Source organism: Thiobacillus sp. (genome assembly GCF_018780105.1).
Classification (GTDB): Bacteria; Pseudomonadota; Gammaproteobacteria; order Burkholderiales; family Thiobacillaceae; genus Thiobacillus.
Map to the genome: position 1 here is coordinate 114,987 of NZ_JADMKC010000002.1, position 405,440 is coordinate 520,426.

The 405,440-nt window shown below is 63.1% G+C and carries 395 protein-coding genes, 5 tRNA genes, 1 other RNA gene and 2 riboswitches; of the genes, 231 read left to right on the top strand and 170 right to left on the bottom strand.

The genetic code is table 11. The features are described 5' to 3' along the window. Window positions 1–58: 58 nt before the first annotated feature. On the top strand, window positions 59–511 hold the full coding sequence (locus IV098_RS01010) for a copper chaperone PCu(A)C (RefSeq protein WP_296885556.1): 453 nt from the start codon (window positions 59–61) through the stop codon (window positions 509–511). 5 nt (window positions 512–516) lie between these two features. Here the strand turns inward: IV098_RS01010 and IV098_RS01015 are convergent, their stop codons facing one another. The 5 genes from IV098_RS01015 to IV098_RS01035 form a co-directional block, all read right to left on the bottom strand. Then, window positions 517–1,287, bottom strand: coding sequence for a putative DNA-binding domain-containing protein (locus IV098_RS01015; RefSeq protein WP_296885558.1), 771 nt, complete (start codon window positions 1,285–1,287; stop codon window positions 517–519). Then, the gene (locus IV098_RS01020; RefSeq protein ID WP_296885560.1) at window positions 1,253–2,104 is read right to left on the bottom strand and encodes a DUF692 domain-containing protein; all 852 of its coding nucleotides are present in this window, start codon (window positions 2,102–2,104) and stop codon (window positions 1,253–1,255) included. The genes IV098_RS01015 and IV098_RS01020 overlap by 35 nt, the downstream gene beginning before the upstream one ends. A 12-nt stretch (window positions 2,105–2,116) precedes the next feature. Beyond that, a complete protein-coding gene (locus IV098_RS01025) occupies window positions 2,117–2,431 on the bottom strand; it encodes a hypothetical protein (RefSeq protein ID WP_296885562.1) in 315 nt (104 codons plus the stop codon). 78 nt (window positions 2,432–2,509) lie between these two features. Further along, the gene (locus tag IV098_RS01030; RefSeq protein ID WP_296885564.1) at window positions 2,510–2,767 is read right to left on the bottom strand and encodes a zf-HC2 domain-containing protein; all 258 of its coding nucleotides are present in this window, start codon (window positions 2,765–2,767) and stop codon (window positions 2,510–2,512) included. After that, entirely contained in the window at window positions 2,764–3,330 is a 567-nt protein-coding gene (locus IV098_RS01035; RefSeq protein ID WP_296885566.1) for a sigma-70 family RNA polymerase sigma factor, read from the bottom strand. The genes IV098_RS01030 and IV098_RS01035 overlap by 4 nt, the downstream gene beginning before the upstream one ends. 135 nt (window positions 3,331–3,465) lie before the next feature. Between IV098_RS01035 and IV098_RS01040 the strand changes: the two genes are divergently transcribed. From IV098_RS01040 to IV098_RS01055, 4 genes are all read left to right on the top strand, one after another. Next, complete coding sequence (locus IV098_RS01040; protein ID WP_296885567.1) at window positions 3,466–3,888, top strand: Hsp20/alpha crystallin family protein; 423 nt, start codon at window positions 3,466–3,468, stop codon at window positions 3,886–3,888. An 81-nt stretch (window positions 3,889–3,969) separates the two neighbouring features. Beyond that, window positions 3,970–4,854 (top strand): acetylglutamate kinase, encoded by an 885-nt coding sequence (argB, locus tag IV098_RS01045; RefSeq protein WP_296885569.1) that lies wholly within the window; start codon window positions 3,970–3,972, stop codon window positions 4,852–4,854. Between the two features lie 55 nt (window positions 4,855–4,909). Beyond that, on the top strand, window positions 4,910–5,365 hold the full coding sequence (locus tag IV098_RS01050) for an EVE domain-containing protein (RefSeq protein ID WP_296885571.1): 456 nt from the start codon (window positions 4,910–4,912) through the stop codon (window positions 5,363–5,365). Further along, on the top strand, window positions 5,365–6,171 hold the full coding sequence (locus IV098_RS01055) for a sulfite exporter TauE/SafE family protein (protein WP_296885573.1): 807 nt from the start codon (window positions 5,365–5,367) through the stop codon (window positions 6,169–6,171). The genes IV098_RS01050 and IV098_RS01055 overlap by 1 nt, the downstream gene beginning before the upstream one ends. 23 nt (window positions 6,172–6,194) lie before the next feature. Here the strand turns inward: IV098_RS01055 and IV098_RS01060 are convergent, their stop codons facing one another. Further along, window positions 6,195–7,310, bottom strand: coding sequence for an HD domain-containing phosphohydrolase (locus IV098_RS01060; protein ID WP_296885575.1), 1,116 nt, complete (start codon window positions 7,308–7,310; stop codon window positions 6,195–6,197). Window positions 7,311–7,407: 97 nt separating this feature from the next. Between IV098_RS01060 and IV098_RS01065 the strand changes: the two genes are divergently transcribed. Then, window positions 7,408–8,163, top strand: coding sequence for an alpha/beta hydrolase (locus tag IV098_RS01065; protein ID WP_296885577.1), 756 nt, complete (start codon window positions 7,408–7,410; stop codon window positions 8,161–8,163). Between the two features lie 5 nt (window positions 8,164–8,168). Here IV098_RS01065 and IV098_RS01070 read toward each other — a convergent pair whose 3' ends face one another. After that, entirely contained in the window at window positions 8,169–9,065 is an 897-nt protein-coding gene (locus IV098_RS01070; RefSeq protein ID WP_296885579.1) for a phosphoribosylaminoimidazolesuccinocarboxamide synthase, read from the bottom strand. A gap of 109 nt (window positions 9,066–9,174) precedes the next feature. Between IV098_RS01070 and purM the strand changes: the two genes are divergently transcribed. The 4 genes from purM to IV098_RS01090 are packed head-to-tail and all read left to right on the top strand — an operon-like array spanning window position 9,175 to window position 12,574. Then, complete coding sequence (gene purM / locus IV098_RS01075) at window positions 9,175–10,233, top strand: phosphoribosylformylglycinamidine cyclo-ligase (RefSeq protein ID WP_296885581.1); 1,059 nt, start codon at window positions 9,175–9,177, stop codon at window positions 10,231–10,233. Beyond that, window positions 10,230–10,859: a phosphoribosylglycinamide formyltransferase gene (gene purN, locus IV098_RS01080; RefSeq protein ID WP_296885583.1), complete on the top strand. Its 630-nt coding sequence runs from the start codon at window positions 10,230–10,232 to the stop codon at window positions 10,857–10,859. The genes purM and purN overlap by 4 nt, the downstream gene beginning before the upstream one ends. A 2-nt stretch (window positions 10,860–10,861) precedes the next feature. Then, window positions 10,862–11,557, top strand: coding sequence for a DUF3108 domain-containing protein (locus tag IV098_RS01085; protein ID WP_296885585.1), 696 nt, complete (start codon window positions 10,862–10,864; stop codon window positions 11,555–11,557). Between the two features lie 6 nt (window positions 11,558–11,563). Next, window positions 11,564–12,574, top strand: a complete 1,011-nt coding sequence (locus tag IV098_RS01090) for a DUF3108 domain-containing protein (protein WP_296885587.1) — start codon at window positions 11,564–11,566, stop codon at window positions 12,572–12,574. Window positions 12,575–12,589: 15 nt separating this feature from the next. Here the strand turns inward: IV098_RS01090 and IV098_RS01095 are convergent, their stop codons facing one another. The 10 genes from IV098_RS01095 to IV098_RS01140 all read right to left on the bottom strand — a co-directional run bounded on the left by IV098_RS01095 (window position 12,590) and on the right by IV098_RS01140 (window position 20,029). Continuing rightward, window positions 12,590–13,021, bottom strand: a complete 432-nt coding sequence (locus tag IV098_RS01095) for a DUF192 domain-containing protein (protein WP_296885589.1) — start codon at window positions 13,019–13,021, stop codon at window positions 12,590–12,592. Continuing rightward, a complete protein-coding gene (locus IV098_RS01100; protein ID WP_296885591.1) occupies window positions 13,011–14,156 on the bottom strand; it encodes a 5-(carboxyamino)imidazole ribonucleotide synthase in 1,146 nt (381 codons plus the stop codon). Before IV098_RS01100 ends, IV098_RS01095 begins: the two co-directional genes overlap by 11 nt. After that, a complete protein-coding gene (gene purE / locus IV098_RS01105) occupies window positions 14,146–14,640 on the bottom strand; it encodes a 5-(carboxyamino)imidazole ribonucleotide mutase (protein ID WP_296885592.1) in 495 nt (164 codons plus the stop codon). Before purE ends, IV098_RS01100 begins: the two co-directional genes overlap by 11 nt. Window positions 14,641–14,819: 179 nt before the next feature. Next, the gene (locus IV098_RS01110) at window positions 14,820–15,152 is read right to left on the bottom strand and encodes a TusE/DsrC/DsvC family sulfur relay protein (protein ID WP_296885594.1); all 333 of its coding nucleotides are present in this window, start codon (window positions 15,150–15,152) and stop codon (window positions 14,820–14,822) included. Window positions 15,153–15,322: 170 nt separating this feature from the next. After that, entirely contained in the window at window positions 15,323–15,802 is a 480-nt protein-coding gene (bfr, locus tag IV098_RS01115; RefSeq protein WP_296885597.1) for a bacterioferritin, read from the bottom strand. Between the two features lie 172 nt (window positions 15,803–15,974). After that, entirely contained in the window at window positions 15,975–16,187 is a 213-nt protein-coding gene (locus IV098_RS01120; protein ID WP_296885599.1) for a bacterioferritin-associated ferredoxin, read from the bottom strand. Window positions 16,188–16,291: 104 nt separating this feature from the next. Next, entirely contained in the window at window positions 16,292–16,675 is a 384-nt protein-coding gene (locus IV098_RS01125; RefSeq protein ID WP_296885601.1) for a rhodanese-like domain-containing protein, read from the bottom strand. A gap of 11 nt (window positions 16,676–16,686) precedes the next feature. After that, entirely contained in the window at window positions 16,687–18,024 is a 1,338-nt protein-coding gene (gene chrA, locus IV098_RS01130) for a chromate efflux transporter (RefSeq protein WP_296885603.1), read from the bottom strand. A 178-nt stretch (window positions 18,025–18,202) separates the two neighbouring features. Then, window positions 18,203–19,558, bottom strand: coding sequence for a sigma-54 dependent transcriptional regulator (locus IV098_RS01135; RefSeq protein WP_296886315.1), 1,356 nt, complete (start codon window positions 19,556–19,558; stop codon window positions 18,203–18,205). Window positions 19,559–19,696: 138 nt separating this feature from the next. After that, window positions 19,697–20,029, bottom strand: a complete 333-nt coding sequence (locus IV098_RS01140; RefSeq protein WP_296885605.1) for a hypothetical protein — start codon at window positions 20,027–20,029, stop codon at window positions 19,697–19,699. A 143-nt stretch (window positions 20,030–20,172) separates the two neighbouring features. Here IV098_RS01140 and IV098_RS01145 point away from each other — a divergent pair, with 143 nt between their 5' ends. From IV098_RS01145 to IV098_RS01165, 5 genes are all read left to right on the top strand, one after another. After that, on the top strand, window positions 20,173–22,341 hold the full coding sequence (locus IV098_RS01145; protein ID WP_296885607.1) for a hypothetical protein: 2,169 nt from the start codon (window positions 20,173–20,175) through the stop codon (window positions 22,339–22,341). Between the two features lie 77 nt (window positions 22,342–22,418). Next, entirely contained in the window at window positions 22,419–24,650 is a 2,232-nt protein-coding gene (locus tag IV098_RS01150; protein ID WP_296885609.1) for a hypothetical protein, read from the top strand. Between the two features lie 54 nt (window positions 24,651–24,704). Beyond that, a complete protein-coding gene (locus IV098_RS01155) occupies window positions 24,705–25,058 on the top strand; it encodes a hypothetical protein (RefSeq protein ID WP_296885611.1) in 354 nt (117 codons plus the stop codon). 18 nt (window positions 25,059–25,076) lie between these two features. Then, complete coding sequence (locus IV098_RS01160) at window positions 25,077–25,751, top strand: C39 family peptidase (protein WP_296885613.1); 675 nt, start codon at window positions 25,077–25,079, stop codon at window positions 25,749–25,751. Window positions 25,752–25,762: 11 nt separating this feature from the next. Next, entirely contained in the window at window positions 25,763–26,542 is a 780-nt protein-coding gene (locus tag IV098_RS01165; protein WP_296885615.1) for a hypothetical protein, read from the top strand. A 78-nt stretch (window positions 26,543–26,620) separates the two neighbouring features. On the opposite strand, the gene IV098_RS01170 is transcribed toward IV098_RS01165, so the two are convergent. Both IV098_RS01170 and IV098_RS01175 read right to left on the bottom strand, forming a co-directional pair. Then, window positions 26,621–27,895, bottom strand: coding sequence for a hypothetical protein (locus IV098_RS01170; protein ID WP_296885617.1), 1,275 nt, complete (start codon window positions 27,893–27,895; stop codon window positions 26,621–26,623). Between the two features lie 104 nt (window positions 27,896–27,999). Further along, complete coding sequence (locus IV098_RS01175) at window positions 28,000–28,890, bottom strand: LysR family transcriptional regulator (RefSeq protein WP_296885619.1); 891 nt, start codon at window positions 28,888–28,890, stop codon at window positions 28,000–28,002. A 138-nt stretch (window positions 28,891–29,028) separates the two neighbouring features. Here IV098_RS01175 and IV098_RS01180 point away from each other — a divergent pair, with 138 nt between their 5' ends. The 3 genes from IV098_RS01180 (at window position 29,029) to IV098_RS01190 (ending at window position 33,759) form a co-directional block, all read left to right on the top strand. Then, entirely contained in the window at window positions 29,029–30,408 is a 1,380-nt protein-coding gene (locus IV098_RS01180; RefSeq protein WP_296885620.1) for a ribulose-bisphosphate carboxylase, read from the top strand. A 183-nt stretch (window positions 30,409–30,591) separates the two neighbouring features. Next, window positions 30,592–31,395 (top strand): CbbQ/NirQ/NorQ/GpvN family protein, encoded by an 804-nt coding sequence (locus IV098_RS01185; protein ID WP_296885621.1) that lies wholly within the window; start codon window positions 30,592–30,594, stop codon window positions 31,393–31,395. Window positions 31,396–31,497: 102 nt separating this feature from the next. Further along, window positions 31,498–33,759 carry a VWA domain-containing protein gene (locus IV098_RS01190; protein WP_296885622.1) on the top strand — a complete coding sequence of 754 codons (2,262 nt, stop codon included), beginning with the start codon at window positions 31,498–31,500 and terminating at the stop codon, window positions 33,757–33,759. Here IV098_RS01190 and IV098_RS01195 read toward each other — a convergent pair. Together IV098_RS01195 and IV098_RS01200 are read right to left on the bottom strand one after the other, a co-directional pair. After that, window positions 33,740–34,459 carry a hypothetical protein gene (locus tag IV098_RS01195; RefSeq protein ID WP_296885623.1) on the bottom strand — a complete coding sequence of 240 codons (720 nt, stop codon included), beginning with the start codon at window positions 34,457–34,459 and terminating at the stop codon, window positions 33,740–33,742. The two genes, IV098_RS01190 and IV098_RS01195, sit on opposite strands and share 20 nt — an antisense overlap. Next, a complete protein-coding gene (locus IV098_RS01200; RefSeq protein WP_296885624.1) occupies window positions 34,446–36,449 on the bottom strand; it encodes a VIT domain-containing protein in 2,004 nt (667 codons plus the stop codon). Before IV098_RS01200 ends, IV098_RS01195 begins: the two co-directional genes overlap by 14 nt. A 249-nt stretch (window positions 36,450–36,698) precedes the next feature. On the opposite strand from IV098_RS01200, the gene IV098_RS01205 reads away from it, so the two are divergent. Next, complete coding sequence (locus IV098_RS01205; RefSeq protein ID WP_296885625.1) at window positions 36,699–37,253, top strand: PEP-CTERM sorting domain-containing protein; 555 nt, start codon at window positions 36,699–36,701, stop codon at window positions 37,251–37,253. A 49-nt stretch (window positions 37,254–37,302) separates the two neighbouring features. Next, window positions 37,303–37,986 (top strand): hypothetical protein, encoded by a 684-nt coding sequence (locus IV098_RS01210; protein WP_296885626.1) that lies wholly within the window; start codon window positions 37,303–37,305, stop codon window positions 37,984–37,986. 158 nt (window positions 37,987–38,144) lie between these two features. Here the strand turns inward: IV098_RS01210 and IV098_RS16330 are convergent, their stop codons facing one another. The 9 genes from IV098_RS16330 to IV098_RS01250 form a co-directional block, all read right to left on the bottom strand. Then, on the bottom strand, window positions 38,145–38,396 hold the full coding sequence (locus IV098_RS16330; protein WP_367114167.1) for a M23 family metallopeptidase: 252 nt from the start codon (window positions 38,394–38,396) through the stop codon (window positions 38,145–38,147). Next, entirely contained in the window at window positions 38,291–38,659 is a 369-nt protein-coding gene (locus tag IV098_RS01215) for a M23 family metallopeptidase (RefSeq protein WP_296885627.1), read from the bottom strand. Before IV098_RS01215 ends, IV098_RS16330 begins: the two co-directional genes overlap by 106 nt. Then, window positions 38,656–39,963, bottom strand: coding sequence for a glycoside hydrolase family 3 N-terminal domain-containing protein (locus IV098_RS01220; RefSeq protein WP_296885628.1), 1,308 nt, complete (start codon window positions 39,961–39,963; stop codon window positions 38,656–38,658). The genes IV098_RS01215 and IV098_RS01220 overlap by 4 nt, the downstream gene beginning before the upstream one ends. Next, window positions 39,960–41,264 carry a cell envelope integrity protein CreD gene (gene creD / locus IV098_RS01225; protein ID WP_296885630.1) on the bottom strand — a complete coding sequence of 435 codons (1,305 nt, stop codon included), beginning with the start codon at window positions 41,262–41,264 and terminating at the stop codon, window positions 39,960–39,962. Before creD ends, IV098_RS01220 begins: the two co-directional genes overlap by 4 nt. Window positions 41,265–41,337: 73 nt before the next feature. Further along, entirely contained in the window at window positions 41,338–42,780 is a 1,443-nt protein-coding gene (gene creC, locus IV098_RS01230; RefSeq protein WP_296885632.1) for a two-component system sensor histidine kinase CreC, read from the bottom strand. After that, window positions 42,777–43,466, bottom strand: a complete 690-nt coding sequence (gene creB / locus IV098_RS01235) for a two-component system response regulator CreB (RefSeq protein ID WP_296885634.1) — start codon at window positions 43,464–43,466, stop codon at window positions 42,777–42,779. The genes creC and creB overlap by 4 nt, the downstream gene beginning before the upstream one ends. A gap of 84 nt (window positions 43,467–43,550) precedes the next feature. Next, window positions 43,551–43,877, bottom strand: coding sequence for a hypothetical protein (locus IV098_RS01240; RefSeq protein ID WP_296885636.1), 327 nt, complete (start codon window positions 43,875–43,877; stop codon window positions 43,551–43,553). A gap of 12 nt (window positions 43,878–43,889) precedes the next feature. After that, window positions 43,890–45,137, bottom strand: coding sequence for a diguanylate cyclase (locus IV098_RS01245; protein WP_296885638.1), 1,248 nt, complete (start codon window positions 45,135–45,137; stop codon window positions 43,890–43,892). A gap of 209 nt (window positions 45,138–45,346) precedes the next feature. Further along, window positions 45,347–46,561: an HD-GYP domain-containing protein gene (locus IV098_RS01250; protein ID WP_296885640.1), complete on the bottom strand. Its 1,215-nt coding sequence runs from the start codon at window positions 46,559–46,561 to the stop codon at window positions 45,347–45,349. A 239-nt stretch (window positions 46,562–46,800) separates the two neighbouring features. Here IV098_RS01250 and IV098_RS01255 point away from each other — a divergent pair, with 239 nt between their 5' ends. After that, complete coding sequence (locus IV098_RS01255) at window positions 46,801–47,046, top strand: hypothetical protein (RefSeq protein WP_296885642.1); 246 nt, start codon at window positions 46,801–46,803, stop codon at window positions 47,044–47,046. 293 nt (window positions 47,047–47,339) lie between these two features. On the opposite strand, the gene IV098_RS01260 is transcribed toward IV098_RS01255, so the two are convergent. Continuing rightward, window positions 47,340–47,639 carry an HU family DNA-binding protein gene (locus tag IV098_RS01260; protein WP_296885644.1) on the bottom strand — a complete coding sequence of 100 codons (300 nt, stop codon included), beginning with the start codon at window positions 47,637–47,639 and terminating at the stop codon, window positions 47,340–47,342. 251 nt (window positions 47,640–47,890) lie between these two features. Further along, window positions 47,891–48,559, bottom strand: a complete 669-nt coding sequence (locus IV098_RS01265) for a glutathione S-transferase family protein (RefSeq protein WP_296885646.1) — start codon at window positions 48,557–48,559, stop codon at window positions 47,891–47,893. Between the two features lie 160 nt (window positions 48,560–48,719). Here IV098_RS01265 and IV098_RS01270 point away from each other — a divergent pair, with 160 nt between their 5' ends. Beyond that, window positions 48,720–49,046 carry a hypothetical protein gene (locus tag IV098_RS01270; protein WP_296885648.1) on the top strand — a complete coding sequence of 109 codons (327 nt, stop codon included), beginning with the start codon at window positions 48,720–48,722 and terminating at the stop codon, window positions 49,044–49,046. Between the two features lie 25 nt (window positions 49,047–49,071). On the opposite strand, the gene IV098_RS01275 is transcribed toward IV098_RS01270, so the two are convergent. Further along, window positions 49,072–50,172, bottom strand: a complete 1,101-nt coding sequence (locus tag IV098_RS01275; RefSeq protein ID WP_296885650.1) for a thioredoxin fold domain-containing protein — start codon at window positions 50,170–50,172, stop codon at window positions 49,072–49,074. A gap of 134 nt (window positions 50,173–50,306) precedes the next feature. Further along, on the bottom strand, window positions 50,307–51,194 hold the full coding sequence (locus IV098_RS01280; RefSeq protein WP_296885653.1) for a secretin N-terminal domain-containing protein: 888 nt from the start codon (window positions 51,192–51,194) through the stop codon (window positions 50,307–50,309). A gap of 313 nt (window positions 51,195–51,507) precedes the next feature. On the opposite strand from IV098_RS01280, the gene IV098_RS01285 reads away from it, so the two are divergent. Together IV098_RS01285 and IV098_RS01290 are read left to right on the top strand one after the other, a co-directional pair. After that, window positions 51,508–53,364 carry an AAA family ATPase gene (locus tag IV098_RS01285; RefSeq protein ID WP_296885654.1) on the top strand — a complete coding sequence of 619 codons (1,857 nt, stop codon included), beginning with the start codon at window positions 51,508–51,510 and terminating at the stop codon, window positions 53,362–53,364. A 108-nt stretch (window positions 53,365–53,472) separates the two neighbouring features. Beyond that, the gene (locus IV098_RS01290; RefSeq protein ID WP_296885656.1) at window positions 53,473–54,420 is read left to right on the top strand and encodes a hypothetical protein; all 948 of its coding nucleotides are present in this window, start codon (window positions 53,473–53,475) and stop codon (window positions 54,418–54,420) included. Between the two features lie 80 nt (window positions 54,421–54,500). Here the strand turns inward: IV098_RS01290 and IV098_RS01295 are convergent, their stop codons facing one another. Then, window positions 54,501–55,622 carry a Fic family protein gene (locus tag IV098_RS01295; RefSeq protein ID WP_296885658.1) on the bottom strand — a complete coding sequence of 374 codons (1,122 nt, stop codon included), beginning with the start codon at window positions 55,620–55,622 and terminating at the stop codon, window positions 54,501–54,503. A 52-nt stretch (window positions 55,623–55,674) separates the two neighbouring features. Further along, window positions 55,675–55,833 carry a hypothetical protein gene (locus IV098_RS01300; protein WP_296885660.1) on the bottom strand — a complete coding sequence of 53 codons (159 nt, stop codon included), beginning with the start codon at window positions 55,831–55,833 and terminating at the stop codon, window positions 55,675–55,677. Between the two features lie 1,220 nt (window positions 55,834–57,053). On the opposite strand from IV098_RS01300, the gene IV098_RS01305 reads away from it, so the two are divergent. Together IV098_RS01305 and IV098_RS01310 are read left to right on the top strand one after the other, a co-directional pair. Beyond that, window positions 57,054–57,359, top strand: coding sequence for a c-type cytochrome (locus IV098_RS01305; RefSeq protein ID WP_296885662.1), 306 nt, complete (start codon window positions 57,054–57,056; stop codon window positions 57,357–57,359). 15 nt (window positions 57,360–57,374) lie between these two features. Next, window positions 57,375–58,682 carry an FAD/NAD(P)-binding oxidoreductase gene (locus tag IV098_RS01310; RefSeq protein WP_296885663.1) on the top strand — a complete coding sequence of 436 codons (1,308 nt, stop codon included), beginning with the start codon at window positions 57,375–57,377 and terminating at the stop codon, window positions 58,680–58,682. Window positions 58,683–58,995: 313 nt separating this feature from the next. On the opposite strand, the gene IV098_RS01315 is transcribed toward IV098_RS01310, so the two are convergent. Next, on the bottom strand, window positions 58,996–60,885 hold the full coding sequence (locus IV098_RS01315; protein ID WP_296885665.1) for an EAL domain-containing protein: 1,890 nt from the start codon (window positions 60,883–60,885) through the stop codon (window positions 58,996–58,998). 112 nt (window positions 60,886–60,997) lie between these two features. Next, the gene (locus IV098_RS01320; RefSeq protein ID WP_296885667.1) at window positions 60,998–61,927 is read right to left on the bottom strand and encodes a LysR family transcriptional regulator; all 930 of its coding nucleotides are present in this window, start codon (window positions 61,925–61,927) and stop codon (window positions 60,998–61,000) included. 156 nt (window positions 61,928–62,083) lie between these two features. On the opposite strand from IV098_RS01320, the gene IV098_RS01325 reads away from it, so the two are divergent. The 5 genes from IV098_RS01325 to IV098_RS01345 all read left to right on the top strand — a co-directional run bounded on the left by IV098_RS01325 (window position 62,084) and on the right by IV098_RS01345 (window position 67,825). After that, window positions 62,084–63,505, top strand: coding sequence for a form I ribulose bisphosphate carboxylase large subunit (locus tag IV098_RS01325; RefSeq protein ID WP_296885669.1), 1,422 nt, complete (start codon window positions 62,084–62,086; stop codon window positions 63,503–63,505). Window positions 63,506–63,619: 114 nt separating this feature from the next. Continuing rightward, window positions 63,620–63,976, top strand: a complete 357-nt coding sequence (locus IV098_RS01330) for a ribulose bisphosphate carboxylase small subunit (RefSeq protein ID WP_296885670.1) — start codon at window positions 63,620–63,622, stop codon at window positions 63,974–63,976. A gap of 167 nt (window positions 63,977–64,143) precedes the next feature. Beyond that, window positions 64,144–64,947 (top strand): CbbQ/NirQ/NorQ/GpvN family protein, encoded by an 804-nt coding sequence (locus IV098_RS01335; protein ID WP_296885672.1) that lies wholly within the window; start codon window positions 64,144–64,146, stop codon window positions 64,945–64,947. A 133-nt stretch (window positions 64,948–65,080) separates the two neighbouring features. Next, entirely contained in the window at window positions 65,081–67,468 is a 2,388-nt protein-coding gene (locus tag IV098_RS01340) for a nitric oxide reductase activation protein NorD (protein ID WP_296885673.1), read from the top strand. 54 nt (window positions 67,469–67,522) lie between these two features. Beyond that, window positions 67,523–67,825, top strand: a complete 303-nt coding sequence (locus IV098_RS01345) for a hypothetical protein (protein ID WP_296885675.1) — start codon at window positions 67,523–67,525, stop codon at window positions 67,823–67,825. Between the two features lie 143 nt (window positions 67,826–67,968). Here IV098_RS01345 and IV098_RS01350 read toward each other — a convergent pair whose 3' ends face one another. Next, on the bottom strand, window positions 67,969–68,607 hold the full coding sequence (locus IV098_RS01350; RefSeq protein WP_296885677.1) for an MBL fold metallo-hydrolase: 639 nt from the start codon (window positions 68,605–68,607) through the stop codon (window positions 67,969–67,971). 41 nt (window positions 68,608–68,648) lie between these two features. Between IV098_RS01350 and IV098_RS01355 the strand changes: the two genes are divergently transcribed. The 4 genes from IV098_RS01355 (at window position 68,649) to IV098_RS01370 (ending at window position 71,264) form a co-directional block, all read left to right on the top strand. Beyond that, window positions 68,649–69,281, top strand: a complete 633-nt coding sequence (locus IV098_RS01355) for a HEAT repeat domain-containing protein (RefSeq protein WP_296885679.1) — start codon at window positions 68,649–68,651, stop codon at window positions 69,279–69,281. Between the two features lie 19 nt (window positions 69,282–69,300). After that, window positions 69,301–69,744: a GFA family protein gene (locus IV098_RS01360; RefSeq protein ID WP_296885681.1), complete on the top strand. Its 444-nt coding sequence runs from the start codon at window positions 69,301–69,303 to the stop codon at window positions 69,742–69,744. Next, window positions 69,741–70,520, top strand: a complete 780-nt coding sequence (locus IV098_RS01365) for a PhzF family phenazine biosynthesis protein (protein WP_296885684.1) — start codon at window positions 69,741–69,743, stop codon at window positions 70,518–70,520. The genes IV098_RS01360 and IV098_RS01365 overlap by 4 nt, the downstream gene beginning before the upstream one ends. Window positions 70,521–70,799: 279 nt before the next feature. Beyond that, complete coding sequence (locus IV098_RS01370) at window positions 70,800–71,264, top strand: c-type cytochrome (RefSeq protein ID WP_296885686.1); 465 nt, start codon at window positions 70,800–70,802, stop codon at window positions 71,262–71,264. A gap of 286 nt (window positions 71,265–71,550) precedes the next feature. Here the strand turns inward: IV098_RS01370 and IV098_RS01375 are convergent, their stop codons facing one another. Further along, the gene (locus IV098_RS01375) at window positions 71,551–72,282 is read right to left on the bottom strand and encodes a PEP-CTERM sorting domain-containing protein (RefSeq protein ID WP_296885688.1); all 732 of its coding nucleotides are present in this window, start codon (window positions 72,280–72,282) and stop codon (window positions 71,551–71,553) included. 587 nt (window positions 72,283–72,869) lie between these two features. Here IV098_RS01375 and IV098_RS01380 point away from each other — a divergent pair. Beyond that, entirely contained in the window at window positions 72,870–73,793 is a 924-nt protein-coding gene (locus IV098_RS01380) for a DMT family transporter (RefSeq protein ID WP_296885690.1), read from the top strand. A 3-nt stretch (window positions 73,794–73,796) separates the two neighbouring features. After that, a complete protein-coding gene (locus tag IV098_RS01385; protein ID WP_296885693.1) occupies window positions 73,797–75,212 on the top strand; it encodes a C13 family peptidase in 1,416 nt (471 codons plus the stop codon). A gap of 206 nt (window positions 75,213–75,418) precedes the next feature. On the opposite strand, the gene IV098_RS01390 is transcribed toward IV098_RS01385, so the two are convergent. The 7 genes from IV098_RS01390 to IV098_RS01420 all read right to left on the bottom strand — a co-directional run bounded on the left by IV098_RS01390 (window position 75,419) and on the right by IV098_RS01420 (window position 81,602). Then, window positions 75,419–76,216, bottom strand: coding sequence for a PhnD/SsuA/transferrin family substrate-binding protein (locus IV098_RS01390; protein WP_296885695.1), 798 nt, complete (start codon window positions 76,214–76,216; stop codon window positions 75,419–75,421). Between the two features lie 172 nt (window positions 76,217–76,388). Continuing rightward, window positions 76,389–76,703: a hypothetical protein gene (locus tag IV098_RS01395; RefSeq protein ID WP_296885697.1), complete on the bottom strand. Its 315-nt coding sequence runs from the start codon at window positions 76,701–76,703 to the stop codon at window positions 76,389–76,391. Continuing rightward, window positions 76,700–77,074: a DUF2237 domain-containing protein gene (locus IV098_RS01400; RefSeq protein ID WP_296886316.1), complete on the bottom strand. Its 375-nt coding sequence runs from the start codon at window positions 77,072–77,074 to the stop codon at window positions 76,700–76,702. The genes IV098_RS01395 and IV098_RS01400 overlap by 4 nt, the downstream gene beginning before the upstream one ends. Window positions 77,075–77,147: 73 nt before the next feature. Continuing rightward, window positions 77,148–78,383 (bottom strand): lytic murein transglycosylase, encoded by a 1,236-nt coding sequence (locus IV098_RS01405; protein WP_296885700.1) that lies wholly within the window; start codon window positions 78,381–78,383, stop codon window positions 77,148–77,150. Further along, window positions 78,376–80,142, bottom strand: coding sequence for an N-acetylglutaminylglutamine amidotransferase (locus IV098_RS01410; protein WP_296885701.1), 1,767 nt, complete (start codon window positions 80,140–80,142; stop codon window positions 78,376–78,378). The genes IV098_RS01405 and IV098_RS01410 overlap by 8 nt, the downstream gene beginning before the upstream one ends. A 36-nt stretch (window positions 80,143–80,178) precedes the next feature. Further along, entirely contained in the window at window positions 80,179–80,571 is a 393-nt protein-coding gene (locus IV098_RS01415; RefSeq protein WP_296885703.1) for an HIT family protein, read from the bottom strand. A 47-nt stretch (window positions 80,572–80,618) separates the two neighbouring features. Next, window positions 80,619–81,602 (bottom strand): serine/threonine protein kinase, encoded by a 984-nt coding sequence (locus IV098_RS01420; protein WP_296885706.1) that lies wholly within the window; start codon window positions 81,600–81,602, stop codon window positions 80,619–80,621. A gap of 111 nt (window positions 81,603–81,713) precedes the next feature. Here IV098_RS01420 and IV098_RS01425 point away from each other — a divergent pair, with 111 nt between their 5' ends. Further along, window positions 81,714–83,447 (top strand): adenosylcobalamin-dependent ribonucleoside-diphosphate reductase, encoded by a 1,734-nt coding sequence (locus IV098_RS01425; protein ID WP_296885708.1) that lies wholly within the window; start codon window positions 81,714–81,716, stop codon window positions 83,445–83,447. A gap of 2 nt (window positions 83,448–83,449) precedes the next feature. Then, entirely contained in the window at window positions 83,450–84,394 is a 945-nt protein-coding gene (gene rssA / locus IV098_RS01430) for a patatin-like phospholipase RssA (protein WP_296885710.1), read from the top strand. A 23-nt stretch (window positions 84,395–84,417) separates the two neighbouring features. Here the strand turns inward: rssA and IV098_RS01435 are convergent, their stop codons facing one another. Together IV098_RS01435 and IV098_RS01440 are read right to left on the bottom strand one after the other, a co-directional pair. Next, window positions 84,418–84,720, bottom strand: a complete 303-nt coding sequence (locus IV098_RS01435) for a GIY-YIG nuclease family protein (protein ID WP_296885712.1) — start codon at window positions 84,718–84,720, stop codon at window positions 84,418–84,420. After that, entirely contained in the window at window positions 84,710–86,062 is a 1,353-nt protein-coding gene (locus IV098_RS01440) for an EAL and HDOD domain-containing protein (RefSeq protein WP_296885714.1), read from the bottom strand. Before IV098_RS01440 ends, IV098_RS01435 begins: the two co-directional genes overlap by 11 nt. Before the next feature lie 147 nt (window positions 86,063–86,209). On the opposite strand from IV098_RS01440, the gene IV098_RS01445 reads away from it, so the two are divergent. Beyond that, entirely contained in the window at window positions 86,210–87,181 is a 972-nt protein-coding gene (locus tag IV098_RS01445; protein WP_296885716.1) for a hypothetical protein, read from the top strand. A gap of 21 nt (window positions 87,182–87,202) precedes the next feature. Here IV098_RS01445 and IV098_RS01450 read toward each other — a convergent pair whose 3' ends face one another. The 3 genes from IV098_RS01450 to IV098_RS01460 form a co-directional block, all read right to left on the bottom strand. Then, window positions 87,203–87,742: a glycine cleavage system protein R gene (locus IV098_RS01450; protein ID WP_296885719.1), complete on the bottom strand. Its 540-nt coding sequence runs from the start codon at window positions 87,740–87,742 to the stop codon at window positions 87,203–87,205. Next, window positions 87,742–88,767: an AI-2E family transporter gene (locus IV098_RS01455; RefSeq protein ID WP_296885721.1), complete on the bottom strand. Its 1,026-nt coding sequence runs from the start codon at window positions 88,765–88,767 to the stop codon at window positions 87,742–87,744. The genes IV098_RS01450 and IV098_RS01455 overlap by 1 nt, the downstream gene beginning before the upstream one ends. A gap of 63 nt (window positions 88,768–88,830) precedes the next feature. Further along, complete coding sequence (locus IV098_RS01460) at window positions 88,831–89,595, bottom strand: IclR family transcriptional regulator (RefSeq protein WP_296885723.1); 765 nt, start codon at window positions 89,593–89,595, stop codon at window positions 88,831–88,833. A 106-nt stretch (window positions 89,596–89,701) separates the two neighbouring features. Between IV098_RS01460 and IV098_RS01465 the strand changes: the two genes are divergently transcribed. From IV098_RS01465 to glcF, 6 genes are read left to right on the top strand one after another with little or no spacing between them, the layout of a single operon-like run. Beyond that, window positions 89,702–91,927 (top strand): phosphoketolase, encoded by a 2,226-nt coding sequence (locus IV098_RS01465; protein ID WP_296885724.1) that lies wholly within the window; start codon window positions 89,702–89,704, stop codon window positions 91,925–91,927. Between the two features lie 55 nt (window positions 91,928–91,982). After that, entirely contained in the window at window positions 91,983–93,317 is a 1,335-nt protein-coding gene (locus tag IV098_RS01470; RefSeq protein ID WP_296885726.1) for a four-carbon acid sugar kinase family protein, read from the top strand. A gap of 18 nt (window positions 93,318–93,335) precedes the next feature. Further along, window positions 93,336–94,790 (top strand): FAD-linked oxidase C-terminal domain-containing protein, encoded by a 1,455-nt coding sequence (locus IV098_RS01475; RefSeq protein WP_296885728.1) that lies wholly within the window; start codon window positions 93,336–93,338, stop codon window positions 94,788–94,790. Beyond that, the gene (gene glcE / locus IV098_RS01480) at window positions 94,790–95,854 is read left to right on the top strand and encodes a glycolate oxidase subunit GlcE (RefSeq protein ID WP_296885729.1); all 1,065 of its coding nucleotides are present in this window, start codon (window positions 94,790–94,792) and stop codon (window positions 95,852–95,854) included. The genes IV098_RS01475 and glcE overlap by 1 nt, the downstream gene beginning before the upstream one ends. Further along, window positions 95,854–96,234 (top strand): VOC family protein, encoded by a 381-nt coding sequence (locus tag IV098_RS01485; protein ID WP_296885731.1) that lies wholly within the window; start codon window positions 95,854–95,856, stop codon window positions 96,232–96,234. Before glcE ends, IV098_RS01485 begins: the two co-directional genes overlap by 1 nt. 13 nt (window positions 96,235–96,247) lie before the next feature. Continuing rightward, window positions 96,248–97,489 carry a glycolate oxidase subunit GlcF gene (glcF, locus tag IV098_RS01490; RefSeq protein ID WP_296885733.1) on the top strand — a complete coding sequence of 414 codons (1,242 nt, stop codon included), beginning with the start codon at window positions 96,248–96,250 and terminating at the stop codon, window positions 97,487–97,489. Here the strand turns inward: glcF and mobA are convergent. The 5 genes from mobA to rpmE form a co-directional block, all read right to left on the bottom strand. Next, window positions 97,486–98,064: a molybdenum cofactor guanylyltransferase MobA gene (gene mobA, locus IV098_RS01495; RefSeq protein WP_296885735.1), complete on the bottom strand. Its 579-nt coding sequence runs from the start codon at window positions 98,062–98,064 to the stop codon at window positions 97,486–97,488. The genes glcF and mobA overlap by 4 nt on opposite strands. After that, window positions 98,051–99,616 carry a hypothetical protein gene (locus IV098_RS01500; protein WP_296885737.1) on the bottom strand — a complete coding sequence of 522 codons (1,566 nt, stop codon included), beginning with the start codon at window positions 99,614–99,616 and terminating at the stop codon, window positions 98,051–98,053. The genes mobA and IV098_RS01500 overlap by 14 nt, the downstream gene beginning before the upstream one ends. Then, on the bottom strand, window positions 99,606–101,060 hold the full coding sequence (locus IV098_RS01505; RefSeq protein ID WP_296885739.1) for a M48 family metalloprotease: 1,455 nt from the start codon (window positions 101,058–101,060) through the stop codon (window positions 99,606–99,608). The genes IV098_RS01500 and IV098_RS01505 overlap by 11 nt, the downstream gene beginning before the upstream one ends. A gap of 74 nt (window positions 101,061–101,134) precedes the next feature. Continuing rightward, window positions 101,135–104,140, bottom strand: coding sequence for an EAL domain-containing protein (locus IV098_RS01510; protein ID WP_296885741.1), 3,006 nt, complete (start codon window positions 104,138–104,140; stop codon window positions 101,135–101,137). A gap of 452 nt (window positions 104,141–104,592) precedes the next feature. Next, window positions 104,593–104,799, bottom strand: a complete 207-nt coding sequence (gene rpmE, locus IV098_RS01515) for a 50S ribosomal protein L31 (RefSeq protein ID WP_296885743.1) — start codon at window positions 104,797–104,799, stop codon at window positions 104,593–104,595. Window positions 104,800–104,971: 172 nt separating this feature from the next. Between rpmE and zwf the strand changes: the two genes are divergently transcribed. Continuing rightward, entirely contained in the window at window positions 104,972–106,369 is a 1,398-nt protein-coding gene (gene zwf, locus IV098_RS01520) for a glucose-6-phosphate dehydrogenase (RefSeq protein ID WP_296885745.1), read from the top strand. Between the two features lie 18 nt (window positions 106,370–106,387). Here zwf and IV098_RS01525 read toward each other — a convergent pair whose 3' ends face one another. Genes IV098_RS01525 through IV098_RS01535 form a run of 3 tightly spaced genes read right to left on the bottom strand, consistent with a single transcriptional unit; the run spans window position 106,388 to window position 109,151 of the window. Continuing rightward, window positions 106,388–107,419, bottom strand: a complete 1,032-nt coding sequence (locus IV098_RS01525) for a VIT1/CCC1 transporter family protein (protein ID WP_296885747.1) — start codon at window positions 107,417–107,419, stop codon at window positions 106,388–106,390. Then, entirely contained in the window at window positions 107,416–108,906 is a 1,491-nt protein-coding gene (locus IV098_RS01530; RefSeq protein WP_296885749.1) for a YifB family Mg chelatase-like AAA ATPase, read from the bottom strand. Before IV098_RS01530 ends, IV098_RS01525 begins: the two co-directional genes overlap by 4 nt. After that, on the bottom strand, window positions 108,906–109,151 hold the full coding sequence (locus IV098_RS01535; RefSeq protein WP_296885751.1) for an accessory factor UbiK family protein: 246 nt from the start codon (window positions 109,149–109,151) through the stop codon (window positions 108,906–108,908). Before IV098_RS01535 ends, IV098_RS01530 begins: the two co-directional genes overlap by 1 nt. A gap of 227 nt (window positions 109,152–109,378) precedes the next feature. Between IV098_RS01535 and IV098_RS01540 the strand changes: the two genes are divergently transcribed. The 21 genes from IV098_RS01540 to atzF all read left to right on the top strand — a co-directional run bounded on the left by IV098_RS01540 (window position 109,379) and on the right by atzF (window position 132,690). Continuing rightward, window positions 109,379–110,146 (top strand): TorF family putative porin, encoded by a 768-nt coding sequence (locus tag IV098_RS01540; RefSeq protein ID WP_296885752.1) that lies wholly within the window; start codon window positions 109,379–109,381, stop codon window positions 110,144–110,146. 69 nt (window positions 110,147–110,215) lie between these two features. Then, on the top strand, window positions 110,216–110,554 hold the full coding sequence (gene glnK / locus IV098_RS01545; protein WP_296885754.1) for a P-II family nitrogen regulator: 339 nt from the start codon (window positions 110,216–110,218) through the stop codon (window positions 110,552–110,554). A gap of 11 nt (window positions 110,555–110,565) precedes the next feature. Continuing rightward, the gene (locus IV098_RS01550) at window positions 110,566–112,101 is read left to right on the top strand and encodes an ammonium transporter (protein WP_296885756.1); all 1,536 of its coding nucleotides are present in this window, start codon (window positions 110,566–110,568) and stop codon (window positions 112,099–112,101) included. A gap of 357 nt (window positions 112,102–112,458) precedes the next feature. After that, window positions 112,459–112,561, top strand: a riboswitch (guanidine-I (ykkC/yxkD leader). 57 nt (window positions 112,562–112,618) lie between these two features. After that, complete coding sequence (locus IV098_RS01555; protein ID WP_296885758.1) at window positions 112,619–113,605, top strand: ABC transporter substrate-binding protein; 987 nt, start codon at window positions 112,619–112,621, stop codon at window positions 113,603–113,605. Window positions 113,606–113,618: 13 nt separating this feature from the next. After that, the gene (locus IV098_RS01560) at window positions 113,619–114,425 is read left to right on the top strand and encodes an ABC transporter permease (RefSeq protein ID WP_296885760.1); all 807 of its coding nucleotides are present in this window, start codon (window positions 113,619–113,621) and stop codon (window positions 114,423–114,425) included. Between the two features lie 2 nt (window positions 114,426–114,427). Then, entirely contained in the window at window positions 114,428–115,261 is an 834-nt protein-coding gene (locus tag IV098_RS01565) for an ABC transporter ATP-binding protein (protein ID WP_296885762.1), read from the top strand. Then, complete coding sequence (locus tag IV098_RS01570) at window positions 115,258–116,028, top strand: creatininase family protein (RefSeq protein WP_296885764.1); 771 nt, start codon at window positions 115,258–115,260, stop codon at window positions 116,026–116,028. The genes IV098_RS01565 and IV098_RS01570 overlap by 4 nt, the downstream gene beginning before the upstream one ends. 11 nt (window positions 116,029–116,039) lie before the next feature. After that, entirely contained in the window at window positions 116,040–117,416 is a 1,377-nt protein-coding gene (gene glnT, locus IV098_RS01575) for a type III glutamate--ammonia ligase (RefSeq protein ID WP_367114163.1), read from the top strand. Window positions 117,417–117,428: 12 nt separating this feature from the next. After that, window positions 117,429–118,166 (top strand): urea amidolyase associated protein UAAP1, encoded by a 738-nt coding sequence (locus tag IV098_RS01580; protein WP_296885765.1) that lies wholly within the window; start codon window positions 117,429–117,431, stop codon window positions 118,164–118,166. A 9-nt stretch (window positions 118,167–118,175) separates the two neighbouring features. Continuing rightward, window positions 118,176–118,829, top strand: a complete 654-nt coding sequence (locus tag IV098_RS01585; RefSeq protein WP_296885767.1) for an urea amidolyase associated protein UAAP2 — start codon at window positions 118,176–118,178, stop codon at window positions 118,827–118,829. A gap of 169 nt (window positions 118,830–118,998) precedes the next feature. Beyond that, window positions 118,999–122,607, top strand: coding sequence for an urea carboxylase (uca, locus tag IV098_RS01590; protein ID WP_296885769.1), 3,609 nt, complete (start codon window positions 118,999–119,001; stop codon window positions 122,605–122,607). Between the two features lie 75 nt (window positions 122,608–122,682). Continuing rightward, window positions 122,683–123,390: a GntR family transcriptional regulator gene (locus tag IV098_RS01595; RefSeq protein WP_296885771.1), complete on the top strand. Its 708-nt coding sequence runs from the start codon at window positions 122,683–122,685 to the stop codon at window positions 123,388–123,390. Window positions 123,391–123,655: 265 nt separating this feature from the next. After that, a complete protein-coding gene (locus tag IV098_RS01600) occupies window positions 123,656–124,447 on the top strand; it encodes a DUF5020 family protein (protein ID WP_296885773.1) in 792 nt (263 codons plus the stop codon). Between the two features lie 23 nt (window positions 124,448–124,470). Then, window positions 124,471–125,628: a BMP family ABC transporter substrate-binding protein gene (locus IV098_RS01605; protein WP_296885776.1), complete on the top strand. Its 1,158-nt coding sequence runs from the start codon at window positions 124,471–124,473 to the stop codon at window positions 125,626–125,628. 2 nt (window positions 125,629–125,630) lie between these two features. Then, entirely contained in the window at window positions 125,631–126,665 is a 1,035-nt protein-coding gene (locus IV098_RS01610) for an ABC transporter permease (protein WP_296885778.1), read from the top strand. Further along, window positions 126,662–127,582, top strand: a complete 921-nt coding sequence (locus IV098_RS01615) for an ABC transporter permease (RefSeq protein WP_296885780.1) — start codon at window positions 126,662–126,664, stop codon at window positions 127,580–127,582. The genes IV098_RS01610 and IV098_RS01615 overlap by 4 nt, the downstream gene beginning before the upstream one ends. A gap of 22 nt (window positions 127,583–127,604) precedes the next feature. Beyond that, the gene (locus IV098_RS01620) at window positions 127,605–128,285 is read left to right on the top strand and encodes a cysteine hydrolase family protein (protein WP_296885782.1); all 681 of its coding nucleotides are present in this window, start codon (window positions 127,605–127,607) and stop codon (window positions 128,283–128,285) included. After that, the gene (locus IV098_RS01625) at window positions 128,282–129,817 is read left to right on the top strand and encodes an ABC transporter ATP-binding protein (protein ID WP_296885784.1); all 1,536 of its coding nucleotides are present in this window, start codon (window positions 128,282–128,284) and stop codon (window positions 129,815–129,817) included. Before IV098_RS01620 ends, IV098_RS01625 begins: the two co-directional genes overlap by 4 nt. After that, on the top strand, window positions 129,807–130,478 hold the full coding sequence (locus tag IV098_RS01630; RefSeq protein ID WP_296885786.1) for a cysteine hydrolase family protein: 672 nt from the start codon (window positions 129,807–129,809) through the stop codon (window positions 130,476–130,478). Before IV098_RS01625 ends, IV098_RS01630 begins: the two co-directional genes overlap by 11 nt. After that, on the top strand, window positions 130,471–130,827 hold the full coding sequence (locus IV098_RS01635; protein ID WP_296885788.1) for a cupin domain-containing protein: 357 nt from the start codon (window positions 130,471–130,473) through the stop codon (window positions 130,825–130,827). The genes IV098_RS01630 and IV098_RS01635 overlap by 8 nt, the downstream gene beginning before the upstream one ends. A 69-nt stretch (window positions 130,828–130,896) precedes the next feature. Beyond that, window positions 130,897–132,690, top strand: a complete 1,794-nt coding sequence (gene atzF / locus IV098_RS01640) for an allophanate hydrolase (RefSeq protein WP_296885790.1) — start codon at window positions 130,897–130,899, stop codon at window positions 132,688–132,690. 91 nt (window positions 132,691–132,781) lie between these two features. On the opposite strand, the gene IV098_RS01645 is transcribed toward atzF, so the two are convergent. Then, entirely contained in the window at window positions 132,782–133,465 is a 684-nt protein-coding gene (locus IV098_RS01645) for a hypothetical protein (RefSeq protein WP_296885792.1), read from the bottom strand. A gap of 422 nt (window positions 133,466–133,887) precedes the next feature. Here IV098_RS01645 and IV098_RS01650 point away from each other — a divergent pair, with 422 nt between their 5' ends. Then, window positions 133,888–135,975: a GGDEF and EAL domain-containing protein gene (locus IV098_RS01650; protein ID WP_296885794.1), complete on the top strand. Its 2,088-nt coding sequence runs from the start codon at window positions 133,888–133,890 to the stop codon at window positions 135,973–135,975. Between the two features lie 70 nt (window positions 135,976–136,045). On the opposite strand, the gene IV098_RS01655 is transcribed toward IV098_RS01650, so the two are convergent. Then, window positions 136,046–136,720: a YceH family protein gene (locus IV098_RS01655; RefSeq protein WP_296885796.1), complete on the bottom strand. Its 675-nt coding sequence runs from the start codon at window positions 136,718–136,720 to the stop codon at window positions 136,046–136,048. A 244-nt stretch (window positions 136,721–136,964) separates the two neighbouring features. Between IV098_RS01655 and IV098_RS01660 the strand changes: the two genes are divergently transcribed. Beyond that, the gene (locus tag IV098_RS01660) at window positions 136,965–139,535 is read left to right on the top strand and encodes a chemotaxis protein CheW (RefSeq protein WP_296885798.1); all 2,571 of its coding nucleotides are present in this window, start codon (window positions 136,965–136,967) and stop codon (window positions 139,533–139,535) included. 102 nt (window positions 139,536–139,637) lie between these two features. Here IV098_RS01660 and IV098_RS01665 read toward each other — a convergent pair whose 3' ends face one another. Continuing rightward, window positions 139,638–140,498 (bottom strand): hypothetical protein, encoded by an 861-nt coding sequence (locus tag IV098_RS01665; protein ID WP_296885800.1) that lies wholly within the window; start codon window positions 140,496–140,498, stop codon window positions 139,638–139,640. After that, entirely contained in the window at window positions 140,474–142,654 is a 2,181-nt protein-coding gene (locus IV098_RS01670) for a bifunctional diguanylate cyclase/phosphodiesterase (RefSeq protein ID WP_296885802.1), read from the bottom strand. Before IV098_RS01670 ends, IV098_RS01665 begins: the two co-directional genes overlap by 25 nt. A 388-nt stretch (window positions 142,655–143,042) precedes the next feature. Between IV098_RS01670 and IV098_RS01675 the strand changes: the two genes are divergently transcribed. The 8 genes from IV098_RS01675 to IV098_RS01710 all read left to right on the top strand — a co-directional run bounded on the left by IV098_RS01675 (window position 143,043) and on the right by IV098_RS01710 (window position 149,405). Continuing rightward, window positions 143,043–143,942, top strand: coding sequence for an ATPase (locus IV098_RS01675; protein ID WP_296885803.1), 900 nt, complete (start codon window positions 143,043–143,045; stop codon window positions 143,940–143,942). Beyond that, window positions 143,923–144,975 carry a homoserine O-succinyltransferase gene (locus IV098_RS01680; RefSeq protein WP_296885805.1) on the top strand — a complete coding sequence of 351 codons (1,053 nt, stop codon included), beginning with the start codon at window positions 143,923–143,925 and terminating at the stop codon, window positions 144,973–144,975. The genes IV098_RS01675 and IV098_RS01680 overlap by 20 nt, the downstream gene beginning before the upstream one ends. Further along, window positions 144,972–146,066 (top strand): ABC transporter permease, encoded by a 1,095-nt coding sequence (locus tag IV098_RS01685; protein WP_296885807.1) that lies wholly within the window; start codon window positions 144,972–144,974, stop codon window positions 146,064–146,066. Before IV098_RS01680 ends, IV098_RS01685 begins: the two co-directional genes overlap by 4 nt. Then, complete coding sequence (locus IV098_RS01690; RefSeq protein ID WP_296885809.1) at window positions 146,063–146,833, top strand: ABC transporter ATP-binding protein; 771 nt, start codon at window positions 146,063–146,065, stop codon at window positions 146,831–146,833. The genes IV098_RS01685 and IV098_RS01690 overlap by 4 nt, the downstream gene beginning before the upstream one ends. Next, the gene (locus tag IV098_RS01695) at window positions 146,823–147,767 is read left to right on the top strand and encodes an MlaD family protein (protein WP_296885811.1); all 945 of its coding nucleotides are present in this window, start codon (window positions 146,823–146,825) and stop codon (window positions 147,765–147,767) included. Before IV098_RS01690 ends, IV098_RS01695 begins: the two co-directional genes overlap by 11 nt. Then, window positions 147,764–148,375, top strand: a complete 612-nt coding sequence (locus IV098_RS01700) for an ABC-type transport auxiliary lipoprotein family protein (RefSeq protein WP_296885813.1) — start codon at window positions 147,764–147,766, stop codon at window positions 148,373–148,375. Before IV098_RS01695 ends, IV098_RS01700 begins: the two co-directional genes overlap by 4 nt. A gap of 60 nt (window positions 148,376–148,435) precedes the next feature. Then, on the top strand, window positions 148,436–148,864 hold the full coding sequence (locus IV098_RS01705; RefSeq protein ID WP_296885815.1) for a DUF4426 domain-containing protein: 429 nt from the start codon (window positions 148,436–148,438) through the stop codon (window positions 148,862–148,864). Between the two features lie 76 nt (window positions 148,865–148,940). After that, a complete protein-coding gene (locus IV098_RS01710) occupies window positions 148,941–149,405 on the top strand; it encodes an RDD family protein (protein WP_296885817.1) in 465 nt (154 codons plus the stop codon). Window positions 149,406–149,489: 84 nt separating this feature from the next. Here the strand turns inward: IV098_RS01710 and IV098_RS01715 are convergent, their stop codons facing one another. The 4 genes from IV098_RS01715 to IV098_RS01730 are packed head-to-tail and all read right to left on the bottom strand — an operon-like array spanning window position 149,490 to window position 152,156. Next, window positions 149,490–150,170 carry a sulfite exporter TauE/SafE family protein gene (locus IV098_RS01715; RefSeq protein WP_296885819.1) on the bottom strand — a complete coding sequence of 227 codons (681 nt, stop codon included), beginning with the start codon at window positions 150,168–150,170 and terminating at the stop codon, window positions 149,490–149,492. Next, window positions 150,167–151,522 (bottom strand): MFS transporter, encoded by a 1,356-nt coding sequence (locus IV098_RS01720; protein ID WP_296885821.1) that lies wholly within the window; start codon window positions 151,520–151,522, stop codon window positions 150,167–150,169. The genes IV098_RS01715 and IV098_RS01720 overlap by 4 nt, the downstream gene beginning before the upstream one ends. Window positions 151,523–151,538: 16 nt before the next feature. Beyond that, window positions 151,539–151,931, bottom strand: a complete 393-nt coding sequence (locus IV098_RS01725; protein ID WP_296885823.1) for a type II toxin-antitoxin system death-on-curing family toxin — start codon at window positions 151,929–151,931, stop codon at window positions 151,539–151,541. Then, a complete protein-coding gene (locus IV098_RS01730) occupies window positions 151,932–152,156 on the bottom strand; it encodes an AbrB/MazE/SpoVT family DNA-binding domain-containing protein (RefSeq protein WP_296885825.1) in 225 nt (74 codons plus the stop codon). A 275-nt stretch (window positions 152,157–152,431) separates the two neighbouring features. Here IV098_RS01730 and IV098_RS01735 point away from each other — a divergent pair, with 275 nt between their 5' ends. Then, window positions 152,432–152,656 (top strand): hypothetical protein, encoded by a 225-nt coding sequence (locus tag IV098_RS01735; RefSeq protein WP_296885827.1) that lies wholly within the window; start codon window positions 152,432–152,434, stop codon window positions 152,654–152,656. Here IV098_RS01735 and IV098_RS01740 read toward each other — a convergent pair. After that, window positions 152,649–155,414: a DNA methyltransferase gene (locus IV098_RS01740; RefSeq protein ID WP_296885829.1), complete on the bottom strand. Its 2,766-nt coding sequence runs from the start codon at window positions 155,412–155,414 to the stop codon at window positions 152,649–152,651. The two genes, IV098_RS01735 and IV098_RS01740, sit on opposite strands and share 8 nt — an antisense overlap. A 2-nt stretch (window positions 155,415–155,416) precedes the next feature. Next, window positions 155,417–156,196, bottom strand: a complete 780-nt coding sequence (locus IV098_RS01745) for an exodeoxyribonuclease III (RefSeq protein WP_296885831.1) — start codon at window positions 156,194–156,196, stop codon at window positions 155,417–155,419. A 27-nt stretch (window positions 156,197–156,223) separates the two neighbouring features. Here IV098_RS01745 and pyrE point away from each other — a divergent pair, with 27 nt between their 5' ends. Both pyrE and IV098_RS01755 read left to right on the top strand, forming a co-directional pair. Next, on the top strand, window positions 156,224–156,862 hold the full coding sequence (gene pyrE / locus IV098_RS01750; RefSeq protein ID WP_296885832.1) for an orotate phosphoribosyltransferase: 639 nt from the start codon (window positions 156,224–156,226) through the stop codon (window positions 156,860–156,862). Further along, window positions 156,852–157,445, top strand: coding sequence for a DUF4124 domain-containing protein (locus tag IV098_RS01755; protein ID WP_296885834.1), 594 nt, complete (start codon window positions 156,852–156,854; stop codon window positions 157,443–157,445). Before pyrE ends, IV098_RS01755 begins: the two co-directional genes overlap by 11 nt. Window positions 157,446–157,641: 196 nt before the next feature. Here the strand turns inward: IV098_RS01755 and IV098_RS01760 are convergent, their stop codons facing one another. From IV098_RS01760 to gatC, 7 genes are all read right to left on the bottom strand, one after another. Then, window positions 157,642–158,199 (bottom strand): hypothetical protein, encoded by a 558-nt coding sequence (locus IV098_RS01760; RefSeq protein WP_296885836.1) that lies wholly within the window; start codon window positions 158,197–158,199, stop codon window positions 157,642–157,644. A gap of 82 nt (window positions 158,200–158,281) precedes the next feature. Then, entirely contained in the window at window positions 158,282–158,857 is a 576-nt protein-coding gene (locus IV098_RS01765; RefSeq protein ID WP_296885838.1) for a PEP-CTERM sorting domain-containing protein, read from the bottom strand. Between the two features lie 50 nt (window positions 158,858–158,907). Further along, a complete protein-coding gene (locus IV098_RS01770) occupies window positions 158,908–159,165 on the bottom strand; it encodes a hypothetical protein (RefSeq protein ID WP_296885840.1) in 258 nt (85 codons plus the stop codon). A 102-nt stretch (window positions 159,166–159,267) separates the two neighbouring features. Then, window positions 159,268–162,423, bottom strand: a complete 3,156-nt coding sequence (locus IV098_RS01775; protein WP_296885842.1) for a BTAD domain-containing putative transcriptional regulator — start codon at window positions 162,421–162,423, stop codon at window positions 159,268–159,270. A gap of 76 nt (window positions 162,424–162,499) precedes the next feature. Next, window positions 162,500–163,930, bottom strand: coding sequence for an Asp-tRNA(Asn)/Glu-tRNA(Gln) amidotransferase subunit GatB (gene gatB / locus IV098_RS01780; RefSeq protein WP_296885844.1), 1,431 nt, complete (start codon window positions 163,928–163,930; stop codon window positions 162,500–162,502). Next, complete coding sequence (gatA, locus tag IV098_RS01785; RefSeq protein ID WP_296885846.1) at window positions 163,927–165,384, bottom strand: Asp-tRNA(Asn)/Glu-tRNA(Gln) amidotransferase subunit GatA; 1,458 nt, start codon at window positions 165,382–165,384, stop codon at window positions 163,927–163,929. Before gatA ends, gatB begins: the two co-directional genes overlap by 4 nt. Window positions 165,385–165,387: 3 nt before the next feature. Beyond that, a complete protein-coding gene (gene gatC, locus IV098_RS01790) occupies window positions 165,388–165,675 on the bottom strand; it encodes an Asp-tRNA(Asn)/Glu-tRNA(Gln) amidotransferase subunit GatC (protein ID WP_296885848.1) in 288 nt (95 codons plus the stop codon). Between the two features lie 101 nt (window positions 165,676–165,776). Here gatC and IV098_RS01795 point away from each other — a divergent pair, with 101 nt between their 5' ends. The 12 genes from IV098_RS01795 (at window position 165,777) to IV098_RS01850 (ending at window position 176,639) form a co-directional block, all read left to right on the top strand. Continuing rightward, entirely contained in the window at window positions 165,777–166,817 is a 1,041-nt protein-coding gene (locus tag IV098_RS01795) for a rod shape-determining protein (protein WP_296886318.1), read from the top strand. Between the two features lie 37 nt (window positions 166,818–166,854). After that, entirely contained in the window at window positions 166,855–167,733 is an 879-nt protein-coding gene (mreC, locus tag IV098_RS01800) for a rod shape-determining protein MreC (protein ID WP_296885850.1), read from the top strand. Continuing rightward, window positions 167,730–168,227 (top strand): rod shape-determining protein MreD, encoded by a 498-nt coding sequence (gene mreD, locus IV098_RS01805; protein ID WP_296885852.1) that lies wholly within the window; start codon window positions 167,730–167,732, stop codon window positions 168,225–168,227. Before mreC ends, mreD begins: the two co-directional genes overlap by 4 nt. Further along, window positions 168,224–170,116: a penicillin-binding protein 2 gene (mrdA, locus tag IV098_RS01810; RefSeq protein WP_296885854.1), complete on the top strand. Its 1,893-nt coding sequence runs from the start codon at window positions 168,224–168,226 to the stop codon at window positions 170,114–170,116. Before mreD ends, mrdA begins: the two co-directional genes overlap by 4 nt. Continuing rightward, the gene (rodA, locus tag IV098_RS01815) at window positions 170,103–171,203 is read left to right on the top strand and encodes a rod shape-determining protein RodA (RefSeq protein ID WP_296885856.1); all 1,101 of its coding nucleotides are present in this window, start codon (window positions 170,103–170,105) and stop codon (window positions 171,201–171,203) included. Before mrdA ends, rodA begins: the two co-directional genes overlap by 14 nt. 17 nt (window positions 171,204–171,220) lie before the next feature. Beyond that, the gene (locus IV098_RS01820) at window positions 171,221–172,051 is read left to right on the top strand and encodes a septal ring lytic transglycosylase RlpA family protein (protein WP_296885857.1); all 831 of its coding nucleotides are present in this window, start codon (window positions 171,221–171,223) and stop codon (window positions 172,049–172,051) included. Window positions 172,052–172,058: 7 nt separating this feature from the next. After that, entirely contained in the window at window positions 172,059–173,180 is a 1,122-nt protein-coding gene (locus IV098_RS01825) for a D-alanyl-D-alanine carboxypeptidase family protein (RefSeq protein ID WP_296885859.1), read from the top strand. A gap of 239 nt (window positions 173,181–173,419) precedes the next feature. After that, a complete protein-coding gene (locus tag IV098_RS01830; RefSeq protein WP_296886319.1) occupies window positions 173,420–174,268 on the top strand; it encodes a D-amino acid aminotransferase in 849 nt (282 codons plus the stop codon). Further along, window positions 174,265–174,528 (top strand): DUF493 domain-containing protein, encoded by a 264-nt coding sequence (locus IV098_RS01835; RefSeq protein ID WP_296885861.1) that lies wholly within the window; start codon window positions 174,265–174,267, stop codon window positions 174,526–174,528. Before IV098_RS01830 ends, IV098_RS01835 begins: the two co-directional genes overlap by 4 nt. Beyond that, the gene (gene lipB / locus IV098_RS01840) at window positions 174,507–175,166 is read left to right on the top strand and encodes a lipoyl(octanoyl) transferase LipB (protein ID WP_296885863.1); all 660 of its coding nucleotides are present in this window, start codon (window positions 174,507–174,509) and stop codon (window positions 175,164–175,166) included. Before IV098_RS01835 ends, lipB begins: the two co-directional genes overlap by 22 nt. A 49-nt stretch (window positions 175,167–175,215) precedes the next feature. Continuing rightward, window positions 175,216–176,331, top strand: a complete 1,116-nt coding sequence (locus tag IV098_RS01845; protein WP_296885865.1) for an anthranilate phosphoribosyltransferase — start codon at window positions 175,216–175,218, stop codon at window positions 176,329–176,331. After that, the gene (locus IV098_RS01850) at window positions 176,331–176,639 is read left to right on the top strand and encodes a non-heme iron oxygenase ferredoxin subunit (protein WP_296885867.1); all 309 of its coding nucleotides are present in this window, start codon (window positions 176,331–176,333) and stop codon (window positions 176,637–176,639) included. The genes IV098_RS01845 and IV098_RS01850 overlap by 1 nt, the downstream gene beginning before the upstream one ends. Here IV098_RS01850 and IV098_RS01855 read toward each other — a convergent pair whose 3' ends face one another. Both IV098_RS01855 and IV098_RS01860 read right to left on the bottom strand, forming a co-directional pair. After that, window positions 176,640–177,176, bottom strand: a complete 537-nt coding sequence (locus IV098_RS01855) for a TlpA disulfide reductase family protein (protein WP_296885869.1) — start codon at window positions 177,174–177,176, stop codon at window positions 176,640–176,642. It abuts the gene before it with no gap. Next, a complete protein-coding gene (locus tag IV098_RS01860; protein WP_296885871.1) occupies window positions 177,166–177,636 on the bottom strand; it encodes a hypothetical protein in 471 nt (156 codons plus the stop codon). Before IV098_RS01860 ends, IV098_RS01855 begins: the two co-directional genes overlap by 11 nt. A 215-nt stretch (window positions 177,637–177,851) precedes the next feature. Between IV098_RS01860 and lipA the strand changes: the two genes are divergently transcribed. Continuing rightward, a complete protein-coding gene (lipA, locus tag IV098_RS01865; protein ID WP_296885872.1) occupies window positions 177,852–178,778 on the top strand; it encodes a lipoyl synthase in 927 nt (308 codons plus the stop codon). A gap of 3 nt (window positions 178,779–178,781) precedes the next feature. Here lipA and IV098_RS01870 read toward each other — a convergent pair whose 3' ends face one another. Genes IV098_RS01870 through IV098_RS01890 form a run of 5 tightly spaced genes read right to left on the bottom strand, consistent with a single transcriptional unit; the run spans window position 178,782 to window position 181,751 of the window. Beyond that, on the bottom strand, window positions 178,782–179,567 hold the full coding sequence (locus IV098_RS01870; protein ID WP_296885874.1) for an ABC transporter permease: 786 nt from the start codon (window positions 179,565–179,567) through the stop codon (window positions 178,782–178,784). After that, window positions 179,560–180,465, bottom strand: a complete 906-nt coding sequence (locus tag IV098_RS01875; protein WP_296885876.1) for an ATP-binding cassette domain-containing protein — start codon at window positions 180,463–180,465, stop codon at window positions 179,560–179,562. Before IV098_RS01875 ends, IV098_RS01870 begins: the two co-directional genes overlap by 8 nt. Continuing rightward, window positions 180,459–181,061 carry an alpha/beta hydrolase gene (locus tag IV098_RS01880; protein WP_296885879.1) on the bottom strand — a complete coding sequence of 201 codons (603 nt, stop codon included), beginning with the start codon at window positions 181,059–181,061 and terminating at the stop codon, window positions 180,459–180,461. Before IV098_RS01880 ends, IV098_RS01875 begins: the two co-directional genes overlap by 7 nt. An 8-nt stretch (window positions 181,062–181,069) precedes the next feature. Next, window positions 181,070–181,387 (bottom strand): (2Fe-2S) ferredoxin domain-containing protein, encoded by a 318-nt coding sequence (locus IV098_RS01885; protein ID WP_296885881.1) that lies wholly within the window; start codon window positions 181,385–181,387, stop codon window positions 181,070–181,072. Continuing rightward, window positions 181,380–181,751, bottom strand: coding sequence for a nucleotide pyrophosphohydrolase (locus IV098_RS01890; protein ID WP_296885883.1), 372 nt, complete (start codon window positions 181,749–181,751; stop codon window positions 181,380–181,382). Before IV098_RS01890 ends, IV098_RS01885 begins: the two co-directional genes overlap by 8 nt. A 233-nt stretch (window positions 181,752–181,984) precedes the next feature. On the opposite strand from IV098_RS01890, the gene IV098_RS01895 reads away from it, so the two are divergent. From IV098_RS01895 to IV098_RS01980, 18 genes are all read left to right on the top strand, one after another. Then, a complete protein-coding gene (locus tag IV098_RS01895; protein WP_296886320.1) occupies window positions 181,985–182,638 on the top strand; it encodes an XrtA/PEP-CTERM system exopolysaccharide export protein in 654 nt (217 codons plus the stop codon). 67 nt (window positions 182,639–182,705) lie between these two features. Then, window positions 182,706–184,229: an XrtA system polysaccharide chain length determinant gene (locus IV098_RS01900; protein ID WP_296885886.1), complete on the top strand. Its 1,524-nt coding sequence runs from the start codon at window positions 182,706–182,708 to the stop codon at window positions 184,227–184,229. Window positions 184,230–184,238: 9 nt separating this feature from the next. Further along, window positions 184,239–185,183, top strand: coding sequence for an XrtA-associated tyrosine autokinase (locus IV098_RS01905; RefSeq protein WP_296885888.1), 945 nt, complete (start codon window positions 184,239–184,241; stop codon window positions 185,181–185,183). Further along, complete coding sequence (locus tag IV098_RS01910; RefSeq protein WP_296885890.1) at window positions 185,155–186,753, top strand: TIGR03016 family PEP-CTERM system-associated outer membrane protein; 1,599 nt, start codon at window positions 185,155–185,157, stop codon at window positions 186,751–186,753. Before IV098_RS01905 ends, IV098_RS01910 begins: the two co-directional genes overlap by 29 nt. An 80-nt stretch (window positions 186,754–186,833) precedes the next feature. After that, a complete protein-coding gene (locus tag IV098_RS01915; RefSeq protein ID WP_296885892.1) occupies window positions 186,834–187,868 on the top strand; it encodes an XrtA/PEP-CTERM system-associated ATPase in 1,035 nt (344 codons plus the stop codon). Window positions 187,869–187,884: 16 nt separating this feature from the next. After that, on the top strand, window positions 187,885–188,988 hold the full coding sequence (wecB, locus tag IV098_RS01920) for a non-hydrolyzing UDP-N-acetylglucosamine 2-epimerase (protein ID WP_296885893.1): 1,104 nt from the start codon (window positions 187,885–187,887) through the stop codon (window positions 188,986–188,988). Continuing rightward, entirely contained in the window at window positions 188,989–189,831 is an 843-nt protein-coding gene (locus IV098_RS01925; RefSeq protein WP_296885895.1) for an XrtA system polysaccharide deacetylase, read from the top strand. 2 nt (window positions 189,832–189,833) lie between these two features. Beyond that, window positions 189,834–190,913 carry a FemAB family XrtA/PEP-CTERM system-associated protein gene (locus IV098_RS01930; protein ID WP_296885897.1) on the top strand — a complete coding sequence of 360 codons (1,080 nt, stop codon included), beginning with the start codon at window positions 189,834–189,836 and terminating at the stop codon, window positions 190,911–190,913. Window positions 190,914–190,916: 3 nt separating this feature from the next. Further along, window positions 190,917–192,149 carry a TIGR03087 family PEP-CTERM/XrtA system glycosyltransferase gene (locus IV098_RS01935; RefSeq protein ID WP_296885898.1) on the top strand — a complete coding sequence of 411 codons (1,233 nt, stop codon included), beginning with the start codon at window positions 190,917–190,919 and terminating at the stop codon, window positions 192,147–192,149. Beyond that, complete coding sequence (gene xrtA / locus IV098_RS01940) at window positions 192,133–193,674, top strand: exosortase A (protein ID WP_296885901.1); 1,542 nt, start codon at window positions 192,133–192,135, stop codon at window positions 193,672–193,674. The genes IV098_RS01935 and xrtA overlap by 17 nt, the downstream gene beginning before the upstream one ends. Beyond that, entirely contained in the window at window positions 193,664–194,800 is a 1,137-nt protein-coding gene (locus tag IV098_RS01945; RefSeq protein WP_296885902.1) for a TIGR03088 family PEP-CTERM/XrtA system glycosyltransferase, read from the top strand. The genes xrtA and IV098_RS01945 overlap by 11 nt, the downstream gene beginning before the upstream one ends. Before the next feature lie 52 nt (window positions 194,801–194,852). Further along, window positions 194,853–196,772 (top strand): XrtA/PEP-CTERM system amidotransferase, encoded by a 1,920-nt coding sequence (locus IV098_RS01950; protein ID WP_296885904.1) that lies wholly within the window; start codon window positions 194,853–194,855, stop codon window positions 196,770–196,772. Continuing rightward, window positions 196,769–197,986 (top strand): TIGR04063 family PEP-CTERM/XrtA system glycosyltransferase, encoded by a 1,218-nt coding sequence (locus IV098_RS01955; RefSeq protein WP_296885906.1) that lies wholly within the window; start codon window positions 196,769–196,771, stop codon window positions 197,984–197,986. The genes IV098_RS01950 and IV098_RS01955 overlap by 4 nt, the downstream gene beginning before the upstream one ends. Next, window positions 197,979–199,235, top strand: coding sequence for a glycosyltransferase (locus IV098_RS01960; RefSeq protein WP_296885908.1), 1,257 nt, complete (start codon window positions 197,979–197,981; stop codon window positions 199,233–199,235). The genes IV098_RS01955 and IV098_RS01960 overlap by 8 nt, the downstream gene beginning before the upstream one ends. 56 nt (window positions 199,236–199,291) lie before the next feature. Continuing rightward, window positions 199,292–200,629 carry a phenylacetate--CoA ligase family protein gene (locus tag IV098_RS01965; protein ID WP_296885910.1) on the top strand — a complete coding sequence of 446 codons (1,338 nt, stop codon included), beginning with the start codon at window positions 199,292–199,294 and terminating at the stop codon, window positions 200,627–200,629. Then, complete coding sequence (locus IV098_RS01970; protein WP_296885912.1) at window positions 200,626–201,918, top strand: putative O-glycosylation ligase, exosortase A system-associated; 1,293 nt, start codon at window positions 200,626–200,628, stop codon at window positions 201,916–201,918. The genes IV098_RS01965 and IV098_RS01970 overlap by 4 nt, the downstream gene beginning before the upstream one ends. Before the next feature lie 228 nt (window positions 201,919–202,146). Next, entirely contained in the window at window positions 202,147–203,136 is a 990-nt protein-coding gene (locus IV098_RS01975; protein ID WP_296885914.1) for a hypothetical protein, read from the top strand. A gap of 3 nt (window positions 203,137–203,139) precedes the next feature. After that, window positions 203,140–204,573 carry an MBOAT family O-acyltransferase gene (locus IV098_RS01980; RefSeq protein ID WP_296885916.1) on the top strand — a complete coding sequence of 478 codons (1,434 nt, stop codon included), beginning with the start codon at window positions 203,140–203,142 and terminating at the stop codon, window positions 204,571–204,573. Between the two features lie 15 nt (window positions 204,574–204,588). Here the strand turns inward: IV098_RS01980 and IV098_RS01985 are convergent, their stop codons facing one another. Beyond that, a complete protein-coding gene (locus tag IV098_RS01985) occupies window positions 204,589–206,415 on the bottom strand; it encodes an asparagine synthase-related protein (protein WP_296885918.1) in 1,827 nt (608 codons plus the stop codon). Window positions 206,416–206,550: 135 nt separating this feature from the next. Here IV098_RS01985 and IV098_RS01990 point away from each other — a divergent pair, with 135 nt between their 5' ends. The 8 genes from IV098_RS01990 to IV098_RS02025 are packed head-to-tail and all read left to right on the top strand — an operon-like array spanning window position 206,551 to window position 214,123. Beyond that, a complete protein-coding gene (locus tag IV098_RS01990; RefSeq protein ID WP_296885921.1) occupies window positions 206,551–207,474 on the top strand; it encodes a sulfotransferase in 924 nt (307 codons plus the stop codon). Next, complete coding sequence (locus tag IV098_RS01995; RefSeq protein ID WP_296885923.1) at window positions 207,474–208,667, top strand: hypothetical protein; 1,194 nt, start codon at window positions 207,474–207,476, stop codon at window positions 208,665–208,667. Before IV098_RS01990 ends, IV098_RS01995 begins: the two co-directional genes overlap by 1 nt. Beyond that, window positions 208,664–209,593, top strand: a complete 930-nt coding sequence (locus tag IV098_RS02000) for a glycosyltransferase family 2 protein (protein WP_296885924.1) — start codon at window positions 208,664–208,666, stop codon at window positions 209,591–209,593. Before IV098_RS01995 ends, IV098_RS02000 begins: the two co-directional genes overlap by 4 nt. 4 nt (window positions 209,594–209,597) lie before the next feature. Then, window positions 209,598–210,749, top strand: coding sequence for a glycosyltransferase family 4 protein (locus IV098_RS02005; RefSeq protein ID WP_296885926.1), 1,152 nt, complete (start codon window positions 209,598–209,600; stop codon window positions 210,747–210,749). Between the two features lie 16 nt (window positions 210,750–210,765). Next, on the top strand, window positions 210,766–211,647 hold the full coding sequence (locus IV098_RS02010) for a glycosyltransferase family A protein (protein ID WP_296885928.1): 882 nt from the start codon (window positions 210,766–210,768) through the stop codon (window positions 211,645–211,647). A 21-nt stretch (window positions 211,648–211,668) separates the two neighbouring features. After that, the gene (locus IV098_RS02015; protein WP_296885930.1) at window positions 211,669–212,478 is read left to right on the top strand and encodes a tetratricopeptide repeat protein; all 810 of its coding nucleotides are present in this window, start codon (window positions 211,669–211,671) and stop codon (window positions 212,476–212,478) included. A gap of 5 nt (window positions 212,479–212,483) precedes the next feature. Further along, the gene (locus IV098_RS02020) at window positions 212,484–213,386 is read left to right on the top strand and encodes a hypothetical protein (RefSeq protein ID WP_296885932.1); all 903 of its coding nucleotides are present in this window, start codon (window positions 212,484–212,486) and stop codon (window positions 213,384–213,386) included. A gap of 47 nt (window positions 213,387–213,433) precedes the next feature. Continuing rightward, window positions 213,434–214,123, top strand: a complete 690-nt coding sequence (locus tag IV098_RS02025) for an FkbM family methyltransferase (RefSeq protein WP_296885934.1) — start codon at window positions 213,434–213,436, stop codon at window positions 214,121–214,123. A gap of 166 nt (window positions 214,124–214,289) precedes the next feature. On the opposite strand, the gene IV098_RS02030 is transcribed toward IV098_RS02025, so the two are convergent. From IV098_RS02030 to IV098_RS02105, 16 genes are all read right to left on the bottom strand, one after another. Further along, on the bottom strand, window positions 214,290–217,406 hold the full coding sequence (locus IV098_RS02030) for a sulfatase-like hydrolase/transferase (RefSeq protein ID WP_296885937.1): 3,117 nt from the start codon (window positions 217,404–217,406) through the stop codon (window positions 214,290–214,292). Beyond that, the gene (locus tag IV098_RS02035) at window positions 217,403–218,371 is read right to left on the bottom strand and encodes a sulfotransferase (protein WP_367114164.1); all 969 of its coding nucleotides are present in this window, start codon (window positions 218,369–218,371) and stop codon (window positions 217,403–217,405) included. Before IV098_RS02035 ends, IV098_RS02030 begins: the two co-directional genes overlap by 4 nt. A gap of 29 nt (window positions 218,372–218,400) precedes the next feature. Further along, entirely contained in the window at window positions 218,401–219,444 is a 1,044-nt protein-coding gene (locus IV098_RS02040) for a glycosyltransferase family 2 protein (RefSeq protein WP_296885941.1), read from the bottom strand. After that, window positions 219,438–219,830 (bottom strand): GtrA family protein, encoded by a 393-nt coding sequence (locus tag IV098_RS02045; RefSeq protein WP_296885942.1) that lies wholly within the window; start codon window positions 219,828–219,830, stop codon window positions 219,438–219,440. The genes IV098_RS02040 and IV098_RS02045 overlap by 7 nt, the downstream gene beginning before the upstream one ends. Next, window positions 219,827–221,509 (bottom strand): hypothetical protein, encoded by a 1,683-nt coding sequence (locus IV098_RS02050; RefSeq protein ID WP_296885944.1) that lies wholly within the window; start codon window positions 221,507–221,509, stop codon window positions 219,827–219,829. Before IV098_RS02050 ends, IV098_RS02045 begins: the two co-directional genes overlap by 4 nt. Continuing rightward, window positions 221,502–222,428 (bottom strand): glycosyltransferase family 2 protein, encoded by a 927-nt coding sequence (locus tag IV098_RS02055; RefSeq protein WP_296885946.1) that lies wholly within the window; start codon window positions 222,426–222,428, stop codon window positions 221,502–221,504. The genes IV098_RS02050 and IV098_RS02055 overlap by 8 nt, the downstream gene beginning before the upstream one ends. 13 nt (window positions 222,429–222,441) lie before the next feature. Beyond that, complete coding sequence (locus IV098_RS02060; protein ID WP_296885948.1) at window positions 222,442–223,410, bottom strand: glycosyltransferase; 969 nt, start codon at window positions 223,408–223,410, stop codon at window positions 222,442–222,444. A 13-nt stretch (window positions 223,411–223,423) separates the two neighbouring features. After that, window positions 223,424–224,347 carry a glycosyltransferase gene (locus tag IV098_RS02065; RefSeq protein ID WP_296885950.1) on the bottom strand — a complete coding sequence of 308 codons (924 nt, stop codon included), beginning with the start codon at window positions 224,345–224,347 and terminating at the stop codon, window positions 223,424–223,426. A gap of 9 nt (window positions 224,348–224,356) precedes the next feature. After that, a complete protein-coding gene (locus tag IV098_RS02070; RefSeq protein WP_296885952.1) occupies window positions 224,357–225,151 on the bottom strand; it encodes a polysaccharide deacetylase family protein in 795 nt (264 codons plus the stop codon). A 3-nt stretch (window positions 225,152–225,154) separates the two neighbouring features. Further along, window positions 225,155–226,231, bottom strand: coding sequence for a glycoside hydrolase family 99-like domain-containing protein (locus IV098_RS02075; RefSeq protein WP_296885954.1), 1,077 nt, complete (start codon window positions 226,229–226,231; stop codon window positions 225,155–225,157). Next, window positions 226,228–227,706, bottom strand: coding sequence for a lipopolysaccharide biosynthesis protein (locus tag IV098_RS02080; RefSeq protein ID WP_296885956.1), 1,479 nt, complete (start codon window positions 227,704–227,706; stop codon window positions 226,228–226,230). The genes IV098_RS02075 and IV098_RS02080 overlap by 4 nt, the downstream gene beginning before the upstream one ends. Before the next feature lie 67 nt (window positions 227,707–227,773). Next, window positions 227,774–228,679 carry a hypothetical protein gene (locus IV098_RS02085; protein ID WP_296885958.1) on the bottom strand — a complete coding sequence of 302 codons (906 nt, stop codon included), beginning with the start codon at window positions 228,677–228,679 and terminating at the stop codon, window positions 227,774–227,776. A 54-nt stretch (window positions 228,680–228,733) separates the two neighbouring features. After that, window positions 228,734–229,558, bottom strand: coding sequence for a class I SAM-dependent methyltransferase (locus IV098_RS02090; protein ID WP_296885960.1), 825 nt, complete (start codon window positions 229,556–229,558; stop codon window positions 228,734–228,736). Then, entirely contained in the window at window positions 229,558–230,760 is a 1,203-nt protein-coding gene (locus tag IV098_RS02095; protein WP_296885962.1) for a hypothetical protein, read from the bottom strand. Before IV098_RS02095 ends, IV098_RS02090 begins: the two co-directional genes overlap by 1 nt. Before the next feature lie 35 nt (window positions 230,761–230,795). Then, the gene (locus tag IV098_RS02100) at window positions 230,796–232,109 is read right to left on the bottom strand and encodes a polysaccharide pyruvyl transferase family protein (protein ID WP_296885964.1); all 1,314 of its coding nucleotides are present in this window, start codon (window positions 232,107–232,109) and stop codon (window positions 230,796–230,798) included. A 7-nt stretch (window positions 232,110–232,116) separates the two neighbouring features. Continuing rightward, a complete protein-coding gene (locus IV098_RS02105; RefSeq protein WP_296885966.1) occupies window positions 232,117–232,995 on the bottom strand; it encodes a glycosyltransferase family 4 protein in 879 nt (292 codons plus the stop codon). On the opposite strand from IV098_RS02105, the gene IV098_RS02110 reads away from it, so the two are divergent. The 8 genes from IV098_RS02110 (at window position 232,996) to IV098_RS02145 (ending at window position 239,069) form a co-directional block, all read left to right on the top strand. Then, complete coding sequence (locus IV098_RS02110; RefSeq protein WP_296885968.1) at window positions 232,996–233,157, top strand: hypothetical protein; 162 nt, start codon at window positions 232,996–232,998, stop codon at window positions 233,155–233,157. It begins immediately after the preceding gene. Between the two features lie 76 nt (window positions 233,158–233,233). Further along, a complete protein-coding gene (locus IV098_RS02115; protein ID WP_296885970.1) occupies window positions 233,234–233,437 on the top strand; it encodes a hypothetical protein in 204 nt (67 codons plus the stop codon). Window positions 233,438–233,467: 30 nt separating this feature from the next. Beyond that, the gene (gene aroB, locus IV098_RS02120) at window positions 233,468–234,562 is read left to right on the top strand and encodes a 3-dehydroquinate synthase (protein ID WP_296885972.1); all 1,095 of its coding nucleotides are present in this window, start codon (window positions 233,468–233,470) and stop codon (window positions 234,560–234,562) included. Between the two features lie 82 nt (window positions 234,563–234,644). Beyond that, window positions 234,645–235,772 carry a deoxyguanosinetriphosphate triphosphohydrolase gene (locus tag IV098_RS02125; RefSeq protein ID WP_296885974.1) on the top strand — a complete coding sequence of 376 codons (1,128 nt, stop codon included), beginning with the start codon at window positions 234,645–234,647 and terminating at the stop codon, window positions 235,770–235,772. Window positions 235,773–235,868: 96 nt separating this feature from the next. Then, window positions 235,869–236,801 carry a carbohydrate kinase family protein gene (locus IV098_RS02130; RefSeq protein ID WP_296885976.1) on the top strand — a complete coding sequence of 311 codons (933 nt, stop codon included), beginning with the start codon at window positions 235,869–235,871 and terminating at the stop codon, window positions 236,799–236,801. Window positions 236,802–236,856: 55 nt separating this feature from the next. After that, window positions 236,857–237,321 (top strand): glycine zipper 2TM domain-containing protein, encoded by a 465-nt coding sequence (locus tag IV098_RS02135; protein WP_296885978.1) that lies wholly within the window; start codon window positions 236,857–236,859, stop codon window positions 237,319–237,321. 94 nt (window positions 237,322–237,415) lie between these two features. Further along, a complete protein-coding gene (locus IV098_RS02140; protein WP_296885980.1) occupies window positions 237,416–238,231 on the top strand; it encodes a GNAT family N-acetyltransferase in 816 nt (271 codons plus the stop codon). Further along, a complete protein-coding gene (locus tag IV098_RS02145) occupies window positions 238,209–239,069 on the top strand; it encodes a 1-acyl-sn-glycerol-3-phosphate acyltransferase (protein ID WP_296885981.1) in 861 nt (286 codons plus the stop codon). Before IV098_RS02140 ends, IV098_RS02145 begins: the two co-directional genes overlap by 23 nt. On the opposite strand, the gene IV098_RS02150 is transcribed toward IV098_RS02145, so the two are convergent. Next, window positions 238,999–239,826, bottom strand: coding sequence for a symmetrical bis(5'-nucleosyl)-tetraphosphatase (locus tag IV098_RS02150; protein ID WP_296885984.1), 828 nt, complete (start codon window positions 239,824–239,826; stop codon window positions 238,999–239,001). The genes IV098_RS02145 and IV098_RS02150 overlap by 71 nt on opposite strands. 100 nt (window positions 239,827–239,926) lie before the next feature. Between IV098_RS02150 and IV098_RS02155 the strand changes: the two genes are divergently transcribed. After that, window positions 239,927–240,319, top strand: a complete 393-nt coding sequence (locus tag IV098_RS02155; RefSeq protein ID WP_296885985.1) for a glutaredoxin — start codon at window positions 239,927–239,929, stop codon at window positions 240,317–240,319. Next, window positions 240,316–242,298, top strand: a complete 1,983-nt coding sequence (locus IV098_RS02160; protein ID WP_296885987.1) for a UvrD-helicase domain-containing protein — start codon at window positions 240,316–240,318, stop codon at window positions 242,296–242,298. Before IV098_RS02155 ends, IV098_RS02160 begins: the two co-directional genes overlap by 4 nt. 87 nt (window positions 242,299–242,385) lie before the next feature. Here IV098_RS02160 and IV098_RS02165 read toward each other — a convergent pair whose 3' ends face one another. The 4 genes from IV098_RS02165 to IV098_RS02180 form a co-directional block, all read right to left on the bottom strand. Further along, window positions 242,386–244,161, bottom strand: coding sequence for an AAA family ATPase (locus IV098_RS02165; RefSeq protein ID WP_296885989.1), 1,776 nt, complete (start codon window positions 244,159–244,161; stop codon window positions 242,386–242,388). Between the two features lie 181 nt (window positions 244,162–244,342). Beyond that, complete coding sequence (locus tag IV098_RS02170; RefSeq protein WP_296885991.1) at window positions 244,343–245,536, bottom strand: HlyD family efflux transporter periplasmic adaptor subunit; 1,194 nt, start codon at window positions 245,534–245,536, stop codon at window positions 244,343–244,345. A 15-nt stretch (window positions 245,537–245,551) separates the two neighbouring features. Further along, window positions 245,552–247,921, bottom strand: coding sequence for an ABC transporter permease (locus IV098_RS02175; RefSeq protein ID WP_296885993.1), 2,370 nt, complete (start codon window positions 247,919–247,921; stop codon window positions 245,552–245,554). Window positions 247,922–247,937: 16 nt separating this feature from the next. Next, on the bottom strand, window positions 247,938–248,660 hold the full coding sequence (locus tag IV098_RS02180; RefSeq protein ID WP_367114168.1) for an ABC transporter ATP-binding protein: 723 nt from the start codon (window positions 248,658–248,660) through the stop codon (window positions 247,938–247,940). Window positions 248,661–248,911: 251 nt separating this feature from the next. On the opposite strand from IV098_RS02180, the gene IV098_RS02185 reads away from it, so the two are divergent. Genes IV098_RS02185 through IV098_RS02205 form a run of 5 tightly spaced genes read left to right on the top strand, consistent with a single transcriptional unit; the run spans window position 248,912 to window position 253,500 of the window. Beyond that, entirely contained in the window at window positions 248,912–249,460 is a 549-nt protein-coding gene (locus tag IV098_RS02185; protein ID WP_296885998.1) for an iron transporter, read from the top strand. Window position 249,461: 1 nt separating this feature from the next. Beyond that, entirely contained in the window at window positions 249,462–250,952 is a 1,491-nt protein-coding gene (locus IV098_RS02190) for a carbohydrate porin (RefSeq protein ID WP_296886000.1), read from the top strand. An 11-nt stretch (window positions 250,953–250,963) separates the two neighbouring features. Beyond that, entirely contained in the window at window positions 250,964–251,299 is a 336-nt protein-coding gene (locus IV098_RS02195; protein ID WP_296886001.1) for a cupredoxin domain-containing protein, read from the top strand. A gap of 9 nt (window positions 251,300–251,308) precedes the next feature. Further along, entirely contained in the window at window positions 251,309–252,121 is an 813-nt protein-coding gene (locus IV098_RS02200) for an FTR1 family protein (RefSeq protein WP_296886003.1), read from the top strand. After that, the gene (locus IV098_RS02205; protein WP_296886005.1) at window positions 252,118–253,500 is read left to right on the top strand and encodes a 4Fe-4S binding protein; all 1,383 of its coding nucleotides are present in this window, start codon (window positions 252,118–252,120) and stop codon (window positions 253,498–253,500) included. The genes IV098_RS02200 and IV098_RS02205 overlap by 4 nt, the downstream gene beginning before the upstream one ends. 100 nt (window positions 253,501–253,600) lie before the next feature. Here IV098_RS02205 and fba read toward each other — a convergent pair whose 3' ends face one another. The 8 genes from fba to IV098_RS02245 form a co-directional block, all read right to left on the bottom strand. After that, on the bottom strand, window positions 253,601–254,668 hold the full coding sequence (gene fba, locus IV098_RS02210) for a class II fructose-bisphosphate aldolase (RefSeq protein ID WP_296886007.1): 1,068 nt from the start codon (window positions 254,666–254,668) through the stop codon (window positions 253,601–253,603). Window positions 254,669–254,701: 33 nt separating this feature from the next. Next, window positions 254,702–256,135 carry a pyruvate kinase gene (pyk, locus tag IV098_RS02215; protein WP_296886009.1) on the bottom strand — a complete coding sequence of 478 codons (1,434 nt, stop codon included), beginning with the start codon at window positions 256,133–256,135 and terminating at the stop codon, window positions 254,702–254,704. 84 nt (window positions 256,136–256,219) lie between these two features. Beyond that, window positions 256,220–257,404: a phosphoglycerate kinase gene (locus tag IV098_RS02220; RefSeq protein ID WP_296886011.1), complete on the bottom strand. Its 1,185-nt coding sequence runs from the start codon at window positions 257,402–257,404 to the stop codon at window positions 256,220–256,222. Window positions 257,405–257,531: 127 nt separating this feature from the next. After that, the gene (gene gap / locus IV098_RS02225) at window positions 257,532–258,530 is read right to left on the bottom strand and encodes a type I glyceraldehyde-3-phosphate dehydrogenase (RefSeq protein WP_296886013.1); all 999 of its coding nucleotides are present in this window, start codon (window positions 258,528–258,530) and stop codon (window positions 257,532–257,534) included. A gap of 128 nt (window positions 258,531–258,658) precedes the next feature. Beyond that, window positions 258,659–260,644, bottom strand: a complete 1,986-nt coding sequence (gene tkt / locus IV098_RS02230) for a transketolase (protein ID WP_296886015.1) — start codon at window positions 260,642–260,644, stop codon at window positions 258,659–258,661. 279 nt (window positions 260,645–260,923) lie between these two features. Next, window positions 260,924–261,643: an ABC transporter ATP-binding protein gene (locus IV098_RS02235; protein WP_296886017.1), complete on the bottom strand. Its 720-nt coding sequence runs from the start codon at window positions 261,641–261,643 to the stop codon at window positions 260,924–260,926. Further along, window positions 261,640–262,407, bottom strand: a complete 768-nt coding sequence (locus IV098_RS02240) for an ABC transporter ATP-binding protein (protein WP_296886019.1) — start codon at window positions 262,405–262,407, stop codon at window positions 261,640–261,642. The genes IV098_RS02235 and IV098_RS02240 overlap by 4 nt, the downstream gene beginning before the upstream one ends. Then, window positions 262,404–263,375, bottom strand: coding sequence for an ABC transporter ATP-binding protein (locus IV098_RS02245; protein ID WP_296886021.1), 972 nt, complete (start codon window positions 263,373–263,375; stop codon window positions 262,404–262,406). The genes IV098_RS02240 and IV098_RS02245 overlap by 4 nt, the downstream gene beginning before the upstream one ends. Between IV098_RS02245 and IV098_RS02250 the strand changes: the two genes are divergently transcribed. Next, window positions 263,374–263,508 carry a hypothetical protein gene (locus IV098_RS02250; RefSeq protein WP_296886023.1) on the top strand — a complete coding sequence of 45 codons (135 nt, stop codon included), beginning with the start codon at window positions 263,374–263,376 and terminating at the stop codon, window positions 263,506–263,508. The two genes, IV098_RS02245 and IV098_RS02250, sit on opposite strands and share 2 nt — an antisense overlap. Before the next feature lie 220 nt (window positions 263,509–263,728). On the opposite strand, the gene IV098_RS02255 is transcribed toward IV098_RS02250, so the two are convergent. Continuing rightward, window positions 263,729–264,658, bottom strand: coding sequence for a branched-chain amino acid ABC transporter permease (locus IV098_RS02255; protein WP_296886025.1), 930 nt, complete (start codon window positions 264,656–264,658; stop codon window positions 263,729–263,731). Between the two features lie 242 nt (window positions 264,659–264,900). Here IV098_RS02255 and argS point away from each other — a divergent pair, with 242 nt between their 5' ends. From argS to IV098_RS02280, 5 genes are read left to right on the top strand one after another with little or no spacing between them, the layout of a single operon-like run. After that, window positions 264,901–266,574, top strand: a complete 1,674-nt coding sequence (argS, locus tag IV098_RS02260; RefSeq protein WP_296886027.1) for an arginine--tRNA ligase — start codon at window positions 264,901–264,903, stop codon at window positions 266,572–266,574. Window positions 266,575–266,576: 2 nt separating this feature from the next. Beyond that, window positions 266,577–267,161: an SPOR domain-containing protein gene (locus IV098_RS02265; protein ID WP_296886030.1), complete on the top strand. Its 585-nt coding sequence runs from the start codon at window positions 266,577–266,579 to the stop codon at window positions 267,159–267,161. Beyond that, window positions 267,161–267,817 (top strand): thiol:disulfide interchange protein DsbA/DsbL, encoded by a 657-nt coding sequence (locus IV098_RS02270; RefSeq protein ID WP_296886032.1) that lies wholly within the window; start codon window positions 267,161–267,163, stop codon window positions 267,815–267,817. The genes IV098_RS02265 and IV098_RS02270 overlap by 1 nt, the downstream gene beginning before the upstream one ends. 9 nt (window positions 267,818–267,826) lie before the next feature. After that, on the top strand, window positions 267,827–268,591 hold the full coding sequence (locus IV098_RS02275) for an SDR family oxidoreductase (RefSeq protein ID WP_296886034.1): 765 nt from the start codon (window positions 267,827–267,829) through the stop codon (window positions 268,589–268,591). A gap of 30 nt (window positions 268,592–268,621) precedes the next feature. After that, a complete protein-coding gene (locus IV098_RS02280) occupies window positions 268,622–269,254 on the top strand; it encodes a response regulator transcription factor (protein ID WP_296886036.1) in 633 nt (210 codons plus the stop codon). A gap of 103 nt (window positions 269,255–269,357) precedes the next feature. Here the strand turns inward: IV098_RS02280 and IV098_RS02285 are convergent, their stop codons facing one another. The 4 genes from IV098_RS02285 to IV098_RS02300 all read right to left on the bottom strand — a co-directional run bounded on the left by IV098_RS02285 (window position 269,358) and on the right by IV098_RS02300 (window position 273,940). Then, window positions 269,358–269,993, bottom strand: coding sequence for a PEP-CTERM sorting domain-containing protein (locus IV098_RS02285; protein ID WP_296886038.1), 636 nt, complete (start codon window positions 269,991–269,993; stop codon window positions 269,358–269,360). 194 nt (window positions 269,994–270,187) lie between these two features. Beyond that, a complete protein-coding gene (gene glmS / locus IV098_RS02290) occupies window positions 270,188–272,017 on the bottom strand; it encodes a glutamine--fructose-6-phosphate transaminase (isomerizing) (protein WP_296886040.1) in 1,830 nt (609 codons plus the stop codon). A 2-nt stretch (window positions 272,018–272,019) separates the two neighbouring features. After that, window positions 272,020–273,396: a bifunctional UDP-N-acetylglucosamine diphosphorylase/glucosamine-1-phosphate N-acetyltransferase GlmU gene (gene glmU / locus IV098_RS02295; protein ID WP_296886042.1), complete on the bottom strand. Its 1,377-nt coding sequence runs from the start codon at window positions 273,394–273,396 to the stop codon at window positions 272,020–272,022. A gap of 136 nt (window positions 273,397–273,532) precedes the next feature. Continuing rightward, window positions 273,533–273,940 carry an FxsA family protein gene (locus IV098_RS02300; RefSeq protein ID WP_296886044.1) on the bottom strand — a complete coding sequence of 136 codons (408 nt, stop codon included), beginning with the start codon at window positions 273,938–273,940 and terminating at the stop codon, window positions 273,533–273,535. A 3-nt stretch (window positions 273,941–273,943) separates the two neighbouring features. On the opposite strand from IV098_RS02300, the gene cutA reads away from it, so the two are divergent. Both cutA and dsbD read left to right on the top strand, forming a co-directional pair. Continuing rightward, window positions 273,944–274,267, top strand: a complete 324-nt coding sequence (cutA, locus tag IV098_RS02305; protein ID WP_296886046.1) for a divalent-cation tolerance protein CutA — start codon at window positions 273,944–273,946, stop codon at window positions 274,265–274,267. Next, window positions 274,260–276,608 (top strand): protein-disulfide reductase DsbD, encoded by a 2,349-nt coding sequence (gene dsbD / locus IV098_RS02310; RefSeq protein ID WP_296886049.1) that lies wholly within the window; start codon window positions 274,260–274,262, stop codon window positions 276,606–276,608. The genes cutA and dsbD overlap by 8 nt, the downstream gene beginning before the upstream one ends. On the opposite strand, the gene IV098_RS02315 is transcribed toward dsbD, so the two are convergent. Beyond that, entirely contained in the window at window positions 276,609–277,685 is a 1,077-nt protein-coding gene (locus IV098_RS02315; RefSeq protein ID WP_296886051.1) for a transglutaminase family protein, read from the bottom strand. A 142-nt stretch (window positions 277,686–277,827) separates the two neighbouring features. Next, window positions 277,828–278,892: a hypothetical protein gene (locus IV098_RS02320; RefSeq protein WP_296886053.1), complete on the bottom strand. Its 1,065-nt coding sequence runs from the start codon at window positions 278,890–278,892 to the stop codon at window positions 277,828–277,830. 139 nt (window positions 278,893–279,031) lie between these two features. On the opposite strand from IV098_RS02320, the gene IV098_RS02325 reads away from it, so the two are divergent. Together IV098_RS02325 and IV098_RS02330 are read left to right on the top strand one after the other, a co-directional pair. Continuing rightward, window positions 279,032–280,099, top strand: coding sequence for a c-type cytochrome (locus IV098_RS02325; RefSeq protein ID WP_296886055.1), 1,068 nt, complete (start codon window positions 279,032–279,034; stop codon window positions 280,097–280,099). Then, a complete protein-coding gene (locus IV098_RS02330; protein ID WP_296886058.1) occupies window positions 280,096–280,545 on the top strand; it encodes a DUF302 domain-containing protein in 450 nt (149 codons plus the stop codon). The genes IV098_RS02325 and IV098_RS02330 overlap by 4 nt, the downstream gene beginning before the upstream one ends. Before the next feature lie 16 nt (window positions 280,546–280,561). On the opposite strand, the gene hemL is transcribed toward IV098_RS02330, so the two are convergent. The 3 genes from hemL to IV098_RS02345 are packed head-to-tail and all read right to left on the bottom strand — an operon-like array spanning window position 280,562 to window position 283,336. Continuing rightward, a complete protein-coding gene (gene hemL, locus IV098_RS02335; RefSeq protein WP_296886060.1) occupies window positions 280,562–281,839 on the bottom strand; it encodes a glutamate-1-semialdehyde 2,1-aminomutase in 1,278 nt (425 codons plus the stop codon). A gap of 10 nt (window positions 281,840–281,849) precedes the next feature. Then, the gene (thiE, locus tag IV098_RS02340; RefSeq protein WP_296886062.1) at window positions 281,850–282,497 is read right to left on the bottom strand and encodes a thiamine phosphate synthase; all 648 of its coding nucleotides are present in this window, start codon (window positions 282,495–282,497) and stop codon (window positions 281,850–281,852) included. Continuing rightward, window positions 282,494–283,336, bottom strand: a complete 843-nt coding sequence (locus IV098_RS02345; protein ID WP_296886064.1) for a hydroxymethylpyrimidine/phosphomethylpyrimidine kinase — start codon at window positions 283,334–283,336, stop codon at window positions 282,494–282,496. The genes thiE and IV098_RS02345 overlap by 4 nt, the downstream gene beginning before the upstream one ends. 54 nt (window positions 283,337–283,390) lie before the next feature. Here IV098_RS02345 and IV098_RS02350 point away from each other — a divergent pair, with 54 nt between their 5' ends. The 7 genes from IV098_RS02350 (at window position 283,391) to IV098_RS02380 (ending at window position 294,417) form a co-directional block, all read left to right on the top strand. Beyond that, window positions 283,391–283,573: a rubredoxin gene (locus tag IV098_RS02350; protein ID WP_296886066.1), complete on the top strand. Its 183-nt coding sequence runs from the start codon at window positions 283,391–283,393 to the stop codon at window positions 283,571–283,573. Between the two features lie 156 nt (window positions 283,574–283,729). Next, complete coding sequence (locus tag IV098_RS02355) at window positions 283,730–284,632, top strand: hypothetical protein (protein ID WP_296886068.1); 903 nt, start codon at window positions 283,730–283,732, stop codon at window positions 284,630–284,632. A 211-nt stretch (window positions 284,633–284,843) separates the two neighbouring features. Continuing rightward, window positions 284,844–285,203: a twitching motility response regulator PilG gene (gene pilG / locus IV098_RS02360; RefSeq protein WP_296886321.1), complete on the top strand. Its 360-nt coding sequence runs from the start codon at window positions 284,844–284,846 to the stop codon at window positions 285,201–285,203. Window positions 285,204–285,225: 22 nt separating this feature from the next. Then, complete coding sequence (locus IV098_RS02365; RefSeq protein WP_296886070.1) at window positions 285,226–285,591, top strand: response regulator; 366 nt, start codon at window positions 285,226–285,228, stop codon at window positions 285,589–285,591. A gap of 10 nt (window positions 285,592–285,601) precedes the next feature. Next, a complete protein-coding gene (locus tag IV098_RS02370) occupies window positions 285,602–286,111 on the top strand; it encodes a chemotaxis protein CheW (protein WP_296886072.1) in 510 nt (169 codons plus the stop codon). A 71-nt stretch (window positions 286,112–286,182) separates the two neighbouring features. After that, on the top strand, window positions 286,183–288,297 hold the full coding sequence (locus tag IV098_RS02375; protein ID WP_296886074.1) for a methyl-accepting chemotaxis protein: 2,115 nt from the start codon (window positions 286,183–286,185) through the stop codon (window positions 288,295–288,297). Window positions 288,298–288,387: 90 nt separating this feature from the next. Beyond that, window positions 288,388–294,417, top strand: coding sequence for an Hpt domain-containing protein (locus tag IV098_RS02380; protein ID WP_296886075.1), 6,030 nt, complete (start codon window positions 288,388–288,390; stop codon window positions 294,415–294,417). Window positions 294,418–294,505: 88 nt separating this feature from the next. Here IV098_RS02380 and IV098_RS02385 read toward each other — a convergent pair whose 3' ends face one another. The 3 genes from IV098_RS02385 to IV098_RS02395 all read right to left on the bottom strand — a co-directional run bounded on the left by IV098_RS02385 (window position 294,506) and on the right by IV098_RS02395 (window position 297,833). After that, window positions 294,506–296,023 carry a methyltransferase domain-containing protein gene (locus IV098_RS02385; protein WP_296886077.1) on the bottom strand — a complete coding sequence of 506 codons (1,518 nt, stop codon included), beginning with the start codon at window positions 296,021–296,023 and terminating at the stop codon, window positions 294,506–294,508. Between the two features lie 124 nt (window positions 296,024–296,147). Beyond that, window positions 296,148–297,593: a DEAD/DEAH box helicase gene (locus IV098_RS02390; protein ID WP_296886079.1), complete on the bottom strand. Its 1,446-nt coding sequence runs from the start codon at window positions 297,591–297,593 to the stop codon at window positions 296,148–296,150. 165 nt (window positions 297,594–297,758) lie between these two features. Further along, window positions 297,759–297,833 (bottom strand) — tRNA-Val (locus tag IV098_RS02395). A gap of 94 nt (window positions 297,834–297,927) precedes the next feature. Between IV098_RS02395 and gltX the strand changes: the two genes are divergently transcribed. Together gltX and IV098_RS02405 are read left to right on the top strand one after the other, a co-directional pair. Beyond that, window positions 297,928–299,331 carry a glutamate--tRNA ligase gene (gene gltX / locus IV098_RS02400; RefSeq protein WP_296886081.1) on the top strand — a complete coding sequence of 468 codons (1,404 nt, stop codon included), beginning with the start codon at window positions 297,928–297,930 and terminating at the stop codon, window positions 299,329–299,331. A 33-nt stretch (window positions 299,332–299,364) separates the two neighbouring features. Continuing rightward, window positions 299,365–299,440: transfer RNA gene (locus IV098_RS02405), tRNA-Thr, on the top strand. Window positions 299,441–299,492: 52 nt separating this feature from the next. Here the strand turns inward: IV098_RS02405 and IV098_RS02410 are convergent. From IV098_RS02410 to IV098_RS02460, 11 genes are all read right to left on the bottom strand, one after another. Next, a complete protein-coding gene (locus tag IV098_RS02410; protein ID WP_296886083.1) occupies window positions 299,493–300,545 on the bottom strand; it encodes an Sfum_1244 family protein in 1,053 nt (350 codons plus the stop codon). Window positions 300,546–300,634: 89 nt separating this feature from the next. Next, entirely contained in the window at window positions 300,635–302,467 is a 1,833-nt protein-coding gene (locus IV098_RS02415; protein WP_296886085.1) for a hypothetical protein, read from the bottom strand. A 130-nt stretch (window positions 302,468–302,597) separates the two neighbouring features. Continuing rightward, the gene (locus tag IV098_RS02420) at window positions 302,598–303,986 is read right to left on the bottom strand and encodes an ATP-binding protein (protein ID WP_296886087.1); all 1,389 of its coding nucleotides are present in this window, start codon (window positions 303,984–303,986) and stop codon (window positions 302,598–302,600) included. Further along, window positions 303,983–304,654 carry a response regulator gene (locus IV098_RS02425; RefSeq protein WP_296886089.1) on the bottom strand — a complete coding sequence of 224 codons (672 nt, stop codon included), beginning with the start codon at window positions 304,652–304,654 and terminating at the stop codon, window positions 303,983–303,985. Before IV098_RS02425 ends, IV098_RS02420 begins: the two co-directional genes overlap by 4 nt. A gap of 22 nt (window positions 304,655–304,676) precedes the next feature. Further along, a complete protein-coding gene (locus IV098_RS02430) occupies window positions 304,677–305,210 on the bottom strand; it encodes a diheme cytochrome c (RefSeq protein WP_296886091.1) in 534 nt (177 codons plus the stop codon). Between the two features lie 12 nt (window positions 305,211–305,222). Further along, window positions 305,223–305,636 carry a DUF1924 domain-containing protein gene (locus IV098_RS02435; RefSeq protein WP_296886093.1) on the bottom strand — a complete coding sequence of 138 codons (414 nt, stop codon included), beginning with the start codon at window positions 305,634–305,636 and terminating at the stop codon, window positions 305,223–305,225. Continuing rightward, the gene (locus IV098_RS02440) at window positions 305,629–306,252 is read right to left on the bottom strand and encodes a cytochrome b/b6 domain-containing protein (RefSeq protein ID WP_296886095.1); all 624 of its coding nucleotides are present in this window, start codon (window positions 306,250–306,252) and stop codon (window positions 305,629–305,631) included. Before IV098_RS02440 ends, IV098_RS02435 begins: the two co-directional genes overlap by 8 nt. A 105-nt stretch (window positions 306,253–306,357) precedes the next feature. After that, window positions 306,358–306,951 carry a 5-formyltetrahydrofolate cyclo-ligase gene (locus IV098_RS02445; RefSeq protein ID WP_296886097.1) on the bottom strand — a complete coding sequence of 198 codons (594 nt, stop codon included), beginning with the start codon at window positions 306,949–306,951 and terminating at the stop codon, window positions 306,358–306,360. A gap of 12 nt (window positions 306,952–306,963) precedes the next feature. Next, window positions 306,964–307,148: non-coding RNA, 6S RNA (gene ssrS / locus IV098_RS02450), on the bottom strand. Window positions 307,149–307,156: 8 nt separating this feature from the next. Next, entirely contained in the window at window positions 307,157–307,459 is a 303-nt protein-coding gene (locus IV098_RS02455) for a cell division protein ZapA (RefSeq protein WP_296886099.1), read from the bottom strand. Continuing rightward, window positions 307,459–307,686, bottom strand: a complete 228-nt coding sequence (locus IV098_RS02460; RefSeq protein WP_296886101.1) for a hypothetical protein — start codon at window positions 307,684–307,686, stop codon at window positions 307,459–307,461. The genes IV098_RS02455 and IV098_RS02460 overlap by 1 nt, the downstream gene beginning before the upstream one ends. A 16-nt stretch (window positions 307,687–307,702) precedes the next feature. Next, window positions 307,703–307,909, top strand: a riboswitch (cobalamin riboswitch). A 58-nt stretch (window positions 307,910–307,967) separates the two neighbouring features. Between IV098_RS02460 and IV098_RS02465 the strand changes: the two genes are divergently transcribed. The 12 genes from IV098_RS02465 to IV098_RS02520 all read left to right on the top strand — a co-directional run bounded on the left by IV098_RS02465 (window position 307,968) and on the right by IV098_RS02520 (window position 319,472). Beyond that, the gene (locus IV098_RS02465; protein WP_296886105.1) at window positions 307,968–309,983 is read left to right on the top strand and encodes a TonB-dependent receptor; all 2,016 of its coding nucleotides are present in this window, start codon (window positions 307,968–307,970) and stop codon (window positions 309,981–309,983) included. Window positions 309,984–310,031: 48 nt separating this feature from the next. Beyond that, complete coding sequence (gene cobO, locus IV098_RS02470; RefSeq protein ID WP_296886107.1) at window positions 310,032–310,667, top strand: cob(I)yrinic acid a,c-diamide adenosyltransferase; 636 nt, start codon at window positions 310,032–310,034, stop codon at window positions 310,665–310,667. Window positions 310,668–310,847: 180 nt separating this feature from the next. After that, the gene (locus tag IV098_RS02475; protein ID WP_296886109.1) at window positions 310,848–311,783 is read left to right on the top strand and encodes a PEPxxWA-CTERM sorting domain-containing protein; all 936 of its coding nucleotides are present in this window, start codon (window positions 310,848–310,850) and stop codon (window positions 311,781–311,783) included. A gap of 101 nt (window positions 311,784–311,884) precedes the next feature. Further along, entirely contained in the window at window positions 311,885–313,072 is a 1,188-nt protein-coding gene (locus IV098_RS02480; protein WP_296886110.1) for a glycosyltransferase, read from the top strand. 52 nt (window positions 313,073–313,124) lie between these two features. Beyond that, window positions 313,125–313,943 carry a mechanosensitive ion channel family protein gene (locus IV098_RS02485; protein ID WP_296886112.1) on the top strand — a complete coding sequence of 273 codons (819 nt, stop codon included), beginning with the start codon at window positions 313,125–313,127 and terminating at the stop codon, window positions 313,941–313,943. Between the two features lie 142 nt (window positions 313,944–314,085). Further along, window positions 314,086–314,991 (top strand): tRNA glutamyl-Q(34) synthetase GluQRS, encoded by a 906-nt coding sequence (gluQRS, locus tag IV098_RS02490; RefSeq protein WP_296886322.1) that lies wholly within the window; start codon window positions 314,086–314,088, stop codon window positions 314,989–314,991. Between the two features lie 42 nt (window positions 314,992–315,033). Then, on the top strand, window positions 315,034–315,588 hold the full coding sequence (locus IV098_RS02495; protein ID WP_296886114.1) for a hypothetical protein: 555 nt from the start codon (window positions 315,034–315,036) through the stop codon (window positions 315,586–315,588). A gap of 93 nt (window positions 315,589–315,681) precedes the next feature. After that, a tRNA-Met gene (locus IV098_RS02500) sits at window positions 315,682–315,758 on the top strand. 63 nt (window positions 315,759–315,821) lie between these two features. Next, window positions 315,822–317,165: a tRNA (N6-isopentenyl adenosine(37)-C2)-methylthiotransferase MiaB gene (gene miaB, locus IV098_RS02505; RefSeq protein ID WP_296886323.1), complete on the top strand. Its 1,344-nt coding sequence runs from the start codon at window positions 315,822–315,824 to the stop codon at window positions 317,163–317,165. After that, window positions 317,162–318,142 carry a PhoH family protein gene (locus IV098_RS02510; RefSeq protein ID WP_296886116.1) on the top strand — a complete coding sequence of 327 codons (981 nt, stop codon included), beginning with the start codon at window positions 317,162–317,164 and terminating at the stop codon, window positions 318,140–318,142. Before miaB ends, IV098_RS02510 begins: the two co-directional genes overlap by 4 nt. Next, the gene (gene ybeY / locus IV098_RS02515; RefSeq protein ID WP_296886118.1) at window positions 318,129–318,608 is read left to right on the top strand and encodes an rRNA maturation RNase YbeY; all 480 of its coding nucleotides are present in this window, start codon (window positions 318,129–318,131) and stop codon (window positions 318,606–318,608) included. Before IV098_RS02510 ends, ybeY begins: the two co-directional genes overlap by 14 nt. A 9-nt stretch (window positions 318,609–318,617) precedes the next feature. Continuing rightward, entirely contained in the window at window positions 318,618–319,472 is an 855-nt protein-coding gene (locus IV098_RS02520) for an HlyC/CorC family transporter (protein WP_296886121.1), read from the top strand. A 368-nt stretch (window positions 319,473–319,840) separates the two neighbouring features. Here the strand turns inward: IV098_RS02520 and IV098_RS02525 are convergent, their stop codons facing one another. From IV098_RS02525 to IV098_RS02540, 4 genes are all read right to left on the bottom strand, one after another. Further along, entirely contained in the window at window positions 319,841–320,398 is a 558-nt protein-coding gene (locus IV098_RS02525; protein ID WP_296886123.1) for a hypothetical protein, read from the bottom strand. Between the two features lie 169 nt (window positions 320,399–320,567). Further along, entirely contained in the window at window positions 320,568–321,122 is a 555-nt protein-coding gene (locus IV098_RS02530; RefSeq protein ID WP_296886125.1) for a hypothetical protein, read from the bottom strand. An 80-nt stretch (window positions 321,123–321,202) separates the two neighbouring features. After that, window positions 321,203–321,520 carry a hypothetical protein gene (locus IV098_RS02535; protein ID WP_296886127.1) on the bottom strand — a complete coding sequence of 106 codons (318 nt, stop codon included), beginning with the start codon at window positions 321,518–321,520 and terminating at the stop codon, window positions 321,203–321,205. A 377-nt stretch (window positions 321,521–321,897) separates the two neighbouring features. Next, window positions 321,898–323,061 carry an SAM-dependent methyltransferase gene (locus tag IV098_RS02540; RefSeq protein ID WP_296886129.1) on the bottom strand — a complete coding sequence of 388 codons (1,164 nt, stop codon included), beginning with the start codon at window positions 323,059–323,061 and terminating at the stop codon, window positions 321,898–321,900. Between the two features lie 87 nt (window positions 323,062–323,148). Here IV098_RS02540 and IV098_RS02545 point away from each other — a divergent pair, with 87 nt between their 5' ends. The 8 genes from IV098_RS02545 to IV098_RS02580 all read left to right on the top strand — a co-directional run bounded on the left by IV098_RS02545 (window position 323,149) and on the right by IV098_RS02580 (window position 330,390). Next, window positions 323,149–323,889, top strand: a complete 741-nt coding sequence (locus IV098_RS02545; protein WP_296886131.1) for a pteridine reductase — start codon at window positions 323,149–323,151, stop codon at window positions 323,887–323,889. Window positions 323,890–323,904: 15 nt separating this feature from the next. Then, a complete protein-coding gene (sbcB, locus tag IV098_RS02550; protein WP_296886133.1) occupies window positions 323,905–325,335 on the top strand; it encodes an exodeoxyribonuclease I in 1,431 nt (476 codons plus the stop codon). 36 nt (window positions 325,336–325,371) lie between these two features. After that, window positions 325,372–326,568: a beta-ketoacyl-[acyl-carrier-protein] synthase family protein gene (locus IV098_RS02555; protein WP_296886134.1), complete on the top strand. Its 1,197-nt coding sequence runs from the start codon at window positions 325,372–325,374 to the stop codon at window positions 326,566–326,568. Beyond that, window positions 326,565–327,377 carry a beta-ketoacyl synthase chain length factor gene (locus tag IV098_RS02560; RefSeq protein ID WP_296886136.1) on the top strand — a complete coding sequence of 271 codons (813 nt, stop codon included), beginning with the start codon at window positions 326,565–326,567 and terminating at the stop codon, window positions 327,375–327,377. The genes IV098_RS02555 and IV098_RS02560 overlap by 4 nt, the downstream gene beginning before the upstream one ends. Window positions 327,378–327,389: 12 nt before the next feature. Continuing rightward, complete coding sequence (locus tag IV098_RS02565) at window positions 327,390–327,755, top strand: endonuclease domain-containing protein (protein WP_296886138.1); 366 nt, start codon at window positions 327,390–327,392, stop codon at window positions 327,753–327,755. 156 nt (window positions 327,756–327,911) lie between these two features. Next, window positions 327,912–328,361 carry a 3-hydroxylacyl-ACP dehydratase gene (locus IV098_RS02570; protein WP_296886140.1) on the top strand — a complete coding sequence of 150 codons (450 nt, stop codon included), beginning with the start codon at window positions 327,912–327,914 and terminating at the stop codon, window positions 328,359–328,361. Continuing rightward, complete coding sequence (gene fabG, locus IV098_RS02575; protein WP_296886142.1) at window positions 328,358–329,077, top strand: 3-oxoacyl-ACP reductase FabG; 720 nt, start codon at window positions 328,358–328,360, stop codon at window positions 329,075–329,077. Before IV098_RS02570 ends, fabG begins: the two co-directional genes overlap by 4 nt. After that, the gene (locus IV098_RS02580) at window positions 329,074–330,390 is read left to right on the top strand and encodes a cation:proton antiporter (RefSeq protein WP_296886144.1); all 1,317 of its coding nucleotides are present in this window, start codon (window positions 329,074–329,076) and stop codon (window positions 330,388–330,390) included. Before fabG ends, IV098_RS02580 begins: the two co-directional genes overlap by 4 nt. Before the next feature lie 854 nt (window positions 330,391–331,244). On the opposite strand, the gene IV098_RS02585 is transcribed toward IV098_RS02580, so the two are convergent. From IV098_RS02585 to IV098_RS02615, 7 genes are read right to left on the bottom strand one after another with little or no spacing between them, the layout of a single operon-like run. Further along, window positions 331,245–332,093 carry an endonuclease/exonuclease/phosphatase family protein gene (locus tag IV098_RS02585; protein WP_296886146.1) on the bottom strand — a complete coding sequence of 283 codons (849 nt, stop codon included), beginning with the start codon at window positions 332,091–332,093 and terminating at the stop codon, window positions 331,245–331,247. Window positions 332,094–332,145: 52 nt separating this feature from the next. Continuing rightward, window positions 332,146–332,958, bottom strand: a complete 813-nt coding sequence (locus tag IV098_RS02590; protein WP_296886148.1) for a class I SAM-dependent methyltransferase — start codon at window positions 332,956–332,958, stop codon at window positions 332,146–332,148. Further along, complete coding sequence (locus tag IV098_RS02595) at window positions 332,915–333,505, bottom strand: acyloxyacyl hydrolase (RefSeq protein WP_296886151.1); 591 nt, start codon at window positions 333,503–333,505, stop codon at window positions 332,915–332,917. The genes IV098_RS02590 and IV098_RS02595 overlap by 44 nt, the downstream gene beginning before the upstream one ends. Before the next feature lie 4 nt (window positions 333,506–333,509). Then, window positions 333,510–334,277: a glycosyltransferase family 2 protein gene (locus tag IV098_RS02600; protein WP_296886153.1), complete on the bottom strand. Its 768-nt coding sequence runs from the start codon at window positions 334,275–334,277 to the stop codon at window positions 333,510–333,512. Further along, window positions 334,277–335,098 carry a 1-acyl-sn-glycerol-3-phosphate acyltransferase gene (locus IV098_RS02605; RefSeq protein WP_296886155.1) on the bottom strand — a complete coding sequence of 274 codons (822 nt, stop codon included), beginning with the start codon at window positions 335,096–335,098 and terminating at the stop codon, window positions 334,277–334,279. The genes IV098_RS02600 and IV098_RS02605 overlap by 1 nt, the downstream gene beginning before the upstream one ends. After that, on the bottom strand, window positions 335,095–336,126 hold the full coding sequence (locus tag IV098_RS02610) for a hypothetical protein (RefSeq protein WP_296886157.1): 1,032 nt from the start codon (window positions 336,124–336,126) through the stop codon (window positions 335,095–335,097). The genes IV098_RS02605 and IV098_RS02610 overlap by 4 nt, the downstream gene beginning before the upstream one ends. After that, a complete protein-coding gene (locus IV098_RS02615) occupies window positions 336,123–337,457 on the bottom strand; it encodes an NAD(P)/FAD-dependent oxidoreductase (protein ID WP_296886159.1) in 1,335 nt (444 codons plus the stop codon). The genes IV098_RS02610 and IV098_RS02615 overlap by 4 nt, the downstream gene beginning before the upstream one ends. A 209-nt stretch (window positions 337,458–337,666) precedes the next feature. Here IV098_RS02615 and tsaD point away from each other — a divergent pair, with 209 nt between their 5' ends. Then, on the top strand, window positions 337,667–338,671 hold the full coding sequence (gene tsaD / locus IV098_RS02620) for a tRNA (adenosine(37)-N6)-threonylcarbamoyltransferase complex transferase subunit TsaD (RefSeq protein WP_296886324.1): 1,005 nt from the start codon (window positions 337,667–337,669) through the stop codon (window positions 338,669–338,671). Between the two features lie 194 nt (window positions 338,672–338,865). On the opposite strand, the gene IV098_RS02625 is transcribed toward tsaD, so the two are convergent. From IV098_RS02625 to plsY, 4 genes are all read right to left on the bottom strand, one after another. Continuing rightward, window positions 338,866–339,615 (bottom strand): hypothetical protein, encoded by a 750-nt coding sequence (locus IV098_RS02625; RefSeq protein WP_296886161.1) that lies wholly within the window; start codon window positions 339,613–339,615, stop codon window positions 338,866–338,868. A 132-nt stretch (window positions 339,616–339,747) separates the two neighbouring features. Then, entirely contained in the window at window positions 339,748–340,131 is a 384-nt protein-coding gene (locus IV098_RS02630; RefSeq protein ID WP_296886163.1) for a hypothetical protein, read from the bottom strand. 26 nt (window positions 340,132–340,157) lie between these two features. Continuing rightward, the gene (locus tag IV098_RS02635; protein ID WP_296886165.1) at window positions 340,158–340,958 is read right to left on the bottom strand and encodes a hypothetical protein; all 801 of its coding nucleotides are present in this window, start codon (window positions 340,956–340,958) and stop codon (window positions 340,158–340,160) included. 18 nt (window positions 340,959–340,976) lie between these two features. Beyond that, a complete protein-coding gene (gene plsY / locus IV098_RS02640) occupies window positions 340,977–341,579 on the bottom strand; it encodes a glycerol-3-phosphate 1-O-acyltransferase PlsY (RefSeq protein ID WP_296886167.1) in 603 nt (200 codons plus the stop codon). A 54-nt stretch (window positions 341,580–341,633) separates the two neighbouring features. Between plsY and IV098_RS02645 the strand changes: the two genes are divergently transcribed. The 5 genes from IV098_RS02645 to IV098_RS02665 are packed head-to-tail and all read left to right on the top strand — an operon-like array spanning window position 341,634 to window position 346,199. After that, the gene (locus tag IV098_RS02645; protein WP_296886169.1) at window positions 341,634–341,996 is read left to right on the top strand and encodes a dihydroneopterin aldolase; all 363 of its coding nucleotides are present in this window, start codon (window positions 341,634–341,636) and stop codon (window positions 341,994–341,996) included. Next, the gene (locus IV098_RS02650) at window positions 341,993–342,745 is read left to right on the top strand and encodes a sulfite exporter TauE/SafE family protein (RefSeq protein WP_296886171.1); all 753 of its coding nucleotides are present in this window, start codon (window positions 341,993–341,995) and stop codon (window positions 342,743–342,745) included. The genes IV098_RS02645 and IV098_RS02650 overlap by 4 nt, the downstream gene beginning before the upstream one ends. Next, window positions 342,742–343,713, top strand: a complete 972-nt coding sequence (locus tag IV098_RS02655) for a succinylglutamate desuccinylase/aspartoacylase family protein (protein ID WP_296886173.1) — start codon at window positions 342,742–342,744, stop codon at window positions 343,711–343,713. The genes IV098_RS02650 and IV098_RS02655 overlap by 4 nt, the downstream gene beginning before the upstream one ends. 45 nt (window positions 343,714–343,758) lie before the next feature. After that, window positions 343,759–345,192, top strand: coding sequence for a glutamate--cysteine ligase (locus IV098_RS02660; protein WP_296886175.1), 1,434 nt, complete (start codon window positions 343,759–343,761; stop codon window positions 345,190–345,192). After that, window positions 345,192–346,199 (top strand): M14 family metallopeptidase, encoded by a 1,008-nt coding sequence (locus IV098_RS02665; RefSeq protein WP_296886177.1) that lies wholly within the window; start codon window positions 345,192–345,194, stop codon window positions 346,197–346,199. Before IV098_RS02660 ends, IV098_RS02665 begins: the two co-directional genes overlap by 1 nt. Here IV098_RS02665 and xerD read toward each other — a convergent pair whose 3' ends face one another. From xerD to rpsU, 7 genes are all read right to left on the bottom strand, one after another. After that, window positions 346,200–347,108, bottom strand: coding sequence for a site-specific tyrosine recombinase XerD (gene xerD / locus IV098_RS02670; RefSeq protein WP_296886179.1), 909 nt, complete (start codon window positions 347,106–347,108; stop codon window positions 346,200–346,202). Continuing rightward, window positions 347,083–347,568, bottom strand: coding sequence for a methylated-DNA--[protein]-cysteine S-methyltransferase (locus IV098_RS02675; RefSeq protein ID WP_296886181.1), 486 nt, complete (start codon window positions 347,566–347,568; stop codon window positions 347,083–347,085). Before IV098_RS02675 ends, xerD begins: the two co-directional genes overlap by 26 nt. 145 nt (window positions 347,569–347,713) lie before the next feature. Beyond that, a tRNA-Ile gene (locus IV098_RS02680) sits at window positions 347,714–347,790 on the bottom strand. Between the two features lie 44 nt (window positions 347,791–347,834). Next, complete coding sequence (gene rpoD, locus IV098_RS02685; protein WP_296886325.1) at window positions 347,835–349,691, bottom strand: RNA polymerase sigma factor RpoD; 1,857 nt, start codon at window positions 349,689–349,691, stop codon at window positions 347,835–347,837. Between the two features lie 191 nt (window positions 349,692–349,882). After that, a complete protein-coding gene (gene dnaG, locus IV098_RS02690) occupies window positions 349,883–351,586 on the bottom strand; it encodes a DNA primase (RefSeq protein WP_296886183.1) in 1,704 nt (567 codons plus the stop codon). Between the two features lie 56 nt (window positions 351,587–351,642). Next, the gene (locus tag IV098_RS02695; RefSeq protein WP_296886185.1) at window positions 351,643–352,104 is read right to left on the bottom strand and encodes a GatB/YqeY domain-containing protein; all 462 of its coding nucleotides are present in this window, start codon (window positions 352,102–352,104) and stop codon (window positions 351,643–351,645) included. Between the two features lie 42 nt (window positions 352,105–352,146). Beyond that, window positions 352,147–352,359 carry a 30S ribosomal protein S21 gene (gene rpsU, locus IV098_RS02700; protein ID WP_296886187.1) on the bottom strand — a complete coding sequence of 71 codons (213 nt, stop codon included), beginning with the start codon at window positions 352,357–352,359 and terminating at the stop codon, window positions 352,147–352,149. A gap of 163 nt (window positions 352,360–352,522) precedes the next feature. Here rpsU and IV098_RS02705 point away from each other — a divergent pair, with 163 nt between their 5' ends. From IV098_RS02705 to IV098_RS02750, 10 genes are all read left to right on the top strand, one after another. Next, window positions 352,523–353,128: a hypothetical protein gene (locus IV098_RS02705; protein ID WP_296886189.1), complete on the top strand. Its 606-nt coding sequence runs from the start codon at window positions 352,523–352,525 to the stop codon at window positions 353,126–353,128. A gap of 95 nt (window positions 353,129–353,223) precedes the next feature. Then, window positions 353,224–353,508 (top strand): phosphopantetheine-binding protein, encoded by a 285-nt coding sequence (locus IV098_RS02710; RefSeq protein WP_296886191.1) that lies wholly within the window; start codon window positions 353,224–353,226, stop codon window positions 353,506–353,508. 10 nt (window positions 353,509–353,518) lie between these two features. Beyond that, window positions 353,519–354,199 (top strand): hypothetical protein, encoded by a 681-nt coding sequence (locus IV098_RS02715; protein WP_296886192.1) that lies wholly within the window; start codon window positions 353,519–353,521, stop codon window positions 354,197–354,199. A gap of 15 nt (window positions 354,200–354,214) precedes the next feature. Further along, complete coding sequence (locus IV098_RS02720) at window positions 354,215–355,576, top strand: AMP-binding protein (protein ID WP_296886194.1); 1,362 nt, start codon at window positions 354,215–354,217, stop codon at window positions 355,574–355,576. After that, window positions 355,573–355,893, top strand: coding sequence for a hypothetical protein (locus IV098_RS02725; RefSeq protein WP_296886196.1), 321 nt, complete (start codon window positions 355,573–355,575; stop codon window positions 355,891–355,893). The genes IV098_RS02720 and IV098_RS02725 overlap by 4 nt, the downstream gene beginning before the upstream one ends. Next, window positions 355,890–356,828, top strand: a complete 939-nt coding sequence (locus IV098_RS02730; RefSeq protein ID WP_296886198.1) for an acyl-CoA synthetase — start codon at window positions 355,890–355,892, stop codon at window positions 356,826–356,828. Before IV098_RS02725 ends, IV098_RS02730 begins: the two co-directional genes overlap by 4 nt. Continuing rightward, window positions 356,825–357,403, top strand: coding sequence for a LolA-related protein (locus IV098_RS02735; RefSeq protein WP_296886200.1), 579 nt, complete (start codon window positions 356,825–356,827; stop codon window positions 357,401–357,403). The genes IV098_RS02730 and IV098_RS02735 overlap by 4 nt, the downstream gene beginning before the upstream one ends. Continuing rightward, a complete protein-coding gene (locus tag IV098_RS02740; RefSeq protein ID WP_296886202.1) occupies window positions 357,400–359,829 on the top strand; it encodes an MMPL family transporter in 2,430 nt (809 codons plus the stop codon). The genes IV098_RS02735 and IV098_RS02740 overlap by 4 nt, the downstream gene beginning before the upstream one ends. After that, window positions 359,826–360,704: a polysaccharide deacetylase family protein gene (locus IV098_RS02745; protein WP_296886204.1), complete on the top strand. Its 879-nt coding sequence runs from the start codon at window positions 359,826–359,828 to the stop codon at window positions 360,702–360,704. The genes IV098_RS02740 and IV098_RS02745 overlap by 4 nt, the downstream gene beginning before the upstream one ends. Further along, window positions 360,701–361,420 (top strand): methyltransferase domain-containing protein, encoded by a 720-nt coding sequence (locus IV098_RS02750; protein ID WP_296886206.1) that lies wholly within the window; start codon window positions 360,701–360,703, stop codon window positions 361,418–361,420. The genes IV098_RS02745 and IV098_RS02750 overlap by 4 nt, the downstream gene beginning before the upstream one ends. Window positions 361,421–361,570: 150 nt before the next feature. On the opposite strand, the gene IV098_RS02755 is transcribed toward IV098_RS02750, so the two are convergent. After that, window positions 361,571–361,741, bottom strand: coding sequence for a hypothetical protein (locus IV098_RS02755; protein ID WP_296886207.1), 171 nt, complete (start codon window positions 361,739–361,741; stop codon window positions 361,571–361,573). A gap of 217 nt (window positions 361,742–361,958) precedes the next feature. Continuing rightward, window positions 361,959–362,651, bottom strand: coding sequence for a ComF family protein (locus tag IV098_RS02760; protein ID WP_296886210.1), 693 nt, complete (start codon window positions 362,649–362,651; stop codon window positions 361,959–361,961). Window positions 362,652–362,705: 54 nt separating this feature from the next. Between IV098_RS02760 and IV098_RS02765 the strand changes: the two genes are divergently transcribed. From IV098_RS02765 to bioD, 6 genes are all read left to right on the top strand, one after another. Beyond that, window positions 362,706–363,158, top strand: coding sequence for a hypothetical protein (locus tag IV098_RS02765; protein WP_296886212.1), 453 nt, complete (start codon window positions 362,706–362,708; stop codon window positions 363,156–363,158). A 106-nt stretch (window positions 363,159–363,264) separates the two neighbouring features. After that, window positions 363,265–364,218: a biotin synthase BioB gene (bioB, locus tag IV098_RS02770; protein WP_296886214.1), complete on the top strand. Its 954-nt coding sequence runs from the start codon at window positions 363,265–363,267 to the stop codon at window positions 364,216–364,218. Window positions 364,219–364,231: 13 nt separating this feature from the next. Beyond that, window positions 364,232–365,392, top strand: a complete 1,161-nt coding sequence (gene bioF, locus IV098_RS02775) for an 8-amino-7-oxononanoate synthase (protein WP_296886216.1) — start codon at window positions 364,232–364,234, stop codon at window positions 365,390–365,392. Continuing rightward, the gene (bioH, locus tag IV098_RS02780; RefSeq protein ID WP_296886218.1) at window positions 365,379–366,128 is read left to right on the top strand and encodes a pimeloyl-ACP methyl ester esterase BioH; all 750 of its coding nucleotides are present in this window, start codon (window positions 365,379–365,381) and stop codon (window positions 366,126–366,128) included. Before bioF ends, bioH begins: the two co-directional genes overlap by 14 nt. Next, the gene (gene bioC / locus IV098_RS02785) at window positions 366,121–367,086 is read left to right on the top strand and encodes a malonyl-ACP O-methyltransferase BioC (protein ID WP_296886220.1); all 966 of its coding nucleotides are present in this window, start codon (window positions 366,121–366,123) and stop codon (window positions 367,084–367,086) included. Before bioH ends, bioC begins: the two co-directional genes overlap by 8 nt. Next, window positions 367,083–367,757 (top strand): dethiobiotin synthase, encoded by a 675-nt coding sequence (gene bioD, locus IV098_RS02790; RefSeq protein WP_296886222.1) that lies wholly within the window; start codon window positions 367,083–367,085, stop codon window positions 367,755–367,757. The genes bioC and bioD overlap by 4 nt, the downstream gene beginning before the upstream one ends. Before the next feature lie 41 nt (window positions 367,758–367,798). Here the strand turns inward: bioD and IV098_RS02795 are convergent, their stop codons facing one another. Then, entirely contained in the window at window positions 367,799–368,011 is a 213-nt protein-coding gene (locus IV098_RS02795; RefSeq protein ID WP_296886224.1) for a hypothetical protein, read from the bottom strand. Between the two features lie 16 nt (window positions 368,012–368,027). Here IV098_RS02795 and coxB point away from each other — a divergent pair, with 16 nt between their 5' ends. The 5 genes from coxB (at window position 368,028) to IV098_RS02820 (ending at window position 372,519) form a co-directional block, all read left to right on the top strand. Next, window positions 368,028–369,149, top strand: coding sequence for a cytochrome c oxidase subunit II (coxB, locus tag IV098_RS02800; RefSeq protein ID WP_296886326.1), 1,122 nt, complete (start codon window positions 368,028–368,030; stop codon window positions 369,147–369,149). A 21-nt stretch (window positions 369,150–369,170) separates the two neighbouring features. Beyond that, window positions 369,171–370,757, top strand: coding sequence for a cytochrome c oxidase subunit I (gene ctaD, locus IV098_RS02805; RefSeq protein ID WP_296886226.1), 1,587 nt, complete (start codon window positions 369,171–369,173; stop codon window positions 370,755–370,757). A 119-nt stretch (window positions 370,758–370,876) separates the two neighbouring features. Next, window positions 370,877–371,431, top strand: a complete 555-nt coding sequence (locus IV098_RS02810) for a cytochrome c oxidase assembly protein (RefSeq protein ID WP_296886228.1) — start codon at window positions 370,877–370,879, stop codon at window positions 371,429–371,431. Beyond that, window positions 371,424–371,621, top strand: a complete 198-nt coding sequence (locus IV098_RS02815; RefSeq protein WP_296886230.1) for a DUF2970 domain-containing protein — start codon at window positions 371,424–371,426, stop codon at window positions 371,619–371,621. The genes IV098_RS02810 and IV098_RS02815 overlap by 8 nt, the downstream gene beginning before the upstream one ends. Before the next feature lie 31 nt (window positions 371,622–371,652). Continuing rightward, complete coding sequence (locus IV098_RS02820) at window positions 371,653–372,519, top strand: cytochrome c oxidase subunit 3 (protein ID WP_296886232.1); 867 nt, start codon at window positions 371,653–371,655, stop codon at window positions 372,517–372,519. Window positions 372,520–372,573: 54 nt separating this feature from the next. Here IV098_RS02820 and IV098_RS02825 read toward each other — a convergent pair whose 3' ends face one another. Then, window positions 372,574–372,774, bottom strand: a complete 201-nt coding sequence (locus tag IV098_RS02825; RefSeq protein WP_296886234.1) for a twin transmembrane helix small protein — start codon at window positions 372,772–372,774, stop codon at window positions 372,574–372,576. 48 nt (window positions 372,775–372,822) lie between these two features. Here IV098_RS02825 and IV098_RS02830 point away from each other — a divergent pair, with 48 nt between their 5' ends. The 13 genes from IV098_RS02830 (at window position 372,823) to ccoS (ending at window position 383,233) form a co-directional block, all read left to right on the top strand. After that, a complete protein-coding gene (locus IV098_RS02830) occupies window positions 372,823–373,572 on the top strand; it encodes an SURF1 family protein (RefSeq protein ID WP_296886236.1) in 750 nt (249 codons plus the stop codon). Between the two features lie 7 nt (window positions 373,573–373,579). Further along, the gene (locus tag IV098_RS02835) at window positions 373,580–374,143 is read left to right on the top strand and encodes a hypothetical protein (protein WP_296886238.1); all 564 of its coding nucleotides are present in this window, start codon (window positions 373,580–373,582) and stop codon (window positions 374,141–374,143) included. Window positions 374,144–374,155: 12 nt separating this feature from the next. Next, window positions 374,156–375,139 carry a heme A synthase gene (locus IV098_RS02840; RefSeq protein WP_296886240.1) on the top strand — a complete coding sequence of 328 codons (984 nt, stop codon included), beginning with the start codon at window positions 374,156–374,158 and terminating at the stop codon, window positions 375,137–375,139. Between the two features lie 2 nt (window positions 375,140–375,141). Beyond that, window positions 375,142–376,038, top strand: coding sequence for a heme o synthase (gene cyoE / locus IV098_RS02845; RefSeq protein ID WP_296886242.1), 897 nt, complete (start codon window positions 375,142–375,144; stop codon window positions 376,036–376,038). An 83-nt stretch (window positions 376,039–376,121) separates the two neighbouring features. After that, window positions 376,122–376,586 (top strand): Rrf2 family transcriptional regulator, encoded by a 465-nt coding sequence (locus IV098_RS02850; RefSeq protein WP_296886245.1) that lies wholly within the window; start codon window positions 376,122–376,124, stop codon window positions 376,584–376,586. Next, a complete protein-coding gene (locus tag IV098_RS02855) occupies window positions 376,583–377,176 on the top strand; it encodes an SCO family protein (protein ID WP_296886248.1) in 594 nt (197 codons plus the stop codon). The genes IV098_RS02850 and IV098_RS02855 overlap by 4 nt, the downstream gene beginning before the upstream one ends. A 118-nt stretch (window positions 377,177–377,294) precedes the next feature. After that, window positions 377,295–378,749 carry a cytochrome-c oxidase, cbb3-type subunit I gene (ccoN, locus tag IV098_RS02860; protein ID WP_296886250.1) on the top strand — a complete coding sequence of 485 codons (1,455 nt, stop codon included), beginning with the start codon at window positions 377,295–377,297 and terminating at the stop codon, window positions 378,747–378,749. Between the two features lie 15 nt (window positions 378,750–378,764). After that, on the top strand, window positions 378,765–379,511 hold the full coding sequence (ccoO, locus tag IV098_RS02865; protein WP_296886252.1) for a cytochrome-c oxidase, cbb3-type subunit II: 747 nt from the start codon (window positions 378,765–378,767) through the stop codon (window positions 379,509–379,511). Between the two features lie 36 nt (window positions 379,512–379,547). Beyond that, window positions 379,548–379,745, top strand: coding sequence for a cbb3-type cytochrome c oxidase subunit 3 (locus tag IV098_RS02870; RefSeq protein WP_296886254.1), 198 nt, complete (start codon window positions 379,548–379,550; stop codon window positions 379,743–379,745). Continuing rightward, complete coding sequence (ccoP, locus tag IV098_RS02875; protein ID WP_296886257.1) at window positions 379,742–380,662, top strand: cytochrome-c oxidase, cbb3-type subunit III; 921 nt, start codon at window positions 379,742–379,744, stop codon at window positions 380,660–380,662. Before IV098_RS02870 ends, ccoP begins: the two co-directional genes overlap by 4 nt. A gap of 77 nt (window positions 380,663–380,739) precedes the next feature. Next, window positions 380,740–382,263, top strand: a complete 1,524-nt coding sequence (locus tag IV098_RS02880) for a 4Fe-4S dicluster domain-containing protein (protein ID WP_296886260.1) — start codon at window positions 380,740–380,742, stop codon at window positions 382,261–382,263. Next, window positions 382,260–383,036 carry a FixH family protein gene (locus tag IV098_RS02885; RefSeq protein ID WP_296886264.1) on the top strand — a complete coding sequence of 259 codons (777 nt, stop codon included), beginning with the start codon at window positions 382,260–382,262 and terminating at the stop codon, window positions 383,034–383,036. The genes IV098_RS02880 and IV098_RS02885 overlap by 4 nt, the downstream gene beginning before the upstream one ends. Beyond that, window positions 383,033–383,233, top strand: coding sequence for a cbb3-type cytochrome oxidase assembly protein CcoS (gene ccoS / locus IV098_RS02890; protein WP_296886266.1), 201 nt, complete (start codon window positions 383,033–383,035; stop codon window positions 383,231–383,233). The genes IV098_RS02885 and ccoS overlap by 4 nt, the downstream gene beginning before the upstream one ends. A gap of 208 nt (window positions 383,234–383,441) precedes the next feature. Here ccoS and rpoH read toward each other — a convergent pair whose 3' ends face one another. The 4 genes from rpoH to ftsY all read right to left on the bottom strand — a co-directional run bounded on the left by rpoH (window position 383,442) and on the right by ftsY (window position 387,029). After that, window positions 383,442–384,287, bottom strand: coding sequence for an RNA polymerase sigma factor RpoH (rpoH, locus tag IV098_RS02895; protein WP_296886269.1), 846 nt, complete (start codon window positions 384,285–384,287; stop codon window positions 383,442–383,444). 89 nt (window positions 384,288–384,376) lie between these two features. Continuing rightward, complete coding sequence (gene ftsX / locus IV098_RS02900; protein WP_296886272.1) at window positions 384,377–385,285, bottom strand: permease-like cell division protein FtsX; 909 nt, start codon at window positions 385,283–385,285, stop codon at window positions 384,377–384,379. Continuing rightward, window positions 385,282–385,944, bottom strand: a complete 663-nt coding sequence (gene ftsE / locus IV098_RS02905) for a cell division ATP-binding protein FtsE (protein ID WP_296886275.1) — start codon at window positions 385,942–385,944, stop codon at window positions 385,282–385,284. Before ftsE ends, ftsX begins: the two co-directional genes overlap by 4 nt. Next, on the bottom strand, window positions 385,941–387,029 hold the full coding sequence (gene ftsY, locus IV098_RS02910; RefSeq protein WP_296886277.1) for a signal recognition particle-docking protein FtsY: 1,089 nt from the start codon (window positions 387,027–387,029) through the stop codon (window positions 385,941–385,943). Before ftsY ends, ftsE begins: the two co-directional genes overlap by 4 nt. Before the next feature lie 96 nt (window positions 387,030–387,125). Here ftsY and IV098_RS02915 point away from each other — a divergent pair, with 96 nt between their 5' ends. Genes IV098_RS02915 through IV098_RS02935 form a run of 5 tightly spaced genes read left to right on the top strand, consistent with a single transcriptional unit; the run spans window position 387,126 to window position 391,102 of the window. Continuing rightward, window positions 387,126–388,484 (top strand): pitrilysin family protein, encoded by a 1,359-nt coding sequence (locus tag IV098_RS02915; protein WP_296886280.1) that lies wholly within the window; start codon window positions 387,126–387,128, stop codon window positions 388,482–388,484. Further along, window positions 388,474–389,781 (top strand): pitrilysin family protein, encoded by a 1,308-nt coding sequence (locus IV098_RS02920; protein WP_296886282.1) that lies wholly within the window; start codon window positions 388,474–388,476, stop codon window positions 389,779–389,781. Before IV098_RS02915 ends, IV098_RS02920 begins: the two co-directional genes overlap by 11 nt. Further along, entirely contained in the window at window positions 389,771–390,346 is a 576-nt protein-coding gene (rsmD, locus tag IV098_RS02925) for a 16S rRNA (guanine(966)-N(2))-methyltransferase RsmD (protein WP_296886284.1), read from the top strand. The genes IV098_RS02920 and rsmD overlap by 11 nt, the downstream gene beginning before the upstream one ends. 3 nt (window positions 390,347–390,349) lie before the next feature. Then, window positions 390,350–390,832 carry a pantetheine-phosphate adenylyltransferase gene (coaD, locus tag IV098_RS02930; RefSeq protein WP_296886286.1) on the top strand — a complete coding sequence of 161 codons (483 nt, stop codon included), beginning with the start codon at window positions 390,350–390,352 and terminating at the stop codon, window positions 390,830–390,832. 18 nt (window positions 390,833–390,850) lie between these two features. Then, window positions 390,851–391,102, top strand: a complete 252-nt coding sequence (locus IV098_RS02935) for a YfhL family 4Fe-4S dicluster ferredoxin (RefSeq protein WP_296886288.1) — start codon at window positions 390,851–390,853, stop codon at window positions 391,100–391,102. Between the two features lie 3 nt (window positions 391,103–391,105). On the opposite strand, the gene IV098_RS02940 is transcribed toward IV098_RS02935, so the two are convergent. Continuing rightward, the gene (locus IV098_RS02940; protein WP_296886290.1) at window positions 391,106–393,070 is read right to left on the bottom strand and encodes a dynamin family protein; all 1,965 of its coding nucleotides are present in this window, start codon (window positions 393,068–393,070) and stop codon (window positions 391,106–391,108) included. Between the two features lie 79 nt (window positions 393,071–393,149). Then, window positions 393,150–393,962 carry a bifunctional DNA-formamidopyrimidine glycosylase/DNA-(apurinic or apyrimidinic site) lyase gene (mutM, locus tag IV098_RS02945; RefSeq protein ID WP_296886292.1) on the bottom strand — a complete coding sequence of 271 codons (813 nt, stop codon included), beginning with the start codon at window positions 393,960–393,962 and terminating at the stop codon, window positions 393,150–393,152. A 154-nt stretch (window positions 393,963–394,116) separates the two neighbouring features. Here mutM and IV098_RS02950 point away from each other — a divergent pair, with 154 nt between their 5' ends. The 12 genes from IV098_RS02950 (at window position 394,117) to ychF (ending at window position 405,326) form a co-directional block, all read left to right on the top strand. Then, on the top strand, window positions 394,117–395,499 hold the full coding sequence (locus tag IV098_RS02950) for a TolC family protein (RefSeq protein WP_296886295.1): 1,383 nt from the start codon (window positions 394,117–394,119) through the stop codon (window positions 395,497–395,499). Beyond that, entirely contained in the window at window positions 395,496–396,617 is a 1,122-nt protein-coding gene (locus IV098_RS02955) for an efflux RND transporter periplasmic adaptor subunit (RefSeq protein ID WP_296886297.1), read from the top strand. The genes IV098_RS02950 and IV098_RS02955 overlap by 4 nt, the downstream gene beginning before the upstream one ends. Next, the gene (locus IV098_RS02960; protein ID WP_296886299.1) at window positions 396,618–397,322 is read left to right on the top strand and encodes an ABC transporter ATP-binding protein; all 705 of its coding nucleotides are present in this window, start codon (window positions 396,618–396,620) and stop codon (window positions 397,320–397,322) included. After that, on the top strand, window positions 397,319–398,542 hold the full coding sequence (locus IV098_RS02965) for an ABC transporter permease (RefSeq protein ID WP_296886301.1): 1,224 nt from the start codon (window positions 397,319–397,321) through the stop codon (window positions 398,540–398,542). The genes IV098_RS02960 and IV098_RS02965 overlap by 4 nt, the downstream gene beginning before the upstream one ends. 48 nt (window positions 398,543–398,590) lie before the next feature. Beyond that, window positions 398,591–400,372, top strand: a complete 1,782-nt coding sequence (locus IV098_RS02970) for a tetratricopeptide repeat protein (protein WP_296886303.1) — start codon at window positions 398,591–398,593, stop codon at window positions 400,370–400,372. Beyond that, window positions 400,372–400,932, top strand: coding sequence for a lipoprotein insertase outer membrane protein LolB (gene lolB, locus IV098_RS02975; protein ID WP_296886305.1), 561 nt, complete (start codon window positions 400,372–400,374; stop codon window positions 400,930–400,932). Before IV098_RS02970 ends, lolB begins: the two co-directional genes overlap by 1 nt. Then, window positions 400,929–401,762 (top strand): 4-(cytidine 5'-diphospho)-2-C-methyl-D-erythritol kinase, encoded by an 834-nt coding sequence (ispE, locus tag IV098_RS02980; protein WP_296886307.1) that lies wholly within the window; start codon window positions 400,929–400,931, stop codon window positions 401,760–401,762. Before lolB ends, ispE begins: the two co-directional genes overlap by 4 nt. A gap of 24 nt (window positions 401,763–401,786) precedes the next feature. After that, window positions 401,787–401,861: transfer RNA gene (locus IV098_RS02985), tRNA-Gln, on the top strand. A gap of 104 nt (window positions 401,862–401,965) precedes the next feature. Beyond that, window positions 401,966–402,916 carry a ribose-phosphate pyrophosphokinase gene (locus IV098_RS02990; protein WP_296886309.1) on the top strand — a complete coding sequence of 317 codons (951 nt, stop codon included), beginning with the start codon at window positions 401,966–401,968 and terminating at the stop codon, window positions 402,914–402,916. Window positions 402,917–402,987: 71 nt separating this feature from the next. Continuing rightward, entirely contained in the window at window positions 402,988–403,605 is a 618-nt protein-coding gene (locus IV098_RS02995) for a 50S ribosomal protein L25/general stress protein Ctc (RefSeq protein ID WP_296886310.1), read from the top strand. A gap of 36 nt (window positions 403,606–403,641) precedes the next feature. Next, window positions 403,642–404,238: an aminoacyl-tRNA hydrolase gene (gene pth, locus IV098_RS03000; protein ID WP_296886311.1), complete on the top strand. Its 597-nt coding sequence runs from the start codon at window positions 403,642–403,644 to the stop codon at window positions 404,236–404,238. Beyond that, a complete protein-coding gene (gene ychF, locus IV098_RS03005) occupies window positions 404,235–405,326 on the top strand; it encodes a redox-regulated ATPase YchF (RefSeq protein ID WP_296886312.1) in 1,092 nt (363 codons plus the stop codon). Before pth ends, ychF begins: the two co-directional genes overlap by 4 nt. Window positions 405,327–405,440 lie beyond the last annotated feature (114 nt).

The following is a 405,440-nucleotide window of genomic DNA, read 5'->3' on the forward strand; positions in this document are numbered from 1 at the left end:
GGCGCGCGGATTGCCTATCGTTGTTCACCCCGCTGTTTTGATTTCGATGGAGAAGAGCATGAAACTGAATACCCTGATCGCCACAGCCATCGCGGTGTGTGCCGCGCCTTCCGCCTGGGCGACCAATGTCAGTGTTACCGACGCGTGGGCGCGCGCCACCATGCCGGGTCAGCCGGTGAGCGGCGCCTACATGAAAATCCAGTCGGATGCCGACGCGCGTCTGATCAGCGCTTCAAGCTCCGCGGTGCCGCAGGTTGAAGTGCACGAAATGAAAATGGATGGCGACGTGATGCGTATGCGCGAGGTTCAGGCAGTCGACTTGCCCAAGGGCAAGACTGTTTCGCTTCAGCCTGGCGGCTTCCACATCATGCTGATGAATTTGAAGAAACCGATCGTCGCTGGCGAAATCATCCCGCTGACGCTGGTGATCGAATCAGGTGGCAAGCGGCAAAACGTGGAAGTGAAAGCCGAGGCACGCGCTGCGACCGGCGGCATGCAGCACGCCCACTAAGCGGATCAATCAAGCGCGCGGCCGAAGATTGCGCCCTGCGCGCGAAGATCGTTCAGCAGCGCGCCGCCCGCTTGCACCACCAGCGCGCGGTCGGGGTGGCGGCTTTCGTCGGCCACCTGTTCCAGCGCTGCGTGGCCGCTCAACGTGCCGGGCTCCAGCAAGCCCAGCAGGCGTGCGGTGAAGGCATTGATCTCGCTGAACTGCACGCGGTCGTCGACGTCGCGAAACACCAGCAGATGCGTCTCGACGGGCTGCGTCTTGCGGCGCGGCGCGATGCGGTGCACCGGCCAGTCGTAGCGCAGGTTGGCCAGCACCGGGTTCAGCAGCGGCACCCCGTCGAGCAGATCGCCCGCCGGATCGCATGCGCGATCCGCGCAGCGCGTCGACACCGACAACACCAGCTCGATCCATTCGTAATGTGCCAGCGCCAGCGTGAACGGCGGATAGCCGGCGGGCGGCGTCCATTCGTTCTGCAGGAACTGGATGAATTCGTCCGGGATCTGGCGGAAGTAGGGCGTGTGGCTGCGATGGGTGCGGAAAAAATCGCGCACCAGCGCCGACCACTTGCGCGTTCCCAGTACCTTGCGCAGCACCGGAAAGCAGGCCAGCAAAAAATTTTCAAGATTGGTGTACACCAGCTCGGTGTAAATCTTCATGCGCCGCGCTTCGACGCCCGCCGGGCGCGGCTGCGCCTTGGGATCGCGAATGTGCGCGGTGAAGGCGTACTGGTAGCGCTGGAATTCAGGAAGCGGCGGCGATTTTTGCATGGGGCGCATGGGCGGCCTGCAGGCGCGCGATCTGTTCGACTTCGCGCACCAGTTCGGCCAGCGGGGGAATGTTGAAGTCGCGCTCCAGCAACGTGGGCGCCACGCCATGGATGCGGTAGGTGGCGTCGAGCAGCGCCCACACTGGCTCGATCACATCGGCGCCGTGGGTGTCGACGATCAGATCGTCTGCTTCATTGTAGTGGCCCGCCATGTGCAGGTAAACGATGCGTTCGGACGGCAGGGCGCGGATGAATTCGACGGCGTCGTAGCGGTGATTCACGCTGTTGACGTAGACGTTGTTGACGTCGAGATGGAGGTCGCAATCGGCCTCGTCAAGCACCGCGCGAATGAAGCTGGATTCATCCATATCGGCCACCGGCGAGGGCGTGTAGTAGGAGGCGTTTTCGATCGCGATGCGGCGCTCCAGGATGTCCTGGGCGCGACGGATACGCGCGGCAACGTATTTCACCGCTTCTTCGGTGAAGGGAATCGGCAGCAGGTCGTACAGGTGCCCGTCGTCCGAGCAGTACGACAGATGTTCGGTGTAAAGCGCGATGCCATGGGCATCCATGAACTGCCGGATTTTACGCAGCAGCATTTCGTCGAGCGGCGTCGGGCCGCCAAGCGACAGCGACAGGCCGTGGCAGACGAAGGGATAGCGTTCGGTGAAGGCGCGCAGGTCGCGGCCATAGACACCACCCATGTCGATCCAGTTTTCCGGAGCGAGCTCGAAAAAGTCGATGGCGGCGGGGACGTGGGTTTTCAGCGCGGGCAGCAGCTCGCGCCGAAAGCCCAGCCCAGCGCCAGAAGGGCGCAGGGGGGTCATGCGTTCAGCGGCTTACTTAGTCTTGTCGGCGCCGCATTTACCGTCTTTCAGTTTGGCCTTGTCGGCGCCGCACTTGCCTTCGCCGCACTTGCCATCCTTCATTTTCTCGGCATTGCCGCACTTGCCTTCCTTGGCCTTCATCTCGGCTTCGGTTTTGCCGCCGCACTTGCCTTCCACCGGCTTGGCAACGTGATTGTCTGCCACTTGATAGCCGGAAGACAGGGCGGACAGCGCAAACGGGTTGCTGGCAGCCGAGGCGACCGGGGCGGCCAGAACGGCGGCAAAAGCGGTACCGGCTGCGGCGGCGATCAGGGTTTTCTTGGACATCGTGCTCTCTCCTAACAGTTGATAAACAATGGAACAACGGGGTGCCGACCGGGGCCGGCGGCTTGCAAAAGGCTCTATTTATGAGTCGAGCCTATTCTGCAATTCGGTTGCGATGCGCTGCCGGGCCTCGGGTGCGAGTCCCGGTGCGTCATCGTTTGCCCTTGTTTCCAGCCGAAACAAGCGGCGCATAGCGTGTAGTTGCCGGGTAAAACGCCTGCAGTTCGTGCAGATCGCGAGGTGCATTTTCATCGCGACCCGGTCGCCAAGCGACAGGCCTTCGTCCATGGCGCGCGAAACAAGTTCCGTTGTTTCCTTGCATGTGGTCATCCACTTCATGCCGCGCCAGCCTTCGCAAAGCCGTTCACTTCCAGACATTGCCGCATGAACAGCCGCGCCCGGTGTAGCAGTACCCAGCAGTTGGTCGGGGTGATATTCAGTTCCTTACAGATTTCTTCGGTTTCCATGCCGGCCACTTCGCGCAGGCTGAAAACCTGTGCCATCACCGGCTTCAGGCGGTCGGCGCATTCGTCCAGGATGCGCCGCAGCTGGCCCAGTTCCGCCTCGGCCTGCGGGTTGCCCCAGGGACGCAGCGGTTCGGCCCAGTGGCCGTCCTGCTTGAATAGGGCATCCACAGCTTCCTCACCGTCGGCGTCGCGCGGGATTTCGACTTCGCGCAGCTGCCGCCGGATGGCGTCGACGATTTTGTGCTTGAGGATGCCGGTGAGCCAGGTGCGCGGACTGGCATCGCCGGCGTAGCGGGCCTGCGCCGACAGCGCGGCCAGCAGGGTTTCCTGTACGGCATCTTCGGCCAGTGCGTCGGAATGCAGCTGGCGGCGCGCCACGCGGAACAGATAATCGCCGTGGTCGGCCAGCCAGCGGTGAGGATCGAGAGCGTTCAAAAGCGGCATGCCTGCAATACGCGGGAACCGGCACTGTAGAGGCAGTCGCGCCGGACCACAATCCGGGGGCTTGAAATCCCGGCAACGTCCCCTAGATCGGTTCTATCCGTAACCCATTATCTGAAGGAGGACGCCATGGCCAACATTAGCCGCTATGAACCGTTTGAAATCAACGATCCGCTGGACAACCTGTTCCGGGGGTTTTTCCGCCCGGTGCAAATGGACAAGGACATGCCGCAGATTCGCATGGATGTGAAGGAGGATGAGACCACCTACGCCGTGCACGCCGACATGCCCGGCGTTGCCAAGGACGACATCCACGTCACCATCGACGGCAACACCGTGTCGATCAGCGCCGAGGTGAAGAAAAATACCGAGCAGAAGGAGGGCGAAAAAGTGCTGCGTCGCGAACGTTATTTCGGTCGCGTCAGCCGCAGCTTCGCGCTGGAAAACGAAGTGGACGAGGCCACGGCCAGCGCCCGCTATCAGGACGGCGTGCTGGAGCTGGTGCTGCCGAAGAAAACGGCTGCCGCGGCCAAGCGCCTCGCCATCCAGTAAACCCGCTTTGCCGGTAAAAAAGGCGGCCGCGCGCCGCCTTTTGTTTGGCGTAAAATCCGCGCAGACTTTACCGGAGCTGCCATGACCACGTCCCATTCCGCTGCAGACAAGGCGCACATCCTGTCGGAGGCCCTGCCCTACATCCAGCGCTTCTACGACAAGACCATCGTCATCAAATACGGCGGCAACGCCATGACCGAGCGCCACCTGATGGAGGCGTTCGCCAAGGACGTGGTGCTGCTGAAGCTGGTGGGCATGAACCCGGTGGTGGTGCACGGTGGCGGCCCGCAGATCGCCGACCTGCTGAAGAAAATCGGCAAGCAGTCCGACTTCATCCAGGGCATGCGCGTCACCGACGAAGAAACGCTCGACGTGGTGGAAATGGTGCTCGGCGGCCTGGTCAACCAGGACATCGTCACGCTGATCAACAAGCACGGCGGCAAGGCGGTGGGGCTCACCGGCAAGGACGGCAACTTCATCCATGCCAAGAAAATGCTGGTGGCCAGCAAGGACAATTCCGAGGAGCTGCTCGACATCGGCCAGGTCGGCGAGATCACCAGCATCGATCCGGAAATCATCCAGGTGCTCGACGCGCGCGATTTCATTCCGGTGATTGCGCCGCTCGGCACCGACAAGGAAGGCAACGCTTACAACATCAATGCCGACGTGGCGGCGGGCAAGATTGCCGGCGTGCTGCAGGCGGAAAAAGTCATTTTCATGACCAACATCCCCGGCGTGCTCGACAAGGAAATGAACCTGCTCACCGGGCTGACGCCGCGCCAGGTCGACGAGCTGATGGCCGACGGTACCATCACCGGCGGCATGATTCCCAAGGTCGGCTACGCGGTCGACGCGGTGAACAGCGGGGTGAAGACCGCGCACATCATCGACGGCCGCGTCGAACACGCGCTGCTGCTGGAAGTGCTGACGCCCGAAGGCGTCGGCACCCTGATCAAGCGCGCCTGATCGTGGCTCGCCCGACTTTTCCGCTCCCTGCTTACCGCTTACCGTTCACCCAAACATGCGCTACTGGCTGATGAAATCCGAGCCCAGCGACGTCAGCATCGACGACCTCGCGAGCTTTCCCAAACAAAGCGTCGCCTGGTACGGCATCCGCAATTACCAGGCGCGCAACTTCATGCGCGACCAGATGCAGGTCGGCGACAAGGTGCTGTTTTATCACTCCTCGTGCGCCGAGCCTGGCATCGCCGGGCTGGCCGAAGTCAGCGTGCTGGCGTATCCCGACGCGTTCCAGTTCGAGCCGGGGCACAAGTATTTCGACCCCAAGTCGACGCCGGAGAATCCACGCTGGGTCAACGTCGACGTGAAACTGGTGAAGAAGACACGGCTGATGCCGCTGTCCGAAATCCGCACCTATCCCGAGCTCGCCAATATGCGCATCCTGCAGCGCGGCAACCGGCTGTCGATTACGCCGGTCGATCCGGCTGAGTACGCGTTCATCGTCAAGCACCTGTAATGCCCGAACTGGCTCCGGCCCTGCTGGCCGCGTATGTCGGTCTCGGGCTTCTGGTCGGCTTCGTCGCCGGTCTGCTGGGCGTGGGCGGCGGCCTCATCATCGTGCCGGTGCTGATTTTCATGCTGCATGCACAGGGGCTGGCGGCTGGCATGGAGCCGCAGCTGGCGCTGGGGACTTCGCTTGCGTCCATCCTGTTCACCTCGTTGTCGAGCGTGCGTGCGCATCATCGCCACGGCGCAGTCGAATGGTCGCTGGTGCGACGCATCGCGCCTGGCATCGTGCTCGGTACGCTGGCCGGTGCGCTGCTGGCGGCGCAGATGTCCGCGCTGCTGCTGAAAGGCGTGTTCGTCGTTTTTCTGTTTTATGCGGCGATCCAGATGTGGCTGGATTTCAGGCCGGCGCCGCAGCGCGGTTTGCCGGGACGCGCCGGGGCGACGCTGGCGGGCGGTGTCATCGGGGCGGTATCGAGCTGGGTCGGCATCGGCGGCGGCACGCTGTCGGTGCCCTTCATGCTATGGCACAACGTCGCGCTGCATCGGGCGATCGCCACCTCGGCGGCGATCGGATTCCCGATTGCGCTGGCGGGCGCTGCGGGCTATGCGGTGGGTGGCTGGGGACTGGCTGGCTTGCCGGTGGGCAGCCTGGGATTCATCTATCTGCCGGCGCTGGCGGGGATCGTGCTGGGCAGCGTGCTGACGGCGCCGCTCGGCGCGCGTACGGCGCACCGCTTGCCGGTGCGGCCGCTGAAACGGATTTTCGCGCTGTTGCTGATCACGCTGGCGCTGCGCATGGCCTGGACGTTCTAGCCGGCGTGCAGGGCAAGGGGCGTTCAGGCCCGGCTGTCCGACAGTTCGCGCATGATCGTCACCACGGCGTCGAGGCACTTTTCGAATGCGTGCACACAGGCTGGATCGAAGTGTTTCCCGCTTTCCGCCTTGACGAAATCGAACGCCTGCTCAAAGGTCCAGGCGGCCTTGTAGGGGCGCACCGAAGTCAGCGCGTCGAACACGTCGGCGACGGCGACGATGCGCGCGGCCAGCGGAATGTCCTTGCCCGCCAGCCCTTGCGGATAGCCGCTGCCGTCGTATCTTTCGTGATGCCCCAACGCGATGATCGCGCCCAGTTTCAGGTAGCGCGAGGGACTGCCGGCGAGGATTTCATGGCCGATCGCCGGGTGGCGCCGCATGATGATCTGCTCGTCGGGCGTATGGCGGCCGGGCTTCAGCAGGATGTGGTCGGGGATGCCGATTTTGCCGATGTCGTGCATCGGCGCGGCCGCCTCGATCTCGTCGCATTCCATGGTGGTGAGCTTGAGCTCCTCGGCGATCAGGCGGGCATATTTCGCCATCCGCACAATGTGGTTGCCGGTGTCCTGATCGCGGTATTCGCCGGCCTTGGCAAGCTTCAGCAGGGTTTCGCGTTCGCGCGTGCGCACTTCGCGGGTGGCCTGCATCACCTGCTCTTCCAGCCATTTCGCGCGTTCGGCCACCAGTTTCTGGCTGCGCCGCAACGCCAGCAGATTGAGGCAGCGGGCGCGGTATTCCTGCGGGTCGATCGGGCGGGTGAGGAAGTCGGTGGCGCCGTTTTCCAGCGCCTGGTAGCGGATCTGGCGATCTTCCACCATGGTGACGATGATCAGCGGCACGTCGGCCAGACGGCGTTCCGCGCGCACCCGGCGGGTCAGTTCGATGCCGTCGATGCCCGCCATGCGGTAATCGGTGATGATGATGTCCGGCGTGACGTGCTGCATGAAGGCGAGCGCGCTGTGCGGGTCGTCGAAGCTGTCGACGGTGATGCCCGGCTCCAGCGTGCGCGCCAGGCCTTCCAGCAGGCTGCGTGCGGTACCACGATCGTCCACGATCAGCACGCGTGCGCCGTTGCCCTGACGGGCATCAGGCATGGCGGCGTTCGGCGATGAAGCGGGTGTGGCGGTCAAGGGATTCACGATGGGGTTCCAACTATTTTTTACTATTGATCGGGCCACGACTTCGTTGAACTATCGGTTGGCCGGAGATCAATCTTTAACCTGCGGAGGAAGAAACATGAAGCAAAACAACTTGTTGATCTGGTTGCTAGGTGTGTGGGCGGCGCTGGCCTGGCCGCTGCTGGCGGTCGCTGCGGAGGCGGATTACGCGCGCGAGAAAAAATGGGCCGATGAAGTGGTGCCCGGCCTGGTGGTGGGCGACCCGGTCTATCTGCAAACGCCGCGCGGCCACCACAAGTTCCTGACCCTGTTCACCCCGGTGGCAGGCACGGACAAGGCGGCGATTGTGGTGCACGGCATGGGCATCCATCCCGACTGGGGCATGGTCGGCACCCTGCGTACCGATCTGGCTGACCGCGGCATCACGACCCTGTCGATCCAGATGCCGATTCTGGCTGCCGACGCCAAGGGCGAAGCCTACCCACCGACCTTTCCCGAAGCGGCCGAGCGCCTCGGCGAGGCGGTCGATTTTCTCAAGGCCAAGGGCTACACGCAGATCGCCATCGTCTCGCACAGCATGGGATCGCGCATGAGCCGGGTCTATCTGGCGGGCCATCCCGACCCGGCGGTCAAGTTGTGGGCGAGCCTGGGGCTGTCGCAGGACGACTATGCCGGGCTGAAACTGCCGATTCTGGATCTGTACGGCGACAACGATCTGCCGCCGGTGCTGGCGAACGCCGCCAAACGCAAGCAGACACTGGCAGGTGCTTCATCGCAGCAGAAGGTGATTGCGCGCGCCGACCACTTCTACAGTGGGCACGAGGCGGAAATGGTCGCGGCGGTGGCGGATTTCCTGAACGCGACGTTGAAGTAAAACGTTCAGCCCAGCAGCCGCATCATCGCTTCGTTGTATTTGGCGGCGGTGCGGGCGACGATTTCGGGCGGCAGTTCAGGCCCCGGCGCCTGCTTGTTCCAGCCGCTGGCTTCCAGCCAGTCGCGCACGAACTGCTTGTCGAAGCTGGGCGGGTTGCTGCCGGGCTGGTACTGGTCGGCCGGCCAGAAACGCGACGAATCGGGGGTCAGCGCCTCGTCGATCCACACCAGTCGGCCGGCTTCGTCGAGGCCGAATTCAAACTTGGTATCGGCGATGATGATGCCGCGTGTGAGTGCATACTCCGCGGCAGCCTGGTACAGGGCAAGGCTGACGTCGCGCACCTGGGTGGCCAGATCGGCGCCGATCAGGGTGGCCATCTGCTCGAATGCGATGTTTTCGTCGTGCGCGCCGACGGCGGCCTTGGTCGACGGCGTGAAAATCGGCTGCGGCAGGCGGTCGGCCTGTTGCAGCCCGGCCGGCAGCGCGATGCCGCACACCGACTGGCTGGCCTGGTATTCCTTCCAGCCCGAACCCACCAGATAGCCGCGCACGATGGCCTCCACCGGCAGTGCCTTGAGTTTTTTGACGACGATGGCGCGGCCCGCCACCTGGTCGCGCTCGCTGGCGGCGACCACCGATTCCGGGGCGATATCGAGCGCTTGACTCGGCACGATGGCTTTCAGCTTGTCGAACCAGAAAGCCGAGACCTTCGTCAGCACTTCGCCCTTGCCGGGAATCGGTGTGGGCATCACCACGTCGAAGGCGGAAAGGCGGTCGGTGGTGACGATCAGCAGCTTGTCGTCGCCCACGGCGTAGATGTCGCGCACCTTGCCGGTGTGGATCAGCGGCAGGGAGGTGATGCACGATTCGTGTAAGGGTTGGCCGGGCAGGGGTGCGGGCATGGCGGTCGGGCAGGGTCGAGGGAGCGGACATTATAGCCGCCGCGGACGCAGACGCCCGTCAGGCGGGGCGTCAGCGCTGGAACGTCGCATCGACGGCATAGGCGGTAAAATGGCGCACTTTTTTCTGTCTGGAGCGGGCGTGTCATCCATTTCCTATAAAGATGCCGGTGTCGATATCGATGCGGGCGATGCCCTGGTCGAGCGCATCAAACCCCTGGCCAAACGCACCATGCGCCCCGAAGTCCTCACCGGTATCGGCGGTTTCGGCGCACTGGTCGAGATATCCAAAAAGTTCAAGGAACCGGTGCTGGTCTCCGGCACCGATGGCGTGGGCACCAAGCTGCGGCTGGCGTTCGAGTTGAACCGCCACAATACGGTGGGTATCGATCTGGTGGCGATGAGCGTCAACGACATTCTGGTGCAGGGCGCCGAGCCGCTGTTTTTCCTCGATTACTTCGCCACCGGCAAGCTGAGTCTCGACACCGCCGAAGCGGTGATCGCAGGCATTGCCACCGGCTGCGAGCAGGCGGGCTGTGCGCTGATTGGCGGCGAAACCGCCGAGATGCCCGGCATGTATCCCGACGGCGAATACGACCTGGCGGGCTTTGCCGTGGGCGTGGTGGAGAAGTCCAAGGTGATCGGCGGCGTCGACATCGTGCCGGGCGACGTGGTGCTGGGGCTGGCGTCTTCCGGTGCGCATTCGAACGGCTACTCGTTGGTGCGCAAACTGATCGACGTGTCCGGCATCGGTCTCAAATCGGATTTCCACGGCCAGCCGTTTGCCGATGTGGTGATGGCGCCGACGCGGATATACGTCAAGCCGCTGCTGGCACTGATCGCCTCGCTCCCTGTCAAAGGCATGGCGCACATCACCGGTGGCGGCATCACCGGCAACCTGCCGCGCTGCCTGCCCGAAGGCGTGGCCGCGCGGGTGGACGCCAACAGCTGGACGCGCGCGCCGCTGTTCACCTGGCTGCAACAGGCCGGCAATGTCACGCCGGAGGAAATGCTGCGCACTTTCAACTGCGGCATCGGCATGTGCGTGGTGGTCGCGGCTTCTGATGCCGCCGCCGCCATGGCGCAGCTGCAGGCCAGCGGCGAAACCGTGTGGCAAATCGGCGAGATCGTCGCCCGTCCGGATGGCGCCGAGCAGGTGATTTACGCGTGACCCGTGTTGTCGTGCTGTTGTCCGGGCGCGGCAGCAACTTCCAGGCGATCGTTGAGGCGCAGTTGCCAATCGACATCGTCGCGGTCATCAGCAACCGGCCGCAGGCTACGGGCCTCGCGTATGCGCGCGAACGCGGGCTGAAGACCGTCGCGCTCGACCACACCGCGCATCCCGACCGTGTGGCCTTCGATGCCCTGCTGGCCGACGCGATCGAAGCGCACCAGCCCGATCTGGTCGTGCTGGCCGGCTACATGCGCATCCTCAGCCCGGCCTTCATTGCGCGTTTCGAAGGCCGCCTGCTCAACATTCATCCCTCCCTGTTGCCGATGTTTCCGGGGCTCAAAACCCACGAACGCGCACTGGAGGAAGGTGTGAAAATCCACGGTTGCACCGTGCATTTCGTCACCGCCCAGCTCGACCATGGTCCCATCGTCATCCAGGCGGCGGTGCCGGTGCATGCCGACGACACGCCAGCCAGCCTGTCGGCACGCGTGCTGGCGCAGGAACACCGTATTTATCCGCAGGCAATCCGCTGGTTTGCCGAAGGCCGCCTGCTGAACCAGCAGGGCCGGGTGAACGTACGGGGCGATTCAACGTCACAGGCTGTGTTATCCAGCGGAGCGTAATCATGCGCAGCGTATTGTTGTTGGCCGCCTGCCTGTTCGCAGCTGCCGTCGAGGCCGCGCCGACGCATATCGAGCTGGTCTACGATCTTTTTCGCAACGGCCAGAGACTCGGCCAGGTCACCGACACCTTCTCCCGCAACGGCAAGCACTACACGCTGGTGAGCGAAACCCGAGCCAGCGGGCCGCTGGCCCTGCTGTGGCCGGGCGTCATCCGGCTGGAAAGCCGCGGCGAGGTGACACGCAAGGGCTTGCTCCCCATGCAGTTCCAGCATGCACGCAGCGATGCGCCGCACAAGCTGGCGACCGCGCGCTTCGACTGGAAGCAGCACCGCATCGATTTCCAGTACAAGGGCCGCTCATGGCAGGTGAACGACCTGAAAAGCGGCGCGCAGGATCAGCTGTCACAGCTGTATCAAATGGTATTCGCCCCCAGCCTGCCGGCCGATTTCGCACTGCAGGTAGTGAGCGGGCGCGACCTCAAGGACTACCGGTACGCGCGCAGTAACGGCGGCATCCTCAAGACGCCGGTCGGCGAACTGGATACCCAGCTGTACCAGCGCGTTGCGCACGCGCCTGACCAGAAAAATGTCACTTTGTGGATTGCGCCTACGCGGCAGAACCTGCCAGTGCAGGTGCGCGTCGTCGATGACGGCGTGACACTTGAGCAGCGCTTGGTGCGCGCCAGCGTTAAAGGCTAGCAGGAAATGAGCCGGCGCATTCGCCCCTGGGGCCTGGCGCTGGTAGGGTCGCTGCTGCTGCATGCGGCCCTGTTTGGTGGCCTGCGGTGGGAGTTGCCGCAGTGGCGCGAGCCGCCCGAAGCGCCGCCGCTCGATGTGCGGCTGGCCACAGCTCCGAAAGTAGCGCCGAAGCCGGTTGAGCCGCCGGCCGCGCGGGTGCCTGCACCCAAACCGCCGCCCGCACGCCCACCCGCGCGGGTACACCTTCAGCCGCCTGCCCGTGTCGCTGCGCCCGAACCCGAACCCATCATCGTGCCGGTGGCCGAGCCGTTGCCGCCCACCGTCGCCGAGCCCGGCGAATCCGCGCCGGAGGTGGCCACGCCGGCCGTGCCTGAACTGCCGCCGCTCAATGTCCTGCCGCCACGTCTCGATTTGCGTTATCGCCTGAGCTACGGCATCGCCAGCGGCCAGCAGACGCTGGTGTGGGTCAACGAGGGCGAGCGCTACACCCTGACCAGCGTGGCGGCCGCCACCGGCGTCGCCGGCATGTTTTATCGCGGGCATTTCGCGCAGACCAGCCGCGGCCGCATCACGACTAAGGGGCTGCAGCCGGAAGAGTTCTGGGATCAGCGCGGCAAGAAACACAGCCGCGCGACCTTTGATGCGGGACAGGGCCAGATCGTGCTGGTGCCGGACAAAGGCGCGCCCCGCCAGTTCAGCTATGAGGGCGAGGTGCAGGATGCGCTCAGCCTGTTTTTCCAGTTTGCGCTGACCGCGCCGCCCTCGGGCGAGCAGCTGGCGTACACCGTGTTCAATGGCAAGAAGCTGCGCAACTATCGCTATGAAGTGCTGGGTGAAGTGCAGCTGGACACCCGGCTGGGTGTGTTGCGTACGCTGCATTTGAAGCGGGCGGATGCGGGAGACGGTCGCTTTGAAATCTGGCTGGCGATCGAGCGTTATTACCTGCCGGTGCGGATGCAGCGCAGCGATGAAGGCGACAGCGTGATGCAGCTCGACATCGAGTCCATCACGCCCTGAATGGGGTCGGCCCGCTCAGGGCAGCCCCGTCACCTGCGCACCCACAGCGACGCCGTGTCGCGCGAATTGCCCCTGCGCGACTTCCAGCGCGTAAGGAACCTGTTCTGCAGCGCAATGCAGCGTGTCGGTTTGCGCTTGCATGTCGGCGATGTTGACGATGCGGCCGCGACGGTCGATGAAGGCAATCGACAGCGGCAGCGGCGTATTGCGCATCCAGAAGCAATGGGCGGCGGCCGTTTCGAACTTGAACAGCATGCCGCCGTCGGCGGCGAGCCGGGTGCGCCCCATCAAGCCGCGTTCGCGTTCGCGCGGCGTGGCGGCGAGTTCAACCTGGAAAACCTGTTTGCCGATGGTGAGCTGCAGCGGTGCACTGTCTGCCGCCGTACTGGCGGTGCTCCAGGCACCCAGCAACAGCAGCGTAATCAGGCAGTTGAATCTACAGCGCATCGCGCATGGCTTCGGCCAGCGCCAGTGCGGCTGCCGGGTCGGCGTCGAGCACGTTGAAATGGCCCATTTTGCGTCCCGGTCGCGCGGCTTCCTTGCCGTACAGGTGCAGCTTGATGTTGGGATGCGCCAGCAGCGTGTCCCAGTGCGGGCCGCCGTTTTGCCAGCGGTCGCCGAGAATGTTGACCATCGCCACCGGCGACAGCAGACGGCTGTCGCCCAGCGGCAGGCCGACCAGCGCGCGCACCTGCTGTTCAAACTGGTCGGTGACGCAGGCGTCCAGTGTGTAGTGGCCGGAGTTGTGCGGGCGCGGCGCGATTTCGTTGACCATCAGCCGGCCGTCGGCGACGAAGAATTCCACCGCCATGATGCCGACATAGCCCAGCTGGCTGGCCACTTCACGCGCCATCGTGCGCGCCTGCCCGGCGAGGCTTTCGGACACGCGGGCGGGCACGATGGAGACATCCAGAATGCCGTTGACGTGACGGTTTTCAGCGACGGGAAAGAGCGCGCATTCCCCGGCGTCGTTACGCGCCAGCACCACCGACACTTCGCATTGCAGATTGACGAAGCCTTCCAGCACGCAGGGCTGGCTGCCGAATTCGCGGAAGGCGGCACGCGCTTCGTCCAGTGTGTTGACCCGCGCCTGGCCTTTGCCGTCGTAGCCGAAACGCGACACTTTCAGCAATGCCGGCGTGCCGGTCGCCGCCAGTGCAGCCTCAAGCCCGGTCTCGTTATCCAGCAGCGCGAACGGCGCGGTGGCAAAGCCCTTGTCTTTCAGCCAGGTTTTTTCGTGGCTGCGGTCCTGCACGATGGCGACGGCCGCCGCATCCGGCGACACCCGACAATGGCGCGCCAGTTCGATCAGACTGGCCGCCGGCACGTTCTCGAATTCGGTGGTGACGGCGACGCAGGCCTCTCCCATTTGCTGCAAGGCGGCGGTGTCGCTGTAGTCGGCACGCAAGTGAACGTCGGCCATCTGCCCCGCCGGACTGGCGGCGTCGGGGTCGAGCACCATTACCTTGTAGCCCATGCCGCGCGCCGCGAGCGTGAACAGGCGGCCCAGCTGGCCGCCGCCGAGGATGCCCAGCGTGGCGCCCGGCAAAATGGGCAGCGTCGCCGTGGACTTATTCGACATTGGGCAACTCCATCGCCAGCACTGTCTGGGCCTGGGTCTGGCGGAAGGCGTTGAGCTGTGCGGCCAGCGTGCTGTCGTAACGTGCAATCTGCGCCGCTGCAAAGAGCGCCGCATTGGCGGCACCCGCTTCGCCGATGGCGAAGGTGGCGACCGGAATGCCCTTCGGCATCTGTACGATGGACAGCAGGGAATCCATGCCTTTGAGGTATTTCGACGGCACCGGCACGCCCAGCACCGGCACAGTGGTCTTGGCCGCCAGCATGCCCGGCAGGTGGGCCGCGCCGCCCGCGCCCGCGATGATCGCCTTGAGGCCGCGCGCCTCGGCTGCGGCTGCGTATTCGAACAGCAGGTCCGGCGTGCGGTGCGCCGATACCACCCGGGTTTCGAAGGCGATGCCGAACTGCTTCAGTATCGCTGCCGCGTGTTGCATCACTCCCCAGTCGCTGGAAGATCCCATTACCACGCCAACTTGAATGAGCGACATCGGCACACCCGGTTCACAGAAAGCGGGCATTTTACCTTGCACGCCCGCTTCGGAAAAACAAAAAGCCCCGCAGGGCGGGGCTTCGGGTACGGCAGCCGGCGTTTATTGCCCGCGATTACCCTGTCGGGCATAAAGGGCAGGTCGGGCTTGTGCGGCGCTGAAAGCGCCGACAACCATGCTCAGACGCAGCCGGTCGGCTTCGGCGTGCCGGCGTAGCGGCCAGCTTGCTTGGCGGGGCCAAACGGGAACAGGTCGAATAGGAATTTCTTCTCGCCCCATTCCGGGCCGAACTCTTCCTTCAGGCCCTTCTGCAGGAAACGCAGGTTGGGCGCCGTGCCGTTTTCGGCGAAGAAGCTGCGCATGTAGTTGATGATCTTCCAGTGGTTTTCTTCCAGCTCCAGCTTGTCTTCCTTGGCCAGCTCGACCGCCAGCTCTTCGGACCAGTCGTCCAGGTTGACCAGGTAGCCTTCGGGGTCGGTTTCCACCATCTTGCCGTTGATTTCGCGTTCCATGTTTCTCGTCCTTGCAATAAAAAATAATTCGGATGCCGCACCATAGAATAACCAACTAAATTAGTCAACTACCCGAATGGCGAGGACCGGCAAATTAAAAACGCCCCGGCTGGGGGGGCGTTGGGTGCAGCGGCGTTGGGGGGCGGCGCAGGGGCTACGGCCTTGCGGATTCAGGATTCGACCGGGCCGGCGGCGGTCTGCATGTAGTTCTGCTCGCCCATGCGCTGGATCAGGTCGAGCTGGGTTTCCAGATAGTCGATGTGTTCTTCGGTATCGGTCTGGATATGGGTGAGGATATCGCGCGAGACGTAATCCTTGACCGTTTCGCAATGTGCGATGGCCTCGGTGTACAGGGCGCGGCCGCCGAGTTCGAGCTTGAGGTCGCAGCCGATGCACTCGGGTACGGTCTCGCCGATCATCAGCTTGTTCAGATCCTGCAGATTGGGCAGGCCTTCCAGAAACAGGATGCGCTCGATCAACTTGTCGGCGTGGTGCATTTCCTCGATGGACTCTTCGTATTCGTGTTTGCCCAGGGCCAGCAGGCCCCAGTTCTTGTACATGCGGGCGTGCAGAAAATACTGGTTGATCGCGGTGAGCTCCACCGCGAGGGCCTTGTTCAGATACTGGATGACTTTCTTGTCGCCTTTCATGGTTCTCTCCTGAGATTGATTGGGGCTACAGGTTTGCCGTTGGCTGGATCGAACGATGGGGCTAGTGGGCAGACGTGACCTTGCGTCAGTCTAAGCGAGAACCCGTGCAGCGCAAGCGTTTACGCGGTTTCTGAGAACCAGTATGGGAATGAGAATGAGAGGAAAACGAAGTTCAGGCAGCAGCCATCAGGCCAGGGCGGCCGGCATTCGCGGGCATGTCGGCCAGGGCTTCGTTCAGCACATGTTTGGCACACTGGGCGCACTTGCCGCATTGCGTCGCCACGCCCAGTTGTTCGCGCAGTTCACGCATTGAGCTCACGCCTTCGGTCCGCACCAGGTGGCGGATTTTGGTGTCGGTCACGTTGTGGCAAAGGCATACGTACATGATTGAACCCCATGGTCTGCGAATCAATGCAGCCATAATCATGTAAATGAGAACAATTGTCAATAGCAGTCAAGAAAAATAGTTCGATCAGCCGAACCAGCGCGTCAGGCCGTGCGTTTCGCCATCAGCTTGCCGCCTGCCGCCTTGTAGGCTTCGAGTCCGCCCTCGATGTAGCGCGCTTTCACGCCCGTCGCCTGCAGCCGATCCACCACCGTGTTGGATATTTCACCACCGCGCACGCAATAGATCACCACGTCCTGCGTCAGCGGCAGCGCGCCGATCCAGGCGTCGATCTTCTCCGGATTTTTCCACAGTGCGCCAGGGATGAGCTCGCTCGATGCGGCGTAATCGGCTTCGCGGCGCACGTCGAACACCAGCGCCGTGTCGGGATCGAAAGCGGTGGGCGCAATCGTGCGCGGCAAATCCGGGCACTTGTCGGTCGGGCTGCCGCAGCCGCAGCGCTTCAGGGGTTGGGTTGTCGATTCCATTTCACACTCCATTAAATAACCAGTGAATACGCAAGACCCAGCAGCGCGCACACGCCGATGACTTTCATCACGTCGGCCTGATATTTCCACAACGCGACGAAGGCGGCGATGGCGACGATGACCGGGAACCACTCGAACGTTCCGGCAAACGGCGTGGCCTCGGTGGCCTGCGGCCAGAACGTGTGCCAGGCGAAGAACGCAGCCAAGTTGATAATCACGCCGACCACAGCGGCGGTGATGCCGGTCAGCGGCGCGGTGAATTTCAGTTCGTTGCGCGTGGCTTCGACAAACGGGCCGCCCGCGATGATGAACCAGAACGAGGGCAGGAAGGTGAAGAAGGTCGCCGCCGCCGCGCCCGCCAAGCCGGCCGCGATGGGGTTGGCAAATACTTCCTTGGCGACGCCGCCCAGATAGCCGACCCAGGTGACGACCATGATGAGCGGCCCGGGCGTGGTTTCGCCCAGCGCCAGTCCGTCCATCATCTGCGCGCCGGTGAGCCAGGTGTATTGCTCCACGCCACCCTGATACACGTAGGGCAGCACGGCATACGCGCCGCCGATGGTGAGAAAGGCCGCCCTGCTGAAGAAGTTGCCCATGTCGGTCAGCGTCTGCTGGCCGCTGACCGCGAACATCGCCCCCAGCCAGATACCGGCAAAGACCAGCGTCGTGACCATGAACTTGCCCCAGGAGAACTTCGCGTGATCCGGCGTGGGCGTATCGTCGTCGATCAGCGCGGGACCGTACTGCTTGCTGGAGGCGCCGTGCTCCCCACCGCCCTTGAATTTGGCCGGCGCCAGTTTGCCGCCAATCGCGCCCAGAATGGCCGCCGCCAGCACGATCCACGGAAAGCCGATCTTGAACCAGAAGATGCCGATGAAGGCCAGTGTGGCAATGCCCCACAGCATTTCGTTTCTCAACGCCTTGCTGCCGATACGCCAGGCGGCGAACAGCACCACGGCTACCACGGCGGGCTTGATGCCGTAAAAAATTCCCTGCACCAGCGGCACATCGCCCCAGGCGAGATACACCCCCGCCAGCGCGGACAGCAGCAAAAACGCCGGCAGAAAAAACAGCACGCCCGCCATGACGGCGCCCCTGGCGCCATGCATCAGCCAGGAAATGTAAATCGCCAGCTGGATTGCTTCCGGCCCCGGCAGCAGCATGCAGTAATTGAGACCGTGCAGGTAGCGGTGTTCGGAAATCCAGCGGCGTTTCTCGACCAGCTCCTGATGCATCATCGCGATCTGCCCGGCCGGACCGCCAAAGCTGATGAAGCCGAGTTTGAACCAGTATCTGAAGGACTCGGCCAGGGTGACGGGCGCGGGGGGATGGGCGTTTGCAGTGTCCACGAAAAATTCTCCAAGTTGATGGGTCAGGCCAGACTTGGACGGGACACCGTCTTGGGGACGCTGCAAAGAAATATTGCGACGACCGGATACCGGGGGCAGGCGCCCCGACCGGCGGATGGTATGTCAGTGCATCACGCGCTGTCCAGCCGACAGGCGCGAGCGGGGTTTCAGCGAAGGTTCAGGCCGCGTGATCCAGCAGGCTTTCGTGGCTCAGCGTGGCGGAACGTTCCAGTACGCGGTACAGGGTAGCGCGCGAAATACCGAGCTGGCGCGCCGCGGCCGACATGTTGTTCTGGTTGCGCCGCAGCGCGCAGCGGATGGCCTGCAGTTCCGCATGCGCCCGGGCCTGGTCCAGGGTGATATTGCCGGCGTCCGCCACCCGTTTTTCCAGCCCCAGATCCTCGGGCGTCAGCAGCGTGTTTTCGCTCATGATCACGGCGCGGCGCACCCGGTTGATCAGTTCGCGCACGTTGCCGGGCCAGTTGTAATTGCTCATCACGCGCAGGGCCTGCTGGTTGAATCCGCGGGCAGTAGCCGTTGCCGGTTCGGTCAGTTTCTTGAAGTAATGGCGGGCCAGCAGTTCCACGTCGCCTTCGCGTTCGCGCAGCGGCGGGGTATGCAGCCGGATGACGTTGAGCCGGTAGTACAGGTCCTCGCGAAACCGGCCTTGCGCCACGGCCAGTTCAAGGTCGACGTTGCTCGCCGCGATCACCCGCACGTCGAGCTGGATTTCCTGATTGGAACCGAGGCGCTCGATGGAACGGTTCTGCAAAACGCGCAGCAGGTTGACCTGCAAATCCAGCGGTAGATCGCCGATTTCGTCGAGGAAAATGGTGCCGCCGCTCGCAGCTTCCAGACGCCCGAGCTTGCGCTGCTGGGCGCCGGTAAACGCGCCTTTTTCATGACCAAACAATTCGGACTGGATCAGGTTGGCGGGCAAAGCGGCGCAGTTCACCGCAATGAAGGGGGCGTGGGCGCGGGTCGAGACCTGATGCAGCGCGTGCGCCACCAGTTCCTTGCCGGTACCGCTTTCACCGTCGATCAGCACCGGCGCGTCCACGCTACGCGTCTTGTCGATCATGGCGTACAGCGTGCGCATCACCGGGCTCGTTCCGATCATGCCGAGCTTGCCCTGCACTTCGGCGGGGAGGTCGGACGGCACGGTCAGTCGGGCCTTGCCATGGGCGTGCCCGAGACTCGCCAACAGGCGGTCCGGATCGACCGGCAGCGTATGAAAATCGTGGAAGCGGTTTTTGAGCAGATGGCACAGCGCAGAGTTCGACAGCATCACCGGCGTCACCAGCGCGATCCATTCCATGCCATGACTGCGAGACGTAAGGGCCTCGATACGGTCGATTTCGGCCGGGCTGGCATCGGACAGGTCGATCAATCCGACATGGATGTCGCGATCGGCGGCCAGTGATTTCGAAATTTCATACTCCACCATTTGCAGAATTTGCCACTCCGACGCACACAGCAATTCCCGCATCTGGGCAAACAGCCCGTCTTTTGCCAGCAATACCACCTGACGCATCGTCACAAGCAATCCTCCCGGGTTGGCGCGCTGTGCCTGAGCCCTCTGCCACACACGCGCAAACCTTGACTCCGTCCGCAACAAAGAGACGAACCCTTCAGACAAGCAGTATTTTTTATTGTGGAGAACAGCTTGTTGTCAAACAGGAAATCCTGATTGATGAAGCGCGCTGAGGCTGCTTGCTGAATTGAGCGGTTCTGTCCTGGCGCGTTGTCGCGCCCCTTCAAACTGAATATTTTGCCGATCTTGACTGCCCGTCGTGCCGTCCTCATGCATGCGGGTACCAAGCGCATTCCGTTTGGGAAAAGAACGTGCCAAACGGTAGGTGCAAATTAGATACACCTGCAAAAAAGTAAAGCGCTTAAATCCAAGCGACTGTTTTGATTGCACAAATTCAATGGGCCCCAAAAACTGCCGGCTGCCGGTGTCCAGAATTTGAAACACCTGCAGCGTGCGTCGCGCAGTGCTCATTGCGCCAGAAAACAAAAAAACCGTTTCGTTTCATGTGCTTGTGTTTTTGGCACGACTGTTGCAAAGGGCTTGCCTGAGCGGGTGTATCCCGTTCTTGCACACTCGGTTATCCAGTCGTCAAGCCAACTTCAAGGAGAGGCATAATGAACAAGACTCTTTTATCCACAGCCATTGCGATGGCGCTCGGGGTATCCGTCCAGGCCTGGGCCAACCCCACCAATAACGCGACGCAATTCGACAACGACGGCGACGCCTCTCAGACGGCGACGGCGGATTCGAACCAGTCCGGGCAATCCGGCGCGGCCGCCAACGAGTATTCGCAAGCCAACCAGAACACGAAGAACCGTTCGGCCACGCAAACCGGCAACACCGGCGCGACCGCCAGCGACGACTCGAGTGCGTATCAATACAACGATTCGTACAACACGACGGGGTCCTACAACGAGGACTCCAACAATACCCAATCCCAGAACAGCCATTCGTTCAACACCGACGTGTCGGCCAAGACCGAGCTCAATGGCAAGGTGTTCGACAACACCGTGCATGACATCGGCAACTACGCCGCGGGTGGCAGTCGCGCCGGTGATGGCGCGAGCGGCGGCAACGGCGGCAATGTCGAGCAAAACAGCTTCAGCATGTCGCTCGGTGCGGGCGGCGGCGATGCCGGTTCCGGCGGCGATGGTTACGCCAAGGCGATCGGTGGCGACACCGATGCCGGTGATGGCGCCAAAGGCGGCTCCGGCGGTGACGGCGGCTTTGCCATGGGCGGCTTCGGCGGCAAAGGCTATGGCGGCTCCGGCGGTGACGGCGGCAATGCCGGAGCCGCGAGCGGCGGCAGCGGTGGTTCCGGCGGCGATGGCGCCAGCGGCTATGGCGGCGACGGCGGCGAAGGCGGCAACTCCGGCCTCGCAGCAGGCGGCCTCGGCATCGGCGGCAGTGGCATTGGCGGCGATGGCGGCAATGGCGGTGACACCGGCAACGCCAGCGGCGGCGACGGCAGTGGCGGCAAAGGCTGGGCCGGTTCGGGCGGCGATGGCGGCAATACCGCCAATGCCACCGGCGGCAATGGCGACGGCGGCAGCGGCTACGGCGGTGACGGCGGCAACGGCGCCGATGGCGGCAAAGGCATCGGTGGCGACAGCGGCAGCTTCACCGCCAGCGGTGACGGCGGCAAGGGCTCGGGCGGCGACAGCGCTTCGATCTCGGCAACCGGCGACGGCGGCAAAGGCTATGCGGGCGATGCCAGCAACGGCAGCAGCGGCGGCAACGCGACTGAAGTCGGCGGCATTTCCGTCAGCAACAGCGGCGGGGTGAGCCAGAACCCCGGCACCACCAATGGCAATGCGGATGCCACCAATACGCCGTCCGAAGGTAGCGACAACGCCTCGGCCGACGCAGGCAACACCGCCAATCCCACCAACTCCAGCGAAACCGGCGTCGCTACATCCGGCGCGGGGACCGGCGGCACCGCAACGGCGGGCGCAGGAACCGGCGCAGCCAACGGTGGCGCGGCCAACGGCGGCGCCAGCGGCAGCACCAATGATATGAGCGCAGGCGGAGTCGCCACCGGCGGCACCAGCGGCGCGTCCACCGGCACCAGCACGGCTGGCGCAGGGAGCGGCGGCGCAGGCGGCTCGGGCGCGGCAGGTGCAACCGGCACCGGCGCAGAAGGCACGGGTGCAGCGGGTACCAATACCGCAGGTAACGGCGCGTCCAGCGGCAATGGTACAGGCGCGACGGGCACCGGCGCGGCAGGCACCAACACGGCGGGCGCAGGCGCTGCAGGCGCGACCGGGTCAGGCGCTGCGGGTACCGGCGCGGCCGGCACCAGCATGGGCGGCGCCGGCGCGGTCGGGGCGACCGGCACCGGCGGCGCAGGCGGCGCAGGGGCAGTCGGCGCGGCCGGCACCAGCACCGGCGGCAGTGGTGCAGCAGGTGCGACCGGCACCGGTGGCACCGGTGAAGGCGGCGTCGCAGGCGCTGGCGGCACGGGTGCCGCTGGCGGTGCTGGCGGCGCAGGCGGTACCGGCGGCGCGGCGACGGCCAACGGCGATGGCGGCGCCGGCGGCAATGGCGGACTGGGCGGCAACGCCACCAGCAGCGCCATGGCATCGGCCACCACCGGCAACGGCGGCGTGGGCGGCAACGGTGGCGACTCGATGGGCGGCAATGCCGGCACCTTCGATGCGTCCAACAACATGACGGGCAGCCTGTCGAACGGCGCAGGGATCATCTCGGTGTCGCAAAACACCGGCGCCAATGCGCTAACCCAGATCGGCGTCACCGTGCAGGCCAACCTGACGGTTCAATAAACCGTGATCCCGGCGCTGCATGGCAGCGCCGGGACGGGAACGCGAACCGCAATGCCAATTCTGTTTAGGAGAATGAAATGAACAAGACCCTGTTATCCACCGCCATCGCGCTGGCGTTTGGCATGTTGGCCCAGGCCTGGGCCAATCCCACCAACAATGCCGGCGGGTTCGGCTATCCCGGACCCGTGAGCACCTCGTCCGAAGAGAACGGATCGTTCGGCTACGCCGCGTTCGACAACGACGGCGCAGCCAGTCAGGAAGCGACCGCGATCAACGACCAGTCCAGCCAGACCGGCGCGGCGGCCAACGAGTATTCCTCGGCGTCGCAAGACTCCGAGAACCGCGATGCCACCCAGGAGACCAATTCCGGCGCGGTCGCCAACGACAATTCCGTGGCGAAGCAGTACAACAACTCGAAGAACACGGATTCATCGCACAACGACGATTCCAACAATAGCTTTTCGCAAAACCACGGCGCATTCAACACCGAGGTGTCGGCCAAGACCGAACTCGAAGGCAAGGTGTTCGACAACCGGGTGTACGACCTCGGCAACTCGGCCAAGGGTGGCAGCAAGGCCGGCGACGGCGCAGCGGGCGGCAACGGCGGCAACAGTTCGCAGGACACCGCCAGCAAAGCCTGGGGCGCCGATGGCGGCTCGGCGGGTGATGGCGGACGCGGTTCGGCCATGGCTATCGGCGGCGATACCACTGCAGGCGAGGGTGCCCGCGGCGGTTCCGGCGGCGACGGCGGTTCGGCCATCGGCGGCATCGGCGGTACCGGGGTCGGCGGCGATGGCGGTTCTGGTGGCGACGGCGGTTCGGCCTACGGTGGCGACGGCGGTTACGGCGGCGACGGCGGCAAAGGCAGCGGCGGCGACGGCGGCGACGGCGGCAAAGGCGGCGCTGCACTCGGCGGCCTTGGCGTGGGTGGCTCCGGGATCGGCGGTGACGGCGGCAATGGCGGCAACACGGCGGACGCCGACGGCGGTTCGGGCTACGGCGGCAGCGGCTATACCGGCTCCGGCGGCGACGGCGGCAACACCGGCAACGCAACCGGCGGTAACGGCGATGGCGGCAAAGGCAGCGGCGGCGACGGCGGCAATGGCGGCGACGGCGGCATGGGGATAGGCGGCGACAGCCTGGCCATCACCAAGACCGGCGACGGTGGCAAATCCTACGGCGGCGACAGCAAGGCGATGTCGTTTACCGGCGACGGTGGCAAAGGTTCAGGCGGCGACAGCGATAACACTTCGAGCGGCGGCAACGCCATTGGAGTCGGCGGGATTTCCGCCGCCAACAGCGGCCTGGTTAGCCAGGAACCGTCCACCACCAATGGCGACGCCAACGCCAGCAACAACCCGATCGACCAGAGCGATGACGCGACCGCAACGGCGGGCAACGTGGCCAGTCCCGGCAACAGCAGCGTGACCGGGGAGGCCAACTCCAACACAGCCAATGGCGGCGATGCCAGCGGCGGTCTGGGTGACGGCACCGCCACAGCGGGTAATGGCACCGGTGCGGCAAGCGGCAACGCCAGCGGCACCAGCGGTGGCGGCAACAGCAACGGCGGCGGCAGTGGCGCGGCCGATGGCAGCAGCCTGGCGGCCGATGGCAGTGGCGCGGCCGGCGGCGCAGGCGCAGCAGGCGCAGCAGGTACCGGTGCAGCCGGAACCGGCGCGGCCGGCAGCAACACCGCAGGTGCAGGCGCATCCAGCGGCGACGGCACCGGCGCAACCGGCACCGGCGCAGCGGGCACCAACACCGCAGGCGCGGGCGCAGTCGGCGCAGCCGGCACCGGCGCGACCGGCACCGGCGCCGCGGGCACCAGCGCAGGTGGCAATGGCGCGGCGGGGGCTGAAGGTAACGGCGGCGCAGGTGGCGCAGGCGCAGTCGGCGCCACCGGCACCAGCACCGGCGGCGCAGGGGCGGTCGGCGCAGCCGGCACCGGCGGCACCGGCGAAGGCGGCCTGGCCGGCAACGGCGCAAGCGGCGGGTCGGGCGGCGCAGGCGGCAACGGCGGCGCAGGCGGCACGGCGGACGCCAGTGGGCCTGGAGGTGACGGCGGCGATGGCGGCATGGGCGGCAACGCCACCAGCGAAGCCATGGCATCGGCTACCACCGGCAACGGCGGCGCAGGCGGCAACGGCGGCAACTCGCATGGCGGAGATGCGGGGGTCTTCAATATCTCCAACAACATGTCCAGCAGCGTGACCAACGGCGCCGGCATCATCAGCCTGTCGCAAAACACCGGGGCCAATGCCCTGACCCAAGTCGGCGTGACGGTTCAGGCCAATCTGAACGTTCAGTAAAACGACACCCCGGAGTCGCGTTGCGATTCCGGGGATTTCCGAAAGGAAGCTGTCATGCACACCACAAACACACTTCTGAAAACGATACCGATTCTGATACTGGCTTTTTCTTTGCAGCCCGCCTGGGCCGACTCCGGCCCTGACATTCCGGGCAGCGACACGCTTTTCGATGCCCTTGTTTCCGACGATCTTCTGGCAGGTCAGCGCGGCAAGGCGCTGATTCCCACCAACACCAACAACCTGGATGGCGCCGTGTACGACAACGCGGCCAGCGATCTGGTGACGGGTTTCAACATGGTCAGCGATGGTTCGCTGGCGAACAACGCCGGGCTCAACACCGTGATCCAGAATTCGGGCAACAACGTGCTGATTCAAAACGCCGTGATCCTGAATATCCAGATGCAATAAGGAGCGAATGAGATGCGCGTGATCGCTCTTTTTCTGACGGTGCTGGTCGCGATGTCCGGCGCGCGGGCCGGCATGGTCGACATTCCGGGCGCGGGTTCCGGCTCCTACAACTTCAAGACCATGAGCATGAAGGAGCGGCAGTTCCGCTACACCGTGCGCCAGCAGTACGACTTCAGTTGCGGTTCCGCGGCGGTCGCCACCCTGCTCACCCATCATTACGGCGAGCCGACCCGGGAAGAAACCGTGTACAGCGCCATGTGGGAAACCGGCGACCAGACCAAGATCCGCAAGGAAGGTTTCTCCATGCTCGACATGAAGCGCTTCCTCGAGTCGCGCGGCTATGCCGCCAACGGTTACAGCGCCAACCTGGAAAAACTGTCCAGCGTGGGCGTGCCGGCCATCGTGCTGATCCGCGACGGGCGCTACAACCACTTCGTCGTCGTCAAGGGCGTACGCGATGGCCGGGTGGCCTTCGGCGATCCGGCCCAGGGCGCGCGGGTGATGCCCTTGCCCGAGTTCGAACGCATGATGATCAATCACATCGTGTTCGTCATTAACGGTCATACCGACAAGGTGATATTCAACAATCCGAAAGACTGGCGCGTGCGGGAAAAGGCTCCGGTCGGCATCGCCGGCACGCTCGGCGATCTCGCCAATTCCACGCTGTTGCGCCGGCCGACGGGCGAATTTTAAGGAGACGGATCATGTCCGCCCTGCGTATCTGGATCGTGCTGCTGAGCCTGCTTTCGGGTGGACTCGCGCACGCATCGTATTCATCTTTCGACAACGCGCCCCGCGCCAGCGATGAAGTGCTCGACCGCATGCGCGGCGGCTTCGTCGTCAGCTGGAACGGCCTGGAATTCCTGCTGCCGTTTTCCATCAGCGGCATCGAGCGTCTGACCCAGATCAACGGCCAGACCTATATCAATGGCGAACTGATGACGGCGGCGCTCAACCCGCGGGCGCTGGCGCCCTTCCAGCAAGCCCTGCCCGTCAGCGTGAACGTGCCGGCGCCGGTTGCCGCCGCGGACGGCGGTGTGCGCGAAGACATGAACGCATCACCGGTTGATCCGCCTGCGCAAACCGCAAGCGCGGCGGATACCGTCGCACAGACAGGCGCCAGCGGCGTCAGCGGCACACCGGGGGACAGCGTGGCAGGCGCTAGCGCCGCCAGCGGCAGTCCCGCGGAAATGGCTGCTGCGCCAGCCGACAGTCCGCCGGCATCAGAACCTGTAACACCGGCGCCCGCGACGCAGGTCAGCACGAACGGCTCGCTGATCGTGATCCAGAACGGCGTCGCCAATGCGGTCGTACTGCCGCCCAATGTCTCGCTCGATTCGCTGGCAACCTTCATCCAGAACTCGGTGAACAATCAGGTGATCCGCAATATCACCACCCTGAGTCTCACCGTCGAGGCGCAAATGCTCGCCATGCAGGCGCGGCTCAATGCCATCCACAACCAGAGCCTGAACGGCTTGCGCTGAAGCAGCTGCCGGCACACGTTGAATTAAAAAGGCCAGGCAGCACCGCCTGGCCTTTTTAATGGAGGGGTCTTGCCGGGGTCAGAACTTCATCGGCAGCCGCAGGGTCATCGTGGTGTCCGGCGTGTCCTCGGTCAGTCCGGCGCCTATCGTCAGGTTCAGATTGGTCGTCTTGTTGAGGCGGTAGGCGAAGGTGGTTTGCAGGGTGCCGAGCTGCACATCGAGACCTTGGTTTGCGATGCCTTCGAAGGTCGATTTCTCGATCCAGGTGTGCTCGTAGCTCACGCTGAACGAGCTGCGTTCGTTGAGCGACAGTCCCATGCCGAAGTTGAGGCCGAACGAGTCGCCCGGGTCGACTTCGCCGATGAACTCGGTCCCGACCATTTCATTGACGTCGCGCTTGATGTTCCAGGTGTAATTGAGGCCGCCGAAGAACACCACCGGATCGGAGGGCAGTACCCCGGACAGACTCGGCTGCAGGCTGTAGAAACCGGAACCGGTCGCAAGCTCGGTCGGCAGGTTGAACAGCGGGTCGTATTCGACTTCGTAAACGTCCTTGCCGGTGCGGCTCTTGAAGCGCAGCCCGGCAATGTAGAACGCGCCATCGTCGCGCGGCGCATTGAGCTGGTAGCGCGCCGCCAGCTCGATGTCGCCGATGCCGTTGCCGTCGGCGCTGAACAGTTCGTTTTGCGAAGTGGACGTGATCGAGCGCGCCAGCGTGTCGTCGGTGCGGTAGATATAGGGCACGCGGGCTTCGACCTCGAAGCGATTGGTCACGCCGTAGCGCCCGCCCAGGTTCAGGATCCAGTTGGTGCGATTGGCCTGGCTCACATTGATTTCGCCGATCAGCACCGCATTCAGCACGCTGAAGCCGATGACGGACAGGCGGTCGGACGAGTTGTAGACGTATTGCAGATAAGGATCGAAAACGAAAGTGCCCTTGGGCGTCATGATGCTGGGCTCGGAGAACAGGTTCACCGCATCCAGCACGTTGTCCACCCGCTCTGCGGAATCCGGCCCGCGCCCGCGGTACTTCGACTCATCGGCTTCGGACACCTGCACCGGGTTGATATCCACCGGCATCCCCAGCTGCAGTTGCATCGCCTCGATGCTGCGCCGGGTTTCCTGCAGCGATTGCTTGTGCTGTTCCAGTTTCCTGAGCTCGGCCTCCAGCAGTTGCTGCTGTTCGGTGAGCTTTTTCGACTGCGCTTCCAGTTGCAGACGCAGCGCATCCAGCTCCGCCTGTTCGGGCGCCGCCGCAGCAGCCTGGCCGAACTGGGCGGCGAGCAGCGCGCCGAGGCCTATCCGGGTTTTCCATGAAGTGCGCTTGCGAGCTGCCGTCACAGGTTTATTCATATATCCCCCTTATTGGAATGGCCGCTTTGCATGCGGCCTCTATATGAATAGACGCTGTGCCGTATTTATCAACCGGTGCTATCAACCGGTGCGGGTGAGGTGGGCTAGCGCGCCGCCTCCAGCACAAACGACTTGAATGCCTGCGCCACGGGCGACAGCCGCTTGTCGGACCGGTGGACGATGTACCAGTGGCGCATGATGGGGAAGCCTTCGACGGCGACCACCGCCAGCCGCTTCAATGCCAGTTCCTGCTCCAGCGTTTGCAGCGACAGGATGCCGAGTCCCAGGCCGGCCTGCACCGCCTGCTTGATCGCCTCGTTGCTGCTCATTTCCATGCTGGTGAGAATCTCCATGCCCTTGTCGGCGAACCAGCGCTCCATCGCGCCGCGGGTGCCGGAGCCGGTCTCGCGCACCAGGAAGGGTGCCGAGGCGAGATCCTGGATCGACACCTTCTTCTTGCGGGCGAGCGGGTGATCGGGCGGCGCGATCACCACCAGCGGGTTGTCCATGAAGCGGGTGGCTTGCAGATCGAGGCCTTCCGGCACCTGCCCCATGATCGCGAGATCGATGCGGTTGGCCGCCAGCAAACCCAGCACCGACTCGCGATTCGATACATCCAGATGAATCGACACCTTGGGGTGCTTGCCGCGAAAGCTGGCCAGGATGGTGGTGGCGACTGCACTCACGGTGGTCGTCACCGCAATGTTGAGCTGGCCGCTGTCCATGCCGCGCAGTTGCGCCAGGTTGGCCTGCAGGTCGTCGAGCCGCGCGGTGATGCTCTGGCTGGCATACAGCACCTCGCGCCCGGCCTCGGTCAGAAAGATCTTCTTGCCGAACTGTTCGGTCAGCGGCAGCCCGAGGATTTTCTCGATGCCGCGCACCTGCATCGACACGGCCGGCTGCGACAGATGCAGTTCTTCCGCCGCGCGGGTGAACGACAGATGGCGGGCGACCGCTTCGAATACACGGAACTGGCGGAGCGTCAGGCGGCGCATAAAACCATAAGCTAAACGATATGATTTTAATCATAACAATTTAATATTAATTATAGAAACCCGTGCGTATAGTCCGCCCCTATCGATTTCAGGAGCCTCCCTCCTGAAGCCCTGTTCAACAACCGAAGGAGCCAAGCAATGGATCAGTCCGCACGTTACGCCGACCTCAGCCTCAAAGAAGAAGACCTCATCAAGGGTGGCAAGCACATCCTCGTCGCCTACAAAATGAAGCCGAAGTCCGGCCACGGCTACCTGGAAGCCGCCGCTCACTTCGCCGCCGAGTCCTCGACCGGCACCAACGTCGAAGTCTCCACCACCGACGACTTCACCAAGGGCGTCGACGCGCTGGTCTATTACATCGACGAAGCGACCGAAGACATGCGGATCGCCTACCCGATCGAGCTGTTCGACCGTAACGTCACCGACGGCCGCTTCATGATCGTTTCCTTCCTGACCCTGGTGATCGGCAACAACCAGGGTATGGGCGACATCGAGCACGCCAAGATTCACGACTTCTACATGCCCGAGCGCGCCATCCAGATGTTCGACGGCCCCGCGCGCGACATCTCCGACATGTGGCGCATCCTCGGTCGTCCGGTCAAGGACGGCGGCTACATCTCCGGCACCATCATCAAGCCGAAGCTGGGTCTGCGTCCCGAGCCGTTCGCAGCTGCGGCCTACCAGTTCTGGCTGGGCGGCGACTTCATCAAGAACGACGAACCCCAGGGCAACCAGGTGTTCTGCCCGCTGAAGAAAGTGCTGCCGCTGGTGTATGACGCCATGAAGCGCGCGCAGGACGAAACCGGCCAGGCCAAGTTGTTCTCCCTGAACATCACCGCTGACGACCACTACGAAATGATGGCGCGTGCCGATTTCGGTCTGGAGACCTTCGGCCCCGACGCCGACAAGCTGGCATTCCTGGTCGACGGTTTCGTTGGCGGCCCCGGCATGATCACCACTGCCCGCCGTCAGTACCCCGGCCAGTACCTGCACTACCACCGTGCCGGTCACGGCATGATCACTTCGCCGTCCGCGCTGCGTGGCTACACCGCGTTCGTGCTGGCGAAGATCTCGCGTCTGCAGGGAGCTTCGGGCATCCACGTGGGCACCATGGGCTACGGCAAGATGGAAGGCGAAACCTCCGACAAGATCATTGCCTACATGATCGAGCGCGACGAGTGCCAGGGCCCGGTCTACTTCCAGAAGTGGTATGGCATGAAGCCCACCACCCCGATCATCTCCGGCGGCATGAACGCACTGCGTCTGCCCGGCTTCTTCGAGAACCTGGGTCACGGCAACGTCATCAATACCTCCGGCGGCGGTTCCTACGGCCACATCGACAGCCCGGCTGCCGGCGCGATCTCGCTGCGCCAGTCGTACGAGTGCTGGAAGTCGGGCGCCGACCCGATCGAATACGCGAAAGAGCACAAAGAGTTCGCCCGCGCGTTCGAGTCCTTCCCTGGCGACGCCGACAAGATCTTCCCCGGCTGGCGCGAAAAGCTGGGCGTGCACAAGTAAGCACGGCCCGCATTGATGCAAGAGAAACGCCTCCGGTTCACTGGGGGCGTTTTTCTTTCAAGATGGATTCCCCCCTTTGAAAAAGGGGGGTTAGGGGGGATTCAACAGATTGCCGAAAAATCCCCCAGTCCCCTTTATGCCCTTTAGGGTGCTTTTTCAAAGGGGGAGGAAATGGAGTCACACATGACCGATAAAGACCAATACAAGATTCAGCAGGAACCGTTCTACCAGCAGCAGAAGAACGAAGTCGCGCTGTACGAAGCCGCCTACCGCAACCGCCTGCCGGTGATGGTGAAAGGCCCGACCGGCTGCGGCAAGTCGCGCTTCGTCGAATACATGGCGTGGAAGCTTGGCAAGCCGCTGATCACCGTGGCGTGCAACGAAGACATGACCGCCAGCGATCTGGTGGGACGCTACCTGCTCGAAGCCAACGGCACCCGCTGGCTCGACGGCCCGCTCACCACCGCCGCGCGCATCGGCGCGATCTGCTACCTCGATGAAATCGTCGAAGCACGGCAGGACACCACCGTGGTGATCCACCCGCTCACCGACCACCGCCGCACCCTGCCGCTGGACAAGAAGGGCGAGCTGATTCATGCGCACCCCGATTTCCAGCTGGTGATTTCCTACAATCCGGGCTATCAGACCTTGATGAAGGATCTCAAGCAGTCGACCAAGCAGCGCTTCACCGGCTTCGATTTCGACTACCCCGATGCGGCGCTGGAAACCGAGATCGTGGCGAAGGAAACCGGCGCCGATGCAGCCATGGCAGCGAAACTGGTGAAGATCGGTGCGGTCGCGCGCGGCCTCAAAGGCCACGGTCTCGACGAAGGCATCTCGACCCGCCTGCTGGTCTATGCAGCGACGCTGATCAAGGACGGCGTCGACCCGCGTGACGCCTGCCGCATGGCGTTGGTGCGGCCGATCACCGATGACGCGGATATCCGCGACACGCTGGATCACGCCATCGACGCGACATTTGCGTGACCAACAACGTAGCGTGTAGGTTGGGCTGAGGCACGAAGCCCAACATGACTGGCAGCGCTGGGCTTCGTGCCTCAGCCCAGCCTACGGGAGATTGTCCGGACCATGAGCGAAACCGAATACCAACATCCCTTGATGCGCGCCTACTGGGCGCAGATCGACACCCGCTTCCCGCAGGTCGAGGCGGTGTTCGAAGACGTCATGGCCGAAGCGCTGGCGGTGATCACGCGCGAGGGCATCGACGCCTACCTCGAAGCCGCGCGCGTCATCGGCAAGCTGGGGCGCGGCGTCGAGCCGATGCTGGCATTTCTGGAAGAGTGGCCGTCCACTGCGCAGGCGGTGGGCGAAGCAGCCCTGCCGGCGGTGATGGCGCTGGTCCAGCGCATGCAAAAATCGCCCAACGGCAAGGCCATCACGCCTTTCCTGCAAACGCTGGCAGCGGTTGCACGCCGCCTGCAGGCGCAGGAACAGCTGCAGCACTATCTGGATATCACGCTGGATTTCATGGAGCGCACCACTGGTTCCATCCACGGTCACCACACCACCTTCCCCAGCCCCGGCCTGCCGGAATTTCTCGCCCAGGCGCCCAACCTGCTGAACCAGCTGACGCTGGCCGGGCTGAAAAACTGGGTGGAATACGGCATCCGCAACTACCGCACCCATCCCGAGCGGCAGAAGGATTACTTCAGTGTGCAGTCGGCCGACAGCCGCGCGGTACTGCAACGCGAACGCCACGGCACCCTGTTCATGGACGTCGAACGCAAGCTCGATCTATACCTGCGCGGCCTGTGGAACGACGCGGAACAACTGGTGCCATATTCCACCGCCTTCGACGAATTGCGCAAGCCGGTTCCTTATTACGACAAGCTTGGCATGCGCGTGCCGGATGTGCAGGACGATGCACACGGGGTCAGCGGCCTCGACCGCTACCGCGCCACGCTGGCGCACATGGTCGGCCACCGGCGCTGGACCCGGCCGCAGGTGGCCGACAACTGGAGCCCGTTTCAGCGCATGGCGGTCGAGTTCTTCGAGGACTGCCGCGTCGAGACCCTGCTGATCCGCGTCTACCCCGGCCTGCGCCGCCTGTTTCTCGCGCTGCATCCGCAGCCGCTGGAAGCTGACTGCGATCCGCAGACCACGTCCTGTCTGCGCCACCGCATGGCGATGCTGTCGCGCGCGCTGCTCGATCCTGCTCACGGCTACGCTGACGCCGACCTCAACACCTTCGTCGCGCGCTTCCACGCCGTGATGGCACAGGGGGAGTCGAGTACAAAGGAGATCGCCGCGCTGGCACTGTCCTACGTCGCCAAAACCCGCCGCCAGAGCGACCAGCTCGCCAAGGTCCATTTCGACAACACGGTGATCGACTACCGCGACGACAACCGCCACATGTGGCAATTCATCGAGGCAGGCGACGAGGAAGAAAGCTTCGACGAAAACCGCAAGGCCGCGCCGGATCAGGAAATCCAGGGCCTGCCGCCGCGCCATTATCCCGAGTGGGACTACAACAGCCAGACCTACCGCCCGGACTGGGCCAGCGTGTACGAAGGTCTGCACGCCAGCGGCAACCCGGCGGACATCGACCGCCTGCTCGCCAAGCACAGCGCGCTCGCCAAGCAGCTGAAGAAAATGCTCGATCTGTTGAAGCCGCAGGACAAGGTGCGCATCCGCTATCAGGAAGAAGGCAGCGAGCTCGACCTCGACGTCGCCATCCGCTCGCTGATCGACTTCAAAGGTGGTGCGAATCCCGACCCGCGCATCAACATGAGCCACCGCACCGACGGCCGCGACATCGCCGTGATGCTGCTGCTGGATTTGTCGGAATCGCTCAACGACAAGGCTGCGGGCAGCGACCAGACCATCCTCGAACTGAGCCAGGAAGCGGTTTCGCTGCTGGCGTGGGCGATCGAGAAACTCGGCGATTCGTTCGCCATCGCCGGCTTCCATTCCAACACCCGCCATGACGTGCGCTACCTGCACATCAAGGGCTATCGCGAACATTTCGACGACGAAGTGAAGGCGCGGCTGGCGGCAATGCAAGCAGGCTATTCCACCCGCATGGGCGCCGCGATGCGTCACGCTGCGCATTACCTCGGCGCGCGGCCGGCCGACAAGAAGCTGATGCTGATCCTCACCGACGGCAAGCCGTCCGACGTCGATACCCACGACGAACGCCTGTTGATCGAAGATGCGCGACAGGCAGTCAAAGAGCTCGATCAGGACGGCATTTTTGCCTACTGCATCAGCCTCGATCCCAAGGCCGACGAATACGTCGGCGATATTTTCGGCCGCCAGTACACCGTCATCGACCACATCGAGCGGCTGCCGGAGCGGCTGCCGCAGCTGTTCATGGCGCTGACGAAGTAGGCCTACCGTCCCGGCCGCGCGTCCGGCCGACCTGCAATCGAAGCAGGCCATAGACCAGCAATCCGGCCAGCGGAACCCCGGCCGACCACAGCGCGTGCGCCATGTCGATGCCGTTGCGCCCGGTCAGCCAGGCATTCAGCAGCGGCGCGAGCAGGGTGACGCCGAGGTAGATCGCCGGCGCGGAGAGCGCGTTTCCCGTTCCTTTCAGTTGCAGCAGCAGGGCGCCGAAATAGACGCCGATGCCGATCAGCCGGTGGCTGTCTGCGTCCGACAATCCCGCGAGGCGCGCCAGATCGTCCTGGCCGTAGCCGATCAGGACGATGCGCGCGGCATTGGCCAGCAGGGCCGTCAGCCACGCGGCGGCGAAGGCGCCCAGTGCGAGCGTCGGACCGAATGGCCGCGTACGCCAGCGCCACAGCCAGCCCAGCCAAGAGGCGATCAGGAAATTGCCGCCGGCGCAGGCCTTGACGATGACCAGGGCGCGGCCGGCATCCAGCCATTCGCCGCCCGCCAGCGGAGCGAAATCGAACAGGCGGGTGGCGTTGAGCAATCCGGCCAGCGGCTGGAGCAGCCATTGCAGTTGTGCCGTCGTGGCCGCCGAATAACCGGCCTTGAGCGCCAGAGCCAGCAGCAGGACCAGACCCCAGTCGCGCCAGCCGAATGCGCGGCCGGGCAGCACCGTCGTTTCAGCGCTTGCCATGGCCGCGCGCCCGGATCAGACGTTCGCCGCCGAACAGGCCGGCCAGTACCAGCATCAGCCAGCCCAGTTCCGGTTCTGGCACCGGCTGCGCCAGTGCCAGTTCCGACACGCCCTGGGGCAACGGCAGGGGCTGCTTCACATCGGTCGCGTCGGCGTCCGGGTTGACTACGGTTTCGTCGACCGCGACGAAGGAGGTGTACTGGGTCAGCAACGCGTAGCGCAGACCGAGATCGACGATGGCGTCGCGGTTGAGTTCGACGTTGCCACCCTGCATGTCGGACAGGCGCATCAGCCGTTGCCGTGCCCACAGCACCGGCAGCAGTTCGGCCTGATTGCGGCTGCCTTCGTCGGCCAGCGGCAGGCTCGCGTGGTAGTCGCCCTGGGCGGCGGTGCCGGTCAGCACAAGCGACGCGTCGGCCTGCGCGTTGCGGTACTTGCCAAACACCACGATGGGACGCTCGGCCAGCATCACCGGGATGTCGGCCGGCTCCATGTCGTACAGATCGACGCCCTTGCCCTGCAGCTGGATGTTGCCGAGTACCGGCGACTCGACGTAGCGGCGGAAACGCGCGCCGACGCCGGCCGCTTCGCCCGGCCCGGTGATGACGAAGGGCTCGCCCTCGCCGGCACGGGCCATGCTCTCGATCAGATAACGGTTCACCGACGAGCCGATGCCGAAGGCGAACAGGTTGGTCGCGTTCAGGTTCCGCTTGATCAGGTCGTAGGCGGCGCGCTCGGCGCTGATGTAGCCGTCGGTGATCACCACGACGCTGCGCGCAGTATCGGGCGTGCGCGGCATGTCGAACGCCTTTTCCAGGGCCGGCACCAGCTCGGTTCCGCCGCCGCCGTCGTAGGTCTTCATCATCTCCATGGCGCGTTGCAGATTGGCCGGCGTAGCCGGTAACGGCACCGACGACAGCACGGTGGAGCCGCCCGAGAAAAACAGGATGTTGAAGCTTTCATCGGGCCGCAGCTTGCCCAGCAGTTCGCGCATCACCTCGCGCGCGGTGTCGAGCGGAAAGCCGTGCATCGAGCCGGACACGTCCACCACGAACAGGTATTCGCGTTTCATCACCTGCGCCGCGTCAACATGCTTGGGCGGCTGGGCCATCATCAGGAAATAGTGCTCGCCGTTCCATTCGTAGGTCATCAGTCCCGAGTTGATCCGGTCGCCCTGCAGGCGGAAGCGCAGGATGAAATCGCGATTGCCGGCATCCCGTTCGGATGCATCGAGGCCGACCTCGACGCGTTTGTCGTCGAGCCACTTCGTGGCGATCTTGTGCTGCACCGAGCGCAGGTCGCTGACCGGAATCGGGCTGGCAAGATGCACCCGGATGCCGGTCTCGATGCGCGCCGGATTGCCGCCGTCGGGCTGGTCCTTGGCGTAGGGGTTGGCCATCCATTCAGCATCCGGCGCCGCCTGCACCGGATCGCCGCCGTAACGCGGGCCGACCACCGTCGGGTACACCAGCTCGTACACGCCCTGGTCCGGCACCAGCAGCTCGCTGTATTGCAGCGTCAGTTCCACCTCGTCGCCCGGCATGATGTTGGCGACATCCATCATGAACACGTTGGGGCGCTTCTGGTCGAGCAGGGCAGCATGCTTGCCCGCCTGCTTCGCGGCCTTGAAGATTTTTTTCGCCTCTTCCTTCTCCTTGATCTTCGCCCGGATGGTGCGCGTGCCGATCTTCATCGTCAGGCCCTGCACCGTCGCGCGGGTCGAGCCGGGGAACACGTAGCGCGCGTTGATCGGCCGCGTGCCGGCGTTGCCATAGCGCTGCGTCACGGTCACCCGCGCGATAGGCCCGTCGATGACGATATCGGCCTGGCTGGATTTCAGCGGCAGCCGGTCGGTAGCCGGATCGCCGTCCGGAATCCACAAACGCGGCGCAAGGCTGCGGTCGCAACCGTCGCAGTCGTCCCCGGCGAAGGCATACGCAGCGGAAAAAAACAGCACACAGGCAAGCAGAAAAAACAGACCCCGTTTCATGGCAACACCTCTTGTTGGTTGAAGGTGCGGCCAGATTAGGAAGCGGGTGTGGGGGCTTTATGTGGTGGGTGTGGGGATTGGGTGTGGAATGCGAGTGCTCCCGCAATTTGCTTGGTTAGGGTGGATTCAACCATCTCTATATTAATTAATAAATGTCCGGCCCATGGGTCTCTTGATTAACTGTTAGGTGCCTGACTGATAACCCTGTGGTCATATTTCATAGTTAGTGTGTGTAAGCATCCATTACTCTTGGAAAATGAAATGAAGCTTTTGTCGTACGGTTTGCTTAGCTGCCTTCTGCATTTAATTTCGTCTAACGTATACGCTGAAATAAATTGGAGTTTTTCCATAGAAACCCCAAACTTTGTTGTCAGCCCTACAGACTCATTTTCAGTTATTGGCAAAATTACTAACTTCTCCAGTTCCTCGTCCGCACTTTCAATCTATGAACCTTGCCCACTGTGCGTGTTTCCTGTCGGTATGTTTATAGGTGCATCCGACTCAAAGCCTTTTGATGTGTTCTTGATCGATCAAAGTCCGACCAGCACGACCCTTCCTGGCCTAAGCCTCAACCCAGGAGAGAGTTTTTCCTTTACTGCATACACCATATCGCCACTCAATGGCGCGGTTCCAACCGGAAGCTACGACTTCATCGTCAATGATCTCTTCATTCAGCCTTATGGATTCAGCAGTGGCGGTCCTGTGCACATAGCGGTTGTTCCAGAACCATCTGCTTCAGTACTCATGTTTGCTGGTCTAGGCATCTTGGGTATTGCTCTTCATCTCCGCAAGGCTTATGCCTAACAAGCGCTTCGAGTGGAGCGCCCCTCAAGCTAGACGTTAGGCTACTACAATGAAACGCACACATCTAACTGTTCTTCTTTTCATTTCGTGGTCGGTAATTGCCCAGAGCATGGTGCATGCCAAGACCATTACTAATACGAATCTCAAGGAAGATTCACGGGAGTATGCATGGTTTTTCTCTAAGAAAATCTCAGCCACTCTTTTTGGTGTTGGAAGATCGTGGGATCAGAAATTGAACAAACCAAAACCATGTGCGGATGAGGCCGTACAACGGATTAACCTTTCAATTCTGGAACCCGTTGATTTTCCCCGATCTGTGGAAGACCCTCAAAGTGGTGCGTGGTACTACCAATTCGATTATCTACGCTGTGGTGAGACAATTCGGAACAATGTGGTCTTTACATCACAACAAGGGCACATTTCCGTAGTGCCCTACCCCCCAGGCAACAGTCTTGCATCCCCGCGGTTGATAACTGACACTTATAAAATCGTTGCAGTGAAAGCCCTGCTTGAGGTGGACGGCTGTAAAACGATACCAGGGCCGGAAATTGTCGCAACCAGAGTGACCAAACAGACTGTGACATCCGGAACTACCTCAGCGCCCATTCAGGACTGGCAAGAACTCTGGACAGTTCGAGCATGTGGGAAGGACATAGATATCAACGTTTGCTTTCACTCTGAGCATCCCAAGGGAACTACCACCTCAATTGGTCCTGCATGTCGGCAACCGTGATGCCTAACCTGCGCTTCGAGGAGGGCGTTGAAGGCTACTTAGGACTGGCCACCGGACATCTACATTGCATGCAGTAATTGACCGCTTGTGGCCGTACCGGCACTGAGTGCCCGGTTCGGTGACCTTCGGCTTGAGATTCGTTGTTGCCATTGGGTCTGCTACGTCGATTGGTCTCCGAGCAGACGATCCGGATTGCGATAGAGCATCCGCTTCCACCCCTGTTCGACCAGCCGGATGTCCCACGGTCGGGGAATCAGCGTGAGTACCGAATAGTGGAGGTGGGCAGGCCGTCCGACGGCGTCGCCTACCGCGCCGACCGATGCGCCGGCTGCGAGCCAGCGGCCTTGCCGGGCGTCGATGCGGTTGAGGTGCGCGTAGTAGTGCAGCCAGCCGCGCGGGGTGATGAGCAGCGCGACGTGCCACCCAGCGAAATGTTTCCTGTGTAGAGCACCAGTCCGGATTGGGCGGCGGCGACCGGCGTGCCGGTGCGGGCGAAGATATCGATGCCTTTGTGCACGCCGGAGGCGCCCCAATTGCCGTGCCAGAAGCTGGCCGGGTTCCAGTCGCGGCGGGCGGCGCCGGCCACGGGCTGGACGAAGGCCCCAGCCGGGGCGAGGGCTTCGATCAGGGCCAGCAGCAGAAGGAACGGCCACAGTCGGCGCGGGACCTTCATGTCCGGCTTTCCGCTGGCGATACGACGCTTCGGCGCCAGGGCGGGTTCTGGAGCCGGCGTCGGCTTTCGCTCAGATCTGGCAATCGGCCGGCAGCGTCGGCGCGGTGCAGGCAATCCATGACAACGTAGTACTTAGTCCAGTCGTACGCGACCAGCAGCAGGTCCTGGCCGGCTTCGAGCGCCTCCAGCGAGGCGCGGCACAGGCCGCGGTCGTAAACGGCGGCCATGGTCATGTCGTCGCCGATCAGAATGCCGTCGTATTGCCAGTGTTTGCGTAGCAGGCCGTTCAGTACGGGTCGCGACAGGCTGGCGGGACGGCTCGGGTCGATGGCGTCCAGGGTGGCATGGCCGACCATCAGCATGGCCGGCGTGCGTTCTAGCACATGACGGAACGGCAGCCAGTCACGCGCGGCCAATTGCTCGGCTGGCGTGCTCAGATGTGCGCTACGCAGATGCGTGTCGTCCCGGGCGTCGCCCAGGCCGGGGAAGTGCTTGAGCGTGGGCGTGACGCCAGCTTCGACAAGGGCTTGGCTGTAGGCGAGCGCGATGCGCGAGACGGTGTCGGGATTGGCGTCGATGGCGCGGTCGGCGATGCGGGTGTACCGGTCGAACGGGCTGGGCGGGCGGTTCGGTTTGAGGTCGACCACCGGGCTGAAATTGACGTTGATGCCCAGCCTGACAAGGTGCTCGGCCTGCATACGGCCATATGTCGCGGCGAGGCGTTTCGCATCGGGCCGGCCGGCCAGTGAGGACAGCGGCGGCTGGTAAGGGGCGATGGGCGACAGCCTGGAGACCGGTCCGCCTTCCTGATCGGTGGCGATCATCAGGGGCGGCAGGCCGGCGTCGCGGCGAATGGCTTGTAGCCCGGCCAGTTCCTCGCGCAGTTGCGTGGCGGTCTTGCCGGCGATGTTGCGGCGGGTGACGAACAACCCGCCGATCAGGCCGTGCCGGACCAACTCGCGTACGTCGTCCGGCGTGGCGTAGCCGATGATCAGATGCTGGCCCAGGGCGGCCAGGCGAGCTGGTTCGCGTTGGGCCGCCTGGAGAACCGCGTTGCGAACGGACCATGAAGCGTAGAGGGTCTGCCCAGCCAGTCCGGCCGCCGCCAGCCAGGCCAGGACGAAGAGAGGTCGGAATCGGGCGCAATAGCGAAACAGGACAATGGCCAGCGCGAGGCTAAGCGCGACCAGCAGGGGCGCCAGCCAGTCGCGCACGGCGGCGAGAGCCGGGTCCGACAGTTTCGCGGCCAGGACCAGGCCGGGCAGGCTCAACAGGCCAGGAAAGCGCAATGGCCTCCGGTTCATGCTTCGCCCTCCGTGTTGGTTCGGCCGGCAATGTTCCAGTCCAGTTTGCGGGTCAGCCACATGGTCAGCGCGAGCAGGCCGAAGATGAGCCAGGCGCCCATAAGCAAGGCGTAGTCTTCCGAGGCGAGCAGCATGTACAGGCCGGCGTAGAGCAGCGCATAGCCGCCGCCCAGCACGGCGGCGCCTGTCCAACTGCCGACCAGGGAGCGGCCGTAGGCGGCGATCATGGCGACGCAGGCGCCGGCGGCGGCGAGGTAGGCGTTGAGAAAGGCGATGTGTTCGGACAGCGCGAGCAGCAGCAGGAAGAACAGCACCACGGCGAAGCCAATCAGCAAATATTGCAGCGGATGCACGGGCTTCTTCTTGACCATTTCGAACAGGAAGAACCCACCCAGGGTGAGCAGCACGAACAGGAATCCGTAGCGCACGGCGCGGTCGGTCTGGGTGTAGGCGTCGACCGGGTCGATGAGCGAGACGCCGAAGGCATTGGCGAAGGGGGTGCCGTCGAGCTCGGTGAGCATCTTGTCGCCGCCGGTGGCGAAGTCGCTGACCCGCCAGCGGGCGCTGAATCCCTTGCTGCCGACTTCGCGTTGCTCGGGTAGAAAGCGGCCGTCGAAGCTGGGATGCGGCCAGGCGGATTTCAGTTCGAGGTCGTTCTTTGCGGCGATGGGCACCCAGTCGAAACGGCCGCTGCCGCCGACGTCGAGCTGTACGGCAAGGCGCATTGGCTGGGCAAGTTCGGCCAGATCGAGTGGAACCTGAAAGCCGTTATTGATGAGCTTGCTGGGCGTGCCGGGGCGAGTGGTTAGATCGCGGCCATCGGCGGTGCTGACGCGCACGGATTTGATGCCGCGCGGGTCGCTGACGCCGAACACCAGCGCGGCGGATTCGATGGTCTGCTCCGGCCCGGGCTGGAAGGCGGGAATGACGGCCTGCAATTGCAGTGCGGCCGAGTAGATGTTGGCGCGGTAGATGCCCCGGTAGCGTTCCGAGACGCCCAGCGTGCCCTGGCCGGTGACGCTGTCCGGGCGGATCAGGCGCGAGCAGTCGTGTTCGACGGTGCGGCGCCGGCTGCCGCGTTCGTCGGTTTCGACGACGGTCTGCGGCTCATGGCATTTCACCCACAGCAGCGGGCCGATGAGTTGCTGCTCGCGGGCGTACTGGTCGGCGATGTTCTGGACGACGCTGTCGCGCGTGGCACGGCGCTCGGCGACTTTCCAGGCCACCTGGCTGACGGCAAAGATGAGAATCAGCGCCAGCAGGGCCAGCGCGAAGAGTTTGGTGTTGAGCAGCTTGCCCATGAGGGTCTCCTTGAATTGCGACGACCGAAGCGTGCCGGCGCCGTGTGGGAGATTCGTGTGGGCTGTGTGTGGATCAGGTGTCTTTTGCGGACGGCAGGTCGAGGCGGGCTTCGGCGCCGCCGTCCGGATGGTTGTCGAGAACGATGTCGCCGCCGTGCAGGCGGGCGGCTTCGCGCACCAGGTTGAGGCCGAGGCCGCTACTGCGTTCGCCGCTGTCGGGGCGCGGCGTGGAGTAGAAACGTTCGAACAGGCGTGGCCGGGCGTAATCGGGAATGCCCGGACCGCGATCGCGGATGCGCAGGCGCGCGCTGCCGTCTGCCGTTTCCAGTTCGACCGTGAGTGTGCCGCCAGCTGGGCTGAAGTCGATGGCGTTGTCGATCAGGTTCGCCACGGCCTGACGCAGCAGGAAGCGATTGCCGGACACCTCGGCCGGCGCCAGTTGGATGTCGAGGCGCAGTTCCCTGGCGGCGAGGCGCGCGGCGCGGGTGTCGAGCACGTCGGCTACCAGCGCGTCGAAGGCGATGCGCTCGACCTCGTCGAGACGGTCGCGGTTTTCCACGCGAGCCAGATTCAGCACGCCTTCGACGATGCGTTGCAGGCGCTCGGATTCGGCGGCGATGTTGGCTTCGAGGCGCGCGCGCCGGCCGGCGTCGGTTTCGTCGGGCAGCAGTTCCACCGCGCCGCGGATGGCGGCGATGGGGCTTTTCAGTTCGTGCGCCAGCAGCTGCGAGACTTTTTCGACATGCGCTTTGCCGTCCAGCTCGGCGCGCAGGTGTTCGAGCGCCTGCGCGAGGCGACGCAGCTCGCCCCGGCCTTCGACCGGTATGCGCGCGCGCCGGCCGTCAGCGACTTCGTCGGCGTGGCCGACCAGACGGCGCAGGTCGCGCGTCATCCAGTAGGAAAAACCGAGCGCCAGCAGCATGGCCAGGCCGAACAGCCACCAGGCCGATTGCCAGGCCTTGGCCACGGTCAGGTCGATGAAGCCCTGGAACGAGCGCGACGGCTTGCCGACCGAGAGCACGCCGACGATGCGGCCCTCGCGCAGGATGGGCGCGGCGACGTACATCACGCTGCTGGTGCCGTCGTATTCGTTTTCGCGCGTGGTGCGGGCGCCGTATTCGCCCTTCAGGGTGCGGCTGACGTCGATCCAGCGCGAATAGTCCTTGCCGACGTCGCGGCCGGTGCTGTCGAAGACGACCCGGCCGGCGGCGTCGGTGACGTAAACGCGCAGGTCGGGCTCGCTCTTCAGCACGCCGTAGATGCGCGCGTCGAAGCGGCGCTTTTCGTAAGCGCGGAACATGGCCTCGATGCCTTCCACGCTGGTTGCCTTCCCCTGCACATGCGCCATTTCCCCGGCTGCCATTTCGGCCATCAGATTGGCGGTCTGCACCAGGGTTTCCTCTACCGACTGGCGCACGCCCGGCACGAGCTGGTCGGTGAACAGCTTCATCGCCAGCAGCACCGCCAGCGCGGTGACGACGACGTAGCCGACGAAGTAGCGTACGAAGAAGTTCAAGCGCCGTCCCGTGCCAGGCTGTAGCCGAGGCCGCGATGGGTGCGGATGAGGTCGCTGTCCGGCGCGGCCGCTGCGACCTTGGCGCGCAGGGCCTTGATGTGCGTGTCGACCGAGCGTTCGAGGCTGGCCTCGGCCAGGCCGGCGGCGTCCATCAGCTCGGCCCGGCTGAACACCTTTTCCGGGCGCGCCGCCATCGCTTTCAACATCAGGTATTCGGTGCGGCTCAGGTCGAGAGGCTGACCCAGGCAGACGATGCGGGCGCGTTCGTCGTCTACCTTAATGAGGGCCGTTGCCGCAGTTGCATTTGCACTGACTGCGCCATTCCGGCTGCGCCGCAGAATGGTCTTCACCCGCGCCGCCAGTTCCCGCGGGCTGAACGGTTTGAGCACGTAATCGTCGGCGCCGATCTCCAGGCCCACCACGCGGTCGATTTCGTCGGAGCGGGCGGTGAGGAAGATCACGGGAATATCGGAAAAACCGCGCAGCGTGCGACACACATCAAAACCGTTTCCATCCGGCAACCCCACATCCAGGATTGCCAGATCGAATTTGCCCGTGGCCAGCAGGGCCAGCCCCTCGGCCGCGAGCGTCGTATGGCGGCAGCCCATGTTTTCCCGCGCAAGGGCGAGCATCACATTGTCGGCGATGGGCTTGTCGTCTTCTACCAGCAGGATGGAAACGGTCATGAGATGGGCATGAAGGTGAGGTACGCCCAGTTTAAGCCGAACCCGGTTGTCGCGACGTTCCAGGCGTTGACCAAATAAACCGGCTCACGCCTGCCAAACCCCGTACCCGGCTTCACGAAAATCAATCGCCAGTTCCACTTCCAGGCTGCGTGCGTGGTCATACGACATCGGTTTATACAGTTCGTACAGCTCGGGCAACAGGCGCAGTCCGAATTGTTTGACGAAGCGGTTGGACTGGATGCCTGCCTTGTGTTTGTCGAAGCGCACGTCGGGATCCAGTCCGGTCATGCCGACGTAAATGCAGGGCTTGCCCGTGATGTAACCGGGGTTGGCTTTCTTGAAGCGGCCTTCGTATAGAACGTCTTTCGACAGTTCGATCACATAGACGTGATAGTGGTCCCGGCGTCCCATGGCCCGCGCTGTTTACACGCCTGAAGTCCCGGCTTCCCGGACGGTGCGCTTGCCTTCGCGTTTCGCCGCGTAGAGTGCCGTGTCGGCCTTCTTCAGCAGATCGTCCAGGGTTTCTTTGCCGTTGTCGGTGCAGCACATGGCCATTCCCACCGAGGCTCCGATGTGTGCGACGCCCCCGCCATCCAGCGGAATAGGCAGGCACAAACTTTCCACCACGCGGCTTGCCACCTCGCGCGCAGCTTCTGCACTGTCGACCTGACCCAGCACGATGATGAACTCGTCGCCGCCGAAACGGGCAATCACATCCGACTCGCGCAGCAACTGCAGCATCCGTTCCGCCGATTTCACGATCACCGCGTCGCCTGCCGCATGCCCAAACTGGTCGTTGACTGCCTTGAAATCGTCCAGATCGATGGCCAGGACGGCCATCTGTTTGCCTGAACGCTTCGCCCCCGCAATCAGCCGCTTTTCGTTCTGCTGCAGGAAGCGCCGGTTGGCCAGACCCGTCAGCGGATCGTGCAGGCTGAGTTGCCTGATCGTTTGCTCGGCATCGATCCCTGCCCTGATCAGGCGAAGGGTTTCCCGGTATAGCCCGAACAGCACCAATCCCGTCCACAGCCCGGTTATCCCCAGCAGCGCAGACGACAGGTTCTGAACGTGAATGCGTGATTTTTCACGCGCTTCCAGCTGGTTCAGTTCTTCGCGTCCGGTCTCGATCAGGATGCGGTGGATCTGGTCGATGGCGGACTTGTCGAATCCGCCCAGCTCGCGCTCCGGCGGGGTGGCGGTCACATTCGCCTGTGCGCCTTGCTGGAGGGCATCGAACCCCGTCTCCAACGCCGACTGCAATGCCGGCAGCGGGGCGAGGCGGGCAGTCTGAACCGTATCGCCGCTGAGCAGCACGATCAGTTGTTCGGCACTGGGGCACGAAGACTGGCGACAGATCAGCTTGGGGTCAAGATTGGCGGGGTTCTGCGTCTCGGCATATTTGCGCACCGCGTTGTCGAGGTTGAGCAGGTAAGTGCGCAGCGAGTCAATGTACGCGATGACCAGCCGCGTGTGGTCCACCGAGCGGACGGCTGCTTCCGAGCGTTGGTGCTGGTAGACAATCAGGGCGATCAGGACCGTGATGATGAGGGCGAAGATCAGCAGGCCTTTGTGAAGTACCCGTCTGAAACCGGCAAAGACGGATCCATTGATGTCAGTTTGCATGTGTGGCGTGCTCAAAGTCGTGTTACGTGCGGCGTCGGCGCGAGCCATCAGGGCATTCTCGCTCTGTGGCAATAGATAAGAGGGCTGAACAGGTTTGCCAGCGGTGTGGCGGCGATGGCGGACGAAAAAACGCCGGCATCGGACTGAATACTAACGGGCATTTACAGCTATGCAACAAGCCTCATGGCATAGGGGGTGCAGACCGACAGGATTAGGTAAAAAGATATCTCGGGTTCAAACGTCGCCTGATCGTCGCATTAGCTTACCCACAGGGCGTCCAGATTCTTGATGCCCCATTTGGCTGCGTCCTCGCGGCTGACGATTTTTTCCAGCGTGCCCGGATGCGAAAGATCGATCAGCTCCGGCACGATGTGGGACAGCGACCGGGTCGAGAAAAACACTTTCACGCGCGGTGCTAGCAGCGATTTCTCCGATTGCTCCAGCACCACGGCCAGACGTCCGGAACTCAGTTTCACCAGCGAGCCGGTCGGGTAGATGCCGATACTCTTGATGAAGGCCTGAAACACGCGTTCGTCGAAGTGGCCGTTGCTCCATTCGGTCATCTTGCGGATGGACTCGGCCGGATCCCAGCCAGCCTTGTAGGGACGGTTGGAGGTGATCGCGTCGTAGACGTCGCACACCGCGCCCATCTTGGCGAACAGGCTGATTGCGTCGCCCTTGAGCTTGTCCGGGTAGCCGCTGCCGTCGACCTTTTCGTGATGATGCAGACAGACATCCAGCACGATGGCGCTGGCGGTCTTGCCTTCCACCAGCAGGCGGTGCCCTTCGACCGGATGGCCCTTGATGACGCGGAACTCGTCGTCGGTCAGCTTGCCCGGCTTGTTGAGCACGTCCATCGGCATCATGGCCTTGCCCAGGTCGTGCAGCAGCCCGGCCATTCCCGCCTCGCGCACTTCCTGTTCTTCCAGCCCAAGCTGCCGCGCCAGCGCCACCATCAGTGCGCAGACTGCGACCGAGTGCATGTAGGTGTAGTCGTCGGCGGTCTTCAGCCGCGCCAGACTGATCAGCGCGTTCGGATTGCGGAGCACTGACGAAGAGATTTCCTCGACCAGTTCGCCCGCTGCTTCGGCATTGATCGCATTGCCCATACGTACTTCGCGGAACATGGAAACCACGGCTTTTTTGGCCGTGTTGCAAATCATGGCGGCGCGCTTGAGTTCGTCGCTCATAGAGGCCGGCTTGGGCGGCTCGACGCGCGGCTCCACCGCAACCGCGGTCAGCACTTCGGCCACCGAAGCGGCAGACTCGGCCTCGGTTTCGCCAGGCAGGTCGCCTCCCTTGGTGGTATCGATCCACACCTCGGTGATGCCGCTGCCGAGGATGCTCTGGATGTCCGCCGCGTCGGTCAGGGTGAACTTGCTGCGCCAGAACGGGTGTTCCATCCACGAGCCGCACAGTTCGTGCAGATGCATGCCCAGTTGCAGGTCTTTGGATTGGATTTTTTTCAGCACGGTGTCGGGTCGGGAGATCGGGTTTAACAAGCGTGGCGGTCATGACTCATCGGACAGGCTGTGGCTTTCTTTCGCCGAACGGCCGGAATTGTCGAAACTTTTTTACATGGTGAGACGCTTTAGCGGATAGTCAAAATCTATCAATAATCAATTATCTTATTAATCATACATATATGTTGCGGTTAAAATTTCTGGTGTGAATATTGCGTTTGCGCCTCGCTGTGTCAGCTCTGTGACACGTGCCGGGTCACAGTCAGACCGCCGGTTCGCCCAGCTCGACCGGCACTGCGATGGGCGGCGCCGCCTATTCGTTTGTGGTCACCCATACCGAAACCGCAAATGCCGGCCCCTGCGCAAACGGCGCCAACTATGCGGGCATCAACCTCAACGGTTGTGTCGCCAAAGTCCTCGTCGAACTCCTCACCCCGATGGCGTTCTCGTTTGGCGGCGTCGACTGCAGCATGAGCGTCGGCTTCTATCCCTAGGCGGCACGGGCTCCTCGGCGTCCGACTATTGGACCAAGGAAAAAGCGACCAACACGGCCAATCTGTACGCCGTGTTCACTGCCGCCGCGCCGAAGCGGCTGGCCGGCCGCTTCAAAAAACAGCCCCGCTGGATAGGCCAGCGGGGCTGTTTTATTTCCGGGGTTTGTTAGGTGCGCATTTGCAGCAGGCAGGGGCGCGCACCGCATCGCGGATCAAGCGCCCATGAAAAAGCCACCCCGGATGAGGTGGCTTGATGATCGGGTGGCCTGCAGGATGCCAGGCTTGCCGGATACTTACTTCTTCTTGGCAGCAGCCTTCTTGCCTGCGACGGCGGCCTTGAAGCCAGCGCCAGCGGTGAAGCGCGGCACGGTCGAAGCAGCGATCTTGATCTCGGCGCCGGTTTGCGGATTGCGACCGGTGCGGGCAGCACGCTTGGACGACTTGAAGGTGCCGAAACCGACGAGGGTCACGGTATCGCCTTTTGCCACGGTTTTAACGACGGCTGCGAGGATGGCGTCCAGTGCTTTGCCAGCGGCAGCTTTGCTGATGTCGGCTTCGGTTGCGGCGACATCGATCAGTTCGGATTTGTTCATGTATACCCCTTGGTTGATTTTGGAAAGAAGGTGCCAAATGCGTTCAAGCGATCCGGGCCATTGGCAGGCGGGCCTGCCTCCCTCTGATACGCCGCGATGATTATCGGCCTATCTGCGCCAATATTGAAGCCCTGAATCGCCCTGTTTTGCAGGAGATTTCAAAGTGTCGGCATAATCCAACGCCCGCGAAGCCGCGCCACACCGCCTGCCGCCCCCCTGGTTCCCCGTCTGGCGGGCGATTCGGCCGGTTTTCATTCCGCTTTGCGCTCGAATTTTTCGATCCGTTCAACCTCCGCCACCGCATCGTTTACCCAGGCCTGCAGCGGCGGTAGCGCCAAAATGGCCTCGGCATAGGCGCGTGCCACGCCTTCCAGCGCCACGCCATAGGTCTCAAAACGCAGCACCACCGGTGCAAACATCGCATCGGCAATGCCGAAACGCCCGAACAGAAAATCGCCGCCATGACCATAACGCGCGCGGCACTCCGTCCAGATCGCCAGAATGCGTTCGATATCCGCCAGGCAATCCGGCGTGCGCCCCTGGCCCGGGTAGCGCGCGCGAATGTTCATCGACATGTGCTCGCGTAGCGCGCCGAAGCCGGCATGCATCTCCGCGCTCACCGAGCGCGCCACCGCCCGCGCCGCCGCATCGGCCGGCCACAATTCATGTTCGGGGAAACGCTCGGCGAGATATTCGCAAATGGCCAGCGAATCCCACACCCGGATATCGCCCTCGTGCAGCGCTGGCACCTTGCCCGATGGCGACCATTTCGCCAGATCGATTTCCGACCCCGGCACGTACAGCGGGATGCGCACCTCATCGAAAGGAATGCCCGCTTGACGCAACAGCAGCCAGGGCCGCATCGACCAGGACGAGTAGTTCTTGTTACCGATGACGAGGGTAAGGGTATGAGCAGGCATGGTGGATGGGTTCCCGGATCAGTCTCTGGAAGGGGGCGGAAGGTGAAATCCGCGCCCGGCTTTTTCCCTCAAGTTGAGGGTTCGGTTCAGGGCATAATCTAGCAGCCTTGCGCCCTGGATTGAATGACGAAATAGCAGAGCCGGCAGGCTGGATAAACCGATGAAAACCATCACTCACTTCAAGGGGGAAAGTATGAAGACGCAAATTGCACGCCTGTCACCGCACCAGAACGCCAAAGTATTCGGGGTGCTCACCGCGCTTGGCTCACTGGTTTTCCTGATCCCGATGGCGATCCTGGTTTCGTTCATTCCGCCGGGCGTCGATGCCGCCGGCAATCCGATCAATCAGCCCTCGCCGGTGTTTTTTCTGTTTCTCCCCATCGCCTACCTGGTGATGGGTTACATCATGACCGCGGTGGGTTGTGCGCTCTACAACTGGTTGTACAAATACCTCGGCGGCATCGAGTACGAATCGCGCGATCAATAAGCGGCTCAAGCCGGGGCAGCAACAATCATTGAGCCGGGCTTTTTGATTCCGGCTTGATGGGTTGGGCGGCGACCGGCTCATCGGCGTAGCGCCAGATGTTCACGTCCCGCCCGGTCTCGCGGATGTGCTCGGTCTTGGCGGCGAGAAAACGCTGAAAGCTGGGTTCCGTGCGATAGGCCTTCGATTCGACGTAGTCGAACATGCCCAGGGTGTGAAACACGCGGAACGACGATTCCCAACGGATGACTTCCTTGCCGGCGGCGTCGAACAATACGATGCCGGGGGCAAAGTTGACGCCGAGCTGGCGGACCCAGTCGCGCACCGGCATGCGTTTTCCTTCCGGCGTGGTGATCACGGCGCGCGACCACATGTCGAGCTGCACACTGTCGAATTTTGCGATCACGGCGCGAGTTTCCGTGTCGGCCAGCACGCGCCGGTGCAGCACCTCGCAGTCCGGGCAGTCCTTCTGCTCGAAGAACACAGCGAGCGGCTTCGGTTGTTTGCCGCGGCGACGCAGATCGGTGGCGTTCTGCAGGAAGAAGTCCTGCTTGATCATCTCGCCCGAAGCCTGCTTCGGCACTTCTCGCGCGGCGACAAAATCGCGGAACGCCAGCTTGTTTTCATGGCGTCCGCCCACCCAGTCGAGCGCCGCTTGCAGGCGCGCCGGCGGCACGTAGCCGTTGAGCCGCAGCAGGGTTTTGCCGGACTCGTCGAAGAACACCAGGCTGGGCGTGAACTGGATCTTCTGCGCCGCGCTGTAATCCTTTTCGGTGAGGGTTTTGCCGTCCAGCCCGACAAGCTCCTTGTCGCCCCAGATGTTGATCACGACGACATCGAATTTTTCCCGCATCGTCGACTCGATCTCGCGCTGCGACAGATTGCGCTCGACCAGCGCCGAGCAATACGGACACCCGTCCTGGGTGAACATCAGGATCACGCGCTTGCCGTGCTTGCGGGCCTCGTCGATGTCTTCCCGCAGATGCAGGAAGCTGTCCTTGAACCAGGCGGGATACTCGGTCGTTTTTGCGCCGTAGTAGGCACCCATTTTTGCAGCCGGCGCGGGTTCTGCGGCGTGCAGGGAAAATCCCGAAAGCAGCGCAAACAGAAAAGGCAGATAGCGGGTCATTGTGGCGGTCTCCATTCGTTTCGCATCAGTATGGCCGATGCGCATTGTTGTGTTGCCTGGTGCGGAAAGTCGGCGAGTGGTTCAGGGCCTTCCGTGATTTTATAAAGCGTGAAATCGATCCCTTCGGCCGCCGCTCACTCGACTCCATCGACCTTGAGCCACACCTGACCGGTTTCGCGTGTATTGCTCTGGCCTGCGCCCAGCAGGCGGCGATGGTCCTGCTGGTCCTGCGTGTCGCCGCTGCCGAGCGCGATCCATTCCCCCAGACGGCCACTGATAGTGGTGTGCAGTTGCTGCCCGACCACGCTTCGCGGCGCGGTCGCGTCGAAGGTTTGCTGAACCGGATGAATCTCCAGCGTGACGCGGTCGCCGATGAGCTGCGGCGCAACATAAAAGCCGCTGCCGGCGCTGTAGAACACGACGCTTTCGCGCACCATCCGGCCATGGGGGCCGACGACGGTCTCGCGCAGCGTGAGCGGCAGTTCGACGCCAGTCTGGATCATTGCGCGGCCACCATCGGCCACGCGCACCTGCTGGCTCACCCGGCTGCTCTGATCGAGGCTGCGGTCGTCGAGCCGCGCGCCGATGTGCGAATTGCCGTCGCCGATGTCGATTTGCGCGCCGCCCCGGCCGCTGGGCGGAACGGCGATGTCGACGTTGTCGGTATCGATCCTGCCGTGCAGCCCGAACGACTGCTGCTCGCGCGAGCGATCCAGGCTTTGCCGCACCGTAATGAGCAGCTGGCGCGGCGCAACGTCGATCGCCGCGAGCGCCTGCCGGATCTGGGCGCGGTTGGCGGGCGACGCGCGCAGGATCAGGTTGCCCTGCATGCCGGTGAGCGCGCCGCCGGGCTCCAGAAACGGTTGCAACCTGGGGATCACTTCTTCCGCCGTGCGATGTTGCAGCGGAATGATTTCGAGCGTGTCCCCGGCGCGGGCGAGACCGGCGAGCGCAAACAGACAGAACAATGCGGCGACGAAACGGATGTGAATGGCGAACTCCTGGCGACGACGTTCACGCAAAGTCTAGGCCGAAACCGCGTCGGGGTGAACGTGAGGGTGGGTGCTCAAGCGAGCTTCACTTTTTCGCTTTGCCTGGCGCAGCGGACAATTGTTCAAGTTGTGTTTGTGTTCACGTTACGTGAACGTTGTGGATTTGTGAACGGCAGGCCAAGGCGCTTGCCGCTGTGGGCATTTGGTTACTGATCCGCGCCAATTTGCGTCATATTCTGAGGCGGATAGGCTCGGAACCGTGGTTTGCCCCCAATTGTTTCCCATTTATTCACTTAATATATTTGTGCTGCCCAATAAACACATAACTGACAGGTAAGGCCGTATGCTAATTACACAATTCACAGTACCAATGGAAGACTTGCAGGATGACGGGCTGAGCCCAATCAACATGCACAAACTAGGTGGCTTTGTGGCCTTAGCTGGGAAAAATGGGGCGGGGAAGTCGAGGGTTCTCTCAAAGCTAGAATTCTATGTTGGAGCACGAAAAAATGGCATCGGCAATGTCGCTGCATGGCAGCAACAAATAATTGGCGCTGAAAGGGCAATTTCAAGCCGGCCATTAAATGATCCAAATCAACAGGCTTGGAAAGCGCAGGTTGAATCCTGTAAGCAACAGATAACCATAGTTACCGAGAGAATCATCGTGCCACAGAGCTTACCGATTAGCTCAGTGCGTTTTGTTCCAAAGAATTTGAACTTAACAGACCCAAGAAACCAGGTTAAGGCAAACCTTCACCACTACTTCAACCAAGCAAGCGTCCCCGGCTTGGATGATTTTGAGAATAAGTGCTTCTCTTACATTCAAGGACTCCAAGATCGAGAATGGGAAAGCACACACCAGCGTTCAACTATCGCAAAAGATGAAGTGAACAAAGTTGTTCAGGAATACGCAAAGCTTACAGAGCTTATAGAAAAACTCTTAAAAACCCAGCTGGGCCGATCGATAGATGGTAACGCAACCATTTTTGGATACCCCCTTGCAGAGGCGAAGCTATCTGACGGGCAAAAAGTACTTTTCCAACTCGTCGTTGCTTTGCATGCTCAGAAAGACACGCTTGAGAACACAGTGTTCATAATGGATGAACCCGAAAATCACCTGCACCCTTCTGCGTTAATCGAATTTCTCGATGCCTTATCCGGTGTTGCAGCAAATTGCCAATTCTGGATCGCAACACACTCAGTTCCTTTATTGTCGTACGTGGCTGGTAAAGAGCCAATGTCGATTTGGTATGTTGAAGACGGCAAAGTGAGTAATGCGGGAAGGCATCCGGAGACTGTGTTACGTGGCTTGCTAGGTGACGAAGAACAAGTAGCCAGATTGCATGACTTCACGGCTCTTCCTGCACAGTATGCAGCAATCAATTACTCGGTAGAGAGTCTTCTAGCCCCATCCGTTGTGACTAGCGGAAAAGATGACCCTCAGGTCGCCCAAATTGGTGAATTAATTTGGCAAGGCACATCCGAGAGAAAAATCTCACTGCTTGACTTTGGCGCTGGTAAGGGAAGGCTTCTATCGGGGTTGGCTGAACTCTTGGAGAGCTCCGGTCAATCGATTCAAGACAGAATCGATTACATGGCTTTTGACGTGATTCCAGATAACCGGGCATTTTGTGAGGCTTCAATCCAAACAGAATACGATACTGAAATTCAAAGATGCTTCTCGAGCAGAGAGGAATTTTTCTCCCACCATGCAGAGGAATGCATCGACGTTACGGTCTTATGTAATGTTCTGCACGAGATTACGCCGAATGAATGGACCTCTATCTTTAACGGTGGCTCACTTATACAGAGGGCGATGAAGGAGACGGGATACCTATTGATTGTGGAGGATCAACGGATTCCTACTGGGGAAAAAGCTCACCAGTTTGGATTTTTGGTATTAGACACGCCACACCTTAGAACGCTCTTCTCCGTTACGAATGACGACTGCATAAACAAACGGTTTATATCAAACGATTACCGGAAAGACGGGAGGTTAAAAGCCCATCTCGTTTCAAAGAGCCTCTTGTCGCGTGTCACTTCGGAGACCAGAAGAAAAGCGATAGAGGAGTTGAAAGCAACCGCGAAAGACCAAATCATCATCCTGCGCGCCAAGGCGCCCAGTTTTGCGGCAGGTCAGATGCACGGCTTCTGGACCCAGCAATTTGCGAATGCATCCCTTTTTCTAGAACAAGCTTAAGAGGATGTCGCGACTGCGACAAATTAAATTCATCCATAAGCAAACGAGGACGCCACTCTTCTTCGTTGCCGCTGGTTAACCAATTTGTTAGAACATCCAGGAATCACCGTGAGCATTCTAAAGAACGCAATCGATTCAATAGCTGTAGGACTCGAGGACTATTCTTCACCCGATCAGCGTCGAGTTATTTCATGCACGAGAAATGTATTTGCGGGAATTCTGCTCTTGTTTAAATACAAGTTAAGCATCCTCAGTTCCCCAGGCTCTGACGAGGCACTGATTAAACAGCGTGTATTGCCAGTTCTGGATGAAGGCGACCGCTTAGAATGGAAAGGCAAAGGCACTAAAACCGTTGATGTCCAAGGCATTAAGGAACGGTTTGAATCTCTCAATATCGATGTCGATTGGAAACGAATCGAAAAAATCAACAATTTCCGGAACGACATTGAGCATTATTTCAGCAATCTAAAGCACGAAGCCATTCGTTCCCTGATATCAGACTCCTTCGTAATCATCAACGACTTTATTCGCAAACACCTCGATGAAGATCCGAAGGCATTATTAGGGGATGGCGCGTGGGCTGTGCTGATTGAAGTAAATGAGGTGTACGAGAGAGAAAAGGATGAGTGCACGACAGCTCTTCAATCGCTGAGTTTTTTTGATGGCGAGATCCTCGCTGCGTTTGACGGCTATTCATGTGATGAATGTGGTTCTGGGTTGATCATGCCATCCGTTCGCGAGGGCGAAGCGACCGATGCTAATTACATATGCAAGTCGTGTGGAAAGATTCTCCCATATGAAGATATGGTGCGCGGAGCCGTGTCGGATCGTTACAGTTATGAGATGTATTTGTCACACACAGACGGAGGAGATTCGCCCTTGGCGGACTGCCCTGAATGCAGTGGCATTTACCTCTACGCGCAAAGCATCTGTGCAACTTGCGGGCATACCGCTGAACATGAATGCCAACGGTGTGGTTCGACAATCAGGCCTGAAGAGCTATCTGACGAATCATTCTGCGGATACTGCTCATATGTGATGTCTAAAGATGACTAATGGCTGATACGGGTAATAATTATCCGGGGACGGACCACCGTTTCGCGTGAATAGGGGCAACGTTTCGCACTTGCCTCGACCTACCACGCCACAACATACCCGCTACTCCGCCCGCCCTTGTCCGTAGGAACCAGGCATCCCTTCTCAACCATCTCTGCCAGTTCCCGATAAGCCGTCGTACGGCTGGTTTTGGTCAGGCTCATGTACTTGCGGGTGTTGATGCCGCCTTCGAATCCATCGGGGCCGGCGTCGAGCAGGCGGTTGAGCGCTTTGCGCTGGCGGGTGTTGAGCGGGGTGTTCTGGTGGCGCAGCCAGAAGCGGGCTTTGGCCAGGGTGTTGGCGACGGTGGTCTCGGCGGCGCTGGCGGCCGCGGCGACTTGCGCCAGAAACCAAGCCAGCCATTCGGTGACATCGAGCCCGCCGCGCTGGGTGCGTTCGAGGATGGCGTAGTAGCTTTCGCGTTCGCGCAGGATTTGGGCAGACAGGCTGAACAGCCGCATCGGCTGGCGTTCGTCCTGCGACAGGGCCATGTCGGTGAGGGCGCGCGCAAGCCGGCCGTTGCCGTCTTCGAACGGGTGCAGGGTCACAAACCAGAGATGCGCCAGGCCTGCGCGGACGAGGCCGTCCATGCCGGCGGGTGCATGGGTAAACCAGTCGATAAAAGTTTGCAGTTGCGCGTCCAGGCCGTCGCGCGGCGGCGCGATGTAGTGCACGTGTTCCCTGCCGACTCCGCCAGAGATGACTTGCATGGGCGCTTCGCCGCGCAGTTCGCCGACGCGGATGGGGTGCAGCCCAGAGCGCCCGGTTGGGAACAGGGCGGCCTGCCAGGCGCACAGCCGTTCGCTGGTCAGCGCCTGATCGTGGCGCTGGGTGGCATCCAGCAGGATGTCGATCAAGCCATCCACGGCGCGCGGCGGCGCGGGCATGCCGGCGGTGGGCAGCCCCAGGTGGCGCGCGACCGAGGAGCGCACGGCATCCACATCAAGCTGTTCGCCCTCGATGGCGCTGGTGGTCAGGCCGTCTTCCACCAGGATGCTGGCCACGGCTTCGAGGTTCAGGCTGCTGTCGAGCAGGCGCGCTGCGCCGAGCACCTTGCCCTGGGCCAGCCGCGCCTGGGCCAGAAGCGGAGACAAACCGGCTTCATTCCAGCGAAACTGCGGCCAGTCGGCTTGCTGCCAGATCCAGGTTTGAGGCGTTTGCATGCTCTAATCGCTCCATATTGTGAAGCGATTATGGGCTGTAATCGCTCCACGCTCAAGCTGCCAGGCCGGCGAGGATGGCCTGCTTGATCGCTTCGTTGCGGCCCAGTTCCAGGCGGGTGGAACCGTGATCTGGCCCAATTGTTCCAGTTTCCTTGCTTGGAAGTTTCGGTTCGGCTTTGTCGCTGGAAGCAGACGACATGGTCTGATTCATACAGAAGCCGATATCCCTCCGGCACCTGTCTCCGTCAAGCGACAAGTCGGCCGGTGCAGAGTCGGTCAAGCTGGATTCCAAACCCACGTAAACCGTATATCTATATGATTAAATTTAAAAAAACTGACTTGGCATGGTCGTAGCTCAGTCTTGCGTACCTGCTTAAGTGCCTCAGTGCCTCTGCATTCGTATTCATTCATGAAACAGAAGGTCGAAGGCCAAGGTCAGATCATTCCTTTGAGAGCCGCGTTCTGAAACTGTCTTGCCTTTAACGGCATGATCTCAACCAGACCGACACGCAACCCATGTCGCTGAAAGCAGACAAAAAAAGCCTTGTTAATACAATGGGCTTATATAAACCGCCCGAAATCTGTCTCCATCAGGCGACAAATTGGCCCACGCAAAGCAGCCCCCCACGGAATCCAATCCCATCTGAATCACTCATCTATATGATTTTTATGCTGAAAAATTCCCTGGCACGTTCTTCGCTCTCTGCAAGCGAGGCTGAACCGCGTCAAATCGATCGGCCGGGTAAATTCTGTCGTTCAAATCGATGTGGCATTCACCCACAGTGACATGTGGTTTGCAAAGTTGTGATGCAAGGATTTTTAGGAACAAAGATGGGCAGGAAACGAATCACCCTATCACCGTATGGATGCGCATCGTGTGTTCAGGCCGTGGTGGATCGCTGCGGTCTGACGGGTTACAAAATGCGGTATGTCGTTAACGCACCGCACCATTGCCAGGATTTCAAGAGAAATGAAAGCAGGGTTGGTAGCGATCCTGGTCATTTGGCAAGCCACGCCATTCGACCAGCCGTACGAACCTGATAACGAAATTTGTTAAGCGTTGAACGGTGAGTCTAAAGACGGTTCAAGGTAAAAACGTCAGGACAAGGTTTGGCTTGAAGGTATCGGCTTCAGTTTACCGGCGGATAACCACTCAGTGGGGCCAAGGGGTGCGGAGTAGGATCGGCTCTGCCAAGTGAGGCGACATCCTTGTCCAACACATGCCAGCCCACCATTCGAGCCATACGAACTCGCAAGGCGATGAACCAGCAAATGAAGTCTCTTTACGTGCCGCCTTTGCAGCGCGATGAAGGTTGAAATAATTATCCACTATGTTGTAAAGGTTTTTACTCGCCTGCCGTTGAGAGCACTGCCTCAATGGCATGCATGGCAGGTTCCCTCAGTCGTCGTTAATTCTCAAGGAATAATCACATGGATATTTCCATTCTTACACGCGCCGTGCTGGCTGGCACCGCGCTTCTGGTTGCCGCTGTGCCGACCAGTGCCGCCGAGCCGGGCCGCCTGCTGGCATCCCAGTGCGCCCAGTGCCACGGCACCAACGGTGCCGGTCCAGGCTTCGAAGAAATCGCTGGCAAGGATCTCTTCAACGACCTGATCGACATGAAGTACCGACCCATCGAAGGCATCATGGACCGTCAGGCCCGCGGCTATACCGATGAACAATTGCGGCTGATCGCCGATTACCTGTCCACCCTGCCCGGCAACGGCGACGATTAATTCCGGGAGGAAAAAATGAAGAACACCCTGAACAGAAGACAGTTCCTCAAACTGGCCAGCGCGATGACAGCCCTGGCCGCAGTTCCCCGTGTAGTCGGCGCGGCAACAACAGCCCCCCGTGTGGTCGTGGTCGGCGGCGGCTTCGGCGGCGCCACCCTGGCCAAGTATGTGCGCATGTGGGGTGGCAACGTGCAGGTCACCCTGGTCGACGCCAACCCCAACCACGTTTCCTGCATTCTCTCCAACCTGGTTGTCACCGGCGCGCTGCCGATGAGCCGGATTACCCTGGCCTTCGATTCACTGAAGGCCAACCACGGCGTGACCGTGATGCAAGGCCGCGCGGTCGCCATCGATGCCGCGGGTAACACGCTGACGGTCAGCACCAGCAGTGGCAACAAGGTGCTGCCTTACGACCATCTGGTGCTATCGCCGGGTATTGATTTCGTGCCGGCGGCAGGCAACTGGAGCCCGAATCTGACTCCACATGCCTGGCAGGCCGGTCCCCAGACCACCCTGCTCAAGAACCAGCTGGCGGCGATGAGCAGCAACGATACCTTTGTCATGACGGTGCCGAAAGCGCCTTATCGCTGCCCGCCCGGACCCTACGAACGGGCCTGCGTGGTAGCCGATTACCTGAAGCGCAAGGGTCGCACCGGTGCCAAGGTCATCGTGCTGGACGCCAACGCCAGCATTACTGCCGAACCGGAAGCCTTCGGCCATGCTTTCAACGTGACGCATGCCGGGGTCATTCAGTATGTTCCCAACGCGACGGTGCTATCGGTGGATTCCAGCACGCGTTCGATCGTGACCAGCGCCAAGACCGTCAACAATGCCAAGGTGTTGAACTACATTCCCAACCAGCGCGCTGGCGCGATCGCCGCGACCCTGCCGCTCAACAGCACGGGCTTCGTTGCGGTTGATCCACTGACCTATGGCATCGCCAGCTACCCCAACATCCATGTCATCGGGGATTCATGCGCCGTTCCATCCTCCGACGGCAAGGCGGTGCCCAAGTCCGGTCACATGGCCAACTCGGAGGCCAAGATCTGTGCCGATGCGATCATCCGCTCTTTCACCGGCGAGGCGCCGGATGAGGATATCGCGACCAGCTCCGCGTGCTTCAGCCCAATCACCAACAAAACGTCTTCCTGGCTGTCCACCAATTTCATCTACGGTGACATCTTCGATGCCAGTGGCAACGTCAAAGGCAAAGGCATGCACCGCGTAGATGTTGGCGAAGCGGCAGCAGACATGGTTGATGGCGACAGCTACCAGGACATGTTCATCTGGGCAGACAGCATGTTCGCCGACAGCTACATCTAACTCCCGTGTTTCTGCCTAACTCAGGCAGACCATGGGGCGGTGGCATGGGAGGTCACCCCTCCCATGGACAGCGACTCAACTGATACGGCCGACCGGGCACCCGGTTTGGCCGTTTTTTCATTACGGGAACAGCATCGAGCTGGTATCGACCCGCGGAACGCTGGGGACAGAGACAATAGGGAACAGACCACTGTTTCAAAGGATTTAAGGGATCGGCATCGCTTTCTGTTTTGCCGGCAGCCCATTCTCGTGTCCAGTCAGGTGGCTCGCGGGTGCAGCTTGATGCGCCGCAGGCCCGGGTCGCGGGAAGTGTTCAGCGGGGCTCCTGCATCCCGGCGCTACGGCGGATGAATTCCGCGCAGGCTTCGGCCGGCATGGGGTGGGCAAAGTGATAACCCTGGGCTTCGTCGCAGCCATACTCGCGCAATAACTTGATGACCGATGGGTCTTCGACGCCTTCAGCGATCGTGCGCAAGTGCAGGCTCCGGGCCATCTGGGCGACGGCACGCACGATGCTCGCACTGCCGGTGTTGCGCGCCATGTCGCGGATGAAGGACTGATCGATCTTCAGCTTGTCCACGGCCAGATCCCGCAGGTATGACAGACTGGAATAGCCGGTTCCGAAATCGTCGATGGACAGCTTGACGCCGAGGACTTTGAGGCGCTGGAAGAGTTGCAGCATGTGCGCCGTGTCCTGCAGCAGGATGGATTCGGTCAGCTCGAGTTCCAGCCAGTGCGGCGCCAGTCCCGAGTCGTGCAACGAACGGCCGATGGTTTCTTCCAGATTGCCGCGGCGGAACTGGACGGCTGAAAGATTCACCGCAATGACCATCGGCGGCAGCCCCTCAGCCTGCCAGGCGGCGGCCTGGCGGCAGGCTTCGCGCAATACCCACTCGCCGATCGGCACGATATTGCCGCATGCCTCGGCGATGGGAATGAAACGCCCGGGCGGTGTCATCCCGAGTTCAGGATGGTGCCAGCGAATCAAGGCCTCGACGCCGACGATGGCGCCGCTTGCGAGGTCGACCTGAGGCTGGTAGTGCAGCACGAATTCGTTCTGCTCGATAGCCCTGCGCATGTCGGTACGCAATTGCAGATGCTCGGCAGAATCGAGGTTCATGCGCTCGTTAAAGAAGCGATGGGTGTTCCGCCCTGCATCTTTGGCATGGTACATCGCGGCATCCGCCTTGCGGATGAGCTCATCCGGGTCGGTTCCGTCGGCTGGGAATGCGGCGATTCCCAGCGAAAGCGAGACTGACAGGGTATGGCCGTCTACCTCGAATGGCGCTTGCATGGCCTGCGTGATTTTATCGGCGACCGCGCCGATCGCATCGGTACCTGCCGTCTCGCCCAGCACGACCAGAAATTCGTCGCCGCCCTGGCGCCCGATGCTATCGGTCTCGCGGAAGCATTGCGCCAGCCGGGCCGCGACCATGCTGAGCAAGGCATCGCCGGTGGCGTGGCCGAGCGTGTCGTTGACCAGCTTGAAGTTGTCGATATCCAGGAACATCAACGCACCGCTGGCACTGTCGCGCTGCGCGCGGGCGATGGCCTGCTCGAGGCGGTCGCGCGTCAAGGCGCGGTTGGGAAGGTTCGTCAATGCATCGTGGCTTGCCAGAAAGGCAATGCGCGCCTCGGATTCCTGCCGGGCGAGGACGATGCCGATGAGATGCGAGCCGATCTCCAGCAGCTTGCGGTGAAACATGCCGGGATGTCGATGCTCGAAACTGGACAGCGCGAACGAGCCGATGACCCGCCCCCCAGAGGTGCGGATGGGCATGGACCAGCAGGCGCAAATATTGAAATCCAGCGCGAGTTGCCGGAGATCACACCAGCGCGCATCCGTCAGCGTATTTTCCACGAACATGGGTTCCTGGCGGTACACCGCGTTGCCACACGAGCCCGCGCCGGGGCCCGGCTTCATGCCGTTGAGCCGGGCAATCGCTTCGGGTGTCACACTCGGGGCCGCCATCACATACAGCAAGCCATCCTGTTCGTTCAGCAGCATGCAGGATGCGACCGAAGCAGGCACCGCGCTTTCTGCCAGTTTGCAGATGTCTTCGATCACCTTGATCGGATTTTTTCCCAGCGCGACGTCTTCCAGCACCGATTGCTGGATATGAATGGTGCGTTCCTGCTCATGTGGGGATAGGGCCGTATATTCGACCGGGTCGACGGGGTTGTTGAAGGCGGGCCTGCTCATGGTCCTGAACCAGTGCGTTGGATGATCGTCCGCGTGTTAACGGCTTTTGTCGCTTATTCCTGAGGGCGGATGCGCAGGTCCGCTGCGCGCATCGCTGCTTTTCGCCAATACGCTACTTCTTGTTGCCCGTCGTCGTCACTGCGGCCGGCGCAGCCTCCCCCCGCCCCAGCAAATAATCCAGAAACGCCCGCGCCACCACCGACAACTGCCGCCCGGCCGGATACACGGCATACCAGTGGCGCAGGATGGGAAAGCCTTCGACGTCGAGCACGGCGAACTGGTCGGGCGCGTTGAGGGTGAGGGCGTGGCGCGAGAGGGCGGAGATGCCGAGGCCAGCGAGGATGGCCTGCTTGATCGCTTCGTTGCTGCCCAGCTCCAGGCGCGGATGGATGTTGAGGCCGTGGCCGCTGAAGATGCGCTCGATGGCGTTGCGGGTGCCGGAGCCTTTTTCGCGCATCAGCCAGGTTTCCCGCGCAATGCGTTCGAGCGGAATTCTCTTTTGGTTCGCCAGCGGGTGATCCGGCGCGGCCACGACGATGATAGGGTTGTCCATGATGGGGGTGGCGACGACGTCGATGTCTTCCGGCGGCTGGCCGAGAAAATACAGGTCGTCGAGGTTGTCGGCGATGCTGGCCAGTACCTGTTCCTTGTTGGTGACGCGCAGGCTGACGTCGATGCCGGGGTAGAGCTTGGAGAATTCGCCGAGCAGGCGCGGGGCGAAATACGAGGCGGTGGTGATCGCCATCAGGCTGAGTTTGCCTTGTTTCAATCCGCGCCGTTCGTCTACCGACATGGTGTAGCGGTCGAGGATGCCGAAGATTTCGCGGGTGGCGACCGCCAGATCCTGGCCGTCCGGGGTGAGATGGATTTTCTTGCCGACCTGTTCGATCAGCGGCGCGCCGACCGCTTCCGACAGTTTTTTCATCTGCATCGAGACGGTGGGCTGGGTGAGATAGAGCTCTTCGGAGGCGCGCGTGAAGCTGCCCAGGCGGGCGATGGCGGCGAAGATTTCGAGCTGGCGGAAGGTGGTGTGGTGGCGCATGGCGGAGGGTCCGGCTTGATCAATTCATAGATAAAAGTCTATCTTAAAAATAGAAAATATCGACTGTTATTGATGATTCGTCTGCGGCAAGATGCGTCCCATCGTGTTGAGCCACTGGGGCATTACACGGAAACCCGACCTTTATCAGGAGGAATCATGGCTGTTAAAACCTATAACGCTGGCGTGAAAGAGTACCGTCAGACCTACTGGACCCCGGATTACACCCCGCTGGACACCGACATTCTCGCTTGCTTCAAGATTACCCCGCAAGCGGGTGTGGATCGTGAAGAAGTTGCTGCTGCCGTGGCCGCCGAGTCGTCGACCGGCACCTGGACCACGGTGTGGACCGACCTGCTGACCGACCTCGACTACTACAAAGGCCGCGCCTACCGTATCGAAGACGTGCCCGGCGACGACACCTGCTTCTATGCATTCGTGGCTTACCCGATCGACCTGTTCGAAGAAGGTTCCGTCGTTAACGTGCTGACCTCGCTGGTCGGTAACGTGTTCGGCTTCAAGGCGCTGCGCGCCCTGCGTCTGGAAGACATCCGCTTCCCGATCGCTTACGTCAAAACCTGTGGCGGCCCGCCCGCTGGTATCCAGGTCGAGCGTGACCGCATGAACAAGTACGGCCGTCCGCTGCTGGGCTGCACGATCAAGCCGAAGCTGGGTCTGTCCGCCAAGAACTACGGTCGCGCTGTGTACGAATGCCTGCGCGGCGGTCTGGACTTCACCAAGGACGACGAGAACGTTAACTCGCAGCCGTTCATGCGTTGGCGTGACCGTTTCGCCTTCGTTCACGAAGCGACCCTGAAAGCCGAACGCGAGACCGGCGAGCGCAAGGGCCACTACCTGAACGTGACCGCGCCGACCCCGGAAGAGATGTACAAGCGTGCCGAGTTCGCCAAGGAAATCGGCGCACCGATCATCATGCACGACTACCTGACCGGCGGTCTGACTGCCAACACGGGTCTGGCCAACTGGTGTCGCGACAACGGCATGCTGCTGCACATCCACCGCGCCATGCACGCCGTGCTCGACCGTAACCCGCACCACGGTATCCACTTCCGCGTGCTGACCAAGGTGCTGCGTCTGTCGGGTGGTGACCACCTGCACTCCGGTACCGTCGTGGGCAAGCTGGAAGGCGACCGCGAAGCGACCCTGGGCTGGATCGACACCATGCGTGACGAGTTCATCAAGGAAGACCGTAGCCGCGGCCTGTTCTTCGATCAGGACTGGGGTTCCATGCCCGGCGTGATCCCGGTTGCGTCCGGCGGCATCCACGTGTGGCACATGCCCGCACTGGTTGCCATCTTCGGCGACGACTCCGTGCTGCAGTTCGGTGGCGGTACGCTGGGCCACCCCTGGGGCAACGCCGCTGGCGCAGCCGCGAATCGGGTTGCTTTGGAAGCCTGTGTGGAAGCCCGCAACCAGGGCCGTGCCATCGAGAAGGAAGGCAAGGACATCCTGACCGCTGCTGCCGCGCACAGCCCCGAACTGAAGATCGCCATGGAAACGTGGAAAGAGATCAAGTTCGAATTCGACACCGTCGACAAGCTGGACGTTGCTCACAAATAAGCAGGATTCAGGATTCAGGGATCAGGATTCAGGGAAAAAGGCGCGGCATAGCTGCACCGCCCCTGAATCCTGAATCCCGACCCCTGACCCCTCATCAATCTGAAAGGAAATGAAATGTCTGAAGTGATGGATTACAAAAGCCGCCTGAGCGATCCCGCCAGCCGCAAGTTCGAAACCTTCTCGTATCTGCCCGCCATGACCGCGGACAACATCAAGAAGCAGGTCGAGTACCTGGTGAAAAAAGGCTGGAACCCGGCGATCGAGCACACCGAGCCCGAGCACCTGATGGATTCGTACTGGTACATGTGGAAGCTGCCGATGTTCGGCGAGACCGACGTCGACCGCATCCTGGGCGAGGCAGAAGCGTGCCACAAAGCCAACCCCAACAACCACGTCCGTCTGGTGGGGTATAACAACTTCAACCAGTCGCAAGGCGCGGCGATGGTGATTTTCCGCGGCAAGACTGTTTAAGTCGCGACGGGTGACCGTATCAGCCCCCGTCGCCCGCTGGGCGCGGGGGCTTTTTTGTTTGGTTTGTTTGTCCGCGAAGGCCGCGTAAGCGCGCGCAGTACACTGCAGTGTATGGTCTTCGTGTGACGTCGCGTTCTTCGCGGATGAATAAATAAAGGAATCCAGATATGAGCAACATCATCGATCAGTACCGCGTTACTCAAGCGCCCTATTACCGCCCCGTCGCAGACGAAGTCGAGTTGTTTGAAGCCGCCTATTCGGTACGGATGCCGATGATGCTGAAGGGCCCGACCGGCTGCGGCAAGACGCGCTTCGTCGAATACATGGCGCACAAGCTCAACAAGCCGCTGATCACCGTGGCGTGTAACGAGGACATGACCGCGTCCGACCTGGTCGGCCGTTTTCTGCTGTCGGCGCAGGGCACCGAATGGCAGGATGGCCCGCTGGCCATCGCCGCGCGCCACGGCGCCATCTGCTACCTCGACGAAATCGTCGAAGCGCGCCAGGACACCACTGTGGTGATCCACCCGCTGACCGACAACCGGCGCGTGCTGCCACTGGAAAAGAAGGGCGAGCTGGTGCATGCCCACCCCGATTTCCAGATTGTGATTTCGTACAACCCCGGCTATCAGTCGCTGATGAAGGATCTGAAGCAGTCGACCAAGCAGCGTTTCGGCGGGCTGGACTTCACTTATCCCGATCATGCTGTCGAAACCGAAATCGTTACCCACGAATCCGGCGTCACGGCCGAGGTCGCCGGCAAGCTGGTGTCGATCGCCGAGCGTTCGCGCAACCTCAAGGGCCACGGTCTTGACGAAGGTCTGTCGACGCGCATGCTGATCTACGCAGGCTCGCTGATCGCCAAGGGCGTGAATCCGCTGGCGGCGTGCCGCGTGGCGCTGGTGCGCCCGATCACCGACGATCCCGACATGCGTGACGCGCTGGATGCGGCGGTGTCGACGTTCTTTTGATGCGAGAGATCAGGGGTCAGGATTCAGGGGCCAGGGAATGTGCGGGCAAGGCCCGCGCCCTTGAATCAAGGCACGGCCGCAGGCCGTTCCTCCCCTGATCCCTGATCCCTGAATCCTGACCCCTGGAATTGCCATGTCGATCAAACTCGAAGACTACGCTGAACTGCTGGAAGACCTGACGCCGCACACCCGGGATGCGCTCGATGCCACCTGGCACGACGCGACCAAGGTGTTTTCGCCGCGCGGGCTGGACAATTACCTCAAGGGCATTTCTGCCATCCGCGGTCTCGGACGCGGCGATTCTCTGGTGGAAACGTGGATCGAGAATGCGCCGCGGGTCGCCAAGGAAGTGGGCGAAGACGTGGTGGCCGATCTCGCCACCGCGTCGCTGATGCTGGCCTCGAAAACCTCGGGCGCGGTGATCGAGCTGCTGCTGGCGACCGCGCCCACCGCGGCCAACCGCCTGGGCGACGCGCAGCTGTTCCTCAACTACCTGCAGTTCATCAACACCCTGATCGCACAGGCGCCGCGCGGCGTACGGCCGATGCTGGACAAGCTCGAAGTGCTGTTCCAGCAATTGACGCTGGGCGGCCTGCGGCGCTGGGCGCTGTGGGGTGCGCACGCGCACCGCACCAACTACGAGGAGCAGATCCGCTACTTCAGCCTGGAATCGAAAGAGTCGATCGCCATGCTGCAGAAGGAGCGCAAGGGCACGCTGCTGGTGGATGTACAGCGCCGCATCAACATGTATCTGCGGGCGCTGTGGGCGCGCGATTTTTTCATGCGCCCCACCTCGGGCGACTTTGAAACGCGCGAAGGCTACCGGCCTTACATCGAGGACTACCTGCTGCATCTGCCCGATGCGATGGACGATTGGACTTCTCCCCTCCCCCCTGGTGGGGGAGGGGTCGGGGGAGAGGGGGCAACGGCCTCCGGCCTCGAACTGTATCGCGCCACCGCCGCGCACTGCGCCGCGCACGTGGTCGAAACCCGGCAGCCGATTTCGGCCGAGTCGCTCAACCCGATGCAGATGGCGGTGATCAGCGTGATCGAGGACGCGCGCGTCGAGGCGCTGTCGATCCGCCGTTTTCCGGGTTTGAAACAACTCTGGAGCAAGCTGCACACCGCCACGCCGGAGATGAACGCCAGCGCGGGCGACTACCTGAGCCGCCTGGCGCGTGCGCTGCTGGACGACAGCTACGCCGACAGCGATCCGTGGATCGCGGAAGGCCGCATGCTGTTTGCCGCCGCGGCTCAGGATAATCAAGACAACAAGCTCGACAACAACCAAACGTCGTGGGAAATCGGCGTGCAGCTGGCGCACAGCCTCAGCCAGAAAAGGCTCGGGTTCAACCCGCGCAGCGATCTGCAGACCGCGATCTACCGCGACGACAACCGCTATTTCTGGGCATTCGAGGAATTCGACTTCGACAAGGCCGCGGGCGCCGGTTACGAATCCGTCAAGCAGGTTCGCAAGAACGTGAACGTGATGGAAATGGCCAACGAGGTCGAGGTCGAGGGCGCGGGCGACGATGCCGAGGAAATCTGGGTGCTGTCGACCGAGCTGTTTCCCTACGAGGACATGGGCGTCAGCTGGAACGAGATGGAAGGCAAGGAGCCGGTGTCGGATCCCTTCCACTATTCCGAATGGGATTACCAGATCCAGCTGGAGCGTCCGGCCTGGGCGACCGTGCTGGAGAAGCGCGCCAAGACCGGCGATCTGCAGGTGATCGACGACATTGCCGCCAAGTACAAGCGCGAAATCCACCGCATGAAATTCCTGCTCGACGCGATGCAGCCGCAGGGCGTGCAGCGCATCCGCAAGCTGGAAGACGGCGACGAGATCGACATCAACGCGGCGATTGCCAGCTTCATCGACATTCGCCTCGGCAACCAGCCCGACCCGCGCATCATGATGCGCAGCGTGCGCAAGACGCGCGACTTCTCGATTCTGGTGCTGCTGGACTTGTCGGAATCGACCAACGAAACCGTGCAGGGGCAGGAATACTCGGTGCGCGAACTGACCCAGCAGGCCTGCGTGCTGCTGGCCGATGCGATCGACAAGGTGGGCGATCCGTTCGCCATCCACGGCTTCTGCTCGGATGGCCGCCACGACGTCGAGTACTACCGCTTCAAGGACTTCGACCAGCACTGGGACGAAACGCCCAAGGCCAAACTGGCGGGCATGACCGGCCAGCTGTCGACCCGCATGGGCGCGGCCGTGCGCCACGCCGGACACTACCTCAAGCTGCAGCGCTCGGCGAAGAAGCTGCTCATCGTCATCACCGACGGCGAGCCCGCCGACATCGACGTGCGCGACCCGCAATACCTGCGCATGGACACCAAGAAGGCGGTGGAAGAAGTCGCGCGCGACGGCGTCATGACCTATTGCATGAGCCTCGATCCGCGTGCCGACAATTATGTGTCGCGCATTTTCGGGCAGAACAATTTCATGGTCGTCGACCACGTGCAGCGCCTGCCGGAGAAGCTCCCGCTGCTGTATGCTGGGCTGACCCGCTAACCCATATCCGCGCTGCCCGTATGCGGCCAGCGCGGACACAACAAGGTCTCAAGCATGAACGCCACCAACACCTACATCGGATTTCACAACGACCACCACGGCATCACCCAGCTCGGCCGCATCGTGCTGGATGGCTGGGTGTTTGGCTTCATTCCCGAAACCGAAGACTGCACCGGCTGGGATCTGGGGCGGATGCAACTGCTGATGGACAAGATCAGCCAGGAATGGGACAAGTACAACGCCCTGCCGAGCCGCCTGCCGCCCGAGCTGCAACAGCGCCATACCGAGATTTACGCGAAGGCGATGTCGGACGCGCGCACCAAGGGCTGGAACCCCGAACTCGGCGATGACGAATAAGCCGGGTTGCTGATTATTGATTCAGCCGGTTGGAGTTCCGTCATTCCGGCGAAAGCCGGAATCCAGCCTAATTGACTGGACCCCGGCTTTCGCCGGGGTGACAGCTAAAGTTTTCGTGCCGGACAACAGCTTGCGCGGCAGTATCAGCCCCGCTCATCCGCCACAAAGGGATTCTCGCGGCGCTCGTGGCCGAAGGTCGACATCGCGCCGTGGCCGGGCACAAAGCGTACGTCGTCGCCCAGCGGAAACAGCTTTTCCCGGATCGCCCGGATCAGGTCCGCGTGCTTGCCGCGCGGAAAGTCGGTGCGGCCGATCGACCCCTTGAACAGCACATCGCCCACAAAGGCGAGCTTGTCGCCGCGTTCGTAAAACACCACATGGCCGGGCGTGTGCCCGGGGCAGTGCAGCACCTCGAAAACCAACGAACCCACTGGGACGCAATCGCCGTCCTCCAGCCACTGATCGGGCGAAAATGCGAGCGCCGGCGGAAAGCCGAACAGCTCGGCCTGCTGCGGCAACATATCCAGCCAGAACTGTTCTTCCCGCTGCGGGCCGACGATGGGAATGCCGAGCGCCTCGCGCAGTTCCACCGCCGCACCGACGTGGTCGAGATGGCCGTGGGTGAGCAGGATTTTTTCCAGCGTGAGACCGCGCGTTTGCACTTCCGCCAGCAGGCGTTCGGCTTCGCCGCCCGGATCGATCAGCGCCGCGCAGCCGGCCGCGTCCCACACCAGCGAGCAGTTTTGTTGGTACGGGGTTACGGGGAGAATGGTAAATTCCATGCACGTCATTATCGCCCCGCCGCTTTCATTCAACCAATGCCATGCCTGCACCCGACGCCCTGCTCCTCGTTTCCACCCACTGCCCGCATTGCCCGGCGATGCTGACGGCGCTGGCCGACTTGCTGAAACAGGGCGTGATCGGCCGTCTTGAAGCCGTCAATCTCGAACAGCGCCCCGAAGTCGGACAGGCGCTCGGCGTACGCACGGTGCCGTGGCTGCGCCTCGGCCGCATCGAACTCGCCGGCGTGCACAGCAAAACCGAACTCGCCGACTGGGCCGCCAAGGCCGACAGCGAAGCGGGCATCGCCGACTGGTTCCACGTCTTGCTGAAAGAAGGGCAGTTGCCCAAAGCGCAGGCGATGATCGAAGCCGGTCCCACCCTGCTGGCAGCGGTGCTGCCCATCGTCGGCAACGTAGACGCCAGCCTCAATGTGCGCCTCGGCGCCGGCGTGCTGCTGGAAGAATTTGCCGGCAGCGACACCCTGCGTGCCCTGCTGCCACGGCTGGGCGAACTGTCGCAGCATGCCGACGCGCGGGTGCGGGCGGATGCCTGCCATTACCTGGGGCTGACCGGTGATGCCGCCGCCAAGCCCTGGCTTGATGCGCGCCTCGACGACGAGGATGCAGACGTGCGGGAAATCGCAGCGGAGAGTTTGCAGGCTATTTCGGGTTAGATGCTCATGGGGGTGTTGCATGCAGGGTAAATGTCTTTGCGGAGAAGTTGAGTTCGTGGTGTCTGGCACGCTGCCGAACCTCTATCAATGCCACTGTTCCTTATGCCGTAAGGCAACGGGCTCCGCGGCAAACGCGGCGCTTATTGCCCCAAGCGGGAATTTTCAGTGGGTCTGCGGGCAGGAACACATAGCCTCGTACGTGGGAAACAACGGTTACCGCTCGGATTTCTGTTCGAAATGCGGAAGCCCCTTACCCAACCCGCTCAAGGGCCGGGCTGAATATTGGATACCCGCTGGCTTGCTTGAAGACAATGCAAACCTGCAAATAGCGGCCCATTTGCATGTCGGGTCAAAAGCTTCTTGGGATGTGATCGCCTCCAGCGGGGTTCAATACCGGGAAGCGCCCGATTTGGATAGCCTGTTAAAGGTGCTTCGGGAAAACGCGGACGCTCAACCATCATGAAGATCAAGCAATACCAGGTGGATGCCTTCGCCACCCGCGCCTTCGAAGGCAACCCGGCTGCCGTGTGCCCGCTCGACAGCTGGCTGGACGACATCCAGCTTCAAGCCATCGCGGAGGAAAACAATTTGTCCGAGACCGCGTTTTTCGTGCCCTCGGAAAAAGGTTTTCATCTACGCTGGTTCACGCCGGTGAAGGAGATTGACCTGTGCGGCCACGCTACTTTGGCGGCGGCGCATATCCTCTTCGATAGCCTGGGCTACGCCAAACCGGCCATCACGTTTGAAACGCGTAGCGGCGATCTGTTCGTGACCCGTAAAGGACAGCTGCTGGAAATGGATTTCCCGGCCTGCCCGCCGACGCCCTGCCTGCTCCCCGAGCTGTTGGCGGAAGGGCTCGGCCAACGTCCGCTGGCGGTGCTGGCTGCCGACGATTACATCGCCGTATTCGATAACGAAGCCACCATTCGTGCGATTACGCCTAACCAGGTATTACTGGGCCAGCTCGATTTGCGCGGCGTCGCCGTCACCGCACCTGGTGTGGAAGTCGATTTCGTCAGCCGTTTTTTTGCCCCCAAATATGGCATTGCCGAAGACCCCGTCACCGGCTCCGCGCACTGCGAGCTGGCGCCCTATTGGGCCAATAAACTTGGCAAGCGCATCCTGAGCGCGAAACAGGTTTCAAGACGCGGTGGCAATATCGTTTGCGAGGTGAACGTGGACCGCGTGCGTCTTTCGGGACAGGCGGTCACGTTCATGGAGGCGGAAATTTCCTTCTAACCCGTTTCATTGGCACCAGCCAGCCAGGGTGGATGAAGCCAGCAGTCTGGTGCGTGGTTGTTGCCGATTTGTCGTCTTTACAACCACGTCCTCCCCCTTGCGGGTGTTATCTGCCGAAGGTGAACCGCACACTTACAGGTGTGCGTACAGTAGCTGCAATAAAGCTCGTTCCCGGCGAGGCTGGAAGCTCATGCTGGATCGGATGAGCGAGTTTCAAGACCCGACGGGAACCGTCAATTGATTCGTGAGCCCATTTTTCATTTTTTGCGAAAGCCAAGCATGAACACCTCAATATTCGCCTGCCTCCCCATCGTCTTAACCGGCCTGCTGGCTCAGGCCACCCACGCCGCCCCCGTCCCGGCCGACACCTTCAAAAGCGGCAAGCAGGTGTACAACGAAGTCTGCTTTGCCTGCCATAAAACAGGTGTGGCGCATGCGCCCAAATTCGGCAACAAGACCGACTGGGCGCCGCTCATCGAGGAAGGCCAGGACATCCTGACGGCGCATGCCTGGGTTGGCGTGCGCGCCATGCCCGCCAAGGGCGGCAAGCCAGACCTCAAGCTGACCGAGTTTGCCCGCGCGGTGGCCTACATGGTCAGCGAGTCGGGCGGCAACTGGAAAGACCCCGACGCCGACATGATGCACAAGATCCGCAAGGAGGCGGAAAAGCGTCTGGAGAAATCGATCAAGGAGATGCAGGCGATGAAGAAGGAACTGCACCGCCTGAACGAGGAAGACGATTGAGTGGTGCCGCGGTGATGGCGTTTGATTCGATGGGGTGTTTTGCCGGTGCGGCGAGTGGCACTTGTTTGACCGTAGCTGCCTGTCATCTACTGATAGCTGACAGGCTGAGTTCGGCCAGAAGCGGCCGTTGTAGGCATTCGCCGTGCATATCCGATGTTACGACCTAAGCCGCCATCGCCCTAAATTTGTCAGGGTGGACGAAGAGGCTCAATTTACTGAGGAATTCCGACTCGCTCAAAAAACACAGGGGGCTTACGCCCCCCATGTACCACTTAAAAGGGCCGAATCACCCACGCCGCCGCGCGCGCCACCCGACCAGCCCCAAGCCCGCCAGCATCAGCGCATAGGTCTCTGCCTCCGGGACGGCGGCGACATCGCCAGGGCTTATCGCTAACGCGTAGAAATAGCTGCTCCCGTTGGCCACACTCTGGCTGCCAAGGCCAAAGTCGAAGTAGTACGCGCCTTCAGTACCGGGCGCGTACTCAGTGGCAGACCAGTAAAAGTAGGCCTGAAGATTGTCGAAAGGGGCGGTGTTATCCAGGCAGGTATTACTGGGACTAACGTAGCAGCCGCTAACAACATCGGAGGGGGTGAAATAACCGGAGTTGCCAAGAGTGTTGTAGAACAGGTGAGCCATCTCGCTACCGGTGCTGCCTGCGTAGGTAGTGCCTGCCTTGCTGATGTTGTAACCTAAATCGGTACTGCCATCCGGGCTGGAGCTGTAGTTAAAGCTGACGCCGTTGACGGGGTTAACGGTTGGTAAACGCCAGTTATCGTAGGTGTTGACCCCATCGGTAAAGCTAAGGTTGGCAGCCCAGGCGGTAGCAGCGCCATGTGTCATCTGACCATTGACGTTGGCATTAGCCAGCCAAGTGATGTCGAGGACGGTGTCGTAATAGGCTTCAAAGCTATTGATGTTGCCATTGAGATCGCGACCTTGCAGGGCTGCTTGAGCTGCGCCTGAAACAAGGCTGGCGGCGATAAGACTGGATGCGATAAGCGTGGTGCGGATGGTCATGGGGCTCCCCCGTTTTGATAGGTGTATTGCCTTACGGATGAACACTCACCCATGGCTGCCAAAGATGAATTCACTTCGGTTTGGTTGTGTGGGCGTGTCTAGCAGGATTCAGGCCACCACAGAATCAATCAGGCAAACTGTTGATTCGATAATGGTTAAATAATTGAGAGAGCGAGAGGGGGAGACGGGAAGTGTAAACTTTTCCGACAACAACTCTGCTCTGTTTAATCAGAAAACAAGGAGCAACTTTAGGCGTCGTTGAAGGCAATTGTGGAATGGCATTGCGTTAGTTGGTCTATATACGCCACCAGAGCCGACATTGGAACTGCAAGCCATGACCGGCCGCTTCGGGTCGAATGCCGTCTGCTACGCTTTGACCGGTCACTGGCCGCTCATGCCAAAAATCGGGCCGTTGCACCCCCCGGACTACCTGAAACTAACCGACGATGATGCTGGGCTGCTCAGCTCAGTCATGCTGGCCTGATTTCATATTCAGCGCCTAAACTTCGCTGCCGCCTTCCGTGGATGAAACCCAGATCGCACCCACCGTTAGCCGTTCAACTTCAACCCTGGTTTGAGCACGCACCATGTCCGTCCCCGCCGCCTATCTCGGCGTCATCCTCATCTGGTCGACCACGCCGCTCGGCATTCAATGGAGCGCGCAGGGCGCGACGTTCAGTTTTGCAGTGATGGCGCGGATGCTGATCGGGCTGGCGATCTGCGGGGTGCTGTTGCGCGCGACGCGCACCGCATTTCCGTACACCGCGGCGGCGCGGCAGTTGTATCTGGTCAGCGGCCTGTCGATTTTCGTGGCGATGCTGCTGACCTACTGGGGCGCATTGCACATTCCGTCGGGGCTGATTTCGGTGATCTTCGGCTTGTCGCCACTGGTGACTGGGGTGTTCGCGGCGCTGTGGTTAAGTGAGCGCACGCTTACGCCGCTGCGCCTGACCGGGCTTGCGCTGGCGCTGGGCGGGCTGTGGTTCATCTTTGGCCAGCCGTGGCCGGGCGACGGCCGCGCCACGCTCGGCACCGCTGCGGTGCTGGCGGGGATGACGGCGCAGGCGCTGGGGCTGGTGTGGATCAAGCGGCTCAACGTGCGGATGTCGTCGCTGGCGATCACCACGGGCTCGCTGGCGGTAGCGACGCCGCTGTTCGTGCTGGCCTGGGTGGTGGCCGACGCGGCGCAGCTGCCGGCCGACATCACGCCGCGCGCGGGGGCGGCGATGGTCTATCTCGGGGTGTTCGGATCGGTGGTGGGCTTCACGCTGTATTACTACGTGATCAAGCACATGGACGCCGGACGGGTGGCGCTGATTACGCTGATCACCCCGGTGTCCGCGTTGCTGCTGGGGCAGGCGCTCAATGCCGAATTCATTCCCGGACGCGGCTGGATCGGCATCGCGCTGATCGGCGCGGGGCTGCTGCTGTACGAATGGCAGGCGCTGGCCGGGTTAAGGTCGGCGGCCGCGCAAGCCGATAAGCCACTACCGACCTCCACGATCGATTAGCTCATGCGCGCGCTGTTTCAAAACCTGCTGGCCGGTTTCCGGCTGGCGATTTTTCTCAAGGTTCACTCGACCGACTTCCGGGTGTCGATCCGCCAGCTGGTGTGGCTGCTGCTGATCGAGTTCGCGCTCGGCGTCGGCATCAGCTACGCCATGCTGGATGGCGCGGGCAGTTTCAATGTCTATGTGGTGGTGCAGGCACTGGCCTCGGTGACGCTGACGCTGGCAGTGGCCGCGTTGCTGGCGGCCTGGCTGCGCGCGCCCGCGCTGCTGCTCGGCTATGCCGTCGCCGCCACGGCAATGGCGCCGATGCTGCTGGCCTATTCCTATGGCGGCTATGCGCTGTGGCAGCGGCTCGATCTAGAACTGGATGATTCGGTGTGGACGATCGTCTGGCTGCTGCTGGTTTCTGGCTTGCTGGCGCGTGCGGTCAAGCTGTGGGCGCCGCTCAAACTCTTCCGGCTCGCTGCGGTGGAATTTCTGCTGCTGGGCGTGCTGATCATTCAACTGTGGCTGCCGCAGCAGGATGCCTGGTATGCCGACGACAGCGGCGAGGACGACAGCGTGCTTGAAATCGGCGGCCACGAGGCGCTGCTGTACCAGCAGCCGCGTCTGCTCGACGGCACGCTGCACACCCTGCAGGCGCAGCGTCCCGATGTGAGCGATCTGTATTTCGTCGGATTTGCCGGCTATGGCTGGCAGGATGTGTTCATGAAGGAAATGAACATGGTGCGCGAGCTGTTTGACAGCCGATTCGACACGCGCGGCCGTTCGCTGGCGTTGATCAACAACACGAAAACCGGGGCCAGCGCGCCGATCGCCACCACCACCGCGCTGCAGGCTACGCTGGCGCACGTGGGCGGGCTGCTCGATCCGGAGGAAGACGTGCTGTTCCTGTTCGTCACCAGCCACGGTTCGGACAAGCCGGCTTATCTGTCGGTCGATAACAACGATCTGAAGCTGACCCAGCTGACCCCCGCCCGTCTCAAGGCGGCGCTGGCGGCGACGCCGATCAAGTGGAAAGTGATCGTGGTGTCGGCGTGTTACTCCGGCAGCTTCATTCCCGCGCTGAAAGACGACAACACGCTGGTGATCACCGCCTCGCGTGCCGACCGCAATTCATTCGGCTGCGATGCGAAGAACAGCATGACCGACTTCGGCCGCGCCTACTTTGCCGAGGCGCTCAAGCAGACGACTTCCTTTACTGCTGCGTTCAAGCTGGCCAGCCAGCGCATCGCCGCACGCGAAAAGGCCGAGGGGCTGACGCCGTCGCAGCCGCAGATGTCGCTGGGGAAAAATTTTGAGGCCAAATGGCGGGGGCGTTTGGATTGTGGCAGTGCAACGAGCCCGACAAGCGAGACAAAATCTGTCGGCCTCAATAAGCGCGAGCACCCGGCGGGGTGCTCGCGCTGGCAAAGCTGAATGGTTGCCGTACTAATGTAGTGGTGCACGCTATCTGGAACTTATATCTTGGCTTGAATGAGGCTGCCGCGCACTTACAAAAAGCCGCAGTTGTAGGTTGGTGCTGAGCGTAGCGAAGCCCAACATGGCTCGGCGCGAACGCGTTGGGCTTACCAGCCCAACCTACGCGGGTAGGGCATACGTCCGCACAAGATCGCACCACTACACTAGTATCCGGCTTCGAGGATCGCCTGTTTGATCATTTTGTAATCCGCCTGCTTGTCCACCGCAAACCCCGTCACTTTGCTGTGGATGGCTTTTTGCAGGGACTGAATGACATTCGGGCTCAGCGCAACGGCAGCCGCGCCCAGCTTGTCCTGTTCGGCCACACTCAGGTCGTCGCTCGCCATCAGGGTGAAATCCGGGGTGGTCGGCAATGGATACCAGACTTCGTATCCGCCTTTGCCAACCAGTTCGTCGGCCAGCTTGGTGCGCAGGCTGCCCGCCTGCGCATAGTCGCGCTGCATGGCCAGCACCACTTCTTCCTGGGTTTTCAGATTCATGAATTTTGCCGTCGTCTGCTTGTTGCGCTTGAGCGTGTATCGCGCCATGACGTCGAGCCAGGATTCCTTTTCGGTCAGCGCCACCGTGGTGACGTCTGCGCCCTTGCGGCGCACCAGCACGCCTGTCGCCTGATCGCGTACCCGTGCCACGGGTGAATATTTATTGTCCAGCGCCGACACCGCAACCGACGGCGGGACAAAATACAAATCCAGGCGTCCGCTTTCCAATGAACGCGTAACGTGGCGGATGCTGCGGAATAAAACCGGCGTGCACTTTACGCCGAGTGCGGTCCCGAGCGACTGCGCAAAGGGTGCGACCCAGGAATGAAAATCGCCGGTAAAAATATCGGCTTTGCCGGTTCCGGGATAAATGCCAATCTGCAATTCGGTATTGGCGGCGTGCGCCGCAAACGGCAGTGCAGGAAGCAGGATCAGGCCGGCCAGAAAGTGTCGTCTTTGCATATCGCGCTCCCAGATTGTGGATTGCCAACGGAAGCTATTACGGTCATTGGCAAAGCGGCTTGATGGCGGGCGACTGGTACGTTTGTTTAAAACGATCGCCTGTGAACCGCACCGGTGTGCACATGAGCGGATACGCGAAAGCGGACTGCAGATGAATCGGGCAACCTGGCTCTTATTTGTGCGAATCCGGCTTGCCTGGCAGGCTGAACAAGGCCTCCAGCGCCGAGCGGTTGGACTGCGCCACGACCGCGCCGCCGCCGCGATAGGCGTCCGGGCGCGGCACGAACCAGCCGCAGAAATTGGCGCGGGTTTTGTCCGGCTCCGGCTCGGCCGCGAGTTCGCGGCATTGCTTGGCGCGCCCGGCGTCGAAGTGGCGGCACATGCGGCAGGTGTGCAAATCGGCGCGGCAGCTCGGGCAGGTTTCGGTGCGCGACAGCGGCAACAGCAAGGCGAGCGTCGCGCCGCATTTCCAGCATTGCAGGCTCATGGCGTCACCCGGGCGTGGTATTGCAGATCGGCCAGCGCGACCGCGCGCAGCGCGCGTTCATGGGTGGCGTCGAGAATCACCGGCGGGGCGATGCCCGCTTCGGCCGCTTCCAGCCAGCGCGCCGCGCACACGCACCAGCGGTCACCGGGTTTGAGGCCGGGGAAACCGTATTCCGGCGCCGGCGTGCTGAGGTCGTTACCCTGCCGGCGCGAGTAGTCGAGAAACGCCCCGGTCATCTGGGCGCATACGGTATGGCTGCCCTGATCATGCGGGCCGGTATGGCACAGGCCATCGCGCGTGAAGCCGGTCAGCGGTTCCACGCTGCATACCTGCAGCACGCCACCCAGAACATTGCGTGCATCGCTCAACATCGTCTCCAGAAAACGGGATGCGAAAAAATACCACGCGCGCGGCAAACCGGGCAGGTCTGGCCGCACGGCATGCTCAGTCGGCGAAGGTAGGGGCGGGCCTGACCAGCGCGCCCGCCGCGGCTGCCGCAGCATGGCTTTGCTCGATATGCGCCAGCATGTCCGGCGACGGGTAGCCATCGGCGGGCAGCTGGTGCCGCACCTGGTAGCGGCGCAATGCGGTTTGCGTGCGTGGGCCGAGCAGGCCATCGGGCTTGCCTGCGTCGATGCCCAGTTCGTTGAGCGCGGTTTGCAGGGTTTTCATTTGCGCGGTGGTGAGCGCGCCCGCTTCGCCGTTCGTCGCCACCAGCGCCGCGCCGCCCGCAATCTGGTGCGCCAGCTGTGCCACGGACAGCGCGTAATTCTGCGAGCGGTTCCAGTCCATCACCACGTCGAAATTGTCGAACAGCATGAAGGCCGGTCCTTGCCAGCCTTGTGGCAGCACGAGCGCAGCGCGCTTCTTGACGGCGGGTAGCGCGCTGCCGTCCATCGGTTGCACGCCGCGTGCCGCCCAGTCGGCCACCGGCAGGCGATGGCCGATGCGCGCCAGCCGCCAGTCGAATCCATCGGGCAGCCGCACTTCGATCGCCACCGGTTCGCCCGCGCGCCAGCCTGCGCGTGTGAGGTAATTCGCCGCCGAATTCATGGCGTCGGGCAGTGATTGCCACAGGTCGATGCGGCCGTCGCCGTCACCGTCCACCGCGTAGGCGCGAAACGTCGAGGGCATGAACTGCATGTGGCCCATCGCGCCGGCCCAGGAGCCTTTCATGTCGATGGCGGCGACGTGGCCGGCGTCGATGATGCGCAGGGCATCGAGCAGCTGGCTGCGGAAGAATGCGCTGCGGCGGCCTTCCCACGCCAGCGTGGCGAGACTGGCGGGAATGTTGAGCGAGCCCATGTTGGCGCCGAAGTTGGTTTCCATGCCCCAGAACGCCACCAGCACTTCCCTGGGCACGCCGTATTGTTGCTCGACCGCCGCCAGCAGTTCGGCGTGTTCGGCCAGCCTGGCTTGGCCGCGCGCCACCTGACTGGGCGTCACGCGCTTGCCCAGGTAGTCGGCAAACGTGCTGAGGAATTCGGGTTGGCCGCCATCCAGCGCGATCACCCGCTCGGCCGGGGCGAGGCCGGTGAGCGCGGCGTCCAGCGTGTCGGCGGAGATTCCTTGCGCCGCTGCCTCCTGGCGGAAGGCGGCCAGCCAGCTGGCGAAATCGTCTTGTGCGAACGCGGGCGGGACGAGCCACAGTGCGAGCAGGAATAACAGACTGCTACGCATTGTTTTGCAGCCAGTACTCCAGCAGCGCCAGATGCCACAGCTTGCTGCCCTGGATACGGGTGTGGTACTGCTCCGGCGCGTCCAGCAGTTTCTCGACGTAGGCGTGCTGATACAGCCCGCGTTCGCGGCACGCCTGCGAATCGAGAATGTCGCGCATGAAGTCGAGAAACTCGCCGCGCACGAACTTCAGCGCGGGCATCGGGAAATAGCCTTTCTTGCGGTCGATCACCGCGTCGGGAATCAGGCCGCGGGCGATCTGCTTGAGTACATGTTTACCTTCGGAGGCGAGCTTCAGTTCAGGTGGCATCGAGGCCGCCAGTTCGACCAGCTGATGGTCGAGAAAGGGCACGCGCGCTTCCAGCCCCCACGCCATCGTCATGTTGTCGACGCGCTTCACCGGATCGTCGGTGATCAGCATCGTGGTGTCCATGCGCAGCACCTGGTCGATGAATGCGTCGGCGAAGGGTTCGGCCAGGTGCGCGGCGATGAGCTCGCCGGTGTAGTCGGGGCCGCAATAATCCGCGGCGGCGAGCTGGCAGAATTCGTCGTGGTCGCGGTCGAAGTAGTGCTTGCGGAAGCGGTCGAGCGGCGAACCCGTGGTTTCCGCCGCCATGCGCGGATACCAGAAATAGCCGCCGAACACTTCGTCCGCACCCTGCCCGCTCTGCACCACTTTCACCGTCTTGCTGACCTGTTCCGACAGCAGGTAGAAGGCCACTGCGTCCTGCGCGAACATCGGCTCGGACATCTGCTCCACCGCTTCGGGCAGGCGGCGCAGCACGTCGGCGTTCGGGATCAGGAATTTGTGATGGCGCGTGCCGTACATCGCCGCTACCGGGTCGGAATATTCGAACTCGTTGCCGCGTTCTTCCGGCTGGTCTTCGAAACCGACCGTGAACGTCATCAGGTCGCTCACGCCCTGCTCGGCCAGCAGCGCCACCAGCAGGCTGGAATCGAGCCCGCCGGAGAGCAGCACGCCGACCTTGACGTCGGCAATCTCGATACGCTTTTTGACCGCCTGGCGCAGGCTTTCGTGGATCGCCTCGGTCCACTCCGCTTCGCTCCTTGCTTGCGGCGGGCGCTCGGCTTTCAGCGACCAGTATTTGCGATGCCGCAGCTTGCCGCCGGCGTACACCGTCAGCGTGGTGCCCGGCGCCAGCTTGCGGATGCCGTTGTAGATCGTGCGCGGCGCGGGCACCACCGCGTGCAGGGTGAACAGGTGGTGCAGCGCCACCGCGTCGATGCCGGTGTCCACCCCGCCCGCTGCCAGCAGCGCCTGCGGCGTCGAGGCAAAGCGCAGTCCCGCGCCGGTTTCGCTGTAATACAGCGGCTTGATGCCGAGCCGGTCGCGCGCCAGAAACAGGGTTTCGCGGTTCCAGATCGCAAACGCGAACATGCCGTGCAGATGTTCGACGCAGGCCTCGCCCCATTGCAGATAAGAGCGCAGGATGACTTCGGTATCGCCGTCGGAATGGATGACGTGGCCCAGCGCAATCAGCTCGGCGCGCAGTTCCGGATAGTTGTAGATGGTGCCGTTGAACACCAGTGCGGCGCCGCTGGCCGCGTCGATCATCGGCTGCGCCGAACGCGGCGACAGGTCGATGATCGCCAGCCGGCGGTGCCCCAGCTGCACCGCGCCGTCGGTGTGCCGGCCTTCCGCATCCGGGCCGCGCCGCGCCAGTCTGGCGAGCATCCGCGTCAGGATTTCGGGGTCGGGCGTGCGCCCGTCAAAACGGAGTTCACCGGCTATGCCGCACATGTTTTCGCCTTTGCAGGTTGGAGGTCAGACGGCCTGTTACGCCCAGTATTTCGCCTTGTCCGGCAGCACCCACCGCACCCCGCCGCGCGGGTCTTCCTTGTCGCCGCGATAGCGCGGGATCAGGTGAATGTGCAGATGCGGCACGGTTTGACCGCCCGCCTGACCGTGGTTGATTCCTATGTTATAGCCGTCCGGCTGGTGATGGTTGTCGACGAATTGCCTGGCCAGCGCCAGCGACTTGAGCAAGGCGGCCTGTTCGGCTTCGGTGGCTTCGAACAGGGTGGCGAAATGCCGGCGCGGGATGATGACCGTGTGTCCCGGCGAGACGGGAAAGCCGTCCTTGTAGACCACGGTGAGTTCATCCTCTGCAATGATCCGCTTGGGGTCGAGGTGGCAGAAGGGGCAGGGCTTTGAAGTAGGAGGCGTCATGCGTAAAAGACTTCGGGTGGATGCGGAAAATCAGTGGCAGGGGGGTGTCACGCCACCAGCGGCGGCTCGTCCATCAAGGCGATCTGCTCGCGCAGTTCGAGTATCCGTTCCTGCCAGTATTGCGGCGTATTGAACCACGGAAACGCAGCCGGAAAAGCCGGGTCGTCCCAGCGCCGCGCGAGCCAGGCCGCATAGTGGATCAGGCGCAAGGTTCGGAGCGCTTCGATCAGATTGAGTTCGCGCGGATCGAATTCGGCGAAGTCTTCGTAGCCGGTGAGGATCTCGTTGAGCTGCGCCTGCTGTTCGTCGCGTTCGCCCGACAGCAGCATCCACAGGTCCTGGATCGCCGGCCCCGTGCGGCTGTCGTCGAAGTCGACGAAGTGCGGCCCGGCTTCGGTCCACAGCACATTGCCGGCGTGGCAGTCGCCGTGCAGGCGCAGCGTGCGTACGGCGCCGGCGCGCGCGTAGCAATGCGCCACCTGTTCGAGCGCGTGATCGACCACGCTGTTCCACGCCAGCGCCAGGTCCGGCGACAGCCAGTTGCCGGCGCGCAGAAAATCACGCGATGCGTAACCAAAGGTTTCGATATTCAGCACCGGGCGATGGACAAAATCGCTCAGCGCGCCGACCGCATGGATGCGGCCGAGGAAACGCCCCATCCACTGCAGGGTGTCGGCGCGGTCGAACTCGGGCATGCGGCCGCCTTGCTTGGGATAGACGGCGAAGCGGAATCCGGCGTGGGTGTGGAGCGTGGCGCCGTTCAGCTGCAAGGGCGCGACCACCGGGATTTCGCGCGCGGCAAGCTCGGCCGTGTAGGCGTGCTCTTCCAGGATGGCGGCGTCGCTCCAGCGTTCGGGCCGATAAAATTTGACCACTACCGGTGCGCTGTCTTCCACGCCGATCTGGTACACGCGATTTTCATAGCTGTTCAGCGCAAGCAGGCGGCCGTCGGCCTTGAGGCCGGTGCTGTCGAGGGCGTCGAGCGTGCAATCGGGCGTCAGCGCGGAATAGGGGTGGGACAAATCCATCATGGGCAGGGGCAAAGCGGCTATACCTTAATAGACACGCGCACCCAAGGGCGCAGGTGCCTGGAACATAAGGGAACAGATAATGCCTCAACTCGCCGCTTCCATCGCCCCCGCATGAAAACACCCGACCCGTTCAGCATGGAAATCTCCCGCCACATCTGGGAGACACGTTACCGCGCCGCCGGCGAGACCGACATCCGCGCCAGCTGGCGTCGGGTGGCGCAGGCGGTCGCGCAGGCCGAAGGCGACGCACGCGCGCATTGGGCCGGGCGTTTTCTTGCGCTGCTGGACGATTTCCGTTTTCTGCCCGGCGGCCGCATTCTTGCCGGCGCGGGAACTGGTCACCGGGTGACGCTGTTCAACTGCTTCGTGATGGGCGCAATCGAAGACGATCTCGAACACATCTTCGAGGCGTTGAAGGAAGGCGCGCTCACCATGCAGCACGGCGGCGGCGTCGGCTACGATTTTTCCACCCTGCGTCCGGCCGGCACGGTGGCCGAGGCGACCGGCAGCATCGCCTCCGGTCCGGTGTCCTTCATGCACATCTGGGACGCCATGTGCGCCACCATGCTGTCGACCGGCGCGCGGCGCGGCGCGATGATGGCGACGCTGCGCTGCGATCATCCCGATATCGAGGCCTTCGTCGACGCCAAGCGCGACCCGGCGGTGCTGCGGCATTTCAACCTGTCGGTGCTGGCGAGCGATGCCCTGATGGCGGCGGTGGCCAACGACGCCGACTGGCCGCTGGTGTTTCCCGGGCTGGGGGTGACGCGCACGCTGAAGGCGCGCGCGCTGTGGCAGCGCATCCTGCACGCGGCCTACGACACGGCCGAACCCGGCGTGCTGTTCGTCGACACCATCAACCGCGACAACACCCTGGCCGGCATCGAAACGCTCAGCGCCACCAATCCCTGCGGCGAGATCCCGCTGCCGCCCTATGGCGCCTGCGATCTCGGCTCGCTCAATCTCACCGCCTGCGTGGTCGCGCCGTTCACTGCCGACGCCCGCCTTGACCTCGATGCGCTGGCGGCTTCGGCAGGCACTGCGGTGCGCTTTCTCGACGACGTTATTGACGTTTCGCGCTATCCGCTGCCGGCACAGGCGGAACAGGCACGCCGCAAGCGGCGCCTCGGCCTCGGCATCACCGGGCTGGCCGACGCGCTGGTCATGCTGGGGCTGGCCTACGACAGCGCGGCTGCGCGGCAGTTGGCGAGCCTTGCGATGCAGACGCTGCGCGATGCCGCCTACCGCGCGTCGATCGATCTCGCGCGTGAGAAAGGGCCCTTCCCCGCCTTGGTGCGCGACGCCTATCTGGCGAGCGGGTTCGCGCGCCGGCTGCCGCAGGACATTCGCGATGGCATCGCCGCGCACGGCCTGCGCAACAGCCATCTCCTGGCGATTGCCCCGGCCGGCACCATCAGCCTGCTGGCCAACAACTGCTCCAGCGGCATCGAGCCGGTGTTTGCCGCGGCGGCTGAGCGCCGCGTGCTGCAGGCCGACGGCGGCTACCGCACCCACAGCGTGCTCGATTTTGCCTGTCAACTCTGGCAGCAGCGCGGCGGCAGCGGCGCGCCGCCGGCCTTCGTCGAGGCGCGGCAGCTCGATCCGCTCGCGCATCTTTCGATGCAGGCCGCGTTGCAGCCCTATGTCGACAACGCCATTTCCAAAACCATCAACGTCGCCGCCACGCTGCCGTTCGAGCGCTTTGCGGAGCTCTACCGGCAGGCGCATGCGCTGGGGCTCAAAGGCTGCACCGTATTCCGGCCCAACCCGGTTACCGGCGCCATCCTGAGCGAAACCGCCGCCGCTGCAGCGCCGTGTTGCGGCATCGAACGCGAGGCCGACTGATCGTGAAACCTGCCAGTACACCCCGCATCGGTCTGGCGCTGGGCAGCGGCTCCGCGCGGGGCTGGGCGCATATCGGCGTCATCCGCGCACTCGCCGACGCCGGCGTCAGACCCGATATCGTCTGCGGCACCTCGATCGGCGCACTGGTGGGCGCGGCCTACGTGGGCGGCGAACTCGACCGGCTGGAGGAGTGGGTGCGCAGCCTGCGCCTGCAGACGGTGGTGAGTTTCCTGGATTTCTCGCTCAACGGCGGGCTGATCAAGGGCGACAAGCTGATTGATTTTTTTCGCAGTCATTTTGTCGACCGCGATATCCGTGAACTGGAGCGTCCTTTCGGCGCCGTTGCCACCGACCTGCAGCGTGGGCGCGAGGTGTGGCTGCGCGAAGGTGCGGTCACCGACGCCGTGCGTGCCTCGATTGCGTTGCCGGGGCTGTTCACCCCGGTGCAACGCGACGGCAGCTGGCTGGTGGATGGGGGCCTGGTCAATCCGGTGCCGGTGTCGCTATGCCGTGCGATGGGGGCCGATATCGTGATCGCCGTCGACCTCAATGCCGACCTGCTGGGCCGGCATCTCAAGCCCCCGCCTGCGAAGGCGGCACGCAAGGGCGCGCCGCCCAGGCCCGACAGCCTGGCCGATACGGTGAGAATGCGCATCCAGAATGGCATCACGCATCTCGGCATCAATTCCGCCGATACGCTCGGGCCTCCCGCCATGCTCGACGTGCTGGCGAGCAGCATCAACATCATGCAGGTGCTGATCACGCGTAGCCGTCTCGCGGGCGAACCGGCGGACGTGCTGGTGACGCCGCGGCTCGCCGAACTGGACTTGATGGCGTTTCATCTGGCCGGCACGGCCATCGATGCCGGTCGCCATGCGACCGAGCTTGCGCTGCCGTCCCTGCGCGACTGCCCCAATGGCGCAAGCGGCGACAGTGCCGGACGGTAGAAGCTGAGACTGAAGGACGTGGACTATTTGCCGGCGGCGCATAGCGCCAGCTTGCGCGCACGATCGAGCCGTTTGAGTGCGGCCTCGCGCTGGCTGGCAGCGGAACGGCTGATGGCGGACTCGCGGTAGACCAGCTGCACCGGGCGGCGGCTGCGGGTGTAGCGCGCGCCCGCCGGGCCGTCGCCGTTGTGTTCGGCGATGCGGCGATCGAGATCGGTGGTGATGCCGGTGTAGAGCGAGCCATCCGCGCAGCGCAGCATGTACACCCACCAGCCTGCGCTGCCCGGCGCGGCTGCGTCCGCTGCCGGGTCGGGCTCAGACGTCAACCGCGATCTCTTGGGTCCACAACAGGGCATCCATGTGGATGGCGTTGATCTCGGCGACGTCGCGCCCGATCTGGGCCGACAGGGTTTCGATGCTGCCGAGGTCGTCCTGTTCGCATGCAATGGCCAGCCCCAGATAGGGGGCATAGGGGCCGTTCTGCGAGACGATGGCTTCGGTGATTTCCACCGGCAGGCTGACCTGCTTGAGGACTTGTTCCATCGGCATGCGCATCACTACGTCGAGCAGGGAGAACAGGCCGGTGACGAAGACTTCGTCGCGCGCCTTGGCGAACAGCGCCTTACTGGCCAGCTGCTCGGCCACGCGGGCGCGCACCAGGGCGTTTTCCAGCACGGCCTGATCGAGGTCCTGCGCCTGGCCGCCGGTGAACAGGATCAGGGTCAGCCAGCGATACAGTTTGTCCTGGCCCATGATCATGAGCGCCTGCTCGATGCCGCCGACCTTGTGCAGCAGGCCGATGCCGGGCGAGTTCACGTAGCGCAGCAGGCGTACCGACAGCGCCGGGTCATGACGGAAGTTCTCGACCAGCTCGGATTGTTCGGCGCCGGTACGCACCCGGTTCATCAGGTCCAGCACCTTTGCACGCGACGGCCCCAGAACGGGGGAATTGAGGTTTTCGTGGCGCGTGATGAACGGCCCCATGAAGCGCGCGAACTGCAGCTTGTGGCACAAGTGGAAGGCTTCCAGCGTCTGCACCTCGGTCGCCACGAACTGCTTGCCCGAAGCCAGCTTGGAAATGGCCGCCATCTGGTTGGTGATGGTGGGAATGTCCTCGCTGCTGACATTCAGCAGCACATAGTCGACAAAGGCCAGCAAGGGGTGGTGCGCGGGCGACAGCAGGGCGTCGGCATCCAGCGCAAAGGTGTGGCCTGCCGCCTTCATTTCCGTCAGGCGGGCCAGCAGGGCTTCGTCGATGGCCGTGTTGCCGCCCACTTTGAGGTGCCATACCGTGCCGGCAGCCGGCCAGTCTGCGATCAGCGGATGATTCAGCGAGGCAACAGAAATCGGGATGAAGGCCTGGCGCTGCGCCAGCAGGCGCGCAACATCCATATTGGTCAGATTGTTGAGCAGGGTTTCGTCGTACAGGCGCTGTACCTCGGGCAGGCTGGCATCGCGCAACTCGTCGGGCGCGCGGCGCAGCATGAAGGCATACGCGGCGACTTTCTGGTCGCGCCCCAGCATGGCCTCGCGCCGCATCACCGAGCCCGGCTTGGCGGCGGGCGCCGCCTGCGGGGCGGGACTGGCCGCAGCCTTTGCCGCCGGAGGCGGGGGGGTGTCGGGGGTGGGCTTATTGCCGGACAACATTCCTACAAGACGACCTAGCACGCGGTGCTCCTTCAAAAAATTCAACACTGGGCAACGGGGTGGATAACGGCCATTTTTTTGCCGGACTGAAGCCTGTTTGCCACTAAAAAATTAGTACATTGATTCCCTTGCTGAAAGGCAAAGGTCGCTGGGGTAAAGTACGCAATCATGCAGATCGAATGTTACGCCCAGCGCCTGCTCAACCCGTTTCGCGGGGTGGTTCACGTCATTCGTTACCAGTCCGCCGAAGCGGTGACAACCGACGGTATCGAGTGGGACATTTACGTGTCCAATGACGCGCTGGTCGAAGACCTCGGACGCGCCGGCCGCCGTGCGCAGGTGTCCGATATCCGTTACGGACACTGGTCTCCGGAAAAAGGCCTCAAGCGCGGGCCCTTGTATCCGTCCGATGACTTCAAGCGGCTGGAAGACATGGGCGCGGTGGTATACGAACATCTGTTGCAGGTGCATCGCGAGGTGCCGTTCAGGTTCCGCGACCAGTTCGAACTCTGGCTGCTCGATCGCGACAGCCAGCCGCTCGCACTGCTGCACAGCGTGCGCGCCGACAGCGAAACCGACACCAAACCGCCACTCGACTGGCGCGCCGGCATGGCCGCGCAGGAGACATTTCGCAGCGCGGCGATCGCTGATCTGGCCGAACCGGCCGGCACTTATCTCACGCGTCACGTGAACAGCCTCTCAGCCGGCGTGGCGCAATGGTTTCGCCGCTCGGACGACGGCGCCGGGCTGGGCCTGCATGCGCTGAATGGCAGCGCGGGCCTGGCCGGGCGGGTGCTGGAGGCGGAGGCGTTTCCGCCGCTGTTCGTCGCCACTGCGGCGATGGACGCGGCGCACACCCGGCTGGTGCATGATTATTTCGCCTGGCAGGCGCCGTGGATGTTGTTGCTGCCGCATCTGGACACCGGTACGCGGGTGGCGCTGGAGACGGCCGCCTGCCAGCAGGCCGAGGCGATCGAAAAGCATTGCCGCCTGTATCCCGCCATCATCGACCATGCTGCCTTGCAGGCCGCGCGCGTCGAGGCTGCACTGTTACGCAGCCAGCCGCGCCCGCAGCAGCAGGACGAAGTAATGGCGATGTTCTATATCGAGCTCGGCAGCACCGAGAGCCAGGCGACCTGAGGCTTTCGGGCTTGCAGGAAATTACATGCGGATGGGCTCGAAGGTCGCGTCCAGATTCTGGTCGTCGCAATAATCCAGAAAATCGCCGCGCAGGGTGGCGATATGCGCATCGGCCGGAATGCCGAGCGTCATGTGGACAGCGAACATCGGCGCGCCGGTGTGCGGCGCGGGGTAGGTTTCGGTTTCCAGCGCTTCGATGTTGATGTGCAGCCGGGCGAAGAAATTGGCGAGGCTGTTGACGATCCCCGGCTGGTCGAGCGCGGCGACTTCGACGGTGTAGGGGATCAGCGGCTTGTCGGCGCGGGTGAGGCGGGTGCGCTGCTGGATGATGGACAGCCCCAGTTCTTCGCCGACGGCCAGCAGCCGGGACTCCAGTTTCGCCAGCGCGTCCCAGCTGCCGGTGATCCGCATCAGCAGGGCAAAACGGCCGCCCAGCACCGCCATGCGCGATTCCTCGATGTTGCAGCCGGATTCGCCGATGCGGCGGGTGAAGCCTTCCACCAGGCCGATTTTGTCCTCGCCGCTGGCGGTGATGACGAGTGACTCGGGTTCGTTCGACATTAAATCAGCTCCTTATCGGATAGTTCTTTTTTGATATACGCGTAGATGATCGGCGCGGCGACGACGCCCTGCAGCCCGAAGGCCGCTTCCATCACCAGCATGGCGATCAGAAGTTCCCAGGCACGCGCTTTGATCTGCTCGCCGATGATACGGGCATTCACGAAATATTCGAGCTTGTGGATGATGATCAGGAAGGCCAGCGAGCCCCCCGCCACCTGCAGCGAGTGCGACAGTGAAATGATGACGATCACGGTGTTGGAAATCAGGTTGCCGATCACCGGCAGCAGGCCGACCAGGAAGGTCACCACGATCATGGTTTTGGTGAACGGCAGCTGCACGCCAAAGGCTGGCAGCACCGCAAACAGGTAAATGGCGGTCAGCAACGCATTCAGCGCCGAGATGCGGATCTGCGCGAACACCACGCGGCGGAACGCATCGCCCAGGCGGTGCACGCGTTCGCACATGGCCAGCGCCAGCGGTGCCAGCGTCATGTGTGGGGTGGCTTCGCGCAGCGCAATGAAGCTGCCGATGATGAGACCGATGATGAAATGCAGCAGCGCGCGCCCGGCATTGCCGCTGTATTGGCGAATCTCCAGTGCGTGGACGCGCAGCCACTCGACCAGTCCGGCGCGGATCGTGGAGTCGTCGCCTTGCGGCAGCCAGGCTGCGGCCCAGGGCGGCAGCAGCGCGCGCGAGTTTTCGATGATTTCCGCCATTCTTCCCAGCAGGCCGGCCACACCGCCTTCGCCGCGCAGATACAGGATCACGCCGGCGGTGAAGCCGCCCAGCACGCCCAGCACGATCAGGGTAATGAGCGACACCACCAGCACCTTGGCCCAGGTGTGGCTGAGGCGGCCGATTACGATGCGCGGCGCCAGCAGATGCACCACTTGTACCATCAGCAGCCCGGCCAGCAGGCTGGGCAGCAGATGGAGTTTCAGGGTGAGCAGCAGTCCTGTCGCCATCAGTAGCCAGGCGGCAATCTGATAGCGGCTGGCGGGAATCGGGAGCGGGGCAGGCGTCATTGCTGCCACATTGCCAAGAAACCAGGCGTGCGGCAAGCGTTTATGGTCGTTGCGGCGGGATATTCAGGCACCCGCCAGATAACCCAGTGCGGTGCCGGTTTGCGCGGCGGCCTTTTTCAGCGCCTCGGCCCAGCCAGGCTTGTGGCGGTCGGCGGGCGCCGAGATCGACAGGCCGGCCACCAGTTTGCCCTCGGCATCGCGGATCGGCGCGCCGATGCAGGCCACCCCCAGCTCGGCTTCTTCGCGGTCATGCGCCAGCTGCGCCTGGCGGATGGTGTTGAGCTCGGCGTTCAGGCTGTCCAGCGTGGTCAGGGTGTTGGCGGTATACGCCGGCAGGCCGGTACGCTCGGCGTAGCCCATCACCCCGCTGGCGCTGTCTTCGGCGAGAAAGATCTTGCCCACTGCGGTGACGTGCAGCGGGGCGTGCGCGCCGACCACCTGCACCACCTGGATCATCGTCTGCCCGCCCGAGACGCGTTCGACGTAGACCGCCTCGTCGCCGCGCCGCACGATCAAATTGACCGTTTCGCCGGTCGCTTCGGCCAGTTGCTGCATCGCCGGCATCGCCACCTGGCGGATGTTCAGGCGTGCACGTAAGCGATTGCCCACTTCCAGCCAGCGCACGCCCAGGTCGTATTCGCCGGCGCCCGTCTTCTCGACCAGGCCGTGCGCCATCAGCGCGCCGAGGATGCGATGCGCGCTGGCGGTATGCAGGTCAGCCTGTCCCGCCAGCTTGGTGAGACTGAGCGGCCCGGGCGCGCGGGAGAGGATGCCGACCAGCGCCATGGCGCGGTCGAGGACCTGGATCGAAGAGGTGGTGTTTTTCATAGAGTGAAAATTTGTCACGCAATGTAAAAAGTGTAGCGCTTTCTGCTTCAATACGTCCATCGTTTCACATCATGTGAAACATTCTCATATTGTGAAAGGACTAGCCATGAGCGCCGTGCCGCAATCGCCCACCGAGGCCTTCCCCGCCTTTTGTGAAGGCATCCAGTATTTTGCCGACAGCTATCCCGAAATCGACCGCCTCGGCGCCGCCCCGCTGCTCGGTCCCGATCAGCCTGCGTTGCCCGGCACCGACAGCGACGCCGCGGTGTATCAGACGCTGCTGGCCGCCGACGCGCTGCGCTACCTGACGCTGCAGATCACCGGCAGCAAGTCGTCTGGCCACCCTGGCGGTTTCGCCTCAAGTGCCGACGCCGTCGCCGCGTTGCATCTGCTGGGTCATCGCAACATGGTGACCGAGGTCGGCCACCACGCGCCGGGCTTTTATTCGGCGATGTTCCTCGACACTTCGCTGGAAGCCATGGGCATCCATACGGTTTCCGAGATGCGCGCCCGCTTCCGTGAGCGTCACGGCCTGCTCGGCCATCTGTCGGGCGCGATTCCGGGCCTGCTGGCGCCGGCCGGTCCGCTCGGCCAGGGGCAGCATTTCGCCATGGCCGGCGCTTACCTGCATCGCGACAAGCTGTTCCCCGTCACCATCGGCGACGGCGGCCTCGGCGAGCCTTACATCATGAGCGCGTTCCAGCACTTCGCCACGGCCTATCCCGACGTCACCAACTACCTGCCGGTGCTGGTGTGGAACGGTTATTCGCAGGAGCACCACAGCATGGTGTCGCTGTGGGACAACGCGCGCATGACGGCCTACTGGCGCGCGCACGGCTTCGACGAAGTCCACATGGTCGATGCCCGCAACTTTGCCGACACGCCCGACGCGCCGGTGTACGCGGACAGCACGACCTTCGGCTTCGCCGCGCGCATGGCGTTCACCAGTGCGATCCTCAAGGCCGCCGATGCCGCAGCACAAAGCGCGCTGTCGGGTCGCCGCGCCTGCCTCATCGTCAAGCAACTCAAAGGCGCGGGCGTGCACGCCACCGGCGCCAAGTCGCACAATCTTTACGCGCACCACACGCTCGATTCGGACGATGTGAAGTCGGGTCTTGAGCGCCGCGCGCTGCCGATCGCCGCGTGGAAAGTGACGCGCGAGAACTTCCGTCATGCCGGCGGCGGCCCCGCCGCACGCGTGGCGGTGACCGAATCGACCCGTGAATTGCCGAGTCTCGACGGTCTGCCGTTGACCGAATTCGCAGTCGGCGAGAACCACATTCCCACCACCGCCTTCGGCCACGTGGTCGGCGAAGTCGGCAAGCGCGATCCGTTGTTCGTCGTCACCAACGCCGACGGCAACGAAGCTTCGGGCATGGCCAACATCAACAAGGCGCTGACGATCCGCCACCCGACTGCCGACGACCTGTATTTCCAGGGGCCGTCCGGCCAGGTTTACGAGCCGCTCAACGAGGATGCCTGTGCCGGTCTGGCGGTGGGTGTTGCACTGTTCGGCGGCCGCAGCCTGTGGTGCAGCTACGAGTCCTTCGCCATCAACGGCCTGCCGATCTGGCAGACGGTGACGCAGGCGATGGCCGAACTGCGCCGCCCGACGCCCGCCACGGTGTGCCTGTTCACTGCCGGCGCGCTCGAGCAGGGCCGCAACGGCTGGACCCACCAGCGTCCGGAAATCGAAAGCTACTTCGCCGCGATGATGCGCAACGGCAACGTCTACCCGCTGTTCCCGGTCGACGCCAACATGATCCAGGCGAGCTACGACTGGGCGCTGAAGCAGAAGAACAAGGGCATCGTCATCACCGCCTCGAAGTCGCCGCTGCCGATTCACGCCACGATGGCGCAGAGCTATCAGGCGATCGACGACGGCGCGATGGTGCTGAAGGAGCACAAAGGTTCGCACACCGTGGTGTTCGCCGTCACCGGCGACATGGTGCTACAGCCAGTGTTCGCCGCCGCCGAAAAGCTTGCCGAGGCCGGCATCGGCTCGCGCGTGGTCGCCGTAGTCAACCCGCGCCGCCTGTACCGCCCGCACGATGTGCTGTGGGACAGTGTGTCGGAACCCGATGGCCGTTTCATGGGCGACGATACCTTCAAGGCCCTATTCCACGGCGACGCCTTGATTGCCGTGTCGGGTGGTCCGTCGGCGCCGCTCGAGCCCGTTTTACTGCGCAGCCAGGCCGCGCAGCGCGACGTGTTCTGCTGGAAGCGCGGCGAAACCACCGCCAGCCCGCAGCAGCTGTTCGATTTCAACGGCATGAACGCGCAGGCGATGCACGAGCGGGCGCTGGCCATGCTGGCGCGCGCAGCAGGCTGAAACGTGTCTGGCGAAGCCCCGACCGGGGCTTCGCCAGACAAGGAAAGGTGAACCCATGAATCCGAAAATCATCGTTCTCGACGACGACCCCACCGGCTCGCAGACGGTGCATTCCTGCCTGCTGTTGACGCGTTGGGACGTCGCCACGCTGAAGACGGCGCTGGCCGACGCCGCGCCGCTGTTCTTCGTGCTGACCAACACGCGCGGCATGGACGCGGAGCGTGCGGCGACAATCACGCGTGAAGTCTGCGTCAACCTCAAGGCGGCGCTGGCCGATTACGCCGGGCCGGTGCTGTTCGTGTCGCGTTCGGACTCGACCCTGCGCGGCCACTACCCGGTTGAGACCGACGTGATGAACACCGTGCTCGGCCCCTTCGACGCGACGCTACTGACGCCGGCGTTCTTCGAGGGCGGCCGCGTCACGCGCGACAGCACGCACTACTTGATCGTCGACGGCCAACCGGTGCCGACGCATGAAACCGAATTCGCACGCGATTCGGTGTTCGGCTATCGCACCGCGTATCTGCCCGAATACGTGGCGGAAAAAACCGGCGGCCGTGTCGCCGCCAGTGAGGTGGCCCGCCTGACGCTCGACGATCTGCGCGGCGGGCGCACGGCGGCCTGGCTGGCAGCGCAGCACGGCAATGCCATCGGCGTGGTCGACGGCGAAACCGCCGACGACTACCGGCTGTTTGCCGACGCCGTGCTGCAGTCCGCCGCAGCCGGCAAGCGCCTGCTGTTCCGCAGCGCGGCTTCGCTGCTGACCGCGCTGGCCCGGCTGCCGCCGCAGCCGGTGGCAGCCGATGCGTTCGCCTCGCTGGTGCGCGATCAACAGCCGGGCGCGGTCATCGTCGGTTCGCACGTCGCCAAGACCACCGCGCAACTGGGCGTGTTGCTGAAGCAGCGCGGCGTGGTCGGCCTGCCGCTCGATGTGGCGCGCTTGCCTGCGGAGCGGGCAGCGCAGGTCGCGTCGCTCACGGCCAGCATCGCGCACGCGCATGCGCGCGGCCTCACCCCGGTGGTGTTCACCAGCCGCACCGAGCTGCAGTTCGCCAGCACCGCGGAGCGTTTGAAATTTGGCGAAGCGGTGTCGGGCACGCTGATGGACGTGGTGCGGCAACTGCCGCCGACGCTCGGCTTTCTGATCAGCAAGGGCGGCATCACTTCCAACGACGTACTGTCCAGCGGGCTCGAACTCACCGCTTCGCGCGTGCTGGGGCAGATCCTGCCCGGTGTTACTGTGGTGCAGACGCCGGCGAACCACCGCCTGCCGCAGATGCCAGTGGTGATTTTCCCCGGCAACGTCGGCGGCGACGATGCGCTGGCCGCGGCCTACCGGCGACTCGCGCCCTCGCACGCGGCGGCCAGCCCGGCTAAACTCGCGGCCTGATTTCCGCTTTCGTCCGCCATGCTCAGTCCCGCCTTCCTGTCCCAGTTGCGCCGCCTGCTGCCGCCGCACAGCGTGCTGCACGAGCGCGAAGACTTGGTTCCCTTCGAGTCCGACGGCCTGTCGGCCTACCGCAATATTCCCGACGTGGTGGTGCTGCCGGAGAATGAAGCGCAGGTGGCGGCGATCCTGCGGCTGTGCCACGCCGAGAAAATCGCCGTGGTGGCGCGCGGCGCCGGCACCGGCCTCGCGGCGGGTGCACTGCCAATCGACGGCGCGGTGCTGCTGGTGCTGGCCAAGCTCAACCAGATCAGGCAGATCGACCCCCTGGCGCGCACCGCCATCGTGCAGCCCGGCGTGCGCAACCTGGCGATTTCCGAAGCGGCGGCGGCGCATGGCCTCTACTACGCGCCCGATCCGTCGTCGCAGATCGCCTGCTCGATCGGCGGCAACGTGGCGGAAAACTCCGGCGGCGTGCACTGCCTGAAATATGGCCTCACCGTGCATAACATCCTCAAGCTGCGCGCCTGGACCATCGCCGGCGAGCTGCTGGAAATCGGCAGCGACAGCCTCGACAGCGCCGGCTACGACCTGCTGGCCTTGATGACCGGCTCGGAAGGCATGCTCGCGGTGATCACCGAAGTCACGGTCAAGCTGCTGCCGCGCCCGCAGCGTGCGCAGGTGGTGCTGGCGGCGTTCGACGACGTCGCCAAAGCGGGCGCGGCGGTCGGCAACATCATCGCCGCCGGCGTCATACCGGCCGGGCTGGAAATGATGGATCGCCTCGCCATCCAGGCCGCCGAGGCCTTCGTCCACGCCGGCTATCCGCTCGACTGCGAGGCCTTGCTGCTGTGTGAAGTGGATGGCGTCAACGAGGAAGTGTCGGACGACATCTTCACCGTGCGCGAGGTGCTGACCGCCTCCGGCGCTACCGAAATCCGCACGGCGGAAAGCGAAGAACAGCGCCTCAAATTCTGGGCCGGGCGCAAGGCTGCGTTCCCGGCCGTGGGGCGACTCGCGCCCGACTACTACTGCATGGACGGCACCATTCCGCGCGCGCAGCTGCCGCATGTCCTGCGTCGCATCAGCGAAATGAGCGCGGAATATGGATTGGCGGTCGCCAACGTGTTTCACGCCGGCGACGGCAACCTGCATCCGCTGATTCTGTTCGATGCCAACACGCCGGGCGAACTGCACAAGGCCGAAACCTTCGGCGGCAAGATTCTGGAACTGTGCGTGGAAGTCGGCGGCACCATCACCGGTGAACACGGCGTCGGCCTGGAGAAGATCAACCAGATGTGCGCGCAGTTTTCCACCCCGGAGCTGGCGCGCTTCCACGCGGTGAAGGCCGCGTTCGACCCCGACACCCTGCTCAATCCCGGCAAGGCCGTGCCCGAACTGCACCGTTGCGCCGAGTGGGGCGCGATGCACATCAGTGGCGGGCAATTGCCGCATCCCGAGTTGCCGAGGTTCTGATGCTGGATCGCCTGATCGAGCGCATCCGCGCCGCCTATGAAAACGGCTCGCCGCTGATCCTCCAGGGCGGCGGCAGCAAGAGCTTTTACGGCAACCCCGACGAAGGCGAAGTGCTCAGCACGCGTGCGTTTACCGGGGTGGTTGATTACCAGCCGAAGGAACTGGTGCTGACCGCGCGCGCCGGCACCCCGCTTACCGAAATCGAAGCGTTGCTCGCCGAACAGAATCAGATGCTGGCGTTTGAGCCGCCGCACTTTAATGGCCCGGCAACGCTGGGCGGCAGCATCGCCGCCGGCCTGTCCGGTCCGCGCCGCCCCTACGCCGGCGCCGCGCGCGATTTCGTGCTCGGCGTGCGCATCATCGACGGCACCGGCCAGCCGCTGCGCTTCGGCGGCCAGGTGATCAAAAACGTCGCCGGCTACGACGTGTCGCGCCTGATGGCAGGCAGCCTCGGTACGCTTGGCCTGATCACCGAAGTCTCGCTCAAGGTGCTGCCCAGGCCGGCAGCCGAAACCACGCTGCAATTCGAGCTCGACGAGGCGGCGGCCCTTCTCAAAATGAACCAGTGGGCGGGGCAGCCGTTGCCGCTGTCGGCCACCAGTTGGCATGCCGGCCTGCTGACCGTGCGGCTGTCGGGTGCGGTGTCCGCCGTGCACGCAGCGCAGGTCAAGCTGGGGGGCGAAACCCTGAAGGACGCCGCCGCCTTCTGGCAGCGCCTGCGCGACCAGTCGACCGCGTTTTTCGACAAACGTCCGGCAGCGTCCGGACAGACCCTGTGGCGGCTGGCGGTCAAGCCCACCACGCCGCCACTCAAGCTGGGCGACGCGCAATGGATCGAGTGGGGCGGCGCAGTACGCTGGCTGGAAAGCGATCTGCCCGCCGCCGCGCTGTTCGAAGCCGCCAAAAGCTGCGGCGGCCACGCCACCCTGTTCCGCGGAACGGCGCCGGCCGGCGGCGTGTTCAGCCCGCTTACGCCCGCGCTGCATACCCTGCATCGCAATCTCAAACAGCGCTTCGACCCCAAGGGCATCCTCAATCGCAGACGGATGTACCCCGACTTCTGATGCAGCTCGACGCAATCGATCATGTGGTGCTGACCGTGCGCGACATTCCCGCCACCGTGGCGTTTTATACGCGCGTACTGGGCATGCGCGAGGAAGTGTTTGGTGAAGGCCGGCGTGCACTGGTCTTCGGCCGCTGCAAACTCAACCTGCATCAGGCCGGGCGCGAATTCGAGCCGAAGGCGGCGCAGCCGACGCCGGGCGCCGTCGATCTCTGTCTGATCGCGCGTACGCCCCTCGCCGACATTGCGGACCAGCTTGCCGCGCAGGGCATCGCCATCGAGCAAGGCCCGATCGAACGTACGGGCGCACAAGGTCCGCTGTTGTCACTTTATGTGCGAGATCCCGACGGCAATCTGATCGAACTATCGAACCCGCTCTGACCTGCGCCAGACCATGCAAACCACACTCGCCGACTCTTTCCGCAACACCCCCGAGGGCGATCTCGCCGAAAGCATCCTACGCAGCTGCGTGCATTGCGGATTTTGCCTCGCCACCTGTCCCACCTATCAGGTGCTCGGCAACGAACTCGATTCGCCGCGCGGCCGCATTTACCTGATCAAACAGGTGTTCGAAGGCGCCACGCCCACCGTCAAGACCCAGCTTCACCTCGACCGCTGCCTCACCTGCCGCAACTGCGAAACCACCTGCCCGTCGGGGGTCGAATACGGCAAGCTGCTCGACCTCGGGCGCGCGCAGGTCGAGCAGGCGGTCGGGCGCGGCGCACGCGAAACCGCCACCCGCGCCGTGCTCAAGACCGGCCTGCTGTCGCCCACGCTGTTCAACAGCGCGCTCAAACTCGGCCAGAACGTGCGCGGCGCGATGCCGGGCTTTGTGCGCAGCAAGATCCCCGCGCCCGACGCAGCCGGCGTGTGGCCCGCGCCGCGCCATGCACGCAAAATGCTGGTGCTCGCCGGCTGCGTGCAGCCCGGGCTCAAACCCAACATCAACGCCGCCGCCGCGCGCGTGCTCGACCGCATCGGCATTTCATTGATCGCGGCCGACAAGGCCGGCTGCTGCGGCGCCGTTGCGCACCATCTCAACGACCACGACGGCGGCCTGAACGCCATGCGCCGCAACATCGACGCCTGGCTGCCGCACCTCGACGCCGGCGTCGAAGCCATCGTGATGACCGCGTCCGGCTGCGGCGTGATGGTGAAGGATTACGGCTGGCAACTGCGCGACGACCCGGCGTATGCGGAAAAAGCTGCCCGCATCTCGGCTGCAACGCGGGACATTTCCGAAGTGCTATTCGCAGAACGCGAAGCGCTCGAACCGCTGACCGCTACCCGCTCACCGCTCGCCAGGAGAATCGCCTACCACCCGCCCTGCACCCTGCAACACGGGCAAAAACTCAGCGGCGGCGTCGAAGCGCTGCTGACCGAGGCCGGATTCGAGCTCACCGCGGTGGCGGAAAAAAATCTCTGCTGCGGCTCGGCCGGCACCTATTCGATTCTGCAACCCGAGATCGCCGGCCAGCTCAAAACCCGCAAGCTTGGCCATCTCGAAGCCGGCGCGCCGGAGATGATCGTTACCGCCAACATCGGCTGCCTCACCCACCTGCAATCGGGTACGTCCACCCCGGTGCGGCATTGGGTGGAATTGCTCGACGAGGCGCTGGGCGCGCCCGCGCCTTAAGTCTTGTGTAAATCCTGCGGCTGGTTGAAATTGGCGAAGCAGGCGGCATCGAACATCACCGTGGTCGAATCCAGTGCGGCCTGCCAGTGCCGCACGGCGCGTTCGCCGCGTGCGAGGAATGCGGCCAGGTTGTCGCGCTGTTCGGTGCGCACGATAAAACAGCTGTGATGGATGCGGGTGGTGTCTGCCGCAACGGCCAGCGGCACCTTGTGTTGCTGCGCTGCGTGGAGCAGTTGCGCGGCGAGGTCGGGAGGAAGGTGCGGGGTGTCGCAGGGCGTGACCAGCAGCCAGTCGGCCCTCACCGCTTCCAGCGCGGCCAGCACGCCGGCGAGCGGGCCGGGAAAATCGGGCAGGGTGTCGGGCAGCACGCGATGGCCGTAGGCGGCGTAGCGTTCGAGGTTGCGGTTGGCGCTGATGACGAGCGGATCGGCTTGCGGGGACAGCGTGTCGAGCGCCCATTCGATCAGTGGGCGGCCCCGGTATTCGATCAGGCCTTTGTCCACGCCGCCCATGCGCCGTCCGAGGCCGCCGGCCAGAATGACGGCGGCGACTCGCGGTTGCTCAGCGTCGGGCATACAGATAAAAGCGCTCGGAGCGGTCGCCGGGGCGGGCGCCGTCCCAATACCGGACCCAGCCGGGCGGCGCTTCGGGCACCGCGCCGCGTTGCCGCGTTTCCATCAGCAGCCAGTTGCAGCTGGCGTCGTCGGGCGAGAAGTGGCGGCCGCTGTGATAAGCCAGCAGCAGGCGTTGCTGGTTGCGCACGCGATAGGTCTGGATGCATTCGCCGGGCGGCACCTGCGCCACCAGCTGCTGACTGACGCTGACGTAGCTGAGACGGCGGTCGAGCGGCGCCTGGAACAGGCTCATCAGCAGCACCCAGACGAAGGTCATGCTGGCCGTCCACACCAGCATCGGGCGCAGCGGCGAGCGTTGCAGGCGCGCCAGAATGCCGATCCACAGCGCGGTGACGACCACGCCCAGCACCAGCGTCCACGGCCGCAGTTCGCCGACGTGCAGCAGACCGAATCGCGTGAGCCGCGCCGCCAGCCGCGCCGGGGTGCCGAGATCGTGCGCGCTCCAGTACACCCACAGCAGCAGCGCGATGAAGCCGAACAGCATGACGCTGAACCACAGCAGCGCGTAGGCTGCGCCGCGCCGCAGGCTGAACAGGCCGCTGGCGCCGAGCAGCGCCAGCGGCAGCAGCAGGATGAGTCCTTGCTCCTCGCCGGGGTGGAAGTCGAAGGCGTACAGCACGAGCAGGCCGAGCAGCGCGCCGGTGGGCAGCACGATGCCCGGGGTGCGCCACTGGCGACGGCCGCGATACAGCGCCCACAGCGCCAGCGGCCAGGCGGGCCAGGCATACCAGCCGAGAATGCCGGGGTAGTAGGTGAACTGCCGCGCGCTGCCGTCGAACCAGCGCTGCAGGTTGAAGGCGCGCACGAAGGGAATCGACTGCGTGGCAAGGTAGGCCAGCCACAGCGCGCTGGCGGCCAGCGCAATCAGCGTGCCCCAGATCAGCGTGCGCCACGCCGCCGGCGTGCGGTAATCCACCAGCAGCAACGGCAGCAGCCAGGCCAGCAGCAGGAACAGGGCCGCTTCGGCGGCGCCGCCTGCGAGCAGCATCAGCACCGCGCCGACGCCCAGCGCCCAGGCGCCGCGCCGGGCGTGCGGCATCCGCGCGATGCCGTACAGCATCAGCGCGGCGGCGGCGAATTGCGCGGTGGCGGCGTTGAGTTCGTGGCCGCGTACCAGCAGGCCAATGCAGCCGAGCAGGGTGAGCGCGGCGGCCCAGCCGGTTTCCGCGCCGTACAGCACGCGTGCGCTGCGTGCGGTGAAGAACAGCGCCAGCGCGACGAACACGCCGGAAGCCAGCCGCGCGCCGTCGGCCAGCGGCAGAAAGGCGGCCGTCAGCCAGGCGGTGGCGCTGGCGACCCAGTAGTAAAGCGGCGGCGTGGCGGCCACCGTCTGCGGCGCAATGCCGTTTTCCAGCAATAGCCACAGGTGCATGAAATGTTCGCCGTCGCCGCCTTTCCAGGGCGAGTGCCCGATCAGGCCGGGCAGCAGCCAGGCGGCGCAGAGCAGCAGCAGGCCGAGCTGCGGAAGGGAGAAAGTCGGTTTACTGAACAATTTTGAGGCGCTGGCCGGGCTTGGGTTCGCCCGCCGGATAGAGGTCGTTGAGCAGGCGCAGCTGGGCTTCGGCCTGCTGCTTCAACGGCGAGGTCTTGGCCAGACTGGCCAGGGTCGTTCCCGCCTTGGTCGTCACCAGCTTCAGCACGTAAGGCTGGGCGCCGCGCCGCTCGGCCGGCGTGATCGCGTGGAAACTGTTGATGGCACCGCGCAGCGTGGCGCGCTCGCGGTCGTAGGCCGGCTTGTTCGCCGCCATGCCGGCGATCAGGTATTGCGTGCCGTTGAACACGACCGAGGCCACCACCACCGGCTTGCCCTGTTGCGTGCCCGCGGCAAACGCCGCCGGATAGCCGCTGAGCTGGCCGCTGTCGAAGCGCGCGCCGGCATCCAGCTTGAGGCCGCTTTGCAGGGTGGACAGCGGCTGGTCGTTTTTCGGGCCCTGCTGCAGTTCGACCAGCGCATCGCCCTTCGGGTTTTTCGCCAGCACGCGATCGGCCTGGTTGCTCACCCGCCAGCCCGGTGGAAACTGGATCGCGAAGCCGAGCTTGTCGTGCAGCAGCTGGTTGTCGCGGATGATGCCCTGGGCCGGGCTGTCGCCGAGCACCAGGCCGTCGATTTTCTGCAGATAGTCGGCGCGGCCGTCGCGCGGGTTGGCCACGCTGTATTGATTCGCCTCGCCCACCACCTGCTTCAGGCGCGCGTCATTGCTCGGATGGGAGTCGAAGGTGCCGTGATAGGTGCTGCGCGGCTCGCGGCCTTCGCGCCGGGCCTGTTCGGCGGCAAACAGCTCCTGATTCTTCAGTACGCCGATGACCGCGATCATCGCCTGCGGATCGTAGCCAGATTTGGCCAGATACTGTGCGCCGAGGCGGTCGGATTCCAGTTCGTGATCGCGGCCGTAGCCCGCCGTCCACGCCTGCGCCACCGACTGCATCATGCCGGTAGCCGCCTGGCTGTCCAGGCCCGGCACCAGAATCGAGCCGAGCACCACACCCAGCCCGGCGGCGGTCGAGGCACTCTGCTGGCGCACGCCGTGACGCGCGGTGACGTGGCCGATTTCGTGCCCCAGCACCCCGGCCAGTTCGGCCTCGGAATTGAGGTAGGCCATCAGCCCGCGCGTGATGTAGATGTAGCCGCCGGGCAAGGCAAAGGCGTTGACGTCGGGGCTGTCGACCACGGTGAAGCGCCATTGCAGATCGGGGCGGTGACTTTGCTTGGCCAGCTTCTGGCCGATGCCATTCACGTAGGCCTGCAGGGCCGGATTGTCGAGCGCCGCGTATTCGCGCAGCACATCCTCGTGCGCTTGCGCGCCCATCTGGATTTCCTGCTGCTCGGATATCAGCACGAAGTCCTTGCCGCCCGAAACCGGATTGCTCGCGCAGTGCGTGAGCGACAGCGCGCCCAGAACGATTACGGCGAGTCGGCGAAAGGGAGGGGAAGTCACGGTTGCGGTTTTCCTGGATGGCAGCCTGCGCATGATACCGCTCCAGGCGCATCGGCTTCCAGCGGGTAGCCCAATCAATCCGGCTTGAGCAGGGCTTCGAACTGTTCAATGGGGGCCGGCCTGCCGAACAGATAGCCTTGGTAGTTGAGGCAGCCGCTTTCCAGCAGCAGCTGCCGCTGTTCTTCTGTTTCGACGCCTTCGGCGATCACCTTCAGGCCCAGGCTTGCGGCCATGGCAATGGTTGCGCGCACGACGGCGATATCGCTGGCGTCGACGCATATGTCGCGGACGAATGACTGATCGATCTTGATCTGATCGAGCGGCAGACGTTTGAGATATTGCAGGGATGAATAGCCGGTGCCGAAATCGTCGAGCGAAAACCGGACGCCAAGCTGATTCAAGGCGTTCATGGTGGCAATGGTGTCTTCAATGTTTTCCTGCAACAGGCTTTCGGTCAGTTCCAGCTTGAACAGGCTGGGATTGATGTCATGCAGCCTCACCGCAGCCTGTACCTGTTGCACGAAATCCGTCTGGCGAAATTGCCGGGCGCTCACGTTGACCGCCAGCGTCAACGCGTGGGCGAGGGGATTCTGCTGCCATGCCTTGAGTTGGGCGCAGGCTGTCTGCAGCACCCACTGACCGATAGGCAGGATCAGGCCGGTGTCCTCGGCCAGCGGAATGAATTGAACCGGGGAAACCAGTCCGCGTTCAGGATGGGTCCAGCGGATCAGCGCCTCTGCACCCAGAGGGTGGCAGGCATCGTCAACCTGGATCTGGTAGTACAGCTGGAATTGCCCGAACTCGAGCGCATTCTGCAATTCGTTTTCCAGTGCGACGCGCGTAGAGATGTTGTCCTGCATCTGCCGGTCGAAGAATCGCAGGGTGTTGCGGCCGGCCTTCTTGGCCTGATACATGGCGATGTCGGCTTGCTTCATCAGCTCCTCAGTCGCTTGCGGGTGAGCGCCAAACAAGGTGACGCCGATGCTGGCGGTGCAACGATAGGTGTGCTGATCGAGTGAATAAGGCTGGCTCAGGGCGGCGAGTATGGCCTCACCGATGGCTTCCGTCTGGGCAGCGGCCTCGATGGGCTGTTCGCTCAGGTCGACCAGCATGACCACGAATTCGTCGCCTCCCAGACGGGCCACGGTATCACCCTCGCGTATGCGGGATTGCAGGCGCTGGGTGGCCTGTTTCAGCAGCAGGTCCCCGAAATCATGCCCCAGCGTATCGTTGAGGTTCTTGAAGTTGTCCAGATCGATGAACAGCAGGGCGCTCTGCCGGTTGTTGTGCGTACTGGAAAGCAAGGCCTGTTTGAGCCGATCCAGCAAGAGTTGCCGGTTGGGCAATTGGGTGAGGTGGTCGTAGAACGCCAGGTGCTCGATGATTTCCTCTGCCGCCTTGCGCTCGGTGATATCGATGTGCGACCAGACATAATGCGTGACGATTCCGTCGTCGTTTTTAACGGCCGAAATACTGAGCCATTTTGGATAGATCGTGCCGTTTTTGCGCCGGTCCCAGGCTTCACCCTGCCATGCCCCGGTGCGGCGGATGGTTTCCCACATGTCGCGGTAGAAGGCCTCGTTGTGGCGACCCGACTCGAGCAGGTGCGGGGTTTGCCCGACGATATCTTCGGTCGTATAGCCGGTGCAGTCGGTAAACGCCTGGTTGACGCGCAGAATCACGCGCTCCGCATTGGTGATCATCAGGCTTTCCTGCGACTCGAACGCGGTCGCGGCGATGCGAAAACTGGCTTCAGCCTGTTTGCGTTCGGTAATGTCGATGGAAATGCCGCACAGGGCGTAAATGCTGCCATCTTCAGCGTGCAGTGGCAGTTTGGTGGACAGATAGACAGCGGTTTGGCCGGTTAGCGCCACCGTGTTGGTTTCCTCTGCCTTCAAGGTCTCGCCGTACTGCAGTACGCGACTGTCGTTTTGGCGGATTTGCGCCGCTGTCCCGGCGTCGAAAAACTTCTCGTCGCCAGCGCCAACAATGTCTTCCATTCCGACCCGCCAGAGCTGGCGTACCGCCTTGTTCGCAAAGACATACTGGCCGTGGGTGTCCTTGAGATAGATATACGCTTCGACATTGTCGAGAATGGTGCGGAGTTTTGCTTCGCTCTTTTCAAGCGCTTCCTTGCCGGCCTGCAGATGGCGGGTCTTTTCGATCACCTGACGGCGGAGATAGACGCTGATCAGGAGCGCAGCCAACAGCAGGGCAGCCAAAGCGCCCAGGCTTTTGAGCAGCCAGGGCGGAACGATGGTTTTTGCCGGGTGCCCCGTCCACTTTTCCAGGATATTGAAATAAGGCGAATCCTGTTGCGCAAGCCAGCGTTGTAAATGACGGTCGACCGCAAGCAGCAGGCCGGCGTTTTTTCCGCGCGCGGTGCCGAAAAAAAGCTGTGCGGGCTGGAACATGATCGGAGATGCGGCCAGCTTGTAGCGCGGCGCATTAAAGTCGCCGAAGAAACGATTGGCAACGACTGCGTCGAATTCCCCGGCAGACACTTTCCCGAATCCCTCCTCCAGCGATTTGACGGGTATCAGTTGGGCGTTCACGCCAAAACCGGCCAGCAACTCGCGCAGATATTCCTCCTGGATGGAGCCTTCCAGAACGGCAACACGCTTCCCTTCGAGCTCAAGCGTGGTTTCGACGGGCGTTTCGTTGCGGCGATAGATCGTCGACCAGCTGTACAGGACTGGGATCTTGTGGAAGTCGAATTCTTCGGCGCGCTGCGTGCTGTAGGCGAGATCGGGTAGTAGATCGATGCGCCCGTCCTGCAGGGCGTTCAGGCAGTCTTGCCAGTCGCATTGCACGGGTTTCAGCGTCCAGTCTTCCTGCCGGGCGATTTCCGTGAGCAATTCGCCCAGAATGCCTGCTACCTGACCATGCTGATCAAGAAATATCTTAGGCGCGTTGGCATACACGCCCACCCGCACTTCACGCGCTTCTGCGTAGGACGGCGTACTCCAGATGGAAGCGAGGAGCACGAGCACGCCCAGCCACCCATACATCAGGGCTGGCACCGCGCCAGGGCTTGACGCCTCGCCAGCCCGGCCGATATCAATACTTGCTTTCGCCATTCGTCAGAGCCTGTTCAAAAGGAGCATTCCCGCCTGTTCAGGCATGGCGTCCGTGCGTTGGGCATTGGATCATCATTGCCGGGCATTTCCCCAGAACAATAATCGATGCCCGGCCATCTCCCGTACCGGCAGCCCGGATTTCGGGCAAACTGCCAGCGCTTTCGCTTCGGGAATCGTGAAAGCGCACGCTCATGGCTATCGGTCTGCGGGAGGTTTTCGTTGCACGAATCAGTTGGGCTACGCCGTGAGTATGGGTGCGCCATTGAAAATGGGCTGCGCCGTGATTTGATGAGCGGCGGCTTGAGGGTCCATGGCTGACGATTGAGCCCGCAACGCAAAAAGCGGCCGAAGCCGCTTTTCATTCCCCCTGGCGCGGCCGAAGCCGCTTTTCTTGGGTGCCAGCGCGGCCGAAGCCGCGTCTTCACTGCGTTCGCCGCGATTGCGCGAACGATTTACTTCATGCCATAACGCTGGCGGAATTTCTCGATGCGACCAGCGGTGTCGACGATCTTCTGCTTGCCGGTATAGAACGGATGGCAGGCGGCGCAGACTTCGACGTGCAGTTGTTCTTTGCCCAGCGTGGAGCGGGTTACAAAAGTGTTGCCACACGAGCAGGTGATAGCGACTTCTTTGTAATTGGGATGAATGCCGGATTTCATGGCAATTCCTTAATAGGTTGAATTCGGAGAACGCGAGAGTATAGCGAAACACCCGGACCGAATCAAGCCACACCGCAAACCCTGAATCCAGGGGGTGTGCCACCCCGCAAGCCGCACAGATCGCGGGTTAAGATTGCCCAGCCCATTTTCTTCCGATCAGGAGCTTTCCGTGATGACCGAGCAACCCTCTTCCGACGCGCTGGTGCTGTTCGGCGCCACCGGCGACTTGTCCCGCCGCAAGATATTCCCGGCGTTGTACGACATGTTGCGGCACGGCCGCACGCTGCCGCCGATTTTTTGCGTGGCGCATTCGCCGGGCTGGGGGATCGAGGAGCTGCGTGCCCATGCGCACGCGGGCATCACGCAGTTCGGCGGCAACGGCATGGACGAATCGGTGTTCCGCAATCTGGTGAGCCTGCTGACCTATATCAATGGCGATTACGAAGACCCGGCTACTTTTGCCGAGCTGCGCCGCGCGCTGGAAGGCCGCCAGCGCCCGCTGCATTATTTTGCGATTCCGCCGTCGATGTTCCCCGTGGTGGTGCGCGGCCTAGCCGAGGCCGGATGTACCCAGGATGCGCGTGTGGTCGTCGAGAAGCCCTTCGGCCGCGACCTGGAAACCGCGCGTGCGCTCAACGCCACGCTGCATGAAGCGCTGCCGGAATCGAATATTTTTCGCATCGACCACTACCTTGGCAAGGAAGCGGTGCAGAACATCATTTATTTCCGCTTCGCCAATTCCTTTCTCGAACCGATCTGGAACCGCAACCATATCCGCCAGGTTCAGATCACCATGGCGGAGGATTTCGGGGTGGCGGGGCGCGGTCGCTTTTATGACTCGGTCGGTGCCATCCGCGACGTGTTGCAAAACCATTTGCTGCAGATACTGGCGCTGCTCGCGATGGAGCCGCCGCTCGGTACCAGCGCCGAGGCCATCCGCGACGAGCAGGCCAAGTTGCTGAAGGCCATCCGTCCGCTCGCCCCCGGCGACATCGTGCGCGGCCAATACGAGGGCTACGCGAAGGAGGAAGGCGTGGCGCACGGCTCGGATACCGAAACCTTTGTCGCCGCGCGCTTTTTCGTCGACAGCTGGCGCTGGGCCGGGGTGCCGTTCATCATCCGCACCGGCAAAGGCATGCCGGTGACCACCACCGAAATCCGCGCCGAATTCCAGTTGCCGCCGCAGCGGGTGTTTTCGCTGTCGGAAGCCGGGCCGTTGGCAACCAATTACCTGCGCATGCGGGTGTCGCCTACCGTGTCCATCGCGCTGGGCGCGCGCACCAAGAACGCCGGGGACCGCATGGTGGGAAGGCCGGTGGAGTTGTACGTGTGCAATAACCACCCGGACGAGATGAGCGCCTACGAGCGTCTGCTCGGCGATGCGCTGGATGGCGAGGCCATGCTGTTCGCGCGGCAGGATGCGGTGGAAGCGGCCTGGCGGATCGTCGAGCCGGTTCTGTCGCATCGCGATCCGGCCTGCGCCTACGAAATGGGGACCTGGGGGCCGCCCGAGGCCGACCTGCTGCTGGCGGGTGGGCGCTGGCATAACCCGCGGCCGCCGCAGAGCTAATTTAAAGCCAGGCGTTGATCAGGCCAGACTTACCCCGAGCCAGGCGCCGATGAACCAGGTTGCCAGCCCCGCTGCACCGCCGATGGCCAGCATGCGCACGCCACTCAGCACGGCATGGCGGCCGGTGAACAGGCTCATGCTGGCGCCGACGGCGAACAGGCCCAGCCCGGTCAGGCTGATGGAGGCGACCAGCGCATGGTCATGGCCAAACAGGAAGGGTAGCAGTGGCAGCGCCGCACCCGCGGTGAAGGCGCTGAACGAGGAGAGGGCGGCCACCCACGGCGATCCAAGATCATCCGGATTCAGGCCGAGCTCTTCGCGCGCCAGCGTGTCGAGCGCGCGTTCGGGGTCTTCCATCAATTTGTCGGCGACGCGCCGTGCCTCGTCCGGGTGGATGCCCTTGGCGGCGTAGATCAGGGCCAGCTCGGCGGCTTCCTCGTCCGGATATTTTTCCAGCTCGTCGCGCTCCAGCCCGATCTGGTATTCGAACATTTCACGCTGCGAGCGTACCGACACATATTCGCCCGCCGCCATCGAAAACGCGCCCGCCAGCAGGCCGGCCACGCCGGTCAGCACAATGATCGACGGTTCGGGCGAGGCACCCGCCACACCAAAAATCAACGCGGCATTCGAGACCAGGCCGTCATTGACGCCGAACACGCCGGCGCGCAGGGCGTTGCCGCTCGCGCCGCTGCGGTGGCGTTTGCCGATGTCGTCGCGATGCGTCGGCGTGGGGTGGGGCGGGGCCTGCGTATACAGCACCATGCCACGTACCTTCATGGCGGCCAGCACGCTGCGCATGACGCGCGGCTTGAACACACGCGTCAGGCCGGCGACGACACGGGTGCGCAGGTCGGGCTGAAAGGGCGCGGGGGCCGGGTCGCCGCGTTGTGCGATGGCGGTGAGCCAGATCTCGGCCTGATCGTCGGCCGCCTGCGCCAGTTCGTCGAACAGTGCAGCGCGCGGCGTGCCGCGTTCGCATTCGGCCACCACCCGATAGAGCCAGGCCGACCTTTTTTCTTCCCGCCAGGACTCGAACGGATCGCTCATGCGGCACCTCTGCGATATTGAATGGCTTCCGCCAGATGCGCCGGCGTGATGGTGGCGCTACCGGCCAAGTCGGCCACGCTGCGCGCCAGTTTGAGTACGCGGTGATAAGCGCGCGCCGACAGGTTCAGGTGCGTGATCGCCTGTTTGAGCAGGCTTGTGCCCGCCGTATCCAGCGGGCAATGCAGGTCGATTTCCTGGGTGCCGAGCGCGGCATTGGGCTTGCCCTGGCGCTGCATTTGCCGAGCGCGTGCCGCTTCGACCCGGGCGCGGATGACGGCGCTGGATTCGCCCACCTGAGCAGCCATCAATTCGCCTTCGGTCAACGCGGGCACGCTGATCTGGATATCGATGCGGTCGAGCAGGGGGCCGGAAATGCGCGCGCGGTAACGCGCGATCTGGTCGGGGGTGTCGCGGCAGGCCTGCGTCGGGTGGCCGAGATAACCGCAGGGGCAGGGATTCATCGCGGCGATGAGCTGGAAGCGCGCCGGAAAATCGGCCTGCCGGGCTGCGCGCGAAATCGTGATGTGACCGGTTTCCAGCGGTTCGCGCAGCACTTCCAGTACCTGTCGCGAGAACTCCGGCAATTCATCGAGAAACAGCACCCCGTGGTGCGCCAGCGAAATCTCGCCCGGGCGCGGGTTGCCGCCACCGCCAACCAGCGCCACTCCAGAGGCCGTGTGATGCGGCGCGCGGAACGGCCGCCGCCGCCACTGATCGAGACGGAAGCCACCGTTGAGCGATTGCACCGCGGCGGCTTCCAGTGCCTCGTTGTCGCCCATCGCCGGCAGGATGCCGGGGAAGCGTGCCGCGAGCATCGACTTGCCGGTGCCGGGCGGCCCCGACAGCAAGGCGGAATGGCCCCCAGCTGCCGCCACTTCGAGCGCGCGCTTGGTCGCGCTCTGGCCCTTGACGTCGGCAAAGTCGGGGTAATCGGGTGCTTCGGGCGCCTGCGCTGGATCCGGTAGGGAGAGTTCGCCTTGCCCTGCAAGCCAGGCGCATACCTCCAGCAGGCTGCCGGCTGCGCGTACGTCGATGCCGCTGGCGAGCGCCGCCTCCAGCGCCGAGTGCTGCGGCAGCACCAGGGTGCGTCCGGATACGCGGGTGGCGAGCGCCATCGCCAGCGCGCCGCGCACCGGGCGCAGTTCGCCGGTCAGCGCCAGTTCGCCGGCGAACTCGGCCTGGGCCAGCCGGGTGGACGGGATCTGTCCGGAGGCCGCCAGAATCGCCAGCGCGATCGGTAGATCGAAGCGCCCGGATTCCTTGGGCAGGTCGGCCGGGGCGAGGTTGACCGTGATGCGCCGCGCAGGGAACTCGAAGCGCGCATTCTGGATCGCGGCACGCACGCGGTCGCGCGCTTCCTTGACCTCGGTTTCCGGCAGACCGACCAGGGTGAACGCGGGCAGGCCATTGGCCAGATGCGCCTCGACCACCACTTCGGGCGCATCCATGCCGGTAAGCGCCCGGCTCTTGACGACGGCGACCGCCACTATGCGGTGCGCTGCTTTTCCAGTTCGGCCAGCCGCGCTTCCAGTGCCTCAAGCTGGGCCCGCGTGCGCGCCAGCACTTCGGTCTGCACGTCAAATTCCTCGCGGCTCACCATATCCAGCTTGCCCAGCATGGCGGTGACACCGGCCTTGAGATTGTGTTCGATGTCCTTGGCCGGCGACTGCTTGAGGATTTCGCCCAGTTTGTCGGTCAGTTCGTTGAGAAAAGCAGGGGTCGCAGGTTTCATGTCGGGCTCCATTTCGGTGAATCGCAGTGTAGCAACAGCCGTGGGATGCCGTATCGCACGAAAAACGTGCACATCCGTTTTTTGGCGCACCCTGGTGGTGCGTGCGAGTGGCCTCGCTGTGTGAGCTGTATTTCAAGCAATTGAAAACATTGGATTAATGGTTTGGCACGCCTTGTGCTATTAACCGCTTGCAATATTGCACTCTTCTTACTTCGGAGAATTTCAGCATGAAAAAAATCGTTTCTGCACTGGCATTGCTTGGCATGGTTGGCGCACCTGGCGTCGTGATGGCTGAAGAAACCAGTCCGCATACCCTGACCGCCAACGTCGGGTTGTACAGCAACTATATTTTCCGCGGCATTTCGCAAACCGGCAGCGACATCGCTCTGCAAGGCGGTTTTGATTACGCGCACAGCAGCGGTTTCTACCTCGGCACCTGGGGCTCCAACGTGGGCTGGATCGAAGACTACCAGGGCTACGACTCCGGCAATGTGGAAGTCGACGTCTACGGCGGTTTCCGCAGCAGCATCGGTGATAGCGGATTTACCTACGATCTGGGTCTGATCCAGTACATGTACCCGGGCAAGAAAGGCGCAGCTGTCGACGCCGACACCACTGAAATGTATGCCGCGATGGGCTGGAAGTGGTTCACCGTCAAATATTCCTACTACCTCAGCAATGAAGTGTTCGGCTTTGCCACTGCCGATGGCTCCGACTATTTGGACATTTCTGCCAGCCTGCCGATCGGCGAAACCGGCCTGACCGCTGGCGCGCACTGGGGCACGTTCAGCTTCGACAACAACAGCGCGCAGGATTACGACGACTGGAAAATCAGCTTGGCATACGACCTCGGCAAGTTGGGTAAGTTGTCGTCCGGCATGACCATCGGCCTGATGTACACCGACACCAATGCCGACGAGACCAAGTGGACCGACGTCAACGGCGAATACCTGGGTGACGGCACCGCCACTGTCTGGATTTCCAAAGCTTTCTAATGGCTTGACCTGGAGGGGCGGAGCAGGTGTCCGCCCCTCATCCCCTCTTTCCTTAATTTGGGAGACAACATGAAATTCGTAACGGCCATTATCAAGCCGTTCAAGCTGGACGAAGTGCGCGAGGCCTTGTCGGCCATCGGCGTTACCGGCTTGACGGTCACCGAAGTAAAAGGGTTTGGGCGCCAGAAGGGCCATACCGAGCTGTATCGCGGCGCGGAATACGTGGTCGACTTTCTGCCCAAGGTCAAGGTTGAAGTCGCGATCAAGGCTGAGCTGCTGGAGCGCGTGATCGAGGCCATCGAAAAGGCAGCCAACACCGGCAAGATCGGCGACGGCAAGATCTTTGTCACCAGCCTGGAGCAGGTCGTGCGCATCCGCACGGGCGAATCCGGCCCCGATGCCTTGTGAGGAGGATGAACATGAAAAAGCTAATTGCTTCGTTGGGCCTGGCTCTGGCCCTGTTGTCTCCCGGCATGACGTTGGCGCAGGATGCTGCGGCGCCGGCACCTGCTGCGGTCGAAGAAGCCGTCGTCGAAACACCTGCGGTTGAAGCGGTTGTGGTGGAAGAAGCGGCTGCTCCGGCTGCCGAGGCCGCGCCTGCTGCTGAAGAAGCGGCTCCGGTTGCCGCGCCGACGCCCAACAAGGGCGACACCACCTGGATGCTGACGGCGACCGTGCTGGTCATCATGATGTCGATTCCCGGTCTCGCGCTGTTCTACGGCGGCCTGGTGCGCAGCAAGAACATGCTGTCGGTGCTGATGCAGGTGTTCGCCATTTTCGCGCTGATTTCGGTGCTGTGGGTGGTGTACGGCTATTCGCTGGCCTTCACTCCAGGCAACGCCTTCTTTGGCGGCTTTGATCGCGTGCTGCTCAACGGCATCTTCGATCCGACCACCAACGGTGTGGCCAATGCTGCGACCTTCAGCAAGGGCGTCTACATTCCCGAGTTCGCGTTCGTCGCCTTCCAGGCTACCTTCGCTGCCATCACGGTTGCGCTGATCGTCGGCGCTTTCGCTGAGCGCATGAAGTTCTCGGCTGTGCTGCTGTTCTCCACCCTGTGGTTCACCTTCGCCTACATTCCGATGGCGCACATGGTGTGGTTCTGGCCGGGCCCGGATGCGATCACCGATCAGGCAGCCTATGACGCAGCAATGGCCTCTTCCGGCTACCTGTTCGCCAAAGGCGCGCTCGACTTCGCAGGCGGCACCGTGGTGCACATCAATGCGGCAATCGCCGGCCTGGTCGGTGCGTTTGTGATCGGCAAGCGCGTGGGCTACGGCAAAGAGCCGATGACCCCGCACAGCCTGACCATGACCATGATCGGCGCTTCGCTGCTGTGGGTGGGCTGGTTTGGTTTCAACGCAGGTTCTGCGCTGGAAGCTGGCGGCACCGCAACCCTGGCGTTCGTCAATACTCTGGCTGCAACCGCTGCTGCAACGCTGACCTGGATGCTGGCCGAGTGGATGATCAAGGGCAAGCCTTCGATGCTGGGTGCAGTGTCCGGCGCGGTGGCAGGTCTGGTCGCCATCACCCCGGCTTGCGGCTGGGTGGGTGTGGGCGGTGCCCTCATCATCGGTGCACTGGCTGGCGTGATCTGCCTGTGGGGCGTCAATGGCCTGAAGAAACTGCTGGGTGCAGACGATGCGCTCGACGTGTTCGGCATCCATGGCATCGGCGGCATCCTCGGCGCACTGCTCACCGGCGTGTTCAACAGCTGGAGTCTGGGCGGCGCAGGCATCCCCGACTACATCAACAACACCTTCGTGACGACCGAGATCGGCACCCAGTTGTGGATCCAGGCGCAGGCGGTCGGTGTGGCCCTGCTCTGGTCCGGTGTGGTCGCCTTCATCTGTTACAAAGTGGTGGATCTGATCGTGGGTCTGCGCGTACCGGAAGAAAGCGAACGCGAAGGTCTGGATGTGACCCAGCATGGCGAACGTGCTTACAGCATGTAAACCTTAGATTTACTCCGTGAGAAGTTGGGGCGCTCTGCAGAGCGCCCCTTTTTTTGTCCGCAATATTCAGGTGCGGAGTCGCGCGAACGTCGTAACCTGACGGACGTTTGCCGCATTCGGGTTGCCCATTCATTTGCCTTCCGCAAGCTGTGGGCATCGGGCTGGGTTATTTCAGGGCAAGGCCGGATTGGACTGCACCATAATAGGGCGTTGTCAGGAGGTGTTGCGCCGGTCTTCTAATCCTGGTGGCGCCAGATCCTTTGTATCAAGGGGGTTACGGTTTTCTACGCTTTCTGGCATGAGGGTTGCTAGACAAGCTATAACGGGAAAAGCGGCGCTGGTCGCCTGCATGAACCGCGAATGCGCAGCTAGGGTTCCGGTCCCGCAAGGGATGCTGGTCCGAGAGCTGCCGGTTCCGCCGCAAGGCGGGGCTCCACGGAGGGATAAAAGCCCGGGAGATAGCGATCGCGCGACGCTTTCTCGGGATTTGTCCTCGACCTTCCTACTGGAGCCACACATGAAAATCGCGCGCCTCACCCGTACCCTCATCGCCGGCCTTGGCTTTGCCCTGCTGGCCCAACCTCTGACGGCACAAGCCGAAGTCAAGATCGGCGTGTCCGACTGGCCGGGCTGGGTCGCCTGGTATGTCGCCGAGCAAAAAGGCTATTTCAAGAAGCACGGCGCCGACGTCAAGCTGGTGTGGTTCGCCAATTACACCGATTCGATCAGTGCATTGTCCGCCGGCCAGGTCGATGGCAACTCGCAGACCTGGAGCGACACCATGGCGCCGCTGGCCAAAGGCATCGCGCTGAAGACCATCTTGGTCAACGATAACTCCGCCGGCAACGATGCGCTGATGGTCGGCCCCAAAATCAAGTCGTTCAAGGATCTCAAGGGCAAGAAAATCGCGCTGGAAGAGTACAGCGTGTCGCACTTCCTGCTCACCATGGCGTTGAACAAGAACGGCATGACGCTGAAGGACGTGAATGTGGTGAACCTTACCGCCGGTGACGCTGCGGCCGCCTTCATGGCCGGTCGTGTCGATGCCGCTGTGGTGTGGAACCCCTGGGTCAACACCATCCAGAGCAGCGGCAAGGGCAAGCCGCTGTTTACCTCCAAGGATGTTCCCGGCCTGGTGCCCGACCTGCTGGTGGTGCAGGAAAAATCGCTGAAGGCCAAGCGCAAGGACTTCGTCGGCATGATCAAGGCCTGGTACGACGTCGAGGCTTTCCTGCGCAGCAACCCCGACGAGGCCGCCAAGATCATGTCCAAGGTGGTCGGCCTGGGCGCCAAGGAGTATGCCGTCTTCCTGCCCGGTACCAAGTTCTTCGATCAGAAAGCCAACCTGCAGGCCTTTGGTCCGGCAACCGACAAAACTTCGCTGATGGGCGTAGCACCGACCATTTCCAAGTTCCTGCTCGACAACAAGTTGATGGAAGGCAAGGTCGATTTCGCCAAGGGCCTGGATGCTTCGCTGGTCAAGGAAGTGGCTGGCGTCAAGTAAGCAACCAGGAGACATGACGATGCCATCCAGACCAGGCATGTGGGCGATCCGCGGGCCGCTGTCCAGGAACCAGTACTGGCTGTTCGCCGCGCTCGGCCTGCTGGCGCCGCTGGCCCTGTGGTGGCTGGTGTCCAGCTCGGCCTTGGTGGACAAGGTGTTCCTGCCCGGCCCGGTCGACGTGTTCAACCGGCTGGTCACCTGGTACATGGACGACGACCTGACATCCGACATCGGGATCAGCGTCTATCGGGTCACGGCGGGCTTTGCCTTGTCGGCCATCATCGCGCTGCCATTGGGCCTGATGATCGGCACCTTCCGTCCGGTGCAGGCGATGCTGGAGCCGCTCACCGACTTCATCCGCTACATGCCGGCGGTGGCCTTCATTCCGCTGGTGATGCTGTGGGTGGGGATCGAGGAGTCGTCGAAGATTTCCATCATCTTCATCGGCACCTTCTTCCAGATGGTGCTGATGATGGCCGAGGATGTGCGTCGCGTTCCGCTGGCGCAGATCGAGGCGGCGCAGACCATGGGTGCGACGCGCGGTGAGTCGGTCCGGCTGGTGATCTTCCAGTCGGCCAAACCGGCGCTGCTCGACACCCTGCGCGTCACCATGGGTTGGGCCTGGACTTACCTGGTGGTGGCCGAGCTGGTCGCCGCCAACTCCGGCCTCGGCTATTCGATTCTCAAGGCGCAGCGCTTCCTGCAAACCGACAAGATCTTCGTCGGCATCCTGCTGATCGGCCTGATTGGCCTGGTCATGGATCAGCTGTTCCGTCTCGCCCATCGCAAGGCCTTTCCCTGGCTCCACCTGAGATCGTGAGCATGCCCAAGATTTCCATCCAGCACGTCGGCAAGGTGTTCGGCGAAGGCAGCCATCGCGTCGAGGCCTTGAAAGACGTCAGCCTCGACATCGCCGACAACGAGTTTGTCACTTTCGTCGGCGCCTCCGGCTGCGGCAAGTCGACCCTGCTGCGCATCATCGGCGGGCTCGAGTACCACACCTCCGGCGAGGTACTGGCCAACGGCCAGCCGGTGGCCGGTCCCGGTGCCGACCGCGCCATGGTGTTCCAGCACTACAGCCTCTATCCCTGGCTCAAGGTGATGGAGAACATCAAGTTCAGCCGCCGCCTCAAGCACGGCCGCGAGGACATCACTTCGGCCGAGGTCGAGGCGGCGTCCGGTCGCGCCGATGCGCTATTGAGCCTGATGGGCCTCAACGCCGCCGCCAATGCCTATCCCAACCAGCTGTCCGGCGGCATGCAGCAGCGCGTCGCCATCGCCCGCGCGCTGATGGGGCGCCCGGAGATCCTGCTGATGGACGAACCGTTCGGCGCGCTCGATGCACAGACGCGCGAGGTCATGCACGACCTCATCCTGCACGTACACAAGCTGGAAAAACCGACGCTCGCCTTCGTCACCCACGATGTCGAGGAGGCGATTTATTTGGCTGACCGCGTGGTGCTGATGGCGCCGCGCCCCGGCCGCATCGACACCATCTACGAGGTGCCGCTGCCGGCCGAGCGCGAGCAGGACATGAAGCACACGCCGGAATTCCTGCGCCTGAAGAAGGAAATCCTCGCCCGCATCCGCGAGACCTCGGGCATGAAGACCGACCAGGGCATGCTCGACCAGCTCAATATGGAAGCCGCATCATGAGCGCGCCGGTCCTGTGGCAGAACCTCACCTGGGAAGATGTCGCCGCGCTACGCGACAACGGTATCCGGATGGCGATCCTGCCGGTGGGTGCGACCGAGCAGCACGGCCCGCACTTGCCGCTCGGGGTCGACACGCTGTCCGCCGAAGCGGTCGCGCACGGCGCCTCCGCGCTGACCGGCATTCCGGTGTTGCCGAGTCTGGCCTATGGCTGCTCGCTCGGGCACTCGCCCAAGTGGCCCGGCACGATTTCGCTGCGGCCGGAGACGCTGTCGAAACTGGTGCTGGAAATCGCCGAGTGGCTCAACACGGCCGGATTCGACCGCCTGCTGCTACTCAACGGCCACGTCACCAACTGGGCGCCGCTGCGCTGCGGGCTGGAGAACATCCGCCACACCTATCCCAATATGCGCGTCGCGCTGCGCTCGATCTGGGACATCTCGGACGAGGCGCACCGTCGCTATCACGAGGACGCCGCCAACTTCCACGCCAACTGCGCCGAAACCTCGCTGATGCTGGCGCTGCATCCGGAACTGGTGCGCATGGACAAGGTGGTCGACGAGCCCGACCGTTCGACCGGCTGCTTCTTTGCGTATCGAGTGAATGACGAGAGCGTGCACGGCACCGTCGGCACACCGAGCCAGGCCGAGGCGACCGCCGGCAAGAATCTGCTCGACCTCTGCGTCAGCGAACTCGCGCAACAACTCACCCAGGCGCTGACCGAGGCTACACCGCTCGAACGCGCCGGCATCACCCCACCCCCGTTTTAAGGAGTTGTCGCATGACCATGCATTCCCCATCCGAAACCCTGGCCGTCGAAACGCAGGCCGTCAAGGCGCAACTTAAAAGCGCCGGTGTGAAATACGCGCTCGCCAGCTTTGCCGACCTGCATGGCATGTCCAAGGGCAAGGTGGTGCCGATCAGCCATTTCGAACAGATGGTCGGCGGTTCCGAGCTTTACACCGGCGCTGCGCTCGACGGCGTGCCGCAGGAGGTCAACGACGAGGAAGTGGCGGCGCATCCCGACCTCGCTTCCGCCGCGATCCTGCCGTGGAACCCGGAGGTGGTGTGGTACGCCAGCGACCTCTATCTGAAAGGCCAGCCCTTCGAGGCCTGCTCGCGCGGCATCCTGAAGAAGCAGCTTGCGGCCGCCGCCGACCTCGGCCTGCGCTTCAACCTCGGCATCGAGACCGAGTTCTTCATCCTCAAGCAGAACGCAGACGGCAGCATCGTCCCGACCAGCGCAGACGACACCCTCGCCAAGCCCTGCTACGACGTGCGCGGCTTCCTCGACAACTACAGCCTGCTCGACGAAATCGTGCAGGCGATGGACGGCCTCGGCTGGGACGTCTACTCCTTCGACCACGAGGACGCCAACGGCCAGTTCGAGACCGACTTCCAGTACGCCGACGGCCTCACCATGGCCGATCGCTTCACCTTCTTCCGCCTGATGCTGGGCGAGATGGCGAAGAAGCGCGGCTACTTCGCCACCTTCATGGCCAAGCCCTTTGCCGACCGCACCGGCAGCGGCGCCCACTTCAACATGTCGATGGCGAGCCTGGAAACCGGCGAGAACCTGTTCGATTCCGACGCCGATGCCAACGGGCTCAAGCTGTCGAAGCTCGGCTACCAGTTCGTCGCCGGCGTGCTCAAGCACGCGCACGCGATCTCCGCGGTGATCGCGCCGACAGTCAACAGCTACAAGCGGCTGGTGCGGCGCGGCAACATGTCGGGCTTTACCTGGGCGCCGATCCACGTCTCCTTCGGCAGCAACAACCGCACCAACATGCTGCGCGTGCCGTTGGCCGGCGGCCGTGTCGAATGCCGTGCGGTCGACATGTCGTGCAACCCGTATCTGGCCGCTGCGCTGATGCTGGCCGCCGGCCTCGAAGGCATCCGCGAAGGCCTCGACCCCGGCAAGCCGCACGGCGAGAACATGTACCAGCACACCGAGGAAGAGCTGAACGCGATGGGCGTGACTCATCTTCCGCGCTCGCTGGAAGAGGCGATCGACGCCTTCGAAGCCGACCCGCTGACGAAGCAGGTGTTTGGCCCGCTGATGGCCGATGCCTTCGTCAAGTACAAGCGCGACGAGTGGGAGGCGTACCACACCCACGTCTCGCAGTGGGAACTCGACCGTTACCTGAAGTTTTTCTGAGCAAGTAATCGTATGGCACAGAACCTCAACCCCATTCCCCCGGAGCTGTTCCTGTGGGAAGAAGCGCTGCCCGGTGGCTGCCACTGGTCGGGGGTGATCAAGCGCGGCAACGCGCTACGGCTCACCGACCTCACCGGCCGCGCCAACGTCGCGGCGCTGTTCTACAACGCCGAGGAAAAGCTCGAGCGCTACAACATGCCCGACACGCTGAAGGCGCAGCACACCGCGCACCTGACTACGGGCCACGCGCTCTATTCCGACATGGGCCACGTGCTGTGCTCGGTGATCAATGACAGCTGCGGCTGGCACGACACCGTGTGCGGCACCAGCAACGCCGAGATGGTGAAGGCGAAGTACGGCGAGGCTACCTACCAGACCCACCGCAACGCCATGCACCGCAACGGCCGCGACGGGCTGCTGGTCGAGCTCGGCAAGTGGGGGCTGGGCAAGCGCGACGTGGTGCCGAACGCCAACTTCTTCAGCAAAGTCGCGGCCGACGAAGCGGGGAAACTGCACTTCGACGAAGCGAACTCGCGTCCTGGCGCCTATGTCGATCTCAGATTCGAGATGAACGTGCTGGTGGTGCTGTCCGCTGCGCCGCATCCGCTCGACCCGCGTCCCGACTATGTACCGGGCGACGTTATGCTGACTGCATGGAAGGCGGGTGCGCCGGGCGCGGACGACGTCTGCCGTAACAGCTGCGCGGAAAACCAGCGCGGCTTCTACCAAACCGAAATCCTGTTCCGCTGAGGTGACATCGTGACTAGTTTTAACCTCGTCGAAAGCCCTTTCGATCCAAAGAATGCAGTTGTCGACGCTGTCGTCGACGCCGGCGACCCGTGGATCCACGAAATCAAGAAGGGCCAGGTCTTCCGCATCCTCGACCTCGAAGGCAACCAGGCGGTCGACACGCTATTTTTTAATGCGCGCGACCCCGAGGAGCGCTACAGCGCCGCCGACACCGTGCGTGCGCAGGGCGCGCTCTACCTCACCGCCGGCACCCAGCTGATGTCCACCGAAGGTCGGGTCATGCTCACCATCACCGCCGACACCTGCGGCCGCCACGACACCCTGGGCGGCGCCTGCTCGTGCGAAAGCAACACCGTCAGATATGCACTGAACAAACGGCCGATGCACTCGTGCCGCGACAGCTTCCTGCACGCGCTGGCGCACTATGACGGCGGGCTGACCAAGCGCGACATCACCAGCAACATCAACTTCTTCATGAACGTGCCGGTGACGCCGCTGGGTGGCCTGACCTTCGCCGACGGCGTGTCGGCGCCCGGCAAGTACGTCGAGATGCGTGCCGAGATGGACGTGCTGTGCCTGATCTCCAATTGCCCGCAGTTGAACAACCCGTGCAATGCCTACAACCCGACGCCGGTGCGGGTGCTGATCTGGGATGCACAGTGATGTCGTCATTCCGGCGAATACCCAGAGGGCACAAGAGCCGGAATCCAGTTGTATGCACTGGACCCCGGCTTTCGCCGGGGTGACGATCCAAAGGAAATAACGAAATAACCCACGGCGGGACGTCCTGCCGCGGAGACTGCACGCGGGACGACCCGCAAGGAAACACGATATGTTCGACAAGGTACTCATTGCCAACCGCGGCGCTATCGCCTGCCGCATCATCCGCACCCTGCGTGCTATGGGGGTGAAGTCGGTCGCCGTCTACTCCGAGGCGGATCGCCATTCGCTGCACGTGCGGCTCGCCGACGAGGCAGTCGAGATCGGTCCGGCGCCGGCGGCGCAGAGTTACCTGCGCGCCGAGAAGATTCTGGAAGCGGCGCAGGCCACCGGCGCCCAGGCGATCCACCCCGGTTACGGCTTTCTCTCCGAGAACCCCGGCTTCGCCGAGGACTGCGCCGCCGCCGGTATCGCCTTCATTGGTCCCAGCCCCGACCAGATGCGCGCCTTTGGCCTCAAGCACACCGCACGCGATCTGGCCGAGCACAACAAGGTGCCGCTGCTGCCGGGTTCCGGTTTGCTCTCCGACGCCGGCCACGCCCAGGCCGAAGCCGCGCGCATCGTCTACCCGGTGATGTTGAAGAGCACCGCCGGCGGCGGCGGCATCGGCATGCGCCTGATCTGGAGCGCGGACGAGCTGGTCGAGGCCTTCCAGTCGGTCGAACGGCTGGCGCGCGCCAACTTCAAGGAGGCCGGCATCTTCCTGGAAAAGTACGTCGAGCACGCGCGCCACATCGAGGTGCAGATTTTCGGCGATGGCCGCGGCCATGTCGTCGCGCTCGGCGAACGCGACTGTTCGGTACAGCGGCGCAATCAGAAGGTGATCGAAGAAACGCCCGCGCCCGGTCTCACCGACGCGCAGCGCAGCAATCTGCTCGCCACCGCCGTGCGTCTCGGCGAAGCGGTCGGCTACCGTTCTGCCGGCACGGTCGAATTCGTCTACGACACCCTGAGCGGCGAGTTCTATTTTCTTGAAGTGAACACGCGCTTGCAGGTCGAGCACGGCGTCACCGAGGAAGTCACCGGCGTCGATCTGGTCGAGTGGATGGTGCGTGAAGCCGCTGGCGAGCTTGATCTCGCCGGCTTCAGAGCCGATCCGCAGGGTGCATCGATGCAGGTGCGCCTCTATGCAGAAGACCCGGGCAAGGACTTCCAGCCCGCCGCCGGCGTGCTGACCGAGGTGGTGTTCGCTGCCGATGCGCGCGTTGAAACCTGGGTCGAACGCGGCTCCGACGTGCCGCCGTTCTATGACCCCATGGTCGCCAAAATCATCGTCAAGGGCGTCGATCGTGCCGACGCTCTGGTGAAGATGCAAAGCGTGCTCGCGCAAACCCGTGTCGCCGGCATCGAGACCAACCTCGGCTACCTCGCCCAGATCGTGCGCGACGCGGTATTCATGGAAGGGCGCCAGACCACGCGCTACCTCAACGCCTTCCACTATCGCCCGGCAACGATCGACGTCATCGAACCGGGCGTGCAGAGCAGCATTCAGGACTGGCCGGGCCGTACCGGCTACTGGGACGTCGGCGTGCCGCCGTCGGGCCCGATGGATGCGCTGGCTTTGCGCCTCGCCAACAAGCTGGCCGGCAATGCCGAAGGCGCGGCCGCGCTCGAACTCACAGTCGCTGGCCCTACGTTGCGTTTCAACTGCGATTCAGTGATCGCACTGGCCGGCGCCGACATGGGCGCCGAGCTCGATGGTGTTGCGATTGCCAACTGGGCCGCACATGCGGTCAAGGCCGGTAGCATGCTCAAGCTTGGCGCGATCAAGGACACCGGCTGCCGTGCTTACCTCGCGGTGCGCGGCAGCTTCGACGTGCCGGATTACCTCGGCAGCAAGTCCACCTTTACGCTCGGCCAGTTTGGCGGCCACGCCGGGCGCACCCTGCGGGTCGCCGACGTGCTGCATCTCCACCCGGCCGTACCCCCCTTTGAAAAAGGGGGAGCAGGTCAACAGTGCTCCGACATTCCGGCTTATACCCACGCCTGGGAAATCGGCGTGCTCTACGGCCCGCACGGCGCGCCGGATTTCTTTACCGACGCCGACATCGACATGTTCTTCGCCACCGACTGGGAGGTGCATTACAACTCCAGCCGCACCGGGGTTCGGCTGATCGGCCCGCGCCCGCAGTGGGCGCGCAAGGACGGCGGCGAAGCTGGCCTGCATCCTTCGAACATCCACGACAACGCCTACGCCATCGGCGCGGTCGACTTCACCGGCGACATGCCGGTGATCCTCGGGCCCGATGGCCCCAGCCTCGGCGGTTTCGTCTGCCCGGCCACCATCGTGCAGGCCGAGCTGTGGAAGATGGGCCAGTTGCGTCCCGGCGACACCGTGCGCTTCAAGCGCTTGAACCAGGCGCAGGCCGAGCGCATGGAAGCGGCGCAGGACGCCGCCATCGCCAGCCTGGCTGTGCCGGCTGCTCAAGCGTTTACGGCGGACACCGGAGCGCTCGCCGATCCGGTCCTGCATCGCACGCCGGAAACCGATAATCCTGTCGCTGTGGTCTACCGCCGCGCCGGCGACAAGTACATGCTCATCGAATACGGCCCGCTGGTGCTCGACCTCAACCTGCGCTTCCGCGTGCACGCGCTGATGACGAAGCTGCTGGCCGATGCCGTGCCGGGCATCCTCGACCTCACCCCCGGCATCCGCTCGCTGCAGGTGCACTACGACTCGCGCGTGCTGCCGCTGGCGAAGCTGATGGACCTGCTGCTGGTGGCGGAAAAGGCGCTGCCCGCGATCGAGGACATGCAGGTGCCGACCCGCATCGTGCATATCCCGCTGTCGTGGGACGACGCCGCCACGCGTTTGGCGATCGAAAAGTACATGCAGTCGGTGCGCAAGGACGCGCCCTGGTGTCCGAGCAACATCGAGTTCATCCGCCGCATCAACGGGCTCGACAGCATTGAAGAGGTGAAGCGCATCGTCTTCGAGGCGAGCTACCTGGTGATGGGCCTGGGCGATGTCTATCTCGGCGCGCCGGTGGCGACGCCGGTCGATCCGCGCCATCGCATGGTCACCACCAAGTACAACCCCGCCCGCACCTGGACCCCGGAAAACGCCGTCGGCATCGGCGGCGCCTACATGTGCGTGTACGGCATGGAAGGCCCCGGCGGCTATCAGTTCGTCGGCCGCACCTTGCAGATGTGGAATCGCTGGCGCCAGACCCGCGACTTCACCGACGGCAAGCCGTGGCTGCTGCGCTTCTTTGATCAGGTGCGCTTCTTTCCGGTGAGCGAAGAAGAGCTATTGAAAATCCGCGAGGATTTCCCGCTCGGTCGTTATCAATTGAAGGTGGAAGAAACCACGTTCAGCCTGCGCGAATACAACCAGTTTCTCGCCGACAACAACGCATCCATCGTCGCCTTCAAGGCGCAGCAGCAGGCGTCGTTCGACGCCGAACGCGAACGCTGGCGCGCGAGCGGCCAGGCCGACTACGCCAGCGACCTGACGGTGGCCGAAGCCGCGCCCGACAGCGAACTCGACCTGCCGGAAAACGGCCGCGCCCTCGCCAGCCACGTCGCAGGCAATGTGTGGAAAGTGGAAGTGGAGGCCGGCGCTGTCGTCAAACAGGGCGACCCGCTGGTCATCGTCGAGTCGATGAAAATGGAATTCGCCGTGCTGGCGCCGTGCGACGGCCGCGTTCACCAGGTGTTCTGCCGCGAAGGCGGGCAGGTGAGCGCCGGGCAGGATTTGCTGGTGATCGTCACGGCGTGATGGCGGCCGGCCGCAATCCCGCTAACATAGACCGTGTTCACTACGTCCATGCAGACTGAGCTGCATGGACGCCGTATGCAGGAGAGCCCAGTGGCGGAAACCCGATTGAGTGCGAAGGATGTCTACACCCGCCTGCGGGAAATGATCCTCAATTTCGAGATCTATCCCGGCAGCCGGGTTACGGAAACGGAACTGGCCGAATATTTCGGTGTGAGCCGAACCCCCATCCGTAGCGCGCTGCAGCGGCTCGAAGCCGAAGGCTATCTGACCGTGCTGCCCAAGCAAGGGTGTTTCATCCGCAACCTCGATATCGACGACCTCAGCAAGTACTACCAGGTGCGGAAGACGCTGGAACAACTCTCCCTGCAACTGGCGAACACTTACATGAGCGATACCGCGCTGAGCGAACTCGCGGCGGCCTGGGACCCCGCGCGGCAGGTCGACCGCAGCGACGATCCCGAGGAAATGGAAGCGCGCGATGAAACCTTTCACCTCGCGCTGGCCGAGGGCGGTGGCAACCTGATCCTGCGCAACTATCTGGCCGATGTGAACCGCCATCTGCGCATCGTCCGGCGGCTCGGCTTCACGCGGTCGGAGCGCATCGACCAGACCTACGACGATCACTACCGGATCTGCCAGAGCCTGCTGCGCCGCGATCTTGCCGAAGCGCAGACGCTGATGCGCGACCACATCCAGCACGTCGAACAGTTCGTCAAAACCATCACCCTGACGCAACTGGCCATCAACAGGAACCACAGCTTTCCGGCGAAAAAAACCACCTAGCCTGCCGCGCTGTCGCGCACTCTTTTCGGGCGCCCCGCCCCCCATACGCACCATAAACCTGCCTGCTTGATGCACCCGCGCCCACACTGATGGTTGCCGGTCGTTTCCCGCGTGGATTTTCTATCTTGTTGTTATCGATGGATTAATTCTGAAATATGGCAGGGTTGATGGCCGCTTGAGCAGGCTGGCATGATGGATGCTTTGTTGTATACAACGATACGCGCAGTGCGTGATCGCAAACCAACTCAAGCAACCAGGAGAAACCATGCAACTCAGGCAATCCCCCCTTACCGCAACTCAACCCCGATCGCGACGCCATGCGCTTGCGCACGTACTGGCCTGTTCACTGCTGGCATCGGCGAGCGTCGCCAGCCAGGCAGCGGAATGGAGCACCACCAACGTCCAGTTGCTGTACGGGGACGGCTACGAGCTGAGCGACAACTCGATGGCCATCATGACGCTGGAACATGCCAACGGCTGGAAGTACGGCGACAACTTCTTCTTCGTCGACATCAACAACCCCGCAGCCGATGGAACCGGCTACTACGGGGAATTCTCACCCCGCCTCAGTCTCGGCAGGATCAGCGGTAAGGACATGTCGTTCGGCATCGTTAAGGATGTGCTGATCGCAGGGACGCTGGAAATGGGCGAAGACCTGAATGCGCAACTGCTTGGCGTCGGTTTTGCGTTGAACCTGCCGTCGTTCGCCTTCGCAGACCTCAATCTGTATTACCGCACCAGCCATCGCGACTGGTTGGCCGATCAGACCGACGGCGGCGCACAGGTCACGATTGACTGGCTGCTGCCATTCGAACTCGGCGGCCAGAAAATTGCTTTCGAAGGTTTTGCCGACTACGCATGGGGTGAAAAAGGCGGCAGCGCGCCCAAGGCCGACAACCTGATCACCGCTCCGCGCTTGCTGATCGACGTCGGCAATTGGGTGGGCGCGCCCGGCACCTTGCAGGTGGGGGTCGAATACCAGATCTGGCGCAATAAGTTCGGCGTCAAGGGTGTGGATGAAGACGTTGCCCAGGCAATGATCAAGTGGACGATGTAACGACAGGGATGAGGAACAGGGAAATGGACAAAAAAATGAGCAAGCAGCACGACACGCCCGTCAATCCGAAACGTCGCACGACGCTCAAGGGACTGGCAGGACTGGGACTCGGCATCTTCGCCGGTGGATTCGGCATCCGCGAAGCCTCTGCCGCCATCAAGAAGGTGACCATGGGTTTCCTCTACGTCGGTCCGCGCGACGACTACGGCTACAACCAGGCGCATTTCGAAGGCAAGTCGGCCATCGCCAAACAGTCGTGGGTCAAGGCGGTCGACCAGGAAAACGTGCCGGAAACCATCGCAGTGCAGAAGGCGATGGAAAGCATGATCAACCTGGATGGCGCGCAGGTGATTTTTCCCACCTCGTTCGGTTACTTCGATCCGCACATCCTGAAAATCGCGCCCAAGTATCCCGACGTCATGTTCCTGCATTGCGGCGGCCTTTACGATGCCAGCAAGCATCCGAAGAACGTCGGCAGCTACTTCGGCTACATCGACGAGGCGGTGTACGTGTCGGGCATCGTCGCCGGCCACGCGAGCAAGACCGGCAAGCTGGGCTACATCGCGGCCATTCCGATTCCCCAGGTGCTGCGCAACATCAACAACTTCACCATGGCGGCCCGCAGCGTGAATCCCAAGATCACGGTGCAGGTGGTATTCACCGGCGGCTGGTCGAATCCGGTGAAGGAAGCCGAATCCGCCAACAGCCTGATCGACCAGGGGGTGGATGTGCTGACCTGTCACGTCGACAGCCCCAAAGTGGTGGTCGAGACCGCCGAGAAGCGCGGCGTCTATTCGTGCGGCTATCACGCCGACCAGTCGAAGCTGGCGCCCAAGGGATTCCTCACCGGGGCGGAATGGAACTGGAGCAAGGTCTATCTCGACTATGCCACCCTGATTTCCAAGGGCACCAAAATCCCCAACCTGGTGCGCGGCGGTTTCAAGGAAGGCCTGGTTAAGAGTTCGCCCTATGGCAAGGTGGTCAGCGCCAAGGCGCGCGCCCATGCCGACAAGGTGCGCGCCCAGTTCATGAAGGGCGATTTCGTGGTTTACAAGGGCCCGATCAAGGACAACACCGGCAAGGTTGTGATCGCCAGGGGCAAGGAATACGGTCAGACCGACATCTGGCTGGAAAGCATGGACTGGCTGGTTGAAGGCGTGGTCGGACGCACCAAGGGCTAGCCATGTTGCCGTTCGCCCCCTTCCTGATCCCGCTGGTGGCGATTGCGCTGTCGCTGGTGCTGTTCGGCGGCTTTGTCGGCCTCGCCGGCGCCGATGTGCAGGCGGTCTACCAGTCCATCTACCGGGGCGCGTTCGGCACCTGGTTTTCCTGGCAGAACACCCTCACCAGCGCGGCGCCGCTGATGCTGACCGCCTTGTGCACGGCCTTGCCGGCGCGCCTTGGTCTGATCGTGATCGGCGGCGAGGGCGCGGTGGTGGTGGGCGGGCTGGCCGCAGCGCTGACCGGCCTGGTGCTGGTCGACGCCAACCCGTGGGTCGCGCTGGCCGGCATGGCGCTGGCGGCGATGCTGACGGGCGGACTGCTGATCGGTCTGGTGGGCTGGCTGCGGCATGGCCGCAACGTCAACGAGACCATCAGTTCGCTGCTGTTCAACTACATCAGCATCGCCATCCTGAGTTTTTTGGTGATCGGCCCGCTGCGCGATCCCGAAACGCTCAACAAGCCGTCCACCCATCACATCGGCGACACCCACATGCTGGGCGCGTTGGGCGACACCTCGATCCACTGGGGCTTCGGCTACGGGCTGATCGTCTGCCTGCTGCTGTGGGTGCTCTACAAACGCACGGTGTTCGGCTTCGCGGTCGACATGGTGGGCGGCAACGTGCGCGCGGCATTGCTGTCCGGTCTTCCGGTCGGGCGCATCGTGTTTCTGGTGTGCATGATGGGCGGCGCCGCCGCCGGACTCGCCGGCATGGTGGAGGTGGCGGCGGTACACGGCCGCGCCAACACTTCGCTCAACGCCGGCTACGGCTACGAAGGCATTCTCATCGCCTTTGCCGCGCGCCATCACCCGCTGGCCATCATTCCCATGGCCATCCTGTTCGGCGGCATTCGCGCGTCGAGCGGACTGATGCAGCGCGACCACGACTTGCCGGATGCGACCAGCCTGGTGCTGCAGGGCATCATTTTCATCCTCATCCTCGCCAGCGAAGCGGTGTTTGCCCGGCTGGCCAAGCGGCAAGGGAGCGCAGCATGAGCGGCGACACGATCGACTGGATTACCGTGCTGATCGCGGTGTTTGGCGGCGCGATCCGGGTAGGCACCCCCTTCCTGTTCGTCAGCCTCGGCGAGTGCCTGACCGAGAAAAGCGGCCGCATCAACCTCGGCCTCGAAGGCAACCTGATCATGGGCGCGATGGCCGGCTACGGCGTCGCCTGGATCAGCGGTTCGCCCTGGCTCGGCGTGCTGGCGGCCGGCGCCACCGGCGTGCTGCTGGGCTTTGTGCATGCGTTGTTGTGCCAGCAGCCGCGGGTCAACGACATCGCCGTCGGCATCGCCCTGATGATCCTCGGCACCGGGCTGGCCTTCTTCCTCGGCAAGCCGCTGATCCAGCCGAGCGCGCCGCACCTGCCGGCGCTGCATCTTGGCGACTGGAGCGATAACCCGGCCTTGCGCGCGGCGCTGGAGATCAACGTGCTGTTCATTGTCGGGGTGATCCTGGCGCCGGCCATGGCCTGGTTCTTCCGCAGCACGCGCTGGGGACTGGCGATCCGCACGGTGGGCGAGAGCGACGATGCGGCGCGCGCGATGGGGCTGCACGTCAACGGCGTGCGCATGCTCGCCACCATGGCCGGCGGTTTTCTGGCCGGCGTTGGCGGGGCGTTTCTGTCCCTGTATTACCCGGGCGGCTGGAGCGAAGGCCTGTCCAGCGGGCAGGGCCTGATGGCGGTGGCGCTGGTGATTTTCGCGCGCTGGGATCCGGTGCGCTGCCTGTATGCCTCGCTGCTGTTCGGCGGCGCCGGCGCGCTCGGGCCGTCGCTGCAATCGGTGGGCGTGACCTGGGGCTACTACCTGTTCAATGCCGCCCCCTACGTGTTGACCCTGGCGTTGATGATCGCCGCCTCGTCGACCAGGGTGCGTTCCGGCATGCCCGGCTCGCTGGCGGCCCGCTAACAAATCCAATGGAGAAACATTCATGAGCATGACCGTTGCAGCCGATCCCTATCCCTGGCCGTTCGATGGCGACCTTCGGATGGACAACACTGCTTTGATCATCATCGACATGCAGACTGACTTTTGCGGCCACGGCGGCTACGTCGACCGCATGGGCTACGACCTGAGCCTGACCCGCGCGCCGATCGAACCGATCGCCCGCGTGCTGGCGATGGCCCGGCAGCAGGGCATGATGGTGATCCACACCCGCGAAGGCCATCGCCCCGATCTCACCGATCTGCCCGCCAACAAGCGCTGGCGCAGCCAGCGCATCGGCGCCGGGATCGGCGATCCGGGACCGTGCGGCAAGGTGCTGGTGCGCGGCGAGCCGGGCTGGGAAATCATCCCGGAACTCGCGCCGCAGCCCGGCGAGCCCATCATCGACAAACCCGGCAAGGGCTCGTTTTATGCCACCGACCTCGAACTGCTGCTGCACAAGGCCGGCATCCGCAACCTGATCCTGACCGGCATCACCACCGACGTCTGCGTGCATACCACCATGCGCAACGCCAACGACATGGGTTTCGAATGCCTACTGCTGGCGGATTGCTGCGGCGCCACCGATCAGGTCAACCATCTGGCGGCGCTGAAGATGGTGAAAATGCAGGGCGGCGTGTTCGGCGCGGTCGCCACGTCCGCGCAATTGCTCGAGACCTTCGCATGAGTACCCCGCACGCCCTGGCGCTGCAAGCCATCAATGTCAGCAAGCGCTTCGGCGCCCTGCAGGCGCTGGACCAGGTTTCGCTGAAGCTGCGGCAGGGCAGCATCCATGCCTTGCTGGGCGAAAACGGCGCCGGCAAGAGCACGCTGGTGAAATGCATCGTCGGCTTTTACACGCCCGACGACGGCGAGGTGTTGCTGGGCGAGCGTCAACAGGCCATCGGCAATCCACGCGATGCGCACGAGCTCGGCATCGGCATGGTCTACCAGCACTTCACCCTGATTCCAAACATGAGTGTGCTGGAAAATCTGGTGCTGGCGCGGCCGCACCTGCCCGCGGTGATCGACTGGAAAAAGGAACGCCAGGCGATTGCCGAACGCATGCAGAGCATGCCCTTCCAGCTGCCGCTCGACGCCTCGGTAAACCATCTGGCCGCAGGCGAAAAGCAGAAACTGGAAATCGTCAAACAGCTGCTGCTCGGCGTGAAGGTGCTGATCCTCGACGAACCCACCTCGGTGCTGACGCCGGACGAGGCCGACGAAGTGCTGGGGCGCATCCGCGAGATGACGCGCGCGGCCGGACTCAGCGTGCTGATCATCACCCACAAGTTCCGCGAGGTGATGACTTACGCCGACGACGTCACAGTGCTGCGCCGCGGCAAATTCGCCGGTTCGGCCGAGGTCGCCGGCGTCGACATCCGGCAGCTGGCGGAAATGATGGTGGGCAGCGAGTTTTCCCAGACTGCGCTGGCCCGCGCGGCGGTGGCGGAGCAGCCGCTGAAGCTCGGCATCGACGCGCTCAGCGTGGCGGACGACAGCGGCATGTCCGCGGTGCACGCGCTGTCGTTGCAGGTGAAGGCGGGCGAGATCGTCGGCATCGCCGGCGTTTCCGGCAACGGCCAGCGCGAGCTGGTGGAGGCGCTGGCCGGCCAGCGGCCGCCGAGCGGCGGCACGATCCGCGTCATGGGCGAGACCTACAGTGGGCGTCGCCGCGAACTGCTGCGCCACGGCTTCCACTGCCTGCCCGAGGAGCCGCTGCGCAACGCCAGCGTGCCGCGCATGAGCGTGGCGGAGAACCTCGCCTTTCGCCACTACGACCAGCGGCCTTTCAGCCTGTACGGCTTGCTGCGCCGCAGTCGCATGGCCGCCGCCGCGGTGCAGGCCATTGCCGATTTCAAGGTGCGCCCGCCGCTGCCCAATGCGCCCATCGGCGACCTTTCGGGCGGCAACGTGCAGCGCGCCATCCTGGCTCGCGAACTGGGCGAACAGCCCAATGTGCTGGTGGTGGCCAACCCCTGCTTCGGCCTCGATTTCACCGCCGTGACCGAAATTCACGCCCGCATCATGGCGGCGCGCAACGCCGGTGCGGCCGTGCTGCTGGTGAGCGAGGACCTCGACGAAATTCTCGAACTGGCCGACCGCATTCATGTCATGTCCGGCGGACGGCTGGTCTACGAGACCACACCCGCCGCGGCCGACCCCATTGTGATGGGCCGCCACATGGCGGGCCACGGAGAAACCGCTCATGCAGATTGACGCCCGCCCCTATGCCTACGCCCTGCCCGAGCGGCCACCGGCATTGGTCATCATCGACATGCAACGGGATTTTGTGGAACCCGGCGGCTTCGGCGACGCCCTCGGCAACGACGTCGGCCGGCTGCAGGCCTGCGTGCCGGTGATCGCCCGCTTGCTGGCGACCGCGCGGCGTCTGGGTATGCCGGTGATCCACACGCGCGAGGCGCACCGGCCGGATTTGTCCGACTGTCCGTCGTCGAAGCGGCTGCGCGGCGACTGCCGGCTCAGGATCGGCGATGCGGGTCCGATGGGGCGGCTGCTGGTGGATGGCGAGCCGGGCAATGCCATCATCGAGGCGCTGGCGCCGGCGCCGGGCGAGGTCGAACTGGTGAAGCCGGGCAAAGGCGCGTTCTACGCCACGCCATTGCAGGAAATCCTGCAGCAGCTTGGCGTGAGCCACCTGCTGTTTACTGGCGTCACCACCGAGGTGTGCGTGCAGACCACGATGCGCGAGGCCAACGACCGCGGCTACAGCTGCCTGCTGGTCGAGGACGGCACCGAGAGTTATTTTCCCGAATTCAAACAGGCCACGCTGGACATGATCACCGCACAGGGCGGCATCGTCGGCTGGACGGCAACCTGCGCGGCCGTGTGCACCGGACTGGAACGGGCGTATGGCTGAGCGCGCGCCCCGACTGGTACTGAAAGATCTGGCATCCATTCCCCTGCGGCTCGGCGAGTTCGCCTGGGAGTCCCTCGGTCCCGGCGTGGAACTCAGCCGTCTCTATCAGGATGCGGCGGGCAATACCAAGCTCGCCCTGCTGCGCTACGCGCCCGGCGCGACCGTGCCCGAGCACCTGCACACCGGCATGGAATACATCCAGATCCTGGCCGGTTCCCAGCAGGACGAACGCGGGGTATACCGCGCCGGCACCCTGCTGGTGAGCATACCCGGCACGCGCCACAGCATCGCCAGTCCCGAAGGCTGCATCGCACTGGCAATGTGGGAAGCGCCCGTGCATTTTGTGTAGAGTGGAGCGTTTTCAATACCCGCGGGTGGCCGGCCTGCCGCAGGCCGGCGCCCACCCAGACCGACCGACATGATCCCCAATCTGAATATCGCCACGCTCCGTCGCCGCTATCAATCCGGCGACCTCACTCCGCTTGCCCTGGTGGACGACCTGCTTGCCCGCATGGCTGGCGAGGACACGCATGCCATCTGGATCAGCCGCCTCGACGCCGAGACCCTGCGCGACTACGCCCGCAAGCTCGAAGGCAAGGACCCGGCGAGCCTGCCGCTGTACGGCATTCCCTTCGCCATCAAGGACAACATCGACCTCGCCGGCCTACCGACCACCGCCGCCTGCCCCGAATTCGCCTACACGCCCGAACGCAGCGCGACGGTCGTGCAGCGCCTCATCGATGCCGGCGCCATTCCAGTTGGGAAAGCCAACCTCGACCAGTTCGCCACCGGATTGAACGGCACCCGCTCGCCCTACGGCGCCTGCCGCAACGCCTTCAACCCCGACTACATTTCCGGAGGCTCCAGTTCCGGCTCGGCAGTTGCGGTCGCGCTCGGCCTCGCGAGCTTTTCGCTTGGCACCGACACCGCCGGCTCCGGCCGTGTGCCGGCCGCGTTCAACCATCTGGTCGGCCACAAGCCGAGCTGCGGTGCGCTTTCCACGCGCGGCGTGGTGCCCGCCTGTCATTCGCTCGACGCCGTGTCGATCTTTGCGCTGACCGCCGAGGACGCCGAGCGCGTGCTGGCGGTGGCCGCCGGCTTCGATGCCGAGGATGAATATTCAAGGCCGCTGGCGCCGCACGGCTTCGACTTCGGCCGCGCCGCGCATTTCAGATTCGGCGTGCCGAAGCAACAGGATCTGGCGTTCTTCGGCAACGCCGAGGCCGAGCGCCTGTTCGATGAAGCCGTGGCACGCATGCAGGCGCTCGGCGGCACGCCGGTCGAAATCGACTTCGCACCGTTTCTGCAGACCGCGCGCCTGCTGTACGGCGGCCCCTGGGTGGCCGAGCGCTACCTCGCCATCCGCGACTTCTTCGACGCGCAGTCCGACAAGGTCTTTCCGCCGGTGCGCGACATCATCGCCGGCGGTCGCGCCATCAGCGCCGCCGACACCTTCGCCCACCTCTACAAACTGCGTGCGTTCAAGCGCACCTGCGATGCGGTGTGGAACGACATCGACGTGCTGCTCACCCCCACCGCCGGCACGATCTATCGCATCGAAGACATGCAGGCCGACCCCATCCGCCTCAATTCCAATCTCGGTTACTACACCAACTTCATGAACCTGCTCGACCTCGCCGCCACCGCCGTGCCGGCCGGGTTCCAGCACGACGGCCTGCCGTTCGGCGTCACCCTGATCGCGCCGCCGCATCAGGACGGCCCGCTGCTGCATCTGGCTTCCAGAATGCAGCAGGCGCTCGGCGGCAAAACGGGCGCCACCGCGCACCCGCTGCCTGCTGCCGAAGCCCTGAACCTGCTGGCGAGCGGCCAGGTGCGCGTCGCCGTCGTCGGCGCCCACCTTTCCGGCCTGCCGCTCAACCCCCAGCTCACCGAACGCCGTGCGCGCAGGATTGCCACGACGCAGACCGCGCCGAAATACCGCCTCTACGCCCTGCCCGACGGCAAGCGCCCCGGCCTGATCAAAGTGGAAAGCGGTGGCGCCGCCATCGCCTGCGAAGTCTGGGAAATGCCCGCCGCCGCCTTCGGCACCTTCGTCGCCGGCATCGCCGCGCCGCTCGGCATCGGCACGCTGGAACTGGCCGATGGCACCACCGTGAACGGCTTTATCTGCGAAGGCCTCGGCGTGGCCGGCGCGCAGGACATTACGGAATTCGGGGGGTGGCGGGCGTGGTTGGCGTCACGGGATGTATGACAGCGAACGACCCAAAGCGGGAGATAACCGGTGCTGCGCGGCTCTATCGCCCAGCGACCGAAGGGAGCGAGGTTGAGCGCCGGGTTGGAAATTATTTGCGAAGCAACCCACGTTCTGAAACCGCCTTCTCGACATTTGGCAGCCACACTCGAACGTCTTTGATAAGTCCTTCGAGAAACCCAGCTTCAATTTCGATGCTGTCGCCGAGAAAGTTGAGGTTTGATACTTTGATTCCCGGGAGAGCTATTAAGGCTTGGCGTAACTCGGGCTGATATTGATAAGACGCAAGCAGACCCGCCGCATGGACGATGCAGTTACGAACCTGACTTAGTGTTTCGAGAAGCACAATCTTCTGCTCGAGGCCGAGTGCCGCTTCCCTGCTCAACACCGATAGCACGTGAGCAGCCTCGTTCTTCTTCTTTGGCTTCGTTGGGAACTCGAAAGCCGATTGTCTCTTTAATGCCAGCACGACCCACTCGACAGTTGTAATCAGCGCGATAAGCCCAGCATACCGAACGCGCTGCGTAAGGCTGACGTCAAATCGATATTCCACACCTTCAAGTATCTGGTCTCGGTACTGTGCTTCCAGTCTGGGGTCATCAAATTCGGTGTCGTTGCATTTTTGCTCCGCACGCCGAAGCTCTCGATGCTTCTGCCATCCAATGTTGCTTTCTGAAAACTCGATGAAGTCATCCACGTCTCCAAGCATCGTCAAGGTATCGATACCAAAGAAAGTTTGGTCGAGAAACGTATTGAGGTCGAGTTTGGCGCTCATGGGCGGCGGCACGTCAAAATACAGGGCATCAGCATACACCGAGGTCGCCTGAACGGCAGCTCTATGGCGCTGTCGCCAAGGGCCGCTTCTGACCGAACCCAGAGAAAATATTTTCCCTAAGCGGACATTTGGGTGAATGCCCGCTTTCAGCCATTTTGCTTATCCGACCCCGATCCCGATCCGGTAGCCGATCAGGCTGACCGCTCCATATGCCCGGCTGAATCCACAGGCCAAAGCTACCGTTCTGCAGAAATCCGTGGTCTGATCCCCATTGTTCCGGGCGCGCGCTATGGTTGATCGTTGCATGTCACCGTACTTGCACTTATGTTTGTATATGTGAGGCTGCAGAACGACCCGATCACGCCGCTTATCATGGAGGGCAGGAGATGCCAGCCAACGACGCTGTAAAAAGTACGTCTGGAGTGGCGCTCCTGCCCCACGAGGTGGGGACGATTGTTGAGCACATGTTCAATGGCATGGCTTACGGCAAGATGCTGTTCGAGAATGGGCAGCCCAGCGATTTCATCTATCTCTATACCAATCCGGCCTTTGAAACGCTGACCGGCCTCTCGGGCGTGGTCGGCCGGCGCGTCAGCGACGTCATCCCGGGTATCCGCGAATCCGACCCTTTGTTGTTCGATATTTTTGGCCGTGTCGCCAGGGGCGGCAAACCGGAGAAATTCGAAATCCATGTCGAAGCACTCGGCGCATGGTTTTCGATCACGGTTTACAACCCCAAACTCGACCACTTCGTTGCCGTATTCGAGGCGATTACCGAGCGCAAGCTGGCGGAGCGGAATTTGCTGCGGGCCAACGAACGGCTGTCGCTGGCGCAACGTACGGCAGGTGCAGGGGTGTGGGACTGGGACATTCCGAATGGGACGCTCACCTGGTCGGATGAGCTCTTTCATCTGTTCGGACTGGATCCCGCCACCGCGATCGCCTCTTTCGATACGTGGCGAAGCGTGGTGCATCCGGAGGATAGGCAAAGAGCCGAAGACGTGATCTTGGCCTGCATCCGCGATCACGTGCCCCTCTTCAACGAATACCGAATCGTTTTGCCGACCGGGGAGGTGCGTTGGGTCGATGCGTTCGGCGACACCGCCTACGATACGGGCGGCAACGCACAGCGCATGACCGGCATCTGCATCGATACGACCGCGCGCAAGCAGGCCGAAGCGCAGATCGAATTTCTGGCCCATCACGACCATCTGACCCGGCTGCCGAACCGTTTCGTGGCGAAGGAACGGCTGAAAATGGCCATGGCCTATGCAGACCGCGCCAATGAATACGTCGCGCTGCTGTTTCTCGACCTCGACAGCTTCAAGGCGATCAACGACTCTCTCGGCCACAACATGGGCGACTTGCTGCTGGTCGAGGTGTCGCGACGCCTGCAAGCCTGTCTGCGGGAAACCGACACCGTCAGCCGGCAGGGCGGTGACGAGTTTTTGATCATCCTCACGCACATCCAGGATATCGACGCCGTGACGGGCAGCGCCGCCAAGATTGTCGACGCGCTGGCGGCTCCGTGCGAGATCGAGGGCCATGCCCTGGAGGTGACGGTATCGGTCGGGATCGCGATCTATCCCAGCGATGCGCAGGATACGGAAACGCTGATGCAGCAGGCCGACACCGCCATGTACCACGCCAAAGGCAGGGGTGGAAACGATTACACCTTCTTCAGCGAGCAGATGAACGTGGCCCGGGTCGCGGCCTTGGCCATCCGGGCTGAGTTGCGGCAGGCACTGGCTGGCGGGGAGTTCGCCTTGCACTACCAGCCGCAAATCGATCTTGTCAGCGGGCGTGTCCTCGGCGCCGAGGCATTGCTGCGCTGGCATTCGCCCAAGCGCGGTCTGGTGCTGCCGGACGAGTTCGTTTTTATCGCCGAAGACTGTGGGCTCATTGTGCCGATTGGCGACTGGGTCCTGCAGGAAGCCTGCCGCCAGGCGGCCCTCTGGCAGCAGGCCGGATTGCCCGAACTGACCATCGCCGTGAACCTGTCGGCAATGCAGTTCCGGCGCGGAAACCTGCAGCAGTCTGTCGTGCAGGCCCTGAGCGCCTCCGGGCTTGCACCCGCCCTGCTTGAACTGGAACTGACCGAGTCCATCCTGATCACGGAAGCCGAGGCTGCCCTGGAAACGGTCCGCAATCTCAGGAGCCTGGGTATCCGCTTTGCAATCGACGATTTCGGAACGGGCTATTCCAGCCTGGCCTATCTGAAGCGCTTTCCCATCGACAAGCTGAAAATTGCGCAAACCTTCGTCCAGGACATGGACACGAATCCGGAAGATGCCGCCATCGTCCATGCCATCATCCAGATGGCGCGTGCACTCGGCCTCAGAACAGTAGCCGAAGGCATTGAAACAGCGGACACGGTCGAGCATCTTCTGCTTCATCATTGCGATGAAGCGCAGGGGCGTTTCTTATCCAGTCCGCTTCCTGCAGATGCGTTCCGGCACTATGTGCTGGCCGCAATGCAACCGTCCGTTCCAAACAAGGTGCTGACCTGATATGGCCGGCCTTGCCTGCTGTGGTCCTGTAGCAAGCCGGCCACAGGGGCGCATCTTCGGGCTCAACGCGTCAACTCGATACCCCGAGTTCTGCGCACAGTTTTCCCACCACGGCTTTCAACGCCTCGACTTCAGCCTCCAGCCGCGCCACGTTGGCCTTGAGCGCGGCGAGTTCGCCGACGCTGACGTCGGCTGTAAATTCGCTTGATGGGCTGGCGAGGGCCGGTGCCTCGATGAGCGGCGCGCCGCTCAGCAGGTGCGCCCAGCGGTTTTCGCGTGCGCCGGGCTGGCGCGGCAGTTCGACCACCAGCGTGCCGTCCGGGCGATCGGCCAGTTCCTGCAGAAAGCCTTCGACCGCCGAGATGTCGGCGAAGCGGTGCAGGCGTTCACAATTGATGCGCAGCTCGCCGGCGGTCTGCGGGCCGCGCAGCATCAGCACGGTGAGCAGGGCAATGGATTGCGTAGGCAGTTGCAGGACTTTGCCCATGTTGTGGGCGTAGCGGGTGACGCGGCCGCCGCTGGATTCCATCACCAGCGCCGGGCCCTTGAGGCTGTCGATGGCGGCCTGCACTTCGGCTTCGCTGGCGTCGATCAGAGGCTGGCGGCTGGTCTTCTGGTTGCAGCCGGCGACCAAGGCATTGAGCGACAGCGGATAGGTGTCGGGCACGGTGTGCTGTTTTTCGCAGAGCACGCCGAGGACGCGGGTTTCGAGCAGGGACAGGACAGGCAGGCGGAGGGTGGTCATGACGGGGCTGCGTGATGTCGATGCGGGGATTATGCTCCTGCCATGGGGGGATGTTGAGCCGCCCGCCGGCCAGGCTTGAAACGGTGATTGAGGTGCCCCCATAAACAGGCTGTATGCAGAATGGCGGTCATTCTGATTCTGCTTGATGCACCGTGGATAAAGGCGCTCCGAGGTTTCACAAGGGCAGACCTGGTCTGCTACTTGCTAGTTTTCAGGCATTTCAACTTGATGCAAAACTGACCCGATGAGCAATGCCTCCACCCAGAAGAACGACATATTCCTGCCTTACATGCGCGATGTTGTCCGCAGCGAACAATCCCTGCGTGAACTGAACCTGATGTGGCGCATGATCGAGTCCTCGGCCAAGATGAATTATTTGGCCGAGACCAAATCAATCCTGCAAACCATGACGGCAACGCGGGCCGGATTCGACCAGCTGGAACACGAACTGGTTTCGAGCCTGGTGCACGAAAAATGTGCGAACGTACTGATGGAAATCGGCACCAAGGCGCACTACGTAATCGATATCGTGGTGCGCAATCTGTATGAGCGCACTGCTGATGTCGGCTTTCTCGCCACCGACCGTGATCTGTGTGAATTCGTCGCCGGTATACAGAACAATGCGGACGCCATTCATGCACGCCTGCTGGCCTATCGCAGCAAGTACACCGTTTACGACGAAATCATGCTGCTGGATCGAGACGGCAACGTATTGGTACAGATCGACGAGCATTCTGAAGTTGAGGGCAGCATTGACCCGCTGATCGGACAAACGCTGGCTTCGGGCAGCTATGTCGAAAGCTTCCGCGCGACTGACCTGCGCCCGGGCAAGGATAAGGCTCTGATCTATTCGCAGCGGATGCTGCATCCGCAAACCGGCAAGGTGGCCGGCATCCTTTGTCTCTGCTTCGATTTCGAGCAGGAAATGCAGGGCATTTTCAAATCACATCGCGATCCGGACGAGCGCTCGAACATGCTGCTGCTCGACAGCGATAACCGTGTCATTGCCAGTGCGGATGAGCTGTGGGTACCCGTTGGTTCGGTCGTTCCGGTGAACCGGAGCGGCAGCCCCCGCCTGATGATGTTCGGTGGCCGCAAATATCTGGTGCAGACTTTTGGCGCTGACGGCTATCAGGGTTACATGGGGCCTCCGGGTTGGCAGGGGCAGGTCATGGTTCCGGTCGAGGTTGCGTTTCTGGAAGGCGGCGACCGCTCCCTGCTGTCGCTCGATCCCGCAATCGTCGATGGTCTGTTGTCGCACGCGCAGACCTTTTCGCCGCCGCTCTACAAGATCATGCAGGCGGCCGAAACCATACAGCGCGTCGTGTGGAACGGACAGGTCATGACCGCCGGCAACATCGATAATCAGGTTCAGCTTAAATCGGTGCTGGAGCAGATCAGTGAAACAGGCAACCGCAGCAACGAACTGTTTTCGCAATCCATCAGCAACCTGTACGAAACGGTACTGAGTTCCAGTTTGCGCGGGGCGGAATTCATGACGCACCTGCTGGTCGACCTGCTCGACCGCAATTTGTACGAGCGCGCCAACGATTGCCGCTGGTGGGCGTTGACGCCGGCATTGCGCAACGCGCTGGCTGCGCCTGTGCGGACCGAGGCCATGCTCAAGAACATCACCGGCATCCTGGCCTACATCAACAGTCTGTATACCGTCTACACCCGGATTTTCGTGTATGACAAAAGCGGGCGGATCATCGCCAGCACCTGTCTGGCACAGAAGGGTGAGGACCGGGCCATTGTCGGCGCCACGGTCGAGCATGACACGCTGGCATCGGTGTTGTCGCTGGCGACCGAGCAGGATTACCACGTCAGTCCATTTGCTGCGACACCGCTGTACGACGGATTGCCGACCTATGTCTACCACGCCGCGATTCGCCATCCGGACAAGCCGAAAATGATCGTCGGCGGGATCGGCATCGTGTTCGACGCCGCGCCGGAATTTTCAGCCATGCTGAACGGCGGCTTGAATGGGAAATCTGGCACCACGGCATTCTTCATCGACCGCAGTGGCCGCATTATTGCCAGCACCGATCAGGCTCGTCCGGTGGGTGACCTGCTCGATATCGATCCGGAAATCCTGCACCAGAAAAACGGCTGCAGCACATCGACCATCACGGTCCACGACGGTCGCTATGCCAGCATGGGCTGCACCGTTTCCAACGGCTATCGTGAGTTCAAGGTCAGCGACGGCTATCAGGAAGACGTCATTGCCGTCGTGTTCGAATCCTTTGGCGAGGTGCGCGAACGCCGCGCATTGGGCAACCGGGCATCCACCGTCATCGAGCACAATTCACTGGAAAGCGGTGGCAGGCAATTCGCAACCTGCTTCATCGACGGCGATTTATATGCCATGCCGGCTGAGCGAGTTGTTGAAGCCCTGCCGGGCTCGGGTTTGCTGCCGGTTTCCATGGGGGGGGTTACCGGTCGAATTGGCATGCTTGCGCTCGTACACGAAGGCGAGGAGAAGACATTCATCTGGGTATTCGACCTGGGCTACATGGTGCGGGGACGACTGTCCGACATCACGCACACCAGCCAGGTTGTGGTGGTCAGGAACGGGCAGCAAAGCATCGGTTTGCTGGTCGATGAGCTGCATGGCGTCCCGGAATTCCGGGACGAGCAGATTAGGCCCAGCCCTTTCGCCCTGGAGACCGGAGACACGCTGGTGCCGTCGATCATCAAGGGCAATCGGGATGGGCTGCTGATACAGGTGCTCGATATCGACTACATCTATCGTGCGCTGGAAGGCGGTGAAATGCCGTGCATGCCGGAGGACGTGATGCAGGCGGCAGCGTAGGAGGGCTGCAGGACGATTAAGCGCACCGCGGGTACAGGGTTATCCGGACATGCACGTGCCGCGTCCGTCAGGGGCAGGCGCTCGGGGCGGACGGCCGATCGCTCAGAGCATCGCGCCGAAGTTCCAATCCATAATCATCCAGCGCCGTTCGTTGTTGCCTTCGACGATAAGCCGATGGCCGCGACGCTGGAGCGCGCCGGGGTGGGTGACGAACTGTCCCTCCCGGAACGGCAGCGTGGAACGCTCGATGCGCCAGGGTGCGGGGCCGTTGCGATGGCCGAAACTGATCTCGACATTCAGCCAGTCGAGCAATTGCGCGCGGGAGGGCCGGGATCGAGCGATGAGGCTGGCCAGGTCGGAAACATTTTTCTGATTGGCGATATGCGGCAGGGGATGGGCGCGGCCCCGCACATGGATGAAACAGTCGCCCGCGACGAGGAGCCAGGCGGGGCGCGCGGGCAGCTCGCCGGCGTCCACCAGCAGTTCGAGCGCGGCGGTGCCGCCCAGGCTGTGCTGCAATCGTTCCCAGATTTCCCGATAGTCTGCGTCGACACCGGTCTCGATCACACGCTCGCCGTCAAACACCATGCGGCCGATGTCGCGTCTGCCATTGGCAGGCTGGAAATCCAGCTGGCGATGCCAGGTGCAGTCATCACCATCCACCTGGGTGACGCCGCAGAAACCCTGCTGGGTGGCGAGCCAGGCCAGCTGGGCGTCGTCGCATTCGGCGAGGCAGGTGACGCCGGAAAAATCCGGCCGCCCGGCGGGGATGCGCAGGTCGGCGTGCCAGCGCGGTGTTTGCAGCCATAACACCTGGCTGCGTTCATCGCGCACGCCAGCGGTTTCGAGCAGCGTGCGCTTCCAGACGCCGAGATAGGCGTTCGGAACCGGTGCAGGTTGTTCCGTCCAGTCACCTAAGTGGCATGGATTGGATACTGTCACTTGATGCGTGGCGATGTGCACTGGCTCGGGCCCGTCGCCGTGCCGCTGAGCAACACTTCCATTTCCGCTGCGGGTACCGGCCGGCTGAAAAAATAACCCTGCAGTTCGTCGCAGCCGTGCTGGCGCAGAAAATCCAGGTGCGCACGGGTTTCCACGCCTTCGGCCACGACTTTGAGCCCCAGGGCGTGGCCCATGGTGATGATGGCGCGCACGATGGCGGCGTCGTCGGGGTCGCTGTCGATGTCGCGCACGAAGCTCTTGTCGACCTTGAGGCGGTCGACCGGGAAGCGCTTGAGATAGCTGAGGCTCGAATAGCCGGTGCCGAAGTCGTCCACCGCGATGTCGACGCCCAGCGCCTTGAGCGATTGCATGGCGACATTGATGCGTTCGGCATCGTGCATGACGAAAGATTCGGTCAGTTCCAGTTCCAGCCACGATGGATGCAGCTCGGCTTGTTGCAGGGCGTCGGCGACCGACTGCACCAGTCCGGTATGGCGGAACTGGATCGGCGAGAGGTTGACCGAGACGCTGATGGAGGGCAATCCGGCGCGCTGCCAGGCGCGGTTCTGGCGGCAGGCTTCCTGCAGGATCCATTGCCCGATGGGGATGATCAGCCCGGTTTCCTCGGCGATCGAAATGAAGCTGTCGGGCGGGATCAGTCCCTTGACGGGGCAGTCCCAGCGGATCAGCGCTTCGGCGCCGATGATGCGGCCGCTGGCGACGTCGACACGCGGCTGGTAGTAGACGCGGAACTCGTTGCGCTCGAGCGCGTGGCGCAGGTTGTTTTGCAGTTCCAGGCGTTCGCTGATCGCCTGATTGAGTTCGGGCGTGTAGGCGTGATAGGTGCTGCGGCCGGAAGATTTGGCCTTGTACATGGCGATGTCGGCGCAGCGCAACAGGGCGTCAGGGGTGTCGCCGTCGCGCGGATAGCAGCTGATGCCGATGCTGCAACCGAGGCCGTATTCCTGCCCGTCGTGCAGCCAGGGTTTGGAGATGACTTCCAGCAGGCGGTTGACGATGGCCAGGGTTTCGTCCGCATCGTGCTGCTCGGTGAGCACCAGAACGAACTCGTCGCCGCCCTGGCGCGCCACGGTGTCGTGGCTGCGAACGCAGGTCATGAGCCGGTCTGCCACTTCCAGCAGCAGGCGGTCGCCGATGTGGTGGCCGAGGCTGTCGTTGATCAGCTTGAAATGGTCGAGATCGACGAATACCACGGCCACCCGCATGTTTTCGCGGTGCGCCTTGGCGATGGCCTGTTCGATGCGGTCGCCCAGCAGCAAGCGGTTGGGCAGACCGGTCAGGCTGTCGTGGTTGGCCTGATATTCGAGTTCGGCTTCATGCTGTTTGCGTTCGGTGATGTCGACTACGGTGCCTTCGAAAAACTGCACGCTGCCATCCGCATTCATGACGGCGCGCGCGTTCTCGGAAATCCAGATCACGCTGCCGTCCATCCGGTGGACCTGCGATTCGAAATTACGCACCGCGCCGTGTTCCTGCATCAGATTTACGAATGCCGCACGCCGCTCCGGCAGCACGTACAGCTGGCGCGAAATGTCCTGCAGATGCTCGATCAGCGCGTCCGCCGAGGCGTGGCCATATATGTGCGCCAGCGCAGGATTGGCGTTGAGGTAGCGGCCTTCCGGCGTGGTCTGGAAGATGCCTTCGGTGGCGTGCTCGAAAATGCTGCTGTAGCGCCGTACGGCCTCGCGCAGCATTTCGTTGGCCGCCATGCGGTCGGAAATGTCCTGGATATAGCCTTCGATCCAGGCCAGCCGGCTGTTCTCGTTGCGTATCCCGACCCCGCGTTCGAGCACCCAGCACACCCGGCCATCGGCGCGCTGGATGCGGTATTCGACCTCGAAGGAGGTGTTGCTTTCCAGGGCGGCGTGAATGGTGCGGCTGACCTGCGCGCGGTCTTCGGGCAGCGTGATCTGGTCGTACGACACCCGGGTGTTGAATACCAGCTCGTCGGGCCGATAGCCGGTGAGCTTGTGGCAACCGTCGCTGACGTACTCCATGGTCCAGATGGCATCCACCCGGCAGCGGTAGATCATGCCGACCAGATTGTCCGTAATCGTGGTGAGCAGGCGCGTGACGTCGAGCGGTGCGTCGGCATCCGTCCCGTCCGCTGCGACCTTTCGCGCGGACCCAAGCTTCAAGACCGTATTCAGAACCATGCTGCGTTTCCTGGAGATCAAGGGTTACGCGTTCTCCAGGCTGGATATCCTCGTGGCGCGTGCGGTGGCGGAGCTGGCTGTAGCCGTTCCCGCATCGCGTGCTGCAGATGAATAATTGATGCGGACGACAGTGCGTCACGCACCCCGACAGACAGGGTCTAGCAAATCCTGTTCCAGATTTGCGCCGCCGGTGCGATACCCGGCAGGCCGCGTCTTTGCTCGGCTTGGAGGGGGGCTGCGGTTGAGGGCGGAGCGGGGTCGGGCTGTCGTGACCCATATCGGTGCGGCCTGCCGCCTGTCATGCACCAAACTGGCGTGCCGCAATGCGCCCTTTTGTATTGAGTGGCTTTTCGGTAGGCTTCGCGCTACTTTCAGGAAAACCGATCCCATGCACTTCACCCCCGAATCCTTTCGCGCCTGGCCGACCAAGCGCGTCACCCTGCTCGGCATGTCGGGCGTCGGCAAGACGCATATTTCGTCGATGCTGCGCGGCCACGACTGGTTTCATTTTTCCGGCGACTACCGCATCGGCACGCGCTACCTCGACGAACCCATCCTCGACCTGATCAAGCAGCAGGCGATGCAGGTGCCGTTTTTGCGCGATCTGCTGCGCAACGACTGGATCGACATCAAGAACAACATCAAGATCCACGACCTGGGGCCGGTGCTGACCTTCGTCGGCAAGCTGGGCGGGCCGGAGTGGGGCGGCTTGTCGCTCGACGAATTCTCGCGCCGGCAGGCGGCGTACCGCGAGGCGGAGATTGCAGCGATGCGCGATGTGCCGGCCTTCATCCGCAAGGGCCAGGAGATCTATGGTTATCCGCACTTCGTCAACGACGTCGGCGGCAGCCTGTGCGAGCTGGACGAGCCCGGCGTGGTCGAGCTGCTGGCCGAGCACACGCTGATTCTCTACATCCAGACCACCACGCGCGAAGAAGAAGACACGCTGATCAAGCGCGCGCAGTCCGACCCCAAGCCGCTGTATTTCCGCCCGGCTTTTCTCGCCGAGCAGCTGCCGGTCTACCTGAAGGAAAAAGGCATCGAATTTGTCGCGCAAATCGAGCCGAACGATTTTGCACGCTGGGTGTTCCCGCGCCTGTTCCATTCGCGGCTGCCGCGTTACGAGGCGATTGCGCAGCCGCACGGCTACACCGTGACCTCGCAGGAGGTGGCGCAGGTGCGGGATGAACAGGATTTCACGTCCCTGCTGGAAACCGCGATTGCAAGAAAGGGGTCAGGGGTCAGGGGTCAGGATTCAGGGGGAACGCATGCCGCTGGTCGCGCATAACGCGCTGCCCACCTTCGAGCGCCTGCGCCGCGACGGCATCACGGTGCTGTCGCCTGAGCGCGCCGCCAACCAGGAAATCCGCGAGCTGCACGTCGGCCTGCTGAACATGATGCCGGACGCGGCGCTGGAAGCGACCGAGCGGCAGTTCTACCGGCTGGTCGGCGAGTCCAATCCGATCGCGCAGTTCTACATGCACCCGTTCACCCTGCCCGCGCTGCCGCGCAGCGAATCGGCGCAGGCGCACATCGCGCAGTATTACGAAACCTTCGACACCATCCGTGCCGCCGGACTCGACGCCCTCATCATTACCGGCGCCAACGTCAGCCATCCTAATCTGGCCGACGAAGCGTTCTGGCAGCCGCTGATTGAGGTGATCGACTGGGCCTGGGACAACGTCACCTCGACCCTGTGTTCCTGCCTCGCCACCCACGCGGTGATGCAGTTCCGCCACGGCCAGACGCGGGTCAAGCAGCCGCACAAGATCTGGGGCGTGTTCGAGCATCGCGTCACCGACGCGCGCCATCCGCTGGTGGCCGACATCAACACCCGCTTCGACGTGCCGCATTCGCGCTGGAACGATGTTTCGCGCGCGCAGTTCGAGGCGGCCGGCGTCAAGGTGCTGGCCGAAAGCGCGGGCGCCGGCGTGCATATGGCGGTTTCCGGCGACGGTCTGCGCACGGTGTTCTTCCAGGGCCATCCCGAATACGACACTGTGTCGCTGCTGAAGGAATACAAGCGCGACCTGCTGCTGGCGGCGGCGGGCACGCTGCCGGCCATGCCGCCTTTCCCGGCGCGCTATTTCAACCGGCAGGCGCAGGCGCTGCTGCTGGAATACCGGGCGCGCACGCAGGCGGGCGAGTCGCTCGGTTTTCCCGAGTCGCTGCTGCTGCCGCAGCTCGACAACACCTGGCACGACACCGCCGAGGGCGTGATCGGCAACTGGATCGGCTGCGTCTACCAAGTGACCCACCGCGAGCGCGGCCTGCCCTTCATGCCGGGCATCGATCCGGCCAACCCGCTGGGACTGGTATGACAACTGCGGCGGCGCATTTTGACGCAGCCCAGGACGCGCTGATTGCCAGCGGTGCCTGGCACGTCGATGCGGCCGCCGCCCTGCCGCGCCTCAGCGGCCACAGCGTGCGCGTGCTCGATGGCGCGGCCATCACCCAGCTCGATACCAACGGCGCGTGGCTGTTGCTCAATGCCGTGCGGCCGCGCGCCAGCGACCCGCTGCCGGAGCTGCGGGGCTTCCAGCCGCAGCATCTGTCCCTGCTGAATCTGGTGGCGCAGCACGCTGCCGTCACCGCTGCGGCGGTCGAGGCGCAGCAGCCCGGCGTGCTCGAGGCCACCGGGCTGGGCGCGATGGCCTTGTGGCGGAACTTCAGCGGCCTGGTCAATTTCATCGGCCAGCTGAGCATCGAACTGGCGCTGCTGATCGGCCGCCCCGACAACTGGCGCTGGCGCGAGCTGGGGGCGCAGGTGAATGCGGTGTTCGTCGGCGCGATTCCCATCGTGATCGGCATGATGTTCCTGCTCGGCGTGGTATTCGCCTACCTGCTGGGCGACCAGGCGCAGCAGTACGGTGCCAGCATCTTCGTCGTCGACGGTCTGCTGATGGCGATCCTGCGCGAGATATCGCCGGTGATCGTGGCCGTGCTGATTGCCGGACGCAGCGGCGCGGCCATCACCGCGCAGATCGGCACCATGAAGGTCAACGAGGAAATAGACGCCATCACCACGCTCGGCCTGTCGCCACTGGCGGTGCTGGTGATTCCGCGCATGATCGCCCTGCTGATCGGGTTGCCGCTGCTGGTGTTCATCGGCGACATTGCCGGCATCCTCGGCGGCATGCTGGTCGCACACCTGCAGCTGGATATTTCGCCGCACCTTTTTCTGGAACGGACCAGCAGCGTGCTGGAGCTGAAAACCCTGCTGGTCGGCATTCTGAAGGGCCCGGTGTTTGCGGTATTCATCGCGCTGATCGCCTGCCGCATGGGCCTGTCGGTCAGCCGCGACGCCCGCAGCGTCGGCGCCAACACCACTTCCACCGTGGTGCAGAGCCTGGTGGCCATCATCGTGCTCAACGCCATTTTTGCCGTGATGTTCGTGCAGCTGGATATATGAGCAGCCACAACGTGATCGAGGTGCAGGGCGTCAGCACCACCCTGGGCGGCAAATCCATTCATCGCGACCTCGACTTGTCCGTCGCGCGCGGCGAAGTCATTGCGCTGATCGGCGGCAGCGGCACCGGCAAGTCCGTTCTGCTGCGTGAAATCATCGGCCTGCTCAGGCCGCAGGCGGGGCACATCCGGCTGTTCGGCCACTCGGTGTGGGACAGCACGCCCGAGCAGATGAACCTGCTGCGGCGACGCTTCGGCGTGCTGTTTCAGGATGGCGCGCTGTTTTCCTCGCTGTCGGTGGAAGACAACGTCGCCACCCCGCTGTTCGAACACACCGAACTGCCGCATCCGCTGTGCCGCCAGCTGGCGCGCCTGAAACTGGCGCTGGCCGGGCTGCCTGCAGACGTGTCCGCCAAGCGGCCGAGCGAACTGTCCGGCGGCATGCGCAAGCGCGTGGCGCTGGCGCGCGCGCTGGTGCTCGATCCCGAGTTGCTGTTTCTCGACGAGCCGACCTCCGGCCTTGACCCGATATCGGCGCGCGCCTTCGACAAGCTGATCCGCCTGCTGGCCGACAGCCTGGGGCTCACTGTATTTCTCGTCACGCACGACTTGGATACACTCTTTTCAATTATCGACCGCGTCATCGTGCTGTCGAATGGCCGCGTGCTGGGCAGCGGCAGCGTGGCTGAACTCAAGCAGATCGACGACCCGTGGCTGAACGATTATTTCGCTGCGCGCGCGCCGAATGGAGAAACCGTACATGGAAACTGAAGGTCGCTACACCCTGGTCGGTGCGCTGGTGCTGGCAGTGATCGCGCTGATGGCGCTGGCCATCGTGTGGCTGGCGGGCGCCGCCGACAACATCGCCTACCGCAACTACGTCGTTTATTTCGAGGACCAGTCGCTTGACGGGTTGGCGGTCGGCAGCCCGGTCAAGATGCGTGGCATCAAGATCGGTACGGTCGATGGCTACGACTTTGCCAATACCCGGGATGAGGCCGTCTCCGTGATCGCGCGGGTCGACGCCGACCTCGCTATGCATCGCGGCGCCGTGGCCTATATCAAGCGCAATCTGGTGACCGGCATTGCTGCAATCGAAATCGTCAACGGTCCGAATACCGAACCCGTGCTCACGGCCGTTGGCGACGAAGAGTATCCGGTCATCGCCGAGGGCCGTTCCGATATCGACAAGGTCGCCGTCACGTTCACCAAACTGGCGGACAACGGCGGCGAGATTCTGGACAAGCTGAACAAGGTGATGTCGGAAGAAAATCAGCGCGCGCTCAGCCAGTCGCTGGCCAACCTGAAAACGCTGTCGGCCCAGCTCGCGGACAACAAAGAGGGCTTGAAACCCACGCTGGCCGACGTGCGCGCCTCGGCGGACGAGTTCCGCATCGCCAGCACCAGCATCCGGCAGGCCACCGGCCGGGTCGAGGGCAGTCTGGTCGGGCTTGCCAGCAATGCGGATGTCGCTCTCAAGGAAGCGGTCGTCGCAATGGACAAACTACAGCAGGACGCCAGCGTGATTTCCGCCAGCATCCAGCAGCTGAGCGATACCGGCACGCTGGAAATGGCCCGTCTCAGCAGCGAGGTGCGCAACAGCACCGAAGCGCTCACCACCACCGGACAGCGCCTGTCCGACCCGCGCGCGATCCTGTTCGGGCCGGCGCAACCGCAGCTCGGCCCCGGAGAAAAACTGCCATGAAAACCGCCTGTTTCCGTCTGGTGTTGCTGTCGGCCAGCGTCCTGCTCGGCGGCTGCGTCAGCCTCGGCAATTCGTCCGACACCCCGGCTGCGGTGTATTACGTGCTGAACGACGCCGCGCCGGTCACCGCGCCGCTGCCGCCGGCTGCCGGCGCGGCACCCAGCCTGCGCGTGATCGACACCACCACCGGCAGTTTCTACGACACCGACCAGCTGGTTTTCAGCCGCAGCGCCGATACCCGCGGCCTCTACCAGTTCGCGCGCTGGACCGAGCGTCCGGGCAAGCGCTTCACCGAACTGATGCGCACCCGCCTCGAACGCCAGGGCGGCTGGAATGTCGCCTCGGGCAGCTATGTGCGCGCCGACTGGCTGCTGGACACCGAGCTGGTCGAGTTCTACCACGACGCCGCCAGCGAGCCGGGCCAGGTGAGACTGGTGCTGCGCGCCAGCCTGCTCGATATCAAACAGCGCAAGCTGCTGGGCCAGCGCGTATTCGAACAGCAGGTGCCGCTGGCGAACTACGACGCAGCCGCCGCCGCGCAGGCCTCCAGTCAGGCGGTTGGCCGTGTGCTCGACGATTTGACCGTCTGGCTCGCCAGTCTCAAATAAGTGCCTACAATTCAGGCAGCATCCTTGCTGCCCGCGCCTCACAAAAAAAGGAGAGAGACCATGAAACGCCTGCTTGCCGCCCTGTGCCTGTGTTCCGTCGCTGCCGTCGCCCACGCCGAAATATCGCAAAAATTCGGCAACCTCGAAATCCACTACAACGCCCTGCCGACCGACGAACTGCAACCCGAGGTCGCCCGCGCCTACAAGATCGAGCGCAGCAAGACGCGCGGCATGGTCACCCTGTCGGTGCTGAAGAAAAACAAGGTCGGTGTGCCCACGCCGGTGCCCGCCAAGCTCACGATCTATGCCACCAACCTCACCCAGCAGTTGTCCAACATCAGCATGCGTGAAATCAAGGAAGGCTCGGCGATTTACTATATCGGCGAATTCCGCGTCGCCCCGCCGGACACGCTGAAGTTCAATGCCACCGTCGAAGTGGCCGGCGAACCCAAATACGAAATGAGCTTCGACCAGAAATTCTTCAAGTAAACGCGAACGGCGGCAAGCGCGCTTGCCGCCGTCACGTCACCCGGACGCACCCGTCCGACCCTTCCCGGAGCGATTGATGCAGTCACACGACATGGAATATGCGGGTTTCTGGGTGCGCGTGGGCGCCGCATTGATCGACACGCTGCTGATCATGGCGATCACCTTTCCCCTGCTGGTTGCGCTCTACGGCTGGGAATATTTCGGTGCCGAGCAAACAGCGCTGATCGCGGGACCGGCCGATTTCCTGATCAGCTGGGTGCTGCCGGCGCTTGCCGTGATTGCGTTCTGGATGACCCGGCAGGCCACGCCCGGAAAAATGGCCCTGTCGCTGCGGGTCGTGGATGCCGCCACCGGCAACACCCTGACGGCCGGCCAGAGTATCGGGCGCTACCTTGCTTATTACGTTTCGATGCTGCCCCTGTTTCTCGGGATCATCTGGGTGGCGTTCGACAAGAAGAAGCAGGGCTGGCACGACAAACTGGCCGGCACCGTGGTCGTGAGATCAAAGCGCCGTGGCACGGAGCCGGTTCGTTTTGGCTAGTGCGCTGCGCAGCTGGCTTTGGCGGTACAAAAAGCCCCGGTCCCGGGGCTTTTCCATGCGGGCGGTGCAGAGCCCGCCTGACTTTCAGGTGTTCGAAAACGCCGAATAAGCCAGATTCAGCAAGCCCCATACGCCAAAGCCGGCCACCGTCAGCCCCGCCACACGGCGCACCCACAGCTGCTGCATGAACGGCTGGATCTGCCGAGCGAACAGGCCCATCCCCAGCAGGTTCGGCAGCGTGCCCAGCCCGAATGCCAGCATCAGCGCTGCGCCCGAGGTGGCGCTGCCCGCCGCCAGCGCCGACACCAGCACCGAATACACCAGCCCGCATGGCAACCAGCCCCAGGCCATGCCGGCGAGCAGCGCCTGCGGCATGGTCTTCACCGGCAGCAATTTCTGGAACAGCGGTTTCACCGCGCGCCACAACACGCCGCCGGCGCGCTCGAACACCAGAACCCACTGGCTGAAGCCAGCCAGATACAGGCCAAGCAGAATCATCACGAGCTGCGCCAGCACGAACAGCAGCGTCTGCACCGGCATGAATTCCGCCAGCTTCAACGATGCACCGAGCGTCCCGGCCAGCGCGCCGAACATCACGTATGAACTTACCCGTCCCAGGTTGTAGGCCAGATGCAGGCGAAACGGCGGCGTGCTGCCATCGGCGCGGAACGAGAACGCAGCGACGATGCCGCCGCACATGCCGACGCAATGCACGCCGCCGAGCAGGCCGGCGAGCAGCGCGGTGAGGAGGGAGAGTTCGATCATGCTTGCTTATGATTTCGGGATACCAGCCACACCAGCAGCAGCACCGGCAATCCGATTGCCGCGGTTCCGGTGAAGAAATTCGCCCAGCCGTACGCATCGACGAACTCGCCGGAAAAGCCCGCGATGAACTTGGGCAACAGCAGCATCACCGAGGTGAACAGCGCGTACTGCGTGGCCGAATAGGCCTGGTTGACCAGGCTGGACAGGTAGGCAACGAAGGCGCTCGAAGCGATACCCGCCGACAGGTTGTCGGCCGACACCGTGAACACCAGCGCGGAGACATCGTGGCCGCGCCCGGCCAGCCAGACGAACAGCAGGTTGGTCGCGGCCGACAGCACGGCGCCGAGAAACAGCGTGCGCATCACGCCGAGGCGCAGGGTCAGCAGGCCGCCGAGCGCCGCGCCGACGATGGTCATGATCACGCCGTAGACCTTCGACACGGTGGCCACCTCGTCCTTGGTGAAGCCCAGCTCCTGATAGAAGGGGTTGCTCATCACGCCCATCACCACGTCCGAGATGCGGTAGGTTGCGATCAGTCCCAGCATCAGCAGCGCCTGCCACTTGTAGCGCTGGATGAAGTCGATAAAAGGCGACAGCACTGCGCTGTAAAACCACGCCGTTGCAGTCAGCAGCCAGCCGGACAGCCCCGCGGCGGCGAAGCGTTCGCGCGTGTGCGCCTCGCGCTCGACGGTCGAAACGGAAATCTTCTTTTCCGGTTCGCGGATGATCAGCGTGGTGAGGATGCCGACCACCATCAGTGCCGCCATCACCGTGTACGCCACCTGCCAGGGGCGGAAATCGTAGGTCGCCTCGCTCGGGTCGAACGCCGCCGCGATCCACAGCGCGCCCGCGCCGGCAGTAATCATCGCGATGCGGTAGCCGGCCTGGTAGGTTGCCGCCATCGCGCCCTGCTTCTCGGCTTCCACTGCCTCGATGCGGTAAGCGTCGAGCGCGATGTCCTGCGTCGCCGAGGCGAACGCCACCGCCAGCGCAAAGAACACCATGTGCGTCAGGTCCAGCACAGGATCGGTGTTCGCCATTCCCAGCAGCGCGGCGGCAATGCAGACCTGCGACAGCAGCAGCCACGCCCGCCGCTTGCCCAGCCGCGCAGTGAGGAAGGGCAGCGGTAGTCGGTCCACCAGCGGCGACCACAAAAACTTGAAGCCATACGCCAGCCCCACCCAGGAGAGATGTCCGATCGTCGCGCGCGCAATGCCCGCTTCCGACAGCCAGAACGACAGCGTGCCGAGCACCAGCAGCAGCGGCAGCCCGGCCGAAAAACCGAGGAACAGCATGCCGACGACGCGTGGGTGGGTGTAGACCTTGAGGGCGTTGAGCCAGGGGTGGGACATGGTGAAGGGTAAGCGGTTAAGTGCGGGGTGCGATGCGTTCGCGCAGCCAGGCGGCGAGCATCGCTTCGTCCCATTCGCTGGCAGCGACTGCCAACACGGCCAGCGTCGCTTCCGCCTGGGTAGCCGTCAGCCGTTGTCCATTCGAGTAGAGGAACAAGCCTGTTGCAAGGAAGGCGGCGCGCTTATTGCCATCGACAAAGGGATGATTCTTGGCAAGGCCGACGCAGTATGACGCCGCCAGTTCGCACACATCCGGGTCGCCATACGCCGCCAGATTGAGCGGGCGCGCCAAAGCGGAATCGAGCAGGCCTTCGTCACGCAAGCCCGGCAAGCCGCCGTGTTCGGCCAGGCTCTCGTCGTGCAGCAGCAGCAGGGCGCGCTTGTCGAACCACTTCCAGGCGTGCGCCACTTACTTCGCCAGTTCGTGGAAGGTGTCGCGGAAGTCGCGCATGAATGCGCGGCCTGCTTCGATCTGTTCTTCCAGGCTGGGGTCGTAGGGCGTCACCGCCACGCCCTCTGGCGTTTCGGTCACAAACACCGTATCGCCTTTTTCCAGCTTCAGGCGTGCCAGTATTTCCTTGGGCAGGATCAGGCCGACTGAATTGCCGATTTGGGTGAGTTTCAGGGCGTGCATCGCAGACTCCTGTTAGTTATAACGGTTGTTATATTAGGCGGTGTTGCGGCATAAGCCAAGGAGCAGACCGGGGAGGCGGCTTGGCGCAAAGTCTGGATTTGTCGTGCAAGACGCCTCGCAAGCCGAACGCACTGGCGGGAGATTTCAGGCAAACCGCCGAACCCTGTCCGCGCATCCCTTCATCGGCCGACGCGGCGACCTTGAAGACACCCGCGAACAGATCTGCACTGCAACTCTCTTGGGTGCGGCGCTCGATGTAATCGGCGCGCATTACATTGCGCACCATCAGCATTCGCGCCCGCCCCGCCGAACTCGAAGCCTTTCAGTCGCATCAAGTCACCGTTTTTGTTCTGGCAGCGGGCAATGCTTCGGCGGCCGAAACGGCCGAGCTCATCACCCGTCTCTACGACAAAATCCAGCGCCTGGCCGCTCAGGCCAAACCGCCGGTCATGGTCAGCGTGACCCGGTCGGGAATCAGCAAACCCATCAAGTTCAAGTAGCGGTGGTTTTTTTCCGGCTGCGCTTGACCGTGGCCGCTGGCAACAGCGACGTCAGCGCCTGATAGCGCGCGAACAGGAACGCCACCCGCTCAGCGTCGGATTTGAAGCCGGTTTTTCCGTAGGCCTTGTCCACCGCCGCGTCGAGCTTCTGGTGCGCTTTCAGCAGCGCGGGCGGCATGGAGAGCGGGTCGTAGAGGTCGGCCAGCGTCGATCCGGGGAATTGCGTGCGGGCGTCGAGCACGGCCTGGGCGGCGGTTTCGATGGTCTGCCGGGTCTTGTCGTCCGGGGCGTCGGGCCAGGGGAAGTTGTTGTAGACCGACGGCTCATAACGAAAACGACTTTCCAGACGACCGCAGGTGTAACGCACCCAGGCGTTGTGCATGGTGCTGTTCATGATGCCGAAGTGGTACAGGGTTGCGCCAACGGCGATCCGAAGTTGATTGCTGGCAATAACATCACTGGAGAGAAAACCTATGGGAATAAACCGGCGGTTCTCAGATGACACTTCCGGTAGTGCCAAATAGTCGCCATCCGGTTGCCTGTCCTGCGTGAACAGGGTGGGTTGGTTGGCGAATTCCCGCACGCTTTTGGTTGGACTCCGTTTGCGTGTCTCGGCCACGGCGGCCACCCGCTTCATGACGTGCGGCATGGATTTCAATTCGCCCGGGCCGATGCCTTTCAGCCATAGACACCAACGGGGATTGCCGTTGATGAGTTCCTCGCCGCCGATATAGACCCGCAACCACTTTTCAGCGGCAGGTTCTATTGCCAGCAGCTCGGCCTTTTCCGATTCGGTAAGAATCAGATGGCCGCCATCCGTTGGCTGGCTGCCTTTGATGAGCTGCGGCAAGCCTTGCGGCGTGGTGGTTCTAGACGGCAGGATGACATCCGGCGCATCGACGAGATAGGGGTTGATGTTGGCCGCCTGGATGGCATGTGGCTCTCCCTTGATGTCCTCGTATTCAAAGATGGTTTTCTCTGCCGTATCGCGCAGCCCGAAGCCGACGATCACACAATGCACTGCGGCCTTGCCACGCGCTTCATTGCTCCATGAGAAGGTGCGATGGGCGAAGTGGATATGGACACTATGTTCCAGCAGATAGCCCCACAAGGTGCCGACCTGTTCGCCTTGGCAGATGCTGTTGGTGGATACCAATGCGCAGGTGATAGCCGGGTTGGTTTTCATGTAATCCGCAGCCTTGCGGTGCCAGCAGGTTACATAGTCCAGGCGTCCGAAACGGCCATCCGTGCCCCAAATCCGCTCCATGTCCGCCATCTGCTCCGCATTGCGCCACTGGTGTCCGATGAACGGCGGGTTGCCCATGACGTAGCTCGCCCGCTCCGCCGGCAGCACGTCGTTCCAGTCGAGCGTGAGCGCGTTGCCATTCACGATGTGCGGGCTGGTCTTGAGCGGAATGCGGGCGAAATACATGCCGAATTCCTCGCTCACCTTGAGATTCATCTGGTGGTCCGCCAGCCACAGCGCAACCTGGGCGATCTGGGCAGGGAATTCCTCGATTTCGATGCCGTGGAACTGGTCGACGTCGATGGAGAGCAGCTGGAAGATGTCGATCAGCGATTGCTTGAATTCGCGTTCCAGCGCGAGCGAGGCGCGCAGGATTTCAAGTTCCAGCAGGCGCAGCTCGCGGTAGGCGATGACGAGGAAGTTGCCGCAGCCGCAGGCGGGGTCGAAGAAGGTGAGTCCGCGCAGTTTTTTATGGAATTCGAACAACTTGTTGCGGTTCTTTTTGACTTTGTCGAACTCGGCCCACAGCGCGTCGAGGAACAGCGGCTTGATGAGCTTGAGGATGTTTTCCTCGCTGGTGTAGTGCGCGCCGAGGTTGCGCCGCGCCGTCTTGTCCATGATCGACTGGAACAGCGCGCCGAAGATGGCCGGCGAGATCGCGCTCCAGTCGAGCGCGCAGGCATCGAGCAGGGCTTCGCGCATGGCCGAATCGAAATCGGCAATCGGGATAGGCTCTTCGAACAGCCTGCCGTTGATGTAGGGGAAAGCGGCGAGCTGGTCGTCCAGCGCCTTGCCGCGTTTGGCTTCCGGGGTGTTCAGTACCTGGAACAGCTGGGCGAGCAGAGGGCCGAGGTCGGAACCATCCTCGCGGGTGCGTTCCTCGATATAGGTGCGCAGCGCCTGCGCGGGCTGGAAGATGCCGGTGTCGTCGGCGAACAGACAGAACAGCAGGCGCACCAGCAGTACTTCGAGCGCGTGGCCCTCGAATCCGGCGGCTTTGAGCGCGTCGTGCAGCCGGCCCATGCGTTCGGCGGCCTGGATGTTGACCGGGTTCTGCGGCTTGATTTCCTGGGTTTCGTAGCCGGCGATGAAACCAAAGTGGCGGATGTGCTTGTGCAGATCCTTCAGCGTAAATTCGCGGGTGTCGCCGGTTTCCAGATCGTGCAGGCGAAAGCGTGCGAAGTCGCACACGACAATGTGGCGCGGTAGATCGCGTTCCTTGATGCCGGGGAAGTAATCCAGCGCCTGATCAAAGGCGCGGTCGAGGTTCTTGCCGCGCGATTTCTGCTCGACCAGCAATACGCCGGGCCAGAACAGGTCGACGTATCCCTGATCGCCGCCGTATTTCTTGACCGCGTGCTCGAAGGTGGCGACGCGCTTGTTGGTAATGCCAAAGATTTCGAAGAAGGCGATCCAGAACGGCTTGGCCTCGCTGTCTTCGTTGGCGGCGTCGGCCCATTCGCGCGAGAACGATAACGCGCGGGATTTGATCTCGTTCCAGGAAAGCGGCATGGCTACGGAGTGTAGTTGTAATCGACGATCAGCGGCGCGTGGTCGGAAAAGCGCTGGTCTTTGTAGACGCTGGCAGCTTTTGCCTTGGCGGCGATGCCGGGGGTGGCGATCTGGTAGTCGATGCGCCAGCCGACGTTCTTGGCATACGCCTGGCCGCGGTTGCTCCACCAGGTGTAGGCCTCGCCGGTGTGCTCGGGATAGAGGCTGCGGTAGACGTCGACCCAGCCGAGTTCGTCGAACAGGCGCGTCATCCAGGCGCGCTCTTCGGGCAGGAAGCCGGAGTTCTTCTGGTTGGATTTCCAGTTTTTCAGGTCGACCTCTTTATGCGCGATGTTCCAGTCGCCGCAGATGACGATTTCGCGGCCGGACTTGATCAGGACTTCGAGATGCGGGAAGAACGCGTCCATGAAGCGGAACTTGGCCTGCTGGCGCTCGTCGCCGCTGGAGCCGGAGGGCTGATAAAGCGAGATGATGGCCAGATTGCCGTAATCGGCCTCGATATAGCGGCCCTCCAGATCGAATTCGGGCACGTTCAGGCCTTCGACGATGCGTTGCGGTGCCTGGCGGGTGTAGACGCCGACGCCGCTGTAGCCTTTTTTCTCGGCGTAGTGGAAAGCGCCGGTCAGACCGTCGCACTGGATGAATTCGGGTTTGAGGTCGGCTGCCTGAGCCTTCAACTCCTGCACGCAGACGACGTCGGCGTGTTGCGTGGGCAGCCAGTCGAAGAAGCCCTTGGTGGCGGCGGAACGGATGCCGTTGAGGTTGGCCGATATAATTCGCATCTAGATTGATTCAAGAAGTTAAGGGATATGTCCGATTACAAAGCCGAGTTTGTGGAATTCGCCATCGCATCGAACGTGCTGTGTTTTGGCGAGTTCAAGACCAAAGCGGGGCGGATGAGCCCCTATTTTTTCAATGCGGGGCTGTTCAACGATGGCGACAAGCTGAAACGGCTCGGCGAATTTTACGCCAAGGCGATTGTCGATTCAGGAATCGTCTTCGACGTGCTGTTCGGCCCGGCATACAAGGGCATTCCGCTGGCGGCGAGCATCGTGATTGCATTGGCGGGCATGGGCAGGAATGTGCCGTTCGCGTTCAACCGCAAGGAAGCCAAGGATCACGGCGAAGGCGGCACGGTAGTGGGCGCAGAGCTGAAGGGCCGGGTGTTGATCGTCGACGATGTGATTTCGGCGGGCACCTCGGTGCGCGAATCGGTGAACCTGATTCGCCAGTGCGGGGCCGAGCCGGCCGGCGTGGTGATTGCGCTGGACCGGATGGAACGCGGTGCGGGCGAACAGTCCGCCGTGCAGGAAGTGCGCGAGCAATATGGCATGCCGGTGGTGGCGGTGATCACCCTGGATAATCTGGTGGAGTTTTTGGAACGAGATGCGAACAGACAACAGGTTTTGCAAGCCGTGGCCGGATACCGCTCAACGTATGGCGTGTAGGGTACTGCTGGCGGCCTTGCTGCTGACAGCAGGCGCCGCGCAGGCGGCGATGTACCGCTGGGTGGACAGCAACGGCCGCGTGCAGTACGGCGATACCTTGCCGCCGACTTATCAGCAAAGCGGCGCGGCCGAGATGAACAAGCAGGGACAGATCATCAAACGCACGCAATCCGAAGCCGAGCGCAAGGCCGAAGCCGTACGCAAGGCCGAAGAGGCAAGAGTTCAGCAGGAACAGCAAAAGCAGGCGCAGTCCGATCGCGCGCTGACTTCCACTTACACCACCGAAGCCGAAATCGACCTGGCGCGCGACCGGGCGCTGGAACACCACAAACTGGCGATCAATGGCGCGAAAATCCGCAGCGTGGCGGTGGATGCCAATCTGGCCGAACTGAATGAGCGGATTGCCATGATCGAGAAAGCCGGGCGCAAGGTGGGGTCAGGCTTGCAGGGCCAGCTCGATCAGGCGACCCGGGAAAGCCTTGAGTTGAAGCGCACCATCCTCGCCAACGAAGAGGCGATGCAGAAAGTGCGCGAGAAATATGCCGCGGACAAGGCGCGTTTCCGCGAATTGACGGGCAAATGATTTGGGGTACCTCCGTCGCCTGACTGAGGGCGTGGATGTGAATTCAGAAAACTGGCCGGCGTGATCCGGCCAGTTTTTTTATCCCTGCAACTTCTGCTTGGCCAGCTTGCCGGACAGGGTGCCGTCGTGGATGCGGGCGACCCGCGTATCACCACGTAAATCGGCAGGCTGGCCGTCATACCGTCAACACATTGCATTATCCACTGATAAAAACTGCAATCGCGCCTTCCACGGTACACGTCCAGGAAAACTCAGTCTCGGCGGCAGGTGTGCCGTCGTGCCGCCAGGACATCACCTCAACCGATACGTCCGTCAGAAAACTATCGTTACTGAGTCGGTTGTTCGCCCGATCCTGAAGTAGGGTGGCGGCACCTGGCTGCAGGCGCTGCGCGCGCGTGGTTACGGTCATAAACGACTGGGTCGAGCCGTGCGCGGTGGCCACAACAACGGGCTCCCGCACGATGACCAGCTGGCTTCCCAGTCCCTCGCTTGCCGCTCCGCACAGCAGCGATTGCAGCGGCAGGGTCGTCTTGCCCTGACGGTCCGTCCTGTCCCGTCCGGACAGGAACAGAAGCCAGGTCTGGGAGCAGGCATTCCCGAATCCGAAGATGTTGCGTTTGGCATGGTAAGCGTCAAGACGTGCCGAAAAGCTATGACGCTGGAATCGCTCGATGAATTCGAGCCGAACGTCCTGGGGCAGTCCGACGAATTCGTCATGCAGCTTCGCGAGGGATTTTTCGTATTTGTCGTGCATGGCGTGTCACCTTTGTTACAAGGGCTTTTATTGGAATGCCGGAAATGAATCGACCCGACTCTCCCTCTGCCGCCAAGCGGCGTTATACAGCGCTGACTTCGCTGCGACGGCGCGCTGCGAAGCCGACCGGCCCCAGCCCGCCCAGCAGCAGGGCCCCCGTTCCGGGTTCCGGAACGGCAGCGGCATCAAAGCTTACGCTCGCAAGGATCCCCGCGCTGCTGATGTGGACGCCTGTTGCCAGTGGCGCGCCGAAAATCCCATTATCCGTGTCGTTGATAATCAGGCTTAGCGTATTCAGCCCCGTCAGGAATCCGCTTGTGACCACGACATTCTGGATCCCGTTTCCGAATGTGAAAGTAAACGGATCGTTCGATCCTCCCGGAATGAGCGTCATGAAGCCCGAGCCTGGTCCGAAAATGCCGGCGTTGCTGATCATCGTGCCGTTGAGCAGCAGGACGCCGCGATCGTCCGCGGCCATGCTCTCAATGGTCAACGAGGTGTTGCTGAATCCGATCGGCAGCACGAAATCATGGGTGACGGTGTAGACGCTGGGGCTTCCAGCCGTGGCAGTCGAGCTGAAGCTTGCGTCGATCACGGTCGCGAACGAAGGTGCCGCAAAAAGCGGCGCGATGGCAATGAATGCGGTGCGAAATTTCATGGATACCTCCCTTTGAATGGTTATGCCCGTTTGTCATGGTGGTTTTGGGATTAATTGCAGTCGCCCGCGACGATTGCTTGCTTGCCTGGGTATGCGTTTGCGGGGGTGTTGTGATGGTTCGCATACGAGGACGGTGTTTCCGCGTCGGTGCCCTTCTCATCGTCAGGCCGGGCGGGATTCCCGGCTTCAGGCGCACCTTCGAAATATCCGCCATTGAGGTATTCGTGCTTGTACGGTGTGTCTTCCGCGCCTGCCGGGCCCGCGAGGCCAAGCAGGGCGAAGCAAAAAACAATTCGTGCGGTATGCATGGTGTGCCTCCTTAAAGTTCGACTGGTCAAGACCGGTGATCGAACTATAGGGAGGCACCTCTCACGGATGGCTCACGGATGGCGAAATGCCCTGCTGCGGGATCAGCCTTTGGCCTGCTCCGCCAGGGACTGGGTGCGGGCGCTCGGATTGACGCCCAGGACGATGGACAGCATCTCGCGGCAGCGCCGGAACGCTTCCAGAGCCTGGGATTGCTCGCCATGCGCCAGGAGGGTCGTCATGAGGCGCTGGGTGATGACCTCGGCCAGGGGCTCGATTTCCAGCGCGCGCCGGAAAACGGATACGGCCGACTGCCAGTCTGCCGCCTGCTCCAGGCTGTCACCGTAAGCCAGCGCCAAGCGGATATAACGGCTGCGCAGGCGTTCGCGGCGCGGGAGCAGCCAGACGGCCGCGTCCTCGCTGCCGAGAAACGGCCCGGCGTAATGCGCCATGGCCCGTTCGCACACCGCCGGGGCGCCGTCGCCGCGGATCCGCTCGGCATTCCCGGACAGGCGCTCGAATGCCCAGATGTCGAGCCAGCAGTGTTTGTCGTTGAGGCTGAGTTTGCCGTCGTGAGTCAGGATGGCCGCCTCGTTGCCGAGCAGTTTGCGCAGGCGGGAGAGCGTCATGTCCAGGGCGTGCCGGCTATCCTCCGCATCGTCCGCCCACAGCGATTGCGCCAGGGTCGTCGCGGACACCCCGCGTCCGCCGTGGGCGGTCAAGGCCTTGAGCAGTTGCAGTGGGCGTTTCTGGGCCTTGCCGGCACAGACGACGGGCTGGTCGTCGAGCAGCACGGCAAAGCGGCCCAGGGTAAAGACGCGTACCGGCCAGGGCCAGGCGTCGCTGGCGGGCGATTCCGGCAGCAGCCCGCGGCGGCGGATCAGGCGGCGCACGTAGTCGACCTCGATGCCGGCCTCCAGTGCGCGGGCGCAGAGCGGGGCGACAAGCTGGGGCAGCCAGAAGGGAAACAGCGCCATGGAATCGATCCGGCGGCCTGCCGCAAGGGCGCGTTGCAAGGCGGCGAGACCCTGCGCGTCGGCGCCCTGTTGCAGCGCGATATAGGCTTCAAGCAGCCCGGCCTGGAATGCGATCTGCGGGCTGGGGAAACGCTGCGCGAATTCAAGCGGCCTGGACAGGTACGCGTGTGCAGCTTCCGTCTGGCCACTCAGCGCCAGCGCCTGACCCCGCAGTAGGTCGGTGACCATCAGGGGGAAATAGGCGCCGGTCGTCTGGACGCGTTCGCTCAGGCCATCCGTTGATTTCAGCGCGGCGGCGGTATCCCCCCGCATGAGTTGGATGCCGGCGCGCAGGTAGTTGAAATGATGCACATCCAGCGCCCAGAGTGGGTTGAGCAGGGGTTCCATCGCGTCCAGTGCCTGCTGGGCGCGCAACGGGTCGCCGCAGACCGTGGCCGCATAGACATTCTGTGCCAGCAGCAGGTTGTCCAAGAGGTGGGCACCGGTCGTTCTCGCCGTTTCCAGCCCTTCGGCCACCCAGTTGCGGCAATCTTCCGCATTCAGGTCGGCCCAGGCCAGGTATGCGCGGCAGATGCAAAACAGGATGTAGCCAAGCGGGTGATTTTCCTGAAGCCGCGGCGGGAGCGACAGGCCGGCAAACCAGGTGCGGGTGTGCGTCACGCTGTCTCCCCGCCAAAGGGCGTGCAGCGTGATGAAGTAGGCGAGGGGGCCAAAGTGGCGTGGCGAGGGCAGGGCGAGAATCAGGGCTTCGGCTTTAGGCTGCCAGGTGTGGATGAGGGGATGAAAAGGCGCGCTGATCAGAAGGGCGCTGCCGGTGCCGAGGAGTTGCGCCTCGGCTTCCGTATTGGCGGGCTCGGGGTGCAACTTCTGCAGGTGGTCCAGTTCCTCCAGCCAGGCGGGAAGCTGATGGTATTCGCTCCAGGGGACAGCGTAGGATTCGACAATGGCAGCCCAGGCGAGGAAGGCGCCATCGATCATTCCCCTAGCCTTGAACAGGCGCCAGGCCGGTTCCAGTTGCGCGCGCGCCTGTTTGGGGTCGTGCAGCCGGAGGATCGAGCCGTGCCAGAAAAGCAGCCAGGGATCGCCCTGCCGTACTGCATCGGGGAGACATTCGAGCCACTGCCGCAGGGTCGCCATGCGACCTTCGGCCATCCAGGCTGGCGCCTGGATGCGCAGCAGCGCGGCCAGCGCTTTCCAGTCCTCGGCATCCGCCAGCAATCCCGCCGCGGATTCACTTTCGCCGTCCTGTTCGAGCTGCAGGGCGGCCTGCCGCCGCAATGCCTGCACTTCGCCGGCCGGAAAGTCGCGCGTCAGGCGATCGAGAAGGAACGCCCGCAGCAGCGGGTGAAATTGATACCGGGCTGTTCCGCCCCGGCCGTGCCGGGTGGTCAGAAAGGATTGCCGGGCAAGGCGGGACAGGATCGCCTGCGTATCGGAACGCCCGGAAAGCTGCGCGGCCAGTGCAGGCGTGACGAAGGGGGGCAGGGCGACCTTGGCGAGAAAGCCGCGCAGGTCCGGATCCAGCTTTTCGTAAATCTCGCCACTCAGGTAATCGAACAGGAGCGCGTCGCCGGCAGGCAGATCGGGCCGGTGCTGATCGGGCGGCAGGCGCATCAGCAGCACCTGGAGTGCGGCCCATCCATGGCTGGTCGCATGCAGCACGGCGGCCCGCTCGGGGGGCATGCCCCAGCGTTCGGCCAGTTGGGCGCTCTCCGCCGCGGACAGGCGCAAGTCGTCCCCGCCGATCAAGACACTGTAGGCATAGGCGAAATGCCGCCGTAGCGAAGCGGGCGCTTCGTGGCGGCTGGCAACAACGATGAGGCTGCCGCCTGGCAGCAGGTCGAGGGCAATGTCGAGCAGACGATGCAGAGGGGCCGTGTCGGAAATTTCCTGGTAATTGTCCAGCACCCAGACGCATGGCTGCTTCCAGCCCTGGAACAGGCGGGTGAAATAGCGCCGGGCGAATGCCTCCGGCGCCATCAGGTTTTCCGGGGTGGCAGCAGGCAGACGGCTGCGCGAAACCTGCCTGGCGGCAAGGCTCAGGTAGTGAAAAAACGTGCCGAAGTCATGGTCGCCGGCGTCAACCTGATACCAGATGGCAGGTCGCTGACGTGCCCTGATCCAGCCGGCCAGCAGCGAGGTCTTGCCGGCGCCGGCCGGGGCGACGATCCAGGCCAGCTTTCCCGTGAGTGCGGCATCGAGCCGCTGGTAGAGACGTTCCCGTGCCAGCAATCCCGAAGCATCGGGCACTGCCAGCTTGCCGAGCGGCTGAATCCGGACCATTTCACCCTCCCCAGGGGTTATTTTTGGGGAGTGTATAGCGCCAGCCAGCCCGGCTCAACGCGGGCGGTTTCGTGCCTCAACCCGTCAGTTTTTTGCGGAGCGACTCGTTGACCTGCGCCGGGTTGGCCTTGCCCTTGCTGGCCTTCATGACCTGGCCGACCAGCGCGTTGAAGGCCTTTTCCTTGCCGGAACGGAATTCCTCCACCGACTTGGCATTGGCGGCCATGACTTCGTCGATGATTTTTTCCAGTTCGCCGGAATCGGACATTTGCTTGAGGCCGCGCGCCTCGATGATGGCGTCGACTTCGCCTGCGCCTTCCCACAAGCCTTCGAACACCTGCTTGGCCAGCTTGCCGGACAGCGTGCCGTCGTGGATGCGGGCGATCAGCGCGCCGAGATGGGCGGCGGAGACCGGGCTCTGTTCGATGCCCAGATCGGCCTTGTTGAGCGCGGCGGAGAGTTCGCCCATCACCCAGTTGGCGGCGAGCTTGCCCTGGCCGCAGGCTTTGGCGGCCGCTTCGAAGTAGTCGGCGAGTGCGCGCGAACCGGTCAGCACGGCGGCGTCGTAAGGCGAGACGCCGTATTCGGACTGGAAGCGCGCCTGCATCGCGGCCGGCAGTTCGGGCAGCGTGGCGCGCACCTGCTCGATCCAGTCTTCGTCGAGCTTGACCGGCAGCAGGTCGGGATCGGGGAAGTAGCGGTAGTCGTGCGCGTCTTCCTTGCTGCGCATCATGCGCGTCTCGCCGCTGTCGGGGTCGAACAGCACGGTGGCCTGCTCGATGCGGCCGCCGTCTTCCAGCGTTTCGATCTGCCAGCGCACTTCGTAGTCGATCGCCTGCTGCAGGAACTTGAACGAGTTGAGGTTCTTGATTTCGCGGCGGGTGCCGAACTCGGCCTGGCCGACCGGGCGCACCGAGACGTTGGCGTCGACGCGGAAGCTGCCTTCCTGCATGTTGCCGTCGCAGATGCCGATCCAGGTCACCAGCGTGTGCAGCGCGCGCGCGTAGGCGACCGCCTCGGCGCTGGAGCGCATCTCCGGTTCGGAGACGATTTCCAGCAGCGGCGTGCCGGCGCGGTTGAGGTCGATGCCGCTCATGCCGTGGAAATCTTCGTGCAGCGATTTGCCGGCGTCCTCTTCCATGTGAGCGCGGGTGAGATTGATGGTGCGCTCGCTGTCGCCGACCTGAATGGTGAGTGCGCCGCCTTCGACGATGGGCTTGGCCAGCTGGCTGATCTGGTAGCCCTTGGGCAGGTCGGGGTAGAAGTAGTTCTTGCGGTCGAACACGTTGATGCGATTGAGCGTGGCGCCGATCGCCAGGCCGAATTTGATCGCGCATTCCACCGCGCTCTTGTTCAGCACTGGCAGCACGCCGGGCAGCGCGATGTCGACCGCGCTCGCCTGAGTGTTGGGCGCGGCGCCGAAGGCGGTGCTGCTGCCGGAGAATATTTTGGAACGGGTGGCGAGCTGGGTGTGGACTTCCAGGCCGATAACGGTCTCCCACTTCATTTCAAACCCTCCGGTTGGCGAGTGTGCCAGTCGGTGACGCGCTGGTATTGATGGGCGACGTTGAGCATTTTCGCCTCGCTGAAGTAATCGCCGACCAGTTGCAGGCCGATCGGCAGGCCCTTGCCGTCGAAGCCGCAGGGCAAGCTCATGCCGGGCAGACCGGCGAGGTTGGCGGGAATGGTGTAGAGGTCGTTCAGATACATTTCCACCGGGTCGTCGGATTTCTCTCCCAGCTTGAACGCGGTGCCGGGCGCGGTGGGGCCGAGGATGACATCGCAGGTCTTGAACGCCGCGTTGAAATCCTCGGCGATCAGGCGGCGGATTTTTTGCGCCTGCAGGTAATAGGCGTCGTAGTAGCCATGCGACAGCACATAGGCGCCGATCAGGATGCGGCGTTTGACCTCTGCGCCGAAGCCCTGCGCGCGGGTCTTGCAATACATGTCGTCGAGGTTGCCGTATTCGGGCGCGCGGTAGCCGTAGCGCACGCCGTCGAAGCGCGACAGGTTGGACGAGGCTTCGGCCGGGGCGAGCACGTAATACACCGGGATCGCGAGTTTGGAGTTGGCAAGCGAAATCTCGACCGTGGTGGCGCCGAGCTTTTTCAATTCGCTGACGGCCGCTTCGACGGCGGCGGCGACTTCGTTGTTGAGCCCTTCGGCGAAAAACTCCTTCGGCAGACCTACACGCAGACCGCTCAAGGGTTTGTCCAGATCGCGTGTGTAATCCTCTTTGTCGCGCTCGAGGCAGGTCGAGTCCTTGGGATCGAAACCGGTCATCACGTTCAACAGCAGCGCACAGTCTTCGGCTGACGGCGCCATCGGTCCGGCCTGGTCGAGGCTGGAGGCGAACGCGATCATGCCGTAGCGCGACACCAGGCCGTAAGTCGGCTTGAGGCCGGTGATGCCGCACAAGGCGGCCGGCTGGCGGATCGAGCCGCCGGTGTCGGTGCCGGTGGCGGCGGGCGCCATCCGCGCGGCCACACACGCCGCGGCACCGCCGGAGGAGCCACCGGGTACGTAAGCGGTATTCCAGGGGTTTTTCACCGCGCCGAAATAAGACGTTTCGTTGCTTGACCCCATGGCGAACTCGTCCATGTTGGTCTTGCCCAGGCTCGGCATGCCGGCGGCCTTGAACTGCTGGATCACGTGCGCGTCGTAAGGCGCGACGAAGTTGTGCAGCATTTTCGAACCGCAGGTGGTGAGCCAGCCGTCGGTGCAGAAAATATCCTTGTGCGCGATCGGCACACCGATCAGCGGACCGGCCTGGCCGGCGGCGATCAGCGCGTCGGCGGCGGCGGCTTCCAGCAGGGTTTTTTCGGTGTCCAGCGTGATGAAGGCATTGATCGACGGATTCAGCGCGGCAATGCGGTCGAGATACTGCTGGGCAAGCTCGCGGCTGGAAACCTGCTTGGCCTTGAGTTGCGCGGCCAGGGCGGTGAGTGAGGTGGCGGACATGGTTTAGTCGATGACCTTGGGCACGAGGTAGAGGCCGTTTTCGACGGCGGGCGCGATGGCCTGAAAGGCGGCGCGGCGGTCGGTTTCGGTGGCGACGTCTGGGCGCAGGCGCTGGTAGACCTCCTGGGCATGCGCCATCGGACTGACGCCGGACGTATCCACAGCCTGCATGGTGGCGATCAGGTCAAAAATGCTGTTGAGCTGGGTTTGCGTGGCCTGCGCTTCGGCATCGCTGGTTTCGATGCGGGCAAGGCGGGCGATGCGTTTGACGTCGTCCGTTGTAAGGGACATGAAAACACCTGGTGGCTTACGGTAATGGAGCCCGGTAGGTTATCATAGCCCCCTTGTTTTTTCTGCCCTTTCGCCCGCCTGGCGCGGGCGTCGCCGCCACCATGTTCAAGTTCCTGACCAGCTATTTCTCCACCGATCTCGCCATCGACCTGGGTACTGCAAACACGCTGATTTATGTGCGCGACCGCGGCATCGTGCTGGACGAGCCCTCGGTGGTGTCGATCCGCACCGACTCGGTGGGCGGCAAACGCACCGTACAGGCGGTGGGCGCAGAGGCCAAGCAGATGCTGGGCCGCACCCCGGGCAACCTGCAGGCGATCCGGCCGATGAAGGACGGCGTGATCGCCGACTTCACCGTCACCGAGCAGATGCTCAAGTATTTCATCAAGAAGGTGCACGACACCCGAATGTTCCGCCCCAGCCCGCGCATCATCATTTGCGTGCCGTGCGGCTCGACCCAGGTGGAGCGCCGCGCGATCCGCGAGTCGGCGATCGGCGCCGGTGCGCGTCAGGTGTATCTGATCGAGGAGCCGATGGCGGCGGCGATCGGCGCCGGCCTGCCGGTGGCCGAAGCGACCGGCTCGATGGTGGTCGACATCGGCGGCGGCACCACCGAGGTCGGGGTGATCTCGCTCGGCGGCGTGGTGTATGCCAATTCGGTGCGCGTCGGCGGCGACCGCATGGACGAGGCGATCATCAATTATATCCGCCGCAATTACGGCATGCTGATTGGCGAAGCGACCGCCGAACAGATCAAGAAAAAAATGGGCTCGGCCTTCCCCGGCGCCGAGGTGCTGGAAATGGAAGTCAAAGGCCGCAGCCTGGCCGAAGGCGTGCCGCGCAGCTTCAACGTGTCGTCCAACGAAATTCTCGAAGCGCTGACCGAGCCGCTCAACGCCATCGTCAGTGCAGTCAAGCAAGCGCTGGAACAGACCCCGCCCGAACTCGGCGCAGACATCGCCGAAAAAGGCATGGTGCTGACCGGTGGCGGCGCGCTGTTGCGCGACCTCGACCGCCTGCTGATGGAAGAAACCGGCCTGCCGGTGATCGTCGCCGACGATCCGCTGACCTGCGTGGTGCGCGGCTGCGGACGCGCGCTCGAAGAAATGGACAAGCTGGCGTCGGTGTTCACCAACGAGTGAGCGTCGCAACGTGCAGTCAGGCTGACGGAGGTCGTTGATGGCGGCGTCGGATCAGCTCATGTTCGCGCGCCAGCTTGGCGCGACCGCCCGCCTGCTGATCTGGCTGCTGGTGGGGGTGGCCTGTGTGGTCGCCGATTCGCGTTATCACGCGCTCGACAGCCTGCGCAGCGGTTTGTCGCTGATGTTGCAGCCGGTGCGCGAAGTCTTGCGCGTGCCCGCCGATGCCGCCGCCGAGCTGGGCGGTTTTTTTACCCGTCACCGTCAGCTGCAAACCGAGCGCGACGCTTTGCGCGCGGAACGCGCGCGGTTGTGGGTGAGCGTCAACGCCGCCCGCGAGATCAGCCGCGAAAACGCCGAGCTGCGTGCTTTGCTGCAGTTGCAGCAGCGTCCGGGCCAGCGGGTGGTACACGCCGCCCTGTTGTATCGCGGCCATGACTGGTTCGTCCAGCAGATGATGCTGGATCAGGGCGCGGCGGCGAAACTGCGCAGCGGCCTGCCGGTGGTCGATGCGCGCGGTCTGGTGGGGCAGCTGAGCCAGGTCTACCCGGGCAGCAGCGAAGTCACCCTGGTGAGCAATCCCGAGCAATTGACCCCGGTGGTTATCGAGCGGACCGGCCAGCGCGGCCTGGCGGCGGGCAATGGGCGTGGCCAGATGGAATTGCGCTACATGCCGGGCCATACCGACGTGCGGATCAATGACCGCCTGCTGACCTCCGGCATCGACCGGGTCTATCCGGCGGGGATTCCGGTCGCACGCGTCACGCGCGTATCGCATTTGCAATCCGGGCCGTATCTGCGGGTGGCCGCCGTGCCGCTGGCGGGGCTCGACCGCGCGCGTGCCGTGCTGGTGCTGCTGGCCGAGCCGCCGCCGGTGCAGGCGCCGCTGCCACCGCCTTCCGGAGCCGGGAAACCATGAGCCCCACACATTCGAGCGGCAGCTGGCGCCGCATTCTGGGCAGTCTGGCGCTGGCGCTGGTGCTGGAACAATTGCCGTGGTCGGGCTGGACGTTGGCGCTGCGGCCGGATTTTCTGCTGATTGGCGTGTTGTTCTGGGTGTTGCATCAGCCCGCGCGGATCGGTTTCGGCGCTGCTTTTCTGGCCGGCTTGATGGCGGACTTCCAGAATGGCGGGGTGTTCGGCCAGCATGCGATGGCCTATGTGGCCGGCGTGTATCTGGTGCTGTTCCTGCGCCTGCGGCTGTTGCAGTTCGACCCGCTGCGTCAGGCAGCCCAGCTGTTCCCCATTTTCCTGCTGGTGCAGTTGCTGTTGCTGCTGGTGGGCTGGCTGGCCGGGCATCCGCCGATTGAACTGGCCGTCCTGTTGCCGGTGGCAAGCAATACCGTGATGTGGTTCGTACTGGCGGGCGTGCTGCGGCTATGGCATGGCAAGGGGATGCAGGATCGGGCATGAGACGGCCTGCCCCACTGAAGAATCTGGATCGCGAGCTGGCGCGCTTTCACGGGCGCCTGAAGGCAGGCGCAGGCTTTGTGGCCCTGCTGGCGACGGTGTTGCTGGCGCGCGAGTTTTACCTGCAGATCACGCAGCATGCGTTCTACACCGGCCGCGCCGAAAGCAACCGCATTTCGCTGGTGCCGATCGCGCCCAATCGCGGGCTGATTCTCGACAGCAAGGGCCGCGTGCTGGCGGAAAACTATTCCGCCTACACGCTGGAAGTCACCCGCGCCCATATCCACAATCTGGAAGCCACCCTGACCGAAGTGGGCAAGCTGATCGAGATTACGCCGGGTCAGCTGCGGCGCTTCCGCCGCCTGCTCGCCGAATCGCACGAGTTCGAGACGGTGCCGCTGAAAAGCAAGCTGACCGACGAGGAAGTGGCGATTCTGGCGGCCAACCGCTACCGCCTGCCCGGAATCGAGGTCAAGGCGCGGCTGTTCCGCAACTACCAGGCGGGGCCGGGAATGGCGCATGTGGTGGGCTTCATCGGCCGCATCAACGACCGCGACCTCAAACAGTTGCGCGAATCCGGGCGCGAAAAGAACTACCAGGGCGGTGCGCACATCGGCAAGACCGGGCTGGAGCAGAGCTACGAAACCCTGCTGCACGGCCGCACCGGTTTCGACCAGATGGAAACCGATTCCGGCGGCCGTGCGGTGCGGGTGTTGTCGCGCATTGCGCCCGTGCCGGGCAAGGATCTGCGGCTCTACCTCGACCGCGAACTGCAGGAAGTGGCCGAACACGCGTTCGGCGACTATCTGGGCGGCCTGGTGGCGCTCGATCCCAATACGGGCGGGGTGCTGGCGCTGGTGAGCAAGCCCGGGTTCGATCCCAACCTGTTTGTCGACGGTATCGACCCGGTGACCTGGAAATCGCTCAACGAATCGCCTGATCGGCCGATGGTCAACCGCGTGCTGCGCGGGATTTATCCGCCAGGCTCGACGATCAAGCCTTTTATGGCGATGGCCGGACTGGAGCTGGGGCTGCGCAAACCCGAGGATGCGATTGTCGACCCCGGTTATTTCAGCCTGCCGCGCAGCCGCCACCAGTACCGCGACTGGAAAAAGGGCGGCCACGGCGTGGTGAACCTGAGCAAGTCGATCGCGCAGTCGTGCGACGTTTACTATTACCGGCTGGCGGTCGACATGGGAATCGACCGCATGCACGACTATCTGGCGCAGTTCGGCCTGGGTGAAAAATCCGGCATTGATCTGGACGGCGAATCGGCCGGCCTGCTGCCGTCGCGCGAGTGGAAGCAGCGTCGCTTCAAGCAGGTCTGGTATCCCGGCGAAACTGTGATTGCCGGTATCGGTCAGGGGTATCACCTGACCACGCCGCTGCAGCTGGCTGTGGCCACCGCCATGATCGCCAACGGCGGCCAGCGCATCGAGCCGCGTCTGGCGCAGGCGGCGCGCGACCCGCTGACACGCACCTGGCAAACGCTGCCGGCGCCGGCGCGTACCCGACTTGCGATCGATCCGCAGAATCTGGCAGCGGTGCGCGAAGGCATGGTCGCAGTGACGCACCCGGGCGGTACCGCTTCCCGCGCCGCTGCCGGTGCGGTCTACACCATCGCCGGCAAGACTGGCACCGCGCAGGTGGTGGGCATCAAGCAGGGCGCGCGCTACGATGCAGCGAGCCTGGCGCGCAAGCATCGCGACCATGCGCTGTTCATCGCCTATGCACCGGCCGAAAATCCGACCATCGCCATTGCCGTGATGGTTGAAAACGGCGAGCACGGCGCGACCACGGCCGCACCGATTGCGCGCGCAGTGATGGACTTTTATCTGACCGGGAAACGTCCCGGCGCCATGACTCTGGGAGGGAACGATGCCACCGACTAGCCGTCACTGGATCGTGCGGCGCCTGCAACACCTCGACGGCATTCTGCTGACCCTGGTGCTGTTGCTGCTGGGCGTCAGCCTGGCCGTGGTGGCGAGCGCATCGGGGCAGAGCCCGGCGCGCATCAGCGGCCACCTCATCAACATCGGCCTGGCACTGTCGGTGATGGTGGTGATGGCCAATGTGCCGCCGCATATCCTGTCCAAGGTCGGGCCGCCGCTGTATGTGGCGGGCGTTGTGCTGCTGGTGGGGGTGGCGCTGTTCGGGGAAATCCGCAACGGCGCGCGGCGCTGGCTCAATCTGGGCTTCGCGTTTCAGCCCTCCGAACTGCTGAAACTGGCGCTGCCGCTGATGCTGGCCTGGTACTTTCAGCGCAACGAAGCGGTGCTGCGCAGCAAGCATTTTCTGGTGGGCGGGGCGCTGCTGCTGGTGCCCTTCCTGCTGATTTTGCGCCAGCCCGATCTCGGCACCGCCCTGATGCTTGGCGCCTCGGGGTTTTATCTGCTGTTCTTTGCCGGCTTGCCGTGGAAGGTGATTGCCGGCGGCGGGCTGCTGGGCGCGGCGAGCCTGCCGGTGGTGTGGGGTTTCATGCACGACTACCAGCAGCGCCGCGTGCTGACCCTGCTCGACCCGACCTCCGATCCGCTGGGCGACGGCTACCACATCATTCAATCCACCATCGCGATCGGCTCGGGCGGGCTGTTTGGCAAGGGCTGGGCGCAGGGCACGCAAAACCAGCTCGATTTCATTCCCGAGCGCACCACCGACTTCATCTATGCCGTGTTCGGCGAGGAGTTCGGCTATGTCGGCACGATTCTGCTGGTGGGGCTGTATCTGGCCATCGTCGCGCGCGGCCTGATCATCGCGGCGCGCGCGCCCACCTTGTTTGGACGCTTGATGGCGGCGACGCTCAGCTTGAACCTTTTCACCTATGCCTTCGTCAATATGGGCATGGTGTCGGGCATTTTGCCGGTGGTCGGCGTGCCCTTACCGTTGATGAGCTACGGCGGCACTGCGCTCATCACCCTGCTGCTGGGCCTGGGCATTGTGATGAGCGTGGCGACGCATCGCCAGCTCAATAAAACCTGACACGGTAAAATGCACGGATGAAAACAATCCTGACTTCGGGCGTGGTTGCAGTAGCGCTGTCTCTGGCCGGCTGCAGCAGTAGCCCCAGCGTGACGGGCAAGCCTGCGACGCCGGCCAAAAGCGCGAAAGGCGGCGGCTACTATCTCGACGACGGCCCCGAGTCCTCGCCGCCGCCCAACCTCGCCGCCATCCCGGACGCGGTGCCGCGCGATGAGCCGCTGCACCGCTTTGCCAATCGCCCCTACGAAGTGCTGGGCAGCCGCTATGTGCCGCAGACCGAGCGCCGCAGCTTTAGCCAGGAAGGCGTGGCGTCGTGGTACGGCAAGCGCTTTCACGGCAAGAAAACCGCCTCGGGCGAGCCCTACGACATGTATGCCATGACGGCTGCGCATCCGACCCTGCCGATCCCGAGCTATGTGCGGGTGACTTCGCTGGCCAACGGCCAATCCGTGGTGGTGCGGATCAACGACCGCGGGCCGTTTCACAGTCAACGCATCATCGACCTGTCGTACACCGCTGCGACCAAGCTGGGCTATATCAGCCAGGGCAGCACCCGGGTGCGGGTAGAGGGCCTTGATCCCGCCGCTTACGACACGACCGGCGAGGCGATCGGGCAGGGCGTCTATCTGCAGGTGGGCGCGTTTTCGAGCCCCGGCAATGCACAGCAACTGCTGGATCGACTGATGCGCGAACTCGAACTCGACAGCGGGCAGACACGCGTCGTGCTGACGGGCAAGCTGCATCGGGTGCAGCTGGGCCCGTATGCCAGCGACGATGTCGCGCAGGCCGAGCGCGCCCGGGTGCAGGAGCGTCTCGCGCTCAACGCCATTCTGGTCCGACGGGATTGAGCGGGCCATGGGCATGAAGCGATTTGGTCTCGGCGTGATCGGCCTATTTTTCGCGTTCGCGGTATCGGCCGCGCCGGTGGGGATGGGCGCGCGGGCGTGGGTGTCGATCGATCAGGCCAGCGGGCGTGAGCTGGCGGCGCATCAGGCCGATCTGCCGCTGGCGCCAGCCTCGCTGACCCAGTTGATGACGGCCTATGTGCTGCTCGGCGATATCAAGAAAAACAAGCTGAGTCTGGGCGAATTGCTCACCGTGCCGCCTGCCGCCGAACAGGTCGACGGCGCGCGCGTGTTCCTCAAGGCGGGCGAGCAGATCAGTGTCGACACCCTGCTGCAGGCCATGCTGGTGCAGTCGGCCAGCGATGCCGTACTCACGCTGGTGACAGCGGCCGACGGCAGCGAAGCAGCCTTTGTCGCGCGCATGAACCGTGAAGCCAAACGTCTCGGCTTGAGCAAAACCCGTTTCATGAATGCCACCGGCCTGACCGAGCCGGGACACGAGTCGAGCGCGCGCGACCTGGCCCTGCTCGGGCGCGCGCTGGTGCGGGACTTCCCCAATCGCCTGGCGTTCTTTGCGCAGCAGGAACTGGTCTTCAAGGGCATCACCTATTACAACGCCAATCGCCTGCTGTGGCGTGATCCCACGGTGAACGGGCTGAAAGTCGGCCGCACCACGCAGGCCGGCTACTGCGCGGTCATCTCGGCCACGCGTGGCGACCAGCAGCGCATCGCAGTGGTGTTGGGGGCGCGTACCGATGCCCAGCGCACGCAGGATGCGCTCAAGCTGCAGAACGATGCATTCGAGAATTACGACAGCGTGCGCCTGTACCGCGCCGGTCAGAGCGTCAAGGTGATCAAGCTCTACCGCGGTTTGAGCGACAGCGTGGCGCTCGGTTTTGCGCAGGATTTCCATCTGCTGATTCCGCACGGCAGCGCCGCCCGTCTCAAGGCTGAAGTCATCACTCAGCAACCGGCGCTGGCGCCGGTCAACAAAGGGCAGCGCATGGGCAGCCTGCGGCTGACATTGGACGGCAAGCCGCTGGGCGATTTCGCTCTGGTCGCGCTGCAGGACGTGGGCGTGTCCGGCATTTTTGGCCGCGCCTGGGACTCCCTGCGGCTGATGGTGGAGTGATCCTAAAAACCGCAGTTGACCGCTCATCGCTTTCGTAAATACCGTATGAATACAGAATTGATCGCCTTCGATACCATTCATCTTATTGGGCGAGTCCGCTACGCACCCGATGTCACGCCTGCTCGTGCGTCTGCCTTTGTCGCACCTCCTTGCGGGCCCCGGCCCGCGGCGTCGTTGCTTCGCGGCAGACACCCGACCAGACGCACCCTCGGGCGCGTCCAACTGCGGTTTCTAGGATGATGGCGGTGTATCTGGATGGCCGCTTCATGCCGCTGGCCGATGCCAGGGTGTCGGTGCTGGACCGTGGCTTCGTTTTCGGCGATGGCGTGTACGAACTGGTGCCGGTGTATTCGCGCAAGCCCTTCCGGCTGGAAGAACACCTGCGTCGCCTGCAGCACAGTCTCGACGGCATCCGCCTGGCCAATCCGCACGGCGTCGCCGTATGGCGCGAGTTGATCGAACAATTGATCGCGCAGCAGGATTTCGACGACCAGTCGGTTTACCTGCAAATCACGCGCGGGGTGGCGCCGCGTGACCACGCGTTTCCAGCGGGCGTGGCGCCGACCGTGTTCATGTTTGCGCAGCCGCTGGTGAGTGCAACGGCTGAACAAAAATCGGCCGGTGTGTGCGCCATTACCGCGCCCGATATCCGCTGGGGGCGCTGCGATATCAAGGCCATTTCGCTGCTCGCCAACGTGCTGGCGCGGCAGCAGGCGGTGGAAGCCGGCTGTGCCGAAACCGTTATGCTGCGCGACGGGTTTTTCAGCGAAGGGGCGGCGAGCAACATTTTTGTGGTGAAAGACGGCGTGCTGCGGGCACCGCCGCCGTCCCGTCTGATTCTCACCGGCATCACTTATGACGTGGTGCTGGAACTCGCGGCCGCGCATGGCATTCCGGCCGAGCTGCGGGCGATCAGCGAAGCCGAATTGCGTGATGCTGACGAGTTGTGGATGACCTCGTCGACCAAGGAAATCATGCCGATCGTAAGCCTCGATGGCGCGCCGATCGGCGATGGCAAGCAAGGACCGATGGCGCGGCAGATGGATGCGCTGTACCAGCAATTCAAACAACAGGTGATGCGCGCATGAGCGAGGAAACCCTGCTCGATTTTCCGACCGATTTTCCGATCAAGATCATGGGTGAACGACGCGACGATTTTGCGCAGGCGATGGTCGAACTGGTGCTGCGCCACGCGCCCGATTTCAGGCCCGAAACGGTCGAGATGCGGGCGTCGAGCAAGGGTAATTTCCTCTCCGTGACCTGTACCGTGCGCGCTACCTCCAAGGCGCAGCTGGATGCGTTGTATCGGGAGATCACCGCGCACCCATGGGTGAAGATGGCGCTTTGATGGTGAGCGGAGAGCGGCAAGCGGTGAGCGGCGAGGCGATCGTTCGGCGCTTGGGACGGGTCGAGTACGAGCCGACCTGGCGGGCCATGCAGGATTTCACCGCGCAGCGCACGCCCGACACGTCGGACGAACTCTGGCTGCTGGAACACCCGCCGGTGTATACCTTGGGCCAGGCGGGCAAGCCCGAGCATCTGATTGCAGCCACCGACATTCCCGTGGTGCCGATCGATCGCGGCGGCCAGATCACCTATCACGGGCCGGGGCAGGTCGTCGCCTACGTGCTGGTCGACCTGCGGCGGCGCGGTTACGGTATCCGCGAGCTGGTGACGCGCATGGAGCAGGCGGTGATTGACGCGCTGGCCGCGGTGGGCGTAAGCACCGAGCGGCAAACCGGCGCGCCGGGCGTGTATGTGGCGGGCGCAAAAATCGCCGCACTGGGGCTGCGGGTCAAGCACGGCTGCACCTACCATGGTCTGGCGCTGAATGTGGACATGGACCTGCGCCCGTTCGCGGCGATCAATCCCTGCGGCTATGCCGGGATGCGGGTGACGCAATGCCGCGACCTCGGCGTCGATTCAAATGTGACAGCATGGGCGCAGCGGCTGGAACAGGCGTTGCGCCGCACGATCTATTCTTGACCGGTTTAGTCGGTTATTAGTATTCTTGCAGCTTCTATTGGAGTTATTTATGACCACCGACACCCTGCCGTCCGACCCCAAGCTGCTGATGCGCTCGATTATTCAGCGTATTGCCACCGGCCCTGATCTGTCGAAAGACATCAGCCGCACCGAGGCGCATCTGGGCACCAAGGCCATCATCGACAACGTCATCGATCCGGTGCAAGTGGGTATTTACTTCATTGCGTTGCGGATGAAGCGCGAGACCATGGACGAGAACCGCGGCGTGCTCGATGCGGTGCTGGAAACCACGCGCCGCGTGACGGCCGAGGTGGACGAAGTGGTCGATATCGGCGACCCCTACGATGGCTATACCCGCTGTCTGCCCGCCGCGCCCTTCCTGGGCCCGCTGCTGGCCGAATTTGACGTGCATGTGGTGTCGCATGGCCTGGACAAGGTCGGCCCCAAATACGGCGTAACGGCGCGCCACGTGCTGGAAGCGGCTGGGGTGCCGGTCAACCTGTCGCCCGCCGAAGCGGCCGCGCGCCTCTCCGATCCTGCGCTGGGCTGGACCTACGTCGACCAGGCACATTCCAACCCCGGCATGCACAACCTGATTCCGTTGCGCACCCAGATGATCAAGCGCCAGGTGCTGACCACGGTGGAGGTGCTGTCGAAGCCCATCGCCGGCAAAAAATTGACGCATTTCGTGACCGGCTACGTGCACAAGCCCTATCCGCCGGTGTACGCCGACCTCGCGCGGGTGGCTGGATTCGACACTGCCTGCATCGTACGCGGCGTCGAGGGCGGGGTGATTCCGTCGCTGCGCCAGACCGGCAAATATTTCCACTACCACGATCGCGCCGAGGAAATCGAAGCCAGCATCGATCCGGTGGCGCTCGGCATCGACCAGCCGATACGCGCCGTGCCGCTACCCGGCAGCGTGGCGGGTGAGGCGGGCGAGGACGAAATCGTCGCCGCCATCGATATCAAGGCCACCGCGCATGCCGCCGCCGAGGCCGGCATTCTGGCGCTCAAGGGCGACAAGGGCGCAACCTACGATTCGCTGGTGCTGGCCGGTTCGATCATCCTGCACCACGTCGGCAAGGCAGCCAGCGTGGCCGATGCGGCGGCGCAGATCCGTGCGGTGCTGGATTCCGGCCGTGCCGTGGCGCGGGTGAAGTGATGGCCGAATATGTCGCCATCGCCGCTGCCGACGAACTCAAGCCGGCGCAGATGAAACGCGTCGTCGTCGACGGCAGGAAGCTGCTGCTGTGCAACGCCAACGGCACGCATTACGTTGTCGACGAAATGTGCAGCCACGAGGATTATTCCCTCTACCTCGGCTGCATCAAGGACGGCAAGATCAAGTGCTCGCTGCATGGCAGCTACTTCGATCTGACCACTGGCCAGCCCACCTGCGATCCGGCCGACGAGCCGATCAGGACCTACCCGGTGAAAATCGAGGCCGGACAGGTCTGGGTCAAGGCTTGATTATTTGGGCGTTGATTGTTTGAGTAGATCGCGGATCGTCTGCTCGATCTCCGGGTGGTCGAACTCGCGTCCGCCCATCGCCCGGTAAACTACGCGCCCCTGCGGGTCCACGATGTAGCTTGCGGGTAGGCCCAGCACGTTCCAGGCGTGGGAAACCGTGCTGTTGTGGTCGAACAGGATGGGGAAGGTGGGCGCTGGATCCAGTTGTCCGGTAAATGCGAATACCTGATCGGGTTCTTCTTGCTGGTTGACGGCCAGAATGACAAAAGGCTGGTCTTTGAGTCGCTGCGCCAGTCGCTCCATGGAAGGCATCTCTCGGCGGCAGGGCGGGCACCAGGTTGCCCAGAAATTGACCAGCACCACTTTGCCGTGATGATCCGACAGCTTGACCGGCTTGCCGTCCAGATCGGGCAGGGTGAAATCGCTGGCGGGCCTGGCTGGTTTAAGTGAAGTGAAACTGTGGCTCATTTCCGGCAGCGGCAGCGCTGCCTGGGCGCTGCCCGCAAGGCACAGTGCGATCCCGAAGCTAAGGAGCAAGCGGCGGCTTGTCGGGTGCGCAGACCAGGTTTTCCATTTTGCCGCGGTAGTGTTTGCCATGATGTTTCCATGAGTAAAGCAGATCGAAATGCGAACCGGGCGGCAGTTGTATCGTGGTGAAACCCTGCGCCCAGTCGCTCGCGTCAAAACTTGCGGCGGCGGGCAGGATCGACCAGCCGAAATCCGAGCCGAACGCTTTCCATTCGGCGATCCACTCGGGTTTGGTCTTGGGCCGGTGCTGCGTGCCGTCCGGCGTGACGGCGCGCCAGTCCGCCACCTGGTAATCCAGCGTGCTGCCGGACCTGTTCTGCGCCACGCTGCCAAACACACAATAGCCGCGCATGCTGTCCACCACGGCGGGCGGCAGGTTGCGCGAGGAATAGAGTGCTGCGACATATTCCGGCAATAACTGGATGAGTTCGAGGCTGAACCCCCGATCTACCTTTTTCCACGCCAGCAAGCCGCTTTCCGGGTCGCGATTCTGTGTCAGCTCTGCGGCATGAACGGCAGGAACCAGCAGTAGTGCGAGTGAAAAAGTGAAGCAAGAGAGGGCGGGTGCGCATTGCATGCGTGAATAGTAATCGCTTGCCTGACCGTGTCCAGATTCCCCTGTCGGGCGCGGGGCGGGACGCCCAGTCAACTCGGTTAAAATGGCATCTTTAGTGAGGACGCTATATGGCCGATCCCATCCAGCATAAAGGCGCAGCCAAAACCGCGCGCATCCCGATCAAGATCGTGCCGCAGGAACGCATGCGGCTGCCGCCGTGGATTCGCGCCAAGGCGCCGAGTCTGCCGAATGTCGGGCGGCTGAAAGGCATCCTGCGCGAGGCCAAATTGCACACCGTGTGCGAAGAAGCCTCGTGTCCGAATCTGGGCGAATGCTTCGGCCACGGCACCGCGACCTTCATGATCCTCGGCGACCTGTGCACGCGGCGTTGCCCCTTCTGCGACGTCGGTCACGGCACGCCGCTGCCGCCCGATGTCGACGAGCCGCGCCATCTGGGCGAAACCATTGCGACGATGGCGCTGAAATATGTCGTCATCACCAGCGTCGATCGCGACGATTTGCGCGACGGCGGCGCGCAGCATTTCATCGACTGCATTCGCGCCGTGCGCGAGCTGTCGCCGGCGACGCGGATCGAAATCCTGACCCCCGATTTTCGCGGCCGCCACGAGCGCGCACTCGACATTTTCGATGCCGCGCCGCCTGACGTGATGAACCACAACCTGGAAACCGTGCCGCGTTTGTACAAGGCAGCGCGCCCGGGCGCCGACTACGCACATTCGCTCAAATTGCTGAAGGATTTCAAGATGCGCCATCCCGACGTGCCGACCAAGTCCGGGCTGATGCTGGGGCTGGGCGAGGAAGACGATGAGATCCTGCAGGTGATGCGCGACCTGCGCGCGCACGATGTCGACATGCTGACGCTCGGGCAATACCTGCAGCCGTCGCAACACCACTTGCCGGTGCTGCGCTTCGTGACGCCGGAGCGTTTTGCCCAGTTCGAGCAGGAAGCACTGGCGATGGGTTTCAAGCACGCGGCGTGCGGGCCGATGGTGCGTTCGAGCTACCACGCCGACCAGCAGGCAGCGGGCGTCTGAGGCCTATTTCAACAGCCGCTTGCGCGTCAGCGCCAGCGCGATGACGTAACCCAGACTGCCGTAGATCAACAGGGCCGCCACGTGCAGCGCAACGCTATTGGGCACGCGGCCGATCACCAGCGGCCGCGCCAGATCGATGGCGTGGGTGAGCGGCAGCCAGGCCGACACGCTTTGCAGCAGTGGCGGCAGTTGCGTCACCGGGAAGAACACGCCGCACAGCAGCACCATCGGCGTGATCACCAGTGTGAAGTAATACAGAAAGAAATCGTAGCTCGGCGACACCGCGTTCATCACCAGGCCCATGCCGCCGAAGCAGAAGCCGACCAGTGCTACCACCGGGATGATCCACAGCGTCATCCAGAAATTGCCGAACAGCCCCAGCCCCCAGATCACCGCCAGTATCGCCACGCCGGAGAGCAGGCTTTTCGACGTCGCCCAGGTCAGTTCGCCGAGCATGATGTCGTCGAGCGTCATCGGTGCGTTGAGAATCGCATCCCAGGTGCGCTGTACGTGCATGCGCGAGAAACTCGAATACAGCACTTCGAAAGTGGCGGCGTTCATCGTGCTGTAAGCCACCGTGCCTGCGGCGAGAAAGCTCAGATACGACATGCCGTTGATGTCCGGCAGCAGGCTGCCGAGGCCGAAGCCGAGGCCCAGCATGTACAGCATCGGATCGGCCAGGTTGCCGAGGATGGACGGGATGGCGAGCTTTTTCCACACCAGGTAGTTGCGCTGCCATACCGGTATAAAGCGCCACGACAGCCGGGGCAAGCGCAGATGCTTAATCACGCAGGTCTCTCCCGGTGAGTTTGAGAAAGACGTCTTCGAGGTTGGACGGCCGGTGGACGTAGCGCAATGCAGGCACTTCCTTCAGCGCATCGATCACGCTGTCGGGGGTGGCGGTGTAGCAGAACAGGGTTTCGCCGACCGATTCATGGCGCAGGCACAGCGTGGCCGCGTGTGCGCGGGTCCAGTCGGCCAGGCCTTCGCCGAACACTTCGACCACGGCCGGCTCGATATGCGCTTCGATCAGCGCGCGCGGCGCACCTTCGACGACCCTGCGGCCGTGATCGAGGATGGCAAGGCGATCGGCCAGCCGCTCGGCCTCGTCCATGAAGTGAGTGGTCAGCACGATGGTTTTGCCTTCGGCGAGCAGGCGGCGCAGGCCCTGCCAGATCAGATGGCGCGCCTGCGGATCGAGGCCGGTGGTGGGTTCGTCGAGAAACAGGATATCGGGGTCGTGCACCAGCGCGCGCGCCAGCGTGAGCCGCCGTTTCATGCCGCCCGACAGCTGCGCAATCTGCGCGTCGGCCTTGTTTGCCAGCCCGGCGAACTCCAGCAGCATGGGCACGCGCGCGGTGACTGCAGCTTTACTCATGCCGAAATAGCGGCCATAGGCGAGCAGGTTTTCGCGTACCGAAAAATCCGGGTCGAGGTTGTCCAATTGCGGCACCACGCCGACCTTCATGCGCGCTTCGCGCGCCCTTTGCGGCACGGCGATGCCGGCCAGCTCGATGCTGCCGCTGTCGGGGTCGGTGAGGCCGAGCAGCAGGCGCAGGGTGGTGGTTTTGCCGGCGCCGTTCGGGCCCAGCAGGCCGAAACATTCGCCGCGCCGGACATCCAGGTCGAGGCCGCGCACCACTTCGGTGTCGCCGTAGGTTTTGGTAAGGCCGCGCACTTTCAGCATGGGCAGGCTTCCAGAAACGCCTGCTTCAGTTCACCCAGTTTGCCGTGAAAAAAATGTCCGGCATCGGGGATGACCTTGGTCGCAAGCTGCTGTTGCTCCGCCCAGCGCTGCATCGCTTCGGGGGCAATCAGCTCGTCGGCATCGCCATAGATCAGCACGCTGTCAGGTGGCACCGGGTCGAATTCATACATCGTGACGGCGGGGGCGACCAGGATCAGGCGGCGCGCGTCGAGTTGCTGGCGCAGGCGGTGCTGCACGAAGGCGCCGAAAGAGAACCCGGCCAGCACCCAAGGCAGGCCGGGATAGGTCGCTTCAACGAAACGGGCGGCGGCGAGCAGATCCTCGGTTTCCCCCCTGCCGGCGTCGAACAGGCCATCGCTCATGCCGACCCCGCGAAAGTTCGGCCGTACGCTGACCCAGCCCGCCTCGTTGGCAGCTTTGGCCAGCGTGGTGACGACCTTGTTTTCGAGACTGCCGCCATGCAGGGGATGCGGATGCGCCACCAGCAACAGGCCGCGGCGCTGGCCTTCGGGATCGTCGACCACGGTTTCCAGCTTGCCGACGGCGGTGGGGATGCGGAGTTTGTAGCGTTTCACGGGAGGGATTATTTCAACTGCAGACGCTCGACGATATGGCCGTGCTTGAGATGCTGTTCGAAGATTTCGTCGATGTCGGTTTCGTCGACGTAGGTGTACCAGACGCCTTCCGGGTAAACCACCAGCACCGGGCCTTCGTCGCAGCGGTCCATGCAGCCCGCACTGTTGATGCGGCATTTGCCGGCGCCGGTGAGGTGCGCCTGCTTGGCTTTTTTCTTCATGTAATCGCGCATCTGCTGGCCACCGGAGGCACCGCAGCAGGGGGCGCCGTCGTCGCGTTGGTTGGTGCAGAAAAACACGTGGTGGGTGAAATACGGCTTAGTCATCAGATCGTTCCGAATATTTGGTGGCATTCCCGTGCGCCAGATCGGCCGGGTATTTGCGGGCGTTGATATCGAGCTTGTCGGCGGCGGCTTCGAGCAGGTCGATGCCGAGCACGTCGGCCAGCCGCGTCAGGTAGATCAACACGTCGGCGATCTCCTGACGCACCGCCTCGTGTTGCGTTGGGCTCAAGTCTTGGCTTTGTTCGGCCGTCAGCCATTGGAAGGGTTCCAGCAGTTCCGCCGCTTCCACGCTCAGTGCCATGGCCAGATTTTTGGGCGTGTGGAAGCGTTCCCATGCGCGCGCCTGGGCAAACGCACGGATATGCTGGCGCAGGGTGTCGAGGCTGTCGATTACGGGGGCATTCATGGGCGGCATGATACCCCGCAGGCGATGAGCTTATGACACCCCTGACGAATGATCGACAAATGCCAGGGCGTACAGCGGACGGATGATCGATGTGCGGCCCGGGTGGTGGTGCCATGGCCTGGCGTGGTGTTTGCTTGGGCTTGTGCCGATGGCTTCACACGTTGAAGTCGAATTTTCATTTCGCTCAGGCATAATCGCGGCGGATAGCTTGCTTAATTTGAGGGAGGGTGGACATGTTCACAATTAATACACTCATCGCACGCGTCAGCGTGGTGTTCGCAGTCGCTGCGATAACGGGCTGCTCCAGTACGCCGACCTACCCGCCTGCGCCGATACAAGCGCCCCCCCCCGTGTCCGTGGATCCGCGGGTAAGCGGCTGGAATTACCTGCTTGGACCGGGTGACTCGGTCCAGGTTTTTGTCTGGCGCAACCCGGAAGTGTCCGGCAGTTTCCCGATCCGCCCTGACGGCAAAATGACCATGAACCTGATCGAGGACATGCAGGCTTCAGGTAAGACCCCGACCCAGCTGGCGCGCGATATTGAAAAGGCGCTCTCCAAATACATTCAGGAACCCATCGCCACCGTCATCGTTTCGGGAGGTATCGGGCCCTATAACCAGCAAATCCGGGTGTTGGGCGAGGCCACCGATCCGCAGGCGTTGGGTTATCGCGAAGGTATGAGCGTGGTCGATGTGATGATTGCAGCGGGCGGGCTGACCGATTTCGCCGATGGCAACAAGGCTTACATCTCGCGAATCGTCAAGGAAAATGGCGAGCGGGTCCAGCTGGGGGTGCGGCTCGAGGATTTGTTGCGGGACGGTGATAGCACGGCCGCCGTGGAAATGCGTCCGGGCGATGTGCTGGTCATTCCTGAGAGCCTGTTCTAATCGCACGCACACCGTCCTGACAGACGGTGTGCGTGTTTTGCCGGGGTAGAGAGTCCGCATGGATCAAGTGTTGCAACAAATTTTGGGGTATGCCAAAGCCGCGTGGCAGCGGCGCTGGTGGGGCGTCGCAGTCGCCTGGTTGGCGTGCATCGTCGGCTGGACCTGGGTCATGATGCTGCCGGACCGCTATGAAGCGTCGGCGCGTGTCTATGTGGACACCCAGACCCTGCTCAAGCCCTTGTTGCAGGGTCTGACAGCCGAACCCAATGTGGAGCAGCAGATCAAGCTGATGACGCGTCAGCTGGTGAGCCGGCCGACCCTGGAAAAAGTCGCCCGCATGACCGATCTGGATGTTAAGGCCAAAACCCCTGAGCAGACCGAGGCCATGCTGGACAATCTGGCCGGGAAAATTGCGATCGGCAACGCCGGACAGGAAAACCTGTACACCATCAGCTATCAGGATCCGAGCGGCGATCTGGCCAAGAAAGTGGTGCAGTCATTGCTGACCATTTTTGTGGAAACCAGTCTGGGCAAAACGCGCCAGGACATTTCCAGTTCGCAGCGCTTCATCGAGGAGCAGTTGCAGCAATATCAACAGAAGCTGACCGATGCTGAAAACGCGCTGAAGGAATTCAAGCAGAAGCATATCGGCATGATGCCAGGCCAGGGCGGGGATTATTATGCCAAGCTGGCCGAGGTTTCGACCCAGTTGCGGCAGGCGCAGCTGGATCAGCAGGAAGCAATCAATCGCCGCAACCAGCTCAAGCAGCAACTGGTTGATGAAGAGCCGGAATTGGTGGCGGCGGCCGCTTCAATGACCGATGGCGAGATCGACAGCCGTATCCAGGCTTTGCAGAAGCAGATGGATCAGCTGCGTCTGCAGTACACCGATCTGCATCCCGACATTCAGGCGAACAAGCGTCTGGTCGAAAAACTGGAAGCGCAGAAAAAAGCCGATATGGCAGCTCGCAAGGCGGATCCGGCCGGCACCAAAATCCAGAACCCGGTATACCAGCAGCTCACCATTGCCATCGCCGAGGCCGATGCGACCGTGGCGTCCCTGCAGGCGCGTGTCGGGGAATACCAGCGGCGCTACAGCGAGTTGCGGAGTGCCTCCAACATGGTTCCGCAGGTCGAACAGGAATATACCCAGTTGATGCGCGACTACGATGTGTATCGCCAGAATTACGATGCGCTGTTGAAGCGTCGCGAGTCTGTCAGCATGTCGGGCGAGGTCGAGAGCAAGACCGACACCGTCGATTTCCGGGTCATCGACCCTCCCTTTGTGCCGAGCCAGCCGGCTTGGCCCAATCGTCCCCTGTTGCTGTCGCTGGTGACGCTGGGCGCACTGGGTGCGGGCGTAGCCGTCGCCTTCCTGCTCAGCCAGCTGCGCCGCACCGTGACCGACCGCCGCGTGCTGCGCGAGTTGACCGGCTTGCCCTTGCTGGGCGCGGTTTCGCGGGTGGAAACAGATGAGACCCGGCGCCGCAAGCGCAAGGGCCTGCTGACTTACCTGGCCGCGCTGGGCAGCCTGATCGCCGCATATGGCGGGGTGATGATCCTGCAACTGGTCATATCGCGAGCCGGCTAGGAGAAACCCATGAGCATTATCGAAAAAGCCGCAGGAAAAATTGGCACAGGCGCGCCCAAGCCCACTCCTGAGAGCAGCCAGGGCGAAGCTGCGCGCGATGTCAGTCTGATCGAAGGTGCGGTCAACAAGCAGCAGGCCCGCGCGCCGGCAACGTCGTTTGTCGCCACGCCGGTGGAGCCGATGTTTAGCGACCCGGATGCCGGCGTGCTCGAAGGCAACAGCCAGGTGCAGTCGATCAATCTGACGCGTCTGCACCGCATGGGCGTGGTATCGCCGGACGCCGAGAAGAGCAAGATCGCCGAAGAGTTCCGCATCATCAAGCGTCCGCTGATTGCCAATGCCTTCGGGCAGGGTGCGGCGCGGGTGAAAAACGGCAATCTCATCATGGTGACCAGCTCGTTGCCGGGCGAAGGCAAAAGCTTTTGCGCCATCAATCTGGCGATCTCGATGGCGATGGAGATGGATCGCACCGTACTGCTGATCGACGCCGACGTCGCCAAGCCGCGTGTTCCGGAATATCTCGGCATTCATGCCGACAAGGGCCTGCTGGACGTATTGCAGGACAAGAATCTCAAGCTGTCCGACGTGATGATCAGGACCGACATCGCCAAGCTGACGGTCCTGCCGGCAGGCCGCACCTACAAGCGCGCGACCGAGTTGCTGGCGAGCGCGGCCATGACGCGGCTGGTCGAAGATATCGGCAACCGCTATCCGGACCGGATCATTCTGTTCGACTCGCCGCCGCTACTGGCGACCAGCGAAGCCAGCGCGCTGGCGACCCACATGGGTCAGATCGTCATGGTGGTGGAAGCCGAGAAAACATCGCAGGATGCCGTACGCGAGGCGCTGAGCCATATCCAGTCATGCGAAGTCGTGGGCATGTTGCTGAACAAAACCACGCCTACCCCCGGTGCGGATTATTACTATGGTCACTATGGCAGTTACGGTAAATAAGGTTCGCTCGTGCAGCTTTATGCCGGCGTTGCAGCGGCGTATGTTGTTGGCGGCAGCATTGTTGGTCGTGATTACGCTACCTGCTAGTCCGGTGGTTGCGATGGACTGGCAGTTTGAGCCCTCTGTAGGAGGCACGGCGACCTACACTGACAATGCTAATCAGAGCGGCGTCAATCCCGAAGATGCGCTGATCTTTACTGTGAGACCCAGCTTCAGCTTGCGTTCGGAAGGATCGCGCCGTATTCAGGCTAGCTTGGGCTATAGCCTTTCCGGCGTGGCGCGTTACGGAGAAGACCAAAGCACCGATCTCAATCACAACCTGGGAGCGCTCGGCAAAGCCGAGCTGGTCGAGGATTTCCTTTTTATTGACGGTACCGCAAGTATTTCGCAGGAACTGATTTCGCTGACAGGCTCGCCGGCCGACGCCAACATTAACGACAGCAACCGCGCCGCCGTCGGCACCTATTCAATCAGTCCCTACATTAAGAAACGTCTGGGTACGTTCGCCGATGCGCAGGTACGCTATACCACTGGTGGCGCGATTTTCGAGAATGATGTGGCCTCGAACTCCAATATAAATGCACTGACAGCAGAGTTGACCAATGGTACTCACTTCAACAATTTAAGCTGGGAGATCAATTACTCTCTGCGCAAGGCGAACAACAGCACCACCGCCGATACCACCTTCGAACGTGTCAGCGCGTCTGCGGGCTATGCGTTTACCCGCAAGTTCCGGGTGTTTGGTACCGTGGGCCAGGACTGGAATGACTACCTCAGCACCAGTGGAACCAGTGGCTCGTCGTGGAGCACAGGGGTTGGCTGGTCGCCTACCAGCCGCACCAGTGTTGAGGCCTCGTTCGGCGAACGCTATTTCGGCAACACTTACAGTTTATCCGCGAGCCATCGTACGCGGATATCACGATGGACGGCTAGCTACTCAGAGAATGTCAGCGATATCACGCAACAGTTTCTGGAAGAGAGTGGTCGCGTTTTCTGGGTATGTAATCGAATATTGCGGGAAACCCCCGACATCAATCCGCCGCAGGATCCCTGTCCAACAGGATGGGTGGGGCCTATTTCGGCTGGCCGGCTTGCTTTCGAGCTCAATAATCTCGGCATCTCGATTGACGATCTGGTGGCGGCAAACCTGCTGAACATTTCGATTGCCAATGGTGTTTACGTCATTAAGAGTTTTGCTGCCGGGGTGTCATGGGATGTCGGCCGCTTGGGGTTTGGATTATCTGCACGCGATATCAAGCGTCTCTATCAGGCGCTTAGTGATGCGCAGGATCATGTTCAAGGCCTGACTGGCTCTGTCAACTATCGAATGTCGCCCCGAACCAACGCCTACAGCAGCTTGTCGTTGACGTGGAACAATGTCGATGCCCTGCTGGCAGGTGGCACGGCGCGGGAGGATGAATTACTCAGCTTCAATCTGGGCTTCAATCATCGTTTTGCCGAGAGGCTCAATGGCGCGTTGACATTACGCCATACTCAACGGGATTCGAACGACGCGAACGCAGACTACGATGAAAATAGCATCACTGCCTCGGTCAATTTGAGTTTCTGACCGCTTTGCCGCGTGGCACGGCCCTTGCGTTGTAGAGGCAGGGCACGCCGAACCGGCCGCCAAAGTTCAACGGATCGTTCATGTACGAAGACTATTACCGCTTTAGTGCCAAACCGTTCCAGCTCAACCCGGACCCGCGTTTCTTTTACGGTTCCAAGGGGCACAAGCGGGCGATGGCGTATCTTGACTATGGCTTGTCGCTGGGCGAAGGCTTCATCGTCATCACCGGTGAAGTCGGCGCGGGCAAGACCACGCTGGTGCGCAACCTGTTCCGCCAGCTCGAGTCCTCCAATCTGCTGGCCGCACAGCTGGTCTCCACCCAGCTCGACGCCGAGGATACGCTGCGCAGCGTGGCCGCTTCGTTCGGCCTGGAACATGAAGGTCTGACCAAGTCCGCGCTGCTGAAAAACATCGAGGATTTTTTCATCGCCGCCACCCGCCAGGGCAAGCGCGTGCTGCTGGTGGTGGACGAGGCGCAGAACCTGACGCCGCGCGCGGTGGAAGAACTGCGTATGCTGTCCAATTTCCAGAACGACGAACGCTCGCTGATCCAGACCTTCCTGCTGGGCCAGCCGGAGTTTCGCGGCATTCTGCAAAGCCCCACCATGCAGCAACTGCGCCAGCGGGTGGTCGCCTCCTACCATCTGGGGCCGCTCGATGCGGACGAGACGCGCGGTTATATCGAGCACCGTTTGCGTACCGTCGGCTGGCAGGGGACGCCGGGGTTTGGCGACGATGCGTTTGCCGAGCTGCACCGCTTTACCGGCGGCATTCCGCGCCGACTCAATACCACGTGCGACCGCTTGTTGCTGTTCGGCTTTCTGGAGGAGAAAAACCACTTTGGCGAAGCTGAGGTCAACGAAGTGATTGCCGACCTCAGGAACGAAATCGCGCACCAGGATTTCAGTGGCCCGAGCGGTCTGAACGGCCAGCCTGCGGCTGAGAGCACGGTGACGAACGAAGACACCGCGCGCCTGTTGCAGCGCGTCGAGCAGATGGAGCGTTCGGTGAACCGCATCCTGCCCATCGTGCGGAAAATCCTCTACACCGTGAGCGAGCGCCAGGCTGCGGCCGAAGACGGCAGCTTGCCCGACAACCCTGAAATCACCCACTAGTTCACACGGAATCAACATGACCCAGGTTTTGTGTGTCGCGGGTGCGCGCCCGAATTTCATGAAAATCGCTCCGGTCATGGCCGCGCTGGCCGAGACCGGCATCGCCGCACAGCTGCTGCATACCGGCCAGCATTACGATGCGGCGATGAGCGATGGCTTCTTTGCCGACCTGGGCATTCCGCATCCGGACCATCATCTGGAAGTCGGCTCCGGCAGCCACGCGGTGCAGACGGCCGAGGTGATGAAGCGTTTCGAACCGGTGCTGGACAGCGTGAAGCCGCAGGCCGTGCTGGTGGTGGGCGATGTCAATTCCACCATTGCCTGCGCCCTGGTGGCGGCCAAGCGCGGGGTGCGGGTGATCCATGTCGAAGCCGGATTGCGCAGCTACGACCGCGCCATGCCGGAAGAAATCAATCGTGTGCTCACCGACCAGATTTCCGACTTGCTGTTCATCACCGAAAAAAGTGCGCTGGCCAATTTGCAGCGCGAAGGCATCGATCCAGCGCGCGTCGAGTTCGTCGGCAACGTGATGATCGACACCTTGTACCGCAATCTCGAACGCGCCGTGCCGAGCAGCCAGACGCTGGGGACGGCGCTGCCGGCGTATGCCGTGCTGACGCTGCACCGGCCGTCGAACGTCGACGATCCGGCTACGCTGGCTGCGCTGCTCGATGTGATCGGCGAAATCAACGCCGTGTTGCCGGTGGTGCTGCCCTTGCATCCACGCACGCGCGGCAATATCGAAAAGTTCGGCCTGAGCGCCAAGATCAATGCGCTGCGCATCCTGCCGCCGCTGGGCTATCTCGACATGCTGGGGCTGATGCGCGATGCCAAGCTGGTGCTGACCGATTCGGGCGGCATCCAGGAAGAAACCACTGCGCTCGGCGTGCCCTGTCTCACGCTGCGCGACAACACCGAACGTCCGATCACCCTGACCGAAGGCACCAACACGCTGGTCGGCGCCGATCCGGCAGCGATCCGCGCGGCGTTCGATCAGGTGATGACGAATGGCGGCCGCGCCGGCTGCATTCCTGAGTATTGGGATGGCCGTGCGGCGATGCGCATCGCGCACACGCTGAAGGGCTGGCTGCCCCAGGCGGCCGGCGTGCGGAGTGCGTAAATGGCGGCCATGAAAAACGCGATGTCGATCGATGTCGAAGATTATTTTCAGGTGTCGGCGTTTGCCTCGACCATTCGCCGCGAGGACTGGGACAGCCTGCCGTGCCGGGTGGAACGCAATATCGATGTGATTCTGCAACTGCTCGAAGAGGCGGATGCCAACGCGACCTTCTTCACCCTCGGCTGGATTGCCGAGCGCTATCCACAGGTGGTGCGCCGCATCGTCGACGCGGGTCACGAGCTCGCCAGCCATGGCTATGGTCACGAACGCGTGTCGGATCTCACACCTGAACAGTTCCGCAGCGACATCACCCGCGCCAAGCACATCCTCGAAGATCTCGGCGGGGTATCGGTTCGCGGCTACCGCGCGCCCAGCTTTTCCATCAACCAGAACAACTGGTGGGCCGTCGAAGAACTCGAAAACGCAGGCTACGTGTACAGCTCGAGCATCTATCCGGTCAAGCACGATCACTACGGCATGCCCGATGCGCCGCGCTTCCCGAATCGGCCCAATGGCGCCGACGGCATCCTCGAACTGCCGCCCACCACGCTGGCGCTGCTGGGGCGCAACCTGCCTGCGGCGGGCGGTGGCTGGTTCCGTCTGCTGCCCTATGCCCTGTCGCGCTGGATGCTGCAACGGGTGAACACACAGGATCAGGCGCCGTGCATGTTCTATTTCCATCCCTGGGAAATGGACGCCGGGCAACCGCGCCAGTCGGGTCTGTCGACCAGGACGCGTTTCCGCCATTACGTCAATCTGCAACGTATGCCGGGCAGAATGAAAAAATTGTTGAACGACTTCGAATGGGATCGTGTGGACCGCGTATTCCTGCCTTCGCTGTGAACATGCCGACCGAACTGCCCCAAGGGCACGCGTCCGTGCCCGCATCCGCTGCAGGTGAGGTGCGCATTCGTGCAGCATCGTCGAACGATGCCGCACGCTGGGATGCCTTTGTGCTGACGCATCCGGAGGCCACGTTTTTCCATCGCATCGGCTGGAAGCGGGTGATCGAGCAGGCCTTCGGCCATCGCAGTCATTATTTGCTGGCCGAACGCGCTGGCGCGATCGTCGGCGTGCTGCCGCTGGTGGAAATCAAAAGCCGCCTGTTTGGCCACAGCCTCGGCTCGCTGCCGTTCTGCGCGTATGGCGGTATCGTTGCCGCTGACGCGGACGCCCGTCGGGGCCTCGATCAGGCCGCGCAGGCGCTGGCCCGCACGCTCAAGGTGGGGGCGCTCGAGTACCGCAATCAGGTCGCGCAGCATGCCGACTGGCCGGCCAAGGACCTGTACGTCACCTTCAAGAAAGCCATCGAGCCCGAAGCCGAGGCCAACATGAACGCCATTCCGCGCAAGCAGCGCGCGATGGTTAGAAAAGGCATCAAGGCCGGGCTCACCGGTGAAATCGATCACGACACCACGCGCTTTTTTCAGGCCTATTCGGCCAGCGTGCACCGGCTCGGCACGCCGGTTTTTTCGCGCAAGTTTTTCCAGTTGCTCAAGGACGAGTTTGGCGATCATTGCGAGGTGCTGACCATCGTGCTCGGCGAACAGGTGATTGCCAGCGTAATGTCCTTTTATTTCCGCGACGAAGTGCTGCCATACTACGGCGGTGGCGTCGATGCGGCGCGCGCCGTGGCGGGCAACGATTTCATGTACTGGGAACTGATGCGGCGCGCCTGCGAGCGCGGCCTGAAAGTATTCGATTTCGGCCGCAGCAAGCGCGGTACCGGTTCGTTCGATTTCAAGAAGAACTGGGGCTTCGAGCCGACGCCGCTGCACTACGAATATTTTCTGGTGAGCGACAGCGAAGTGCCGGAAATCAATCCGCTCAACCCGAAATACCGCCTGTTCATCCAGGCCTGGAAGAAGATGCCGCTGGCTGTCGCCAATGTGATCGGGCCGCATATCGTCAAGAATCTGGGCTGAGCCATGGACGGACTGCTGTTCCTCGCGCATCGCATTCCGTTCCCGCCCAACAAGGGCGACAAGATCCGCTCGTTCCACTTGTTGCGGCATTTGAGCACGCGCTATGCCGTCCATCTCGGCGCCTTCGTCGACGATGCGGACGACTGGCAGTTTCAGGATGCGCTCAAACCCTATTGCGCCTCGATCAAGCTGTTGCCGCTGAACCCGCGGCGCGCCAAGCTGGCGAGCCTCGTCGGCCTGCTGAGTGGCGAAGCGCTGACGCTGCCGTATTACCGCAACCGCGAACTCATGCAATGGGCGGCCGGACTGGCTGCGAGCGGCACGGTCACGCGCGGGTTGGCGTATTCGTCGGCGATGGCGATGTTCATGCCGCCCTCGCTGGCCCGGCGGGTGATCGACATGGTCGACGTGGACTCCGACAAATGGACGCAATACGCGACGACCCAGCGCTGGCCGATGTCGTGGGTGTACGCCCGCGAAGGCCGCAAGCTGGCCGCATGGGAAGCGCGGGTGGCGCAGGATTTCGACGCCACCCTGCTGGTGTCGCAGGACGAGGCGGCCTTGCTGCAGCAGCGCGTGCCGCAGGCGCGGGACACCATCGGCGCGTTCGAAAACGGCGTCGATGCGGATTATTTTTCGCCGGCGCGCGACTACCCCAACCCCTATTCGCCCGACGTGAAGGGCATCGTCTTCACCGGTGCGATGGATTACTGGCCGAATGTCGATGCCGTGGTGTGGTTCGCCGAGCGGATATTCCCGGCCATACGCGATGCCTGCCCGGCGGCCCAGTTCACGATCGTCGGCAGCCGTCCCAGCGCGGCGGTACTGGCACTGGCGCGTCAGCCGGGTGTAGTCGTCACCGGGGGCGTGCCGGATGTGCGCCCCTGGCTGGCGCATGCAAGCTGCGCGGTGGCGCCGCTGCGCATTGCGCGCGGCGTGCAGAACAAGGTGCTCGAAGCGATGGCAATGGCGCGTCCGGTGGTGGTCAGCCCGCAAGCGGCCGAAGGCATCCGTGCCGAAGCCGGGCGCGATTTCACCCTGGCGCGTGGCGAGAGCGAATTCGCCGCAGCGGTGGTGACGCAATTGCAGCGCGCGCCGTCGGCCGCGCCCGCGCGCGATTGCATCCTGGCGCATTACGACTGGGCGGCCAATCTGCGCAGCATCGATCCCCTGTTCGAGCCGCTTGCGGCACCTTCCCCTGTTTCCGAGACCGAATTGCATGCCTCGCTTGCCTGACGCCCTGACTGTCCCCGCGCGCGGAGGGTGGCTGCCCGCCGGGCTGGCCATCGCCCTGGTTCTGCTGTTGATCGCGGTGTTCTGGCCGACGTTTTATTCGATGGCCGAAGTGTGGGAGCGTTCGGAAACCTTCGCCCATGGCTATCTGATCTTTCCGATCAGCGCCTGGCTGATATGGCGCATGCGCGACGAACTGACCGGGTTGCAGCCGCAGCCCGATCTGCGCGGTCTGCTCGTGCTGGCGGCCGCCGGCCTGGGCTGGCTGCTGGCGGACGCGGGCAGCGTGAACGTGGCGGCGCAGGCTGCTTTCATCGCCATGCTGGTTGCCGCGGTGTGGACGTTGCTCGGCTGGCAGGTGTTCCGGGCGCTGCTGTTTCCCCTGATGTTCCTGTTTTTCGCGGTGCCGGTGGGCGAGTTCCTGATCCAGCCGCTGATGGGTGTGACCGCGGATTTCACCGTGGCGATGCTGCGCGCCACCGGCATACCGGTCTATCGTGAAGGCACTTTTTTCAGTATTCCAAGCGGAGACTGGTCGGTGGTCGAAGGCTGCTCGGGGCTGCGCTACCTGATCGCCTCGATCACGCTGGGCGTGCTGTATGCCTATCTGACCTTCCGTTCGTGGCGACGCCGTCTGCTGTTTGTCGTCGCCGCCGTCATCGTGCCGATTTTCGCCAACAGCGGGCGCGCCTACATGATCGTGATGATCGCCCACCTGTCCGACATGAAGCTGGCGCTGGGGGTCGATCACTATATTTATGGCTGGGTCTTTTTTGGCTTCGTCATGTTGCTGCTGTTCTGGGTCGGCAGTTTCTGGCGCGAGGACGAAAGGCCGCAGTCCGATGCCCCGCCCCGCGGCATGGCCGCCGGCGACGTACCTGCGCGCGCATTCTGGCGGACCGGCGTGGCGGTGCTGGTCGTGGCCAGCCTGTGGCCGGCGTATGCCTTGTGGCTGAGCGCGCGCGCGCTGCCGGCCATGGCCCAGCTGCAGGTCGAACCGCACGGCGGCTGGCAGTCCGCCGGAGCATTCACCAAGTGGACGCCGCACTGGGTCGGTGCCGATCGCCAGCTGCGCCAGTCGTTTGTCCAGGCGGATCACCCGGTGTTGCTGGAGCTGAATTACTACGCGACCCAGCGTCAGGGCGCCGAACTGATCAATTCGCAGAATTTCATGATCCGGCAGAAAGACCCGGCCTGGTCGAACATCGGCGAAACGGTTGCCGGCGTGACGATAGGCGGCCAGCCGCGTCAGGTGCGCCAGGCCAAACTGCGTGGCAGCAACGGCCAGCGCTTGCTGGTGTGGCAGTGGAACCTGATCGACCAGCGTCATGTCGTGAATGACCAGATCGCCAAGCTGGTTCTGGCGGCCGACCGGGTGTTGCTGAAGCGCGACGACGGCCTGTCGGTGCTGATCGCCACGCCCTATGAAGATGGCGAAATGGATGCCGCGGTCACCATCCTGGCACGCTTTGCCGCCGACATGGACGCGCCGATCGGACGCGCGCTCGATCAGGTCGATGGACGGTGACGTGATTCCGCACATCGTGCATGTCGTTCACCGCTTCGATACCGGTGGCATGGAAAACGGCATGGTGAATCTGTTCAACACCCTGTCGCCGGAGCGCTACCGCCACACCGTGGTGGCGCTGACCGATTTCACCGATTTCCGGCGCCGCATCACGGCGCAGCCGGTCGGATTTTATGCCCTGCACCGTCCGCCGGGCCGCGGCCTCGGCTGGATGCTGCGTTTGCGCAGGCTGTTGCGCCAGCTGCAGCCCGACCTGGTGCACACGCGTAATCTCGCCGCACTCGAAGCGCAACTGGTGGCGGCAGCCTCCGGCATCCGCGCCACCGTGCATGGCGAGCACGGGCGCGATGTGTTCGACCTGTATGGGCAGAATCGCAAATACAACCTGATCCGCCGTGCCATCCGGCCGTTCGTCTCGAACTACATCGCAGTGAGTCAGGACCTTGAGAACTGGCTGCGCGAGACCATCCATGTGCCGGCGCACCGGCTGCACCAGATTTACAACGGCGTCGACAGCGTGAAGTTCCGTCCGCGTATCGGCGCCCGCCCCGAGTTTGCCCATCCTGACAGCATCGTGTTCGGCTCGGTGGGGCGCATGGTCGAGGTCAAGGACTATCCGACCCTGACGCGTGCCTTCATCCAGATGGTGCGCCAGCAGCCCGAGCGCGACGAACGGGCGCGGCTGGTGCTGGTGGGCGAAGGGCCGGCGCGCGCCACCTGTCTGGGCCTGCTGCAGCAGGCCGGGCTGGCGCATCTGGCCTGGCTGCCGGGCGAGCGCCACGATATTGCAGATATCATGCAGGCCTTCGATGTGTTCGTGCTGCCGTCGAAAAACGAAGGCATCTCCAATACTATTCTCGAAGCCCTGGCGAGCGGGTTGCCGGTGATTGCCACCGCAGTCGGTGGCAATGTCGAGCTGGTGCAGTCGGGGGTCAACGGCATGCTGGTGCAGCCTGGCGATGTGTCCGGCATGGCACAGGCCTTGCTGGGGTATCTGGACGCACCGGCGCGGATTGCCGAACATGGTCATGCCGCGCGGCGGTTGGCCGAGCAGCGTTACAGCATTCCGGCCATGGCCGAGGCGTATGCGGCGGTGTACGACCTGACGCTGCAGCGCAAGCGCTGAAACCCCGTCAAACGGCGCGAATACTTGACACGAACAGAGACCGAATAAGCGTATGTGTGGCATTACCGGCATTTTCGATACCCGTGGCGCAAGCGAGATGTCCCGCGAGCTGCTGCACCGCATGAACGAAACCCAGTTCCATCGCGGCCCCGACGAAGGCGGCCTGCATCTGGAGCCCGGCGTGGCGCTGGGCCACCGGCGGCTGTCGATCATCGACCTCTCGTCCGGACAGCAGCCGCTGTTCAACGAAGACGGCTCGGTGGTGGTGGTGTTCAACGGCGAGATATACAACTTCCAGGAACTGGTGCCCGAGCTCGAAGCGCTGGGCCATGTGTTCCGCACCCATTCCGATACCGAAGTCATCGTCCATGCCTGGGAAGCCTGGGGCGAAGCCTGCGTGGCACGCTTTCGCGGCATGTTCGCGTTTGCCCTGTGGGACCGCAATCAGGGCACGCTGTTCGTGGTGCGCGACCGCTTCGGCGTCAAGCCGCTGTACTACGCCTTTCTCGACAGCGGCGAATTCATTTTCGGCTCCGAACTGAAGGCGCTGATGGCACACCCCGGGCTTGGCCGCGCCATCGATCCGTGCGCTGTCGAAGAGTATTTCGCCTACGGCTACGTACCCGAGCCGCGCACCATTTTTAAAGGCTGCTCCAAGTTGCCGCCCGGGTTCACCCTCACCCTCAAACGCGGCCAGGCGACAGCCCAGCCGAAGCAGTATTGGGACATGCCGTTCACCCCGGTGCAGGTGACCGACGAGGCCGGCGCGATGGACGAGCTGGTCGAGCGGCTCAAGGATTCGGTGCGTCTGCGCATGATCGCCGATGTGCCGCTGGGCGCCTTCCTGTCGGGCGGAGTCGATTCCAGCGCGGTGGTCGCGATGATGGCGACGCAATCCGAAACGCCGGTGAATACCTGTTCGATCGGGTTCGACGATCCGGCCTTCAACGAGATTGAATTTGCCCAGCAGGTGGCCGACCGCTATCACACGCAGCATCACGTCGAGACCGTGGCTGCCGACGACTTCGGCCTGGTCGACAAGCTGGCAAACGTATACGACGAACCCTATGCGGACTCGTCCGCGCTGCCGACCTATCGGGTCTGCGAGCTGGCCAGGAAGCACGTGAAAGTGGCGCTGTCGGGCGACGGCGGCGACGAGCATTTTGCCGGCTACCGGCGCTATCGCTGGTTCCGCTACGAAGAGCGGATGCGCGCGGTGATGCCGCTGGCGCTGCGGCGTCCGCTGTTCGGCGTGCTCGGCAAGCTGTATCCGAAGGCCGACTGGGCACCGAAAGTGTTCCGTGCCAAAACCACGTTCGAGGCACTGGCGCGTGATACCGTCGAAGGCTATTTCCATGGCGTATCGCTGCTGTCCGACGCGCAGCGCAAACAGCTGTTTGCGCCCGCATTCAAGCGCGAGCTGCAGGGCTATCAGGCGGTCGAAGTGCTGCGCCGCCATGCCACAGCGTCTCCCACCGACGACCCCTTGTCGCTGGTGCAATACCTCGACATGAAGACCTATCTGGTCGGCGACATCCTCACCAAGGTGGACCGCGCCAGCATGGCGCACGCACTCGAAGTGCGCGAGCCGCTGCTCGATCACGAACTGATGGGCTGGGTGTCGGGGCTGCCGACCGATCTCAAGCTGCACGGCACCGAAGGCAAATACCTGCTGAAAAAGGCGATGGAACCCTATCTGCCGAACGACGTGCTGTACCGTAAGAAAATGGGTTTCTCGGTGCCGCTGGCCGCATGGTTCCGCGGTCCGCTGGCGGCGACCATCCGCAGCGTGGTGTTGGGCGAGCGGCTGGCTTCGACCGGGCTGTTCAACCAGGGCTTTCTGCGTGAAGTCGTCGAGGCGCATCAGAGCGGACGGCGCGACTATTCGGTGATCCTGTGGACGGTACTGATGTTCGATGCCTTCCTCGCGCAGGTGCTCGGCATGGACGCAAGCGATCGGGCGGCGGCATGAAGATCCTGCACGTTTTCGACCACACCCTGCCGCTGCATTCCGGCTACACCTTTCGCAGCGCAGCGATCCTGCGCGAACAGCGCAAGCTGGGCTGGGACACCCATCACCTGTCGGGCCCCAAGCAGATCAATTGCAGCGTCGCCGAAGAAGACGCCGACGGCCTGCATTTTTACCGCACGCCGAAGCCGAAGGGCTTGCTGGCAAAACTGCCGGGCGTCGACCCGTTTGCAGTGATGGGCGCGATCGAGCCGCGCCTGCTCGAGCTGGCCCGAACCCTGCGTCCCGACGTCATTCATGCCCATTCGCCGGTACTCGATGCGGTGCCGGCGATCCGCGTCGGCCGCAAGCTGGGCATTCCGGTGGTGTACGAAATTCGCGCGTTCTGGGAAGACGCGGCAGTGGATCACGGCACGACCCGCGAAGGCAGCCTGCGCTACAAGCTCACCCGCGCACTGGAAACCTGGGCGGTCAAGAATGCGGATGCCGTCACCGTCATCTGCGAAGGTCTGCGGCAGGATCTGGCGGCGCGCGGCATTGCGCCGGACAAGATCACGGTGATTCCGAACGCGGTCGATATCGACAAATTTGCCGTGGGCGGCCGGCCCGACCCCGAGCTGAAAATGAAACTTGGGCTGGGCACCAGCCGCGTGTTGGGCTTCATCGGTTCGTTTTACGCCTACGAGGGCCTCGACCTGTTGCTCGATGCGCTGCCGGCGATTCTCAAACAGATGCCGGACGTGAAGATCCTGCTGGTCGGCGGCGGGCCGCAGGAACATGCGCTGAAGCAGCAGGTCATGATGCTCGATGTGAAAGAGCGCGTGATTTTTACCGGGCGGGTGCCGCACGCTGACGTGAACCGCTATTACGACCTGATCGATGTGCTGGTGTACGCGCGCCATCCGATGCGCCTGACCGAACTGGTCACGCCGCTGAAGCCGCTGGAGGCGATGGCGCAGGGGCGGCTGATGGTGGCGTCGGATGTCGGCGGCCACAAGGAGTTGATCGAGGATGGCAAGACCGGCGTGCTGTTCCGCGCCGGCGAGGCGGACGACCTGGCTGCCAAGGTGGTGGACTTGCTGAAAAACGAAGCAGGCTGGGATGCGATGAAGCGCAACGGCCGCGCGTTCGTCGAATCCGAGCGCAACTGGACAGCCAGCGTGGCGCGATATCGCGGCGTGTACGGCGGGCTGGTCGGGGAGGCGAGCCTTGGCTGAGGCGACGGCGCCAGAGCACATCGATCTGGTCGTGTTCAGCTCGTTGTTTCCCAGCGCCGCGCGGCCGGCGGCGGGTCTGTTTATCCGCGAGCGCATGTTTCGCGTCGCCCGTCAGCGGCCGCTCGTCGTGGTGTCGCCGCAGCCGTGGTTTCCCGGTCAGGCCCTGATCCGCCGCTGGCGTCCGGACTATCGGCCGCATGCGCCAGCGCTGGAGGTTCAGCAGGGCATCCGCGTCTACCACCCGCGCTTTCTGTCGTTTCCAGGCGTGCTGCGCGGGCTCGACGGCTGGTCAATGGCATGCTGCAGCTACGGGCTGTTACGGCGCCTGAAGCAGCAGGGCGCGCGCCTGATCGATGCGCATTTCGCCTATCCCGACGGCGAGGCAGCCACCCGGCTCGGGCGCTGGCTCGAGCTCCCCGTGACGATTACCTTGCGCGGCACCGAAGTGCCGCACAGCCGCAATCCGGCGCTGCGCCCGCGCCTGGCGCGCGCCCTGCGCTGCGCGACACGGGTGTTTGCGGTGTCGGATTCCTTGCGGCGGCTGGCGCTGGAGCTGGGCACCCCGGCCGAGCGGACCGAAGTCGTCGGCAACGGCGTCGACGTGGCGCGCTTCCACCCGGTCGACCGCCATGAAGCGCGTGTGCGCTTCGGGCTGCCCGCGGATGCGCAAGTACTGATTACAGTGGGCGGGCTGGTGGAGCGCAAGGGCATGCACCGCGTCATCGATTGCCTGCCCGCATTGCTGGTGCGTCATCCTGCGCTGCATTACCTCGTCGTCGGCAGCGGCGGCCCGGAAGGCGACAAGCGCGCCGAACTCGACGCCCAGGTCGCGCGGTTGGGGCTCGCCGGGCGCGTGCACTTTACCGGCGCGGTGGCGCCAGACGAACTGAAGTGGCCGCTATCGGCGTCCGACGTCTTTGTGCTGTCCACCCGCAACGAAGGTTGGGCCAATGTGTTTCTCGAAGCGATGGCGTGCGGCCTGCCGGTCGTCGCCACCGATGTCGGCGGCAATGCCGAGGTGGTGTGCCGGGCCGAACTCGGCAGCATCGTGCCGTTCGGCGATGCCGCCGCCCTGACGGCTGCGCTCGACAGCGCGCTGGACAAACCATGGGATCGCGCCGCGATCCTGGCGTATGCCGAGGCCAACCAGTGGGACAAGCGGGTGGCGCAGTTGCTGCATGCGTTTGCACCCATGCTGGCGGAATCGGGCGCTGCGTCAGAATCGATCGCGGTTCCTACCCGTAAATGAACATGAGCTTTCCTGCCTGGTTTTCTCGCACCGTGTTTCGCGCGCAGGAGGCCGCGATGAAACGGCCGACTTTTTCCGTCCTGGCCGGACTGGAGCACACGCAATGGCTGTCGCCCGACGCGATGCAGGCCGAACAGACTACGCGGCTGAACCAGCTGCTGCAAAGTGCCCTGCTGCACAGCCCGTGGCATGCCGCGCGTTTGCGCGAGGCGGGCCTGGCAGACCGGGTGCAGTCAGGGGCCGTTGCGCTAACGGATCTGGCGGCCTTGCCGACGATGGACAAACGCGATGCGCGCGACCACGTCGAACAGCTGGTATGGCGCGGCGTACCGGGCGGCGTGTTCCGGTATACCACCGGTGGTTCCAGCGGCGAGCCGCTGATTTTTTATTTCGGCCGCGCCCGTCAGGCGGCCGATGCGGCTGGGCGCCTGCGCGCACGCCGCTGGTGGGGCGTCGAACCGGGCGCGCGCGAGGTCTACCTGTGGGGCGCGCCGGTGGAACTGAACAAGACCGACCGCATCAAGACGGTGCGCGACCGTCTGGTCAACCAGCTGCTGCTGAATGCATTCGAGATGTCGCCCGCGCGGATGGATGACTATCTGGGCGCGCTGCAGGCGTGGAACCCGCTGGCCATTTACGGCTATGCCAGCAGCCTCGCCCTGCTGGCGGCGCACGCCGAGGCGCGCGGGATAGTGCTCAGGCTGCCTGCGTTGCGGGTGGTCAGCGCCACCGGCGAGCCGCTGTTTCCGCACCAGCGCGAGCTGATCGAGCGCGTCTTCGGGGTGGCCGTGTCGGTGGAATACGGCGCGCGCGATGCAGGGCTGATGGCGCTGGAGTCGCCCGACGGCGTGCTGCTGCAAATGAGCGAAACCCATCTGATTGAGGTGCTCGACGCGGCCGGACAGCCGGTGGCGGACGGTGAGGAAGGCGAAGCCGTGGTCACCAGTCTGGTGTCCGACGCGCAGCCCTTCATCCGCTATCGCACCGGCGACGTGGTGCGGCGCTCGACGCGCCGCGATCCGGGTGGCCGCGGTCTCGGCGTGCTCGATGCGGTGGTGGGACGGCAGACCGACTTCATCGTCGCTGCCGACGGCCGCATCATGCATGCGCTGGCGCTGATCTACGTGCTGCGCGCGATTGCGGGCGTCGGCCAGTTCAAGCTGGTCCAGCATGCGCTGGACCGCCTGGAGGTGCAGGTGGTGCCGGATGCGCGCTGGAACGAGGCCGCGCGCACCGCCGTGATCGAAGGCCTGCGTGCGCGACTGGGGCCGGCGCTGGCGGTGGACTTGAAACTGCAGGATGCGATTGCCCCCGAAGCCTCGGGCAAACACCGTTATGTTGTCAGCCACGTGCCACTTCCCGGCGCGCTGGCGCAGAAAGCTGAAGCCGCATGAGAGATCTATTCATTACCGCAGTCATCTTCGGCCTGCTGCCGTTTGTCTTCAAGCGACCCTGGCTGGGGATACTGCTGTGGTCGTGGCTGGGCTACATGAACCCGCACCGGCTGGCGTGGGGTTTTGCCTGGAATTTCCCGTTTTCGATGGTGGTCGGCCTGGTCACCATTGCCGCTTTCATGGCATCCAAAGATAAGAACAAGATGCTGTGGACGCGTGAAACCATCGTTCTGCTGCTGTTTGTCGGGTGGATGCTCTTCACCACCCTGTTTGCGATTTTTCCGGAGCTTGCCTGGTTTCAATGGGACAAGGTGTGGAAAATTCAGCTGATGGTGTTTCTTACCGTGCTCATCATCGCCAATCGACATCAATTGCATTGGCTGATCTGGGTGATTGCCCTGTCATTCGGGTTTTATGGGGTCAAGGGGGGAATCTTTACCATCATCAATGGCGGCGCCTACCGGGTGCAGGGGCCTTCCGACACCTTCATTGCAGGCAATAACGAATTGGCGCTGGCGCTGGTGATGGCGATTCCGCTGATCCGCTATCTGCATCTGCAGGCGCACCGCAAGTGGGTCAAAATCGGACTTGCCAGCGCCATGGTGCTGACCGGCGTTGCCGCCATCGGCAGCCAGTCGCGCGGCGGCCTGGTGGCGATGGTGGCGATGGGCCTGTTCCTGTGGCTGAAGAGCCGCAACAAGATCGTCACTGGGTTTTACATGGTGGTTGCCGTGCTCATCATGGCGTCGGTGATGCCGCAGTCGTGGTACGACCGCATGAACACGATCAATACTTATCAAAGCGACCAGTCCACCCAAGGGCGCTTCAATGCCTGGCACACCGCCTTCAATGTGGCGAAGGACCGTATCACGGGTGGCGGCTTCGAGATGTTCAAGCCTCCTGTGTTTCGCCAATATGCGCCCGATCCTTGGAACGTCCATGACGTGCACAGCATCTATTTCGAACAGATGGGCGAGCATGGTTTTATCGGTTTCTCATTGTTCCTGCTGCTGGGCCTGCTGGCCTGGATACGCGCCCAGCAAATCATCAACCGCTGCAAGAAGGATCCGGACAAAAAATGGGCGGCCGATCTGGCGGCGATGATCCAGGTGAGTCTGGTCGGCTATGCAGCGGGCGGCGCTTTCCTCGGCATGAGCTATTTCGATCTGCCCTATCACCTGATGGTCATTCTGGTGCTGACGGCCAAGTTTGCGGGGCTGCTGGAAAAGCAGCCTGCGCCGCTTGCACAGTTTTCCCGGACGGCCAACGCCGCCCGGCCAATCAACTGAGCGTTCCGGTTCGATGCGGGTGTTTAGTGTCGTGTATCAGAAATATCGAAACATAAAACGGCGTCTTTTTTCGCATAGCGGCGTTGCTCGTCGTTGCCATAGAGCTCGCTATGTCGCCTCCTCGCGCCTCTTGTGCCCAGGCCGGCAGGCCGTCGGGTATGCCCTGCGAAAAAATCCATCCGTTTTATTTGCCCCGCTATTTCTGATTCACGACACCAGGAGTCTTCCTTGCTGCGATTGAGCCTGCCGCCCGGCTTGGAGCGAGCGTTCTGGTTCGCCGTGCTGATTCTGTTGGGCGTCGAGTTGGCGCTGCACAGCGATGCCGTCGTGCAGCGCTATCGTTCGGTGTTCGCGGTGGGACGGGCGATGGACAAGCTGCATTTCGTCGAAACCCGGCCGCCGCGTGTGCTCTTCATCGGCAACAGCCGGACCGACAACGGCATCGACCCGCGCGCAGTCAGTCAGGCGCTGGGTCAGCCGGCGGCCTACAGCTTCAACCTGGGTCTGCCAGGCACCAACCTGCTGACCTGGCACGGCATGGTCGAGCGCCTGAACCGGCAGCGCCTGCTGGGCGCCGGCGGCATCCACACGGTGGTGCTTGGGTTGGACGAAAGCGCGCTGCAAGACGACAACTCGCTCGGCTATGTAGGTTTCTTCGCCGACCGCGCCACTTTATGGCAGAGCGGGCGGTATCAGGACTGGCTGGGCAGCGTGGCGCGCCTGTGGTCGTACAGCGGCAACCTGCGGCAACTGCGCGAGCCGGACAAGGCGTTGCGCTTTCTCGCTGCCAGCACGCGGCAGATCGAGCCGGTGGGCGGCGCGGCCGCTGCGCATCTGGGTTACCGCGCCGGCTTCGGCGCGGCGCAGGATCAGGCGCAGGTCGACCGCCAGGAGGACGCCGCGCAGCAGCCGCCTTCGCCCGTCACGCTCGCGTTCCTGTGGCGCATGCTGGATCGGCTGCAGATGCAAGGCGTGAAGGTGTTCGTCACCATCCCGCCGTTGCGCGACCGCGATTCGGCTTTTTACGATGCTGCCGCGAGCGCCGCGCCCTACCGCGCCCTGCTTGCCGCGTTGCAGCGGCGCGGCGTGACGGTGCTGGCCGCCCCCCGCGGTTACGTGCCCGCCGATTTCATCAATGCCGGCCATTTGCGTGACGCGGGCGCGCAGCGCTACAGCACCGACGTCGGCCGGCAGCTGCAGGCGCTGGGAGTGAAATAGAACATGGTGTTCAGCTCGCCTTCCTTCCTGCTGTTTTTTGCGGTGCTGCTGCTGTTTTACGCCAGCGCGCGCAGCTACCGCGAGCGTGCGGCCGTCATCCTGGCAGGCAGCCTGATCTTTTATGCGTCGTGGAAGCCGGTCTATCTCATTCTGCTGGCGGTGTCGGTCAGCCTCAACTACCTGATCTACTCGGGCCTGACGGCGACCCGCAGCAAGCGTCTGCTGACGTTCGGTCTGGTGTTGAATCTGGGCTTTCTCGGCGTCGTCAAATATCTCGGTATGGCGCTGGAAAGCCTGCTCGGCCTGTCGGCCTGGCTCGATATGCCGCTGTTCGGCGCACCGCCCGCCTGGAGCCACTGGGCCTTGCCGCTGGGCATCAGCTTCTACACCTTCCACATGCTGTCGGTGATGATCGATGTCTATCGCGGCGAGTGGACGCACCGCATTTCCTTCCGCGCCTGGTGGCTGTATGTGACTTTCTTCCCGCACATGATCGCCGGCCCCATCCTGCGCGCCTCCGAGCTGGTCGAACAGCTGGAAAACCTGCAGCCGCTGAAGGCCGCCGGCCTCAAGCTGGGCGCGCTGATTTTCATGGCGGGACTGATCAAGAAAGTGCTGTTCGCCGACAATCTGGCGCCGCTGGCGGATACGCTGTTCAGCCAGCCCGGGGCGCTGGACCTGTATACCGCGTGGCTGGCCGCCACCGTGTTCGCACTGCAGATCTATTTCGATTTTTCCGGCTACAGCGAAATGGCCATCGGTCTCGCGCTGGTCTTCGGCGTGACGCTGCCGCGCAACTTCCTGCATCCCTACACCAGCCGCAGCGTGCGCGAATTCTGGCAGCGCTGGCACATCACCCTGTCGCGCTGGCTGCGCGACTACCTCTATATTTCGCTGGGCGGCAACCGCCGCGGCATGCCGCGCAACCTGACCAACCTGATGGTGACCATGCTGCTGGGCGGCCTGTGGCACGGCGCTGCCTGGACGTTCGTGTTCTGGGGCTTTCTGCACGGCAGCTATCTGGTGCTGCACCGCATGCTGCTCGATGGCTACAAGCGGCTCGGCGTGGTGGACGGCTCGACCGTGTCGCGCGCCCTGTCCTGGCTGGGCTGGCCGTTGACGCTGGCGCTGGTGTGGGTGACCTGGGTGTTTTTCCGCGCGCCGTCGTTTCACGATGCCTGGATCATCACTGCAGCGATGCTGGGCTTGCGCGATGCAGGCGATGCGCCTGCCGTGCGCACCTACGTGCAACTGCTGGTGTGGGGCAGCCTGCTGCTGGTATTGCTGGAACCGTGGATCGAGCGTGCGCTGGCGCAGGGATTGCAGCGCTGGGGGCAGCTGCATTTCAGTCTGCGCGGCGGGGTCTATGCAGGGATCGTGCTGGCGGTGATCGTACTGGGCGGCAGCAGCCAGAAATTCATTTATTTCGATTTCTAGCGGGGTATTTTGGTTTCAGTGATCGTTCGCCTGCAGCCACTGTTCCAGCATCATCACCACCCAGATCATTACGCCGTAGTAGCTGGCGTGTGGGCCACGCTGCATCGCCAGCATGTGGTCGAGGTAGGCGGGCTGGATCCAGCCGCGCTGCTTGAAACTGGCGAGGCTGTCGCCGACGGTGTCGCCGAGTGGCGCGTATTGCGTGCTCCAGACGCCAAAGGGCAGGCCGAAGCCGTGCTTGCTCTTGTTGATGATTTTTTCCGGCAGCAGATCGGACAGCGCTTCCTTGAAGAACCAGCGCAGTTTCTGGCCGCGCACCTGATAGTCGACCGGCAGGTGATTGGCGAAGGCGACCATGCGGTCGTCCAGCAGCGGGTAGCGCACCTCGATGCCGGCGGCTTCGGTCATGCTGTTCACCTTGCGCAGGTCGTTGTCGGCGAGGGTGAATTTAAGGTCCAGATGCATCATGCGGTTGATGTACTGGTCCGAGGCGGTGCGTTCGTAGACCTCGATCAGTGCGGCATCGGCGGCCGAGGGGTCGACCGCGCGGATGAAGTCCGCGGTCAGCAACTGGTCGAGCGGGGTGCGGTGCAGGAAGTTGTAGCTTTCCAGCCGCAGCGGCAAGCCGATGTTGGCCTGCTGCACATAGCTTTTCAGTTTGGACAGCGGGAAGCGGCTGGACAGGCCGGGCAAGTGGGCGATCGGCTCGATCAGATTGCGGCGTAGCGCAGCGGGCACGCGGAAGTAGTTTTCGAACAGCTTCTGCTTGGCGTAACGTGCGTTGCCGCCGAAGATTTCGTCGCCACCGTCGCCTGCCAGCATGCGTTCGAAGCCGGCTTCGCGCGCGGCCTGGGCGCAAAAATAGGTGGGCACGGCGGAGGCATTGCCGAAGGGCTCGTCGTAGGCGCCGGCGATGACTGGAATTGCGGTGACGATGTCGGCGGGCTTCAGGTAGTACTCGTGCGGGCGGCTGGCGTAGCGTTCGGCCGCGCAACGCGCGTACTCCATCTCATCGAAGCCGGCGGCGTCGAAGCCGATGGAAAAGGTATCGACCGGCGCACCGCGCGCGGCGCTCAGCGCGCCGACGATGGTGGAGCTGTCGGTGCCGCCGGAGAGGAAAGCTGCAGTGGCCGGGCCGTCGGCGTCGCGCACTGCCTGATCCAGCACGCTGCGGAATTGTGCGCGATGGGTGGCGAACGGCGCCTCGACCGGGGTGTAATCGGCGTGCCAGTAGAAGCGGGTCTGGATCTGGCCGTTGCGGAAGCTGACAAGTTGGCCCGGCAGCAGTTTGCGCACGCCCCGATAGAGGCTGCGCGGCGCCGGCACGGTATGGAAATACAGGTAGTCGTAAATCGCCTGCGGGTCGATGGTGCGGCCGACGGCGGGATGCGCGGCCACGCTCTGGATGCTGCTGCCGAATACCAACTGGCCGCCGTGCTTGGCATAACACAGGCGTTCGGCGCCGACGCGGTCGAGCACCAGGCAGGCCTGGTGCTTGTGGGGTTCGAGCACGGCAAACGCGAAATTGCCGCGCATCAGGGTGGGCAGTTTTTCGCCGTGGCGCAGCCAGCCGTGGGCCACCGCCACAGCGGGGTGGCGTTCGCTGGCCAGCGCGGCGAGCTCGGCATCGAGAAAGACCGGCCGCCCGATCAGGCAGGCAGCGAGGCCGTTCTCGACATGGATGTCCGCCTTGCCGAAGCGCGAGCTGGCAGCCACGCCGAATGCCGGGCTGCTGTGTTCGTGCAGCGGAACGCCGGGCGCCAGATGGGCGGCCTGCCCCATTTGTTTGATCAAGTCCTGGTGCGCGCCGTGGTCGCCGAGCCAGCCAAATATGCCATCCATGGTGTGTCGTGTCAGAGTGATGCGGGATAATGCCCGCCAATATATAACGAGCCGGTGATCAGGCACGAATTCTGCTCACCAGGATTGGGATTGAATCCATGTGCAGCCGTGCCGGTTCGCAAACAATGAAGGTCTATGCGTGTGAGTGAATTTTTCGACAAGGTGAATAAAACGCTGACGCATCACGCGCGCCGGCTGCGGCGTGCGATGCGGGGCATGCGCTGGGATCGCTCGCGTCGGCCCGCCAGCCGCCCCATCATCGTGGTGGGCTGTTCGCGCGCCGGCACCACGCTGGTCTACAAGGTCTTGTCCGAATCGCATGAAATCGGCAGCCTGCAGCGCGAAACCCATGACTACTGGACCGATCTGCACCCGCTGTCGGACAAGCACTGGGACACCCATGCGCTGGATGCCGCGGATGTCGGCGCGACAGACCGGGATGAGGTCAGCCGCTATTTCTATCGCTGGACAGGACACCATCGCTGGGTCGACAAGAACAACCAGAACGGCCTCTGCGTGCCTTATCTGCAGGCGCTGTTTCCCGATGCGGTGTTTGTGTTCGTCAAGCGCAGCCCGGGCGACAACTTGAATTCCCTGATCGAGGGCTGGCGCAAGCCCGACGAATTCGCGACCTGGTCGAACGACTTGCCGGCGACGGTGGCGGTGGAAAACGGCCAGCTCAGCCAGTGGTGCTTTTTCCTCGCCGAGGGCTGGCGCGACTATGTGAATGCGCCGGTCGAGGACGTGGCCGCGTTCCAGTACAACGCGATCAACCAGGCAATTCTCGATGCCCGTGCCGGGCTGCCGGCCTCGCAGTGGGTCGAAGTGTTTTACGAAGATTTTCTGCGCGACCCCGACGCGACGTTCCGCCGGGTGTTCGAGGGCTGCGGCCTGCGCTTCGATGCGGCCCTGCAGGCGCGTTGTGCGGAGGTGCTCGATACGCCGTTCAACGCGTTTTCCGAGATCCGGCTCGACAAGTGGAAGGACGGCCGCAATCGCGAAAAAATCGAGCGCGCGTTGCCGCAGGTGGCAGACGTGGCCGGGCGGATGGGTTACTGATGGCAGTGTGGGCGTTGTTGCCGGCGCTGGTGGGGCTGCTGTGGGTGGGCGTGCTGCTGGCGTTCGCCGCACCGCTGGCGGCGCGCTGGCGCGAACCGGTGCTGAAGCATCCGGTGTTGATCATCGAAAGCGACGACTGGGGCGCGGGCGCCGTGGCGCAGGCCACGGCGTTGCGGCGCCTGGCCGCGCTGCTGCAGGGCGTACGCGATGCGCAGGGCCGTTCCGCCGTCATGACGCTGGGCGTGGTGCTGGAAGTGCCGGACGGCGCGCGCATCGCCGCGTCCGGGTGCGCGGACTATCACGCGCTGCCGTTGGCCGATGCGCGCTTCGACGGCGTGCGCCAGGCCATGCTGGAGGGCATGCAGGCGGGCGTGTTCGCTCCGCAGTTGCATGGCCAGTGCCACTACTGGCCGGCGGCCGTGATGGCCGCCGCGCAAACCGATGGCGCGGTGCGCAGTTGGCTCGCGGCAGCCGAACCCGCCGCCACCGAAGACCTGCCCTCGCACCTGCAAAGCCGCTGGGTCGATGCCGCCAGCCTGCCGTCGCGCGCCCTGCCGGCGGCTGCGGTGCAGGCTGCGGTGGCGGATGAGGCCCTGGCGTATCGGGCAGTGTTCGGCGAAGCGCCGCAGGTGGCCGTCGCCACCACCTTCGTCTGGGACGATGCGGTCGAAGCCGCGTGGCGCGCAGCCGGGGTCGAGGTGATCATCACCCCGGGGCGGCGCGCCACCTGCCGCGACGCCACGGGCAAACCCGCATGCGTCGATGCCGCCATGCTGAGCGGTGAGCGTTCCGGCGCGGGACAAATCTATCTGGTGCGCGACGTGTATTTCGAACCGGCGCTGGGCCACGCGGCGCAGCGCCTGGCGCAGGGACTGCGGCAACGTACCCGGCAGGGGCGCGCCTGTCTGGTGGAAACCCACCGTTTCAATTTCCTGCGCGCGGCGGAAGCCAGTTTTGCCGCGCTCGACACGGCCTTGCATCAGGCTTTGCAGGCCTGCCCCGATCTGCGTTTCATGACGCCGCTGCAACTGGCCCACGCACTCGGCGCCCGCGATCCGGGCTGGGTCGAAACCCGCGTGCTGCCGCGCCTGCGCGCCTGGTGTGCGCGGCTCGATGAGATCCCGCGCTTTCGCCGCATCGCGCAGCTCAGCGGGCTGGCGCTGCCCTTGCGCTTGCTGGGGAGGCCGGCATGAACGCGCGCTTTTCGGTGATCATTCCCGCCTACAACAGTGCAGCCACGCTGGCGCGCGCGATCGAGTCGGTACGCGCGCAAAGCTGGCCGGCGCACGAAATCATCGTGGTGGACGACGGCTCGACCGATGCCACCGCCGACATTGCGCGCCAGTTCGGCGAGGACGTGCGCCTGATCCGGCAGCCCAACAGCGGGGTGTCGGCGGCGCGCAACGCCGGGGCCGCCGCAGCAAGCGGCGACTGGCTGGCATTTCTCGACGCCGACGACTGGTACGCGCCGGAGCGCATCCGGCTGCATGCCGAATGGATCGCCGAAGACCCCGGCCTGGATTTTCTGACCGGCGATTACGAATACCGCGATGCGGCGAATGCGCTGCTCGGCACCTCGATGGCGCAACATGCGGCCGGACGGGCGATGTTGGCGAAATGCGGCGGCGCGTCGCGCGGGGTGATCGACACCCCCGCCGAGATCGCCGCTTTCGTCGCCGATCACTTCGGCGATACGCATACGCTATCGCTGCCGCGTGCGCGCTTTGCCGAGTTGGGCGGGTACCCAACGGGCTTCAAGGTGTGCGAGGACGTGCATTTCCTGGCCAGGCTAGTGGCGCACAGCCGCCGCATCGGCGTGGTGTGCCAGAGCCTCGGTGTCTACGTCATTCACGGCGGCAGCGCCACGCGTCGCGATCCGGTGGCGGCGCAGCGTGAAAATGTGCGCACCCTCGACGATCTGGCGCGACTGGCGGCGCAGTTTCCGCAACCGGTGCGGCAGGGTGTGGCAGCACGCATGCAAAGTGCGCGCTACAACCTCGGCTGCGCCTTGAGTAAAAGCGGCCAGCGTGGCGCGGCCATTCGCGCCGTGCTGCCCTCGCTGGTCGACGCGCCTGGCTGGACCAGCGTGCGTCATGTTTTGTCGATGCTGAAAGGATGATCCGGTGACTCGCCTGCTGGTGCTGACCGAACTGTTTTTGCCGACCAAGGGCGGCACCGCGGTATGGGCGGCCGAGGTGTACAAGCGCCTCGGCGGCAAGGCCATCCATATCGTCACCGCCGACGTGCCGGGGGCGGTGACAGTCGATGCCGTCCACCCCAACACCATTCACCGTCTCAGCCTCAAGCGTGTGGCCTGGCTGCGTCCCGAGTCGCTGGCGATGTATGCGCGCTTCTTCTTCAAGTCGCTGGGCCTCGCGCTCAGCCATCGCTTCGATGCCGTCCACGCGTTCCGCGCCTTGCCGGAAGGCCTGGTGGCGTGGGCCGTGGCGCGGCTGACGCTGCGCCCGGTGGTGATCTATGCCCACGGCGAGGAACTCACCACCTGGGGACGCGGCGGCAAATATCAGGCGATGCGCTTTGCGCTGCGCCACGCCGACCGCGTGATCGCCAACAGCGAGCACACGCGTGACACCCTGTTGACGATGGACGTCGATCCCGCGCGCATCACGGTCATTTATCCCGGAGTCGACGTGGCCGTTTTCAGGCCGGGGCTGGAGGCGAATGGCCTGCGCGAAACGCTGGCCATTCGCACGGACGAAGCCCTGGTGTTTTCGGTCGGCCGCCTGTCGCGCCGCAAGGGCTTCGACCAGATGATCCGGGCGGTGGCGCAATTGCGTGCCGAAGGCAGGGCGCTGCGCTACGTCATCGGCGGAATCGGCGAGGACGCGGATTATCTGGATCGGTTGATCGCCGAGCATCAACTGCAGGACAGCGTGCATCGCATCGGTGCCGTGGGTGAGGCAGACTTGCCGCGCTGGCTCAATGCCTGCGACCTGTTCGCCATGCCCAACCGCGACATCAACGGCGACAACGAAGGCTTCGGCATGGTGTTCATCGAAGCAGCAGCCTGCGGCAAGCCCAGCCTGGCGGGCGAAGCCGGCGGCACCGGTTCGTCGGTGCTGCACCAGCAAACCGGCTTGCGGGTGGATGGCGAGTCGGTCGATGCGGTGGCGGCTGGTCTGCGCATTTTTCTGACCGCGCCGGAACAGGCGCGCGCGTGGGGGCAGCAGGCCCTGCAGCGGGTGCAACGCGAATTTGCCTGGGAGCGCGTGGCAGACAAGACCCGAAAACTGAACCTGAGCCAACCTGATTAACGCCCAATCGACGCCCATGACTGATACTTCGCAAGCCTGGCCGGTCGCCGTATTCGCCCACAACGAGGCGCGCAACATCGTCGCCTGCCTCAACAGCCTGCAGGCCGCCGCCCGCCACCCGATCGAATGCCACGTGCTGGCCAATGCCTGCAGCGACCGCACCGAAGACTTGGTGCGCGACTATGCGGCGCGTCATCCGAATGTGCAGTTGCATTCGATCGCGCTGGGCGACAAGGCCAACGCTTGGAACCGGTTCGTGCACGATTTCGCGTCGCAGGGAGCGTCGCATTATTTTTTCATCGACGGCGACGTGCGGGCGACGCCGGGTGCGCTCGACATCATGGCCGCGGTGCTGACGCAGCACCCGCAGGCCAACGGCGTGTCGGCCCTGCCGAAAAGCGGCCGCGGGGTGGCCGCATTCCAGCGCGACATGCTGAAGGACAACGGCGTGGCGGGCAATCTATACGGCTTGCGCGGCACCTTTGTCGAACGACTCCGCGCGCAGGCGATCCGCATGCCGGTCGGCACCATAGGCGAAGACGCGCTGATGGGCGCGATGCTGAAATGGGATCTGCGCGGCGATACGCGCTGGGACAACAGCCGCGTCGTGGTGGCGCAGGATGCCGGGTTCGAGTTCGATTCGGTGTCGCCCTGGCTGCCGCGCGAATGGAAAAAGTACTACCGGCGGCGCGTGCGTTACAGTGTGCGCGGCTACCAGAATAAAATGCTGGGGCAGGCCATTCAGCCGGCTGGCTTCGAAGCGCTGCCGCAGCAGGTGCGCGCGTTGTATGTGCGTTATCCCGAACTGCTCAGGCTGCAGTGGCGTGGCCTGAATACCCTTTTCGACTGGCTCGCGCTCAAGAGCATCAATCTGGATCGGCAAAAAAATGACGGTTAACGGCAAAGGACCCAAGACAGCATGAAAACTCTGACTCTTCATCGCGCCATGACAACAGGGGTGCTCACAATATTGACGCTTGTCAGCATGCATGCGCACGCGGCTAGAAATATAACGGCGACCGAGATCGCAACATTACCGCCTTATTGCGATGCAAAAATAGGCAGCCAAACCCCTTCAGCCGTGAGCCACTGGGATAAAACCTTGGGCCATGGCAACTGGATACACATACATCACTATTGTGACGGTTTGATCGAGTTGAATCGGTATTTCAAGTTGGTGAGCGCTGCCGACAGGAAAGCGACTCTGGGTCGCGCGGTGTCGCAGTTTGATTACACCTTGAACGCGACCTCACCGGACTTTTCTTTGCGTGCCGACGCGCATTTTAATCGCGGCAGGGCACAGCTGTTACTCGGAAAAGATGGCCAGGCGTTAAACGATTTCTCGAAAGCCCTTGAATTGAATCACGATATGCCCCCGGCCAGCATTGAACTGGCAAAGCTCTACAAGAAGCAGGGTAAGCAGACACAAGCGCTCGCCACGCTTAAATCAGGGCTGTTGTTGTCGCCTGCCCATAAGGGCTTGCGCCGGAATTACGAGGCAATGGGCGGGAATCTCGCTGATATCCCGGAATCGAAACCTGAACCCGCGCCTCAGACTGCAGCCCCCACCCCGATCGCAGCAGAAGCGCCAAAGCCCAGCGAACCGCCTGTCAGTCCTGCATCAGCCGTCCCCGCTGTGGTTGAGCCCAAAATTGGTAACAAAACCAATCCCTGGTGCCGTTTTTGCCCCGACGGACCTGATGAAGCGGTTAAACCCAATTCGAATTGACAATCATGTTTTATACCCGGAAAAACCAGTTGAGACGTTGGTGGTTTGACCTGCGTATGCAAGGTGTTTTGCGATCGCCCCCCTTGATTTTGGGCGATGCAGCGGCGCCACTTTTGCTGTCCCAGTTGCAGCACAAGGATGTGCTGATGTACCTGGCCGCAATCAAATCGTTTGCCAGTTACCTGGCCCCAGGAGAAGTTCATGTTGTTGATGATGGCAGCCTGACAAGCAAGGATTGTGCGTTGTTAAAGTCGCACATCCCAAGTGTTCAAATTCACGCCTTGGCAGATTGCCGTGAGCCAGGTTTGCCAAAGGGCGGCACTTGGGAGCGTCTTATTGCAATCGCGCGCTTGTCGCAGACGCGCTACGTGATTCAATTGGACTCAGACACGCTGACATTGGGGCAAATTGGTGAGGTTGCAGCAGCCGTCCGGCAAGCCAGATCATTCTGCATAGGCACTTGGGACACGCAGGATATCGAAGCCGTCATAGAGCGGGCGCAGCGTACGCGTAAACGATTAGGAGAGGGCCGTGCTCATATTCAGATGCTGGCGGAAGCGAATTTCGACCGCCTGCAGGATGCTGCAAACCTGAAATACGTACGGGGATGTTCGGGATTCTCCGGTTTTGCCCCGGGTGCCGGCAAGCTCGATTTGATGCTGAGTCTGTCTGGCCAGATGCAGGCTTTGCTGGGAGATCGTTGGCTGGAATGGGGTAGCGAGCAGGTGATGTCAAATCTGGTGGTGGCGAACCAGCCGGATGCCATTGTGCTGCCCCACCCCGATTACGCGGACTGCACAAAAATGCAGCCAGGCACACGTTTTGTTCATTTCATCGGAACATGCAGATTTGTTGGGGGACGCTACGCTAGGCTGGTAAACCAGATGGTTTCACAAGAATTAAGATAGGGAACAAGTCTTTTTAGGGGGTGATCGGAATGAGGCTTAAGGCGCTAGTGAAATCTGTTGTTCATAGGGCTGGTGTCGATATCGTACGCTTCGTGCCCGAACTGAATCGACCTTTCGAGGTGCTGCCGCTGCTTGTGCGAGAACATATTGCGACCGGCGAGCCATTTTTTTTCGTGCAGGTTGGTGCAAACGATGGTGTTTTAGACGATCCTTTGCGCGATCTTATTCTTCAGAATCGCTTAGCTGGACTATTAATCGAACCGTTACCCGATATCTTCGACAAGCTTAAGCACAATTACACAGGGCAGCCTCAACTCTTGTTTGAAAATGTGGCCATTCTCAGTAGTGATGGAGTTGTTCCGATACATCGAGTCCGTAGTGACGCAGCTGTACCTCATCATTGGCATGGAATCGCAAGCTTTAATCGCGAGAACTTGCTAGCGCAAGGGGTGGACCCGGAAAATTTAGAAGTTGTGCATGTTCAGGGGACAACCTTACAGTTTCTTCTGACAAAGCATAAGATCGATAAAGTCAATCTATTGCAGATTGATACGGAAGGATATGACTTTGAAATAATTCGGTACGCCTTTGATGCGGGGGTCTTCCCCGACATAATTAACTACGAACATTGTTGGTTGGTTCCTAATATCCGTTACCAATGCAAACAAATGCTTGATAGGTATGGCTATCAATTTCTGGAGGTTGGAAAAGACACATTGGCTGTTCGCCAAGTCTGAAAACGGTGTGCGAGCTAATAGAGCAGTTAATTGACATGGTCGACTGTGTTTTTTTACACATGGCCGCCGAGAGTTTTAGAGGGTGAAAGTGCCGAGTATCGGTATACGCCCCCGGTCGGCGAGCAAGCTCCCCATTGTCATTATTCAAGGCTGGTTAAGGACCTGATCAAGGTGGGGTAGTTTGGCCTGTTGTGCGTACGATAAAGGGCTTGAGACTCTTCCATAAATCGGCCGTCATCTGCGGGTGCGCATTCGACACATCGTGCTGACAGGCCGGGTCGTTTGCAAGGTCGAACAGGCGCAGCAGATGGCCGCTGTCCAGCGGCTGATACACCAGTTTCCAGCGGCCGCGCCGGATCATGCGGTCTTTCGCGTGCAGGATGGTGTCGAGGTATTCAGGCTTGATCGCCAGGGTGCCGCTGGCGCGGTTGGGCACTTCCAGCAGTTCCAGCAGATCCGGGTAGCGCAGATGGCTCGCCGGCAGGCCGGGAATGTCGGCGATCCAGATGCCGGTTTCGTTGAAGGCATCGAGCTCGGGACAGTTGCCGTCCGGGCTCAGGCAGGCCAGCAGCGAAACGCCGTCGATTCCCGCAGCAGGTGGAGCATCGGCCAGATCGAGCAGGGTGGGCACCAGGTCGATCGAGCGCACCACCCGATCGATTTTGCCGCACGGCGGGCGACGTGGGTCGTGGATCAGCAGCGGGATGCGCGGGCTGAAATCACCGACGGCCGAGTTGCCCTGGCCCCAGGTGTCGTGCTCGAAAAACTCCATGCCGTGATCGGAATACACCACCACGATCGTATTGCCGGCCAGTCCGCAGACATCGAGATGCGCCAGCATCTTGCCGACTTCGTCGTCGAACTCCGCTACGCAGCCGTCGTATAGATCGACGATCTGGTCGAGGTCGAATTCCTCTTTGGGCGCGCCCTGGCGGCGAATGATCTCGAACGGATCGGTGAGGCGCGCCATCGCGAACTTGGATTCGCCGGCGTGACCCGGGTCGGTAAAGCGGGCATACCACGGCCACTCCGAGGCGAACGGCGGGTGGGTGGTGGAATAGAACAGGTTGAGAAAAAACGGCTGAGCGTCTTCCGCCAGACGCGATACCAGTCGCCGTGCCCGCTTGCCCAGCGGTTGCGTCAACGGCACGCCGCCCAGGTAGTACAGCTCGGGCAACAACAGCCGCCCCAGCCGGTTGTGGGTGAACAGGGAGACGAACAGGCGCAGGTCTTTGGGGCCCTGACGGATCAGGTATTTCAGGTTCCACTGGTCTGCCGGCAGGTCGGTGTAGTCGAAGCCGAACGAGTACTTGCCGAGATCGGCGCCGCACCAGTCGGAAATGGCTGCAGTGCGATAGCCCGATTGCTTCAGCAGGGTGGGCAAGGCATCGTTTTTCAGCCGGGTGTTTTCGTCGTCGACGAAATTGTCGCGGATGCCATGGGTGTGCGGCCAGGTGCCGGTCAGCATCGAGATCAGACTGGGCGCGGTGCGCGCGCAGGGCACGTAACAGTTGCTGAATAGCGCGCCGGATGCCGCCAGCCGGTCGATGTGCGGGGTCAGCGCACGGTGGTAGCCGAGTGCGCCCAGGCGGTCGGCCCGCAGCGTGTCGGAGCCGATCATCAGGATGTTGGGCGCCGCCCCGGACGCACGCGGTGCAGGCTTGCGCGGCGCGCGCGCCTGCGGTTGCCAGCTGGCCCAGACCAGCGTGCCGCTGAAGAACAGCGCCGTCGTCCACAGTGCGATCAGGTCGCCCAGCCGGTTTTCCCGCGCCAGCTGCCAGGAAGCCGCCATCAGCAGCAGCCCGCCGAGCACCCCGCCGCCCCATTGGATCCCGGCTATCCGGGCGGGCGTCATCCATTGCCACAACGGATACAGCCGGCTCATGCGGTAATGCATCGACGCCACCAGCAGGCCGGGATTGAAGCGCAGCTTGCGGACGAACTGCAGCGCGAAGCTGCCGAGAATGCCGAGGACGGCGGCGCCGAGCGCGATGGCGGTCGACCAGCCAATGCCGCTGACGGTGACCAGCATAAAGGCCAGCAGCATGCCGATGCCACCGGTGAACAGCATCAGGCCGAATGCCCACAGCGACAGCCGCGCCAGCGCATAGAGCGTGTAGCGCTGGTAGTGGGTGAGCACTTCCTCGCGGATGCGCGGTCCGGTCTGCGAAAAATCGAGCAATGATTTGGTGAGCAGGGCTGCCGTGCCGGCGCCCGCCACGCCGAGCGCCGGCAGCAGCGCTGCCCAGCGGGCGTCGCCACTGGCGAACCAGGCGATCAGCCCGCAGGCGGCAGTGACGATGGCCAGCGCCTCGATGCGCAGGATGCCGGCGTCGGGCGGCAGGTTCAGCCGCTTGCCGCGAAAGCCGGACTCGCGGTGGCCCTGGATTTCGCCCAGCGCCGCCGCCGTGCGCACCCAGTAAAAACGCCGCTTGGCCCACGACAGGCTGAATACGCTGTGGAAACCATACTCCGCCAGCTTGCGCCACATGTAGGCCGGAACCGAGCCGCCGCCGTGAATACGTGCGGTCGAGCGGGTGCGTTGGTAGCTTTTCTTCAGCAGGTAGCCCAGCTGCAAGCGCTCGGTGTCCACGTAATGGTGCTGCACGATGTCCGGCGCGTACTGGCAGCGTTCGCCGCGCGCCATGGCGCGCAGCACGTATTCGCTGTCTTCGCCGCCGCCCAGGTCGTGGCCGACCGGCCCCAGCTCGGTGGAAAACTGCCCGGCCAGTTCGAACACGCGCCGCCGCACCACCAGGTTGCCGCCGCCCGGGATGGGACCGACTTCGGCGCTGATGGTCTTCGGCGTCATCCCTTGGTCAAAACGCGGCACCGGCAAGGGGTAGATGCGGTACGCCCCTTCGTCGTGGACCCACGACGGCTCGCTGCCATCCCAGTCCGGCAGGATGCGCCCACAGTAGAGGCCGGCGTCGGGCCAGGCGGTGACGGCGCGTTCGATCGCCATCAGGTAGTCGTCGTCGACGCGGTGATCGTCGTCCACGAAGGCAGTGAGTTCGGTTTCGATCTGCGGGATCGCCTCGTTCAGCGCGTGTGACTTACCCGGCGTCGGTACCGTGATCACGCGCAGCGGCAGCCAGTCGTTGGCGACTTGCTGCGCCTGATACGCCTGCATCTGCGCCACGGTGTCGTCGCTGCAGGCGTTGGCGGCCACCAGGATCTGCATGGGCATCGCGGGACGCCGGGCGCGGTTGAGCGAAGCCAGGGCCTTGTGCAGCAGGTCTGCCCGGTTGTGGGTGCAGATGAGGAGGGTGAGTTCGGTCACTTGCGGTATTGCTTGGCGCGCCGCCAGAAGCCGGTGAGCAATTGGTTGTGCAGCCGGTATGCCGCCTTGGCGAGCATCGAGGGCGGGGGCGCGGAAGTAGCAAGTTCATATCCGAATTCGCGCAAGGTTTTTCCGCTCACGCTTTCGAATGCCCGGATTTGGGCGGCCGTCATTTTGCGGCGCCATTTTTCGGCGTTGTCAGCTTGCAGGGGCTTATGCACCAAGGGCGTTTTGCCCGGGTCGTCCACTGCCGCGACATCGAACAGCTCGGCTGAGTATTCCTCATCCAGAAAATCACAGAGCGTTTTCATGGTGGTATCAGGCTGATCGAGCAAATCTTCGTAGCGTAATTCCAGATACTGGCTGGATGTCAGTTGGCGGCCGAGCGCGCGGCCCTTTTCGACATAACTTTCCCAATACTCGGCAGCGAAATAAGCGTTGTAGACATAGAAGTCATGCTGTCTACCAAACAGAGAAAGCGTGACGTCCCGTCCGTCGCGAATCAGGTGGACGATCTGCGCATCCGGGAACCATTCGAGCAGGATGGGCAGGTGCATTACGTAATAGGGTGTTTTGTCTCCCCAGCGCACCTTGCCTTCGCCCTGCGCATTTTTTTCGAACAGGCCCGAGATGATTGCCGGCATGCTATGACGGCCGTCAGCATGCAGTTCGCGGGCCAGCGTGTCGATATCGAATTTCATTCCCTGCAGATCGGTTTCCAGAAAGTCCTGGCTTTGCTTGTGCATGGCCTGCAATACGGTGCGGATATTTGCCAGCTGGCTGAGGTCGCCATATTTGGCCTGATCGCGATAGAGCGGGATGAAAAAATGCGATTCGCCGGTTGGGAAGGAAATGCGCGGATGGTTGCGCAACCGGTACTGCAGCATGGTGGTGCCTGAGCGGGGGGCACCGACAATGAAAATTGGGCCGTTGCGCGGAGCAATGTGATTGGACTGCGATGTCATAGGTAGTCGGGTGATCGGATGGATTCGGGTCAGGCTTCTTGGGCCTGAATGCAATCGGCTTGCGCCGAAGACGGTATGCTGGCCCCAGCCGCTCTTCGTTCGGCGTGCCGGGATGGCAGCACGGCCTGGGTCAGATAGAGCGGGCGCTGCTTGGTCTCGTTGAACATGCGCCCGAGGTATTCGCCAATGATGCCCAGACTGGCCAGCTGAATGCCGCCGAGCATCAGGACCACCACCATCAGCGAGGGATAGCCCTGCACCGCGTCGCCGAACATCAGCGTTTTGTAAATGATGAACGCAGCGTAGGCGAAAGCGAACAGTGAAATAAACAGCCCCATATAGGAAGCGATTTTCAACGGAACGGTCGTAAATGAGGTAATGCCCTCAATGGCGAAATTCCACAGCTTCCAGTAATTCCATTTGGTGTTGCCGGCAAAGCGTGCGTCGCGCCGATAGGGTACGGCGATTTGCGGGAAGCCGACCCAGGCGAAGAGTCCCTTCATGAAGCGGTGGTGTTCGCGCAGGCGCAGAAGCGCATCCACAGCGCGACGGCTCATGAGCCGGAAGTCGCCCGTGTCCTGGGGGATTTTCACCCGGCTCAGGCGTTGAATCACCTGATAAAAGGCGCTGGCTGTGGCGCGCTTGACCCAGCTCTCGCCTTCGCGTGCGGTCCGTTGGGCGTACACGACATCATGTCCGGCGAGCCACAGGCGGATCATCTCCGGGATGAGTTCGGGTGGATCCTGCAGGTCGGTGTCGATCACCACGATGGCATCGCCGCTGGCATGATCGAGTCCGGCCGTCATGGCGATTTCCTTGCCGAAATTGCGCGACAGGTCGATCAGCGTAATGCGGGGATCCTGTACGCGCATTTCGTGCAGGAGGGCAATTGTCCGGTCGCTGCTGCCATCGTTGACATAGATGACTTCAAGCTCGTGGTCGAGTCCATCGAATACGGCGCATAGCCGTTTGTGGAATGCCGGCAGGACGTCTTCTTCATTGTAGGCGGGGGCGACAACCGAGATGAGCTTGGCGCTTGGGTCCGGAGGCGAGGTCAGGTTCGCGGCTAGCATGACGTTCCTTTTTCAAATGTCCAGTGGCGGTTGCCAAGAAAATTCCAGACCAGTACGCAACCCGTGGCAATGAGTTGCGCAATCAGATAATGCAGCTGAAGCGGCTCGACCAGCAGAAACATGAGGGCCGCATTCAGCGCCAGGCCCACTGCGGCGATCGCGAGGAACCGGGGCAATGCTTCGCGATGCCTTCGGGCGCTGCGAAAGGTGAAGCGATAGTTCAGGGCATAGTTGATGGCGGCGCCGAGTGCCGCACCCGCGACAGAGGCCGGAACCGGATGAGCCGTCTGGCTGCTGACCAGCAAAAACAGCAGTGCATAGTGAGCCAGCGTTCCCGCGACCCCCACCAGGCTAAAAACCGAAAACTGTTTGAAGGCGGCGATCATGGCAGGCTGATGACAAGCACGGTCGGCGTTCGCATCAGGATTCGATAGCCGGAAGAGATTTGGCGCAGGGTTTCATCCTGCCAGGTGTCGGCCTGGCCGCTTCTGAGTATTGCATTGGTCGGCAGCATCGCCAGAATCACCACGCGATCGCCAATGTGCCGACGCAGGGCTGCCAGCTCGCTCAGGTTTCTTGCCGTGGGTTCAAAGCTGCGTATGTGCCGCCCCGTTTCCAGGCTCAATAATTGAGCCTGATTCGACACGATGTGCGCCTTGTCCGGCAGGGACTTCAGCAAGTTCATCAGGTCGTGATCATGGCGGGTGTTCTGTTTGATGCGGTTGGTCAGCACGCTGTCGGGGTATAGCCTGGCGGCCGCCACATAGCCGTGGGTGTCGACGGCAGCGCGAATGTCCGCTTCGCGATGCAAATCGATCTGGATGCTGACGAGCCGGCCTGCAGCCAGGAGCGCGCCAAGCAGCAGCAGGGCACGGGTTCGGCGGCTGCTGTTTCCTTGCGGCGTATCGGTCTGCAGCGCCCAGGTGATGCCGGCGAAAACCGCCCAGGAATAGGGCATCAGTTGCCGCGTCAAGGTCACTTCGACCCAGTCGAAATGGCTGCGCCCCCATACGACCAATGCGAATCCGAGACCAGCGTAGAGCGACAGGAGCAGCAGCGCAGAACGGGCGACTTGCGGGCTCCGCTGCCAGCGCCGCCAGCCTGCCCATAGCAGTAACAGCGTAGCCGGCAACAGCAGCAGCGCCATGGCAACGATGCTCCAGGCCATGTCGGCCACCGCGCGCCAGGCGCTCAGATCGAGCAGCAAACTCCACAGGCTGACGCGGAATGCCTTGACCACGCCGAAGTCGACCCCGCCATGCGCGGAAAAATAGGGCTGGATACTGCCAAAGGTGTGAAAGTTGTAGAAAAACAGCGGGAATGCCAGCAGGGCGAATCCGCTCCCCCAAATCAGCCCGGTTCGCAGGGTGGTCAGCCAGTCCGACTGCCTGGTCAGCAGGTTCAGCCCCAGGTAGGTAATGACCGTGAGAGGCAGCACCGCAGCGGCATTGCGTAGTGAGTAGGCGCACCCAGCCAGGAAACCCGATAGCAGGATGGCTTGCCAGCATGCGCTTTGGCGGTAGCTCTGACGAATCAGAATGCCCAACGACAACACCGAGAGCAACGTCATCCCGGCATCGCTCAAGGCGAGGTAGCCGTATTCAACGAAGCCGGGTGAACTGACGGCCAGAGCTGCAATGATTATTGCCGCCCAGCGTCCGACGAGGGGACGCAAGGCATAGCTGATCGCCGGCAGGAGTAACAGCCAGGAAAGCCAGGCTGCAGCAAGCGCGGCATGGGGCAGGCTGAGCCCGAGTTTCGACAGGCCTGCAATTTCCATGGCAAAGCCTGGCGGAAACAGGGGAAACGCCGCCCATTCCCGGGTGATGTCGGTCCAGTCGGTGCCGCGCAGAAATCCTTCGCCCCGGAGCCAGTTGCGGGCCTCCTGCAGATAGCCGGCCGTGTCGTTCGCAAAGGGGTAATTCAACGGCGACAGCAGGGCGATCAGCAGGCCAAGCAATCCGATTCCCAGTGCGGTCAGGATGAGATGGTCGCGCCATTCAAGGGCTTGAGCCCAGTCAGGGATAGGAGCACCGACAACGTTCCAGTGCGGGTTATCAAGCATGGCGTCGCTTCCTGTAGCCCAACAAGTAGCCCCATGCATGGGCGGCATTCATCGCCTGCCTGATCAGGCCGGGCTTGCCGGTAAAAAACAGGACGAAGGTTTTGAAACCGTGGCTGAAAAACTGGCGAACAAGGAAGGGTGGAATGCCCTGCCAACCAGACGGAAAATCGGGTGCACTGAGTTGAGCCCGGCGCATGCCTGCCTGGAAATGAAGTTTCAGGAAATAGCGGCGATGCAGTTTCCAGGGGTCAACAGAATGCAATATGACCATGTCCGGGCGATAGCGGATTCTGGCCTGCTGCGCCAGCAGGGCGCGCAGCATGATGGCATCTTCGCCGCCGCCGACATCCGCCCCTTCGCGGTTGTAGCGGGGGTCGAAGCGCAAGGCCGGATAGTCGCGAAAAACTTGCATTGCATATGCCGTATTGCCACTCCAGATGGGGGTAGCGTCATTGGCAATCCAAAAAGATACAGCGCCATGATCGAGTCTGCCGAGGAAGCCGGCCACCTCGTTGTCAAGCCATGCAGGACGGCCATATGGGCTGAAATCGATTTCGATATGCCCGCCAACGCATTGCGCGCCTTCGTTCACGATGGCGTCGTATGCAGCCGCCAGAAAACCGGGCTGCGGCAGTTCGTCGTCGTCGATGAACACCAGTATGTCGCGATCGAGCGATTCGTCGAGGGCGCGGTTGCGGGCCGGCACGATGCCGGGGGCGGTTTCGGTGACCACGCGCAGCGACGCGCCGGGCTGCTTTTGCAGGGCGTCAAGCACCGCCCGCGTGTCGTCGGGGCTGTTGTTGTTGACTGCAAGAATGTCGAACGGCACCGGGCAGCTTTGCGCGCGCAGGGCTGCGACCAGCCTGGTCAGCCGGTCGGCGCGCTTGAAGGTGCAGAAAGCGACGGTAAGCGTGGTCATGCAGTTCGGGGAATCAGATGCGATTGCGTACGTTGCGCCGTTTGTCTACTTGGCGGATCAGCGTATCGAACAGCGGCGCAGGCAGAAAACTGGCAAAAATGTATTTGGCGTCGCGCGCTTTCCAGTCGGCCTTGAGGAACGCGCGGCGGAACAGACGCCGCGACGAATCGGTGTCGCGTCGCCAGTGGCAGCGATAGGCCTCCGGCAGCAGCGAACCGTAGACCAGCGCGTCGCGCTTTTCGCGGCCGAGGTGGGCGACCGGCTCCGGGTGGCGGCGGACGAAGGTTTCGCGCACGGCGATGGCATCGAACACTTGCCGCCAGCGCGGAATATGTGCATTGCCGCGCGGGTAGCGGCGGTAAAACGCCAGTACCTCGGGCACGCGCACCACGGTCGGCTGGGTGGCGAGCATGCGCAGCCACAGGTCATAATCCATTGCGGTGGGCAGGCGTTCCGAAAACCCGTTCAGCCGGTCGACCAGCTGGCGCCGCAGCAGCACACCGTTGATCGGCCAGGGGCAGGACTGCAGGAACAGCGCGGCGGCGTCGGACTCGACGTAATCGGGCGGCAGATAGGGTTGCGTATTGCCGGCCGCTTCGCCCACATTTTGCCAGCCGCAATAGGCCACATCGGCCAGGGTGTCGATCATGGCGGCATGCAGGCGTTCGAGGGCTTCGGGATGCCAGCGGTCGTCGGCGTCGAGAAACGCGATGAAGTTGCCGTGCGCATGTTCCAGCGCGTAATTGCGCGCGGCATAGGGGCCGCTGTTGGTCTGGTGCAAAAGCGTGATGCGGCCAGGGTGCGCAGCGGCCAAGCGCGCGACAATCTGGGCCGACGCGTCGGTCGAGCCATCGTCCACGACGATGAGCTCAAGCGGGGCGTAGCGCTGCTGCAGCACGCTTACGATCGCCTCCTCTACATAAGGCGCGGCGTTGTAGCAGGGCATGACTACCGAGATCAGCGCGGGGTCGAAGTGGTCCATCGGATAGGTCGGTTTATGGGTCTCGTTGCCCGATCAGCCAGCGCTGCCAGGACTCGGGCAGCCAGGCGGGCAGCATGTATTTCCAGTCGCTGAGTGTGCCATAGCCGTGTTGCATTACGACACGAAAAATGCGCCGCGCGGCGGGTAAATCGCGTTGCCAGTAGCGGGCATAGCCGCGCTTGAGCAGTTCGCCGGTGGTCAGGGCGCGCCTGCGGGCGCGGCCGAGCTGGTCGCCGAAAGCCGGGTGAGAGGCGAGGTAGTGACGTTGCGTCTGCCAGAACTGCAGCGCGGCGCGGGCATGATCGGCCGAGGCCTGAACGCCGCCATGAAAATGGTAGAAGGCCAGCACCTCGGGCACCCGCACGATCGGTGCGGTGGTCGCCACGTTCAGCCACAGCGCGTAATCCTCGGCGTTTTTCAGCAGCGGATCGAAACCGTTCGCGGCCAGTACCGCCTCGCGTTTGACCAGCGCGGCGTGGATCGGCCAGCGGCACCCGGCGAACAGGATTTCGGCCTTGTCGGCGGTTTCGTAGTCGGGCGGCACGAAAGGCTCGCCGCGGCCGCCCGCCACGCCCAGGTTTTGCCAGCCGCAATAGGCCAGCACGGCCTCCGGTCGGTCATCCAGCGCGGCGGACAACCGCGCCAGACATTGCGCGTCCCAGCTGTCGTCCGCGTCCAGGAAGGCGATGTAACGTCCCTGAGCCAGGGCAATCCCGGCATTGCGCGCGGCACTGACGCCTTGGTTGGTCTGGGTATGGACGCGGATGCGCGGGTCGCTTTGCGTGCGCAACCAGGCCAGGGTCGAGTCGCTGGAACCATCGTCCACTGCGATGAGCTCCCAATCCGTAAACGTCTGCGCCAGCACGCTGCGTGTGCTGGCAGGCAAATGCGCCGCTGCATTGTGGCAGGGCATGATGACGGAAATGGCAGGGGACATCGGCCAGATTCACACGCGACGCAGACGCCGTAACGCATAGCCCGCAATATCCCGCCAGGCCACATCGTGGCTGCCGAAATAGAGTTTGCGTGCGAAGCTACCAAGGGTGTCGGTATTGAAAACGGTGAGGCGCCGCAAGCGGTAGGGATCCTTGTCGCGCAATGCCCAGCCCGTTCGGGTGGTGCAGCTTGCAGCATAGCCGGCTTGTTTGACCGCATTGGCACAGCGCTCGTCCCATGCGCCGTATGGGTAGGCGAAACTGCTGACCGGGTGGCCGAGCATCGATTCGAGCGAGGCTTTGGATTCGCTGAGTTCCCGCATCAGGCGTTCATCGTCGGCATCGGGAAGGCGCGCATGGCTGACCGTATGGGAACCAATCTCCATGCCGTTTTCCCGCATCTCGCACAACTCGGCGGAATTCAGCAGGCGATCCCCAGGGCGGCCGTCGGCAGGCCATCGCGGCGACTGCCCGACCGAGCCGGAGACGATGAACCAGGTGGCGCGCATGCCGCGTTTCTGCAGTTCTTCGCAGGCAGCAAGGTTGTCTACATAGCCATCATCGAAGGTGATGACGGCGGTGCGCCCGTTCCATTTCTTCGCTGGCGCGTCCACCAGTTCCTCCATGGTCGGCGTGGCATAGCCTTCGGTGGCCAGAAAATCGAGTTGCTCGCGGAAGCGTTGCATGGAAACTGCCCACGGCCAGTCAGGCGTTCCCTTGCCGGGCTGCACAGCGTGATACATCAGCATGACCGGGCCGTGCTGGCCTGCGTTGCGGTGCAGGGCCCGGGAAACGGGATCAAGCATGGATCAGGCGTTATCGAGTTGAGTCAGCCGGTTTTTGACGACTTCCAGATAGGCGTGACCATACTGGAGGTCGGGTTCCAGGTGATTGCCTTCGGCCCATTCGTTCCACGACTTGATGAACACAATTTGCTGGTCTGCCGGCAGGCGCTGGGCATTGCGCAAGCAAGCGTCGAAATGCTGGGCGAACAATGCCGGCGTTGAGTTTTGCATGATCAGGCCATTGAGGCGTGAGCGCGGGGTGTTGTCCCAGTTGGGAATGGCGCAGGGAAACTCGACGTAACCGGGCTGTTCCTTGCGGGTGAGGGTGGGATAAATGTCGGCGTACTGATGGATGGTCAGTTCATATTTGTGCCGCATCTGGCCGATTTTGAGCAGCGGGTGTCGCCACGTCACATTGGGTTTTTTGGGGGGCAGCTTTTGCAATATGGCGGCGTCAAAACCGTCTGCTTGCGGTTTCCATTGGTCGTTGTGGTTGATGCCGACGAAATAAAAGCCGGGCAAGCCCGCAGCTTGCGCCCACTCGGTCCACAGCCGGATGAATGCTTGGGCATCGGGCAGCTCGGTGGGGCGATACACCACGAACAGGGGTTTGCCCTGCACCCGGATATAGCGCGGATCGGAAAAAGCGGGAAGCAGTGCGTCGAAGTGCGCGCGGTAGTCGGCTTCGCCCGGATAGGTCTGCTCGATCAGGACTTTGTTGGGCGCCCCGTGCCAGATGCCGGTCCAGGTCTGGTTGGCCCAGCACAGGCAGAACGGCATGTCGGGCTGTCTGGAGTCGATCACTTCGTTAAACGGACGCTCCAGAAGACGCTTCCCGCCGAACCAGTAGTGGTAATAACAGAAACCCGTAATGCCATATTCCTTGGCCAGGCTGGCCTGAGCCTGACGGCTCTCGGCGCAGCGCAGGTCGTAAAATCCCAAGTCGGCAGGTACATGCGGTTGCTCGTGGCCCTTGAACAGGGGTTTGGCTTTGGCCGTGTTGGTCCATTCAGTGAATCCCTTACCCCACCAGATATCATTTTCCGGGATGGGATGGAACTGCGGCAGATAAAAAGCGATGGTCGAAATTGGGTTGGTCATGTTTTTTTGTTTCCTGCGAACGTGAGGCGGCCCCAGAGCAGGCCCAGCATTTTTCGGCTTTCGTGCCGCATGGCTTCAAAGGGTGAATACAGGCCGCTCAGAATCACGATCAGCCCGGCAGCTGTGCCATAAAAGGCCAGTGTCAGGAAGTCTCCGTTGATGAAGCGGCCGGCTAGTTCGCCGAGCAGCACCAGCGCGGCGAGCAGTCCGGCCGCATGAGCCGCCGCCGGCATCACCGCCTTCGCGATATCCAGCCATCCGATCCGGGTGGCTCGGCAGGCAATGGTCGTAATGTAAATCATGCCAAAGAACTGCGAGGCTACCAGCACCCAGGCGGCCCCGTTGATGCCATAGGGGGTGGCGATGAGCATACCCAGAATCAAAATGACCAGGTTGATCACCTGCATCACCAGTTCTTTGCCCAGCAGATTCAGGGCAGCCAGCAACGCGCCTGCAGGATGACCGATCGACATGAAAAAACCGGCAAAAACAAGAATGGACAGGGGTTCGGCGGAAGGGAGCCAGTTTGCGCCGTAGAAAAACCGGATGGCTTCGGGTGCCAGCCAGAACAGCAGAATGTAAATCGGGTAGGTGTACAGACATCCGAGCTGGATGCTTTGCAGGTAGAGGTAACGGACACGATCGGGGTTGTCGGCCGATTGCGCAATGGCCCGGAAAACCGGCTCGTATGCCGATCCGCTCACCATGTTGAAAGGCATGTAGGCCAGACTTCTGGCCTTGTTGAATAAGCCTACCGCGGCGGCATCGCCGGTGCGCGACAACACAAACGTCGCCACCTGCCCCTGGATGTAGCCGACCACATTGTTCGAGGTGGCCAGCAGGCCATAGCGCATCAGATCGCGAGCGCGTGCAAAATCAAAGTTGATTCCCGGGAGCCAGCGCGCATACCAGGCAAACTGCAGCGCCCCCGTGATTGCGCTGAAAAGCCCAGCCAGGATCAAGCTCCATGGACCGTAGCCCAGATAAGCCAGGCTCAGGGCAATGCTGTTGTACACCACCAGACCGGTCAGCTGGGTCGCGGTTTTAGCCTTGAAGCGCATGTCCCGGTGCAGCATGTTGCTGGGTACGTTGACAAACGGCCGAACCAGAAAGGACAGCGCGGCAACCCGCAGCAGGTCGGCATATTCCGGGTTGGCGTACCAGCGACCAAACCAGGGCGCGATGGCAAAGAAGAACCCGACGATCACCAGTCCGATCAGAAATTGCACCGTAAACAACAAATCGTAATCGCGCTTGCTGGCTTCTTTGGCACGGACCAGGGCTTGCCCCATGCCGCCGCCAGCCACAAAGCCCGCGAGATTGGTGAAGATCAGAATGGTCGCAACCGTGCCGAATTCGGCAGGCATCATCAGACGCGCAAGAATCAATCCCAGTGCAAAATTGATGATCTGGCTGCCGGTATTGCCGATAAATACCCACTTGGCGCCGTGGCGGATCGAGTTTCCAAGACTCATGGTTTGCTTCGCATGGGTTGGCTTTCTGTGGGCTTCGCTACGGAATGCAGTACGCGCTTCGGGTGGGTCAATGGCTTCTCCCCATCCAGCGCTTGATCGGCACAGTCAGTTGCGCAATACCCGGTAGCCGCTTCAGTTTTCGCAGAATCAGACTGTCGATGCGGGCATTGGGGCGAAAGTGATTGCGATCGAGCCGGTCGAACTGGCTGTTTTCAGGCACGGCGTAGCGTTGCCGCATGCGTTGGATGGCTGTCATGGATTCGGCGAGATTATGTTCGATGTAGTCGATTTGTCCGCTCCAGGAAATATCGTTGCCGATATGGAACGTGAGCGGTATGTCATTTACGCGTTGCATGCGAAATCCGCTGGCTGCATCCAGCGCCATGAACATCAGGTAATCGAAATGTGCGGCGCCGATGCAGCAGCGCCCCAAATCCAGTTGTGAAACGTAAGCCATGGGGAACACGAAACAATCGAAACCGTAGGCGACGTCACCCGGCTCATCATACATGTCTGGAAGCTGGTCAATTCCGGTGTAGTGTCCCGGGATGTTTCGCCTGTAGATGATGAAAGGCGTTTCGCTGTCGAATCGTTCTTCGATCAGCGTGCGCAACTGGGCATAAAAATCGGGCTGAAGCACGATATCCATGTTGGTATAAATCAGGTGACTGCTGGTGCCTGATGTCGAACCTGCCTTGAGGATGTCGGCAATCAAAGGGAACGGTCGCCAGGGGTGCAGCGCGCGGATATCCTGTACGGTTTGGTGCAAATGGCCGCCGAACTTCGCCGGAGCTGCGATGGCGGCCTCCTCCCCTGGCAGGATCACCGCGTTGATTTCAACCTTGACGCCGGCTTGTCGGGCGCGCTCGTAAGCAATGCCCAGGCTGGCATAGGTGATGCGGCTGGCGATGCCATGTTTGGTGTTCGGCTCGCAGACAAAAGGGTTGATGATGTGGGTGAACGAAACGGGCATGCAAACGGCTCAGTGGGGTGGGGGCGTGGCATCAGTACTTCGACTCAGCAAATATCATGCCTGCGGGGGGAGGGACCGCTTGCGAATGAGGGTCTGGTCTTTGCTGCGCCGGGAGCCCAGGCGAAAGGCCGCAAATAGCGCGATGGGAACCACCAGCAATTTGTTGCTGGCCAGCTTGAGTTTCCAGGTGGGCAAGGCTTGCTTCGAGAAAACGTGTATCCGGCCTAGAGGGTAGTAGTGCAAGCCCAGCTTGCTGGCCAGAAGCGATAAGCCCTTGCGCGAGAAAAAGGCAATATGCTGCCCTGTGTCGAAAGAATAATAGCCCCATTGATCGGGCGCGGGCGGGGTATTGTCGGGGAAGACTTCCGTTGTGAAAAGCAGGGTGTCCGACTGATATTCGAGCAGACTTTGTCGAATAAAATCGAGCGGATCAGTCGTGTGTTCCAGCACTTCGACGGCACTGATGGCAACGCAGGCGCCCTGCCGCGTAGCGGCCTCAAACCCCCGGGCAAACAGGTTGAGCGCATAGGGGTCGGACCAGTAGTAATCGAATCCAAGATCCCGCATCAGCCGCGTCAACAAGCCATATCCACCCGCCACGTCAACGTATTGACCGTTCCCTCTCTCCTCCAGCACCAGATAGTTGATTGCGGCAAGCCGCAATGCAGTGAAAATATTCCGCACCGCAATATCCGTGTCCGACCGCACGATGGCATCCGAATAAGCCTCATCCAGCCATGTTGGCTGGTCGACAAAGATGTGGTCACACTCAACACAATAGTGGAAGTTCGCCGCGTATTTGTTGAGCAGGGTGGCGTTGAACAGGGTGCTGGTTTGGGAGTGACAAATGCGGCACTCATCCTTTTCTCTTGCGGGCACTAGTTTCTTCCCAGTATTTTTTTGACGATAGGCCGCAAGTAATTGAGCCTCAGCTTGTGCTCGGCCCGGAACAGCCAGACTTTGTGCTTGATGATCGCCGTCAAGTCCTGGCGTCCCATCGCTTCAAGTGGTGCCAGCACTTCACGATAGAGCTCCAGTTCGGCATACGTCTTGATGGGGATGGCTTTCAGCAATTGGGGGGATATGTCATTGCTGGGGAAAGCGGTGGTCTGGGCGAGCTGGCCACAAGCCATGAACGCGAGCATGGTGCGAACGCATTTCAAACAGCGCCCGCAATTTAGATGGCCTTCCGGGATGGCAGCTGAGTCCCAGCACACCCTTAGGGCGTTCAATACGCCGGGTTGGGTGGACAGGAAGCGTACTTTTTCCACGCGGCTGAACTGTTCCATGTCACCAGCGATGATCTCAAGAAAGTCCGCACCAAAATAGCTGTTCAGCCAAGGATGCGAACCATGGGGATGAGGGATGTGTTCCACTGAATAGTCTGGGGCGATGATGCACCGGTAAATGCGCGAACTCGCAGCGTGGGCGATGGCCGCCAGCAGGGAAGCGTGTTGCCACCCGCCATAGAGCCGCCAGCTCATGGCCAGATTCCTCAAGTTGACTTTGACCGTGACCAGTTCTACCCCCAGTTCCTGACACAGGACAGAAAGCTTTTCGATGCCGAGGTTCCATACATCGAGCCGATTCGGTTTGTTGGGGTCGCCGACGTCGAGGCCATGGACGAAGAAAGCGACGCTTACCCTCCGCGGGTCGCCCATCGGGTATTGCGTGGCATTCCAGTACAGGGCCGACAATGAGTCTACGCCACCAGACAGGAATAGCGCGGTGCTGGCTTTGGACGGGTCCGGCAAGGGGTGCACCGCTGCAGGTGCCACGATCTTAACGGGTTGTAGCGGACTTTGATGCCAACGCTTCAGTAGCCGCATGGCGATGGTGAGCCGGGATTTAAGTTGCGGGTCCACGCCACCGTCGATTTCCATCCGGGTCTCGCCGTTCCACATGGCGGCCATGGCGGTTCCTACCATGAAGGCATTGGGGTCAGGGCGAATCCAGCCGGCCTGTTTGGCCGGTACGGAGATGAAAATGGTTTCCTGCAGTGGTCGGGACTCCAATGTCACGTCAGCCTGCACGCGATACTGGTTGCCTTCATGCATTTCTTGAATATTGCGAATCAACATCTTCAGACTCTCCCTTTATTGATTCTGCATAGCCATCATGATTTGCTTGTGACAGGGGCCACTGAGCCGATTTCGGCATGCCGAGCATCGCTGCCGGCAATGACCAGATTGCGCGCCGACAGTGTCTGAACCTGGGGCAGCCTGGCGCGAATGCGCTCGCGATTGGCCTGCCTTTGCCGGAAGGCATGGCCGATCTTGATCGACAACGCGTTGCCTAGACAGTCCAGGGGGAGCAGGGTGTGTTCGAGGGGCAGGTCGACATGCTCATATAGTCCCTCGAACTTGTCCTGATAGGTGATCGACAGGATGGGGGTGCCGCAGCCGAGCGAGGCGATGGCCAGGTGCATACGGCCGGTGATGACGAGATCCAGCTGCCCCACCACCCGCTTGATGCGGTCGGAACGGTGAATCGGGGTATAGCGAACGTGCGGAAATCCGTTTTGGTGTAGCTGCATTTCGATTGCCTGAAGCATGGCCACGTCGCCTGCTTGCAGCTTGAGGTCGTGCGGAATCAGCAAGAATGCCAATTGATGGGTCTCGCCTGCCGTATGGAGTTGCTCGGCCAGATGGGTGATCAGGGCATCGGTGCCGATTTCTGTAAGTGTCGGTGCCAGAGCGTGGGCATTCAGATTGACGCCAACCGGGTTACGGCCGGCAGCGCGCATGGCGGCGATCCAGGCTTCTGCCTCAGGTTCAGGCTCGCTGGCCGGCGGCATGAGGAAAGCGACATCCGCGCACAGGGTGGCCGAAGTGCCGGTCATCTGCGTGAAGCGAGTGAGCGAAGGCTGGTCGCGTACATTGACCGTCACCTTGGGGTGCAATCGCGACAGGGCGTGCAGGGTTGGCCACCGCGGGTTGCGGTTAAAGCTGAAGCCCAAGGTGGTGGCAGGTATGCCGAGACGGACGCTGTGGTTACAGTAAGCCACGATGCGCTGAACCAGCGCCGCACCGTATTTTCCGTCGAGGATATCGGCACCCATGACGAACAACGCATGATGCTGGCGTATCAGAGCGTCGAATGCGACGCTGCCTTCCCGGCCGATCCAGGCAGCTGCCACCGGTATTTCGCCGATTCCCGGAACGTCAATGCGGTGATCGTGCGTGCCAACGATGGTGAACGAGGCATTGGGGTGGAGTGCGCGCAGTGCTCGCAGCAAGGCGCAGTACATGGCCATGTCACCCAGAGAACCGGACGGATTGCTGGCGTCACCCGGGATGATGAGAAAGCGGGAAACGGCTTGCGGCGGCGCGGCCGGGGGGCGAGTGCGCAATTGGTACAGCGGCAGGCTGACCTCGAAGAAATTGCGGGCAATGATGGCTTGGTCAATCAGTACTTGTTTGAGTCTCATGGTGTGATCAGCAGGTACGAGCTGGGAGCGCGCACAGTTGTGCCACCCGTTCATCAAACAAAGCGCGTGTGTAATGACTCCTCAGTCTAGTTAGCCCTTTTCCCGCTGCACTGTGATGGTGGTTCGGGTGCGTCATCCAGGCGATACAGTGTTCGGCAAACAGGGCGTCGTCCAGGGCGATGGCCAAGCCCGCGTTGCCGAGACCGATGCTGAAGGCGTCGGCGCAGTGCGGGGTGGTCACGCACGCGCGGCCATAGGCGAGCGATTCCAGAATCTTGATATTGGTGCCGCCGCCGGAATGGATCGGGGCGATGGTGAACGCCGCGTTGCGGTAGGCCTCATCAAGATTGTCGACAAAGCCCGGGGCGGACACATCTGGATGCTGCTCCCAAGCTTGTCGTAGCGCAGGCGGAGCAGCGCCGACCAACAACAAATGGGCCTGCGGCTGGGCCGCCTTGATGGCGGGCCAGCTGTGAGCAAGAAAGCGGTCGATGCCCTCGCGGTTGGGCGGATACCAGAGCGAACCGACGAACAGCAGGGTGGGGTTGTCGGTTTGCGGAAAAGGCGCAGCGGGTGGGTTGAATGGGATGTTGGGCAACAGCACCGATGGCAGGTCGAGATGGCACGCCTGGTCGCGCGGGCTGACGAAAAAAAAGGCGTCAAATCGTTTGAGCTGGCGCTTTGCCAGTTGGGCGGCGTAGGTTGATTTGAGACGGGCGGCCATCGCCATCGCCCCCGGCGCGTAGTGATAACCCCAGTCGTCGAGATCGACCACGGTGCGTGTCCCGCGTGGAATGGTCAGTTTGCAAATGGGATTGAGATAGCGGCTGACAATGAGTCGATACTGTCCAAGATCTACGCCAGCACTCAGGAGGGCTTGCTGCAAGTGACGATCGGGCTTGAACTTGCCGATGCCGAGCGGGCGTTGATGCCAAACGCCATGCGCCAAGACACCGGGTTTGGCTGGTTCCAGACGGCTTGGGCCCGCGCCGGGTTCGATCAAAACCGTATCTACTTCACCCAGCCTCTGCAGGGCCTGATGCAGTAAAGCGGTACGTTGCTGCGCGCCCGATTGCGGATCAAACGGTGAGGCGGGCGAAACCAGCAGGATGCGATCAGCTTGAATGGCCATTGCGTGGCGTGGGTTGATGATGAACTTGCATCTGGATCAGCAAAAATCCGGATCACGATTAGGGAGAAACCCGATGATACGTGTTGGCGCCGCCTGGACAAGCGGATCGGATATTCCTGCTGCCTTCGTCGAGTTGGTGGGCGTGCTCACCCTGGTTGATCGGAGCGCGTCGCGTTTCCTGCATTGGTTACAATGAGCCATCCCTTTGTTAGCTGCTTTGCGAACCATGCAAACCCTCACCGTCGACCTCGGCGACCGCTCCTACCCCATCCACATCGGTACCAGCCTGCTGGATCGGTCCGAGCTGATCCTGCCGCATCTGGCGCAAAAGCGCGTGGCGGTGGTCACCAACACCACGGTTGCGCCGCTGTATCTGGAGCGGCTGAGCGCGTCCTTGCAGGCGGCCGGTGTGGCGGTGATGCCGATCGTGCTGCCCGACGGCGAAGCCTACAAGACCTGGGAAACCCTGAACCTGATTTTCGATGCCCTGCTGGGCGCGCGCGCCGAGCGCAAGACCACCCTGATCGCGCTGGGCGGTGGCGTGATCGGCGACATGACCGGGTTTGCGGCGGCGTGTTACCAGCGCGGCATGCCGTTCATCCAGATTCCGACCACGCTGCTGTCGCAGGTCGATTCGTCGGTGGGCGGCAAGACCGGCATCAACCATCCGCTCGGCAAGAACATGATCGGCGCGTTCTATCAGCCGCAGGTGGTGCTGGCGGATACCGATACGCTGAAGACGCTGCCCGCGCGCGAAGTGTCGGCCGGCCTCGCCGAGATCATCAAATACGGCCTGATCTGGGACGTCGAATTCCTCGGCTGGCTCGAAGCCAACATGGACAAGCTGCGTGCGCTGGACGCGGCAGCGATCGCCCACGCCATCCACCGTTCGTGCGAAATCAAGGCACAGGTGGTGAGCCAGGACGAGCGCGAAGGCGGCATCCGCGCCATCCTCAACCTCGGCCACACTTTTGGCCACGCGATTGAAACCGGTATGGGCTACGGCAACTGGCTGCATGGCGAAGCCGTGGGCGCGGGTATGGTGATGGCGGCGGAGGCTTCGCGCCGCATGGGCTGGCTGAGCGACGCGGACGTCGCGCGCAGCCGTGCCCTGATCCGTGCCGCCGGCCTGCCCGACGTGGCACCCGATCTGGGCGTGGACACCTGGCTGGATTACATGGGGCACGATAAGAAGGTCGAGTCCGGCAAGCTGCGCTTTGTGCTGCTGAAACGCCTGGGCGAGGCGGTGGTGACGGGCGACATGCCGGAAGCGACCTTGCGCGCCACATTGGCGGCGTGTGTCGCCCCCACCGGTGACTGATTGCGCGGATCGGGCAGTTGCGGCCCGCCCCGGCGTGCCGCACACTGGGGCCGACTGTTTTGTCACTGAACCGATTCCACCCATGATCGAACTCGCCCCTTACGCCGCGCATTCCAGCCAGACCCGCGGACGTGCCCATGCCGAAGCGCCGGCGCATCCGCGCTCCGAATACCAGCGCGACCGCGACCGCATCATCCATTCCACCGGGTTCCGGCGGCTGGAATACAAGACCCAGGTGTTCGTCAATCATGAAGGCGACCTGTTCCGCACCCGTCTTACCCACAGCCTCGAAGTCGCGCAGATCGGCCGCACCATCGCCCGGCTGCTGGGGCTCAACGAAGACCTGGTCGAAGCCGTTGCGCTGGCGCACGACCTTGGCCATACCCCGTTTGGCCACGCCGGTCAGGATGCGCTCAACGCCTGCATGAAGGAACACGGCGGCTTCGAGCACAACCTGCAATCGCTGCGTGTGGTCGATCTGCTGGAGGAGCGTTACGCCGAGTTCGACGGTCTCAACCTCACCTTCGAGGCGCGCGAGGGCATCCTCAAACACTGTGCGCTCGGCAACGCCGAAAAGCTCGGCGCGGTGGGCGAACGCTTCCTGGCCAAAACCCAGCCCTCGCTGGAGGCGCAGATCACCAATCTGGCCGACGAAATCGCCTATAACAATCACGACGTCGACGACGGCCTGCGTTCCGGGCTCATTCAGATCGAGCAGTTGATGGAGGTGCGCCTGTTCGCCCGCCATCACGACGAAGTGAAAGCCCGCTATCCCGAACTCAATGGCCGTCGTGTCGTGACCGAGACCGTGCGCCGCATCATCAATGCGCTGATCGTCGACCTGGTGGCCACCACTCGCGCCAATATCGAAGCCAGCGCCGTCGCCAGCATTGCCGACGTGCGCGCCGCGCCGCCGCTGGCGGCGTTCAGCGAGGCGCTGCTGGACGAACACCGCGAACTGAAACGGTTTTTGCACCGCCACCTGTACCGCCATTACAAGGTCGCGCGCATGAGCGCCAAGGCGCAGCGCATCATCAGCGATCTCTATACCGCGTTCATCGGCGATGCCCGCCTGCTGCCGCCCGAACATCAGGCGCGCGAGTCGCTCGAAGGCGCGCGCGCGGTCGCCGACTACATCGCCGGCATGACCGACCGCTACGCCATGCGCGAGCACCGGCGCATTTTTGCGGTGGAAGAAATTTACAGCTGAGTCCGCGCCAGCCGTCTGGCCAACCAAACGTCCGTAACCGGCCCGCAGCGCCTGTCTGCGTATAATCGCCGCTTTCGTTTCCCCTCCGGCCTCCCCATGCGCACCCTCATTTGCGGTTCCCTCGCCTTCGACTCGATCATGGTGTTCCAGGATCATTTCAAGAACCACATCCTGCCCGACAAGATCCACATGCTGAACGTGTCGTTCCTGGTGCCCGAAATGCGCCGCGAGTACGGCGGTTGCGCCGGCAACATCGCCTACAACCTCAAGTTGCTGGGCGGCGAGCCGGTGATCATGGCGACGGTGGGCGACGATTTCGGCATCTATGCCGATCGTCTCGACCAGCAGGGCATCACGCGCGAAGCCATCCGCCAGCTGCCGGGCAGCTATACCGCGCAGGCCTTCATCACCACCGATCTGGCGGACAACCAGATCACCGCCTTTCACCCCGGCGCGATGAACTACTCGCACCAGAACGACGCGTCCAAAGTGGGCGAAATCGGCCTCGGCATCGTCTCGCCCGACGGCCGCGACGGCATGCTCAACCACTGTCGCCAGTTCCACGCAGCGGGCGTTCCCTTCGTGTTCGATCCCGGTCAGGGCATGCCGCTGTTCAGTGGCGCCGAACTGCTGGAGATGGTCGAGCTGGCGGACTACGTCACCCTCAACGATTACGAAGCCGAGCTGCTGTTGGCGCGCACCGAACTCACGGTCGAGGCGCTGGCGGCCAAGGTGAAATGCCTGGTCATCACGCGTGGCGAAGCCGGCTCGCACCTGTATGTGGATGGCCGCGTGATCGAGATTCCGGTGGTGCAGGCTGCGCAGGTGCTCGACCCCACCGGCTGTGGCGACGCCTTCCGCGCAGGTCTGCTCTACGGCATCGCGCAGGGGTTCGACTGGGAAACCAGCGGCCAGCTGGCCAGCGTGATGGGCGCCATCAAGATCGAGCACCGCGGCGGACAGAATCACCAGCCGAGCCGCGAAGCGATCGCCGCCCGTTTGCAGCAGGCTTTCGGCAAGTCGCTCTGAACTTTGCCGGCCTGACGCAGCCTATTCATCATTCCCTTCAGCCAGGAGTCGTCTTATGTTGAACCCCCGTCAAAGTTTCGCCTTCACCCTTGCCGCTGCAGCGCTGCTTGCGCTGGGCGGCTGCGCCAGCGGCACCGGCGGCAAGGACTATTCGCGCGACCAGACCCGTGCCGTGCAGGAGGTGCAGATGGCCGTGGTGGAATCGGTGCGCGAGGTGAACATCGAGGGCACTAAAACGCCAGTCGGCGCTGCTGCGGGCGCCGTGATCGGCGGCGTGGCGGGCAGCACCGTCGGCAGCGGCACCGGCAGCACCCTGGCCACGGCGGTAGGCGCGGTGCTGGGCGGTGTCGGCGGCGCGGCGGTGGAGGAAGGCGTCACCCGCCAGAAGGGCGTCGAAATCACGGTCAGGCTGGATTCAGGCCGCCTGATCGCGATCACCCAGGCCGCGGACGAAAGCTTCCGGGTGGGCGACCGGGTGCGCGTCCTGTCGGGCGGAGGCACCACCCGCGTGTCACATTGAGCGCATAAGCGCGTCATCATTCCGCAATCTGAACGTCATGCCGGATTAATACCGTCTCTCTAAGCTGGCGGCATTCCATCGATAGGAGTGCCCCATGCTCGACGTTTGCAACCCGTCGTCCGCTCAATCCGGTTCGACCCAAACCAGTTCGACTCAAACCGGCGCGACCCAATCAGCCGCGATCCAAACCAAACTGGCCGGCCGTTATCACGTGTCGCTGGCGGTCGACGATTGCGAAATCCGCGAAGCGCAGCGCCTGCGCTACCAGGTGTTCGCCGGGGAAATGGGGGCGCGCCTGACCACCGTGTTGCCGGGCCACGATATCGACCTGTACGACCCCTTCTGCGATCACCTGCTGGTGCGTGAGCTGGCCAGCGGCGAGGTGGTCGGCACCTACCGCATCCTGCCGCCCGGCGCCGCCAAGCGGATCGGCAGCTATTACTCCGAACAGGAGTTCGACTTCAGCCGTCTGCGCAATCTGCGTCCGCGCATGGCCGAGCTGGGGCGTTCCTGCGTGCATCGCGATCATCGCAGCGGCGGCGTCATCACGCGCCTGTGGCTGGGTCTGGCCGAATACATGGCGAATCACGGCTGCGAATACATCGTCGGCTGCGCCAGCGTCGGCATGGCGGATGGCGGCCACGTCGCGGCCAGCGTCTACCGCCAGCTCAGCGAAACCCACATGGCGCCACTCGAATGGCGCGCCACCCCGCGCGACCGCCTGCCGCTCGAATCGCTCGACGATGGCCGGATCGCACCGCTGCCGCCGCTGATCAAGGGCTACACCCGTTCGGGCGGCATGGTGTGCGGCGAGCCGGCGTGGGATCCGGATTTCAACACCGCCGACCTGCTGATGTTGCTGCCGATGGCGCAGCTCAACCGCAGCTATGCGCGCCGCTTCGGCGCGTGAGCCTTACGCAGGCATTCAGCGCGGCGCGTCTTACAATGACCGGGTGATCCTCGCCCACCTGCCTGCGCCGCTTCGTCGCGTCATCCGCACCAGCTTGCTGCTGCTGCACCTCGTCCTCGGGGTGACGCTGGCCGCACTGGTCTTTCCGCTGTGCCGGACGGCGCTGCGCGACCGCATCATCATGGCGTGGGCGCGGCAACTGCTGCGCGTGCTCGGCGTTCGCCTGCAGGCCGGGCCTCCGCCTGCGCTGCCGAAGGGCGCGCTGCTGGTGTGCAACCATGTGTCGTGGCTGGATATTTACCTGATCTATGCCGCCCGGCGGGTGCATTTCGTGTCGAAGGCCGAAGTGCGGAACTGGCCGGTGGCGGGCTGGCTGGCGCACAAGACCGGCACCCTGTTCATCGAACGCGGCCGTCGCGCCGACACCAAACGTATCAACGCCGAGATGCGCCTGCTGCTGCAGTCGGGCGCCTGGGTGGCGGTGTTTCCCGAAGGCACCACCAGCGACGGGCGCGGGTTGCTGCGCTTTCTGCCCTCGCTGCTGCAACCGGCGGTCGAGCTCAACTGCCCGGTGGTGCCGGCGGCCCTGCGCTATCGCAGCCTGACTGGAGAATACTGCGCGGCCCCCGCCTATATCGACGACATCAGCATGTGGCAAAGCCTGATGCAGATCGTCAGCGAGCCGGGCATCATCGCCGAACTGCAGTTCGGCGCCCCCATCGTGCCGGACGGCCACCGGCGCGAACTGGCGGCGCAGGCGGAAGCGGCTACGGCGCGGCTTTTGGGCGTCGAATCTGCGGGCACTTCACCGCGAATCCCCGGCGGTCCTCCAGCCTGATGGCGGTCAGCTGGTTGCCCCACAGGCAGCCGGTATCCAGCGCGATCAAGTCCTGCCGGTTGATCAGGCCGAGCGTCGACCAGTGGCCGATGACGAAGCAGGTGCCCGCGCTTTTGCGTCCGGGCACCTCAAACCAGGGCAGCCAGCCTGGGGGCTGCAGGCCGGGCGCGCATTTGTGTTGGAACTCGATTTCGCCTGCGGCCGAGCAGTAGCGCAGCCGGGTGAAGGTGTTGACGATGCCGCGCAGGCGTTCGATGCCGCTCAGGCTTTCGTCCCACAGGGTCGGAGTGTTGCCGTACATGCGCTCGAAGAATGCCCGGTAATCCGGGCCCTGCAGCACTGCTTCCGCTTCCTGCGCATAACGCATCGCGTCGTCCGCCGTCCAGCCCGGCAGCACGCCCGCATGCACCATCAGATAATTGCCCTCGCGCCAGGCCAGCCGCTGATGCCGCAGCCAGTGGATGAGTTCGTCGCGGTCCGGCGCCGCCAGCACCGTTTCGAGGGTGTCGCTCTTGTGGATGCGGCCATAGCCTTCGGCCAGTGCCAGCAGGTGCAGGTCGTGATTGCCCAGCACCGAAATGGCGGCATCGCCCAGCGATTTGAGCAGGCGCAGCACGCCCAGCGAATCCGGGCCGCGATTGACCAGATCGCCGACCAGCCACAGCCGGTCGGCTCGGGCGTCGAACTGGATTTTGTCCAGCAGCCGCAGCAGGGAGTCGTGGCAACCCTGAAGATCGCCAATGGCATAGGTAGACATATAAAATACGGTTTCTTAGGCGCTGTTTGGTTCGGTCCGGACGCAACATCCGGGCCCACATCATAGCGCTCCCGCCTGACCTCCACGTGACACCCCTGCGATGAAACCCCTGATCCGACTGTTTTGCAAAACCCTGCGTTTCGTGCTCACGCCCTTCATGCTGGCGTGGTTCTGGCTCACCCGTCCGAAAGGCATCGTGCGTCCTGCCGCCGCGCAGCAGGCGGTCGACGCGCGTACCCGCAATCTGGCGCTCTATCACTACGCCACCTGCCCGTTCTGCCTGAAAACCCGCCGCGAAGTGCGGCGCCTGTCGCTCAATATCGAGTTGCGTGACGCGCAGCACGACGCGGCGCATCGCGCGGCGCTGATCGCCGGCGGCGGCAAGGCGCAGGTGCCCTGCCTGCTGATCACCGACGCCGAAGGCAAGCAAACCTGGATGTACGAATCGGGCGACATCAACGCGTACCTCGCGCGCGAATTCGGCGCCGCATGAGCCTGCTTTCCGCATTGAACCCGCCGCAGCGCGAAGCGGCGAAGTACCTCGACGGCCCCTTGCTGGTGCTGGCGGGCGCCGGCTCGGGCAAAACCCGCGTCATCACCCACAAGATCGCCTACCTGATCGGCGAGTGCGGCTACAAGCCGAGCTCGATCGCCGCGATCACCTTCACCAACAAGGCTGCGCGCGAGATGGCGGATCGCGCCGCCAAGCTCACCCAGAGCGTCAACACCAAGGGTCTGATCGTCACCACGTTTCACTCGATGGGCCTGCGCATGCTGCGCGAGGACGCGAAATTCGCCGAGCTGAAGCCGGCGTTTTCCATTCTCGATTCAGCCGACGCGGCCGGCATTGTGTCGGAAATCATCAAGACCACCGACAAGCAGGAAATCCGCCGCGCGGTGAGCCGCATCTCGCTGTGGAAGAACGAACTGAAGTCGCCCGCCATCGCGCTCGCCACCGCCGAAGACGACAACGCGCGGGTCTACGCCAAGATTTACGACCGCTACGATGCGACTCTGCGCGCCTATCAGGCGGTCGATTTCGACGACCTGATCCGCCTGCCTGCCGAGCTGCTCGATACCCACGCCGAGCTGCGCGAAAAATGGCAGAACCGCCTGCGCCACATCCTGGTCGACGAGTACCAGGACACCAACGTCGCGCAATACCGCCTGCTGCAAAAGCTCACCGGGGTGCGCGCGGCGTTCACCGCGGTGGGCGACGACGACCAGGCCATTTATGGCTGGCGCGGCGCGTCGGCCGACAACCTGAAGCAGCTGCGCGAGGATTACCCGCATCTGCATCTGGTCAAGCTGGAACAGAACTACCGCTCGACCGTGCGCATCCTGAAAGCCGCCAACAGCTTGATTTCCAATAATCCCAAGCTGTTCGAAAAGCGCTTGTGGAGCGACCTCGGCCACGGCGACGCGATCCAGATCATGCCGACCAAGGACGACGAGCACGAAGCCGAATCGGTGGTGATGCGGCTGCTGTCGCACAAATTCCAGCACCGCACCGAGTGGCGCGACTACGCCATCCTGTATCGCGGCAACTACCAGGCGCGCGTGTTCGAGCAGGCGCTGCGCAACGAGAAAGTGCCGTACCAGTTGTCCGGCGGGCAGTCGTTCTTCGACCGCACCGAGATCAAGGACGTGATCGCCTACCTGCGCCTGATCGCCAACAGCGACGACGATCCGGCCTTCATCCGCGCCGTCACCACGCCCAAGCGCGGCATCGGCACGGCGACGCTGGAGAAGCTCGGCCAGGTCGCCGCCACCTTGCACGTCAGCCTGTTCGAGGCCGTGTTCTCGGCGGCTGCCGCGGCGCAGATCGGCGAGCGCCATCTGGCGCCGCTGGTCGAGTTCTGCCAGTTCATCAACCGCATCGAGGAACGCGCCGCCCGCGAACCGGCCGGCGAAGTGCTGAACGACCTGCTGAAGTTCATCGACTACGAGGTCTACATCTTCGACCAGGACGATACCCGCGTCGCGCAAGGCAAATGGAACAACGTGCTGGAGTTCGCCGCCTGGTTCGCCAAGAAAGGCGAGGAAGACGACAAGAACCTGCTGCAGCTGACGCAAACCATCGCGCTCATCACCCTGCTCGAAGGCCGCGAAGAAGAAGCCCCCGACGCCGTGCGCTTGTCCACCCTGCACGCTGCCAAAGGCCTGGAATTCGGCCACGTTTTCCTGGTCGGCATCGAAGAAAACATCCTGCCGCACCGCGACGCGGTCGATGAAGGGCGGCTGGAAGAAGAACGCCGGCTGATGTATGTCGGCGTCACCCGCGCAAAAAGGTCGCTCACGCTGTCCTATTGTTCGCGCCGCAAACGCGCGCGCGAATCCGTCGCCTGTGACCCGTCACGCTTTATCGAGGAAATGGGCGACGACGTGCGGATGCCGGAGAAGCCCACCACGGCCGATGCCAAGGCCAGCGGCAGCGATCGGCTGGCGGCGTTGAAGGCGATGCTGGGGTAAACCCGGAGTCCCATGAACGACGGGGGGCGACAGTCCGGTTGTCAGTCAACGCAGCCGGTTGGAAGCATCTAGAGAACCAGGGGTCATTCAAAGCGTCGCCTGACTGTTAACTTGCTCCATGCTATTCCAGCCGCGAATAATCGAGCAGAGGTTGTTCAATTGTTCCTCAAGATCAAGAACATTGCTCATATTGTCACGAGTCATATGAGGGACTAATTGCTCAGCCAATAGAGGCTTCTTCGACAAGTAGCGCTTACCCGCACCATCTAAAAGCGTATCGAGATAATCAAAGAAGTTTTGGTATTGGTCTACTTGATCGACTTGGTTTGATGTGTTCAATAAATTAGCCACCGCTTCAGCAGGAATGTAATTTTCAACCTCTTTCCCATGTGTCACCCATGGCATCCCACCCATTGCTTGAACCTCATCAATTACACGGTGCTTGGTGTCATTGAGCACAGCCTCAGAGTCTCGTTTATCGCTATCCATCAAGACGACGGCATTTCTGTTCACACGTAAAATTGATACCGCTTCTTCGACAGTGTCTGGGTCTTCACTCGACAGGTGAGAAAGAAGTCTGCCACCATAAAAAACACACTGATAGTGAGTTCCCTCCACAAGTGAGTCATCAGTCCAAAGGCTGATCCAACGGTTTAAGTAAATCCTGTCGGATGGTCCCTCTACCCAAATGATTCCATTCGATTGAAGTAAATCGCTGGCCCGTACGTCTAGGTCATCGAGAATGCCTTTGTTGTCGATGTAAGTCGTGACCGTTCTTACGGTAGCCTCCCTCCCGTCATGCGTCACGTGCAGGATTTGAGCGTTTTCGTCCTTGCTGAAAAGATCAATCGCAACGTTTGAGTGCGTCGTCAGGAAGAACGTACAGCCGTGGTCCAAGCCTTTCTTCCTCAAATAAGTCAGAAGTCGGCGCAATAGTGAGGGATGCAGATTGTTTTCCAGTTCCTCGAATGCGAAAACGAAATTCGACAAGTCTTTTTTGGCAACGGCTGGCAGCAAATGGATATTTGCAAGGACTAGGATGATCGTTTTTAGGCCGCTGCCTGACTGAGAAAGCGGAATCCGGCCTTTGTGGTCTTCTTCCAAATAGATTTCCCATCTTCCATCCTGAAGTTGCTGACAGACAATATCCTTGAAGTGCGCATCAGGGCCGAAAATGTCATTTAGGTCTCTCAGCATCGTCCGTTCGACCAGTTCGCTTGGAAGCTCGGCTTTGTTGATGAAACTTTGAATTACGTGTGTACCACCTCGGCCATCACCATGGATTGCCAAATTCAAATTCAGTTCTGGTTGGCCTGAAATGCTAGATGATTCTGGCATTAAGTTGCGCTCGGCGAATATGCGTCGAAATTCTTTACCAACGAGCGGGGTTTTAAGACGTGCAGCAAGTTGTTGCTGATATCCAGCTTTAGATTTTTCGTGCTTAACGCGATCAAATGGATATTTTCCATCTGGATTAGGGCCAAGCGTCACGAATCGCTGATCCTGCGGCGCATTAAGTTTCCAAGCCAAAAGTGAGCCGATAAGCGTAACGCCAAAGCCGTAGTGGCTTTGCCCAGGTATTTCACCTCCACTCGTGTTTTCTGGGAAAACGGGTTTGACATGCTCATCTAATAGGCTGGAAGTGCAGTGAAACTCGGGTTGGCGTTGCGCATGCCACTTACTTTCAGGAACCTTGATCTTTTCCATAGTGGCGTACTCGATCATGTCCAGGAGGGAAGACTTTCCAGAGTTGTTCCGTCCGATGATCAAATTCATCGGCGTGATGGCATCGAAACCTTGCGGGCTCTCGCCAAAGCACTTGAAGTTTTTGGCCTTAATTGAAAAGTCAGAAAATTCCGCCATCTTGAACTTGGTATCCCCGATTGAACTGTGCCCAGTTTACTCGATGCTTTTGATCATCAAGTTTGTGCGTCCAATTTGGCAGAGGAGCGGCCTGTAGCAGCGCTCAGGCCGCATTATTTATGGGTTCAAAGGAATTGCGGTGAAGCCCTTCGCGGAGCGCAGCCATTTCTGATCCACGACACTAGCGCGGCTTCACCCGCGCGCCATCACTGAGCAGATCGTCCGGGTGACTGACCACCTCGGCACCGGCCGCCAGTCCGGACACCACCTGTGTCGCCAGCCCGGCTCGCTGGCCCGTCTCGATCAGGGTCAGGCGGGCGCGGCCACCTTTCACCGCGAATACGGCCCAGCCGTCGCCGTGACGGAACAGTGCACTGGTCGGCAGTTGCAACACGTCCTGGCCTTCCCACAACACAAAACGCGCTTCCACCCGAAAGCCGTCGCCCAGTCGCTGCCAGGCTTCGCGCGGTGAAACGAAGTCGACGATGACATGCACGCGCTGCTCTTCGACACCGAGCGCGGAAATCTTGGTGAAGCCGCTGGGCTCCACCACGCGCACGCTGCCTTGCACCGGCTGGTCGCCGCCCCAGCGATCCAGAATCACTTTCGATCCGGGGGCGATTTTCACTGCGTGGGTGGACAGCACGTCCACTTCGACTTCCAGGGTTGCGGGGTTGCCGATCTCGAGCAGCGGCTGGCCAGCGCTGACTGCGCCCTCGCTTTCGTGCTGCAGCTTGAGTACGCGCGCGGCCACCGGTGCGCGCACCTGCAGGGCTTCGGTTGCTCCGCCGCTCTGCAGATCGGTGGTGTTGATGACGGCTGCGCGTGCCGTTTCCAGTTGATAGCGCGCCACCTTGACTGCATGCGTCGCGGCCTGCTGCGCGGCCTGGGCACGGGCTTCTGTGCTGCGTGCCGTGTCGAGTGCCTGCGCCGAGAGAAAATTCGATTGCCGCAGGGATTCGGTGCGGACGCGTTGCTGCTGGGCCAGCTGCGCGTCGGCTGTCGCGGCACGGGCGTTTTCCTGGGCGACGGCGAGGGCGGCCTCGGCGGCGCTCACTTGCGCCTGCGCCTGCGCGCGCGTGCGCGGATCGAGCGCGACGGCGCGGGCGGGTTCGATGATCGCCAGCACCTGCCCGGCCGCGACGGCGTCGCCCGCTTTGAGGTCGATGCGGCGTACGTAGCCGGCCACCGGCGCCGACACCAGATAACGCTCTCTGACGCGGGTCTTGCCTTCTTCTTCCACCGTCACCGTGAGCGGCGCGCGTGCCACCGTGGCGATGTCCACCGGCAACGCGCGCGGCATGAAGCCCAGCACGAGTCCGGCTGCGACCAGCGCCGCAGTGGCCAGCATTCCGATTTTTGCGCGTAGTTGCATGGTGTGTCGTTTGCCTTATTCGCGTGTTTTGAGTACCGCTACCAGATCCAGCCGGCCGAGCCGAAACCACAGCAGCAGGCCAGACAGCAGCGCGGAAACGATGACGACGCTCGCGCCCATGGCGTAGTTTTCCGGGGTCAGGATCAGCGGCAGCCGGTAAAGCTCGCTCCTGAAAGCGATTACCAGGATGCCGACCAGCCCGACGCCGACCAGGAAGCCGACCGGGATCGCCGCCAAAGTCAGCAGCGCCAACTCTCCCAGCAGAATATAGGCGATCTCGCCGCGGGTGAAGCCCAGCACGCGCAGGCTGGCGAGCTCGCGCCCGCGTTCGGACAGGGCGATGCGCGCGCTGTTGTAGACCACGCCAAAACCGATGGCGCCGGCGAGCACGGTGGCGACCAGGTTGTAAAACAGGATGAACTCGCCGATGGTGGCGTAAAAGCTCTGGATCGCCGCGACGTTGGCGACCATGCCGAGCACGCGCGGGCGTTCGTGCAGGCGGGCGTAGAGTGCCGCTTCGGTGCCCGGCTTCACCGCCAGATAGGCGCCGGACACCGTGCCGCCCTCGCGCATCAGGGCATTCAGCGAATCCTGCTGCATGTAGGCCGACACTCCCAGATACTGTTGGGTGATGCCCAGCACCGGCACCTGCAGCAGCGGGCGGCGGCCTTCCAGCACTTCCACCGTCAGCATGTCGCCGGGTTTGACGTGCAGGATCCGGTTGGCCAGGTGATCGGTCAGCACCACGCCGCCGGGCTTCAGCGCGACGGGTTTCAGCTGGGCGTCGAGCGAGCGGTGCAACTGGCCTTGCGGCTGGATGCCAAACAGCGCCGCCCGGTAATGGTAGTGCCCGAAACGCAGGATCGCCGGCACGTCGCGAAAGCCTTCCACGAAATCGACGCCCGGCAGCGCGGCCAGCTCGTGCAGCGCGCGGCCGGAGGTGGGCTCGATAAAGGTGAGCCCGAGGTCCTCGCGCGAAGCCTGGCGAAACTGCACGTCGACCATGAAGTCGATCGCGCCCTTCTGGTAATTGCCCACCATCATCAGCCCGCAGGCACAGGCGATGCCGAGCACCGTCAGCAGCGACTTCAGCGGGCGCCGTTCGATGTGGCGCAGGATCATGCGCGTCGGCGCGGAAAACCAGCGCTGCAGGCCGATGCGCTCGATCAGCGTGGTGCGGTAGGTCTCCGGCATGTCCGGGCGCATGCCCTCGGCCGGTGGCAAGCGCACCGCGCGGGCGACGGACAGCAGCGTGCCGCTGACCGCCGCCAGGCTGCTGACCGCCAGCGCAATCAGGATGATGCCGGCACTGAGGCGAAAATCGAGGTAGGGAAAACGGAACGTCGTTTCGGTGTAGACATGGGACAGCCCCTGGCCGAACCAGGTGCCGAGCGCAATCCCGGCCGCCACGCCCAGCAGCACCATCAGCAGCACCAGCTTGACGTAATGCACGCCGATCGCCAGATAGCTGTAGCCAAAGGCCTTGAGAGTGGCGATTTGCTCGCGCTGCAGCGCAATCAGCCGGCTCAGCACCACGTTGAGCAGAAACGCGGCGACGCCGAGAAAGATGGCGGGAAACACCGTCGCCATGGTTCGCAGCTGCTTCAATTCCTCGGTCAGAAAGCGGTTGGAGAACTGGTCGCGGCGTCCATACGCGCCGGTGCCGCCGTAGGGGGCGAGGATGGCATCCACCCGGTCGATCACATCCTGTTCGTGCGCATCGCGCGCCAGCGTCAGACTGACCTGGTTGAAGCCGCCCTTCATGTCGTAGGCAGCGGCGAGCGCGTTGCGCCCCATCCACAACACCCCGTAGCGCTTGAAATCGGGAAACATGGCGCCGGGCGCGATCTGGTAGACATATTCGGGCGACACCGCGACGCCCACCACCGTGAGCGTTTTGCGCTTGCCGTTGATGATCGCGGCCAGCGTATCGCCCGGCTGGAAGCGATGCGCATCGGCGAAGGTGTCAGACAGCACCACCTCGTCCGTGCTCCACGGCTGCACCAAGCGCCCGCGCTTGAGGTGCAGCGCATTGAGCTGCGGCGCACCGACATCCGGCAGCGACAGCAGCAGGCCGGTGATGGGGTCGCTGAACCCGGCCACTTCGAGCTTCACCCCGGCCCGCACCCGCGTTTCCAGGCGCTCCACCCCGGGCAGCGCGGCCAGCCGTTCGGCCACGGGATCGGGCGCGCGCTTGAGGCTGGCGAACACCTCAGCAAAGCGGTATTCGCTGTAGAAACGATCGCGCGTGGTGACCAGCGAATCGTAGGTGGAGAGCGACATCACCATGGTGGCGACGCCGCCCATGATCACTGCCGCGATCGCCAGCACCTGGCCGCGCAGATGCCACAGATCCCGGAACAGTTTGCGGTCGAGGGCGCGCATGGTTGGGCTGAAAGGTTTACCAGGACAGCTCGCGTGCTGCCTTCTTCGTGGGGTTGCTCTGTATCTCGGCGATCTGGCCGTCGGACAGCCGGATCACGCGGTCGGCCATGGCGGCAATACCGGCGTTGTGGGTGATCAGCACGGTCAGCGTACCGAGTTCGCGGTTCACCTTTTCCAGCACTTCGAGCACCACTACGCCGGTGGCGGAATCGAGCGCGCCGGTGGGTTCGTCGCACAGCAGCACCGCCGGATTCTTGGCGACCGCGCGGGCGATCGCTACCCGTTGCTGCTCGCCGCCGGACAGCTGCGCCGGAAAATGGTCGAGCCGGTTGCCCAGCCCAACCAGTGCCAGCGCGTCTTCGGGGCGCATCGGCGCGGCCGAAATCTCGGTCACCGCGGCGACGTTTTCGCGCGCGGTGAGGCTGGGAATCAGGTTGTAGAACTGGAACACGAAGCCGACATGTTCGCGCCGGAAGCGGGTGAGCTCGGATTCAGACGCGCCGGTGAGCTTGTGGTCGAGGTAGTAGACTTCGCCGCCACTGGGGGCGTCGAGCCCGCCCAGAATGTTGAGCAGGGTGGACTTGCCGCTGCCCGAGGGGCCGAGCAGCACCACCAGTTCGCCACGATTGAGGGTGAGGTCGATGCCGCGCAGCGCATGCACCTCGACCTCGCCCATGCGGTAGATCTTGGTGAGGCCGTGGGCGACAAAAACAGCGGTGTTTGAAGGTTCCGGGGGCATGCGTTTCATGATGCCATGGCCGCTGCCGGGCGGCCAGCGAGTGTGCGGCGATTGCAGCGGAATCGCCTGCAGGCAGGGCGAGATAGTCAAGCCGGAATGAATACATTGACATCCGATTATATAATATTGATAATTGTTCTCATTCCTGCATGACGCGCCCGGACGGATGCGCCAAAGGAAAACCTTCAGCCAGCCAATGGGCGCCTGCCCGTCTAGCCAGCCAAAATTTTTCGATACTTTTTGGAGTGGCCATGAACCCCATTACACGCATCGGCGCAATGCTTAGCTTCGCTCTGGCCGCCGCCACGTCTATTCCCGCCCATGCGGTGGAGTACCCCATCGGAACGCCGCAGCAGCGCTACGGCATGGAAATCGGCGCGGTCTATCTGCAGCCGGTGGAAATGGAGCCGGCCGGCATGATGCGCCCGGCAAAGGAGTCCGATGTCCATCTGGAGGCGGACATCCGCGCGCTGGGCAGCAACCCCAACGGCTTCGCGGGAGGTGAATGGATGCCCTATCTGCTGGTGAAGTTCGAGGTCTGCAAGCAGGGCGGCGAATGCATCAAGGGCGACTTCATGCCGATGGTGGCCAATGACGGCCCGCACTATGGCGACAACGCCAAGCTGATGGGGCCGGGCAAATACACGGTGAAATACACGATCTCCCCGCCCACCGACAATCCCCACGCCCACTTCGGCCGCCATACCGACCGCCTGACCGGGGTGCGCCCGTGGTTCAAGCCCTTCACGGTGGAATACGATTTCATCTATGTCGGCATCGGCAAGAAGGGCGGGTACTGACATGCGCCCGCTCCACAACACCGTACGCCTCGGCGTGCTGGCGCTCGCGCTCGTTGCCGCGCTGCCCGCGCTGGGAGCGGAACCCAGCGTCTCCCCCGCGCAACTGCAAAGCCTGCTGGAGCGGATGGACCGGCTGGAAAAGCGCAACAGCGAACTGGAAAAAGCCTTGCAGGCGCAGACCCGCGCCGCCGATGCGAAACTGGAAGAACGGGTGATGAGCCTGGAAACCCAGAACAGGCAACTGGAAGCCGCCCTCGCCAGCGACTCCATCAGCGAACAGGAACCGGAACTCGCCATGCGCCTGAAGTATGCCGAGAACCAGGCGCAAAACGCGCAGACGCAATCCAGGATGCTCGATGCGCTGGGCGGTTTCTCGATCGGTGCCGATTTCTTCGGCGCGGCGCAGGGCGCCAGCGGTATCGGCAATAACGATGTGCAGCTCAACTACCGGGCCGACCTCAGCGTCACCTCCCCGACCATCACCACCGGCGATGTCGACAGTTTCGTGTTCGCGTTTTTCCGCGCGGGACAGGGCAATGGCGTGGATTTCACGTCCTTCGTCGGCCCCAATGCGAGCGCCTTCCAGCTGGGTTCCGTCGTGCCCGCCGACAACAGCGCGCTGATCGTGGGCGAACTCTGGTATCAGGCCGACATTCCGCTGCCGCTCAACGGATACAAGCCGCAGTCGCGGGAAACGCTGACGCTGAACTTCGGCAAGATGGATCCCTTCGGCTTCTTCGACCAGAACAACGTCGGCGGCGACGAAACCACGCAGTTCCTGGCCAGCGCCTTGGTGCACAACGCGCTGCTGGACAACCCGCTCGCGGCCAACGTGGGCGCGGACGGCTACGGGTTCTCGCCGGGCGTGCGCATCGGCTATACGAATGCCAGCCAGAAGCCGGAAAGTTACGGCCTGTCGCTGGGCGTGTTTGCCTCGGGTGACGGCGCCGATTTCAGCGGCCCCTTCACCAAGCCATTCGTCATTGCCCAGGCCGAAACCAGCCAGCGCGTGTTCGGCGGCCTGGAAGGCAATTACCGCGCCTATCTCTGGAGCAACGGCCAGGCGCCGACCTTCATCGCCGAGCAGACCGAAAACCATTGGGGCTGGGGCATCAGCGCCGACCAGCGCGTCGGCGACGGACTCAGCCTGTTCGGCCGTGCGGGCATGGCCTACGGCGATAATCTGCCGTTCGACGTCACCGCCAGCCTGGGCGGCGAATTCAACGGCAGTTACTGGTCGCGCGGCAGCGATGCGATTGGCCTCGCCTACGCCGCCAACCGAGTCGCCGACGATTTCCACGACCAGTCCGCCGCGCTGCCGGAGTATGGCTACGGCGCCGACGGCTGGGAGCAGACGATCGAACTGTATTACCGCTTCCAGGTCCACCCGCAATTCGAGCTGACGCCCGATCTCCAGTACATCCGCCACCCCGCGGGCAATACCGGCGAAAACGCCACGGTGGTCGGCTTGCGTACCAATCTGTCGTTCTGAAGGAGCTTGCCGTGAACGCACCCCTTGGTTTTTTCCTCATGCTGTCGGCGGCCGCCGCGAGCGTCCCCGCGCAGGCCGTCGAACTGCCGGTCTACACCCTGGTCGCCCGCGACGGGCGCTTTACCCCGGCCAATCTGGAGGTGCCGTCGGGCGTGCGTTTCAAGATCGTCATCAAGAACGAAAGCAGCGGCGCGATCGAGTTCGAGAGCCTGTCGCTGCGCAAGGAAAAGGTGCTCGGACCGGGGGCGCAGTCGTTTGTCGTGATCGCCCAGCTCAAGCCCGGTGAGTTCGACTTTTTCGACGAGTTCCATCCCGACACCAGCCGCGGCCAGATCCGCGCGAAATAGGAGCACAGCATGGGAAACACCCTGTTCATCGTCTGGCGCGAATCCATCGAGGCGATGCTGGTCATCGGCATTCTGCATGGCTGGCTGTCCGCGCGGCCCGATGCGCGTGACGGTTTGCCCTGGCTGTGGGGCGGCGTGGCGGGCGGGCTGGTGCTGGCCGGGGCGCTGGCGGTCACCCTGATGGGGATACAGGCCTGGGCTTCCGACACCGCGCTGGAATGGTTTCAGGCACTGATGCCGCTGGTTGCCAGCGTGCTTATTTTCCAGATGGTGTGGTGGACGCAGCGGCACGGCGCCGGCCTCAAGCGCGAGCTCGAATCCGGCATGGCCGTCGCCGCCGAACGCGCCAACTGGATGGGCATGGCCGTGCTCGCCGCCGTGGCGGTGGGGCGCGAGGGCGCCGAAACCGTGGTCTTCCTCTATGGCGCCGTGGGCAACGAAAGCTGGGCCGATTTCCTGATCGGCGGCGCGGGCGGATTTCTGCTGGCGCTGGCCGTTTACTGGCTGCTTTCGCGCAGCGGCCGTTTCATTTCCTGGCGCAATTTTTTCCGCATCACCCAAGCCTTGCTGCTGCTCCTGGGCGGCGCGCTGCTGGTGGATGCGGCCGAGCGCCTGGTCGGTCTGGAAGCGCTGACCGCGCTGGCCGATCCGCTGTGGGACAGCTCGGCGCTGCTGGATGACGGCAGCCGCGCAGGCGGCGTGGCGGCAGCCTTCATCGGCTATCGCGCCCTGCCCTCGGGCATGGCCTATGCCCTGCTGCTGGGCTACTGGCTGCTGGCCGTGACCCTGCTGTTCTCAAGCCGGGCTGGCAAAAAGCCATGAACCCTGTCGCCCAGCCTCTGGTATTCCTGCCCCCGCAGCGGCTTGCCCGCCTGGGGCTGCTGCTGCGCCGCCACCAGGGCGTGATCATGGGCCTGCAATGGAGCATCGTACTGGCGTATGTCGGGCTGGTGGCGGTGCCGGCCTTCCTGCCGCTGCCGCCCGAGCATACGCATCTGTGGGACAACCTCACGCGCTTTGCCCAGTTCGCGTTCTGGGGGATTTGGTGGCCTTTCGTCATCCTCTCCACCCTGACGCTGGGACGTGTCTGGTGCGGCGTGCTGTGCCCGGAAGGCGCGCTGACCGAGTGGGCTTCGCGCTATGGCCTGGGGCGCGGCATGCCGAAGTGGCTGAAGTGGGGCGGCTGGCCCTTTCTGGCGTTTGTTTCCACCACCGTGTTCGGCCAGATGACCAGCATTTACGAATACCCCAAGCCCGTGCTGCTGATTCTGGGCGGCTCGACCCTCGCGGCGGTGGCGGCCGGCTTGATCTGGGGCCGCGAAAAACGCGTGTGGTGCCGCCATCTGTGTCCGGTGTCCGGCGTGTTCAGCCTGCTCGCCAAAGTCGCGCCGCTGCATTACCGGGTCGACCAGCAGGCGTGGGACAGCGCGCCCCCGGGCAGCCGCGCCAGCCGCACGCATGTGGTCAACTGCGCGCCGCTGATCAATATCCGCCGCATGGACAGCGCTTCCGCCTGTCATATGTGCGGCCGCTGCGCCGGCGAGCGCGACGCGGTCCAGCTTAGCCTGCGGCGGCCGGACAGCGAAATACTGGCGAGCCAGAGCGGCGCGGGCAACGATCTCTGGGCCGCGCGCCTGCTGGCCTTCGGCATGCTGGGCGTGGCCCTGGGCGCATTCCAGTGGAGCGCTTCCCCGTGGCTGGTCACGCTCAAGCAAGCCCTGGCGGAATGGCTGGTGGAGCATGAAATCTGGTGGGCGCTCGACCCGGTCGGGCTGTGGTGGCTGTTCACCGATTACCCGGAAGTGAACGACGTGTTCACCTGGCTCGACGGCGGCGTGCTCCTGGCCTACATCGCGGCCGAAACCCTGGTCGTGGGCGGCTGGGTCTGGGGTTGGCTCAAGGTGGCGGGGCGGCTGGCCGGACTCGACTGGACGCGCATGGCCTATACCCTCATTCCCTTCGCCGGCATCAGCGTCTTTGTGGGGCTGTCGCTGCTGACCACCGGTCAGCTGGCCGCCGAAGGCGTGGCCGTTCCCTGGGCCGGCCACCTGCGCATCGGCCTGCTCGGCATAGCGGCCTTGTGGGGCGCGAGCCTGGCGTGGCGGCTCGCGCCGCAACGGCGTCTGGCCAGTGCGCTGACCGTAGTGCTGGCCGCCGCGCTGCCGTTTTCAGCCTGGGCGGTGCAATTTTTCGTCTGGTGAGTGGGCAATAAGGCGGATTGGGTTTAACAGTCCGCTCCGGATAGACAGAAAAAAAGGGACGCTGCAGCGTCCCTTTTCATTGCAATCAATCAACCAGCGATCAGTTGACCTTGGGATCGAGTTCGCCCTTGTCGTAGCGCTTCTGCATTTCTTCCAGGTTAAAGACCTTCTTGATTTTGCTGGCCTGGCCGGCAGCGCCGAAGGCTTCGTAACGGTCGCGGCAAATGCCGCTCATGGCAGCGGTGGCTTCCTTGAGGAATTTGCGCGGGTCGAAGTTGGCCTTGTTGTCGGCCAGGTGCTTGCGGATGGCACCGGTGGAGGCCATGCGCAGGTCGGTGTCGATGTTGACCTTGCGCACGCCGTTCTTGATGCCTTCGACGATTTCGCTGACGGGCACGCCGTAGGTCTGGCCCATGTCGCCGCCGTAGCTGTTGATGATGGCGAGCCAGTCTTCCGGAACAGAGGACGAACCGTGCATCACCAGGTGGACGTTGGGGATGCGCTCGTGGATTTCCTTCACGCGGTCGATACGCAGCACCTTGCCGGTGGGCTTCTGGGTGAACTTGTAGGCGCCGTGCGAGGTGCCGATGGCGATCGCCAGGGCGTCGACCTTGGTCTTGGAGACGAAGTCAGCGGCCTCGTCGGGGTCGGTCAGCAGCTGGCTGTGGTCCAGCGCGCCTTCGGCGCCGTGGCCGTCTTCTTCACCGGCCATGCCGGTTTCGAGCGAGCCCAGGCAGCCCAGTTCGCCTTCGACCGAGACGCCGCAGGCGTGCGCCAGTTCGGCCACTTTGGCGGTGGTGGCGACGTTGTATTCGTAGGTGGACGGGGTCTTGCCGTCGGTGCCCAGCGAACCGTCCATCATCACCGACGAGAAGCCGGACTGGATGGAGCGGAAGCAGATGCTGGGCGAAGCGCCGTGGTCCTGGTGCATACAGACCGGAATGTGCGGATACATTTCGATCGCGGCCAGGATCAGGTGGCGCAGGAAGGGCTCGCCGGCGTAGGAACGCGCACCGGCGGAACCCTGCAGGATCACCGGCGAATCAACGGCGGCAGCGGCCTGCATGATGGCCTGGACCTGCTCCATGTTGTTGACGTTGAACGCAGGCAGGCCATAACCGTTTTCGGCGGCATGGTCGAGCAATTGACGAAGGGAAATCAGGGCCATTTACAGTCTCCTAGTTTAAAAAATGATCGGGTATCAGGGTTTCTTGGAGTCGCCCACGCGGACGATCTTCATGGTGTTGGTGCCACCGGACTGGCCGATGGGCTCGCCGATGGTGAGCAGGATCAGGTCGCCGTCGCGCACTGCGCCACGTTGCCGCAACTCTTCTTCGGCCTCGGCCAGCAGCACGTCACGATCCTTGCTGGTGGTGACCAGATTGATCGGGTAAACACCGCGAAACAAGGTGACTTTTCTACGGGTTTCGACCTGGGGTGTCAAGGCGTAGATCGGCACCCGGGTCGACAGGCGGCTCATCCACAGGCAGGTGTTGCCGCTTTCGGTGAGTGCTGCGATGGCCTTGATGTTGAGGTGCACCGAGGTGAACACCGCAGACATGGCAATTGCTTCGTCGGCGCGCAGGAAACTTTTCATCATGCGCTCGCCGGAGAACTTGGGCTCGGCTTCCTTTTCCGCTTCGAGGCAGACCCGGTCCATCGCCTGAATGGCTTCGACCGGGAACTGGCCCGCCGCGGTTTCCGCCGACAGCATCACCGCGTCGGTGCCGTCGAGCACGGCGTTGGCGACGTCGGACACTTCGGCGCGGGTCGGGATCGGGCTGGTGATCATCGACTCCATCATCTGGGTCGCGGTGATCACCACCTTGTTGCGCTCGATTGCCAGGCGGATCATGCGCTTCTGCAGCGCAGGCACGGCCGCGTCGCCGACTTCGACGCCGAGGTCGCCACGCGCCACCATGATGGCGTCGGAGGCATCGAGGATTTCCTCGAGGTTTTCGATCGCCTCGGTGCGCTCGATCTTGGCCACCAACTGGCTTTTGCCGCCAGCCGCACGCAGCAATTCACGCGCTTGGCGCATGTCGGCGCCGCAGCGCGGGAACGACACGGCGAGGTAATCGGCCTTCAGTGCAGCAGCCGTCTTGATGTCTTCGATGTCTTTGGTGGTGAGTGCAGCAGCCGACAGGCCGCCGCCCTTGCGGTTGATGCCCTTGTTGTTGGACAGCACGCCGCCTTGCACCACTTTGCAGAGGATTTCCGTGCCGGTGACCGACTCGACCCAGAACTCGATACGGCCGTCATCCAGCAGCAGGGTGACGCCGCGCTTCACGTCGTTCGGCAATTCCTTGTAGTCGAGGCCGACGCGGGTCTGGTCGCCGAGCGTACAGGCTGCGTCCAGAATGAACATGTCGCCCTTGGCCAGCGTGATCTTGCCATCCTTGAACTTGCCGATGCGGATTTTCGGACCCTGCAGGTCAACCAGCACGCCGACGGCGCGGCCGCGCGTGCGGGCCAGCGAGCGCACCAGTTCGGCGCGGTCGATGTGGTCCTGCGCGACGCCGTGCGAAAAGTTGAGGCGCACCACATCCAGGCCGGCTTCCATCATCCGGTCCAGGGTTTTGGCATCGGAACAGGAGGGGCCGAGGGTGGCGACGATTTTGGTTCTGCGGATCATAGGTAGTGAGCGGTAAGCGGTGAGGAGTAAACGGGAAAATGCAAAACGGTGAGCAGGAACCTCTCACCGTTTACCGTTCGCTACTTATACTTGAGCGCGTTCCTCCAGAATCGCCACGGCGGGCAGGGTCTTGCCTTCGAGGTATTCGAGGAAGGCGCCGCCAGCGGTGGAGATGTAGCTCACCTTGTCGTAGATGTCGTATTTCTGGATCGCGGCGATGGTGTCGCCGCCGCCAGCCAGGGTGAAGGCGTTGGTGTTGGCGATCGCCATGGCGATGGTCTTGGTGCCTTCGCCGAACTGGTCGAACTCGAACACGCCGACCGGGCCGTTCCACACCACGGTGCCGGCGTTCATGATGATGTCAGCGAGTTGCTGCGCGCTCTTCGGGCCGATGTCGAAAATCATGTCGTCGTCAGCCACATCGCCCGCGTCTTTCAGCACGGCGGGTTCATTGGCGTCGAACTGCTTGCCGCACACCACGTCGACTGCGATCGGGATGATCGCGCCGCGTGCGGTCATTTTCTCGATCAGCGCCTGCGCGGTGGGGACCAGGTCGTCTTCGCACAGCGATTTGCCGACGTTGTGGCCGGTGGCCTTGAGGAAGGTGTTGGCAATGCCGCCGCCGACCACCAGCTGTTCGCATTTTTCCGACAGCGCTTCCAGCACGGTCAGTTTGGTGGACACCTTGGAGCCGCCGACGATGGCGACCATCGGGCGTGCCGGGTTGGCCAGCGCCTTGTCGAGTGCATCAAGTTCTTCGGTCAGCAGAATGCCGGCAGCCGCCACCGGGGCGAACTTGGCAATGCCGTGGGTCGAGGCTTCGGCGCGGTGCGCGGTGCCGAAGGCGTCCATCACGAAGACGTCGCACAGCGCGGCGTATTTTTTCGCGGTTTCGTCGACGTTCTTCTTTTCGCCCGCGTTGACGCGGCAGTTTTCCAGCACCACCAGTTCGCCGTCAGCGACGTTGAAACCGCCGTTGACCCATTCGCGGATCAGGCGCACGTTCTTGCCGAGCTTTTGCGCGATGACGTCGGCAACCGGCTTGAGCGAGTCTTCTTCCTTGAACTCGCCTTCGGTCGGGCGGCCCAGGTGGGAGGTGACCATGACCTTGGCGCCGGCGCCAAGGCAATGTTCGATGGTGCGCATCGAGGCGGTGATGCGGGCGTCCGAGGTGACTTTTCCGTCCTTGACCGGCACGTTCATATCGGCGCGAATGAAGACGCGTTTGCCAGCAAGGTCGAGATCGGTGACACGGATGAAATGGGGCATGTGGTTCTCCTGAATAATTAAGCGGTAAGGGATGAGTTCACTCATTCCTTACAACTCAGTTGCTTGGGTGAGCGGTGAGCGGAAAACGGTGAGCGGATGCCTCCGTTCACCGTTCACCGCTTACCGTTTACTTAGCTACGTGCTGCACAAAACGCAGCATGTTGCAGGTGTAGCCGTACTCGTTGTCGTACCAGGACACGACCTTGACGAAGGTGCCGTCGAGCGCGATACCGGCTTCGGCATCGAAGATCGAGGAGAAGCCGACGCCACGGAAGTCGGTGGAGACCACCTTCTCGTCGGTGTAGCCGAGGGTGCCCTTCATGGCACCTTGTGATGCGGCTTTCATCGCAGCACAGATTTCAGCGTAGGTCGCGGGCTTGTCCAGCTCGACGGTCAGGTCGACCACCGAAACGTCGGAGGTCGGCACGCGGAAGGCCATGCCGGTCAGCTTGCCTTTCAGCGCGGGCAACACCACGCCCACGGCCTTGGCAGCGCCAGTGGACGACGGGATGATGTTTTCCAGGATGCCGCGGCCGCCGCGCCAGTCTTTCATCGACGGGCCGTCAACGGTTTTCTGGGTGGCCGTTGCTGCGTGAACGGTGGTCATCAGGCCGCGCTTCAGGCCCCAGTTGTCGTTCAGCACCTTGGCAACGGGTGCCAGGCAGTTGGTGGTGCACGATGCGGCCGACACGATGGCCTGACCGGCGTAGGTGTCGTGGTTGACGCCGTACACGAACATCGGGGTGGCATCCTTGGACGGGGCGCTCATCACGACTTTCTTGGCGCCGGCAGCGATGTGCTTCTGGCAGGTCTCGTCGTCGAGGAAGAAGCCGGTGCACTCGATCACGATGTCGGCGCCTGCTTCGTTCCACTTCAGGTTGGCGGGATCGCGCTCTGCGGTCAGGCGAACGGTCTTGCCGTTGACGATCAGGTTGCTGCCGCTGACCGATACGTCACCGTTGAAACGACCATGCACCGAGTCGTATTTCAGCATGTAAGCCAGATATTCGGGGTCGAGCAGGTCGTTGATCGCGACCACTTCGATTTCGGGGAAATCCTTGGCGATAGCGCGGAAAGCCATGCGGCCGATGCGGCCAAAACCGTTAATACCAACTTTGATTGCCATTTGCAGTCTCCAGAGTGAAGTTGAAAATCATTTTTAGGGGCCGGGGACCAGGATTCAGGGACCAGGGTAGGTGCGGCTGAAAGCCGCGCCCCTGAACCCTGATCCCTGAATCCTGGCGCCTTGTTTTTTTACAGAACGCCCTTGACGGCGGCGGCCACAGCTTCGGCGGTGATGCCGAAGTGCTTGTACAGCGCAGGTGCGGGAGCGGATTCACCGAAGGTGTCGATACCGACAACAGCGCCTTCCAGACCGACGTACTTGCGCCAGAAGTCGGTGACACCGGCTTCGACCGCCACGCGCGGCAGGCCTTTGGTCAGCACGCTGGCCTTGTAGGCAGCATCCTGGCGATCAAAGGTGTTGGTGGACGGCATCGACACCACGCGAACCGGCACGCCATCGGCTGCCAGGGCATCAGCGGCCTTCATGGCCAGTTCCACTTCGGAGCCGGTGGCGATGATGATGGCCTTGGCGCCTGCAGCATCCTTCAACACGTAACCGCCCTTGGCGATGTTGGCCAGGGTGGCGGCGTCGCGCGCCATGAACGGCAGGTTCTGGCGGCTGAGGATGTGGCAGGTGGGGCCGTCGGTACGCTCGACCGAGTGGGCCCAGCCGACCATGGTTTCGACGGTATCGCACGGACGCCAGACGTCGATGTTGGGGATCATGCGCAGGGTCGCGGTCTGCTCCACCGGCTGGTGGGTCGGGCCGTCTTCGCCGAGGCCGATCGAGTCGTGGGTGAACACGTGGATCACGCGCTGCTTCATCAGCGAAGCCATGCGGATGGCGTTGCGCGAGTATTCCGAGAACATCAGGAAGGTGCCGCCGAAAGGCAGCAGGCCGCCGTGCAGCGCCATGCCGTTCATGATCGCGGCCATGCCGAATTCACGCACGCCGTAGCTGATGTAGTTGCCGGGCTTGCCGTGGCGCACCGGGTGACAGCCTTCCCAGTTGGTCAGGTTGGAACCGGTGAGGTCGGCCGAGCCACCGAGGAACTCGGGCAGCGCGGGCGCCAGCGCATTGATCGCGATCTGGCTTGCCTTGCGGGTGGCAACGGTTTCAGCCTTGGTATTGATCGCAGCCAGTTTCTCGGCGACGTGCGCCTTGAAATTGGCGGGCAGTTCGCCCTTCATGCGGCGCTCGAATTCGGCGGCTTCAGCCGGGAACGCGGCCTTGTATTCGGCAAACTTGTTGTTCCACAGCGTTTCCAGGCCTTGACCCTTGGTCTTGGCATCCCAGCCAGCGTAGATGTCAGCGGGGATTTCAAACGCGGGGTGATTCCAGCCGATGTGCTTGCGGGTGGCTTCGATTTCGTCGTGGCCGAGCGCAGCGCCGTGCACGTCGTGCGTGCCTTCCTTGTTGGGCGAACCCTTGCCGATGATGGTTTTGCAGCAGATCAGCGTGGGCTTGTCGGTGCTGGCCTTGGCTTTCTGGATAGCAGCTTCGAGCGCCACGACATCGTGGCCGTCGACGCCGGCGATCACGTTCCAGCCGTACGCCTCAAAGCGCTTGGCGGTGTCGTCGGTGTACCAGTGTTCGATGTGGCCGTCGATCGAAATGCCGTTGTCGTCCCAGAACGCGATCAGTTTGTTCAGTTTCCAGGTACCGGCCAGCGCGCAGGCTTCGTGCGAAATGCCTTCCATCATGCAGCCGTCGCCCATGAACACATAGGTGTGGTGATCGACGATTGTGTGGTCGGGCTTGTTGAATTCGTTGGCGAGAATCTTTTCGGCCATGGCCATGCCGACGCCGTTGGTGATGCCCTGGCCAAGCGGACCGGTGGTGGTCTCGACGCCGGGGGCGTAACCGTACTCGGGGTGACCCGGAGTTTTGGAATGCAGCTGACGGAACTGCTTGAGATCGTCGATCGACAGGTCGTAGCCGGTCAGATGCAGAAGCGAGTAGATCAGCATCGAGCCGTGGCCGTTGCTCAGCACGAAGCGGTCGCGATCCGCCCATTTCGGGTTGGATGGGTTGTGGCGCATGTGGTGATTCCACAGTGTTTCGGCAATTTCAGCCATGCCCATGGGGGCGCCGGGGTGACCGGATTTGGCTTTTTCGACGGCATCCATCGCGAGTGCGCGGATAGCATTGGCAAGGTCGTTACGGGTTGGCATTGCGTTCCCTTATGGCTAGAAAAAACTGGCTTGGGTGGTCGCCCGGAAAGCGTGTCGGCAGACAACTCGGGCAGACTACGGAAAACCTCAATTATCCGTCAGCAAGCCTGACTGAGGCAAGCCGGCCGCCCGGGCACGAAAAAGGCTTGGCTATCCGCGGCTTACGCGGTCTTGTGCGGGTGCCGTATCAGCAGCGGGGGATTCAAATGTTTTTATTCGCAGGACGGATGGGCTTATGGCAGAAAGCCGGGGTGTTTTGCGCAGCTTGCGTGTGCGAGCCTAGGAGCCCTCGCCCAGGTAGGCGTGGCGTACCGCCGGGGTGGCGGCAAGTTCGGTCGCCGGGCCGCTCAGGGTGATCGAGCCGGTTTCCAGCACATAGCCGCGCGCGCAGGTTTTCAGCGCGAGATGCGCGTTCTGCTCGATCAGCAGCACCGCCACGCCACTGGCGGCAATCTGGCGAATGATGTCGAACACCGCCTGCACCATCAGCGGCGCCAGGCCCATGCTGGGCTCGTCCAGCAGCAGCAAGCGCGGGCGCGCCATCATCGCGCGTCCGAGCGCCAGCATCTGCTGCTCGCCGCCCGACAGCAGGCCGGCCATTTGGGCGCGGCGTTCGGTCAATCGCGGCAGCAGCCCGTAGACCTGGTCCAGATCGCCGGCAATCCCGGCGCGGTCGCTGCGGCTGTAGGCGCCCATCAGGAGGTTTTCCGCCACGGTCATGCGCGGGAACACGCCGCGCCCTTCCGGCACCAGCGTCATGCCGCGCCGCGCGATGGCGTGCGCAGGCAGGCCGGCGAGCGGCTGGCCATCCAGCTGCACGCTGCCCGACTGGGGGGCGATGAGACCGCTCAGCGCCTTGAGTGTGGTGGTCTTGCCGGCGCCGTTGGCGCCGATCAGGCAGACCATTTCGCCCGGTGCCACTTCGAGACTGAGATCGCGTACGGCCTGGATGCCGCCGTAAGCAACTGACAGCCGACTGACGCTCAGCAGCGCGCTCATAGCGTCTCGTCCCCCAGATAGGCGGCGATGACCTTGGGGTCGCGGCTGACGACATCGGGGGTGCCTTCGGCGATTTTCACGCCGTAGTCGAGCACCGCGAGGCGCGTGCACAGCCCCATCACCAGCTTCACGTCGTGTTCGATCAGCAGCAGGGTCAGACCGTCGGCCTGTAGTTGCAGCAGCAGTTCGCGCAGGGCGCTTCGTTCGGCCGGGTTCATCCCGGCGGCGGGTTCGTCCAGCGCCAGCAGACTCGGCTCGGTCGCCAGTGCGCGGGCAATTTCGAGCCGCCGCTGGTCGCCGTAGGACAGGTTCTTGGCGAGGCGCTGGGCATGCTGGGCGATGCCGACCCGTTGCAGCAGGGCAAGCGCGCGATCATGCGAATCGGCTTCTTCGCGGCGGGTGGCAGGCAGGCGCAGCACTGCGCCGATGACGCCGCTGTGGGTGCGCGCGTGGCGGCCGACCAGCACGTTTTCCAGTGCGGTCATTTCGGCGAACAGGCGGATGTTCTGGAAAGTGCGCGCCAGTCCGGCCTTCAGTACCTTGTGCGGCGGTCGGTTGTCGAGCCGGGTTTGGTTCAGGAGGATTTCGCCGCGGTCGGTCGCATACAAACCGGTCAGCGTATTGAACAGCGTGGTCTTGCCGGCGCCATTGGGACCGATAAGGCCGAAAATCTCGCCGGCGTTCACGCTGAGCGTAATGTCCGACAAGGCCTGCAAGCCGCCAAACGCCTTGCTCACGCCGCTGACTGTCAGCAATGCGCTCATGCCTTGGCGTCAGCGAATTCCTGGCGCCGCCGCGCCGAGGGAATGAGGCCGGCGGGACGGTATAGCATCACCGCCACCAGCGCGATGCCGAACAGCAGCATGCGCAAATCGGCCGGGTCGATGTAGATCTGGCCGAACAGGTTGCGCTGCCACTCGCCGGTGTAGCGCAGCGCCTCGGGCAGCAGGGTCAGCAGCAGGGCGCCGAAAATCACCCCGGGGATATGCCCCATGCCGCCCAGCACGATCATGCACAGGATCATGATCGACTCCATCAGATTGAACGATTCGGGACTGATGAAGCCCTGGAAGCTGGCGAACAGTCCGCCCGCCAGGCCGCCGAAGGTGGCGCCCATGGCGAACGCCAGCAATTTCAGGTTGCGGGTGTTGATGCCGGTCGCGGCGGCGGCGATCTCGTCTTCGCGAATCGCCACCCAGGCGCGGCCGATGCGCGAATTTTCCAGCCGCATCGAAATGAAAATCACTGCCAGCACCAGCAGCAGGAAGAAGTAGTAAGTCAGGTGGACGCCGCTGAAGGTATAGCCGAACACGCTGAGCGGCTGGCTCAGGCTGGCGCCGCCGAGCTGCACTGGGTCGATCAGGTTGATGCCCTGCGGGCCGTTGGTGAGGTTGAACGGCGCGTTCAGGTTGTTCATGAAAATGCGGATGATTTCGCCGAAGCCCAGCGTCACGATGGCGAGATAGTCGCCGCGTAATCGCAAGGTCGGCGCGCCGAGCAGTACGCCGAACAGCCCGGCGAGCGCCGCGCCCAGCGGCAGGATGGCCCAGAACGGCAAATGCAGGCCGAAGTGCGGGCTGGCGAGCCAGGCGTAGACGTAGGCGCCGAGCGCGTAGAACGCGACGTAGCCGAGATCGAGCAGCCCGGCGTAGCCGACGACGATGTTGAGCCCCAGCGCCAGCATCACGTAGAGCAGGGCCAGGTCGAGCAGGCGCACCCAGGAGCGGCCCATGCTGGCATCGATCAGAAACGGCAGTAGCGCCAAGCTAATGGCAAACAGACCAAATATTAGCCAACGGGATTTCAGATGCGCTGACAAAGTCATTAGTAATATTTTTCCAATTGGGCTGCTGGCAAAAGAATGAGCGCAAGGAAAACATAAAAAGCCCCAGCGTCTCCGAGCAAGGGTGCCGCCCACCAACACAAGAAACCTGCTGGAAAAAGCAGGAGAGCAACTTTTCTACCTGAGAATGAGTAGGTGATTTTATTGGAACATTTCGGGCAATTTCCATGGCCGTATCGCGCGATTGGAATGCCGATCTCGCTTCTACAATAAGGGCAGATCATCTTTGATCCCTGTTTGAATCAAGCACGTTCGACCACCCGCGCGCCCAGCAGCCCCGACGGGCGGAATACCAGCACCGCGATCAGCACGAAAAACGCGAACACATCCTGATAGTGGCTGCCGAGGAAGCCGCCGGTGAGGTCGCCGATGTAGCCTGCGCCGAAGGATTCGATCAGTCCCAGCAGCAGGCCGCCCAGCATCGCCCCGCCGAGGTTGCCGATACCGCCCAGCACCGCCGCCGAGAACGCCTTGAGGCCGAGCAGGAAACCCATGTAGTAGTGCGCCAGACCGTAATAGGCGCTCACCATCACGCCCGCGATCGCGGCCAGCGCGGAGCCGATGATGAAAGTCGAGGCGATCACCCGGTTGACGTCCACACCCATCAGGCTCGCTACCTGGCGCGACTGCGCGGTGGCGCGCATGGCGCGGCCGAGGCGGGATTTCTGCACCACCAGGATCAGCGCTGCCATGATCAGCACGGCCAGAGCCAGAATGGCGATCTGCGTATCGCTGATGGTCGCGCCGAGGATTTCATGGTGGCCTTGCGGCAGGATGGGCGGGAAGGGGATGTACTGCTTGCCCCAGATCAGCATGGCGATGTTCTGCAGGATGATCGACACGCCGATCGCGGTGATCAGCGGCGCCAGGCGCGGCGCGTTGCGCAGTGGCCGGTAGGCGACGCGCTCGATCAGCATGCCCAGCGCCATGCACACCGGAATGGCCACCGCCAGTCCCGCCAGCAGGATCACCCCGCCTGGCAGCCCGGGGGCGGCCAGCGCCAGCGCACCGATCACTGCCAGCGACACCATCGCGCCCATCATGGTGATTTCGCCGTGGGCGAAATTGATGAGTTCGAGGATGCCGTACACCATGGTGTAGCCCAGCGCCACCAGCGCATAGACGCTGCCCAGAACCAGGCCGTTGATGAGTTGCTGCAGGAAAATATCCATTCGTTGTGCCGTGAAGCCTGTTGTCGCTTTGCCGGTGGCGTGCACGGTAAACGGATCAATCGGCTGCGAAAACCGGACCGCGCACCTGCAAATCGCCTGTATTGGGGCGGAATGTAGCATAAGGACGGCGCATTCCGGCCGCTGGCGACGTGCATTGCCGGGCACCCGCGCGCGCCCGGCGCGGCGCTATAATCGCCGCTCCCTTTTGCAAACTCGAGGCGACGCAGCGCGTCTCCGTCCGCATGTCCCACGGTTTTTCGCTCAAAGAATCTCTTGTTTCCCTGCTGCAGGACGCGCTTGCCGGCGTGGCCCCCGAGGCCGCCCTGACGCTCGAACTGGAGCGCCCGAAGAACGCCGCCCATGGCGACTTTTCCAGCAACGCGGCCATGCAGCTGGCACGCCCGCTGAAACGCAATCCGCGCGAGCTGGCGCAATTGATTCTGGACGCGCTCCCTGCCTCGTCGCTGATTGCCAAGGCTGAAATCGCCGGTGCCGGTTTCATCAATTTCCACCTCACGCCGGCCGCCTGGCATGGCATCGTGCCGGCGGTGCGCGCGGCAGGTGCGGACTTTGGCCGCAGCGACGCAGGCGCGGGGCATAAAGCGCTGGTCGAGTTCGTTTCGGCCAATCCGACCGGCCCGCTGCATGTGGGACACGGCCGCCAGGCCGCGCTGGGCGATGCGCTGTGCAACCTGTTTGCGGCGCAGGGCTGGGAAGTCTGCCGCGAGTTTTATTACAACGACGCCGGGGTGCAGATACAGACGTTGGCCAACAGCGTGCAGGCGCGTGCGCGTGGCACGAACCCGGGCGACCCCGGCTGGCCGGAATCGGCCTACAACGGCGACTACATCGCCGACATCGCGGCGGATTTTCTGGCGCAGAAAACCGTGCATGCCGACGACCGCGCGTTCACCGCGTCGGGCGATGTCGACGATCTGGATTCGATCCGCCAGTTTGCGGTGGCCTATCTGCGCCACGAGCAGGATCTCGACCTGCAGGCGTTTGCGGTGCGCTTTGACAACTATTATCTGGAGTCGAGCCTTTACACCAGCGGGCGCGTCGAAGCCACGGTCAACCGGCTGATCGCCGCCGGCAAGACCTACGAGCAGGACGGCGCGCTGTGGCTGCGCACTACCGACTACGGCGACGACAAAGACCGTGTGATGAAAAAATCCGACGGCACCTACACCTACTTCGTGCCGGACGTCGCCTACCATATCGCCAAGTGGGAGCGCGGCTTCGAGCGCGCGATCAACATCCAGGGCACCGACCATCACGGCACCATCGCGCGGGTGCGCGCCGGGCTGCAGGCCGCCGGCGTCGGCATCCCGCAGGGCTATCCCGACTACCTGCTGCACACCATGATCCGCGTGATGCGCGGCGGCGAAGAGGTCAAGATTTCCAAGCGCGCCGGCAGCTACGTCACCCTGCGCGACCTCATCGAATGGACCAGCAAGGACGCGGTGCGCTTCTTCCTGCTGAGCCGCAAGGCCGACACCGAATACAGCTTCGATGTCGACCTGGCCGTCGCCAAAAACAACGACAATCCGGTCTACTACGTACAGTACGCCCACGCGCGGATATGCCGGGTGTTCGAGGAATGGGGCGGCGATGCCGCCACGCTGGCGGGCGCCGATCTCGCACCGCTGGCGAGCCAGCACGAACTGGCGCTGATGCAGCGCCTGGCCGAGTATCCCGAAACGGTGGCCACCGCCGCGCGCGAACTCGCACCGCACCTGCTGGTGCATTACCTGCAGACGCTGGCAGCCGATTTCCATGCCTGGTACAACGCCGACAAGTTTCTGGTGGCGGATGCGGCCATCCGGACAGCGCGACTGGCCCTGGCTGATGCCGCCCGCATCACCCTCGTCAACGGTCTGGCCTTGCTGGGCGTATCCGCTCCGGAGAAAATGTAGCCATGGCAAAACCCGCATCCAGCAAATCCAAACGCTCCGGCGGCAGTTCGGTATTCACCGGCGTGCTGATCGGCCTCACCGTCGGCGCAGTGCTTGCCGTGGGCGTGGCCTTGTTTGTGACCGGGAACAACCCGTTCAAATCCGGGACAGCCACGCCAGAGACAGAAGTAAAAACGCCGCCGCCGGCTGTCGAGGTTGCGCCGACCGCCACGCCCGACACCGCGCCGCCGCCGGTTGAGCCGGAAGCCGCGCCGAGTTTCGATTTTTACAAGGTGTTGCCGGGCGGCGCGCCGAGCGACTTGCCGCCTGTTCCCGACACCACGGCCAACCATCCCCTGTATTACCTGCAGGCCGGCGCGTTCCAGAACGCGGACGATGCCGACAACCTGAAAGCCCAGCTGGCGCTGCTGGGGGTCGAGGCCGAGATCCAGACCACCGAAATTGCCGGCAAGGGCATGTTCCACCGCGTGCGCGTCGGCCCCCTGCGTGCGATGGACGAAGTCAATTCCACCCGCAGCCTGCTCACGCAGAACAATATCCCCGCCACGCTTGTCAAAGAAACCCCCGTTCCCCAGGAGAAGCCTTGATGTTTGCCCGTACCCTGGCGCTGTTTGGCGCCGCCGTATTGTCACTGTCCGTGATGTTCCAGCCGGCCGCCGCTGCGCCGGACGCGGCATTCGAAGGCCACGACTACGCCGTGGTGAAGTCCCCGCAGCCAGTTGCCACCGGCAAGAAGATCGAGGTGCTGGAGTTCTTCTGGTATCGCTGCCCGCATTGCTTCCAGCTTGAACCGAGCCTGCACAAGTGGCTGAAAACGCTGCCGAAGGACGCACAGATTCGCCGCGTGCCGGCCGTGTTCCGCGACGACTGGCTGCCCGCGGCCAAGACCTTTTACACGCTGGAACAGATGGGCCAGATCGAGCGCCTGAACAGCAAGGTGTTCGACGCCTACAACATCGAGCGCATCAACCTCGACGACCCGGCCATTCTGGGGGGGTGGATTGCAAAGCAGGGCGTGGATCGTAAGAAATTCGAAGCGATCTACAACTCGTTTTCCACCCAGTCCAAGGCCATGCAGGGTGGCCGGTTGGCTACCACCTATGCTATCAGCGGCGTGCCGGCCTTTATCGTGGATGGCAAATACCTGACCGCGCAGTCGATGACGCAAACCGAGACCCGCCTGTACGAAGTGCTTGACCAGCTCATCGCCAAGGCGCGCGCCGAGCGCAGCGGCAAGAAATAAGTCGGTCCCTTGCCCGATCCCCTCAGGGTTTTCATCACCGGCGCCAGCTCCGGGCTTGGCGCCGCACTGGCCCGGCATTACGGCGCGCAGGGTGCACAGCTGGGCCTGCTCGGACGCAAACCGGATGCGCTGGCTGCGGTGGCTGAAGGGCTGGATGCCCGCACCTATCTCGCCGACGTGCGCGATGCCGCAGCCATGAATGCGGCCGCATCGGCGTTTCTGGATGAGGTCGGTATCCCCGACATCGTGATCGCCGCTGCCGGCATCAGCGTCGGTACCCTCACCGAGGAAGCCGCCGACGCCGGGGTGTTTCGCGCCGTGATGGATGCCAACGTGCTGGGACTGCTGCATACCTTCGCGCCGTTCATCGCGGCGATGAAGCCGCGCGGCGGGGTGCTGTGCGGTATCAGCAGCGTGGCCGGCGTGCGCGGCCTGCCGGGCGGCGGCGCCTATTCGGCGTCCAAGGCCGCAGCCACGGTGTACCTCGAGGCCTTGCGGCTGGAACTGAAACAGCATGGCATTGCCGTGGTCACCGTCTCACCCGGCTACATCGCGACCCCGATGACCGCGGTCAACCCGTATCCCATGCCGTTCAAAATGAGCGCCGCGACTGCCGCCGAAAAAGTTGCCCGCTGCATTGCCCGCCGCAGCGCCCATCGCGTGATTCCCTGGCAGATGGCCGCAGTGGCGCAAGTGCTGAAATGGCTGCCGGTTCGGGTCTATGATGCGTTATTCGAAAAAGCGCCGCGCAAGCCACGCGGCCTGCCAACCTGAACGCGCCACAAAATTCGCAATGGAGACGTGATGCCCAGCCCCCTGAATATCATCCTGATCGACGACCACCCGCTGCTACGCATGGGCGTGGCCGGCTACATCCAGCAGGAGCCTGATCTCAAGCTGATCGCGCAGCTCGCCGACGCCACCGAATTGCGCGCCTGGCTGGAGGCAGGCAATCGCGCCGATGCCGCTCTGCTGGACCGTTCGTTGCCGGATGCCGACGGGCTCGACCTGGTATCGGAGCTGCGCGACCTCGGCATCAAGGTCATCATGCTCACCATCGCCGATTCGGACGAAGAAATATCCGAAGCCATTTCTTCCGGCGTCGACGGCTATGTCGTCAAGTCCAGCGAGCCGGACCGCGTGCTCGCCGCGATCCGCAGCGTGTGCGAAGGGCAGAGCAGCTTCCCGCTCGCCATCATGCAGAAAATGGCGCGCGGCGAACTCAACGCCAACGCCCTCGCCGCCCTTACCGCACGCGAGATGGACATCGTCAATTACGTGAAGGAAGGCCTCTCCAACAAGGTCATCGCCTACAAGCTCACCCTGTCGGAAAACACCGTGCGCAATCACCTGCGCAACATCATGGAAAAACTGGGTTTGAAGAACCGGGTCCAGGTCGCCACCCTGGCGTTGAAGGAAGATCGCAAGCGGCATTGAGTTACTTCAATCCACTTGGCGCGACATCTAACCGCGCCTGTGGGTGACATGAAAAACGGCGGCCCGCGGGCCGCCGTTTTTCATTTGCCGGACGGGCGATTAATCAGCGGAGGCGGCGGCGCGCGGCGAAACCCACCAGTCCCAGGCCGGCCAGCATCAGCGCGTAGGTTTCGGGTTCGGGGACGGTTGCCACACTCAAATTGATGTTGTCCACCTGGGCATACACGGAGCTGAACACCAATTTGTTCACGCCTTTGAAGTCGTTCCCGAAGGTGATGGTTTGAAGGGTGGTGTAGTTGTAAGCAAGAGGGGTGTATTGATGGACGTAGCCACCTTGAGGGAAGTAGCCGTATACATCGAAATGGGGATAGTTGTTAAGCAGACCCACATCCATGCTGAGGAGGTCGAACACGCCGCCGTCAGCGCGCTCCAGCACGAAGGCGCTGCCGTAGTTGGTGATCACTCCGGAATACACGGCGGGAGACCCCATCCATTGGCCATGACTGGGCGTGAGGGCGTAGATCGTACCGCCGGCATAACCCGTATAGGGTGAGCCGGAACTGGTGGTCAGTTTGAAGCCGTCTTCAATATACGGCGAGGGAACGACGACGGTGGGATTCGTGGTCACCGTTCCCAGGGAATTGAAATCGATAACTGTAGTGCCGGCCTGTACCGGCAACGCCGAAAAAGCACACAAAGAAGACAGCACCACGTTTTGAAGTGTTTTGGACAAGCGCATTTTTAGGTTCTCTGGGCGAATTGTTCTTAGCGGGTGACGCACGATTCAGGCCCGCAGGCTGAAACGCGGTCATCGCCCACGAATTAGCAACTGTCGTGCCAGCGATTGATTTTTGGCGGAAAATCAACGTGCTGCAAGGAACGGCTCACACGGAATTCGGCGCGGGACGCCGCTGCGTGTAAAAAATCCCGACGCTATTCGACGGTGACGGACTTCGCCAGATTGCGCGGTTTGTCCACATCCGTGCCCTTTTGCAGCGCAACGTGATACGACAGCAGCTGCAGCGGGATGGTGTGGAGGATCGGCGACAGCGCGCCGTTGTGGCCGCCGGGCAGCTTGATGACGTGGACGAAGGGCGACTCCTCCAGATGCACGTCGCCGTCGGCGAACACATACAGTTCGCCGCCGCGCGCGCGTACTTCCTGCAGGTTGGATTTGAGCTTCTCGATCAGCTGGTCGTTGGGGGCGATGGTGACGACCGGCATGTCCTCGTCGACCAGCGCCAGCGGACCGTGCTTGAGCTCGCCGGCGGGATAGGCTTCGGCGTGGATGTAGGAGATTTCCTTGAGCTTCAGTGCACCTTCGAGCGCGACCGGGTAATGCACGCCGCGGCCGAGGAACAGCGCGTGGTGCTTGTTGGCAAAGCGATGCGACCAGGCTTCGACCTGCGGTTCCAGCGCCAGCGCCTGCTGCACCTTGTTCGGCAGGCCGCGCAGGGCGGCGAGGTGGGCAGTTTCCTGCAGCGGCGTCAGCTTGCCGCGCAGCTTGGCCAGCACCAGCGTCAGCAGGAACAGGCCAGCCAGCTGGGTGGTGAAGGCCTTGGTCGAGGCGACGCCGATTTCGGGGCCGGCGCGGGTGAGGAACTTGAGCTTCGAGGCGCGGGTGAGCGCCGACTCCGGCACGTTGCAGATGGTCAGCGTCTTGTCCTGGCCGAGCGACTTGGCATGGTTGAGCGCGGCCAGGGTGTCGGCGGTTTCGCCGGACTGCGAGATGGTGACGATGAGCGCGTCGGGATTCGGCACGCTGGTGCGGTAGCGGTATTCGCTGGCGACTTCGGCGTTGGCCGGGATGCCGGCGATTTCTTCCAGCCAGTAGGTGGCGACCTTGGCCGCGTGGAAGCTGGTGCCGCAGGCGAGGAAGGTGACGGCATTGACTTTGCCCAGCACTTCGGCGGCGTCGAAGCCGAACCATTCGGGCTGGATGTGATCCTGCGCCACTGCGATCAGCAGCGTGTCGGTCAGCGCGCGCGGCTGCTCGTGGATTTCCTTCTGCATGAAGTGGCGGTAGTTGCCGAGTTCGGCCATGTCGGCCGACAGCTCGGAGATGTGCACACTGCGGTCGGCGGGCTTGCCGGCGGCGTCGTACACTTGAACCGTCAGCAGGCCGATGTCGGCGACGTCGCCTTCTTCCAGATACATCACACGCTGCGTCACCGGCAGCAGCGCCGAGACATCGGAGGCGATGAAGTTTTCCTCGATGCCGAGACCGATCAGCAGCGGGCTGCCCTTGCGGGCGCAGATCAGGCGGTTGGGCGAGTCTTCGCTGACCACGCCGATGGCGTAGGCGCCTTCGAGCTCGGCGACCGCCGCGCGGGTAGCGGCGAGCAGGTCCTTCGACTGGCGGTAGTAGAGTTCGATCAGGTGGGCGATAACTTCGGTGTCGGTTTCCGAAGTGAAGGCGAAGCCGGCGGCCTTGAGGCGGCTGCGCAGCGCTTCGTGATTTTCGATGATGCCGTTGTGTACTACCGCGAGGCCGCAGCTGACGTGCGGATGGGCGTTGGCTTCCGACGGCGCGCCGTGGGTGGCCCAGCGTGTGTGGGCGATGCCGAGGTGGCCGTGCACCTGCTGCGCCGCGCAATCGGCGGTCAGCGAGGCGACGCGGCCGACGCTGCGTACGCGCTGCAGGCCGCCGTTGACGACCACCAGGCCGGCCGAGTCGTAGCCGCGATATTCCAGCCGCCGCAAGCCTTCCAGCAAAATGGGGACCACGTTACGTTGCGCAACCGCGCCGACAATGCCGCACATATTCAGCTTTCCTTTTTGAGTTTGACCGGACGTTTCCAGCCCGGAATGGTCGTCTGTTTGGCCCGTGACAGCGTCAGTTCACCGGCCGGCGCATCCCGGGTCAGCGTGGTGCCCGCGCCCAGCGTTGCGCCATTGCCGACGCTGACCGGCGCCACCAGTTGCGTGTCGGAGCCGACGAAAACATCATCCCCGATCACGGTGCGGTGCTTGTTCGCACCATCGTAGTTGCAGGTGATGGTGCCGGCGCCGATGTTGACCTTTTTGCCCATGGTGGTGTCGCCGACGTAGGACAGGTGGTTGATTTTGGAACCATCGTCGATCTGGCTGTTCTTGATCTCGACGAAGTTGCCGACGTGGACGTCGCGTGCCAGCACCGTCCCCGGCCGGATACGCGAAAACGGCCCGAGCCGGTTGGCTTCGCCGATGGCGGCGTCGTCGATCAGGGTGAAGGCGTCGATGCGGGTGCCGGCGGCAATCGTGGCATTGCGCAGCACGCAGTTCGCGCCCACCTGCACGCCGTCGCCCAGCAGCACCTTGCCTTCGAATACACAGTTGACGTCGATGTTGACGTCGCGCCCGCAATTCAGACTGCCGCGCACGTCGAGCCGTGCCGGGTCGGCCAGCGTGACGCCGGCTTCCAGCAACGCCTGCGCGATTTCGTTCTGGTGGATGCGTTCGAGCTGCGCCAGCTGCGCCTTGCTGTTGACGCCGAGGACTTCCCACTCGCTGGCAGGCTGGTGGGTTTCGATGGCGACGCCATCGGCCACCGCGCGGGCGATGATGTCGGTGAGGTAATACTCAGCCTGGGCGTTGTCGTTCTTGAGCGTGGCAATCCATTGTTTGAGATGGCGCGTCGCCACCGCGAGGATCCCGGTGTTGACTTCGGCGATCGCGCGCTCGGCGTCGGTCGCATCCTTGTGTTCGACGATACGGGTCACTTTGCCGTGCTCGCGCACGATGCGGCCATAGCCGCTGGGGTCGGCCAGGATCACCGTCAGCAGTCCCAGCTTGCCGGACTGTGCCGCCGCCACCAGGGGGCGCAGCGTGGCGGTATGGGTCAGCGGCACGTCGCCGTACAGCACCAGCGTCACGCTGTCGTCGGCGAGTGCAGGCAAGGCCTGCTGCACCGCGTGGCCGGTGCCGTGCTGTTGGGCCTGCAGCACAAACGTCAACTTGTCGTCGGCCAGCGCCTGCGGCACCGCGTCGCCGCCAAAGCCGTAGACCACGCAGGTCTGCGCCGCGCCGAGCGCGTGGGCATTGTCGACCACGTGTCCCAGCAAGGGCTTGCCCGCCAGCTTGTGCAGCACCTTGGGCAGGTCGGAACGCATACGGGTGCCCTTGCCGGCGGCGAGGATGAGGATTTCGAGCTTGGGTTGCATGGGATCGGTCTGAATGGAATGTCAGGGAGTCTGCAAAACGCGCGCCAAGTATAAAGCCAGCCTTGCTACACCCGCATGAAAAAGGGCAAGCCTGCGCTTGCCCTGATTTTTGATCCGGTGGCTGAATGGCCGTGATCTAGCGCAGCAGGTCGTCCTGCTCGCGCCTGAACTCGCCTTCCAGAATGTCGTCGTTGGCCGGACGCATGGGGTCGAGTTTGCGCTTGCCCCAGCTGCCGGGCATCAGCATCAGCACCAGTGCCAGGACATCGCTGATGAAGCCGGGGAAGACAAGCAGCCCGCCCGCGAGGAGAATGCGACCCGAGGCGAACAGCGAGGCCAGCGGGTTCGCCCCGGACTGGACCGAGAACAGCAGGCGTGCGCCCCAGGCCACCCGCTCGACGCGGATCAGCATGACGCCGGCGACGGCGGCGAGTAGCAGCCACAGCAGCACCCAGCCGCCGATATAGCGGGCCGCCCAGAAAATGCCGATGGCCTCGAGCACAGGGAATGACAACAGCAGTAGCACAATCCAACTAAAGCGCATGACATGGAACCTTTGTTAATCTTGACGAACTTACCCGATGCGGCGAGCGCGGAATCACTCGCGACCGCCCTGGTCGAAAAGCGGGCGGCGGCATGCGTGAACGTTTTGGCGCCTTGCCGCTCCATCTATCGCTGGCAGGGTCGGGTGGAAACGGCGACTGAAATTCCGCTGCTGATCAAATCCACCGTGGCAAATTATCCGCTGGTTGTGCAGATTGTTCGCGCCCAGCATCCTTACGACGTACCTGAACTGATTGCTTTGCCGATCACACACGGCTTGCCGGCCTACCTCGACTGGCTGGCCACGGAGACTGACCAAGATGAATAAATGGTTGAGCATTAAACGGGCAGGCGTGCCCGGCATACCCACATTGATGTGGGGCGTGCTGGCGCTTTTTCAAGCCGTGCTGTTCCCGGTCGCTCATGCTGAAGAATTTCTGGAGCCCGAGGCCGCATTCGCCTTGTCGGCGCGGGCGCTCGATGTCGATACGCTGGAAGCGCGCTGGCAGATCGCGGATGGCTATTACATGTACCGCGACAAGTTCAAGTTCGAGCTGAAAGGCGCTGTGCTCGGCCAGCCCGTGCTGCCCGCGGGCAAGCTCAAGCAGGACGAGAATTTTGGTCAGGTAGAAACCTATCGCAAGGACGTGCGCATCCGCCTGCCGATCCAGCGCACGCCGGGCGCCACCTCGGTCACGCTGACTGCCAGATCGCAAGGTTGCGCCGATGCCGGGCTGTGCTACACACCGCAAACCGTCAGCGTGACGCTTGCCCTGCCTGCGCCTGCGCCTGCGCCCGCACCGATCGCCGATGTAGCGCCTGCCGCTTCGCGCGCGCCGGTCCCGGCGCTGGGGGGGCTGGGCAGTCTGGCTGGCCTGGGCATGCCCAAACTGCTGCCGCCGGACGAAGCCTTTGTGGTGGCGGCAACGCTGGTCGACGCGCAGACTGCCCGGCTCGAATTCACCCCGACGCCCGACACTTACCTGTATCGCGACAAACTCGGCTGGACGGTCAAATCCCCGGCGGGTGTGACGGTCACGCGGGCCGATCTGCCTGCCGGCGAGATCAAGAACGACCCCAATTTCCCCACCCCGATGGAGGTGTATCACCACGATGTGGCGGCCACGCTGACCCTGTCGCGCGCGCTCGCCGCCGGGGAAAAGCTGGTGATCGAAGCGGGCTGGCAGGGCTGCAATGAAAAGGTCGGCGTCTGTTATCCGCCGCTCAAGCGCGACTTCACGCTGGCGGCCGATGCCGCCACGCCCGCGGCGGGTGCCCTCGCCGCGGCACCCGTGTCCGCCGCCGCTGCGGCAGCGACGCCCGAGTCCGACACTTCGCGCATCGAACGCGTGCTCAAGGGAGGCAGTTTCTGGGCCGTGGTGGCCACGTTCTTCGGCTTTGGCCTGCTGCTGGCGCTGACGCCCTGCGTGTTCCCGATGATCCCGATCCTGTCGGGCATCATCGCCGGGCAGAACCGCACCATGACCAAGATGCACGGCTTTCTGCTGGCGCTGGCCTACGTGCTGGGAATGGCGATCACCTACGCACTGGCCGGGGTGGCGGCGGCGCTTTCCGGCACGCTGATTTCCAACGCGCTGCAAAATCCGTGGGCGCTCGGTGTCGGCGCGGGGTTGTTCGTGCTGCTGGCACTGTCGATGTTCGGCTTTTTTGAGATCCAGCTGCCAAGCGCGCTGCAAAGCAAATTCTCCGACGCCTCGAACAAGATGAAGGGCGGCAATTTCGTCGGCGTATTCGTCATGGGCGCACTGTCCGCCGTTATCGTCGGCCCCTGCGTGGCGCCGCCGCTGGCGGCTGCGCTCGCCTTCATCGCGCAGACCGGCAACACCACGCTGGGCGGGGTGGCGCTGTTTGTGCTGGCGCTCGGCATGGGCGTCCCGCTTCTGCTGGTCGGGCTGTCGGCGGGCGCGCTCTTGCCCAGGGCCGGCGGCTGGATGAACGCAGTGAAGTATTTCTTCGGCGTGCTGATGCTGGCCATCGCCATCTACCTCATCTCGCCCATCATTCCGGCCTGGGTCAACATGCTGCTGTGGGCGCTGCTGCTGATCGCGTCGGCGATTTACCTGCACGCGATGGATCCCTTGCCCGTCCAGGCGTCGGGTTGGCGCCATTTGTGGAAAGGTCTCGGCGTGGTGCTGCTGATCGGTGGATTGTCACTGCTGCTCGGCATGCTGGCGGGCAGTCGCGATCTGTTGCAGCCGCTTGAAGTGTTTAAAGGCGGCGTATTCAAGGGCGGCACGCTTGCCGCTGGCAGCGGCGGCACGGCGCAGGCGGCCGAAATGCATGCGCTGCCGTTCGAGCGGGTGAAAGATGTCGCTGCGCTGGACGCGCGGCTGGCGCAGGCCAAGGCCGACGGACGCGCCGTGATGCTGGATTTTTATGCCGACTGGTGCGTGTCGTGCAAGGAAATGGAACGCTTCACTTTCAGCGATGCCAGGGTGCAGGCGCGGCTGAAAGACGTGGTGGTGCTGCAAGCGGACGTCACGGCCTCCAGCGAGGCCGACAAGGCCTTGCTGAAGCGCTTCAACCTGTTCGGCCCGCCCGGGCTGATCTTCTGGAACAACACAGGCGCGCAGTCGACTTACCAGGTGATCGGCTACGAGAAACCCGACAAGTTTCTCGCCAGCCTGGATGCCGCGCTGGGCCGTTGATCAGCCGGCCTGCAGCCGTTCGCGGCTGCTGATCCTGAAGTTGAAATGGTCCGGCTCACGGCCGTCCAGAACCCCATCGCCGAACTCGGCGTAGGGGTACATGAGATACGGCAGCGGCGCGCGGGCGGGCGGCGCGAGCGCAAAATCGCGTGCGGTATTGAAGCCGACCCAGTTCATTTCCCAATAACCGAACAGCCGCTCACGCAGCGCAACGATGCGCGCGTCGGTGAGCGGCAGGTTTTCTTCGAGCACGGCCTTGCGTACGTCGGCCGGATCGACACCGACCCAACCATGGCGCGGTGAAAAATACTCGGCACGGCAGTGCTGCGCTTTCGAGATGTCGTCGGCCTTGCCCAGGCTCTTGAACTGTTTCGAGGCGGCCACCCGCACGCCGTACATTTCGCGCGCGGGCAGTCCGGCGGCGCGCGCCAGGCCGACGAACAGCGAGTTGATGTCGGCGCACTTGCCGCCGAGGTTGCCCGATTCCAGCATGAACTTGATGTCACCCAGACCGCAGCCGCGCGTTTTCGGGTTGCGGAAAGCGTTGTCGACCACCCAGTCGTAAATCGCGCGCGCCTGGGCATCGGGACCCTGGATGTCCTTGATGATCTTGGCCGAAGTGGTGGCGACGATGCCGTCGGTCGGCATATGCGGGGTCGGCGCCAGGTAACGGGCGACGTCGGCCGTCAGCGGTCGCAGTGGCCCTGCGGCACCGCGGGTGCGGTCGTGGGTGGAAACGACCGCAGTCACGCTGATGCGGTGAGGACTTGCAGAAGCGGGCAGCGCGGCGCTGAACATGGCGGCCTGGTAGACCGGATCCCAGTTGAGCGCCGCTCCTGCCGGCGCACCGGCCCAGTTGAGCGCGTGCACGGTCTGGAAGTCGCCCGCATCGGAAGGCAGCGGCAGCCACATCCGGCCGGCGCCGGACTGGGCAGGAATGTCGACGTCGTAGCGCAGCTCGAACGTACGCCAGCCATCGGCTTGCGGGGTCGGGGTGGAAGGTGCGGCCTGCAGCGCGGGGGCGCCGGCCAGTAGCGGGCTTGCGGCAGCAAGCCGCATGAAGTCACGTCGTTTCATGGTTTCTCCAAAACGTTATTTCCGTGCGGAAACCTTCGGCGGGTTGAGTGCTGGCGATGGCGCGGCTGCGCCCAGATCGCCGGAAATGGCGTCCGAAGGAATGGCAAGTGTAGTCGAACGGCGTGCCGGCGTGGCTGGCTGCTTAGCCGCGGCGCAGGATGGCGATGTTGTCGAGCAGCGGGGTGATGACCGGCTGGATCTTGCGGCGCATCAGCGAGCCGATGGCGGTGGTTTTGAGGAAGATGGGGCGAACCGTGTCGGCGTCGACGGCGGCCAGGGCGTCGAGCGCGTCGCAGTCGGCCTCGAATTGCGGCGCGGCGGCGAGCAATTCGGCGCGCGCAGCGGCGCGGCGCTCAGGCTCGGCCTGGCGCAACGGCGCTGCCCAGTTGGCCAGTGCATTCAGGGTATGGTTGACCACTTCCTGCACTTCCGGGCGATCCAGAATCACTGCCGTGGTGGCGATGAAGGTCTGGCCCTGGCCGGACAGCGCTTTGTCCAGCATCACGCTGTAGGGGTTGCCGGCGAGCTGCGGCACTGTGGCGTGGTCGGCGCGTGCGGCGCGCGGGCTGGGCAGATTGTCGGGCTGCAGTTCGAGGAAGGCGACGTAATAAGAATTGCGGCTGTTGCCGCGCTTCCACATCGACAGCCGTTCGGCATCGGTCATCACGCCCGAATAGAGCATGACCGCGATGGTGTCGAGTATGCCGACGTCGTCTTCGTGCAGAAACGCCAGATGTTCGACCAGGAATTCGGCCAGCACGCGGCCCATGGCACCTTGGTACACCACCTCGCGCATCAGCATCAGGCGCGCGTTTTCGATGGTGGACATGCACCACCAGGCGCGCCGCGCCAGCTCGTCGGTGAGCGCGGGCGAATGCACCACGGCCACCACCGCTTCTTCTTCCGCGATCAGCAGCAACTGCGCCAGATGCTGCGGCGACAGGCCGGATTGCGATTGCCGCGTCCAGCGCGTCAAATGTACCGGGTAGCCGCCCGGCGAACCCAGCGCATGGCCGGACAGCAGTTCACGCACGCGCTTGAGGTAGCGGTCGGAACGCTCGTTGGGTTTGAGTGGCACGCTGGCTTCGCCCTGCGGGGTGAGCGCCCACAGCGTCATGTTCGATTCATCGATGCGCACGGCCAGCAGCTCGGTATTGAACAGGACATTGAGGCGCAGTTCGTCCTCGGGGGAGAGTTCGTCGTTCATGAAAATAGGCAGACAGAAAACAGAAGGCCCGGTCGCGACTGACCGGTTGGCGTGCGCCTATTTTAGCCTGAGCGGGGCGGCATTCCCGGATCACACAAACAGGATTAAGATATCCTAATTGCACGTTTGGGGGATTGATATGTTGCGACGATTCATTGCCTGGATGCTGTGTGCCGGACTCGGCGCGACGACGGTATGGGCCGCTCCGGTACAAACGGCGGCGGCGCCCAGCGGCGGCCAGCTGTATACACGCAATTGCGCTTCCTGCCACGGCCAGCGGGGCGACGGCGGCATCGGCGTGCCGCTGGCGCTGCCTTCGTTTCAGGCCGGCATCAGCGACGACTACCTGCGGCAAACCATCCGTCATGGTCGCCCCGGGCGAGTAATGCCCGCGTTTCCCAGCCTCGGCGCGGATGAAGTCGAGGCCATCGTGCGTCACGTGCGTTCCTGGAACAAGGGGCCCAGCGTCGCGTACTCGAAAGCGCCTATCGCGGGCAATCCTGTGCACGGCAAGCAGCTGTTCGGGCAATACTGCACCGCCTGCCACGGCGCGAACGGTGAAGGCGCCAAGGGCACCGGCGTAACCTTCTCGCGACCGCGCGACCTGCCGATCATGGCGCCCGCGCTGCACAACCCGGGCTTTCTGGACGCCGCGCCCGACGCCATGATCAAGGCCACGCTGATGAACGGCCGCGAGGGCACGCCGATGCAGTCCTATCTCAAGCTGGGGCTGAAGGAAAAGGACATCGACGATCTGGTGAGCTATGTGCGCAGTTTCGAAACCCAGCCGCTGGGTTCGAGCGCGACCCTGGTGAAAACCGAGACTCCGGTGATCATCCGCGAATCGCCGTACGACTTGAATACCACGGTCGAACGCGTCAAGACGGCGGTGACCACCAACAACTTTTTCTATGGCCGGGTGCAGACGCTGGAATACGGGATGACGCCGCCGGCCAACGAAAATCCGAACCAGGTGATTGTCTATTTCTGCAATATCAGCCTGCTCAATCAGGCGCTGGCGATCGATCCGCGGGTCGGTATGTTCCTGCCCTGCCGCGTCAGCATTTTCGAGAAAAACGGCAAGGTGCAGGTGATGTCGGTCAATCCCAAGGTGCTGAGCCAGTTGTTCAACAACTCCGAACTGAACCAGTTGTGCGAGCAGCTGGAGCAGAGCTATACCGCGATCATCGAGGAGGCGACGCTATGAACCTGCGCAAATGGATGGCCAGCACGCTGGCGCTGGCATGCCTGAGCGGCCCGGCGACGGCGGACGGGTTGCTGATGGCGCGCAGCGACAAGTCCTTTCCCGAGGCGATGACCGTGCTGCAAAGCGCGATTTCGGCGCGCGGCTACACCATCACGCGCCTGCAGCAGGTGAACGAAAACCTGGAGCGGCGCGATTACAAGAGCGACATGTACCGCGTGGTGTATTTCGGCAAGTTCGAGGAAGTGCGGCAGGTGACGGCGGCGCACCCTGAGCTGATCGCCTTCCTGCCGCTGAGCATCACGATTTTTGCGGAAGGCGACGAAAGCATCATGGTGGCGAGCCACCCGCAAACCATCTCGGCGTTTTATCCGGATGCGGCGCTGAAGCCGCTGTTCGATCGCTGGGAACAGGACATCGAAGCGATCATGGACGAGGTGCGCGAGTAAGGCGCAGCCCGTCCGCTCAGACGGACTTGAACGCCTGACGCGCCGCGGCGACGGTGGCGTCGATATCCGCATCGCTGTGGGCGGCCGAGACGAAGCCCGCCTCGAACGCCGACGGCGCCAGATAGAAACCGAGGTCGAGCATGGCGTGGAAGAAGCGGTTGAACTTCTCCTTGTCGCACTGCATGACTTCGGCAAAGCTGGTGGGCGGTTTGGCGGCGAAATAAAGACCGAACATGCCGCCGACCGAATCGGCGCAGAAGGTGACGCCCGCATCTTTGGCAGCGGCGTTGAGGCCGTTCACCAGGCGCTCGGTGCGGGCCGTCAGGTTCGCATGAAAGCCGGGCGCGCTGATGGCGTCGAGCGTGGCGAGGCCCGCGGCCACCGCAACCGGATTGCCCGACAGCGTGCCGGCCTGGTACACCGGGCCGGTGGGCGCGAGGAAGTCCATGACGTCGGCGCGGCCGCCGAATGCGCCGACCGGCATGCCGCCGCCGATCACCTTGCCGAGCGTGGTCAGGTCCGGCTTGATGCCAAGCAGTTTCTGCGCGCAGCCGAGGTCGACGCGGAAACCTGTCATCACCTCGTCGAAAATCAGCAGCGCGCCGTGCGCATCGCACAGCCGGCGCATGGCGGCCATGAACTCGGCGGTCGGTTTGACCAGATTCATGTTGCCGGCAAACGGTTCGACGATGATGCAGGCAATTTCATTGCCGATTTCGGCGAAGGTGCGCTCGAGTCCGGCGACATCGTTGTAATCCAGCACGAGGGTCATCGCCGCGACTTCAGGCGGCACGCCGGCGGAGGTCGGGTTGCCGAAAGTGAGCGCACCGGAGCCGGCCTTCACCAGCAGGAAATCGGCATGGCCGTGGTAGCAGCCTTCGAACTTGATGAACTTGCTGCGTCCGGTGAAGCCGCGCGCCAGACGGATCGCACTCATTGTCGCCTCGGTGCCGGACGACACCAGCCGTACCTTTTCAATGCTCGGCACCAGTTCGATGATGCGGCGGGCAATGGTCAGCTCGGCCTCGCTGGGCGCGCCGAATGACAGACCCTTGGCGGCTGCATCCTGCACCGCTTTTACCGTGCCGGGATGCGCGTGGCCGAGAATGGCCGGGCCCCACGAGCCGACGTAGTCGACGTATTCGCGGCCGTCGGCATCCCACACGCGGGAACCCAGGGCGCGGCTGAAAAATACCGGCGTGCCGCCCACGCTCTTGAAGGCGCGCACCGGCGAGTTGACGCCGCCGGGGATGACCTGTTGCGACTGCTCGAAAAGTTGTTCGTTGCGATTCATGGTGCGGGTCTCACTGTTCGGATTCGGTTGCAAATAATAGATTCAGCGCCTGCGCGTTGGCGCTGATGTCCGCGCCCTCGAACAGCGCCGACAGCACGGCGAGGCTGTCGGCGCCGGCGTCGAGCAGCGCCGGCGCGTTGGCCAGCGTGATGCCGCCAATGGCGACCAGCGGCAGGTGGATCTGCGGCGCGGCTGTGCGCAGCAGATCGACGCTCGCGCGGCCTGCATCAGGCTTGGTGGGCGACGGAAAAAAACTGCCGAAGGCGACGTAATCGGCGCCTGCCGCCTGCGCGGCCAGCGCCAGATCGAGGCTCTGGTAGCACGATGCGCCGACGAACTTGTGCCGGCCGAGAATGATGCGCGCCTCGCGCACGGTGCCGTCGTCGCGACCGAGGTGAACGCCGTCGGCATCGGCGAGGTCCGCCAGCCGCAGGTCATCGTTGACGATCAGCGGCGCGCCGAAGCGGCGGCACAGCGCGACCAGTTCGCTCGCCTGTTCGTGGCGGCGCGCGACGTCGCCGGATTTGTCGCGGTATTGCACCGCGGCCACGCCGCCGCGCAGGGCGGCCTCAACCTGCGCCAGCAGACGTGCGGTGTCGGTGGTTTCGGGCGTGATGGCGTAGACGCCGCCGGGGAATTCGGGTTTGACTGCGCTCACGCGTTGCCTTCGGTCTGCACGTCCTGCGCCCAGAAGAAGCGTTCCGGAATGTATTGCCCCATGCCGGGGCGGAACGCAGCCTTGAGCGTTTCGTAGGTGAAGTTCTGCGCTTCGCGCACGGCCAGCGGCATCTCCTGACCGTAGGCCAGGGTGGCGGCGATGGCCGAGGCCAGGGTACAGCCCGAGCCGTGATAGCTGCCGGGTAAACGATCCCAGGCATCGGTCTGCACGTGGCCGTCCAGGCTGTACAGGCTGTTCAGCACGCGCGGCGTGGTCTCGTGGGTGCCGGTGATGAGCACGTATTCGCAGCCGAGATCGATCAGGTGCTTGGCGCAGGCCGCCAGGTCCATGTCGTCGTCGTCCGAGTCGAACAGCGCCAGCCGCCGCGCTTCGTGGCTGTTGGGCGTGATGATGCTGGCCTGCGGGATCAGCAGGTCGCGCATGGCCGAGATCATATCGTCGGTGGTGAACTCGTCGCCGCGCCCGGAGGCCAGCACCGGATCGAGCACCACCGGAATGTCGGGGTAATCGGCGAGGATCTCGGCGATCACCGCCATCGACTCCGGGCTGCCCAGCATGCCCAGCTTGAAGGCGGCGACCGGCACGTCTTCAAGCAGCATGCGCGCCTGATCCATCACCCACTCGGAATCGATCACCAGGATTTCATCGACGCCGGCGGTGTCCTGCACGGTGAGCGCAGTGATCACCGACAGCGGATGGCAGCCCATGCTGGCCAGGGTGAGCAGGTCTGCCTGGATACCCGCGCCACCGGTCGGGTCGGATGCAGCAAAACTCAGGACCAGCGGTGGCGTGGGTTTGGGGGTGAAAATGGGCGGCATGGCGTCACTGCTATAAAATCAAGCCCCCAATTTTAGCCGATTCCAACAGTCCCCATGCCTGAAACCCCTGAATACACGAGCTGGATGTGCCTGATCTGCGGCTGGATTTATCACGAGGAGGCCGGCGCACCCGACGACGGCATCGCGCCAGGCACACGCTGGGCGGATGTGCCGATCAACTGGACCTGCCCGGATTGCGGCGCGCGCAAGGACGATTTCGAGATGGTGCAGTTCTAATCCCGATAAAATTGCTCAAGAAAACACGCAGGCAGGCGTTAAGGCGTACAGATTCGCGCGTTGTAAGCAGGTTGTCCCGGTTTTGCCCCTCGCCGGGGCGTCTGGATGCAGAATGGCCGGGGCAGGACGACATTAATCAATATAAGGAGACAGGTGATGAATATTCGGTGGATTGCAACATGGGCGATGCTGACCCTTTCAAGCAGCGTGTGGGCAATTTCGCCCTATATTCAGGGCGACTCGGTCGCCGCGGGCACCCCACAGAGCGTGGCGACAGCGGTCGAAGGCAAGCTTAAAAAAGGGGGATTCAAGGTTGTGGGCAAGTATTTCCCCAAAGGCCTGACCGGCTTTGGCGTGGTGATTGCAACCGATGATGACATGCTCGATGCCGTGGGCTCGGTCGGCGGCGAAGCGGTTCTCGGCTCGGCCATTCGCGTCGGCGTCAAAGCCGATGGCAGCATTGCCTATACCAATCCGGATTACTGGTATCGCGCCTATTTCCGCAAATCCTTCACCAAAAAAGAGGATGCGGTCAAAGCGCTGCAGGGGCGTCTGCAGGAAGCGCTGGGTGCGGGCAAGGGCCAAGGCGGCGATGAAAGCGCATCGAGCCTGTCCAATTATCGCTACATGATCGGCATGGAGCGCCTGGACTCGTCGAAGAACGAGCTGAACGCATTCGGCAGCTACGCCGAGGCGCTCAAGGCCGTACGTGAAAATTTGGCCAAGGGTGTGGGCAAGACCTCCAAGATTTACGAAGTGGTTTTGTCCGACCGCAAGCTGGCGGTGTTTGGTGTGGCCATGAACGACGGCGAAAACAGTGATGGGGAATGGATCAAGCGCATCGACATGCAAAACAATGTTGCAGGTCTGCCCTACGAGCTTTACATCGTAGACAAGCAGGTCGGCGCGCCGCACGGCCGCTTCCGCATTGCGCTGGCTTTCCCCGATGTCGGCATGGGCCAGTTCATGCGGATTTCCTCTCTGCCGAACGTCGTCATGGAAACCATGGGCAGCGTGGCGGGCGCCGAGAAGAAGTCTACGGAAGAGTCCTGGCAGTAAGTTGTCAGGCCGGTTTCAGCCAAAAAGGGCGTTGCGTTTGCAACGCCCTTTTTGTTTGCCTGAATGCAGGGTGAATACAAGCGATCCGGCATTAAAGAAGCGGGAGTCGATGCCGTAATGTTTACCACACAGGGTGTGTGCAATTCAGGCCACCCGCTGACCCTGGTGGAGAGAACGTGTGGATAACGAAGCATTGAAGGGCGTCAAGGTGATGATCATCGATGACAGCAACACCATCCGTCGCAGCGCGGAGATTTTTTTGAGCCAGGCGGGTTGTGAAGTCATTCTGGCACAGGACGGGTTCGATGCCCTGTCCAAGATTACCGATCACGAACCCGACGTGGTGTTTGTCGACATCATGATGCCGCGGCTCGATGGCTATCAGACTTGTTCGCTGATCAAGCGCAATGCGAAATACCGTGCCACGCCCGTGATCATGCTGTCGTCCAAGGATGGCCTGTTCGACCGTGCGCGCGGACGCATGGTGGGCTCGGATGAATACCTGACCAAACCTTTCACCAAAGACACGCTGTTGACGGCCGTGCGCGAGCACGCCGCCACCCGGGCCTAACTGTTTACAAGGAGCATAAAACATGGCGATTAGCCGAATTCTGGTTGTGGACGATTCCCCTACCGAGCGCTTTTTTCTGTCCGAGTTGCTGGTTAAAAACGGCTATCTGGTGAGCATGGCGGAAAGCGGCGAAGAAGCCGTCGCACAAGCCAAGCAGACCCTGCCTGATCTGATCGTGATGGATGTGGTGATGCCCGGCATGAACGGCTATCAGGCCACCCGCATGCTGACCAAGGAAGACGCCACCAAGCACATTCCCGTGATCATGTGCACCACCAAGGGTCAGGAAACCGACAAGGTGTGGGGCATGCGTCAGGGTGCCAAGGCCTATCTGGTCAAGCCGGTCAAGCCGGAAGAGCTGCTGTCGCAAATCAAGGCCCTGGGCTGAGCGATTCGAAATGGGCAAGAAGTTCAATCTGCGCGAGTTCCAGACCACGCTGTCGCAGCAGTTGCTGGCGGCTGCGACGCGCGACAACACGGGTTCCCGTCTGGGCTTTCAGGTGGGCGAAGCGAACTGGCTGGTGAGTCTGGCCGACACCGAGGAAGTGATCCCGGTGCCCAGCATCGTCAAGGTGCCAGGCGCGCGCCGCTGGTTTCGGGGGGTCGCCAATATCCGCGGCAACCTGTACGCAGTCAGTGACTTTGCCGATTTCATGGGGCAGGGCGTGACGTCGGATCATGCGAGCTGTCGCCTGCTGATTCCGCATCATGACTTTGGCGTGAATGCGGCCCTGCTGGTGCGCAGCGCGCTGGGTTTGCGCAACGTTAGCCGCTACCAGTTGCGTGAGGAGCAGGACGTCCAGCCCTGGGTTGCGCGTCACTATGCCGACGATGCTGGGGCGGTCTGGCGAGATCTGGATTTCGGGCAACTGCTCGGCAATCCGGATTTCCTGATGGTGGAGTCGTAGCGGGGCAAGAATTTCCGTCGTTAAAACAGGGCGCGCAAGCGCTGATCAATAGATAGTTTGGAGTGTTGAACATGGCAATCACGATGAATAGCCTCAAGGGTCTGGCCGGCCGCATGACGGACAAGGTCACGGGGGGGCGCGGTAGCGATCAAACCACCCTGATCATGCAGACGGTTCGCAAGCTGGCGGACAAGGAATCCGGCAGCGTCCCCCTGATTGGTCATCTGCCTGTCGAGAAACAATATCTCTACACCGGCGGCACCCTGATTCTCTCGCTGTTGCTGGCGGCCGGCTTCACCATTTACAGCACGGTGCAGCTCGACAACCGCGCGGGCTACGAGACGCGCACCGGTACGCTGAAAGTGCTGTCGCAGCGTCTGCCGCTGACCGCACAGCAATCCGTGCTGGGTAACGTGGGCGCATTCAAGAAGCTGAGCGAAGGCAAGGCCGAGTTCGAAACGACCCTGACCGGTTTGACTGAAGGGGATGACGATGTGCCTGCATCCGGCGGCGCAGCACTCGATACCGTCGGGAAAATCACTGCGCAGTGGACGAAATTCAGCCCGCAGGTTTCGCAGATCCTGTCGCAGCAGAAAAACCTGGTCGCGGTGAGCCAGAACGTTAAAAAAATTAACGCCTTGTCGCTCGATCTGCAGGAAGTGGCCGAGCAGTTGGTGGTCCAGTTGCTCGACTCGGGCGCCAGTGCGCGCGAAGTGTCGCGTGCCAACGAACTGGTGATGCTGAGCCAGCGCCTGCCGAAAAACGCAAACTTGCTGCTGTCAGCCGACCTGATCGACCCGGAGGTGGTGCTGCAGCTGGAAAAGGACACCACGCTGTTCCGCGACAACGTACAAGGCCTGATGGAAGGCGCGTTCGGCCAGAACGAAAGCAACATGAAGTCGATGGAAGACCTCGGCACCAACATGGGCGACATGGTGGAAGCGGTGGGTTCGGTGTTGAGCAATACGCCCCCTCTGCTGCAGGCCAAACTGGCGGCGAACAACCTGTTTGTCGGCAGCGATGCGCTGCTGAAGGATACCGAGCAGCTGTCACAGGATTACCGTTCCGTCGGCGGCACCGGCTATCTGCTGGCAGGCGTGTTCGGCTTGCTGGCAATTGCCTCGCTGGTGTTGCTGGGACTGGTCAACATCAGCGAAACCAAATCGCGCGCCAAGAAGAGCGAAGAGGAAAACGCCCGCAACCAGGAGGCGATTTTGCGTCTGATGGACGAACTGGGCGAACTGGCAGAAGGCAACCTGACGATCAACGCCAGCGTGACCGAGGACATCACCGGTGCGGTGGCCGACTCGATCAACTACACGGTGGAAGAGTTGCGCAGCCTGGTGCGCGGGATCAACACCGCGACGGTGCAGATGGACCAGGCCGCCGAGCAGGCCGGCATGGTGTCGGAATCGCTGCAAGAGGCATCGCAGCGTCAGGTGAACGAAATTGAAACGACCTCGACCGCGGTTGTGCGGCTTGCGCAGTCGGTGCAGCAGGTGTCGGGCAACGCGGCCGAGTCCGCCCGCGTGGCAGAACAATCCATGGCGGCGGCCGAAAAAGGCCAGCAGGCGGTGGCGAATGCAATCAGCAGCATGAATGGCCTGCGCGAGCAGATTCAGGAAACTTCGAAGCGGATCAAACGTCTCGGCGAATCGTCGCAGGAGATTGGCGAGATCGTCGAACTTATTTCCGACATTACCGAGCAGACCAACGTGCTGGCGCTCAACGCGGCCATTCAGGCGGCGTCTGCGGGTGAGGCCGGACGCGGCTTCTCGGTGGTTGCGGAAGAGGTGCAGCGACTGGCGGAACGTTCCGCCGACGCGACCAAGCAGATTGCGGCGATCGTGAAGACCATTCAATCCGACACCCACGACACGGTGGCGGCAATGGAAGTCTCTACCCAGGGCGTGGTCGAGGGCGCCAAGCTGTCCGACGCCGCCGGCCAGACGCTGGCCGAGATCGGCGACGTGTCGAAGAAACTGGCCGGCCTGATCGCCGACATTTCCTCGGCGACGCAGAACCAGGCTGAGTCGACTGCGCTGGTGGCTGAAACCATGCAGGACATCAAGACGATTTCGTTGCAGACCAGTAGCGGCACGCAACAGACAGCGGACTCGATTGGCGGCATGAAGCAGCTGGCGCACGACCTCAAGAACTCGGTGGCAGGCTTCAAGCTGGCCTGAGCGATTGTCGCGCCGAATGCATCAACCCATTCCGCAACCGATTGCAGCAACCGATTGCCGCAGCTGAATTAACGTCAGGAATTACACATCATGAGCGCCTTACTCGACTACGACACCGGCCCCCTCAATTGGGTCCGCGGGGATATCGACGCCGCCTTGCAAGCCGCGCTGGGGCGGGTGCAGGCTTACAGCAGCGATGACGAGCTTACCAACGCACTGCGGCTGGCGCGCGACGATGCGCACCAGGTCGTCGGCGCCTTGCGCATGGTCGGCCTGGAGGGTGCGGCAACGCTGGCGGGCGCGATCGAATCCTGCCTGCTCGATATCAATGAAAACCGTCTGCCGGCCAGTGACGAAACGCTGCGCGCCTTGCGCAATGCGCTCGAAGGCCTGCAGCGCTGGATCAAGGATTTGTGCGACGGCCGCGGCAGCGGCGAGCTGGCGTTGTTCCCCTTGTACAAGCGCCTGCGCGAGCTGCAGGGCGCCGAGCGGATTTTCGAAGGCGAACTGTTTTTCCCCGATCTACAGGTGCGCAGCGGGCGCAAGGCGGGCGATAACGGTTTGTCGCAGGACGCGCTGGCGACGGAAGTCAAAACCGCTCGCGGCCTGTTCCAGCGCGGCTTGCTGGCTTTTTTGCGCAATGTTGAAGCCGAACAGGGTCTGCAGCGGATGCGCGATGCGCTGGCTGCGATCGAGCGCGTCGCGCCGTCGCAGGCTTCGCAAACCTTCTGGTGGGCGTGCGTGGGGTTTGTCGACAGCCTGATTGCACACGGGGTCGAGGCCGATTTCCACGTCAAGCAGCTGCTGGCGCGGGTCGATCTGCAGATGCGCCGCCTGATCGAAGGTTCGCCCCAGGTCGCGGAACGGCTGCTGCGCGATGCGCTGTTCTTCGTGGCCAAGAGCCAGACGCTGGATGGCCGTGCAGCCGAAGTCCGCGAATCGCTTGGCCTGGACCGCTATCTGCCGGGCCGCGGCTTGCTGGATCCCGAGGCGCTGGCGCGCATGCGCCCGCTACTGGAGGCCATGCAGGCCGGCCTGAAGGCCGCCCGTGATAACTGGCACGCTTACGTGGAAGGCCAGGCCGAACAGCTGGCGCAGTTCCAGAGCCAGTTGACGCGCATGCAGCCGCAGGCGCAAGCCTTTGAAAACAGTGGCCTGCCGGCATTGCTGAACGAACTGGCCGCCGTCGCGGACGCCGCGGGTCAGCGCGATGGCGAGGTGCGCGAGCAGATGAATCTGGAAGTGGCTTCCACTTTGCTGTTCATCCAGAACGCGATCGAACACGAAGACGTATTGCATGCCGATTTTGCCGAGCGCGCAGCCGGCCAGCAGGCACGCTTGAACGCCCTGCTCGAAGGCCGCGAAATGCCGGCTGCGGTAATGGTCGATGCGAACCAGCGCGAAGCCGAGCGGGACATGCTGGTGCAGATGGCGCAAGAGGTCAGCCTCAACCTGAGAAAGATGGAAGAGGCGCTGGATGCGTTCTTCCGCGACGACGAAGCGCGCACCGGACTGGCCGAATTGCCGGTATTGTCGCAGCAGGCGCAGGGTGCGCTGACCATGCTGGAGCTGCCGGATGCGGCAGGCCTGCTGGCGGCCGCCACGGCGACCATGCAGCCATTTGCCAGCGAAGGCTTTCCCGATGCCGAAACCCGGCAGCGCCTGGCCGACGCATTCTCCAGCCTGGGCATTTATGTCGAGTCCTATTGCGCCGGGCGTGTCGACGCAGCGAATATCCTGCGTCCCGTGCTGATCGATTTCGGCTTGCTCGACCCAGATGCAGCGCTTGAAAACGGGCTGGGCGACACAGTCGAATCCGGTTTGCCGGCGCGCAAGGCAGAAGTCCAGGCGGACTATCTGGAATGGCGCGATCAGCCCGACGCCGATACAAAAAAAAAATTCCTTGATGGTTTGACCGAGCTCAGCTGTGACGCCGACCTGATTGACGACACGACGCTGAAAAACCAGACCCGCGGCGCGCTCGACGCCAGCCGCGAGGCAACCGAACCTCCGCAGGAACTCGATGCGGCGATCGAGGCCATGACCGGCCTGGCATTGCCCGCGCGTGCTGTTGCACAGGCCGATACGGCCATGACGCTGGATTGGGCGGAAGCCACGCCCGAGTCCCTTGATTTCGACAGCGTGCCTGTTGCCGACGGCGAAGCGCAAGCCATCGAGGTGTCCGGATTCTCCTTGCTGGATGAGACGGCCCCTGTCCTGGCTGAGGCCCGCGATCATGCATACCCCGAGTCCCCCGCAGCTGAATCCGAACTGGCGGAAGTGGCCGTGGCAGCAGCAGACGACGCGCTGCTGACCAGCATGCCGGAAGACGCTGAACCCGAGCTGGTGGAAATCTTCCTCGAAGAAGCCAACGAGGTGTTGGCAACCATGGGCGATGCCTGCGAGCAATGCAAATCCAGGCCGGACGATCTGGAATCCCTCACCGTGATCCGCCGCGGATTCCATACCCTGAAGGGCAGCGGCCGCATGGTCAGCCTGAACGAACTGGGCGAAACCGGCTGGCGCTTCGAACAACTGATGAACGGCTGGCTGGCCGAGAAAAAACCGGCCAACAGCGATTTACTGCGCCTGCTCGAGCGCGCGCGCGGCGTATTCCAGGACTGGGTCAATGCGCTGCAGGCGAACCAGGTGATTGCCCTGCCAGTGCCGGCCTTGCTGGCGGCGCTTGAGCGGGTGGCGCGCGGCGATGCGCTGGATGCAGCCCCGGCGATGGCCGCCGAAGCCGTTCCTGCACAGGACAATCTGGAAACGGAAAGCGTGGCGGAAGCTGCGGCAGAAGCCAGCGAAACCGTTGCCGAATCTGGGCCCGTCGTCGAACGGGCGGCCGATATCGAAACGGACTGGATGGAACCCTCCGTTTCCGCAGATGAACCCGCCGTTGAATATGACGCCGCACCCATGATCGATTTCGTGGCGCAGTCGATTGAAGCGGCTGGCATCGAAATGCCGGTCGAAGCCGTATCGCAGCCGCCGGTCGAGCATGCGCCCGAGTTCGTGGCCATCGTTGAAGTGGCCGCTCCGGTTGAAACTGAAGCGGTCGTCGAGGCGACTGTTCCCGCACCGCTACTTGATGTCGGCGCAATCATTGAATACGCCGTGGCGCCCGTTGCGGTGGAAGTCGAGGGGGCCGAGCCCGAGCCGCAGGAAGCGGTGGCCGAATTGCCGCCAGACGAAATCTGCATCGGCACGGTCTGCATTTCCAGCGGCCTGCACGAAGTCTTCATGACCGAATCGCGGCAGCGTCTGGAAATGCTGCAGAGCGAAGTGGAGCGTCACGCCGACATGGCCAACAGCGCCGTCAGCGAACAGGCGCGGCGCGCAATCCACACCCTGGGCGGCATCGCCGGTACCGCCGGCATCACCCCGCTGGCCGAACTGTCGCATGCGCTAGAGCTGTACTGGAATCGTTTTGCGCATACGCCTTTGCCGGTCGCGCACCTGCCGCTGGTGCAGGACACGGTTGCCCGCCTGCATGACATGTTTGCCACTGTCGAGCGCTTGCAATTACCCGAATCCGCAGGCGATCTGATCGCCGTGCTGGGTGAACTGGAAGACGAACAGGCGATGCCGGAAGCGGTGGCATTCGAGCCGTCCGTGATCGAGCCCGCAGAAGAAGCCACCGCGGCGTATACGGAAATTCCGGTCGAAACGGCGCCCGAAGCAATGGCGGTGCAGGCCGCGCCAGAAGAAACGGGACATGGCGAGGTCGTCGCTGGCGTGCTTGACGTGAGCGCTCTGATTCCCGACCTCAAGCTGGCTGCGCCCGCGCCTGTATTCGAGCGACGCGAAGTCACTGACGAACTGGACGAACAGCTGCTGCCGATCTTCCTGGAGGAAGCCGACACGCTGGTGCCTGAGGCCAGTTCGCAACTGCGCGCCTGGCACGCTGCGCCCGGCGATGCCTCGGCGCGCAATGCCTTGCAGCGCACCTTGCATACCATCAAGGGCAGCGCGCGCATGGTCGGCGCGATGCGACTGGGTGAACTGACGCACGTGATGGAATCGCGCGTGATTGCCGTGATGGAAGGCCATCTGAGCGCAAACACGGAAGTATTTGAAACGCTTGAGGCTCAGGTTGACCGTCTGGCGGAGGCCGTCGAACGTCTGAAGCGTGGCGAGCTGACGGCGCTGAACGAAGAAGAAGTGGCTGAGCCGCTGGCTGCACCCATCGAGCCGGTGCTTGCGCCGGCCGAAGGCGCGCCCGTCGCGGCCAGTGCCGTGCACGCCGACCCGCTGGCGATTGCGCAGCCGGTCACCCGCGACAGCAATGCGCTGACCCTGCGTGTGCGCGCCGACTGGATCGACCGGCTGGTGAATCAGGCCGGCGAAGTGGCGATCGCACGTTCACGGATCGAAAGCGAAGTGTTCGCCTTCAAGCGTCACGTCGGCGAACTGTCCGATGCGCTGCTGCGCCTGCGCGGCCACATTCGCGAAGTCGAAATCCAGGCCGAGTCGCAGATGCAGGCGACCTTCCATACCCAGGGCGAAGCCGAAGGCTTCGACCCGCTGGAATTCGACCGCTTCACCCGTTTCCAGGAAGTCACGCGCTTCCTCGCGGAAAGCGTGAACGACATTTCCACCGTGCAGCACATTCTGCTCGCCCGCCTGGGCGAAGCGGATGCTGCGCTGATCCAGCAAACCCGTCTCAATCGCGAACTGCAGCAGGACCTGCTGCGGGTGCGGATGGTGCCCCTGTATTCGGTGGCCGAGCGGCTGTACCGCACGGTGCGGCAGACCGCACGCGACGTCGACAAGCGCGCCCAGCTCGACATTCAGGGCGGCGAACTGGAAATCGACCGTTCAGTGCTGGAGAAAGTCACGGCACCACTGGAGCACCTGCTGCGCAACGCATTGGCACACGGCATCGAAACGCCGGAAGTCCGGCGCGCAGCGGGCAAGGCCGAATTCGGCGAGATCGTGCTGACCGCGCGCCAGACCGGCAATGAAATGCTGATCACCGTCAAGGACGATGGCGGCGGTCTCAACTATGCGCGCATCCGTGAAAAGGCCGAGGCCAACGGCCTGCTGCTGCCCGGCGTCGAACCGACCGAAACCCTGCTGGCGCAAATGATCTTTGCTGCAGGCTTCTCCACGGCCGAAAACGTGACCCAGGTGGCCGGGCGCGGCGTCGGCATGGACGTGGTCAAGAGCGAAATCTCAGCACTCGGCGGTCGCATCGACATCAGTTCGGAAGCCGGCGTCGGTACCAGTTTCCATATCTTCCTGCCGCTGACACTGGCGATGACGCAGGCCGTGATGATTCAGGCCGCCAAGCGCGACTTTGCCCTGCCCGCACCGCTGGTGCGCCAGGTGCTGGAGCTCAAGCCGCACGAGCTGGAAGAAGCGATGGCGGCGGGCGAAATCAACTGGCGCGGCGGCAAGTACCCGCTGTCGTATCTGCCGCACCTGCTGGGCGAAACCGATGCCGTGCACGAAGTGCTGCGCTACAACCCGGTGGTGCTGTTGGCCAGCGGCTCCAGCCAGGCGGCCGTGCTGGTCGACACCATCGAGGGCACGCGCGAAATCGTGGTCAAGAACATCGGCCCGCAAATGGCGCGGATCACCGGCGTGGCCGGCGCAACCGTGCGCGGCGATGGGCGCGTGGTGCTGATCCTCAACCCGGTACCGCTCGCCCTGCGCTGGGCCAGCATGCCGCGCAGCGCCGCCGAGCGCGCCGCGCCGGTTGCCCCGGTCGAGACCCGCGTGGAAGCGCAACCGCCGATGGTGCTGGTGGTCGACGACTCGCTCACCGTGCGGAAAATCACCACGCGTCTGTTGACGCGCGAAGGCTTCCGCGTCGACAGCGCCAAGGACGGCGTCGACGCGCTGGAAAAAATGCGCGATCTGATTCCCGACATCGTGCTGCTCGACGTCGAAATGCCGCGCATGGACGGCTTCGAGCTGGCGCGCGTGATGCGGGCTGACGAACGCATGAAGTCGGTGCCGATCATCATGATCACCTCGCGTACTGCCGACAAGCACCGCAATCTTGCGATGGAAATCGGGGTGAACGTCTACCTCGGTAAACCGTATCAGGAGCACCTGCTGCTCGAACATATCGCCGAGCAGCTGGGACAAGAAGTCGCCCAGCCGGCATAAGCAAACCGGCACACAGCAATAAAAAACGGGCATTCGATGCCCGTTTTTTATTGGCCAGGGTGGAGACAGACCCCGGCGTGTTCCCGGTTCATCCGGCCATGCATACGCCTTGCCGCACCAGCTGCCAGAGCAGGAAATCGACACGCTGTGCCCGCTGCTCGGGCGGCAGCGTGATGCCGGCTTCAGTCAGATATGTCCCCATCTCCATGACCAGCGCGGCCTGGTCGCGACTGCCATCCATCCGCTGCAGCAGTTCGCGTGCGGGTGCATCCAGATCGATGGCCACGTGCCGTGTTCCGCTGACCACCCAGCCGGGCGTGGCCGCCTGCAGGCGGGCCAGTGCATGGGCGTGCGGGTGGCTGCCGGGTTCATCGGCGAGCTCCGGTGCGGCTTGTGCTGGCAGGGTCGGCATTACGCAGTGCATCAAGACCAGGCTGAACCAGGCCTGCCTGAAGCGCGCTGCATCGCCTTCGCCCGCCACACCGAACCCATCGCGTACCGCATGGAGCGCCGCGATCAGGTCGGAATAGCACAACGCGCGCGGGTAGGCGGATGACAGCGCGATCAAGGCAGCTTTGGCCAGCGCATTCTCGACGAGGAATTTATTGCCGGCCGGGTTGACGAAATCTTGCGCGCTATCGTGTTCCAGATCGAGTTGTTCGTCGCTGGCAAGGTCGGCGTAAAAAGCCAGTTCGTCCAGTGCGTCGGCTTTGGGCGGCTGGGCGCAGGGCGCGTCGGCGCGGGCGATGAGCGCGCGACGAAAGCGGGTGGCGAACGTGTCGTCCAGTGCGCGCTCCGCGTCGAGCCAGCGTCCGGCCATGCTTTCGGGAATCAGCCCCCAGGCGTCCTCCAGCTCGACCACAGCGCTGCGCGGCCCGGCTTCGCCGATATACCGCAGGCCGTGCGCGTCGAGTTGCGCGGCGAATTCGCCAAACGGCATCGGCGCATTGCAGTCGGCCAGATATTCGTGAAACAGGTAGGACGGCGCGGCGGTTTTGAGATAGGCGATTTCATTGAGCAGAACGGGATCGTCCCACTCACGCGACAGTTGATCCAGCACAGCGCGGGCGGCGGCATAGCGTTGCGGCGCCGGCGTCACGCCAGCGGTGCGCGCCAGCAAGGCTGCGCGCAGGGGCAGCAAGGCCGCCCAGCCTACGGCCACGTTGAAGCTGACGTAAGCCACGCCTTGAGGCGACAAATGGCGGCGGCAGATATCGAGCAGCGCCTGCTGCACCGCGGGCGGTACCCAGGAAAATACGCCGTGAGCGATGATGTAATCGAATGCGCCGAGATCGTCCGGCAGTGCGGCCAGATCGCCATGCACGATGCGCACATTGGGCAGGCCCAGGCGCTGGATGAACGCGGCGCCGGCTTCTGCCTGCACCCGCGACAGTTCCACGCCCACGCAGTCGGATTCGGGCCAGCGCCAGGCCAGCGGGATCAGGTTGCCGCCCTGCGCGCAGCCCAATTCCAGGATGCGCGCGCGGCGCGGGTCGGGGCTATCGAAGCCGTGCAGCTTCGCCACCGCCGCCAGAAAGTCTGGCTGGGTTTCTGGCAGCGGCAGGCTGTCGTAGGGGAGTTCGTCGTAACTGGCGAGCGTATCCATGGGGCTGATTTCGGGGGTCAGGATTCAGGGAATGAGCGGCTTGGCCGCGTTTCATGAATTCTGGAACGCGGCCAAGCCGCACAAAGCTCCCTGAATCCTAGCCCCTGAATCCTGACCCCTGCAATCAATGCCCGCGCGTGCCCGGTTTGGACGAGAACAGGGCGGCCTGCGGACGCGGCTTGCGCGGCTGGCTGGACGGCGTGGTGCCATGCGGGGTCGGCGCAGCGCGGCTGGCGGCAGGTTTGGCGCTGCCGCTCGCTGCGGGTTTGCCTTGCGGCGCGCGCCCGGAGGCATTGCGGCCGCCGCCGGGTTGCCCCTGGCGTTGGCCCTGGCCTTGACGTGGGCCGCCGCGACCTTGCGGCGGACGCGGCGGGCGCTCGTCGGACATCAGGTCGGCCTTGGCCGGCGGCACGAAACCGGGTTCGATTTCGACCCGCACGATCGCGCGCTTGATCAGCTTTTCGATGTCGCGCAGATAGCTCAATTCCTCATCGTCCACGAGCGACAGTGCCGAGCCGGTGCTGCCGGCACGGCCGGTGCGGCCGATGCGGTGCACGTAGTCTTCCGCCACGTTGGGCAGCTCGAAGTTCACCACCTGCGGCAGCTGGTCGATGTCGATGCCGCGCGCGGCGATGTCGGTCGCCACCAGCACGCGCACGCTGCCGTCCTTGAAGCTCGACAGTGCCTTGGTGCGCGCCGATTGGCTCTTGTTGCCGTGGATCGCGGCGGCGGTGATGCCGTCCTTGATCAGTTTTTCGGCCAGTTTGTTGGCGCCGTGCTTGGTGCGGGTGAACACCAGCACCTGTTGCCAGTCGTGGTGCTTGATCAGGTGCGCCAGCAAATCACGCTTGTGCGCCTGCGGCACGCGGTGCATCGACTGCTCGATGACTTCGACCGTGGTGTTGCGGCGCGCCACTTCGACGCTCTTCGGGTTGTGTAGCAGGCCGTTGGCCAGGGTGCGGATTTCGTCGGAGAAAGTCGCCGAGAACAGCAGGTTCTGGCGCTGCTTCGGCAGCACGGCGAGCACTTTCTTGATGTCGCGGATGAAGCCCATGTCGAGCATGCGGTCGGCTTCGTCGAGCACGAAGATTTCAACGCCGGACAGGTCCACCGTCTTCTGCCCCAGATGGTCGAGCAGGCGGCCCGGTGTGGCGACCAGAATGTCGACGCGCGACTTCAGCGCCTTGAACTGCGGATTGATGTTGACGCCGCCGAACATCACCATCGAGGTGAGCGACAAATACTTGCCGTAAGTCTTGACCGACTCCTCGACCTGCGCGGCGAGTTCGCGCGTCGGTACCAAAATCAGGCAGCGCGGGCGGCCCGGCTTGGGCGCTTGCGCGGCGTGCGTCGACAGGTGATGCAGGATCGGCAGCGTGAAGCCGGCGGTTTTGCCGGTGCCGGTCTGCGCGGCGGCGAGCAGATCGCCGCCTGCCAGCACTTGCGGGATCGCCTGCGCCTGGATCGGAGTGGGCGTGGTGTAGCCGGCGTCCTGAATTGCACGCAAAATGGGTTCAGCCAGGCCGAGCTCGACAAATGCCGGGCCGGCAGTGTTTGTTTCAATAGTCATGTATGTGTCCTGCGACGGCCTGTTGCGCGTAGTGCTTTGATTTAAAAGCGACGGCAACACCAATCGGGGCAGAAGAATCGTGATCGGATGATCGGGTGTAAAACCCGCGACGATTGGTGGAAGCGGGGGTCTGGACTTGTACCTGCCAGACAGGAGGCGTTCGGGTGGTGGGCAGTACAGGGTTTGAACCTGTGACCCCCGCCGTGTGAAGGCGATGCTCTACCGCTGAGCTAACTGCCCCGAAGCGGCGCGAATTAAACCACAACCGGGCGGGCAAGGCAATTTTGCCGCGCGCGATCCGGTAAAATGGCGGGCTTTTGCCCCGTCTGCCGCCATGATCCGCACCCGTTTCGCTCCTTCTCCCACCGGTTTCCTGCACATCGGCGGCGCGCGCACTGCGCTGTTCTCGTGGGCGTTTGCGCGTCATCACGGCGGCCAGTTCATTCTGCGCATCGAGGACACCGACATCGCGCGCTCGACCCCCGAGGCGGTGCAGGCGATTCTCGACGGCATGGCCTGGCTCGACCTCAACCACGACGAGGGCCCGTTTTACCAGACCAAGCGCCTGTATCGCTACAAGGAAGTAATCGAGCAGATGCTGGCCAACGGCCAGGCCTATCAGTGCTATTGCAGCCCGGAAGAACTCGATGAGATGCGCGAGGCCCAGCGCGTGCGCGGCGAAAAACCGCGCTATGACGGCCGCTGGCGCCCCGAAGCCGGCAAGACGCTGCCGGTGCCGCCTTCCGGCGTGCAACCGGTGGTGCGCTTCAAGAATCCCACCGATGGCACGGTGGCGTGGAAGGATCTGGTCAAGGGCGTCATCGAATTCGCCAATGCCGAACTCGACGACCTCATCATCGCGCGCGGCGACGGCACGCCCACCTACAATTTCTGTGTGGTGGTGGACGACCTGGACATGCAGATCAGCCACGTCATTCGCGGTGACGACCACGTCAACAACACCCCGCGCCAGATCAACATCCTCAAAGCGCTCGGCGCGACGGTGCCGCAATACGCCCACTTGTCGATGATCCTCGGCGACGACGGCACCAAGCTGTCGAAGCGCCATGGCGCGGTGTCGGTGATGCAGTATTCCGACGAAGGCTACCTGCCGGAAGCGGTCATCAACTACCTCGCGCGACTCGGCTGGTCGCATGGCGATGCCGAGCTGTTCAGCCGCGAACAGTTCGTGCAGTGGTTCGACCTTGACCACATCACGCCGTCGGCCGCGCAGTTCAATACCGAAAAGTTGCGCTGGCTCAACCAGCAGTACATCAAGGCGGCCGACGACGCCCGGCTGGCCGGCCTGACCCGGCCGTTTCTGGTGCGCAACGGCGCCGATCCGGACAAGGGCCCCGATCTGGCGGCGGTATGCGCACTGGTGAAAGAGCGCGCCGCGACCATCGAAGAACTGGCCGCCGCCGCCACCCTGTTCTACCGCACCCTGCACCCCACGCCCGAACTGCTGGCGCAACATGTCACCCTCGAGGTGCTGCCCGCGCTGGCCGAACTGGCCGAACGTTTTGCTGCGCTGACCTGGGAGCGCAGCGCCATCAGCGCCGCGTTCAAGGAAACCCTGGCCGCTCACGGCCTCAAGATGCCCAAGCTGGCGATGCCGGTGCGCGTGCTGGTGACCGGCGAGCCGCAAACCCCGGCCATCGACGCCACGCTGGAGCTGATCGGCCAGGAGCAGGTGGTCGCGCGCCTGCAGGCAGGACTGCAGGCTGCCCAAACCTGAGCAGTTCCGCGTGTATAATGCGCGCTGTTTTTCGCCGTTGTAGCTCAGTTGGTAGAGCAGCGCATTCGTAATGCGAAGGTCGCCAGTTCGATTCCGGCCAACGGCACCAGTTGTAAAAAAACGCCGCTCATTGAGCGGCGTTTTTCATTTCCGGGCTTGCGCTAGAGCTTCAGGCCAGCCAGGTCGCCGCCCGCAAGCGCGTTGATGGCCGCGTCGCCGTGCGCAGGGTCGCGCTGGTAGGCGGTCGTCAGTTTCTGCGCCGCCTCCAGCCAGTGCGTGGCAGCAGTATCGATGACAGCGGCGAGCTGGCTGCCATCGCGGCTGCCGAGCCATAGCTCGTATGCCTGCACCAGCGCCGGAAACAGGGCGCGCCGCAGGCCGGACAGGTTAGCCAGATAGAAATGCAGGGAACCGTGGGCTTCGCGTTCGAGCAGCGTCGGCAGGGTGACCAGACAGTCGGCCAGATGATCGCGCACGGCGCGCGCCAGCAGTTCGGCGTGCTTGGAATTGAGCTGGCCGAGCATGCTGTTCCAGTCTGCGCCGAGCAGTTTTTCGGCGCGCGCCTCGCCCACTTCGTGCAGGATCATGGCTTCGCTTTCGGCCTCGGCCATGCGGTCGAGCCCGCGCTCGATATCCTGCTCGAAGTCATGGTAGGCGAACGCACGGCCGAGTGCGGTGTCCTTTTCCTTCCATTGCCATTCCTCGAACTTGTTCCACAGCAGCCGCCGCACCGCATCCATGCGCAGGAAGATGGCGCCGTCGCGCATGGCAGCGGGCGGCGCGATCAGGTCGCGCGCGTATTCGCAGCCGGCGACGTAGACTTTCACGCCTTCGCGCACCTCGGCACGCTTGAGTTCGGCCAGCACGAAATGGGGCTTGCGGAAATGACCCAGTCCGCTGCTGTAGACGAGACCGTACGGAACCAGCGCGCGGTTGACGTCGTCGGCGTCGAACGGGTCGATGCCGCCGCTGACCGGCAGCGGGATGAAGGCTTCTTCTTCCACGGTGTCCCACAGGCTTTCGCGCGCGGTGAGCCAGTCGCCGAGTTCGTCCTTGGGCAGACGCGCGCCGTAGGGGATTTCCATTTCCCAGCGATAGTACTCGCGCATCTCCAGCAGGAAGGTGCAGATCGTCATGTCGCGCGCGTGGCGGGCATCGGCGATGGTGCAGTTCTTCTGTACGGTATCGATGAGGGCGGACAGATTTTCGACCATGGACGGCTCCAGAAAGTGCGTGCTTACTGAAGTGTACAAATAAAAACAGCCCGTACAACCGGGCTGTTTTCAGGGATATTACGGCTGGCTTAGTGGCGGCGGGCGGTGCCGAAATAATTGAGATCGGCGCGCGAGCGGCGGCTGAGTTCGAAGCGCGCCGCATCGCTGCCGGTGAACTGGCCGGCAAGACTGGAATACGCCTCCGTGGCCCAGGCTTTGTCGTTCAGCGCATCGGCAATGCCCTCGGCCCAGCGTAGTTTGTCGGCCGGCGCTTTCATGTGCCCGCCGCACTCGGCATACCATTTCTTCAGCGCGTCGGCCGGCAGCGCAAAGCCCTTGAGGCGGTCGATGAACTGGATGCAGGCGTCGCCATTGCTGCACGCGGCGGCAGCGGCGGTAAACAGCTCGTCAGCCTTGGCGGCGTTGCCCATCGAGGCATACAGGCGGCCGATGTGCAGCAGCGCATAGTGGTCTTTGGCCTGGGCGCGCGCAGCTTCGAGCAGGCGGCTGGCTTCGGCAGCGTCCTGGGTGGCGGCAAAGCTGGCTTCGGCGAGTTTGGCGGTGTCGTAGACGCCAGCCTGGGGATCGGCGCTCAGGGCCGCCTCGCGCGCAGCCAGGTAGGCGCGCGTCTTGGAGACGCCGAGCTCGCGATGCTTCAGGGTGGCGGCAGTCACCGCCAGGTCGCGGAACGAGATGGAATCGGTGGCGTTTTCTGCCGCGCGGTCAAGCAGGCGGCCGAGCCACTCGGTGTCGTCGAGGTTCTTGTCGACTGCCACCAGAATCGGTTTGTAGCGCGAGAACTGGTAGCCGGTGCCGTCGAGCAGGGCCTCGGCGGATTCGATCAGTTTGGCGGAATAGAAGGGATCTTCCAGTTCCAGCCGCACCCGTTCGGCCAGCGCGAGGAATTGCTTGACGCTGGCAGCGTCCTTTTCCAGTTGCTGGAATTCCATGTAGCGCGCGTGATTGGCCTGGCGCTTTTCCAGCTTGACCTTGACCCGCGCCAGACGTTCGGCGTCGTCGGCCAGATGCGCTTCCACGGCAGTGACCAGCTTCTGCATTTCGTCCAGTCCGGCGACGGCTTCTTCCGCCTTGTCCAGCAGCGCCGCTGCGCCCGGCTTGTCGCCCACGCTCGCCAGGCCTTCGGCCAGATCGATGTATTCGCCGGTAGCGCTGGCCAGATCGCCGGCTTTCTTCAAGGCGGCCTGCATGAATACGGTGTCGCCGGTCTGCTTGGCCGATTCGATCAGGGTTTTGGCGGCGGTGAAATCGGTCGCTCCAGCGAGCGCGCGCTCATACAGCGCCTTGGCCTTTTGCGGGTCGCCCAGGGTTTTGGTGACTTCGCTGGCCAGCGACAGCAAGTCCGGCACGCTGGTCAGCTTGTCAGCGGCCTTGCTGAAAATCGCCGCGGCGTACTCCTTGTCCAGCACGTGTTCGGCAGCGGCGGCAGCCAGCTTGCTGAATTCCACCGCACGCGCGATTTTCGCCTCGGCCTTTTCCAGCACTTTTTTGGCGAAGGCGCTGTCGGCAATCACGCTCATCACGTTTTTCGCCAGATCGATCAACGGGTCGAGGTTGTTGGTTTCCTTGAGGGCCTTTTCATAGGCACCGACCGCTGCGGTCTTGTCGTCCAGCACCTTGAATTTGGCTTCGGCCAGGGCGATCTGCTCCTCGCCCGACATGCAGTAGTCTTCCGCGGTCTGCAGCAGTTCCTCGGCGCGGCCCTGTTCGCCCAGCGCCTTGTAGGCGATGGCGCAGGCCGCCAGATCCTTGGTGAACTGGCAGCCATCGGCCTCGCGATCCATCAATTCCTTGGCGTAAGCCGCGTCGGCCGGCTCCTGCAGGGCTTCCAGCGCGAGGGCCGCGTAGTCGGCGCCGCTGCTGCACTGGGATTCTTTGGGGCTGAGGGTGTCGCGTGTGGCCATGACGGGTTCTCCGGGAAGTTAAGTCGCATGATTTTCCGCCGTGGGCGGAGAGGCAGCCAATAAGTAATGTCGATGGCGATATTAACGCAGTGCAAAGTGGGGGGCGCCTGCCCCCGCTTGGGCAGGCCAGTCAGCGAGCGCCCACCTCGGCCATCGCGGCTGTGCTGAAGCGCAGCGTGGCTGCGAAGCCATGGCCGCCATCCGCTCGTGGCAGTCCGTCACCCAGTTCGAGTACCGCATGGGATAGCGTGGCGATGCGGGCGACGATGGACAATCCCAGTCCGCAGCCTTCGCTCTCCACTTCGCCGCGCACAAAGCGGGCACTCAGTTTTGCGCGCAAGTCCGGCGCCACCCCGGGCCCGTCGTCCGCGACGGTGAGCGTACAGGCCGGGCCACTGCGTGCGAGGCGCACTTCGATGCGCGCGCCTTCGCCCGCATAGCGCAAGGCGTTGTCCAGCAGGTTGCGCAGCGCGATCTGCAGCCAGGCCGCCGTCACCGCGATCGAACAGCCCTCCGCTGCCTCGACGATCAGTGATTGCGCGTGTCGCGCTGCCTGCGGCTGCAATTCGGCGCATACCGCTGCGACGATCGCGGCCGGATCCAGCGGCGGCGGGGCGCTGCCCTGGCTGGCCGGATCGACCCGCGCCAGCGTCAGCAATTGCGCCACCAGATGCGTCATCCGGTCCACCCCTGCGACGACCTGCGTCAACGCGTGCTGCTGGCTATCGGACGTTTGCGCGCGCTGCGCCACTTGCGCCTGGATTTTCAATGCCGCCAGCGGGGTGCGCAGCTCGTGCGCGGCATCGGCGGTGAAGCGGCGTTCGTTTTCAAACGCCTCGGTGACGCGCCGGATCAGGGCATTCAGCGCCGTGCGCAGCGGCGCGATCTCGTTCGGCAGGGCGAGCGACGCATCAAGCGGCACCAGGGCTTGTGCATCCAGCGCACCGACCTGTCGCGCCAGTGTATTCACCGGCCGCAAGCTGCGGCCCACCCCCCACCACACCGCCAGCGCCATCAGCGGCAGCGCCAGCAGGGCGGGAATCAGCAGGGACAGGCCGATTTCACGCGCCAGGCCTTCGCGCGAGGCGTGTGCCTGCCCCACCACCACCTGATATTCCGCATCCTCATCCAGCACCGTATAAAAGCGCCAGCGCGCACCCTGGTAGGGGTGTTCGCTGAACCCCGGGGTCATCGCCGCTTCAAATCCGCCGCGCCCGTTTGACGTGACCAGACGCAGCATTTGCCCGTGTTTGCGGTGCCACACTTCGAATGCGATCGGTACGGAATCGGGGCGGTGATGCTCGTGCAGTTCCTCGACAAAATGCTCGACTTCCCCGCCTGCCACGATTGCCAGCAGGGTGTCGGCTACCTGCGTCAGCTGGGCGTCGAACAAGGCATCCGCTTCGTCATGCGCCCGCTGATACACCACCAGCGCGGACAGCAGCCAGATCGCCGCCACCGCGCTGGTCAGCAGCCACACCAGCCGGTTGCGCAGGGAATAGCCTGGCGTGCCGCTCATGGCTGGGGCGGTGTTGCCGAAGCGATATAGCCGACGCCGCGCACGGTGCGGATCAACTCGTTGCCAAGCTTGCGGCGCAAATGGTGGATGTGGACTTCGAGGGCGTTGCTGTCGACTGCGTCGTTCCAGGTGTAGAGCTGTTCTTCCAGCGTGCGGCGGGTCAGTACGCGGTCGGCGTTTTGCAGCAGCAGGTGCAGCAGATCGAATTCGCGCGGGGTCAGCTCAACCGGCAGGCCGCTGCGCGTGACCGTGCGCGCCGCCGGGTTCAATTCGATCTCCCCCAGGCTGAGCACCGGCTCCGAGCGGCCATGCGCGCGCCGCACCAGCGCGCGCAGGCGGGCGGCGATTTCGTCGAGATCGAACGGCTTCAGCACATAGTCGTCGGCGCCCAGATCGAGGCCGCGCACTTTGTCTTCCAGCTGGTCGCGGGCGGTGAGGATCAGCACCGGTGTCGCGTCATGGCGTCCACGCAGCCACTGCAAAACCGACAGCCCGTCGCGCTTCGGCAGCCCGAGGTCGAGCACCACCGCGGCAAAGCTTTCGGTCGACAGCGCGGCCACCGCGGCTTCGCCGTCGCGCAGCCAGTCGACCGCGTAGCCGGCCTGCGTCAGACCGGCCTGCAGCCCGTCGCCCAGCATCCGGTCGTCTTCCACCAACAATATGCGCATCGCTCGGTTTGACCCCTGGGCGTTATTTCGGAATGTTGACCGTGTCCTCGTCGAACACCCCTTGTTCCGCCTGCCGGTGGCACGCCGCGCAGTTGGCGGCAGACCCCACCGCCTTGCGCGACCACACCGCGCGTGAAACTTCGTCGTGCTTGCGCACAAACCAGCGGGTTTCGGTGACGCGCAACGGTGCATCCTTGGGCCCGATGTCACGCATCACCCGGTTGCCCATCCGGCTGGTGCCGGCATCAGCGGCGTTGGCTTCCAGGAAGCGCAGGATATCAGCCTGCGTGACTGGATCAAGGCTGGCGTTCTCGCCGAAGTGCTGGTCGAGTCCGCCCATGACGCGCCGCCACGAAGCCTTGGGCAGAAAGGCCGGCGCATACGCAATGTGGCAACTCGCGCATTCCTGTTGCCAGTTCTTGTGGGTCAGTTTCGGCAGCGTATCGCTGCCGCCATCGCCGCGCGCCTCGCCCGAAGGCGAGGGCAGTGAAAACGACAGCAGGCTGATCATGCCAACCGCTGTGACGACGCCGATGCCACGCAATAGATAGTTCATGGTCTGCTCCTTTTATTTGGTTTGATTCAGCCAGGCAATGAAATCGCCCTTTTCCTGCGCGCTGCATTCGCGTTGCAACACGTCGGTGCAGTTACGGCGAAACCATTTCTCGACCTTGGCCGCATCGGTGAAACGCTGCGGATTGGCCGCCGGCGCCAGCGGCTCGATCTGCTTGCCGACACGCGTGCGTCCGGCCTGTTTCGGATTGGCGGTATGACAACTGGCGCAGCTCACCATCGGGCCATTGCGTCCGGGATGTTCGGTGCGGTAGAGCGTTTCGCCGCGTGTGGCCGACAGCGCCGAAACCGGAACGCCCGCCGTTGCCGCGTAGTGCGCCATCAGGCTGGCCGGGCTGTCGGTGGCCCACGCGACGGTCGAGACCATGCCCAGCATCGCCAGGCTGTTGCGGAACAGAGACTTAGTCATGTTGCACTCCTTTTTCGGTCTGAAGGTATTGCTTGCCGGTGACCATGCTCTGCGCCACCCGCTCGCCGCGCAGCTGGTGAAACACCAGTGCCGCCAGATGCAGGCCGATGAAGCCCAGCATCAAGGCAAAACCGACTTCGTGCGGCTCGCCCAGCACGTCTTCCAGCCAGTCCGCGTTGCCCAGCCAGCCGGCGAGCGGGCCTGCCTGAAATTCGCTGGCGGCGAGCCCCAGCCCGGTGATGACCATGAGCGCCATGACGCCGTAGGCAAACAGATAGGCCAGACTGGCGATCGGGTCGTGTCCCGCGCGATGGGCGCTGGGCAGGCGCAGATTCCGCAGACTGTCTTTCCATACTGTGGGATGCCACAGGTCGCGCCAGCGTGCGCTGACCGGCCCCACCACGCCCCACAGCAGGCGCGTCAGCAAACCTGCCGCCAGCACATAGCCGCTGAGAATATGCAGTTCCCACAGGGTGTCTTCATAGGGACCGTGTTCAAACCATTCGGCCAGTTGGCTGGTGGCGATGAGCGCCACAATCGACAGGGCGATAACCCAGTGCAGCAGCCGCAGCAAGGGATCGAACACGCGGTGCGGATGAGGGGGTGAGTGCGGCATGACAGTCTCCTGAGAGGGGGAATGCCGCAGACTCTATGCGCGCAGGCTTAGGGGAACCTTAAGGCGGGCGTGTTTGCCGTCAGCCGGCTGGAAAGCTGGCTGCGCTTACAGCGCCTGGCGCGACGTGTATCGATACAGCTGGCGCTCGGTCAGCACTGCATCGAGCGGCATGTCCCACGGATCATGCGGCAGCGATTCGACCTGCTGGCATTCGTAGGCAATCCCCACCAGCCGCGGCTTGCGCCAGCTGCGGCGGTGCCGCATGAACGCCAGCGTCGCGTCGTAAAAGCCGCCGCCCATGCCGAGGCGATACCCCTCGTGATCGAAGCCGACCAGCGGCAGCAGCAACAGGTCGAGCTGGCGCGCCCGCAGCGGCCGCGCATCGACCGGCTCGGCGATGCCGAAGCGATTGCGGGTCATCCGCGTGTCGCGCGCCAGCCGGGCGAAGCGCAGCACGCGGCCGCGCTGCGGCAACACCGGGGCGTAGCATTCGCGCCGCATCAACTGAATCTGGGTGATCAAGAACTGTGCATCGAACTCGCCGCCGTGCGGCAGATACACGCCGATGCGCCGGGCGCGCAGCAACAGGCCGTGGCGTAGCGCCAGCCGTAAAGAAGCGTGCGCAGCCTTGCGGCGCGCAGCAGGGCTGTACGCATTGCGCGCAGATTTGAGTTGGCGCCGGAGGGCGGATTTATTCATGTCGGAAAAGAAGGGCTCCCCGCCTGTGCCGTGACGAGCCGCAGACTCTTGAACCGGGGTTCAAGACGGCCGCAATCAAAGGCACTTTGGGCACATGAAACGTGTCACGCGCACACCCGCACCGGAATAGACCGCAGCCTTGCACGTATGCATTGGTTCAGAGAAATTGCAGCCCATCTCGAACACCGCAGGGAGCAGCACCAGTTTAGAAGAGTTTGTCCTGATCTTCCAGTGCGGCATCGAGCAGCACGTTGCAATGGGTGATCCGGGTGCGCGCCTCCTCGATCAGGCCGCCGCCGCCCTGGGTCAGCAGGTCGTGCGCCAGATTGAGCCCCGCCATGATGGCGATGCGCTCGGCGCCGATCACCTTGCTGTTGTCGCGGATCTCGCGCATTTTTTCGTCCAGATAATCGGCCGCCGCGATCAGCGCCGGTTCTTCCTCGCGCGAACACGCTACCTTGAAGGCGCGGCCGAGAATATGAATGTCGATCGAGCGCGGGCCGGCCATCAGTTGTCCTCCGGCAGGGTTTGGAGCAGCGACTGCAGCCGGGTTTTGGCGGCTTCCAGACGGCTGGTCAGCTGTTTGTTGTCTTGCTGCGTGGTGAGCAATTGCTGGCGCAGCGCGATGTTGTCGCGCCGCAGGTAGTGGCACAACTCGGCCACCTGGCGGATTTTGGCTTCGAGGGTTTCGAGTTCGGCGTGCATGGCCGCGACTATAGGGGGCGCTTCGCGCACGGTCAATCGCGCCCGGATATAATGCGCGGCTTCAGGTGCCGACGCAGCTTTCCGCTGCCGAGGATAAACGGGAAACAGGTGTGCAGTCTGACTGCCAAGCCTGTGCTGCCCCCGCAACGGTAAGCGTTGTTGTACGGCGTTTCACACAGCCACTGTCGCAAGATGGGAAGGCGAAACGCCTCATGCGCGAGCCCGGATACCGGCCTGAGCCCTGTCGATTGATGACAGCGGATCGTGCAACGCGCCTGCGGGGAACCAGGTGCCCCAACCGGAAACTCATCATGCGTCAAACCCGACTCGCGCTCGCCCTGGGCGTTGCTTTCATTGCATCCGCCCAGGCGGAATCCCTGCCGGAATTCGTCGGCGACACCATTGTCGTGACGCCCACCCGGTTCGCAGAGCCCGTTCCGCCCACGCCCGGTAAACTGATCGTGATTACACAGCAGGATATCGAGCGGACACCTGCTACCAGCGTCCCCGATCTTCTGGCGGGGACCGATGGAACAATGGTGACGCCGCTTTACGGCGCGCTCGGTATTGATTCCTCGGTCAGCCTGCGCGGTTCGGGGAGCGGCGGCACGACGACCAGCAACACGCTGGTCCTGCTCAACGGCCAGCGGCTGAACTCAATCGATTCGGGGTCGATCGACTGGTCGCTAATCCCGCTGTCGAGTATCGAACGAATCGAAATCATGCCAGGCAGTGGAACGGTTTTATACGGTGATCGCGCCACCGGTGGCGTCATCAACATCATCACCAAGAAGTCGGCTGACACCCACTATGTCAGCGCAGGCGTCGGCAGCCACGGCCTGCGCGAGCTCAGCATGCAAACCGGCGCCTCTGCTGGGTCGGTGGATGGGAGCCTCTATTTCCAGTACGGCGCGAGCGATGGCTGGCGCACCAACAGCAATCAGGAGCGCTACTCGCTGGGCGGACGCGTCAATTTTCTGAACGAGACAGACAAGCGCGCTTTCGTCGAGCTTGCCGCCTTCCAGGAAGATCTGGGCCAGCCTGGCGGCCTGTGGAGCGCGGAATATGTTGCCGATCCAACCCAGTCGCGCCACCCGCACGACAGTTCGGACCGCAAGGGTTTCCGGATTCGTCCCGGCTTCGAAATCGATCTCTCACCCGACGCCAGGCTCGATGCGGATATGGTTTTTTCGCGTGATGAACGCAGCGGGTACAGCGATCCGACCAATCCGGTCGAACAAACTCGCGACCTGTCGCGCGACTTCGTGTCGTTCAGCCCCAAGCTCAGGATCAGACATTGGCTCGGCGGCTTGAGCAACCATGCCACGGTGGGGTTCGACTACTATCGCGGCACGACCGACAGCCTGACCTCGCCGACTGGGCATCAGGCCTACACCCAGGCCGCCACCCAGACGAGCAATGCCGTGTATGCCCAGAACATTACCGATCTCAGCGAGCGCCTGGCGCTGACGCTTGGCGTGCGGTCCCAGCGACTGGATCAGTCTGCGAGCCAGTCGGAGTACACAACCTACTCGGGCTGGTACCGGCCGGCGATGGCTGGCCATTCCGTCGATACGCGCGAGGCTTACGAGGCCGGCCTGAGCTATCGTGCCGGCGACTGGAAGGTCTACGGCAGAGTGGGAACGTCCTACCGCTTTCCCAATACCGATGAACTCTATGGGCTGGATCCGATCACCTTTGATCCGGTCTTTGTCTTCGGCCTCCGACCCCAGCACGGGACGACCTATGAAATCGGTGGGACCCAGGAAATTGGACTCGGCCGCCTTGGATTCAGCGTCTATCAACAGGATCTGAAGGACGAGATCACCTCGGACCCCAATGGCGGCAATATGAACATTCCCAGGACCCGCCGTCTGGGAACCGAGCTGAGCGCCAATCTCAAACTGACCGACGCACTGCGCGGAAACCTCGGCGTCACGCTCGAAGACGCGGAGGTTCGGGCTGGCGTCTACGCAGGACGAACCGTACCTTTGGTGCCGAAGGTGCAGGCGAGTGCAGGCGTGACCTGGAGCAGGCGCGCTGCAGCGGCCTATTCCGCGCGGCTGAATCATGTCGGCAAGCGCCGGTACGGCGACGATTATGCGAACGCGGCGGGCTACCTTGCCGGCTACACCAAGCTGGATCTGATGGCGAGCTGGCGGATCCGGGATTGGCGGCTGGATGCCAAGATTCTCAATGCGACCGACAAGAAATATGCGGCCTACGGTGGCTATGGCTTCAACACGACCACCTTTGCGTGGGACACGTTCTACTATCCCGCCGACCAGCGGACGTTCGGAGTCAGTGCGCGCTACGATTTCCACTGATCCTATGTGTTGCCGGTTGGTGTGAGGCCGAATTGAAAAGGAAAAAGTATGGCTGATTCGCAACGTGCTGCCGACAAAGACGCAAGCCAGGGGCAATCGAAAAATCAGCGCCACGCCGCCCGCATGGCAAAGAAAAAAACCGTCGTCGACGCCGCCATCGCCGCGGCCACCGACGAACACGGCCTGCTCATCGTCATCACCGGCAACGGCAAAGGCAAGAGCACCTCGGCGTTCGGCACCGTGGCGCGCGCGCTCGGTCACGGCATGAAAGTGGGCGTGGTGCAGTTCATCAAGAGCCGCACCGACACCGGCGAGGAAGCCTTTCTCGGCAAGCACGCCGAATGGCACGTCACGGGCGACGGCTTCACCTGGGACACGCAGAACCGCACGCAGGACATCGCCACCGCGCAGCGTGGCTGGGCGATCGCGGCGCGCATGCTGGCCGATCCGTCGTATCGGCTGGTGGTGCTGGACGAGCTGACCTATCTCTTGAGCTACGGCTATCTCGACAGCGACACGGTGCTGGACGCGCTGGCGCAGCGGCCGCCGATGCAGCATGTGGTGGTGACGGGCCGCGCCGCGCCGGATGCGCTGATCGAACTGGCCGATACCGTGTCGATCATCGCCGATGAGAAACATGCGTTTCGTGCCGGCGTGAAGGCGCAGCCCGGCATCGATCTTTGAACGCCGGACAAGAGCGCCTGATACGCCTTGTTTGTCGGAATTTTTTACGCCCGCGAGCGGGCTTGAAACTCAAGCCATTGTTTTTGCTTATGGAGTACGTATTGGCACATAATCTGCATGAATAAATGCCGTGCGTAAGCGGCACATAAAACATAAAGTAAAAAACCGGAGGAGTGTTCCATGCGTGCCAAGCCTAAACAGATAGCCCTTGCAGTCATTGCCGCGCTGAGCAGCCCGTCGGCGTTCGCATTGGTCGGCGGCAGCGTCGATTCCAACCTTGCGACCTCGCCTTGGGCGGGCGTGGGTGCGATCACCATCAACGGCGGCGTCTATTCCGGCGTGCTGATCGACAGCCAGCATGTACTGACGGCCGCACATGTGGTGAATAGTCAGGCGGGCACGCCGGGCAACGTCAGCTTCACGCTCAATGCCGGTGATCTGACGCAAGTCCTCGGCGCCGCGGCGATCACCGTGTATCCAGGATTTACCGGCACCAGCCCCGGCGCAGACGGCGTCTGGCACGACGATCTGGCGATTATCACGCTGGCGGCCCCGGTGGCCGGCGCGGTGCCGACCTATGGGCTGTATGGCGGCAGCCTGAGCGGACAGACGCTTACGCTGGTGGGCTATGGCGGTGGCGGTGACGGGGTCAACGGCGTCACCAGCGGTGCCAATGCCAGCGTCAAGCGGGTGGGTCAAAACCGGGTCGATTTGTTGCTGGTGGACGATGACGGCGGGTCGAGCGATGAAGTCTTCGTGTTCGATTTCGACGGACCGACGAAAGACACGAATTATTTTGGCAATGGCAACCAGCCGTTGAATCAGACACTGGGTGCGACGATCGAAGCGCAATACGCGGGTGGCGATTCAGGCAGCCCGGTATTCGTCGATGACAACGGCGTGTGGAAGATCGCTGGCATCGGCACCTTCAATGGCAGTACTGACCTGTCCAGCAGCAATGTGCTGTTTGGCTCCATCGGAGGCGGCACGATTGTGGCGCCCTACCAGACCTGGATCGAATCGACGGTAGCGGCTCCAGTACCTGAACCCCGGACCTGGCTGATGATGCTGGTAGGGATGGGGTTGGTGGGTGCCATGGTGCGCCGTCAAAGTTAACGCACATCGCCCGCACGACAGCAGGTAACAGATTTCCGTTGGTCATCAACACGTAACAGAACTGCCATACAACGCAGGCTTCGTCCAAGCGGAGTCCTGCCGTGCGTATCCTGATGGTGTCCGACGTGTATTTCCCGCGCGTTAATGGCGTATCGACTTCGATCCAGACTTTGCGGCAGGCGCTCGACAGGGCGGGCCATGCAAGCGTGCTGGTGGCGCCGCAATACCCCGCTGCGCAGCCAGAGGCCGACATCGTGCGGGTGCCGGGCTGGCAGATTCCGCGCGATCCGGAAGACCGGTTGATGCATCCGCGTGCACTGGCCGCCGCGCTCGATGCCCTCAACCCGGCCGATTTCGATATTGTCCACATCCACACGCCGTTCCTGGCGCACCGCGTCGGCGTGCGCTGGGCGCGCAAGCACAAGCTGCCGTGCGTCGAGACCTATCACACGCTGTTCGAGGAATACTTCCACCATTACCTGCCGTTTTTGCCGAAGTCCTGGCTGGCGGCGGCGGCGCGGATGATTTCGCGCAAGGAGTGCGACGGCGTCACTGCGGTGATCGCGCCGTCGTCGGCGATGAAAAGCGCGCTGATCGGCTATGGCGTGTCGAGCCCGATCCACATTATTCCCACGGGCCTGCGGCTGGCCGACTTTTCCGCGTGCGACGGCGCGGCATTTCGTGCCAGGCACGGCATAGCGCCCGAGCGTCCGGTGATTGCCTGCGTGGGCCGGGTGGCGTTCGAGAAGAACCTGGAGTTTCTGTTGCAGGTAACTGAAGTCACCCGCCGCAGCTTGCCCGATGTGCTGTTCGTCATTGCGGGCGAAGGGCCGGCGCGCGCCTCGCTGGAAAAATCGGCGGCCCGGCGCGGGCTCGGCGACAACGTGCGTTTCATCGGCTATCTTGAGCGTCGCACCGAGTTGCCCGGCTGTTACTGCGCGGCGGACGTATTCGTGTTCGCATCCAAAACCGAAACCCAGGGGCTGGTGCTGCTGGAGGCGATGGCGCTCGGCGTGCCGGTGGTGGGGCTGGCAGAAATGGGAACCAAGGATGTGCTGCAGGAAGGCGAGGGTTGCCGCATCGCGCCGGACGATGTCGAAGGCTTTGCGCGGGTGCTGACCCCGCTGCTGGCTGACCGCACGGCCGCGCAGCAACTGGGCGAAGCGGGCAAGCACTACGCAGCAGGCTGGAGCGAAACGAAAATGGAAACTTCGATTCTGCAGCTTTATCATGCACTGGCTGCGCCGGACGGCCGGGTGCGGGATAATCCCGCACTGGCTGCATCGTGAGCGGCCAGGGTCCTTCAACCCCGCTCATCAATCCAACTCCGGGATGCCCATCATGGACAAAGATATTCAGAAGTACACCGATATTGCGGCTGCCTATGCGACCGAAGCCGGCCTGAAAGTTCTGGCCGCGATTGTTTTCTGGATCGTTGGCCGCTGGTTGATCGGCCTGGCCGGTCGCATGCTGCAGCGCGTGCTGGAAAGGCAGAAAGTAGACCCCACGCTGATGCGCTACATCGGCAGCTTCCTCGCCGTCACGCTGAATATCGTGCTGGTGGTCGCCATCCTCGGCTACTTCGGCGTGCAGACCACCACCTTCGCCGCACTGGTCGCCGGTATCGGTATCGCCATCGGCGCAGCCTGGGGTGGGCTGCTGTCCAACTTCGCCGCGGGCGCCTTCCTGATTGTGCTGAAACCGTTCAAGGTGGGCGATTTCATCAGCGCCGGCGGGCTCACCGGCACGGTCAAGGAAATCGGCCTGTTCGCCACCTCGATCAACACCCCCGACAACGTGTTTTCCATCGTCGGCAACAGCAAGATCTTCGGCGACACCATCCAGAATTTCAGCGCCAATCCGTTTCGCCGCGTCGAATTGAAATGCCAGCTTGCCGGCAACGCCGATCACGTGTCGGCGATGGAGCTGCTGCGCAGCAAGTTGCAAACCATTCCGAATGTGGTCGCCAGTCCGTCGGTCGAAGTCGAGATTCTCGAATTCACCCTGGTCGGCCCGGTGCTGGCCGTGCGTCCGTTCTGCCACACCGATCACTACTGGCAGGTGTATTTCGACGGCAACCGCATGATCCGCGAAGCGCTCGCCGAAGCCGGCTTCCCCGCGCCGATGCCCGCACAACTGATGCTGACACGCACGGCCTGATTCGCGCGGCCGGATGCAAAGCGCCGCCAGTACGGGGCGCTTTTTTCATCCCTGCATTCGCGCCCGGCATGCGGCTTGACCCGGGTGGATGGCAATGCAAGCATGTCCGTTGACATCACCTTGACCGCCCGCTGCCTTGAACCTGCCTGCTGCGCCTTATGTCGGACGCTTCGCCCCATCGCCCACCGGGCCGCTGCACTTCGGCTCGCTGGTCGCGGCGCTGGCGAGCTGGCTCGATGCGCGCGCGGCCGGGGGGCGCTGGCTGCTGCGGATGGAAGACCTCGATCGCCCGCGCTGCGTGGCGGGTGCGGCCGATACCATCCTGCGCCAGCTCGAAGCCTATGGGTTGCAGTGGGACGGCGCGGTAGCGGTCCAGTCGGCGCGCGACGACGCCTATGCGGCCACGCTCGACGCGTTGATTTCCCAAGACCTGGCTTACCCCTGTGCCTGCACGCGCGCCCAACTGGCGCAGGCGCCACGCAATGCCGAGGGCGAGATCGTTTATCCCGGCACCTGCCGAAATGGTCTGCCCGCCGGTGCCGCGGCGCGCGCCTGGCGGCTGCGGGTGCCGCCGGGGACGGTCGCCTTTCACGATCGCATCCACGGCGATCTTGACCAGGATGTCGCCCGTGAAGTCGGCGACTTCATCATCAGGCGCGCCGACCAGCTGTTCGCCTACCAGCTCGCCGTGGTGGTGGACGATGCCTGGCAGGGCGTCAGCCATGTCGTGCGCGGCGCCGATCTGCTGTGGAACACGCCGCGCCAGATCGTGCTGCAAACCCTGCTCGGCCTGGCCACGCCTGCCTATGCCCACGTTCCGCTCATCACCAACGCCGCCGGGCAGAAACTGTCCAAACAGACACTGGCCCCCGCCTTGCCGCTCAGCGGCCAGAGCCGCGTGCTGACGCAGGCGCTTGCAGCGCTCGGGCATCCCGTTCCCGACGAATGGGCGGGTGCTGCCCCTGCCGAACTGCTGGCGTGGGCGAGCGGGCAGTGGCAGATCGAACGCGTGCCGATGCAGCCTGCCATTGCCAAGCCCGCGCCCTGACGGGACAATCGGCATCCCGATTACTGCTTACCGATTACCGTCATGGCTCAACTCCCTACCGCCGTCGAACAGGTTCTGCGCGTACACGCAGGCTTCATCCATGCCGTAGTCAATGCCCTGCGCGACCGCAGCCAGCTGCCCGACTTGATGAAGCAGCTCGAAGCCGCCGAGCAGGCAGGCTGGCCGCACCTGGTCGGCGCAATTCGTCATGTCATCAACGGCCGCCGCGATCCGTCGATCAAGCTGGGGCTGGACGACGAAGACACGATTCTGATCGACGCCATCCTGCTCGGAATCGACAACCCGGCCACCCTGCCACCGCTGAACGCCCAGCCCGACGGCAGCAGCGCCGCGCCGGGCCTGGCCTCGCTGATCGACGCTTCGGCGCGCGGCGACGCGCAGGCCATGGCGGTGCTGGCGAACATGGCCGAGCAGATGGTGCGGGCCGGCGGCGACATGGCCTTGCTGGGCGGCCGCATGCGGCGGCTGGTCAACGGCGAGCGCGATACCGAACAGTTGATCGCCGGCATGGGCGGGCTGGGGCGCGAACTGGTGATCAGCGTGCTCGATGAGCTGGCCAAGCTGCGGCCCCAGTAAATCAAGCGCGGCAAGCCTTTTGACAGCCGCGCCGGGCATCGGCTAAAATGCGCGGCTTTTCGGCGTCCTGTGGTTTGGGCGCTTTACGAAAAAGGTGATGTAGCTCAGTCGGTTAGAGCATCGGATTCATAATCCGGGGGTCGGTGGTTCAAGTCCACTCATCACCACCACATTCCTCACTGCTGCTTTGGCGGCAGTCTTTGCCCCCAGTCTATTCACTGTCCCGGCACTCCCTGATGAAAAAAATCTACATCAAAACCTTCGGCTGCCAGATGAACGAGTACGACTCGGACAAGATGGCCGACGTGCTCAACCTGTCCGAAGGTCTGGTGAAAACCGATACGCCGGACGACGCCGACGTGATCCTGTTCAACACCTGCTCGGTGCGCGAAAAAGCGCAGGAAAAAGTGTTCCACGACCTCGGCCGGGTGCGCCACCTGAAGCAGGCCAACCCCAATCTTATCATCGGCGTCGGCGGCTGCGTGGCTTCGCAGGAAGGCGCGGCCATCGTCGCGCGCGCGCCTTTCGTCGACGTGGTGTTCGGCCCGCAGACCCTGCACCGCCTGCCCGAGCTGATCGCAAAGAAGCGTGAGACCGGCCGCGCCCAGGTCGACATCAGCTTTCCCGAAATCGAGAAATTCGACCACCTGCCGCCTGCGCGCATCGAAGGCGCATCGGCATTCGTCTCGATCATGGAAGGCTGTTCCAAATACTGCACCTTCTGCGTCGTGCCCTACACCCGCGGCGAGGAAGTGTCGCGCCCGTTCGACGACGTCATTGCCGAGGTCGCAGATCTGGCCGCGCGCGGCATCAAGGAAGTCACCCTGCTGGGGCAGAACGTCAACGCCTATCAGGGCGCACTGGACGAAGGCGGCACCGCCGATTTCGCCTACCTGCTGGAAATGGTGAACGAGATTCCCGGCATCGAACGCATCCGTTACACCACCAGCCATCCGCGCGAAATGACGCAGCGGCTGATCGACTGCTACGGCACCTTGCCCAAGCTGGTGTCGCACCTTCATTTACCCGTGCAGTCGGGTTCCGACCGCGTGCTGGCAGCGATGAAGCGCGGCTACACCGTACTGGAATTCAAATCCATCGTTCGCAAGCTCCGTGAACAGCGCCCCGACCTGTGCCTGTCCTCGGATTTCATCATCGGTTTTCCCGGCGAGACCGAGACCGATTTCGAGGCGACCATGAAGCTCATCGTCGATCTCGATTTCGACGCCAGCTTCTCCTTCATCTACAGCAAGCGTCCCGGCACGCCGGCGGCGGATTACCCGGACGACGTGCCGGCCGAACTGAAAACGCAGCGGTTGATGAAGCTGCAGGCGCAGATCGAGGCGCAGGCGCAGGTCGTCAATCAGTCCATGGTCGGCACCGTGCAGCGCGTGCTGGTCGAAGGCCACGCGCGCAAGAATGCCGCCGAACTGGCCGGCCGCACCGACAACAACCGCATCGTCAATTTCGCCGGGCAGCCGCGCCTGATCGGCCAGTTCGTCGACGTCACCGTCACCCAGGCCCTGCCGCACAGCCTGCGCGGCGAGATCGTCACCACCGAGAGCGCCGCCGCTTGAAAACCGATAGCGTCGAACTGCGACTGGCGCCGGAAGACAACCGCCGCCTCGCCAATCTGTGCGGCCCGATGGACGAGAACTTGCGCCAGGTCGAGGCCGCGTTCGACGTCACCATCAGCCGGCGCGGCGCCAGCTTCCGTTTCGGCGGCGACACCGCGCAGGCCGAAAAAGCCGGGCAGGCGATCGAGTATTTCTACAACCGCGCGCACGACGAACTCTCGCTCGACGACATCCAGCTCGGCCTGGTCGAACTCACGCGCGCGCGCAGCCTCGGCGAACTAGGCGCGGAAGAAGCCGGCCCGGCGCTGCGCACCCGGCGCGCCGACCTGCGCGCACGCACCCCGCGCCAGGGCGAATACATCGAGCAGATCCGCAACCACGACATCACCTTCGGCATCGGCCCGGCCGGCACCGGCAAGACCTATCTGGCGGTGGCCTGCGCGGTCGACGCGCTGGAGCGCGAACAGGTCAAGCGGCTGGTGCTGACGCGCCCGGCGGTGGAAGCCGGCGAGCGCCTCGGTTTCCTGCCGGGCGACCTCACGCAAAAAGTCGACCCCTACCTGCGCCCGCTGTACGACGCGCTGTACGACCTGATGGGTTTCGACAAGGTGACGCGGCTGATCGAGCGCCACGCGATCGAGGTCGCGCCGCTCGCCTTCATGCGCGGCCGCACGCTCAACCACGCCTTCATCATTCTCGACGAAGCGCAAAACACCACGCCCGAGCAGATGCAGATGTTCCTGACGCGAATCGGCTTTGGCGCGCGTGCGGTGGTGACCGGCGACCCGACCCAGATCGACCTGCCCAAGCACGTCAAATCCGGCCTGATGGATGCCGCTGAAATCCTGTCCGGCGTGCGCGGGCTGGCCTTCACCCATTTCCTCTCGGAAGACGTCGTGCGCCACCCGCTGGTCGGCCGCATCGTCGACGCCTATGCCGCGCGCCGCGCGGAAACGGAAGCGCGTGGCAAGGTCTGAATTCAGTCTGCCCAGGCTTAATTTGTCGGTACAGTTCGCCAGCGCGGCGGACAGTCTGCCCAGCCGCGCGCAGGTGCGCCGCTGGGTCGCCGCCGCGCTCGAACATCCGGCCGAAGTCACCGTGCGCATCGTCGATGCCGACGAAGCGCAGGCGCTCAATCAGGATTACCGCGACAAGACCTACGTCCCCAACGTGCTGACCTTCGAATACGGCGAAATCGGCCAGGACGAGTCCGGCCAGGCAGTGCTCGGCGGCGACGTGGTGATCTGCGCCCCGGTGGTCGAGCGCGAGGCACGCGAACAGGGCAAGTCCCTGCAAGCCCATTACGCGCACATGACGGTTCACGGCGTGCTGCACCTGCAGGGCTACGACCACATCGACCCCGTCGGGGCTGAAATCATGGAGTCACGCGAAGCCGTTATACTGAAACGGTTTCATATCCCCAATCCCTATTTATCTACCTGACGCAAAAAAATGGAGCCCGACAGTAGCCACAAGCCGAGCTTGCTCGAACGCATTTCCCACTGGCTGATGCGTGAGCCCGAAGACCGTGAGCAGTTGATCGAACTGCTGCATGGCGCCTACGAAAACAGTTTGATGGACGCCGACGCGCTGGCGATGATCGAAGGCGTGCTGCAGGTATCCGAAATGCGCGTCGGCGAAATCATGATTCCGCGCGCGCAGATGGACGTCATCGACATCAACGACGCGCCCGAAGTGTTCATCCCGCATGTGATCGAAACCGCGCACTCGCGTTTTCCCGTCATCGACAAGGACCGTGACGACATCATCGGCATCCTGCTGGCCAAAGATTTGCTGCGGCACTACGCCGAAGACGATTCCGATATCCGCGGCATGCTGCGGCCCGCCGTGTTCATCCCCGAATCCAAACGCCTCAACGTGCTGCTGAAGGAATTCCGCTCCAATCGCAATCACATCGCGATTGTGGTCAACGAATACGGCGGCGTCGCCGGCATCGTCACCATCGAGGACGTGCTGGAGCAAATCGTGGGTGACATCGAAGACGAATACGACTTCGACGAGACCGAGGACAACATCATCCGCGAACTCGACGGCGTGTTCCGCGTCAAGGCCTCCACCGAAATCGCCGACTTCAACCAGACCCTCGGCGCACAGTTTTCCGACGAAGAATTCGACACCATCGGCGGCCTCGTCGTCTCGCGCTTCGGCCATCTGCCCAAGCGCGGCGAATCGGTCAGGTTCGCCGGATTCAGCTTCAGCGTGCTGCGCGCCGACAGCCGCCGCCTGTATGCCGTGCGGGTAACCCGCCTGCCGCAGCATGAGGACGCCCAGCTGCCGCTGGTTTAGAGCTTTGAAGAAGGTGTTGTCTGAAGCGGCTCGCGAAAGTGGAGCCGCTTTCTTTTTGCGCGATGGATTGCTCGGCTTTGTGGCGTGATCTATAGCGATGCAATGAGCAATCGATCGGGCAAAAAAGATGTGATCACATCTTTGTTTCCGCAAAGGCTGCACCGATCATATTAATAGATGCAATATCATCTTTTAATTGACGTGCCAGCGTGCCGTTCCTAGTAGTCGTGATAAGAGAGAGCTTGTCTCTTGAGGCAAAAGGCAAGACCTGACCCCATGTCTGCCATGTCTGCGCACATGTCTGCGCATGTCTGCGTGTCTGTGCCGTGTCTGTGAAGGGTTGGCGTCAGCTTCGCAGGGGCCATGACTCAGGGCTTCTCAAGCCACTCGGCAAATCGGGCGACTTCTGAGACCGCCGCGAGAAATTTCTCTGGAGTGACATGGATCGCTGGAGGCATAAGCCAGCCCCGTTCGCTTTCTTCCTGTTCGTTGAACAGTTCAAAGTCTCGATTGTCGATGAAAAACGGGCTCTGTAATTTCTTGAGATCATCTTCCGAATAGTAGGTACTTTGGCTCGTTATCGACTCTGGGTGCTGTACACGATTGCGAGCCAGAACAAGCTCTTCAAGTAGGCCGAGATTGCATTGGCTATCTTCGAACGCGACGCGGAATTCACCGAGAAAGTAGGCCTTGTACCCATTGAACCAGCCTCGCTTGAAATCAGATTTGTATTTGTCTCCAGCTGGAACATTGAACTGGCGTTCCCATGTCTTGAAGTACAGGTGAAACGAGGCGGAGAGCATGGATACGCATGCATGGCCTAGAACCTGAAGAGACTCTTCGGCTTCAAGCCACTGGGTGAGAAACGCGGGTTCTTCGTCTTCGCTGTATGGCGGAACGTAGGGTTCTTCTTCAGCCTCAATCATTCGCTTTCGCTCCACGAACGGCTCGGCGCTGTTGGTGTACAGCTGCCTAACGAACGAAAGGCGTTGAACAAGAAAGTAGCAAACGTCCACGGCCTATGCTCCCGACGCCCAACGTTTGAGAAGAGAAGCATGACCCGGCTTGCCGGGACATATCCTCTCGAATGAAGGGTTAGGCCTCACCACCAAATTGCGGAAACTTGGCCAAGTACTGCTGTAGCCCATAGTTTCCCTTCAGCAACTCGGACTCCTGAAATAGTGCTTCAAGGTCAAGTAAGTCGATGGGATCCTGTTTCTTGTTGGGCCAAGCTGCAAACCCATAGATCACGATTGCGGATCTTGGCTCGATTGGGCCTTTCTCGAAGTACGCCACTTGGTAAATGCGATCCTTCAAGAGTCTTAGGTAGAACTCGTGGCGCCAATGCTCCTCGTGTTGTTGGCATAGACGGCTATACAGCCTTGTCTTGAGCGAATTGCGCAACGACTTGTAGGACTCGATGTGCCTTGCCGAGGTAAGCCAGTTGAGTCGATCGGCTTCAGGCCTGTCATTCGAACTTGCCTCGCTCATCAATGACCGGTAGGCCCTTTCCAGCGCCAAGACCGCTTCTTTGAAGACTTCGGAGTCATGCGTATTTCTCCACGGGACATAAATGGCTAGAACAGAAACGACTGCCGAACCAAGGGCAATAGCTGCCGCGATGACTGCAATTTGATCGGCTGTTGACATTGATGCGGTAATCCTTGTGGGGCCTAACGTGGAGCCAACCCGACTGCGCGGCTTTTCGCGCAGTCGGGTTGAGCGCAAAGTTATGCATTTAACGGCGCGGGCCAAGTGACTTTCAGTGCAACTTGGTCTTTGCTCTGTGCTTTGTATAGGATGCGACCACCATCAAGATGAACTACTAACTCCAGCTTTATTAATGCTCCCCTCGCATCGGAGCCTGCTTGAACAAAAACTTGAGCATAGCCCTGTGGGGGCAGTATGCACGGAGGGTAAGCCGTCCATTCCCGAGGAGCGCTCTCAGCGGAAAATGCGGTAATTTCAATGGGGGCAATAAACTCGATTTCACGCTTGCTTTCACAGGCTTGTTTGATTTGAAGATAGTTCTCTTGATTAAACAGCATTAGTGATACTCCATAAGATGCATAACAGTTATTGGAGAGACCCATGGGACCGGACATTTATTAATATGGAGACAGCCGTCATAGTGTTTTATTTTGATGATTATTATCAATATTTTCAGTGTCCGGTCTCTGCATTACGTTATAAACAAAAGAGATCGGTGGCTGATGGATTATGCACCTGATTAAGCGGCTCAAATATCGACGGGAAGTCAGAGACGGGATTTTGAATGGGCCGCTTTCACAGCATCAACGGCAGTTCGATAAGCAAACCCCGAGCGCCTCGGGGTCATGAGCAGCCGATGTCTCAAGACCAAATCAAGCACCCAAACGCCCGAGCAGGGTGAGGTGATTCGCCAGGCAGTAACCCGGTTTTTTTCTTACAACGTGTGCCGGCGGTCGCCGCGCGCAAACCCTGTGAGTTGCGGAAGCGCGCCCTTCGTCAGCGCAATCACCTTGAACAAATCGCCCATTTCGGCGGGTGAAACCAGTCGCTGCACGGCATTGCTCTGCGGCAGAAAGGCGGCGGCGTCGGTCGGCGGGGTCTGCATCAGCAATTCGGTGAGGCCGGCGTTGAGCAGGAAATTCGCCTGGCTGGCGTAACCGGACAGGTCCAGACCGGCCTCCGTCCCTGCCCGCGCCAGCGCGCTGAAGTCGACGTGCGCGGTGAGGTCGCACAGCCCCGGCAGATAAAACGGATCGTCCAGCGCGTGATGGCGGTAGTGCGCGCGCAGCGTGCCCATGTGGCGTTGCGGGTGGTAGTACTCGGCGGCGCTGAAGCCATAATCGATCAGTAGGATCAGGCCGCGCTGCAAACTGTGGGCGAGGGCGGCGATCAGGTGGTCGGCGGCGAGGCTGATTTCGCTCAGGTAGCCGGGCGCCAGATCGAGGGCTGCGGCGCGGGCGCGCAGCGCGGGGTCGTCGATGGGACGGTCCTGCCACGCGAAGCCTTCGCCTTGCTCGACCACGCCGTGCGCTTGCGGCCCGCTGGTCGTCCAGTGCACCACGTCCACCGGCAGTGCGTCGAATACTTCGTTGCCGAGGATGACGCCTTCGAACGCGGCCGGCAGTGTGTCCAGCCAGACCACGCGGCGGGCGAGATCGGGCCGTTCCTGCGCGATGCGCGCCTGCTGGCGGGCGCGCAGGTCGGCGCTCACTTCGAGGATGGCGTAGCGCGCGGGCAGGGCGTCCAGGCGTTCCAGTTCGCCCAGCACGTCGAGCGCCAGCTTGCCGCTGCCGGCGCCGAGTTCCAGGATGTCGCCGCGGGGCTTGTCCCCTTCAGGGGAGTTGGCCAGCACCGGCGCAATTGCGTGCGCCAGGGTGCGGCCGAACAGCGGGGTGAGTTCCGGCGCGGTGACGAAATCGCCCGCCGCGCCGAACTTCATCGCGCCTGCCGCGTAATAGCCGAGGCCCGGCGCGTAGAGCGCGGCTTCCATGAAGCGGGCGAACGGGAGCCAGCCGCCGGCCTCGCGGATCAATGCCTGCAGGTGAGCGGTTACGCGCTGGCTGTGGGCAAGCGCATCGGGAGCGGGGGAGGGCAGCATGCGGCGGATGAGTTCAGGGATAATGCGGGGTGGCCGGACGATCCGGTCGATCCATTCCTAACCCGGCGACTATAAAGGCGAATCCCGATGCAAGGCAAAGTAGTGTTGATTACCGGCGGTGCCAAACGGGTGGGCGCGGCGGCGGCGCGGTTGTTGCATGCGGCGGGCGCCAACCTGATGATCCACTACCGTAATTCGGCGACCGAGGCGCGCGCGCTACAGGACGAACTGAACGCGGTGCGCGAAAACTCGGTCGCGCTAATCCAGGCCGACCTGCTCGATATCGGCGGCCTGCCGGCGCTGGTCAAGCAGACGGTGGTGACCTTCGGCGGGCTCGACGTGCTGCTCAACAACGCGTCGAGTTTTTATCCCACGCCGGTCGGCAGCATCGAGGAAAAGGACTGGGTTGATTTAATGGGAAGCAACCTCAAGGCACCGCTGTTCCTATCGCAGGCCGCCGCGCCCGAGCTGAAAAAACGCCGCGGCTGCATCATCAACATCACCGATATCCACGCCGACCGGCCGATGAAAAGCTACGTCGTCTATTCCATCGCCAAGGCCGGTCTGGTGGGGCTCACCAAATCGCTGGCGCGCGAATTGGCGCCCGAAGTGCGCGTCAACGGTATCGCCCCAGGGCCGATCATGTGGCCGGAAGACGATGCCAATTTCGACGAGGTGTCGCGCCAGCGCATCATCTCGCACACCATGCTGAAGCGTGCCGGCGACCCGCACGATATCGCGCTGGCGGTGCGCTTTTTCGCGATGGATACGCATTTCGTCACCGGCCAGATCCTGGCGGTCGATGGCGGACGCAGCGCCAAGCTCTGAGCGCTGTTGCCCCCTATGCGCAGCTTTCTCTGGCATGACTACGAAACCTTCGGCATCAGCGCGCGCAGTGATCGCCCGGCGCAGTTCGCCGCGATCCGCACCGACGCCGAGCTGAATGAAATCGGCGCGCCGCTGATGCAGTATTGTCAGCCCGCGCCGGATTACCTGCCCGACCCGCAATCCTGCCTGATCACCGGCATCACCCCGCAGCAGTGCCTGGAGCAAGGGGTGCCCGAGCACCAGTTCGCGCGCGACATCGAGCAGGCGTTCAGCCAGCCCGGCACCGTCGGCGTCGGCTACAACACCATTCGCTTCGACGACGAGTTCACCCGCTTCCTGTTCTGGCGCAATCTGATCGATCCCTATGCGCGCGAATGGAAAGACGATTGCGGGCGCTGGGATATTCTCGATCTGGTGCGCACTGCCTACGCGCTGCGGCCGGACGGCATCGTCTGGCCGACCAACGAACAGGGGCGGGTGAGCTTCCGGCTCGAACTGCTGAGCGCGGCCAATGGCCTGGCGCACGAAGCCGCGCACGATGCGCTGTCCGACGTGCGCGCCACGGTCGCGCTGGCGCGTCTGATCCGCCAGAACAATCCGCGCCTGTTCGATTTTTGCCTGGACCTGCGCAAGAAGGAGCAGGCCGCCGAGCAGGTCGGCCTCAACGCGCCGCGTCCGTTCCTGCACATCACCGGGCAGGTGCCGGTCGAGCGCGGCTGCCTGATGGTGGCGTGGCCGCTGGCGCAGCACCCCACCAACAAGAACGAGATCATCGTGTGGGATCTGGCGCACGACCCCGGCGAGCTGTTCGCGCTCGACGCCGACGCCATCCGCCTGCGCATGTTCACCAAGACCGATGCCCTGCCAGAAGGCGTCAGCCGCCTGCCGGTCAAGACCATTCACCTCAACAAGTCGCCGGTGGTGATCAACAAGCTCAACACCCTGAGCCCGGAGCGCGCTGAGCAGTGGGGCGTCGACATGGCGGCGGTGCAGCGCCATTCTCTTGCCTGTGGGGCGGCGCCGGACATGCGCGCCGTCTGGCAGGCGGTGTTCGAGCGCGCGCCGCAGGCCGCCGCCGATGTCGACGCCGACCTCTACGGCGGCTTCGTCGGCAATGCCGACCGTGGCGTGCTGACCCGCCTGCGCGGCCTGACGCCGGCGCAACTGGCTGCGGCGCAACCCGCGTTCGCCGACCCGCGCCTGAACGAATTGCTGTTCCGCTACCGCGCGCGCAATTTCCCGGCCTCGCTGAGCCCGGCCGAGGCGCAGCAGTGGCAGGCGCATTGCGCCGCGTGGCTGTTCGACGGCGCCGGCGGTGCACGCACGCTGGAAGCCCTGTTCAACGAAATCGATACCCTGGCGGAAACGGCCGACGCGCGCGGCGAGGCCATCCTGGGCGCGCTCTACGAATACGCCGAGGCCATTGCGCCCGCCCGCGTCGGTTAAAATCCGCCGCGCAATTTCGCCCTGACAGACTGCTTCGTGACCCCCGTTCACCTCTCCCATTTCACCGCCACCAGCTGCCTGGGCTACGGCAATGCCGCCACCCTGGCCGCCTTGCGCCTGCAGCGCAGCGGCTTGCAGCCCTGCCAGTTCGAGACGGTGCACGATCTGGCGACCCACGTCGGCGAAGTGTCCGGGGTCGACGCCGTCGAACTGCCCGCATCGCTCGCCGAACATGACTGCCGCAACAACCGCCTGGCCTGGCTGGGGCTGCAGCAGGACGGCTTCAGCGATGCGGTCGAAGCGGCCATCGCGCGCCATGGCCGGCGGCGGGTCGGCGTGTTTCTCGGCACCAGCACGTCGGGCATCCTGCAAACCGAGCAGGCGTATCGCCGCCGCGATCCGGCGAGCGGCGCGCTGCCGGACGATTTCATTTACCGCACCACGCACAACACCTACTCGGTGGCGAATTTCGTCCGCACCGCGTTCCAGCTCGAAGGCCCGGCCATGGTGGTGTCCACCGCGTGTTCGTCCTCCGCCAAGGTGTTCGCTTCGGCGGCGCGCATGCTGGCCGCTGGCCTCATCGATGCGGCCATCGTCGGCGGCGTGGATTCGCTGTGCCTCACTACCTTGTACGGCTTCAATTCGCTCGAGCTGCTCTCGTCCGAGCCGTGCCGGCCCTACGACGTTCATCGCCAGGGCTTGTCGATCGGCGAGGCGGCCGCGTTCATCCTGCTCGAACGCCCGACTGCGCAGCTGCCGGCCGATGCCGTGCTGCTGCTCGGCGTGGGCGAAACCAGCGATGCCCACCACATGTCGTCGCCGCATCCCGAAGGCCTGGGCGCCAGGATGGCGATGGAAGCGGCGCTGAAAACAGCAGGTTTGCAGGCGGCCGATATCGATTATCTAAATCTGCACGGCACTGCCACCCCCAGCAACGATGCCGCCGAAGGCCAGGCCGTCGCGGCGCTGTTCGGCGACCGCGTGCCGTGCAGCTCGACCAAGGGCGCCACCGGCCACACGCTGGGCGCGGCAGGCGGGCTGGAGGCGATCATCAGCGCGCTGGCGTTGCAGCAGGGTTTTTTGCCGGGCGGGGTGAATACGCAGCAGCTCGACCCGGCCATTCCGATCCAGTACCTGACGGCCAACCGCGACAGCGTACCGCGGCGGGTGCTGAGCAATTCGTTCGGCTTCGGCGGCACCAACTGCAGCCTGATCCTGGGGCGCGCAGGATGAGGCTGACCGCTTACCTCGACGGCATCGGCCTGATCGGCCCCGGGCTCGACAGCTGGCCTGCCGCGCAGCCCATCCTGGCGGGCCATGCGGCGTACGAAGCGCGCCCGCTGGCCGTGGCTGCACCGCAATCGCTGCCGCCTGCCGAGCGCCGCCGCACCGGACTCGCGATCAAGGTGGCGCTGGCGGTGGCGTTTGATGCCATCGCCGCCGGGCAGCTCGATGCCAGACAACTGGCCACCGTGTTCACCTCCTCGGGCGCCGACAACGACAACTGCGACGCGATCTGCAAGACGCTGGCCTCCGACGACCGCAGCATTTCGCCGACGCGCTTCCACAACTCGGTGCACAACGCCCCAGCCGGCTACTGGGGCATCGCCTCCGGCGCAATGACGCCCGCCACCGTGCTGTGCGCGCACGACGCCAGCTTCGGCGCCGGTCTGCTGGAGGCGCTGACCCAGGTTGCGGTCGATGGCTCGCTGGGATTCGAGCGCGGTGGCACCCTGCTGATCGCCTACGACATGCCCTATCCCGAGCCGCTGCACGCCAAGCGGCCGCTGCCGGCGGCATTCGGCATCGCGCTGGCGCTGATGCCAGTGCGTAGCGCGCAGTCGCTGGCGCAGATTGAACTTGAACTGGGTGACGCCGCTCCCGACACGCTGGCCGATCCTGCACTCGAAGCTTTGCGCCGCGCTATTCCCGCCGCGCGTGGCTTGCCGCTGTTGCAGGCAGTGGCGCGCAGGGAAACGTGCCGGGTGGTGCTGGATTATCTGGCGCCGCTCAGTTTGGCATTAACGATCGAACCTATTTGAATAGGGGACTGGATGGAGCCGTACCGCAGGACCCTGAAAGCGTCTGCGCGTTCGCTCAGGACCAGCATGACCGATGCTGAGCAAATGTTGTGGCATCGCATCCGCCGCAAGCAGATACACGGCGTGCAGTTTTATCGGCAGAAACCCTTGCTTGCCTATATCGTGGATTTTTATTGCCCGGCGGCGAAGCTGGTTGTTGAGCTTGACGGCAGCCAGCATGCGGAATCTGTGCATCTGGCCAAAGATCAGACGCGTGATGTCGCTTTGGCTGGTCTGGGTTTGCGTGTGCTGCGGTTTGATAATCGGCAGGTGTTGCTGGAAACCGAAGCTGTGCTGAGTGTGATTGATGAGATGGTGAGAGCGCGACGTGAAACTTGAATCCCCCCTAGCCCCCCTTTTTCAAAGGGGGGGACAACAGCACGCTCGGCCATACAGAGCCAGTATGCAAAAGATGGCTTCCTCTTTTGATAAAACAGCACTGACGCAAGCAGCAATACCCCCCTTTGAAAAAGGGGGGCAGGGGGGATTTTTCCCATGACCCCAGACCACAACTGGCTGCTCGCCCATATCCCGCACCAAGGCAGCATGTGCCTGCTCGACCGCGTCGACAACTGGGATGCGCAGCACATCCAGTGCAGCGCCAGCAGTCACCGCGCGCTCGACAATCCGCTGCGCGCGCACGGCCGCCTCGGCGCAGCGTGCGGCATCGAATACGCCGCGCAGGCGATGGCGGCGCACGGTGCCTTGCTGGCCGCAGCCGACAGCGCGCCGCGCGCGGGCTATCTGGCCAGCGTGCGCGCAGTCGAATTGAAGGTGGCGCGGCTGGACGACATCGCCGCCGATCTGCGGGTGGAGGCGGTACGCGAGTCGGGCGACGACAATACGATTCTGTACAGGTTCAGCGTGTATGCCGGGCCGGATTTGCTGCTCGGCGGTCGCGCCATTGTCGTGCTGGACGCGACTAAAACAGGGAGTTCAACATGAAGCGCGCGCTGGTTACCGGCGGCAGCGGCGGTATCGGCGCGGCGATCTGCCGGCGGCTGGCCGCCGACGGCTATTTTGTCTACGTTCACGCCAACCGGAATGCGGCGAAGGCCGAGGCGCTGGTCGCGGCCATCCGTGCCGACGGCGGGCAGGCCGAGGCGCTCGCCTTCGACGTTACCGATGCCGACGCCAGCCGCGCCGCACTCGAAGCGCTGGTTGCCGACGCACCGATCCAGGTGTTGGTGAACAACGCCGGCATCCACGACGATGCGGTCTTTCCCGGCATGAGCGCAGCGCAGTGGCACAGCGTGCTCGACGTCTCGCTCAACGGTTTCTTCAACGTCACCCAGCCGTTGACGATGGCGATGATCCGCAGCCGCTGGGGGCGCATCATCAACATCACCTCCATCGCCGGCCTCACCGGCAACCGCGGTCAGGTCAATTATTCGGCGGCCAAGGGCGCGTTGCATGCCGCCACCAAATCGCTGTCGCTGGAGCTCGCCAGCCGCGGGATCACGGTCAACGCCGTCGCGCCCGGAATTATTCAAACCGGCATGATCGACGGCGTATTCGACAAGCAGGCCATCGAATCCATGGTGCCGATGAAGCGCGCGGGCACGCCGGAAGAAGTGGCCAGCGTGGTGAGCTTTCTCGCCTCGGAGCAGGCGAACTACCTCAGCGGTCAGATCATTTCCGTGAACGGAGGCATGATTTGAGCGCGCCCGCCCATACCCTCGCGGTCCACCAGACCGAAGCCCTGCTGTTCTTCACCCTGCTGCAGTTGACGCTGATCGTGCTGGCCGGCCGCCTCGGCGGCGTGCTGGCGCAGCGCGTCGGGCAGTCGCCCGCGGTGGGCGAGATCATCGTCGGCATCCTGCTGGGGCCGTCGCTGTTCGGCCTGCTCGCGCCCGATCTTTTTCAATATGTATTCCACTCGACGCCGCCGGCGCCGATGCAGATGTTGTCGCAACTCGGCCTGATCCTGCTGATGTTCCAGATCGGCCTCGAATTCGATTTCGCCCACCTGACCGAACGCCACAACCGCCGCGCCGTCACCGCCATTGCCAGCGCCAGCATGATCGCGCCGTTTGCGCTGGGCTTCGGCTTCGGCTGGTTCACCGCGCCGCTGCTGTCGCCCGGCGTCGATCGCCTCGCTTCGGCGCTGTTCATCGCCACCGCCTTCTCCATCACCGCGCTGCCGATCCTCGGGCGGATCATGATCGAGTTCAAGCTCACCCGTCTGCCCATCGGCGTCATCGCGATCAGTTCCGCCGCCATCAACGACGTCGTCGGCTGGCTGTTGCTCGCGCTGGTCACCGCGCTCACCCTGGCCGAATTCAGCGCCGCCGCCTTCGCCCTCAAGGTGGCGCTGGTGGGCACGTTTTTCCTCGTCTGGTGGTTCGCGGTGCGGCCGCTGATGAAGCGCGTGATCCACCTCACCCAGACCAGTCCCGCCCCGATCGGCGAAAAATCCGGGCGTGGCAAGCTCACCCACAACATGCTCGGCATCGTGCTCGCGGGCATCTTCATCTCGGCGATGACCACCTACCAGCTCGGCATCTTTGCCATCTTCGGTGGCTTCATGATGGGCGTCATCCTGCACGACGAACACGAACTGATCGAAGCCTGGAAGGAACGCATCGGCCATTTCGTCATGGTGTTTTTTCTGCCCATCTTTTTTACCTACACCGGCCTGCGCACCCACATCGGCAGCCTCGATTCGATGGAAGCCTGGGGTTGGTGCGGGCTGCTGATCCTGCTGGCCACGCTGGGGAAATTCGGCGCCAGCTACCTCGCCGCGCGCTGGGTCGGCATGTCACATCATGAAGGCAAGGTGATCGGCATCATGATGAATACCCGTGCGCTGATGGAACTGATCGTCATCAACGTCGGCTTCGACCTTGGCGTGATTTCGCAGCAGGTGTTCACCATGCTGGTGCTGATGGCGATTTTCAGTACGGTGATCACGACGCCGGGGTTAAGGCGGTGGTTGCCGGGGATGGGGGTGGCAGTGGCGGGGCGGCATTGACCATTGGCCGGGGGTAGCCCGGCGGCTAGTCACTTTCTTTGTCAATGCGACAAAGAAAGTAACCAAAGAAAACGCACCCCGACATCCCCGAAACCCCGGAAATCGAGCCTGCCGGGTGGGCGTCAAAGAACTCGCCCCGCTTTTGTAATGCTTGATTGATTTTTGTGAGCGGGGCTCAAACACCTTTGCCGCTGATCCACCCGACAGACTCAATTTCCGGCGGGGCTGAGAGGGGGAGAAGGTCAAAACCAGGGCGGCGATGATTTTGAGTTTCAACTTTATGGCGGCTCGTATAAAGGCGGGCATTTAGCCATGCTTAATCAACCTTGATACAAGAACAAGCAAGCAGACGCAAAACAACAAGGCGTAGAAACGGTCGTCTTGAATGTACATAAGGAGAATTCGAAATTCTCGAAATATTTCTGCTATGGCTACCCATTTCATGTCGGCTCCTGCTACTTGTGAAGATGGAGCGAGTATGGGAAATCCTCTTGCCATCAGGACATTAACCGGCGTTAGTTATTTTCCTGGACTGGCGAAATGCGCCGGATGTGCATCACAACACAAGCACTCGAACCGCTCAGTCACCACCGCTTTGGTTTTGCCTTCAGCCCCTCTCAGCCCCGCCGGAAATCGAGACTGCCTGGTGGGTCAGCGGCAAAGGTGTTTGAGCCCCGCTCACAAAAATCAATCAGCATTGCAAAAGCGGGGCGAGTTCTTTGACGCCCACCTGGCGGGCTCGATTTCCGGGGTTTCGGGGATGAGCGGGGTCGCCTTTTCTTTGGTTACTTTCTTTTGGCGAAACCAAAAGAAAGTGACTAGCCGCCGGGCTACCCCCGGCCAACGGTCCGTCATCACCCCAGCTCCACCCAAACCGGCTGATGATCCGAAGCCTCCGTCCCCGCATCGATCCCATGCGCTGACAGCCGTCCCGCCAGCCCCTCAGTCACAAACACAAAATCAAAGCACTCCGGCTGCTTGACGAAATCCACTGGATGGATGCCCACCGTGGGCGCATGAACCTGACCCGGATGCAGCACCGACCAGGCATCCTGGAATGTGGGCACGCCCGCTTCAAACGGGGCGAGCATCTGCGCGCGCTCGGATGCGTGGGCGGGAAAATTCATGTCGCCGCACAGTAGCGCTTGCGTCGGGCGCGGAAGCACTTCGAAGCTGCCGCCCTGTTCTTCAATCAACGGTGGCCTTCCCGACAGGGCGCAGGCTTCGGCATGCAGACGGCGAATGGCGTCGATCTGCGCCTCGCGCTGGATGGCCGAGTAGTACTCGAGATGCGTGGTCATCACCCGTAGTGGGCCGAGGTCTGTGCTCACTACGGCTTCGACCAGTATCCGCTGCATGCTGGGCACGGTCGGGTCGACGGGCCAGGGCAGCAGGTGTCGCCACACCTGGCCGACCGGCAGGCGGGAAAAAATGGCGTTGCCGAACTGGCTGCGGCCACCGTGGCCGTCCGGCACGTCGGTAGCCGGGCCGTAGACCGGGGTGTAGCCGGGCAGACCGGCGGAGAGGATGGCGACCTGATTCTCGCCGTGGCTGCCGGGTAGGCCAGGGAAGTTGACCGCGACTTCCTGCAGGCAGATGACGTCGAAATCACCCAGTTGATGAAGGGTGCGCAGGGTGCGCGCAAGGTCCACTCGCCCGTCCATCCCGCGACCCCATTGGATGTTCCAGCTGAGTAACTTCATGGCTTGTCCCCTGAGTGATGACTGTTTCAGGATAGGCCAGCCGGCAGGCAATTCAGCCTGCCTTCACCGCCTGATACTCCGCCAGGATCGACAGTGCGCCGGTTTCGACATGCCGTTTAGCACCGGTGAATCCAGCCTCGACCAGGGTGTCGATCACCGCGGCCGGCGGCACGCAGGCTTCGATGGTGTCCCAGTAGTAGCGCCACAGTTTGGCCGATTCGGCGCTGCAGCCGGTCAGGCGCGCCAGCACCGGCACCACGCCGCGCATGTAGCCTTTGAGCAGCGTCCGGCTCCAGGCGCGTTCGGGCTTGGTGATTTCGAGCAGGCAGAGGCGGCCACCGGGTTTGAGGACGCGGTGGAATTCGCGGAAGGCGGCGTCGATGTCGCTGATGTGGCGCAGTGCGTAGCCCATGCTGAGGAAGTCGAAACTGGCATCGGGAAAGGGGATGGCTTCGGCGCGCCCTTCGATGAGTTTGACGCCGGGCAGCTGCGCCTGCGACATCATGCCGACGCTGGGGTCGACGCCGATCACCAGGGTGGGGTCACCCACCAGTTTCACCGCTTCGCGCGCGACCAGTCCGGTGCCGATGCCGATATCGACGACGCGCATGCCGGTGGCGAGGCCTGCACGCCGCAGCGCCTGGTTGCGATACCAGGGGCCGCTGCCGAGCGCGAGCAGGCGGTCGATGCGGTCGTAGTCGGACGCGGTGCGGTCGAACAGCTTGCCGACGAAACTGCGCCGTTCGTTTTCGCTGGCGTAATAGGCGGTGAGGGGCGGGTGCGGGGCGCGGGCGATGATGGACTCCTTTGGATAACCGGGTTCAGTCGAGCTGCCAGACCCAGCCGAGGTTGATGCCGAGTACATCGATGCCTGGGTTGGGGTCGGTCATGCCGAGGTTGGAATGGTGGGTGAAATAGGCGGCGGCCGTGAGCGCCTGCTGCTTGTCGAGCTGGTGACGCGCACCAAGCTGGCTGAACCAGTTGACGGTGAAGTCCTGGCCTTGCCCGCCGGGGGTGCCGTTTGCATTGGTGAGGCCGAAACCGCCGCCGATTTCGAAAAACAGTGCGTCGGTCGCGGCCGCATTCCACAGCTCGAAGCTGGGCGCGCCGGCAAACGCAAAGTAGTAGTCTTCGGCGCCTTCCAGATAGGTCTCCAGAATGACCGCGATGCGGTTGCGCACCCGCAGGCGCGCGCCGCTGTCGCTTTGCCACAGGTCGAACGCCGCCGGCGAGCGCCAGGCGATCTGCACCGGCACGATGACGTAGTCGAGCGGGGAGTTGTCCCGCACCTTTTCCAGATAACCCACTTCCACCGCGACTTCCCAGTGGTCGGCGGGATGGTCGTCGGCGCGCACGGCGGGCGGGGCGGCGAGCAGACCCAACAGCAGTGCGGGCAGATAGAAGCGGGTCATGGTGTCAGCCGTGAAAAAACCGCCGCACCAGCAGCAGCGGCAAGCGCAACACAAAGCCCAGCACCAGCCGGAGATGCATCCAGGTGAGCAGGGTGTTGTCGCGCAGGTAGTTGAAATGGGAGACGCCGCCCTCGTCGGCGCGCAGGTATTTCACCGGCGCGTCGAGGTTGATCGGGCGCACGCCGCGCCAGCACAGGCGCACCACGGCCTCGGGATCGAAATCGAAGCGGCGCATCCAGCGCTGGCCGCGCATGACCTGGCGCAGCGGTTCGATCGGGTAGACGCGAAAGCCGTACAGCGAATCGCCGATGCCGGCCCACAGGGTTTCCAGGTTGGCCCAGCAGTTGGAAATCTTGCGGCCCTGCACCCGTAGCGCGGGCGCATCGGCATCGAATACCGGCTTGCCGAGAATCATCGCGGCGGGCTGCTGCTGCGAGGCGGCCATGAAGGCCGGAATCAGATCGGCCGGATGCTGGCCATCGGAGTCCATCGTCAGCGCGTGGGTGTAGCCCTCGGCCGCGGCTTGATCCAGGCCGTGCAATACCGCGGCGCCCTTGCCGCCGTTTGCGGGCAGCACCCATACCCGCAGGCCGGGGTCGCTGGCCGCCATGTCCTGCAGTCCGGCGGCGGTGCCGTCGCTGCTGCCGTCCACCACCACCCACACCGGCTGCCAGTGTGCGCGTGCGGCGCGCACGGTGGCGTACACCTGCGCGCCGGGGTTGTAGCTGGGAATCAGCACCAGATGGCTGGCCGACGCAGTGGGCTCAGACATCATCCGGCGTGACGGTGAGGGTGGAGCGCGGGGGCATCGGGCGCGTCGGCCGGCAAAAAGCGCGGGGCGTCGCGCAATGCGTCGATGAAGTAGCGTTCGAGTTCGGCGGTGAATGCGCCGGCCCGGGCCGGCGGATCGAAGCGGCGGCCGAGGCGGAAATGGTAGGTGATCGGCATGACCGGGCGCTTGAACAGCGGCCAGCCTTTGCTGAGATAGGGCGAGCTGGTTTCGATGAACACGGTCTGGATCGGTACGTTGGCACGTCCGGCAATCAGCGCCGTGGTGCCTTTGCATTCATTGACCGGCCAGCGCGTGGTGCGGGTGCCTTCCGGGAACAGCAGCAGCTGGCTGCCGTTTCTGAGTTCGGCCACGGCTTGCTTGATCATGGAGAGCTGCGCGTCGTTGCGGATGTAGCCGGCCATGCGGGCGCCGGCGCCGAGAAAGACGTTGTCGACGATGTCGGCCTTCATGATGCAGGCGAGGTTGGGCAGGCGCGAAATCACCATCACCGCGTCGAGCAGGCAGGGATGGTTGGGGGCGACGATGAGCGGGCCCTGGTCGCGCAGCGCATCGAGCGCGCTGAAGTCGAAACGGCAGGCGCCGATCCGGCTGAGCGCGCCGAGGTAGAAGCGAAACCCAGTGGTGATGCCCCAGCGCCCGAGCGGGACCGCCCAGCGCTTGGGCAGAATGTAATACAGCGGCACCGACAGCGACGACCAGCCGAGCGTGATGATGCCGAGCAGGATCAGCCCGAACCACAGCGCGCAGATTTCGTACAACGCGTGCAGCTTGCGCTGCAGCGTGCCTGACGCACGGCTCATGCGCCGGCCCCGTCCGCGATGGCGTGGCCGCCCGAGGCCTCGATCTCGACCAGCAGGTCGGCGCGGCAGACATCGGCCTGCAGGAACACCGCAGTCAGCGGCGCGGCGATGTGTTCCGCCATGGCCGCACGCACGGCGGCAAGGTCGGCCGGATGACGCACGTAGACTTTGTACGCCAGCCGGTCGAGGCGGAAACCGGCATCGGGCGCCAGCCGGTTCGCCTCGCCCACAATCGCCGCGATGTTGTGCAGGCATTCGCGTGTTTGCGCCGCCACGTCGCCGCCATGCAGGGTTTGGTGGCCGACGATGCTGGCGGTACCGGAGATGAACAGCATGGCTTGCCCGCCCAGCCGCACCAGGCCTGCGCGCGAAAACGTCGGGCTGCGCGGGCCGTACTGGCTGGGGTAGTGATAGGCGGCGAGCTGGCGCGGGTTCTCGATGCCGATCACGTCGGCGCGCGTCGCCAGAAACGCGACGTGCAGGCCGCCGCTGACAGTGCCCAGTGCGCAGGCGGCCGGCACATTGCCGATCACCGTGCGGCCATGGGCGAGGAAGGCATCCTGGCGGCCGATGTTGAACTGGCGGTAGCGCTCGATCTGGTGGCTTTCCTGGTTGATCGCCGGGAAGTAATTCCAGAAGCGCAGTACCGCGCCAAAGCCGCGCGCTTCGAGCAGTTCAAAGATCGACTGGTAAGCCGCTTCGGCGCTGAGCTGCAGCGGCGGGCGCGCGTCCGGGCTGGTCTCGGCCAGACTCAGGCAGCCGAACAGCAGGCTGTCGTTCTCGCGATAGCGGATCGCGCCCTGGCGGCCGGACTGCATCGGGCCGGGGCTGTGCCAGACTTCGCACAGCGCGGTCTCGCCGTTCAGCAGCGGCATGTCCACCGCGAGCAGCGGCAGATCGCCCGCGGCAGTTCCCGTTGCCGGATGTGAAAAGCAGGCGCCGCCCAGCAGGTCTTCCTGCTCGGGCAGACAGGCCAGCGCTGACGCAGGCAGCAGGCTGAGGCCGAGCAGGGCGTCCAGTGCGATCAAGCCATGCCCTCCGGCTCTTCCACGTAACGGATATTGAACTTGCGGTTCTTCCAGGCCAGCAGCGTGCGCTTCAGGTTGGCGAGCGAGGCGAGGTAATAAATCGCCTTGAGGATGCGCAGCGAACCCCAGATCGGCGTCTTGCCGTAAATGTCGCCCGCCAGCACCGACAGCAGGGCTTCCTGCACCCGGAACCTGTTGCTCGGACCCATGAACAGGTCGCGCATGGTGGGGTTGGTGACGCGGTAGATGAACCAGGAAAACTCCTTCGGCCCGTGCTTCATCACCTTGTCGAAGCGTTTGAGCGCGGCGGCCGATTTTTGTGGCTGGCGCAGGCAGGTGTCGATCGCGTCGGCGCCCTCAAACCCGCTTTTCATCGCCAGCATCACGCCGGAGGAAAACACCGGGTCGACGAAAGCATAGGCGTCGCCCAGCAGAAGGTAGCGGTCGCCGTGGCTGTGGTCGCAGCTGTAGGAGAAGTTGCCGGTGGCTTCCACTTCGGACACCAGCTGCGCATCCTTCAAACGCATTGCCATGGCCGGGCACAGCGCGATCTGTTCGAGGAAGAATTCCTTGACCGAGGTCTTGCGCATTTTCATGCGATGCGGCCAGGTCACCACGCCGATACTGGTGGTGCCGTCGGCCAGCGGAATGAACCAGAGCCAGCCGTGCTCGAACCAGAAAATGCTGATGTGGCCTTCCTTCTTGCCGCAGTTGCGCTGCGCACCGGTGAAGTGGGCATACAGTGCCGAGCTGTTGTGTTTGGGGTTGCGCTGCTTGGCCTTCAGGCGGTTGCCGAGAAAGGTGTCGCGCCCGGAGGCGTCGACCAGAAAGCGGCAGTGCCAAGTTTCGCTGCGGCCGTCGTCGTGTTCCGCATGCACCAGGGCGCCAGCGTGGTCCGGCAGGAATTCCACTTCGCGTACCCGGCAGCCCTCGATGACTTCCGCACCTTTGCGACCGGCATTGCGGATCAGGATTTCATCGAACTCGGACCGCCGCACCTGGAAGGCGCTCGGCATGCTCTTGTCCCAGGCGTCGGCGAACTCGAAGGTTTGCCGGTGATCGTGCCAGGGCGAAATGAATTCCGCCCCCCATTTCTGCATGCCGATGGCCTCCACCTCGCTGCGCACGCCCAACTGGTCGAGCAGCGGCATGTTCGCCGGCAGCAGCGATTCGCCGATGTGGAAGCGGGGGTGATGCGCCTTTTCCAGCAGGGTGACGCGGTGGCCCATTTCGGCTAGCCGCGTGGCGGCGGTGGAACCGGCGGGGCCGCCGCCGATCACCAGCACGTCGCATTGATGGTCGGCCGATTGAGGCAGGGTTTCGTGCGGCATGAGACTTTCCTTGAATGGATACAGCACTGCGAAAAGCGTGATCTGAAAATACTGGACAACAGCCGGATTTTACCCAAACCCGCCCTGTTGCCGGTATGGAAATTCCGCACCATGTGAATCCCGCCGCGGCCCGATTCCACGGCGGGTCGATTGGGCACCCGGGAGGCCCGCGCTATCATGCGGGCTGTTTTTTGCGAGCGTCGCCAACCATGCTGGTGCTGGGTGTTGAATCTTCCTGTGACGAAACCGGTGTCGCGCTGTACGACAGTACGCGTGGCCTGCTGGCGCACGCCCTGTATTCGCAGATCGCCATGCACAACGACTACGGCGGCGTGGTGCCGGAACTGGCCTCGCGCGACCATATCCGGCGCGTATTGCCGCTGACGCGGCAGATTCTGGCCGAGAGCGGCTGCAGCCTCGCCGACCTCGACGGCATCGCCTACACCCAGGGTCCGGGGCTGGCTGGCGCCCTGCTGGTGGGCGCCGGCATGGCGCGCGCGCTGGCGTATGCACTGGACATTCCGGCGGTCGGCGTGCATCACCTCGAAGGCCACATGCTGTCGCCGCTGATCTCCGACAAGCCGCCCGAATTCCCCTTCGTCGCCCTGCTGGTGTCGGGCGGCCATACCCAGTTGATGCTGGTGGAAGGCGTCGGCCGCTACACCCTGCTCGGCGAAACGCTGGACGACGCGGCGGGCGAGGCGTTCGACAAGACCGCGCAGCTGCTTGGCCTGGGCTATCCCGGCGGCCCCGCCTTGTCGAAGCTGGCCGCCAGCGGCGATGCCAGCCGCTTTACCCTGCCGCGGCCGATGCTGCATTCCGGCGATTTCGATTTCAGCTTTTCCGGCTTGAAAACGGCCGTGCTGACCCTGGTGAAAAAAGCCGGTGTTGTCGCCGCGCCCGACATCGCGGCGGCGTTTCAGGACGCCGCAGTGGACGTGCTGGTGACCAAAAGCCTCGCCGCCTGCAAGCACAGCCACGCCCGGCGGCTGGTGGTGGCGGGCGGCGTCGGCGCCAATACGCAGCTGCGCGAACGGCTCACCCGCGAAGCCGCAGCACGCGGCATTGCGGTGTTTTACCCGCGCATGGAGTTTTGCACCGACAACGGCGCAATGATCGCGTTCGCCGGCGCGCAAAGGATGGCGCACGCCGCGCCGGAACTGACGTTTGCGGTCAAGCCGCGCTGGGATCTGGCGACGCTGGAGGCGGTGTAATGCTGTGTTTTCCCGGCACCAAGGCTGCGGGGATTTTAAGGTTGTGCTACATGGCTTGACCCGCCCCCGGATTGTTCCTGGCCGGTAAATCGAATCAACCCGACGACACGCAAGGGAGAAAGAACCCGAATGGGAAACGAGATGAGGAATAACTTGCCCGGCCCCTTTGATTCACGGCTGCCAGAATGAGGGGTTCACTGGCCATGCTTCTCATCTCTTTCATTGATGGTTATCAGGGTATTGAGTTGCTGCAACACATCCTCGTGGATCGATTTCCAGTCCTTGAGGTGGCGATACCGAATCGCGTATGAGATATGAAAGTTGGAGCGGAATTCTGCATGCACGCTGCACCCATTTCCGGTGTCAGGCTGCTTGGCGATGCCGCCCGGGGGTTCTGCGCAGACAAACCAGGCAACCGGCGAACCGCAGGTCCCGTTTTCGATCATCGCTCGGCGTTGCACTGACCACACTGACGAGGTTTCAGGATCGGTTACTGTCTTTATGCAGCCTTGCAGTTTTACCCCGTTGGCTTCCAGCGGCACGTAGTAGGAAGCGACAGGCTCATGTTTCCGCTGTTTAAACACATCAAAGCAGTTTTGCTTTATCAGCAACATTCCGCCCACAGGTTCGTTCACTACACATGAATATTTGTCCATCGATATCGATAACCAACGCGAAAAAAGAACTTCGTGGCTTTCAGGGCGGATATCTATCCTGGGAGCTTTGCCGCTATCGCCAGACAACAACCTTCGCTCGTCTTCTACAGGCATATAAATCCTGAAACTCGGCCCAGTAAGGCCGAAATAGCTACCTTCAATCGGGTACCACCTAAATTTTTTTATCTTTGCATTGACTGCCACATCCAGCAATTTCTTGCACTGCGCTTTTTCCGGCGTAGGCGCGCCACCATCCATGCACACCTCAAATTTGGTTTGCTTGTCCATCAAACTGCAGCCTGATAGCAAACCCACAAACATCCCCGCCAACAATAGAGGCCAAACCAATTGGGTCAGACATGATTTGTTCACGGGGCGCATTGGTGGAGGTGGCGGTATGGCCGGCTGACCGGGCTTGAACTAGCGCAGCCAGGCGGCGATGGCCACGATGGCCAGCACGGCGACCGCTGCGCTGAGCCAGACTACCCGGACCCGGTTGGCTTCGACGCGCTGGACCAGCTGGGTATTCTGCTCGGCCAGCGCCTTGATCAGTTCGGACGAGGCGAACATCTGGCTGTGCAGGTCGGACACCGCGGCCTCAAGGGCCAGCGTGCGGGCTTCGAGGGCAGCCAGATTCGGGGTGCCGGGCGCGGCGTCGGGCTGCGGCTTTGTAGCGGCAGGCTGCACGGGATGGCCAGCGACGGCGTCCCACAGTTTCTTTGCACCATCCGCCAGTTTGGGGGCGTTCTTGATGACCTCCGCCCACGGCACGCTCTGCAAAACCATCAACCAGCCGACTGCCATGAATGATCCTTTCGTTCAGGCCCTGTTCACTGTCGCAGAAACGGATACGCCTCGCGTAGCCCGCGCAGCCATTTTTCGCTGCCGGTCAGCTGGGCGATCTGGTCCGGGAACAGCAGGAAGCCCACCAGCACCGCGATCAGGCACACCAGGATCAGGGTGCCGAATACGCTTTCCGGGCGCAGCACACCCCAGTAGCGGCTGACCAGGAACAGCGTGTCCTTCTTGTGTTCCGACATCGACAGCCAGCGCCGCACCACCCGCACCGCGAGAAACGCGCCCCAGCCGCCTACCAGCGAGGCGAACACGATGCGGAACATGGCGAACAGGTCGAGCCCGCCGCCCATGTACTGGTGATACAGCCAGGATACGAAGCCGAGTGACACCGAGGCGAGGATCGCGATGGCGACGTTGATGAACAGGCGCCGCCGTTCGCGCGCGAGATCGCGCTGGCGTTCGATGAAAAAGCCGTCGATTTCGCGTTTGAAGTATTCGACCTTGTCCTGCACCAGCGAGGAAATTTCGGACTTGGCCACCGCCATGCGCTGGTCAAGGAGGGTGCCGAGCTTGTCGCCGGCGTAGTCGACCAGTTCGCGCACGTCGTCCTTGGTGAACTGGCGCTGTTCGTGCAGTTCGTCGGAAATCTTGTCGAGCTTGGCGTCGATTTCCTGACTGGCTCGCCAGATGACATCTTTCAGCTCGCTGCCCGCCTGCGTGACGCCTTCCTTGACCACGCCAGACAGGCGATCGCCGGCGCGGTCGATTGCTTCGCGCGAGACTTCGGCGAGGCTGTCCTTGGCGTGGTCGATGGATTTCTCGAAAAAGGCCATGTCAGTTCGTCTGGAGGCTTATGAGCGGGCGCCGATGCGGCCTTCCTCGCCGTTGGCCAGCTTGATCAGATTGCTCTTGTGACGATAGACCAGCAGCAGCGCGATCACCAGCACCGCGACGGTGGCGGTGCCCCAGCCCAGCAGCAGGCCGGAATACACCGGCGCCAGGATCGCGGTGACGAGCGCCGCCAGCGAGGAAATGCGGAATACCTTGGCCATGAACAGCCAGGTAGCCAGGCACGCCAGGCCGAGCCAGGGGTTGAGGCCGACCAGCACGCCGAGCGCGGTGGCGACGCCCTTGCCACCCTGAAAGCGGAAAAACACCGGGTATAGATGGCCGGCAAACACCGCCAGCGCGCACAGCAGAGCGATGTCTTCCGTCAGGCCGAATTGCGGCGCCAGCATGCGCGCCAGCACCACCGCCACCCAGCCTTTCAGCGCGTCGCCCAGCAGGGTCAGCGCGGCGGCGGTCTTGCGCCCGGTGCGCAGCACGTTGGTGGCGCCGGGATTGCCCGAGCCGAAGCTGCGCGGGTCGGGCAGGCCCATGAGCTTGCTGACGATGACGGCAAACGATAAGGAACCGATGAGGTAGGCGCCGATGACAAATAGCAGCGTGGTCATAACGAAGTCAGTAAAATGGCGGGTTTTGGATGGGCCCCAAGCGGGCGCGGCGCGATGGATATCTTGTTTTTGCGGGACTTTCGTCTCGAACTGATTATCGGCGTATACGAATGGGAACGCAAAGTGCCGCAGCCGGTCCGGCTCGACCTCGAAATCGGCCTGGCCAACAGCAAGGCGGGTGACACCGACAATGTGGCCGACACCATCGACTACGGTGCGGTGGCGATGCGGGTGAAGGACTATCTGCACAACGCGCCTCAGCCGATCACGCTGGTGGAAACGGTAGCCGAGCATGTCGCCGCCATCGTGCTCAACGAGTTCGGTTCGCCGTGGGTGAAGGTGTCGGTGACCAAGTTCGCCATCGTGCCCGGCATCAAGGAACTGGGCATCTGCATCGAGCGCGGCAGCCGCGCGTGAACTTTGAACAGATTGCCGCCGGCCAGATTGCCAGTGCGGTGGCCATCCTGCTGGCGGCGTATTTCATCCGCGGCATCACCGGGTTTGGTTCGGGGCTGGTGTCAGTGCCCTTGCTGGCGCTGTTCCTGCCGCTGCAGTTTGTGGTGCCGCTGATCCTGCTGCTGGATTTCACCGCGTCGATCGTGATCGGCGGCCTGCATTTCAAGCGCGTGAAGTGGGATGAAATCGGCATTTTGGTTCCGTTCGGCGTGATCGGCGTGATCGCCGGCACCACGCTGTTGGTCAAACTGCCGACAGAGCCGATGCTGTATGCGCTGGCCGGCTTCGTGTTCGTGTTTGCGCTGCGCAGCGTGCTGAACCTGCACGGCGATAAGCTGATTTCGCGCGGCTGGGCCGTGCCGGCCGCGCTCACCGGCGGCACCGTGGGCGCGCTGTTCGGCACCGGCGGGCCGCCGTATGTGATTTACCTGAACCACCGCATCCGCGACAAAAGTGATTTGCGGGCGACTTTTTCGGCGCTGTTCTTTACCGAAGGCCTGACCCGCATCGCCAGCTTCCTGATCGTCGGCCTGCTGTTGTCGCGCGAGATCTGGATCGCGTATTTTGCCGCCTTGCCCATCATGCTCGGCGCGCTCTATCTCGGCGGGCGCGTGCATGTCGGCTTGAGCCAGACGCAGATGACGCGACTGGTCGGCGTGTTGTTGCTGGTGTCGAGTGTGTCGCTGTTATTCAAGGCCATGAACGTATGAATACATCCCAACAAAAGCAGTCTGAGTCGCTGCATTTCCAGTCCGTCTCCTTCACCGGCCTCGCGCCCGGTGCGCGCCTCATCGTGCTGGGCGCCGTGCATGGCAACGAAACCTGCGGTACCCAGGCGATCCGCCGCGTGATCGGCGAGATCGAATCGGGGCAGCTCGGCATCATGGCGGGGCAGGTGACTTTTGTGCCGGTCACCAATCCGCTGGCCTACGCATTGCACCGGCGCATGGGCGACCGCAACCTCAACCGCAATCTGGTGCCGACCGACACGCCGACCGAGTTCGAGGACCGCATCGCCAACTGGCTGTGCCCCTTGCTCGCACAGCACGATGCCCTGCTCGACCTGCATTCTTTCCATACTGCAGGCAAGCCTTTCGTCATGCTGGGGCCGCTGGACAACAGCGGCGCGCTGGAGCCGTTTGCGCGATCAGCCGAGGAAACCGCGCTGGCGCTGCGGCTGGGAGTGCATCGCTTCGTCGACGGCTGGCTCGATACCTACGCTGCCGGCGTTGCGCGGCGGGTGGCAGCCGGCGTTTCGGCGCGCGAAGCCGACGCACGCTACGGCGTCGGCACCACCGAATTCATGCGCGCGCACGGCGGCATCGCGCTCACCCTCGAATGCGGCCAGCACGACGACCCCGCCGCGCCCGCCGTCGCCTATCAGGCCATCTGCAACACTTTGGCGCATCTTGGGCTGACGGCCGCAGCCGCGCCGCAGGCGGTGACCGACACCGAAGCGCTGAGCCTGTATCAGGTCATCGACCGAGTTCACGCGGAAGATGCATTCAGCCGCCACTGGTCGAGCTTTGACCGTTTGCACGCAGGCGACCTGATCGGAACGCGCCACGACGGCACGCCGGTGCGGGCGGACACCGATGGCTATGTCGTGTTCCCCAATCCCAATGCGCTACCCGGCCAGGAGTGGTTCTACCTCGCCAAACCCAGCAGGCGGGTGTAACTTTTTTCATCGCACTGTCGTTGGGTGGCGTCAGGAGTATGCGCTATGGGCCAGGAAGTCGACCGCACGCACTTTTCGGAAACGGATTCCCGCCAGTTTGCCAGCAGGCTGGCAGAGGAAACGGCTGCACTGCGGTCGTTTGCCCAAGCAGGCGGATTTACCGATGCGCGCTACGTGGCGGGCTTCGAACTCGAGGCCTGGCTGCTCGATCATGCCGGGCTGCCCCATCCGGTCAACGAGGCGTATCTGCGCGCGCTGAACGATCCGCTGGTGGTGCCCGAGCTGTCGCGCTTCAACGTCGAACTGAATGCGCCGCCGCTGGAAGTGGGCGCGGGTCTGCTGGCCGCGCTGGAGGAATCCCTACTGAGCACCTGGGACCATTGCCAGCAGGTGGCGCACGGCATGGACACGGTGCTGGCGATGATCGGCATATTGCCGACCATTCGCGATCAGGATCTGTGCCTTGCCAACATGTCGGCGATGAAACGCTTCGACGTGCTCAATGCGCAGGTGCTGCAGCAGCGCGGCAGCGCGCCCATCCGCATCGACATCGAGGGCGCGGATCATCTTCAGTTGAGCCGGCCCGACGTGATGCTGGAAGCCGCCACCACCTCGTTCCAGCTGCATCTGCAGGTGCCGTTCGCGCAGGCGGGGCGCTACTACAACGCTTCGCTGATCAGCTGTGCGCCATTGCTGGCGGCGGCGGTCAATTCGCCGTTGTTGTTCGGCCAGCGCCTGTGGCAGGAGACGCGGGTGCCGCTGTTCGAGCAGGCAGTGGAGCTGGGCGGCTATCAGGGGCTGGCCGAGGCCAGCGTGCGGCGGGTGAGTTTCGGGCGCGGCTATGTGGCGAACAGTCCGCTGGAACTGTTCGAAGAGAATCTCGAACACTATCCAGTGTTGCTGCCGATGCCGCAGGCGGAAGCGCCCGCACGCTTTCCCCATCTGCGTCTGCACAACGGCGCCATCTGGCGCTGGGTGCGGCCGCTGATCGGCTTCGATGCCACGGGGCTGGCGCACATGCGGCTGGAGCAGCGCGTGCTGCCGAGCGGCCCGACGGTGCTGGACATGGTAGCCAACGCGGCGCTGTATTTCGGGCTGGTGCACACGCTGGCGCGGAAGCCGCGCGCGGCCGAGGCCGATTTGCCATTTGGCGACGCGCGCGCCAATTTCTACGCGGCGGCCCGTCACGGGCTGCAGGCCGAACTGGTCTGGCTCGATGGGCGGCGTTATTCCACGCGCGAACTGATCCTGGAGACCCTCCTGCCGCAGGCGCGCCAGGGTTTGCGCGATTTCGGCCTGCCGGACGCCGAAGTCGAGCATTATCTGGGCGTGGCCGAAGCCCGGGTGCGCAGCGGCCAGACCGGATCGGCATGGCAGTTGCAGCGGCTCGCAAAAGTGGGTGGCGACGTTCATCGCATGATGGACGATTACCTGGTGAACCAGCGTTCAGGCGCACCGGTACATGAATGGGGCCTGTAATGCTGACGCAATTTGAAACTTTGCCCGCAGGCTTGCTGGAGGCGACGGCCGCCCAGCTGAGCGAGGTGCTGCCCGGCCCGGCGCTGATCCATCTGCCGGGCCGCCACACCCTGCCGCTGTTCGTTTCAGTGCTGCTGCACGGCAACGAAGACACCGGCTGGCAAGCCGCACAAACGGTGCTGAAAAAATATGCGACGGCAGAATTGCCGCGCGCGCTGTCGCTGTTCATCGGCAATGTCGAGGCGGCCCGCGTGGGCTTGCGCAGGCTCGACGGCCAGCCGGATTACAACCGGGTCTGGCCGGGCGGCGAGGCGGCGCACCCGGCCGAGCAGGCGATGATGCAGCAGGTGGTCGACGCCATGCGCGTGCGCGGCGTGTTCGCCAGCCTCGACATCCACAACAACACCGGCCTCAATCCACACTACGCCTGCGTCAACCGGCTGGAGCAGCCCTTCCTGCATCTGGCCACGCTGTTTTCGCGCACGGTGGTGTACTTCATCCGTCCACGCGGTGTGCAGTCCGCGGCCTTTGCCGAGTTGTGCCCGGCGGTGACGGTGGAATGCGGCAAGCCGGGCACGCCCGGCAGCGTCGAGCATGCCGCCGGCTTCATGGAGGCCTGCCTGCATTTGTCGGAATTCCCGCAGCATCCGGTGGCGCCGCATGACGTCGATCTGTTTCATACCGTGGCCACGGTCAAGCTGCCGGATGAGGCGAGTTTCGGCTTCGGCGCACCGGCTGCCGACATCGATTTCGTGCCCGAGCTCGACCACTTCAATTTCCGCGAACTGGCGCACGGCGACCTGTGGGGGCAGGTGAAGGCGGACAGCGCGGCGCGGCTGCAGGTGCTGGACGAAAGCGGCGCGGACATCGGCGACCGCCTGTTCGATTACGAGAAGAATGCGATCAGGCTCAGGCGGCCGCTGATGCCGGCCATGCTGACGCGCGACGAGCGGGTGATCCGGCAGGACTGCCTGTGCTATCTGATGGAGCGGATCGCGTATGCGTAGTCAGCCGCGCGGATGATGCGCGGCGTGCAGTTGCTTCAAACGCTCGCGGGCCACGTGGGTGTAGATCTGCGTGGTGGAAATATCGCTGTGGCCGAGCAGCATCTGCACCACGCGCAGATCGGCGCCGTGATTCAGCAGATGCGTCGCAAACGCATGGCGCAGTGTGTGCGGCGACAGCGGCCGCACGATGCCGGCGCTGCGCGCGCGCCGCTTGATCAGGTACCAGAAGGCCTGCCGCGTCATACCGTCGCCGCGCGCGGTGACGAACACTGCGTCGCTCAGATTCTTTTCCATCAGCGCCGGCCGCGCTTCGGCCAGATAGCGCCGTAGCCACGCCACAGCCTCCTCGCCCAGCGGCACCAGCCGGTCCTTGTTGCCTTTGCCGGTGACGCGCAGCACGCCGTCGCTGAGATTGATCGCGGTCAGCTTCAGCCCCACCAGCTCGGACACGCGCAAGCCGGTGGCGTACAGCGTTTCGAGCATCGCGCGGTCGCGCAGGTCGAGCGGCACGTCGCTCGCTGCACTGGCGAGCAGGCGTTCGACGTCGGCCTCGGTCAGCGACTTGGGCAGCGAGCGCGGCAGCTTGGGGCTGTCGAGATTGAGCGTGGGGTCGGCGGCGATCAGACTCTCGCGCAACAGGTAGCGATAAAAACGCTTGAGGCTGGAGGTGTAGCGCGCGGCGCTGCGTGGCTGCGCGTGGCCGGCAAAACGCCAGGCCAGGTAGGCCTCGATATCACCCGCCACCGCAGCGTCCAGTTCGCGGCCACGGGACTGCCGCAGCCACTTGCCGTAGCCGATCAAGTCGCGTCGATAGGCCGCCAGCGTCAGCTGCGCCAGCCCGTCTTCCAGCCACAGGTGATCGCAGAAGCGATCGATCAGCGGATCAGGCGTCGCCGTGGTCGGGGGCATGTTGTTCGTGCGCCAGCAGCCAGGTTTTCACGTCCAGCGGGGCGCCCGCCGCCGCGTGCATGAAACCGCCCAGCCCGTGGGCCGCCACCACGCGATGGCAGGGCACCAGAATCGGCAACGGGTTCGAACCGCAGGCCTGGCCTACCGCGCGCGCCGCGGTGCCCAGCTGTTTGGCCAGTGCACCGTAGGTCGTCGGCTGGCCCGGCGGAATCGCCCGCAGCGCCTGCCATACCCGCTGCTGGAACGGCGTGCCGGCCAGCGCAAAGCGCAGGTCGAAAACATGCGTGGGATCGCTCCAGTAAGCCGCCAACTCGCACGCAAGCGGTTCGGCGCGCGCATCCAGCTGCTTTGATATCGGCGTATCCAGCGGCAAAAAGTCCAACTGCGTCAGCGCGTCGCCGTCAAAGCGCGCGCCCAGACGACACATCGGGGCTGGGAGGATGACATCGTAAGTTTGCATGGATGAACAAAAAGGCTGTTCCGGAGTAAGGGCGGCAGATTCAAGCGGTGCGAGGTGATATCCTGCCGGAATTTTTTGGCTGTGTCCCGCTTCTGCCCCACCGGGCAAAACGGCCCGATGCATTTCGCATCAGGCCGTTTGTTTTTGGTGGGTCTGCACGGACTTGAACCGTGGACCAAGGGATTATGAGTCCCCTGCTCTAACCAGCTGAGCTACAGACCCGTGATCGTCTAAGCGTGGCCGTTGAACGCAACGGCCCGGCCCATTCAGACTTCGCCGCTGCCGGTAAAGCTTTTCAGCTTTTCGGAACGGGTCGGGTGGCGCAGCTTGCGCAGGGCCTTGGCTTCGATCTGGCGAATCCGCTCGCGGGTGACGTCGAACTGTTTGCCGACTTCTTCCAGCGTGTGGTCGGTGTTCATTTCGATGCCGAAGCGCATGCGCAGCACCTTGGCTTCGCGCGAAGTCAGGCTGTCCAGCACTTCGCGGGTGGCGTCGCGCAGGTTGGCGTAGACCGCGGAATCGTCGGGCGACAAGGTGCTCGAATCCTCGATGAAGTCGCCGAGGTGGGAATCCTCGTCGTCGCCGATCGGCGTTTCCATCGAGATCGGCTCCTTGGCGATTTTCATGATCTTGCGGATCTTGTCTTCCGGCATTTCCATCTTGATCGCCAGCGTCGCGGGATCGGGTTCGATGCCGGTTTCCTGCAGGATCTGGCGGCTGATGCGGTTCATCTTGTTGATGGTTTCGATCATGTGCACCGGGATGCGGATGGTGCGCGCCTGGTCGGCGATCGAACGCGTAATCGCCTGGCGGATCCACCAGGTGGCGTAGGTCGAAAACTTGTAGCCGCGACGGTATTCGAACTTGTCGACCGCCTTCATCAGGCCGATGTTGCCTTCCTGGATCAGGTCGAGGAATTGCAGGCCGCGGTTGGTGTACTTCTTGGCGATGGAGATCACCAGACGCAGGTTGGCCTCGATCATCTCGCGCTTGGCGCGCCGCGCCTTGGCTTCGCCGGTGGACATCTGCTTGTTGATGTCCTTGAGGTTCTTGATCGGCAGGCCGATACGGTCCTGCATGGCGATCAGCGCTTCCTGGTGCGCTTTCACTTCGTACTGCACGCGGGCCAGCGTCGAGCAGTAGCCTTTCTTGGCGGCGATTTCCTTGTCCACCCAGGCCAGCGCGGTTTCGTTGCCGGGGAAGGTCTTGATGAAGTGCGCGCGCGGCATGCCGGAGCGGTTGACGCAGAAGTCCATGATCTTGCGTTCGTGCGAACGGACTTCTTCCACCGCGTTGCGGATCTGTTCGCACAGACCGTCGACCTGGCGCACCGAGAAGCGGAACACCATCAGCAGTTCGGTGACTTCGGACTGCGCCTTCATATGCTGCGGCGTGCCGAGGCCGTATTTGGTCTGGGCGAGCTGGGCTTTCTTGTAGGCCTTGCGGATGAAATCAAACTGCGCGAGTGCTTCGGCCTTGAGCTGCGCCAGATTGGCAGCGGCCATCGCAGCGCTGGCGGCCTCGGCGGCTTCTTCGTCCTCTTCTTCGGCTTCCTCTTCGTCGTCTTCGTCCGCAACGGCCGCCGCCGGGGCGGGGGAAGCAGAGGCGACTTCGACGAAGCCGTCAATCAGTTCGTCGATACGCAATTCATCCTTTTCGACTTGCGCGGCCATGTCCAGAATCTGCTGGATGGTGAGCGGGCACGAGGAAATGGCCATCACCATGTGGCGCAGGCCTTCTTCGATGCGCTTGGCGATCTCGATTTCGCCTTCGCGGGTGAGCAGGTCGACCGTGCCCATTTCGCGCATGTACATGCGCACCGGGTCGGTGGTGCGGCCGAAATCGGAATCGACGGTGGTCAGCGCCTGTTCGGCTTCGGCGACCACGTCTTCGTCGGCAACGGCGGGCGTCGTGTCCTGCATCAACAGGGTTTCGGCGTCAGGCGCGGTGTCGTAGACCTGGATGCCCATGTCGTTGATCATGCTGATCACGCCTTCGATCTGGTCGGCGTCCAGCACTTCGTCGGGCAAGTGGTCGTTGATTTCGGCGTAGGTCAGGAAGCCCCGTTCCTTGCCGAGTATGATCAGGTTTTTAAGCTGGGTGCGACGCGCTTCGGCTTCCACCGGCGTCAGCTCTTTGAGAGGGATCAGCGCTTCGGCTTTCTTGGCACTACCACCTGGTTTTCTTCCACGTACAGCCACAGATTCTTCTCCGCTCAAGTTCCAGCTCGCGCAGTGCGCGCGGGTGGATAAAGTCGTTCAAAAACCGGAAATTATACCGCAAATCAAGGCCTTGTCGCGAGGTATTTGGCAAGCTAGGAGCGTGCCAGGTCCATCAACTCCTGGCGTTCACTCGCGTTGAGGCTGTTTAGCGGCCGCGCCGCCAGCTCTTGCTGACGTCTGCGCCGCCAGTCGTCGCGGAGCTGCCGGGCGGCGCCGTCGAATTCGGCGTGCCAGTCCCAGCTATCGTCTTTGTCGAGCAAATCGGTCATGAGTTCATTCACCAGGCTTTCCAGCGTGCTGCCGCGTGCTGCCTCGGCCAGCGAGGGCAGGCTGGATTGCCCGATATCGCGCAGCCAGGTCATGAGTTCGGTCAGGCGCTCGAACAGTGGATCGTTCGCGTCCAGCCAGTCCATTTCGATTTCGCCAACGCGCTGCGGGTTCAGCAGCAGCATGCGCGCCAGATTGCGCAGGCGCGAGGGCGCCGGACGCCGTTGCGGGCGCGATGGCGCGGGACGGGTCAGGCTGGGTTTCACGCCCATGTGGGTGAGTTCGTTGGCGGGTACGTGCGCCAGATCCGCGATTTGCCGTTGGATCAGGTTGCCCAGCAGCGGCGCGGAGATTTTTTCCAGCAGCGGCTTGGCCTGCTTGAGCAGGGAGGCCCGCCCTTCCTGGCTGTCGAGCTTGAGGCCGCTGGACAGTTCGCGCACCAGAAAGGCCGACAGCGGCAGCGTGTCGGTATCCAGCAGGTGCAGGAAGGCAGCCTGACCGTGGGCGCGGATGGTGCTGTCGGGGTCCTCGCCCTCGGGCAGGAACAGGAAGCTGATTTCCTTGCCATCCTGCAAGGCCTCCAGCGAGTTTTCCAGCGCGCGCCAAGCGGCTTTGCGGCCGGCATTGTCGCCGTCGAAGGCGTAAATCAGGCAGTCGGTATGGCGCAGCAGGGTGCGCACGTGGATCGGCGTGGTGGCGGTGCCCAGCGCGGCCACGGCGAATTCCACGCCGTGTTGCGCCAATGCGACCACGTCCATATAGCCTTCGACCACGATGGCGCGGCCGGCGGCCTTGATCGCCGCGCGTGCTTCGAACAGGCCGTACAGTTCCGAGCCTTTGTGAAACAGCGGGGTTTCCGGCGAATTGAGGTATTTCGGCTCGCCCTTGTCGAGCACGCGTCCGCCAAAGCCGATGATCTGGCCCTTGATGTTGCGGATGGGGAACATGATGCGGTCGCGGAAGCGGTCGTAGCGCCGCCCGCGCTCGCCGTCGACGACCAGGCCTGAGGCGGCCAGCGCATCGGCCGTGTAGTCACTAAAAACCTGTTTGAGTGGCGACCAGTCGTCCGGCGCGTAGCCGATGCCGTAGCGTGCCGCGATGGCGCCGGTAAGACCGCGCTGCTTCAGGTACTCGATGGCGCGCGGGGTCTGTTTCAGTTGCTGCTTGTAGAACTGAGCTGCCTGTTCCAGCGCGTCCCACAGCGCGGGCGGCGGTCTGGGACGTTCGGGTTCCTGCGCCGACTCCGGTATTGCCAAGCCGACATCCTGCGCCAGCGCGGCGACGGCGTCGGGAAAGCTCATGTGCTCGTATTCCATCAGGAAACCGAGCGCGGTGCCGTGCGCGCCGCAACCAAAACAATGGTAGAACTGCTTGGTCGGGCTGACGGTGAAGGAGGGGGTCTTTTCGCTGTGGAAGGGGCAGCAGGCCTGGTAGTTCTGGCCGGCTTTTTTCAGCGACACGCGGCGGTCGATGACATCAACGATATCAACGCGGGCAAGCAGTGTATCGATGAAGTCGCGCGGGATCATGGTTGCCGCAGGTCAGGGGTGTGGCATGAAAAACCCGGACGGGCGCCGAGGGAGACTCAGCCCGCCAGGCGGGCTTTGATCAGCGCAGAGACCTGCCCCATGTCGGCGCGGCCGGCGAGGCGGGATTTCAGCAGCCCCATGACCTTACCCATGTCCTTTGCGCTGGCGGCGCCGGATTCGGCAATCGCCGCGGCAACGGCCGCTTCGACTTCGGTCGTGGAAAGCTGTTCGGGCAGATAGGCCTGCAGCACCACCAGTTCAGCCTGCTCGGCGGCGACCAGATCGTCGCGTCCGGCCGTCTGGAACTGGCTGATCGAGTCCTTGCGCTGCTTGATGAGTTTTTCGACGATGCTGCCGATGATGGGATCACCCAGCGCTGCGTCGTCCAGTTCGATCCGTTCGTCGACCTCGCGTTGCTTGATCGCAGCGAGCAGCAGACGAATCGTGCCGAGGCGCGCCGTATCCTTGGCGCGCATAGCCGTTTTCATGTCGTCAGTGATGCGGAGCTTGAGCGACATGCCAAGTGGCCGTGCGTGTGAAGATTCTGCCGAACGGCAGAATCAATACATCTTGGGGGGCAGTTGCTGGCTGCGCAGGCGCTTGCTCTGGCGCTTGACGGCTGCAGCGAGCTTGCGCTTGCGCTCGGCGGTGGGCTTCTCGTAGAACTCGCGAGCGCGCAGTTCGGTCAGCAGACCCACTTTTTCGATGGAGCGCTTGAAGCGGCGCAGTGCGACATCGAAGGGCTCGTTTTCTTTGATTTTGACGAAGGGCATTGAAAAGATCTTCCGGGAAACGGGAAAAATGAGAAGCATAGCAAGCTTATTCGATTTTTTCCAGCCCCCCGTTGTGAAACCTGCCTGCGCGGGTTGGAAAAGACCAAGGGCTGCGGTAGCCTCGGCGCTTTGCAACGCTGTTTGCGCTCAAGGGGAGAGAAGGATGAAGTTGACCAACAAAATCAAAAAGATGCTGGTTCTGTCTGCGGTGGCGCTCGGCATGTCGCATGCCCAGGCTGGCTGGTTCGATTCCGCGCCCGAGGCGCCGGCGCGCGTGGGTTATACCTGTTGCAACCTGCACCATGAAGGCGACTGGATCAGCGATTCCAATTTCGGTGCCTTGCCTTTTGTGCCGGCGGGTACCCCCGTCAAGCTGAAAAGTTATGGCAGCAACCGGGTGTATGTGGACATGGACGGCAAGGATATGCGCTTCGGGCTGGATTATGGGCGCGCGCAGGAAACCCTGCAGCAGTTTGCGGAGAAGCTGATCCTGACGGATGACCCGAAAACGAAAATTGCCGCTTATCCGGCTTATGTGCGCGAGGCAATCAAGCTCGGCCAGGTTGCGGTGGGCATGACCAAGGAACAGACCATCATCGCCGTCGGTTATCCGCAGCGGGACGAGACGCCGTCGCTGGATGCCCCGGTGTGGAACTACTGGGCGTCGAGTTTCGAGCCGTATCGGGTGGTTTGGGGCAAAGACGGCCGCATCAAGGAAATTGCGACCGATCCGGCCACGCAGGCGCGCATGGTGTATCGCAAGCCGTAAGCAGGCAGCGCTCGGTCGGCTGGCATACCGAATATAATGGGCGGTGCGATCCGGCAGGTTCGGGTCGCTCCGCCCATTTTTGCCGTGAAATTGATATGCCCGAATCACTTCCAACCGAACCCAATCAGGCGCTGCAAAGCGAGATCGCCGGCCTGATCGTGACCGCACTCAATCTTGACCTCGGTCCGCAGGATATTCAGCCCGACGCACCCTTGTATGGCGAGGGGCTCGGGCTCGATTCCATCGATATTCTGGAAGTGGCGCTGGTGGTGTCCAAGCAGTACGGGTTTTCGCTGCGCGCGGATAGCGCCGATAACGTCCGCATTTTCAGTTCGCTCGCCGGCTTGACCCAGCACATCGCGGCCAACCGGACGAAATGAGTCTGTGACCATGCGCATGAGCTGGGCGCGCGTCGCGCGCGGATTGGCCATCGCTGCCGGAGCCGTTGCGTATCCGGTCCTGGCGCATTTCAGTACCGCCACGTCGGCCGCGACCACCCTGCCGTCGCTCGGGGTGGCCGTGTCGCTGGCGCCCTCGCTGGCGATTTTGCTGTGGCTGACCTGGCGCTCGCCCAGGCGGCTGCTCATGTTGCTGCTGTGCGTGACGGTGGCCGGATTGCTGGGGCTGTTCTGGGGCGCGCTGCAGCGCAATTTCAGCTGGGTATATTTCCTGCAGCATGCCGGCACCAACCTCATGCTGGCCGCGGTATTTGGCGCGACGCTGCTGCGCGGGCGGCAGCCGCTGGTGACCCGGCTGGCCGAAACCGTGCATCGCACCCGTCTGGCGCCCGAGGTGCTGCGCTATACGCGCCAGGTCACGCTGGCGTGGACGCTGTTTTTTCTGGCGACCGCGCTGGTTTCCAGTGCGCTGTTCTGCTGCGCCAGCAAGGAGGCGTGGTCGGTTTTCGCCAACTTCCTGTCGTTTCCGTTGATTCTGCTGATGTTCGCGCTGGAATATGCGGTGCGTTTGCGCAAACTGCCTGATCTGGAGAAGCACAGCATCATGGATGGCGTGCGTGCATTCTGGAACAAGCCCGCCACGCTGCCGGACACATCCTCGAATTCGCACTGAAGCGGCACCCCGACCATGCCGACCCTGCCGCTGCTTGCCCACTCCAGTCTCGATGCCACCGTGGCGTGGCGCGGTGCGGTGCCGGTCAGCGTCCGTCAATTCCTGCATGAAGTTGACGCGCTCGCGGCGCAATTGCCGGCCGGGCGGCATGTGCTCAACCTGTGCGGTAACCGCTATCGCTTCACGGTCGCACTGGCGGCTTGCATCGTCAGCGGCCGGGTGAGCGTGTTGCCGCCCAATCACACGGCGGAAATGGTGCGGCAGATGCAGCGCCGTGCGCCGGATGTGTTCTGCATTGCCGATCAGGATGCACGCGACATCGATCTGCCGGTGTTTCGCTACCCCAACGACCTGCCGCCTGCCCCCAGCGCCGCGCGCATTCCGCAGATCGATTGCGACCAGCTCATCGCGCAGGTTTTCACCTCCGGTTCAACGGGCGAGCCGATGCCGCATGACAAGCGCTGGGGCAGCCTGGTGCGCAATGTGCAGGCCGAGGGTGCGCGGCTGGGCATCACGCCGGCGCATGCGCTGCTGGGCACGGTGCCGCCGCAGCACATGTACGGGCTGGAAACCACGGTGCTGCTGCCGCTGCAGTGCGGTGCGGCCTTGCATGACGGCAGCCCGTTTTACCCGGACGACATCGGCATGGCGCTGGCGCAATTGCCCCGGCCGCGCGTGCTGGTGACGTCGCCCTATCACCTGCGCGCGCTGCTGGCGGTGTCAACCGAACTGCCAGCAGCCGACCTGCTGCTTTCCGCCACCGCGCCGCTGTCGACCCAACTGGCGAGCGAGGCCGAAAGCCGCTTCGGCTGCCCGCTGCTGGAAATCTACGGCTGCACCGAAACCGGCCAATTGGCGACGCGCCGCACCACTGCGGGCGTGGCCTGGCAGGCTTTTCCGGGGGTGCGGCTGTGGAACGCCGGCGAGACAGTGTGGGCCGAAGGCGGACATATCGACACGCCGACCCGGCTGAGCGACGTGATCGAGCCTCTGGACGCAAGTCCGGGCCATTTTCTGCTGCATGGCCGCCATGCCGATCTGGTCAACATCGCCGGCAAGCGTACTTCGCTGGCTTATCTGAACTATCAGCTGAATGCGATTCCGGGGGTGGACGACGGCGTGTTCATGCTGCCGCCGGACGATGCCGGTGCGCTGGAGAATGTGCGCCGGCTGGCTGCGCTGGTGGTGGCGCCGACCTTGACGCCGGCCACGCTGATGCACGCGTTGCGCGAACGCATCGATCCGATTTTTCTGCCGCGTCCGCTGCTGTTTGTCGACGCGCTGCCGCGCAACGCCACCGGCAAGCTGCCCACTCAGCTGGCGCAGGGCTTGCTGGCCAGCCTGCAGGCGAAAGCTGCCCTCGGGCTACGGGTATGACGGTGCAGCGTCTGGCGTTGACGATCGCCGCCGATCATCCGGCGTATGCCGGGCATTTTCCCGGCCAGCCGATTCTGCCCGGCGTGGTGCTGCTGGACGAGGCACTGCTTGCGCTGGCGGCGTTGCAGGGAAGGGCGGCCGCGCCGGCTCAAATCAAATCGGCGAAATTTCTCAGCCCGGTTCAACCCGGCGAAAGCCTGTACCTCGACTATGCGTCGACATCGGCTGGCGTATTCCGCTTCGAACTGAAGGCGGTAGAGCGTGTGGTCGCCAGCGGCATCGTGGCATTTGCTGCAGCAGACGGGGCGAGCGCATGAGTCCCTCCGGGGTCGAGCATCGGGCCGAATGGCTCAAGCGCCCGGAACGCAGCAACATGCTGATGTTGCGCGTGATGAGCTGGATTTCGCTGACCCTGGGGCGTTCGCTGTCGCGCGGCGTGCTGGTGGGGATCAGCCTGTATTTCCTGCTGTTTTCGCCTCGCGCCCGAGCGGCTTCGCGCGGCTACCTGCAACGCGCGCTTGGGCGGGCGCCGCGTCTGTCCGAACAGTTTCGCCATTTCCACAGCTTCGCCACCTGCATCCACGACCGGGTGTATCTGCTCAATGGCCGCTATGACTTGTTTGAGATTGAGGTTCACGGGCGGGAGGTGTTCGATGCAGCCTACGCCAGCGGACAGGGCCTGTTTCTGATGGGGGCGCACATGGGCAGTTTTGAGCTGGTGCGCGCGGTTGGGCGGCAACAGCCCGGTTTGCGGGTGGCGATGGTGATGTACGAGGAAAACGCCCGTCAGATCAACGCCGCGCTCGCCGCCATCTGCCCGGCGGCGGTGCAGGACATCATTCCGCTGGGGCAGCTCGATTCCATGTTGCAGGTGCAGGCGCGTCTGGATGAAGGCGTGGTGCTCGGCGTGCTGGCGGATCGCGCGCTGGATACGGGCCCCACGCAGACGCTGCCGTTTCTGGGTCAGCCTGCGGCATTCCCGCTCAGCTCGATGCGGCTGGCGGCGATGCTCAAGCGGCCGGTGGTGTTCATGACCGGGCTGTATCTGGGCGGCAATCGCTACGCCATCCATTTTGAAAAACTGGCCGATTTCAGTCAGGTCGAGCGTGCCGGGCGCGATGCCGCCATCCGGCAGGCCGTGAGCGACTATGCGGCCTGTCTGGAGCGGCATTGCCGCGCCGCGCCGTACAACTGGTTCAATTTTTTCGATTTCTGGCGTACGCCGGGCGACGCCGGGAGCAAAGCGCCATGAGCCTGTTTGGACTGCGTTGTCTGGGCGCGCTGCTGCTTGCCATCGGTCTGGCTGCGCCGGCCGCGGCTGCGCCGCTTGGTCTCGGCCAGCTGATGGAGGCCCTCGCCGCATCACCGCACGGCACGGCGACGTTCACCGAGAAAAAATACATTTCCTTTCTGGAGCAGCCGGTCGAATCGTCGGGCACGCTGCGCTTTGTCGCGCCGGCACGGCTGGAAAAAAACACCCTCAAGCCGACCGCCGAATCGCTGGTGCTCGATGGCGCGGTGCTGACGCTCGAACGCGGCAAGCGCAAGCAGGTGCTGCAGCTCAAGGACTATCCCGAGATCGCCGGCATGATCGAAAGCATCCGCGCCACCCTGGCGGGTGACCGCCGAGCGCTGGAAAAGGTATACCGCTTGAGCCTGCAAGGCACGACTGCGCGCTGGACGCTGGTGCTGGAGCCGCTCGACCCCAGGGTGGCGCGCATGGTGACGCGCATCCGCATGGACGGCGCGCAGGCCGAGGTGCGGACGGTGGAAATCCAGCAGGCCGGCGGCGACTATTCCATCATGACCATCGAGGCGATGCCATGACGCGCCGCAGCCTGTCGTCCGGCAGCGGTATTGCCGTTGCCGTGTGGCTGCTGTTTCTGCTGGCCTGCGTCTGGCTGGTGAGTCGCGCCAGCTTCACTGCCGACCTGTCGGCTTTTCTGCCGCGCAGCCCCACGCAGGAACAGCAGTTGCTGGTCGATCAACTGAAATCCGGGGTCGCCTCGCGCCTGATCCTGATCGGCATCGAAGGCGGCGACCCGGCGGCCCGCCTGCGCACCTCGCGCGAACTGGCCGCGCGCCTGCGCACCGACGCGCAGTTCCTGCACATCGCCAATGGCGAAATGCAGGGCATGGAGCGCGACCGCCAGATCCTGCTGGACAAGCGCTATCTGCTGAGCCCGGCGGTGAATCCCGAGCGCTTTTCCGTGGAGGGCTTGCGTGCTGGAATCAACGACAGCCTCGACCTGCTGGCGAGTTCTGCCGGTCTGTTCAGCAAGGCCCTGCTGCCGCGCGACCCGACCGGCGAATTCATGCAGCTGTTGGAGGCCATGGGCAACAGCGCGCAGCCGCAGTCGGACGACGGCGTGTGGGTGGCGCGCGACGGCCAGCGTGCGCTGCTGCTGGCGCGCACCCGTGCCGAAGGTGCGGACATCGACGGCCAGGCGACGGCCGTGGCCGCGATCCGCAGCGCGTTCCAGGCGGTGGAGGCGCCCGGCACGCGGCTGGCGTTGACCGGTCCCGGACCGTTTTCGGTCAATGCGCGCGCCACCATCAAGGACGACGTGACCCGCCTGTCCGGCATCGGCATGGCGATCATCGTCGGCCTGTTGCTGCTGGTGTATCGCTCGCCCACCGCCCTGATGCTCGGGCTGTTGCCGGTGCTGTCGGGCGCGCTGGCCGGGGTGGCGGCGGTCAGTCTCGGCTTTGGCGTGGTGCACGGCATCACCCTCGGCTTCGGCACCGCGCTGATCGGCGAGGCCGTGGATTATTCGATCTACCTGTTCATGCAGTCGGAGCAGGCGGACGCCGCTGCGGGCGATCCCCGGCGTCACTGGATCGCCACCTATTGGCCGACGATCCGCATCGGCGTGCTGACCTCGGTGTTCGGCTTTGCCTCGCTGCTGTTCTCGGGTTTTCCCGGCCTCGCGCAGCTGGGCCTGTATGCCATATCGGGTTTGCTCACGGCCGCGCTGGTCACCCGCTTCGTACTGCCGCATCTGTTGCCGGCGAAGCTGCGCGTGCGCGACGTCAGCGAACCGGGCCGCCGCCTGCAAGCCTGGGTGGCGCGGGCAGGGGGCTTGCGCGGCGGGGTGTGGCTGTTGTTCGCCGCGGCCTGCGCGCTGCTGGCGGTCAAGCACGACAGCCTGTGGAACCGTGAACTGGCGGCCCTGAGTCCGGTGCCGCTCGCCGATCAGCAGCTCGACATGAACATGCGTGCCGACCTCGGCGCGCCGGATGTGCGCTATCTGGTGGTGGTGACGGCGCCCAGCGAAGAGGCCGCGCTGGTCGCCAGCGAGCGCGCGGCAGAGGCGCTGGAGAAGTTGCAGGCGGCAGGCGGGATCGACGGCTTCGAGAGCCCGGCGCGCTATTTGCCAAGCCAGGCCAGCCAGCGCCAGCGACTGGCCAGCCTGCCGGCCGACGCCGAATTGCGCCAGCGTTTTGCCGCCGCCACCGCCGGCCTGCCGCTGCGTGCGGATCGCTTCGAACCATTTTTTGCCGAGGTGGCGCACGCGCGCAGCCAGCCGCCGTTGACCCGGCAGGATCTGGCGGGCAGCAGCCTCGCCGAAGGCGTGGATGCCCTGATGATGGAATCAGGCGGGCGCTGGACCGCGCTGCTGCCCTTGCGCGCAAGCGCGGCGAACCAGCACCTGATCGACGCGGCGCAGGTGCGCGCGGCGCTGACCGCAGGCAAGCCGCCTGCAGCCGGATCGAAGCTGGTTTTCGTCGACATCAAGGGCGAGACCGACCGCCTGTATGCGGGATATCTGCAGGAAGCCATCCTGCTGTCGCTGGCGGGGCTGGGAGCGATTTTGCTGTTGCTGTTGCTGGCCACGCGTTCCCTGCGCCGGGTGTTCCGCATCGTCGCGCCGCTGGCGGTTGCGGTCGCCGTCGTCATCGCCGGCCTGGTGCTGGCCGGACAGCAACTCACCATCCTGCACCTGGTGGGCATGCTGCTGGTGGTGGCGGTGGGCTCCAATTACGCGCTATTTTTCGATCAGGGCAGCTTCGATCAAGGCAGCTTCGATCAGGGCAGCTTCGATCAGGGCCACTTCGACCAGGGCAGCGTCAACGGCGGCATCGCCCCGCGCACGCTGGCCTCGCTGCTGCTGGCCACCACCACCACGGTGGCGGGCTTCGGCATCCTGGCTTTTTCCAGCGTGCCGGTGCTGAGCGCCATCGGCGCCACGGTCGGGCCGGGCGCCATCCTGGCGCTGGTTTTTTCCGCCATCTTGGCGCGCGCCACATGAGCGCCCAAGCGCACGGCGCGCCGCGCCCATCCCAACCCGGCGCGCCGCGCCCATCCCAACCCGGCGCAGCGCGCCGCTGGCGTCCCACCCCGTTGCTGTGGGCGACGTTTGCGCTGCATGCCGCCGCGCTCGTCTGGATATTTCTGCAGCCCGCGCACTGGCGCTGGGTGCTGGCGACCTTGATCGCCAATCACATCGTGCTCACGGCCGTCGGTCTGTGGCCGCGCAGCCGCAGTCTGGGCCCCAACTGGGTGCGTCTTCCGGCAGCGGCTGCGCCGGGTCATATCGCGATCACCATCGACGACGGTCCCGACCCGCTGGTGACGCCGCAGGTGCTCGACCTGCTCGACCAGTTCGACGCGCGGGCGACTTTTTTCTGCATCGGCCACGCAGCGCAGCGTCATCCCGAGCTGTGCCGTGAAATCGGCCGTCGCGGCCACGCGGTGGAAAATCACAGCCAGCATCACTACTTTCATTTTGCCGCGCTCAGCCCGCGCCGCATGGCGCGCGAGATCGAAGCGGGCGCGCAATCCCTGGCTGAACTCACCGGCCAGCGGCCGCTGTTCTTCCGCCCAACGGCCGGGCTGCGCAGCCCGTTCCTCGAACCGATCCTGGCGCGCAACGGCCTGCATCTGGCCTGCTGGACCCGGCGCGGGTTCGATACCCGGTGCGGCGATGCCGACGTAGTGACCCGGCGTCTGATCCGCGGTCTCGCCGCCGGCGACATCCTGCTGCTGCACGATGGCCATGCCGCGCGCACCGCGGATGGCCAGCCGGTGATTCTTGCGGTGCTGCCGCGCGTGCTTGAAGCCGCCGCCACTGCGGGCTTGACCCCGATTACCCTGCGTTCCGCTCTTGAAATGTCCGCACCATGACCCTCTCTCCCGAAACCCTGCGTCAACGCCTGCTCGACCGCGCCAGCGCGCCTTATCGCGCGGCGGGAAAATTCGCCTACCACTTCGCGCGCGGCAAGCTCGGCGGCGACCCGATGTTTCTCGCCCTGCTGCAACGCGGTCTGATCCCGGACCGCAGCCGCATTCTCGATCTCGGCTGCGGCCAAGGCCTGCTCGCGGCCTGGCTGCTTGCCGCCCGCCAGTTGTACGACGCGGGCGAATGGCCGGCAGGCTGGCCGGCGCCCGCACAGGTGGCCGACATCCGCGGCATCGACATGCTGGCGAGCGACATCCGGCGCGCCCGCGAGGCGCTGGGCGCGCCCGCCCGTTTCGAACTGGGCGATATGCGCGATGTGGATTTCGAACAGGCCGACGTGGTGGTCATCATGGACGTGCTGCATTACGTCGACCGCCCGGCGCAGGAAGACGTGCTGCGCCGCGTGCGCGACGCCCTGCCGCCCGGCGGACTGTTGCTGACGCGCGTCGGCGATGCTCGTGCCGGCTGGGGATTCCAGCTCAGCAACTGGGTCGATCGCACGGTCGCTTTCTTTCGCGGCAACCGCCTGCCGCCGCTGCATTGCCGCCCGCTGACCGACTGGATCCAGTCGCTGGAAGCCCTGGGATTCAGCGTCGAAACCGCACCGATGAACGGCGATTTGCCGTTTGCGAACGTGATGCTGGTCGCCCGCCTGGGTTGATGTCGTACGCGACCGGATTTGAATGCGGCGTGTGGCAGGCGAAGACCAAAATGAAGGCCGGCTTGCTGGCGGAAATCTCCGTCAGCAAGCCGGCCTTGTTCGTTCACGGGAATGAACGGGCGCATTTGCCCGGATCAATCCGTTGTGCGATTACAGCCCCATGCTGGTGAAATCCAGATCGGCGTGCGGCGTGTCGGCCACATTCTCATCGATCATTTCATAGATGTCTTCATCGACGATATCTTCGGCGGGGTGATGGGCGAAAGCCGAGAACGATGCGAGGAAAGAGGTGAGCACTGCAACCTGAAGAATGTTTTTCATAACGGTATTCCCATAAAAGTTGAACATGTCATTCAGCGTGCTGCGATCGCGTGTTGAACGTTCGCGTCTGCTGATGGAGGACATCGTAAGCAAGGGGCGTTTCAGCGGCGTGTCGTGCTGGTTTCAGCTTGTGACAATATGTTTCAGCGGGCATCGCGCCAGACGCGCGCAAGAAAACTGACCCATGGCCAGCTTCGCAACGCGCCGGCAGATTGACTCAATCTCCCGGTGGCAGCGTCCGCGCCACCACCCAGCAGCTCACTTCCCGCGCGCCCGCGCGCTTCAAGGTCGCAGCCAGTTCGTCGAGGCTGGTGCCGGTGGTCATGACGTCGTCGATCAGGGCGATGTGCGAGCCCGCCACGTCGCCCTCGCAGGCGAATGCTCCGCGCACGTTGCGCCGCCGTGCATCGTGCTTCAGGCCCATTTGCGGCGGAGTGTCACGGATGCGCTGACAGTGGGTGGCGCCGAGCGGCAAGTCGAGTTGCCTGGCGACGACGCGGGCGATTTCGGTGGCGTGGTTGAAGCCGCGTTCGCGGATGCGGGTGGGATGCAGCGGCATCGGGATCAGCCAATCGGGGCGCGATTGGGCCGCGACCGCTTCGCTGAGGTGACTGGCCAGCGCGGGCACGATACTGAGCTGGCCGTGATATTTCAGGCGCGGGATCAGGCGATCGAGCGGAAAGGCATACGCCAGCGCGGCCTGGGTGCGGTCGAAAGCGGGCGGGTGTCTGAGGCAGGCGCCGCAGACTTCACCCGCCGGGGTGGGGAGTGCGCATTGTGGGCACTGGGGCTGACGGTGCCAGGGCAGCTCGGCGTGGCAGGCGCGGCAAACGGATTGCGCATCTGAATGGGTACCGCACAGCAGGCAATGCTGGCCGAACGTGCGATTAAAAAATGATCTGATGTTCAAAATAGTGGTGCGCCGAATTTGACAGTCTGGGAGCGTGCCTCGACAATCCTGCCCATGAAAGCCAAACGCGTCATCTCTGCCTCGTCCTCCCGTTTCGCCTCGCAGCTGTTCAACGTCATCACCGTCGTGGTGATGCTGGTTTCGCTGACCGCGCTGCTGCTGGGCAAGCTCATGGCCGGGCACAAGATCGGATTCCTGCCGTTTGTGCTGTCGCTGCCGCCGGTGATGCTGTGGCTGGGCGCGTCGATTTTCGTCTACGCCAGCATTGCCCATCACCCCAACACGCTGACCACGCATTACAACAAGTGGGCAGGCTACCGGTTTTACGGCGTGATGGGCAGTCTGGTGGTGGTCGGGCCGGCCCTGTATGGCCTGATGGGGGGCTGGCAGGGCTTGATGCTGGTGCTGGGACTGGCAGTGGCGATCATCGTGCCGTGGGCGCTGTTCGATATTTACAAGGCCGCGCGCGAACCGTGGGCGGATATGACCATCGAGGTGGAGCTATGAGCAGCAAGCCGGGCTCCCTCGCAGCGGGTGCACTCGCCCGCGAAGAACAAGGCCAGTCGCCGTACGGCGCTCGCATCACAATGATGACTTTACAAGGCGACACTCAATGAATGACATGACTCAACCCGTTGCACGCCGCTCGGTGGCCGATATCGAGGCCCTGTTTGTCTTGCCGTTTGCCGACCTGATGTATCAGGCGCAAACCGTTCACCGCGCGCATTTCGACCCCAACCGGGTGCAGCTCTCGACGCTGCTGTCGATCAAGACCGGCGGCTGTTCCGAGGATTGCGGCTATTGCCCGCAGTCGGTGCGCTACGACGCCGGCGTCGAAACCCAGGGCTTGCTGGATCTGGAAGATGTGTTGACTGCAGCCCGCGCCGCCAAGGCGGCCGGCGCCTCGCGTTTCTGCATGGGCGCGGCATGGCGTGGCCCCAAGCAGCGCGAACTCGAACCGGTATTGGAAATGGTGCGCTCGGTGCGCGCGCTGGGGCTGGAAACCTGCGCCACGCTGGGCATGTTGAAAGACGGCCAGGCCGAGCAGCTGAAGGAAGCCGGGCTCGACTACTACAACCACAACCTCGACACCGCGCCCGAGTTCTACGGCGACATCATCACCACGCGCCAGTACCAGGATCGTCTCGACACGCTGGAACGCGTGCGCCAGGCCGACCTGCACGTGTGCTGCGGCGGCATCGTCGGCATGGGCGAATCGCTGACCCAGCGCGCCGGCCTGATCGCCCAGTTGGCGAGCCTCGACCCGCAGCCCGAGTCGGTGCCGATCAATCTGCTGGTGCAGGTCGAGGGGACGCCGCTGGCTCACACCGAGGCGCTCGATCCGCTGGAATTCGTGCGCACCATCGCGGTTGCGCGCATCTGCATGCCGAAGAGTTTCGTGCGCTTGTCGGCCGGCCGTCAGCAGATGAGCGACGCGGTGCAGGCGCTGTGTTTCCTTGCCGGCGCCAACTCGATCTTCTATGGCGAAAAGCTGCTGACCACCGGCAACCCCGAGTGGGAACGCGATCAGCGCCTGTTCGACAGCCTGGGCCTGACGGCGTTGTGAGCTGGGTTGGGTTGTGAGTAGCGCTGCGCTGACCCGCCTGCAGGATGGGCTGGCGGCGCTGCAGGCCGATCATCTTGAACGCCGGCGCCGCCTGCTCGACGGCGCGCAGGGCGCTCACGTCACGATCGACGGCCAGCGCGTCGTCTCCTTCTGCAGCAACGACTATCTCGGGCTTGCCGCCGATCCGGCGCTGGTCGCCGCCGCGCACGCCGCGCTCGATATATGCGGCGTCGGTGCCGGCGCGGCGCACCTCATCACCGGCCATCACCGCTTTCACGACGACTTCGAAGCCGCCTTCGCGCGCTTCGTCGGCAAGCCGGCGGCGCTGCTGTTTTCCACCGGCTACCTCGCCAACCTCGGCGTGCTGACCGCGCTTGCCGCCAAGAAGGGTGAAGTCTTTGCCGACAAGCTCAACCACGCCTCGCTGGTCGATGCCGCGCAGCTGTCGGGCGCGAGCTTCACGCGCTATCGACACGGCGATCTGTCGCAGCTGGAGGGCCAGCTGGCGGCCAGCACGGCGCTGGACAAAGTCATCGCTTCCGACCTGGTGTTCAGCATGGACGGCGACCTCGCGCCGGTCGACGCGCTGCTCGATCTGGCAGAGCGTTACGACGCTTGGCTGTATCTCGACGACGCGCACGGGTTTGGCGTGCTGGGCGACGGCCGCGGCGGTCTGACCGCGCGCGCGCGCGCCAGCGATCGGGTGATCTATCTCGCCACGCTCGGCAAGGCTGCCGGCGTTTCCGGGGCGGCGGTCGCGGCGCACGTCAGCGTGATTGATTGGCTGGTCCAGAAAGCGCGCCCGTACATCTACACCACCGCCTCGCCGCCGCTTTTGGCCGCCTGCCTGCTGGAAAGCCTGCGCCAGATCGAGGCGGGCGAGGCCCGGCGCGCGCGGCTGCGCAGCCACATCGCGCAGTTGCGCGAAGGTCTTGTCGACCTGAAGCTGGGTGCGCTAATGCCGTCGGACACGCCGATCCAGCCGCTGGTGATCGGCGCCAATGCCGACGCGGTGCGTGCGTCGCAGGCGCTGTTGCAGCATGGCTTGCTGGTGCCAGCGATCCGCACGCCGACCGTGCCGGCGAATACCGCGCGGCTGCGCATCACCCTGTCCGCGGCGCACAGCGCGGACGACGTCGCCCAGCTGATCGAGGCGCTGCATGCGCTTGGCTAAACCGCATCTCGCGATGCTGCATGGCTGGGGCATGAATGCGCGTGTGTTCGACACGCTGACGGAATGGCTGGCAGACGACTTCGAGCTGCACGCCCTCAGCTTGCCTGGACATGGCGGACGCGCTGCGCTGCCGCACAACACGCTGCAAAGCTGGGCGGATGATCTGGCGCAGCAGCTGCCGCCGCAAAGCACGCTGCTCGGCTGGTCGCTCGGCGGGCAGGTGGCGATGCGCGCGGCGCTCGATCATCCGCACGCCATCGCGCGGCTGGTGCTGCTGTCCTCCACCCCTGCGTTCGTGGCGACAGCGGAGTGGCCGGCCGGCATGGCGCTGGACGATCTGGAGGCTTTCGGCCGCAGCCTGATCGCCGATCCGGACGCCACCCTGATGCGCTTTCTCAGCCTGCAGACGCGCGGCATGGCGGAGCAGAAACCCGTGCTGCAGCGATTGCGCCAGACCTTCGCTGCGGTGCCATCGGCGGACGCCGGGGCGCTGGCAAGCGGGCTGGATATCCTGCGCGACACCGATCTGCGCGCCAGCGTGCCGCATCTGACCCAGCCCACGCTGGTGCTGCATGGCGCGCTCGACACGCTGACGCCGCCTGCAGCGGGTGACTGGCTGGCCGCGCACGTGCCGAATGCGCAGCGGCGGATTCTGTCGCGCGCGGCCCACGCGCCGCAGCTGTCGCACAGCGCTGAAGTGGCTGCGGCAATCCGGGAATTTGCAGCACATGGCTGAACGCGAACTCGACTCCCGCGAGCTCGGCCACCGTGAACTCGGTCCGCGTGAACTCGATTCACGTGAAGTCAGGCGCGCGTTCGACCACGCCGCCGCCTGTTACGACGCGTATGCAGTATTGCAGCGCGAGGTGTGCGACCGCCTGCTGGAGCGGCTCGATTTCATGACGCTGCAGCCCGAACGGGTGCTCGATGTCGGCTGCGGCACCGGCTACGGGCTGGCGCACTTGCGCGAACGCTATGCCACGGCCGAACTCTGCGCGCTCGACCTCGCCCCGGCCATGCTGAAAGCCGCGCAGGCGAAACTGCCACAGGCAGGCTGGGCGCAACGCGCACGCGATCTGCTCACGGTCCGGCGCACACCGCCGACGCACATGCTCTGTGCCGATATGGAGCGGCTGCCGCTGGCGGTCAGTAGCGTCAACCTGCTCTGGTCGAGTTTGGCCCTGCAGTGGGCAGGCGATCTCGAAGCAACACTGAAGGACTTTCACCGCGTGCTGGCGCCTGGCGGCCTGCTGATTTTCGCCACCTTCGGCCCGGATACCCTGAAGGAGTTACGCACGGCGTTTGCGGCGGTCGACGATGCGCCGCACGTCAACCGCTTCGTCGATCTGCACGACATCGGCGACATGCTGGTGCACGCGGGCTTTGCCAGCCCGGTCATGGAAATGGAGATGCTGACGCTGACCTACGCCGACCTCAAATCCCTGATGCGCGACCTCAAGGGCATCGGTGCGCATAACGCGGCCGCATCGCGCAAGCGCGGCCTGCTCGGCAAGGCGGCGTGGGCAAAGCTGGAGCAGGCCTACGACGCGTTGCGTCAGGCGGGACGCCTGCCTGCCACCTACGAGGTGATCTACGGTCATGCCTGGGTCGGCGATAAAACCCGGCGCGAGGACGGCAGGCAGGTGATCCAGTTCAACATCAACCAGCGTCGCCGCGAGGCTGGACTGGCATGAGCGGCCTGTTCGTGACGGGCACCGATACCGGTGTCGGCAAAACCCGGGTGGCGGTGGCGTTGATTCATGCGCTGCGCGCGCAGGGCTTGCGGGTGGCGGCGATGAAGCCGGTGGCGGCGGGCAGCGAGCTGGGCGAACTGAACGACGATGTCAGTGCGCTGCTGCAGGCGGCCAACGTGTCCGCCGATCTGCGCGACGTCAATCCCTATTCCTTCGCGTCGCCGATTGCGCCGCACCTCGCCGCGCAGCAGGCCGGCATCCGGATCGAGTTGCCCGTCATTGTGGCCGCCTATGCACGACTCGCAGCGGCGGCCGATGTAGTGGTGGTGGAGGGGGCGGGCGGCTGGCGCGTGCCCTTGAACGCGCACGAAGACATGGCCGATCTGGCGCAAGCGCTCGGTTTGCCGGTCGTGCTGGTGGTCGGATTACGGCTGGGTTGCCTCAACCATGCGCTGCTCACGGCCGAATCGATCGACCGGCGGGGCCTGCCATGGGCAGGCTGGGTGGGCAACGCAATCGACCCGGAGATGGCTGTTCGGGCTGCCAACCTGGAAGCCTTGCAGACGCGTTTGCCCGCGCCCTGTCTGGGTGTGCAGGAATTTTCTCCCGTGCCGACGCAGCACGCCGACGCACCCGACTGGCTACAGCTGCCACCTAAGTTAGTATCTTAGAATAGTCTTGAATAACGATATTTAATAATTAAATCAATAAGTTAAACGTGCTCCTCGGTTGTTTGAAGGCGGTGCATCGTGTACTGTCCGTGGCAGATTGCCGCACCCGGTTTGCTGGTTTCCGGCCTTGATTTCACCTTGAGTCTGAGCGCGAGTGAAGTCAGGTAGCGCGGCACATGTTGCGGCATACCGATAACACGCGCCGCGACATCGACCCATAACAGCGATGAGAGGACGGGGAGCGCGATGAGCATCAGGCAACGGGCAGTGATGGCGGGGACGGCGTGGGCAGTGAGCCAGCCGGTGTGGGCGGAATACGCTTACAACCTGCAGATACCGGCAAGCAAAGTGGCGCAGGACGTATTCGATCTGCACAACCTGATCATGCTGGTATGTCTGGGCATTTTCATCGTGGTGTTCGGCGCGATGTTCTATTCGCTGTTGAAACACCGCAAATCGGTCGGCCACAAGGCGGCCCACTTCCACGAGAACACGACGGTCGAGGTGATCTGGACGGTGATCCCGTTCGTGATCCTGATGGGCATGGCCTACCCGGCGGCCAAAGTGGTGATCGACATGAAGGACACCAGCAACCCCGACATCTCGATCAAGATCACCGGTTATCAATGGAAGTGGGGTTACACCTATCTCAACGACGGCGTCAGCTTTTACAGCACGCTTTCGACGCCGCGCGACCAGATCGAAGGCACGGCCGCCAAGGGCGAGAACTATCTGCTGGAAGTCGATGAACCCATGGTGGTGCCGGTGGGCAAGCGGGTGCGCCTGCTGATTACCGCCAACGACGTGATCCATTCCTGGTGGGTGCCCGCGCTCGGCGCCAAACAGGATGCCATTCCCGGTTTTATCCGTGACAGCTGGTTCAAGGCCGACAAGATCGGCACGTACCGCGGCCAGTGCGTCGAGCTGTGCGGCAAGGATCACGGCTTCATGCCGATTGTGGTCGAGGTGGTATCGGAAGCAGATTACCAGGCATGGGTGGAGAAAAAGAAAGGCGCTGCGAGCAGCGCGGCCGCCGACAATGACAAAACCTTCGATCAGGCCGAATTGATGGCGCGCGGCGAGAAAGTCTATGCCGGCAACTGCGCCGCCTGTCACCAGGCAAACGGCATGGGGCTGCCCGGTGTGTTTCTTCCGATCAATGGTTCGAAAGTGGCAACCGGTCCGGTCGATGCACACATCAGCACCGTGTTGAACGGCCGTCCTGGTACCGCGATGGCGGCGTTCGGCGGACAGCTATCTGACGCGGACATCGCCGCAGTCGTGACTTACCAGCGCAATGCCTGGGACAACAAGACCGGCGACGCGGTACAACCCGCCCAGATCGCCGCAGCCCGCGGGGGCGCTGAAGCGGCTGCCCCCGCTGCGCAATAAACACCGAGAGGAGAACAGACCATGTCTGATGCAGCACACGTCCACGGCCATGACGATCATGCGCACCACGCGCACCCGAACGGGATCATGCGCTGGCTGACCACCACCAACCACAAGGACATTGGCACGATGTACCTGTGGTTTGCGCTGATCATGCTGTTTTCCGCCGGAACGATGGCGCTGCTGATCCGTGCAGAGCTGTTTCAGCCGGGTTTGCAACTCACCAACCCCGATTTTTTCAATCAACTCACCACCATGCATGGCCTGATCATGATCTTCGGCGCCATCATGCCGGCCTTCACCGGCTTTGCGAACTGGCAGGTGCCGCTGATGCTGGGCGCGCCCGACATGGCGTTTCCACGCATGAACAACTGGAGTTTCTGGTTACTGCCGGTGGCAGGTTTGATGTTGATGTCTTCGTTCCTCCTCCCGGGTGGCGCAGTTGCTGGCGGCTGGACGATGTATCCGCCGCTGTTCATCCAGGGGGGGATTTCCTACGATCTGACGATTCTTGCTGTCCATATCATGGGCCTGTCGTCGATCATGGGTTCGATCAACATCATCACCACCATCCTCAATATGCGGGCGCCCGGCCTCACGTTGATGAAGATGCCGCTGTTCTGCTGGACCTGGCTGATCACCGCCTATCTGCTGATTGCCACCATGCCGGTGCTGGCGGGTGCCGTGACCATGCTGTTGACCGACCGCAACTTCGGCACCAGCTTCTTCAATGCTGCCGGCGGCGGCGACCCGGTGATGTTCCAGCATATCTTCTGGTTCTTCGGGCATCCTGAGGTGTATATCCTGATCCTGCCCGCGTTCGGTATTGTCTCCAGCATTATCCCGACTTTCGCGCGCAAGCCTTTGTTTGGTTATGCCTCGATGGTGTACGCCACGGCGTCGATTGCAATACTCTCGTTCATCGTCTGGGCGCACCATATGTTCGCCGTGGGCATGCCCGCGGCCGCGCAGCTGTTCTTCATGTTCTCGACCATGCTGATTGCGGTGCCGACCGGGGTGAAAGTGTTCAACTGGGTCGCCACGATGTGGCAGGGTTCGATGACGTTCGAGACCCCGATGCTGTTCGCCATCGCCTTCGTCTGTCTGTTCACCATCGGTGGCTTCTCCGGCCTTGTGTTGGCGATTGCACCGGTCGACATCCAGTTGCACGACACCTACTACGTGGTGGCGCACTTCCATTATGTGCTGGTGTCTGGCGCGCTGTTTTCGATCTTCGCCGGCATTTATTACTGGCTGCCAAAGTGGAGCGGGCACATGTACGACGAGACGCTCGGCAAATGGCATTTCTGGCTGTCGGTGATCGGCATGAATATCGTGTTCTTCCCGATGCACTTTCTCGGACTGGCCGGCATGCCGCGCCGCATTCCCGACTATGCGCTGCAGTTCACCGAGTTCAACCAGATTGCCACGGTGGGCGCGTTCATTTTCGGTTTCAGCCAGCTGATTTTCCTGGTGGTGGTGCTGAAAGCCGCCCGCGGCGGCGTCAAGGCAACCGACCGTGTGTGGGAAGGTGCCGAGGGTCTGGAATGGACCTTGCCCTCGCCCGCGCCGTACCACACCTTTGAAACGGCGCCGGTGGTGAAGTGAGCGGAGGGTCAAGCGTGATGGCGAACAAATTCAACGGCAAATACCGTACGGCCATTCTGCTGGCAGCGTGGGCGCTGGGTCTCTTCATCTTCACGCTGTATTCCGGGCTGAAATAGACCATGTCTGGGGGTAACGCCAAAACCCTGAGCAAGCTCGTCTTCGTGACGCTGCTGATGTTCGGGTTCGGCTTTGCCCTGGTGCCGTTTTATTACAAGATTTGCGAGGCAACCGGCATCAATGCGGGAGCCGAGCAAAGCCTGGTCAGCAATACACAGGTCGATACCAGCCGCTGGGTCACGCTGGAATTCGACGCCAACACCAACACGTCGCTGCCGTGGCAGTTCAAACCGCTGCAAAACAGCATCAAGGTGCATCCGGGCCAACTGGTCCAGGTGGAGTACGAGGTGGTCAATACCAGCAACCAGCCGGTAGTGGGACAGGCGGTGCCCAGTTACGGGCCGGCGCGTGCGGCGGCATTCTTCAAGAAAATCGAGTGCTTCTGCTTTACCCCGCAAACGCTGGCCGCCGGCGAGCGGCGCCGGATGCCGGTGCTGTTCGTACTGGACCGCACGATGGATCGGGACGTCCACACCGTGACCCTGTCGTACACCTTTTTCGATGTCGGGACGAAGGCGCGGGTGAGCGGCGTACAGCGAGGCGTGCCGCATGGCTGAGAAAAGCAATCTCAAGGTGGTGCTTGCGGTGTTCTGGAGTTTCTTTGGCGTGCGCAAGCGGCGTGACTACGATACCGATGCGCAAAGTCTGACGCCGGTACAGGTGGTCATTGCCGGATTGATCGGCGGCGTGGTGTTTGTTTCGACGATGTTGCTGGTGGTGTATCTGGCGATGCAGTTCTTGACGTGAGCAATCCATAAACAGGGAATAAGGGGAAGACATGAGCCTGGCGCAAACCGAAAAATATTATTTGCCGCAACCTTCGCTGTGGCCGATCGTCGGCTCGATCGCCCTGTTCCTGATGGCGGTCGGCGGCGTGATGACCATGCGCGAAATCGACCACGGCGGCTGGGTGCTGCTGGCCGGCTTGGGAGTGCTGTTCTTCATGATGTTCGGCTGGTTCGGCGAGGTGATCCGCGACAGCGAAGCCGGGCGCTACAACAAGCAGGTCGACGCCTCGTTCCGCTGGTCGATGAGCTGGTTCATTTTTTCCGAAGTGATGTTTTTTGCTGCCTTCTTCGGCGCGCTGTTTTATACCCGCGTGCTGTCGGTGCCGTGGCTGGGAGAGGGCGACACCATGCAGCAGCTGTGGCCCGAATTCAAGGCAACATGGCCGACGGCCGGCCCCGGGCTGACGCAGGACGGATTCCAGTTCACGCCGATGGGTGCGTGGGGTATTCCGGCCATCAACACGCTGTTGCTGCTGAGCTCGGGCGTGACCGTGACCTGGGCGCACTGGGGACTGAAAAAGAATAGCCGCACTCAACTGATTGCCGGTCTGGCGCTGACGGTACTGTTGGGCGTGGTGTTTATTGCGCTGCAGGCCTATGAGTATCATCACGCCTATACCGAGATGGGCCTGACGCTGGGTGCCGGGGTGTATGGCTCGACCTTCTTCATGCTGACCGGCTTCCACGGCTTTCACGTGCTGGTCGGCACGACCATGCTGCTGGTGATGTTGCTGCGTGCGATCGCCGGACATTTCAGTGCCGACCATCACTTCGCGTTCGAGGCGGTGTCGTGGTATTGGCACTTCGTCGATGTGGTGTGGGTGATGCTGTTCATCCTGGTCTACTGGATGATCTGAGCCATCGGATACCGTAAAAAAGCCGCCAGACCGGCGGCTTTTTTACGGGGAAATTCAACGCAGCCCGCTTTGCGGAACGATGCCGAAGTAATATCCGGCCATCAACAGGATGAACAGCGCGAGCGAGAGTCCGACCCGTATCGTCAGCATTTTGACGGTGCGGTCGGTCTGGCCTTTGTCCTTGATCAGGTAATAGAGCGCGCTGGCGAGACTGCCCAGAATGAACACGATGAACAGCAGGGCAAGTATGCGCATGGCGCGGTTTCCTCGACAAAATTTCAGTCTAACCGGATTGCCGTCACGATGCATGGTTTGAGACTGCGCGCCGGCGGGTGGCAGTTTGCACCTGCGTTGTGGCCGACCGTGGCGGCGCTGTTTTTTTTCGTGCTGACGCTGTGGCTGGGCAACTGGCAGAGCGGTCGTGCCGAAGCCAAGCGCGCCCTGCAGGCGCAATACGATGCGGCTACGCAGGACCCGCCGATTCATGTCGGCAAGATCCTGCTGACACGCGACGATTTGTTATACCGCAAGATCGAAGTGCAGGGCCGCTTCGACGATGCGCACACCATCTTGCTGGATAACCGGGTACAGGGCGGCGTGGCGGGCTATCACGTGCTGACGCCGCTGAAGATCGATGGCAGCCCGTTGGCCATTCTGGTCAACCGGGGCTGGATCGCAGCGGGTCGCTCGCGCGCGCAGCTGCCGGTGGTTCCGGTGCCGCATGGCACGGTGAGGCTGGAAGGCATGGCGGTTGATCCGCATAGCCGGTATCTGGAACTGGCTCACGCTACGCCGCAGGGACGCGTCTGGCAGAATCTGGACTTTGCACGCTACACGGTTCTAACCGGCCAGACGCTGCAGCCCGTGCTGCTGCAACAGACGAATTTCCAGCCGGATGGCCTGCAACGCGACTGGCCGCGCCCCGACACCAGCGTCAGCATGCATCTCGGCTATGCCTTCCAGTGGTACAGTCTGGCGACGACATTGGCGGTGCTGTGGGTAGTGATGAATGTGAAGCGCGAGCGCAATGCCAACGCGCCAGCTGTGGAATGAATCGAGTATGCAATTAACTTCGCGCAGTAAATTCCTGTTCCTGATTGGCGTATTCATGGTGCCGGTGGTCGCAGCCTATTTCGCCTATTTCGGCTGGCGCCCGGCGGGCCATACCAACTACGGCGAACTGTTGAAGGTTGCGCCCTTGCAGTCGACAACGGGCAAAACGCTCGATACCCGTCCCGTCGACCTGGACGCCTTGCAGGGCAAGTGGGTGATGGTGCATGTCGGGTCGGCGAACTGCGACGCGGCGTGCCGGCAGCAACTGTATTTGATGCGGCAGGTGCGGATCACCCAGGGCAAGGAACAGTCACGCATCGAGCGACTGTGGGTGGTGAGCGACAGCGGCACCCCCGATGCGGTTTTACTGCAGGCTCATCCCGGCTTGGTGGTGTGGCGGCCAGCTGACGCTGATTTTGTTGCCCAGTTTCCTGCGGTCCGGGAGCGGGATGAGCATATCTATCTGGTCGATCCGCTCGGCAACCTGATGCTGCGGTTTCCCGCACAGCCGGATGCCAAGCGCATGATGAAAGACCTCAAGTTGTTGCTCAAAGCCTCCCAGATCGGTTGATCCCAATTCGCCATGACGTTCTATCGCAAGCTTATTCTGGCTGCCCTTGTCCTGACCTTGTGTGTCGTGAGCCTGGGTGCGTATGTCCGCCTGTCCGACGCGGGACTGGGATGCCCGGACTGGCCGGGCTGTTACGGCGCACTGACGCCGCATCACGCGGCCGATGCCATCAATGCCGAATTGGCAGTGCGACCCGATGGCCCGGTGTCCCACGCCAAAGCCTGGAAGGAAATGGTCCACCGCTATTTTGCCGGCACGCTGGGGATGCTGGTGCTGCTGATTTTTGTGCTGGCCTGGCGCGGGCGGCGAGAGACAAATGGCGGCCCGGGGCTGCCTTTTCTATTGCTGGTGCTGATCGTGTTTCAGGCATTGCTGGGCATGTGGACCGTCACACAGATGCTGAAGCCGCTGGTGGTCAGCGCGCATTTGCTGGGCGGTATGGCCACGCTGTCCTTGCTGCTTTGGTTGTGGCTGCGTGAACGCGGGCAGGCCAGTCATGCCTATTTCGCCAGTGTCGATCATTTGCGGCGCGGCGCTGGCCTCGGGCTGTTGCTGATCGTTGCGCAGATCGCACTGGGCGGTTGGGTGAGCACTAACTATGCGGCGCTGGCATGCACCGATTTCCCGCTGTGTCAGGGTGTGTGGGTGCCCGCCATGGACTTCGAGCATGGCTTTACCCTGCATCGTGAACTGGGGGAAACCGCCTCGGGTGATTTGCTGCCGCTGGCCGCCCTGACTGCGATTCACTGGACCCACCGCTTGATGGCCTTGCTGGTCAGCCTGGTTTTGGGCTGGCTGGTGGTACGTCTGTTTCGAACTCCGGGCTATGCAGGCACGGCCGTGGTCATCAGCATTCTGCTGCTGGTCCAGGTTTCGCTGGGTATCAGCAATGTCCTGCTCAGCCTGCCGCTGGCGGTGGCGGTGGCCCACAACACGGGTGCGGCGCTGTTGCTCGCCAGTCTGGTGTGGCTGAACTTCAAAGTACGCAGGAGATAAGCATGGAATCCCTGATGATCGCGGGTGCGGCCTGTCGCTGCCAGCAGTTTCTGGCGCTGTGCAAACTGCGCGTGGTCAGCCTGATCGTGTTCACGGCAGTGATCGGCATGTTTCTCGCCGTGCCCGGGTGGCCGGCCTGGAATGTGCTGTGGGCTGGCACGCTGGGCATTGCACTGGTGGCGGGCGCGGCAGCGGCATTCAATTGTCTGATCGAGCAGAAGATCGACGCCGTCATGGCGCGAACGCGGGCACGCCCGCTGCCGCGTGGCGAACTCAGCAATGCGCAAACCTTGGTATTTTCCGGCGTCGTCGGCGGGCTCGGGCTGACGTTGCTGAATGTGTTCGTCAATCCGCTCACCATGTGGCTGACCTTGGCTACTTTCGTTGGCTATGCGGTGATTTATACAGCCATTCTCAAACCGGCCACGCCGCAAAACATCGTCATCGGCGGGGCATCCGGCGCGATGCCACCCGTGCTCGGCTGGGCAGCGGCTACAGGGGAGGTACATCACGATGCGCTGCTGCTGTTCCTGATCATTTTTGCCTGGACGCCCCCGCATTTCTGGGCGCTGGCGCTCTATCGTCGCGACGAATACGCCAAGGCCGGGTTGCCGATGCTGCCGGTGACCCATGGCGAAGCCTATACCCGCCTGCATTTGCTGCTTTACACGCTGCTGTTGTTTGCCGTCAGCCTGCTTCCGGTCGGTACTGGCATGGGGGGCTGGATTTATCTGCTGGGTGCCATCGTGCTGGGTGGCGGGTTCCTGCTTTACAGCTGGCGGTTGTACCGTCGCTATAGCGATGCGCTGGCCAAGGAAACTTTCCGTTTTTCAATCTGGTATTTGAGCGCACTGTTTGCAATCATGCTGGTCGATCATTATTGGCCAATACCCGTTTGATTAATAAGGGGAATTGATCTTGTTTGTAGATATTCGGACAGGATTGTTTTATATTGTGCCCACTCAATTTCTAGGGGCACGAGATGATTCTCTCTCGAACCAGTCAGTATGCCGTGCAGGCGCTGATCTATATGGCCACTCAGCCGGCAACCACGCCAGTACTCAACAAAGACATCGCCAGCCAGCTTGGCGTGCCCGCACCCTACCTCGCCAAAATCCTGCAAAGCCTTGCCAAGGGTAACTTGCTGTTTTCATTCCGGGGTCGGCTGGGCGGGTTTTGCCTGCGCGACGGTGGAGACAAGATTACCCTGATGCAGATCCTGCTGCTGACCGAAGGGCCGGCGTTTACCGAGAGCTGCCTGCTTGGACTGAAAAAGTGCAGCGATGAAACGGCATGCCCGCTGCACTTTCGCTGGGTCCCGGTGAAGAAAAAAATCATCGACCTGCTGCTGGATACGACCCTGGACAAATTGGCGAGAGCCGTTGAGACCGGAAAATACCGACTGGCGGATGTGCCGGGGATGCTATTCGAGCAGCTGAAGCCATGAATCACCGGCTTGCCGCGGCATGCGCGTTGCTGGCTATGGCTTTGACTGCGTGCCAGCCTGCGCCGCAGGCGCCGGTGTTCCAGGCTACCGATATTACGGGGGCGGCGTTTGCCCGAGACTTCAGGCTAACGGACCACAATGGTCAGTCGCGTACGCTGGCGAGCTTCAAAGGCAAGGTGGTGGCCATTTTTTTTGGCTACACGCATTGCCCGGACGTCTGTCCGACCACGCTGTCGGATTTTGCCGCTGCGCTCAAACAATTGGGGCCGTTGGGCGATCGGGTGCAGGTGCTGTTCGTGACCGTCGACCCGCAGCGTGATACGCCAGAGCTGCTGAAATTGTTCGTGCCCGCCTTCGATCCCCGGTTTTTGGGGATGTATACCGATGCAGCCAGTCTGGCCGCCATCGCAAAAGAGTACAAAATCGTCTATCAAAAGACTTCCGTGAAAGATGCGGACAGCTATCTGATCGATCACAGCGCCGGTACCTATGTCTATGATGCCGAAGGCCGTTTGCGCCTGCTGATCCCCTACGGCAGCAGCCCTGACCTGATCGCCCACGATCTCAAAACCCTGGTGGGAGCTTCCTGAACGGGTTTGGTTCCTTGCGGCGGATGTTGGGGCTGCGATATAATGCCGCAGTTTTTATATAAGCATTTGCTGTTTGAGCGCGGTGGTTTGCGCAATTTTGGTTTAACAGGAGCGGTCGATGGCGGTAACAACCTATTCCGGGGCGGAACAATACAATTTTGATATTGTTAAGAAATTCGCCGTAATGTCGCTGATTTGGGCGGTTGTTGGCATGTTCGTTGGCGTGTATATCGCCTCCGAACTGGCATGGCCGTTCCTGAACTTCGACAGCCCTTATTTCTCGTTCGGCCGTTTCCGCCCGGTTCACACCAGCGCGGTGATTTTCGGCTTCGGCGGTTCGGCCTTGTTTGCCACCTCCTACTATGTGGTTCAACGTACCTGCCAGACTCGCCTGATTTCGGACGGCATGGCCAGCTTCACCTTCTGGGGTTGGCAAACCATCATCGTCACGGCGGCGCTGTCCTATGTCATGGGCTATTCGCAAGGTCGTGAATACGCCGAGATGGAGTGGCCGATCGATCTGTTGATCGAAGTGGTGTGGGTCACCTATCTCATCCTGTTCGTCGGCACCATCATGCGCCGCAAGCAGCCGCACATCTACGTCGCCAACTGGTTCTACCTCGCCTTCATCCTGGCGACCGCGCTGCTGCATACCTTCAACAACCTGGCGATGCCCATCGACCTGTTCTCGATGAAGTCCTACAGCCTGTTCGCCGGCACCCAGGACGCGATGACCCAGTGGTGGTACGGCCATAACGCCGTGGGCTTCTTCCTGACTGCCGCCTTCCTCGGCATGATGTATTACTTCGTGCCCAAGCAGGCAGGCCGCCCGATCTACTCCTACCGCCTGTCGATCGTTCACTTCTGGGCGCTGGGCTTCATGTACATGTGGGTCGGCGCGCACCACCTGCATTGGACCGCGCTGCCGGACTGGACCTCGTCGCTGGCCGCTGCCTTCTCGATCCTGCTTTTGATGCCCTCGTGGGGCGGCATGATCAACGGCATCATGACGCTGTCGGGTGCGTGGGACAAGATGCGTACCGACCCGATCATGCGCTTCATGATCGTCGCGCTGTCGTTCTACGGCATGTCGACCTTCGAAGGTCCGATGATGTCGCTGAAAGAGGTCAATGCCTTGAGCCACTACACCGACTGGACCGTGGGTCACGTTCACTCCGGTGCGCTGGGCTGGGTGGCGATGATTTCCTTTGGTTCGCTGTATCACATGATCCCGAAGCTGTGGGACACCAAAATGTATAGCCAGAAACTGATTGAATGGCACTTCTGGCTGGCCACCATCGGCATCGTGCTGTACATCGTTGCCATGTGGATTTCCGGCATTACCCAAGGTTTGATGTGGCGTTCGTTCGACGAGTTCGGCAACTTGCAGTACTCGTTCGCCGAGTCGGTAGCTGCAATGATGCCCTTCTACGCGATGCGCGCGATCGGTGGCATGTTCTTCCTTTCTGGTGCGGTTCTGATGCTGTTCAATTCGCTCATGACCATTCGCCAGGCCAAGCAGGAGAACGCAGTTCTGGAAGCCAAGCTGGCCGCAAAGTTGGCGCGTGCCTGATCAGGGAAATAAATAATGAACTTCAACTTCAAACACGAATGGATTGAAACCAACATCGGCCTGATGGCCGTGTTGACCATGCTGGCGATCAGCGTCGGTGGTTTGGTGGAAATCGCCCCTTTGTTTTTCATCGACAAGACCATTGAAAAAGTCGAGGGTGTGCGTCCTTATACGCCGCTGGAACAGCGTGGCCGTGATATCTACGTCCGCGAGGGTTGCTATCTTTGCCATTCGCAGATGATTCGTCCGTTCCGCGACGAGAAACTGCGTTATGGTCATTATTCGCTGGCGGCGGAATCGCAATACGACCACCCGTTCCAGTGGGGCTCCAAGCGAACCGGCCCGGATCTGGCTCGCGTCGGCGGCAAGTACTCGAACGAGTGGCAGGTTCAGCACTTGGTCGCGCCGCGTTCGATGGTGCCGGAGTCGGTGATGCCGAATTACCCCTGGCTGCTGTCGACCCCGCTGGATATTTCTGACGCGGCTGATCGCATGAAGGCTTTGCGCAAAGTTGGTGTGCCCTACTCGCTGACGCAGGAAGAGTACAAGGCCAACGTCGTCAAGTTCGGCGAGACGGTGGCACCGCTGCTGCATATCCCGGATGCACAGAAGAACCTGCTCGAGCAGGCCAACTTCGGCAACTATGACGGCGACCGTTCGGGCATTTCAGAAATGGACGCGCTGGTGGCGTATTTGCAGGTGCTGGGCACCATGATTGATTTCAGCAAATACAACGACGATGCGTTCGTCGATAACCGCTGATCGTAGCCGGCAAGGGCGCTGAACATGGAATGGTTGATGTGGTTTTCAAAACCTGAAAACACCAAACCCGTGGCGTTGATCATTTTCTTCGTCACGTTTGTCGGCATCGTGCTCTACGTTTACGGCAGCAAAAACCGCAGCAAGCGGCTCGAAACCTACCGCGATATACCGTTTCTGGACGAACAGCAGGGTGAACGTCTGGGCGATCAAAAAGACACGAAGGACAAGCAATGAGCGAGCAAAAACTACAATCTCAAACCGTGCAGACCACAGGCCATGCCTGGGACGGCGACCTGCAGGAGTACAACAATCCGTTGCCGGTGTGGTGGGTCTACACCTTCTACGCCACGTTTATTTTTGCCATCGTGTACTGGGTCATCTACCCGTCGTGGCCTTTCGGCAAGGGCTGGATTGGCGGCTTGTCGGATATTTCCTATGTGAATAGCGCTGGCGAAACCAAAACGCACAGTTGGAATACGCGTGCTTTGTATCTGGAAGACATGAACCAGGCGGCGGCGGCGCAAAAGCCCTATTTCGACAAAGTCCAGTCGATGAGCTACGAACAGATTTCGCGTGACCCGGAAATCACCGCATTCATCCTGTCTTCAGGCAAGGCCTTGTTTGCAGACAACTGCGCGGCCTGTCACCAGTCGGGTGGCCAGGGTGTGGTGGGATTCTTCCCCAACCTGACCGATGACGACTGGCTCTACGGCGGCTCTTACGAAAAGATTCACCAGACGCTGGTCGGTGGTCGCCGTGGCTACATGCCGAGTTTCAGCGAGGTGTTGTCGGCCGAGCAGATTGGCGATCTGGCCAACTACGTTGCCGGCTTGTCGGGCATTCCGCATGATGCAGCCAAGGCCAAGGCAGGCGATGTCCTGTTCCACAGCGAAACCGCAGCTTGCTATTACTGCCATGGCGCGGACGCCAAGGGCCGCAAGGAAATGGGCGCACCCAACCTGACCGACGGCATCTGGCTGTGGGCGGGTGTGGCGGCGGCACCCTCGAGCGAAGGCAAGGTTGCGGCGATCCGCAACGTAATTTCCACCGGCCTCGCCAAAGGGGTGATGCCGGCATGGGGCGGACGTTTGTCCCCGGAACAAATCAAAGTGTTGACGGTCTATGTTCACGATCTGGGTGGTGGGCTGTAAGCCAGTCAGACTGAATTAAGCAAAAGCCCCCGTTCTCGGGGGCTTTTGCTTCCCACTTATCCAGTAGCGATCACACCATGCAAACAGGTTTAGAAGACCAGCTAGGGCTGTACCAGAAGCGCATCCCCATATTCACCCGCTCGGTGAAAGGTAACTTCAGGCGTTTCAAGACTGCCGTGCTGGTAATGGCATATGCGATATTTTTTCTGCTGCCCTGGCTCCCCTGGTCGCGACTGGATGCGCCGTCGCAAGCTGTTTTGTTCGATGTGCTGGGGCGTCGTTTCCTGATTTTCGGCTTGACGGTGTATCCGCAGGATGTGATCTGGCTGGCCTTGCTTCTGTTCATCGCAGCCATCCTGCTGTTCTTTGTCACAGGCTTGGTTGGGAGGGCCTTTTGCGGCTACTTCTGCTTCCAGACCCTGTGGACCGATTTCTACATATGGATCGAGTCCAAAATACAGGGTGAGCGTCCGGCCCGAGTGCGTTTGTTCCGCCAACCATGGAATCGCGAAAAGCTGCTCAAGATCGGCGGGACCCATGCCCTGTGGATTCTGGCGTCGTTCTGGACCGGACTGACTTTTGCGGCCTATTTCGCCTACGCTCCGCAGTTGCTGGTGAATTTCTTTACGGGCCAGGCCGCCGCTGCAGCCTACATCACGGTCACTGTGCTCACGCTGGCAACTTATGCGGCGGCAGGCTTGATGCGGGAACAGATCTGTACCTACATCTGCCCGTATGGCCGTTTCCAGAGCGTGATGTATGAACCCGAAACCCTCGCCGTGCATTACGACGCCCAGCGCGGCGAAGGCACGCATGGGCGGGCCAGCGTGCGCTCCGGCCGCGGGATCGTGGTGGAACGCCGTTCGCGCGAGCGTGCCGAGGCGACGGTTGCACAGGAGCGCCGCCGCATAAACCGCAACTCGGGCGAACGCGCATTGGCTGAACGCCATGAGCAGGGCTTGGGCGATTGCATCGATTGCGGCCTGTGCGTGCAGGTGTGCCCGGTCGGCATCGATATCCGGGAGGGTCTGCAATACAAGTGCATTTCGTGCGGCCTGTGTATCGACGCCTGCAACACCATCATGGATTCGTTCAATTTTCCGCGCGGGCTCATTCGCTACGATTCGGAGAAGAACCTTGCGTCAGCCACGCCCAGCGCGCCCAAGCTGGCATGGAAACGCCTGAAAATCATTGGTTATGGTGTCGCGCTGGTGCTGATGAGCGCTTATCTGGTTTACAGCATCGGCACACGCGGCAGTTTCGACCGAGCAGTCAACCAGATCCGGCAGCCTTTGTATGTCGTGCTGTCGAACGGCGACATCCGCAATCGCTACCAGATCCGTATCACCAACAAGGCGGCCGAGGATCAGGTTTACGTGATTTCCGTACGCGGTATCCCCGAAGCGGCACTTGATGTCGGTCACTTCCGCGAAATCACCATCAAGCCGGGTCACAGCGGTCTGGTACAGGCCAGTGTGCGGTTGTCGCCCGAGCTGGCCACGCAAACAAAGCACTTCGAGCTGCTGATCACGCCGAAAGGCAAGCCCGCAGAAGCGCGCGCCGAAAAAATCCGCTTCGATACGCCGGGTTTGCGCCCATGACGACAATGAGCACCCTGTTCGGCGGCCTGATCGCCGTGCTTGCGCTGTACGCGATCGGCGGACTGTTCCATCGCCTGCCGGTCGTGTTGCGCGCGGTACTGGCCGCGGTGATTCCGCTGATGGGATATTTCATCCTCATCGTCGGCCGCTGGCCGGGTCTGGATGTCGTGGCGATGCATATCTCGGTATTCTCGGCAGCGGCACTGGTGATGTTTGCCATGACGCAGTTCCGTCGTCGGGGCGGCGCACGGATGCACTGGGTGCCCAAATTGCTGGTTGCATTCTTCATCGGGCTGGTTTTCCTCAATGCGGCGCTGTTGCAGATCGCGACCAAGGGATTGCCCGAGCCACTGGCGCGCTGGTGGCTGGGCAGTGATGGGGGTGCGGTATACAGCGGATTTTCCGGGGTGGTGCCGCATGGCGAGAATGCAGCCAAGGCGGTGTCGTCCGAATTGAGCGAGGCGCATCGCGAATCTCAACTCGGCTGGCAGGTGGAAATCTCCGGCCTGGACAGCGTCGGGCCGAGCGGCCCGATCCAGGTTCGCATCAAGGATCGCACCGGCTTGCCGGTTGAACGCGTAGACGCAGAAGTTCGGCTGTTGCGCCCCGGGGTAACTGAGCCTTCGCTGAGCTTGCCGCTGGCCGCAACCGAAGCGGGCGTATATACCGGCGTGCTGACGCTGCCGGCGAAAGGGCGCTGGCTGCTGGAAATGCGTTTGATGCAGGATGGCAAGCTGTATTACCACACCATACAGGAGCTCGCGGCATCATGAGCGGCATTATGGGGTTCCTGTTTGTGCTGTCCGGCTTGTTCGTGGTGCTGATCATCGTGGGCGTGTTCTGGTCGATCAAAAGTGGCCAATTCGACGATATGGAGGGCCCCGCCGAACGTATCCTGATGGACGACGACGATCCCCTGTTACCGACGCGCCGCTTGAGCGGCGAAGACAAGTCTATTAAAATTCAATAAATTAATTGGAGTAAGCGATATGAAACAACTGATGACTTTCCAGGGTTTTCCGATGGTGCTGGTGGTGGCCTTGATCGTTTGGGCATGGGTCAGCGTACTGTCTGTGTTGGTCGCTTCGTTTTTCTAAGCACCAGCTGGCCGATCCAATAAAAAACCCCCGCCACTTTGAAAGTGGCGGGGGTTTTTTATTGCGTCAACTGCTACGCGCTCAGACCGGAATTGCTGCGCGCATTTTTTGCAGTGCACGTGCTTCGATCTGGCGGATCCGCTCGGCCGATACGCCATATTGCGCAGCCAGTTCGTGCAAGGTGGCGGCTTCTCCCTCGGTCAACCAGCGTGCCTTGATGATGTGGCGGCTGCGATCGTCCAGATTTTCCAGTGCGGCAACCAGCCCGGTGTGGCGCAAACGTTCGGTTTGCTCGCGCTCGAACAGCTGGGCCGGATTCTCATCCGGGCTTGCCAGATAGGCCAGTGGGCTATAGCCCTCTTCACCGTCGTCGAACGTGGGATCGATGGAGACGTCGTGCCCCGACATCCGGGTTTCCATCTCCAGCACGTCCTTGCGGCTGACATTGAGCTCGCGCGCCATGGCGTCGGCTTCCTGCAAGCTCATGCTGTTGAGCGACTGTTTCAGGCTGCGCAGGTTGAAGAACAGCTTGCGCTGCGACTTGGTGGTCGCCACTTTGACCAGACGCCAGTTCTTCAGCACGTACTCATGGATTTCGGCACGGATCCAGTGCAGCGCGAACGACACCAGCCGCACACCGCGGTCCGGGTCGAAGCGTTTGACCGCTTTCATCAGGCCGACGTTGCCTTCCTGAATGAGATCGGCGTGCGGCAGTCCGTAGCCCAGGTAATGCCGGGCCACACTCACCACCACACGCAAATGCGACACCACCAATTGACGGGCGGCATCGACGTCTTCATGGTCGTGCCACGCGCGTGCCAGCCGTTGCTCATCTTCCAGGCTGAGCATGGGATAACGGTTCACCGTCTGGATATAACTTTCCTGGCTATACGCCGAGGGTATAGGTAAAGACATGGACTGATTCATGGATTCATTTCCTCCTATGAAACTCATTTTAGCACTCGCGTCTAATGAGTGCTAAATCGGCGCAGAGTTCCATGGATGTGTGCTTCAGTTTAGCGAATGGCAGAGGTTTGATGCAGCGTGCGCGCCACCGCAATCCAGGCGCCCGCCCAGCCCGTTAGGGTCGCCAGGGCCAGCACGACCGTGATTTCAGTCGGGTTGGGCGGCAACAGCTGGAAACTGGTGCCATACAAGCTGGACAGATGGGCGACTGGCGCCCGCAACAGGGTTCCGGCCAAGGCCAGCACGCCGCCTGCGGCAAGTCCGCCCAGCAAGCCCTGCAACGCGCCCAGATACAGGAAAGGGCGGCGGATATAGCGATGGGTGGCGCCGATCAGGCGACTCACGTGGATCTCGTCGCGGCGGCTGAGGACGCGCGCCCGGATGGCATTGCTCGAAATGGCCATCAGCGCGACAGCGAACAGGCCACCCAGCAGCCAAACTCCGGTGCGGCCAATGGCAAGCGCGGCCTGCAGCCGTTCGATCCACAGGCTGTCAAGGTGGGTTTCCGCCACGCCCGGGAGTTTGCCGAGTTCGGCGGCAACGCGCTTGAGCGCTTCCGGCGTACCGGCCTGCGGGCGCACTACCCAGGCGTCCGGCAGGGGGTTTTCGGTCAGGCCGGCTGTAATGTCGGCCAGGCCTTGCGAGGCGCTGAGTTCAGTGAGCGCTTGCTCCTTGGGGATATGCCGCGCTGCCGCAATGTCCAGCTGTTTGAGGCGCGCCGCAATAAGGTGCTTTTGCGCCGGCGTGACATCGGCAGCGAGAAACAGGCTGATTTCCGGCTGCGCAGGCAGCTCGCCCGCCAGCCGGTTGAGATTGCCAAGCATGAGATACAGCGCGCAGGGCAGGCTGATGGCGACACCCATCGCCAGCGCAGTGAGCAGGGTGACTACGGGCTGGGCCGCCAGACGGCGCAGCGATGAAGTGAGCGCATGCTTCTGGTGACGCAGCCAGCCGATCATGCGGCCACCTCTTCAATTTTGCCGTGATCGAGGTGCAGGGTGCGGCCGCCCAGGGCGGTGATGGCGCGGTCGTCGTGCGTGGCGATCACCAGCGTGGTGCCGACCTGATGGAAGTCGCGGAACATCGCCATGATATCGGCGGCGTAGCCCGCGTCGAGGTTGCCGGTCGGCTCGTCCGCCAGTAGCAGGGCGGGGCGCGACACCAGTGCGCGTGCGATGCACAGGCGCTGCTGCTCGCCGCCCGACAGGCTGACCGGGTTGGATTTTTCGCGGTTCAACAGGCCGACCTTGTCGATTACCGCGCGTGCGCGCTTCAGCGATTCGCGGCGGTCGAAGCCGGCGATGTCGAGCGGCAGCACCACGTTCTCGATCACGTTGCGGTCGAACAGCAGCTTGTGGTCCTGGAACACCAGGCCGATGTTGCGGCGCAGGTAGGGCACGGCGCGCTGCGGCAGGCGACTGATGTTCTGGCCATTGACCGACACGACGCCGGATGTGGGGCGCTCGATGGCGGCGATCAGCTTGAGCAGGGTGGACTTGCCGGCGCCGGAATGACCGGTCAGGAACACCAGTTCGCCCTTTTCGATCAAGAGGTTGGCGCCCGTCAGGGCTTCGTGGCCGCCGGGATAGCGCTTGGTGACCTGGCTGAAGCTGATCATGCGGTGAACACCGCGTCGACGAACTCGCGCGCATCGAACGGTCGCAAGTCGTCCAGACTTTCGCCGACGCCGATGTAGCGTACCGGGATCGGGCGGGCCTGGGCGATGGCAGCAATGGCGCCGCCCTTGGCCGTGCCGTCGAGCTTGGTCAGCACCAGCCCGGTGACCCCGAGTGCATCGTCGAAGGCCTTGACCTGCATGACTGCGTTCTGTCCGGTGTTGGCGTCGAGCACCAGCAGCACTTCGTGCGGCGCGCCGGGCGCGGCTTTTTCGATTACGCGCTTGACCTTCCTGATCTCTTCCATCAAATGCAACTGGGTGGGCAGGCGGCCGGCGGTATCGGCCAGCACGACATCGATATTGCGCGCGCGCGCGGCCTGGATGGCATCGAAAATCACCGCAGCGGAGTCGCCCTTGTCCTGGCTGATGACCGTGACGTTGTTGCGCTCGCCCCAGACCTGCAACTGTTCGCGCGCGGCGGCACGGAAGGTGTCGCCCGCCGCCAGCAGTACCGACAGGCCTTGCGACTGGTAGAGCTTGGCAAGCTTGCCGATGGTGGTGGTTTTGCCGGCGCCATTGACCCCGGCCAGCATCAGGATGAACGGCTGCTTTTGCGTGATGACGAGCGGCGCCTGCAGCGGCAGGAGCAGATTAATCAGCGCCTGCTTCAGCGCCGCCTGCAGGTCGGAGGCTTCGGTAAGGCCTTCGCGCCGCACCTGCTTCTGCAGGGTGTCGAGCAGGGCCTGGGTGGCGTCGACGCCGACATCGGCGGTGATGAGGATGGTTTCCAGCTCATCGTAGAGCTCGGCGTCGATCTTGCGGCCGACACCGAACAGGCTGGAGAGCTGGCCGCCCAGTTTGTCGCGGGTCTTGGCCAGCCCCTGCTTGAGGCGTTGCGCCCAGCCGGGACGGGCCGGCGCCGCGTCGTCTGCTTGCGCGGCAGGCGCGGCCTCGGGTGGCGGTGCGATGGGCGCCGCAGGCTCGGATACGACGGGTTCGGACGTGACCTGTTCCGGCGCAACGGGTTCGGCAGCCGTTGTTTCCGGTGCGGCAGTGGGTTTGGACTTTTTGAAGAAACTAAACACGGATAGAGGCGGTCTGCACAGCAGTTTGACGAACGGCCTAATCTTATCATTCGGCTACGGCTTATTATTCGGGCTCATTCAATTCGGGGTGGTGACATGCGGAGCATGTGGGGATTCGTGTTGGCCTTGGTGGTCGGCAGCGTGCAGGCGGCGGTGACGGATGTCACGCTGGACAATGGCATGCGGGTGATCGTGCAGGAGGATCATCGCGCGCCGGTGATGGTGTCGCAGGTGTGGTATCGCGCCGGTTCGATGGACGAATTCAACGGCACCACGGGGGTGGCGCACGTGCTCGAGCACATGATGTTCAAGGGGACGAAAACCGTGCCGCCGGGCGAGTTCTCGAAAAAAATTGCGGCGGCGGGCGGGCGCGAAAATGCGTTTACCAGCCGCGACTACACGGCGTATTTCCAGCAGATGCAGAAGGACCGGCTGGAACTGTCGATGCAGCTGGAAGCCGACCGTATGGCCAATCTGGTGATCAGCGACGAATTGTTTGCCAAGGAAATCCAGGTGGTGATGGAAGAGCGCCGCCTGCGCACCGACGACCAGCCGCAGTCGGTGGTGTACGAACGCCTGATGGCGAACGCGTATCAAACCCACCCCTACCGTCGACCTATCATCGGCTGGATGGATGATCTCGAGAACATGAGCGCCCAGGATGCGCGCGACTGGTATGCGCGCTGGTATGTGCCCAACAACGCCACGCTGGTAGTGGCGGGCGATGTGAAGGCCGATGAGGTGATCGCGCTGGCCAGACAAACCTTCGGCAAGTTGCCGTCGCGCGCCTTGCCGTTGCGCAAGCCGCAGGACGAACCGGCCCAGCTCGGCAACAAACGCATCGTGGTCAAGGCGCCGGCGCAACTGCCCTACCTGCTGATGGCGTGGCACGCCCCGACCCTGAAGGACTGGCAACTGGACGCTACCCCGTATGCCCTGCAGATACTGGCGGGCGTACTGTCGGGCAACGATTCGGCCCGGCTGCAGAAATCGCTGGTCAAGACGCAGCAGATTGCGGTGGACGCGAGTGCGGGCTACGACCCCGTGTCGCGCGGGCCGGGCATGTTCATGATCGATGCGACGCTGGCGCCGGGCAAGACGACCGCAGGACTGGAACAGGCCATCCGCAGCGAAATCGGCCGCATCCAGCGTGAAGGCATCAGTGAGGCCGAGCTTGCGCGGGTCAAGGCACAAGTGATTGCGGCCGACGTCTACCAGCGCGATTCGCTGTTTTATCAGGCGATGCAGCTCGGCGAATACGCCACGGCAGGTCTGCCGCCGGAAGCGCTGGCACGCCGTGTCGACAAACTGCGCGCCGTCACTGCGGCGCAGGTGCAGGCCGCGGCGCAGCAATACCTGCAGGATGATCAATTGAGCGTGGCCGAACTCGCTCCCCAGGCCTTGAAACCGCAACCGCGCCGCGCGGCCGTGTCGGGAGTGCGTCATGTCAATTAAGCGTTTTGTCAGTGTTTTGCTGTTGAGCCTGCCGCTGTCGGCGCAGGCCGCGATTAGCATCCAGAATTGGCAAACCCCGCAGGGCGCGCGCGTGTATTTCGTCGAGAGCCACGAACTGCCGATGCTGGATATTTCGGTCGATTTTCCGGGCGGCAGTGCGCGCGATCCGGCCAACCAGCCGGGGCTGGCCCAGTTGACCCACGGCCTGCTCGATCAGGGCGCGGGCGGGCTGTCCGATTCCGAAATTGCGCACCGTCTGGCCGATGTCGGTGCCGAGTTAGGCGGCACGTTTGAGCGTGACCGTGCGGGTGTCACCCTGCGCACGTTGTCGTCCGGCGCCGAAAAAACCGCTGCGCTGGCGTTGCTGGCGCGGGTGCTGCAACAGCCCGAGTTTCCGCAGGCGGTCATCAAGCGCGAAAAACAGCGTCTGATTGCGGGCATCCGCGAAGCCGAAGCCGACCCCGGCACGGTCGCCGGGAAGGCGTTTTATCGTGCGCTGTATGGCACGCATCCGTATGCCCACGATGAGTCGGGCGACCCTGCTGCGATCGCAAAGCTCACGCGTGGCGACTTGCAGGCGTTTTATCGTGCGTACTACAGCGCGCCCAATGCGGTGATTGCGCTGATGGGCGACATCAGCCGCACTGAGGCCGAGGCCATCGCGGCACGGCTGGCGGCAGGCTTGTCGACGGCGGCGCGCGTGGCCGAACTGCCGAAGCCTGTTCCGGCGCCGGTCTCCGATACGCGCATCGCCCACCCGTCCACGCAAAGCCATGTGCTGGTGGGCGCGCTGGGGATGGCGCGCAGCGATCCCGATTTCTTTCCGCTGTTTGTCGGCAACTATGTGCTGGGCGGCGGCGGTTTTGATTCGCGGCTGATGAAAGAAGTGCGTGACAAGCGCGGCTATGCCTACAGCGCTTACAGTTATTTCATCCCCATGCAGGCGGCCGGACCGTTCCAGCTCGGCCTGCAGACCAAGCTCGAGCAGACCGGCGACGCCCTCAAGGTGGCCAAGGACACGCTGCGGCAGTTCATCGCCGCGGGGCCGAGCGAGGCTGAACTCACGCAGGCCAAGTCCAACCTGACCGGCGGCTTTCCGCTGCGCATCGACAGCAACAAGAAGATACTCGACTACCTGTCGGTGATCGGTTTTTACAATTTGCCGCTGGACTACCTGGACACTTGGGTGGGCAAGGTCAATGCCGTCGATGTGGCAGCCGTGAAGCGGGCGTTTGCGCGCCGGCTGGATGCCGACAAGCTGGTGACCGTGGTGGTGGGGGCCGAGGGTGCTCGCTAAACGTGCCGCACCGAAGCGGGCGCATGGGGTCGCCAACCGGGTGCGCATCATCGGCGGCAAGTACCGCCGCCGTTTGCTGGATTTTCCCGACGCCGACGGTTTGCGTCCCACGCCCGATCGCGTGCGCGAGACCTTGTTCAACTGGTTGGGACAGGATTTGCCGGGCTGGACCTGCCTCGATCTGTTTGCCGGCAGCGGCGCGCTGGGGTTCGAGGCCGCCTCGCGCGGCGCGGCGCGCGTCATCATGATCGAGCGTGACGCCCAGGCCAGCCGCGCTCTGGAGCAAAACCGCGCGATGCTGGGCGCCAATCAGGTCGACATTCTGCGCGTCGATGCGCTGGCTTGGCTGGCGAACAATCGCGAGTCCTTCGAGCTGGTTTTTGTCGATCCCCCGTTCGATAGCGGGCTGGCTGCGGCCGTGTTGCCCAATCTGGGTACGCACCTGAAATCCGGCGGCCAAGCCTACGTCGAACAAGCCATGCCGGTGGTCGCACCGCCCGGGCTTATCATCCAGCGCAGCGGGCGCGCAGGGCGTTCGCATTTTGCGTTGCTGATCAAGGAGTAAACCATGCTGACGGCTGTCTACCCCGGCACTTTCGACCCCATCACGCGCGGCCACGAAGATCTGGTGCGGCGCGCGGTGCGATTGTTCGATCACGTCATCGTCGCGGTAGCGGAGTCCCGCAACAAGCGACCGTTTTTCAGCATGGACGAACGCGTGGAGATGGCGCGGGAAGTGCTGGCCGACGTGCCGAAGGTGCGGGTGGAAGGCTTTTCCGGGCTGTTGATCGACTTTGTCGCCGAACAGGGGGCGATCGCCGTGTTGCGGGGGCTGCGCGCGGCGTCCGACTTCGAGTACGAATTCCAGCTGGCGGGAATGAACCGCAACCTCAAGCCGGACATCGAAACCTTGTTCCTGACGCCGTCGGATCAATATATGTTCATCTCCGCCAGCATGATCCGCGAAATCGCCCAGCTGGGCGGCGAGGTCGCGCCGTTCGTCCACCCGTTGGTGGCGCGGCGATTAAGTGAGAAAATTAGCAAAAACTGATATGACCCGGAGAATCCCATGTCGATGATGATCACGGACGAATGCATCAACTGCGACGTCTGTCTGCCCGAATGCCCCAATGACGCCATTTCCCAGGGCGATGAAATCTACATCATCGATCCGAACAAATGCACCGAATGCGTCGGCCACTTCGATACGCCGCAATGCGTGGAAGTGTGCCCGGTCGACTGTATTCCGCTGAATCCCGACTATTCCGAAACCAGGGACCAATTGCAGGCGAAATTCCTGCGCCTGACTGCCGGCAAGTAAAACTCAGGCCGTTTTGGCCAGCTGTACCCCGCTGAGGTCGTCGGCCAGGGCATCGACTATGCGCGTGTTGATGCGCGCAAGATTGTCCATCTGGTCGGTCACCGTCCCTATCGTCGCATCGAGTTCGGCAATCCGGTCGTCCAGCGTTTCGGTCGCGGCGTGAATGCGGCTGACGCTTTCCAGGCGGCGTTTCAGCTGGATTTTATGCTCGCGGATCTGGGTTTCCATCGGTGAAATCGTCGCCTTGAGCCAGGCTTCGGTTTCGCTGTTGGCCAGTTCGAACACCTGCACTACCTTGCTGGCCAGGGTTTCGAAGAAGCGCGCCGTCAGCTGGCGCTGGCCGACGGTCAGCATTTTGAGCGTGGTATTGAAGCGCTCATCGAAAATCCGTTCCAGCCGGGTCATCTCCTTGCAGTATTTTCCCAAGCTGTAGTCCGGCGGACTGACCGCTGCCAGTCCATGTTCGTCGCTGAACTTCTGGTACATCGCATCCATCATGGCGCGGATTTCCAGGATGACATCGCTCGATGCATTCAGATTGGCGTCAACCTGGCGGAAGAAGTGCCCCATTGCCTCGCGCAGCCCGGCGCTGAAATAGCTTTTTTCCATGGCCTGGCGGACCTGGCTCACCTCGCGCTTCAGCGCGGGCATGCCCAGATGGTCGCGCAACACGTCCACCCGCGAGGCAAACACGTTGCGCAGCGCATTGAACTGCTGCAAACCGCGCTCAAACTGCTGTTTGTCTTCGTTGGCTTTGCTCATCATGCTCTGGATCACGCCGCGGTTCTTGCCACGCAGGCTTTCCAGCTCATCGACCTGATCCTGGATCGCAGCGAGCCGGGTTTCCAGCAGCTCGGTGGCCTTGACCACCGCATTCTCGACGACCAGCTGCGAGGATTCGCCGACCAGCGCCTGTTTGCACGGAATGAGTTCCTGCGTCAGGGCGGCTTCCAGCTCGGGCAGGCGGCTTCTCGTCAGCAACGCGGCGTCGCCGCGCACTTTTGCCACCAGCGCCTTGTGGGCCGACACCGGATAGATCTGGTTGATCGGCAGCTCAAGCAGGGCCGCGCTGCTGGCCGCCTGCTTGGTGATTTCTGCGTTGATTTCGGTCTCGGTCTTGAGTTCGTCCCACAGCCCGTCAATCTTGTTGAGCACCACCAGGCGGGCGCGGCTGGCGCCGCCGAGCGGGGCAATGTGGTGGTGCCAGATTTCGATGTCGGACTTGGTCACACCGGTGTCGGCTGCCAGCAGAAACAGCACCGCGTGGGCGCTAGGCAGCATGCTGAGTGTGAGCTCGGGTTCGGTGCCAATGGCGTTCAGCCCCGGCGTATCGAGAATGACCAGCCCCTGTTTCAGCAAGGGATGCGGGAAATTGATCAGGGCGTGGCGCCAGCGCGGAATATCGATGTGGCCGTCGTGCGCCAGGTGGCGGGCGGTTTCCTCGTCTTCCGGGTCGATCAGACCATAGGCTTCGGCCGTGGCGGCGTCGACGCGCAGGGTGTCGGCCAGCCGCATCAGCGCGGCGCTCATTTCGTCGGCCGAATCGAGGTTGAGCGGGAATTCGGACCAAGCGGCGGCATCGTGCTTGAAATCGGCCAGGCTGCCGGGCTGGGTCTTGGTTTCGATCGGCAACAGGCGTAGCGAGGCCGCGCGCAGTGGCGTGTAATACAGCTCGGTGGGGCACATCGTGGTGCGCCCGGCGGACGACGGCAGCACACGCTGGCGGTAATCCGAAAAGAAAATGGCGTTGATGAGCTCGGATTTGCCGCGTGAGAATTCCGCGACAAAGGCCACGTTCAACGTGTCTTCCTGCAGGCGGCCGAGCAGCTGGTTCAGCCGCAGCTCGGAGTCGGCATCGCTCAGTTCCTGGATGTTGAGCCAGTCGCGCAAGGCTTCGACGCGTACATAGACCGCGTCGCGCCAACGGCTGTAGTGCTCAAATTCATCGACCAGAGTGGTGGAAGTCATGGGGTTGGTTTTTCAGCTGAAGCGCGCCTATTTAACGACAGTTTGATGACAAACTTGATTGCCGTGTGGGTTTGCAATCTTAACGCTGGCAGGTCGGGCAGTAAAAGCTGGCGCGCTGGCCCTGCACGATACGCCGGATCGGCGTGGCGCAGGTTTTACAGGGTAAGCCTGCGCGGTCGTACACCCGTGTTTGTAGCTGAAAATACCCGAGTTCGCCGCTGCTGTGAACGTAGTCGCGCAAGGAACTGCCGCCTGCCGCGATGGCCGCCGTCAGTACCTGCTTGATCGCGGCCGCCAGTCGGGCACAGGCCGGGCGGCTCAGCCGCCGTGCGGCGGTGGCGGGACGGATGCCAGCGTGAAACAGCGATTCGGACGCATAAATATTGCCGACCCCGACCACCACCTGCGCATCCATGATGACCTGCTTGATGGCCGCGTTGCGGCGCTGGCATTGCGCGTGCAGATAGGCGGCGTCGAATTCAGCAGTGAGCGGTTCCGGCCCCAGATGCGCCAGCAAGGGGTGGTGCGTGGCATCGTCGGCCCACAGCACTGCGCCAAAGCGGCGCGGGTCGCGCAAGCGTAGCATGGTGCCGTCGTCGAATAGCCAGTCGACATGATCGTGCAGCGCTGCCGGTTCCCCGGGCCCGGCAAAACGCAGGCTGCCCGACATGCCCAGATGCACGATCTGGGTGGTCGCGCCAAAGTCGAACAGCAGATATTTGCCGCGCCGGGCAAGGCCACGCAGCGTCTGCCCGGCCAGTTTTGTGCCCAGATCGTCCGGCACTGGCCAGCGCAGGCGCGGGTTGCGCACCACGATGCGCGTCAAGGTGCGCCCCTGCAGACGCGGCAACAGTCCCAGACGGGTGGTTTCAACTTCGGGTAATTCGGGCATTTTCAGGCTGATCGATCGGGCCGGGGCGCCGGTAAAATAAAGGCCCCCGTGCGGGGGCGTGTGCACAACGGTTTTGTTCGCAGGCGGGAACCTAACCGATACACTGCAATTCTATACAACGCTTTTCAACCTGGTTTCTTCGGCTTTCCCTATTTTGAACTCACGACTTTCCTTGCTGCTGGCGGCAGTCCTCAGCAGTGCAGCGCATGCTGCCGATCCGTTCGAGGTGTTTCCGCGCGTGCTGCCGTCGCCTGCGGCCGACTTGCGTCCGGCCGCGGTGTGCAATCCGGCTGCACTGTCGGGCCCGCTCACCCTGGCGCATGCGGTAGAGCGCGCCTTGTGCGCCAACCCCGCCACGCGTAGCGCCTGGCTGGCGTCGCGGCTGCGCGCAGCCGAGCTGGGGCAGGCAAACAGTGCCTATCTGCCCGACGTGACGATCAGCGGCAATCTGGGGCGCAACGGCGACAGCGTGCTGCCGAACGATTACACTTCGTGGCAAATCGGCCTGGATGCGCAATATCTGCTGTACGACTTCGGCGGCCGCGAAGCGCGCAGCGAGGCGGCCGAATCCCTGCTGGCGGCTTCGCTCGCCAGCCATGAAGCCAGCGTGCGCGATCTGTACCTGCAGACCGTGACCGCCTATTTCAATCTGTTGACGGCCCAGGCTGCGGTAGTCGCCGCGCGCGAGGTCGAGGCATCGGCGCTGGCCGCGTTCAAGGCCGCCGATGCGCGGGTGGGCGCCGGCACCTCGATTCCGGTCGACCGCCTGCAGTCGAAAACCCAGTACACCCAGCGCCAGATCGAGCGGATTCGTGCAGAAGGCACGGCGGCTCGCCTGCAGGGCGAACTGGCGGCCTTGATGGGCGATGCCAGCCAGAACCGCTTTACGGTGGTGGATAACGATTGGGCGTTCAGCCAGACGCCGGATATCGACATCAAGGTGGATGCGCTGATCGAGGCCGCGCGCACCCGGCGCCCGGAATTGCGCGCGGCGGAGGCCACTCTGCTGGCGCGTGAAGCCGGGGTGAAGAGCGCCCGGGCTGATGGACTGCCGCGTTTGTCGGCATACGTGGATGCGCGGCGGCAGGACCTGGATGCGCTGGCGATCGACAGTTCCAGTGTCGGCGTCAGCCTGACCATTCCCCTGTTCACCGGTTACCGCAATACCTACCAGATCGCCGCCGCACAAACCCAGGCGGCCCTGGCGGCCGTCGACCGCGACAGCGTGAACAATCAGGTGGCACTCGACGTGTGGCGTGCGTATTACAAACTGAAAAGTGAAACCGAAGCGGACAGCCGCAGCACCGATCTGGTGGAAAGCGCGGCGGCGGCGGAAAAACTCGCGCTCGGCCGGTATCAGGCCGGGCTCGGCATTCTGCTCGACGTGCTGAGCGCGCAGGCCAGTCTGGCGCAGGCGCGCTACACCCAGTTGCTGACGCAACTGGGGCTGCGCGTGGCGCGCGCCGAGCTGGCGCAGGCGATGGGCGAATTGAGCTGGGACTGGATGGAACCCGCAGGGCGGGAAGGGACTAAATGAAAAAATTCTGGATAGTGGTTTTACTGCTGCTGGCTGGCGCGGCGGGATGGTGGTGGAGCGGCAAGGACAAGGCGGACGAGCCGCAATTCCGCACCGAGACGGTGGATCGCGGCGACATCAGTGCGCAGGTGTCGGCCAACGGCACGCTCAACCCGGTCACGCTGGTCAATGTGGGCACCCAGGTGTCGGGTACGGTCAAGCGTATCGAGGCGGATTTCAACCAGCAGGTGAAGGCCGGGCAGGTACTGGCCGAGCTCGATCCGGCTTTGTTTCAGGCGGCGCTGGCGCAAAGCACGGCCAATCTCGCCAACGCGCAGGCGCAGCTGAATCTGGCGCAGGCCAACGCCGCGCGCATGCAGACTCTGTTCAAGCAGGAATACGTGTCGCGACTGGAACTCGATCAGGCCGTGGCGGCGCAGGCGCAGGCCGCGGCGCAGTTGCGGCTGGCGCGCGCGCAGCAGACGCGCGACGAGATCAACCTCGGCTTTACCACCATCCGTTCGCCGGTCGACGGTACCGTGATCGACCGCCAGGTGGATGTCGGCCAGACCGTGGCGGCGAGCTTCCAGACGCCGACGCTGTTCCAGATCGGCAAGGATCTGACGCGGATGCAGATCGATTCCACTGTGTCTGAAGCCGACATTGGCCAGATCAAGATCGGGCAGCCGGTCAAATTCCGCGTCGATGCGTTTCCCGATGCGGATTACAGCGGCGTGGTACGGCAGGTGCGGCTGAACGCCAAGACCGAGCAGAACGTCGTCACTTACAACGTGGTGGTCGACGTTGCCAACGCCGATCTGGCGCTGATGCCGGGGATGACCGCCAATCTGCGGGTGCAGGTGGAAACCCGTCCCGATGTGCTGCGGGTGCCGACCACGGCCTTGCGTTTCCGCCCGGTGGATGGCGCGACCGACGGCGCCAGCAAACCGCGTGGCTCTGCGGTCTATGTGCTGGTCAATGGCAAGCCGGAGCGCGTGAGCATCAAGACGGGCATCAGTGACAAGGCGTTTACCCAGATCGTCGGCGGCAAGCTGAAGGCGGGCGACGCGGTGATAGTGGCCGATCTCGGTACGAAAAAAGAAAACGGCAGCGGGATGCCGCGCGGGCGCCTGTTTTAAATGACGGCACCGCTGATCGAGGTGACCGCCCTCGAAAAGGATTATTCGACCGGCGCCGGCGTATTTCAGGCGCTGCGCGGCGTGAGCATGACGATTGCCGAGGGCGAGTTCGTCGCCATCATGGGCGCGTCGGGTTCGGGGAAAAGCACCTTCATGAATCTGCTCGGCTGTCTGGATCGCCCCACCCGCGGCAGTTATCGGTTAAATGGCCAGGATGTCGGCCGGATGACGTCGGATCAGCTGGCCGCCCTGCGCAATCGTGAAATCGGCTTCGTGTTTCAGGGCTTCAACCTGCTGCCGAAGCTGACTGCGCTCGACAATGTCGCGCTGCCGCTGATGTACGCCGGCATGGCGCGCGAGGCGCGGCGGCAGCGGGCGCAGGCGGTGCTGGAGCGGGTGGGCCTGGGCGAACGCTCGAACCACACGCCGCTGCAGTTGTCGGGCGGGCAGCAGCAGCGGGTGGCGATTGCGCGGGCGCTCGCCACGCGTCCGCGCATCATTTTTGCCGACGAGCCGACCGGTAATCTCGATACCGAAACCAGCCGTCAGGTGATGGAGTTTTTCACCCAGCTCAATCGCGAAGAAGGCATCACCCTGGTGCTGGTCACCCATGAAGCCGACATTGCCGACTATGCGCAGCGGCGCATTCGCTTTCAGGATGGCCGCGTGGTGGAAGACGTGACCCGCGCAGAGGTCGCAGCATGATTTTCAGCAGCCTGTTCGAAACCGCCTGGCATGCGCTGGCCACGCACCGCATGCGCAGTTTCCTCACCATGCTCGGCATGGTCATCGGCGTTGCGGCAGTCATTCTCATGATGGCGATCGGCGCGGGCGCGCAGGAGATGGTGCGTGGCGCGATCCAGTCGATGGGCAGCAATCTGTTCATCATCATGTCGGGCGCCAGTACTTCGGGCGGCGCGCGGGTAGCGACCGGCAATGCGCCCACCCTCACGTTTGACGATGCCGATGCCATCCGCGACCTCAAAGACATTCTGGTGGCCGCTCCGGTGTCGCCGGGCAGTGCGCAATTGATCTACAACGGCGTCAACTGGAGCACCTCGGTGTTCGGCACCACGCCCGACTATATCCAGGTGCGCAACTGGCCGATGGCCGCAGGCGGCTTCTTCAGCGAGGCCGATGTGCGCAGCGGTGCGCGGGTGGTGGTGATCGGTCAGGTGGTGGCGAACGAGTTGTTTGGCGCCGAGGACCCGATCGGCAAGATCATCCGCATCAAGCAGGCGCCGTTCGAAGTGATCGGCGTGCTGGCGGCCAAGGGGCAAAGTCTGGACGGCCGCGATCAGGACGATACCGTAATCGTGCCGATCACCAGCGCGCAGCAAAAAGTCTTCAGCAGCAGCATCCGTAACCGTGCGCGCTTCGTCATGGCGCAGGCGGTGTCGGCCAAGGCCATGAATGACGCCGAAGCCGCCATCAACGACACCCTGCGCAGCCGCCACCGCATCGGGGTCGGGCAGGACGACGATTTTTCCGTGCGCAACCTCACGGCACTGGCCGAAACCGCTGCCGCCACCACCCGCATCATGAGCATCCTGCTGGGTACCATCGCCGCGATCTCGCTGGTGGTGGGCGGCATCGGCATCATGAACATCATGCTGGTGTCGGTGACCGAGCGCACCCGCGAAATCGGCATCCGCATGGCCATCGGCGCGCGTCGGCGCGATGTGTTGTGGCAGTTTCTGATCGAGGCGCTGACGCTGTCGCTGATCGGCTGTGGCATCGGCCTGCTGCTCGGTGTCGGCGGAGCGCTGCTGGTGAGCAGTCTGGCCGGCTTGCCGGTGTCGATCACGCCGACCTCGGTGTTGCTGGCGGTGGGCGTGTCTTTCCTGATCGGTGTGTTCTTCGGCTTTTACCCGGCGCAGCGTGCGGCCGGGCTCGATCCGATCGAGGCGCTGCGCTCGCAATGATGGCTTGCGTGAACCTTGCTTGCCGGGAGGCATCCAAGGCTTAGAATCATGGCAAGCCACTCCCTCGACAAGGTAATCCGCATGACGCAGTTCAAATTTCTTCCTCTTTACGCCGCCCTGCTGCTAGGCACTGCGTGCAGCCAGCCCGGCGTCAAGACGTCGCAGCCGGAAGCCGTGGCGACGCAGCAGGCGGCTGCGGACGCGGCAGCCGAGGAGGCGGCCAAGGCCAAGGCGGAAGCGGCGTATCCCAAACAGCCGCTGACGCCGGACATCCTGTTCAAGTTTCTGGTCGCCGAAGTGGCGGGTCAGCGCGGCGCGATGAGCGTGGCACAGCCGGCCTATATGGATCTGGCGCGGCAGACGCGCGATCCGCGTATTGCCCGGCGTGCGGCCGAGGTGTCGATGTTTGCGCGCAATCAGGCGGGCGCGCTGGAAGCGGCCCAGCTGTGGGTGGCGGCCGAGCCCGACTCGGAGCGCGCGCAGCAAACCGTGGTGGGCTTGCTGCTCAACGAGGGCAAGCTCGAAGAGGCGGAGCCCATCCTGCGCAGCCTGCTGAAGCAGAACCCGGCCAATGTGTTCATGCAGCTGTCTTCCCTGATGGGCAAGATCCGCGATCACCAGGCGGCGTTTGCGATGACGGAACGTCTGGCTGCGGATTACCCGGCCTTGCCCGAAGCGCGTTTTGCCGTGGCGCAGGCAGCCGCACACGATGGCCGCATGGACGTTGCGGTGGCGGCGCTGAAACAGGCCGATACGCTGCGCCCGGGCTGGGAGCCGGCCGCCTTGATGCGTGCGCAGATTCTGGCCAAAACTTCGCCTGCCGATGCGCTTGTCTTCATGCGAGAGTTTCTGGTGACGTATCCGGATGCGCGCGAGGTTCGGCTGGCCTATGCGCGTTCGCTGGTAAGCGTCAATCAGGTTGCCGAAGCGCGGGTCGAATTCACCCGGCTGGCCAAGGAAATGCCGGCCAATGCCGAAGTGACCCTGGCGGCTGGCCTGCTGGCGCTGCAGATGGACGATCTTGAGGCGGCGCGCAGTCTGCTGACGGAAACGCTGGAATACGACCCACGCGATGTCGATATGGTGCATTACTACCTGGGTCAGGTGGCCGAGCGCGCGAAGCAGCCCGACGTGGCAGCCGCGCATTATGCCGAAGTCAAGACCGGCAATTATCTGGTGCCGGCGCGCGCGCGCCAGGCCGCGTTGCTGGTGCAGGCCGGCAAGCCGAAAGAAGCGCAAGCGCTGCTGGCGTTTACCCATGGCGAAAATGAGGCGCAAAGCGTGCGCCTGCTGCAGGCCCAGGCCGAGTTGCTGAGCGACGACAAACAATATGCGCAGGCTTTTGCGACGTTGTCGGACGGCATCAAGCGCTATCCGAACGCGGCGGACCTGTATTACGACCGTGCCATGGTGTCCGAAAAACTGGGCAAGCTCGATGTGCTGGAAACCGACCTGCGCCGCGTGATCGTGCTGCGCCCGGACAATGCGCAGGCCTACAACGCGCTGGGTTATACGCTGGCGGATCGCACCAGCCGCCTGGCCGAAGCGATTACCTTGCTGGACAAGGCGCTGTCGCTGTCGCCAAACGACGCCTATATTCTCGACAGCGTCGGTTGGGCGCAGTTTCGCGCGGGCAATCTGGCCAAAGCGCAGGAATACCTGGAGCGCGCCTACGCACTGCGCACCGATCCTGAGATTGCCGCCCATCTGGGTGAGGTGATGTGGGCGCGCGGGCAGCGCGACGAAGCCGGCAAGCTGTGGCAGACCAGCCTGCAAACCCATCCCCGGAATGAAGTGCTGCTGGAAACTCTGCACCGGTTGAACCCCTGATGCTGCGCGGATTTGCGCCGCTGTGGCTGGCGCTGGTGCTGGGCGGCTGCGCCACCACGGCCCCGGTCCCGCCTCTCGCCGTCGATGTTCGCCTGCCGGCCAATTGGGCCCTGCAGGGCCGGATCGGCATTCAAGCCGATGAACAAAGCCTGTCGGGTACGTTTTACTGGCAACACCGCGGGCAATCAGATGAATTGTTGCTGACCTCGCCGCTCGGGCAGGGTGTCGCCCGGATCGTGGTCAACCCGGACGGTGCGCTGCTTGTCCTGCCCAACCAGGCAGAGCGCCGCGCGGCGGACGTCGAGACCCTGACACGCGAGGTGCTGGGGTATGCCTTGCCGGTTGCGGGTCTGGTCTGGTGGGTGCAGGCGCAAGCCGCGCCGGAACGGATAGCGGAAACCCGGCGCGATGCGGCCGGGCGGCTGGTGCACCTCAAACAGGATGGCTGGGTGATCGATTATCAATATGCCGCCGATATGCCTGCGCGCCCACGCAAGCTGGTGGTCACGCGCGACGGGCTGGAAATCCGCCTGGTTGCGGACAGCTGGAGCACCGAATGAGTCACGCTTACCCCGCCCCCGCCAAGCTCAATCTGTTTTTGCACGTGGTGGGCCGACGCGACGACGGCTACCACCTGCTGCAAAGCGCATTCCGGCTGATCGACCGCGCCGATACCGTGCATCTGGCGTTGCGCGACGATGGCCGGGTGGTGCGCGAAGGCGATCTGCCCGGCGTGGCCGAAGACGATGACCTGACGGTACGCGCGGCGCGCTTGCTGCAGACGCATGCTCCGGAAGGTGCGGGGGTGACCATCCGGCTCGAGAAAATCCTGCCGCTGGGCGGCGGCCTGGGCGGCGGCAGTTCGGATGCGGCCACCGTGCTGCTGGCCTTGAATCGTCTGTGGCAGGTTGACCTGCCGCGTGAAAGTCTGCAGGCGCTGGCGCTGCAGCTGGGCGCCGATGTGCCGGTGTTCGTGTTCGGCCAGACGGCTTTTGCCGAAGGCGTGGGCGAAGTTCTGAGCCCGCTGAACGTGGCGCCGGCCTGGTATGTGGTGTTGATGCCACCGGTGCAGGTGCCGACCGCTGCAATTTTTGCCGCGCCGGAATTGACGCGCGACACACCTACCCTTAGAATGGCGCGCTTTTCCGCAGGCATGGGTCGAAATGACCTGCAGCCAGTGGTTGTCAGTCGCTACCCGGAAGTCGCCCGTTATCTTGAGTGGCTGGCGCAGTTCGGGGCGGCGCAGATGACCGGCTCGGGTGCCTGCGTGTTTGCATCTTTCGAGTCGGAAGAGGCGGCGTGGGGCGTGCTGCGCCAATTGCCCGAAACGATGCAGGGATTTGTGGCGCAGGGTCTGGACAGGCATCCGCTGTTTGATTGCTGCGCCTGAGTTGCACTATTAAGTAGTACCCGTTGGGGAGTCGCCAAGTGGTAAGGCATCGGATTTTGATTCCGACATTCGTAGGTTCGATCCCTACCTCCCCAGCCAAGATTATGTGGGCAGCCGCCCGTGGCGGCGCCTGGAGAGAATGAACAGCCGCCAGTGGCGGCTGTTTTTGTTTCGGTATTTGAGCCCAATCGCCGGAGGCGTGCGTGTCCATAGACAACTTGATGGTGTTTAGTGGGAATGCCAACCCACGCCTGGCCAACGATGTGGTGCGTCATCTCAACATCCGTCTGGGGCGCGCCACTGTGTCGCGCTTTTCGGATGGCGAAGTCATGGTCGAAATCCTCGAAAACGTCCGCGGCAAGGATGTGTTCGTGTTGCAGTCGACCTGTCAGCCGACCAATGACACGCTGATGGAGGTGATGGTGATGGTGGATGCGCTCAAGCGCGCGTCAGCCGGTCGCATCACCGCCGCTATCCCGTACTACGGCTATGCGCGCCAGGATCGCCGCACCCGTTCGGCGCGGGTGGCGATCACCGCCAAGGTGGTGGCCAACATGCTGCAGGTGGCGGGCATCGACCGCCTGATGACGATGGATTTGCACTCGGATCAGATCCAGGGTTTCTTCGACGTTCCGGTCGACAACATTTATTCCAGCCCGATCCTGCTGGGCGATATCTGGAAGCGCAATCATCCGAACCTGATGGTGGTGTCGCCGGATGTGGGCGGCGTGGTGCGGGCGCGGGCGATCGCCAAACGTCTCGAATGCGAGCTGGCGATCATCGACAAGCGTCGCCCCAAACCGAACGTCGCCAAGGTGATGAACATCATCGGCGACGTCAAGGACCGTACCTGCATCATCATGGACGACATGGTGGATACCGCCAACACGCTGTGCGAGGCGGCCAATGCGCTGAAGGAACATGGTGCGAAGCAGGTGATGGCGTATTGCACCCACGCCGTGCTGTCGGGAGCTGCAGCCGAGCGCGTGGCGAATTCCGCGCTGGACGAGCTGGTGATCACCGACACCATTCCGCTACGCGAGGATGCACTGGCGTGCAAGAAAATCCGGCAGTTGTCGGTGGCTGAATTGCTGGCGGAAACCATCCGCCGCATCAGCAATGAGGATTCTGTCAGCTCGCTCTTTATTGAGTAGCGGGCGTCGAATACCCCTGGTCGCGGGGGTGGGTTGTTATTTACTTGTGTTGTGAAAATTGGAGAAACACTATGGAAATCGAAATTATTGCTGCCAAGCGTGAACTGCAAGGTACGGGTGCGAGCCGCCGTCTGCGTCACGCGGGCAAGGTTCCCGGCATCGTCTACGGTGGCACCGCTGCCCCGGTTCAGATCGAGCTGGATCACAATGCGCTGTACCACTCGCTGCGCAAAGAGGCATTCCATGCTTCCGTGCTGACGATGAATATCGACGGCGCCAAGGAATCCGTTCTGCTGCGCGATGCGCAATGGCATCCCTACAAGCAGCAAGTGCTGCACGTCGACTTCCAGCGTGTCGACAAGACCCACAAAATTCACGTCAAGGTGCCCCTGCATTTCCTCAATGCAGATGTTGCGCCCGGCGTTAAAACGGGTGGCGGCAAGGTCAGTCATGTGATGACTGAAATCGACGTAAGCTGCCTGCCCGGCAACCTGCCCGAATTCATTGCCGTGGACTTGGGCGGTCTCGAACTGGGGCATTCCATTCACGTGGCCGATCTCAAATTGCCTGAGGGCGTGGAATTCGTCGCGCATGTCCTGCATGAGAATCCCGCTGTGGCGTCGGTCACGCTGCCCAAAGGCATGAAATCCGACGAGCCTGCGGCCGGGGCTGCTGCACCCGCAGCCTGAGCATTGCGGCCGTCTGTCGTTGCGTTCTGAATCGCCATGACAGTGCCACGCCTGATTGTCGGCCTCGGTAACCCGGGGCGCGACTACGAAGAAACCCGGCATAACGCCGGGTTTTGGTTTTGCGCGCGGCTCGCGCAAGCGTGGGGGGCATCGCTCGCCATGGAGTCGCGCTTCCATGGCGTCGTCGGCAAAAATGCGCGCAATGTGTGGATGCTGTTGCCGCAAACCTTCATGAACCGGTCCGGTCAGGCGGTTGGCGCGCTTGCGCGCTTTCATCGCATCGAGCCGGCCGAGATCCTGGTGGTGCACGATGAGCTGGACGTTCCGCCCGGCCAGCTGCGCCTCAAGTTTGGCGGCGGCATGGGCGGGCACAATGGCCTCAAGGACATCACCTCGCACTTGGGCACGCAGGACTACTGGCGCTTGCGCATCGGTATCGGCCATCCGGGGGACCGCAACGAAGTAGTGAATTACGTCTTGCAGCCACCGCGTCGCGAAGAGCAGGCCGATATCGATGCGGCCATTGAGCGGGCGCTTGACCTGATGCCCTTGATCGAAAAGGACGACTGGAATGCGGCCATCCAGCGTGCCAACACCAAACCCGCACCCCCAAAACCCCAGGAAAAACCATGAGCTTGAAATGCGGCATTGTTGGCTTGCCCAACGTCGGAAAATCCACCCTGTTCAATGCGCTGACCCAGGCGGGTATCGCGGCGGAAAACTACCCCTTTTGCACCATTGAGCCGAATACCGGCGTGGTCGAGGTGCCCGATCCGCGTCTGAAACAGCTTGCCGAAATCATCAAGCCGCAAAAGACCGTGCCGGCGATCGTGGAATTTGTCGATATCGCCGGCCTCGTGGCGGGCGCCTCCAAAGGCGAGGGGCTGGGCAACCAGTTTCTGGCCACCATTCGCGAGACCGACGCGATCTGTCATGTAGTGCGCTGCTTCCATGACGAAAATGTGATCCACGTCGCTGGCAAAGTCGATCCGTTGTCGGATATCGAAACCATTGCAACCGAATTGGCGCTGGCCGATCTGGCGAGTTGCGAAAAGGCCTTGATTCGGTATGAAAAAGCGGCGCGTGGCGGCGACAAGGAGGCCAAAGTGATCGTCGAGGCCTTGAAACCGGTGCTGGCGACGCTCAACGAGGGGCATCCTGCGCGCGCAGCCGGACTCGATGCCGAGGGCCTGGAGGCGATCAAGCCCTTGTGCCTGATGACGGTCAAGCCCACGCTTTATGTGGCCAACGTGAGCGAGGATGGCTTCCACGACAATCCCATGCTGGATGCCTTGAAAGCCTTCGCCGCCAAGGAGGGCGCGCCGGTGGTGCCGGTCTGCGCCGCGCTGGAGGCCGAGTTGCAGGAATTGTCGGAAGAAGACCGGGTGGAATACCTGAAGGAGTTGGGCTGGGACGAACCGGGGCTGAACCGGCTGATTCGCGCCGCCTATGATTTGCTTGGGCTGCAGACGTATTTCACCGCCGGCGTGAAGGAAGTCCGCGCCTGGACCATCCACAAGGGCGATACCGCGCCGCAGGCGGCGGGGGTCATTCACACCGATTTCGAGCGTGGTTTCATCCGTGCCCAGACCATTGCCTTCGAGGACTTCATTGCCTGCAAGGGCGAACAGGGGGCCAAGGAGGCGGGCAAGATGCGTGCCGAAGGCAAGGAATATGTCGTGAAGGATGGCGATGTCATGAATTTTCTGTTCAATGTCTGAGCAGGAGGTTTTTGCGGGGAGTGTTTGACAGCCGATTCTGAAAGCCCCTATAATCTCGGGCTTCGTTTGGGTGGGGTTCCCGAGCGGTCAAAGGGATCAGACTGTAAATCTGAC

Bases quoted from the DNA above. Each gene is read 5' to 3' on its own strand.
- IV098_RS01010 (WP_296885556.1), top strand. From the start codon at position 59: ATGAAACTGAATACCCTGATCGCCACAGCCATCGCGGTGTGTGCCGCG.
- IV098_RS01015 (WP_296885558.1), bottom strand. From the start codon at position 1,287: ATGCGCCCCATGCAAAAATCGCCGCCGCTTCCTGAATTCCAGCGCTAC.
- IV098_RS01020 (WP_296885560.1), bottom strand. From the start codon at position 2,104: ATGACCCCCCTGCGCCCTTCTGGCGCTGGGCTGGGCTTTCGGCGCGAG.
- IV098_RS01025 (WP_296885562.1), bottom strand. From the start codon at position 2,431: ATGTCCAAGAAAACCCTGATCGCCGCCGCAGCCGGTACCGCTTTTGCC.
- IV098_RS01030 (WP_296885564.1), bottom strand. From the start codon at position 2,767: ATGAAGTGGATGACCACATGCAAGGAAACAACGGAACTTGTTTCGCGC.
- IV098_RS01040 (WP_296885567.1), top strand. From the start codon at position 3,466: ATGGCCAACATTAGCCGCTATGAACCGTTTGAAATCAACGATCCGCTG.
- argB (WP_296885569.1), top strand. From the start codon at position 3,970: ATGACCACGTCCCATTCCGCTGCAGACAAGGCGCACATCCTGTCGGAG.
- IV098_RS01050 (WP_296885571.1), top strand. From the start codon at position 4,910: ATGCGCTACTGGCTGATGAAATCCGAGCCCAGCGACGTCAGCATCGAC.
- IV098_RS01055 (WP_296885573.1), top strand. From the start codon at position 5,365: ATGCCCGAACTGGCTCCGGCCCTGCTGGCCGCGTATGTCGGTCTCGGG.
- IV098_RS01065 (WP_296885577.1), top strand. From the start codon at position 7,408: ATGAAGCAAAACAACTTGTTGATCTGGTTGCTAGGTGTGTGGGCGGCG.
- IV098_RS01070 (WP_296885579.1), bottom strand. From the start codon at position 9,065: ATGCCCGCACCCCTGCCCGGCCAACCCTTACACGAATCGTGCATCACC.
- purM (WP_296885581.1), top strand. From the start codon at position 9,175: ATGGCGCACTTTTTTCTGTCTGGAGCGGGCGTGTCATCCATTTCCTAT.
- IV098_RS01085 (WP_296885585.1), top strand. From the start codon at position 10,862: ATGCGCAGCGTATTGTTGTTGGCCGCCTGCCTGTTCGCAGCTGCCGTC.
- IV098_RS01090 (WP_296885587.1), top strand. From the start codon at position 11,564: ATGAGCCGGCGCATTCGCCCCTGGGGCCTGGCGCTGGTAGGGTCGCTG.
- IV098_RS01095 (WP_296885589.1), bottom strand. From the start codon at position 13,021: ATGCGCTGTAGATTCAACTGCCTGATTACGCTGCTGTTGCTGGGTGCC.
- IV098_RS01100 (WP_296885591.1), bottom strand. From the start codon at position 14,156: ATGTCGAATAAGTCCACGGCGACGCTGCCCATTTTGCCGGGCGCCACG.
- purE (WP_296885592.1), bottom strand. From the start codon at position 14,640: ATGTCGCTCATTCAAGTTGGCGTGGTAATGGGATCTTCCAGCGACTGG.
- IV098_RS01110 (WP_296885594.1), bottom strand. From the start codon at position 15,152: ATGGAACGCGAAATCAACGGCAAGATGGTGGAAACCGACCCCGAAGGC.
- bfr (WP_296885597.1), bottom strand. From the start codon at position 15,802: ATGAAAGGCGACAAGAAAGTCATCCAGTATCTGAACAAGGCCCTCGCG.
- IV098_RS01120 (WP_296885599.1), bottom strand. From the start codon at position 16,187: ATGTACGTATGCCTTTGCCACAACGTGACCGACACCAAAATCCGCCAC.
- IV098_RS01125 (WP_296885601.1), bottom strand. From the start codon at position 16,675: ATGGAATCGACAACCCAACCCCTGAAGCGCTGCGGCTGCGGCAGCCCG.
- IV098_RS01135 (WP_296886315.1), bottom strand. From the start codon at position 19,558: ATGCGTCAGGTGGTATTGCTGGCAAAAGACGGGCTGTTTGCCCAGATG.
- IV098_RS01140 (WP_296885605.1), bottom strand. From the start codon at position 20,029: ATGAGCACTGCGCGACGCACGCTGCAGGTGTTTCAAATTCTGGACACC.
- IV098_RS01145 (WP_296885607.1), top strand. From the start codon at position 20,173: ATGAACAAGACTCTTTTATCCACAGCCATTGCGATGGCGCTCGGGGTA.
- IV098_RS01150 (WP_296885609.1), top strand. From the start codon at position 22,419: ATGAACAAGACCCTGTTATCCACCGCCATCGCGCTGGCGTTTGGCATG.
- IV098_RS01155 (WP_296885611.1), top strand. From the start codon at position 24,705: ATGCACACCACAAACACACTTCTGAAAACGATACCGATTCTGATACTG.
- IV098_RS01165 (WP_296885615.1), top strand. From the start codon at position 25,763: ATGTCCGCCCTGCGTATCTGGATCGTGCTGCTGAGCCTGCTTTCGGGT.
- IV098_RS01170 (WP_296885617.1), bottom strand. From the start codon at position 27,895: ATGAATAAACCTGTGACGGCAGCTCGCAAGCGCACTTCATGGAAAACC.
- IV098_RS01175 (WP_296885619.1), bottom strand. From the start codon at position 28,890: ATGCGCCGCCTGACGCTCCGCCAGTTCCGTGTATTCGAAGCGGTCGCC.
- IV098_RS01180 (WP_296885620.1), top strand. From the start codon at position 29,029: ATGGATCAGTCCGCACGTTACGCCGACCTCAGCCTCAAAGAAGAAGAC.
- IV098_RS01185 (WP_296885621.1), top strand. From the start codon at position 30,592: ATGACCGATAAAGACCAATACAAGATTCAGCAGGAACCGTTCTACCAG.
- IV098_RS01190 (WP_296885622.1), top strand. From the start codon at position 31,498: ATGAGCGAAACCGAATACCAACATCCCTTGATGCGCGCCTACTGGGCG.
- IV098_RS01195 (WP_296885623.1), bottom strand. From the start codon at position 34,459: ATGGCAAGCGCTGAAACGACGGTGCTGCCCGGCCGCGCATTCGGCTGG.
- IV098_RS01200 (WP_296885624.1), bottom strand. From the start codon at position 36,449: ATGAAACGGGGTCTGTTTTTTCTGCTTGCCTGTGTGCTGTTTTTTTCC.
- IV098_RS01210 (WP_296885626.1), top strand. From the start codon at position 37,303: ATGAAACGCACACATCTAACTGTTCTTCTTTTCATTTCGTGGTCGGTA.
- IV098_RS01215 (WP_296885627.1), bottom strand. From the start codon at position 38,659: ATGAAGGTCCCGCGCCGACTGTGGCCGTTCCTTCTGCTGCTGGCCCTG.
- IV098_RS01220 (WP_296885628.1), bottom strand. From the start codon at position 39,963: ATGAACCGGAGGCCATTGCGCTTTCCTGGCCTGTTGAGCCTGCCCGGC.
- creD (WP_296885630.1), bottom strand. From the start codon at position 41,264: ATGGGCAAGCTGCTCAACACCAAACTCTTCGCGCTGGCCCTGCTGGCG.
- creB (WP_296885634.1), bottom strand. From the start codon at position 43,466: ATGACCGTTTCCATCCTGCTGGTAGAAGACGACAAGCCCATCGCCGAC.
- IV098_RS01240 (WP_296885636.1), bottom strand. From the start codon at position 43,877: ATGGGACGCCGGGACCACTATCACGTCTATGTGATCGAACTGTCGAAA.
- IV098_RS01245 (WP_296885638.1), bottom strand. From the start codon at position 45,137: ATGGCTCGCGCCGACGCCGCACGTAACACGACTTTGAGCACGCCACAC.
- IV098_RS01260 (WP_296885644.1), bottom strand. From the start codon at position 47,639: ATGAACAAATCCGAACTGATCGATGTCGCCGCAACCGAAGCCGACATC.
- IV098_RS01265 (WP_296885646.1), bottom strand. From the start codon at position 48,559: ATGCCTGCTCATACCCTTACCCTCGTCATCGGTAACAAGAACTACTCG.
- IV098_RS01270 (WP_296885648.1), top strand. From the start codon at position 48,720: ATGAAAACCATCACTCACTTCAAGGGGGAAAGTATGAAGACGCAAATT.
- IV098_RS01275 (WP_296885650.1), bottom strand. From the start codon at position 50,172: ATGACCCGCTATCTGCCTTTTCTGTTTGCGCTGCTTTCGGGATTTTCC.
- IV098_RS01285 (WP_296885654.1), top strand. From the start codon at position 51,508: ATGCTAATTACACAATTCACAGTACCAATGGAAGACTTGCAGGATGAC.
- IV098_RS01295 (WP_296885658.1), bottom strand. From the start codon at position 55,622: ATGCAAACGCCTCAAACCTGGATCTGGCAGCAAGCCGACTGGCCGCAG.
- IV098_RS01300 (WP_296885660.1), bottom strand. From the start codon at position 55,833: ATGAATCAGACCATGTCGTCTGCTTCCAGCGACAAAGCCGAACCGAAA.
- IV098_RS01305 (WP_296885662.1), top strand. From the start codon at position 57,054: ATGGATATTTCCATTCTTACACGCGCCGTGCTGGCTGGCACCGCGCTT.
- IV098_RS01310 (WP_296885663.1), top strand. From the start codon at position 57,375: ATGAAGAACACCCTGAACAGAAGACAGTTCCTCAAACTGGCCAGCGCG.
- IV098_RS01315 (WP_296885665.1), bottom strand. From the start codon at position 60,885: ATGAGCAGGCCCGCCTTCAACAACCCCGTCGACCCGGTCGAATATACG.
- IV098_RS01320 (WP_296885667.1), bottom strand. From the start codon at position 61,927: ATGCGCCACCACACCACCTTCCGCCAGCTCGAAATCTTCGCCGCCATC.
- IV098_RS01325 (WP_296885669.1), top strand. From the start codon at position 62,084: ATGGCTGTTAAAACCTATAACGCTGGCGTGAAAGAGTACCGTCAGACC.
- IV098_RS01330 (WP_296885670.1), top strand. From the start codon at position 63,620: ATGTCTGAAGTGATGGATTACAAAAGCCGCCTGAGCGATCCCGCCAGC.
- IV098_RS01335 (WP_296885672.1), top strand. From the start codon at position 64,144: ATGAGCAACATCATCGATCAGTACCGCGTTACTCAAGCGCCCTATTAC.
- IV098_RS01340 (WP_296885673.1), top strand. From the start codon at position 65,081: ATGTCGATCAAACTCGAAGACTACGCTGAACTGCTGGAAGACCTGACG.
- IV098_RS01345 (WP_296885675.1), top strand. From the start codon at position 67,523: ATGAACGCCACCAACACCTACATCGGATTTCACAACGACCACCACGGC.
- IV098_RS01350 (WP_296885677.1), bottom strand. From the start codon at position 68,607: ATGGAATTTACCATTCTCCCCGTAACCCCGTACCAACAAAACTGCTCG.
- IV098_RS01355 (WP_296885679.1), top strand. From the start codon at position 68,649: ATGCCTGCACCCGACGCCCTGCTCCTCGTTTCCACCCACTGCCCGCAT.
- IV098_RS01360 (WP_296885681.1), top strand. From the start codon at position 69,301: ATGCAGGGTAAATGTCTTTGCGGAGAAGTTGAGTTCGTGGTGTCTGGC.
- IV098_RS01365 (WP_296885684.1), top strand. From the start codon at position 69,741: ATGAAGATCAAGCAATACCAGGTGGATGCCTTCGCCACCCGCGCCTTC.
- IV098_RS01370 (WP_296885686.1), top strand. From the start codon at position 70,800: ATGAACACCTCAATATTCGCCTGCCTCCCCATCGTCTTAACCGGCCTG.
- IV098_RS01375 (WP_296885688.1), bottom strand. From the start codon at position 72,282: ATGACCATCCGCACCACGCTTATCGCATCCAGTCTTATCGCCGCCAGC.
- IV098_RS01380 (WP_296885690.1), top strand. From the start codon at position 72,870: ATGTCCGTCCCCGCCGCCTATCTCGGCGTCATCCTCATCTGGTCGACC.
- IV098_RS01385 (WP_296885693.1), top strand. From the start codon at position 73,797: ATGCGCGCGCTGTTTCAAAACCTGCTGGCCGGTTTCCGGCTGGCGATT.
- IV098_RS01390 (WP_296885695.1), bottom strand. From the start codon at position 76,216: ATGCAAAGACGACACTTTCTGGCCGGCCTGATCCTGCTTCCTGCACTG.
- IV098_RS01395 (WP_296885697.1), bottom strand. From the start codon at position 76,703: ATGAGCCTGCAATGCTGGAAATGCGGCGCGACGCTCGCCTTGCTGTTG.
- IV098_RS01400 (WP_296886316.1), bottom strand. From the start codon at position 77,074: ATGTTGAGCGATGCACGCAATGTTCTGGGTGGCGTGCTGCAGGTATGC.
- IV098_RS01405 (WP_296885700.1), bottom strand. From the start codon at position 78,383: ATGCGTAGCAGTCTGTTATTCCTGCTCGCACTGTGGCTCGTCCCGCCC.
- IV098_RS01410 (WP_296885701.1), bottom strand. From the start codon at position 80,142: ATGTGCGGCATAGCCGGTGAACTCCGTTTTGACGGGCGCACGCCCGAC.
- IV098_RS01415 (WP_296885703.1), bottom strand. From the start codon at position 80,571: ATGACGCCTCCTACTTCAAAGCCCTGCCCCTTCTGCCACCTCGACCCC.
- IV098_RS01420 (WP_296885706.1), bottom strand. From the start codon at position 81,602: ATGATGGATTTGTCCCACCCCTATTCCGCGCTGACGCCCGATTGCACG.
- IV098_RS01425 (WP_296885708.1), top strand. From the start codon at position 81,714: ATGAAAACACCCGACCCGTTCAGCATGGAAATCTCCCGCCACATCTGG.
- IV098_RS01445 (WP_296885716.1), top strand. From the start codon at position 86,210: ATGCAGATCGAATGTTACGCCCAGCGCCTGCTCAACCCGTTTCGCGGG.
- IV098_RS01450 (WP_296885719.1), bottom strand. From the start codon at position 87,742: ATGTCGAACGAACCCGAGTCACTCGTCATCACCGCCAGCGGCGAGGAC.
- IV098_RS01455 (WP_296885721.1), bottom strand. From the start codon at position 88,767: ATGACGCCTGCCCCGCTCCCGATTCCCGCCAGCCGCTATCAGATTGCC.
- IV098_RS01460 (WP_296885723.1), bottom strand. From the start codon at position 89,595: ATGAAAAACACCACCTCTTCGATCCAGGTCCTCGACCGCGCCATGGCG.
- IV098_RS01465 (WP_296885724.1), top strand. From the start codon at position 89,702: ATGAGCGCCGTGCCGCAATCGCCCACCGAGGCCTTCCCCGCCTTTTGT.
- IV098_RS01470 (WP_296885726.1), top strand. From the start codon at position 91,983: ATGAATCCGAAAATCATCGTTCTCGACGACGACCCCACCGGCTCGCAG.
- IV098_RS01475 (WP_296885728.1), top strand. From the start codon at position 93,336: ATGCTCAGTCCCGCCTTCCTGTCCCAGTTGCGCCGCCTGCTGCCGCCG.
- glcE (WP_296885729.1), top strand. From the start codon at position 94,790: ATGCTGGATCGCCTGATCGAGCGCATCCGCGCCGCCTATGAAAACGGC.
- IV098_RS01485 (WP_296885731.1), top strand. From the start codon at position 95,854: ATGCAGCTCGACGCAATCGATCATGTGGTGCTGACCGTGCGCGACATT.
- glcF (WP_296885733.1), top strand. From the start codon at position 96,248: ATGCAAACCACACTCGCCGACTCTTTCCGCAACACCCCCGAGGGCGAT.
- mobA (WP_296885735.1), bottom strand. From the start codon at position 98,064: ATGCCCGACGCTGAGCAACCGCGAGTCGCCGCCGTCATTCTGGCCGGC.
- IV098_RS01510 (WP_296885741.1), bottom strand. From the start codon at position 104,140: ATGGCGAAAGCAAGTATTGATATCGGCCGGGCTGGCGAGGCGTCAAGC.
- rpmE (WP_296885743.1), bottom strand. From the start codon at position 104,799: ATGAAATCCGGCATTCATCCCAATTACAAAGAAGTCGCTATCACCTGC.
- zwf (WP_296885745.1), top strand. From the start codon at position 104,972: ATGACCGAGCAACCCTCTTCCGACGCGCTGGTGCTGTTCGGCGCCACC.
- IV098_RS01525 (WP_296885747.1), bottom strand. From the start codon at position 107,419: ATGAGCGATCCGTTCGAGTCCTGGCGGGAAGAAAAAAGGTCGGCCTGG.
- IV098_RS01535 (WP_296885751.1), bottom strand. From the start codon at position 109,151: ATGAAACCTGCGACCCCTGCTTTTCTCAACGAACTGACCGACAAACTG.
- IV098_RS01540 (WP_296885752.1), top strand. From the start codon at position 109,379: ATGAAAAAAATCGTTTCTGCACTGGCATTGCTTGGCATGGTTGGCGCA.
- glnK (WP_296885754.1), top strand. From the start codon at position 110,216: ATGAAATTCGTAACGGCCATTATCAAGCCGTTCAAGCTGGACGAAGTG.
- IV098_RS01550 (WP_296885756.1), top strand. From the start codon at position 110,566: ATGAAAAAGCTAATTGCTTCGTTGGGCCTGGCTCTGGCCCTGTTGTCT.
- IV098_RS01555 (WP_296885758.1), top strand. From the start codon at position 112,619: ATGAAAATCGCGCGCCTCACCCGTACCCTCATCGCCGGCCTTGGCTTT.
- IV098_RS01560 (WP_296885760.1), top strand. From the start codon at position 113,619: ATGACGATGCCATCCAGACCAGGCATGTGGGCGATCCGCGGGCCGCTG.
- IV098_RS01565 (WP_296885762.1), top strand. From the start codon at position 114,428: ATGCCCAAGATTTCCATCCAGCACGTCGGCAAGGTGTTCGGCGAAGGC.
- IV098_RS01570 (WP_296885764.1), top strand. From the start codon at position 115,258: ATGAGCGCGCCGGTCCTGTGGCAGAACCTCACCTGGGAAGATGTCGCC.
- glnT (WP_367114163.1), top strand. From the start codon at position 116,040: ATGACCATGCATTCCCCATCCGAAACCCTGGCCGTCGAAACGCAGGCC.
- IV098_RS01580 (WP_296885765.1), top strand. From the start codon at position 117,429: ATGGCACAGAACCTCAACCCCATTCCCCCGGAGCTGTTCCTGTGGGAA.
- uca (WP_296885769.1), top strand. From the start codon at position 118,999: ATGTTCGACAAGGTACTCATTGCCAACCGCGGCGCTATCGCCTGCCGC.
- IV098_RS01595 (WP_296885771.1), top strand. From the start codon at position 122,683: ATGCAGGAGAGCCCAGTGGCGGAAACCCGATTGAGTGCGAAGGATGTC.
- IV098_RS01600 (WP_296885773.1), top strand. From the start codon at position 123,656: ATGCAACTCAGGCAATCCCCCCTTACCGCAACTCAACCCCGATCGCGA.
- IV098_RS01605 (WP_296885776.1), top strand. From the start codon at position 124,471: ATGGACAAAAAAATGAGCAAGCAGCACGACACGCCCGTCAATCCGAAA.
- IV098_RS01610 (WP_296885778.1), top strand. From the start codon at position 125,631: ATGTTGCCGTTCGCCCCCTTCCTGATCCCGCTGGTGGCGATTGCGCTG.
- IV098_RS01615 (WP_296885780.1), top strand. From the start codon at position 126,662: ATGAGCGGCGACACGATCGACTGGATTACCGTGCTGATCGCGGTGTTT.
- IV098_RS01620 (WP_296885782.1), top strand. From the start codon at position 127,605: ATGAGCATGACCGTTGCAGCCGATCCCTATCCCTGGCCGTTCGATGGC.
- IV098_RS01625 (WP_296885784.1), top strand. From the start codon at position 128,282: ATGAGTACCCCGCACGCCCTGGCGCTGCAAGCCATCAATGTCAGCAAG.
- IV098_RS01630 (WP_296885786.1), top strand. From the start codon at position 129,807: ATGCAGATTGACGCCCGCCCCTATGCCTACGCCCTGCCCGAGCGGCCA.
- IV098_RS01635 (WP_296885788.1), top strand. From the start codon at position 130,471: ATGGCTGAGCGCGCGCCCCGACTGGTACTGAAAGATCTGGCATCCATT.
- atzF (WP_296885790.1), top strand. From the start codon at position 130,897: ATGATCCCCAATCTGAATATCGCCACGCTCCGTCGCCGCTATCAATCC.
- IV098_RS01645 (WP_296885792.1), bottom strand. From the start codon at position 133,465: ATGAGCGCCAAACTCGACCTCAATACGTTTCTCGACCAAACTTTCTTT.
- IV098_RS01655 (WP_296885796.1), bottom strand. From the start codon at position 136,720: ATGACCACCCTCCGCCTGCCTGTCCTGTCCCTGCTCGAAACCCGCGTC.
- IV098_RS01660 (WP_296885798.1), top strand. From the start codon at position 136,965: ATGAGCAATGCCTCCACCCAGAAGAACGACATATTCCTGCCTTACATG.
- IV098_RS01670 (WP_296885802.1), bottom strand. From the start codon at position 142,654: ATGGTTCTGAATACGGTCTTGAAGCTTGGGTCCGCGCGAAAGGTCGCA.
- IV098_RS01675 (WP_296885803.1), top strand. From the start codon at position 143,043: ATGCACTTCACCCCCGAATCCTTTCGCGCCTGGCCGACCAAGCGCGTC.
- IV098_RS01680 (WP_296885805.1), top strand. From the start codon at position 143,923: ATGCCGCTGGTCGCGCATAACGCGCTGCCCACCTTCGAGCGCCTGCGC.
- IV098_RS01685 (WP_296885807.1), top strand. From the start codon at position 144,972: ATGACAACTGCGGCGGCGCATTTTGACGCAGCCCAGGACGCGCTGATT.
- IV098_RS01690 (WP_296885809.1), top strand. From the start codon at position 146,063: ATGAGCAGCCACAACGTGATCGAGGTGCAGGGCGTCAGCACCACCCTG.
- IV098_RS01695 (WP_296885811.1), top strand. From the start codon at position 146,823: ATGGAAACTGAAGGTCGCTACACCCTGGTCGGTGCGCTGGTGCTGGCA.
- IV098_RS01700 (WP_296885813.1), top strand. From the start codon at position 147,764: ATGAAAACCGCCTGTTTCCGTCTGGTGTTGCTGTCGGCCAGCGTCCTG.
- IV098_RS01705 (WP_296885815.1), top strand. From the start codon at position 148,436: ATGAAACGCCTGCTTGCCGCCCTGTGCCTGTGTTCCGTCGCTGCCGTC.
- IV098_RS01710 (WP_296885817.1), top strand. From the start codon at position 148,941: ATGCAGTCACACGACATGGAATATGCGGGTTTCTGGGTGCGCGTGGGC.
- IV098_RS01715 (WP_296885819.1), bottom strand. From the start codon at position 150,170: ATGATCGAACTCTCCCTCCTCACCGCGCTGCTCGCCGGCCTGCTCGGC.
- IV098_RS01720 (WP_296885821.1), bottom strand. From the start codon at position 151,522: ATGTCCCACCCCTGGCTCAACGCCCTCAAGGTCTACACCCACCCACGC.
- IV098_RS01730 (WP_296885825.1), bottom strand. From the start codon at position 152,156: ATGCACGCCCTGAAACTCACCCAAATCGGCAATTCAGTCGGCCTGATC.
- IV098_RS01740 (WP_296885829.1), bottom strand. From the start codon at position 155,414: ATGCCGCTTTCCTGGAACGAGATCAAATCCCGCGCGTTATCGTTCTCG.
- IV098_RS01745 (WP_296885831.1), bottom strand. From the start codon at position 156,196: ATGCGAATTATATCGGCCAACCTCAACGGCATCCGTTCCGCCGCCACC.
- pyrE (WP_296885832.1), top strand. From the start codon at position 156,224: ATGTCCGATTACAAAGCCGAGTTTGTGGAATTCGCCATCGCATCGAAC.
- IV098_RS01755 (WP_296885834.1), top strand. From the start codon at position 156,852: ATGGCGTGTAGGGTACTGCTGGCGGCCTTGCTGCTGACAGCAGGCGCC.
- IV098_RS01760 (WP_296885836.1), bottom strand. From the start codon at position 158,199: ATGCACGACAAATACGAAAAATCCCTCGCGAAGCTGCATGACGAATTC.
- IV098_RS01765 (WP_296885838.1), bottom strand. From the start codon at position 158,857: ATGAAATTTCGCACCGCATTCATTGCCATCGCGCCGCTTTTTGCGGCA.
- IV098_RS01770 (WP_296885840.1), bottom strand. From the start codon at position 159,165: ATGCATACCGCACGAATTGTTTTTTGCTTCGCCCTGCTTGGCCTCGCG.
- IV098_RS01775 (WP_296885842.1), bottom strand. From the start codon at position 162,423: ATGGTCCGGATTCAGCCGCTCGGCAAGCTGGCAGTGCCCGATGCTTCG.
- gatB (WP_296885844.1), bottom strand. From the start codon at position 163,930: ATGAAGTGGGAGACCGTTATCGGCCTGGAAGTCCACACCCAGCTCGCC.
- gatA (WP_296885846.1), bottom strand. From the start codon at position 165,384: ATGTCCGCCACCTCACTCACCGCCCTGGCCGCGCAACTCAAGGCCAAG.
- gatC (WP_296885848.1), bottom strand. From the start codon at position 165,675: ATGTCCCTTACAACGGACGACGTCAAACGCATCGCCCGCCTTGCCCGC.
- IV098_RS01795 (WP_296886318.1), top strand. From the start codon at position 165,777: ATGTTCAAGTTCCTGACCAGCTATTTCTCCACCGATCTCGCCATCGAC.
- mreC (WP_296885850.1), top strand. From the start codon at position 166,855: ATGGCGGCGTCGGATCAGCTCATGTTCGCGCGCCAGCTTGGCGCGACC.
- mreD (WP_296885852.1), top strand. From the start codon at position 167,730: ATGAGCCCCACACATTCGAGCGGCAGCTGGCGCCGCATTCTGGGCAGT.
- mrdA (WP_296885854.1), top strand. From the start codon at position 168,224: ATGAGACGGCCTGCCCCACTGAAGAATCTGGATCGCGAGCTGGCGCGC.
- rodA (WP_296885856.1), top strand. From the start codon at position 170,103: ATGCCACCGACTAGCCGTCACTGGATCGTGCGGCGCCTGCAACACCTC.
- IV098_RS01820 (WP_296885857.1), top strand. From the start codon at position 171,221: ATGAAAACAATCCTGACTTCGGGCGTGGTTGCAGTAGCGCTGTCTCTG.
- IV098_RS01825 (WP_296885859.1), top strand. From the start codon at position 172,059: ATGGGCATGAAGCGATTTGGTCTCGGCGTGATCGGCCTATTTTTCGCG.
- IV098_RS01830 (WP_296886319.1), top strand. From the start codon at position 173,420: ATGGCGGTGTATCTGGATGGCCGCTTCATGCCGCTGGCCGATGCCAGG.
- IV098_RS01835 (WP_296885861.1), top strand. From the start codon at position 174,265: ATGAGCGAGGAAACCCTGCTCGATTTTCCGACCGATTTTCCGATCAAG.
- lipB (WP_296885863.1), top strand. From the start codon at position 174,507: ATGGGTGAAGATGGCGCTTTGATGGTGAGCGGAGAGCGGCAAGCGGTG.
- IV098_RS01845 (WP_296885865.1), top strand. From the start codon at position 175,216: ATGACCACCGACACCCTGCCGTCCGACCCCAAGCTGCTGATGCGCTCG.
- IV098_RS01850 (WP_296885867.1), top strand. From the start codon at position 176,331: ATGGCCGAATATGTCGCCATCGCCGCTGCCGACGAACTCAAGCCGGCG.
- lipA (WP_296885872.1), top strand. From the start codon at position 177,852: ATGGCCGATCCCATCCAGCATAAAGGCGCAGCCAAAACCGCGCGCATC.
- IV098_RS01875 (WP_296885876.1), bottom strand. From the start codon at position 180,465: ATGCTGAAAGTGCGCGGCCTTACCAAAACCTACGGCGACACCGAAGTG.
- IV098_RS01885 (WP_296885881.1), bottom strand. From the start codon at position 181,387: ATGACTAAGCCGTATTTCACCCACCACGTGTTTTTCTGCACCAACCAA.
- IV098_RS01890 (WP_296885883.1), bottom strand. From the start codon at position 181,751: ATGAATGCCCCCGTAATCGACAGCCTCGACACCCTGCGCCAGCATATC.
- IV098_RS01895 (WP_296886320.1), top strand. From the start codon at position 181,985: ATGTTCACAATTAATACACTCATCGCACGCGTCAGCGTGGTGTTCGCA.
- IV098_RS01905 (WP_296885888.1), top strand. From the start codon at position 184,239: ATGAGCATTATCGAAAAAGCCGCAGGAAAAATTGGCACAGGCGCGCCC.
- IV098_RS01910 (WP_296885890.1), top strand. From the start codon at position 185,155: ATGGTCACTATGGCAGTTACGGTAAATAAGGTTCGCTCGTGCAGCTTT.
- IV098_RS01915 (WP_296885892.1), top strand. From the start codon at position 186,834: ATGTACGAAGACTATTACCGCTTTAGTGCCAAACCGTTCCAGCTCAAC.
- wecB (WP_296885893.1), top strand. From the start codon at position 187,885: ATGACCCAGGTTTTGTGTGTCGCGGGTGCGCGCCCGAATTTCATGAAA.
- IV098_RS01925 (WP_296885895.1), top strand. From the start codon at position 188,989: ATGGCGGCCATGAAAAACGCGATGTCGATCGATGTCGAAGATTATTTT.
- IV098_RS01930 (WP_296885897.1), top strand. From the start codon at position 189,834: ATGCCGACCGAACTGCCCCAAGGGCACGCGTCCGTGCCCGCATCCGCT.
- IV098_RS01935 (WP_296885898.1), top strand. From the start codon at position 190,917: ATGGACGGACTGCTGTTCCTCGCGCATCGCATTCCGTTCCCGCCCAAC.
- xrtA (WP_296885901.1), top strand. From the start codon at position 192,133: ATGCCTCGCTTGCCTGACGCCCTGACTGTCCCCGCGCGCGGAGGGTGG.
- IV098_RS01945 (WP_296885902.1), top strand. From the start codon at position 193,664: ATGGACGGTGACGTGATTCCGCACATCGTGCATGTCGTTCACCGCTTC.
- IV098_RS01950 (WP_296885904.1), top strand. From the start codon at position 194,853: ATGTGTGGCATTACCGGCATTTTCGATACCCGTGGCGCAAGCGAGATG.
- IV098_RS01955 (WP_296885906.1), top strand. From the start codon at position 196,769: ATGAAGATCCTGCACGTTTTCGACCACACCCTGCCGCTGCATTCCGGC.
- IV098_RS01965 (WP_296885910.1), top strand. From the start codon at position 199,292: ATGAAACGGCCGACTTTTTCCGTCCTGGCCGGACTGGAGCACACGCAA.
- IV098_RS01970 (WP_296885912.1), top strand. From the start codon at position 200,626: ATGAGAGATCTATTCATTACCGCAGTCATCTTCGGCCTGCTGCCGTTT.
- IV098_RS01980 (WP_296885916.1), top strand. From the start codon at position 203,140: ATGGTGTTCAGCTCGCCTTCCTTCCTGCTGTTTTTTGCGGTGCTGCTG.
- IV098_RS01985 (WP_296885918.1), bottom strand. From the start codon at position 206,415: ATGGATGGCATATTTGGCTGGCTCGGCGACCACGGCGCGCACCAGGAC.
- IV098_RS01990 (WP_296885921.1), top strand. From the start codon at position 206,551: ATGCGTGTGAGTGAATTTTTCGACAAGGTGAATAAAACGCTGACGCAT.
- IV098_RS01995 (WP_296885923.1), top strand. From the start codon at position 207,474: ATGGCAGTGTGGGCGTTGTTGCCGGCGCTGGTGGGGCTGCTGTGGGTG.
- IV098_RS02000 (WP_296885924.1), top strand. From the start codon at position 208,664: ATGAACGCGCGCTTTTCGGTGATCATTCCCGCCTACAACAGTGCAGCC.
- IV098_RS02010 (WP_296885928.1), top strand. From the start codon at position 210,766: ATGACTGATACTTCGCAAGCCTGGCCGGTCGCCGTATTCGCCCACAAC.
- IV098_RS02015 (WP_296885930.1), top strand. From the start codon at position 211,669: ATGAAAACTCTGACTCTTCATCGCGCCATGACAACAGGGGTGCTCACA.
- IV098_RS02020 (WP_296885932.1), top strand. From the start codon at position 212,484: ATGTTTTATACCCGGAAAAACCAGTTGAGACGTTGGTGGTTTGACCTG.
- IV098_RS02035 (WP_367114164.1), bottom strand. From the start codon at position 218,371: ATGACATCGCAGTCCAATCACATTGCTCCGCGCAACGGCCCAATTTTC.
- IV098_RS02040 (WP_296885941.1), bottom strand. From the start codon at position 219,444: ATGCTAGCCGCGAACCTGACCTCGCCTCCGGACCCAAGCGCCAAGCTC.
- IV098_RS02045 (WP_296885942.1), bottom strand. From the start codon at position 219,830: ATGATCGCCGCCTTCAAACAGTTTTCGGTTTTTAGCCTGGTGGGGGTC.
- IV098_RS02050 (WP_296885944.1), bottom strand. From the start codon at position 221,509: ATGCTTGATAACCCGCACTGGAACGTTGTCGGTGCTCCTATCCCTGAC.
- IV098_RS02055 (WP_296885946.1), bottom strand. From the start codon at position 222,428: ATGACCACGCTTACCGTCGCTTTCTGCACCTTCAAGCGCGCCGACCGG.
- IV098_RS02060 (WP_296885948.1), bottom strand. From the start codon at position 223,410: ATGGACCACTTCGACCCCGCGCTGATCTCGGTAGTCATGCCCTGCTAC.
- IV098_RS02065 (WP_296885950.1), bottom strand. From the start codon at position 224,347: ATGTCCCCTGCCATTTCCGTCATCATGCCCTGCCACAATGCAGCGGCG.
- IV098_RS02070 (WP_296885952.1), bottom strand. From the start codon at position 225,151: ATGCTTGATCCCGTTTCCCGGGCCCTGCACCGCAACGCAGGCCAGCAC.
- IV098_RS02075 (WP_296885954.1), bottom strand. From the start codon at position 226,231: ATGACCAACCCAATTTCGACCATCGCTTTTTATCTGCCGCAGTTCCAT.
- IV098_RS02080 (WP_296885956.1), bottom strand. From the start codon at position 227,706: ATGAGTCTTGGAAACTCGATCCGCCACGGCGCCAAGTGGGTATTTATC.
- IV098_RS02085 (WP_296885958.1), bottom strand. From the start codon at position 228,679: ATGCCCGTTTCGTTCACCCACATCATCAACCCTTTTGTCTGCGAGCCG.
- IV098_RS02095 (WP_296885962.1), bottom strand. From the start codon at position 230,760: ATGTTGATTCGCAATATTCAAGAAATGCATGAAGGCAACCAGTATCGC.
- IV098_RS02100 (WP_296885964.1), bottom strand. From the start codon at position 232,109: ATGAGACTCAAACAAGTACTGATTGACCAAGCCATCATTGCCCGCAAT.
- IV098_RS02115 (WP_296885970.1), top strand. From the start codon at position 233,234: ATGGCCATTGCGTGGCGTGGGTTGATGATGAACTTGCATCTGGATCAG.
- aroB (WP_296885972.1), top strand. From the start codon at position 233,468: ATGCAAACCCTCACCGTCGACCTCGGCGACCGCTCCTACCCCATCCAC.
- IV098_RS02125 (WP_296885974.1), top strand. From the start codon at position 234,645: ATGATCGAACTCGCCCCTTACGCCGCGCATTCCAGCCAGACCCGCGGA.
- IV098_RS02130 (WP_296885976.1), top strand. From the start codon at position 235,869: ATGCGCACCCTCATTTGCGGTTCCCTCGCCTTCGACTCGATCATGGTG.
- IV098_RS02135 (WP_296885978.1), top strand. From the start codon at position 236,857: ATGTTGAACCCCCGTCAAAGTTTCGCCTTCACCCTTGCCGCTGCAGCG.
- IV098_RS02140 (WP_296885980.1), top strand. From the start codon at position 237,416: ATGCTCGACGTTTGCAACCCGTCGTCCGCTCAATCCGGTTCGACCCAA.
- IV098_RS02145 (WP_296885981.1), top strand. From the start codon at position 238,209: ATGCGCGCCGCTTCGGCGCGTGAGCCTTACGCAGGCATTCAGCGCGGC.
- IV098_RS02150 (WP_296885984.1), bottom strand. From the start codon at position 239,826: ATGTCTACCTATGCCATTGGCGATCTTCAGGGTTGCCACGACTCCCTG.
- IV098_RS02155 (WP_296885985.1), top strand. From the start codon at position 239,927: ATGAAACCCCTGATCCGACTGTTTTGCAAAACCCTGCGTTTCGTGCTC.
- IV098_RS02160 (WP_296885987.1), top strand. From the start codon at position 240,316: ATGAGCCTGCTTTCCGCATTGAACCCGCCGCAGCGCGAAGCGGCGAAG.
- IV098_RS02165 (WP_296885989.1), bottom strand. From the start codon at position 244,161: ATGGCGGAATTTTCTGACTTTTCAATTAAGGCCAAAAACTTCAAGTGC.
- IV098_RS02170 (WP_296885991.1), bottom strand. From the start codon at position 245,536: ATGCAACTACGCGCAAAAATCGGAATGCTGGCCACTGCGGCGCTGGTC.
- IV098_RS02175 (WP_296885993.1), bottom strand. From the start codon at position 247,921: ATGCGCGCCCTCGACCGCAAACTGTTCCGGGATCTGTGGCATCTGCGC.
- IV098_RS02180 (WP_367114168.1), bottom strand. From the start codon at position 248,660: ATGCCCCCGGAACCTTCAAACACCGCTGTTTTTGTCGCCCACGGCCTC.
- IV098_RS02185 (WP_296885998.1), top strand. From the start codon at position 248,912: ATGAACCCCATTACACGCATCGGCGCAATGCTTAGCTTCGCTCTGGCC.
- IV098_RS02190 (WP_296886000.1), top strand. From the start codon at position 249,462: ATGCGCCCGCTCCACAACACCGTACGCCTCGGCGTGCTGGCGCTCGCG.
- IV098_RS02200 (WP_296886003.1), top strand. From the start codon at position 251,309: ATGGGAAACACCCTGTTCATCGTCTGGCGCGAATCCATCGAGGCGATG.
- IV098_RS02205 (WP_296886005.1), top strand. From the start codon at position 252,118: ATGAACCCTGTCGCCCAGCCTCTGGTATTCCTGCCCCCGCAGCGGCTT.
- fba (WP_296886007.1), bottom strand. From the start codon at position 254,668: ATGGCCCTGATTTCCCTTCGTCAATTGCTCGACCATGCCGCCGAAAAC.
- pyk (WP_296886009.1), bottom strand. From the start codon at position 256,135: ATGATCCGCAGAACCAAAATCGTCGCCACCCTCGGCCCCTCCTGTTCC.
- IV098_RS02220 (WP_296886011.1), bottom strand. From the start codon at position 257,404: ATGCCCCATTTCATCCGTGTCACCGATCTCGACCTTGCTGGCAAACGC.
- gap (WP_296886013.1), bottom strand. From the start codon at position 258,530: ATGGCAATCAAAGTTGGTATTAACGGTTTTGGCCGCATCGGCCGCATG.
- tkt (WP_296886015.1), bottom strand. From the start codon at position 260,644: ATGCCAACCCGTAACGACCTTGCCAATGCTATCCGCGCACTCGCGATG.
- IV098_RS02235 (WP_296886017.1), bottom strand. From the start codon at position 261,643: ATGAGCGCGCTGCTGAGCGTCAGTCGGCTGTCAGTTGCTTACGGCGGC.
- IV098_RS02240 (WP_296886019.1), bottom strand. From the start codon at position 262,407: ATGAGCGCATTGCTGACAGTCAGCGGCGTGAGCAAGGCGTTTGGCGGC.
- IV098_RS02250 (WP_296886023.1), top strand. From the start codon at position 263,374: ATGCTGGCATCGATCAGAAACGGCAGTAGCGCCAAGCTAATGGCAAAC.
- IV098_RS02245 (WP_296886021.1), bottom strand. From the start codon at position 263,375: ATGGGCCGCTCCTGGGTGCGCCTGCTCGACCTGGCCCTGCTCTACGTG.
- IV098_RS02255 (WP_296886025.1), bottom strand. From the start codon at position 264,658: ATGGATATTTTCCTGCAGCAACTCATCAACGGCCTGGTTCTGGGCAGC.
- argS (WP_296886027.1), top strand. From the start codon at position 264,901: ATGTCCCACGGTTTTTCGCTCAAAGAATCTCTTGTTTCCCTGCTGCAG.
- IV098_RS02265 (WP_296886030.1), top strand. From the start codon at position 266,577: ATGGCAAAACCCGCATCCAGCAAATCCAAACGCTCCGGCGGCAGTTCG.
- IV098_RS02270 (WP_296886032.1), top strand. From the start codon at position 267,161: ATGTTTGCCCGTACCCTGGCGCTGTTTGGCGCCGCCGTATTGTCACTG.
- IV098_RS02280 (WP_296886036.1), top strand. From the start codon at position 268,622: ATGCCCAGCCCCCTGAATATCATCCTGATCGACGACCACCCGCTGCTA.
- IV098_RS02285 (WP_296886038.1), bottom strand. From the start codon at position 269,993: ATGCGCTTGTCCAAAACACTTCAAAACGTGGTGCTGTCTTCTTTGTGT.
- glmS (WP_296886040.1), bottom strand. From the start codon at position 272,017: ATGTGCGGCATTGTCGGCGCGGTTGCGCAACGTAACGTGGTCCCCATT.
- glmU (WP_296886042.1), bottom strand. From the start codon at position 273,396: ATGCAACCCAAGCTCGAAATCCTCATCCTCGCCGCCGGCAAGGGCACC.
- IV098_RS02300 (WP_296886044.1), bottom strand. From the start codon at position 273,940: ATGCGCTTTAGTTGGATTGTGCTACTGCTGTTGTCATTCCCTGTGCTC.
- cutA (WP_296886046.1), top strand. From the start codon at position 273,944: ATGGAACCTTTGTTAATCTTGACGAACTTACCCGATGCGGCGAGCGCG.
- dsbD (WP_296886049.1), top strand. From the start codon at position 274,260: ATGAATAAATGGTTGAGCATTAAACGGGCAGGCGTGCCCGGCATACCC.
- IV098_RS02315 (WP_296886051.1), bottom strand. From the start codon at position 277,685: ATGAAACGACGTGACTTCATGCGGCTTGCTGCCGCAAGCCCGCTACTG.
- IV098_RS02320 (WP_296886053.1), bottom strand. From the start codon at position 278,892: ATGAACGACGAACTCTCCCCCGAGGACGAACTGCGCCTCAATGTCCTG.
- IV098_RS02325 (WP_296886055.1), top strand. From the start codon at position 279,032: ATGTTGCGACGATTCATTGCCTGGATGCTGTGTGCCGGACTCGGCGCG.
- IV098_RS02330 (WP_296886058.1), top strand. From the start codon at position 280,096: ATGAACCTGCGCAAATGGATGGCCAGCACGCTGGCGCTGGCATGCCTG.
- hemL (WP_296886060.1), bottom strand. From the start codon at position 281,839: ATGAATCGCAACGAACAACTTTTCGAGCAGTCGCAACAGGTCATCCCC.
- IV098_RS02345 (WP_296886064.1), bottom strand. From the start codon at position 283,336: ATGCCGCCCATTTTCACCCCCAAACCCACGCCACCGCTGGTCCTGAGT.
- IV098_RS02350 (WP_296886066.1), top strand. From the start codon at position 283,391: ATGCCTGAAACCCCTGAATACACGAGCTGGATGTGCCTGATCTGCGGC.
- IV098_RS02355 (WP_296886068.1), top strand. From the start codon at position 283,730: ATGAATATTCGGTGGATTGCAACATGGGCGATGCTGACCCTTTCAAGC.
- pilG (WP_296886321.1), top strand. From the start codon at position 284,844: ATGATCATCGATGACAGCAACACCATCCGTCGCAGCGCGGAGATTTTT.
- IV098_RS02365 (WP_296886070.1), top strand. From the start codon at position 285,226: ATGGCGATTAGCCGAATTCTGGTTGTGGACGATTCCCCTACCGAGCGC.
- IV098_RS02370 (WP_296886072.1), top strand. From the start codon at position 285,602: ATGGGCAAGAAGTTCAATCTGCGCGAGTTCCAGACCACGCTGTCGCAG.
- IV098_RS02375 (WP_296886074.1), top strand. From the start codon at position 286,183: ATGGCAATCACGATGAATAGCCTCAAGGGTCTGGCCGGCCGCATGACG.
- IV098_RS02380 (WP_296886075.1), top strand. From the start codon at position 288,388: ATGAGCGCCTTACTCGACTACGACACCGGCCCCCTCAATTGGGTCCGC.
- IV098_RS02385 (WP_296886077.1), bottom strand. From the start codon at position 296,023: ATGGATACGCTCGCCAGTTACGACGAACTCCCCTACGACAGCCTGCCG.
- IV098_RS02390 (WP_296886079.1), bottom strand. From the start codon at position 297,593: ATGACTATTGAAACAAACACTGCCGGCCCGGCATTTGTCGAGCTCGGC.
- gltX (WP_296886081.1), top strand. From the start codon at position 297,928: ATGATCCGCACCCGTTTCGCTCCTTCTCCCACCGGTTTCCTGCACATC.
- IV098_RS02410 (WP_296886083.1), bottom strand. From the start codon at position 300,545: ATGGTCGAAAATCTGTCCGCCCTCATCGATACCGTACAGAAGAACTGC.
- IV098_RS02415 (WP_296886085.1), bottom strand. From the start codon at position 302,467: ATGGCCACACGCGACACCCTCAGCCCCAAAGAATCCCAGTGCAGCAGC.
- IV098_RS02420 (WP_296886087.1), bottom strand. From the start codon at position 303,986: ATGAGCGGCACGCCAGGCTATTCCCTGCGCAACCGGCTGGTGTGGCTG.
- IV098_RS02425 (WP_296886089.1), bottom strand. From the start codon at position 304,654: ATGCGCATATTGTTGGTGGAAGACGACCGGATGCTGGGCGACGGGCTG.
- IV098_RS02430 (WP_296886091.1), bottom strand. From the start codon at position 305,210: ATGAACTATCTATTGCGTGGCATCGGCGTCGTCACAGCGGTTGGCATG.
- IV098_RS02435 (WP_296886093.1), bottom strand. From the start codon at position 305,636: ATGACTAAGTCTCTGTTCCGCAACAGCCTGGCGATGCTGGGCATGGTC.
- IV098_RS02440 (WP_296886095.1), bottom strand. From the start codon at position 306,252: ATGCCGCACTCACCCCCTCATCCGCACCGCGTGTTCGATCCCTTGCTG.
- IV098_RS02445 (WP_296886097.1), bottom strand. From the start codon at position 306,951: ATGAATAAATCCGCCCTCCGGCGCCAACTCAAATCTGCGCGCAATGCG.
- IV098_RS02455 (WP_296886099.1), bottom strand. From the start codon at position 307,459: ATGGCCGGCCCGCGCTCGATCGACATTCATATTCTCGGCCGCGCCTTC.
- IV098_RS02465 (WP_296886105.1), top strand. From the start codon at position 307,968: ATGCGTCAAACCCGACTCGCGCTCGCCCTGGGCGTTGCTTTCATTGCA.
- cobO (WP_296886107.1), top strand. From the start codon at position 310,032: ATGGCTGATTCGCAACGTGCTGCCGACAAAGACGCAAGCCAGGGGCAA.
- IV098_RS02475 (WP_296886109.1), top strand. From the start codon at position 310,848: ATGCGTGCCAAGCCTAAACAGATAGCCCTTGCAGTCATTGCCGCGCTG.
- IV098_RS02485 (WP_296886112.1), top strand. From the start codon at position 313,125: ATGGACAAAGATATTCAGAAGTACACCGATATTGCGGCTGCCTATGCG.
- IV098_RS02495 (WP_296886114.1), top strand. From the start codon at position 315,034: ATGGCTCAACTCCCTACCGCCGTCGAACAGGTTCTGCGCGTACACGCA.
- IV098_RS02520 (WP_296886121.1), top strand. From the start codon at position 318,618: ATGGAGCCCGACAGTAGCCACAAGCCGAGCTTGCTCGAACGCATTTCC.
- IV098_RS02525 (WP_296886123.1), bottom strand. From the start codon at position 320,398: ATGATTGAGGCTGAAGAAGAACCCTACGTTCCGCCATACAGCGAAGAC.
- IV098_RS02530 (WP_296886125.1), bottom strand. From the start codon at position 321,122: ATGTCAACAGCCGATCAAATTGCAGTCATCGCGGCAGCTATTGCCCTT.
- IV098_RS02535 (WP_296886127.1), bottom strand. From the start codon at position 321,520: ATGCTGTTTAATCAAGAGAACTATCTTCAAATCAAACAAGCCTGTGAA.
- IV098_RS02540 (WP_296886129.1), bottom strand. From the start codon at position 323,061: ATGCTGCCCTCCCCCGCTCCCGATGCGCTTGCCCACAGCCAGCGCGTA.
- IV098_RS02545 (WP_296886131.1), top strand. From the start codon at position 323,149: ATGCAAGGCAAAGTAGTGTTGATTACCGGCGGTGCCAAACGGGTGGGC.
- sbcB (WP_296886133.1), top strand. From the start codon at position 323,905: ATGCGCAGCTTTCTCTGGCATGACTACGAAACCTTCGGCATCAGCGCG.
- IV098_RS02560 (WP_296886136.1), top strand. From the start codon at position 326,565: ATGAGGCTGACCGCTTACCTCGACGGCATCGGCCTGATCGGCCCCGGG.
- IV098_RS02565 (WP_296886138.1), top strand. From the start codon at position 327,390: ATGGAGCCGTACCGCAGGACCCTGAAAGCGTCTGCGCGTTCGCTCAGG.
- IV098_RS02570 (WP_296886140.1), top strand. From the start codon at position 327,912: ATGACCCCAGACCACAACTGGCTGCTCGCCCATATCCCGCACCAAGGC.
- fabG (WP_296886142.1), top strand. From the start codon at position 328,358: ATGAAGCGCGCGCTGGTTACCGGCGGCAGCGGCGGTATCGGCGCGGCG.
- IV098_RS02585 (WP_296886146.1), bottom strand. From the start codon at position 332,093: ATGAAGTTACTCAGCTGGAACATCCAATGGGGTCGCGGGATGGACGGG.
- IV098_RS02590 (WP_296886148.1), bottom strand. From the start codon at position 332,958: ATGTACTCGGCATCAACCTCGGCTGGGTCTGGCAGCTCGACTGAACCC.
- IV098_RS02595 (WP_296886151.1), bottom strand. From the start codon at position 333,505: ATGACCCGCTTCTATCTGCCCGCACTGCTGTTGGGTCTGCTCGCCGCC.
- IV098_RS02600 (WP_296886153.1), bottom strand. From the start codon at position 334,277: ATGTCTGAGCCCACTGCGTCGGCCAGCCATCTGGTGCTGATTCCCAGC.
- IV098_RS02605 (WP_296886155.1), bottom strand. From the start codon at position 335,098: ATGAGCCGTGCGTCAGGCACGCTGCAGCGCAAGCTGCACGCGTTGTAC.
- IV098_RS02615 (WP_296886159.1), bottom strand. From the start codon at position 337,457: ATGCCGCACGAAACCCTGCCTCAATCGGCCGACCATCAATGCGACGTG.
- tsaD (WP_296886324.1), top strand. From the start codon at position 337,667: ATGCTGGTGCTGGGTGTTGAATCTTCCTGTGACGAAACCGGTGTCGCG.
- IV098_RS02625 (WP_296886161.1), bottom strand. From the start codon at position 339,615: ATGGACAAGCAAACCAAATTTGAGGTGTGCATGGATGGTGGCGCGCCT.
- IV098_RS02630 (WP_296886163.1), bottom strand. From the start codon at position 340,131: ATGGCAGTCGGCTGGTTGATGGTTTTGCAGAGCGTGCCGTGGGCGGAG.
- IV098_RS02635 (WP_296886165.1), bottom strand. From the start codon at position 340,958: ATGGCCTTTTTCGAGAAATCCATCGACCACGCCAAGGACAGCCTCGCC.
- plsY (WP_296886167.1), bottom strand. From the start codon at position 341,579: ATGACCACGCTGCTATTTGTCATCGGCGCCTACCTCATCGGTTCCTTA.
- IV098_RS02645 (WP_296886169.1), top strand. From the start codon at position 341,634: ATGGATATCTTGTTTTTGCGGGACTTTCGTCTCGAACTGATTATCGGC.
- IV098_RS02655 (WP_296886173.1), top strand. From the start codon at position 342,742: ATGAATACATCCCAACAAAAGCAGTCTGAGTCGCTGCATTTCCAGTCC.
- IV098_RS02660 (WP_296886175.1), top strand. From the start codon at position 343,759: ATGGGCCAGGAAGTCGACCGCACGCACTTTTCGGAAACGGATTCCCGC.
- IV098_RS02665 (WP_296886177.1), top strand. From the start codon at position 345,192: ATGCTGACGCAATTTGAAACTTTGCCCGCAGGCTTGCTGGAGGCGACG.
- xerD (WP_296886179.1), bottom strand. From the start codon at position 347,108: ATGCCCCCGACCACGGCGACGCCTGATCCGCTGATCGATCGCTTCTGC.
- IV098_RS02675 (WP_296886181.1), bottom strand. From the start codon at position 347,568: ATGCAAACTTACGATGTCATCCTCCCAGCCCCGATGTGTCGTCTGGGC.
- dnaG (WP_296886183.1), bottom strand. From the start codon at position 351,586: ATGATCCCGCGCGACTTCATCGATACACTGCTTGCCCGCGTTGATATC.
- IV098_RS02695 (WP_296886185.1), bottom strand. From the start codon at position 352,104: ATGTCGCTCAAGCTCCGCATCACTGACGACATGAAAACGGCTATGCGC.
- rpsU (WP_296886187.1), bottom strand. From the start codon at position 352,359: ATGCCCTTCGTCAAAATCAAAGAAAACGAGCCCTTCGATGTCGCACTG.
- IV098_RS02705 (WP_296886189.1), top strand. From the start codon at position 352,523: ATGAAGTTGACCAACAAAATCAAAAAGATGCTGGTTCTGTCTGCGGTG.
- IV098_RS02710 (WP_296886191.1), top strand. From the start codon at position 353,224: ATGCCCGAATCACTTCCAACCGAACCCAATCAGGCGCTGCAAAGCGAG.
- IV098_RS02715 (WP_296886192.1), top strand. From the start codon at position 353,519: ATGCGCATGAGCTGGGCGCGCGTCGCGCGCGGATTGGCCATCGCTGCC.
- IV098_RS02720 (WP_296886194.1), top strand. From the start codon at position 354,215: ATGCCGACCCTGCCGCTGCTTGCCCACTCCAGTCTCGATGCCACCGTG.
- IV098_RS02725 (WP_296886196.1), top strand. From the start codon at position 355,573: ATGACGGTGCAGCGTCTGGCGTTGACGATCGCCGCCGATCATCCGGCG.
- IV098_RS02730 (WP_296886198.1), top strand. From the start codon at position 355,890: ATGAGTCCCTCCGGGGTCGAGCATCGGGCCGAATGGCTCAAGCGCCCG.
- IV098_RS02735 (WP_296886200.1), top strand. From the start codon at position 356,825: ATGAGCCTGTTTGGACTGCGTTGTCTGGGCGCGCTGCTGCTTGCCATC.
- IV098_RS02740 (WP_296886202.1), top strand. From the start codon at position 357,400: ATGACGCGCCGCAGCCTGTCGTCCGGCAGCGGTATTGCCGTTGCCGTG.
- IV098_RS02745 (WP_296886204.1), top strand. From the start codon at position 359,826: ATGAGCGCCCAAGCGCACGGCGCGCCGCGCCCATCCCAACCCGGCGCG.
- IV098_RS02750 (WP_296886206.1), top strand. From the start codon at position 360,701: ATGACCCTCTCTCCCGAAACCCTGCGTCAACGCCTGCTCGACCGCGCC.
- IV098_RS02755 (WP_296886207.1), bottom strand. From the start codon at position 361,741: ATGAAAAACATTCTTCAGGTTGCAGTGCTCACCTCTTTCCTCGCATCG.
- IV098_RS02765 (WP_296886212.1), top strand. From the start codon at position 362,706: ATGAAAGCCAAACGCGTCATCTCTGCCTCGTCCTCCCGTTTCGCCTCG.
- bioB (WP_296886214.1), top strand. From the start codon at position 363,265: ATGAATGACATGACTCAACCCGTTGCACGCCGCTCGGTGGCCGATATC.
- bioH (WP_296886218.1), top strand. From the start codon at position 365,379: ATGCGCTTGGCTAAACCGCATCTCGCGATGCTGCATGGCTGGGGCATG.
- bioC (WP_296886220.1), top strand. From the start codon at position 366,121: ATGGCTGAACGCGAACTCGACTCCCGCGAGCTCGGCCACCGTGAACTC.
- bioD (WP_296886222.1), top strand. From the start codon at position 367,083: ATGAGCGGCCTGTTCGTGACGGGCACCGATACCGGTGTCGGCAAAACC.
- IV098_RS02795 (WP_296886224.1), bottom strand. From the start codon at position 368,011: ATGCTCATCGCGCTCCCCGTCCTCTCATCGCTGTTATGGGTCGATGTC.
- coxB (WP_296886326.1), top strand. From the start codon at position 368,028: ATGGCGGGGACGGCGTGGGCAGTGAGCCAGCCGGTGTGGGCGGAATAC.
- ctaD (WP_296886226.1), top strand. From the start codon at position 369,171: ATGTCTGATGCAGCACACGTCCACGGCCATGACGATCATGCGCACCAC.
- IV098_RS02810 (WP_296886228.1), top strand. From the start codon at position 370,877: ATGTCTGGGGGTAACGCCAAAACCCTGAGCAAGCTCGTCTTCGTGACG.
- IV098_RS02815 (WP_296886230.1), top strand. From the start codon at position 371,424: ATGGCTGAGAAAAGCAATCTCAAGGTGGTGCTTGCGGTGTTCTGGAGT.
- IV098_RS02820 (WP_296886232.1), top strand. From the start codon at position 371,653: ATGAGCCTGGCGCAAACCGAAAAATATTATTTGCCGCAACCTTCGCTG.
- IV098_RS02825 (WP_296886234.1), bottom strand. From the start codon at position 372,774: ATGCGCATACTTGCCCTGCTGTTCATCGTGTTCATTCTGGGCAGTCTC.
- IV098_RS02830 (WP_296886236.1), top strand. From the start codon at position 372,823: ATGCATGGTTTGAGACTGCGCGCCGGCGGGTGGCAGTTTGCACCTGCG.
- IV098_RS02835 (WP_296886238.1), top strand. From the start codon at position 373,580: ATGCAATTAACTTCGCGCAGTAAATTCCTGTTCCTGATTGGCGTATTC.
- IV098_RS02840 (WP_296886240.1), top strand. From the start codon at position 374,156: ATGACGTTCTATCGCAAGCTTATTCTGGCTGCCCTTGTCCTGACCTTG.
- cyoE (WP_296886242.1), top strand. From the start codon at position 375,142: ATGGAATCCCTGATGATCGCGGGTGCGGCCTGTCGCTGCCAGCAGTTT.
- IV098_RS02850 (WP_296886245.1), top strand. From the start codon at position 376,122: ATGATTCTCTCTCGAACCAGTCAGTATGCCGTGCAGGCGCTGATCTAT.
- IV098_RS02855 (WP_296886248.1), top strand. From the start codon at position 376,583: ATGAATCACCGGCTTGCCGCGGCATGCGCGTTGCTGGCTATGGCTTTG.
- ccoN (WP_296886250.1), top strand. From the start codon at position 377,295: ATGGCGGTAACAACCTATTCCGGGGCGGAACAATACAATTTTGATATT.
- ccoO (WP_296886252.1), top strand. From the start codon at position 378,765: ATGAACTTCAACTTCAAACACGAATGGATTGAAACCAACATCGGCCTG.
- IV098_RS02870 (WP_296886254.1), top strand. From the start codon at position 379,548: ATGTGGTTTTCAAAACCTGAAAACACCAAACCCGTGGCGTTGATCATT.
- ccoP (WP_296886257.1), top strand. From the start codon at position 379,742: ATGAGCGAGCAAAAACTACAATCTCAAACCGTGCAGACCACAGGCCAT.
- IV098_RS02880 (WP_296886260.1), top strand. From the start codon at position 380,740: ATGCAAACAGGTTTAGAAGACCAGCTAGGGCTGTACCAGAAGCGCATC.
- IV098_RS02885 (WP_296886264.1), top strand. From the start codon at position 382,260: ATGACGACAATGAGCACCCTGTTCGGCGGCCTGATCGCCGTGCTTGCG.
- ccoS (WP_296886266.1), top strand. From the start codon at position 383,033: ATGAGCGGCATTATGGGGTTCCTGTTTGTGCTGTCCGGCTTGTTCGTG.
- rpoH (WP_296886269.1), bottom strand. From the start codon at position 384,287: ATGAATCAGTCCATGTCTTTACCTATACCCTCGGCGTATAGCCAGGAA.
- ftsX (WP_296886272.1), bottom strand. From the start codon at position 385,285: ATGATCGGCTGGCTGCGTCACCAGAAGCATGCGCTCACTTCATCGCTG.
- ftsE (WP_296886275.1), bottom strand. From the start codon at position 385,944: ATGATCAGCTTCAGCCAGGTCACCAAGCGCTATCCCGGCGGCCACGAA.
- IV098_RS02915 (WP_296886280.1), top strand. From the start codon at position 387,126: ATGCGGAGCATGTGGGGATTCGTGTTGGCCTTGGTGGTCGGCAGCGTG.
- IV098_RS02920 (WP_296886282.1), top strand. From the start codon at position 388,474: ATGTCAATTAAGCGTTTTGTCAGTGTTTTGCTGTTGAGCCTGCCGCTG.
- coaD (WP_296886286.1), top strand. From the start codon at position 390,350: ATGCTGACGGCTGTCTACCCCGGCACTTTCGACCCCATCACGCGCGGC.
- IV098_RS02935 (WP_296886288.1), top strand. From the start codon at position 390,851: ATGTCGATGATGATCACGGACGAATGCATCAACTGCGACGTCTGTCTG.
- IV098_RS02940 (WP_296886290.1), bottom strand. From the start codon at position 393,070: ATGACTTCCACCACTCTGGTCGATGAATTTGAGCACTACAGCCGTTGG.
- mutM (WP_296886292.1), bottom strand. From the start codon at position 393,962: ATGCCCGAATTACCCGAAGTTGAAACCACCCGTCTGGGACTGTTGCCG.
- IV098_RS02955 (WP_296886297.1), top strand. From the start codon at position 395,496: ATGAAAAAATTCTGGATAGTGGTTTTACTGCTGCTGGCTGGCGCGGCG.
- IV098_RS02960 (WP_296886299.1), top strand. From the start codon at position 396,618: ATGACGGCACCGCTGATCGAGGTGACCGCCCTCGAAAAGGATTATTCG.
- IV098_RS02965 (WP_296886301.1), top strand. From the start codon at position 397,319: ATGATTTTCAGCAGCCTGTTCGAAACCGCCTGGCATGCGCTGGCCACG.
- IV098_RS02970 (WP_296886303.1), top strand. From the start codon at position 398,591: ATGGCAAGCCACTCCCTCGACAAGGTAATCCGCATGACGCAGTTCAAA.
- lolB (WP_296886305.1), top strand. From the start codon at position 400,372: ATGCTGCGCGGATTTGCGCCGCTGTGGCTGGCGCTGGTGCTGGGCGGC.
- ispE (WP_296886307.1), top strand. From the start codon at position 400,929: ATGAGTCACGCTTACCCCGCCCCCGCCAAGCTCAATCTGTTTTTGCAC.
- IV098_RS02995 (WP_296886310.1), top strand. From the start codon at position 402,988: ATGGAAATCGAAATTATTGCTGCCAAGCGTGAACTGCAAGGTACGGGT.
- pth (WP_296886311.1), top strand. From the start codon at position 403,642: ATGACAGTGCCACGCCTGATTGTCGGCCTCGGTAACCCGGGGCGCGAC.
- ychF (WP_296886312.1), top strand. From the start codon at position 404,235: ATGAGCTTGAAATGCGGCATTGTTGGCTTGCCCAACGTCGGAAAATCC.